Source organism: Rhizobium pantanalense, assembly GCF_030182525.1.
GTDB lineage: Bacteria > Pseudomonadota > Alphaproteobacteria > Rhizobiales > Rhizobiaceae > Rhizobium.
Map to the genome: position 1 here is coordinate 1 of NZ_JAQJCH010000001.1, position 450835 is coordinate 450835.

Annotated in this window: 423 protein-coding genes, 5 tRNA genes, 1 other RNA gene and 4 pseudogenes (1 of these 433 cut by a window edge); 220 read left to right on the forward strand and 213 right to left on the reverse strand. The window is 60.3% G+C overall.

Annotated features, from left to right (window positions below):
* The first annotated feature begins 19 nt into the window (after positions 1–19).
* Positions 20–96, forward strand: a tRNA-Met gene (locus PH558_RS00005).
* Between the two features lie 429 nt (positions 97–525).
* Here the strand turns inward: PH558_RS00005 and PH558_RS00010 are convergent.
* On the reverse strand, positions 526–750 hold the full coding sequence (locus PH558_RS00010) for a conjugal transfer protein TraD (protein ID WP_285201444.1): 225 nt from the start codon (positions 748–750) through the stop codon (positions 526–528).
* 1 nt (position 751) lies between these two features.
* On the reverse strand, positions 752–1078 hold the full coding sequence (locus PH558_RS00015) for a conjugal transfer protein TraD (protein WP_285201445.1): 327 nt from the start codon (positions 1076–1078) through the stop codon (positions 752–754).
* 183 nt (positions 1079–1261) lie between these two features.
* Between PH558_RS00015 and PH558_RS00020 the strand changes: the two are divergent.
* Positions 1262–1513: pseudogene (locus PH558_RS00020) on the forward strand (MobA/MobL family protein); the annotation flags it as partial.
* Between the two features lie 48 nt (positions 1514–1561).
* On the opposite strand, the gene PH558_RS00025 reads toward PH558_RS00020, so the two are convergent.
* Positions 1562–1828 carry a helix-turn-helix domain-containing protein gene (locus PH558_RS00025; RefSeq protein WP_285201446.1) on the reverse strand — a complete coding sequence of 89 codons (267 nt, stop codon included), beginning with the start codon at positions 1826–1828 and terminating at the stop codon, positions 1562–1564.
* 302 nt (positions 1829–2130) lie between these two features.
* On the opposite strand from PH558_RS00025, the gene PH558_RS00030 reads away from it, so the two are divergent.
* Entirely contained in the window at positions 2131–2343 is a 213-nt protein-coding gene (locus PH558_RS00030; protein WP_483314111.1) for a hypothetical protein, read from the forward strand.
* Positions 2344–3313: 970 nt separating this feature from the next.
* Here the strand turns inward: PH558_RS00030 and PH558_RS00035 are convergent.
* Complete coding sequence (locus PH558_RS00035) at positions 3314–4090, reverse strand: class I SAM-dependent methyltransferase (protein ID WP_285201447.1); 777 nt, start codon at positions 4088–4090, stop codon at positions 3314–3316.
* A 237-nt stretch (positions 4091–4327) separates the two neighbouring features.
* On the opposite strand from PH558_RS00035, the gene PH558_RS00040 reads away from it, so the two are divergent.
* The gene (locus PH558_RS00040) at positions 4328–5191 is read left to right on the forward strand and encodes an alpha/beta fold hydrolase (RefSeq protein ID WP_285201448.1); all 864 of its coding nucleotides are present in this window, start codon (positions 4328–4330) and stop codon (positions 5189–5191) included.
* A 50-nt stretch (positions 5192–5241) separates the two neighbouring features.
* Here PH558_RS00040 and PH558_RS00045 read toward each other — a convergent pair whose 3' ends face one another.
* The 3 genes from PH558_RS00045 to PH558_RS00055 form a co-directional block, all read right to left on the reverse strand.
* Positions 5242–7803, reverse strand: a complete 2562-nt coding sequence (locus PH558_RS00045) for a GcvT family protein (protein ID WP_285201452.1) — start codon at positions 7801–7803, stop codon at positions 5242–5244.
* Positions 7804–8003: 200 nt separating this feature from the next.
* The gene (locus PH558_RS00050) at positions 8004–8894 is read right to left on the reverse strand and encodes an amino acid ABC transporter substrate-binding protein (protein WP_285201455.1); all 891 of its coding nucleotides are present in this window, start codon (positions 8892–8894) and stop codon (positions 8004–8006) included.
* Between the two features lie 145 nt (positions 8895–9039).
* Positions 9040–10041, reverse strand: coding sequence for a haloalkane dehalogenase (locus tag PH558_RS00055; RefSeq protein WP_350223794.1), 1002 nt, complete (start codon positions 10039–10041; stop codon positions 9040–9042).
* Between PH558_RS00055 and PH558_RS00060 the strand changes: the two genes are divergently transcribed.
* Positions 9979–10458: a MarR family winged helix-turn-helix transcriptional regulator gene (locus PH558_RS00060; protein ID WP_285201464.1), complete on the forward strand. Its 480-nt coding sequence runs from the start codon at positions 9979–9981 to the stop codon at positions 10456–10458. The two genes, PH558_RS00055 and PH558_RS00060, sit on opposite strands and share 63 nt — an antisense overlap.
* A gap of 182 nt (positions 10459–10640) precedes the next feature.
* Positions 10641–12170 carry a S10 family peptidase gene (locus tag PH558_RS00065; RefSeq protein WP_285201466.1) on the forward strand — a complete coding sequence of 510 codons (1530 nt, stop codon included), beginning with the start codon at positions 10641–10643 and terminating at the stop codon, positions 12168–12170.
* A 52-nt stretch (positions 12171–12222) separates the two neighbouring features.
* On the opposite strand, the gene PH558_RS00070 is transcribed toward PH558_RS00065, so the two are convergent.
* Positions 12223–12828, reverse strand: a complete 606-nt coding sequence (locus PH558_RS00070) for a TetR/AcrR family transcriptional regulator (protein WP_285201468.1) — start codon at positions 12826–12828, stop codon at positions 12223–12225.
* A gap of 79 nt (positions 12829–12907) precedes the next feature.
* On the opposite strand from PH558_RS00070, the gene PH558_RS00075 reads away from it, so the two are divergent.
* Positions 12908–13519, forward strand: coding sequence for an NAD(P)H-dependent oxidoreductase (locus PH558_RS00075; RefSeq protein ID WP_113409046.1), 612 nt, complete (start codon positions 12908–12910; stop codon positions 13517–13519).
* Here the strand turns inward: PH558_RS00075 and PH558_RS00080 are convergent.
* Positions 13516–15030 carry a mechanosensitive ion channel family protein gene (locus tag PH558_RS00080; protein ID WP_285201470.1) on the reverse strand — a complete coding sequence of 505 codons (1515 nt, stop codon included), beginning with the start codon at positions 15028–15030 and terminating at the stop codon, positions 13516–13518. The two genes, PH558_RS00075 and PH558_RS00080, sit on opposite strands and share 4 nt — an antisense overlap.
* Before the next feature lie 224 nt (positions 15031–15254).
* On the opposite strand from PH558_RS00080, the gene PH558_RS00085 reads away from it, so the two are divergent.
* On the forward strand, positions 15255–16841 hold the full coding sequence (locus tag PH558_RS00085; RefSeq protein WP_285201472.1) for an aldehyde dehydrogenase (NADP(+)): 1587 nt from the start codon (positions 15255–15257) through the stop codon (positions 16839–16841).
* A gap of 245 nt (positions 16842–17086) precedes the next feature.
* Here the strand turns inward: PH558_RS00085 and PH558_RS00090 are convergent, their stop codons facing one another.
* Entirely contained in the window at positions 17087–18001 is a 915-nt protein-coding gene (locus PH558_RS00090; protein WP_285201473.1) for a YncE family protein, read from the reverse strand.
* A gap of 253 nt (positions 18002–18254) precedes the next feature.
* On the opposite strand from PH558_RS00090, the gene PH558_RS00095 reads away from it, so the two are divergent.
* Positions 18255–19238, forward strand: a complete 984-nt coding sequence (locus tag PH558_RS00095; protein ID WP_285201474.1) for a substrate-binding domain-containing protein — start codon at positions 18255–18257, stop codon at positions 19236–19238.
* A 70-nt stretch (positions 19239–19308) separates the two neighbouring features.
* Here PH558_RS00095 and PH558_RS00100 read toward each other — a convergent pair whose 3' ends face one another.
* Genes PH558_RS00100 through PH558_RS00120 form a run of 5 tightly spaced genes read right to left on the reverse strand, consistent with a single transcriptional unit; the run spans position 19309 to position 24349 of the window.
* The gene (locus PH558_RS00100) at positions 19309–20574 is read right to left on the reverse strand and encodes an ABC transporter substrate-binding protein (protein ID WP_095435943.1); all 1266 of its coding nucleotides are present in this window, start codon (positions 20572–20574) and stop codon (positions 19309–19311) included.
* A gap of 32 nt (positions 20575–20606) precedes the next feature.
* Positions 20607–21443: a carbohydrate ABC transporter permease gene (locus tag PH558_RS00105; RefSeq protein WP_095435942.1), complete on the reverse strand. Its 837-nt coding sequence runs from the start codon at positions 21441–21443 to the stop codon at positions 20607–20609.
* Complete coding sequence (locus tag PH558_RS00110) at positions 21440–22363, reverse strand: carbohydrate ABC transporter permease (protein WP_095435941.1); 924 nt, start codon at positions 22361–22363, stop codon at positions 21440–21442. The genes PH558_RS00105 and PH558_RS00110 overlap by 4 nt, the downstream gene beginning before the upstream one ends.
* Positions 22356–23519, reverse strand: coding sequence for an ABC transporter ATP-binding protein (locus PH558_RS00115; protein WP_285201481.1), 1164 nt, complete (start codon positions 23517–23519; stop codon positions 22356–22358). The genes PH558_RS00110 and PH558_RS00115 overlap by 8 nt, the downstream gene beginning before the upstream one ends.
* A complete protein-coding gene (locus PH558_RS00120) occupies positions 23516–24349 on the reverse strand; it encodes a metallophosphoesterase family protein (RefSeq protein ID WP_285201482.1) in 834 nt (277 codons plus the stop codon). The genes PH558_RS00115 and PH558_RS00120 overlap by 4 nt, the downstream gene beginning before the upstream one ends.
* A gap of 233 nt (positions 24350–24582) precedes the next feature.
* Between PH558_RS00120 and PH558_RS00125 the strand changes: the two genes are divergently transcribed.
* From PH558_RS00125 to PH558_RS00150, 6 genes are all read left to right on the forward strand, one after another.
* Entirely contained in the window at positions 24583–24792 is a 210-nt protein-coding gene (locus PH558_RS00125; RefSeq protein ID WP_285201483.1) for a SlyX family protein, read from the forward strand.
* A gap of 112 nt (positions 24793–24904) precedes the next feature.
* Entirely contained in the window at positions 24905–25657 is a 753-nt protein-coding gene (gene msrA, locus PH558_RS00130; RefSeq protein WP_285201484.1) for a peptide-methionine (S)-S-oxide reductase MsrA, read from the forward strand.
* A gap of 123 nt (positions 25658–25780) precedes the next feature.
* Complete coding sequence (locus PH558_RS00135; RefSeq protein ID WP_285202709.1) at positions 25781–26704, forward strand: bestrophin family protein; 924 nt, start codon at positions 25781–25783, stop codon at positions 26702–26704.
* Positions 26705–26768: 64 nt separating this feature from the next.
* A complete protein-coding gene (locus PH558_RS00140) occupies positions 26769–27308 on the forward strand; it encodes a sigma-70 family RNA polymerase sigma factor (RefSeq protein ID WP_285201485.1) in 540 nt (179 codons plus the stop codon).
* On the forward strand, positions 27295–28065 hold the full coding sequence (locus PH558_RS00145) for an anti-sigma factor family protein (protein ID WP_285201486.1): 771 nt from the start codon (positions 27295–27297) through the stop codon (positions 28063–28065). The genes PH558_RS00140 and PH558_RS00145 overlap by 14 nt, the downstream gene beginning before the upstream one ends.
* A 21-nt stretch (positions 28066–28086) precedes the next feature.
* Complete coding sequence (locus tag PH558_RS00150) at positions 28087–28803, forward strand: Bax inhibitor-1/YccA family protein (protein WP_069615925.1); 717 nt, start codon at positions 28087–28089, stop codon at positions 28801–28803.
* Between the two features lie 323 nt (positions 28804–29126).
* Here PH558_RS00150 and dgoD read toward each other — a convergent pair whose 3' ends face one another.
* Entirely contained in the window at positions 29127–30275 is a 1149-nt protein-coding gene (gene dgoD, locus PH558_RS00155) for a galactonate dehydratase (protein WP_092712672.1), read from the reverse strand.
* A 30-nt stretch (positions 30276–30305) separates the two neighbouring features.
* The gene (locus PH558_RS00160) at positions 30306–31100 is read right to left on the reverse strand and encodes a FadR/GntR family transcriptional regulator (protein WP_285201487.1); all 795 of its coding nucleotides are present in this window, start codon (positions 31098–31100) and stop codon (positions 30306–30308) included.
* A 358-nt stretch (positions 31101–31458) separates the two neighbouring features.
* Between PH558_RS00160 and PH558_RS00165 the strand changes: the two genes are divergently transcribed.
* The 5 genes from PH558_RS00165 to PH558_RS00185 all read left to right on the forward strand — a co-directional run bounded on the left by PH558_RS00165 (position 31459) and on the right by PH558_RS00185 (position 37712).
* Entirely contained in the window at positions 31459–31890 is a 432-nt protein-coding gene (locus tag PH558_RS00165) for an OsmC family protein (RefSeq protein WP_004117925.1), read from the forward strand.
* Positions 31891–32008: 118 nt separating this feature from the next.
* Positions 32009–32488, forward strand: a complete 480-nt coding sequence (locus tag PH558_RS00170; RefSeq protein WP_095435933.1) for a hypothetical protein — start codon at positions 32009–32011, stop codon at positions 32486–32488.
* Between the two features lie 228 nt (positions 32489–32716).
* Entirely contained in the window at positions 32717–33325 is a 609-nt protein-coding gene (locus PH558_RS00175) for a TetR/AcrR family transcriptional regulator (protein ID WP_095435932.1), read from the forward strand.
* Positions 33326–33385: 60 nt separating this feature from the next.
* Positions 33386–34534, forward strand: a complete 1149-nt coding sequence (locus PH558_RS00180) for an efflux RND transporter periplasmic adaptor subunit (protein ID WP_095435931.1) — start codon at positions 33386–33388, stop codon at positions 34532–34534.
* 22 nt (positions 34535–34556) lie between these two features.
* Positions 34557–37712: an efflux RND transporter permease subunit gene (locus PH558_RS00185; protein WP_285201495.1), complete on the forward strand. Its 3156-nt coding sequence runs from the start codon at positions 34557–34559 to the stop codon at positions 37710–37712.
* 56 nt (positions 37713–37768) lie between these two features.
* On the opposite strand, the gene PH558_RS00190 is transcribed toward PH558_RS00185, so the two are convergent.
* The 3 genes from PH558_RS00190 to PH558_RS00200 all read right to left on the reverse strand — a co-directional run bounded on the left by PH558_RS00190 (position 37769) and on the right by PH558_RS00200 (position 40062).
* Positions 37769–38512, reverse strand: a complete 744-nt coding sequence (locus PH558_RS00190) for a metallophosphoesterase family protein (protein WP_483314112.1) — start codon at positions 38510–38512, stop codon at positions 37769–37771.
* Positions 38513–38740: 228 nt separating this feature from the next.
* A complete protein-coding gene (locus PH558_RS00195; protein WP_285201497.1) occupies positions 38741–39214 on the reverse strand; it encodes a VOC family protein in 474 nt (157 codons plus the stop codon).
* A gap of 101 nt (positions 39215–39315) precedes the next feature.
* Complete coding sequence (locus PH558_RS00200) at positions 39316–40062, reverse strand: SDR family oxidoreductase (RefSeq protein ID WP_095435928.1); 747 nt, start codon at positions 40060–40062, stop codon at positions 39316–39318.
* 112 nt (positions 40063–40174) lie between these two features.
* On the opposite strand from PH558_RS00200, the gene PH558_RS00205 reads away from it, so the two are divergent.
* The gene (locus tag PH558_RS00205; protein ID WP_095435927.1) at positions 40175–41089 is read left to right on the forward strand and encodes a LysR family transcriptional regulator; all 915 of its coding nucleotides are present in this window, start codon (positions 40175–40177) and stop codon (positions 41087–41089) included.
* On the opposite strand, the gene pdxA is transcribed toward PH558_RS00205, so the two are convergent.
* From pdxA to PH558_RS00220, 3 genes are all read right to left on the reverse strand, one after another.
* The gene (gene pdxA, locus PH558_RS00210; RefSeq protein WP_285201502.1) at positions 41086–42102 is read right to left on the reverse strand and encodes a 4-hydroxythreonine-4-phosphate dehydrogenase PdxA; all 1017 of its coding nucleotides are present in this window, start codon (positions 42100–42102) and stop codon (positions 41086–41088) included. The genes PH558_RS00205 and pdxA overlap by 4 nt on opposite strands.
* Positions 42099–43283 carry a four-carbon acid sugar kinase family protein gene (locus PH558_RS00215; protein WP_285201504.1) on the reverse strand — a complete coding sequence of 395 codons (1185 nt, stop codon included), beginning with the start codon at positions 43281–43283 and terminating at the stop codon, positions 42099–42101. Before PH558_RS00215 ends, pdxA begins: the two co-directional genes overlap by 4 nt.
* A 451-nt stretch (positions 43284–43734) precedes the next feature.
* On the reverse strand, positions 43735–44586 hold the full coding sequence (locus PH558_RS00220) for an oxidoreductase (RefSeq protein ID WP_285201505.1): 852 nt from the start codon (positions 44584–44586) through the stop codon (positions 43735–43737).
* Between the two features lie 182 nt (positions 44587–44768).
* Between PH558_RS00220 and PH558_RS00225 the strand changes: the two genes are divergently transcribed.
* Both PH558_RS00225 and PH558_RS00230 read left to right on the forward strand, forming a co-directional pair.
* Positions 44769–45647, forward strand: coding sequence for an AraC family transcriptional regulator (locus PH558_RS00225; RefSeq protein WP_285201510.1), 879 nt, complete (start codon positions 44769–44771; stop codon positions 45645–45647).
* A gap of 119 nt (positions 45648–45766) precedes the next feature.
* Positions 45767–46114, forward strand: coding sequence for a CAP-Gly domain-containing protein (locus tag PH558_RS00230; RefSeq protein WP_004117911.1), 348 nt, complete (start codon positions 45767–45769; stop codon positions 46112–46114).
* Positions 46115–46148: 34 nt separating this feature from the next.
* Here the strand turns inward: PH558_RS00230 and PH558_RS00235 are convergent, their stop codons facing one another.
* The 3 genes from PH558_RS00235 to PH558_RS00245 all read right to left on the reverse strand — a co-directional run bounded on the left by PH558_RS00235 (position 46149) and on the right by PH558_RS00245 (position 48435).
* Entirely contained in the window at positions 46149–47213 is a 1065-nt protein-coding gene (locus PH558_RS00235; protein WP_285201511.1) for a D-alanine--D-alanine ligase family protein, read from the reverse strand.
* Between the two features lie 127 nt (positions 47214–47340).
* Positions 47341–48171, reverse strand: a complete 831-nt coding sequence (locus PH558_RS00240; RefSeq protein WP_285201512.1) for a hypothetical protein — start codon at positions 48169–48171, stop codon at positions 47341–47343.
* 42 nt (positions 48172–48213) lie between these two features.
* On the reverse strand, positions 48214–48435 hold the full coding sequence (locus PH558_RS00245) for a hypothetical protein (RefSeq protein ID WP_285201513.1): 222 nt from the start codon (positions 48433–48435) through the stop codon (positions 48214–48216).
* Between the two features lie 291 nt (positions 48436–48726).
* On the opposite strand from PH558_RS00245, the gene PH558_RS00250 reads away from it, so the two are divergent.
* Positions 48727–49734, forward strand: coding sequence for a hypothetical protein (locus PH558_RS00250; protein WP_285201514.1), 1008 nt, complete (start codon positions 48727–48729; stop codon positions 49732–49734).
* 43 nt (positions 49735–49777) lie between these two features.
* Here PH558_RS00250 and PH558_RS00255 read toward each other — a convergent pair whose 3' ends face one another.
* The 3 genes from PH558_RS00255 to PH558_RS00265 form a co-directional block, all read right to left on the reverse strand.
* The gene (locus PH558_RS00255) at positions 49778–50017 is read right to left on the reverse strand and encodes a hypothetical protein (protein ID WP_285201515.1); all 240 of its coding nucleotides are present in this window, start codon (positions 50015–50017) and stop codon (positions 49778–49780) included.
* A gap of 58 nt (positions 50018–50075) precedes the next feature.
* Positions 50076–50564 (reverse strand): hypothetical protein, encoded by a 489-nt coding sequence (locus PH558_RS00260; RefSeq protein WP_285201516.1) that lies wholly within the window; start codon positions 50562–50564, stop codon positions 50076–50078.
* A gap of 409 nt (positions 50565–50973) precedes the next feature.
* Positions 50974–51048: transfer RNA gene (locus PH558_RS00265), tRNA-Thr, on the reverse strand.
* A 156-nt stretch (positions 51049–51204) separates the two neighbouring features.
* Here PH558_RS00265 and PH558_RS00270 point away from each other — a divergent pair.
* The 13 genes from PH558_RS00270 (at position 51205) to PH558_RS00330 (ending at position 62828) form a co-directional block, all read left to right on the forward strand.
* Positions 51205–51477 (forward strand): hypothetical protein, encoded by a 273-nt coding sequence (locus PH558_RS00270; protein WP_285201517.1) that lies wholly within the window; start codon positions 51205–51207, stop codon positions 51475–51477.
* Between the two features lie 145 nt (positions 51478–51622).
* Positions 51623–52915 (forward strand): UDP-N-acetylglucosamine 1-carboxyvinyltransferase, encoded by a 1293-nt coding sequence (gene murA / locus PH558_RS00275; protein WP_285201522.1) that lies wholly within the window; start codon positions 51623–51625, stop codon positions 52913–52915.
* Positions 52916–53377: 462 nt separating this feature from the next.
* Complete coding sequence (locus PH558_RS00280; RefSeq protein WP_285201525.1) at positions 53378–53821, forward strand: DUF2948 family protein; 444 nt, start codon at positions 53378–53380, stop codon at positions 53819–53821.
* A gap of 58 nt (positions 53822–53879) precedes the next feature.
* Positions 53880–55178: a histidinol dehydrogenase gene (hisD, locus tag PH558_RS00285; protein WP_285201527.1), complete on the forward strand. Its 1299-nt coding sequence runs from the start codon at positions 53880–53882 to the stop codon at positions 55176–55178.
* A gap of 3 nt (positions 55179–55181) precedes the next feature.
* Entirely contained in the window at positions 55182–55655 is a 474-nt protein-coding gene (locus tag PH558_RS00290) for a UPF0262 family protein (RefSeq protein WP_112722616.1), read from the forward strand.
* A gap of 5 nt (positions 55656–55660) precedes the next feature.
* Complete coding sequence (locus PH558_RS00295; protein ID WP_285201528.1) at positions 55661–56143, forward strand: arsenate-mycothiol transferase ArsC; 483 nt, start codon at positions 55661–55663, stop codon at positions 56141–56143.
* 142 nt (positions 56144–56285) lie between these two features.
* Entirely contained in the window at positions 56286–56504 is a 219-nt protein-coding gene (infA, locus tag PH558_RS00300) for a translation initiation factor IF-1 (RefSeq protein WP_004117876.1), read from the forward strand.
* 90 nt (positions 56505–56594) lie between these two features.
* Positions 56595–57215, forward strand: coding sequence for a Maf-like protein (locus PH558_RS00305; protein WP_095435914.1), 621 nt, complete (start codon positions 56595–56597; stop codon positions 57213–57215).
* A 5-nt stretch (positions 57216–57220) separates the two neighbouring features.
* The gene (gene yacG / locus PH558_RS00310) at positions 57221–57436 is read left to right on the forward strand and encodes a DNA gyrase inhibitor YacG (protein ID WP_095435913.1); all 216 of its coding nucleotides are present in this window, start codon (positions 57221–57223) and stop codon (positions 57434–57436) included.
* Positions 57437–57629: 193 nt separating this feature from the next.
* Positions 57630–57705: transfer RNA gene (locus PH558_RS00315), tRNA-Phe, on the forward strand.
* Between the two features lie 336 nt (positions 57706–58041).
* Positions 58042–59988, forward strand: a complete 1947-nt coding sequence (locus tag PH558_RS00320) for a PrkA family serine protein kinase (RefSeq protein WP_069615949.1) — start codon at positions 58042–58044, stop codon at positions 59986–59988.
* A gap of 18 nt (positions 59989–60006) precedes the next feature.
* Positions 60007–61278, forward strand: a complete 1272-nt coding sequence (locus PH558_RS00325) for a YeaH/YhbH family protein (protein WP_113230880.1) — start codon at positions 60007–60009, stop codon at positions 61276–61278.
* The gene (locus PH558_RS00330; RefSeq protein WP_285201529.1) at positions 61278–62828 is read left to right on the forward strand and encodes a SpoVR family protein; all 1551 of its coding nucleotides are present in this window, start codon (positions 61278–61280) and stop codon (positions 62826–62828) included. Before PH558_RS00325 ends, PH558_RS00330 begins: the two co-directional genes overlap by 1 nt.
* A gap of 9 nt (positions 62829–62837) precedes the next feature.
* Here PH558_RS00330 and PH558_RS00335 read toward each other — a convergent pair whose 3' ends face one another.
* The 7 genes from PH558_RS00335 to PH558_RS00365 all read right to left on the reverse strand — a co-directional run bounded on the left by PH558_RS00335 (position 62838) and on the right by PH558_RS00365 (position 70043).
* On the reverse strand, positions 62838–64283 hold the full coding sequence (locus PH558_RS00335; RefSeq protein ID WP_285202710.1) for a DHA2 family efflux MFS transporter permease subunit: 1446 nt from the start codon (positions 64281–64283) through the stop codon (positions 62838–62840).
* A gap of 322 nt (positions 64284–64605) precedes the next feature.
* Positions 64606–65070: a hypothetical protein gene (locus tag PH558_RS00340; protein ID WP_285201530.1), complete on the reverse strand. Its 465-nt coding sequence runs from the start codon at positions 65068–65070 to the stop codon at positions 64606–64608.
* A 112-nt stretch (positions 65071–65182) separates the two neighbouring features.
* Entirely contained in the window at positions 65183–66028 is an 846-nt protein-coding gene (locus PH558_RS00345; protein ID WP_285201531.1) for a DUF6030 family protein, read from the reverse strand.
* Between the two features lie 277 nt (positions 66029–66305).
* The gene (locus tag PH558_RS00350) at positions 66306–67016 is read right to left on the reverse strand and encodes a copper homeostasis protein CutC (protein WP_285201532.1); all 711 of its coding nucleotides are present in this window, start codon (positions 67014–67016) and stop codon (positions 66306–66308) included.
* Positions 67006–67932 (reverse strand): ROK family protein, encoded by a 927-nt coding sequence (locus tag PH558_RS00355; protein WP_285201533.1) that lies wholly within the window; start codon positions 67930–67932, stop codon positions 67006–67008. The genes PH558_RS00350 and PH558_RS00355 overlap by 11 nt, the downstream gene beginning before the upstream one ends.
* 102 nt (positions 67933–68034) lie before the next feature.
* Positions 68035–69387, reverse strand: coding sequence for an ATP-binding protein (locus tag PH558_RS00360; RefSeq protein WP_285201537.1), 1353 nt, complete (start codon positions 69385–69387; stop codon positions 68035–68037).
* Entirely contained in the window at positions 69384–70043 is a 660-nt protein-coding gene (locus PH558_RS00365; protein ID WP_285201539.1) for a response regulator, read from the reverse strand. Before PH558_RS00365 ends, PH558_RS00360 begins: the two co-directional genes overlap by 4 nt.
* Positions 70044–70264: 221 nt before the next feature.
* On the opposite strand from PH558_RS00365, the gene PH558_RS00370 reads away from it, so the two are divergent.
* The 9 genes from PH558_RS00370 (at position 70265) to PH558_RS00410 (ending at position 80080) form a co-directional block, all read left to right on the forward strand.
* Positions 70265–70720, forward strand: coding sequence for an RbsD/FucU family protein (locus tag PH558_RS00370; RefSeq protein WP_095435904.1), 456 nt, complete (start codon positions 70265–70267; stop codon positions 70718–70720).
* Positions 70721–70779: 59 nt separating this feature from the next.
* Positions 70780–71733 carry a sugar-binding transcriptional regulator gene (locus tag PH558_RS00375; protein ID WP_113332443.1) on the forward strand — a complete coding sequence of 318 codons (954 nt, stop codon included), beginning with the start codon at positions 70780–70782 and terminating at the stop codon, positions 71731–71733.
* A gap of 146 nt (positions 71734–71879) precedes the next feature.
* Entirely contained in the window at positions 71880–73196 is a 1317-nt protein-coding gene (locus tag PH558_RS00380; RefSeq protein WP_069615959.1) for an ABC transporter substrate-binding protein, read from the forward strand.
* Positions 73197–73340: 144 nt separating this feature from the next.
* Positions 73341–74213 (forward strand): carbohydrate ABC transporter permease, encoded by an 873-nt coding sequence (locus PH558_RS00385; RefSeq protein ID WP_095435901.1) that lies wholly within the window; start codon positions 73341–73343, stop codon positions 74211–74213.
* A 1-nt stretch (position 74214) separates the two neighbouring features.
* Positions 74215–75057, forward strand: a complete 843-nt coding sequence (locus PH558_RS00390) for a carbohydrate ABC transporter permease (protein WP_112722610.1) — start codon at positions 74215–74217, stop codon at positions 75055–75057.
* An 11-nt stretch (positions 75058–75068) separates the two neighbouring features.
* Complete coding sequence (locus PH558_RS00395; RefSeq protein ID WP_095435900.1) at positions 75069–76073, forward strand: ABC transporter ATP-binding protein; 1005 nt, start codon at positions 75069–75071, stop codon at positions 76071–76073.
* Positions 76074–76221: 148 nt separating this feature from the next.
* On the forward strand, positions 76222–77703 hold the full coding sequence (locus PH558_RS00400; protein WP_285201545.1) for a mannitol dehydrogenase family protein: 1482 nt from the start codon (positions 76222–76224) through the stop codon (positions 77701–77703).
* A gap of 98 nt (positions 77704–77801) precedes the next feature.
* Positions 77802–78476, forward strand: a complete 675-nt coding sequence (locus PH558_RS00405; RefSeq protein WP_095435899.1) for an HAD family hydrolase — start codon at positions 77802–77804, stop codon at positions 78474–78476.
* A 20-nt stretch (positions 78477–78496) separates the two neighbouring features.
* A complete protein-coding gene (locus PH558_RS00410) occupies positions 78497–80080 on the forward strand; it encodes an FGGY-family carbohydrate kinase (RefSeq protein ID WP_113409094.1) in 1584 nt (527 codons plus the stop codon).
* Positions 80081–80085: 5 nt separating this feature from the next.
* On the opposite strand, the gene PH558_RS00415 is transcribed toward PH558_RS00410, so the two are convergent.
* Positions 80086–80937 (reverse strand): MurR/RpiR family transcriptional regulator, encoded by an 852-nt coding sequence (locus tag PH558_RS00415; protein ID WP_285201546.1) that lies wholly within the window; start codon positions 80935–80937, stop codon positions 80086–80088.
* A gap of 253 nt (positions 80938–81190) precedes the next feature.
* Here PH558_RS00415 and PH558_RS00420 point away from each other — a divergent pair, with 253 nt between their 5' ends.
* The gene (locus PH558_RS00420) at positions 81191–81907 is read left to right on the forward strand and encodes a sulfate transporter family protein (RefSeq protein WP_285201547.1); all 717 of its coding nucleotides are present in this window, start codon (positions 81191–81193) and stop codon (positions 81905–81907) included.
* A gap of 2 nt (positions 81908–81909) precedes the next feature.
* Here the strand turns inward: PH558_RS00420 and nth are convergent, their stop codons facing one another.
* Entirely contained in the window at positions 81910–82689 is a 780-nt protein-coding gene (nth, locus tag PH558_RS00425) for an endonuclease III (RefSeq protein ID WP_285201548.1), read from the reverse strand.
* 22 nt (positions 82690–82711) lie between these two features.
* Here nth and PH558_RS00430 point away from each other — a divergent pair, with 22 nt between their 5' ends.
* Both PH558_RS00430 and PH558_RS00435 read left to right on the forward strand, forming a co-directional pair.
* A complete protein-coding gene (locus PH558_RS00430; protein ID WP_095435896.1) occupies positions 82712–83215 on the forward strand; it encodes a DUF2244 domain-containing protein in 504 nt (167 codons plus the stop codon).
* Between the two features lie 111 nt (positions 83216–83326).
* Positions 83327–84199 carry a methylated-DNA--[protein]-cysteine S-methyltransferase gene (locus PH558_RS00435; protein ID WP_113409096.1) on the forward strand — a complete coding sequence of 291 codons (873 nt, stop codon included), beginning with the start codon at positions 83327–83329 and terminating at the stop codon, positions 84197–84199.
* Positions 84200–84461: 262 nt separating this feature from the next.
* On the opposite strand, the gene PH558_RS00440 is transcribed toward PH558_RS00435, so the two are convergent.
* A complete protein-coding gene (locus PH558_RS00440; protein WP_095435894.1) occupies positions 84462–85451 on the reverse strand; it encodes a sugar-binding transcriptional regulator in 990 nt (329 codons plus the stop codon).
* Positions 85452–85951: 500 nt separating this feature from the next.
* Here PH558_RS00440 and tal point away from each other — a divergent pair, with 500 nt between their 5' ends.
* Complete coding sequence (tal, locus tag PH558_RS00445; protein ID WP_095435893.1) at positions 85952–86917, forward strand: transaldolase; 966 nt, start codon at positions 85952–85954, stop codon at positions 86915–86917.
* A gap of 118 nt (positions 86918–87035) precedes the next feature.
* On the opposite strand, the gene PH558_RS00450 is transcribed toward tal, so the two are convergent.
* The 4 genes from PH558_RS00450 to PH558_RS00465 all read right to left on the reverse strand — a co-directional run bounded on the left by PH558_RS00450 (position 87036) and on the right by PH558_RS00465 (position 90464).
* Positions 87036–88193 carry a CaiB/BaiF CoA transferase family protein gene (locus tag PH558_RS00450; protein WP_095435892.1) on the reverse strand — a complete coding sequence of 386 codons (1158 nt, stop codon included), beginning with the start codon at positions 88191–88193 and terminating at the stop codon, positions 87036–87038.
* 1 nt (position 88194) lies between these two features.
* Positions 88195–88740, reverse strand: a complete 546-nt coding sequence (locus PH558_RS00455; RefSeq protein WP_095435891.1) for a MaoC family dehydratase — start codon at positions 88738–88740, stop codon at positions 88195–88197.
* A gap of 30 nt (positions 88741–88770) precedes the next feature.
* A complete protein-coding gene (locus PH558_RS00460; protein WP_285201562.1) occupies positions 88771–89607 on the reverse strand; it encodes an amidohydrolase family protein in 837 nt (278 codons plus the stop codon).
* A 65-nt stretch (positions 89608–89672) separates the two neighbouring features.
* The gene (locus PH558_RS00465; protein WP_095436363.1) at positions 89673–90464 is read right to left on the reverse strand and encodes an IclR family transcriptional regulator; all 792 of its coding nucleotides are present in this window, start codon (positions 90462–90464) and stop codon (positions 89673–89675) included.
* Positions 90465–90643: 179 nt separating this feature from the next.
* Between PH558_RS00465 and PH558_RS00470 the strand changes: the two genes are divergently transcribed.
* The 11 genes from PH558_RS00470 (at position 90644) to PH558_RS00520 (ending at position 100948) form a co-directional block, all read left to right on the forward strand.
* On the forward strand, positions 90644–91960 hold the full coding sequence (locus PH558_RS00470; protein WP_285201563.1) for a type 2 periplasmic-binding domain-containing protein: 1317 nt from the start codon (positions 90644–90646) through the stop codon (positions 91958–91960).
* A 189-nt stretch (positions 91961–92149) separates the two neighbouring features.
* Positions 92150–93043, forward strand: a complete 894-nt coding sequence (locus PH558_RS00475) for a carbohydrate ABC transporter permease (protein WP_285201566.1) — start codon at positions 92150–92152, stop codon at positions 93041–93043.
* Positions 93044–93045: 2 nt separating this feature from the next.
* On the forward strand, positions 93046–93912 hold the full coding sequence (locus tag PH558_RS00480) for a carbohydrate ABC transporter permease (RefSeq protein WP_095435887.1): 867 nt from the start codon (positions 93046–93048) through the stop codon (positions 93910–93912).
* Positions 93913–93917: 5 nt separating this feature from the next.
* Complete coding sequence (locus PH558_RS00485) at positions 93918–95015, forward strand: ABC transporter ATP-binding protein (protein WP_113409099.1); 1098 nt, start codon at positions 93918–93920, stop codon at positions 95013–95015.
* A 12-nt stretch (positions 95016–95027) separates the two neighbouring features.
* Positions 95028–96140, forward strand: a complete 1113-nt coding sequence (locus PH558_RS00490) for a mandelate racemase/muconate lactonizing enzyme family protein (protein ID WP_285201567.1) — start codon at positions 95028–95030, stop codon at positions 96138–96140.
* 13 nt (positions 96141–96153) lie between these two features.
* Positions 96154–96483 (forward strand): L-rhamnose mutarotase, encoded by a 330-nt coding sequence (locus PH558_RS00495; RefSeq protein ID WP_285201568.1) that lies wholly within the window; start codon positions 96154–96156, stop codon positions 96481–96483.
* A 174-nt stretch (positions 96484–96657) separates the two neighbouring features.
* Complete coding sequence (locus PH558_RS00500) at positions 96658–97731, forward strand: Gfo/Idh/MocA family protein (RefSeq protein ID WP_285201569.1); 1074 nt, start codon at positions 96658–96660, stop codon at positions 97729–97731.
* Between the two features lie 3 nt (positions 97732–97734).
* Positions 97735–98196 (forward strand): MaoC/PaaZ C-terminal domain-containing protein, encoded by a 462-nt coding sequence (locus PH558_RS00505; RefSeq protein WP_285201571.1) that lies wholly within the window; start codon positions 97735–97737, stop codon positions 98194–98196.
* Positions 98193–99326, forward strand: a complete 1134-nt coding sequence (locus PH558_RS00510; protein ID WP_285201572.1) for an extracellular solute-binding protein — start codon at positions 98193–98195, stop codon at positions 99324–99326. Before PH558_RS00505 ends, PH558_RS00510 begins: the two co-directional genes overlap by 4 nt.
* 107 nt (positions 99327–99433) lie before the next feature.
* Positions 99434–100165 carry an SDR family oxidoreductase gene (locus PH558_RS00515; protein WP_285202711.1) on the forward strand — a complete coding sequence of 244 codons (732 nt, stop codon included), beginning with the start codon at positions 99434–99436 and terminating at the stop codon, positions 100163–100165.
* Between the two features lie 108 nt (positions 100166–100273).
* A complete protein-coding gene (locus tag PH558_RS00520) occupies positions 100274–100948 on the forward strand; it encodes a DUF1345 domain-containing protein (protein ID WP_095435879.1) in 675 nt (224 codons plus the stop codon).
* A gap of 31 nt (positions 100949–100979) precedes the next feature.
* On the opposite strand, the gene PH558_RS00525 is transcribed toward PH558_RS00520, so the two are convergent.
* From PH558_RS00525 to PH558_RS00560, 8 genes are all read right to left on the reverse strand, one after another.
* Entirely contained in the window at positions 100980–101153 is a 174-nt protein-coding gene (locus tag PH558_RS00525) for a DUF1328 domain-containing protein (protein WP_015341190.1), read from the reverse strand.
* Between the two features lie 188 nt (positions 101154–101341).
* On the reverse strand, positions 101342–102769 hold the full coding sequence (locus tag PH558_RS00530; RefSeq protein WP_285201574.1) for a gamma-aminobutyraldehyde dehydrogenase: 1428 nt from the start codon (positions 102767–102769) through the stop codon (positions 101342–101344).
* Positions 102770–102782: 13 nt separating this feature from the next.
* The gene (locus tag PH558_RS00535) at positions 102783–103598 is read right to left on the reverse strand and encodes an ABC transporter permease (RefSeq protein ID WP_285201576.1); all 816 of its coding nucleotides are present in this window, start codon (positions 103596–103598) and stop codon (positions 102783–102785) included.
* Positions 103588–104562: an ABC transporter permease gene (locus PH558_RS00540; protein ID WP_285201577.1), complete on the reverse strand. Its 975-nt coding sequence runs from the start codon at positions 104560–104562 to the stop codon at positions 103588–103590. Before PH558_RS00540 ends, PH558_RS00535 begins: the two co-directional genes overlap by 11 nt.
* Positions 104559–105545: an ABC transporter ATP-binding protein gene (locus PH558_RS00545; RefSeq protein WP_285201578.1), complete on the reverse strand. Its 987-nt coding sequence runs from the start codon at positions 105543–105545 to the stop codon at positions 104559–104561. The genes PH558_RS00540 and PH558_RS00545 overlap by 4 nt, the downstream gene beginning before the upstream one ends.
* A gap of 189 nt (positions 105546–105734) precedes the next feature.
* On the reverse strand, positions 105735–106895 hold the full coding sequence (locus tag PH558_RS00550) for an ABC transporter substrate-binding protein (protein WP_285201580.1): 1161 nt from the start codon (positions 106893–106895) through the stop codon (positions 105735–105737).
* Positions 106896–107030: 135 nt separating this feature from the next.
* Positions 107031–107657, reverse strand: a complete 627-nt coding sequence (locus tag PH558_RS00555) for a 3'-5' exonuclease family protein (protein WP_285201583.1) — start codon at positions 107655–107657, stop codon at positions 107031–107033.
* A gap of 68 nt (positions 107658–107725) precedes the next feature.
* Positions 107726–108634, reverse strand: a complete 909-nt coding sequence (locus PH558_RS00560) for a LysR family transcriptional regulator (protein WP_113230838.1) — start codon at positions 108632–108634, stop codon at positions 107726–107728.
* A gap of 195 nt (positions 108635–108829) precedes the next feature.
* Here PH558_RS00560 and PH558_RS00565 point away from each other — a divergent pair, with 195 nt between their 5' ends.
* On the forward strand, positions 108830–109666 hold the full coding sequence (locus PH558_RS00565; RefSeq protein ID WP_285201585.1) for a hypothetical protein: 837 nt from the start codon (positions 108830–108832) through the stop codon (positions 109664–109666).
* A 41-nt stretch (positions 109667–109707) separates the two neighbouring features.
* Here PH558_RS00565 and PH558_RS00570 read toward each other — a convergent pair whose 3' ends face one another.
* The 3 genes from PH558_RS00570 to gltX are packed head-to-tail and all read right to left on the reverse strand — an operon-like array spanning position 109708 to position 112999.
* Positions 109708–109992 (reverse strand): hypothetical protein, encoded by a 285-nt coding sequence (locus tag PH558_RS00570; RefSeq protein WP_113408331.1) that lies wholly within the window; start codon positions 109990–109992, stop codon positions 109708–109710.
* A 36-nt stretch (positions 109993–110028) separates the two neighbouring features.
* Positions 110029–111525: a lysine--tRNA ligase gene (gene lysS / locus PH558_RS00575; protein WP_285201586.1), complete on the reverse strand. Its 1497-nt coding sequence runs from the start codon at positions 111523–111525 to the stop codon at positions 110029–110031.
* Between the two features lie 16 nt (positions 111526–111541).
* Positions 111542–112999 (reverse strand): glutamate--tRNA ligase, encoded by a 1458-nt coding sequence (gene gltX / locus PH558_RS00580; protein WP_285201587.1) that lies wholly within the window; start codon positions 112997–112999, stop codon positions 111542–111544.
* A gap of 360 nt (positions 113000–113359) precedes the next feature.
* Between gltX and PH558_RS00585 the strand changes: the two genes are divergently transcribed.
* Positions 113360–113770, forward strand: coding sequence for a hypothetical protein (locus PH558_RS00585; RefSeq protein WP_095435867.1), 411 nt, complete (start codon positions 113360–113362; stop codon positions 113768–113770).
* Positions 113771–113815: 45 nt separating this feature from the next.
* Here the strand turns inward: PH558_RS00585 and PH558_RS00590 are convergent, their stop codons facing one another.
* From PH558_RS00590 to PH558_RS00600, 3 genes are all read right to left on the reverse strand, one after another.
* On the reverse strand, positions 113816–114559 hold the full coding sequence (locus PH558_RS00590) for a TerC family protein (protein ID WP_113408328.1): 744 nt from the start codon (positions 114557–114559) through the stop codon (positions 113816–113818).
* Between the two features lie 158 nt (positions 114560–114717).
* The gene (locus PH558_RS00595; protein ID WP_285201591.1) at positions 114718–115557 is read right to left on the reverse strand and encodes a GyrI-like domain-containing protein; all 840 of its coding nucleotides are present in this window, start codon (positions 115555–115557) and stop codon (positions 114718–114720) included.
* Between the two features lie 216 nt (positions 115558–115773).
* Positions 115774–116454 (reverse strand): TetR/AcrR family transcriptional regulator, encoded by a 681-nt coding sequence (locus PH558_RS00600; protein ID WP_069616002.1) that lies wholly within the window; start codon positions 116452–116454, stop codon positions 115774–115776.
* Positions 116455–116635: 181 nt separating this feature from the next.
* Here PH558_RS00600 and PH558_RS00605 point away from each other — a divergent pair, with 181 nt between their 5' ends.
* From PH558_RS00605 to xylA, 5 genes are all read left to right on the forward strand, one after another.
* The gene (locus PH558_RS00605) at positions 116636–117856 is read left to right on the forward strand and encodes an HlyD family secretion protein (protein ID WP_285201595.1); all 1221 of its coding nucleotides are present in this window, start codon (positions 116636–116638) and stop codon (positions 117854–117856) included.
* Positions 117857–117880: 24 nt separating this feature from the next.
* A complete protein-coding gene (locus PH558_RS00610) occupies positions 117881–119482 on the forward strand; it encodes a DHA2 family efflux MFS transporter permease subunit (protein WP_285201602.1) in 1602 nt (533 codons plus the stop codon).
* Positions 119483–119629: 147 nt separating this feature from the next.
* On the forward strand, positions 119630–120655 hold the full coding sequence (locus PH558_RS00615; protein ID WP_285201604.1) for a LacI family DNA-binding transcriptional regulator: 1026 nt from the start codon (positions 119630–119632) through the stop codon (positions 120653–120655).
* Between the two features lie 37 nt (positions 120656–120692).
* On the forward strand, positions 120693–122150 hold the full coding sequence (xylB, locus tag PH558_RS00620) for a xylulokinase (RefSeq protein WP_113408325.1): 1458 nt from the start codon (positions 120693–120695) through the stop codon (positions 122148–122150).
* 167 nt (positions 122151–122317) lie between these two features.
* Complete coding sequence (xylA, locus tag PH558_RS00625) at positions 122318–123628, forward strand: xylose isomerase (protein ID WP_285201607.1); 1311 nt, start codon at positions 122318–122320, stop codon at positions 123626–123628.
* 39 nt (positions 123629–123667) lie between these two features.
* Here xylA and PH558_RS00630 read toward each other — a convergent pair whose 3' ends face one another.
* A complete protein-coding gene (locus PH558_RS00630) occupies positions 123668–124693 on the reverse strand; it encodes a LacI family DNA-binding transcriptional regulator (protein WP_285201609.1) in 1026 nt (341 codons plus the stop codon).
* A 166-nt stretch (positions 124694–124859) separates the two neighbouring features.
* Between PH558_RS00630 and PH558_RS00635 the strand changes: the two genes are divergently transcribed.
* The 5 genes from PH558_RS00635 (at position 124860) to PH558_RS00655 (ending at position 131273) form a co-directional block, all read left to right on the forward strand.
* Positions 124860–126383 (forward strand): sugar ABC transporter ATP-binding protein, encoded by a 1524-nt coding sequence (locus PH558_RS00635; RefSeq protein ID WP_285201614.1) that lies wholly within the window; start codon positions 124860–124862, stop codon positions 126381–126383.
* 61 nt (positions 126384–126444) lie between these two features.
* Entirely contained in the window at positions 126445–127455 is a 1011-nt protein-coding gene (locus PH558_RS00640; protein WP_113408322.1) for an ABC transporter permease, read from the forward strand.
* A 66-nt stretch (positions 127456–127521) separates the two neighbouring features.
* Positions 127522–128469, forward strand: coding sequence for a substrate-binding domain-containing protein (locus tag PH558_RS00645; RefSeq protein ID WP_095435857.1), 948 nt, complete (start codon positions 127522–127524; stop codon positions 128467–128469).
* A 267-nt stretch (positions 128470–128736) separates the two neighbouring features.
* On the forward strand, positions 128737–129792 hold the full coding sequence (locus PH558_RS00650) for a sugar phosphate isomerase/epimerase family protein (protein ID WP_069616013.1): 1056 nt from the start codon (positions 128737–128739) through the stop codon (positions 129790–129792).
* A gap of 293 nt (positions 129793–130085) precedes the next feature.
* Positions 130086–131273, forward strand: a complete 1188-nt coding sequence (locus PH558_RS00655; protein WP_285201627.1) for a Gfo/Idh/MocA family protein — start codon at positions 130086–130088, stop codon at positions 131271–131273.
* Positions 131274–131318: 45 nt separating this feature from the next.
* Here the strand turns inward: PH558_RS00655 and PH558_RS00660 are convergent, their stop codons facing one another.
* On the reverse strand, positions 131319–131723 hold the full coding sequence (locus tag PH558_RS00660; RefSeq protein ID WP_285201630.1) for a DoxX family protein: 405 nt from the start codon (positions 131721–131723) through the stop codon (positions 131319–131321).
* A gap of 258 nt (positions 131724–131981) precedes the next feature.
* Here PH558_RS00660 and PH558_RS00665 point away from each other — a divergent pair, with 258 nt between their 5' ends.
* The 3 genes from PH558_RS00665 (at position 131982) to PH558_RS00675 (ending at position 136275) form a co-directional block, all read left to right on the forward strand.
* On the forward strand, positions 131982–133355 hold the full coding sequence (locus tag PH558_RS00665; protein WP_285201639.1) for a GH1 family beta-glucosidase: 1374 nt from the start codon (positions 131982–131984) through the stop codon (positions 133353–133355).
* Between the two features lie 50 nt (positions 133356–133405).
* Positions 133406–133954, forward strand: coding sequence for an NADPH-dependent FMN reductase (locus PH558_RS00670; RefSeq protein WP_285202713.1), 549 nt, complete (start codon positions 133406–133408; stop codon positions 133952–133954).
* A gap of 110 nt (positions 133955–134064) precedes the next feature.
* A complete protein-coding gene (locus tag PH558_RS00675; protein WP_285202714.1) occupies positions 134065–136275 on the forward strand; it encodes a putative bifunctional diguanylate cyclase/phosphodiesterase in 2211 nt (736 codons plus the stop codon).
* A 60-nt stretch (positions 136276–136335) separates the two neighbouring features.
* Here the strand turns inward: PH558_RS00675 and trhO are convergent, their stop codons facing one another.
* Together trhO and PH558_RS00685 are read right to left on the reverse strand one after the other, a co-directional pair.
* The gene (trhO, locus tag PH558_RS00680) at positions 136336–137277 is read right to left on the reverse strand and encodes an oxygen-dependent tRNA uridine(34) hydroxylase TrhO (RefSeq protein ID WP_095436361.1); all 942 of its coding nucleotides are present in this window, start codon (positions 137275–137277) and stop codon (positions 136336–136338) included.
* 122 nt (positions 137278–137399) lie between these two features.
* Positions 137400–137876, reverse strand: a complete 477-nt coding sequence (locus PH558_RS00685) for a MarR family winged helix-turn-helix transcriptional regulator (RefSeq protein ID WP_244575341.1) — start codon at positions 137874–137876, stop codon at positions 137400–137402.
* A 59-nt stretch (positions 137877–137935) separates the two neighbouring features.
* Here PH558_RS00685 and PH558_RS00690 point away from each other — a divergent pair, with 59 nt between their 5' ends.
* Positions 137936–139450, forward strand: coding sequence for an FAD-dependent oxidoreductase (locus PH558_RS00690; protein ID WP_285201641.1), 1515 nt, complete (start codon positions 137936–137938; stop codon positions 139448–139450).
* Positions 139451–139610: 160 nt separating this feature from the next.
* On the opposite strand, the gene PH558_RS00695 is transcribed toward PH558_RS00690, so the two are convergent.
* Entirely contained in the window at positions 139611–140522 is a 912-nt protein-coding gene (locus PH558_RS00695; RefSeq protein ID WP_095435850.1) for a CHAD domain-containing protein, read from the reverse strand.
* Positions 140500–140985, reverse strand: coding sequence for a CYTH domain-containing protein (locus tag PH558_RS00700; RefSeq protein WP_015341155.1), 486 nt, complete (start codon positions 140983–140985; stop codon positions 140500–140502). Before PH558_RS00700 ends, PH558_RS00695 begins: the two co-directional genes overlap by 23 nt.
* Positions 140986–141145: 160 nt before the next feature.
* Between PH558_RS00700 and PH558_RS00705 the strand changes: the two genes are divergently transcribed.
* The 3 genes from PH558_RS00705 (at position 141146) to PH558_RS00715 (ending at position 142917) form a co-directional block, all read left to right on the forward strand.
* Positions 141146–141784, forward strand: coding sequence for a 2-dehydro-3-deoxy-phosphogluconate aldolase (locus PH558_RS00705; protein ID WP_285201652.1), 639 nt, complete (start codon positions 141146–141148; stop codon positions 141782–141784).
* 131 nt (positions 141785–141915) lie between these two features.
* Positions 141916–142611, forward strand: coding sequence for a tellurite resistance TerB family protein (locus PH558_RS00710; RefSeq protein WP_285201656.1), 696 nt, complete (start codon positions 141916–141918; stop codon positions 142609–142611).
* 90 nt (positions 142612–142701) lie between these two features.
* Positions 142702–142917, forward strand: coding sequence for a hypothetical protein (locus PH558_RS00715; RefSeq protein ID WP_285201660.1), 216 nt, complete (start codon positions 142702–142704; stop codon positions 142915–142917).
* Positions 142918–142954: 37 nt separating this feature from the next.
* Here the strand turns inward: PH558_RS00715 and PH558_RS00720 are convergent, their stop codons facing one another.
* The 3 genes from PH558_RS00720 to PH558_RS00730 all read right to left on the reverse strand — a co-directional run bounded on the left by PH558_RS00720 (position 142955) and on the right by PH558_RS00730 (position 145704).
* Positions 142955–144067 (reverse strand): nickel/cobalt transporter, encoded by a 1113-nt coding sequence (locus tag PH558_RS00720; RefSeq protein ID WP_285201661.1) that lies wholly within the window; start codon positions 144065–144067, stop codon positions 142955–142957.
* A complete protein-coding gene (locus tag PH558_RS00725) occupies positions 144061–144720 on the reverse strand; it encodes a DUF1007 family protein (RefSeq protein WP_244575227.1) in 660 nt (219 codons plus the stop codon). Before PH558_RS00725 ends, PH558_RS00720 begins: the two co-directional genes overlap by 7 nt.
* Before the next feature lie 90 nt (positions 144721–144810).
* The gene (locus PH558_RS00730; protein WP_095435845.1) at positions 144811–145704 is read right to left on the reverse strand and encodes a LysR family transcriptional regulator; all 894 of its coding nucleotides are present in this window, start codon (positions 145702–145704) and stop codon (positions 144811–144813) included.
* A 528-nt stretch (positions 145705–146232) separates the two neighbouring features.
* Here PH558_RS00730 and odc2 point away from each other — a divergent pair.
* Entirely contained in the window at positions 146233–147366 is a 1134-nt protein-coding gene (gene odc2, locus PH558_RS00735) for an ornithine/lysine decarboxylase (protein WP_095435844.1), read from the forward strand.
* Positions 147367–147479: 113 nt separating this feature from the next.
* Positions 147480–148070: a GNAT family N-acetyltransferase gene (locus tag PH558_RS00740; protein WP_285201671.1), complete on the forward strand. Its 591-nt coding sequence runs from the start codon at positions 147480–147482 to the stop codon at positions 148068–148070.
* 169 nt (positions 148071–148239) lie between these two features.
* On the opposite strand, the gene PH558_RS00745 is transcribed toward PH558_RS00740, so the two are convergent.
* The 7 genes from PH558_RS00745 to PH558_RS00775 all read right to left on the reverse strand — a co-directional run bounded on the left by PH558_RS00745 (position 148240) and on the right by PH558_RS00775 (position 157099).
* Positions 148240–149595, reverse strand: coding sequence for a serine hydrolase domain-containing protein (locus PH558_RS00745; protein WP_285201675.1), 1356 nt, complete (start codon positions 149593–149595; stop codon positions 148240–148242).
* Positions 149596–149823: 228 nt separating this feature from the next.
* The gene (locus tag PH558_RS00750) at positions 149824–151206 is read right to left on the reverse strand and encodes a cytochrome-c peroxidase (RefSeq protein ID WP_285201687.1); all 1383 of its coding nucleotides are present in this window, start codon (positions 151204–151206) and stop codon (positions 149824–149826) included.
* Positions 151207–151225: 19 nt separating this feature from the next.
* Positions 151226–152854, reverse strand: coding sequence for a phospholipase C (locus PH558_RS00755; RefSeq protein WP_285201692.1), 1629 nt, complete (start codon positions 152852–152854; stop codon positions 151226–151228).
* 324 nt (positions 152855–153178) lie between these two features.
* Positions 153179–153994 carry a serine O-acetyltransferase gene (cysE, locus tag PH558_RS00760; protein WP_285201696.1) on the reverse strand — a complete coding sequence of 272 codons (816 nt, stop codon included), beginning with the start codon at positions 153992–153994 and terminating at the stop codon, positions 153179–153181.
* Between the two features lie 77 nt (positions 153995–154071).
* Positions 154072–155061, reverse strand: coding sequence for a WD40 repeat domain-containing protein (locus tag PH558_RS00765; protein WP_285201702.1), 990 nt, complete (start codon positions 155059–155061; stop codon positions 154072–154074).
* Positions 155061–156167, reverse strand: a complete 1107-nt coding sequence (locus tag PH558_RS00770; protein ID WP_285201704.1) for a CobW family GTP-binding protein — start codon at positions 156165–156167, stop codon at positions 155061–155063. Before PH558_RS00770 ends, PH558_RS00765 begins: the two co-directional genes overlap by 1 nt.
* A 140-nt stretch (positions 156168–156307) precedes the next feature.
* Positions 156308–157099: a creatininase family protein gene (locus tag PH558_RS00775; protein WP_285201707.1), complete on the reverse strand. Its 792-nt coding sequence runs from the start codon at positions 157097–157099 to the stop codon at positions 156308–156310.
* 86 nt (positions 157100–157185) lie between these two features.
* Here PH558_RS00775 and PH558_RS00780 point away from each other — a divergent pair, with 86 nt between their 5' ends.
* The 3 genes from PH558_RS00780 (at position 157186) to PH558_RS00790 (ending at position 159846) form a co-directional block, all read left to right on the forward strand.
* Positions 157186–157698 carry a MarR family winged helix-turn-helix transcriptional regulator gene (locus PH558_RS00780; RefSeq protein ID WP_113408311.1) on the forward strand — a complete coding sequence of 171 codons (513 nt, stop codon included), beginning with the start codon at positions 157186–157188 and terminating at the stop codon, positions 157696–157698.
* A 118-nt stretch (positions 157699–157816) separates the two neighbouring features.
* Positions 157817–158836 carry a LacI family DNA-binding transcriptional regulator gene (locus PH558_RS00785; RefSeq protein ID WP_069613309.1) on the forward strand — a complete coding sequence of 340 codons (1020 nt, stop codon included), beginning with the start codon at positions 157817–157819 and terminating at the stop codon, positions 158834–158836.
* Between the two features lie 41 nt (positions 158837–158877).
* Positions 158878–159846 (forward strand): 2-hydroxyacid dehydrogenase, encoded by a 969-nt coding sequence (locus PH558_RS00790; protein ID WP_285201719.1) that lies wholly within the window; start codon positions 158878–158880, stop codon positions 159844–159846.
* On the opposite strand, the gene PH558_RS00795 is transcribed toward PH558_RS00790, so the two are convergent.
* Positions 159847–160635, reverse strand: coding sequence for a gamma-glutamyl-gamma-aminobutyrate hydrolase family protein (locus tag PH558_RS00795; protein WP_285201724.1), 789 nt, complete (start codon positions 160633–160635; stop codon positions 159847–159849).
* A gap of 289 nt (positions 160636–160924) precedes the next feature.
* On the opposite strand from PH558_RS00795, the gene PH558_RS00800 reads away from it, so the two are divergent.
* From PH558_RS00800 to PH558_RS00825, 6 genes are all read left to right on the forward strand, one after another.
* Positions 160925–162031 carry a TRAP transporter substrate-binding protein gene (locus tag PH558_RS00800; RefSeq protein WP_095435833.1) on the forward strand — a complete coding sequence of 369 codons (1107 nt, stop codon included), beginning with the start codon at positions 160925–160927 and terminating at the stop codon, positions 162029–162031.
* 229 nt (positions 162032–162260) lie between these two features.
* Positions 162261–164576 carry a putative bifunctional diguanylate cyclase/phosphodiesterase gene (locus PH558_RS00805; protein ID WP_285201732.1) on the forward strand — a complete coding sequence of 772 codons (2316 nt, stop codon included), beginning with the start codon at positions 162261–162263 and terminating at the stop codon, positions 164574–164576.
* Between the two features lie 230 nt (positions 164577–164806).
* Positions 164807–165031 (forward strand): aa3-type cytochrome c oxidase subunit IV, encoded by a 225-nt coding sequence (locus PH558_RS00810; RefSeq protein ID WP_041677669.1) that lies wholly within the window; start codon positions 164807–164809, stop codon positions 165029–165031.
* A gap of 110 nt (positions 165032–165141) precedes the next feature.
* Complete coding sequence (locus tag PH558_RS00815) at positions 165142–166305, forward strand: Re/Si-specific NAD(P)(+) transhydrogenase subunit alpha (RefSeq protein ID WP_113408307.1); 1164 nt, start codon at positions 165142–165144, stop codon at positions 166303–166305.
* Position 166306: 1 nt separating this feature from the next.
* Positions 166307–166705, forward strand: coding sequence for an NAD(P) transhydrogenase subunit alpha part 2 (locus PH558_RS00820; RefSeq protein ID WP_095435830.1), 399 nt, complete (start codon positions 166307–166309; stop codon positions 166703–166705).
* A gap of 10 nt (positions 166706–166715) precedes the next feature.
* Positions 166716–168110: an NAD(P)(+) transhydrogenase (Re/Si-specific) subunit beta gene (locus tag PH558_RS00825; RefSeq protein ID WP_285202715.1), complete on the forward strand. Its 1395-nt coding sequence runs from the start codon at positions 166716–166718 to the stop codon at positions 168108–168110.
* A gap of 36 nt (positions 168111–168146) precedes the next feature.
* On the opposite strand, the gene PH558_RS00830 is transcribed toward PH558_RS00825, so the two are convergent.
* From PH558_RS00830 to rpsU, 4 genes are all read right to left on the reverse strand, one after another.
* Positions 168147–169802 (reverse strand): sensor histidine kinase, encoded by a 1656-nt coding sequence (locus PH558_RS00830; protein WP_095435829.1) that lies wholly within the window; start codon positions 169800–169802, stop codon positions 168147–168149.
* Between the two features lie 254 nt (positions 169803–170056).
* A complete protein-coding gene (locus tag PH558_RS00835) occupies positions 170057–171127 on the reverse strand; it encodes an NAD(P)/FAD-dependent oxidoreductase (protein WP_285201764.1) in 1071 nt (356 codons plus the stop codon).
* 210 nt (positions 171128–171337) lie between these two features.
* Entirely contained in the window at positions 171338–172213 is an 876-nt protein-coding gene (locus PH558_RS00840; RefSeq protein WP_095435827.1) for a tetratricopeptide repeat protein, read from the reverse strand.
* Between the two features lie 138 nt (positions 172214–172351).
* Entirely contained in the window at positions 172352–172564 is a 213-nt protein-coding gene (gene rpsU, locus PH558_RS00845; protein WP_004117638.1) for a 30S ribosomal protein S21, read from the reverse strand.
* Between the two features lie 350 nt (positions 172565–172914).
* Between rpsU and PH558_RS00850 the strand changes: the two genes are divergently transcribed.
* The 6 genes from PH558_RS00850 (at position 172915) to PH558_RS00875 (ending at position 178944) form a co-directional block, all read left to right on the forward strand.
* On the forward strand, positions 172915–173193 hold the full coding sequence (locus PH558_RS00850; protein WP_285201775.1) for a hypothetical protein: 279 nt from the start codon (positions 172915–172917) through the stop codon (positions 173191–173193).
* Between the two features lie 163 nt (positions 173194–173356).
* On the forward strand, positions 173357–174610 hold the full coding sequence (locus tag PH558_RS00855; protein ID WP_285201781.1) for a sarcosine oxidase subunit beta family protein: 1254 nt from the start codon (positions 173357–173359) through the stop codon (positions 174608–174610).
* The gene (locus tag PH558_RS00860) at positions 174610–175029 is read left to right on the forward strand and encodes a hypothetical protein (protein WP_285201788.1); all 420 of its coding nucleotides are present in this window, start codon (positions 174610–174612) and stop codon (positions 175027–175029) included. The genes PH558_RS00855 and PH558_RS00860 overlap by 1 nt, the downstream gene beginning before the upstream one ends.
* Positions 175030–175044: 15 nt before the next feature.
* On the forward strand, positions 175045–175410 hold the full coding sequence (locus PH558_RS00865) for a sarcosine oxidase subunit delta (RefSeq protein WP_069613296.1): 366 nt from the start codon (positions 175045–175047) through the stop codon (positions 175408–175410).
* A complete protein-coding gene (locus tag PH558_RS00870; RefSeq protein ID WP_285201800.1) occupies positions 175407–178403 on the forward strand; it encodes a sarcosine oxidase subunit alpha in 2997 nt (998 codons plus the stop codon). Before PH558_RS00865 ends, PH558_RS00870 begins: the two co-directional genes overlap by 4 nt.
* Entirely contained in the window at positions 178396–178944 is a 549-nt protein-coding gene (locus tag PH558_RS00875; RefSeq protein WP_285201802.1) for a sarcosine oxidase subunit gamma, read from the forward strand. The genes PH558_RS00870 and PH558_RS00875 overlap by 8 nt, the downstream gene beginning before the upstream one ends.
* On the opposite strand, the gene PH558_RS00880 is transcribed toward PH558_RS00875, so the two are convergent.
* From PH558_RS00880 to PH558_RS00940, 13 genes are all read right to left on the reverse strand, one after another.
* Positions 178941–179429 (reverse strand): MaoC family dehydratase, encoded by a 489-nt coding sequence (locus PH558_RS00880; RefSeq protein ID WP_095435821.1) that lies wholly within the window; start codon positions 179427–179429, stop codon positions 178941–178943. The two genes, PH558_RS00875 and PH558_RS00880, sit on opposite strands and share 4 nt — an antisense overlap.
* Before the next feature lie 66 nt (positions 179430–179495).
* On the reverse strand, positions 179496–181466 hold the full coding sequence (gene glgX / locus PH558_RS00885) for a glycogen debranching protein GlgX (protein ID WP_285201815.1): 1971 nt from the start codon (positions 181464–181466) through the stop codon (positions 179496–179498).
* Between the two features lie 209 nt (positions 181467–181675).
* The gene (locus PH558_RS00890; RefSeq protein WP_069613291.1) at positions 181676–183304 is read right to left on the reverse strand and encodes an alpha-D-glucose phosphate-specific phosphoglucomutase; all 1629 of its coding nucleotides are present in this window, start codon (positions 183302–183304) and stop codon (positions 181676–181678) included.
* Positions 183305–183308: 4 nt separating this feature from the next.
* Positions 183309–184751 carry a glycogen synthase GlgA gene (glgA, locus tag PH558_RS00895; protein WP_285201819.1) on the reverse strand — a complete coding sequence of 481 codons (1443 nt, stop codon included), beginning with the start codon at positions 184749–184751 and terminating at the stop codon, positions 183309–183311.
* Positions 184752–184754: 3 nt separating this feature from the next.
* Positions 184755–186017, reverse strand: a complete 1263-nt coding sequence (glgC, locus tag PH558_RS00900; RefSeq protein ID WP_095435817.1) for a glucose-1-phosphate adenylyltransferase — start codon at positions 186015–186017, stop codon at positions 184755–184757.
* A 26-nt stretch (positions 186018–186043) separates the two neighbouring features.
* Positions 186044–188251: a 1,4-alpha-glucan branching protein GlgB gene (gene glgB / locus PH558_RS00905; RefSeq protein ID WP_113408302.1), complete on the reverse strand. Its 2208-nt coding sequence runs from the start codon at positions 188249–188251 to the stop codon at positions 186044–186046.
* Positions 188248–190710: a glycogen/starch/alpha-glucan phosphorylase gene (locus tag PH558_RS00910; protein WP_095435815.1), complete on the reverse strand. Its 2463-nt coding sequence runs from the start codon at positions 190708–190710 to the stop codon at positions 188248–188250. Before PH558_RS00910 ends, glgB begins: the two co-directional genes overlap by 4 nt.
* A gap of 296 nt (positions 190711–191006) precedes the next feature.
* Positions 191007–192254: a vWA domain-containing protein gene (locus tag PH558_RS00915; RefSeq protein ID WP_285201820.1), complete on the reverse strand. Its 1248-nt coding sequence runs from the start codon at positions 192252–192254 to the stop codon at positions 191007–191009.
* Between the two features lie 148 nt (positions 192255–192402).
* On the reverse strand, positions 192403–193281 hold the full coding sequence (locus tag PH558_RS00920) for a transglutaminase family protein (RefSeq protein WP_285201821.1): 879 nt from the start codon (positions 193279–193281) through the stop codon (positions 192403–192405).
* Between the two features lie 4 nt (positions 193282–193285).
* The gene (locus PH558_RS00925) at positions 193286–195703 is read right to left on the reverse strand and encodes a circularly permuted type 2 ATP-grasp protein (protein WP_113408301.1); all 2418 of its coding nucleotides are present in this window, start codon (positions 195701–195703) and stop codon (positions 193286–193288) included.
* Between the two features lie 13 nt (positions 195704–195716).
* Entirely contained in the window at positions 195717–199037 is a 3321-nt protein-coding gene (locus tag PH558_RS00930) for a transglutaminase family protein (RefSeq protein WP_285201822.1), read from the reverse strand.
* A gap of 183 nt (positions 199038–199220) precedes the next feature.
* Positions 199221–200648: a mannose-1-phosphate guanylyltransferase/mannose-6-phosphate isomerase gene (locus PH558_RS00935; protein WP_285201823.1), complete on the reverse strand. Its 1428-nt coding sequence runs from the start codon at positions 200646–200648 to the stop codon at positions 199221–199223.
* A 300-nt stretch (positions 200649–200948) separates the two neighbouring features.
* Positions 200949–202049, reverse strand: coding sequence for a DUF475 domain-containing protein (locus PH558_RS00940; RefSeq protein ID WP_285201824.1), 1101 nt, complete (start codon positions 202047–202049; stop codon positions 200949–200951).
* A gap of 419 nt (positions 202050–202468) precedes the next feature.
* On the opposite strand from PH558_RS00940, the gene PH558_RS00945 reads away from it, so the two are divergent.
* Positions 202469–202720: a hypothetical protein gene (locus tag PH558_RS00945; protein WP_113408297.1), complete on the forward strand. Its 252-nt coding sequence runs from the start codon at positions 202469–202471 to the stop codon at positions 202718–202720.
* A 26-nt stretch (positions 202721–202746) separates the two neighbouring features.
* On the opposite strand, the gene PH558_RS00950 is transcribed toward PH558_RS00945, so the two are convergent.
* Positions 202747–203217: a hypothetical protein gene (locus tag PH558_RS00950; RefSeq protein ID WP_095435808.1), complete on the reverse strand. Its 471-nt coding sequence runs from the start codon at positions 203215–203217 to the stop codon at positions 202747–202749.
* Between the two features lie 177 nt (positions 203218–203394).
* A complete protein-coding gene (locus PH558_RS00955; RefSeq protein WP_069613279.1) occupies positions 203395–203640 on the reverse strand; it encodes a hypothetical protein in 246 nt (81 codons plus the stop codon).
* A 313-nt stretch (positions 203641–203953) separates the two neighbouring features.
* Between PH558_RS00955 and PH558_RS00960 the strand changes: the two genes are divergently transcribed.
* Positions 203954–204265: a hypothetical protein gene (locus tag PH558_RS00960; RefSeq protein ID WP_069613278.1), complete on the forward strand. Its 312-nt coding sequence runs from the start codon at positions 203954–203956 to the stop codon at positions 204263–204265.
* 139 nt (positions 204266–204404) lie between these two features.
* On the opposite strand, the gene PH558_RS00965 is transcribed toward PH558_RS00960, so the two are convergent.
* Together PH558_RS00965 and cpdR1 are read right to left on the reverse strand one after the other, a co-directional pair.
* Positions 204405–204479: transfer RNA gene (locus PH558_RS00965), tRNA-Val, on the reverse strand.
* Between the two features lie 84 nt (positions 204480–204563).
* Positions 204564–204926, reverse strand: coding sequence for a response regulator CpdR1 (gene cpdR1 / locus PH558_RS00970; RefSeq protein ID WP_004117561.1), 363 nt, complete (start codon positions 204924–204926; stop codon positions 204564–204566).
* 272 nt (positions 204927–205198) lie between these two features.
* Here cpdR1 and PH558_RS00975 point away from each other — a divergent pair, with 272 nt between their 5' ends.
* The 3 genes from PH558_RS00975 to hisN all read left to right on the forward strand — a co-directional run bounded on the left by PH558_RS00975 (position 205199) and on the right by hisN (position 207768).
* The gene (locus tag PH558_RS00975; RefSeq protein ID WP_285201825.1) at positions 205199–206098 is read left to right on the forward strand and encodes an N-formylglutamate amidohydrolase; all 900 of its coding nucleotides are present in this window, start codon (positions 205199–205201) and stop codon (positions 206096–206098) included.
* 147 nt (positions 206099–206245) lie between these two features.
* Positions 206246–206701 carry a YcxB family protein gene (locus PH558_RS00980; protein ID WP_285201826.1) on the forward strand — a complete coding sequence of 152 codons (456 nt, stop codon included), beginning with the start codon at positions 206246–206248 and terminating at the stop codon, positions 206699–206701.
* A gap of 293 nt (positions 206702–206994) precedes the next feature.
* Entirely contained in the window at positions 206995–207768 is a 774-nt protein-coding gene (hisN, locus tag PH558_RS00985) for a histidinol-phosphatase (protein WP_285201827.1), read from the forward strand.
* Between the two features lie 3 nt (positions 207769–207771).
* Here the strand turns inward: hisN and PH558_RS00990 are convergent, their stop codons facing one another.
* From PH558_RS00990 to PH558_RS01000, 3 genes are all read right to left on the reverse strand, one after another.
* Entirely contained in the window at positions 207772–208746 is a 975-nt protein-coding gene (locus PH558_RS00990; protein ID WP_285201828.1) for an alpha/beta fold hydrolase, read from the reverse strand.
* A 131-nt stretch (positions 208747–208877) separates the two neighbouring features.
* The gene (locus PH558_RS00995; protein WP_113408293.1) at positions 208878–209945 is read right to left on the reverse strand and encodes a cyclic nucleotide-gated ion channel; all 1068 of its coding nucleotides are present in this window, start codon (positions 209943–209945) and stop codon (positions 208878–208880) included.
* Between the two features lie 129 nt (positions 209946–210074).
* Positions 210075–210554 (reverse strand): Lrp/AsnC family transcriptional regulator, encoded by a 480-nt coding sequence (locus tag PH558_RS01000; RefSeq protein ID WP_285201829.1) that lies wholly within the window; start codon positions 210552–210554, stop codon positions 210075–210077.
* Positions 210555–210684: 130 nt separating this feature from the next.
* On the opposite strand from PH558_RS01000, the gene PH558_RS01005 reads away from it, so the two are divergent.
* The gene (locus PH558_RS01005) at positions 210685–211101 is read left to right on the forward strand and encodes a DUF2000 domain-containing protein (protein WP_095435801.1); all 417 of its coding nucleotides are present in this window, start codon (positions 210685–210687) and stop codon (positions 211099–211101) included.
* Between the two features lie 351 nt (positions 211102–211452).
* Positions 211453–211917 carry an Hsp20 family protein gene (locus PH558_RS01010; protein ID WP_015341097.1) on the forward strand — a complete coding sequence of 155 codons (465 nt, stop codon included), beginning with the start codon at positions 211453–211455 and terminating at the stop codon, positions 211915–211917.
* Between the two features lie 129 nt (positions 211918–212046).
* Here PH558_RS01010 and PH558_RS01015 read toward each other — a convergent pair whose 3' ends face one another.
* On the reverse strand, positions 212047–213072 hold the full coding sequence (locus PH558_RS01015) for a bile acid:sodium symporter family protein (RefSeq protein WP_285201830.1): 1026 nt from the start codon (positions 213070–213072) through the stop codon (positions 212047–212049).
* A gap of 106 nt (positions 213073–213178) precedes the next feature.
* On the opposite strand from PH558_RS01015, the gene PH558_RS01020 reads away from it, so the two are divergent.
* Entirely contained in the window at positions 213179–214036 is an 858-nt protein-coding gene (locus tag PH558_RS01020) for a LysR family transcriptional regulator (protein WP_285201831.1), read from the forward strand.
* Between the two features lie 164 nt (positions 214037–214200).
* Positions 214201–214338 carry a hypothetical protein gene (locus PH558_RS01025; RefSeq protein ID WP_285201832.1) on the forward strand — a complete coding sequence of 46 codons (138 nt, stop codon included), beginning with the start codon at positions 214201–214203 and terminating at the stop codon, positions 214336–214338.
* 66 nt (positions 214339–214404) lie between these two features.
* Here PH558_RS01025 and PH558_RS01030 read toward each other — a convergent pair whose 3' ends face one another.
* Positions 214405–215451, reverse strand: coding sequence for a threonine aldolase family protein (locus tag PH558_RS01030; protein WP_113408287.1), 1047 nt, complete (start codon positions 215449–215451; stop codon positions 214405–214407).
* Between the two features lie 565 nt (positions 215452–216016).
* Here PH558_RS01030 and gltB point away from each other — a divergent pair.
* Positions 216017–220741: a glutamate synthase large subunit gene (gene gltB / locus PH558_RS01035; RefSeq protein WP_095435797.1), complete on the forward strand. Its 4725-nt coding sequence runs from the start codon at positions 216017–216019 to the stop codon at positions 220739–220741.
* A gap of 177 nt (positions 220742–220918) precedes the next feature.
* Entirely contained in the window at positions 220919–222373 is a 1455-nt protein-coding gene (locus tag PH558_RS01040; RefSeq protein WP_285201833.1) for a glutamate synthase subunit beta, read from the forward strand.
* Positions 222374–222436: 63 nt separating this feature from the next.
* Here PH558_RS01040 and PH558_RS01045 read toward each other — a convergent pair whose 3' ends face one another.
* From PH558_RS01045 to PH558_RS01055, 3 genes are all read right to left on the reverse strand, one after another.
* Positions 222437–223186: an aminoacyl--tRNA ligase-related protein gene (locus tag PH558_RS01045; protein WP_285201834.1), complete on the reverse strand. Its 750-nt coding sequence runs from the start codon at positions 223184–223186 to the stop codon at positions 222437–222439.
* A 239-nt stretch (positions 223187–223425) separates the two neighbouring features.
* On the reverse strand, positions 223426–224616 hold the full coding sequence (locus PH558_RS01050; RefSeq protein WP_483314125.1) for an SGNH/GDSL hydrolase family protein: 1191 nt from the start codon (positions 224614–224616) through the stop codon (positions 223426–223428).
* Positions 224617–224698: 82 nt separating this feature from the next.
* On the reverse strand, positions 224699–225922 hold the full coding sequence (locus tag PH558_RS01055) for a lytic murein transglycosylase (protein WP_285201835.1): 1224 nt from the start codon (positions 225920–225922) through the stop codon (positions 224699–224701).
* 202 nt (positions 225923–226124) lie between these two features.
* Between PH558_RS01055 and galU the strand changes: the two genes are divergently transcribed.
* Positions 226125–227012 carry a UTP--glucose-1-phosphate uridylyltransferase GalU gene (gene galU, locus PH558_RS01060; protein WP_095435793.1) on the forward strand — a complete coding sequence of 296 codons (888 nt, stop codon included), beginning with the start codon at positions 226125–226127 and terminating at the stop codon, positions 227010–227012.
* 92 nt (positions 227013–227104) lie between these two features.
* Here galU and PH558_RS01065 read toward each other — a convergent pair whose 3' ends face one another.
* Positions 227105–228622, reverse strand: coding sequence for an outer membrane beta-barrel protein (locus PH558_RS01065; RefSeq protein WP_285201836.1), 1518 nt, complete (start codon positions 228620–228622; stop codon positions 227105–227107).
* A gap of 197 nt (positions 228623–228819) precedes the next feature.
* Between PH558_RS01065 and PH558_RS01070 the strand changes: the two genes are divergently transcribed.
* The gene (locus tag PH558_RS01070; protein WP_095435791.1) at positions 228820–229815 is read left to right on the forward strand and encodes a KpsF/GutQ family sugar-phosphate isomerase; all 996 of its coding nucleotides are present in this window, start codon (positions 228820–228822) and stop codon (positions 229813–229815) included.
* On the opposite strand, the gene PH558_RS01075 is transcribed toward PH558_RS01070, so the two are convergent.
* Positions 229816–230274: an NfeD family protein gene (locus tag PH558_RS01075; RefSeq protein ID WP_285201837.1), complete on the reverse strand. Its 459-nt coding sequence runs from the start codon at positions 230272–230274 to the stop codon at positions 229816–229818.
* 1 nt (position 230275) lies between these two features.
* Positions 230276–231292: an SPFH domain-containing protein gene (locus PH558_RS01080; RefSeq protein WP_285172964.1), complete on the reverse strand. Its 1017-nt coding sequence runs from the start codon at positions 231290–231292 to the stop codon at positions 230276–230278.
* A 300-nt stretch (positions 231293–231592) separates the two neighbouring features.
* Between PH558_RS01080 and PH558_RS01085 the strand changes: the two genes are divergently transcribed.
* On the forward strand, positions 231593–232501 hold the full coding sequence (locus PH558_RS01085; RefSeq protein ID WP_285172963.1) for a S1C family serine protease: 909 nt from the start codon (positions 231593–231595) through the stop codon (positions 232499–232501).
* A 33-nt stretch (positions 232502–232534) separates the two neighbouring features.
* Here PH558_RS01085 and hemH read toward each other — a convergent pair whose 3' ends face one another.
* The 9 genes from hemH to PH558_RS01130 all read right to left on the reverse strand — a co-directional run bounded on the left by hemH (position 232535) and on the right by PH558_RS01130 (position 242508).
* Positions 232535–233569 (reverse strand): ferrochelatase, encoded by a 1035-nt coding sequence (gene hemH, locus PH558_RS01090; RefSeq protein WP_285172962.1) that lies wholly within the window; start codon positions 233567–233569, stop codon positions 232535–232537.
* 96 nt (positions 233570–233665) lie between these two features.
* Positions 233666–235756 (reverse strand): 5'-nucleotidase C-terminal domain-containing protein, encoded by a 2091-nt coding sequence (locus PH558_RS01095; RefSeq protein ID WP_285172961.1) that lies wholly within the window; start codon positions 235754–235756, stop codon positions 233666–233668.
* Positions 235757–235903: 147 nt separating this feature from the next.
* Positions 235904–236227: a hypothetical protein gene (locus PH558_RS01100; protein WP_285172960.1), complete on the reverse strand. Its 324-nt coding sequence runs from the start codon at positions 236225–236227 to the stop codon at positions 235904–235906.
* A 28-nt stretch (positions 236228–236255) separates the two neighbouring features.
* Positions 236256–236645, reverse strand: coding sequence for an outer membrane lipoprotein Omp10 (gene omp10, locus PH558_RS01105; RefSeq protein ID WP_015341076.1), 390 nt, complete (start codon positions 236643–236645; stop codon positions 236256–236258).
* A 180-nt stretch (positions 236646–236825) separates the two neighbouring features.
* Positions 236826–238277 (reverse strand): homospermidine synthase, encoded by a 1452-nt coding sequence (locus PH558_RS01110; protein WP_113230747.1) that lies wholly within the window; start codon positions 238275–238277, stop codon positions 236826–236828.
* A gap of 266 nt (positions 238278–238543) precedes the next feature.
* Positions 238544–238828 carry a YciI family protein gene (locus PH558_RS01115; protein WP_095435782.1) on the reverse strand — a complete coding sequence of 95 codons (285 nt, stop codon included), beginning with the start codon at positions 238826–238828 and terminating at the stop codon, positions 238544–238546.
* Between the two features lie 5 nt (positions 238829–238833).
* Positions 238834–239475 (reverse strand): aminotransferase class IV family protein, encoded by a 642-nt coding sequence (locus tag PH558_RS01120; RefSeq protein ID WP_285201838.1) that lies wholly within the window; start codon positions 239473–239475, stop codon positions 238834–238836.
* Complete coding sequence (locus PH558_RS01125) at positions 239460–240620, reverse strand: aminodeoxychorismate synthase component I (RefSeq protein ID WP_285201839.1); 1161 nt, start codon at positions 240618–240620, stop codon at positions 239460–239462. Before PH558_RS01125 ends, PH558_RS01120 begins: the two co-directional genes overlap by 16 nt.
* A 25-nt stretch (positions 240621–240645) precedes the next feature.
* Positions 240646–242508, reverse strand: coding sequence for a M3 family oligoendopeptidase (locus tag PH558_RS01130; RefSeq protein WP_285201840.1), 1863 nt, complete (start codon positions 242506–242508; stop codon positions 240646–240648).
* 220 nt (positions 242509–242728) lie between these two features.
* Here PH558_RS01130 and PH558_RS01135 point away from each other — a divergent pair.
* From PH558_RS01135 to PH558_RS01155, 6 genes and pseudogenes are all read left to right on the forward strand, one after another.
* Positions 242729–243980, forward strand: a pseudogene (locus PH558_RS01135) (sigma-54-dependent transcriptional regulator); the annotation flags it as partial.
* 104 nt (positions 243981–244084) lie between these two features.
* Positions 244085–244297 (forward strand): annotated as a pseudogene (locus PH558_RS34350) (helix-turn-helix domain-containing protein); the annotation flags it as partial.
* A 174-nt stretch (positions 244298–244471) separates the two neighbouring features.
* The gene (locus tag PH558_RS01140; protein ID WP_285201841.1) at positions 244472–246424 is read left to right on the forward strand and encodes a peptidoglycan L,D-endopeptidase MepK; all 1953 of its coding nucleotides are present in this window, start codon (positions 244472–244474) and stop codon (positions 246422–246424) included.
* Between the two features lie 285 nt (positions 246425–246709).
* Positions 246710–247327: a hypothetical protein gene (locus PH558_RS01145; RefSeq protein ID WP_095435776.1), complete on the forward strand. Its 618-nt coding sequence runs from the start codon at positions 246710–246712 to the stop codon at positions 247325–247327.
* Between the two features lie 123 nt (positions 247328–247450).
* On the forward strand, positions 247451–248293 hold the full coding sequence (locus tag PH558_RS01150) for a glycosyltransferase family 25 protein (protein WP_285201842.1): 843 nt from the start codon (positions 247451–247453) through the stop codon (positions 248291–248293).
* Positions 248294–248304: 11 nt separating this feature from the next.
* Positions 248305–249006 (forward strand): polysaccharide deacetylase family protein, encoded by a 702-nt coding sequence (locus tag PH558_RS01155; RefSeq protein ID WP_285201843.1) that lies wholly within the window; start codon positions 248305–248307, stop codon positions 249004–249006.
* Between the two features lie 165 nt (positions 249007–249171).
* Here the strand turns inward: PH558_RS01155 and PH558_RS01160 are convergent, their stop codons facing one another.
* Entirely contained in the window at positions 249172–249366 is a 195-nt protein-coding gene (locus PH558_RS01160; RefSeq protein WP_113408270.1) for a hypothetical protein, read from the reverse strand.
* 346 nt (positions 249367–249712) lie between these two features.
* Between PH558_RS01160 and PH558_RS01165 the strand changes: the two genes are divergently transcribed.
* From PH558_RS01165 to PH558_RS01180, 4 genes are all read left to right on the forward strand, one after another.
* Positions 249713–250975: a flavin monoamine oxidase family protein gene (locus PH558_RS01165; RefSeq protein WP_285201844.1), complete on the forward strand. Its 1263-nt coding sequence runs from the start codon at positions 249713–249715 to the stop codon at positions 250973–250975.
* Positions 250976–251166: 191 nt separating this feature from the next.
* On the forward strand, positions 251167–252264 hold the full coding sequence (locus tag PH558_RS01170) for a branched-chain amino acid aminotransferase (RefSeq protein WP_285201845.1): 1098 nt from the start codon (positions 251167–251169) through the stop codon (positions 252262–252264).
* A gap of 203 nt (positions 252265–252467) precedes the next feature.
* Positions 252468–253391, forward strand: a complete 924-nt coding sequence (locus PH558_RS01175; RefSeq protein WP_285201846.1) for an NAD(P)-dependent oxidoreductase — start codon at positions 252468–252470, stop codon at positions 253389–253391.
* 65 nt (positions 253392–253456) lie between these two features.
* The gene (locus tag PH558_RS01180) at positions 253457–254497 is read left to right on the forward strand and encodes an NAD(P)H-dependent flavin oxidoreductase (RefSeq protein ID WP_285201847.1); all 1041 of its coding nucleotides are present in this window, start codon (positions 253457–253459) and stop codon (positions 254495–254497) included.
* Between the two features lie 67 nt (positions 254498–254564).
* Here the strand turns inward: PH558_RS01180 and PH558_RS01185 are convergent, their stop codons facing one another.
* The 3 genes from PH558_RS01185 to PH558_RS01195 all read right to left on the reverse strand — a co-directional run bounded on the left by PH558_RS01185 (position 254565) and on the right by PH558_RS01195 (position 256116).
* Positions 254565–254816, reverse strand: coding sequence for a DUF2312 domain-containing protein (locus PH558_RS01185; RefSeq protein WP_069613239.1), 252 nt, complete (start codon positions 254814–254816; stop codon positions 254565–254567).
* A gap of 172 nt (positions 254817–254988) precedes the next feature.
* Positions 254989–255294 (reverse strand): DUF1244 domain-containing protein, encoded by a 306-nt coding sequence (locus PH558_RS01190; RefSeq protein ID WP_095435768.1) that lies wholly within the window; start codon positions 255292–255294, stop codon positions 254989–254991.
* A 27-nt stretch (positions 255295–255321) separates the two neighbouring features.
* Complete coding sequence (locus tag PH558_RS01195; protein WP_095435767.1) at positions 255322–256116, reverse strand: N-formylglutamate amidohydrolase; 795 nt, start codon at positions 256114–256116, stop codon at positions 255322–255324.
* Positions 256117–256320: 204 nt separating this feature from the next.
* Between PH558_RS01195 and PH558_RS01200 the strand changes: the two genes are divergently transcribed.
* The 4 genes from PH558_RS01200 (at position 256321) to PH558_RS01215 (ending at position 260449) form a co-directional block, all read left to right on the forward strand.
* Positions 256321–256809, forward strand: a complete 489-nt coding sequence (locus PH558_RS01200) for a DUF1036 domain-containing protein (protein ID WP_069613236.1) — start codon at positions 256321–256323, stop codon at positions 256807–256809.
* A complete protein-coding gene (gene pyk / locus PH558_RS01205; RefSeq protein WP_015341054.1) occupies positions 256809–258248 on the forward strand; it encodes a pyruvate kinase in 1440 nt (479 codons plus the stop codon). Before PH558_RS01200 ends, pyk begins: the two co-directional genes overlap by 1 nt.
* Before the next feature lie 126 nt (positions 258249–258374).
* The gene (locus tag PH558_RS01210) at positions 258375–259256 is read left to right on the forward strand and encodes an NAD(P)-dependent oxidoreductase (RefSeq protein ID WP_285201848.1); all 882 of its coding nucleotides are present in this window, start codon (positions 258375–258377) and stop codon (positions 259254–259256) included.
* A 557-nt stretch (positions 259257–259813) separates the two neighbouring features.
* The gene (locus tag PH558_RS01215) at positions 259814–260449 is read left to right on the forward strand and encodes a LysE family translocator (protein WP_285201849.1); all 636 of its coding nucleotides are present in this window, start codon (positions 259814–259816) and stop codon (positions 260447–260449) included.
* 4 nt (positions 260450–260453) lie between these two features.
* Here the strand turns inward: PH558_RS01215 and PH558_RS01220 are convergent, their stop codons facing one another.
* The 4 genes from PH558_RS01220 to PH558_RS01235 form a co-directional block, all read right to left on the reverse strand.
* Positions 260454–261425, reverse strand: coding sequence for a threonine ammonia-lyase (locus PH558_RS01220; protein WP_285201850.1), 972 nt, complete (start codon positions 261423–261425; stop codon positions 260454–260456).
* Positions 261426–261513: 88 nt separating this feature from the next.
* Positions 261514–262086 carry a DUF4865 family protein gene (locus tag PH558_RS01225; protein ID WP_285201851.1) on the reverse strand — a complete coding sequence of 191 codons (573 nt, stop codon included), beginning with the start codon at positions 262084–262086 and terminating at the stop codon, positions 261514–261516.
* A gap of 3 nt (positions 262087–262089) precedes the next feature.
* A complete protein-coding gene (locus PH558_RS01230) occupies positions 262090–262485 on the reverse strand; it encodes a cupin domain-containing protein (RefSeq protein WP_095435762.1) in 396 nt (131 codons plus the stop codon).
* A gap of 5 nt (positions 262486–262490) precedes the next feature.
* A complete protein-coding gene (locus tag PH558_RS01235) occupies positions 262491–262883 on the reverse strand; it encodes a tautomerase family protein (RefSeq protein WP_113408258.1) in 393 nt (130 codons plus the stop codon).
* Between the two features lie 112 nt (positions 262884–262995).
* Here PH558_RS01235 and PH558_RS01240 point away from each other — a divergent pair, with 112 nt between their 5' ends.
* Positions 262996–263937: a LysR substrate-binding domain-containing protein gene (locus tag PH558_RS01240; RefSeq protein ID WP_285201852.1), complete on the forward strand. Its 942-nt coding sequence runs from the start codon at positions 262996–262998 to the stop codon at positions 263935–263937.
* On the opposite strand, the gene PH558_RS01245 is transcribed toward PH558_RS01240, so the two are convergent.
* The 6 genes from PH558_RS01245 to PH558_RS01270 form a co-directional block, all read right to left on the reverse strand.
* Positions 263916–264965 carry an alpha/beta fold hydrolase gene (locus PH558_RS01245; RefSeq protein WP_285201853.1) on the reverse strand — a complete coding sequence of 350 codons (1050 nt, stop codon included), beginning with the start codon at positions 264963–264965 and terminating at the stop codon, positions 263916–263918. The two genes, PH558_RS01240 and PH558_RS01245, sit on opposite strands and share 22 nt — an antisense overlap.
* A 99-nt stretch (positions 264966–265064) precedes the next feature.
* Positions 265065–265694, reverse strand: a complete 630-nt coding sequence (locus PH558_RS01250) for a tetratricopeptide repeat protein (RefSeq protein ID WP_285201854.1) — start codon at positions 265692–265694, stop codon at positions 265065–265067.
* 90 nt (positions 265695–265784) lie between these two features.
* Positions 265785–265910 carry a type B 50S ribosomal protein L36 gene (gene ykgO, locus PH558_RS01255; RefSeq protein ID WP_003582204.1) on the reverse strand — a complete coding sequence of 42 codons (126 nt, stop codon included), beginning with the start codon at positions 265908–265910 and terminating at the stop codon, positions 265785–265787.
* A 153-nt stretch (positions 265911–266063) separates the two neighbouring features.
* On the reverse strand, positions 266064–267122 hold the full coding sequence (locus PH558_RS01260; RefSeq protein WP_113408255.1) for a 5-(carboxyamino)imidazole ribonucleotide synthase: 1059 nt from the start codon (positions 267120–267122) through the stop codon (positions 266064–266066).
* Positions 267119–267613 (reverse strand): 5-(carboxyamino)imidazole ribonucleotide mutase, encoded by a 495-nt coding sequence (gene purE, locus PH558_RS01265; RefSeq protein ID WP_069613329.1) that lies wholly within the window; start codon positions 267611–267613, stop codon positions 267119–267121. Before purE ends, PH558_RS01260 begins: the two co-directional genes overlap by 4 nt.
* 19 nt (positions 267614–267632) lie before the next feature.
* Positions 267633–267836, reverse strand: a complete 204-nt coding sequence (locus PH558_RS01270; RefSeq protein WP_015341042.1) for a YdcH family protein — start codon at positions 267834–267836, stop codon at positions 267633–267635.
* A 230-nt stretch (positions 267837–268066) separates the two neighbouring features.
* On the opposite strand from PH558_RS01270, the gene PH558_RS01275 reads away from it, so the two are divergent.
* Entirely contained in the window at positions 268067–268240 is a 174-nt protein-coding gene (locus tag PH558_RS01275) for a YdcH family protein (protein WP_069613224.1), read from the forward strand.
* Positions 268241–268639: 399 nt separating this feature from the next.
* Here the strand turns inward: PH558_RS01275 and PH558_RS01280 are convergent, their stop codons facing one another.
* The gene (locus tag PH558_RS01280) at positions 268640–268900 is read right to left on the reverse strand and encodes an ArsR/SmtB family transcription factor (protein ID WP_015341040.1); all 261 of its coding nucleotides are present in this window, start codon (positions 268898–268900) and stop codon (positions 268640–268642) included.
* 223 nt (positions 268901–269123) lie between these two features.
* Between PH558_RS01280 and PH558_RS01285 the strand changes: the two genes are divergently transcribed.
* From PH558_RS01285 to PH558_RS01305, 5 genes are all read left to right on the forward strand, one after another.
* Positions 269124–269777 carry a thiamine phosphate synthase gene (locus PH558_RS01285; protein ID WP_095436354.1) on the forward strand — a complete coding sequence of 218 codons (654 nt, stop codon included), beginning with the start codon at positions 269124–269126 and terminating at the stop codon, positions 269775–269777.
* A gap of 9 nt (positions 269778–269786) precedes the next feature.
* Entirely contained in the window at positions 269787–271007 is a 1221-nt protein-coding gene (locus PH558_RS01290; RefSeq protein WP_095435756.1) for a tetratricopeptide repeat protein, read from the forward strand.
* A 192-nt stretch (positions 271008–271199) separates the two neighbouring features.
* A complete protein-coding gene (locus PH558_RS01295; RefSeq protein ID WP_113408253.1) occupies positions 271200–272000 on the forward strand; it encodes an inositol monophosphatase family protein in 801 nt (266 codons plus the stop codon).
* A 135-nt stretch (positions 272001–272135) separates the two neighbouring features.
* A complete protein-coding gene (locus PH558_RS01300) occupies positions 272136–273179 on the forward strand; it encodes a flagellar motor protein MotA (RefSeq protein WP_095435754.1) in 1044 nt (347 codons plus the stop codon).
* Positions 273180–273182: 3 nt separating this feature from the next.
* Entirely contained in the window at positions 273183–274214 is a 1032-nt protein-coding gene (locus PH558_RS01305) for a peptidoglycan -binding protein (protein WP_285201856.1), read from the forward strand.
* A 4-nt stretch (positions 274215–274218) separates the two neighbouring features.
* Here PH558_RS01305 and PH558_RS01310 read toward each other — a convergent pair whose 3' ends face one another.
* From PH558_RS01310 to PH558_RS01325, 4 genes are all read right to left on the reverse strand, one after another.
* Entirely contained in the window at positions 274219–275466 is a 1248-nt protein-coding gene (locus tag PH558_RS01310; protein WP_285201857.1) for an RNA polymerase sigma factor, read from the reverse strand.
* Positions 275467–275471: 5 nt separating this feature from the next.
* A complete protein-coding gene (locus tag PH558_RS01315; RefSeq protein ID WP_095435751.1) occupies positions 275472–275810 on the reverse strand; it encodes a YciI family protein in 339 nt (112 codons plus the stop codon).
* Between the two features lie 249 nt (positions 275811–276059).
* A complete protein-coding gene (locus PH558_RS01320; RefSeq protein ID WP_285201858.1) occupies positions 276060–276248 on the reverse strand; it encodes a YegP family protein in 189 nt (62 codons plus the stop codon).
* A 108-nt stretch (positions 276249–276356) separates the two neighbouring features.
* On the reverse strand, positions 276357–278177 hold the full coding sequence (locus PH558_RS01325) for an ABC transporter transmembrane domain-containing protein (protein WP_483314126.1): 1821 nt from the start codon (positions 278175–278177) through the stop codon (positions 276357–276359).
* Positions 278178–278351: 174 nt separating this feature from the next.
* Here PH558_RS01325 and rpmE point away from each other — a divergent pair, with 174 nt between their 5' ends.
* Positions 278352–278573: a 50S ribosomal protein L31 gene (gene rpmE, locus PH558_RS01330; protein ID WP_034503571.1), complete on the forward strand. Its 222-nt coding sequence runs from the start codon at positions 278352–278354 to the stop codon at positions 278571–278573.
* Between the two features lie 73 nt (positions 278574–278646).
* Here the strand turns inward: rpmE and PH558_RS01335 are convergent, their stop codons facing one another.
* The 4 genes from PH558_RS01335 to PH558_RS01350 form a co-directional block, all read right to left on the reverse strand.
* The gene (locus PH558_RS01335; RefSeq protein WP_285201860.1) at positions 278647–280584 is read right to left on the reverse strand and encodes an elongation factor G; all 1938 of its coding nucleotides are present in this window, start codon (positions 280582–280584) and stop codon (positions 278647–278649) included.
* Between the two features lie 275 nt (positions 280585–280859).
* A complete protein-coding gene (gene rcdA, locus PH558_RS01340) occupies positions 280860–281375 on the reverse strand; it encodes a protease adaptor protein RcdA (RefSeq protein WP_095435747.1) in 516 nt (171 codons plus the stop codon).
* Positions 281376–281759: 384 nt separating this feature from the next.
* Positions 281760–281951, reverse strand: coding sequence for a DUF1192 domain-containing protein (locus tag PH558_RS01345; protein WP_069611864.1), 192 nt, complete (start codon positions 281949–281951; stop codon positions 281760–281762).
* A gap of 29 nt (positions 281952–281980) precedes the next feature.
* Positions 281981–283255, reverse strand: coding sequence for an MFS transporter (locus PH558_RS01350; protein WP_095436353.1), 1275 nt, complete (start codon positions 283253–283255; stop codon positions 281981–281983).
* A gap of 225 nt (positions 283256–283480) precedes the next feature.
* Here PH558_RS01350 and PH558_RS01355 point away from each other — a divergent pair, with 225 nt between their 5' ends.
* Positions 283481–283642, forward strand: coding sequence for a hypothetical protein (locus tag PH558_RS01355; RefSeq protein WP_095435746.1), 162 nt, complete (start codon positions 283481–283483; stop codon positions 283640–283642).
* A gap of 48 nt (positions 283643–283690) precedes the next feature.
* Here the strand turns inward: PH558_RS01355 and PH558_RS01360 are convergent, their stop codons facing one another.
* The 8 genes from PH558_RS01360 to tkt form a co-directional block, all read right to left on the reverse strand.
* Positions 283691–284608 (reverse strand): PhzF family phenazine biosynthesis protein, encoded by a 918-nt coding sequence (locus PH558_RS01360; RefSeq protein WP_095435745.1) that lies wholly within the window; start codon positions 284606–284608, stop codon positions 283691–283693.
* A 158-nt stretch (positions 284609–284766) separates the two neighbouring features.
* On the reverse strand, positions 284767–285951 hold the full coding sequence (locus PH558_RS01365; RefSeq protein ID WP_285201861.1) for a serine hydrolase domain-containing protein: 1185 nt from the start codon (positions 285949–285951) through the stop codon (positions 284767–284769).
* A gap of 409 nt (positions 285952–286360) precedes the next feature.
* Complete coding sequence (locus PH558_RS01370; protein WP_113408244.1) at positions 286361–287386, reverse strand: class I fructose-bisphosphate aldolase; 1026 nt, start codon at positions 287384–287386, stop codon at positions 286361–286363.
* Between the two features lie 212 nt (positions 287387–287598).
* A complete protein-coding gene (locus PH558_RS01375) occupies positions 287599–288801 on the reverse strand; it encodes a phosphoglycerate kinase (RefSeq protein WP_285201862.1) in 1203 nt (400 codons plus the stop codon).
* Positions 288802–288872: 71 nt separating this feature from the next.
* Entirely contained in the window at positions 288873–290723 is a 1851-nt protein-coding gene (locus PH558_RS01380) for a potassium/proton antiporter (protein WP_095435741.1), read from the reverse strand.
* Between the two features lie 515 nt (positions 290724–291238).
* A complete protein-coding gene (locus PH558_RS01385; protein ID WP_285201863.1) occupies positions 291239–291823 on the reverse strand; it encodes a putative glycolipid-binding domain-containing protein in 585 nt (194 codons plus the stop codon).
* A 2-nt stretch (positions 291824–291825) separates the two neighbouring features.
* Positions 291826–292836: a type I glyceraldehyde-3-phosphate dehydrogenase gene (gene gap / locus PH558_RS01390; RefSeq protein ID WP_113355183.1), complete on the reverse strand. Its 1011-nt coding sequence runs from the start codon at positions 292834–292836 to the stop codon at positions 291826–291828.
* Between the two features lie 64 nt (positions 292837–292900).
* Positions 292901–294883: a transketolase gene (gene tkt / locus PH558_RS01395; protein WP_095435738.1), complete on the reverse strand. Its 1983-nt coding sequence runs from the start codon at positions 294881–294883 to the stop codon at positions 292901–292903.
* Between the two features lie 404 nt (positions 294884–295287).
* On the opposite strand from tkt, the gene PH558_RS01400 reads away from it, so the two are divergent.
* The 3 genes from PH558_RS01400 to ssrS all read left to right on the forward strand — a co-directional run bounded on the left by PH558_RS01400 (position 295288) and on the right by ssrS (position 296212).
* Positions 295288–295563, forward strand: coding sequence for a DUF4164 domain-containing protein (locus PH558_RS01400; RefSeq protein ID WP_015341018.1), 276 nt, complete (start codon positions 295288–295290; stop codon positions 295561–295563).
* Positions 295564–295610: 47 nt separating this feature from the next.
* On the forward strand, positions 295611–295988 hold the full coding sequence (locus PH558_RS01405; RefSeq protein WP_095435737.1) for a cell division protein ZapA: 378 nt from the start codon (positions 295611–295613) through the stop codon (positions 295986–295988).
* Between the two features lie 65 nt (positions 295989–296053).
* Positions 296054–296212, forward strand: a non-coding RNA gene (ssrS, locus tag PH558_RS01410) — 6S RNA.
* 94 nt (positions 296213–296306) lie between these two features.
* On the opposite strand, the gene PH558_RS01415 is transcribed toward ssrS, so the two are convergent.
* Positions 296307–298106, reverse strand: coding sequence for a chloride channel protein (locus tag PH558_RS01415; RefSeq protein ID WP_113408240.1), 1800 nt, complete (start codon positions 298104–298106; stop codon positions 296307–296309).
* 228 nt (positions 298107–298334) lie between these two features.
* On the opposite strand from PH558_RS01415, the gene PH558_RS01420 reads away from it, so the two are divergent.
* Positions 298335–298772, forward strand: a complete 438-nt coding sequence (locus PH558_RS01420) for a MarR family winged helix-turn-helix transcriptional regulator (protein ID WP_095436352.1) — start codon at positions 298335–298337, stop codon at positions 298770–298772.
* 39 nt (positions 298773–298811) lie between these two features.
* On the opposite strand, the gene PH558_RS01425 is transcribed toward PH558_RS01420, so the two are convergent.
* Entirely contained in the window at positions 298812–299525 is a 714-nt protein-coding gene (locus tag PH558_RS01425; protein WP_285201864.1) for an SDR family oxidoreductase, read from the reverse strand.
* A 43-nt stretch (positions 299526–299568) separates the two neighbouring features.
* Positions 299569–300387: an SDR family NAD(P)-dependent oxidoreductase gene (locus tag PH558_RS01430; protein WP_095435734.1), complete on the reverse strand. Its 819-nt coding sequence runs from the start codon at positions 300385–300387 to the stop codon at positions 299569–299571.
* A 102-nt stretch (positions 300388–300489) separates the two neighbouring features.
* Here PH558_RS01430 and PH558_RS01435 point away from each other — a divergent pair, with 102 nt between their 5' ends.
* Complete coding sequence (locus PH558_RS01435; protein ID WP_095435733.1) at positions 300490–301353, forward strand: helix-turn-helix transcriptional regulator; 864 nt, start codon at positions 300490–300492, stop codon at positions 301351–301353.
* 32 nt (positions 301354–301385) lie between these two features.
* Here the strand turns inward: PH558_RS01435 and PH558_RS01440 are convergent, their stop codons facing one another.
* Positions 301386–301709, reverse strand: coding sequence for an ArsR/SmtB family transcription factor (locus tag PH558_RS01440; RefSeq protein ID WP_285201865.1), 324 nt, complete (start codon positions 301707–301709; stop codon positions 301386–301388).
* 72 nt (positions 301710–301781) lie between these two features.
* Between PH558_RS01440 and PH558_RS01445 the strand changes: the two genes are divergently transcribed.
* From PH558_RS01445 to PH558_RS01480, 8 genes are all read left to right on the forward strand, one after another.
* A complete protein-coding gene (locus tag PH558_RS01445; RefSeq protein ID WP_095435731.1) occupies positions 301782–302264 on the forward strand; it encodes an SRPBCC domain-containing protein in 483 nt (160 codons plus the stop codon).
* A 470-nt stretch (positions 302265–302734) separates the two neighbouring features.
* A complete protein-coding gene (mprF, locus tag PH558_RS01450) occupies positions 302735–305344 on the forward strand; it encodes a bifunctional lysylphosphatidylglycerol flippase/synthetase MprF (RefSeq protein WP_285201866.1) in 2610 nt (869 codons plus the stop codon).
* Complete coding sequence (locus tag PH558_RS01455) at positions 305341–306738, forward strand: virulence factor (protein WP_095435729.1); 1398 nt, start codon at positions 305341–305343, stop codon at positions 306736–306738. Before mprF ends, PH558_RS01455 begins: the two co-directional genes overlap by 4 nt.
* Before the next feature lie 190 nt (positions 306739–306928).
* Positions 306929–307603: an HAD family hydrolase gene (locus tag PH558_RS01460; RefSeq protein WP_285201867.1), complete on the forward strand. Its 675-nt coding sequence runs from the start codon at positions 306929–306931 to the stop codon at positions 307601–307603.
* A gap of 104 nt (positions 307604–307707) precedes the next feature.
* A complete protein-coding gene (locus PH558_RS01465; RefSeq protein ID WP_285201868.1) occupies positions 307708–308295 on the forward strand; it encodes a 5-formyltetrahydrofolate cyclo-ligase in 588 nt (195 codons plus the stop codon).
* Positions 308296–308298: 3 nt separating this feature from the next.
* Positions 308299–309123 (forward strand): TIGR00282 family metallophosphoesterase, encoded by an 825-nt coding sequence (locus tag PH558_RS01470; protein WP_069611843.1) that lies wholly within the window; start codon positions 308299–308301, stop codon positions 309121–309123.
* A 238-nt stretch (positions 309124–309361) separates the two neighbouring features.
* Positions 309362–310204, forward strand: coding sequence for an MBL fold metallo-hydrolase (locus PH558_RS01475; RefSeq protein ID WP_285201869.1), 843 nt, complete (start codon positions 309362–309364; stop codon positions 310202–310204).
* Positions 310205–310338: 134 nt separating this feature from the next.
* Complete coding sequence (locus PH558_RS01480) at positions 310339–311085, forward strand: YebC/PmpR family DNA-binding transcriptional regulator (RefSeq protein WP_095435726.1); 747 nt, start codon at positions 310339–310341, stop codon at positions 311083–311085.
* 55 nt (positions 311086–311140) lie between these two features.
* Here PH558_RS01480 and PH558_RS01485 read toward each other — a convergent pair whose 3' ends face one another.
* Both PH558_RS01485 and PH558_RS01490 read right to left on the reverse strand, forming a co-directional pair.
* On the reverse strand, positions 311141–311938 hold the full coding sequence (locus PH558_RS01485; protein WP_285201870.1) for an anti-sigma factor family protein: 798 nt from the start codon (positions 311936–311938) through the stop codon (positions 311141–311143).
* Positions 311935–312708: a sigma-70 family RNA polymerase sigma factor gene (locus PH558_RS01490; RefSeq protein WP_285201871.1), complete on the reverse strand. Its 774-nt coding sequence runs from the start codon at positions 312706–312708 to the stop codon at positions 311935–311937. The genes PH558_RS01485 and PH558_RS01490 overlap by 4 nt, the downstream gene beginning before the upstream one ends.
* A 326-nt stretch (positions 312709–313034) precedes the next feature.
* Here PH558_RS01490 and PH558_RS01495 point away from each other — a divergent pair, with 326 nt between their 5' ends.
* The 3 genes from PH558_RS01495 (at position 313035) to PH558_RS01505 (ending at position 315035) form a co-directional block, all read left to right on the forward strand.
* Positions 313035–314009 carry an MBL fold metallo-hydrolase gene (locus PH558_RS01495; protein ID WP_285201872.1) on the forward strand — a complete coding sequence of 325 codons (975 nt, stop codon included), beginning with the start codon at positions 313035–313037 and terminating at the stop codon, positions 314007–314009.
* 25 nt (positions 314010–314034) lie between these two features.
* On the forward strand, positions 314035–314496 hold the full coding sequence (locus PH558_RS01500; RefSeq protein WP_113408231.1) for a tetratricopeptide repeat protein: 462 nt from the start codon (positions 314035–314037) through the stop codon (positions 314494–314496).
* Between the two features lie 101 nt (positions 314497–314597).
* The gene (locus PH558_RS01505) at positions 314598–315035 is read left to right on the forward strand and encodes a DoxX family protein (RefSeq protein ID WP_285201873.1); all 438 of its coding nucleotides are present in this window, start codon (positions 314598–314600) and stop codon (positions 315033–315035) included.
* A 66-nt stretch (positions 315036–315101) separates the two neighbouring features.
* Here the strand turns inward: PH558_RS01505 and PH558_RS01510 are convergent, their stop codons facing one another.
* Positions 315102–316100 (reverse strand): LLM class flavin-dependent oxidoreductase, encoded by a 999-nt coding sequence (locus tag PH558_RS01510; RefSeq protein WP_095435720.1) that lies wholly within the window; start codon positions 316098–316100, stop codon positions 315102–315104.
* Positions 316101–316289: 189 nt separating this feature from the next.
* On the opposite strand from PH558_RS01510, the gene ruvC reads away from it, so the two are divergent.
* The 8 genes from ruvC to PH558_RS01550 all read left to right on the forward strand — a co-directional run bounded on the left by ruvC (position 316290) and on the right by PH558_RS01550 (position 321292).
* Complete coding sequence (gene ruvC / locus PH558_RS01515) at positions 316290–316802, forward strand: crossover junction endodeoxyribonuclease RuvC (protein WP_095435719.1); 513 nt, start codon at positions 316290–316292, stop codon at positions 316800–316802.
* Positions 316803–316862: 60 nt separating this feature from the next.
* On the forward strand, positions 316863–317114 hold the full coding sequence (locus PH558_RS01520; RefSeq protein ID WP_069611835.1) for an AbrB/MazE/SpoVT family DNA-binding domain-containing protein: 252 nt from the start codon (positions 316863–316865) through the stop codon (positions 317112–317114).
* 2 nt (positions 317115–317116) lie between these two features.
* Complete coding sequence (locus PH558_RS01525) at positions 317117–317530, forward strand: type II toxin-antitoxin system VapC family toxin (RefSeq protein WP_095435718.1); 414 nt, start codon at positions 317117–317119, stop codon at positions 317528–317530.
* Between the two features lie 12 nt (positions 317531–317542).
* Positions 317543–318157 (forward strand): Holliday junction branch migration protein RuvA, encoded by a 615-nt coding sequence (gene ruvA, locus PH558_RS01530; protein ID WP_095435717.1) that lies wholly within the window; start codon positions 317543–317545, stop codon positions 318155–318157.
* 100 nt (positions 318158–318257) lie between these two features.
* Positions 318258–319298, forward strand: a complete 1041-nt coding sequence (gene ruvB / locus PH558_RS01535) for a Holliday junction branch migration DNA helicase RuvB (protein ID WP_112335057.1) — start codon at positions 318258–318260, stop codon at positions 319296–319298.
* Positions 319299–320201 (forward strand): metallophosphoesterase, encoded by a 903-nt coding sequence (locus PH558_RS01540; RefSeq protein ID WP_285201874.1) that lies wholly within the window; start codon positions 319299–319301, stop codon positions 320199–320201. It abuts the gene before it with no gap.
* A 6-nt stretch (positions 320202–320207) separates the two neighbouring features.
* Complete coding sequence (locus PH558_RS01545; protein ID WP_285201875.1) at positions 320208–320717, forward strand: NUDIX hydrolase; 510 nt, start codon at positions 320208–320210, stop codon at positions 320715–320717.
* 11 nt (positions 320718–320728) lie between these two features.
* Positions 320729–321292 (forward strand): DinB family protein, encoded by a 564-nt coding sequence (locus PH558_RS01550; protein ID WP_285201876.1) that lies wholly within the window; start codon positions 320729–320731, stop codon positions 321290–321292.
* Here PH558_RS01550 and PH558_RS01555 read toward each other — a convergent pair.
* The 3 genes from PH558_RS01555 to PH558_RS01565 are packed head-to-tail and all read right to left on the reverse strand — an operon-like array spanning position 321237 to position 324270.
* Positions 321237–322190 (reverse strand): NAD-dependent epimerase/dehydratase family protein, encoded by a 954-nt coding sequence (locus tag PH558_RS01555; RefSeq protein ID WP_285201877.1) that lies wholly within the window; start codon positions 322188–322190, stop codon positions 321237–321239. The genes PH558_RS01550 and PH558_RS01555 overlap by 56 nt on opposite strands.
* Positions 322187–323050: a glycosyltransferase gene (locus PH558_RS01560; RefSeq protein ID WP_244575338.1), complete on the reverse strand. Its 864-nt coding sequence runs from the start codon at positions 323048–323050 to the stop codon at positions 322187–322189. Before PH558_RS01560 ends, PH558_RS01555 begins: the two co-directional genes overlap by 4 nt.
* The gene (locus PH558_RS01565; RefSeq protein ID WP_095435713.1) at positions 323050–324270 is read right to left on the reverse strand and encodes an NAD-dependent epimerase/dehydratase family protein; all 1221 of its coding nucleotides are present in this window, start codon (positions 324268–324270) and stop codon (positions 323050–323052) included. The genes PH558_RS01560 and PH558_RS01565 overlap by 1 nt, the downstream gene beginning before the upstream one ends.
* Positions 324271–324406: 136 nt before the next feature.
* On the opposite strand from PH558_RS01565, the gene ybgC reads away from it, so the two are divergent.
* The 11 genes from ybgC (at position 324407) to glmM (ending at position 336454) form a co-directional block, all read left to right on the forward strand.
* Complete coding sequence (gene ybgC, locus PH558_RS01570) at positions 324407–324862, forward strand: tol-pal system-associated acyl-CoA thioesterase (RefSeq protein WP_069611881.1); 456 nt, start codon at positions 324407–324409, stop codon at positions 324860–324862.
* Between the two features lie 418 nt (positions 324863–325280).
* Complete coding sequence (tolQ, locus tag PH558_RS01575) at positions 325281–326003, forward strand: protein TolQ (protein WP_047629119.1); 723 nt, start codon at positions 325281–325283, stop codon at positions 326001–326003.
* Positions 326004–326030: 27 nt separating this feature from the next.
* Positions 326031–326489 (forward strand): protein TolR, encoded by a 459-nt coding sequence (gene tolR, locus PH558_RS01580; protein ID WP_069611827.1) that lies wholly within the window; start codon positions 326031–326033, stop codon positions 326487–326489.
* A 9-nt stretch (positions 326490–326498) separates the two neighbouring features.
* Positions 326499–327722, forward strand: coding sequence for a hypothetical protein (locus tag PH558_RS01585; protein WP_113408223.1), 1224 nt, complete (start codon positions 326499–326501; stop codon positions 327720–327722).
* An 86-nt stretch (positions 327723–327808) separates the two neighbouring features.
* Positions 327809–328147, forward strand: a complete 339-nt coding sequence (locus PH558_RS01590; protein WP_146214396.1) for a hypothetical protein — start codon at positions 327809–327811, stop codon at positions 328145–328147.
* Positions 328148–328167: 20 nt separating this feature from the next.
* Complete coding sequence (tolB, locus tag PH558_RS01595; RefSeq protein ID WP_095436348.1) at positions 328168–329472, forward strand: Tol-Pal system beta propeller repeat protein TolB; 1305 nt, start codon at positions 328168–328170, stop codon at positions 329470–329472.
* Between the two features lie 153 nt (positions 329473–329625).
* On the forward strand, positions 329626–330159 hold the full coding sequence (pal, locus tag PH558_RS01600) for a peptidoglycan-associated lipoprotein Pal (protein ID WP_069611823.1): 534 nt from the start codon (positions 329626–329628) through the stop codon (positions 330157–330159).
* 161 nt (positions 330160–330320) lie between these two features.
* Positions 330321–331334 carry a tol-pal system protein YbgF gene (gene ybgF / locus PH558_RS01605; RefSeq protein ID WP_095435709.1) on the forward strand — a complete coding sequence of 338 codons (1014 nt, stop codon included), beginning with the start codon at positions 330321–330323 and terminating at the stop codon, positions 331332–331334.
* 5 nt (positions 331335–331339) lie between these two features.
* Positions 331340–332668, forward strand: coding sequence for a tRNA lysidine(34) synthetase TilS (gene tilS, locus PH558_RS01610; RefSeq protein ID WP_285201878.1), 1329 nt, complete (start codon positions 331340–331342; stop codon positions 332666–332668).
* Positions 332669–332784: 116 nt separating this feature from the next.
* Positions 332785–334728: an ATP-dependent zinc metalloprotease FtsH gene (gene ftsH / locus PH558_RS01615; RefSeq protein WP_069611821.1), complete on the forward strand. Its 1944-nt coding sequence runs from the start codon at positions 332785–332787 to the stop codon at positions 334726–334728.
* Between the two features lie 373 nt (positions 334729–335101).
* Positions 335102–336454, forward strand: a complete 1353-nt coding sequence (gene glmM / locus PH558_RS01620; protein WP_095435707.1) for a phosphoglucosamine mutase — start codon at positions 335102–335104, stop codon at positions 336452–336454.
* A gap of 87 nt (positions 336455–336541) precedes the next feature.
* On the opposite strand, the gene PH558_RS01625 is transcribed toward glmM, so the two are convergent.
* Positions 336542–337024: an SH3 domain-containing protein gene (locus PH558_RS01625; protein WP_244575223.1), complete on the reverse strand. Its 483-nt coding sequence runs from the start codon at positions 337022–337024 to the stop codon at positions 336542–336544.
* A 398-nt stretch (positions 337025–337422) separates the two neighbouring features.
* Here PH558_RS01625 and PH558_RS01630 point away from each other — a divergent pair, with 398 nt between their 5' ends.
* Both PH558_RS01630 and PH558_RS01635 read left to right on the forward strand, forming a co-directional pair.
* Entirely contained in the window at positions 337423–338274 is an 852-nt protein-coding gene (locus tag PH558_RS01630; RefSeq protein ID WP_095435705.1) for an outer membrane protein, read from the forward strand.
* A gap of 243 nt (positions 338275–338517) precedes the next feature.
* Positions 338518–339333 carry an outer membrane protein gene (locus PH558_RS01635; protein WP_285201879.1) on the forward strand — a complete coding sequence of 272 codons (816 nt, stop codon included), beginning with the start codon at positions 338518–338520 and terminating at the stop codon, positions 339331–339333.
* 10 nt (positions 339334–339343) lie between these two features.
* Here the strand turns inward: PH558_RS01635 and PH558_RS01640 are convergent, their stop codons facing one another.
* Positions 339344–340129, reverse strand: coding sequence for a glycosyltransferase family 25 protein (locus tag PH558_RS01640; RefSeq protein ID WP_244575222.1), 786 nt, complete (start codon positions 340127–340129; stop codon positions 339344–339346).
* A 267-nt stretch (positions 340130–340396) separates the two neighbouring features.
* Here PH558_RS01640 and PH558_RS01645 point away from each other — a divergent pair, with 267 nt between their 5' ends.
* From PH558_RS01645 to PH558_RS01680, 8 genes are all read left to right on the forward strand, one after another.
* A complete protein-coding gene (locus tag PH558_RS01645) occupies positions 340397–341575 on the forward strand; it encodes a phosphoserine transaminase (RefSeq protein WP_285201880.1) in 1179 nt (392 codons plus the stop codon).
* A gap of 139 nt (positions 341576–341714) precedes the next feature.
* On the forward strand, positions 341715–343310 hold the full coding sequence (gene serA, locus PH558_RS01650) for a phosphoglycerate dehydrogenase (RefSeq protein WP_095435701.1): 1596 nt from the start codon (positions 341715–341717) through the stop codon (positions 343308–343310).
* A gap of 208 nt (positions 343311–343518) precedes the next feature.
* Complete coding sequence (locus tag PH558_RS01655; RefSeq protein WP_095436347.1) at positions 343519–344166, forward strand: lysophospholipid acyltransferase family protein; 648 nt, start codon at positions 343519–343521, stop codon at positions 344164–344166.
* Positions 344167–344168: 2 nt separating this feature from the next.
* Positions 344169–345119, forward strand: coding sequence for a phosphatidate cytidylyltransferase (locus PH558_RS01660; RefSeq protein ID WP_285201881.1), 951 nt, complete (start codon positions 344169–344171; stop codon positions 345117–345119).
* Positions 345116–345508 carry a hypothetical protein gene (locus PH558_RS01665; RefSeq protein WP_285201882.1) on the forward strand — a complete coding sequence of 131 codons (393 nt, stop codon included), beginning with the start codon at positions 345116–345118 and terminating at the stop codon, positions 345506–345508. The genes PH558_RS01660 and PH558_RS01665 overlap by 4 nt, the downstream gene beginning before the upstream one ends.
* 13 nt (positions 345509–345521) lie before the next feature.
* Complete coding sequence (locus tag PH558_RS01670; protein ID WP_285201883.1) at positions 345522–346190, forward strand: CDP-alcohol phosphatidyltransferase family protein; 669 nt, start codon at positions 345522–345524, stop codon at positions 346188–346190.
* Positions 346191–346463: 273 nt separating this feature from the next.
* Positions 346464–347663, forward strand: coding sequence for a tRNA 2-thiouridine(34) synthase MnmA (mnmA, locus tag PH558_RS01675; RefSeq protein WP_285201884.1), 1200 nt, complete (start codon positions 346464–346466; stop codon positions 347661–347663).
* Positions 347664–347827: 164 nt separating this feature from the next.
* Positions 347828–347904 (forward strand) — tRNA-Met (locus PH558_RS01680).
* A gap of 96 nt (positions 347905–348000) precedes the next feature.
* Here PH558_RS01680 and PH558_RS01685 read toward each other — a convergent pair.
* Together PH558_RS01685 and PH558_RS01690 are read right to left on the reverse strand one after the other, a co-directional pair.
* The gene (locus tag PH558_RS01685) at positions 348001–348210 is read right to left on the reverse strand and encodes a hypothetical protein (protein ID WP_069611809.1); all 210 of its coding nucleotides are present in this window, start codon (positions 348208–348210) and stop codon (positions 348001–348003) included.
* A gap of 211 nt (positions 348211–348421) precedes the next feature.
* Positions 348422–348676: a PilZ domain-containing protein gene (locus PH558_RS01690; RefSeq protein WP_285172884.1), complete on the reverse strand. Its 255-nt coding sequence runs from the start codon at positions 348674–348676 to the stop codon at positions 348422–348424.
* Positions 348677–348913: 237 nt separating this feature from the next.
* Between PH558_RS01690 and PH558_RS01695 the strand changes: the two genes are divergently transcribed.
* On the forward strand, positions 348914–349375 hold the full coding sequence (locus tag PH558_RS01695; protein WP_285172883.1) for a hypothetical protein: 462 nt from the start codon (positions 348914–348916) through the stop codon (positions 349373–349375).
* 103 nt (positions 349376–349478) lie between these two features.
* On the opposite strand, the gene PH558_RS01700 is transcribed toward PH558_RS01695, so the two are convergent.
* The 4 genes from PH558_RS01700 to PH558_RS01715 all read right to left on the reverse strand — a co-directional run bounded on the left by PH558_RS01700 (position 349479) and on the right by PH558_RS01715 (position 351124).
* Positions 349479–349730 carry a DUF6074 family protein gene (locus PH558_RS01700; RefSeq protein ID WP_069611806.1) on the reverse strand — a complete coding sequence of 84 codons (252 nt, stop codon included), beginning with the start codon at positions 349728–349730 and terminating at the stop codon, positions 349479–349481.
* 121 nt (positions 349731–349851) lie between these two features.
* The gene (locus PH558_RS01705) at positions 349852–350061 is read right to left on the reverse strand and encodes a DUF982 domain-containing protein (protein WP_174718628.1); all 210 of its coding nucleotides are present in this window, start codon (positions 350059–350061) and stop codon (positions 349852–349854) included.
* 357 nt (positions 350062–350418) lie between these two features.
* Positions 350419–350757, reverse strand: a complete 339-nt coding sequence (locus PH558_RS34200; RefSeq protein ID WP_350223795.1) for a DUF982 domain-containing protein — start codon at positions 350755–350757, stop codon at positions 350419–350421.
* 106 nt (positions 350758–350863) lie between these two features.
* The gene (locus PH558_RS01715) at positions 350864–351124 is read right to left on the reverse strand and encodes a DUF982 domain-containing protein (RefSeq protein ID WP_092712227.1); all 261 of its coding nucleotides are present in this window, start codon (positions 351122–351124) and stop codon (positions 350864–350866) included.
* A 260-nt stretch (positions 351125–351384) separates the two neighbouring features.
* Here PH558_RS01715 and PH558_RS01720 point away from each other — a divergent pair, with 260 nt between their 5' ends.
* On the forward strand, positions 351385–352080 hold the full coding sequence (locus PH558_RS01720) for a DNA-3-methyladenine glycosylase I (protein WP_285201885.1): 696 nt from the start codon (positions 351385–351387) through the stop codon (positions 352078–352080).
* Between the two features lie 55 nt (positions 352081–352135).
* A pseudogene (locus PH558_RS01725) lies at positions 352136–353166 on the forward strand (hydroxyacid dehydrogenase).
* Positions 353167–353229: 63 nt separating this feature from the next.
* On the opposite strand, the gene PH558_RS01730 reads toward PH558_RS01725, so the two are convergent.
* The 4 genes from PH558_RS01730 to PH558_RS01745 all read right to left on the reverse strand — a co-directional run bounded on the left by PH558_RS01730 (position 353230) and on the right by PH558_RS01745 (position 356889).
* Positions 353230–353886 carry a methionine ABC transporter permease gene (locus PH558_RS01730; protein WP_285172879.1) on the reverse strand — a complete coding sequence of 219 codons (657 nt, stop codon included), beginning with the start codon at positions 353884–353886 and terminating at the stop codon, positions 353230–353232.
* Entirely contained in the window at positions 353876–354958 is a 1083-nt protein-coding gene (locus tag PH558_RS01735; protein ID WP_285201886.1) for a methionine ABC transporter ATP-binding protein, read from the reverse strand. Before PH558_RS01735 ends, PH558_RS01730 begins: the two co-directional genes overlap by 11 nt.
* Before the next feature lie 365 nt (positions 354959–355323).
* Positions 355324–356172 (reverse strand): MetQ/NlpA family lipoprotein, encoded by an 849-nt coding sequence (locus tag PH558_RS01740; protein WP_285201887.1) that lies wholly within the window; start codon positions 356170–356172, stop codon positions 355324–355326.
* Positions 356173–356385: 213 nt separating this feature from the next.
* Entirely contained in the window at positions 356386–356889 is a 504-nt protein-coding gene (locus PH558_RS01745; protein ID WP_095436346.1) for a cupin domain-containing protein, read from the reverse strand.
* Positions 356890–357220: 331 nt separating this feature from the next.
* Between PH558_RS01745 and PH558_RS01750 the strand changes: the two genes are divergently transcribed.
* Entirely contained in the window at positions 357221–357610 is a 390-nt protein-coding gene (locus PH558_RS01750; protein ID WP_113408205.1) for a BRA0787 family protein, read from the forward strand.
* 56 nt (positions 357611–357666) lie between these two features.
* Here PH558_RS01750 and PH558_RS01755 read toward each other — a convergent pair whose 3' ends face one another.
* Positions 357667–358080, reverse strand: a complete 414-nt coding sequence (locus tag PH558_RS01755) for a carboxymuconolactone decarboxylase family protein (RefSeq protein WP_113408204.1) — start codon at positions 358078–358080, stop codon at positions 357667–357669.
* Between the two features lie 237 nt (positions 358081–358317).
* On the opposite strand from PH558_RS01755, the gene PH558_RS01760 reads away from it, so the two are divergent.
* Both PH558_RS01760 and PH558_RS01765 read left to right on the forward strand, forming a co-directional pair.
* Positions 358318–359478 carry a CaiB/BaiF CoA transferase family protein gene (locus PH558_RS01760; protein ID WP_285201888.1) on the forward strand — a complete coding sequence of 387 codons (1161 nt, stop codon included), beginning with the start codon at positions 358318–358320 and terminating at the stop codon, positions 359476–359478.
* 41 nt (positions 359479–359519) lie between these two features.
* Positions 359520–360797, forward strand: a complete 1278-nt coding sequence (locus PH558_RS01765) for an L-fuconate dehydratase (RefSeq protein ID WP_113408202.1) — start codon at positions 359520–359522, stop codon at positions 360795–360797.
* Between the two features lie 73 nt (positions 360798–360870).
* On the opposite strand, the gene PH558_RS01770 is transcribed toward PH558_RS01765, so the two are convergent.
* From PH558_RS01770 to ggt, 3 genes are all read right to left on the reverse strand, one after another.
* A complete protein-coding gene (locus PH558_RS01770) occupies positions 360871–362424 on the reverse strand; it encodes an alpha/beta fold hydrolase (RefSeq protein WP_285201889.1) in 1554 nt (517 codons plus the stop codon).
* Positions 362425–362551: 127 nt separating this feature from the next.
* Complete coding sequence (locus PH558_RS01775; RefSeq protein ID WP_095435681.1) at positions 362552–364006, reverse strand: MFS transporter; 1455 nt, start codon at positions 364004–364006, stop codon at positions 362552–362554.
* A 354-nt stretch (positions 364007–364360) separates the two neighbouring features.
* Positions 364361–366103 carry a gamma-glutamyltransferase gene (ggt, locus tag PH558_RS01780; protein ID WP_285201890.1) on the reverse strand — a complete coding sequence of 581 codons (1743 nt, stop codon included), beginning with the start codon at positions 366101–366103 and terminating at the stop codon, positions 364361–364363.
* Positions 366104–366492: 389 nt separating this feature from the next.
* Here ggt and PH558_RS01785 point away from each other — a divergent pair, with 389 nt between their 5' ends.
* Positions 366493–366675: a hypothetical protein gene (locus PH558_RS01785; protein ID WP_285201891.1), complete on the forward strand. Its 183-nt coding sequence runs from the start codon at positions 366493–366495 to the stop codon at positions 366673–366675.
* Between the two features lie 17 nt (positions 366676–366692).
* Here the strand turns inward: PH558_RS01785 and PH558_RS01790 are convergent, their stop codons facing one another.
* Positions 366693–367958: a glycerate kinase type-2 family protein gene (locus PH558_RS01790; protein ID WP_285201892.1), complete on the reverse strand. Its 1266-nt coding sequence runs from the start codon at positions 367956–367958 to the stop codon at positions 366693–366695.
* 211 nt (positions 367959–368169) lie between these two features.
* Here PH558_RS01790 and PH558_RS01795 point away from each other — a divergent pair, with 211 nt between their 5' ends.
* Positions 368170–368598 (forward strand): OsmC family protein, encoded by a 429-nt coding sequence (locus PH558_RS01795; RefSeq protein ID WP_095435678.1) that lies wholly within the window; start codon positions 368170–368172, stop codon positions 368596–368598.
* Positions 368599–368808: 210 nt separating this feature from the next.
* Here PH558_RS01795 and PH558_RS01800 read toward each other — a convergent pair whose 3' ends face one another.
* From PH558_RS01800 to PH558_RS01810, 3 genes are all read right to left on the reverse strand, one after another.
* Positions 368809–369351: a carboxymuconolactone decarboxylase family protein gene (locus tag PH558_RS01800; RefSeq protein WP_113408196.1), complete on the reverse strand. Its 543-nt coding sequence runs from the start codon at positions 369349–369351 to the stop codon at positions 368809–368811.
* A gap of 24 nt (positions 369352–369375) precedes the next feature.
* On the reverse strand, positions 369376–370722 hold the full coding sequence (locus tag PH558_RS01805) for an LLM class flavin-dependent oxidoreductase (protein ID WP_285201893.1): 1347 nt from the start codon (positions 370720–370722) through the stop codon (positions 369376–369378).
* Positions 370723–370859: 137 nt separating this feature from the next.
* Positions 370860–371771 (reverse strand): LysR family transcriptional regulator, encoded by a 912-nt coding sequence (locus tag PH558_RS01810; RefSeq protein WP_285201894.1) that lies wholly within the window; start codon positions 371769–371771, stop codon positions 370860–370862.
* Positions 371772–371893: 122 nt separating this feature from the next.
* On the opposite strand from PH558_RS01810, the gene PH558_RS01815 reads away from it, so the two are divergent.
* From PH558_RS01815 to PH558_RS01825, 3 genes are all read left to right on the forward strand, one after another.
* The gene (locus PH558_RS01815; protein ID WP_285201895.1) at positions 371894–372634 is read left to right on the forward strand and encodes an SDR family oxidoreductase; all 741 of its coding nucleotides are present in this window, start codon (positions 371894–371896) and stop codon (positions 372632–372634) included.
* Between the two features lie 78 nt (positions 372635–372712).
* A complete protein-coding gene (locus PH558_RS01820; protein WP_285201896.1) occupies positions 372713–373615 on the forward strand; it encodes an SDR family oxidoreductase in 903 nt (300 codons plus the stop codon).
* Between the two features lie 154 nt (positions 373616–373769).
* Entirely contained in the window at positions 373770–374981 is a 1212-nt protein-coding gene (locus PH558_RS01825) for an adenylate/guanylate cyclase domain-containing protein (protein ID WP_095435672.1), read from the forward strand.
* Between the two features lie 20 nt (positions 374982–375001).
* Here PH558_RS01825 and PH558_RS01830 read toward each other — a convergent pair whose 3' ends face one another.
* The 8 genes from PH558_RS01830 to PH558_RS01865 are packed head-to-tail and all read right to left on the reverse strand — an operon-like array spanning position 375002 to position 384145.
* A complete protein-coding gene (locus PH558_RS01830; RefSeq protein ID WP_285201897.1) occupies positions 375002–376969 on the reverse strand; it encodes a 3-hydroxyacyl-CoA dehydrogenase NAD-binding domain-containing protein in 1968 nt (655 codons plus the stop codon).
* Positions 376970–376990: 21 nt separating this feature from the next.
* Positions 376991–377386, reverse strand: coding sequence for a RidA family protein (locus PH558_RS01835; RefSeq protein ID WP_069611780.1), 396 nt, complete (start codon positions 377384–377386; stop codon positions 376991–376993).
* Entirely contained in the window at positions 377364–377795 is a 432-nt protein-coding gene (locus tag PH558_RS01840; protein WP_113408192.1) for an acyl-CoA thioesterase, read from the reverse strand. Before PH558_RS01840 ends, PH558_RS01835 begins: the two co-directional genes overlap by 23 nt.
* A 7-nt stretch (positions 377796–377802) precedes the next feature.
* Entirely contained in the window at positions 377803–378984 is a 1182-nt protein-coding gene (locus tag PH558_RS01845; protein WP_113408191.1) for an acyl-CoA dehydrogenase, read from the reverse strand.
* A 14-nt stretch (positions 378985–378998) separates the two neighbouring features.
* On the reverse strand, positions 378999–380180 hold the full coding sequence (locus tag PH558_RS01850) for an acyl-CoA dehydrogenase family protein (RefSeq protein ID WP_285201898.1): 1182 nt from the start codon (positions 380178–380180) through the stop codon (positions 378999–379001).
* Positions 380181–380184: 4 nt separating this feature from the next.
* Complete coding sequence (locus PH558_RS01855; RefSeq protein WP_285201899.1) at positions 380185–381036, reverse strand: enoyl-CoA hydratase family protein; 852 nt, start codon at positions 381034–381036, stop codon at positions 380185–380187.
* Positions 381037–381039: 3 nt separating this feature from the next.
* Positions 381040–381819: an SDR family NAD(P)-dependent oxidoreductase gene (locus PH558_RS01860; RefSeq protein WP_285201900.1), complete on the reverse strand. Its 780-nt coding sequence runs from the start codon at positions 381817–381819 to the stop codon at positions 381040–381042.
* Positions 381820–381826: 7 nt separating this feature from the next.
* Positions 381827–384145, reverse strand: coding sequence for a bifunctional salicylyl-CoA 5-hydroxylase/oxidoreductase (locus tag PH558_RS01865; RefSeq protein ID WP_285201901.1), 2319 nt, complete (start codon positions 384143–384145; stop codon positions 381827–381829).
* A 297-nt stretch (positions 384146–384442) separates the two neighbouring features.
* On the opposite strand from PH558_RS01865, the gene PH558_RS01870 reads away from it, so the two are divergent.
* The gene (locus PH558_RS01870) at positions 384443–386056 is read left to right on the forward strand and encodes an AMP-binding protein (RefSeq protein WP_285201902.1); all 1614 of its coding nucleotides are present in this window, start codon (positions 384443–384445) and stop codon (positions 386054–386056) included.
* Positions 386057–386071: 15 nt separating this feature from the next.
* Here the strand turns inward: PH558_RS01870 and PH558_RS01875 are convergent, their stop codons facing one another.
* The 5 genes from PH558_RS01875 to PH558_RS01895 all read right to left on the reverse strand — a co-directional run bounded on the left by PH558_RS01875 (position 386072) and on the right by PH558_RS01895 (position 391406).
* On the reverse strand, positions 386072–386920 hold the full coding sequence (locus PH558_RS01875) for an ATP-binding cassette domain-containing protein (protein ID WP_285201903.1): 849 nt from the start codon (positions 386918–386920) through the stop codon (positions 386072–386074).
* Positions 386917–387789, reverse strand: coding sequence for an ABC transporter ATP-binding protein (locus PH558_RS01880; RefSeq protein WP_285201904.1), 873 nt, complete (start codon positions 387787–387789; stop codon positions 386917–386919). The genes PH558_RS01875 and PH558_RS01880 overlap by 4 nt, the downstream gene beginning before the upstream one ends.
* Complete coding sequence (locus PH558_RS01885) at positions 387786–388679, reverse strand: ABC transporter permease (protein ID WP_113408183.1); 894 nt, start codon at positions 388677–388679, stop codon at positions 387786–387788. The genes PH558_RS01880 and PH558_RS01885 overlap by 4 nt, the downstream gene beginning before the upstream one ends.
* Complete coding sequence (locus PH558_RS01890; RefSeq protein WP_285201907.1) at positions 388672–389679, reverse strand: ABC transporter permease; 1008 nt, start codon at positions 389677–389679, stop codon at positions 388672–388674. The genes PH558_RS01885 and PH558_RS01890 overlap by 8 nt, the downstream gene beginning before the upstream one ends.
* A gap of 191 nt (positions 389680–389870) precedes the next feature.
* Positions 389871–391406, reverse strand: coding sequence for an ABC transporter substrate-binding protein (locus PH558_RS01895; RefSeq protein WP_285201908.1), 1536 nt, complete (start codon positions 391404–391406; stop codon positions 389871–389873).
* Positions 391407–391784: 378 nt separating this feature from the next.
* Here PH558_RS01895 and PH558_RS01900 point away from each other — a divergent pair, with 378 nt between their 5' ends.
* Positions 391785–393938 (forward strand): indolepyruvate ferredoxin oxidoreductase subunit alpha, encoded by a 2154-nt coding sequence (locus PH558_RS01900; protein WP_285201909.1) that lies wholly within the window; start codon positions 391785–391787, stop codon positions 393936–393938.
* 9 nt (positions 393939–393947) lie between these two features.
* On the forward strand, positions 393948–395507 hold the full coding sequence (locus tag PH558_RS01905; protein ID WP_285201910.1) for an indolepyruvate oxidoreductase subunit beta family protein: 1560 nt from the start codon (positions 393948–393950) through the stop codon (positions 395505–395507).
* A gap of 192 nt (positions 395508–395699) precedes the next feature.
* On the opposite strand, the gene PH558_RS01910 is transcribed toward PH558_RS01905, so the two are convergent.
* From PH558_RS01910 to PH558_RS01920, 3 genes are all read right to left on the reverse strand, one after another.
* A complete protein-coding gene (locus tag PH558_RS01910; protein ID WP_113231756.1) occupies positions 395700–396206 on the reverse strand; it encodes a MarR family winged helix-turn-helix transcriptional regulator in 507 nt (168 codons plus the stop codon).
* A gap of 27 nt (positions 396207–396233) precedes the next feature.
* Positions 396234–397823: a phytoene desaturase family protein gene (locus tag PH558_RS01915; RefSeq protein ID WP_285201911.1), complete on the reverse strand. Its 1590-nt coding sequence runs from the start codon at positions 397821–397823 to the stop codon at positions 396234–396236.
* A 71-nt stretch (positions 397824–397894) separates the two neighbouring features.
* The gene (locus PH558_RS01920) at positions 397895–398677 is read right to left on the reverse strand and encodes a cyclase family protein (protein ID WP_285201912.1); all 783 of its coding nucleotides are present in this window, start codon (positions 398675–398677) and stop codon (positions 397895–397897) included.
* A gap of 396 nt (positions 398678–399073) precedes the next feature.
* On the opposite strand from PH558_RS01920, the gene PH558_RS01925 reads away from it, so the two are divergent.
* Positions 399074–400642 carry a phytoene desaturase family protein gene (locus tag PH558_RS01925; RefSeq protein WP_285201913.1) on the forward strand — a complete coding sequence of 523 codons (1569 nt, stop codon included), beginning with the start codon at positions 399074–399076 and terminating at the stop codon, positions 400640–400642.
* Between the two features lie 97 nt (positions 400643–400739).
* Entirely contained in the window at positions 400740–401255 is a 516-nt protein-coding gene (locus PH558_RS01930) for a MarR family winged helix-turn-helix transcriptional regulator (protein WP_285201914.1), read from the forward strand.
* 9 nt (positions 401256–401264) lie between these two features.
* Here the strand turns inward: PH558_RS01930 and PH558_RS01935 are convergent, their stop codons facing one another.
* The 7 genes from PH558_RS01935 to PH558_RS01965 all read right to left on the reverse strand — a co-directional run bounded on the left by PH558_RS01935 (position 401265) and on the right by PH558_RS01965 (position 408386).
* Positions 401265–401939, reverse strand: a complete 675-nt coding sequence (locus PH558_RS01935) for an amino acid ABC transporter permease (protein ID WP_095435652.1) — start codon at positions 401937–401939, stop codon at positions 401265–401267.
* Positions 401940–402031: 92 nt separating this feature from the next.
* Positions 402032–402829 carry an ABC transporter substrate-binding protein gene (locus PH558_RS01940; RefSeq protein WP_113408175.1) on the reverse strand — a complete coding sequence of 266 codons (798 nt, stop codon included), beginning with the start codon at positions 402827–402829 and terminating at the stop codon, positions 402032–402034.
* Positions 402830–402908: 79 nt separating this feature from the next.
* Positions 402909–404114 (reverse strand): pyridoxal phosphate-dependent aminotransferase, encoded by a 1206-nt coding sequence (locus PH558_RS01945; protein ID WP_244575221.1) that lies wholly within the window; start codon positions 404112–404114, stop codon positions 402909–402911.
* 188 nt (positions 404115–404302) lie between these two features.
* Positions 404303–405085 carry an HpcH/HpaI aldolase family protein gene (locus tag PH558_RS01950; RefSeq protein WP_285201917.1) on the reverse strand — a complete coding sequence of 261 codons (783 nt, stop codon included), beginning with the start codon at positions 405083–405085 and terminating at the stop codon, positions 404303–404305.
* A 164-nt stretch (positions 405086–405249) separates the two neighbouring features.
* On the reverse strand, positions 405250–406530 hold the full coding sequence (locus PH558_RS01955; RefSeq protein ID WP_285201918.1) for a cysteine desulfurase-like protein: 1281 nt from the start codon (positions 406528–406530) through the stop codon (positions 405250–405252).
* 102 nt (positions 406531–406632) lie between these two features.
* On the reverse strand, positions 406633–407355 hold the full coding sequence (locus PH558_RS01960) for a GntR family transcriptional regulator (protein WP_095435649.1): 723 nt from the start codon (positions 407353–407355) through the stop codon (positions 406633–406635).
* An 83-nt stretch (positions 407356–407438) separates the two neighbouring features.
* Positions 407439–408386, reverse strand: coding sequence for a DMT family transporter (locus tag PH558_RS01965; RefSeq protein WP_095435648.1), 948 nt, complete (start codon positions 408384–408386; stop codon positions 407439–407441).
* Positions 408387–408523: 137 nt separating this feature from the next.
* Here PH558_RS01965 and PH558_RS01970 point away from each other — a divergent pair, with 137 nt between their 5' ends.
* Positions 408524–409285, forward strand: a complete 762-nt coding sequence (locus PH558_RS01970) for an AraC family transcriptional regulator (protein ID WP_095435647.1) — start codon at positions 408524–408526, stop codon at positions 409283–409285.
* Positions 409286–409287: 2 nt separating this feature from the next.
* On the opposite strand, the gene PH558_RS01975 is transcribed toward PH558_RS01970, so the two are convergent.
* Complete coding sequence (locus PH558_RS01975; RefSeq protein WP_285201919.1) at positions 409288–410172, reverse strand: sigma-70 family RNA polymerase sigma factor; 885 nt, start codon at positions 410170–410172, stop codon at positions 409288–409290.
* 134 nt (positions 410173–410306) lie between these two features.
* Between PH558_RS01975 and PH558_RS01980 the strand changes: the two genes are divergently transcribed.
* Entirely contained in the window at positions 410307–410765 is a 459-nt protein-coding gene (locus PH558_RS01980; RefSeq protein ID WP_285201920.1) for a carboxymuconolactone decarboxylase family protein, read from the forward strand.
* Positions 410766–410820: 55 nt separating this feature from the next.
* Here the strand turns inward: PH558_RS01980 and PH558_RS01985 are convergent, their stop codons facing one another.
* Positions 410821–411732: a LysR family transcriptional regulator gene (locus tag PH558_RS01985; protein ID WP_095435644.1), complete on the reverse strand. Its 912-nt coding sequence runs from the start codon at positions 411730–411732 to the stop codon at positions 410821–410823.
* Positions 411733–411966: 234 nt separating this feature from the next.
* Between PH558_RS01985 and PH558_RS01990 the strand changes: the two genes are divergently transcribed.
* The 6 genes from PH558_RS01990 to PH558_RS02015 all read left to right on the forward strand — a co-directional run bounded on the left by PH558_RS01990 (position 411967) and on the right by PH558_RS02015 (position 422328).
* Positions 411967–412779, forward strand: coding sequence for an alpha/beta hydrolase fold domain-containing protein (locus PH558_RS01990; protein WP_069611753.1), 813 nt, complete (start codon positions 411967–411969; stop codon positions 412777–412779).
* A gap of 170 nt (positions 412780–412949) precedes the next feature.
* Complete coding sequence (locus tag PH558_RS01995) at positions 412950–414140, forward strand: efflux RND transporter periplasmic adaptor subunit (RefSeq protein WP_095435643.1); 1191 nt, start codon at positions 412950–412952, stop codon at positions 414138–414140.
* Between the two features lie 120 nt (positions 414141–414260).
* Positions 414261–417458 carry an efflux RND transporter permease subunit gene (locus tag PH558_RS02000; RefSeq protein WP_113408171.1) on the forward strand — a complete coding sequence of 1066 codons (3198 nt, stop codon included), beginning with the start codon at positions 414261–414263 and terminating at the stop codon, positions 417456–417458.
* 278 nt (positions 417459–417736) lie between these two features.
* The gene (locus PH558_RS02005; RefSeq protein WP_285201921.1) at positions 417737–418621 is read left to right on the forward strand and encodes an NAD(P)-dependent oxidoreductase; all 885 of its coding nucleotides are present in this window, start codon (positions 417737–417739) and stop codon (positions 418619–418621) included.
* 7 nt (positions 418622–418628) lie between these two features.
* Positions 418629–420413, forward strand: coding sequence for an IlvD/Edd family dehydratase (locus tag PH558_RS02010; protein WP_285202717.1), 1785 nt, complete (start codon positions 418629–418631; stop codon positions 420411–420413).
* A gap of 145 nt (positions 420414–420558) precedes the next feature.
* Complete coding sequence (locus PH558_RS02015) at positions 420559–422328, forward strand: bifunctional diguanylate cyclase/phosphodiesterase (protein WP_285201922.1); 1770 nt, start codon at positions 420559–420561, stop codon at positions 422326–422328.
* A 26-nt stretch (positions 422329–422354) separates the two neighbouring features.
* Here PH558_RS02015 and PH558_RS02020 read toward each other — a convergent pair whose 3' ends face one another.
* Positions 422355–423377 (reverse strand): YeiH family protein, encoded by a 1023-nt coding sequence (locus PH558_RS02020; protein WP_285201923.1) that lies wholly within the window; start codon positions 423375–423377, stop codon positions 422355–422357.
* 116 nt (positions 423378–423493) lie between these two features.
* On the opposite strand from PH558_RS02020, the gene PH558_RS02025 reads away from it, so the two are divergent.
* Positions 423494–424375: a LysR substrate-binding domain-containing protein gene (locus tag PH558_RS02025; protein WP_285201924.1), complete on the forward strand. Its 882-nt coding sequence runs from the start codon at positions 423494–423496 to the stop codon at positions 424373–424375.
* A gap of 16 nt (positions 424376–424391) precedes the next feature.
* Here the strand turns inward: PH558_RS02025 and PH558_RS02030 are convergent, their stop codons facing one another.
* The gene (locus PH558_RS02030; RefSeq protein WP_285201925.1) at positions 424392–425201 is read right to left on the reverse strand and encodes a DeoR/GlpR family DNA-binding transcription regulator; all 810 of its coding nucleotides are present in this window, start codon (positions 425199–425201) and stop codon (positions 424392–424394) included.
* Between the two features lie 312 nt (positions 425202–425513).
* Here PH558_RS02030 and PH558_RS02035 point away from each other — a divergent pair, with 312 nt between their 5' ends.
* Positions 425514–426392, forward strand: a complete 879-nt coding sequence (locus PH558_RS02035; RefSeq protein ID WP_285201926.1) for a choline/ethanolamine kinase family protein — start codon at positions 425514–425516, stop codon at positions 426390–426392.
* A 9-nt stretch (positions 426393–426401) separates the two neighbouring features.
* Positions 426402–428849, forward strand: coding sequence for a GcvT family protein (locus PH558_RS02040; RefSeq protein WP_285201927.1), 2448 nt, complete (start codon positions 426402–426404; stop codon positions 428847–428849).
* Positions 428850–428890: 41 nt separating this feature from the next.
* Here the strand turns inward: PH558_RS02040 and PH558_RS02045 are convergent, their stop codons facing one another.
* Positions 428891–429595: a P-loop NTPase family protein gene (locus PH558_RS02045; protein ID WP_285201928.1), complete on the reverse strand. Its 705-nt coding sequence runs from the start codon at positions 429593–429595 to the stop codon at positions 428891–428893.
* Positions 429596–429660: 65 nt separating this feature from the next.
* Here PH558_RS02045 and ung point away from each other — a divergent pair, with 65 nt between their 5' ends.
* The gene (ung, locus tag PH558_RS02050; RefSeq protein WP_285201929.1) at positions 429661–430362 is read left to right on the forward strand and encodes a uracil-DNA glycosylase; all 702 of its coding nucleotides are present in this window, start codon (positions 429661–429663) and stop codon (positions 430360–430362) included.
* Here ung and PH558_RS02055 read toward each other — a convergent pair.
* Positions 430356–430766: a type II toxin-antitoxin system VapC family toxin gene (locus PH558_RS02055; protein ID WP_095435634.1), complete on the reverse strand. Its 411-nt coding sequence runs from the start codon at positions 430764–430766 to the stop codon at positions 430356–430358. The genes ung and PH558_RS02055 overlap by 7 nt on opposite strands.
* Positions 430766–431020 carry a type II toxin-antitoxin system Phd/YefM family antitoxin gene (locus PH558_RS02060; protein WP_095435633.1) on the reverse strand — a complete coding sequence of 85 codons (255 nt, stop codon included), beginning with the start codon at positions 431018–431020 and terminating at the stop codon, positions 430766–430768. The genes PH558_RS02055 and PH558_RS02060 overlap by 1 nt, the downstream gene beginning before the upstream one ends.
* A 223-nt stretch (positions 431021–431243) precedes the next feature.
* Between PH558_RS02060 and PH558_RS02065 the strand changes: the two genes are divergently transcribed.
* Together PH558_RS02065 and PH558_RS02070 are read left to right on the forward strand one after the other, a co-directional pair.
* The gene (locus PH558_RS02065; protein ID WP_285201930.1) at positions 431244–432176 is read left to right on the forward strand and encodes a VOC family protein; all 933 of its coding nucleotides are present in this window, start codon (positions 431244–431246) and stop codon (positions 432174–432176) included.
* Positions 432177–432190: 14 nt separating this feature from the next.
* Positions 432191–432802 carry an alpha/beta hydrolase gene (locus PH558_RS02070; RefSeq protein ID WP_285201931.1) on the forward strand — a complete coding sequence of 204 codons (612 nt, stop codon included), beginning with the start codon at positions 432191–432193 and terminating at the stop codon, positions 432800–432802.
* Between the two features lie 50 nt (positions 432803–432852).
* Here PH558_RS02070 and PH558_RS02075 read toward each other — a convergent pair whose 3' ends face one another.
* Positions 432853–433278 (reverse strand): hypothetical protein, encoded by a 426-nt coding sequence (locus tag PH558_RS02075; RefSeq protein WP_285201932.1) that lies wholly within the window; start codon positions 433276–433278, stop codon positions 432853–432855.
* A gap of 244 nt (positions 433279–433522) precedes the next feature.
* Here PH558_RS02075 and PH558_RS02080 point away from each other — a divergent pair, with 244 nt between their 5' ends.
* From PH558_RS02080 to PH558_RS02100, 5 genes are all read left to right on the forward strand, one after another.
* Complete coding sequence (locus PH558_RS02080) at positions 433523–434419, forward strand: DMT family transporter (protein WP_095436341.1); 897 nt, start codon at positions 433523–433525, stop codon at positions 434417–434419.
* A 61-nt stretch (positions 434420–434480) separates the two neighbouring features.
* The gene (locus PH558_RS02085; protein WP_095435629.1) at positions 434481–434870 is read left to right on the forward strand and encodes a RidA family protein; all 390 of its coding nucleotides are present in this window, start codon (positions 434481–434483) and stop codon (positions 434868–434870) included.
* Positions 434870–435376: a VOC family protein gene (locus PH558_RS02090; RefSeq protein ID WP_285201933.1), complete on the forward strand. Its 507-nt coding sequence runs from the start codon at positions 434870–434872 to the stop codon at positions 435374–435376. The genes PH558_RS02085 and PH558_RS02090 overlap by 1 nt, the downstream gene beginning before the upstream one ends.
* A 127-nt stretch (positions 435377–435503) precedes the next feature.
* Positions 435504–436232, forward strand: a complete 729-nt coding sequence (locus tag PH558_RS02095) for a class I SAM-dependent methyltransferase (RefSeq protein WP_285201934.1) — start codon at positions 435504–435506, stop codon at positions 436230–436232.
* Positions 436233–436413: 181 nt separating this feature from the next.
* Positions 436414–436953, forward strand: coding sequence for a flavin reductase (locus PH558_RS02100; RefSeq protein ID WP_483314113.1), 540 nt, complete (start codon positions 436414–436416; stop codon positions 436951–436953).
* Between the two features lie 18 nt (positions 436954–436971).
* Here PH558_RS02100 and PH558_RS02105 read toward each other — a convergent pair whose 3' ends face one another.
* The 3 genes from PH558_RS02105 to PH558_RS02115 are packed head-to-tail and all read right to left on the reverse strand — an operon-like array spanning position 436972 to position 440091.
* Positions 436972–437745, reverse strand: coding sequence for an alpha/beta fold hydrolase (locus tag PH558_RS02105; protein WP_285201935.1), 774 nt, complete (start codon positions 437743–437745; stop codon positions 436972–436974).
* Positions 437746–437749: 4 nt separating this feature from the next.
* Entirely contained in the window at positions 437750–438754 is a 1005-nt protein-coding gene (locus PH558_RS02110) for an NAD-dependent epimerase (protein ID WP_285201936.1), read from the reverse strand.
* 14 nt (positions 438755–438768) lie between these two features.
* A complete protein-coding gene (locus PH558_RS02115; protein WP_113395477.1) occupies positions 438769–440091 on the reverse strand; it encodes a UDP-glucose dehydrogenase family protein in 1323 nt (440 codons plus the stop codon).
* Positions 440092–440419: 328 nt separating this feature from the next.
* Here PH558_RS02115 and PH558_RS02120 point away from each other — a divergent pair, with 328 nt between their 5' ends.
* The 4 genes from PH558_RS02120 (at position 440420) to PH558_RS02135 (ending at position 446202) form a co-directional block, all read left to right on the forward strand.
* Positions 440420–441277 carry a GNAT family N-acetyltransferase gene (locus PH558_RS02120; protein WP_285201937.1) on the forward strand — a complete coding sequence of 286 codons (858 nt, stop codon included), beginning with the start codon at positions 440420–440422 and terminating at the stop codon, positions 441275–441277.
* 190 nt (positions 441278–441467) lie between these two features.
* Positions 441468–442265 (forward strand): class I SAM-dependent DNA methyltransferase, encoded by a 798-nt coding sequence (locus PH558_RS02125; protein WP_285201938.1) that lies wholly within the window; start codon positions 441468–441470, stop codon positions 442263–442265.
* A gap of 204 nt (positions 442266–442469) precedes the next feature.
* The gene (locus tag PH558_RS02130) at positions 442470–443765 is read left to right on the forward strand and encodes an adenylosuccinate synthase (RefSeq protein ID WP_095435621.1); all 1296 of its coding nucleotides are present in this window, start codon (positions 442470–442472) and stop codon (positions 443763–443765) included.
* A 61-nt stretch (positions 443766–443826) separates the two neighbouring features.
* Positions 443827–446202 (forward strand): hypothetical protein, encoded by a 2376-nt coding sequence (locus PH558_RS02135; protein WP_285201939.1) that lies wholly within the window; start codon positions 443827–443829, stop codon positions 446200–446202.
* Between the two features lie 85 nt (positions 446203–446287).
* On the opposite strand, the gene rpoH is transcribed toward PH558_RS02135, so the two are convergent.
* Both rpoH and PH558_RS02145 read right to left on the reverse strand, forming a co-directional pair.
* Positions 446288–447196: an RNA polymerase sigma factor RpoH gene (rpoH, locus tag PH558_RS02140; protein WP_069611726.1), complete on the reverse strand. Its 909-nt coding sequence runs from the start codon at positions 447194–447196 to the stop codon at positions 446288–446290.
* A 365-nt stretch (positions 447197–447561) separates the two neighbouring features.
* Positions 447562–448587, reverse strand: coding sequence for an RluA family pseudouridine synthase (locus PH558_RS02145; protein ID WP_095435619.1), 1026 nt, complete (start codon positions 448585–448587; stop codon positions 447562–447564).
* A 49-nt stretch (positions 448588–448636) separates the two neighbouring features.
* Here PH558_RS02145 and PH558_RS02150 point away from each other — a divergent pair, with 49 nt between their 5' ends.
* Both PH558_RS02150 and PH558_RS02155 read left to right on the forward strand, forming a co-directional pair.
* Entirely contained in the window at positions 448637–449014 is a 378-nt protein-coding gene (locus PH558_RS02150) for a hypothetical protein (RefSeq protein WP_095435618.1), read from the forward strand.
* Positions 449015–449024: 10 nt separating this feature from the next.
* Complete coding sequence (locus PH558_RS02155; RefSeq protein ID WP_285201940.1) at positions 449025–449855, forward strand: TrmH family RNA methyltransferase; 831 nt, start codon at positions 449025–449027, stop codon at positions 449853–449855.
* A 19-nt stretch (positions 449856–449874) separates the two neighbouring features.
* On the opposite strand, the gene PH558_RS02160 is transcribed toward PH558_RS02155, so the two are convergent.
* On the reverse strand, positions 449875–450835 hold the 3' portion of the coding sequence (locus PH558_RS02160; RefSeq protein ID WP_285201941.1) for a coiled-coil domain-containing protein. 251 nt of this gene lie beyond the right edge of the window; only the last 961 of its 1212 coding nucleotides appear in the window; its start codon lies off the right edge, out of view — the gene reads right to left on this strand; its stop codon occupies positions 449875–449877.

A 450835-nucleotide genomic window follows, 5' to 3' on the forward strand; every position in this document is an offset into this window, starting at 1 on the left:
GCTCCGCGATTTGCGCTGGCGCGGGGTGGAGCAGCCCGGTAGCTCGTCAGGCTCATAACCTGAAGGCCGCAGGTTCAAATCCTGCCCCCGCAACCAATTCTTACATAAATCGCTGAATACCACGATATAACTGACAATCGCCGTCACCGCCTCTGTTTCGCAGGGGCGGTTTTTTGCGTTTAGAGGCTTGGGTAGATGTCGGCGTTGCGTCTCAGCATGCGAGATCTCGGTTTGTGTGTTGGCATGCAGACCAGACCGGAGCCGGTCCGCGTGTTGCAACATCAGATTTGACGGCTTTCTCTATAATCGTTCACCCCGCTCGGACGCTGGGCAAGGCGCAGGTTGGGTATGGAACCTTCCTCCGCCTCAGTTTGAAATAAAGTCATATGTGCTACGTTGCTGGTAAAATACACGTTTATGCGAATGAATTTTCTTATCGATGTGAATTGCGATAGGGCTTCTCCATTCTCCTTGCGCTCTCGAAACGGCAAGACGCGCCTGGTCAAGGTGCGAGGCAGACAGCGCTTACGAACGATCCGCCTCGAACGCCATTTTTCCCAGCTTTGTCCAGACACCGCGCGCATGTTCGGCGTCGTCGCTGTTGAGTTTGTCGGCCATCCAGAGCAGTGCGCCGTAGATCATGGTGCGATCATCGTTGGTCAGGTCGACGACACCGGCTTTGACGACGAGACCGCCGAGTTCGATGAAGTGTCTTGTTCGCGCGCGCCGCTGCACTTGCCAGTCACGCATGTCAGTTCGGGCCTTGGCCGCCTGATGGCGATTGCGTGCTGAGCGGTTGCGCTTGAGCGCTGCCAGCGTTGTCGTCATTTGCCGGTGCAGCTCGTCGTGCCTTGCCGCGAAACCACGCCGCGCCGCGCTTGGCCCATGCCTCCCGTCTGGCCACGTCTTTCGTCTCGGCGATGGCGATCAGCGCACCGGCCAATTCATCGGCAGTGAGCATATCGGCCCCGGTGGCAATGACCAGTTCGCCAAGCTGCTGCACCTTGCGGAATTTCAGTTCCTTGGCCTTGTCCTCCAGCGCCTTCAGTTCCGCGTCGAAGTCTCTCGGTTTGCGCATGTGCCGTCTCCGTCGGTCATCCTTCGTTGTCGATGGAAGCATCATAGTTGAGCCCCTTGCGGAAGGCTTCTATGTTGCCGGGACGGTCTGGCACGGCCTGGTCCATCCCGAGATTTTTTCGAGGGAGGGCGCGCTTATACGTCGTTCCGACGTGCGCTTTTCCATGCTGGTGTTTGGATCGCGATGGCGATCTATCATCTTCACGTCAAGGTCATTGGCCGCAGGGCAGGCAGCAGCGCGGTGGCGTCGGCTGCCTACCGCTCGGCCTCGCGGCTGCGCGACGATCGGCTTGACCGCGTTCAGGACTTTTCCGCCAAACGCGGCGTGTTCCATTCCGAGGTCATGCTGCCGGAGAACGCGCCCGAACAATGGAGCGATCGTGAACGGCTCTGGAACGATGTCGAAGCTTTCGAGGTGCGTAAGGACGCCCAGCTTACGCCTGCAGGCCAGAACCGTTCCGAAAGCCGCATGCTGACTGCGAAACTAGGATGCCTTTTGCTTGCGGCCCGAGCGAAGACCCGGAGGTTTCGTATTCTCGGGGTTAATTTCCGCGAACAGTTCAGAAACATTCACAGACAAGACACTCGCGAAGGCCTCAAGGGTCGCCACGGTGACGTTTTCCGTGCCTCTTTCAACGCGTCCAACGTAAGAGCGGTCAATTTCAGCCTCGAACGCTAGCCGCTCCTGCGACAGGCCTTTGGCAACCCGAAGCCGCCTTAGATTCCAACCGATGGTCTGTCGCACGTCCATTTTGCAAACCATGCATATTAACGGCTTGACAATCGACGGACTGATGGTCCCTAATTAATTGTGGGTGCCGCTAGTGCGGGACCGTTCGCTGGATATGGTATCGGTCTATGCCCTCCGATCCACTTTTTTGCCCTAGCTGCGGCGTTGCCCTGTAGGAAGGGCGGCGAGTAGCCGATGGTTAACAATGACGCGCCAATGCCAGATCGCAGGAACTCTTGAATGCTGGGACGCCATTGATGGCTGATTGAGCAGCGAGAACTTGTAGGCACGGAAACGGCTGATTAACAGTGAGGAAGCAAATCATGAGCGCGGACTACATCGTGATTGAGGATTGGTACATCCTGACCGAAGCCGAAGCGATCGAGGTTGCAGTCGACCGGCACGGCGAGGATGAAACTACGTCGGTTGCCTATTGTGCGCTTGAAACATGGGGGGATCGCAGCGACCCCGAGTACCGGTTTTGGTTCGGCCTGTTTCTCAAACTGATGCAGCGGGAGCATGTAGGCTGGGCCTAGAGATCGGCACATCTGCTGCTGTTCTCGTTGCCAGGCAAGTCACGGACATTGCGCCTCAATACGGCTTCCGTATTCTGCTGAGCTCTGTAACGGTTGCTTAAGGATCGCCGCTGTTGAGTGCGCGCGCTTCGACGAGGACCGAAGAATCGAGCGTTCCAGCTGATCTCGGATGTCAATGAAGCCCAATTCAAAATGTGATTTCATATCAGCTCGACGCACGTGGTACGGCTATGAAAGCACTGGGCGAGAGCGTCCCAAATGCCTCCCCATCGTTATTCTGTAGAGCGACAATCTGGCTGAGATCACGTCTCATCTTGGTTGTCGCGCTGCATTATTCAGCGAAGCAGCCATTTTGCTATTCGTCGGCGTTCTGTCTGCACCGGTGCCAACAGTCGAACGGTTAAGCGACGGACATTCTTTAGCAGTCGCCTTAGTCTTCGACGTCCTCCAGCCGCTCGTCTCAAATAAACAAGCTCATCGGCGACAAGTCTATCACCAAACCATCGGCGTCGACCGACGCTGCTCCGGTTCATCAGCTAGAACCGCAGGGATCCGCAACCAATTCCTTCCCAGTATGTTATCGCCGGCGCCAAGACCTCAGCTTCAATCGCAAGCCTAGCTCGTCCTTCGCCAAAGCTCACCATAACCAAAAGGGTGAGGCGCGCTCGCGCTCAACTCGAGCGGACAGTACCAGCGCCATCAGGATAAACAGAAGAGCGTGCCCTGGCTGGATGCGGCCACCGCACGTTTGCGCAACGATGTTTTCGAAGCAGCGATGGCATTGCATAACCGAAGCCTCTGGAAAACAGCGGGCGTTTTCCAGTCACTCGACAATCTCCTCGGATGACCAAGATCGCATTGGAAAAACAATCTTTGATTGCAATACTCTTGCAATACCTATCGAGAGGGATTTATGGCTTATGGAAGAGGGTATGGCTCGCGGTGTCCTACTCCGTCCAACCAAGTCCTTTCAGGGATTAGCCAGATCTGCGGTAATGATCCATGCGCGGGAGTCGAAGAGCACGCCCTCGGAGGTCATGTGTGCCTCCAGCAGATCATGCAGACGCTGCAGTGATTGGTTGGCTGTCCCGTCCGTGTGCGAGAGCGCGTCCTTTACCATATACAGGTTGCCTAAGGCATCGACGGCGGAATCGACGTCAGGTCCATAGAAGACCGGTTCGTGCACATCGATGAAGTCGATCGAGGTGAAGCCGGCGGTGCTCAATAGCTTCGTGGCTATGGCGGGATCGCCGAGCGAAAACGCCTTGCCGGCTTTTTCAGAGATTGTGCTTCCTGGCGCCAGCGCCTGCCTGATGGCGCTGGACCATTTGTTGTGCTCTTCGCTTTGCCATACCATCCAGGCGATGCGTCCACCCGGACGTATCGCGCGGGCAATATTGGCAAATGCTACCGGCGGATCGGCAAAGAACATGACGCCGAACCGGCTGATGCATAGATCGAAGCCGGCGGCTGGAAAGACATGACTTTGCGCGTCGCCCAGCTCGAAGCTGACGTTGCGTAATCCCGCTTCAGCGCTACGTTGGCGCGCAATCTCAAGCATCTCGGCAGAAGTATCCACACCGACTGCGCTGCCTTGTGTTGCGGCAAGAGCTGCTTCCCGGGTGGTTTGCCCAGCGCCACAGCCGATATCGAGTATCCGGTCATGTGTCCGGACGCTGGCGACGGCTCGCAAATGCCGGTTATGCCGTGATAGTTCAGCGTCGTAAAAATCAGCACATTGCAGCACTACAAGCCTCCCTCACGTCCTCTCAATCGCCACCGGGGTCGGTTTTCGCAATGCCTCCGAATAGCTCGAACGCATTGTTCTTACACAATTTCGGATGGAAAACCGCTGGCGTTTTTCTGAAACTACTATGACAGACGTCGATCCTCCGTGCTCTACCCTCCTCATAAACTGATTGCATAGTAAGATCAGTTATGCAATATGAATCCAGTTGCAAATTGCAATTAGATGGATTTTGTCATGAATGAAACGAGATCATTCGCCTCCACGGAGACGTCAATCGAGGTCAAGGGCGCGAAACTTCAGACCCAGGCTTTCGGTGATCCCTCCAGCCCGCCCATCATATTGATCATGGGAGTGATGGCTTCGATGCTCTGGTGGCCGGACAGGTTCTGCGAGGCGCTTGCCGCCCGTCAGCGCTATGTTATCCGATACGACCAGCGCGACACCGGCCTCTCGACACACTATCCGCAAGGCGAGCCGGCTTATTCGTTCAGCGACCTTGCCGACGATGTCATCGCCGTTCTCGATGGCTACGGATTGGAAACGGTGCATGTGGTGGGCATGTCGATGGGCGGCGCCATTGCACAGGAAGTCGCGTTGCGCCATCCCCGGCGTGTCCGCACGCTTACGCTGATCAGCACATCACCGCTCGGCGTCGAGGGCTTGCCTTCCTCGACCAAGGCTTATCAGGAGCATTCCAGTTCCGCCGAAGCAGTCGATTGGTCCAACCTCGAGGCTATCGCCGATTTCCTGCGTCGCGAGACGGCAATGCTTGCCGGCACCAGGCATCCGCATGATCCTGACGCTGCAAAGGCCTTGATCGCTCGCGACATAGCCCGGGCGCCGTCATTTGCCAGTGCTACGAACCATTTCTCGCTTGTGAGCGAGGAAAGGCCCGCAACCCTTCAGGCCTCCGATATCAAGCTACCGGTCCTTGCGATCCACGGCACAGCCGATCCGCTGTTTCCCATAGGGCACGGAGAGGCCTTCACCAAGGTGGTGCGGGATGCGCGGCTGCACCGGGTCGAGGGTGGCGGGCATGAAATCCACGAGCGCGACATTGACGAGATCGCGCAGGCCATCATCGATCATACAGCCTGACAAACGACCGGAAAGCCAAGCGTAATCTGGCTTTCCGGTTTCGTCAGAAATTAGCTCCTCGGCTTCAGGTTCTCCGCATCGTAAAGCGGCTTGTAGCCGACGCCTGCGACTTCCACCGGGTAGGTCTCGCCGAAATATTCGACCTTCAGCTTGCGGCCTTCCTGAGCATAGGACCAAGGGAGGTAGGCGAGCGCAATGTTCTTGCCGATAGTCGGGCCGTAGGCGATCGAGGTGGTGAAGGAGCGGCGGCCGAGCTCGTCGACAAGGGTTTCGCCGGTTTCGGGGTCCATGACTGGCAGAATGCCGACGGGGTAGCGTGCCACGCCGTTGGAGTCGATATTATCGGTCATGACGAGCGTGCAGAGCATGGCCGGCTGGTGTTCGCGGGCGCGATATTCGAGGTGCTTCGCTTTGCCGCGGAAATCGGCTTCCTTGACCTTCGGGCGGGCAAGATCGGCTTCGAGCAGATTGTATTCCGTCAAAAGGTCGGCATTCTGCAGGCGCAGGCTCTTTTCCATGCGGCGGCTGTTGGCATAGGTTTCGACACCGACGGCGATGGCGCCGGTCGAACGCAGCGCATCCCAGACGGCCAGCGCGTCGCCATAGGCCATGTGCAGTTCCCAGCCCTGTTCGCCGACATAGGAAATGCGGAATGCCGTGACGTTCTTGCCGGTGATGCGGATCTGCTTGATCGCGGCGAAGGGGAAGTTCTCGTGCGTGAGGTTTTCCGGGTTCTCGACAACCTTCTGCAGGTTGGTGCGGGCATTCGGTCCCCAGATGCCGATCGTCACATAGCGTTCGGTAACGTCGGTGATGGTGACGTCGAAACCCTTATCCTGGGCAACACGGCGCATATAGTGGAAATCGCGCGGGCCGGCATCGGCGCCGTCGATCAGGCGGCAGCGATCGGCCATGCGGATGACAGTGAAATCAGCGCGCACCATGCCTTCGTCGTCGAGGAAGTGGGTGTAGATGCCCTTGCCGATATTGGCATCGCCACCGATCTTCGCGGCGCAGAGCCACTCCAGCAGCTCGACATGATCGGGGCCTTCGATGTCGTACATGGCAAAATGCGAGAGGTTGATGATGCCGCAATCTTCGCTGAGGGCCAGATGTTCGGCATTGGAGACGCGCCAGAAATGGCGGTTGTCCCATTCGTTTTCGCGTACCGGTATGCGATCGCCGTATTTTTCCAGCAGGTGCTCGTTGGCGGCATAGCCATGGGCACGCTCCCAGCCGCCGAGTTCCATGAAGTAGCCGCCGAGCTCTTTTTCCCTCTCATAGAAAGGCGAGCGGCGGACATTGCGGCCGGTCGCATAGGGTTCGCGCGGGTGGACTGCGGGGTTATAGATCTTCTGCGCAGCCTCGGTGCATCGACCTTCGATGAATTTTTCCTCCAGCATATGCGGGTAGAAGCGGGAATAATCGATCCTGTTGTGGTCGATCGGCGTGCGGCCGTCCGTCATCCAGTCGGCAACGAGCTTGCCGAAGCCAGGGCCGTCCTTCACCCAGATGGCGACGCAATACCAGAGGCCGCGGACCTTCTGGCTTTCGCCGACGGACGGACCGCCATCGGTCGTGACCTGCAGGAGGCCATTGAAGGAATGACCTTCGTTGTAGCCGAGTTCGCCGAGGATCGGCGTCAGTTCCATGGCGCGCTCGAGCGGCTCGATGATCTGTTCCATGTCGAGATCGCGCTGCGAGGGCGAAAGGCGAGCCTCGTGCTTTTCAAGGAGATCGCGGGGATGGCAGAGGCGGGGGTTCTTCTCTTCGTAATAACCCCACTCGATCTGGCCGCCTTCGGCGGTCTTCGGGTCGCCGGTGTCGCGCATATAGGCGGAGTTGCCCTGGTCGCGCATCAGCGGGAAGCCGATTTCCTTGCCGGTATTGGCAAACTCGTTGTAGGGGCCGAAGAAGGTCAGCGGATGGTCGACCGGCATGACCGGCAGGTCCTCGCCGACCATTTCGGCGATCAGGCGACCCCATAGGCCGGCGCAGACGATAACATATTCTGCTTCGATCGTGCCGCGATGGGTGACGACGCCGCTGATGCGGCCGTCTTTGACGATCAGCGACTGGGCCGGCGTATTGGCGAAGGATTGCAGCTTGCCGCTCTTTTCGCCCTGGTCGATCAACTTGCCGGCAACGGTCTGCGAACGGGGAATGACGAGGCCGGCATCCGGGTCCCACATGCCGCCCTGGACCATGCTTTCCTCGATCAGCGGGAATTTTTCCTTGATCTCGGCGGGCTCAATCAGGCGGGCGCGCGTACCGAAGGCCTTGCCCGAGGTGACCTTGCGCTTGATTTCCGCCATGCGGTCGTCATCGCCGACGCGTGCGACTTCCAGGCCACCGACGCGGGCATAGTGACCGAGTTTATCGTAGAAATCGATGGAGTAGAGCGTCGTCCAGCAGGAGAGGAAATCGTGGCTGGTCGTATAGCAGAAGTCGGAGGCATGGGCCGTCGAGCCGATATCCGTCGGGATGCCTGATTTGTCGATGCCGACAATATCGTCCCAGCCGCGCTCGATCAAATGGTGGGCGATCGATGCACCGACGATACCGCCAAGCCCGATGATGACGACCTTCGCCTTTTGAGGAAATACTGCCATTGCGTGCGACCCTGATTGATATTGGAAACGGATTTTATGATGTGTGCGGCGGCGACCAGAGCCTGTCTACGACATATTGAAGATGCTTGCACGACGACCGTCACGCTGTCCCATCAGGAAATGGCTGGGTTTGGCGGCGACATATGCTGATCGGAGATGTCGCAAGGACGACTTTATGATCGTCTGTACGCTATCCCTCATTATTGAGGGATCGACTGCATCATGATCTCGCGGCGCAGGATCGGGCCTTCCTGGCCGAAATAGGTGGTCAGCAGCTTGGCGAAATCATCTGATTGGTAGGTCTCAGTCAATGTCTGATCGACAAGCAGGCGGAAGGCAGAATCGTCTTGCCGGATGGCGATGCCATAGGGCTCATGCGTGAAGAGGCGGTTGCCGATGGCGAGCGTGGACGGATTATGGGCATGGGAAGCGAGATCGAAGAGCAGGGCGCGATCGGCGAAATAAGCATCGATCTTGTGGTTTTCGAGCGCGACCAGACCGTCTTGGTGCGTGGCGAACTCGGCGATCCGCGTCTTCGGCACGTCGGAGCCCAGCGCCTCGCGCAGGGTCGCGCCCGTCGTCGTGTCGGCGCGAACGCCGATCGCACTCGTTGCGGGGGCGGGCTTGGCGGAGACTTGCGCCAGCCGCTTGTCGAGGAACAAAGACATCAGATAATCGGGCGAATCCTTGCGCAGCAGGGCGCTGGCGCCAGTGATGAAGATCGGCTGCGAGAAATCGACGCTTTGGCGTCGCCCGAGATTGATGGTGATGGCGCCGCAGAGAAGGTCGACCTGGCCGCTTTTGACGGCATCGAAGCCATCGGCAAGCGTCGTCTCGACATAGTCGCGCTTGAGATCGGTGACCTTGCGCCCGACGGCATCGGCGATCTTGTTACAAAGGTCGATGGCATATCCCGCCGGGTTGCCATCCTTCCTCTTGAAGGAGAAGGGTTCTTCATCGCTGATGTAGCCGATGCGGATCGTACCTTTCTGGGCGATGAGATCCAGCGTCTGCGCGGCGGCTGCCACATAAGCGGACATGCCGAGGATGATGCCTGCCAGAACCAGTCGTCTCATGCAATGTGCCGGCATGATCCTGATCTCCAAAAGAAAATTGGGCAATCGCAAAGGCTTAGGCGCAGATTATGGCCTGACGGGTTTTTGTCAACGATGGATTGTTCTTGATCGCTCGCCGTCGAGCAGGGGTGGCGGCCTTTCCTGTCGCGAAGATCGGCTTTCAGTGAGACAGACTGTGACGCGCGGCCCAGCTGGAGATGGCGGCTGCAATCGCTTCCGGTTGATCTTCCGGCGCGATGTGCCTTGCCGGTCCGCAATTTTCGATCTCCAGTCCCGCAATATTCTCGCGGCACCAATCTATCATCCTTTCGCCGACCAGTAGCGTCTCCGCCGGACCATCGAAGGTCAGCAGTAGTTTCGGGATATCTTCGCTGCGGGCAAGCCAGGCATCATAGGCTTCGATGCGCGCCACGACATCGGCGGGCTCGCCTTCGATCGGCATTGCGCGCGGCCAGGCAAGCAGCGGCCGGCGGCTTTCGCGCGTGGGGTAGGGCGCGCGATAGACGGCATGATCCTCGGCGCTCAATCCATTCAGCACGGTGGCTTTCAATGCCTGTTCGATGAAGAAATTCTCGTCCAGAACCTTCGCTTCGCCCATGCCCGGCGAGCGCAGCAGCTCATAGCGAGGGCGTGCATTCGGCAGGTCGTTCCAGCTCAAAGGTCTGATGATCGTTTCCATGAAGGCGATGCCGCGCACGCGATCCGGATGGCGTGCAGCCCAGTCGAAGGCGAGCGCGCCGCCCCAATCATGGCCGATCAAAACGACATCATCGAGCGTGAGTTTATCGAACCAAGCTTCGAGATAGCGTGCGTGGTCCTCAAATGAATAAGCGATTTCAGGTTTGCCGGACCGGCCCATGCCGATGAGATCGGGAGCGAGGCGGCGGACAGGCGCGGCAATGGCCGGGCCGATATGTCGCCACAGGTAGGATGACGTCGGATTGCCATGCAGGAAGACGAAGGGTGTTCCCGTTCCGGCATCCTCGTAGAAGATCGTCGAGTCCAGTACATTGAGCGAGGGCATGTGGGTATCCTCTCGTGAAATAAAATGGTAAGGTACCTGTCTATTACCATAGTAGTCAGGTGCCTGTCTATATCCATGAAAGATTGTGTTCCCACCCGTCCGTCCCTGGGTCTGCTGTTGCGGCTCGTGCATCAACATTGGACACAGGATGTCGAAGCCGCCCTCGAAGAGGCCGGTTACGGCGATATCCGGCCACCGCATGCCAATGTCTTCACCTTCATGCGTCCGGAAGGAATTCAGGTGAGCGAGCTCACTCGGCTCGCCCATGTCCGCAAGCAGACGATGACGCAGGCGGTAGAGGAGTTGGAGCGCCTCGGCTATGTCGAGCGCAGACCCGACCCGAATGATCGGCGCGCAAGGCTCGTGTTTCTGACTGAGCGCGGCAAGGGCGTCAGGCCGATAGCCGCGGCAACAGGCCGCCTTGTGGATCAACGCTGGTCCGAAATCGCGGGTTCTGAGGAGATCGACGCGCTGAAGCAGGCTTTGCAGGAGGTGCTTGGCAAGCTCCGCAGCGACGGGGATTCCGCAGGGCCGATAGACGAGGCGGCGACATAGGAGGTCGGGTTGCGGTTTGGCCTTTAGCCCGGCCAGCACGCCCTCAGGCGCCCCATTCTCCAAACGTGTCGTGCCTGATGATCCATCGATCAACATCTCTTGAGTTTCGGCGCTTGTCATCCGTGACATAGTATCGCCGGCAATGACAGTTATCCGATGATCCCTTTGGAGGATGCGATTTCATGTCTTTTCGCCAGATGGTTCCCGGCCTGGCGCTGGCCCTTTCGCTGATATCGGCAACGGCATCAGCCGCGCCGCCCGAGCAAGGTCATGGCGCGCCTGCCAGTGCGAGCGGCGTGCTCTCGCTCCTGCCGCCAGATGCCGCGAGCGATCATGTGCTGAATGCCGATGGCAAGACCATTCCCTACACGGCGACAGCCGGAACGCTCGATCTCTTCGGCCAGGATGGGCAGCGCAGCGCGGCGATCTTCTACACCGCCTATGTCGCCAAGAACCGGGATGCGAACCGCCCCGTCACTTTCGTGTTTAATGGCGGGCCGGGTGCTGCTTCGGCCTTCCTCAATCTCGGGCTTGTCGGGCCGCGCATCGTCGATTTCGGCGCAGACGGGCGCGATGGCGCCCATGCCAAGTTGGTCGACAATCCACAAAGCTGGCTCGAATTTACCGATCTCGTGCTGATCGATCCGATCGGCACCGGCTGGAGCCGCGCCGCCAAGCCCGATGACCAGAATGATTTCTATAGTGTCGACAGCGATGCCGAAAGCCTTGCCAAGGCGATCGCCCTTTACGTTGCCCATAACAGCCGGGCGTCGTCGCCGAAGTACATTCTTGGAGAAAGCTATGGCGGATTTCGTTCGATCAAGGTTGCCAACAGCCTGCGCGAGGATCAGGGCATTCTGATTTCCGGTATCGTCATGCTCTCGCCCCTGCTGGAGGGCCGGTTCGTCTTCGGGGGCGGTGAGGATGCGCTTGGCGCAGCCCTGCAGTTGCCGTCGCTGGCGGCGGCCGAACTGGAGCGTCAAAACGCCTTCAGCGAGCAAGCGGTGCAGGATGCCGAGGCATTCGCCTTCAACGAATATCTGCCGACCCTTGCCGGACGGCCGCCATCGGCAGATGCCGGCCAAGCCTTCTATGGGCGCGTGGCGAAGCTAACCGGCATACCGCAGGATGTGGTCGCCAAGAACCAGGGCTTTCTCGGAGGGGTCTATCGCAAACATTCCGATGGCGATGGCGCGGATGTGGCGAGCGCCTATGATGCGTCCTTCCTGGCGCCGGATCCCTATCCGCAGTCGGAGGCCGAGCATGGCGGCGATCCGGTTCTGGATGGCTTCGTCCGCGCCTATGGCGGTGCCTTTTCAGGCTATGCCCGTGATGAACTGGGCTTCCATACCGACATGACCTACACGCTTCTGTCGTCATCCGTGAATAGGGAATGGAAGTGGGGTGGGCGCAATGGCGGCTCGCGTGGAACCGCCGGTGTTGGCGACGATCTCAAGGAGCTGCTGTCGCTCTCGCCGTCCTTCCGCGTGATGATCGGGCAGGGCTATAGCGATCTCGTCATTCCGTTCGGGGTGAACAAATATGTGCTCGACCATATGCCGTCTGCCTTTGCGGATCGCGTGGCGATGAAGCTCTATCGCGGCGGCCATATGTTCTACACGCGGCCGGCATCGCGCGAGCAGTTCACGAGCGATGCCAAGGCGTTTTATACCGGGCAGGTCAAGGCAGCGCCGTCAACGCAATCGAACTGAGCGCCGTCTCGGGTGCTCTACCTGGAATACGGCGGCGTTGCGAGGCTGGCCTTCATCTGTTTCTCGCAACCATTGCCTTGATGGTTTCAAAGAGTTCGTCCTTTGCCTGCTGCGGACTGATATCCCCCGTCGTCGCGGCATAGGACAGGGCTTCGGCCGCACCCAGCATCGCCCAGAGGCCCGCCGATGCAATGGAACCGGTAGTGGCGAAGGGAGCAAGCAGCGCACGGCACTTCTCGAGGAAGGCCGTTTCATATTCGCGCTTGATTTTTTCAAGCTCCGGCGAGCCCGCGAGCGCGGCGATGATGCCGGGTATTTCGCGCCCCTGCAGTAGCACGCAATCGACATAGGAGGCCGCTATCACCTCGGCCCGGCCTGCCAGCGTCGGGGTACTTGCATCAAGCGCCTTGTCCATCACCTCCGTCTGCCTGATGTCGAATTCGCGATAGAGTGCGGCCAGCAGGCCGGAACGGGTGATAAAATGGTCGTAGACCACGGGTTTCGTCACACCGGCGCGCTCGGAGAGCCGCCCCAGCGTCAGGGCTTCCGTTCCCTCCTCTCCGGCGATTTGCCAGGCGACCTCGATGAGCTGCCTATGGCGCTCCTCCCGCGTCAGCCGACTGCGGGACTCCGGTTTCTTCGTCTGCATGCTTGACATCGCTATATACCAAAAGTAACTTACTAAAAGTATATAAGATCGAGCCGCCGCTCACAATGTGTCAGCAGGAGTTTTTCATATGCATGCGCTTATCGTCATTGCCAATCCGAATCCCGCTTCGTTCAGCCACAGCGTCGCGGCCAAAGTCGCCGAAGGTGTAACGGCTTCGGGCGCTACATTCGAAATCGCGGATCTTACGGCGGAAGGTTTTGATCCGAGATTCAGCGCTGCCGATATTGCCGCCCATCTCAGAGAAGGTCCATCGCCCGAAGATGTCGTTGCCGAGCAGGCGCGGATCGATCGTGCGGATGCACTGGTGCTCGTCTATCCCGTCTATTGGTGGTCCATGCCCGGGCTTCTCAAGGGATGGATCGACCGGGTGTTCAGCAATGGCTGGGCCTATGACGAAATATCTGCGGAAAAGACGATCAAAAAGCTGAGCCGCCTTCCGATCCACCTGATCGCTATCGGCGGCGCAACCATGCGCACCTATGCGCGCCACGGCTATTTCGGCGCCATGAGGACGCAGATCGATCATGGCATTTTCGGATACTGCGGGGCTCCCGTCGCGACCTCCGAATTGCTGCTGACGGAGACGCAGGATATGAGTTCCCATCTCGATACCGCCCGCGCCATCGGGCAAAATCTCTTTGCTGTTTCGCGATCGACGAAGGCGGCGGATGCGGCCTAATCGTGCTGCTGCAGTTGAAAGAGATGCTTGATGCGCGAGCTTAGCGAGGTCACGTGAGCGCCATGGCCGAGCATATCGACATTGGCGAAGAGATGCTGCTCCGCCTCGATGCGTTTTGCCAGAATGGCGCCGAGTTCTTCGGCAAGGGTCGGCCGGTCGTGCAGCAGCGGCGCGAGACATTCCTCGCCGATTTCATAGGTGACGACGAAGGTCAGGGCGCGAACCGTCCCGACTTCGCCCGACCCCATCAGCAGCCCGTTCTCACCGAAATAATCCCCTGGCGCAAGGCGCGTCAGCTCGATCTGACGATGCCCTTCGCGGCGGGTGATGCTGACGACGCCCGAGCGGACGATCGTGAGCGCCCGCATGCGGGTATCCTGTTCGGCGATGACGGCATCCTTGCGATAGGTCCGGCGCTGCATATGTGATGCCAGATGTTCCTTTTCATCCTCGGTCAGCGAAGAGAACAGGGGGATATTGCTGATAAGCCGCCAGGGCGTTCCGGGCGCATGTTGCTTCTCGTCGGCCGCCTCGGGCTTTTGCTCCATCGAAAGCATGATCGTGCCGGGGGGATCGGCGAATTTCAAGTTTGCCGCCTTGGCGTGGCGAAATAGCAGATCATAGATCTCGTTCTTCGCGGCTTGTGTCAGCGACATGTCGCGCACGCGAAAAGACAACTGCAGTTCGATCGCCTGTCCATCGATGGAATTGATGGCGACATTGGGTTCCGGGTTCTTCTGGATCGAATTGCAGCTGATCAAGACGTTTTGCATCACATCCGCGATGATGCGCGGTAGAGTGGTCGGTTGAATCCGAACTGTGACGGTGGCGCCATGGCTCTCGTCGGGCGCGGAGAGATTGGTCAGTCGCGTCTTGGCAAGGATGCTGTTCGGAATGACGACCAGATCGTTGGTGCCGCTCAGCAATTGCGTGGCGCGCCAATTGGTTTCGACGACGCGGCCCTGGACATCATTTTCGAGGACGATCCAGTCGCCGACGGAGTAGGGGCGGCCGAGATTGAGGGCGATGCCGGAGAAGACGTCGCTGAGGGTGCTCTGCAAGGCGAGACCGAGAATGATGGCGAAGACGCCCGATGTTGCGATCAGTGTACCGATCGGGACGCTGAAGACATTACCGACGATGGAGAGAATGGCGCCGAGATAGATGACGCCGACGATCAAATCCTGCAGCAGCCGGCCTTCGCGGGGCTTGCGCTCGAAAATCAGGAACAGCCGCACGCAGGCGATCAGCACCCAGGCGCCGTTGACCCACCAGACGATCTTGGCAAAGCCCGTGAAGGTGCGCAGCGTCACCGAGTCCTGCGGCGGGCTCGGCTCATAGGGGACGATGCCGTGATAGAACAAAAGTGCCGTCAGGCAGACGAAGAAAGCGATCTGGCCGATCAGACGGCCGGCCCGCTGATGACGCAGCATGACGCGGCTCACGAAGGTGCCGACGACAACCAGAATGAAGAACTGGACGATCGGATCGCCAAGAAGTGCAATGGACATGGGGACTTGGTCGCACTCGGTCTTTCGGATGGGCGCTAAATTGGCACGAAAGAAGCGGCAGCGCCATATGCAGAAAAAGTATGATTAATTGACGCCGACGCCTTGATCTCAGGACTTGCACCTTGATAATTAGATGACGATTATCATCTTATATCTGTCATCCCATCCTGCTATCTGCTCTCGCAGCGCAATCCTTAGCGCTCCGACATCATTAAGGAATATCCATGACACAGTCTTTCGAGATTCGCGGCGATCTGCTGATCGGCTCAGATTCTACCGGTGGCAACAGAACCGTGCGTGCCGTCAACCCGGCGACCGGCGCAAACCTGGAGCCGGCCTTTGCGATCGCCAGCGAGAGCGATGTCGCCAAGGCTTGCGAGCTGGCGGCCCAGGCGTTCGATGTCTACCGCGCCACCAGCCCGGAGCAGCGCGCGGCATTTCTCGAAAAGATTGCCGACAATATCATTGGCATCGGTGATGCGCTGATCGAGCGCGCGACGGAGGAGACTGGCCTGCCGGTGGCGCGTCTGCAGGGCGAGCGTGCACGCACCGTCGGCCAGCTGCGGCTCTTCGCGCAGGTGGTCCGCGCCGGCGAGTGGCTCGATCTGCGCGTCGATCCGGCACTGCCGGAGCGCAAGCCGCTGCCGCGCCCCGATCTGCGCCTGCGCCAGATCCCGCTCGGTCCGGTCGCCGTCTTCGGCGCTAGCAACTTCCCGCTCGCCTTCTCGGTTGCCGGTGGTGATACGGCGTCGGCGCTTGCCGCCGGTTGCCCGGTCGTCGTCAAGGGCCACCTTGCCCATCCGGGCACGGGCGAGCTTGTCGGCCGCGCCATCCGCGCCGCCGTTGCCGAATGTGGCCTGCCGGAGGGTACATTCTCGTTGCTGACCGGCGCCAACGAAACCGGCGCAGCACTGGTGCGCGATCCCCGCATCAAGGCTGTCGGCTTCACCGGATCGCGTGGCGGTGGCCTCGCGCTTGGCGCCATTGCCGCGGCTCGGCCCGAGCCGATCCCAGTCTATGCCGAGATGAGCAGCGTTAACCCCGTCTTCCTCTTCCCGGCCGCTCTCGCAGCACGTGCTGAGGCGATTGGCACAGGTTTCATCGATTCCCTGACGCTCGGTGCCGGCCAATTCTGCACCAATCCTGGCCTGCTTTTTGCGATCGAAAGCCCCGATCTCGATCGCTTCGTCCAGGCTGCCAGTGACGCGCTGACCGGCCGTGCGCCCGCGCCAATGCTGACGCCAGGCATTCACGCCGCCTTCGACAAGGGCGTTGCCGCGCTCGCCGAGCATGAGGCTGTCAAGACCGTCGCTCACGGCGCCCCGGCTGAAGGCGTCAATCGCAGCCCCGGTATCTTCTTCGAGACCGACGTCGAGGAGTTCCTGGCGGATGAACGCCTCGGCCATGAGGTCTTCGGTGCGGCGAGCCTTCTTGTGCGCTGCAAGGATATCGACCAGATGATCGCCGTTGCTGAGAAGCTCGAAGGTCAGCTGACCGCGACGCTGCAGATCGAAGCGGAAGATTATGCGACGGCCGCCAAGCTGGTGCCGGTGCTGGAGCGCAAAGTCGGGCGTATTCTCGCCAATGGCTGGCCGACTGGCGTCGAAGTCTCCCACGCCATGGTGCATGGCGGGCCGTTCCCGGCGACCTCGGACAGCCGCACGACCTCGGTCGGCACGCTGGCCATCCGTCGCTTCCTGCGCCCGGTATCCTATCAGGATCTCCCGGAAGGACTGCTGCCGGCGGAATTGCGCGATGACGGCGTCAAGTCGCTGCCGCATCTGCTGGATGGCGTGCGCAAGGGTAATTGAGCGGCAAAGTGCCCCTCATCCGGCCTGCCGGCCACCTTCTCCCCGTTTTGACGGGGAGAAGGAGATAGACGCACCCACAGCCTTCCTTCCGACTGCCTTCTCAGGGGAGGATGCAGAGGTCGTTCCCTCTCATCCGTCAAAACCAGGGCAATCCTATATGAGGCACATCGGCGCCGCACACACCTTCTCCCCGCGGGGAGAAGGGAGGAATGCGGCAATTCCACGACTTAAAGTAATTGGAAACCTCAAACCTCCGCGTAAACAATTCCTGTAAACGAGCCGGCATGGTGCAGCAATTCGCGCTCGCTCGAACCATCAAGGCTCGCGGAATAGAGATTGCCGCCGATGTCGGTGAAGAACATGCGGTTGTTGGGTAGATCGAGCGAGAGGCCGATGCCTTCGTCGAGGCCCTCGAGGACGACTTGGGAGGTTGCGGCGATATCGCCCATCGCTGCGCGGTTGACGGTATTGCCGCGGGGGAGATTGCCACGGTCGGTCCAGTAGATCGTGCGGGTGGCGAGATCCAGTTCGAGGTCGATTGGTTCCGGCAGCTTGTCGAGCAGGATTTCGATATCGCTGCGGTTTGTCGCGGTTTCGCCGGCAGGAATATTGATACCGGCACGGAAGATGCGGCCGAGACCGGCATCCGGCGGCCCTTTCTGGGTCCAGTAGATCTGCCCGAGCGGCAGATCGAGAGCGATGCCGACGCACCAGCGTTCGATATCGGCGCTATCTCCCGGGCTGTCGCCGTTCTGCACCAGAGTTTCGATGTCGCTGCCGTCGATATTGGCGCGCATGACGCGCATGCCCTCGCGGTCGCACCAATAGAGCTTGCCGTTGTCGCGGTCGAGCTGGATCTGCTTCGGCGTGACGAGCGTGCCGCCCGGCGGAATCAGCGTGATGTGGTTGCCGCCGTCGAGGTCCATGCGCTCGATGGAACCGTCATGGGCGTTGTAGTCGTTGCCCATCTCCGTCCAGTAGATCCAGCCGTTCTCGCTGTCGACGAGAATGCCGTCCGGGCTGCGGCCTTGCCGCTGGACGATGAGCTTCAAATCGGTGCCGTTGATGGCGGAGGAGAGGATTCGTCCGTCGTTGATATCGAGGAAAAACAGTCTTTCGATCTTGTCGGTGGTGGTGGCAGGCGTCCGTGCTTCTGACATGAGAGCATCCTTTCGAGGGGCGGATCTGCGGATCACAGCGCGGCAATCATGGCATCGTTTGATGACAGCATCATTCGCCGCTGCGATCAGGACGAGCATCTGCTGCGCTGCAGCAAAGATCAAGGGCCGGATTGTCGCGGTCTACGCGGAGGGCTGTCAAATAAGTGTCATCGGCCTGATATAAATCCCCGGCATTCCCATAGAGCTGCACCACAGTCGAGGGCGGAAACCGAAGCCGGAGGTGATTGATATCATGTCGACGCTCCAGCAGATCGCTTTTCGCGCCGGCTGTTCGGTTGCGACCGCCAGCCGGGTGATGAATCGCAGCGGTCCGGTCAGCGATGAGATGGTGCGGCGCGTGCGCCGGGCGGCGGCAGAGCTTGGCTATCGGGCGGGTGGGCGTATCGGCACCGGCCGGCCGGCGATAGGCGTCCTCATTCCGAGCATCACCAATCCGGTTTTCGCGGCTTCGCTTTCCAGCATCCAGAATCGAGCTCTTCACGCGGGGCATAGCGTGCTGATCGCCCAATCGAATTACGATCCGGCACAGGAGGCCGATGCCGTTGCCTCGCTTCTCCAGCAGCAGCCGACCGGCCTCATCCTGACACTCTGCGATCCCGAACGTAGCCTGGTCCTGTCATCCGCCCTGCCGCCAACCGTGTTGCTCGGCAACCTGCCGACCGCCCGCTTTACTGCCGCCGTCGCCACCGACAATTTCGGTGCCGGCCGGGACCTAACCGAACATCTCCTGCAAATGGGGCACCGCCGCATCCTGTTCATATCAGGCCACTTCGCGGCATCGGATCGGGCGAAACTGCGCTATCACGGCTATGTCAGGGCGATGGCGGCGGCAGGCCAGCAGCCTCTTGATGCCCTGGAGATTTCCTTCGTGAATAGCCTGGAACAGCTCGATCTTTCGGATGCTGTTTCGCGGTTCGCTCCGACGGCGATCATTGCTTCCAACGATCTTCTGGCGCTCGGCGTCATGGGCGCGCTTCGGCGCCAGGGTATTTCGATCCCGCGCGATATTTCCGTCGCCGGCTTCGACGGAATTTCCCTTGGCTTTCTGGGCGAGGTGTCTCTGACGACGGTCGAAATTCCGGATGGAACCATGGGTGCCGCTGCCGCCTCGCTGCTGCTCGATATGGCGGAAAATGCCGCGCCGCCGCGTCATCTGAGCGTGCCCTATCGGCTGCGTTCCGGCGGAACGGTGCGCAACCTCACTCTCCAATCCTGACATACCTTTGCATATGAAAACGCCGCCTCTTGTTGGGAGGCGGCGCGGATTACTGGATCTGTTCGAAAGATCAGCTGCGCGGCAGCAGGCCTTCGATGTCGGAAGCGGCGTCGTCGAGCGCTTCCTTCGGAGCGGCCGAGCCGTCGACGATGCGCGAGAGGTTATCGACGATGGTCTGCGTGACCTTGACGCCGTTGGAGCCCGGGAAGGCATACCAGGGGACCATGATCGACATCTGGCTGAGACCAGCCTGGAACAGCGGGTTCTTCTTGTAGAAGTCACCGAGATATTCCGCCGACTTGGCGGCAAGCTCATTGTTCGGAACATAGCCGGTGCCGGGAACGACGACAGAGGCGCCATAGGGGCCGGCGGCGAACTTGGCGAATTTCCAGGCGGCTTCTTCCTTGACCGGATCATGGGTCAGGATGACGACGGCATTGCCACCTGTCGGCAGACGCCCATTGACCGGGTCGATCAGCGGCAACTTGGCGGTGCGTAGGTCGAACTTGGCACCGACATTCTTGATGGTGTTGACGAGAGCGCCAGTCGTCTGGAATTCAAAGCCGACCTTGCCGGCTGCGAAAGCCTGTTCGCCGGCAGCCTTGGTGAAGACCGGCATGCCGCCTTCCTTGACGAAGCGCTGGATCAGTTCGACGGCCTTCTGGCCCTCGGGGCCGTTGAAGGCAACCTTCGTCTCATCGTCGCTCAGCATCTTGCCGCCAGCGCCGAAAAGGAGGGCCGAGAACATCCAGTCGTCGCCCTGCCAGCGGAAGTCCATGCCGTCGACGCCGTTGCCGAGCGCCTTGATCTTGCCGGCAAGCGCGATGACCTCATCCCAGGTCTTCGGCGGGTTGTCCGGGTTGCCGCCGGCAGCCTTCACCAGGTCGGCGTTGTAATACATGATCGGGTTGGACGTCGCGAAGGCGAGGCCAACCTGCTTGCCCTTGACCTGGGCGAGCTTCAGGATCGTGTCCGAGAAGCCCTGCTCGGCCATGTTGCCCTCTTTCTTGACCAGGGGGCCGAGGTCGACGGCGACATTGCGCTCGTCGATCATGCGTAGGCGGTTGAGGCCGATGAAGGTGACGTCAGGCATTTCGCTGGTGCCGGCCTGGCGCAGGATGGTCTGGATGCCTTCCTCATAGGTGGCCGAAGGAGCGGCGAACTGGATCTTGATGTCAGGATTTTCTTCCATGAACTTCTTCGAGATCGTGTCCATCACGTTCTTGAAGAAGCCGGGCATGGGATAGTGAACCGTCAGGGTGGTTTCGGCGTAAGCCGGGACCGTCACGACCATCGAAATGGCCGCAGCGGCGAGAATCTGGGTGATATGCTTCATCGCTCGTTCTCCGTTTTCGAATTTCGAACCGGTCAGCCCTTGAGACCGGTCATGGTGATGCCCTCGACGAAACGCTTCTGTGCCAGAAGGAACGCCACGACGAGGGGAAGGGTGATGATGAGGGTTGCCGCCATGAGCGCGCCGTAGTCGTCGCCGGCTTCGGCGGCGCGGAAATACATGAGGCCCAATGGCGGCGTGAAATATTCCTGCTTGGTGATGACGATCAGTGGCCAGTAGAGATCGTTCCAGTGCGCGACGACCGAGAAGATCGCGAAGGCTGTCACCGCCGGCCAGGCATTCGGCACGATGACGCGGGCGACAATGCCGATTTCCGACATGCCGTCGAGGCGGGCGGCATGGATCAGATCATCGGGCATGGAGCGGAAGAACTGCAGGAACATGAAGATCGCGAAGACCGAGATCGAGAAGGGCGCGACCAGGGCGGCGTAGCTGTTCAGGAGCGACAGGCTGTTGAAGCCGACATAGAGCGGCAGTGCCGTCGCATGGATCGGGACCAGCAGGCCGAGCATGACCAGCACCATCATCGTGCGCGCCGCCGGGAACTTCAGCTTCGCCATGGCATAGGCGCAGGGGATTGCGATCAGCACCTGGAAGAAGAAGATCAGGCCGCAGACGAGGACGCCGTTGAACAGCAGCGTGCCCATCGAAACCTTGCTCAGCGCCTTGGCGATGTTCTCGACGTAAAAGAAGTGCGTCGGGATCAGCGTCAGGGCGGAGGTGAAGATATCGTCCTGCGCCTTGCCGGCGGTGGAGATCATGAAGATGTAGGGCGCGAGGAAGATGAGCGAGCCGATGATCAGCAGCAAGAGGCGCAGGATGCGGCCGGGAGTGAAGCCTGTCGAGGTCATGTGTAATGCACCTGCCGGTCTTGGACGCGATATTGCAGGAAGGTCAGCACCACGAGGATGGCGAGAAACACTGTGGTCATCGCCGAGGCATAGCCGACGCGGAGATAGACGAAGCCCTCCTGGTAGATGGTGAAGAGCAGGACTTCCGAGGCATGGTTCGGGCCGCCGTCGGTCAGGGCCTTCACGGTATCGAACACCTTCACGGCATTGATGATGCTGATGGTGGTCACGAAGAGCGTCGTCGGCCCCAGCATCGGCCAGGTGACGAGCCAGAAACGGTCGAATGACGACTTTGCACCATCCACTTCAGCTGCGGCATAGAGTTCTCGCGGAATGGCGGTAAGGCCGGCAAGGAACAGCACCATGTTGAAGCCGACCGACTGCCATACGCCGATGATCGACAGGCTGTAGAGGGCGGTTGCAGACGCGCCGAGCCAATTCGGGCCGCGCACGCCGATCTCGCCAAGCAATGCGTTAATTGGGCCGATCGTCGGGTGGAAGAGATATTGCCAGACGGTCGCCATCGCCACGATCAGCGATGCAACAGGCAGGAAATAGGCCGTACGGAAAAAGCTGCGGCCGATGCCTTCGCTCTCGATCAGCAGCGCGACGCCGAGGCCGAGTACGATCGAGACGGGTGCGACGATCGCCGTATAGACCGTCGTGTTCCAAAGAGATTTCTGAAAGGCGCGGTCGCGCAGCAGATGCGCGTAGTTCTCGAAGGCGACGAAACGCAGGCTCTTGTCGCCGAGCTGGAAATCCGTGAAGCCGAGCACGACGACGGCGACGATCGGCACAATGATGAAAAGCACGATCAGGACGATGGCGGGCAGGGCGAAGAGCAGGGCCGTGCAGGCCTCGCTGCGTTCGCGCGCCGCAGCCGTCCGCATCGGCAGAGAGGTGGCGGCAATGCTAGCCATGCGCTTTCTCCCGGGTGGCGTCGACGGTGGTCGGGCTCGCGCGCAGGCGGCGACCATCCTCGGCAAAGACCATCGCCTGTTCGGCTGCAAGCGTCAGCGCAACCGGCATGCCGGCGGATAGGCCGGCGACTTCTGCCGGTGCGAGCTTGATGACCATGGTTTCGCCGATGGCATCGAGCTTGGCATACAGGATGACTTCCGAGCCGAGGAATTCCATGCGCTCGATATGGGCGGCGAGCGCATCCTGACGGCCCTGGGAGAGCTGCACGAATTCCGGGCGAATGCCGAGGGTCACGTTCCTGCCGGCAAAGGTACTGGCTTCGAGCGCCAGCCGGATGCCGCCGAAGGCGACGGTGCCGTTTTCGGCGAGCGCCGGCAAAAGGTTGATGCGCGGCTGGCCGACGAAGCGGGCGACTTCGACATGGGCCGGATCGTCATAGATCGTCTGCGGCGATGCGAGCTGCAGCAGCTGGCCGCCGATCATGACGGCGACGCGATCGGCCATCGACAGCGCCTCGGCCTGATCGTGAGTGACATAGACCGTCGGCACGCCGGCGCGGCGGTGCAGGTCGACGATCTCACCGCGTGCATGGACGCGCAGATTGGCATCGAGATTGGAGAGCGGCTCGTCCATGAGGAAGACCGCGGGACGGCGCACCATGGCGCGGGCGAGCGCCACGCGCTGACGCTGGCCGCCCGACATCTGGCCGGGCTTGCGGTCGAGCAGGTGATTGATCTTCAGGGAAACGGCCATTTCGCGGACGTCGCGGATGATGCCGGCGCGCGCGGCGCGCTGGCCGGGGATCAGCGAGCCGATGAAAGGCAGACGCTGGACGCGCGACAGACGGCGCATGGCGAGCGGCACGGCGATGTTTTCCGAGGCCGTCAGGTGCGGATAGAGTGCGTAGGACTGGAAGACCATGGCGATGTTGCGATCCGCTGCCGCCACACCGGAAACGTCGCTGCCGCCGAGGACGATTTCGCCGCTGTCGGCATGGTCAAGGCCGGCGAGGATGCGCAGCAGCGTGCTCTTGCCGCAGCCGGACGGGCCGACGAGAGCGATGAATTCGCCTGGCTGGACGTCGAGATCAACGCCCTTGAGGATGGCGTTGCCGCCAAAGGATTTGGCGATGCCGCGAAGCGAAAGTGCGCTCATTCGGTCGGCTCCTTTGCCTTGGGGGCGGCTTGCGGATAGACTTCCATGACGACGTCATCGAGGAAGTAAGCGGTCATGCCGGGAATGGCGACGAGCTCGGTCGAGACCGTCTCGCCAAGCTGGTGGATCGCCGCGCCGATCAGGCGTTCGCCGGGCATTTCGCGTTCCATCTCCCCGAGAATGAAGGCTGCGGGCGGTGCCCAGACGAGGTTGGTACCGTTGAAGCGGCCTTCCCAGGTCCAGTGCAGATGGCCGCTGCCGAAGAGAGCTACGTCATGGGCTGCGATCAGATCATAGAGCCGGCGGCGCTGCGCCGGACGAACGCTCCAGTAGCCGGTATCGCCCTCATCGGGCGCATCGACGAAGAGCGGCTTGTGGGCAAAGAGGGCAATGCGGCGCTTGCCACGGCTTTCGAGCTTTTCCTGCAGCCAGTCGAACTGCTTCTGCTCCTCGGCATCCTCGAAGCCCATCAGCAGGCTGTTGAGGCCGATCAGGCGCCAGTTGTCGATATCCTTCGCCCAATAGTCCGGGCCGACGAGGCGGCGCCAGCGGTCCAGCCGCTCCGGATTGACAGGCTGGTAGGAGCCGAGCAGGTGGCCCACATCGTGGTTGCCGGGTACGATCAGCATCGGCACGGAGACCTGCCGCATCAGATCCATGGAAAAAAGGAGATCTTCGTCCTTGTCGGCGCCATCGACGCTGAGGTCGCCGGTATGAACGACGAGATCGGCGCCGCTTGCCTCGATCCATTTCACCAGCGGCTCCCAATTGCCGTTGAAATGCGGCTTGTTGGGGCTCAAATGCGTGTCGGTGATCTGGATGATCTTCAAGGCGCTTCTCCGAAGTCTTCAGAATGGTGCGCCTGCGGAAGGGATTGCCTTCAAATGGGCGCGTCTATGCGCTCTCTTTAGAAGGCCCGCATGTCAGTCAGGTAACAGGTCTTTTCAGCTGTTTTTCAGTTTTGTCATATCGCCGTCAAATGCGCCGTTGTTCGCTTCGTGCCAAATGGAAGCACTGTACGCGGCGGTATCGGTGCTATAGATCGTTGCGAAAGGGACCAGACATGTCAGACGAACAGAGCCGCATCACCAAACTTGAGGAAACGGTCGCCTATCAGGCCAAGACGATCGAGGAGCTTTCCGATCAGCTCGCCGAACAATGGAAGGTGGTCGAGCAGACCAGGCAGAAGCTGGACAGGCTGACCGAGCGTTTTCTGACGCTGGAGGAGCAATCGCTCGAAGCGCCCGCCATTACCAAGCCGCCCCACTACTGAGGACATTGTTCACGTTTCGGTGTTGCACGCGGGCGTGCGTAACAAAAATGCCTGTCTTCCCGTATTTCCTTGTGACTGGAGTATTTACAGTCGCGGTCGAGAGGAAATCGTTATGAAGATTTTATCGAAGGACACGATCCGCACTTATTCAGCGCGCGCCAGCCGCTTGGTCGGCTATACGGCGATGGCGGTATTACTTGGCGGCGTGGCGCTGCAATTCATCGGCCGCGCCTCGGCCGAGGACGCGCGCGTCATTCCTGCGCCGAGCATGGATGAAAAGGCATCTTCTGCCAATACGGAGACAGCGGTGCTCGCCGGCGGCTGCTTCTGGGGCGTGCAGGGCGTGTTCCAGCACGTCAACGGCGTCATCAGCGCCACATCCGGCTATACCGGCGGCAGCAAGAATGCCGCTCACTATGAAATGGTGAGCACCGGCGACACCGGCCATGCCGAATCCGTGCGCATCGTCTTCGATCCCCATAAGATCAGCTACGGCCATCTGCTGCAGATCTATTTCTCGGTGGCGCATGATCCAACGGAGCTGAACCGTCAGGGGCCGGATACCGGGACGCAATATCGCTCGGCCATCTTCCCGACCAGCCAGTCGCAAGCTGATATTGCCAAGGCCTATATCGAGCAGCTCAACCAAGCCAAGGTCTTCGATACAGCCATCGTCACCAAGATCGAGCCCGCGCGGCAATTCTATGCGGCCGAGGCCTATCATCAGGATTTCCTGACGACGCATCCTACCTATCCCTATATCGTCAGCAACGACCTGCCGAAGATCAAAAATCTGCAGCATCTCTTTCCCGAGGATTATCGCGCCGACCCGGTTCTGGTGACGGCAAGCGCCAGCGCGAAATGATGGTCCACCTGACCGGCGAGCGATGTGCGCCGGTCACGGCCGCCTTGCAAGAAATGCTCGTTACTCCCGGCTTGTCTGGTGTATTGCTCCCCCACCAGATAGTCATTGAGAGCGCATTTCATCATGATCGTCCGCGACCGGCCGAATCTCTTCCAGCTTTTCTTCATTGTCCGCGGGTCGATCATCCGGCGCATCCTGCCCCAGATCATTGCCATCTTTCTGCTGTCGGCGCTGATCGTCTGGGGGCATGAGACGCGGCCGAACCTCATCGTTTCCTTCAATGGCTCGGCGCTATCGCTGCTCGGCATCGCGCTTTCGATCTTCCTCGGCTTCCGCAACAATGCCTGCTACGACCGCTGGTGGGAGGGGAGGCGCAACTGGGGGCAGCTCGTCCATCTCGCGCGCAGCTTCGCCCGGCAGACGCTGGTGCTGGAGAGTGCGGCGGAGGTCGGTATTGAGGCGCGCAAAAACCTGCTGCGCCTAACCATGGCCTTTGCGCAGGCGCTGGTCTGTCTTCTGCGTGAAGGCAGCGATGAGGGCAAGGCGCTCCGTCTTCTGACGCCAAGCGAGGCGGAATTCTACCATGCGGCCCGTAACGGACCCGATCTCATTCTGCGCCTGATGTCCGCCGATCTCGCGCGATTGAAGGCATCCGGCATGATTTCGGATATCCAATATCAAATGCTGGATATCACGATCGGGCAGATGGGGGCGGCACAGGCGGCCTGCGAGCGCCTCCGCAACACGCCGTTGCCCTTCGGCTATACGCTGCTTTTGCATCGCACCGCCTATCTTTTCTGCTTCCTGCTGCCATTCGGCTATGTCGATACGCTCGGCTGGGGTTCGCCTTTCGTGACTGCCCTCATCGCCTACACCTTCTTCGGTCTGGATGCGCTGGGCGACGAGCTGGAAGACCCTTTCGGACAGCGGCCCAATGCGCTCGCCATCGGCGCGCTTGCGGATACGATCGAGATCAATCTGCGCGAAGCGCTGGGGGAAACCGACCTGCCGCCGCTGCCCCAACCCAAGGATTTCCTGCTGATGTAAAAAATCGGCAAAAATATTCGTCGATCGATGGAATAGAATCCGGAGTGCTTCCGTATATAGGGGTATGGAACGCAAAGGACGCACATTCGATGTTTTGGGGCAGCTCGGTTCGCTGAGACGTTACGCCCGCTCGCTCGTGCGTAATGCGGACGAGGCCGAGGATCTGGTGCATGATGCACTGGTCAAGGCTTATGAGCGCAAGGCATCCTTCCGGAGCGACGGCAATCTGCGTACCTGGCTGCTATCGATCCTGCACAATGTGCATATCGATCGCCTGCGCCAGAAGAAGTCGCTGAACCGTCGTCACGAGGAGGCTGCGGCTGATCTCGAAACGGCGCTGCCGGCATCGCAGGACCATACGGTTCGCCTGAGCCAGGTCCGCGAAGCCTTCTTCAGTCTGCCCGAGGAACAGCGTGAGGCGCTGCATCTCGTGGCGATCGAGGATCTCTCCTATCAGGAGGCGGCATCAACGCTCGGCATCCCTGTTGGTACGCTGATGTCCCGCATTGCCCGGGCTCGCGCGACGCTGCGTAGTTTCGAGGAGGCTACTTCCAAGGTTTCACATCTCAGGCTTATCGAGGGAGGCGGCAATGAAAATCGTTGATCCGATCATCGATACCGATCTCGACGCCTATGTCGACGGTGAGCTCACGCTTGCACGCCGTATCGAGGTGGAATCCTATCTTTCGGAGCATCCTGAGATCGCAGCCAAGGTGATGGCTGACATGAGCATCCGCGGTGAGCTGCGCATGGCGCTGGCCGGAGAAGGTCATGTGGTTCGGGCAGAAACGCGGGAGGCCGCACGGCGGCTGGAGCGCGGGCTGGCCTATGGCCGCGTGCTGGGATCCTTCCAGCGGGTTGCCGCCATTGCGGTGCTGGTGACGACCGGCTGGGTCGCTCATACGTCCTTCGGCGCCTTTACGGCGAGCGAGGTTAGTGCGTCGACGCGGCCGCCAGCCTTCGTCGACGATGCGGTGCGCGCCTACAAGACGACGGCCGTACGTGAGGAGCTCAAGCCGCAATCGGCGGTCGCCAATTATAACGCGGATGAAATCCGCGCGTCGACGGCAATCGTCTTGCCGCAGCTGCCGGGCGGTTGGCGCGTCACCGATGCGCAGATCTATCCGTCCGAATTCGGCCCAAGCGTCGAAATGATGGTCGATGCCGGTGAAGACGGACATTTGTCGCTGTTTGCCGTTCGTCCGGGCAATTTCGCCGTTCAGGACGTCAGTCACATCAAGCGTGACGATGTCCAGGCTGCCTATTGGCAGATCGGCGAAGTCGCCTATGCGCTGATCGGCAATGGCAAGGCAGGTCAGCTTGACGGCGATGCCGAAAAGCTTGCCCGCAGCCTCTACTAGTTTGATTAAAGGAGAACGACCATGAATCCGACCAATCCGCGATACGGCTACGGAGCCGCCGCCGGCTCTCAGGCGCTCTTCGATGAGGGCCTGCGCCGGCACATGCTGCGCGTCTACAACTACATGGGCATCGGTCTTGTCGTGACGGGAATCGTCGCACTGATCGTCGGCACGACGCCGGCGCTCTATGTGCCGATCTTCCAGAGCCCGCTGAAGTGGGTCGTCATGCTGGCGCCGCTTGCCTTTGTCTTCTTCTTCTCGTTCCGCATCCAGTCGATGTCGGCCAGCACGGCGCAGATGATGTTCTGGGCCTTCTGCGCGGTCATGGGCCTGTCGCTGGCCTCGGTCTTCCTGGTCTTCACCGGCACGAGCATTGCGCGCACCTTCTTTATTGCCGCGACCATGTTCGGCGCGACCAGCCTTTACGGCTATACGACGAAACGTGACCTTTCCAACATCGGCTCGTTCCTGATGATGGGTCTGTTCGGTGTGATCATCGCCAGCATCGTCAATATCTTCCTGGGTTCGAGCGCGCTGCAGTTCGCGATCTCGGTCATCGGTATCGTGGTCTTCGTCGGCCTGACCGCCTGGGATACGCAGAACATCAAGGAACAGTATGCCGAAAACTACGATCAGGAATCGCAGCAGAAGCTTGCCGTCTTCGGTGCCCTGTCGCTCTACCTGAACTTCGTCAACATCTTCCAGCTGCTGCTGAACTTCACCGGCGAGCGGGAGTAGTTTGAAATTGCCTGCTTGAGCATGGTCTGAGCTAAAGGGCACTCCACGCCTTTGGTGATCATGCTCCGGTAATGCGTCTCCCTGGGGGCTTGTTGAGACGCATGACGCGCCTGCAGTATCTGCGCCGATACTGCAGGCGCAACTTTTTTGGGAGAGTGCACACAGGATGTGCCACGTTATTCGCCGCCTGGCGGCAAAGGGGAAGGCGCCGGATCAAGAGAGCGCCTTTTAAAGAAAAGGCCCGATAGCGCAGATCTGCTGCCATCGGGCCTTTCATCATTGGAGATATGCGGTTTCTCGTCCGTCAGGGGACGAGCATAATCTTACCATTCAGCGACGCTGCCGTCCTCATGGCGCCAGACGGGGTTGCGCCAGCGATGGCCTTCCTTGGCGCGCTCGATGACATAGGCTTCGTCGACTTCGATGCCGAGGCCGGGGCCCTGCGGGATCGAAACGAAGCCGTCGGCATACTGGAACACCTCCTTGTTGGAGATGTAGTCGAGGATGTCGTTGCCCTTGTTGTAGTGGATGCCGAGGCTCTGCTCCTGGATGAAGGCATTGTAGCTGACGGCATCGACCTGCAGGCAGGCGGCAAGCGCGATCGGGCCGAGCGGGCAATGCGGCGCCAGCGCCACGTCATAGGCTTCGGCCATGGCCGCAATCTTGCGGCACTCGGTGATACCGCCGGCGTGCGACAGGTCGGGTTGCAGAATGTCGACATAGCCATCCGATAGAACCGACTTGAAGTCCCAGCGGGAATAGAGGCGTTCGCCGAGCGCGATCGGCGTCGAGCAATGATTGGCGATTTCTTTCAGCGCCTCGCGGTTTTCCGATAGAACCGGCTCTTCGATGAAGAGCAGCTTGTAGGGCTCGAGCTCCTTGGCGAGCACCTTGGCCATCGGCCGATGGACGCGGCCGTGGAAATCGACGCCGATGCCGATATAGGGGCCGATCGCCTCGCGGATGGTGGCGATGGTCTCAACGGCCTTCTCCACCTTGTCATAGGTGTCGACGATCTGCATTTCCTCGCAGCCGTTGAGCTTGATCGCCTTGAAGCCGCGGGCCACCACGTCCTTGGCATTGTTGGCGACGTCCGAGGGACGGTCGCCGCCGATCCAGGAATAGACTTTGATCTTGTCGCGTACCTGGCCGCCGAGCAGCGAATGGATCGGCTGCCCCAGCGCCTTGCCCTTGATGTCCCACAGCGCCTGGTCGATGCCGGCCAGCGCCGACATGTGAACGGCGCCGCCGCGATAGAAGCCGGCGCGGTACATGACGTTCCAGTGATCCTCGATCAGAAACGGATCCTTGCCGATCAGATAATCTTCCAACTCGTGCACGGCGGCCTGTACGGTCAGCGCCCGGCCCTCGACCACGGGCTCGCCCCAGCCGACGATCCCTTCATCGGTCTCGATCTTCAGGAACAGCCAGCGCGGGGGAACGATATAGGTCGTCAGCTTGGTGATTTTCATGGGAATGATTCCGTTTGGCTTTGGGTTGTGTCAGCGGCGCGTGGCCGCAGATCTCCGGGTTTCGGGATTGGTTTTCCGGCCTTCGTCCAGCCGTCGTTCGACAGCGAGATCGCGGGCGGCAAGATCGAGCATGCGATGGGCGCAGACGCGGGCTGCATCGCGGTCGCGCAGGCGCAGCGCTTCCACGAGTTCGCCATGAACGGCAATCGCCTCGTCACGGCTCTCTGCGGCGACGTTGGAGGCGTGAAGCGCATATTTGAGGCCGGCATGCATGGCACTGGAGAGACGCAGGAACACCTGGTTGTGGCTGGCGCTGAGCAGCAGCTTGTGAAAGGTCACGTCGGCTTCGGTAAAGCCTTCCGGATCATCGCCGCTATCGCGCATCTGTTGCCATGCGCTCTCCAGGTCGGCAATTTCGCGGGCCGTGGCGCGCTCGGCCGCATATTCCGCTGCGGCGGGTTCAATGGTGCGGCGCGCTTCGAGGATGGAGCCGAGAATATCGAAATCGGCGATATAGGGACCCATCCATGCCAGCACATCCTGGTCGAGAATGTTCCAGTCGTCCTTGTCGCAGACCATGGTGCCGATGCGCGGCTTGCCGCGCACGAGGCCCTTGGACTCCAGCACCTTGAGGGATTCGCGAATGACCGTGCGGCTGACGCCGTACATTTCGCAGAGATCGTTTTCGCGCGGCAGGGTCGAGCCGGAGGGATAGCGTTCGGCGCAGATGTCTTCGGCGATCGCCGCCGTCACGTTTCTGCGCACGCGCGGACGGCGACCGGGCTGAGCCGATGAGTCGTGCCCCTGTCTTCCGAGCGATTCCACCCTATCTCCTCCACACCGTTTCGCATGCTTTTCCGAATACCTTCTCTTTCGACGAGAGGGGCTTCCATGCGGGCGATGCCTTGTCGCGCTTCGCGACCATGTGAACGTATATGATATGGCAATCATCATACATTGGCAATACGCTTGTATGATGATTTAAAAAGGCTTCGGTGAGGCTATCCGGGAACAATCCCTCGTCCGATGCTTTTCGAAATCGGCCTCGCTGCTGTTACGGCGGCGTCGTCTTCGACGGATAGAAGGACTATGGTGACGATGCAGGCGGCCAAGCCGCTTGCCGTCGATCATCAACGGGAGGCGGTTCAGCTCCCGAAATTCATTCAACGACAAGGAGGACGACATGCAGATCAATCGCACAGGTTCGGCTCAATGGTCCGGTGGCTTGAAGGACGGCAAGGGTCAGATTTCGACGCAGAGCGGCGCGCTCAATCACTATCCTTACGGTTTTGCCAGCCGCTTCGAAGGCGTTGCCGGCACCAATCCGGAAGAGCTGATCGGCGCGGCGCATGCCGGCTGCTTCACGATGGCCCTGTCGCTGATCCTCAATGAAGCCGGTTTCACCGCTGAAAGCATGGAGACGACGGCCAAGGTGACGCTTGAAAGCGTCGAAGGCGGCTTCGCCATCACCGCGATCCATCTGACGCTGACGGGCAAGGTTCCAGGCGCGGACGAGGCGACCTTCACCGAGCTTGCCAACAAGGCGAAAGCCGGCTGCCCGGTTTCCAAGGCGCTTGCCTCCGTTCCGATCTCTCTGGAAGTTCACGCCGCCTAGGCCGCAATTTAAGGTTTATGCGTCGCGCTGGCTGGCGCGGCGCGTTTCGTATATATTCCGCGTTCGGGGCATTGGGCTGTCATTTCCATCGAAATGCAATGCTCACTTGGAGGGGCGAATGTCTGGAATTCTCTTGATTCACGTCGTCATCAGCTTGGTCGCTATCATCAGCGGTATCGTGGTAGCCTACGGCTTTCTCACCGCCGACCGTCATAATCGCTCGACGCTCGTCTATATGCTGACGACGGCTCTCACCAGCTTGACGGGTTTTCTGTTCACCTTTCATGGCGTGACGCCAGCAATCATCGTCGGCATCATCTGTCTGCTGATCTTCATTCCGACCGCGCTGGCGCGTTACACATTCCACCTTGCCGGCATATGGCGCGCCGTTTTCGTGATCGGCGCGCTCGTGCTGCTGTTCTTCAATTGTCTGGTGCTCATCATTCAATCGTTCCAGAAGATACCGGCGCTCAATGCGCTGGCACCCACCGGAAACGAACCGCCGATTCTCGCGGCGCAGGTGGCGCTTTTGGTGGTCATTGTCTTCGTCGGCTTTTTCAGCCTTCGACGTTTTCATCCGACACTCTTGAGCGCCTGACAACGCAGCGGCGGCGCCGCGATAAAATTTCGGACACTTTCGGCCTCGTTCCGCGAGGCCGTTGTCGATCGTTTAACTCTTGCTTCAAGTAGTTCGGCGCATTCTCGGTTTATTGAATAGCATCTAAAAGCCGCCCAAGTTGTGGTCGGTTTCTTTGACATCGGCGCTCTGATGGTTTACGAGTGACGAAAATTGAAAATAGTCACTCGTAAACCATCAGGCCTGCTCATGCTCGATCTTTCCGACGTTAGCGCCGATCCTGCCCGCCAGGAAAACATCACGCGCATCCTCGACGCCGCCGAAAAGCTGTTTCGCCACTATGGCTACAGCAAGACGAACGTCGCCGATATCGCCCGGGATCTCGGCATGTCGACGGCAAATATCTACCGGTTCTTCGGCTCCAAGACGGAAATCCACCAGGCTCTTTGTGGGCGCATGCTCGGTCAGAGCTATCAGATGGCCCTCGCCAACCGTAATCTGCCGCTTAGCGCAACCGAGCGGCTGCGGGCCTATGCGCTTTCCCAGTACAAAATGATATTGGAGACCATGCTTGACGAGCAGAAGGTTCACGAGATGGTCGTTGTCGCCATCGAGCGCGATTGGCACGTCATCGAAAAGCATATCGAGCGCATGCAGGCACTGGTCGCCGAAATCATCGCCGAGGGGATTGCTGCCGGCGAATTCGCCGAACAGGACCCGCATCTTGCAGCCAAATGCTTCGCTGCTGCGACTGTCGACCTCTGTCATCCGCAGATGGTGGCACAGTGCCTTGCCAAGTCCTACCAGGCAGATCCCGAAGACATCATCGCGTTCGTCATCAGGGCTTTGAAGAAATAGCAATGCGCGCACCGGATGGCCGGCGTGTTTCCACTTTTTGTTCGATTTTAGGAGAGCGACATGGTTTCGCTGACGACCAACACTCTACGGGCCGCTGCCGGTGCGGTTCTACTTGCAGCCTTGGGGCTTGGGCTTACGGGCTGCAATGAGAAGAAAGAGGAGACGGCGGAGGTGATCCGGCCGGTCAAGGTCGTTGAAATCGCCCAGGCTGATACAACACGCAAGCTCGACTATTCCGGCGCCGTTCGTGCGCGGACGGAAATGAATCTTGGCTTTCGCGTCAACGGCAAGATCGTCGAGCGCAAGGTGGATATCGGCCAGAGGGTAAAGCCCGGCGATGTGATCGCCCGTATGGACGCGACCGATTATGTTCTTGCCGTGCGCCGTTCGCAGGCCGATCTGGATGCGGCCGAAAAGCAGGTGCAGACGACCGAGCTTGCCCGCACGCGTGCTCAGACGCTCTTCGACAAAAACGTCACTTCCAAGTCGCAGCTCGAGCAGGCGGAGCTTTCCTATGAGCAGGCCGTCTCGACCCGGGATTCTGCTGTCTCGGCTCTGACCGAAGCCAAGAACCAGGTCGCCTATGCCGACCTGACCTCCGACATGAACGGTATCGTGACCGCAATCAATGCCGATGTCGGCCAGGTGGTCAGTTCCGGCACACCTGTCATCACCGTTGCCGTCGATGGCGAGAAGGAAGTGCAGGTCGCTGTCCCGGAAATGGACATCGCCCAGTTCAAAGTCGGCAAGGATGTCAAGGCGCGCTTCTGGTCCGACGCGGCCCTCGTGCTCAATGGAAAGGTGCGGGAAGTCTCCGGAAGCGCCGATCAGTCGCGCACCTTCGCGGTGCGTGTAAGCGTGCCGAACGATCCGCGCGTTCTCCTTGGCATGACTGCAACGATCGAGGCGCTTGCCGACAATACGCAGCCTTTTGTTTCCATTCCGCTGAGCGCGCTCGCGCAGAGGGATGGGCAGCAGATCGTCTGGCTGGTCGATCGCAGTGCCGGCACCGTGCATTCCCGCGCCATCAAGGTCGCGGACTTTTCCGATGACGGCGTGCGTGTGGCCGATGGCCTCAAGACCGGCGATGTCGTCGTTGCAGCCGGCACTCAGTTCATGAGCGAAAACATGAAGGTCAAGCTTTCTGGTGCCACAACCCAGCAAGCCTCCGCTGAAACCAAAGCCGCCTCGGCGGATATCGTACGCTGATCCGGATCGAAGGGACGACACCATGTCCATCAACAGCACCTCCGGCGAGAGGAAGCGCTTCAACCTGTCGCGCTGGGCGATCGCTCATCCCAGTATCGCTCGTTTTCTGTTCGGGCTAATCATCATCGCCGGCGCGCTCGGCCTGACCCATATGGGTCAGAAGGAAGATCCGGATTTCACCTTCCGCGTCATGGTCGTGCAGACCGTCTGGCCCGGCGCCTCGCTGCAGGACATGGAAGACCAGGTGGTCAACAAGATCGAGCGCAAGCTGCAGGAAACGCCGCATCTCGATTGGGTCAAATCCTATACCCGCGCCGGCTTTGCAATCACCACCATCCAGATCAAGGGCGATACCAATACCGCCGAGGTGAAGGACGCCTTCTACCAGATCCGCAAGAAAGTGGGCGATATCGGCAACGAACTGCCGTCCGGCCTGCTCGGCCCCTATTTCAACGATGAATTCGGCGATACCTTCATCACGCTGCATTCGATCAGCGGCGACGGCTATACCTATCCGGAGCTGAAGAAATTCGCCATCCAGGCCCGCGACATGCTGCTTTCGACGCCCGGTGTCGAGAAGGCGACCATCATCGGCGATCAGGCGGAGCAGATCTATATCGATGTCTCCTCCAAGGTTCTGGCCGAGCGTGGGCTGACGCTCACCGACTTGAAGAACGCCATTATCGGCCAGAACAACGTCGATCCGGCCGGTAATGTCGATACCAGCACCCGCTCTGTGCGCATCTCGGTCGAGGGTGACGTCAACAAGATCGAGGATATCAAGAACCTGCGGCTCACCGCCGGTGGCCAGGTGACGCGCCTTGGCGATATCGCCACTGTCACCGCCGGGCTGCAGGACCCCTACACCGCCAAGTTCCTCTTCAACGGCCATCCGAGCGTGCAGCTCGGCGTCGTCATGGCTCCGGGCTTCAAGGTGACCGATGTCGGCAAATCGGTTGAGGAAACCTACAAGCGATTCGAGGCCTCGCTGCCGATCGGCCTTCAGGTCGATCAGATCGCCAACCAGCCTGATGTCGTCACCGACGCAATCAGCGAATTCATGCATGCGCTGGGCGAAGCTCTCGTCATCGTGCTGATCGTCTCGTTCCTGTCGATCGGCTGGCGTTCCGGCCTCGTGATCGCCATCGCCATTCCGCTGGTGCTGGCCGCGACCTTCGCCATCATGTACGAGTTCGGCATCGACCTGCAGCGCATTTCGCTCGGCGCCCTCATCATCGCGCTCGGCCTGCTGGTCGACGACGCCATGATCGTGGTCGAGCTCATGGAGCGTAAGCTGGAGGAGGGGCTGGTGAAGCTCGATGCCGCCAGCTTCGCCTATTCCTCGACTGCCTTCCCGATGCTGACGGGCACGCTGATCACCACCGCCGGCTTCATCCCGGTGGGCTTTGCGGCATCGACAGCAGGCGAATATGTCCGCACGCTGTTTTACGTCGTCGGCATCGCGCTTGTGGTCTCCTGGTTCGTGGCAGTCTATTTCACGCCATGGCTCGGCTACATGATCCTCAAACAGCGCCATCATGCCGGTGAGCATCATGATGTGTTCGACACGCGATTCTATCGCCGTCTGCACTCTTCCGTCGCCTGGGCCGTACGCCACCGCGTCATCGTTCTGCTGCTGACTCTTGCCGCCTTCGTCGGCAGCCTCTGGTCCTTCCAGTTCATTCCGCAGAACTTCTTCCCGCAGTCGTCGCGCCCGGAAATCCTTGTGGACTTGTGGCTGCCTGAAGGCACCAGCATCAAGGAAGTCGAGCGGCAGGCACAGGCCCTCGAGGCACGCATGGCGGATGACCCCGACAAGCGTTTCATCGCCACCTATGTCGGCCAGGGCGCGCCACGCTTCTTCCTGCCGCTCGATCAGCAGCTGACGAACCCGAACTATGCTCAGATGCTGGTCATGGCCAAGGACGAGCCGGCCCGCGAGCGGCTGATCACCAAGATGCGCGGCATCCTGGCGGCAGATTTCCCGTCCGTCCGAGGCAAGGTCGACCGCCTGTTCCTCGGTCCGCCCACCGGCTGGCCCGTGCAGCTGCGCGTCATGGGGCCCGACCGGCAGGAGGTTCGCCGCATTGCCGACGAGGTGAAGCAGCGCTTTACCCAGAACTCGCTGCTCGGCGCCATCCATGACGACTGGCTCGAGCCGGTGCCGGCCATGAAGCTGGTGATCGATCAGGACCGTGCCCGGGCTCTCGGCGTCACCTCGCAGCGCATCCGCCAGATGCTGCAGGCATCGATGTCCGGCGTCACCCTCGACAATTATCGCGAAGGCGAGGAAACCGTCGGGATCGTTGCTCGCGAGCCGGAGGAAAGCCGTCATCTGCTGACCTCGGTAAACTCGGTCTATATTCCGACAGACTCCGGTGGGTTTGTGCCGCTATCGCAGGTTGCCAAGATCGTGCCTGTCATGGAACAGAGCATCGAATGGCGCCGTGACCGTCTGCCGACCATCAGCGTGCGGGCAACCTTGCCCGACAATGTGCAGTCGAACGATGTGACGGCCAAGCTCTACAACGACATGGCTGATCTGAGGAACAGCCTGCCGGCTGGCTACAAGATCGAGATCCAGGGCGGCGCCGAGGACAGTGCCGAAAGCCAGGCCTCGATCGCCGCCAAGGCGCCGATCATGCTCGTCATCATCGTCGTGCTCCTGATGGCGCAGCTGCAGCACTTCGGCAAGGCGATGCTGGTGCTGGCGACCGGCCCGCTCGGCATCATCGGCGCGGCAGCGGCTCTGCTCATCAGCGGTGCGCCCTTCGGCTTCGTCGCGATCCTCGGCGTCATCGCTCTGCTCGGCATCATCATCCGCAACTCGATCATCCTCGTCGACCAGATCGACCAGGATATCGCGGCGGGCATGGACCGGAAGGAAGCGATCATCGGTTCTGCCGTGCGTCGTTTCCGGCCGATCATGCTAACCGCGCTGACGGCCGTGCTGGCGCTGATCCCGATCTCGCGCGGTGTCTTCTGGGGGCCGCTCGCCTACGCCATGATGGGCGGCATCCTGGTCGCGACCGTGCTGACGATCTTCGTTCTGCCTGCCGGCTATGCCCTGTTCTTCGGCCGCGAGCCCAAGAACAAATCGGCGGAGCCGGTCGCCAAGGATCAGGCCGACGACGACCAGAACACGATCCAGCTGCCGTCGGCCGTGGCGGCGGAGTAGGACGGCTGAAAGAAACAAATATCCCGGCTTCGAGCCGGGATATTTGTTTGAACCGTTCAGATCGATGGCAGGATTGTCGATCTGCCATCGGCGATCTTGAGGATAGTCAGGCTTCCGCCCATGGAAACGGCCGTATCGATACCGATGCGGCTCAGGCCAAAAACGGGATGCGAGCTCGGCGTGTGGCCGTGGACCACCAGCAGCGGCAATTGCGGACCGCCCGACAGGAACGGCTCGCGAATCCACATCAGATCCTCGTCCGTCTGCTCGCTTAATGGGAGGCCCGGTGTGATGCCGGCATGGACGAAGAGTATCGAACCGAAAGTGACGGCTACAGCCAATGAACGCAGCAGGTCTATATGGGCTGCCGGCATCGCCTTGAGCGTGATGTCGCGCAACTCTTCGATGCTATAGCCCAGGTCGAAAAGTATATGCCGGGCATCGATGCCGTAGGATGCGAGCGTCGGCAAGGCACCGAACTCCAGCCAATGGATATTGGCATCGGGGTCGTCGAGAAAACGCAGGAAGACGTCGTCGTGATTGCCGCAAAGCGCATAGCGGTCGAAGCCTTCGGGCGGCGGTGCGCTGAGATGCGCCAGCACATCGCCGGAGCGCGGGCCGCGATCGACATAATCGCCGAGATACATCAGCAGTTTTCGACCAGGAAGGCTGCGGGCATCCGCGGTGATGCGCCTTTCGGCCTCCACCATCTCATCATAGCAGCCATGGATGTCGCTTAGGGCGTAGATCGCTGTATAATCACGTCCCGTGAGATCGATACGGTCTCGTTGATGCTGCATGAAATCGACCGTTTCCTGCCGGGTCGTGCCTGAACGGCCGCAACAGTCCAATTGCTTGAGATAGTGTCGAAAAGCCTGCCTGTGGCGAGCCTATAGGGGACGGTATTCCAAGGATCGATCCGCCGCAAGTCTTACGGGCGCAGGCATTGGTCTGAACCGTTGAAATTGCAGAGAATTTCAGAACACCTTTGGCGGACCTCGCCCATGACGCGATCCCAGGACGGTCGCTCAGCCGCAATAGGCGGCTTCGAGCGCGGCAATGTCGAGCTTGACCATGCCCATCCAAGCCCGCATGACGCGAGCGGCCTTTGCGGGATCCGGATCGGCGATATACTTGCGGAGCACCGCTGGCACGATCTGCCAGTAGACGCCGTAGCGATCCGTCACCCAACCGCAATGCACCGGCGCGCCACCCTCGGCAAGGCCGTCCCAAAGGCGGTCGACCTCAGTCTGATCGGCGCATTCCACTTCCAGCGAGATCGCATGATTGTATTCGATGCGGTCGCCGCCGTTCAGTGCCATGAAGCGCTGGCCGGCAAGTGTGAAAGTAACGACCAGAACCTCATCGGACTTGCCGGAGGGCATGTCGACAATGTTCTTCTGCACGTGATCGATCCGGGAATCCGGGAAGAGCGAGACATAGAAATTCGCAGCTTCCTCGGCTTCCCGCGCAAACCACAGGCATGGGGCAATCTTGGACATTGGATGCTCCTCTCTCGTTGGATGCCCCAAGGACGAAAGAGGAGCGGCAAGGCCGACAGGGTGGCAGAAATTCTTTCGAATTCTTGCCGGCTACCGAGCAGCTAGACCAAGCGGCCGCCTCCATCGATATGCAGGACTTCTCCTGTTACGAAGCGGTTCGCCATCAGGAAGAGGATTGCCTGGGCGATATCCTCGGGCCTGCCGATATTGCGGCTGGGCAAGGTCGAGGCGGTTTGTTCGAGGACCTGCCGCTTCGCCTCACCCATCAATCCGTCGAGCAGGGGCGTATCCACCCACCCCGGCGAAACCGCGTTGATGCGCATCGGCGATAATTCGAGCGCGAGGGCGCGTACCGTGCTCTCGACGGCAGCGACCGCAGCTGCCACGACGGCACCGATGGCGGCGGGGCGCGAGGCGAATTGCCCGGAGGTCATGGTAATCGAGCTTTTGGCATGAAGAAGGGGAAGAGCGGCTTTGATGGCGAGCAAGGGGCCGATCAGGCGCTCGCTGACGACCTTCAGGAGATCCGCTTCCGACTGATCCTTAAGCGATTGCAGGTGCACAGTCCCCGCCGTGATCAGCAGATGATCGATCCTGTCGATCTCGGCGAATAACGACGGCTGCGGGGCTGCGATATCCGCAACGATCTGGGTTGCGCCGCCGATCGCTTCGGCGGCATCGCGGAGACGCTCAGGGTTGCGGGATAACAGAAAGAGGTTTGCGCCGGCGTGCTTGGCCTGCCTGGCGGTTGCCAGGCCGATCCCCGAAGAGCCGCCGATGATGACGATGTTCTGACCGTGAAACGATGGGGGCTCTGTATTGCCCGTTTGAATGTTGCTGGTCTGCAAGACTGGTTCTCCGATTGAATTGTTGACCGACCTGAAGATCGTTGATCGGCATATGCTTTGGAAGGAAGCGAATAGCGATGTCATTTATCGTAAAAGACGATAGAATACTGACATGGATATGCTTTCCGCCATGCGCATCTTCACTCGTGTCATCGAACGTGGCAGCCTTTCGGCCGCTGCGCGCGATCTTGGCCTCGGTCAACCCACCGTCAGCGAGCGCGTCGAGAAACTGGAGAAGCATCTGGGCGCGCGACTCCTCTACCGGACGACCCGCTCGGTGCAGGCAACCGATGCCGGCGCGCGCTTCTACGACTACGCCAAGCGCGCCATCGAAGCTGCCGAGGAAGCCGAGGCTTCGGTCGCATCGGCCGAAACGTCACTGACCGGAACCTTTCGGATCGCGGCACCGCATGGGCTTGGCGAGATGACTTTGCCCCGGCTGCTGGTCGAATTCCAGAGATTGCACCCGGCCCTGGCGATAGACATGACCTTGAATGATCGCTTCGTCGATCCGATGACCGAAGGCGTGGATCTCTCCATCCGTATCGGTGAGATCGGCAGCGGCAATTTCATTGCCCGCCGGCTTGGGACGATGCGACGGCTTCTGCTGGCTGCTCCTGGCTATATCGAACGAAATGGGCTGCCGCGTGAACCGGCGGAGCTTGCGGCACATCCGTTCATTAGGGTTGCCGGTTTCGCGGCAGACGAGCGGTTGCATCTGATCGGTCCCAACGGCAAGCCAGTGGAACCACTCATCCATACCAAATGGCGCGTCAATCATTGGAGGCCGCTGATGGAGGCGGTGCTGGCGGAGCGGGGGATAGGCGCATTGTTTGCGGCCGTCTGTGGCAAGGAAATCGCCGAAGGAAGGCTCGTTCCCGTACTTCCTTCCTATGAGTTCAGGCGGGTGGACGTCCATGCTATCTATCCGCCGGGGCCGCGTCCTGCGGCGAGGACGAAGGCTTTCCTTGCGCTGCTCGCCGAACGGACCGAACAGCTCTTTGCCGAGGTTTCTGGAGTGCCTTAACGGTCTGCCGCCAACCTCTCGGCGAATTCGATCGCCTCGATCAGGCTGCGTTCATTGGCGATGCCCTTGCCGGCGATGTCGAAGGCGGTGCCGTGGTCGACAGAGGTGCGCACGATCGGCAGGCCGAGGGTGATGTTGACGCCGGAAAGATCCATCCATTTGCCCGTCGCCGGATCGATCTCGAAGCCGAGCAGCTTGACCGGAATATGACCCTGATCGTGATACATGGCGATGACCGCGTCGTACTGGCTAGCGCGCAGCTTGATGAAAACCGTATCGCCGGGAACGGGGCCGACGATATCGAGCCCGTTGGACACCGCCTTGGCAATGGTAGGCGCGGAGATGTCGATATCCTGCCGGCCGAAGAGGCCGCCTTCGCCGGCATGCGGATTGAGTGCGGCCACCGCGATCTTCGGGCTGGCTATGCCGAGGTTTTTGAGAGCCTTGTGCGTGAGGTCGATGACGAGCCGCAGCCGCTCTGGCGTCAGGCGCTTCGGCACATCCTCCAGCGCGACATGGGTGGTGACGTGGCTCACACGCATATTGCCGTGGGCGAGCATCATGACAGAGCCGCGTGCGCCGGTAAGCTCCGCCAGCAGTTCGGTATGGCCGGCATAGTGGAAGCCGGCCTTGTTGAGGGCTTCCTTGTTGAGCGGTGCGGTGACGATGCTGCCGACCTTGCCCGATAGCGCCAGCTGAACGCCCTTTTCGATCGCCTTGAACGCCATGCGTCCACCGTCTGCAGAAAGCCGGCCCGGCAGGATCGGTTCGCCCTCGGCATCCGCCTGAATGAAGCACAGGTTCGGCCAGTCGCCCCCCATCTCAGCTTCCGGGATTGCGATGTCGAGGCTAAGCTGCTGCTCGGCAAGCCGCAGGGCTGGGCCGCTGCCGATAATTGTAAGTTTTAACTTACCTTTATCAAGCCGATCCTTCAGGCGGGCTGCTGCCTTGACGATGATTTCCGGGCCGATGCCGGCGGGATCGCCCATGGTGATTGCGAGGTGCCGCGTCATGGTTCTTCTCCTCCGGCAATCAGCCCATTTTCACTCAGGAGATCGCGCCATAGGGTGGGGCCGCCGAATGCGCCTGACTTTGAGATGACCGTGGTTCCCTCCCAAGGGCCGCCGACGATCGTCGAGCGGGGCAGGCCGGGTGCTGCCTGGCCGGTGATGCTGAGGGCTGACACGTCGAGCGCCGAGCAGAGATTGCGCAGGGTCTCGCCACCGGCGACGATCAATGTCCCTGGGGCGGGCAGTGCCTTGGCCATGCCGCCGAAGCTCGTCGCGATGCGTCTGGCTGCATCGTCGCGCTCAAGGCCCGTCGGCAGGTCGAGGCTGACCATGGCGACGCCGCTTTGCCGGATTTGATGATGGATGGCGTCGGCATCGGCCCCTTCCGCAAGCTTCAGCCAATTGGGGCCACAGGCTTGGAGCTGCGCCAGCGTGATCGGCTGGTCCGAGCCGAACAGCCCAAGCACGGGCCTTTGCAGCTTGCGCGAGATGGGGACGGAGGCCGTCTGGTGGCGCTCGGCTTGGTTGTTTTTGATGCGGGCCTGGCGATGGGTTGCCAGCTCGATGTTGCGTGCCAGAGCGCGGGCGAGGCCGCCGGTGCCGCTCCAGAGGACCGGCCCTTCCAGCTGCGACGATACCCATGCGATGATGGCATCGAGATCGTCATCCGTATGCGCATCGAAAATATGGATGCCATCCGGAATGGGCTTGCCTTCGAGCCCATCGAGTGGCGTGTTGAAGGCCGGCAAACCCTCGGCGCACAAATGCGCTGCGATATCGCCGCTGACATCGCGCCAGGCGTCCTTGCCGGCATAAAGCACCTGCCGTCCGCCGCGTGTGTGCCGCCCGTGATGCGGAAAGGCCGGCGCGAGGATGCAATGGCGCCAGTGGCCGAGCCGGAAGCAGGCCGCAAGCTCCACCGCCCAGGGGCCGCGAAACAGGCTGTCCACCTTCTTGAAGGCGAGATCGGCGCCCTCCAGCAGCGGCGCAATGCCGGCGACGATCGCCTCGGCTTCGGCGGCTGTCTTCTCGCGGGTGCCGCTGTCGATCGCGAGACAATCCGGCAGGTTCTTAGAAAGCGCATCGCTGCGTTCCACTGCGATCGGCCCATAGACGCCAACGAATTCGACGGCGGTATCGAGCGCGCCGGTCAAATCATCGGCAATGAGGCGGAGGGTGGGCATGAACTTCAGGAGCCTTCAGCGGGCCTTGCGGATATGAGATATCGATATGAAAAACCAAGCCTTAACGCTGCTTGAGAGAAGCGCCATCTTCAGCCTTCTATGAAGGATGTCAACGGGTTGCTTTGTCACTGATTCATATAAGGCCGCCGCATATGACATGAGAGTATTGCTGCGCAACCCCTTCTCCCCAGCGGGGAGAAGGTGCCGTTAGGCGGATGAGGGGGGGCTCGCCAAGAGCACGTAAGTCCATGAAGCAAACCGGTCCCCCTCATCCGACCCTTCGGGCCACCTTCTCCCCGAGGGGAGAAGGGACATGCCGTACCGTTGCGCTCCATATGCGGTTGCCCAAACGTTTCATTGGATGGGTACTGTGACTTTCGTCGTGGCCTCGCAGGCGCGTAATCGGGTGCCGCCAACGATGGCGGGCGCGATGCTCGCGCCTGCGAGGAAATCAGTTCTTCTGGAAATCAGGAAAGTCGGCGCTCAGCGTAACATCTTTCCAGGCATCGAAGTTCGCTTTCAGCGCCTCGAGGCGCTTGTAGGCGATATCGAGGGCCGGAGCGCCCAGCAGCAATCGAAGCGGCGGCACTTCGGCTTCGACCGCCTTTATGATGGCGGCTGCGGCACGTGCGGGATCGCCGGGCTGATTGTCGGAGGAAGCTTTCGTGGATTGGCGGCGTTTTCCAGCGGTGTCGTCATAGTCCTCGATCCGGATCGGGGACTCGACCATCGAGGGTCCGGCCCAATTGGTGCGAAAGGCTCCGGGTTCGACGATCGTCACCTTCAAGCCGAGCGGCGCAACTTCGTAGGACAGGGATTCCGAGATCGCCTCTACGGCAAACTTCGTCGCGTGGTAATAGCCTGTCGCGGCGAATGCGACGAGGCCGCCCAAGGACGAGATATTGACGATATGGCCCTTTCTGCGGGCGCGCATGCCGGGCAATATTTCCTTGGTGACATTGATGAGGCCAAACAGATTCGTTTCGAACTGTTTGCGTATGCCCTCATCATCGCCTTCCTCGATGGCGGCGAGATAACCATAGCCGGCATTGTTGACGAGCACGTCGATCCGGCCGAAGGCGGCGATGGCATTGGCCACTGCCGTGCGGATCGTAGAGATGTCGGTAACGTCGAGGCGGAGTGCCAGAGCGCGTCCTTCGTGCTCGGCGACCAGGGCCTCCAGCCGCTCGGGCCGCCTTGCCGTCACGACCGCCCGCCAACCGCGCTCGAGTACGGATTTTGCGAGCTCAAATCCGAGGCCCGCAGATGATCCGGTGATAAACCATACAGGTGTGTCGCTCATGCTCTGCTCTCTTGTTTGCATGTTCTGGCTGCCTTCTGTCGAAGGATCGCCTTGAGCAAACTTAGGAGCGACTGATATCCAAGCGTTAGGGCAGAAGGACCAGAGTTTCATACGATCCTTCCAATTTTGCCTGTTGGCGATATGATGGGCGAGAAATGCCGCGATCATCGAAAGCCGGATTTATGGAGCCGTCGACGCAGCTGCGAGAGCTGATCAGCCGCCACGCTATCGTGCAAAAGCAGACGACAGAGGTGCAGGGGCTGACGCTTTATAGGGTTGACCAGCCGACCCTGCCGACGGACACCGTCTACAGCCCGAGAATCTGCATGGTGTTGCAGGGGAAGAAGACGATCCGGCTCGGAGAGCGGGTTTTCAGTGTCGATTCCTCGCAATATTTCATCGCGACGGTCAATCTGCCGGTGTCTGCGCGGATTGAACAGGCCGATCCGGCGAGCCCGCACCTGGCGCTCTCCTTCGAACTGGAGAGGGAGGAGATCGCAAAGTTCCTGGCGGAAACTCCATCGACCCCTGCGGCGGAGCCTCACGATCACGCCGGAATTGCGGTGTCGCAGCAGACGCCGGAGATTGTGAGCGCCGCATTGCGCCTTGTCTCCTGCCTGGATGCGCCTGACGATATCGAGATGATGGCAAAGCTTGCCAAGCTTGAACTTTACTACCGGCTGCTGCGCGGCGAGCTCGGGCCGATGCTGCGGCAGCTTGCCACGCACGGAACGAATCTAGCGCAGATCGGCCGCGTCACCGACTGGATCAAGGGCCATTTCGCCGAAGCCATGAGCATCGGCAAACTGGCTGACATGGCGGGAATGAGCCCCACATCCCTGCATCGGCATTTCAAGGCCGTGACATTGATGACGCCGTTGCAATATCGGGCACTCATCCGGCTGCAGGAGGCGCGTCGAAGGCTGCTTCTTCGCGAGGGCAATGCGCGAGAGATCGGATTCGAGGTCGGCTATGACAGCCAGACGCAGTTCACGCGCGAATACCGCAAATTGTTCGGCCGGCCACCGGCGATGGACGCAGCCTTTCTCAGCGGCAGATGAACTTGACTTGCCGGATGATTTGCTCTGGAGAGTGAAGCGCACCGGGTTTGCCGATATCTGGCCATGTTCCTGCCCTAGCGGCAGAGGCCATTATATTTCGTCGTTTCAAGGAGGGCAGGGTGAGCTACGATTTCCATGTGGGCCAGAAGGTCGTCTGCATCGATGACAAATTCAAGCATGTCAGCATCGATCAGCTGATCCGCAAGGGGACGATCTACACCATCCGCTGGGTCGGCGAATACACGCATTATGTCGACGGCACCTTCATCGGCGTGAAGCTGGAGGAGATCCATCGCGGCAATGACGACGGCCCGGAAGGCTATGGCGCCGCCGATATGCCCTATCGCGCCAGCCGCTTCCGCCCGCTGGTGAAGGACAAGATCGCCTCGCTGAGAAAGCTTTTGGCACCGACGCCGGATGCGCCTGTCGAGCCAAAGGTCAAGACCAAAAAGACAGAGAAGGTCTGACGGCGGCGGCACCGAAGCCCGCCGCCCCTTTGGATTACCCCTGCCGCGCCCGCGCCAGCCCGTGCTCGATCAGCCGGCTGATGAGTTCGGGATAGGAAATGCCCGAGGCGCCCATGGCCTTGGGATACATGCTGATATTGGTGAAGCCGGGCATGGTGTTGATCTCGTTGATGACGGCGCTGCCATCCGGCCGCAGAAAGAAATCGACGCGCGCCAGCCCTTCGCATCCGAGCGCGCGAAAACCGTCCGCTGCCATGCGCTTCAGCATGTCTGCCGTGTCAGCCGGAATATCCGCCGGCACGGTGACGACGGCGCCGTTCTGGTCGAGATATTTCGCCTCGTAGGAGTAGAGCTCGTACGTTGCCGATGTCGCGATCTCGCCCGGCACGGAGACGAAGAGCGTACCATCCGGTTGCTCCAGCACGGCGTATTCGATCTCGCGGGCGCGCACGAATTCTTCCACCAGCACCTTACGGTCATGCCGGAAAGCCTCGGCAAGCGCTGTCCCGAAGGCTGCAGCATGCTGCGCCTTGCTGACCCCGACCGATGAGCCCTGGCGCGTGGGTTTGACGAAGACGGGCGAGCCGAGGGTGGCGGCGATCTCATCGAAATCGGGCTTCTCGCCGCGCGTCAGCGTTAGGGAGCGCGCCACCGGCAGGCCGGCCTCGCGCAGGAGGCGCTTTGCCATATCCTTGTCGATCGCGTTGGCCGAGCCCAGAATGCCGCAGCCGACGAGGGGCAGGCCGACGATCTGGGCAAGGCCCTGAATGGAGCCATCCTCGCCGTTCAGCCCATGCAGCACCGGAAACAGCACGTCGACCGCAGGCAGCTCGCGCGCACTAGTTCCTTCCAGCGCCAGCAACCGGCCCTTGCCGCCCGGAATCAGGCAGACTTGCCGGCCCTCATAGGCAATCGGCTCCGGCAGCGCGCCGCCCTTTTCCTCCACCAGCAGCCAGCGCCCGCCGCGATCGATCAGGATCGGCACGATCTCATATCTGCCGCCATCGATCGCCTTGACGACATTGCGGGCCGACATGACGGAAACCTCATGCTCGCTGGACTGACCGCCAAACAGAACGGCGACGCGTAGTTTCGACATTGAGGCTTTTCTCCCGGGCCAAGAAGGATGTGATGGGAGAAGGGTTTAAACGGGAGATTGCAGCGGAATTGGGGAGGGGCTGAGGTGTGCTGTCACAAGAACAGATTTGTACGTGCCGAAGGTCGCATCATGTCAGGGCACGCAGCTCCCCATCTGCATTGTCCAATTTGGGGAAAGGCAGAGCTTGATCGAAGATCGGCCACAATTCGTTGAGGAGGATTTTCGTTGCTCCATCGAAGTGGTTTAGACCAAGCGGCACCGGGACGTGCAGAATGAAATCAATATCTGCAAGGTCGCCACAGAAGGTAGTCTCGATCGGATTGAGGTTATCGTACATTAGCACGATGCCGACGTTTCGCGGTGGGTAGTTTCGCACCAGCTCGATGAGATCGATCTGCATGTGTGCGTAGGTGTCGATATAGTCCTTTGCGAGCACTATGGGATCCTGTCCAAGTCGCGCACCCTGCCAGCGGCTTTCCAGTGTCGTCCTTTCGATGCGGGCGAACAATTCCGGCCGAAAGCCGGTTTGGGGATTGATCGCGAAAGAGAGGATCGTGGCGTTGCTGCCGCTTTGCTCAAGCCGTTGATCCAGCAGCAACCCCATTCTGATCGCCGCGTATCCGCCGGCGCTGGAGCCGATCATTTTGATCGCCGTGATATCATGCTCGACGATGTAACGCGTGAGGATGTCGAGGATGCGGTCCTGATGCTCAAGATACCAGGAGCCCTTCTCTTCCACGAACCAGATGGCATGCGCATCGTAGCGGATGACTTTTCGATAATTCTGAAACCTTGTTCCGAACGGCCTGCCGGGCTGTTTGCCGGGACGATTCTCCGCGCCATAGGAATTGAAGTAGACGATCAGGTTATTGGAGCGATTTTGCCGGACAACCGAAAGCAGTTCTCCCTTTTGCGGCGCGGTCGTCTCAAAAATCGCTCGAAGTCCTCCGCCAATCATAATCGACTTCTATCCTCGACCACAACGAATCTGATTGGTGTATTATGGCGCAAACGCCAAGTTCAGGTAACGAGCAATTTTACGCTGGAGCTTAGCAATCGGCTCCGGCAGCGCGGCGCTCTTTCCTCCACCAGCAGCCAGCGTCCGGCACGATCTCATATCTGCCGCCATCGATCGCTTTGACGACATTGCGGCCGACATGACGGAAACCTCATGCTCGGTGGATTGACCGCCAAACAGGATGGCGACGCGTAGTTTCGACATTGAGGCTTTTCTCCCGGGCCAGCATGGATGTGATGGGAGAAGGGTTTAAACGGGGGATTGCAGCGGAATTGGGGAGGAGTGGCGGTGAAGAGGCTATGTTGACTAATCTAAATGACGGATTTGCAGGTTAGGCTTGCCAAGCCTTGTCCATCTTGCCGCTCTTTGTTACTCAACTTCCCATTGCGTAGCTTCTTTCCTGAGGATGATCGGCGCTCTAGCGAATAATGGGGGTGACGACTCACACTGGTTTCGCGATGTTCTAAGTATGATGTTTTGTGCGAGGGGAAATACATGCAAGACGCGCCCAATTTTTGGGGAGGTCGATTAGCACAGAAAATAGAGTATGTGCCTGGTGGTGATGTGCGGCTGAATGTTCCCAGGGCGGGAGGACATTATGAAATCACCAGCCGCGCCCGAGTGACCGTCTCTGAACTATCTGACCAGCAGAAGGCGTGCCTGACTACATGGCTGGTGGAGCAGCGTAGATTAGGTGTGGCGTTGCCCACAATTACTCCAGAAGTAGTGGAATTGACAAAGACTGCACGGCCTAAAACGTTGGCAGAGCGGCGAGATGGTCTGCTGGAGGCCATTTTAGAGCATGCTCCCAGATTGGGAGAGGCAATGAACCATGACGAAGCATTTAGATTCTCACTTGGAGAAGCTGATAGACCAAACCCCTATTGGGCGGAAGAGGACTATCTAATAGCTGCTACGGAGTCAGTCACCTTCAAAGAGGTTGAGACTCTTATCGGTTTCGCTAGGGACAAAGGCCTAATTGAAGCGGATGGCTATCAGCTTAGCTTGACGTTTGACGGCTATTCACATCTTGAGCAGCTTAAGGCTAATCCGCCCATTTCACTTCAGGCTTTCGTTGCAATGTGGTTCAATGATGACGTTTCAGACGCCTACACCAGGGGTATAGAACCTGCCATCATTGAGACTGGCTATAACGCGATGAGGATCGATCGGAAGGAACACAACAACAAAATTGACGACGAAATTATTGCCGAAATCCGCCGCTCTCGGTTCGTCGTAGCAGACTTTACTTGTGGTCTAATATCCAACGAGGGAACTCAGACGGCAATTCCTCGTGGCGGAGTTTATTATGAGGCAGGCTTTGCGCAAGGTCTCGGCATCCCGGTCATATGGACGTGTCGAGAAGATCACATAGGACACGTTCATTTTGACACCCGACAGTTCAATCACATTACGTGGAAAACGCCTCAGGAGCTGCGAGAGAGGCTGCGGAATCGAATAGGAGCTGTCTTAGGGGATGGTCCTTTGGCAGTAAAGCCTTGAGGATGGTAAGGGTAGGTTTCTTGCAAATCCACTTAGATGACGACTACTCGAAGTCGTTTCCGGTGAAGGGCTCTAGGTTGAATTCCATATGCAGCATGGCCGGTCCGCGCGTCTTGAAGCGCTGGAACATTAGGTGTCCTTCAGGTAGGCCGCCAAAAACCACCTCAGCATCATCCGGGAACTCTGCGAGGGCGTCTCTAAGTTCCCCCACGGTGATGCTTTTCGCGTTGGTGCCGGAGATAACTCCGCCGCTATGTCGATGACTGTGGTTATAGTTCTTCATAGTTCTGGCCTCTTGCGCTCTTGCAGTGTGAAACAATTAAACATTTTGCCAAAAGGGATCACCTACGATGAGGCCTCCATCCAGCCTGATCCTTGACGCCGAAGAGGTACTCATGGCCACAAGGTAGGCATCTGAATAAATCTTGTCGGGAGGCTGTTATACCTTGATGTTGCAGGTACGAGCGGCTGCGTTTCCCAAAGCAGACCGGGCAAAGTCTGTGAATTGGCTCCCCATTTGCCGCTTCTGCCTTGAGTTCGTACGCAAAGGTGTCTCCGCCAAAGTCTACGAGCTTATATCTGTCCGCAGTTGCTTTCCATTCTTCGACTTCCGACACCTTTTTCTTCAGTTCGGAGTTTTCGTGAAATACTTCAAAGAGCTGCGTCTGGGCAGTCATCGCGGATGACTGGGCATTGAGGATCAGCCCTTGCATCTCGATCACCTTGTCTCTAACCTGCGATAGGTCATTTATTTCCTTTACGGTCATGCCAATATCCATGGCCGTCTTCAAAGTTCCCATCAGCCCACTAATCATAGCCATATCGACCATGGCATTCCTCTCCTTTTAGAAAGTAACTCCTGAAACGTCTACAGTTGTGTAATTTTTGTCAAACAAAACATGAACATTTTCCCCGGGCACGGGACTTCGATATCGTTGGTGCAACGACTCAGAGGCTTAGGTCATGATCTTTTCGAGGTTCGCGTAGCAGAGGTGTTTGTGGAAAGAATTATGAGGTTTACACGGGGGGACTATGCCTGCATCTCCACCATACGCTCGACCGAAAGGTCAAGAGTCACCGTCTGATAATATATAATACTGGTTTTTTGGATGCAGTCAGAGGCCAGTCATTACCACTTAGGTCGGTCAATATTCATGACATGTTTTGTAGCTCTCCGACTGGCGGAAGCCATAGAGAACACTAACATACCGATGCTAAGGCACTTCCCGTAGAAAAAACTGGTGCTGCTAGAGAGATTTGAACTCTCGGCCTCTCCCTTACCAAGGGAGTGCTCTACCCCTGAGCTATAGCAGCATTCCGTGGCGCCACTTGAGTGCGCCGTATTGGGCGAGGCGGCTATTGCCATAGGTCGGGGCGGAGTGCAAGCCGCAAATTGCAAGTTCTTTAAAAGATAGCTGGAAAAAATGTGTCGGTCTTTTGGCGCCTAAGGTTTTCCGCTATGAGGAAGCCATGGGTGCGGACAAGACGAAAATCGATGAAGGGCAGGCTTTGCAGGGCGGTTCGGCCTCCGGCGAGGCGGGCGAGGCCGTGGGCGGCAAGCAGGTCACAGAGGCGGATCGGCGGCGCCAGCGTGCCGCGCAGAAGCTGCGCGAGAACCTGGCGCGGCGCAAGCAGCAGGTGCGGGCGCGGCGCGCCGGTCAGGCCGACGAGACGGACGGGCTGCCGGCTGCAAAGGCTGGGGATAATGCCGATTCCGCCGCAAAAAGGGACGAATCGCAATGATTGATGTCGCCCATCATCAAACGAATTGATGCGTTAATCTATTTCGTCTAAAGAGCGCCTTTTACCAGGTGCACGAAACCTGGCGCCCGCGACTTCAAGGCGCCCGGAACTATCAGGAAAGGCGGGCCTCGCCCGTATTGCTTATATGGATCGTATCAGGATTGTCGGCGGCAATGAGCTCAACGGTATCATTCCGATCTCCGGCGCCAAGAATGCCGCCCTGCCACTGATGATCGCCTCGCTTCTGACAAGCGATACACTGACGCTCGAAAACGTGCCGCATCTCGCCGATGTCGAGCTCCTGATGCGCATTCTCGGCAATCATGGCGTCGATGTTGCCGTCAACGGCCGGCGCGAGCGCCAGGAAGACGGCTATTCCCGCACGATCCATTTCACCTGCCGTACCATCGTCGATACGACCGCGCCCTATGAGCTGGTCGCCAAGATGCGCGCGAGCTTCTGGGTCATCGGGCCGCTGCTCGCCCGCGAGGGTCAGGCGCGCGTCTCGCTGCCGGGCGGCTGCGCCATCGGCACACGTCCGGTCGATCTCTTTATCGAAGGCTTGCAGGCGCTCGGCGCCACCATGGAAATCGATGGCGGCTATATCAATGCCACCGCGCCGAAGGGCGGCCTCATCGGCGCCCGTTATGACTTCCCGAAGGTTTCCGTCGGCGCGACGCATGTGATGATGATGGCCGCCACGCTTGCCCGCGGCACCACCGTCATCGGCAATGCGGCCCGCGAGCCCGAGATCGTCGACCTCGCCAATTGCCTGATCGCCATGGGCGCCAAGATCTCCGGCGCCGGCACCAGCACGATCACCATCGAGGGCGTCACATCGCTTTCCGGCGCCCGCCACCGCGTGCTGCCCGACCGTATCGAGACCGGCACCTATGCCATGGCGGTTGCCATGGCCGGCGGCGATGTCACGCTTGAGAATACCGATGTCGCCCTGCTCGACACCGCGCTCGAAAGCCTGCGCCGCGCCGGCGCCACGGTTTCGCCGACCAATAACGGCATCCGCGTCATGCGCAATGGCGGCGGCATCCAGCCGGTCGACGTCGTGACCGATCCGTTCCCCGGCTTCCCGACAGACCTGCAGGCGCAGTTCATGGCGCTGATGACCCGCTCCTCCGGCGTCTCGAACATCACCGAGACCATCTTCGAAAACCGCTTCATGCATGTGCAGGAGCTCGCCCGCCTCGGCGCCAAGATCTCGCTTTCCGGTCAGACGGCCCGCGTCGAAGGCGTACAGAAGCTGAAGGGCGCGCCTGTCATGGCGACCGACCTTCGTGCTTCCGTCTCGCTCGTCATTGCCGGCCTTGCCGCCGAAGGCGAGACGCTGGTGTCGCGCATCTATCATCTGGATCGCGGCTTCGAGCGGCTGGAAGACAAGCTGACGCGCTGCGGCGCCGTGGTCGAGCGCATCAGCGACTAAGCTCGCTGCGCTCTCCCCGAGCAATCGCATATGGGCAAATCGGCGCGGCAAATTCCTTCTCCCCTTGGGGAGAAGGTGGCCCGCCCCCTCGACAGGCTCAGGAGGTCGGATGAGGGGGGATATCGATTTGAATTCACGAGTTTTCGTATTCCTGGCAGGCACCCCCTCATCCGCCTGACGGCACCTTCTCCCCGCCGGGGAGAAGGGGGTGCGGCGACTTCCGTTCATATGCGATTGTCATGCCCCCGAGCAGCTTTCCGGTTTTCTGTATTCCGCTGTCGCAAAAGCGCGACAGCATTTTGGATGATCGGGCTTATTTCCATCCGTCGGCGCGAAGAGAGCCGGCAAGCCCGCTTTCTTCGGTTGCGTCTTTTGCGCTCCCATCCTATGTCCAGAATGGAGAAGCATCGGCAATCGCGCTTGCCGGGCGTTCTAACGGTGTGATCGGGGATAAAAGGACGAATGAGCGATCTCAAGCTAATGGCACTCGACACCGAGGACCTGGATGTCATCTCTGCCTATATGCAGGATAGCGTCTTCAAGGTCGGCGACATGTCCTATGCGCCGAAGCAGGAGCAGTTTTCGCTCGCGGCCAACCGTTTCGTCTGGGAGCAATCGGACCAGCGCAGCAAGCCTTACGAACGCCATCGTTCCGCGCTGGTGTTCAAGCGCGTACAGGCCGTGCGTTCCAACGGCTTCGATCGGCGAAACCGCGACGAAGTGCTATCGCTGCTTGCCATCCGCTTCGAGCAGAAGGGCGAGGGGCCTGACGGCACGATAGAGCTTGCCCTTGCCGCCAACGCCACGATCGCGCTCGATGTCGAATGCATCGAGGCCCAGCTTGCGGATATCGGCGGCGCATGGGAAACGGCCCATAAGCCTCGGCATCCCGACGCGGGCGAATAGATAGCGACGGTTGGATTTTTGCCGCCGCAGGCGGCCGCAGTGAAAGAGGAATATCAGTTTGGCTATCTGGCTGGATCAGGCGTCGGAAGGGTTCGAGCAGCAGTTCGCCGCATTCCTGACGACCAAGCGGGAAGTGTCGGAGGATGTGAATACCGTGGTGCGCGGCATCATTGACGATGTGCGGGCGCGCGGCGATGCCGCCCTTGCGGATTATTCCAAAAAGTTCGACGGCGTCGATTTCGCGGTAACGCCGATGCGCGTCAGCGAAGCGGAGATCGATGCGGCGATCGAGGCTGTTCCGGCCGAGGTCCTCGGTGCGCTGAAGGTCGCCGCCATCCGCATCGAATCGCATCACCGCCGGCAACTGCCGAAGGACGATATCTATGAGGACGACCTCGGCGTCGGTCTCGGCTCGCGCTGGACGGCGATCGAGGCCGTCGGCCTCTATGTGCCCGGCGGCACGGCGAGCTATCCGAGCTCGGTGCTGATGAATGCCGTGCCGGCCAAGGTCGCCGGCGTCGACCGCATCGTCATCGCCGTGCCGGCTACGGGCGGCGCCGTCAATCCTGCCGTGCTTGCCGCCGCGCGCATGGCCGGCGTCGAGGAGATCTACCGCATTGGCGGCGCGCAGGCGATCGCGGCCCTTGCCTATGGCACGGAGACGATCAAGCCGGTTTACAAGATCACCGGCCCTGGCAATGCCTATGTAGCTGCCGCCAAGCGCCAGGTGTTCGGTACTGTCGGCATCGACATGATCGCCGGCCCCTCGGAAGTGCTTGTTATCGCCGACAAGAATAACGATCCGGACTGGATCGCCGCCGATCTGCTGGCGCAGGCTGAGCACGATGAAAGCGCGCAATCGATCCTGATCACCGACGATGCCGAATTCGGCAGAGCCGTGGAAGCGGCGGTCGAGCGGCAGCTGAAGCGGCTCAGCCGCTCGCAGACGGCGGCGGCGAGCTGGTGGGATTTCGGCGCGGTCATCCTGGTCTCCGATCTGAAGCAGGCGATACCGCTCGCCAACCGCATCGCGGCCGAACATCTGGAGCTGGCGGTCGACGATCCCGAGCCGCTTTTGGCCGGTGTTCGCAATGCCGGCGCGATCTTCGTCGGCCGTCATACGCCCGAAGTGATCGGCGATTATGTCGGTGGTTCGAACCATGTGCTGCCGACGGCCCGCTCGGCGCGTTTCTCCTCCGGGCTCTCGGTGCTCGATTTCGTCAAGCGGACGTCGATCCTCAGGCTTGGAGCGGAGCAGCTTCGCGCGCTCGGGCCGGCGGCGATCGCGCTTGCCAATTCCGAGGGGCTGGATGCCCATGCGCGGTCGGTCGCGATCCGCCTCAATCTCGAGGGGTAAGGCATGGCCAAGGGCGTCTTCCGGCTGAGCGACGTGGTCCTGGACGACACGATCGGCCGCTCGACGCCCGATGTCGAGCACGAGCGCGCCGTCGCCATTTTCGACCTGATCGAGGAAAACAGCTTCGCGCCCGTCGGGCATGAGGGCGGGCCTTATCTGCTCAATCTTTCGCTGGTCGACCAGAAGCTGGTCTTCGACATCCGCATGGAGGATGGCGGCGTCGTCGCCACCCATATTCTGTCGCTGACGCCGTTTCGCCGGATCGTGAAGGATTATTTCATGATCTGCGAGAGCTATTACGAGGCGATCCGCTCCGCCACGCCAAGCCGCATCGAAGCGATCGATATGGGCCGGCGCGGCATTCATAATGAAGGCTCGCAGACGCTGATGGACCGGCTGAACGGCAAGATCAGCGTGGATTTCGACACGGCGCGGCGGCTGTTCACGCTCGTCTGCGTGCTCTACTGGCGCGGGTGACTGCCATGGACGAGCCGCAGGCGATTGAGCAGAATGCCAGGTCGCCCCGGGGCAAATCCCCCGGCGCCATCCTCTTCATGTGCGGCCTGAATACCATTCGTTCGCCCATGGCAGAAGCGATCGCTCGGCAGATGCTGCCGCAGGGCACGTATATCGCCTCGGCCGGCGTGCGTGCCGGCGAGCGCAATCCCTTCGTCGATGTCGTGCTTTCGGAGATGGGGCTTTCGCTCGGCCGGCGGCAACCGCAGACCATGGAAGAGCTGGAGGATGATTTCTTCGATGTCATCATCACGCTCTCTCCCGAAGCGCATCACGCCGCGCTGGAATTGACGCGGGCCAATGCGATTGATGTCATCTATTGGCCGACGATGGACCCTTCCGCGACGGATGGAACACGCGATCAGGTTCTGGACGCCTATCGCGGGGTGAGGGACTATCTTCTCGGCCTGATCGAGAGCAGGCTTGTGGAACATCGCGGCTCGCTTTAGAGCTGCAAATGAAACAAATGCAGAAACCCTTATCAACGTGGTTCACAAAACCGCGGCGATTGTGTAGTTTCCGCGCAAATTTCCGGCGACCCAGCCTTTTTAACGGGAACGCCGGCCCCAACCGACAGGAAAAGAAGCTTTAATGCCGAAAGAAGAAGTCCTCGAATTTCCCGGTGTCGTCACCGAACTCCTGCCGAACGCGACCTTTCGCGTGAAGCTGGAAAACGAGCACGAGATCATCGCCCACACCGCGGGCCGCATGCGCAAGAACCGCATCCGCGTTCTGGCGGGCGACAAGGTGCTGGTGGAAATGACCCCTTACGACCTGACCAAGGGCCGCATCACCTATCGTTTCAAGTAATTCGCCGCTCGCTGGAGCCGGATGCCGCCGACATTTTCGGCATCATGCTCCGGAGCCGGCTCTCATTCCCGCATGACAGGTCGAGATCTGATGGCGTTGAAACACAAGCTGATACTGGCCTCCGGATCGCCGCGTCGCGTCGAGCTCCTGCATCAGTCAGGCATCGAGCCCGCGCGTCTCATGCCCATGGACATCGACGAGACGCCAAAGAAATCGGAGCATCCGCGCTCGCTGGCGCGCCGGCTTTCGGCGGAGAAGGGCGATGCCGCCTTTGCCGCCATCAAGAGCGATGCCGCCTGGCAGGGGAGCTATATCCTTTCGGCCGATACGGTCGTCGCCGTCGGGCGGCGCATCCTGCCGAAGGCGGAATTCGTCGATGAGGCAGCTGCCGCCCTGCATCTGCTCTCCGGCCGCGGCCATGTCGTCTATACCGGCATCTGCCTGATCACGCCGGACCGCAAGGCGCGCCAGAAGGTGGTGGAAACCAAGGTACGTTTCAAGCGGCTTTCGAGTCGCGATATCGACATGTATCTTGCCTCCGGCCAGTGGCGCGGCAAGGCGGGGGCCTATGGCATTCAGGGGCTTGCCGGCTCCTTCGTGCAGAAGCTCGTCGGTTCCTACACCAATGTCGTCGGATTGCCGCTTTATGAAACCATGCTGCTGCTGGCGGGCGAGGGCTTCGATGTCCATGCCGGATGGCAGGAAGGATAGTTGTCATGACGAAAGCTGAAGAGATCAAGGTCGGTTCGAAGGTCGAGCCGCTGCGCAAGACGCGTCCCTGCCCGGAATGCGGCCGCCCTTCGGTGCGTGAACATTATCCCTTTTGCTCGGATCGCTGCCGTTCCGTCGATCTCTCGCGGTGGCTCAACGGCTCCTACGCCATCCCCGTGACCGAGGACGAGACGAAGGCCGACGGCTCCGATCAGGACTGAATGCGTTTTCCAAGGGCTCGACCTTACGAACCCCTTAATTTTGTTCGCGAATTGGCAAAATTCGATTTCCTGTCAAAAAAGAGTCATTTGCGGCTGGACATGGCCGAACAAGATGCTATAACCCCGCTCGCTTCCGGGGTGAACCAACCGCCCAATGCCTTTCAAGGCTCTTCTCTCGACGCGAAGCACGGATGCCCAGATAGCTCAGTTGGTAGAGCAGCGGATTGAAAATCCGCGTGTCGCTGGTTCGATTCCGGCTCTGGGCACCATCTTTTCTCCCCAATCATGCGGACAATGAAGCTTGACGCTGGCTTCGACCAATTCTTCGCCGAGATCGTGTATTTGCAAGAATACGCGGCGGATGCGTTGACCGAGGTTGCATAGCTCATTACGTGTGGTGCATGACCGCAACAATCCTGTGGTTGCGTTTCATTAATTCGGTGCATGACCCCATCAAGATATTGATGACATTTGGAATCAAGCGTACGAATTATTGACAGATCACCTATTGATTCGTAGCGAGTCATACCGCACTTTAGATACAGCGGGATAAAGTGATCTCGTAAAAGCCGGCGTTAATTGCAATAGCAAGCTACCGAGGCGCCATGTTAAACAACGATGTTCTGTTCAACACGTTCGCCCGTACTTTTGAAGCACGGCGCGAAGTCGAGATGTCATTCTCAGAATACCTGGAAGCGTGCCGGGATGATCCGCTCATGTACGCAAATGCGGCAGAGCGGCTGCTGGCAGCCATGGGCGAACCACTGCTGATCGATACGGCCAAGGATACAAGGCTTGGGCGTATTTTCATGAACCGGACCATCCGGACTTATCCGGCTTTTTCGGGCTTTTTTGGCATGGAAGAGACGATCGAACGCATCGTCGCCTTCTTCCGCCATGCGGCCCAGGGGCTGGAGGAGCGCAAGCAGATCCTCTATCTGCTCGGGCCCGTCGGCGGCGGCAAGTCATCGCTCGCCGAGCGGCTGAAATCACTGATGGAAGTTCATCCCATCTATGTGCTCAAGGCCGGAAACGAGCTGAGCCCGGTCTTCGAAAGCCCGCTCAGCCTGTTCGATCCCGTCACCATGGGGCCGATGATCGAGGAGCGCTATGGCATTCCGCGCCGGCGCCTGACCGGACTCATGAGCCCTTGGTGCCTCAAGCGGCTGGAAGAGTTCGAAGGCGATATTTCCCGTTTCCGCGTCGTCAGGATGCAGCCCTCAAGGCTGCGGCAAATTGCCGTCGCCAAGACGGAACCGGGCGACGAGAACAACCAGGACATCTCCTCGCTGGTCGGCAAGGTGGATATCCGCAAGCTCGAAAGCCTCGCGCAGAACGATCCGGATGCCTACAGCTACTCCGGTGCATTGAACCGTGCCAACCAGGGCATTCTCGAATTCGTCGAAATGTTCAAGGCACCGATCAAGATGCTGCACCCGCTGCTGACGGCGACGCAGGAAGGTAATTACATCGGTACGGAAAATATCGGTGCGATACCCTTCTCCGGCATCATCCTGGCGCACTCAAACGAGTCGGAATGGCAGACATTCAAGGCCAACAAGAACAATGAGGCATTCATCGACCGTATCTGCGTGGTGAAAGTGCCTTATTGCCTGCGGGTCACCGAAGAGCAGAAGATCTATGAGAAGCTGATCGAGGAATCCGAACTTAGCGATGCGCCCTGCGCGCCGTCGACGTTGGAGACGCTCGCCCGCTTTACGGTTCTGACGCGGCTTTCCAAGCACGAGAATTCGACCGCCTTCTCCAAGCTTCGGGTCTATGACGGCGAAAGCCTGAAGGAGACCGATCCGAGAGCGCGCAGCGTGCAGGAATATCGTGACTCGGCCGGTGTCGACGAAGGCATGGATGGAGCCTCCACCCGTTTTGCCTTCAAAGTGCTGGCGGCGACCTTCAACTACGATACGACAGAAGTCGGCGCCGATCCGGTGCATCTGATGTACATGCTGGAGCAGGCAATCCGCCGCGAACAGCTGCCGCTTGAAACCGAGAAGCTCTATATCGAGTTTATCAAGAGCGAACTGGCGCCGCGCTATGCGGAGTTCATCGGCAACGAGATCCAGAAGGCCTATCTGGAATCCTATGCGGATTACGGTCAGAACCTCTTCGATCGCTATGTCGACTACGCCGACGCCTGGATCGAGGATGTCGATTTCAAGGATCCGGATACCGGCCAGCTTCTAGACCGCGAACTCCTAAACCAGGAGCTCACCAAGATCGAAAAGCCGGCAGGCATCGCCAATCCGAAGGACTTCCGCAACGAGGTGGTCAAGTTCTGCCTGCGGGCACGAGCGAGCCACGGCGGCAAGAACCCGTCCTGGACCAGCTACGAGAAGATCCGTGAAGTCATCGAAAAGCGGATGTTCTCTCAAGTCGAGGACCTTCTGCCCGTCATCTCGTTCGGCTCCAAGAAGGATGGCGAGACGGAGAAGAAACATGGCGAATTCGTCGAGCGGATGGTCGCGCGGGGTTACACCGAACGGCAGGTCCGGCGGCTTGTGGAATGGTACATGCGTGTGAAACAGGCGGGATGAGCCACCAAGGAAGAAGGAATGCACATTGTTGACAGACGCCTGAACCCAGGCGGAAAAAGTCTGGAAAATCGTCAACGATTTTTGCGAAGAGCAAAAGCGCTGGTGCAGAGAGCGGTCTATGAATCCTCTCAAAATCGCGACATTCAGGATATTCTGAAGGGTGGCGAAATCAGCATTCCCCTGGATGGAACCGAGGAACCTCGGTTCCATCGCGGCCCGGAGGGCCTGAAGGAACATATTCTTCCCGGTAACAAGGACTTCATCGAAGGCGATGTGCTTCCCCGCCCTGAGGGCGGTAGCGGCAAGTCACGGGCCGGCGGCGATGGAACCGGCGAGGATGCCTTCCGCTTCATCCTGACACGGGACGAATTCCTTGATCTCTTCCTCGACGATCTCGAATTGCCCGATCTAGCCAAGCGCCGCCTGATGTCGGCGGACCAGATCAATCCGGTACGCTCGGGCTATTCGGTTACGGGATCGCCCGCCAATCTTGCCATCAACCGCACGATGCGGCTTGCCATGATGCGCCGTGTCGCGCTGCATCGCCCGAAGCCGGAAACGGTGGAAAAGCTTATCGAGGAGGCCGAGGAGTGCACGGACGAGAAGCGCCGCGCACAGCTCGAAGACGAGATCAAAAGACTGGAATCGAAGGTCCGGCGCATTCCCTATATCGACCCGATCGATATCCGGTATCGCCGTTTCGAGAACGAGCCGAAGCCGGTGGCGCAAGCCGTCATGTTCTGCCTGATGGACGTTTCCGGCTCGATGACGGAGCACATGAAGGATCTCGCCAAGCGCTTCTACATGCTGCTCTACATTTTCCTGACCCGGCAGTACCGCCGCGTCGAGATCGTCTTCATCCGCCATACCGACGTAGCGGAAGAGGTGGACGAGGAGACTTTCTTCCGCAGCCCGGCGACGGGCGGCACGCAGGTTTCGAGCGCTCTCGAAGCCATGCGGCGGATCGTGCGGGACCGTTTCCCGGCTTCCGACTGGAACATCTACGCCGCCCAGGCGTCGGACGGCGACAATGCCTATTCCGACAATGCGACGACGGCAGCGCTGATGACGAGCGAGATTCTGCCCGTCTGCCAATATTTCGCCTATCTCGAAGTGGGGGAATCACGCAGCGTCGCGATCTCGTCCGGTTCGGCGATCTGGTCGCTCTACGAGCGGATGCAGGCGGGATGGCCGGTGCTTTCCATGCGGCGTGTCAGCGATCGCAGCCAGATCTATCCCGTCTTCCACGATCTCTTCCAGCGCCGAACGGCGGAAACAAGGAGCGGATAATGGCAAAAAAGGCATCGATAGAGCGGCTTTTCGAAGGCGCGGACTGGGATTTCGCCACCATCCAGCGAATTCACGATGCCTGCGAGAAGATTGCCGTCGAGGAGCTCGGGCTCGATGTCTACCCCAATCAGATCGAGATCATCACCGCCGAGCAGATGCTCGACGTCTATTCCTCGATCGGCATGCCGCTCTTTTACAAGCACTGGTCCTTCGGCAAGCATTTCGCCCATCACGAGGCCTTTTACCGCAAGGGCTTGCGAGGCCTTGCCTATGAGATCGTCATCAACAGCTCGCCCTGCATCTCCTATTTGATGGAGGAGAATAGTGCGACGATGCAGGCTCTTGTCATCGCGCATGCCGCCTTCGGCCATAATCACTTCTTCAAGAACAATTATCTCTTCAAGCTCTGGACCGATGCCGAGGGTATTCTCGACTATCTCAACTTCGCCAAGAGCTATGTGGCACGCTGTGAGGAGCGCTATGGCCATGCCGCCGTCGAGCGCACGCTGGATGCTGCCCATGCGCTGATGTCGCATGGCGTGCATCGCTATGCCGGCAAGAAGACGCCGGACCTGCGCGATGAGGAGAAGCGCGAGCGTGAGCGGCGCGAATATGACGAGAAGATCTTCAATGATCTCTGGCGCACGGTTCCGGCCGGGTCGGGCAAGAAGACACAGGATCTCGATCTGGAGCGGCGACGCTCGCTGGCGGGCCTGCCGCAGGAGAATATTCTCTATTTCCTGGAAAAGATGGCGCCGCGCCTAAAACCCTGGCAACGCGAGATCATCCGCATCGTGCGGCATGTCGCCCAATATTTCTACCCGCAGAGCCAGACCAAGGTGATGAACGAGGGCACGGCGACCTATGTGCACTATCGCATCATGACCCGGCTGCATGAGCTCGGCGGCATCGGCGACGGCGATTTTCTGGAATTCCTGAAATCGCATACCAATGTGGTTTTCCAGCCGACCTTCAACGACCCCCGCTATTCCGGCCTCAACCCCTACGCGATCGGTTTTGCGATGATGCAGGATATCGAGCGCATCGTGACGAAGCCGGAAGAGGAGGATCGCCAATGGTTCCCGGAAATCGCCGGCACCGGCGATGCAATGGCGGTGCTGCGCGATCTCTGGGCCAATTATCGCGACGAGAGTTTTGTCGCGCAGTTCTTGAGCCCGCACCTGATGCGCAAGATGCGCATGTTCCAGCTGACGGATGATCCGGAAGAGGAAGAGGGGCTGAGGGTTGCCGCCATTCATGATGAGCGTGGCTACCGGCGCATCCGCCGTGAATTGTCACGGCAATATGATGTCGGCTGGATCGATCCGCATATCGAGATCGTCGATGTCGATCTTGCCGGCGACAGGCGGCTGCTGGTCAAGCATACGGTGCTGAACGGCGCAATGCTCGACGATATGGATGCCAAGCGTGTATTGCAGCATCTGGCCGATCTGTGGAGCTACGACGTGCTGATGCAGGAAGTCGACCGCTCCGGCGCGGTACTTCGCGATCATCTCGTCCATCCGCGCGCCTCCGCGCTTGCGGCTTAGCCCTTACGGCTACTTTTTCGATTGCCGCTTATGGCCGCTCACTTGCGCGCCGTCTTCCGGCCGCAGCTTGAGAAAGCCGGGTATGCCGAGCAGCGGGATCACGGCCATCAGCAAAAATGCAATGTGGAATTTCTCCGGCGTCAGCGGCGATCCATCCAAAGTCACCAGCCCCAGCAGCATGGCGGCGACGGAGACGCCGAAGCTGACGCTCAATTGCTGCAGCACACCGCCGAGACTGGTCGCGCGGCTGAGTTGAGCAGCCGGAGTATCGGAATAGGATAGCGTATTGGACGTCATGAACTGTCCGGCCCGCGCCAGCCCGAAGATGAAGACATAGATGATGATGAACCAGTGCGGCGTATCGGGTGTGATCAGCGCGAAGCCGGCGACGACGGCCGCACCGAACACGGCGCTCCAGGTCAACATGCGATCGAAGCCATAGAGCTTCAGCAGTTTTGCCGAGACCGGCCGCACGGCAAGGGCGCTCAGGGCGCTGACGAAGGTCAGCGTGCCCGAGACGATCGGACTCAAGCCGAAGCCGACCTGCAGCATCAACGGCAGCAGGAAGGGCACACCATTCAGCCCGACACGACAGATGCCGCCGGCAAGGGTACCGATGCGGAAGGTGCGCAGCTTGAAGAGAGTGAGATCCACGGCTGGAGATTCCGCTGTTCTGGCATAGCGAATGAAGCCGACCAGCAGCAGGCCGGCGGCGGCAAGCGTCAGGACAATAGCCCATACGGGGATTGTCGGGCGGCCGATATTCTCGATGCCGTATTGCAGAAGCACGCAGCCGAGGCCGACCATGACGAAGCCGGGAAAGTCGAATTTGATGGTCTCGTCGCGTTCGGTATCCTCGACATAGCGCAGCGCCATGGCCATGCCGATCAGGCCGAAGGGCAGGTTCACCCAGAAGATCCAGCGCCAGGATAGATAGGTTGTCAGGAAGCCGCCAAGCACCGGCCCGATCACTGGTCCGATGACGGCGGGCAGGGTCATGTAGGTCATGGCAGTCACGAGCTGGCTGCGTGGGAAGCTGCGAATGAGGATGAGGCGCCCGACCGGCGTCATCATCGCGCCGCCAAAGCCCTGCAGCGTGCGCGTGGCGATAAGCATCGGCAGACTGGTTGCCAGTCCGCAGAGGATCGAACCGATCGTGAAGATGAAGAGGGAAAGCGTGAAGATGCGCCGGGCGCCGAAGCGATCGGCAAACCATCCGCTCACCGGAATGAACATGGCAAGCGTCAAAAGATAGGTCGTGACCGCCAGATTCATGCGCAGCGGCGTTGTCTCAAGGCTCTTGGCGATATCGGGAACAGCAGTGACGAGGATGGTTGAATCCAGCTGTTCCATCAGGAAGGCGACGGCGACCACGGCGGGGATGATGTAGCGCAGGCGGGGATTGCGTTCGACCGCAAAAGTCTGGCCCTGCGGATTGGGATCTATCGAATCCATGAAGTGAAATGGCTTTCCAACGTCCGGCTGGGGACCGGCGCGTTTGACGATTTGCATGAATCCCTTCGGAAACCGCCTCGTGTGCTCTCGGGAAACATGGTGCTGGCGGCCGGTGATCCGCCGACCTTCGGAATCGTTGCCTATATGAGCACTACCGATGGCGCAGTGCAACAAAAACCGACGCACATGAATATTTGACACCGTTTGTAAAATCGGGCGTCCATCCTGGATACGCCCTGCTGCACTGTGCCAACGGCAGTTGTGATCGGACGCTTCGCGGTATGGACCGCGGATTCATTTCTTGCCGTCCCACCTTCGCGCCTCAAACATTGTCATCGACCCTCGGTGAAGGCGACGCTTGCAAATCAAAATCCAACCTTCGGACAGCCACGTAGCAGAAAGCATAGCCCGCGATACCGCCGCTTATGGTGAGCATAAGGATGTCAAACCTATTGGAGCCGCTTTGAAAGCCCCATGAATGAGCTGTCCAGTATCCAGCAATAGCTCCAGCTGTCGGATAATAATAGGAGGGTCGCCCGAGCAATTCGCCGATGCCGATCGCCACTAGAGCGGCCTTCCACGTGATTAGGAGAGCCATCGGTACCATAGCGAAGCTAATGATGACCAATGCCAGCGGCACAGATATTCCCTCAGCGATTGAGTTAAAATTTGAGGCGAATGAAATCAAAGAATACGAAACGATAGCGAAATATTCAGCAACCAGCAGAGCGAAGATATTCATGAAAACCATCTTCTTGATGTTTGATTTGGCTGCTTTTGGCTCCATCTCTATCTCCGTTTCATCCCATGATGGCGAGTAGCCCACTGAGCGCTTGCTTATTGGTTGTATTCGCAGCATACACCATGCAAGAGCGGCAAATACGTGCATGCCCCGAGATCTAATTGGTCGAGGAGGGCGAGGGGAGGGTCCAGCGCGCCTTGTCGAAGACGATCGCGGTTCGGAGCTGCTCCGGCGAGGTTCTGCGCAATTCCAGTTGCAGGTTGAAATTGTTGTCGCTCTGGAATTCCTTGAAAAAGGCAAGCTTGGCGCCGAAGGCTTGCAGCGTCACGTCCTGTAACTTGCCGATCGCCTCAAGCGCGGCCTGAAAGTCCAACCAATGGGTTTCGTTCAGCAATAGGACGACGGTGTCGACAAAGGTGCCGGCAACGGCCTTTCCATCGTCGTTATCAGGCATGATGACCTTGATGCGGATGGTATCGATTTCGCCTGATGGTTTGCCCCTGGCGATGATGAAGAAGGAAGCCGCCTTGGGATCGCCATAGGCGCCCTTCTGGACGGCATAGCTGCACTCCGAAGTGCCGGCGCCCAGCTCGCTTTGCCGCCATTCGCCTACGGACAGGCCGAACTTCTGCAGATCGGCGCAAAGCGCCTGGCCCGATATCCGCCAGCTGCGCACGAAGGCACTCAGCAGCGCGTCGATGGGTTCGTCCAGCAGATGGGATCGCTTCTTGGGGGGCGGCTTGGCGGCGACAGTCGCTGGCTTGACGCGGACGCTGCTGGCTGCCGGGGCTGATGTCTTCGCCGCCGCTGCCGGAGGCATGGCTGCATGAGATGGCTGCTGTTCCTGGGCGGGGGCTGTGGGCGATGCTGCGCGTTGTTCCGGCTTGGGAAACAGATTGAGATGATAGCGATCATCCAGCGCCCGCAGATTGCGCATATCGTTGGCAAGGAGCGCGGTTGCGAGGATGATCGAACCGATGACAACGGCGGCAATCCAAAACACAGCTCTGCTTTTCTTGCGAGGTGGCGCCACCGACATGGTTCAGATCACAGCTACTCCCGAGGAAACACGCTTGCTGCAATAACTGTATGTTGCGCAGCCATGTTCATGGCTACAGCATATGCGTTTATGAACGATTGATCATTCTAATGTTTCTTTGTCAATTCATGATGTTGCTCAAAGCAGACCGCGATCTTGCGCAGCCGGTTCCCATGTTCCGGACTTCCGGCTTTTGGATGCACTTGTCGTAAAGCTGCTGCTCGTTCCTGTGCAATTTGTTCTAGGCGAAATATGCCTTGAGTGCCTTGACGGTGGTGGCATCCGTGCGGCGGGCCGATGGCGCCGAGAAGCCGAGAGCGATGAGACGCTCATCTGTCTCCGAGGCGGTTGCGGAGCAGGAGGCGTGGATCTCGCTGATCTGCAGGCGCGGCCATAGCTGGCTGACCGTCGCCAGCGTCACGCCGGAGCCGGGCATGATGGAGATGCGGCCGGCGGCGGCTGTAATCGCCTGTTCGAGCATGGCAACGCCTTCGGCCGCAGTCCTTGCGCCGCCGGAGGTCAGGATGCGCTCGAAGCCGAGGGAGATCGCGGCATCGACGGCTTCCTCGGTGTCAGGCACCAGATCGAAGGCGCGATGCAGCGTCTTGCCGAGACCTTCCGCGTGGGCGGTGAGGGTGGTGAGTGCGTCAAGATCCAGTCGGCCATCCGGCAGGGAAGCGCCGAGCACGACGCCCGGCAAGCCGGCAGCTCGTGCTGCATCGATGTCGCGCTTCATGACGTCAAGTTCATCCGCCGAATAGACGAAGCTGCCGGCGCGCGGACGGATAATGGCGTATGCGGGGACAGGCATCTTCGCCGCTGCGGCCATCAGCCCGGCACTCGGCGTTAGCCCGCCGAGGGGGAGAGCGCTGCAAAGCTCGATGCGATCGCCGCCGCCTGCGACGGCGGCCTTGAGGCCGGCAATGTCCTCGACGCAGACCTCAAGCAGCATGGATGCGCTCTCCGGCATATTGCAGGCCCAGCAGAGCGGCGCCGATGAGGCCCGGTTCCAGCTTGCACTCGCTCGGCACGACCAGCGGCCGGCCGAACTTACGCAGGATGCGAGCGCGTACCGCCTCGTCCAAACGTGCCAGGAGCGGTTCGACGTTGGAAAGGCCACCGCCGACCGGCACGATGGTCGCGCCGGTTATGTTGACGGTCAGCGCCAGCGGCGAAGCGACCAGATCCACCATGACGTCAATCGTGCGTTCGGCACGGTCTTCACCCCTGAGCCACTGGCCGATGATCTCCTCGCTGGAAAGTTCCAGCCCGTGAAGCGTCTTGTGCAGGCGTTCGATGCCGCGTGCGCCGCCGACGGTGTCGACGCAACCCCTCTGGCCGCAGCCACAGGCATAGGCGGGAATGGCGACCGGTGGATTGCCGGCGGAGGACGCGATGATGGGGCCGTGGCCCCATTCCCCGGCAAAGCCGCCGGCAGCATTGACCAGCCGGCCATCCGCGACAAGGCCGCCGCCGACGCCGGTGCCGAGAATGGCGCCGAAGACGATGCGATGGCCACGGCCCGCTCCGGACATGGCCTCCGCCATGGCGAAGCAATCGGCATCATTGGCGATCAGCACGGGATAGCCGAGTTCCACTTCCAGATCGGCGGCAAGATGCCGGCCGTGAATGCAGGGAATATTGGCGCAGGTGAGTGTCTGTGTATCGGGATCGACGACGCCGGCGATGGAGAAGGAGAGGCAATCCGGCCTCTCGCCGGCTTCGGCAATCACCTCGCGCAGGGCAGCGACGAATTCGGCGAAATCGTGCCTGGGCGTCGGGCGCCGCGCCAGCGGCACGATGTCCGTCATGGAGCGGGCAATGCCGCCTTTGATGGCGCTGCCGCCAATGTCGAAGGAAACGATCATGGATACCGACCCGCTGGAAACATGGCGCACTTGCTCGCACCCTTTGCCGGTCTTTGCAAGATCAATCCTTGCGGGGCCCAATCCCCGACGGCCAGCGCGTCATCAGCCGGACGGCAAGGTGATCCGGGCTTCAAAGCCATCGGTCCTGCCGGTCGCCGGCGACAGTAGATCGAGATGGCCGCCGATCTGGCCGACGATGCGCTCGACGATCGAAAGTCCGAGGCCGGAGCCTGCCGCTTTCGTCTTGCCACGCCAGAAGCGCTTCTTCAGGCCGGCAAGCTCCTGTGCGGAAAGCACGGCGCCGCCGTTGATGACGCGGACGGTGCGGTCGTCGATCCGGACGGTCACTTCGTCATCCACCGGCCCATGGATCAAGGCGTTTTCGATGAGGTTGCGCATAACGATCGCAAATGCGTCAATATCGACGTTACGGATCAGTTTCTCCGCCGTTTCGTTCTCCAGAAGGACACGGCCTGCCGTTCCCGTGTCGCGGTCGTAGTCGCCTATGACGGTTTCGATGATGGCCACGAGATCGGCGGGTTTGTCACCCGTGCCGATCCCGGCCTGGGCGCGGGAAAGCTGCAGCAGCTTTTCCGCGAGCCGACCGAGATTGGAAAGCGACGTCTCGATGCGGCCGGCGCGTTCCGTCAATTGCCCCTGTGGCAGTTCGGCGATCAGCCTCTGGGTCTGCGCGAGAGCGCCTGCAATCGGGGTACGCAGTTCATGGGCGCTATTGGCCGTGAATTCGCGCTCGGCTTCCAGCGCCAGGCGCAGGCGGTCCAGCAGCAGATTGACGGAGCGGGCGATGGGCTGCAGCTCGAGCGGCAGCGTCTCGCTCACGAGCGGCGCCATGTTGCCGCCGTCTTTGGTGGCGATCTCCGAGCGCAGGCGGTCGATCGGCCGCAGCGATCGGCCGACGACGACACCGATGGCGATGATGCTGGCGGGGATGAGCGCCAGCAGTGGCCAGAGCAGCGAGACCCCGGTCTCGCGCGATGCCTCGCGGCGATTCTTGAAGGCATCGGCGACGTGCAGGAAAATCGTGCCGTCGGCCGAGGATTCGGTATAGATCCGGTATCGCGGCGTATTGTGGAAGCCGATCTTCAGCGGCACGTCATAGGCTGTTGGAGGGGCATCGTGGGAGTGCAGGATGACCTTGCCGTTCCCATCGAGTACCTGATAGGTCAGATATTCTCGGTTCAGCCCCTTGTTGAGCTCTTCCAGGCTCTGAGGATCGCCGGAATGATCGCGATTGGCCAGATCGTCGAGCACCAGCGGCAGAAGACGCTCGGCGGTTTCCTGCAACGTGCCGTCGAAGGTTTCCGAGAGCTCCTTGTTTACGACGTAGACACCGATGCCGACCGCAATCAGCCAGAAGACGACGACAGTGCCGGTCAGCGCAGTGATCAGGCGCCGAGTGATGCTGGCGCGGCTGGGCTCCTTGTGTTCGGTCATCGCTCACCCAGGCAATAGCCGACGCCGCGGGCCGTCCTTATGCGGTCCTTGCCGATCTTCTTGCGCAGGCGGCTGACATAGACCTCCACCGTGTTGCTCTCGATTTCGGAGCCGAAGGCATAGAGCGCCTCTTCTATCTTGTCCTTGGAGACGATGGCGCCCGGCCGCGTGATCAGCAGGTCGAGCACGGCCCATTCTCGTCCCGTCAGGATCACGTCCTTGCCCGCCAGCTTGACGCGGCGCTGCGGCTGGTCGATTTCGAGGTCATCAAACCGGAGGGTCGGCTGCGGACTGCCGGCATAACGCCGGGCCACCGCCAGGATACGGGCCGTTAATTCGCCAAGGTTGAACGGTTTGACGAGATAATCGTCGGCGCCGCTGTTCAGGCCTTCGATGCGGTCGGAGATCTGATCGCGAGCCGTCAGGATGATCACGGGCGTTTCGTCGGGCTTGCGGCGCAGCCGCTTCAAGAAATCGATGCCGCTGCCGTCCGGAAGCTGTAGATCCAGCAGGATGAGGCCGTATTGCACGGCGCTGGTGACCTCTTCCGCATCGGTCAGGTTCCTGACCCAATCCACGGCATGAGCCCCCGCTGCGATATGGTCGCGAACCGCGCTGCCGATCGTGTCGTCGTCCTCCACCACAAGAATGCGCACATGCACCTCTCAACCGTTGAACGTACCTCAGTTAATGCCGACGAACCTATCGGGTCAATAACGGCTGAAATAAGCCGCGGCGGGATGCACAGTTCATGGGTGGACTACCCGCCGAAAACGTTCCCGGCGCCTATGGACAGACAGGAACGCGATGGTTACTTGTTTGCGCGGAGAACGAAGCGGCCGCGCAGTGGCCGCCACAGGCTATCGGAGGATCGTTCATGCTGAAGGGAATTTCGCCGCTGTTGAATGCGGACGTGCTCTATGCGCTTAAATCCATGGGGCATGGCGATATGCTCGCCATCGTTGATACGAATTTCCCCGCTGAATCGGTGGCAAGCCAGACCGTTCTGGGCGAGCTGCTGCGCATCGACAACGTGTCGTCCGCCGATGCTGTTGCGGCAATCTTGTCCCTGATGCCGCTCGATACCTTCATCGATGACGCGGCGGCGCGCATGGAAGTGGTTGGCGCGCCAGATGAGGTGCCGCAGGTGCAGCGTGAAGTCCAGGCCGTGATCGATAAGGCCGAGGGCAAGCATTGGCCGCTAACGCCGGTCGAGCGTTATGCCTTCTACGAGCGTGCCAAGGATGCCTTTTGCGTCATTCAGACCGGCGAGCGCCGCTTCTACGGCTGTTTCACCTTGACCAAGGGTGTCATCCCGCCGGAGACTGCATGATCCGGCACGAATAGTCTGGATCATCCCGAGCAAGGGCGCTGTTTCGGTAAAGGAAGGCGATGGCGAAGAAGCTGGATTCCCAGGGGCGGCTAGACGATGCGGCGCGGGCCGGATGGCTCTACTACGTCGCCGGCCGCACGCAGGATGAAATCGCCGTCGCAATGGGAATATCCCGGCAGTCGGCGCAGCGTCTGGTGTCGCTGGCCGTTGCCGAACGGCTGATCAAGGTCCGGCTGGATCACCCGATTGCCGCCTGTCTTGAATATGCAGCGGAGCTCAAGAAGAAGTTTGGTCTGCGCCATGTCGATATCGTGCCGAGCGATCCCGACAGCACATCCTCAACCATTGGCATCGCCGAGGCTGGTGCTGCCGAAATCGAGCGCTGGCTGCGGCGAGCCGACCCCATCGTGCTGGCGATCGGCACGGGCCGCACGTTGAAGGCTGCAGTCGACCAGCTGCCGGCGATCGAATGTCTGCAGCATCGGGTGGTGTCGCTGACGGGCAATATCGGTCCCGACGGCTCGGCCGCCTATTACAACGTCATCTTCAGCATGGCCGACGTCGTCAAGGCGCGGCACTTTCCGATGCCGCTGCCGGTGCTGGTGTCGTCGGCCGAGGAGCGGGAGCTCCTGCATGCGCAGGCACTGGTGCGCTCGACGCTCGATATCAGTGCTCAGGCCGACGTGACCTTCGTCGGTATCGGCGAGATGGGCGTGGAAGCGCCGCTCTGCCTCGACGGCTTTCTCGAGAGGGACGAGATGCTGGCGTTGATGGACCGGGGCGCTGCCGGCGAGATCTGTGGCTGGGTTTTCGATGGCAATGGCAACCTCATGCCCGATGATGTCAATGAGCGCGTGGCCAGTGCGCCCTTGCCGTCGCGCGATACCTGCAGCGTCATTGGAATCGCCAAGGGCCGGCGCAAATTCCAGGCGATCAAGGCGGCCGTCGTCGGTCAGCAGATCAACGGTTTGATCACGGACGAGGCAGTTGCCGAATTTTTGCTCAAGGTGTGAGCAAAAAATTTAACCCATAGAAACAAAAGGATAGGTTGCTTGCTCGGCAATGCAGCAACGAATCTGCATTGACATTTTGTCGCAAGAAGTGAGTAATTGCCCATGAGCAAAGCGAATGCTCATTTTTAATCTTCTGGGAGGAAGATATGAAATTGAAAACTTTACTGCTGGGCGCCTGCTCGGCTCTGATGTTCGCCGGCCTGGCTTCCGCCGAAACCCTCACGATTGCGACGGTCAATAACGGCGACATGGTCCGTATGCAGAAGCTTACGGACGATTTCAAAGCCAAGAACCCCGGTATCGACCTGCAATGGGTCACGCTTGAAGAAAACGTATTGCGCCAGAAGGTTACGACCGATATCGCCACCAAGGCCGGCCAGTACGACGTGCTGACCATCGGCACCTATGAAGTGCCGATCTGGAGCAAGCTCGGCTGGCTTGCCTCGCTCGACAAGCTTTCCGCCGACAAGAACTACGATGTGGATGACCTTCTCCCGGCCATTCGCAGCGGTCTGACGACCGACGGCAAGCTCTATGCGGCACCGTTCTACGGCGAAAGCTCGATGGTGATGTATCGCAAGGACCTGTTCGACAAGGCTGGTCTCAAGATGCCGGACGCGCCGACATGGGACTTCATCGCCGATGCCGCCCGCAAGATCACCGACAAGGACCATGAAGTCTACGGTATCTGCCTTCGCGGCAAGGCGGGCTGGGGCGAAAACATGGCGTTCCTGACGGCGATGTCGAATTCGTTCGGCGCTCGCTGGTTCGATGAAAAGTGGAAGGCACAGTTCGACCAGCCGGAATGGAAGGACACGCTCGACTTCTACGTCAAGCTGATGAAGGATGCCGGTCCTCCGGGCGCATCGTCCAACGGCTTCAACGAGAATCTGGCCCTGTTCCAGTCCGGCAAGTGCGGCATGTGGATCGACGCCACCGTTGCTGCCTCCTTCGTTTCCGATCCGAAGGAATCGAAGGTCGCCGACAAGGTCGGCTTCGCTCTGGCTCCGGATAAGGGCCTCGGCAAGCGCGGCAACTGGCTCTGGGCATGGAACCTCGCCATCCCGGCTTCCTCGAAGAAGACCGAAGCCGCTGAGAAGTTCATTTCCTGGGCCACCAGCAAGGACTACACCAACCTGGTCGCACAGAAGGAAGGCTGGTTGAACGCACCTCCCGGTACCCGCACCTCGCTCTACGCGAATGCGGACTACCAGAAGGCAGCGCCTTTCGCCAAGATGACGCTCGACTCGATCAACTCGGCTGATCCGACGCATCCGACCGTCAAGCCGGTTCCCTATGTCGGCGTTCAGTTCGTCGCTATCCCTGAATTCCAGGGCATCGGCACGGCTGTAGGCCAGCAGTTCTCGGCTGCTCTCGCCGGCCAGATCTCCGTCGATCAGGCCCTGAAGGCTGCCCAGCAGCTGACGGAACGCGAAATGAAGAAGGCCGGCTATCCGAAGTAAGGGCCTTCGAAGCTAAGGAAAGCAGCGCCCCCTCTCGAGCACTGCTTTCCTCTAGGCCGCCGAGCGCCGAACTGCCCTTGGCGGCCCTTTTGTTTCAGCCGGTCCGCGGCCACCCCCTCCTTTAAAGATAGGTCGGTACTTGCCATGGCAACGTTGCACACCCGTTCCACCGCACGCGTCATGATGGCGCCTTCGGTTCTGCTCCTCTTTGCGTGGATGATCGTCCCGCTCGTGATGACGATCTATTTCTCGACGCTGAACTACAATCTTCTGAACCCCGGCACGCATGATTTCCTCGGGTTTCTCAACTACGAATATTTCATCACCGATCCTGCCTTTCTGAGCTCGCTGATCGTGACGCTGCTGCTCGTCGGCGGTGCGTTGCTGATCACCGTCATCGGCGGCATTGCGCTCGCTCTCCTTCTTGATCAGCCGATCTTCGGCCAGGGCATCGTGCGCATGCTGGTGCTTGCGCCCTTCTTCGTGATGCCGACGGTCGCAGCCCTCATCTGGAAGCATATGTTCATGAACCCGGTAAACGGGCTCCTGGCACATCTCTTCCGGTTCTTCGGGCTTGATCCGCTGACCTGGCTGGAGACGGTTCCGCTGTTGTCGATCATCATCATCATCGCCTGGCAGTGGCTGCCTTTCGCAACACTCATCCTGCTGACGGCCCTGCAGTCGCTGGACGAGGAGCAGAAGGAAGCTGCCGAGATGGATGGCGCGGGACCGGTTTCGAAGTTCATCTACATCATCCTGCCGCATCTGGCACGGGCCATCACCGTCGTCATCCTGATCGAGACGATCTTCATGCTGTCGGCCTTCGCCGAGATCCTCGTCACCACCAATGGCGGTCCCGGAACGGCGACGACCAACCTCACTTATCTCGTCTATTCGCAGATCGTTCTGTCGCAGGATGTCGGCGGCGCATCGGCGGGCGGCATCATCGCCGTCATCCTCGCCAATATCGTCGCGATCTTCCTGATGCGCGCAGTCGGCAAGAATCTGGAGGCTTGAGATGGCACGCAAAATCACCACGCAACGCAAGATCGTCGTATCGGTCGCCGCCTGGATCGTGGCAATCCTCATCTTCTTCCCGATCCTGTGGACGATCCTGACGAGCTTCAAGACAGAAGGCGATGCGATTGCCTCGCCGCCGCAGTTCCTCTTCTTCCACTGGACGCTGGAGAACTATTTCGAGGTGCAGTCGCGCTCGGATTACTTCCTCCACTTCGGCAACTCGGTCATCATCGCCTTCGGTTCGACCATTCTCGGTCTGCTCGTTGCGGTGCCTGCCGCCTGGGCCATGGCGTTCTCGCCGACCAAGCGAACCAAGGACGTCCTGATGTGGATGCTGTCGACGAAAATGATGCCGCCGGTCGGAGCTTTCATTCCGATCTACCTGTTGTTCCAGAGCTTCGGCCTCCTGAACAACCAGTTCGCCAGCCGGGTGGGCATGGTCGTCGTGCTGATGCTCATCAACCTGCCGATTATCGTCTGGATGCTCTACACCTACTTCAAGGAAATTCCCGGCGAAATCCTCGAGGCCGCCCGCATGGACGGTGCGACGCTTGCCAAGGAGATCATCTACGTGCTGACGCCGATGGCGATCCCGGGCCTTGCCTCGACGATGCTGCTCAACATCATCCTTGCTTGGAACGAGGCCTTCTGGACGCTCAATCTCTCCGCGGTAGACGCGGCGCCGCTGAGCACCTTCATCGCCTCCTATTCCAGCCCGGAGGGCCTGTTCTATGCCAAGCTTTCGGCGGCATCGACCATGGCGATCGCTCCGATCCTGATCCTCGGCTGGTTCAGCCAGAAGCAACTCGTTCGCGGCCTGACCTTCGGCGCGGTTAAGTAAGGAAGAGAAACATGGGTAGCATTGTTCTCAAACAAGTCTCCAAGGTCTTCGGCGAAGCCAAGGTCATTCCTTCCATTGATCTTGAGATCGATAACGGCGAGTTCGTCGTCTTCGTCGGCCCGTCGGGCTGTGGCAAATCCACGCTGCTGCGCCTGATCGCCGGCCTGGAAGATGTCTCCGGCGGCCAGATCATGATCGACGGCAAGGATGGCACCAATCTCAAGCCGTCCGAGCGCGGCCTTGCCATGGTGTTTCAGTCCTATGCGCTCTATCCGCATATGAGCGTGCGCAAGAACATCGCCTTTCCGCTGAAGATGGCGAACATGCCGCAGGCGGAAATCGACAAGAAGGTTGCGGATGCCGCACGCGTCCTGAACCTGACGGATTATCTGGAGCGCAAACCGCGCCAGCTTTCCGGCGGTCAGCGCCAGCGCGTCGCGATCGGCCGCGCCATCGTGCGCCAGCCGGCCGCCTTCCTCTTCGACGAGCCCTTGTCGAACCTCGATGCGGCGCTGCGCGTCAACATGCGCCTCGAGATCAGCGAACTGCATCAGCAGCTGAAGACGACGATGGTCTATGTCACGCACGATCAGGTGGAAGCCATGACCATGGCCGACAAGATCGTCGTGCTCAACCGCGGCAATATCGAGCAGGTGGGCTCGCCGCTGGAGCTCTACCGCAGCCCCCGCAATCTCTTCGTCGCCGGCTTCATCGGCTCGCCGAAGATGAACTTCGTCAAGGGCGCCTATGCCCAGAGCTTCGGCGGCGACACGATCGGCGTCAGGCCGGAACACGTGCTGCTGTCGACCACGTCGGGCGACTGGCAGGGCAAGGTTCTCGTTGCCGAACATCTCGGTTCCGACACCTTCCTGCATATCGATGTTGACGGGATCGGCACGGTGACCGCGCGCGGCTCGGGCGATTTCCCGGCCCGGGCCGGCGATACGGTCTACCTGACACCGGACAAGGCGCATATTCACCGGTTCAACGCCGAAGGGCTGGCGATTTCAGCCTGAAAGCCAAGGCCGTGTGCGCTTGAGCGCGCACGGCCGATGCATCTGTTCCGGTTCGCGTCCATCGATCTACGTGGACCGGTCAAGCATACCAGCCGGTGCGGCGTTCCCGAGCTGCCCGGAGCCAGAGACCTTCAAAAGGACCAGAGACATGACGTGCAAATTATCGCTCGCAACTCTCCAGCAGGCGGCTGCAAAGGCGGTTATTCCTGCTTATGACCGGAAGTCGCTTTCGGCGGGCATCGTGCATTTCGGTGTCGGCAATTTCCATCGTGCCCATCAGGCAATCTATCTCGACGACCTTTTCAATACCGGCGAGGCCCATGACTGGGCGATCATCGGCGCCGGCGTGCTGCCGTCGGATGCGGCCATGCGCGAGAAGCTGGCTGCCCAGGATTTTCTGACGACAGTGGTCGAGCAGGACAATAATCGCACGGCCGCGCGCGTGACTGCGCCGATGGTCGACATCCTGCCGGTCGGCGATGCCAAGGCAATCATCGCCAAGCTTGCCGATCCCGCGATCCGCATCGTTTCGATGACGATTACCGAGGGGGGGTATTTCATCGATGCCTCCGGCAAGTTCAATCCCGCCCATCCGGCAATCGTGGCCGATGGGCAGAACCCGGATGCGCCGAAGACTGTGTTCGGCCTGATCGTCGCCGGCCTTAAGGCGCGCCGCGCCGCCGGCCTGCAGCCTTTTACCGTCATGTCCTGCGACAACATCCCCCACAATGGTGGCGTCACCAAAGCCGCTGTCGTCGGCACGGCAAAGCTGTCCGATCCGGCCTTTGCCGACTGGATCGCTGCGAACGTCGCCTTCCCGAACGGCATGGTCGACCGCATCACGCCGGCAACTGGCGCACGCGAGATCGACCTGCTGAAAGAAGTCTTCGATATCGAGGACAATTGGCCCGTCTATTGCGAAGAGTTCAAGCAATGGGTGCTGGAAGACAACTTCCCCGCAGGCCGCCCGCCGCTGGAAAAGGTCGGCGTGACTTTCGTGCCCGACGTGACGCCCTATGAGCACATGAAGATTCGCATCCTCAACGGCGGCCATGCGGCGATCGCCTATCCGGCGGCTCTGATGGACATTCACTTCGTGCATGAGGCCATGGAAGAGCCGTTGATCCGAGCCTTCCTCGCCAAGCTCGAGAATGACGAGATCATCCCCGTCATCCCGCCGGTGCCGAACACGGTGCTTGCGGATTACTTCAAGCTGATCGAGCACCGCTTCTCCAATCCGAAGATCGCCGATACTATCCCGCGCCTGGCGCAGGACGGCTCCAACCGCCAGCCGAAGTTCATCCTGCCATCGACAGCCGATCGTCTCCGCCGCGGCGAGGATATTGTCGGCCTTGCCCTCGTTTCGGCGCTGTGGTGCCGTTACTTCGCCGGCAAAAGCGACAGCGGCAAGGATATCGTCTTCAACGATGCCAGCGCCGATCGGCTGCATGAAGCCGCGCTCAAGGCGAAGGACGATCCGAATGCCTTCCTGGTCTTCGACGACATCTTCGGCGATGTGGCCAAATCCGATCTCTTCCGCAAGCGCTTCGCGCATGCACTGAAAACGCTGTGGGAAAAGGGTACCCGCGTCACCCTGCAGCTATACTTGGACAACAAACTCGCGGAATAATTTTCAAGCGGCCGGACCTCTCCTGTTCCGGCCGTTTTCCATTGCCGTGCCGGGTTTCCGGCTGGCGGGACAGCAACAAAATTCAGGTTGGATCTGTGATGGCGGATGCGGGAACAGGGCTCGTAATCTTCGATTGCGACGGCGTGCTTGTCGACAGCGAGCCGCTGTCGGTCAGCGTGCTCATCCGGGCGATGCATGATGTCGGCGTCGAGATGAGCGAGGAGGATGTCTACAGCCGCTTCCTCGGCAAGAGCCTGGCGACGCTCGTCGACACGATGCAGACGGAGTTCGATGTCTTCATCGACCAGGCATTTCTCGACCGTATCCGCAACGATCTCTATGAACGCTTCAAGCATGAATTGAAGCCGATCGACGGTATCGGGGCAACGCTGAATGCACTTTCGCTGCCGCGCTGCGTCGCCTCGTCGAGCCAGCTTGAGCGCATCCGTCTCTCGCTCGGCGTCACCGGCCTTTTGGAGAAACTGGAGCCGAATATTTTCAGCGCCACCATGGTCAAGCGCGGCAAGCCGGCGCCGGATCTCTTTCTTTATGCGGCCGAAAAAATGGGCGTTCCGCCGAAGGATTGCATTGTCGTCGAAGATAGTCCGGCAGGGATCACGGCAGCGCGCGCGGCCGGCATGACGGTCTTCGCTTTCACCGGCGGTTCGCATGCCCATTCGCCCAGCTACCGGGCGGAGCTGGAGCAGCTTTCGCCGGAAGTCGTGTTTGACGCGATGCCGGAATTGATACAACTTGTCCGCAACAAGAGATAAGTGGGCGGGACCTCTTTTGCATGCGTGATCACGTGGTTGCGGTCGATATCGGCACAAGTAGCGCACGCGCCGGTGTCTTCACGGCGAGCGGCTCACTGCTGGGAAAAAGCGAACATCCGATCCTGATGAATCGCCCGCGCGAGAACCACGCCGAGCATGATTCCGAAGATATATGGGCCGCCGTCTGCACCGCCGTTCGCGCAGCTTTGAAGGCATCCGGTGTCGATGCGTCCGTCATCGGTGCGATCGGCTTCGATGCGACCTGTTCGCTGGTCGTGCGTGATCGCGATGGCGGGCAACTCACCGTTTCCACCGGTGGCGAGAAGAGATTCGATACCATCGTCTGGCTCGATCATCGGGCACTGGCCGAGGCAGATTACTGCACGGCGACGCGTCATGCGGTTCTCGAATATTCCGGCGAGTTCATGTCGCCGGAAATGGAAATGCCGAAGCTGATGTGGCTGAAGGAGAACCTGCCGGAAAGCTGGGCGCAGGCCGGCTATTTTTTCGATCTTGCCGATTTCATGACCTGGAAGGCGACCGGTTCGCTTGCGCGGTCGCGCTCGACGCTGGTGGCGAAATGGAATTACCTCGCGCATCGTGAGCCGGGCTGGCAGGCCGATTTTCTCAACGTGATCGGTCTTGGCGATCTGCGCGAACGCGGCAGCCTGCCCGACGAGAGCGTTGCCGTCGGCCGGTCCATCGGCACACTGACGGCCGAAGCGGCGCAAGCGCTGGGTCTCGACCGTGAATGCCATGTCGGTGCGGGCATGATCGACGCCTATGCGGGCGCGCTCGGCGCGCTTGCGGCCCATGCAGGCGATGCCGCCACATTGGAGCATCAGCTGGCGCTGATTGCCGGAACCTCGAGCTGCGTGGTTTCCTTTGCGCGCGAACGCAAACGCAGCACGGGCATGTGGGGGCCATATTACGAGGCCGTTTTCCCCGGGATGTGGCTTGCCGAGGCCGGGCAGTCGGCCACGGGCGCATTGCTCGACCATATCGTCAGCATGCATGCAGCCGGCGGACCTCCGACGGCGGTGCTGCACGATCGTATCGTCCGGCGGATTGCCGAGCTCAGGCCTGCGGAAGGTGATTCCCTCGGCGGGCGTATCCATGTGCTGCCCGATTTTCACGGCAATCGCTCGCCGCTTGCCGATCCGCATGCATTGGGCGTCATCAGCGGTATGACGCTGGACGCCTCCTTCGATGGCCTCTGCCGGCTATACTGGCGCACCAGCGTCGGCATTGCGCTCGGCATTCGCCATATCCTGGAGCGAATGCGGGATTACGGCTACGTGCCCGACACGCTGCATGTCGCCGGCGGCCATGTGAAGAATTCGGTGCTGATGGAACTCTACTCCGACGTGACCGGCTGCAAAGTGGTCATCCCGAAGATGAACGAGACGGTCCTGCTCGGCACGGCAATCGCCGCCTCCGTCTCCTGCGGGATTCACGAAAGCCTCGGAGTTGCCGGCGCCGCCATGTATCCGGGCGGTCACGAGCGGCTGCCGAATGCGGAAAAGAAAGAACTCTACGATCGCGATTACCGGCGTTTTCTCGCCATGTACCGCCACCGCGCAGAACTGGACGCCATGGAATAGGTGGCTTACCGGAGCGGCGCCTGGGCGAATATACCTTGAAGCTCTTCTATGCGGCGCGTTCTCATTTCCGCCGTTTCACCTGCGGCGTGAGCGACTGAAATCGCGAGATATTCCATTAGCGCCATTATGGCTGCAAGGTTTTCGTGGCTATTGGCTCGTTGGGGCGGCAGGGACAGCGTTATGTTTGCGAATTCATGCGCCCATTCCGTGAATTGACCGGTTGCCAGCAATACCTTGCAGCCCGCGCGACGAGCCGAACGCGCCAGAAGACGCGATGTGACGAAACCCGCGGAATCGATGACAACGAGGAGCGCATCCTCGGATGGCTCGCCGAACAGCTCGATATAGCTGCCATTGGCGCCATCGAGGAAAAGGACTTGATCACGGGCAAAGGTCAGGCGGTCGCGGAAATAGCGGCCAATCCCCGCGAGACTGGGATGGGAGGTGATGAAGACATTGCCGGAGGACAGAATTGTCGCAACCGCGTCGCGCCATTGCGGCTGGCCGGCGAGGTTGTAGATATGCTGCAGCATCTCGACCTGTTCGGCAATTTGCGTTGCAAGGGGGCGACCTTCGCTTGCGTCCTTCTGAAGCTGTTCGAGGATATTGGGCAATTGCGACGTGAGGCTGGGCGCATTTTCCTTGAGATGTACCTTTATCCCATCCAGACCGTGATAGCCGAGCGACCGCAAAAACCGTCCTACCGTCATCGGGCTCAGTTCCAGCCTGTCGGCAACGGAGGAAGCCGTCTCGAACGGTAGTTCATTCAGATGCTCGGAGAAATACTTAGCAATTCTTCGTTCGGCGGGAGTGCCGATCTTTATATATTGTCTAAGTTTCTGACTCAGGTCTTCCAAGTTTTGCGCCCCTTTGGTGGTCTTTTCGATGTTCTGTTGCGTCAATTTCTATGTCAATTTGCCATTCAATTTTGAACGGGCCGCCGATCTTGTTGCGGTTGTTGTTCTTAATGTGGCGTACAGGATATATTAGTGCAAACTGTATTACAATAATTCAAATTTTTAATTGGCACATTCATATATCTGCACGGGATATTGATATCGATGCAACCGCTTCTTAAGTGTCCCACTGCCACCAAAAGAGGTAGACCGAATGATTGGCCTTGCTGCCCGCCTCTCCCTAGAAAATCTCTTTGCGCCGGAGACGCGCAAGGTTTTCTGGAAGGTTCTGGGTCTCACATTGCTGGCGCTTCTCGTGCTCTGGTTCGTCCTGCGAGGCGCCTTCAATTCCTTCGTATTGCCTTGGCTGCAGGGCTTTATGCCGTCCACCTCGGATTGGACGGGTTGGCTTACGCTCTTCCTTGCCATCTTCGCCGGCATTGCATTGGCATTGGCCATGGCGCTGCTGATTTCGCCGGTCACGGCCCTGATTGCGGGACTCTTTCTCGATGATGTCGCCGAAGTTGTGGAAAAGCACGATTATCCAGGCGATGCGCCCGGAACGGCGATGCCGATTGTGGCGGCGATGAAAAGCTCCGTGCGGTTTCTCGGCGTCGTCATCGTCGGCAATATTGTGGCGCTGTTCCTGCTGTTCATTCCGGGCGTCAACCTGATCGCGTTCTTTCTGGTGAACGGCTATCTGCTCGGACGCGAATTCTTCGAATTCGCCGCCATGCGCTTCCGCTCACCCGACGAGGCGCGGCAATTCCGCGTCAAGCACGCCGTCACGGTCTTTCTGGCCGGTCTGGTCATCGCGGCCTTTCTGGCAATCCCGCTTCTCAATCTGCTGACGCCGCTCTTTGCTGCCGGCATGATGGTGCATCTGCACAAGCTGATCTCGCACAAGGAAGCAAACCCGCGCCTTCGATAGATTCAGCCTGCCGCTTCAGCCCCGATGATCTGCGCCGGAAGTTCGACCAGGGGAGCGGGGATGTCCCAGGTCTTTTCCGGCGAGCGACAGAGGTCCGCGATCACGCAGCGCTCGCATTCGGGCTTACGCGCTTTACACACATAGCGGCCGTGCAGGATCAGCCAATGGTGGGCATGGTAGAGATACTGATCGGGGATGATCTTCATCAGCCGCTGCTCGACTTCGTCGGGCGTCTTGCCCGGAGCCAATAGCAGCCGGTTGGCGATGCGGAAGATATGCGTATCGACGGCCATCGTCGCCTGGCCGAAGGCCATGGAGAGCACGACATTGGCGGTCTTTCGGCCGACGCCGGGCAGGGTTATCAACTCTTCGCGCGTCCGCGGCACCTCGCCGCCGAAGTCGGTAATCAGCTTTTCCGATAGTGCCACGACGTTCTTCGCCTTGTTGCGGTAAAGGCCGATCGTCTTGATATATTCGCGGATGCGTTCCTCGCCGAGATCGAGCATCTTCTGCGGGGTATCGGCAACGGCAAAGAGGGCACGCGTCGCCTTGTTGACGCCGGCGTCGGTCGCCTGCGCTGAAAGCGCCACGGCAACGACCAGCGTAAAAGGATTGACGTGCTCGAGCTCGCCCTTCGGTTCCGGCCGCTGGATGGAGAAGCGCCGGAAGATCTCTTCCAGGTCCGCTTTGGAATAAAGGCTCTTTCCCGCCGGCTTGCGGCCTGCGGTCACATTTGACTTTTTCGCGGTTTGGGCGCTGGATTTGATCTTTGGATTTGCCATAAGCGACCTATACTCAAGTCCTATGACGAAACGCAACGCCGATACGGCTGGAGACGGCAACAGGCCGGTTTTCGCCGCCGAATTGTTTCCCCATCGCTCGCTGCCGCGAAAGGGGTTCAGGGTCATGCTGGCCTTGGCGGGCATCTTCTGTCTCTTCTACAGCATTCTCTTCGTCACGCGCGGCGCCTGGCCGATCGGCATTTTCTTCGGCGCCGATTTCTTCCTGCTCTATGGTGCCTTCTGGCTGAACTACCGCTCGGGCCGTGTGCGCGAAGAGGTGACGGTATCGCGCACCAACGTTTCCATCCGGAAATTCTCGCCGACGGGCCGCATGGTGGAACATGATTTCAATCCGTTCTGGACGCGCTTCCTGGTTCGCCGTCACAGCGAGATCGGCGTTGTTTCCATGCATGTCCGGGACAGAAACCACGACACCGATGTCGGCTCTTTCCTCAATCCGGAGGATCGTGAGAGTTTTGCCAAGGCCTTCAAACGTGCCTTGGCGACCGTAACACAGCGGATATGAGCAGCCTGCCCAAATCGGCGACATCACATTTTCGCAGAGAGACCACATGCGCAAGAAACGGGTGGTTTTAGCCCTCTTGCCGTGGTTTTCTCCTTTCCAAGGAGAAAGATCATGAATGCGATTGCACAGCTGAAGAAAGACATCACCCCGGAAGGTCAGGATTACGACACCGTGCGGGAGGTCATCGAGCTCATCACCGAGGAATATCGCGATCAACCGTCGCTGGAGATGCTTGCTGACCGGCTCGGCCAGTCGCCGACCCAGCTGCAAAAGACGTTCACGCGCTGGGCCGGTCTGTCGCCCAAGGCGTTCCTGCAGGCCGTCACGCTCGATCATGCCAAGCGGCTCCTGCGCAAGGAGGATCTGCCGCTCCTGGAGACGTCTTTCGAGGTCGGTCTTTCCGGTCCGAGCCGGCTGCATGATCTTTTCGTCACGCATGAGGCGATGTCCCCGGGCGAATGGAAGGCGAGGGGCAGCGGTCTGGTGATGCGCTATGCGTTTCATATCTCGCCCTTCGGCCTCGCCTTGATCATGGTCACGGATCGCGGCCTTGCCGGTCTCGCCTTCAGCGATTCCGGCAATGAGAAGGCTTGCCTCGCAGACATGACCTGCCGCTGGCCTAATGCCGAGTTCATCGAGGATCCAAATGCGACGGCACCTTATGCGGCCCGCATCTTCGAGCGCTCGAACTGGTCGAGCGACCAGCCGCTGCGCGTCGTGCTGATCGGCTCGGATTTCCAGCTTCGCGTCTGGGAAAGCCTGTTGAAGATCCCAATGGGCCGCGCGGTGACCTATTCCGACATAGCCAAGGATATTGGCCAGCCGACGGCGATGCGGGCCGTGGGCGCAGCTGTCGGCCGCAACCCGATCTCCTTCGTCGTGCCCTGCCATCGCGCGCTCGGGAAGAACGGTCAGCTCACGGGCTATCACTGGGGGCTGACGCGCAAGCGGGCGATGCTGGGGTGGGAAGCGGGGGATGCTTGAGGGGGCGAGCTCTTGTAGCTCCGAGGTTGCGGTGCCCGTGATATCCCCCTCTGTCCCTTTCGGGACATCTCCCCCACAAAGGGGGAGATTGGTAATCCGCAGCGGCTTCTTAGTTCAAAGCAGATATCGAATTCGCTGAAATTACCATTGTGGAGCATTCGCTGGAGGGAGCCGCAAACTCCCTACAATCTCTCCCTTGTGGGGGAGATGTCACGAAGTGACAGAGGGGGTATGCACCCTCCGCATACTCAAATGCAATTGCTCAAGCCGCCTTCGCCAAAGCCATCTGCAGCAGCGCCTTGGCAGCGCTCTCATCCGTAATCAGCGTATTGCAGCCGATGCGCTTGATGGTGGCGCTGATCGCCTGGGCGCGGTGGGCGCCGCCGGAGGAGATCACGATGTGCTTTGCCTTTTTCAGCGTATCGAGATCGACGGACATGACACGCTTGTTGATCGGATGATCCACCGAATTGCCGTCGGCATCGAGGAAGTTGAACATGGTGTCGCAGACGCAACCCATGTCGATCAGCTCCTCCAGTTCCCGCTTCGAAATGAAGCCCTCCGATAAGGAGGTCGATTGCGGGCCGATATCGCCGCAACTGACAATGGCGAGATCGAGGTTCTCGGCCAGCCGGTAGATGGCCTCGAGGCCGCATTTTTCGATGAGATTGCGCTTGGTCTCGACAGAATCGACGAGAAGCGGCGCCAGGAACATGTAGCATTCCGCGCCAAGCTGGCTTGCCAGGCGCCACGTATAGTCAATCGGGTTTGTCTGGTGGACCGCGACGATACCGCCGAGCAGGGAGACCACCTTGCAATTGTCGCGGCGGGTCGGGCGGAAGCTTGCAAGCGACGCGGTCATCGTGCGGCCCCAGCCGACGCCGATCGTATAATTGTCGGGGATGGCTTCCGTCAGGAACTGGCCGAGTGCCAGGCCGACGCTCTTTGCCTGAGCGTTGACATTGCCGCCGGCGGGCTCGGGAACGACGATCGCCTCGTCGAGCCCATAGGTGCGTTCGAGCTTGATCGCCAGCTCAACGCAATCATCGATGCCTTCGGTGATCCAGATCTGCACTTCGGCGCGGCGCATGGCCTCGTCCAGCAAGCGGATGACCGTGGTGCGGCTGATGCCGAGCTGCTCGGCAACATCCTTCTGCGTCAGACCCTGATTGTAATAGAGCCAGGCGGCGCGAAGCCTCAGGGAGGAGGTCTCCGAATAAGCGGTATGGGTTCCGCGTCTCAGTTTGGCCACAGGTCCTCCGGCAAGATTGTCGCACACGTCATTTAACGTCATGATCCGCCTGAGAGCGAAATGTGGCTATGGCGGATGACAGGAGCAGGCGAGATCGGCTCTTCTGCTGCAGATATTCTATGACATGAAACTTATGTCAATCGAATTGCACAAATGTCCTTGACTTTTCCGTGTGAGATTGCTGATAGTCGGTGGTGAGGAATTCGGTCTTGTCCAATCGAGGAGGACAATGTGCGAGTGCTGCTCCGAGCAAGTGCCAGGCCGGACAGGGAGCCATATAGGGCGCCCGGTGCCGGCGAAAAGCCTGTTTTCGGAAGGTTGTCTCCTCATCGCTCGGCCGTTCACCGGAAATGGAACTTTCGCGCTTTTTATCCCGTTACCGAAACATAGGAGAAGGAAGGCTGCATCCCTGACGCCTTCAAGTCCGCCCGACGAAAAGATCGGATCTGCTGCCCGATATCTCCCATCCAAATGGGCCTCATTCAACAAGGATACCTGTTATGACTTCCAAGCTTGATCAACTCCGCGCCATGACGACGGTCGTGGCCGATACCGGCGATATAGAGGCAGTCGCTCGCCTGAAGCCGGTGGATTGCACCACCAACCCGACCATCGTGCTGAAGGCGCTTGGCACGCCGATGTTCGCCGACGCGATCAAGGAAGCCGTTTCCTGGGGCAAGAAGCAGGGCGGCGCCTCCGAAGCCGTCGTTGCCGCAGTTGCCGACCGTCTGGCGATCTCCGTCGGCGCAGCGCTCTCCGGCCTCGTTCCCGGTCGCGTCTCCACCGAAGTCGATGCCGACCTCTCCTTCAACACCGAAGCATCGCTTGCCAAGGCCCGCGCCATCATCGCCGCCTACAAGGAGCGCGGCATCGAGCGTGACCGCATCCTGATCAAGCTCGCCTCCACCTGGGAAGGCATTCGCGCCGCCGAAGTGCTGCAGAAGGAAGGCATCGACTGCAATCTGACGCTGCTCTTCAGCAAGGCCCAGGCGATTGCCTGCGCCGACGCCAAGGCATTCCTGATCTCGCCCTTCGTCGGCCGCATCCTCGACTGGTACAAGAAGTCGACCGGCAAGGACTACACGGCAGAGGAAGATCCGGGCGTCATCTCGGTGCGCGACATCTATCACTACTACAAGGCCAACGACATCAAGACGATCGTCATGGGGGCCTCCTTCCGCAACACCGGCGAAATCGAAGCGCTGGCCGGCTGCGATCGCCTGACGATCAGCCCGAACCTGCTCGACGAGCTTTCCAAGGACGAAGGCAAGCTGGAGCGCAAGCTCTCGCCGGAGCCCAAGGGCTCGGTCGAGAAGATCGCCGTCGACGAAAAGACCTTCCGCTGGATGATGAACGAAGACGCAATGGCAACCGAGAAGCTTTCCGAAGGCATCCGTGCTTTCGCCAAGGATCTCGGCACGCTGCGCGCCATGGTCAGCAAGGAGCTGCAGCTCGCTGCGGCTTGAAAGTGAGATTGGCTCTCTCTTTGGGGAGTTATGATTTGAGAGGGGTGTCGCAGGGATGCGGCGCCCTTTTTCGTTTTGGAAGATATGTCAGGCCAGCGCATACAAAATGTGCGATGAGTTACCGAAGAAACTCCGCCCTGACCTTGTCTGACTGCTCGCCGATCGTCGGCGCCGCCATATCGTTCTTGGCTCGAACACCATTCACCCGGATCGGGCTTGCCGTCGTGCACACGGATGTTCCGTCATTGCGTGTCACCGTCTGCAGCATTTCGAGCTTACGGAAGGCGGCACTTTGCAAGAGTTTCGGCCAATCCAGCACTTCCGCCGCCCAGATATCGGCGGGCTCCAGAATGGCGAGCCATTGCTGAACCGTCTTTTCCCGCAGGCGGTTGGCGATCATGCTCTTGATCTCGTCGCGGCGCTGGAAGGCATCATCCGGCGTATAACCGGCAAGCGCGGGCAGATCGAGCAGTGGCGTGAGTTTTTCCAGCGGCATCATCGCCAATGCCAGCCAGCCATCGGCACAGCGATAGACGCCATACGGCGCCGCGAGATAGGCGTGGGCATTGCGCACGGCGGATTTCTTCGGCAGTCGGCCGCCGTCGTTCAGATGTGTGGTCAGCACTTCGAACTGGAAATCGACCAGCGCCTCCAGCAAGCTCGTCTCCACATGCACGCCGTGGCCGGTGACGCCGCGGCGCACCAGTCCGGCAAGGATGGCCTGAACCAGGAGATTGCCGGCCAGCATGTCGGCGACGGCGAGGCCGAAGGGCACAGGCCCGTCATCCGCCTCGCCATTCAGCCACATGACGCCGGAGCGGGCCTGGGCCAGGAGATCCTGTCCGGGGAAGTGGCGCCATTCATTGTCAGGGCCGTATCCGGTGATGCTGCCATAAACAATGCGCGGATTGATCGCGGCAACGGCAGCGTAGTCGAGGCCAAGCCTTTCGATGACGCCGGGGCGAAAATTCTGGATGATGACGTCGGCCTTGGCGATGAGCTGGCGCAGTTCCTGCAGGTCGCCCTCATCCTTCATATTGACGGCAAAGCTCTCCTTGCCGCGGTTGATGGCGTGAAAGAGCGTGGAATCGCCGCCGATCTCGGTGTCGCTGAGATAAAGCCGGCGGCAGAGATCGCCGCCATCGGGCCGCTCGACCTTGATGATCCTCGCGCCGAGATCGCCGAGCCGTAGCGCCGCCATCGGGCCGGCAAGAAACTGGCTCATATCCAGCACGATGATGCCGGAGAGCAGGCCGTCTTCGTTATCCTTGGTCATGTCAGACTTTCAGCGGCGGTGCGTCCGCCGGCCGACCGTTCCTGTAGCGTACGGTCTGGATATGCTCGCAATAGAGCACCAGCTCGCCTTCGCCCTTAAAGACTTCGTAAGAAGAGCGGATCAGGCCGAGCTCGGCATATTTCGGCTGCTTATCCAGATTGGTGCGGATGGTGTAGATCGTCTCACCGATGAAGGTGGGCTTGATGAAGCGCAGCTTGTCGTAGCCATAGGAAAAGGCGTTGACGCAATTGGTGGCGACGAGCCCGAGGCCGGCAGAAAAGACGAAGGCACCGGCAACGAGCCGCTTGCCGAACAGGCCCTCGGTTTCGGCGAAGATCTGATCGCTGACGTAAGGATGCATGTCAAGCACCAGCGCGTTGAACTGCTGGGACTCGCCTTCGGAGATCGTGCGGCGCAGCGAGCGGATCTTCTGGCCGATTTCGAAATCTTCGTAGAACCAGTTTTCCGCATTCCAGACAGGAATCTCGGCGTGATCGGCCGGCATGGTCTTCGGATGGGTGCTGGATATGCCGACGGTGGCGGTCATGACGTGTCTTTCGATGGAACACCTCCGATCTCAAAGAGACCAGAGGCGCTTGGCATTGAGGCGATAGAGCCGGTTTCGTTCGTCGCTGCTTACGCCTTGCATCAGCGTGTGGGTGGCTGCGACCCAGGTGGAGAGATTGCCGCCGAGCGTGCAGACCGGCCAATCGCTGCCCCATATGACACGATCCCAGCCGAAGCTTGCGATGCAATGTTCGACGAAGGGACGCAGCGTTTCTGGCGTCCAGTTGTCTGGATCTGCATAGGCGATCACACCGGAAATCTTGACGATGACATTCGGGCGTTTCGCCGCTTCCGTGATCCCTGCCGCCCAGCTTTCGCTGAAGCCATCCTTCACCGCCGGTACGCCGCAATGGTCGAGGACGAAGCGGATATTGGGATTGAGGTCGATGAGCGCGAGCGCCTTGGACATCTGATGCGGCAGGACACAGAGATCGAAGGTGAGCCTGGTATTGCCGAGCCGCTTCAGGTTTTCGCGGAAGAGGGAGCCCTCGGAGACGTCATCTGGCACGACATGCAGTACACGGCGGAAACCTTTGACGAAAGGATCGGCAAGTACGCGTTCGAGATAGGCGGGGAAGTTCGTGCTCTCAGGGCGGCAGGCGGCGATGGCACCCCTGAGGAGGCTGCCGGGCTCACGGCTCAGGCCTTTGACGTAATCGCTTTCCCGTTCGATATCATCCTCGGCGACGTCGACCTCCATGTGAAGCGTATCGGTGATCCCAAGCCGCTTGGCCTCGCGCGCATAGTCTTCATAGAGGCTGTCGCGATTGAGCGCGCCGGTGCCGGCCAGCCAAGGATAGGCGAGACGTTTCCGGTCGACGATGTGCAGATGGCTGTCGAAAAGCATGGCGTTCCTCCCATACCTGCTTGCTCAACATATACTCACAGAAGAATAGTTTATTCAAATAAAAATTATAACTCGGCCTTGTCCACTGTGCCGGCCACGGTTTCGGAGATTTGCTTGGCCGCTTCCCGGACATATTCGACCACCTGCTCGCGCGTAGGCGCCTTCGGGTTCACTGGCTCGATATAGGGGCAGGTGAGGGCGGCAAGCGCGTTGCCGTCCATTGCCAGCACGGGCGCGGAAATATTGTGTACGCCGCTCGTCTGCAGGCTGCTCATGGTTTCGAAGCCCTTTTCACGAATTGCTGCGAGCTTTTCCTCGAGATCGGCAGGCGGCTCCTCCGGATCCTGTTCCTGGCGTCTCTGCTCGTTGATCATCATCTGGCGCTGCTTTGCATCCCGGAATGCCAGAAGAATATGGCCGGAGCCGGTATTATAGAGATTGATCTGCGCGCCGACGCGGATGGAGATGCCCCAATAGGTCGGCGAATCCTGCTGTGCGATGACGACGACCGAGCCGCGATCATAAATCGCCAGATGACAGGCCTGTTCGGCACGGTTGGAGAATTCGCGCATCAGCGGTGTGGCGAAGGAGACGAGGCGACGCACCGGCGCATGATAATGCGCAAGGCCGAAGAGCTTCAGCGTCAGATAGAAACGATCGCCATCCTGCCGCTGCACATAGCCGCGCCGTACGAGACGATCGAGCATGCGGTAGAATTCGTTGGGGCTCTTATTGAGCGCCTTGGCGATTTCGGCCTGCGTCAGGCCACCATCGATCGTTGCCAGCAGCTCCAAAATGTCGAGCCCCTTGTCCAGCGCCGGTGCGCGGTAGCGATCACTGTCGTCTTCTATGCTCATCAACAAGTCCCCATGCGAAGAAACGTGAACTATCATTCATATATGAATGAAGGCATTTTACAAGCGCACGATCGCGGCTTGACGGCCAATGAATAAGATGTTTACTTATAAATCATTGATCCATATTTGGGTCGCGAGGACGATCGGACAAGGGGTCCGAGCTTAAGGGAGGAAGTTCGATGAGGAATTGGAGGGCCGGTTTAGCTGCCGGCACGATGGCATTGCTTGCCGGCACAGCGGTCTTCGCTGCCGATCTGCCGGGTAAATTTCCGGGTGTGACGATCGACGCCAAGCTCATCGGCGGTCAGCAATATGAGCCGCTCTACGCGCGCATTTCCGAGTGGGAGAAGGAAACCGGCGCCAAGGTCAACATCCTGTCGAAGAAGAACCACTTCGAGCTCGATAAGGAAATCAAGTCGGACATGGCCTCGGGCAGCATCTCCTGGTGCGTCGGCTCGAACCATTCGTCCTTCGCGCCGCAATATCCTGATCTCTACACCGATCTTTCGAAGCTGCTGCCAAAGGAAGAAATCGCCCAGTTCGTCGATTCCACAATTCAGGCCTCGACCATCGACGGCCGTCTGATCATGTTGCCGCGTGCCCAGTTCGACGTCTCGGCGCTCTACTATCAGAAGAGCCTCTATAACGACGAGGCCAAGAAGACGGCGTTCAAGGCGAAGTACGGCTACGATCTGGCGCCACCGAAGACCTGGAAGGAAGTCTCCGATCAGGCGATCTTCTTCTCCAACCCGCCGAACTTCTTCGGCACGCAATTCCCCGGCAAGGAAGAGGCCATCAACGGCCGCTTCTATGAAATGCTCGTCGCCGAAGGCGGCGAATATCTCGACAAGGACGGCAAGCCTGCCTTCAATTCCGAAGCCGGCGTGCGCGCGCTCGACTGGTTCGTCAACATGTACAAGGCCAAGGCTGTTCCGGCCGGCACGACCAACTATCTCTGGGACGATCTCGGTGCCGGCTTTGCCTCTGGTTCGATCGCCCTCGATCTCGACTGGCCGGGCTGGGCGACCTATTTCAATGATCCGAAGTCTTCGAAGATCGCCGGCAATGTCGGTGTCGTCGTGCAGCCCGCCGGTTCCTCGGGCAAGCACACCGGCTGGTCCGGACATCATGGCTTCTCGGTCACCGAAGCCTGTGCCCACAAGGATGCAGCCGCTTCGCTCGTCTGGTTCCTGACGAACGACGACTCGCAGAAGCTCGAAGCCGCCAATGGCACGCTGCCGACCCGCAAGGCCGTATGGGATTGGGATATCCAGCAGGCTGCATCCGACCCTTACAAAAAGGAAGTTCTGAGCACCTTCCAGGAAGCCATGAAATATGCCTTCCCGGTTCCGCGCACGCCGCAATGGATCGAGATTTCCAACGTCGTCTATCCCGAGCTTCAGGCCGCGATCCTCGGCGACAAGAGCTCGAAGGAGGCGCTCGACGCTGCGGCGCAGAAGGCAACCGATGTTCTGAAGGACGCTGGCGCTCTCTAAGAGGTGCTATCGAAATCCCGCGCGTCTCGGGCGTGCGGGATTTCCGCAAACTGAGTTCGAGAATGGTTTTCGATCGGCACCGTAAGGGGCCGGTCTGCCCTGCCGGTTTGCTGCCGGCTTCTCGGTCCCAAGCAATCCATTCCACGCAGTCCGGGCCACGCTGCCGAGGAATGCCGACAGGTGCAAACCATGCTCAAAAGAATATCTCCACCGGTCCTGCTTCTTCTTCCGGCGATCATCGTCCTAGCGGCGGTGGTTCTGTTTCCGCTGCTGCTCTCCTTCTATTCCAGCTTCACGCCGTTTCGCCTGACGCGGCCGGCCACACTCTTCACCTTCATCGGTCTGCGCAACTACATGCGCATCCTTTCGGATCCGGTGTTCCTCGCCGCCTTCGTGCGCACCGTGGTGCTTTTGACGATCGCGCTCAATCTGGAAATGCTGCTTGGCCTCGGATTGGCTTTGCTGGTCAACAAGGCGACCTACGGCAAGCGCGTGCTGCGCACGCTGATGATGTTCCCGATGATGTTTTCGCCCGTTCTCGTCGGCTTCCAGTTCAAATTCATGTTCAACGACAATGTCGGCATCATCAACAATGCCCTGCAATCCCTGGGCATTACCGAGACGGCCATTCCCTGGCTGATCGATGGCAATCTGGCACTGTTTTCCATCGTCATTGCCGAAGTCTGGTCGTCGACGTCGGTCTTCGCGATCCTGATCCTAGCCGGTCTGCTCGCCATGCCGCAGGAGCCGGTCGAGGCCGCCAAGGTCGATGGCTGCACCAGCTTGCAGACCTTCCGCTACGTCACCTGGCCGTTCCTGATGCCGTTCGCCTTCATCGCCATGACGATCCGTTCGCTCGACGTTGCCCGCGCCTACGACATCGTCAAGATCATGACGGATGGCGGGCCGGCGCGGCGCACGGAGTTGATCTGGACGCTGGTCGGGCGCACTGCCTATGCCGACGCGCAGATGGGGCTCGCCAATGCCATGGCCTATGTCTCGATCATCCTTTCGATCGTCTTCACCGTCTATTTCTTCCGTAAGCTGGCGCTTGCCCGCACCCAGATCGGAGCGGAGTGGTAATCATGGATCGCAACGCTCAACAACGCCTGCAGCGCCGCCTCTGGAAGGTCGCCTATCTCATCGGCCTCTTCCTCGCGATGCTTATCATCTGCCTGCCCGGTTTCTGGATCGTCATCAGCTCTCTACGGCCGACCGTGGAAATCATGGCGAAGCCGCCGGTCTGGATCCCGCAGGAGCTGTCGCTGGAAGCCTATCGCGCCATGTTCAGCGGCGTCGGGCAGGGCGGCATCCCCGTCTGGGATTATTTCCGCAATTCGCTCATCATCTCCGTCACCTCGACCGCCATTGCCCTCGTCATCGGAATGTCGGGCGGCTATGCCTTCGCTCGCTTTCGTTTCGCAGGCAAATCGGCCGTGTTCCTCGGGCTGATGCTGACGCGCTCCGTACCCGGCGTGGCGCTATCGCTGCCGCTCTTCATGGTCTATGCGCGGCTCGGCATCATCGATACGCATTTCGGCCTGATCCTCACCTATGTCGCGCTGAACGTGCCGTTCACGATCTGGCTGATCGATGGCTTCTTCCGACAGGTACCGAAGGATCTCGCCGAGGCCGCGCAGATCGACGGCTGCACGCGCTGGCAGGCGTTCTGGCAGGTGGAATTTCCGCTAGCAGGCCCCGGCATCGCATCGGCCGGCATCTTCGCCTTCCTTACCTGCTGGAATGAATATGCTCTCGCCTCGCAGCTGACGCGTTCCGTCGATTCCAAGACGCTGCCTGTGGGCCTGCTCGACTACACGGCCGAGTTCACCATCGACTGGCGCGGCATGTGCGCGCTGGCGGTCGTGATGATCATTCCGGCGCTCGCTCTCACTTTCATCATTCAGAAGCATCTGGTGTCGGGTCTGACATTCGGTGCGGTCAAAGGTTGATCTCCATGGCTCAGGTTTCCCTCAAAAAACTCGTCAAGCGTTACGGCGCACTGGAAATCGTCCACGGGATCGATCTCGACATCGCGGACAAGGAGTTCATCGCGCTCGTCGGTCCGTCCGGCTGCGGCAAGTCGACGACGCTGCGCATGATCGCAGGTCTGGAGGATGTGTCCGACGGCACGATCGAGATCGGCGATACGATCGTCAACGACCTGCCGCCGCGCGACCGCAACATCTCCATGGTGTTCCAGTCCTATGCGCTCTATCCGCATATGACCGTGCGCGAGAACATGGGTTTCTCGCTGAAGATCGCCAAGCAGCCGCAGGCCGAGATCGACCGGCGCGTCAACGAGGCCGCTGCTATTTTGAGCCTCGAAGCGCTGATGGATCGCCGCCCGGCGCAGCTTTCCGGTGGCCAGCGTCAGCGCGTTGCCATGGGCCGCGCTATCGTGCGCCAGCCGGAGGTCTTCCTCTTCGACGAGCCGCTGTCGAACCTCGATGCCAAGCTGCGCACGCAGATGCGCACCGAGATCAAGAAACTGCATGCCAAAGTGCAGTCGACGGTGGTCTACGTGACGCACGACCAGGTAGAAGCCATGACGCTGGCCGACCGCATCGTCATCATGCGCGACGGCCACATCGAACAGGTCGGCACGCCGGACGAAGTGTTCAAGCGGCCCGCCACCCGCTTCGTTGCCGGCTTCATCGGTTCGCCGCCGATGAACATCGAAGAGGCGACGCTGAAGGGCGGAGAACTCATCTTTAAGAATGGCGACCGTCTGCCGCTGCCGAACCAGTTTGCCGGCAAGGTCAGGGAAGGAGAAAAGGTCGTCTTCGGTCTCAGGCCCGACGATATCTTCCCGACCGGCCACGGCCTGCATTCCGGCGTGGAATCGGCGGTCTACGAGCTGACCTTGCCGGTTGCCATCACCGAACCGCTCGGCAATGAAACACTCGTCTTTGTCGAATTCGCCGGGCGCGAATGGGTGACGCGCATGCTCAATCCGCGCGCGCTGAAGAGCGGCGAACGGCTGAAGATGAGCTTCGATCTCAGCCAGGCACATCTGTTCTCTGCCGAAACCGGCAAGAGCCTGGCAAACTGAGGAATAGCTCCCATGGCACGTATCGAGAAAATTGAACTGCGCATGGTCGACCTGCCGCCGAAAGTGAAGCGGACGGATGCCATCCAGAGCTTCGTCAGTCAGGAGACGCCGATCGTCACCATCACCGACAGCGACGGCGCAGTCGGCACCGGCTACAGCTATACGATCGGCACCGGTGGCTCGTCCGTCATGCGGCTGCTGTCCGACCATCTGGTGCCGCTGCTGATCGGCGCGGATGCCGATTGCATCGAGGCGATCTGGCACAGACTGGAATTCGCCACACATGCTACGACGATCGGGCCGATCACAGCGCTGGCGCTTGCGGCTGTCGATACCGCGCTTTGGGATCTGCGGGCCAAGAAGCAAGGCCTGCCGCTCTGGAAGCTTGCCGGTGGCGCCAAGGATCGTTGCCCGCTCTACACGACGGAAGGCGGCTGGCTGCACATCGAGAAGGAAGCCCTGGTCGAAGACGCTCTGCAGGCAAAGGCCAAGGGCTTTTCCGGCTCGAAGGTGAAGATCGGCAAGCCGCATGGCTCCGAGGATTACGACCGGCTGGCCGCGATGCGCCTGGCACTCGGCTCAGGCTTCGAGATCATGACCGACTGCAATCAGGGCTTCACCGTCGATGAGGCGATCCGCCGGGCAGCACGCCTCAAGGAACTGGACCTTGCCTGGATCGAGGAGCCGTTACCGGCCGACGATCTCGATGGCCATATCCGGCTGACCCGATCGACGCCGACGCCGATCGCGGTCGGCGAATCCATATATTCGATCCGGCATTTCCGCGAATACATGCAGAAGGGCGCCTGCTCGATCGTGCAGGTGGATGTCGCCCGCATCGGCGGCATCACGCCCTGGCTGAAGGTGGCGCATGCGGCCGAGGCTTTCGATATCCCCGTCTGCCCGCACTTCCTGATGGAGCTGCATGTCAGCCTCACCTGCGCCGTGCCGAACGGCAAATATGTCGAATACATCCCGCAGCTCGACGATCTCACCACCAAGGGCATGGACATCGTCGATGGCAAGGCGGTGGCGCCATCAGAGCCTGGCATCGGCATCGCCTGGGACTGGGAAGCGGTGAAGGCGCGTTCGATCGGCGAGTTCACCCGGGAAATCCACGGCTGAGGAGGAACGGACCATGCAGCGGATGGGAATGGTGATCGGCCTGGAGCCGGCCAAGATCGCGGAATACAAGGCGCTTCACGCGGCCGTCTGGCCCGAGATCCTCGCACTGATCTCCGAATGCAACGTCACCAACTATTCGATCTTCCTGAAGGAGCCGGAAAACCTGCTCTTCGGCTATTGGGAATATGTCGGCACGGACTTCGAGGCCGATATGGCCAAGATGGCTGCCAGCCCGAAGAATCAGGAGTGGTGGTCCTTCTGCATACCCTGCCAGAAGCCGTTCGAGACCCGCAGGCAAGGCGAATGGTGGGCCATGATGGAGGAGGTGTTTCATCATGATTAGAGACTGGAGTGGAACAGACCGCGAAGTGGTCACCTCCCCCTTGAGGGGGGAGGTCGCGCGGAACGCGCGGGTGGGGGTGATGCTCCGGGCGCATAGCGTTGCCGTTTTCGCACGAGGAGGGATCACCCCGCCCCGGACCGTTGGTCCGACCCTCCCCCTCAAGGGGAGGGTGTCATGACCTTCGATCCCAAATCCCTCCGCCAATGGTGGCGGAAGCCTTCGAAGCCACGTCCGATCGTGATCTTTGGTGCCGGCAGTATCGTCGGCGACGCGCATCTTCCGGCTTATAAGCAAGCCGACTTTCCCGTTGCGGGCCTCTACGATCCGAATGCTGAAAAGGCGATGGCGCTAGCTGCTCGATGGGGCATTAAAGCTTTCGCCTCAGAGGCAGAAGCCCTTGCCGTCGAGGATGCGATCTTCGATCTGGCGACGCCGCCGGCAGCACACGCCACCATCCTTGCGAAATTGCCGCGCGGCTCCTTCGCGCTGATCCAGAAGCCGATGGGCAGCGATCTTGCCGGCGCCTCCGAAATCCTGCGGGTCTGCCGCGAACGGGATATCAAGGCGGCCGTCAATTTCCAGCTTCGCTTCGCGCCGATGATGTTGGCGCTTTATGATGCGGTGAACAAAGGGTATCTCGGCGAGGTCGTCGATTTCGACGCCTGGCTGGCGCTTGCGACACCGTGGGGGCTCTGGCCTTTTCTGAAAGGCCTGCCGCGGATCGAGATCGCCATGCACTCGATCCACTATCTCGATTTCATTCGTGGGCTGCTTGGCAATCCGCGAGGCGTTCATGCCAAGACCATCGGCCATCCCAATCACGATGTCGCGCAGACGCGGACGGCGGCAATCCTCGATTATGGCGACAAGGTTCGCTGCGTGCTCTCGGTCAATCACGACCATGATTTCGGCCGCAAGTTCCAGGCCTGTGAGTTTCGCATCGCCGGCACCAAGGGTGCTGCCTATGTCAAGCTTGGCGTCAATCTCGACTATCCGCGCGGCGAGCCGGACGAGCTGTGGATCCGCCCTGAGGGCGGCAGCGATTGGGTCGAGGTCAAGCTGGAGGGCGCCTGGTTCCCGGATGCTTTCGTCAACCGCATGGCCAACCTGCAGCGCTTCGCATCCGGCGAGGATCAGGAACTGATCGGCTCCGTCGAGGATGCCTGGCAGACCATGGCGCTCGTCGAGGCCGCCTATCAATCGAGCGCCGCGCCGGCGACGCCGATTGCCGAACTTCCAAAGGCTTGAGCAATGGCAGAACAAACCCTCTATTTCGAAGATTACGAACTCGGCCACGTCAGGGTGACCACGGGACGGACGATCACCGAGACGGATTTCGTCGTTCATGCCGGCCATACCGGCGATTTCTTCCCGCATCATATGGATGCGGAATTCGCCAGGACCTTGCCCGGCGGCCAGCGCATCGCGCATGGCACGATGATCTTTGCGATCGGCGTCGGACTGACGGCCTCGCTCATCAATCCCGTCGCCTTTTCCTATGGCTATGATCGGCTCCGCTTCGTCCGCCCGGTGCATATCGGCGATACGATCCGCACCCGCGTCACCATTTCGGCGAAGGAGGATGATCCGAAACGCCCGGCTTCCGGTCGTGTGGTCGAGCGTTGTGAAGTGCTGAACCAGCGCGACGAAGTCGTACTCGCCGCCGATCACATCCTGATTGTCGAGCGCAAGCCGAGCGCGGGGAAGGCATGATGGTAAAACTTAAGGGAATGACCTGGTCGCATCCGCGCGGCTACGATCCAATGATCGCCTGCTCGAAGGTGTGGCGGGAAAAGACCGATGTCGAGATCAGCTGGGAAAAGCGCTCGCTGCAGGATTTCGAGACCTTTCCGGTGGAGGAGCTTGCCGCCCAATACGATCTCATCGTCATCGATCATCCGCATGTCGGCCAGATCACGCGCGAGAACTGCTTGCTGCCGCTCGATGACGCAGGCTATGCGGAGGAAATTGCCGCGATCGCCGCCGGCACTGTTGGGCGCTCTTATCCGAGCTACAACTGGCAAGGCCGGCAATGGGCCTTTCCGCTCGATGCGGCAACACAGGTGCAGGCCTATCGGCCTGGCCGACTGAGCGCGCCGGTCAAGGATCTCGCCGAATTCGTGACGCTCGCCAAGGAAGGCAAAGCGATCCTGCCGATGCGGCCGCCGCATTCGCTGATGACCTTTATCTCGCTGGCTGCTCATCTCGGCACCCCCTGCAGCGTTGAGGGTCCGGATTTCATCAGCAAGGCCGATGGTGAAGCGGTGCTCGACTGGATGGCACGGATCGTTGCCGGGATGGATGCCCGTTGTTACGAGATGGACCCGATCGCCGTGCTCGACCTGATGGGCCAGCCCGACAGCCCCCATGTGGCGTCGCCCTTCATCTACGGTTACGTCAATTATTCCTTTGCGGGTTTCAGGCCGGCACGGATCGCCTTTGCGGATATGCCAGTTATCGACAGGCGGCCGCCGAATGGTTCGGCGCTGGGTGGCACCGGCATTGCCGTGTCGGCACGCACAAAGGCGCCGGAGGAGGCGAAGGCCTTTGCGCGCTGGATCGCCGGTGGGCCGGTGCAGGCCGGCATTTATGCAAGCGGAAACGGCCAGCCCGGCCATGCCGACGCCTGGGTCAGCGATGCGGTCAACGCGCCGGCGCTCGATTTTTACCGCAATACGCGTGCGACGCTGGAGGGCGCCTATGTGCGGCCGCGGCATGACGGCTACATGGCATTTCAAAGCGACGCATCCGCGGTGATTAGCGATGGACTGCGAACCGGCGAACGACATACAGTCCTTATCGACAAGCTGAATCGACGCTTTGCGCAGTCCTTCGAGGGTTAAGGAAGAACTGCGTCAACTGATTGTTATTGCATGATCTTGTCTGAGGTTTCGGCTACGCAGCCGGCGGAATGGATAGGATCATGGTCCCGGAGGAAAGGATCAGGATCATGGGTCACGGGTTGGAAGGCAAGAAGGTCGTCATTACGGCGGCGGGGCAAGGCATCGGCCGGGCGTCGGCGGAGCGCTTCATCGCGCTCGGCGCGCATGTCTATGCCACCGACATCAACGAGCAGACGCTCTCGACGCTCGACGGCGCTACCAAGCATGTCCTGAACGTGCTCGATGGCGCCGCCGTCAAGGCCTACGCAGAAGAGCTTGGCCCGATCGATGTGCTCTTCAATTGCGCCGGCTTCGTGCATGCCGGCACGATCCTGGATTGCGAGGAGAAGGATTGGGATTTCTCCTTCAACCTCAATGCCAAGGCGATGTACACGACCTGCCGGGCCTTCCTGCCGGGCATGCTGGAGAAGGGCAAGGGTTCGATCGTCAACATGGCCTCCGTTGCTTCCAGCGTGAAGGGCGTGCCGAACCGTTTTGCCTATTGCGCCTCCAAGGCTGCCGTGATCGGCCTGACCAAATCGATCGCCGCCGATTTCGTCGCCAAGGGCATTCGCGCCAATGCGATTTGCCCTGGCACGGTCGATAGCCCCTCGCTGCATGAGCGGCTGAAGGCAACCGGTGACTACGAGAAGGCGATGAAGGACTTTATCGCCCGCCAGCCGATGGGCCGGATCGCGACTGCCGAAGAGATCGCCGCGCTGGTGACCTATCTCGCCGGCGACGAGGCGGGCTTTACGACAGGCCAGATCCACGTCATAGACGGCGGCTGGACGGGCTGAGGCTGCATTTTGAGGGTCGAGGCCCCTGTATTGCGGGGCTTCCTTTTATTTGCCACTCTCGTCGGCGAATCGTTGTTTTGAAAGACGATTTGCGATCGGGAGAGCGGCATGGATGCGCAGGGACATTTGCATCATTCCAGATGGCGTGTGCTGTGGCGCAAACACCATGTCATCCTTATTGCCGTGCTTGCCGGTATTGCCGTCTTTCTGCTTCTGACATCAAGAGCTCTCAATACAGGCAATTTGCTGATCGCCTGGGACACCACTGCCGTCGTCTATATCGTCTACAGTCTCTATCGAATGCTGACGGCCGACCCGCAGCGCATTCGCAAGCGCTCGGCCGATCTCGATTTCTCGGATGGGTTTCTGCTGTTCCTGTCGATTGCAGCGGCAATCGCGAGCATCGGCGGTATTGCGCTCGATCTGCTCGGCGTCAAGGACGCTTCGCCCGAAATCGCCTTCTACCGCGTGATGATGGCGATCGTGACGATCCTGATATCCTGGACCTTCCTGCATACGCTGTTTACCATCCACTATGCGCACCGGTTCTATAGTGTTCCCGGCAAGGGGCAGGGGCTGAAATTTGCCGAGCCTTTGGAGGAGCCGATCTATTGGGACTTCCTCTATTTCTCTTTCACGATCGGGGTTGCGGCGCAGACCGCCGATATCGGCATTTCCACCGTTTCGATGCGTAAGCTCGCGCTTCTGCACGCCATCCTGTCGTTCCTGTTCAATACGACGATCCTGGCGCTCGCCATAAATGTCGGGGCGAGCCTGATCTAGGCTCGCCCCGATGCGCCGATGATCCCTGCCGTCAAACGACGGCATTGCCGGCCATGACGGCGAGGATCAGGAATACCAGGAAGATGATCAGGAAGATGGCGAAGAGAACGCGCGCAATGGTTGCGGTTGCCGCGGACACGCCGGAAAAGCCGAAAAAGCCGCTGATCAAAGAAATAACAAAGAAAATGAGAGCCCATTTCAGCATTTAGCAGTCTCCTCTGCGTTGTACTTCTTAAAGACGCGGGAGGAGGGTGATTTGTTCCGAGGACGGTTTGGTTTTGGCGGTGGTTGGGGAATTGTGGAGAGTGCGATACCCCCCTCTGTCCCGATAGGGACAGAGGGGGGTGCGGCGTCACACAGGCACGGGAACGTTTGTTTTACAGAAACCCCACATCACCCGTGATTGATCATCACATGCCGCACGGCCGTGTAGTCTTCGATCGCGTAGACCGACATATCCTTGCCGTAGCCGGATTGCTTGAGGCCGCCATGGGGCATTTCGTTGACCAGCATGAAGTGGGTGTTGATCCAGGTGCAGCCATATTGCAGGCGGGCAGCGGTCTGCATGCCGCGGCTGATGTCCTTTGTCCACACCGAGGAGGCGAGGCCGTAGTCGCTGTCATTGGCCCAGGTGACGGCGTCGTCGGCATTGGTGAAACGCGTTACGGAGACCACAGGCCCGAAGACTTCGCGGCGGACGATCTCGTCATCCTGCGTAGCGCCGGCAACGACGGTCGGTGCGTAGAAGAAGCCGCGTTCGCCGGAAATCTTGCCGCCTGTCGTGATCTCCATGTGCTTGTGCTCGGCGGCGCGGGTGACGAAGCTTTCGACGCGATCGCGCTGGCGCTTGGATATCAGCGGGCCGATCTCGTTCTCGGTATCGTCGGCGAGGTTGAACTTGATGCTTGACACGGCTGACGTCAGATCAGCGACGAAATTGTCGTAGACCTTGGCGTCGGCATAGATGCGGCAGGCGGCGGTGCAGTCCTGGCCGGCATTGTAGTAACCGAAGGTGCGGATGCCGGCGACTACGGCGTCGATATCGGCATCGTCGAAGATGATGACGGGCGCCTTGCCGCCGAGCTCGAGATGCGTGCGCTTGACCGTCTTGGCCGCGGCCTGCAAGACCTTCTTGCCGGTGGCGACATCGCCGGTGATGGAAACCATGCTGATCTTCGGATGGTTGATCAGCGCATTGCCGACGCTCTCGCCGCGGCCGAGAATGACGTTGACGACGCCCTCGGGAAGGATATCCGCCAAAAGCTTCGCCATCTTCAAGGCGGTCAGCGGCGTCTGCTCGGAGGGTTTGAAGACAACGGTGTTGCCTCCAGCAATGGCGGGAGCCAGCTTCCAGGCCATCATCATCAGCGGATAGTTCCACGGCGCGATGGAGCCGACGATGCCGATCGGATCGCGGCGGATCATCGAGGTGTGACCGGGCAGATATTCGCCGGCGACCGGGCCGTGGAGGTTGCGCACCGCGCCGGCAAAGAAGCGATAGCAGTCGACGATCGCCGGGATTTCGTCATTGAGCACGGCGTTGATCGGCTTGCCGCAGTTCAGCGCTTCGAGTGCAGCGAAACCTTCGGCATCGCGCTCGATGGCATCGGCGATCTTGAGGAGATAGGCCGAGCGCTGGCTTGGCGTCGTCTGCGACCAGCTCATAAAGGCTTTTTCTGCGGCGTCGACAGCGGCGTCGATCTGCCCGAGCGAGGCCTCGGGCAAGTTGAGCACCGTCTCGGCTGTCTTCGGGTTAAGGACGCGTTCTTCTGTTTCCGTGCCGGCTTCGAAGCGGGAGCCGATCAGCATCTGGGTATCCATTATTCTCTCCCTTTCATTTGCCGCCGCCGGCGATCTGGTCGCCGTCGCGGGTAAGATAATAGGCTGCCAGGATCGGCAGGAAGGTGACAAGCACGACGACCATAGCGACGACGTTGGTCACGGGTCGCTGGCGCGGGCGAATGAGTTCCTCCAGCATCCAGATCGGCAGCGTCATCTGCTGGCCGCCGGTAAAGGTGGTGACGATGACTTCATCGAAGGACAGCGCGAAGGCGAGCATGCCGCCGGCGAGCAGCGCCGTGCCGATGTTCGGCAGGACGATATGGCGGAAGGTCTGGAAGCCATCGGCGCCAAGATCCATCGACGCTTCGATGAGCGAACCGGAGGTGCGGCGGAAACGGGCGACGGCATTGTTATAAACAACGACGACGCAGAAGGTCGCATGGCCGAGAACGATCGTCCAGACCGAGAAGGGGATATCGAACAGGCTGAAGGCGGAGCGCAGCGCAATGCCGGTGATGATGCCGGGCAGCGCGATTGGCAGGATGACCAAGAGCGAGATTGCCTCGCGGCCGAAGAATTTCGTCTGGCTGACGGCCGCGGCGCAGAGCGTGCCGAGGATCAATGCGATCGCGGTTGCGATGGTCGCGACCTGCACCGAGAGTGCCAGCGCCGACCAGACATCCGGCCTGTTCCAGGCGATGCCGAACCATTGCAGGGTGAGGGCCGGTGGCGGCCACTGATAACTCTTCTCCTCAGTCGTGAAGGCATAGACGAAGATCAGCAGGATCGGCAGATGCAGGAAGAGCAGGCCGCCTGCTGCTGCGATCTTTAGAGGCAAGGAGGCGCGTTGGCCACGATCAGAGCGCATCGAAAGCTCCCTGCTTTTTGGCGATCCAGAGATAGATGGCCATGATGACGATCGGCACGACCGAGAAGGCGGCGGCCAGCGGCACGTTGCCGGCAGTTCCCTGTTGCGTGTAGACGGCCTGGCCGATGAAGAGGCGCGAGGAGCCGATGATCTGCGGGATGATATAGTCGCCCAATGTCAGCGAAAAGGTGAAGATGGAGCCGGCGACGACGCCAGGCAAAGCGAGCGGCAGAAGCACGGTCCGGAAGGTCTGCTTCGGCGTTGCACCGAGATCGGACGAGGCTTCCAGCAGGTTCGCCGGCACACGCTCGAGAGCGGCCTGCGTCGGCAGGATCATATAGGGCAGCCAGATATAGACGAAGACGAGGAAGGTGCCGATATAGCTGACCGAGAGCGAGTTGCCGCCGATGACGGGTAAGGCGAGCACGCCGTCGAGCAGCCAGCCGAGATGCAGCTTGGCGAAGATCCAGGTGAGGATGCCTTCCTTGGCGAGGATCAGCTTCCAGGCATAGACCTTGACCAGATAGCTCGACCAGAGCGGCAGCATAACGCCGAGATAGAACAGCGCCTTCCATTTTCCCTGCGCATAGCGCGCTGCATAATAGGCGATGGGGAAGGCGACGAAGGCGGAGGCGATGGTGACGAGCGCGGCCATGACGACGGTGCGCAGGATGATATCGAAATTCGCCGAGTTCAGCAGCTGTGCATAAGTCGAGAGGGTGAATTCGTAGTTCACCATTCCCGAGAAATCGTCGACCGAGAAGAAGCTCTGCAACAGCAGCGCGATCAGCGAGCCGATATAGATGATGCCGAGCCAGAGCAGCGGCGGCGTCAGCATCAGGAAGAGGAAGAGTTTCGGACGGCGCCAGAAGAGATCTGAGAGGCGGCCGAAGAACCCGCTGCGGCGCGGCAGGATCGAGGCCGGTGCCTGGCTCGACGAGGCGGGGAAGGCGGCGGTGTTCATGCGGCGTCATCCATGTAGTGGACATCCGCCGGCAGCCAGGCGAGGCGGATGGCGGCGCCGGTATCCGGAGCCGGCTGGCCAGCGGGTACGGTCACATGCAGGCGGGCGCCATTCGTCTCGACCGAGAGGCGGGTAGCGGCACCGAGAAAGCTCGTCGCTTTCACGGTGGCCGCCACGCCGCTCCCCTCAGTCAACCGGATGGCCTCGGGGCGCAGGCTTGCCCAACGCCCTTCGCCGCCGAGCGATGACATGGTTTCGGGGGCGATGACATTGGAGGAGCCGACGAAATCGGCGACGAAGCGGGTCTTTGGTCGCTGATAGATGTCGTGCGGCGTGCCCTGCTGCACGATGCGGCCGTCGTTGAAGACGGCGACGCGGTCGGCCATGGACAAGGCCTCGCCCTGATCGTGGGTGACGAAGACGAAGGTGATGCCGAGCGCCCGCTGTAGACTCTTCAGTTCCTCCTGCATCTGCTCGCGCAGTTTCAGGTCGAGCGCGCCAAGCGGCTCATCGAGCAGCAATACCTTCGGCTTGTTGACGAGCGCGCGGGCAAGGGCCACGCGCTGGCGCTGGCCGCCGGAGAGCTGGCCGGGACGGCGGGCGCCATAGCCGGGCAGCTTTACCAGTTCCAGCGCCTGCTCGGCGGCCTTCAGCCGTTCGGCCTTGCCGACACCCTTGACCATCAGCCCATAGGCGACGTTGTCGAGGATATTGAGATGCGGAAAGAGCGCATAATCCTGGAAGACCGTATTGACGTTGCGCCGGTATGGCGGCACGCCTTCGGCGGTTTCGCCAAAAATCTCGATATGGCCGCCCGTCGGTTGTTCGAAGCCGGCAATCAGTCTGAGGCAGGTGGTCTTGCCGGAGCCGGAAGGACCGAGCATGGCGAAGAATTCGCCGGGCGCGATCTCCAGATCGACGCGATCTACGGCGCGGATCTGGCCGAAATGGCGCGACACCTGCTGGAAACGAACGGCGTTCATTGGTTTCTCCAGGAAAAGGTTGTTTTTTCCTTCTCCCCTCGGGGAGAAGGTGGCCCGAAGGGTCGGATGAGGGGGTGCTGCGGCATAGACTGTCCTTCGCTAGCTGCTCGGGACATTAGTCGCTTCGTTCCTCATCCCCCTCATCTGCCCTGACGGGTATCTTCTCCCCGCTGGGGAGAAGAGAGGATTTCACCGTCCGCCGATCACGCCGATATAGTCGGAGACCCAGCGGTGATAGGGCACGCATTCGCTCTGCGTGCTGCATTTCGCGACGGGCGTCTTCCAGAACTTGATCTTGTCGAAGTGATCATAGCCGTTGGTGGCGCAGCCGCTGTCGGTCAGGAGTTCGTTGCCCTTGCAAGCTGCCGGAACCGAGGGCACGGCGCCGAACCAGGCGGCGGCATCGCCCTGAACCTTGGCCTGCAGTGAGTGTTCCAACCACATATAGGCGCAGTTCGGATGCTCGCTGTCGGCATGCAGCATGGTGGTGTCGGCCCAGCCCGTCGTCCCCTCATCCGGGAAGGTGGAGGCGATCTTCTGCTTGCCGGCCTGCAGCAGGTTCACCTGAAACGGCCAGGAGCCGGAGGCGACGACGCCTTCGTTCTTGAAGTCGTCGGTCTGGATCATCGCATCATGCCAATAGCGGCTGACGATCTTGCGCTGGCCACGCAGCAGCTCGAGGGCGGCCTTGTACTGATCTTCGTTGAGCTCGTAGGGGTCCTTGATGCCCAACTCCGGCTTGTGGGCCATGAGATAGAGGGCGGCATCGGCAATATAGATCGGGCCGTCATAGGCCTGCACACGGCCCTTGTTGGACTTACCGTCGGGCAGCGTCGTTTCTTCGAAGACGATGTTCCAGCTCTTCGGCGCCTGACCTTTGAAGGCATCGGTGTTGTACATCAGCACGTTCGGCCCCCAGAGATAGGGCACGCCATAGTGAACGCCGTTGACGGTATGCCAGGGGGCATTCTTCAGGCGCTCGTCGAGGTTCTTCCAGCTCGGGATCAGATCGGTGTTGATCGGCTGCACGCGCTTGCCGGCAACGAGACGCAGCGATGCGTCACCGGAGGCGGTCACGAGGTCGAAGCCGCCTTCGTTCATCAACGCAACCATTTCGTCCGAGGTCGCCGCGGTCTTGACGCTGACCTTGCAGCCGGTCTCCTTTTCGAAGCCCGTGACCCAATCGTAATTCTTGTCGCTTTCGCCGCGCTCGATATAGCCGGCCCATGCGACGATGCTGACGGCGCCTTCGCCCTTGCCGAGCGTCTTCAACGGCTCGGCGGCAATGACCTGCGTTGCGAAACTAAGGCATGCGAGTGCGGCCGTGCATGATTTCAGCAGATGCTTCATGGGACTCTCCCGGTTTTTGAGCCTTGATGGCGTGGAGCCAGTGGCTGGCTTCCTGTTCCCGGAAGAAAAGGTGACGCGATTTTGCCGCATTCGCAAATTCATTTATCAGAAAGGTGATATCGGAAATTCCGATTCCTAACTGTGCGTGGCTGAGAGATCGAAAACCTCCGGCCGCAGCTTTCCAGCCCGCATGAGGTGCTGCAGCGTGTAGGAAATGGAAAAGGCATCATCGAGCGCGTCATGGCCCTTAAGCGGCGGATGCTGCACGCCATAGTAGTGGGAAAGCTCGTTGCTTGGCGTCTTCGCCAGATCTTCGACCGGCATTCCCGCCGCAAGCAGCAGCTTGACGGCATTGTCGAAACGATGCGCGGGGATCAGGGGCTGGATACCGGCGACGTAACAGCTGATCGCCATCATATTCAGCTCGTCCTTGCCCCAGGACCAGAGACGGGCACCATCCGAGAAACGATCCAGGCCGGCAATGACGTCCTGCAGAGCCATTCCTTCCGCCTCGATGTTCTCTTCGGTCACACCCGTCAATGCGGTGAAGAACGGATCGAGCGCATATTGTTTGCCAAACCGATCGACCGGACGAACATAGGCCTTGTAGCTGTCCAGGATCGCGAAATCGCCTTCGAGACTGAGCTTGACGGCTCCGACTTGCGCGACGACCGGATCGGGATCATGGGCGGCACACCAGGACCGGCGTTGCGACCCTTCGAGGCAAAGGAACTCACAGTCGAATATGATTGCGTTCTTCATACCTGACCCTCCATTTGCAGCAATCTTCGATTGTACTCCCCTCAGTCGGGTCGGAGGAATACTGCGTGCTACCGCTGCCGGCCCGAGCGCATGCTTTCTGCGACGCCGACGAAATCGCGGGCGGCTTGCGGCAGGCTGGAGCCCTTGCGCCAGACCATGCCGACCTGAACCACCGGCAGCGAACCGGAGACGTCGCGGCTTTCGATGCGATCGCCTTCCAGCGACCAGGGGCGGTAGACGAGATCCGGCAGCAGTGCGACGCCGGCGCCGGTGGCAACCAGGCTGCGCACGGCCTCGACAGAGCGGGTGCGGAAGGCGACATGCGGGCGGGCACCGAGTGCTGTCAAAAGCTTGCCCGTGTTTTCCTCGATCTCATCGATGGTCAGCATGATCAGCGGCTCGCGGGTGATGTCCGCGACACTGATGATATCGGCCGAGACGAGGGGGTGGCCCATCGGCAGCCAGAGGCGGTAGGGCGAGGTCTCCAGAATCTCGGCCTGCAGAGCCATGCGGTCGCGCAGGTTGGAAATGACCATGACGGCGACGTCGAGCTCGCCACCAACCAGAAGATGTTCCAAATAGCCGCCATTATCCTCGATGGCACTGACTTCGACCCCGGGGCAGGCGCGGCGATAGCGCGCCAGAAGATCTGACAGAACATAGCCGGCGACAAGCGATGTCACGCCGATATTCAGCGTGCCTCCGGCCTCGTTCTGCTTGCCGGAAAAGCTGGTGCGCGCGTCGGAGACCGTCGCCAGGATCTTAGTTGCGTGGCGCAGGAACTGGTGGCCGTTGTGAGTGATCGACAGGCCGCGCGGATGGCGCTCGAACAGCTCCACGCCGAGATCGCTTTCCAGTTCCTTGAGGGCTTCGGTGACTGAGGATTGGGAGATGGACAGGTTCTGCGCGGCCCGCGTCACGGAGCCTTGTTCCGCCACGGCGACGAAGTATTGCAGCTGTCTCAGGGTGAAGGCCATGCTCCGGTTAGAGCATGTTCGCGCCAGGAAAGGCAAGTGCTCGTCATAGCTGTGAAAGTTTGGACCTTTTTTGGTAACGATATCGAAGACGATGCAAGTTTCGCCTCGGTTTTAAGTATTCCGAAACGCCAATTCCCTAACGTGAGGGTTGATCATTTTTGTCGGCTTGGAGTGGTCTATGCTGGAGCAGTTGGCGTGAGCGCCTTACTGCACATTTTCCGGATACCCCGGAAGTTTGTCGTCATGATCGGCGGAGTGGCCTTTCTCATAGGCTGCTCCGGCGTATTGGCGCTTTATGTCGGCAAGGACAGGCTGCTCGGTCTTGCATCCGCATCTCCCAACGGGCTTCAGTGCACCGATGTCAATCTCGTCACGATCCGTAAAGATAACCGTTTCTGGGTTCGCAAATATATCCGCACCGAGCCGACCGATGGGCTGACGCGTGTCAGGACTGCGCTCCGGGTTGCCAAGGCTGTCTATCAGGAGCAGAAACCGGATCTCGTTCAGGTTGTGGTTCTCGACAGAAATGGGCCGACATTGCGGTCTGACTTGCGTGGCCGGGCGCTGGGGGCCGATGTCGTTTACGTGCCGCATCCAGATAGGCTTATCGATGGCAGCTCCGAGGCACCGCTGACGGCACGCTATTATGATGGCGGTGCGAGCAATGCCGGCCTGTTTTATGGTGAGCAGATTACTATGCTGCCGCAGGATATCGATGCGGCGATCGCCGGGTTGAAGAATCTGACCGACTGCGACAACGCACTGGCGGCAGACAATGGCGGCGACGCCAAGAAGGACAAGATGAAGACGGCGATCGCCGCGGAAGAGAAAGCAGCCGCAAATCAGGCGGAGAGCCACGATGCCAAGCCGCCGCTGCCGGAACCGAAATCGACGGGCAATGTGCAGCCGGGCTATGATGCGAACGGCGAGTTCATCGGCGCCGATGCCGGGGCCAAGGAAAAAAGCCCGTCACCGGGATTGGACCCGACCATGACGGGGGCCGCCGACCGTCGCTCGCCCGTGACCAACTGATCAAAACCGGATTTGCGCTATCGGGCGGAAAGGCTACTGCCTCATTCCGACAGATGTTTCTCGCCGATAGCTTGGTAGAGCGCGAAAAGCGCCTCGTGGACTTCGCCGGCAAGACGGTAGAAGTCCGGATTCGCCAGAATGGCGGGGTGCTGCAGCAGCTGGTCGTCGGTCATGTCGAGCATGATCGACGCCGTGTGCATCGCTTCGTGGCAACCGAACGTTCCCGGTGCGTATTGTGAGAGATCGATGTCGCCGATCTCGGCAAGATCGGCTAGCCGCTGATGCTCGCTGTCGGCATCTGCGGCTGATGTCTCTTTATCCGTCATGGTTCGCACCTTTGCTTTTCGGGCGACGAGGCTGTCTCAATCGGCCTTGTTGCGGCGGGCCGGGAAAAGGATGATGTCGCGGATCGACGGCGAGTTGGTCAGAAGCATGATGAGGCGGTCCACACCGATGCCGAGACCGCCCGCCGGCGGCATGCCCTGATCGATTGCGTCGAGGAATTCCTCGTCGAGTTCCTTCTGCTTTTCGCCACGCGCATGCGCCTGCTCGAGCTGCTCGACCATGCGTGCGCGCTGTTCTTCCGGATCGTTGAGTTCCGAGAAAGCGTTGCCGAGTTCCCAGGCGTTGCAATAGGTCTCGAAACGTTCGACGAGGCGCGGCTCGCCCGGCACTTCCTTGGCGAAGGGCGAGATGTCCTTCGGGAAATGCGTGACGTGCGCCGGCTGGATCAGCGTGCCTTCGACCTTCTCCTCGAAGATGAAGGCAAGGCATTCGCCCCAGGTCGCGTCCTTCTCGACGGCAAAGCCGGCAGCCTTGGACGCGGCGCGGGCTTCTTCGTCGGTCTTGATCGCCAGGAAGTCGATACCGGTCGCTTCCTTGACGGCATCGGGCATCGGCACGCGGCGGAACGGACCCTTGAAGGAGATCTGCTTGTCGCCGAAGGCGAATTCGGTGCTGCCGTGGATCGACATGGCGAGCGTCGAGAACAGCCGCTCGACGAGATCCATGATGTCCTCGTAGTCGGCATAGGCCCAATAGCACTCCATCATGGTGAATTCGGGATTGTGCCGGGTGGAGACGCCTTCGTTGCGGAAGTTGCGGTTGATCTCGAAGACCTTGTCGGTGAGACCGGAAACCAGCGTGCGCTTCAGGAACAGTTCCGGCGCGATGCGCAGGTACATATCGAGCTTCAGCGTGTTGTGATGCGTCTTGAACGGCTCGGCAGTGGCGCCGCCATAGACCGAATGCAGCATCGGCGTTTCGACTTCCATGAAGCCGTCATTTTCCATGAAGCGGCGGATGCCGGAGACGATGCGGCTGCGCTGCTGGAAGCGGAGCTTCGATTCCTCGTTGGTCATAATGTCGAGATGACGCTTGCGATAGCGCAGCTCGATATCGGACAGGCCGTGCCATTTTTCCGGCATCGGCAACAATGACTTTGTCAGCATGGTGATCTGCTGGGCATTGATGGTCAGCTCGCCGCGCTTGGTGCGGCGCACGACGCCGGTGACGCCGATGATGTCGCCGATATCGATCATCGGCAACAATGCGCGAGCCTCTTCCGAGGTCACATCCTTGTGGCTGAAGATCTGGATCTTGGCCGAGGCATCATGGATGTCCATGAACATGCCGGAGTTGCGCGAGGAATAGACGCGGCCGGCGACGGTGACGACATCGCCGGTCTCGGTATCCGGCTCCAGGCCTTCGTATTTCGCGACGAGTTCGGCATTGGTCATGGTCCGGTGGAAATGCGCCGGATAGACGTCGCCGATCTGCTCGCGCAGCAGCTTCAGCTTCTGCGCGCGAACTTCCGTTGCGTCGGAGGAGAGGGTAGCGGTTTCGGTCTTGTCGTTCATGGTTTTAAAGTCCGGTTCAGTTCTTCGGGCCGACGAGTGCCGCAACGGTCTGCGCGGCCAGTTTTAGCCGCTGACGGACGACGGAGCGGCCGAGGATCGCCATGCTATCGAAAAGCGGGAGGGAGCGCGAGGAGCCCGATACGGCGACGAAAAGCGGCGCGACGATGACCTTCAGCTTCTTGCCCATGCGGTCGGCGATGGCGCGCAGCTCGGCTTCGATCGTCTCGACATTCCATTCGAGGATCTTTTCGAGATCAGGCTGCACGGTGTTCAAGATTTCCAGCAGCTCTTCCGGCGTCGACTTGATCTTCGCGAAAGCAGAGGGATCAAGGTTGAGGTCGGACTTGAACAGGAAGCCGGCGAGGTCAGGCAGTTCACCAAGCTTGGTGATGCGCGACTGCGAAAGCTTCAGGCCTTCCTTCAGACGATCATTTTCCATCGCCCAGGTCAGTACCCGATGCTGGAACTCTTCTTCCGACAGCTTTTCGCGGATCCAGCGGCCATTCAGCCAATCGAGCTTCTGGATGTCGAAGATCGCGCCGGCTTTGGAGAGGTTTTCCGGATCGAACTTCGCGGTAAGCTCGTCCATGCTCAAGAGCTCTTCACCTTCGGCGATCTGGATGAAGAACAGGCCGAGGAAGTTCATCAGCGCCTCGGGGATATAGCCGAGCGCCGTATAATAGGAGATCGAGGTCGGGTTCCTGCGCTTCGACAGTTTCGACTTGTCGGCATTGCGCATCAGCGACAGGTGCATGAACACCGGCGGCTCCCAGCCGAGATACTGATAGATCAGGATATGCTTCGGCACCGAAGCGAGCCATTCCTCACCGCGCGCGACATGAGTGATCTTCATCAGATGGTCGTCGACGACGTTGGCCATGTGATAGGTGGGCATGCCGTCGGCCTTGAGCAGGACCTGCATGTCGACGGCATCCCACGGGATTTCCACGTCGCCATAGACGCCGTCATGGAACTTGCAGGAGCCTTCGGTCGGGATCTTCATGCGCACGACATGCGGCTCGCCGGCGGCAACGCGCGAGGTCACTTCCTCGGCCGAGAGATTCAGACAGTGGCCGTCATACTTCGGCGGCAGACCGGCGGCGCGCTGCGCCTCGCGCATCTTTTCCAGACGCTCAGGCGTGCAGAAGCAGCGGAAGCCATGGCCGTTTGTGACGATCTGCTCGACATAGGGCTTGTAGAGGTCCTTGCGGTCGCTCTGGCGATAAGGGCCGTAAGGGCCGCCGATATCCGGGCCTTCCGACCATTTCAGGCCGCACCATTTCAGAGCATCGAGAACCTTGGTCTCGAATTCCGGGGTGGAGCGGGTCGCGTCGGTATCCTCGATGCGCAGGATGAACTCGCCGCCGTGTTTCTTGGCGAAGAGATAGTTGAACAGCGCGATGTAAGCGGTGCCGACATGCGGCTCGCCGGTAGGGGAGGGTGCGATGCGGACGCGAACGCCTGAAGTGGTCATCTTGTTTGCCCGTCATAAAAGGCCGGGCCGCGCTTGGGACAAGCGCCGTCCAGCCGAAAATGTCTATCTGGATCAGGAAACCGGCCGGAAAAGGGCGTCTTGCCGCTTCTATCAGCGTTTTCCGTATGGCTGGCCTTAGGCCATATTCAAGGGATGACGTCAAGGGAAACTGCGCCGCAAGAGCAGGCAGAGGCACTGAGGACGCTGCGCTGCATCGAAAAGAGCCGGCCTTTCAAATTCACGAAGCGTTTTTACACTTCATAAGTGTTCCAGGAGAAAAGCCTTACGCTTGCCTAATTTGATTTGCAATTTTCGCGGCAGTGGCGAAATAGGTTTTCAATCGTTCATTCCGGGGATCCCATGAAGAAACTAATTTTGAGCTTGCTATTGTCGGCCTCGATGGTCGATGCCGCCGCTGCCCAATCGACCATTACGCGCGATAATTCGGCGAAACTGATCGAATCCTATCGTGCCTATATCGGCAACGACGATCTCTATAATTCCAAGGGCGAGCGCCTGACGGCGCCCTGGCAGATCATCCGCCAGGACCGCGCCAACTATCACGCCTATCGCCGCCGCGACCGCGGCGACCAGGGCGACAGCTTCTTCTCATTGCCCTCCAATCGCCAGAAGCTGGAAGCCATGCTGGCAAACGGCAATATCGCCGACGATGCCGGGAATTATATCGTTCGCGGCAACGTCTGGATCAAGGTCGACATTTATGGCCGCGGCGATATCGGCGAATGGGTCGACGTGCACGTCCAGGATTGATCGATGTGATAAAGCCGCATCGCATCATCGGTGCAGCTTTCGCCATCAATGGCCGCCGGATGCTTTTTTCCGACGGTTCCGCGCCATCATGTTCAGCACTTCGACCAGAGCGGAGAAGGCCATGGCGGCGTAGATGTAGCCCTTGGGAACATGCACGCCCATGCCTTCGGCGATCAGCGTCGTGCCGATCATCAGCAGGAAGGCGAGCGCCAGCATGACGATGCTCGGGTTCTTCTCGATGAAGTTGGCGAGCGGGTTGGCGGCGACCAGCATGACCGTGACGGCGGCGATGACGGCGACGAACATGATCGCCAGGTGCGGCGTCATGCCGACGGCGGTGATGATGCTGTCGATCGAGAAGACCAGATCGAGCAGCAGGATCTGGCCGATCGCCGAGGCGAAGGTCGTGGTCGTTGATTTGGCGATGAAATCCTCACCCTGTTCCTGCGGATCGACATTATGATGGATCTCCTTCGTCGCTTTCCAGACGAGGAAGAGGCCGCCGCCAATGAGGATCATGTCCTTCCAGGAGAAGCCCTGGCCGAAGATTTCGAAGACCGGCTGGGTGAGCTGGACAATCCAGGCGACGGTTCCGAGCAGCGCAAGGCGCATGATAAGGGCAAGGCCGATACCGATCTTGCGGGCTCTGTCACGATGCTCCGGCGGCAGCTTGTTGGTCAGGATCGAGATGAAGATGAGGTTGTCGATGCCGAGGACCACTTCCATGACGACGAGCGTGATGAGCGCCACCCACGCCCCCGGGTCCTGTATCAGCCCCATAATATCCATTGACGATGCCCCCTTTGAATCAGCATTCGCCGATGCTGACCCCCAGCACGGCCTCTTCAGAATGGCCGTAATGTAAGGAGCGCCATGGTTCGTGCAAGCGGCGCCGCCATTTTCATGGCGGCGGTCTTGTTTTTGCGCCTTGTTCCCGGGCTTGGTTTCTAGCCTTTGAGGGGGATCCAGATTTCCGTCGCGCCCATACCTGTGCGTGGGTCGAAGCGGTCGTCATAGCGTTCCATCATGTCGGGGGTGCCGGCATGCTGTTGACCCGATTGCGGCAGCCAGTCTCCGAAGATCTGATGCACGGTGGCGGAAATGCCGGAGATATGACCGCGATGCGTGAAGATCGCGTAGCGCTGCTGAGGCAGTTTGGTCGTCACGAAACCTTCGGGCAGGCCGTCCGCGTCGGAAACTTCGGCTGCCGACATATAGCGGAAGCTCTCGCTGCCTTCTTCCGCCTGGGTGCAGACGCCGTAAGCGACATTACCGATCTGGCCGGAAATATGGCCGAAATGCTGGTTGAATTTCTGCCAGAGCGAGGGGATGGCCTCTGTCGCCTCATAGGCATAGGTTTCCGCAAGACCGGCAAGCAGCATTGCGGGATGGGTCTCGAAGCGCGGTGCCTCGAGCTTGGGAAGGCGGGTGTCGTCCATTCTGATCGGCTCCTGTAGAGCGAGGTTGCGAACGTGTCCTTGCTTGCGCAGGCTTTCCGGCGTGATGCCGAATTGCTCGCGGAAGGCACGGGTGAAAGCCTCGTGCGAGCCGTAGCCGGCATCGAGGGCAACCTGGAGAATGGAGGAGGAGCCGTCGGTTAGCGTGAGAGCCGCTTCGCTGAGGCGGCGGCTCCGGATATAGCTGCTGATCGAGTGGCCCGTCGTCATGCCGAAGACGCGCGAGAGATGAAAGCGCGATAGCCCGGCCGTCTCGGCGATCTCGTCGAGCGAGATGTCGGATTTAAAATGGCTTTCGATAAACCATATCGCTCTGCCGATCGCGTTCATTTTCAACTCTCCTGGTTGCCGGGCCAGTCATAGGCTCCGGACGATGGCGATGCTTGATCGCCATTGCGGAGTTGAATTACTACACCATCGCGGCCAGCAGGAGAGGCCTGTTCATCTTAGAGAGGTTCAGTTTTCACGGAATGTCCGAACCGCTCTATCTCTTTGATTTCACGCAATTCTGGACGAAAAACCGCTGCGCACTTTCCTGGAATTGCTCTAATCCTTGCGATCCGGACCGTAGCCTGCCAGGAAGACGCGGACGGCGCCGCGCACGACATAGTCGATCTCTTCCTTCGATGGCGGCTGCTCCATGTCGCCAAAGAGCCGCAGCTTGAAATAGCCGCCGCTGGCCATTTCCAGGAAGTGCCGTGCCGCCATGTCAAAGTCGTCGATCTTGAGATGGCCGGCGGCAACCTGCCGCTCGAGGAAGCCGCGCAGCACCGTGCGCAGATTTTCCGGACCGGTGAAGAAGCGTTGACAGAGCGAGGGCATGCGTTCGCGCACGCCGATGACCGTGCGCATGGCGCTGATGGTCTTATCCGAGGTGACGTGGGTGACGAAGACGATACCGAAATCATAAAGCGAGGTGGTGACATCCGCTTCGTCTGAAAGAGCATTGCGCACAAGGTTGACGAAATGGGTGCGCTCGCTCTCCATCATGGCGGCGAACAGATCTTCCTTGTTGGCGAAATAGACGTAGAGAGTGCCCTTAGAAACGCCCGCTTCGCGGGTGACATCGTTCATGCTCGCCGCATCGAAGCCCATTTTCATAAAGACACGCTTGGCGCCTTCGAGAATCTGATGACGCTTGGCAGGGTCCTCGCCGGCTGCCCAGCGTCCACCGGAGCCCGGCGCAGGCGCGTTCAATACGGCGGCATTTTGGGATTCGTGTTTCATCGGCTCTTTCACTGTCTCCTTTGCGCGATACTCGATCACTTTTTCTGAATCTTAAACAGATTCGCGAAATAAATCGAACCGCTCAGTTCGATATCTCTTGATATGGCGTGAGAAAGGCTTTATGTCAATTGAACCGAACCGTTCGGTTCGATTATTTTGCCAGATTTTCGGTGGTAGGGAAATGTCGTCAAGTCATGGAAACAATGTAGCGCGTATCGTGAACGAGCCCGCTGATGCAGAAGTAGAGGCCCGGGAAACCGGTGCGCCTGCCGAGGCTCCAGCGGCCGAAACGCGCGGCAACCCTGCCCCCGCCCAGGCTGCGCCCACTGCTCCGGCCCCTGCGGCCCCACCGCCGCCAGAGAAGAAGCGGCGCAGCCTGGCCCTCCCGATCATTGTCGTCATCGCTCTCGCAGCCGGCGGCTGGTACGGCTATGACTGGTGGACGAACGGCCGCTTCATGGTCTCCACCGATGATGCCTATATCGGCGGCGATATCGCCACGATCTCGCCGAAGGTAACGGGCTATGTGGCCAAGGTAAACGTCGTGGCCAACCAGCAGGTCAAGGCCGGCGACGTGCTCGCAACGCTCGACGACGGCGACTACAAGCTTGCGCTCGGCCAGGCTCAGGCCTCGCTCGATACCGAACAGCTTTCGCTCCATACCATCGATGCACAAATCGCTGCCGGCCAGGCAGCCCTTGCCCAGTCGCAGGCGCAGAAGGTTGCCCTGGAAGCCACGGTCCGCGGCGCCCAGATTACTCAGACGCGCGCTGCGGAACTGCAATCGAAGTCGGTCGGCACCACGGCTGCTTTGGATAGCGCCAATATCGCGCTTGATCAGGCCAAGGCCAATCTGGTCGGCGGCGACGCCGCCATCGCATCCGCACAGGCTAACATCAACCTGCTGCAGGCCCAGCGCCGTCAGGCCGAAAGCACGATCAAGGGTCTCGAAGCCGCGCGCGACAAGGCTGCCCGCGACCTTTCCTTCACCGTGCTGAAGGCACCTTATGACGGTATCGTCGGCAATCGCTCGGTCCAGGAAGGCGATCTCGTCTCTCCCGGCCAGAAGCTGATGGCGATCGTGCCGATCCGCCAGCTCTATATCGACGCGAACTTCAAGGAAACGCAGATCCAGCACCTGGTTCCTGGTTCCAAGGTCAACGTTCACGTCGATGCCTATAGCGACCATCCGATCGTCGGCACAGTAGAATCGATCTCGCCGGCCTCCGGCTCGGTCTTCTCGCTGCTGCCTCCGGAAAATGCGACGGGTAACTTCACCAAGATCATCCAGCGCGTGCCTGTCCGCATCGCATTGCCGCAGGATGCGCTCAATACCGGCCGTCTGCGCGCAGGCCTCAGCGTCGTTGTCGACGTCGATACCCGCACGGCGCCGGACAAGTAAGCGATCAAGCTCGGGAGAGACGAAATGTCGTCCGCCAGCACTACAGCCGGATCGCCCCCACGTGCGGCCGGCCCAGCCGCGCCTGCGGCTGACCATATCGAGCCGAGAAAGCTCATCGCCTTCCTGGCGATGGTGCTCGGCATGTTCATGTCGATCCTCGACATTCAGATCGTCTCGGCTTCGCTCAGCGAAATCCAGGCCGGTCTCAGCGCCGGCTCGGATGAAATCGGCTGGGTGCAGACCGCCTATCTGATCGCCGAAGTCATCATGATTCCGCTGTCGGGAACGCTGGCGCGCATCATTTCGACGCGCTATCTCTTCGCGATCTCCGCCGCCGGCTTCACCATATCGAGCGCGCTTGCCGCGACCGCCACCAACATCGACCAGATGATCATCTACCGCGCCCTGCAGGGCTTCATCGGCGGCGGTATGATCCCCTCGGTATTCGCGGCGGCCTTCACCATCTTCCCGCCGTCCAAGCGCAACGTCGTCTCGCCGATCATCGGCCTCATCGCCACGCTTGCGCCGACGATCGGCCCGACCGTCGGCGGTTATCTGTCCAACGCCTTCTCCTGGCACTGGCTGTTCCTGGTCAACATTCCGCCCGGCATCGTCGTTGCCATCGTCACCTGGAATTTCATCGACTTCGACAAGCCCGAATTGTCGCTGATGAAGAAGTTCGACTGGTGGGGTCTGATTTCGATGGGTGTTTTCCTCGGTGCGCTGGAATATGTGCTTGAGGAAGGCAACACGAACGACTGGTTCAACGACAATTATATCGTTGCAGGTGCCATTGCGTCCGCCATCGGTGCCGTGATTTTCTTCTACCGCGCCTTCACGGTCGAATTCCCCGTGGTCGATCTCAGGGCCTTCACGAACAAGAATTTCTCCTTCGGGTCGATGTTCTCCTTCGTCATGGGCATCGGCCTCTATGGCCTGACCTATATTTACCCGCTCTATCTCGCGCGCATTCGTGGCTACGATTCGCTGCAGATCGGCGAGACGATGTTTGTTTCCGGCCTCACCATGTTCTTCACGGCGCCGCTGGCCGGCTTCCTGTCGAGCAAGGTCGACCTGCGCATCCTGATGATCATCGGCTTCACCAGCTTCTCGGCCGGCACCTACATCATGATGCATCTGACGGTGGACTGGGATTTCTGGGAGCTGCTCATCCCGCAGATTCTGCGCGGTTTCGGTCTGATGCTCTGCATGGTGCCGATCAACAATATCGCGCTCGGAACCATGCCGCCCGCCCGCATGCGCGGTGCGTCCGGCCTGTTCAATCTGACGCGTAACCTTGGCGGTGCCGTCGGCCTCGCAATCATCAACACGCTTTTGACGAACAGGCAGGACCAGCATTATTTCAACCTGCGCGACCATATCCATTGGGGCAATCAGGTGGCTGTCGATCAGCTGAACAACATGGCTGCCAGCTTCAATGCCGCCGGACTGAACGGCGATCAGGCTGCGCTCCGGCAGATGGTCAACATGGCGACGCAGCAGGCTGTCGTCATGTCCTTCGGGGATATTTTCCTGATGCTGACCGTGCTGTTCCTGGCGATGATCCTCGGCGTTCTGATGCTCAGCAAGCCGAATGCCGCAGGCGGTGGCGGCGGAGGCCACTGATCCGACTCTCAAAGAATGCTCCCAAGACATGGCCCCTCCTTGCGAGGGGCCTTTTTTATTTGGGTCTTGATCGGAAAATCCCGGGCTTCGAAATTTTTGATTTACGTACATCAAAAATCGCAGTAAGGATTTCGGCAGGAGGAGCCCATGAGACCGACTGTGCATGACATTGCCGCCGCCGCGGGCGTCAGCCTTGCCACCGTGGACCGCGTCTTGAACCAGCGGCCGGGTGTGCGGCTGGTGACGCGGGAAAAGGTGGAGGCCGCGATCCGGCAGATCGGCTATATCCGCGATGTCGCCGCCGCCAATCTCGCCAAGGGCCGCGTCTATCCTCTCGTTTTCATCGTGCCGACGGGGGACAATTCCTTCATGCACGGGCTGCGATTCGAGGTGCATCAGGCAACCTTGCGGGCCAGCATAGAGCGCACGGACATCCGCATCGTCGAGGTGCCGCCGTTCGATGTGCCGGCGCTGGTCGCGGCGCTGGACGCCTTGCAGGGGCAGGATATCGCGGGCATCGCCCTAGTGGCGACCGATGCGCCGGGGGTCAGGGCCGCCGTCGACCGTCTCGTGACGGAACGTATTCCCGTCGTTACACTGGTCTCGGATCTCACTGATTCCCGCAGACATCACTATGCCGGCATCGACAATATTGCCGCTGGACGCACGGCCGCCCGGCTACTCGGGCGGTTCCTTGGTGGTCGCGAAGGTGATTTGACGGTGCTCGCCGGCTCGATGCTGGTGCGCGATCATCGCGAGCGCCTGCAGGGCTTTTCCGCCGTGATGGCCGAGGAGTTTCCCAAACTGCGGCTGCTGCCCGTGCTGGAAGGACGCGACGATCCTGAGCGGACGAAAACGCTCGTTTCCAAGACGCTCTCCGACAACAAGAATATTATCGGCATCTACAGCCTCGGTGCTGGCAACCGTGGTCTGATTGCGGCCCTGAAAGCCGTGCGGCCCGAGCGTGAGCTGACAGTGGTCGTGCATGAGCTGACGCAGCATACCCGCGCGGCGCTGTTGGACGGCACGGTCGATGCTGTCCTCAATCAGGATGCCGGCCATGAAGTCCGCAGCGCCATCCGCGTGATGAAGGCGACCGCCGACGGTCAGGCCGTCATCGCCGACCAGGAGCGCATACGCCTCGACATTTTCTTGAAGGATAATCTGCCCTGAGTATTCGAACGCGGCAGAGCATAGGGAGTAACATCTGATGTATTTGGGTCTCGATCTCGGAACCTCCGGCGTCAAAGCGATGCTGATCGACGGCAATCAGAAGATCATCGGCTCCGCCAATGGCGGGCTTGACGTCTCGCGCCCGCATCCCGGTTGGTCCGAGCAGGATCCGGCCCACTGGATCCGCGCGACCGAAGAGGCTGTTGCCGGGCTGAAGGCTGCGCATCCGAAGGAGCTGGGGGCCGTGCGCGGCATCGGCCTTTCCGGCCAGATGCATGGTGCGACGCTGCTCGATGCCGACGACAAGGTGCTGCGTCCCTGCATTCTCTGGAACGATACCCGCAGCTATCAGGAGGCTGCCGCGCTCGATGCTAACACACGTTTCCGGGCGCTGACCGGCAACATCGTCTTCCCCGGCTTCACCGCACCGAAGCTTGCATGGGTTGCCACGCACGAACCGGAGATCTTCGCCAAAATACGCTGGGTGCTGCTGCCGAAGGACTATCTGCGGCTTTGGCTGACGGGCGAGCACATGTCGGAAATGTCCGACTCGGCCGGCACGTCCTGGCTCGATACCGGCAAACGCAAATGGTCTTCCGAACTGCTGGCGGCCACCAATCTCGATGAGAAGCAGATGCCGACGCTGGTCGAGGGCACCGAAGTTGCCGGCAAGCTGCGCGGCGAACTGGCTTCGAAATGGGGTATTGGCGGCGATGTCGTCGTTGCAGGCGGGGCAGGGGACAATGCGGCCTCGGCCTGCGGCATGGGTACTGTCAGCCATGGTGCGGCCTTCGTTTCGCTGGGGACGTCTGGCGTTCTCTTTGCGGCCAATGGTTCCTATCTGCCGAAGCCGGAAAGTGCCGTTCACGCCTTCTGCCACGCGCTACCAAACACCTGGCATCAGATGGGCGTCATCCTCTCGGCAACCGATGCGCTGAACTGGCATTCGCATGTGACGGGCAAATCTGCCGCTGAACTCACCACCGAGCTTGGCGAGACGCTGAAGGCGCCGACCAACGTCACCTTCCTGCCCTATCTCTCGGGCGAGCGCACGCCCCACAACGACGCGACGATCCGCGGTGCCTTTATCGGTCTTGGTCATGAAAGCGGCCGCGCCGTGCTGACGCAAGCCGTGCTCGAAGGCGTGTCCTTCGCCATCCGCGACAATCTGGAAGCGCTGCGTTCCGCCGGCACGGATATTGCGCGCGTAACGGCCATCGGTGGCGGCTCGCGTTCGCGCTACTGGCTGGCCTCCATCGCCACGGCACTCGGCGTACCGGTCGACCTGCCGGCGGACGGAGATTTCGGTGCCGCTTTCGGTGCCGCACGCCTCGGCCTGATTGCCGCCACCGGCGCCGATCCGGTCGCCGTCTGCACCCCGCCGCAGACCGCCGGCACGATCGATCCCGTGGCGTCGCTGACGGATGCTTATGCGGATGCCTACAAGCGTTATCGGGCGGTTTATCCGGCGATCAAGCCGTTGAGTATAGTTTGAGATCAACCCCTCACCCTAGCCCTCTCCCCGAGGGGAGAGGGGACGGCGGAGCTTACAGCGGTCACCCATACCTTCTCCCTTCGGAGAGAAGGTGGCCCGAAGGGTCGGATGAGGGGGGCATCAAAGTGGCAAAACAATACCGAGCTACCAACCCAAGGAGATAAGACATGAGCACCGGATTTTTTGATGACATCAGCAAAGTAAAATACGAAGGTCCGGACAGCACCAATCCGCTGGCCTTCCGCTATTACAACAAGGACGAAGTCGTCGCCGGCAAGCGCATGGAAGACCATCTGCGTTTCGCCGTCGCCTACTGGCACACCTTCACCTGGCCGGGCGGCGATCCCTTCGGCGGCCAGACCTTCCTTCGCCCCTGGTTCAACGAGACGATGCAAGCCGCCAAGCTGAAGGCCGACGTCGCCTTCGAATTCTTCACGCTGCTCGGCGCTCCATATTACTGCTTCCACGATGCCGACGTGCGTCCGGAAGGCAAGAATTTCGCCGAGAACACCAAGAACCTCAATGAGATCGTCGATTACTTCGCCAAGAAGCAGGCCGATACCGGCGTAAAGCTGCTCTGGGGCACGGCGAACCTCTTCTCCAACCGTCGCTTCATGTCGGGTGCTGCGACCAATCCGGATCCGGATGTCTTCGCTTTCTCGGCTGCGACCGTGAAGACCTGCCTCGACGCCACCCATAAGCTCGGCGGCGAAAACTACGTTCTCTGGGGTGGCCGCGAAGGCTATGAGACGCTGCTCAACACCGACCTGAAGCGTGAGCTGGATCAGTTGGGCCGCTTCCTCAATCTCGTTGTCGAGTACAAGCACAAGATCGGCTTCAAGGGCACGATCCTGATCGAGCCGAAGCCGCAGGAGCCGACCAAGCATCAGTATGACTACGACGTCGCCACTGTCTACGGCTTCCTCAAGAAATATGGCCTGGAAAACGAGGTGAAGGTCAATATCGAGCAAGGTCATGCGATCCTTGCCGGTCATTCCTTCGAGCACGAACTGGCGCTTGCAAATGCGCTCGGCATCTTCGGTTCGATCGACATGAACCGCAACGATTATCAGTCCGGCTGGGATACCGACCAGTTCCCGAACAACGTTCCGGAAATGACGCTGGCCTATTACCAGGTGCTGGCAGGCGGCGGCTTCAAGACCGGCGGCACGAACTTCGACGCGAAGCTGCGTCGTCAGTCGCTCGACCCGGAAGATCTGCTCATCGGTCACATCGGCGGCATGGATTGCTGCGCTCGCGGCTTGAAGGCGGCAGCCAAGATGATCGAGGACAAGGCACTCTCCAAGCCACTCGCCGACCGTTACGCCGGCTGGGATTCGGCCGAGGGCCAGAAGCTGCTGCGCGGCGAATATTCGCTCGACCAGATCGCTCAGTGGGTCGAGACCAAGGACGTCAATCCGCAGCCGAAGTCCGGCAAGCAGGAACTGCTGGAAAACATCGTCAATCGTTACGTTTGATCGACAGCTTCGGGAGGCGGTGGTTCACCGCCTCTCGGACTATCGTCGGAGGCGTGCGGGAGCCCCGACCGAGTTCCGCACGATCAAATCCGGCCGCAGCAGGATCTCCGTCTCGGCTGCCTCACCATCCGAAAGCAGTTCCAGCAGAAGCGCCATCGCATGCTTGCCGATGGCGGTGCGCGGCTGCCTGATCGTGGTCAGCGACGGCGTCATGAAGACGGCTTGCGGCACGTCGTCGAAGCCGGTTACCGAAAAATCCTCGGGGATATCATAGCCGCGTGCCTTCAGGCCGATCATCACGCCGATCGCGGTCTGGTCGTTGACGCACATGAAGGCTGTCGGCAGGGTATCGCGCATGAAGAGCTGCTCGACGGCGAGCCGCCCGCTTTCGATGGTGCCGTCGCCTTCCAGCACGATGCGCAGGTCCTGCCCGACGCCGGCCGCATCCAACCCGGCTTCATAACCCATGCGCCGTCGGCTGTAGGCGAGGCGTGTGCGGGAATCGCCGACGAATGCAATCTTGCGATGACCCTCGGTAATCAGGAGGTCGATGGCCTTGCGCGCGCCTGCGATATCGTCGACGCCGACATAGGGAATGCCGCCGTTGAAGACCGGCTCGAAAACGCCGACGCTCGGCGGCAACCGCGCCGTCATCGTCTGATGTCCGAAGGGCAGGATGCCGGTGAACAGGATCAATCCGGCCGCCTGGTTGGAGTTCAGAAACTTCAGATATTCGAGCCCGCGCTGGGCATCGTTCTGCGTGTGGCCGATGAGGATACCGTAGCCATGCGAACGCGCCTCATTCTCCAGGCCGATGAGAATATTGGAGAAATTGGGATCGCCGATATCGGGGGCGACGACGAGAATCATATTCGAGCGGCCGAGCCTGAGGCTGCGCGCCATGGCGTTGGTGGTATAGCCGGTGATAGCGATCGCCTGATTAACTTTCAGCCGCGTCGAATTGGCGACTTTCTCCGGCATATGGATTGCCCGCGAAACCGTTGCTATCGAAACATTGGCAATTCGGGCGACGTCTTCGATAGTTGCGGGCGTGGAATTCGACACTGCGCTCTGCCTTGGGTCTCGTCTGGGGCTGGAGACTACACAGACTTCGATGGAGGTCAAAGGTGACCGCGAAAATTTATGCGATATCCAATGATGTAAACCTTTACACAGTTTATGTAAAGGTTTACACAGCATGGAAAGCGGGTGAGACCGCAGGGAGGATGCAATGAGTTCGGAAGCCGTCGACGGTACGGTCGTGCTGTCTGCGAGAGGGATATCGAAATCCTTCAACGGCGTGCAGGTGCTGTTCAGCGTCAACTTCGATCTTCGGGCCGGCGAGATCCATGCGCTCATGGGCGAAAACGGCGCCGGCAAGTCGACGTTGGTCAAGGTTCTTTCCGGTTTCGAACAGCCGACCTCCGGCGAAATCCTCTTGGATGGCAAGCCGGTAAAGCTGCCGCCGAACGGTGCGGCCGAGGCGCTCGGCATTGTCATCATCCACCAGGAATTTAATCTTGCGGAGCATCTGACCGTCACCGAGAGCCTGTTTCTCGGTCGCGAAGTCACCCGCCTAGGCGTGCTCGATCGCAAGTATATGCGTGCCGAAACGCGGCGCGTGCTCGACCTTCTCGGCTCGCATGTCGACGAGAACGCCATCATCAGTACGCTCTCCATCGCCGATAAGCAGATGGTGGAAATCGCCAAGGCGATCAGTCGCGATGCGCGCATCGTCTTCATGGACGAGCCGACCGCCGTTTTGTCGCGCGAGGAGACCAATTTCCTGTTCAAGCAGGTGCGTAAGCTGCGCGATCAGGGAACGAGCTTCGTCTTCGTATCCCACAAGCTCGATGAGGTCATGGAACTGACGGACCGGGTCACGGTGCTGCGCGACGGCCAATGGGTGAAGACATCGCCGACCTCGCTGCTAGACGGCGAATCGATCGCTCAGCTGATGGTCGGGCGCGAGCTATCGAGCCTTTATCCGGCCAAGAACGAACCCGATGTTGACGAGAAGGTGGTGCTCAGCGTTGCCTCGGTTTCGACCGGCTATGTCCAGGATGCAAGCTTCGAGCTGCGCAAGGGCGAGATATTTGGCTTCTCCGGCATGATCGGCTCGGGCCGCACCGAATTGATGGAGGCGATCGTCGGTCTGCGGGCGCGTACATCCGGCGAGGTCGTTGCCAACGGCCATACCGTGCCCCCGCATGACGTGCATGCGGCCATCGACGCCGGGCTTGCCTATATGACCAAGGACCGCAAATCGAAGGGCTTGCTTCTGAATTCGGGCATGGTCGTCAATCTGACTCTGCAGTCGCTCGACCGGCACGGCAAGTTCGGCTATCTGAGCGCCTCCAGCGAGGCCGATGCGCTGGCGAGGGCGCGCCGTCGTTTCGACATCAGGGTGAGGGATGGAAATATCGTTGCCGGCCGCATGTCCGGCGGCAACCAGCAGAAGCTGCTGCTGGCGAAGGTCATGGAAACCGAGCCGCAGATCATCATCATCGACGAGCCGACGCGGGGTATCGACGTCGGCACCAAGCAGCAGATCTATCATTTCATTTCGGCGCTGGCGCGCGACGGTCATTCGATCATCGTCATCTCCTCGGAAATGCCCGAGGTTATCGGGCTTTGCACGCGGATCGCGGTCATGCGCGAAGGCCGGATCGTCGGCGTGCTCGAAGGCGAAGAGATCACCGAGCAGGAAATCATGCGTTATGCGGCGGGCCTGAAGAAAAAGACGGCTGCCTGAAAGGGCGGCGGAGAGCAGGGCGAATTCCCAGCAGTCATGGGACGGGAGGTTGGTTTTGGTTATGAGCGTGGGTGAAGACAGCAGCGGTAAGGCCGGCCGGCGAGGGCGTTCCTGGCGGGATGTCGATCTTAGGGCGGTTGCGCCATTTGCGGCGCTGGTGCTGCTTCTGATCGTGGGCGCATTGGTCAACCCGAACTTCATCGGCATTACCAATCTCACCAATGTCGCGACGAGATGCGCCTTCATTGCCATTATCGCCGTTGGGGCGACCTTCGTCATTTCGGCCGGTGATCTCGATCTTTCCGTGGGCGCGATGGTCGCCTTTGTTGCGAGCCTGATGATCCTTTTCATGAATTCGGGCGTCATTGCCGATCCCTCTATAATGCTGGCGGCCGCCGTCTTGTTTTCGATCGTTGCCGGCCTGCTGTGCGGCCTTGCCAATGGTCTGATTACGACCATGGGCAAGATCGAGCCGTTCATCGCGACGCTCGGCACCATGGGCGTCTATCGCGGCTTGACGACCTGGCTCTCGCAGGGCGGTGCCATCACCTTGCGACCGGCGGATATTCAGGCGCTCTACAAGCCTGCTTATTATGGCACCGTGCTTGGTGTGCCGGTGCCGATCGTGGTCATCCTCGTCGTCACCGGCGTTGCGGCCTTCATACTCTACCGCACCCGCTATGGGCGGCATGTGATTGCGGTCGGCTCGAACCGTGATGTTGCCCGCTATTCCGGCGTGGCGGTCAATCGCGTGCGAACCATCGCCTTCATCATCCAGGGCTTTTGCGTTGCCATCGCCGTGCTTCTCTATGTGCCGCGACTCGGTTCCACATCGGCGACGACGGGCAGCCTGTGGGAATTGCAGGCGATCACCGCCGTCGTCGTCGGCGGCACGGCGCTGAAGGGCGGCGCGGGCAGGGTATGGGGCACGATCTGCGGCGCCTTCATCCTCGAGCTCGTCGGCAATATCATGCTGCTTTCCAATTTCATCAGCGAGTATCTGCTGAGCGCCATCCAGGGCGCGATCATCATCATCGCCATGCTGGTTCAGCGCTCGCTTGCTCGCAAATAGCGAATAACCGGGTCAGGGGGCGCCCGGTCATCAGGAGAAGGCCCTGTTTCTTTGTGGGAGGATAAAATGCGAAAAAGACTCATAGGCCTGGCCGTCGTGATGGCGGCTCTCGCCGGCACGGTGCATGCCGCGGACAAGAAGGTGACGATCGGCGTTTCCATTCCGGCCGCCGACCATGGCTGGACCTCGGGCGTGGTGTTCCATGCCGAGCGCGTCGCCAAGCTCTTGATGGCGGAGCATCCGGGACTTAACGTCATCGTCAAGACATCGCCTGACGCGGCGAGCCAGGCAAACGCCGTGCAGGACCTCGAGACTCAGGGTATCGATGCGCTTGTGATCCTGCCGTCGGATCCGGATCCGCTCGTCAACGCCATCAAGGAAGTCAAGGACAAGGGCAAGTTCGTGGCGCTGGTCGACCGTGCTCCGAGCAACAACGACAATTCCGTCCGTGACCTCTATGTCGCCGGCAACAATCCGGCGCTCGGCCAGGTCGCGGGTGAATATATCAAGGCCAATACGCCGGATGCCCAGGTTGTCATCATCCGCGGCCTGCCGATCCCGATCGATCAGCAGCGCCAGGACGGTTTCGACAAGGGCATCGCCGGCTCGAACGTCAAGGTTCTCGACCGCCAGTACGGCAACTGGAACCGTGACGATGCCTTCAAGGTCATGCAGGATTATCTGACCAAGTTCCCGAAGATCGATGTGGTTTGGTGTCAGGATGACGACATGGCTGTCGGCGTACTGCAGGCAATCGAGCAGGCCAAGCGCACCGATATCAAGTATATCGTCGCCGGCGCCGGCTCGAAGGACATGATCAAGAAGGTCATGGATGGCGACAAGCTGATCCCGGTCGACGTGCTATATCCGCCGGCAATGGTCGGCACCGCCATGGAGCTGACGGCTGCCAACTTCTACGATCAGGTTCCGGTGCGCGGCAACTACATCCTGGATGCGACGCTCGTCACCAAGGACAATGCCAAGGACTTCTACTTCCCCGATTCGCCGTTCTGATCGGCTTTTCGGTTGATCTTTCAGGGCGCCCGTCGGTTTCGGCGGGCGTTTTTTAAGTGTTCCATCAGCCCTCGTTCTGTGGCGGATGGAAATTTTGCGGCACGTACCTCTTGCCGTCTGCGGCGTGCCGTGATTAGGTCGCAAGGCATTCGACTTTCAGCCCGACGACCCTATAGTTTTTGGAGGCTGCGGCACCTCAGCCGCCTCGGATATGGGTCCGAAAGGCATCGGAAACGTTTACAGAACGCGATTAGGGAGGAAATACAGATGAAGACGATCAAGGGACCGGGCCTGTTTCTCGGCCAGTTCGCCGGCGATGCGGCACCGTTCAATTCGTGGGATTCGATCACGAAATGGGCTGCCGATGCCGGCTATATCGGCGTGCAGGTTCCGACCTGGGCAAGCCAGCTCATCGACCTGAAGAAGGCGGCTTCCTCCAAGGATTATTGCGACGAATTCGCCGGTGTCGCCCGCGCCAACGGCGTCGAGGTCACAGAGCTTTCCACTCACCTCCAGGGCCAGCTCGTCGCCGTGCACCCGGCCTATGACGAAGCCTTTGACGGTTTTGCCGCTCCGGAAGTAAGGGGCAATCCGAAGGCTCGGCAGGAATGGGCGGTCGAGCAGGTGAAGATGGCGCTAACGGCGTCGAAGCATCTCGGCATCAAGGCGCATGCGACCTTCTCCGGTGCGCTTGCCTGGCCCTTCATCTATCCCTGGCCGCAGCGCCCGGCCGGCCTTGTCGAGACCGCTTTCGAAGAGCTTGCCCGCCGCTGGACTCCGATCCTCAACCATGCCGACGAAAACGGCGTCGACGTTTGCTACGAGATCCATCCGGGCGAAGACCTGCATGACGGCATCACCTTCGAGATGTTCCTGGAGCGCGTGAAGAACCATCCGCGCGCCAACATGCTCTACGATCCCTCGCACTACGTCCTGCAATGCCTCGATTATCTCGAGAACATCGACATCTACAAGGACCGCATCAAGATGTTCCACGTCAAGGATGCCGAGTTCAACCCGACCGGGCGCCAGGGTGTTTATGGCGGCTACCAGGGCTGGGTCGAGCGCGCCGGCCGCTTCCGTTCGCTCGGCGACGGTCAGGTCGATTTCGGTGCCGTCTTCTCGAAGATGACCGCCAATAATTTCGACGGCTGGGCCGTGGTCGAATGGGAATGCGCGCTGAAGCATCCCGAAGACGGCGCTCGCGAAGGCTCCGAATTCGTCAAGGCGCACATCATCCGCGTCACGGAAAAGGCCTTCGACGACTTCGCCGGCAGCGGCACGGACCAGGCGGCGAACCGGCGCATGCTGGGGCTATCATAATTTCCTTCTCCCAAGCGGAGAGAGAATGCTGCCCAGGCCGCCCTCGTCCTTCGAGGCTTCACTCCTTCGCAGAGCTCAGGAGGCTCCGCACCTCAGGATGAGGGCGGAGCGGACTCTCGCGAAACTCCACAAGAGCTATCTTTGGCATCGCTAGGTGGAAGGGTGTGGTGTGGCGCTGGCGTTAGTGGATCAGCCTCACCCTGAGGTGGCCTGCAAGGCCCGCGAAGGGCGAGGCGGGTGGCTTGGAACGACAGGCACCCAAAATGCGAATTCCATTCATTCAGGAGGACAAAATGGCAATCGAAGGATCATCGGAACAGACGCGGGAGCCGCGCATCCGGCTTGGCATGGTGGGCGGTGGCGCCGGCGCATTCATCGGCGCAGTGCATCGCATTGCGGCACGTATTGACGACCAGTTCGATCTCGTCGCCGGCGCGCTCTCGTCTTCGCCGGACAAGGCTCAAGCGTCCGGCCGCGATCTCGGCCTCGATCCCTCGCGCACCTATTCCAGCTATCGTGACATGGCGATCCGCGAAGCCAAGCTGAAGAACGGCATCGAAGCGGTTTCGATCGTCACGCCGAATCATGTGCATTATGACGCTGCCAAGGAATTCCTGCGCCGCGGCATCCATGTCATCTGCGACAAGCCGCTGACCTCCAATCTTGCCGATGCCAAGAAGCTGAAGAAGGTGGCAGATGAAAGCGGCGCGCTCTTCATTCTCACGCATAATTACACCGGCTATCCGATGATCCGCCAGGCGCGCGAGATGATCGCCAATGGCGAGCTTGGTGATATCCGCGTTGTGCAGGCGGAATATCCGCAGGATTGGCTGACGGAAAATATCGAGCAGTCTGGCCAGAAGCAGGCGGCCTGGCGTACTGACCCGGCCCAGTCGGGCGTCGGCGGCTCCACCGGCGATATCGGCACGCATGCCTATAATCTCGCTTCCTTCGTGACCGGCCTCGAGCTGGACAGCCTGGCCGCCGATCTCGACAGCTTTGTCGAAGGGCGTCGCCTCGATGATAATGGCCATGTGCTGCTACGCTTCAAGGCGAAGGGCAAGGAAAAGCCGGCAAAGGGCATGCTCTGGTGCAGCCAGGTGGCGCCGGGTCATGAGAATGGCCTGAAGCTCCGCGTCTATGGCACCAAGGGCGGCATCGAGTGGACGCAGGCCGATCCGAATTATCTGTGGTACACGCCGTTTGGCGAGCCGAAGCGGCTGATCACCCGCAACGGTGCCGGCTCCGGTGCCGCAGCGGCGCGCGTCTCGCGCATCCCATCGGGTCATCCGGAAGGCTATCTGGAAGCTTTCGCGACGATCTACACCGAGGCTGCGCGTGCCATCAACGCCCGCAAGAAGGGTGTGGCCGTCGATCCTGCCGTGATCTACCCGACTGTCGATGACGGCGTGAAGGGCGTGGCTTTCGTCGAGGCTTGCGTCGCGTCCTCGAAGCGCAACGGAGCCTGGGTCAAGCTCTAGTCTTTGCTGAGGCTCGAGGCGGCGAACCGCCTCGAGCCTGCTTGATCAGGCAGTAGCTTGCTGCTCGCGCTTGGTCAGCGCATCGACGCTCAGCGGGCCACCGCCGGTACTGGCGAGAAACAGGAAGATGAAGCAGAAGAGGATGGCAGATGTGCCGCCGTTCTGGGCGGGATAGAAGCTCTGCGGCGCATGACGCAGGAAATAGGCGAAGGCCATCAAACCTGAGAGAATGAACGAAGCAATCCGCGTCTTGAAGCCGATCAGGGCGAGGAAGCCGAGAGTGAGTTCGAGCAGGCCGGCGATCCAGGACAGCGATCCGACAGCGGGCACATTTTCGGCCGCCGGGAAATGCAGCACCTTCTGCGTTCCATAGCTGAAGAGCACGAGCGAGGCGACGATGCGCAGCAGGCTCAGAAGATGAGGGTGGAGGGCGTGGATCGCAGGAAGCATTCGTATCCTTTCACTGTCAAGTTTGGATGCTACCCTCAATTGATCCCAAACCGAAAGACAAGTCACGACTGTTGACATTGCTGTTATCAAGCCGTGCGAAGAGTGTTGCTGCTGCCGGTGAAATTTTTTCAGGCGCCTTTCGCCGGTCGGATTTATCGGCGCCTGCAACGTTGCAGTTTTCCGGTGCCGGCACTGTACTTTGTCATGCCGCTTGGTTAAACCGCAGCCAACGAAGCCATAACAGACGGGATTTTCACCATGATCGATCCGAAGCTTCTTGCCGATCGCTTCCCCGGCGATTTCACGTTCGGTGTTGCCACCGCCGCCTTCCAGATCGAGGGTGCCACCAAGGCCGACGGCCGCAAGCCATCCATCTGGGATGCTTTCGCCAACATGCCGGGCCGGGTCTATCAGCGCAATAATGGCGACGTTGCCTGCGACCACTATAACCGTCTGGAGCAGGATCTCGATCTCATCAAGGACATGGGCGTCGAGGCCTATCGCTTCTCGATCGCCTGGCCGCGCATCATTCCCGAGGGCACCGGCCCGGTGAACGAAGCCGGTCTCGATTTCTACGATCGCCTAGTCGATGGCTGCAAGGCGCGCGGCATCAAGACTTTCGCGACCCTCTACCATTGGGACCTGCCGTTGGCGCTTGCCGGCGATGGCGGCTGGACGGCCCGCTCGACGGCTCATGCCTTCCAGCGCTACGCCAAGACCGTCATGGCCCGTCTCGGCGACCGGCTGGATTCTGTCGCCACCTTCAACGAGCCCTGGTGCATCGTCTGGCTGAGCCACCTCTATGGCATTCATGCGCCGGGCGAACGCAACATGCAGGCGGCGCTCTATGCCATGCATTATATGAACCTTGCCCACGGTCTCGGCGTCGAGGCAATCCGCTCCGTCGCGCCGAAAGTGCCGGTCGGCATCGTGTTGAACGCCGCTTCGATCCTGCCGGGCTCGGGTCGCCCGGAAGATGCCGCCGCTGTCGAACGCGCGCATCAGTTCCACAATGGCGCTTTCTTCGATCCGATCTTTAAGGGCGAATATCCAAAGGAATTCATCGAGGCGTTCGGCGAGCGCATGCCTGTCATCGAGGATGGTGATCTCAAGACCATCAACCAGAAGCTCGATTGGTGGGGGCTGAACTATTATATGCCGATGCGCGTCTCCGACGACGCCTCTAAGAGCGGCGATTTCCCCTGGACAAAGGAAGCGCCGCCGGTCGGCGACGTAAAGACCGATATCGGTTGGGAGGTCTATTCGCCGGGCCTGAAGCATGTCGTCGAAGATCTCAACAGGCGCTACGACCTGCCGGAGTGCTACATCACCGAAAACGGTGCCTGCTACAATATGGGCGTCGTCAACGGCGAGGTCGATGACCAGCCGCGCCTCGATTATTATATCGAGCATCTCGGTGTCGTCGCCGATCTCATCAAGGATGGCTATCCGATGCGCGGCTACTTCGCCTGGAGCCTGATGGACAATTTCGAATGGGCGGAGGGCTATCGCATGCGCTTCGGCCTCGTGCATGTCGATTATGAGACTCAGGTGCGCACGATCAAGAAGAGCGGCAAGTGGTACAGGGAGCTTGCCTCGCAGTTTCCTAAGGGCAACCACAAGGCTGATTGATGCGAGGGGTGGCTATCGCTCGAATCGGCGGGGCTTGATAGACCTTGAGCATGATCCAGCGGCCGATTTCCCTTTATGCACTTTGTGGCAGCCAGCGACAGGCCTCGAGCAGCCGCCGGCTGCTGGAGGCGCTGCAGCTCGCCTGCCCGGAAGGCATCACCATTGCGATTTGCGATGTGATCGGCGATCTGCCGATCTTCAATCCGGATAATGAGGGTGAGCGAACACCAGCCGTCGTCGAGAGATTTGCGGCCGAGATACGCAAGGCGGACGGTTTGATCGTGTCGTGCCCGGAATATGCCCATGGCATACCCGGCGGTTTCAAGAACGCGCTGGACTGGCTGGTGTCGCGCGACGAGGTGCCGTTCAAGCCGCTGATGTTTGCTCATGCCTCACATCGCGGCGATCTCGTACTGGCACAGCTCACGGATGTCTTGCAGACCATGTCGCTGCATATTGTGGAGGACGCTTTCTTGCGTCTGCCGGTTGCGGGCAAGAGTGATGAGGCACAGGCGGTGATGCTGCTGGAAGCGCGCGAAAGCGGCCTTTTATCCGCGAATCTCAGTCGTTTCGCCCAAGCGATCGCGAGCAGGCCGTGAATTCTTTCGTCTTCGGCAAACTTGCAACCCCTTCCTGTAGGAATCTCCAATTCGCCTTAACCGTTTATTGAAGACCTGACGTCAGACTTCTCCGTCAAGGAGAAAAGGTGTTGGGAGCAATTTTCAAGTCACCGCGGAAAAATGCGCAGATCGGTCGTCATTCCATCGTGACGGCCGTTTTGATTTGCTTCGCATTGATCGTTGCCGTCGTGACCTTGATGGTTCTTACCGCGATCGGCCGCGTCGCCGATTATTCCAACAAGCTGGATGACGAGCGCTCCTGGGAAACGACCGTCGGTGCATTGAAGACGTTTCAGGGACAACTGGAAGCGACGCTGCATGACCATTCCGCCCGCAACGATGCGGCACGAAACGTCTATGGGACTGATAATCAAGGCTGGATCGTCGGCAATTACGGCGACATTTCCTCCAACGGTGCGCTGTTCGATACTGCCGTCATCGTTGATGACAACAACAAGCCGATCGTCGCTTACCACGATGGCCAGCCATTGACCGAGAATATTGAGGATGTCCTCGGTGCGGCCGTCTGGGCGCTCGTCGATCAGGCGCGAACAACGCGTGTGACGGGGGTGCCGGAAGCTTCGGGCTACATCATGACCAGAGATGGTATCGCCGCCGCCGGGGCCGCGACGATCCGCGAAAGATCCGGTCGCATTCCGGTGCCGGAAGGTCATCGGCGCTATCTGATCCTCGTCCGCTACCTTGACGCCGATCGGATCAAGATGCTCGCCAACACCTACGTCATCAGCGGCTTGACGCTGGTGCCGCCGGATACAGTTGCCCGATATGCCGTCTCCATCGTCGATCCACTCGGCAAGTCGCTGGGACGGCTGGTGTGGAGCTCGCGCCAGCCGGGGGACATGAGCTATCAGCAAGTCCGCCCATTGGTGCTCGGCGCACTTGGTCTGGTGGGTCTGTTCTTCGTCGTGCTGCTGATCTTGGGCTCGCTGGCGGGGCGCCGGCTGCGGGCGGAGGAAGTTCAGGCACGTCAAGTCTCGCTGCGCGACCGGCTGAGCGGGCTTCTCAATCGTGAGGGATTGCGGCTCGATGTGGATCGTCTGGTCGATCGGGCGCGCTCCGACGGCACCAATGTCCTGCTTCTCTACCTCGATCTCGATGGCTTCAAGGAAATCAACGACGCCTACGGGCATGGTACCGGCGATCAGCTCATCCGCGCGGTAGCCGCTGGGCTCAAGGTTCTCGTGCCACCGCAGGCGGCCTTGGCGCGCCTTGGAGGTGATGAATTCGCCATCGCCTTCCCGACGAAGGAGCTTAATGACGCCCCAGCTTTGCGGTTGGCTGAGCAGATCCTAGATTTCCTTGCCGAGCCTCTGGAGATCGGTCGCCGGGTGGTCGTGGTCGGCGCCAGCATCGGCATCGCGAGCTCGCCTGAGGGCCGTATCGATCGTGAGGAATTGGTGCGACGCGCCGATCTTGCCATGTACAAGGCCAAGGAAGCCGGCCGCGCCCGCATGACCTGCTACGAGACAGCCATGGATGCGCATCGCGAGGAGCGCAATGCGCTGGAGCTCGATCTGCGTCGCGCGATCGAGATGGAGGAACTGACGCTCGCCTACCAGCCGCTGGTCGATGCATCGAGCTGCGAGATGATCGGCGTCGAAGCGCTGGTGCGGTGGAACCGTCCCGGCCACGGGCCAATTTCGCCGGAGGCCTTCATTCCCATTGCCGAAACCAGCGGCCTGATCGAGGCATTGGGCCTGCTTGTCCTGCGTAAGGCCTGCGAGGCGGCAAGGCACTGGCCGGATCTGCGTGTTGCCGTCAACGTTTCGCCGGGCCAGTTCCGCAATCCCGCCTTTGCCGATTATGTCCGCAGCGTGCTCAACAGTACCGAAATCGAAGCTGAGCGGGTGACGCTGGAAATCACCGAAGGCTATATCATTCAAAATCCCGAGCGCACCCGCCAGTCGATCGAGCGGTTGAAGAGGCTCGGCGTCAAGGTGGCGCTCGACGATTTCGGCTCCGGTTTCTCCTCCATCGGCTATCTGCGTCAGTTCGGTTTTGACCGCATCAAGATCGATCGCTCGCTGACGATGAATGTGCTGGAAGACAACCGCGCCCGCGAAATGGTGAAGGCGACCGTGGCGCTGGCGCGTTCGCTCGATATTCCCGTTACAGCCGAAGGCATCGAATCCGAGGCGCAGGGAAGGGCACTGGAAGACTTCGGCTGCGACGAGCTACAGGGCTACTTCTACGGCAAGCCAATGCCGGACGCCGAGATCAGCAAGCGGCTTGTGGTGCAGATGGCAACCGCGCTGGACGAAGAGCACGCCGCCGCCTGATACGTCCGGAGCATTCGTGCATTCCCGGGGGAAGTCGCACCACAGTTTTCCGAAAATGCTTTAGCCGATATGCTCGTGGCCACGCTTGCGGGCAAGCGCGATCTGCCGCTGCCTTTCGCGATAGCGCTCGCGGTCTTCTTCAGTGCGTTCGTGGTAGCAGTGGCTGCAGGAAACACCGGCCTCGTAAAAGGGTGAAGTCACTTCCTCTGATGTAATGGGGTTGCGGCAGGCGTGGCAGAGCTTGTGATCGCCCTCCTTCAGGCCATGTTCGACCGAGACGCGCTCGTCAAAGACGAAGCAGGCGCCTTCCCAAAGGCTTTCTTCCGCCGGCACTTCCTCCAGATATTTCAGGATGCCGCCTTTAAGGTGATAGACCTCGTCGAAGCCCTGCTGCTTCATGAAAGCGGTCGCCTTCTCACAGCGGATGCCGCCGGTGCAGTACATGGCGATCTTCGGCTTGTTGTGCAGGCCGGTATTGTCGCGCACCCAGTCGGGAAACTCGCGGAAGGTCTTGGTCTTCGGGTCGACCGCGCCCTTGAAAAGGCCGATGGCGGTCTCATAGTCGTTGCGGGTGTCGATGACGATGGTGTCCGGATCTGAGATCAGCGCATTCCAGTCCTTCGGCGCGACATAAGTGCCGACGACCTTGGTCGGGTCGATATCTTCGACACCCATGGTGACGATCTCTTTCTTGAGCTTCACCTTCATGCGCACGAACGGCATTTTCGACGCGCGGCTTTCCTTGTGCTCGAGGCCGGCAAATTCCGGCTGGGCGCGCAGGAAGGCGAGCACGGCGCCGATAGCGGCATCCGTGCCGGCGATCGTGCCGTTGATTCCTTCATGGGCCAGCAGCAGCGTGCCCTTGACGCCCTTTTCCTCGCAGAGCGCAAGCAGAGGCTCGCGCAGGCTTTCGAAGCGCGGAAAGGAAACAAAATGATAGAGCGCGGCAACGAGGAATGCGCCAGTCGCGTCGCGCCGTGGATCTGAAAGCATGTCGGTCATGCCGGTGAAATACAATTTTGCGGGCTTTCAGGCAATCGGGATTTACGCCGCAGCCTGTGCCTTCGCCATTCTGCCCGATCGGTGTCAGATACGATGTCAAAGAAAGGCATTTCAAGATGAGCTTATCGTGCAGGCGGCGCATCATCCTTGATGTCGTCGGCAAACCTGCGCATGAGCCGCACAAGGTCCTCGATATCCCGGTCGTCCCATTTGGCGAAAATGGACCGTACGATCCTCTCGCGCGCCTCATCGATGCGATCGGTCATCGCTTTTCCCTGTTCGGTGATGACAGCCTCGCGAAGGCGGCGGTCTATCGCGTTCTCCTGCCGGCTGATCAGTCCAAGCCCCTCCATCTTCGCAACCTGACGGCTGACGGTGGTGTAGTCGCGCCCGACGCGATCGGCCAGTTCGACGACGCCGATGGGGCCGAGCCGTTCCACCAGAACCAACAGGGAAAACAATGCGCGATCGAGAGAGATGCCCGCCTCCTTGATCATCGCTTCATCGCGCTGGGGCCGGTTCATGACGCCGACGATTTCGACCAGCGCGCTATGGAGTTCGCGTAGTTGAGCGCTGATATGTGTATTTTGCAAGCTTATTATTGACACCGGGCCACCCTTCTTTTAAGTGTGTGCATATTACACATATGGGGGTGGAAATGACAGAGCAATTTGCAGCCGATGTGCTGATTTGTGGTGCGGGTGCGGCCGGCCTCGCGCTGGCCATCGATTTGGCAAGGAGAGGAATTTCCTTCCGTCTGATCGAAAAGATGGACGGACCTTTCCGTGGTTCGCGCGGCAAGGGTATTCAGCCGCGAACCCAGGAAATCTTCGAGGATCTCGGCATTCTCGATCGGATCGTCGCGGCCGGCGGCATGTATCCGCCCGAGCGGCGATATCGCGAGGACGGCAGTTTTATTGAATCCGACATTGCCGAGCATCAGGACCCGACCCCGGCCGAACCGTATCATCTGCCGCTGATGATACCGCAATTCCTGACCGAAAAGGTAATGCGCGAGAGGTTGCTCGAGCTTGGCCACAAGCCGCAATTCGGCTGCGAACTGGTTGGTTTCGAGCAGGACCCGGGTGGCGTGACGGCGCGTCTCGAAAGCAAGACTGGAGAGGAAATTCTTCGGGTGCGCTGGCTCGTAGGCGCCGATGGCGGCCGCAGTTTCGTTCGCCACGCCCTTGATATCGACTTTCCCGGCAAGACCCTTGGCGTTCGCGCCATCGTGGCCGATGTTATCTTGACCGGTCTCACGCGCGATGCCTGGCATCGCTTCAACGAAGGCGACATGACCCGGCAGATCATGTTCTGCCCGCTTGCCGGGACCGAGATGTTCCAGATACAGGGGCCGATCCCTCTCGACGATGATATCGACCTCTCTGCCGAAGGGCTGAAAGCCATGGTGGCGGAGCGGACCAGGCGCGACGATATCCATATCCAATCCGTGTCGTGGTCGTCGGCCTACACCATGAATGCGCGACTGGCCGATCGATACCGTGTCGGCCGCGTGTTTCTCATCGGTGATGCCGCCCACATTCATCCGCCGACCGGTGGTCAAGGCCTCAATACCAGCGTGCAGGATGCCTATAATCTCGGATGGAAGCTGGCAGCGGCCGCCAATGGAGCCGACGACAAGCTGCTCGACAGCTATGAAGAGGAGCGTCAGCCCATCGCGGCTGCGATGCTCGGTCTGGCAACAAGGCTTCTTGATGCCCAGAAACAGGGCGACATGCGGCGCGGTCGCGAGGTGCGCCAACTCGATATAGGTTATCCTTCGTCTTCGCTTGCGCTCGAAACGCTTGGGCGCAGCGGTCATCTGTCTGCCGGCGACCGAGCTCCGGATGCGCCGATCCGTGGCGCCGCCGGCCAGCCGAAAAGGCTGTTCGATCTGTTCCGAGGCCCGCATTGGACATTGCTCGGCTATGAGGTGCAGCCGGGATCGGTGCCGCCGCGCACAGGGCTGCATATTCATACTTTCGGCCGGTCAGGCGACATGGTCGATGCCGGGGGCCATCTGCGCGACATCTACGCTCTCTCCCCCGGAGAATGGGTGCTCGTGCGGCCGGACGGATATATTGGCGCGATCGCTGCGGCCGACGACATTGCGATGCTGGAAGGCTATTTCGTGCAAGTGGGGCTTGGTTCGGCGGATATGTGGCGCGCCTAAAGCGCGTCGCGATCTTTCGGATTCGCTTCTTGCACGTTGGACTAAGTCTTTGATTTGGGCATGTCGTTGTCGCAAACCGCTGCACACTTTTGCCCGACATGCTTTAAAGCAACGGCCACGTCATACCGATTGAACTGCCTGAGCCGGGCGCGTGCCCCCGTCAATCGGCCGCCTCTAGCCAAAGGTTCTTGATAGTCCGTGCTTCGCTCTTCGGTTTGTCGGCGAAGACCCAGCGGGCTCGCTCCAGCGCTTCCTCGCGCGCGGTCTGCTGCCGGGCAATGATCGCTTCCAGCAGGCGGGCGTGATCGTCGCTCCTGTCGAAGAGATGCGGCTCGCGGTCTGCGACATCGATCAATATCGACATGTCGAGATAGCGGCCGAGCACGTCTACCAAGGCCTTGGCCTCCAGCTGCTTGGCATGCATGGCGGCCGGCCAGACATCGCGCAACAGCATGTGATGCATCCAGTAATCCTGGCTGCGTTTGCGCAGATCATGAAAGCTCTCGACGTGGGCCGCTTCCACATGGCATTCGGACAACGCCTGCATCGCCTTGTGGACATTCTTGCGCCAGCTTTTCTGAAAAAGACGGGCCGTGTCGCGCCGGCCGCAGTCGAAGGATATCTCCTTTAACGCCTCGCGCGCGCCGGCACATGTCGCGATTGCTGCCTGTGCCTTGTCTTCGAGATCGGTTTGCGCCGCCGCCAGGCGGTCGCGCCTGATGGTCAGCAGATCGCTGACGCGGGTCAGCGCGTGCAGTTCTTCCGCGGATCTGGCGGTTGCCTGCAGATAATGACCGATCTCGATCAGTGCGGTCGCATCGCGCACACCGGAAAGCGTGCGTGCCATATTCCGAAGCCGGTCATTTTCCCGCTGCTGAAATTCGCGCGCGACTGGAGCTATCAACCGGTAGAGCGCGCGCACGCGCTTGATATTCTTGCGGGCGGCGTGAACCGCTTCGTGCAGGCCCTGCGGTCTGTCCGTCAGTACGGCCATTGCCTTGCCGAGTTGATGCGCGGCTGCTGTGTGCACCTCGTCATCAAGGGCTCGGTCAGGCCGTATGCGATAGCTCATCGTACTCCTGCTCGAACTGCGTCGCCAGGGCCTGATTGGAATAGCGGTATTCGCCGGTTACCTCGCGTCCGATCCAGTCCGGCAGTTCCGGATTGTCGCTTTCGTCGTCCATTTCCACTTCAGCGATCACGAGGCCGCGATGGGCGCCGCGGAAGACATCTACTTCCCAGGTAAAGCCCTTGAACTGCACTTTGTGGCGGGTCTTCTCGATGACGAGCCCGATCGCCGTTTCCAGCAATTCCTCCGCCTCGTCGACGGGGATCTCATATTCGAATTCGTCTCTCGTCATTGCCTTGCCGATCTTGATCGTCAAGGTTGCCTTGGTGTCGTTCGTCAGCCGTATGCGCACGGAACGGTCTGCCATGGAGGCAATATATCCCTGTCGCAGGATCAGCCGCTCAGAAACGGAATCACGCCAGTGATCGCCGCGCACTAGAAACTTTCGCTCGATCTCTTTTGCCATGCGTTTGACATGCTCCACCGGCACAGATTGGAATAACCTATAGCAAGTTGCCGCGATTTCCTACCCGTCGTATTTAAAGTGAGCTTTTGTCTCGACAAGCATCTTCGGGAAGGCTATTCGAAAGCCGGATTTCAATCGTTTTAAAGGGAGTGAACCGACCATGGGCGAGAAAACCGAGAAGCTTCTTTCCATCCTGAAACTGCAGCCCGTTGTCCCCGTGCTGATCGTCGAAGATGCGAAATCGGCCGTGCCGCTTGCCCGCGCGCTGGTTGCGGGCGGTCTCAAGGCCATCGAGATCACGCTGCGCACCGCCGGCGCGCTCGATGCGATCCGCGCTGTCGCCGAAGAAGTCGAGGGTGCCGAAGTCGGCGCCGGCACGATCCTCAACGTGAGCCAGTGGGATGCAGCCGTCGAAGCCGGTTCGAAGTTCATCGTCAGCCCCGGCACGACGCAAGAACTGCTCGATGCTGCGCGCGGCTCGCACGTGCCGCTGCTGCCGGGTGCTGCTACGGCAAGCGAAGTCATGGCGCTGCGCGAGGAAGGCTATACGGTGCTGAAGTTCTTCCCGGCAGAGCAGGCCGGTGGCGCTTCCTATCTCAAGGCCCTGTCGTCACCGCTCGCCGGCACGGTCTTCTGCCCGACCGGCGGCATTTCGCTGAAGAATGCGCATGATTATCTATCGCTGCCGAATGTCATCTGCGTCGGCGGCTCCTGGGTTGCTCCGAAGGAGTTGGTGGCATCAGGCGATTGGGCCGGGATCACCAAGCTTGCTGCTGAGGCCGCTGCGCTCAAGGGCTGAGACTGGGCCTACCCAATTCGATTCCAGAGGCGCGTGGAGCTTTCCGCGCGCCTTTTTGCATTCCGCGGATTGGTATTTGCGGTTGCGCTTCCTATCTCCCTCTCACCATCAAAGGACGGAGGACCATCCATATGATCGACGCCCGCAAGCTTCTTGACCAGTTCCTGGGATCGCAGGTTCCAGGCGTGCAGGGGACCGTGAGAGACAGGGCAACCCAGGCCATCAATCTTGCCAGGGACAATCCGATGGCAACGAGCGCGATTGCCGGCGTGCTGCTGGGGACGAAGACCGGCCGCCAGGTCGCCGGAAATGCGCTGGCGCTCGGCGGTCTCGCAGCCATCGCAGGCCTCGGCTATCAGGCCTACAAGAATTACCGCGACGGCAACCAGCCGCAGCCGGCACCGCAGGCCGAGCCGCAGTTCCTGCCGCCGCCGTCGGATTCCGGCTTCAGCACGGCACCGGCCGTCGCCAGCAACGATTTTGCGCTTTCTCTGGTGCGGGCCATGATCGCGGCCGCCCGTGCTGATGGCCATATCGACGATGCGGAGCGCCAGCACATCCTCGGCAAGGTGCATGAGGCTGGTGTCGGATCCGAGGCGGAGGCCTTCTTCCAGCGCGAGCTTGCCAATCCAGTCGATCTCGATGCCATCGTCGCTTCTGCAAAGACCGAAGAGCAGCGCGTGCAGGTCTATACCGCATCGCGGCTGGCGATCGAGCCGGATTCGCGGGCCGAACGCGGCTATCTCGATCTGCTTGCCGGTCGCCTCGGTCTCGCCGATGCGCTGGTCGACCATATCGAGGCGACCGTTGCAGGCGCTAAAGTCTGACGCGTGTGACGATAGGGCCGGTTGCCTTTCCTCGGCAGCTGGCCTAAGCCTTCGCCGAAACTCATGTCGGGGCGTCAGGGGATGGCTATATTGACGGATAAGAAAAGCGAAACCCGCTCGGCGGCAATCGCGGCCGGCGTTATCCTGCTGGTTGCGACAGCCGTGCTTTACCTGATGCCGAGCGTTATCGTCTGGCTCGGCTCGATCTCGCCATGGCTCGGCACCGGTTTCGGCGTGCTCGTCATCCTGGCCTTCTTCTTCGTGTTCTGGATGCGGGCACGCTATCAGCGGCGCAATGGGCCGTAAGCTCCAACTAAGGTTCTCCCGAACCCTCGGAAATCGCTCAGTTCTGCAGCGAGGCGCCGAGCAGGATAATGCCCGTGCAGATGACGAGCAGCGCGCCGAGGATCTCGATGCCGTTGCTCACCCAAGCCGAAAGTCTCGAGCCCTTGCCGGTGAAGCGGACGGCGGTGCCTTTCGCGAAGACCGCGATGATGGCAAGCAGCGAGACGGTGAGCGCCGTGCCGATCGACATGGCAAGGACCGATAGCAGGCCGCCAAGATAGAGGCCGTTCAGCATCGAAAAGGTCATGACAAGGAGCGCGCCCGAGCAGGGACGCAGACCGACGGCGGCAATGGCGGACCAGGCCTCGCGAGCACTGAATTTTTCGTTCGACAGCATCTTCGGATCGGGAAGATGGGCATGGCCGCACGTCTCGCAGTAAGCGCCATCGCCGGTCGCATGGGCGGGATCGTAGCATTGGTAGCCGCCGGCAGCGGGTATCGCGGCGCTGCTGCGGGCAAAAGCTCTTGCCGAATCCGTACCCGTCGCGGCTCCTTCGAACAGCGAGAGGCTGATCGGCCCCGCCGAAGTCGCAAGCTGCATTTCCTGATGCTGGGCCCGGCTCTGCATCATCGCCCGCAGCTTGCGGAACAAGAGCCAGCTGCCGAACAGAATGACCATGACGAAGCTCGTGATCTCCATAGCATTGGTCGCCATCGTCATGGTGATGCCTGAGCCGCGCAGGACGAAATAGGCGGCGCCGACGACGAGGACGGCAACGAGGCCCTGAATAAGCGCGGAGATGAAGGAGATGCCGATGCCGCGTTTCAGCTCGATCTCATTGGCGACCATGTAGGAGGATATGACAGCCTTGCCGTGGCCGGGGCCGGCGGCATGGAAGATGCCGTAGGCAAAGGAGAGACCGATCAGCGTCCAGAGCTGCCACGGGTCCTGGCGCATGGCTTCGATGGACTTGGTGAGCGCGCGATAGAAGGCCTGCTGCTCGTAATTTACATAGAGGAAGATCGGCGCAAGCGGCCCGCCCATCGGCTGGAAGCTCGGCTCGGCCGTACCAATGCCCAGCGGTGAGCCGGCAGCATGGGCGAGACCGGCTGCCGCCAGAAGGGCGATAGCTGCGGCCGGCGCGAGCGTCCTCATTCTCGAAATCAGCATTGCACATCTATCCGCGTTGCAAAGAGCTTCGACATGGTCGTTCCCGTCGGATCGTTGAAGAAGGCATCCGTCAATGTCGACCTGTTCTCGGCGATCACCTCATCTGGATTGGGCCGGACGACCTTATGCGTGCAGCTTTTGAAGGCGTCGCCCTCCGTCACCAGTTCATTGTCGCTCGGAAAGTCGATCGAGGTATAGAGCGTCGGGTCGTAGATGCCGAAGCTCAGCTTGTTGCCCTTGGCGAGCGGCATTGGTTCGGCCGGTTTGACGGCGAAAAACATCAGAAGCTGGCCGTCGCGGAAATCGACATTGATGACATCGGGCTTATCGACCTTGACCACTTTGCCGTTGAGCGTCAGGTTCGCATAATAATCGTAATCGGCCAGTGACTCGCGCACGGTCTTGCCGACTTCTTTCAGCTCGTCGGGATCGAGCTTCAGGTTGGTGTTCTTGTCGAAATCCATGAGGACGGAGGAAGAGAACACCTCGTCGAAGCGCCAGACATTGCGCAGTTCCTGCACATTGCCATCGGCGCCGGCGAGCACTTCCAGACGGGCTTCCACGAAAATATGCGGATGTGCCGCTGCTACGGTCGGCACGAGCAACAGGCCGCCGGTCAGGGCAACAGCGTAGGCGGTCGTGGATTTTCTCATGCGTCCGATATGTTTCGCGAGCATTGATTCACTTCGTTTTCTGGTCAGGAAATGAGACGGAATTGGGACCGGCCGGCCAATCTTGGCCGTTCAGCCATTCTTGCGGAACCAGTTGTGCAGGTAGTCCACAAAGATGCGCACCTTGGCCGGGAGGTAGCGGCGGTGCGGGTAGACGGCATAGATGCCGCGGTCCGTCGGCAGATAGTCATTGAAGAGCGTCAGCAACTGTCCGCTTTCGATCGCCTTGCGGCCGATGAAATCCGGGACGATGGCAACGCCGAGATCCGCGAGCGCCGCACGCAACGTCGCATGCGGGCTGTTGACCTCGAGCGTGCCGTTGATGGCGACGTTGAAGGTCGTGCTGTCGGCGTCGACGAAGCGAATGGTGCCTTGCGAGCGGGTGTTGGTGTCGATGATGAAGGGTATGCGCGCAAGGTCAGTCGGGTGTTCCAGCGTCGGATAGCGATCGAGGAACGACTGCGTCGCGCAGAGATGGACGCGGAAATCGGAAATCTTGCGGGCAATCATGCCGGAGTCTTCGAGCTTGGTGATACGGACGGCGACATCGAAGCCTTCCTCAATCAGGTCCACGAAGCGGTCGTCGGCGGCGATTTCCAGCGCCAGATCGGGATTCTCCTTGGCAAAATCGATCAGCGACTGCCCGACATCGGCATCGACGAAGGTGCGCGGCACGGAAACGCGCAGCCGGCCTTTAAGCTGCTGATTGTTCTCGCGCACGAGGTCGGCAAGATTGTCGATCTCCTTCAGGATATCGGAGGCGGTGCGATAATAGGTATGGCCGGCCTCGGTCATCGAAAACTGACGCGTCGTGCGGTTCAAGAGCAGCGCCCCCAGCTCGTCTTCCAGTTCGCGGACATATTTCGACAAGAGCGCCTTAGAACGGCCGGTCTTGCGGGCGGCAGCCGAAAATCCCTCGGCCTCGACCACGTCGATAAAGGCGCGAATCCGGGTCAAAGTATCCATGGTGAAGCCTCCCGCTAACTGTTTCCGGATGTTGAACAAAATGCGCCGGTTTGTTCAATTATTTTTTTCGGGCATGGGAGAAAAATTTTCTTGATTATGTCGGCGAATATTCCTATTTCGGGGTCAGCCCAAAGTCGCACGTGCCCGTGGGTGTCCGCCGATCCTCGATGTGGTGAGAAAATCGGTAAGGTACCTGGAATTAACCCCTCCAGTCGCTATTCCGGCCAACCGGAAAATGCGAGGACATCTGAAGCAACGACGGTGCGGGCCTTTTTGTTCTCTCCCGGCTTTCCATCAGCCGGGGTTACTGAAGAGGCACACCTTCATTGCCGGAAGTGCGGTTGGGATATTCCCTCCAATCCATGGCAGACAAAGCGAATTAGCGCCGCTTGCGGCACTGGTTCATCATCCGCGCTTCGCGCATTTGCACGGTACCGGGGTCTCCACCGGCTGGTTCCTAAGCGAATGAGCGTCGCCCTTTGTCCTCTGGGTTTTCCCCGGAGCCTTTGGAATTGAAAGGGAATTGACATGACCACGCAACGTATTCGCGATTTCCTCGCTAGCCGACGTCCGGACGGTCCTTGCCTGGTGGTCGATCTCGACGTCGTCCGCGACAATTTTCACGCCTTCCGTCATGCCATGCCGGACAGCGCCATCTATTATGCCGTCAAGGCCAATCCGGCTCCGGAAGTGCTGCGCCTGCTCGCAAGCCTCGGTTCCAATTTCGATTGCGCGTCCGTCGCCGAAATCGAAATGGCGCTCGATGCCGGCGCGACCGCACAACGTATCTCCTACGGCAACACCATCAAGAAGGAGCGCGATATCGCCCGTGCGCATGCACTCGGTATCAACCTCTTCGCCGTCGACAGCCACGAGGAAGTCGAGAAGATTTCGCGTGCCGCTCCCGGCGCCCGCGTGTTCTGCCGTGTCCTGACGGATGGCGAAGGCGCGGAATGGCCGCTGTCGCGCAAGTTCGGCTGCGTCCCGCAGATGGCCGTCGACGTTCTCGTCTACGCACATCAGCTGGGCCTGGAATCCTACGGCGTGTCTTTCCACGTCGGCTCGCAGATGACCAAGGTCGATGCCTGGGACGATGCTCTTGCAGATGCCAAGCGCGTCTTCGTCTCGCTCGCCAAGCAGGGCATCCACCTGCAGATGGTCAACATGGGCGGCGGTTTCCCGACCAAGTATCTGCGCGACGTTCCCTCGGCCGAAGCCTATGGCAAGGCGATCTTTGCGTCTCTGCGCGCCCATTTCGGCAACCAGATCCCGCACACGATCATCGAGCCGGGCCGCGGCATGGTCGGCAATGCCGGCGTGATCAAGGCTGAAGTCGTCCTGATTTCGAAGAAGTCGGACAATGACGCCGCTCGCTGGGTCTTCCTCGATATCGGCAAGTTCGGCGGTCTGGCCGAAACCATGGACGAGGCGATCCGTTACCCGATCCGCACGACGCGCGATGGCGACGAGATGGAACCATGCGTCATCGCCGGCCCGACCTGCGATTCGGCAGACGTGCTCTATGAGAAGAACCTCTATCCGCTGCCGGTGTCGCTCACCATCGGCGACGAGGTCCTGATTGAAGGCACCGGCGCCTACACCACGACCTACTCGGCTGTGGCGTTCAACGGCTTCGATCCGTTGAAGGCCTACATTATCTGAGGTCCGGCAGGGATCTGAAGTTCGACAAAGCTGCCCCCGTAGCCAGCCGGGGCGGCACCCTCACAATAGTTCGTCACCACCGCTGATAACGGTATTGGGCACGGGAGGCCGAGATGGCCGCTGTTCTTGATTCTGTCCGCGCATTCTTTGCGCCGTCCACATTCACCCTCGACCTGGAAAATGCAGGCGATGTCGTTGCGCGTGAAAACCTGCTGGATCGCGCCATGGGGCCAGACCGCCGCAAGAAGTCGTCGGAAAAGCTGCGCCAGGGCCGGGTGCCGGCTGAGGGCCTGGCGCTGGTCGCGCGCGATCGCGCCGGCCATGTCATCGGCACGGTCCGTCTGTGGAACGTCGAAGCCGGCGTCGATCGCGAGACCCGTCCGGTCGATGCGCTGCTGCTCGGCCCGCTGGCGATCGATCCCGCCTATGAAGGCAAGGGCATCGGCTCCGCGCTGATGCGCGCCGCCATCCTGGAAGCCAAGAAACGCGGCCATGGCGCGATCCTGCTCGTTGGCGATGCGCCTTACTACGAGCGTTTCGGTTTCTTCGCCGCAAAGACACGCCATCTTGTCATGCCAGGCCCGTTCCAGCGCGAGCGCTTCCTGGCTCTCGAACTCAAGGAAGGCTGGCTCGACAGCGCCGCCGGCATGATCGTCGCCAGCGGCCGCAAACTGGCCCAGCCGCCGATAGCAAAGGCTGCATAAAGAGAACAAGCAGTTCTGAAGAAGGCCTTCGCCCAGTCAGGTGCCAGCCTTTAACCGAAATGTGGAATGCGTCTGTCGTAAATATTTATCGCGAAACTCTGGGTTTTGTCAGGGAGGTTTACGACAGGAGTTTACAGGAAGGTTTAGTCCTGAGGGTTTGTCGGGAAAGTCAGGACTTTTTCAACGCTGTGACAATCGCATACAGCAGCTTCGCGTTGCTGTAACCGATATCTTCGCGGGTCAATCCCATCCGCAGAGCCACGAGTTTAAGCGAAGGAATGATCGCAATCACCTGACGGAGATGCCCTTGCATCATGAATGTGTCGACCGGTAGGGTAAATCCTTGACCCGGGCCTAACCAAAGCTGTCCGCGGCCATAAGCGGGACCATGTCCCTCGTCGGAGGCTGGCACAGGCGAGCGCATATAGTCCACAAAGCCGCTCGGCAAAAGCTGTTTACCGTTCCACTCCCCGTTCAGGCGCAGGAATTCGCCGAAGCGGGCCCAATCCCGGGCATTAGCGAAGAGATAGGCCTCGCCGAGAAATGTGCCGGAAGGATCCGCTTCAAGAACGGCGCTAGTCATGCCCAGGCGCTTGAACAACCGTTCCTGCGGAAACGCCTGTGCATCTGCCCCAACCGCATTCTGCCAAAGCCGCGCCAGCAGAACCGATGAGCCACCTGAATAATTGAATTTTGTGCCGGGCGGAGCGACAAGAGGCCGGTCTCTCGCGAAAGCCGCTGCATCTTTTGCAAGATCCTCCAATATATAGGTATCAGGGAAATTGCCTTCTTCACTCCATTTTAAGCCGCTTGTCATGGACATCAAATTGGCCACGGAAATGTCCTTGCGTGCATCATCGGCCCATTGCGGGAATAGATTTTTCTGATCGAGCGACAGCTTTCCGTCCTTGATCACCAAGCCGACCAGTGCCGCGTTCACGGTCTTCGTCATCGACCAACCTAGCAATGGCGTCGAAGGCCCGAAGCCTTCACCATAGGCTTCACCGACAATGTGTCCATCACGAACAACGACGATCGCGCGCATTCCAGGTCCCTGAAACGCCGGATCATTCAACACAGCCCGTAAACGCTTGTCGTCCGACAACTGCACCCTGTCGCCTGCCGGCCAGAGCGCATCAGATGTCTTTGGAGGCAAAGAAGTTGCGGCAGCGCGAGAATGGACCTCTTCCATTGAATCCAGAGCGCAACCTCGTCCCTCCTCGTATTGGGCGTAACGTCTGGCGAACAGGCCCAGATATGCCACTTCGACACGTTGTTTGCTGGTATCGACCTTGATCCTCATTCGTTTAACGGTGTGCGAGAGCGCAAACTCCACGTCGGTTGCAATGACCGCATCCGCGTCGCGTTTTGCAATGAACACGTTTGAGCAAACCATATTAGCTGCATAGCCCGTGGCGACCAGCAGTAAATCGGGAGGGCTGATGGTCAGCCACCCGCTCACTGCAGAAACCCCAAAAACTACGATCACGATAACAACAACGGAGAATTTTCGAAATCGGCGCATGTTTCGCGACCTATTAACGAGACAATCGAAAAGCCACGAAAGATATCGCGAAATTCCCAATTAAAGCGACAGTCTTGCGACTTGATTTTACGGCGTCGCAAAATGCCTGCCGAAGATATTTCCAACAAAATAATCCGTCCGAAAGGCCCATGCCACAAGGGATTCGGTACCAGTGTCAAACTGGGTTCGACATTTAACTTAGGGGCTGGTAGTCGGGCGGAGGCGTTTCTATTTCGCAGCCTTGATGCCGTCCTTCGCCGGATCGTATCCATCCGTCAGCGTTTTCAGGAAAGCGACGACATCGGCGATCTCGGCGTCATTGAGCGCGGGTGCATCGCCGGGCTTGCGGTTCATCGGTGCGTCGATGACGTCGATGTTGGCCTGATACTGCGCCGGCAGGTCATCATATTTCAGCACCTTGCCGCTTGCATCCTTCGGATAGATTTCCTCCGGATTGGTATCGCGCTTGACGTAGAAGCGGGTGACATCCTCCAGTGTGCGGTAGACGCCATTGTGGAAGAAAACGTGACGGGTAGCGACATTGCGCAACGTCGGCGTTTTGAACAGCCCGCAATTCTGCTGCTGGGCGGAATAGGTGTCGTTGCGCAGCGGGCCGCAAATGCCGGTGTCGTAGTAATGCGCATCGGCATTGGCTGAAATGGCGGGATTGCGCGGTGCGCCGAGCGCCTCGAACTCGAAATCGGTGAAGTTCGGCATTTGCCCATCGCCGGTCATCTTGTCGAGGTGGCAGGAGGCGCAATTGCCCTTGTTCGCATCGTCGAACAGTTTCAGACCCCGCGCTTCCGCATCCGTCAGCACTGCCTTGCCGCGCAGATAGTAATCGTACTTGCTGGTATAGGGATGGAAGGAGTTTTCCTCGATCTGATAGCGGGCGAGCGCGAAGCCGATCTCGGAGATCGTCATGTCCTGATCGTTGAGGATATTGTCGCCGAAGAGCGCCGAAATCTCCTTGCCGTAACTCTCTTTTAGCTTGGCATAGACGGTGGCCGCATCGGCATTCGCCATTTCGAAAGGCGAGATCATTGGCTGCAGGGCTTGCTCCTCCAGCGAATCGACCCGCCCATCCCAGAACATGCCGCCCTGCGGCACGAGGTTTACTGCGGCTGCCGCTTCGGCCTTGACGACCGCTTGGGCGGTCAGCGGGCCGGTGACGGCGGCGGGGGCATTGGCGAGAGCCACGCCCGATGCTTCGGTCATCGGCGAGGCTTCCGCCGCTTCGTCGGCAGCGCTCTCTTCTCCGATCGAGAAGGAAGGCGTCGACATTTTGTAGGCGAGGCTCGGCACCGCGCGAATGCCCGGCCGATCGAGATGCGGGCCACCGAGCTGGACGGCGAGGCCATTGGCCGGCGCATAGTGGTTGGCCGGATCATGGCAGGTGGCGCAGGATATCTGGCCGCCGCCTGAAAGCGATGGATCGAAGAACAGCTTCTTGCCAAGCTGGGCCATCGCGCTCAGCAGTACCCGGTCATCATAGCCATCAGTTGTCGAAGCACTGGCGGCCGGTTCGCTTGCCATGCCGACAGCCGCACCCGCAAGCGACAGGCCCGCGAGTGCGATGAGCGGCAGGAGACGGCGGTTGATCAAGGGCATTTCCGTCTCCCTTATAGTCTTATGATGCCTGATTGCCTGTCTTCGGATCGAGGATCAGCTTAGGCGTATCACCCTTGGACCAGTCGAACATGGTGTTCAGCGAGCCCGAGAGCACATCGAAGGAGCCGCCGCCGAGGCGGGCGCCGGCCATCCAGTTGTCTTCGATGAAACGCATGACGGAGGTCTGGTCGGTCAGCGTATGGTCGACGAAGTTGACCTTGGCATAGGGCGAGATGACGAGCAGCGGCTGGCGCGTGCCGTAGCCGCAGCGTCCCTGCGCCGGCTGGCCGTTGACGCCGGGCAGCGCGGTGCCGGTGGAGCAGCTGTCGCCGCTCAGCACGTCATAGCCCTTGACGGGGATTTTCGATGGATTGACGACCGCATGGGCATGATCATACCAGCCGTCGGAATCGTCGTAGAGGATAATGATGGCAGTATCCTTCCAATCCGGCGAATTCTGCACGGTGTTGACCACCTCAGTTACGAATTCCTGCTCGTCGAGCGGATCGGAATAGCCGGCATGGCCGTCCTGATAGGCCGGCGCCTTCAGGAAGCTGACTGTGGGCATGTTGCCGTTCTTCACCGCCGCATAGAAGTCGGTCATGTCATATTGGTGGTTTGCTGCATCCGTCGTGCCGATCGCCGCCACGGAAGAGGGGCGCGCATGCGTCGGGTTGGCGGTCGAGGCGTAATACTGGAACGGCTGGTGATGCGGAATGTAGTCGGTGTAGTTGACCTTGGTGATGGTCGACGTGGTCGCGCGCTTGCAGCCTGTCGTGCCATCCGGGTTGGTCGCCGTCAGATCGAAACCGCCCTCGAAGAAGCCCCAGGTGATCTTGTGCTCATTCAGCATGTCGCCGATATTTTTGCCATACATCAGCGCGGTCTGGCCGACCGAACAGACGTCGCCGGTCGGATCGAAGTCGCTGATCGCAGTCCAGCCGCCATTACCGTCGGGCACGATGCGGCCCTTGGAATAGGTGCCGTCGCTTTCCAGCGTATAGCCAGGCGGCAGGATGGCGCCATTTGTCTGGCCGGAGATGAGGTTCAGCGCGCCCGGTGTCGAGGGGCCGAAATTGGTGGAGAAGGAATTGTCGCTCATCGCATAGTGCTGAGCATAGTTCCAGTAGGCCGTAACGGTGTTGCCGTCGTAATAGCCCATGACCTGTCCCTTCGTGCCGAAGGCGCCGGCAGCACCCTTGGTGCCCTTGCCGGTATTGGCTGGGAAAAGATCCATGGCGAAATTGTTGTAGGCGGCCTGTTCGGCGGTGTAACCGTGGTTCTGCGACTGGGTTGCCGCCTGCGTGCGGTCGAGCCGGAAGGGGGCAACCGCATCGGCGCCGTTTGCCGTGTTGGTCTTGTTCGGATTGTTGTCGAGAAGGCCAGCATTGGCGAGCGTGTTGATATCGGTCGGCGTACTGTCGGCCGCCTTGAATGCCGGTTCGCCATCGACATTTGCAGCCTTGGGGTAGGTTGCGAAATAATGGTCGAAGGACACATTTTCCTGGAAGATCACGACAAGATGCTTGATGGGGGTTGCGGTATTCGGTATCGGGCTTACGTCAGCGGCGTCGGCGGTGGAACAGAGCAAAACAAGGCCAAGCGCGCTGCCGGCTGCAAGGGCGGCGCGACGTGAAAAACTGGTCATCGTCATATCCTCTTCGAGTGGGGGGCATTGCTCCGACGCATTTGCGCCACGCCGGGCATAGAGAACCCTTTCGAGCTATCAATGGAGTATGACAGTTCCATGAAGGGCGCGGACAGGCGATTGCGTCATTGATATGGCATCTCCGGCAAGCACTTGATTCTGCTGTGCTGGATGCAGAACGGTACGAGACGCCTGTCCGGAGCGTTTACAGTGCTACCTTATGTCACGGACTGCCAGCGGGGTGTTTCCTCACCCTCCTCGTGCTTCGACACGGCCCTTGGGCCTCCTCAGCATGAGGTAGCCACAGTCCTTCATTCGGTGAAATCAGATATTCTGATCCATCGTCTCAGCCGGAATCTCGTCGGCGCGATGGATGCGCACGACCACAGCCGGGACGCCTGCAACGGTGCAATGCGGCGGCACGGGTTTGACCACGACGCTGCCCGCGGCAACCTTGCTGAAGGCGCCGACTTCGATATTCCCGAGGATCTTGGCGCCGGCGCCGATCATCACACCGTGGCGGATTTTCGGGTGACGGTCGCCGCTCTCCTTGCCCGTACCGCCGAGCGTGACGTTCTGCAGGATGGAGACCTCATCCTCGATGACGGCGGTCTCACCGATGACGATGCCAGAGCCGTGGTCGAGCATGATCGAGGTGCCGATCTTCGCGGCCGGATGGATATCCGGGCCGAAGACGAGCGAGACGAGATTGGAGAGCCAGCTCGCAATTTCCTTGCGGCCCTCCGCCCAGAGCGCATGGGCGATGCGGTGCGTCTGCAGGGCGTGGAAGCCCTTCAGATTGAGAAGCGCGTGCAGGTAGGTAGTGCAGGCGGGGTCGCGGGTTCGCACGGCAACGAGATCTGCTTCGGTTGCCTGCAGGAGGACTGGATATCGCGCCAACACGTCCGACAGCAGCGACAGCATGTTACCATGCTCGATCCTGACGACGCAGAGCCGGGCGGCCAGTACGTTGGCAAGGCTTTCGGCATCGGAGTTTCCGGCAAGCAATTGCACCTGCAGCAGCGGCGCAAGCGTCGGCTCGCGCGCCGCCAGTTCGGCGGCTTCGCAACGGATCACGTCCCAGACGTTTTCGGCTGGGGCAGGTGGATTTCCGGCGATTGCCGTTCCTGACTGAGGCATAATCCTGTCTCTCTGCATCTCATTGTTTTCACGCAATTCCGGACGGAAAACAGCTGTGCACTTTTCTTGGAATTGCTTTAACCGGAGATGTCCACGACACCGCAGTCGCCGGCTTCGGAGGCGAAGGCGAGCAGCTTGCCGGACTTGCTCCAGCTCATCGATGTGATCGCACCCTTGCCGGGCCGGCGCAAGAGCGCTTCCTTGGCGTCGCCGATGCGAACCGCTAGGATCATACCATCGATGAAGCCGATGGCGAGGATATCCTCGGCGGGATGGAATTTTACGGAGGTTGCCATGATGTTGGCGCGCGTGCCGAGCTCCAGCGGTGCCTTGCCCATCGGGCCATCCTTGCCCTGGAAGGGCCAGACGATCGCCGCCGGTGCGCCCGACGAGGCAAGCCACTTGCCCTTGTTGGACCAGGAGAGCGACTTCACTTTGGCGGGATAGCCGGTCATGCGCATATGGCGCGCTTCGGCGCCGGGCTTTGTATCCAGCTTCCAGCCGTGCAGCGCATTTTCCTGCATGGTCGTGACGATGAACTGGCCATCCGGCGAGAAGGTGACGCGCGTATGGGCGCCTTTCCATTCGAGATTGATCGGCTGACCGCTCATGCCGACCCAGTGCAGGGATACGCCGTTATAGCGGGCAACCGCGATGCGCAGGCCCTTGGGAGCGAAGGCGATGCCTTCGACGGTACGTTCTTCCGGAAACTCTTTCGTCGTCCCGTCGGAGAGCCGTACGAAGGTGCTCTTGCCGTAGGAATAGGCGACGGCGCCCTGCGGGCCGGCTGCAAGCTGGCCGATCCATTTGCGCGGCGCTTCGGCCAGTACCGTTGTGCTGCCATCGGCTGCGATCCGCAAGACCTTGCCGTCCTCACCGCCCGAAATCAGGCTCTCGCTATAGGGATCGCGGATGCAGGTCAGCATTCCGTGATGGGCTTCGGTAACCTTCTCGCCGCCTTCGAGGCGGTGGACTGCGCCGGCGGCGCTGGCGAAGAAAGGGGTATCACCTAAAAATTCGACGGCCAGAACGTGGCCGTCGATATCAAGCGGAGCAACAGTCGGCATCAGGCAGACGCCTCGCACGCCTTGAAGCTGGCTTCCAGCTTTTCGCGGTCGAGTTCGCGGCCGATGAAGACGAGGCGGCTTTCATGCTTCTCGCCGTCTTTCCAGGGGCGCTGGTGATCGCCTTCGATGATCATGTGGACGCCCTGAACGACATAACGCTCCGGGTCGTCCTTGAAGGCGATGATGCCCTTGAGGCGCAGAATGTTCGGGCCTTGCGTCTGCGTAACCTTCTGGATCCAGGGGAAGAAGCGCTCCGGGTTCATCTCGCCGCCACGCAGCGAAACCGACTGCACGGTGACGTCGTGGATTGGCGACAGGCCGTGGTGATGATGGTCGTGATCGTGGTGGTGATGATCATGATCATGATCATGATGATGGTGGTGATCGTGATCATGGTCGTGATGGTGATGATCGCAATCCGGACCGCAGACGTGATCCTCGTGGCCGTGCTCGAGGAAATGCGGATCATTTTCCAGCGCGCGTTCCAGATTGAAGGCGCCCTGGTTCAGCACGCGTGCAAGCTCGACGCCGGAACGGGTCGTCTTGTAGACGCGGGCAGCCGGGTTGATGGCGCGAACGATATCTTCGATCTGGGCCAGTTCTTCCGGAGAGACGAGATCGGACTTGTTGATGACGACGACGTCGGCAAAGGCGATCTGGTCTTCGGCTTCGCGGCTGTCCTTCAGGCGTAGCGGCAGGTGCTTGGCGTCGACGAGTGCGACGACGGCATCGAGCTCGGTCTTGGCGCGGACATCGTCGTCCATGAAGAAGGTCTGGGCGACGGGAACCGGATCGGCAAGGCCGGTCGTTTCGACGATGATGCCGTCAAAGCGGCCGGGGCGGCGCATCAGGCCTTCGACGACGCGGATCAGGTCGCCGCGAACGGTGCAGCAAACGCAGCCGTTGTTCATTTCGTAGATTTCTTCGTCCGACTCGACGATCAGGTCGTTGTCGATGCCGATCTCGCCGAACTCGTTGACGATGACGGCGTATTTCTTGCCGTGATTTTCGGACAGGATGCGGTTGAGCAGCGTCGTCTTGCCGGCGCCGAGATAGCCGGTGAGAACGGTGACGGGAACGGGCTTTTGCGTGGCTGTTTCGGTCATGGGAGCCTCGAAATATGGAAGGTTGCCCCGGGGAGCAGACATTGGTCGGCTTCCATATAAGGAGTTGGAGACGCCAGTTCAAAGGCTTTTATATGTTATAAGATCACATTGGATTGCGGAGAGGCGGTTTGGCGGCGTGCTCATGACAGCATCGACATGTCGAAGCTGTCTATATCTTCCAGCAGCTCGATGAGGCCCTTGACGGCATGTGCGATCAGCCGCTCGCCTTTTTGCGCCGTGGCCACGGCCGCGTTGCCGGCCACACCCTGGCTGCTCAGATCGGCCATTTTCCAGCCGAAGGCGTGAGGTCCATAGGCGCGCAGATGCTTGAAGCCCTTGATGAACTCCGATTGCCGTGACGGGAAGTTTGCCGCCTTCGGCATGTCAACCTTTTCCGGATGCAGGGCAAGCATGACCGATGTCTCGATATCGCCGCCGTGAATGTCGATGGCTTTGTCCTCGGGCGCGATCAGCCCGTCCGGCACGCCGAAACGCGTCCAGCTGGTGGCAACCGCCAGCATGTTGAAGCGCACACGCGCTTCCGTTGCGACGATGGTCATCAGCGGCGAGTTGCCGCCATGGGCATTCAGCATGACGAATTTGCGGATGCCGAGATTGTTCATCTGCTCGGCAATGCCGAGCCACCGCAGAACAGCTTCGTCAAAAGCCAGCGTCCGGGTACCGGCGACATCCATATGCTCGATCGAATAGCCCACCGGCTCGACGGCGAGAAACGTGACCGGGAGGTTTGCCGGCAAGGCAACCTTGAGACGCGAGACGATTCCTTCCGCGATGAGTGCGTCGGTTTCGAACGGCAAATGCGGGCCGTGTTGCTCATAGGCGCCAAGTGGCAGTACGGCGATCCATTTTCTTCGCTCTTCGAGCGTCAATGTTTCATCATTGTCATCGAAACATGGCAAAGGATGCGCCATCTGAGGATGTACCTCTTGTTTATGTCAGTAACCTGCGCAATGTCATAGCGTGATGACTTAGCGGCGAAAAGGTCAACGGAATCACGATGGGCAAAAAGAACAAGGTCGGGAAGAAAAGTAAGTCAGGTAAGAAGAAGGATCACCGGGACTACACGCTTGCCGATCTGTCGCCGGCCTTGACGCAGGCGGCGCGGTCCATGCGCACGGTGATGACGCGCAGCCTGACGGCGAGCGGCCTTTACGCCGGGCAGGACGGTGTCATTCTTGCGCTCGCGGCAAGTGATGGTCTTCCGGCCGGTACGCTGGCGCAAAAGCTCGGCGTCAAGGCGCCGACGATGACGCGTACGATCGGGCGCATGGAGGCGCAAGGCTTCGTCGAACGGCGGCCGGATGCGGACGATGCCCGCCTGACCAAGGTCTATCTGACCGAAGCAGGTCGAAACAGCGTCAGCGAGATTGAAAGTTCGGCCGCGAGCTGCGATGAGCTAGCGACCCGCGGCTTCTCGGAAAAAGATATCCGCTCGCTTGTCCGGCTGCTCAAGACAATCGAGCATAATCTCCAGGCCGGCGATGATGATGAGGATGATGACGAATTCTGAGAATCCTCAAGAATTCGTGTTGCGCGGCGTGATTAAAGCTTTTAATTAAAGATTTTAAATTCCGGAATCGTAAAACGATCGGAATATGTTACGGCTGCGTTTCACGGGGAGGGCGCGCGTGGCGCAAAAGATAAAGCTTTCTACTATTGCTGAAACGCTCGGCATTTCAACGGCAACGGTATCTCTGGCCTTACGCGACAGCCCATTGGTTGCGGTCAACACGCGCGAGAAGATAAAGGATCAGGCCCGCGCGTTGGGCTATATCTACAATCGCCGCGCGGCGAGCCTCAGGACATCGCGGTCGGGCATCATCGGTGTCGTCGTTCATGACATCATGAACCCCTTCTATGGAGAAATCCTGAAGGCAATCGAAAGCGAGCTCGATCGCAGCCGCCACACCTTCATCCTCTCAAATCACTATGATTCGGTCGAAAAGCAGCGAACCTTCATCGAGACGCTGCTGCAGCTCGGCGGCGATGGCGTCATCATGTCGCCGGCGATCGGAACGCCGCCTGAAGATTTCGAGCTGGCGGAAGAAAACGGCATGCCGGCCATCCTCGTCGCGCGACAGATCGAAGCGCTGGATCTGCCGACCTTTCGAGGCGACGACAGCTACGGCATCTCGCTTGCGACCAACCATCTGATCAGCCTTGGCCACCGCTCCATTGCCATGATCGGCGGCACCGATCAGACCTCGACTGGCCGCGACCGCTACCAGGGCTACGTGAATGCGCTGCGCAAGGCGGGCATCGAAGTCGATCCCAATCTGCGCATTCCCGGCGCCCGCTCCAAGCAGGGCGGCTTTGAGGCGGCTGTGCATTTCCTGTCGCTGCCGCAGAAGCCAACGGCCGCCGTCTGCTGGAACGATCTGGTCGCCATCGGTCTCATGAACGGCATTTCACGCGCCGGTCTCGTTCCCGGGCGAGACATCTCGGTCACCGGCTATGACGATCTGGAGGAGGCGGCGATCGCAACGCCGGCGCTGACCACCGTCTGGAACGGTCAGGCCGAGGTCGGAAGGCTTGCAGCACGCGCGCTTTTGGATAGGCTGGCGGGAAGCCATGAGCCGGATGGTATCCATCTAATCAAGCCGGAAATGCGCATCCGCCAATCGACGGCGCCTTATAAAGCCCGCTAATAGCGGTTCGGCGCCGAACTGTCTCTCAAGAGGAAAGATCCATGTCCGATAATCGCATCGCCGTCCTCGTTCCGGGGAAGATACACCCGCGTGTCCTCGAAAGGCTCGGGAAGCAGTTCGATATCGTTTCGGTCGAACGCGATGGCGGCCCGAAGGTCGATGCGGAAACCGCGGCTCGCATCCGCGGCGTTGCCGTTGCGGGTGGCTTCGATGCCGGCTGGATCGATGCCTTTCCCAAGCTCGAAGTTATTGCCAATTTCGGCGTCGGCTATGACGGCATCGACGTCAAGCACGCTGCCTCCAAGGGCATTGTCGTCGCCAATACGCCTGATGTCCTGAATGACGAGGTTGCTGATACCGCGATCGCCCTGCTGTTGAACACGCTGCGACAGTTTCCCAAGGCGGAAAGCTGGCTGCGCGAGGGGCGCTGGGCAAAGGAGGGAGCCTTCCCGCTCTCGCCCTTTTCCATGAAGGGACGCCGCATCGGCATCAATGGCCTTGGCCGTATCGGCCTGGAAATCGCGAGAAGGCTGGAGCCGTTCAAGGTGAAGATCGGCTATCACACCCGTACGCCGCGCGACTCCCTGCCTTACGATTACTACCCGACGCTGAAGGAGATGGCGCAGTCGGTGGATACGCTGATTTCGATCGTGCCGAAGACGCCGGAGACGCATAAGGTCATTAACGCAGACATCCTCTCGGCGCTCGGGCCGCAGGGCGTGTTCATCAATGTCGGCCGCGGCTGGTCCGTCGATGACGACGCGCTGATAACAGCCCTCGGCAACGGCACGCTGGGTGCTGCCGGCCTCGACGTCTTCTACGACGAACCGAATGTCCCGGCCGGATATCTCTCGCTGCCGAATGTTTCGCTGCTGCCGCATGTGGCCTCGGCCTCGGTGCCGACGCGCGATGCCATGGCCGATCTCGTTGCCGACAACATCATCGCATGGTTCGCTAAGGGTGAGCCTGTGACGCCGGTGCCGGAAACGCCGGTTAAGCCGCGCGGCTGATCATATGGCTTTTTGCGGATACGGAGCGAGTGCGGGCCGCTCCTTGCTCGCAGCATAATCGCGCACGGCATCGCCGAAGGCGGTGAAGAGCTTCAGCGACGGCGAATCTGTCTCCGCCCAATATTCCGGATGCCATTGCACGCCGACGGCAAAGGCCTTGGCTCCGATAACGGAAACGGCTTCGATCGTGCCGTCCTCGGCCAGCGCTTCCACCTGCAGTCTCGGCGCGGTATCGGCGATCGCCTGGCGATGCAGCGAATTGACACGCACTTCACCTGACCCGACGACACGGGCGATGCAGGAGCCTTCCTTGACAAAGACGCTCTGGCGGATCGAATACATCGTATCACGATCGACATTCGGCGGCTTGCGGTGATCCCAGATGCCCGGCTGGTCCTGGATTTCGCTGGCAAGCGTGCCGCCAAGGGCAACATTCAGTTCCTGAATGCCGCGGCAGATAGCGAGCATCGGAATGGCCCGGTCGATGGCGCGGCGGATGAGCGGCAGCGAAGTCGCGTCGCGCGCCGGATCGAAGGGGCCATCGCTATACCTTGCTTCTTTTCCATAGAGAGACGGATGCACATTGGTCGCCGAACCGGAAACGAGCAGCCCGTCGACCCTGTCCAGAATGGCGTCGGCATCATTATCATACTCAAGTGCGGGAACGATCAGCGCCATCAATCCCGCAGCCTTCACGGCAGCGCGTACATATTGCAGCTGCACCGCATGCCAGCTGGTGCCATCGAACTCGCGGATATCGGCGGGAATGGCGATGATCGGTCTGGGCATGCAAGGCTCCGAAGGCTGCAGACATTTGTTCATTGGACCTCTGGACGATCATGATGTCGATCCGAGGGCGACTTGCGCCTTGCGAACTTACGCGAATACGGCCCGGCCGGCAACGCGCAGAGGTTTTCACAAGGCTTTGTGTCGGCTCGCTACGCCGATGTACAGGAATCGCCATAATGCGGTGCAAGAGCAAACTTGAAAGACCGGGTGCGGCATGGTTAGCTCCATCGCTTGCGCCGTGACGGGGACGCGCCGTTCCCCAGTAATGCCGTCCGTATGGGAGAATTCGATGGATCGCCGTTCCTTCATCAGGCGGGCAGGAGCTGTTGGCGCAGGTGCTGCCGCTTCCGCGCTTGCGAGCCCGGCCCTTGCCCAGGAATATCCGAAGATCACCTGGAAGATGACCTCCTCCTTCCCCAAGAGCCTGGATACGATCTATGGCGGCGCGGAAGATATTGCCGCGCATGTTTCCGATGCGACCAACGGCAATTTCGTCATCCAGACCTATGAGGCCGGTGAGATCGTTCCTGGTGCACAGGCTGCCGATGCGGTCAGTGCCGGCGCCGTCGATGCCGCGCACACCTGCTCCTATTATTTCTGGCAAAAAGATCCGACCTATGCCATCGGCACGGCGCTGCCATTCGGCCTCAATGCCCGGCTGACCAATGCCTGGTTCTACCAGGGCAACGGCAATAAGCTGATGAACGAGTTCTATGCGACCCAGGGCATCTTAGGGCTTCCAGCAGGCAACACCGGCGCGCAGATGGGTGGTTGGTTTCGCAAGGAAATCAATACGCTCGACGATCTCAAGGGTCTGAAGATGCGTATCGCCGGCCTGGCCGGCAAGGTGATCGAGAAGATCGGGGTTGTCCCGCAGCAGGATATTGCGGTCAACGGTGTCTATGATGCGCTGAGCAAGGGCACGGTCGATGCGGCCGAATGGGTTGGCCCCTACGACGACCTGAAACTCGGTCTGCAGAAGATCGCCAAATACTATTATTATCCCGGCTGGTGGGAAGGCGGCGCCGTGGTGCATGCCTTCTTCAATCTGGAAAAATGGAATGCCCTGCCGAAAAGCTATCAGGCAATTCTCGGCGACGCCTGCGCCTTCGCCAACACCAACATGCTGGCGAAATACGACGTCAAAAATCCCCAGGCGCTGAAGGATATCGTCCAGCAGGGTGTGACGCTCAGACCTTTCAGCCAGGAGATCATGGAGGCCTGCTTCCAGGCAGCCAGCGCGCTTTATGCCGATCTCTCCAAATCAAACGATTATTTCAAGCGCATCTATGAGGATCAGGTCGCCTACAAGAAAGATGCCTATCTTTGGATGCAGCTTTCCGAGTATACTTTTGATACCTTCATGATGATCCAGCAGCGGGCGGGGAAGCTGTAATCGTATTTCATAAGTCTTTTGAGATATATCGTTTTCTTTATTAGTGATTTAAATATTATATTCGCCTTACGGGGAACTGAGAATCATTACGCCAGTGCAGTGCTGATCATAATCCTGCTTCAACTTAAGCTGCCGCTTGATTGGAAAAGCTGTCCGAATGGGCTCTGTTCGGGCAAGTAAATTTTAAAGGGTTTCCACTAGGGTGTCCGCCGCATCAGGGGAAGTCTGAATGAAGCCTCCAAGCCCGGACACCGTGCCGACGGATGTTTATCTGTCGTTCGTCAGTTCGCTTTTCGGAAATCGCAAAACGCTCATTACGGGCGTGTTCGTTCACATCCTGACATATACCCTCGTTTTCCTGAGCACGCATGCCGGCATCTATCTAGTCTTTTGCGTGGCTTTTGCGGTTGTCTTTGGCTTACGCATCCATTTGTTCCAACTGTTCGACGCCGCGGACAAGAATGATCTTACGCGCGCCGATATTGCCGGCTGGGAAACGCGCTATGCGATCGGCGCGGCGGCGACGGCAGCGATCCTCGGCATCGGCAGCGGCTATGCCATCCTCATCCTGCAGAATCCGCTGGCGGAATTCATCTGCGTCGCCGTCACGATGGCGTCGATGGTGTCGATTGTCGGCCGCAACTATGGTTCGCCCCGGGCGGTCGATCTTCAGATTCTGGGCTGCTGCGTGCCGATCATCATTGCCTGTCTGCTGTTGCAGCAGCCTTACAAGGCAATCGCCTCCCTCATGCTCATTCCGTTCGGGCTGACGACACGCGCAATGGCGAATGGCATGCGCGAATTTCTCTACCGGAACATCATCGCTTCGCGCGAGATATCGCTGATGGCCGACAGGTTCGACACTGCGCTAAACAGCATGACGCACGGGCTGTTCATGCTGGATGCCCAGAACCGCATTCTGGTCGTCAATCGCAAGGCATGCGAGCTCCTGAATTTTGCCGATCCGCAGCGGCTCAAGGACTGCGAATTCGATGTCGTTCTACGCTACGGCGCGCGCCACGCCTTCATCGACGGATCGCTGCCCGGACTCATCCAGCGGCAGCTGGCACAGCTCGTCAGCGGCACGCTGTCGCGAACGCTCATTCAATTCAACGAGGATCAGTTCCTGGAATTTTCGGCCAGCCGCCGCGCGGACGGGATCGTGATTCTGATTTTCGAAGACGTGACGGTGCGTATTCGAGCGGAGCGCAAGATCCTGCATATGGTGCGCTACGACCCTTTGACGGGGCTGCCGAATCGCGAATATTTCATGGATCTGGTCAAGGAGAGGCTGGCTGCGCGCAAGCGGGAAAGCCGCATCGGGATTCTGGTCCTCGATATCGATGACTTCAAGCACGTCAACGATACCAAAGGGCATGTCGCCGGGGATCGCCTGCTGGTCGCCATAGCCGAGCGCGTGAAGCAGCTTGCCGGCACCGCAGCGATTGCCGCTCGTCTTGTCGGCGATCAATTCGTGCTGTTTTTTCCGAATGAAGACGATTTCCCGGATGTCGATGCCCGCATCCGCACCCTGCATGCGGCAATGGCCGGCACCTACAGCGTGGAAGACAGCAGTTTCCGGATTTCTGTCAGCGGCGGATACATGACCATGTCCAGCCGTGAGTTTCGCCCGGAGGAGTGGCAGATCAAGGTCGATCTCGCGCTTTTCGATGCCAAATCGCGGCTGAAGGGCGGCTGCAGTGCCTTCGAGCAGGAGATGGACGCACGCTATGTCGAGCGACAGAAGCTGAAGGATGATTTGCGCGAGGCGGTGGAAACCGGCAGGCTTCAGGCCGTCTATCAGCCGATGTTCACGCCGGATGGCTCCCGCATCGAATGCTGCGAGGCGCTTGCACGCTGGATTCATCCGGAAAAGGGCTCGATCCCGCCCGATCTTTTTGTGCAGGTTGCCGAGGAGATGGGCATCGTTGCCGGCATCACTCGCTTCATGGTCAACCAGGCCTGCAAGGATTGCGCTTCATGGCCTGCGCCGCTCGCAGTCTCCGTCAATCTCTCGGCACAGGATCTGCGCAATGGTGAGATTGTCAAAATCGTCATGGCGGCGCTTGATACGTCAGGATTGGAGCCATCCCGCCTGCATCTCGAGGTTACTGAAAGTTGCCTGATGGATGAGGTGGCGACTGTTCGCTCCATCCTCGCTGATCTGCGTGCCAAAGGCATCACGATTGCAATCGACGATTTCGGAACGGGGTTTTCCAGCCTCAGCTATCTCGATACGCTGCCTGTGGATGTCGTGAAGATCGATCGGTCGTTCGTTCGTGACATCACGACGGATAGCCGCCGTTTCAAGCTGCTATGCGGTATCGTCGATCTTTCCCGCGCACTCAGCCTTCATATCGTGATCGAAGGTGTCGAGACGCTGGAGCAGCTGGCATTGGTCGTCGAGCGGAACCTGGCGGATATCATCCAAGGCTATGTATTTTCGCCGCCGGTGCCGCAGGAACAGGTCGTCGAGAAAGTGGCCAGTCTCAACCGGCGGCAGCCGGGCGCGGGCAGAATCTTGCCGTCCGATGTCACGACCTAGCCGGGGTCTTCGTTTCGATCCGGCCGTATTCGAAATCCGCCGGCGATTCCGTCAGCCTATGCACGCCTGCGACCTTCTCGTGCATTGCATTTTTCCCCGCTTTGTGTAACCCCTCGGTAGAGGAAATTGGTTGCGGTGGTCCCGTTGCGGATTGTTACAACTTTTGAGGACGAGCTCCAGCTGGCAGTTATATCGTCTGTCGGCGGAGAGGATTGAGGGGAGAATTCTGAATGGCCGAACATCATACTGGACCCGCCGAAGTGGGTGCTCCCATGGACTATAAGGAGCATGAGAAGACCTATAATCTTTTCATCTCGGGCGCCAAGGTCGGGTCTGCGATCGTTGCCGCATTGTTGATCGCCATGGCGGCGGGTTTCTTTGGTCATGCCGGTTTCCTCGGCGGCGTCCTGATATTCATCGTTCTGACCATCGCCAGCGTCGTCCTGTTGCGCTGATATTGCAGCGCTGATCGATGCCGGGCCGATCGCCCGCGCTTTCCCATGATTCTGCAGGCTACAGCGCCGCCGCATTCAGGAGCGGCGCCGTCTGATGCGAGGTGTCGTCGTTGAGCAATCTGGTTTTCGTGGCCAAGGAAAGCGTGGCGGAGGAGACGCGTGTTGCGGCTTCCGTCGAGACGGTAAAGAAGATGAAGAACCTGGGTTTCGACGTGGTGATCGAAGCCGGTGCGGGGACTTTATCGCGCATTCCGGATACCGAATACGAAGCCATCGGCGCCCGGATCGGCTCTATCAAGGATGCGAAGGCGGCGGATGTCATCCTCAAGGTGAGACGCCCGACGAGCAGGGAGATCTCCGGCTACAAGAGCGGCGCGATCGTCATCGCCATCATGGACCCCTATGGCAATGAGGCTGCTCTTGCCGAGATGGCGCGCGCAGGGCTGACAAGCTTCGCCATGGAACTGATGCCGCGCATCACCCGCGCGCAGTCGATGGACGTCTTGTCGTCGCAGGCCAATCTCGCAGGGTATCAGGCCGTGATCGAGGCTGCTGCCGTCTATGACCGGGCACTGCCGATGATGATGACGGCAGCGGGCACGGTTCCGGCGGCAAAGGTCTTTGTCATGGGTGCTGGCGTTGCCGGGTTGCAGGCGATCGCCACCGCACGGCGCTTGGGCGCGCTCGTTTCGGCGACGGACGTGCGGCCGGCTGCGAAGGAGCAGGTCGCTTCGCTCGGCGCGAAATTCATCGCGGTCGAAGATGAAGAGTTCAAGGCGGCGGAGACTGCCGGCGGCTATGCCAAGGAAATGTCGAAAGAGTATCAGGCGAAGCAGGCGGCGCTCGTTGCCGATCACATCGCCAAGCAGGATATCGTCATCACCACGGCGCTCATTCCGGGGCGGCCGGCGCCGCGCCTTGTCGGGCGCGACATGCTGAAGGCGATGCGCCCCGGCGCCGTGGCCGTCGATCTCGCGGTCGAACGCGGCGGCAATATCGAGGGGGCCGAATACGGCAAGATCGCCGATGTCGAGGGTGTCAAGGTGGTCGGATATCCCAACATGGCCGGGCGGATCGCGGCCAGCGCCTCGGCCCTCTATGCCAAGAACCTCGTTACCTTCCTGGAGACGATGGTCGACAAGGATACGAAGAGCCTTGCCCTCAACCGCACCGATGAGCTGATCAAGGCGACGATGCTGACCGACGGCGGCGAGGTCGTGAACCCGAATTTCGTCGATCCCGACCAGCCGACGATCAAGAAGGGAGATCTCTGAGATGGCCAGCCAAGCAATGGACCAGGCACTCCAGCAACTGAATGATGCCGTTGCCGCCGTTACGGCCGCTGCAGCACAGGCGCCGGAGGTTGCCAGTGCCGCAACCGGTGGAGCAATCGATCCTTTCGTCTTCCAACTGGCTATCTTCGTGCTGGCGATCTTCGTCGGCTATTATGTCGTCTGGTCGGTGACGCCGGCCCTGCATACGCCGCTGATGGCGGTCACGAACGCCATCTCCTCGGTCATCGTCGTCGGTGCGCTGCTGGCCGTGGGCATTTCGGCGAGCGGCCTTGCCACGGGCTTCGGCTTCGTGGCGCTGGTTCTCGTCTCGGTTAATATCGTCGGTGGCTTCCTTGTCACCCAGCGCATGCTGGCGATGTACAAGAAGAAGGACAAGTGAGGGCGGCATGCTGAGCAATATCGCGGCTTTCCTCTATCTCGTCTCTGGCGTTCTGTTCATCCTGGCGCTGCGCGGCCTGTCGCATCCGGCCACCAGCCGGCGCGGCAATCTCTACGGCATGGTCGGCATGGGCATTGCCATTGCCACAACGCTGGTGCTGGCGACGCCATCCTTCGGCGGTTTCGTGCTGATCGTTCTGGGCCTTGCTATCGGCGGCGGGGCAGGCGCCTATATTGCGCGCGTCATTCCGATGACCTCGATGCCGCAGCTTGTCGCAGGCTTCCACTCGCTGGTGGGGCTGGCGGCCGTCCTCGTAGCGGCTTCGGCGCTCTATACACCGTCGTCCTTCGGCATTGGTGAGATCGGCCATATCCATACGGAAGCCCGTATCGAGATGGCGATCGGTGTCGCGATCGGCGCGCTCACCTTCACCGGTTCGATCATCGCCTTCCTGAAGCTCGACGGACGCATGTCCGGCAAGCCGATCCTGCTACCGAACCGCCATATCATCAATGCCGCTTTGCTCGTGCTGATCGTAGTCTCCATCATCAGCCTGGCGGTGAACGAGAGCCATCTCGCCTTCTGGGCGATCGTTGCGCTGTCGTTGCTTCTCGGTGTGCTGCTGATCGTGCCGATCGGCGGTGCCGACATGCCCGTCGTCGTCTCGATGCTGAATTCCTATTCTGGCTGGGCTGCCGCCGGCATCGGATTCACGCTCGGCAATCTCGCGCTCATCATCACCGGCGCGCTCGTCGGGTCCTCGGGTGCGATCCTGTCCTATATCATGTGCAAGGGCATGAATCGCTCCTTCATTTCGGTCATTCTCGGCGGTTTCGGCGGCGAGACGGCCTCGGGCGGGGCCGACAATTCCGACAAGACGGTGAAGCTCGGTTCGGCCGAGGATGCCGCCTATCTGATGGCCAATGCATCCAAGGTCATCATCGTGCCGGGCTATGGCATGGCGGTGGCACAGGCCCAGCATGCGCTGCGCGAAATGGCTGACAGACTGAAGGCGCATGGCGTCGAGGTGAAATATGCCATCCACCCCGTTGCCGGCCGCATGCCCGGCCATATGAACGTGCTGCTCGCCGAGGCCAATGTACCCTATGACGAGGTGTTCGAGCTCGAGGACATCAATTCGGAATTCGCTCAGGCCGACGTCGCCTATGTCATCGGCGCCAACGACGTCACCAATCCAGCGGCGCGCGACGACAAGACGTCGCCAATCTACGGCATGCCGATCCTCGACGTCGACAAGGCGAAAACCTGCCTCTTCGTCAAGCGTTCGCTCGGCTCCGGCTATGCCGGCATCGACAACACGCTTTTCTACAAGGACGGCACGATGATGCTGCTCGGCGATGCGAAGAAAGTGACCGAGGAAATCGTCAAGGCGATGAACGAGTAGGCTGCCGCTGCGCCCGCAAGAGCGGTGTTTCTGTTCTCAGTTCCTTTGACGTTCCATCATGCTGCGTGGTGCGGTCAGTATCCAGACGAGGCCAGCCGGGCGGAAATCGACCTCGACATGGCCGCTGAAGGATGCCGCGGCATGGGTTTTCGTGACGGTGGTGCCGAAGCCGGTATCGCTCGGCGGCTTGACCGGCGGACCGCCACTTTCGGTCCAGACGAAGCGAATCTTGGTGCCGGTTTCAGCAGCTTCGTTCGTCCATTCGATGGTGATCTTGCCCTCCGGCGCGGACAGCGCGCCATATTTGACCGAATTGGTGGCGAGCTCATGCAGGACCAGGCCGAGATTCTGCACCGCTTCCGGCTTCAGCAGGAAGTCATTGCCGAGAACGTCGAGTTGCTGAGGTGCCTGCAGGAAAGTCGCGAGATGGATGTCGATCACGCGGCGAAGCGACACGCCGGACCATTGTTCGCTGGTCAGCACCTCGATCGAGCGCGCCAGGCCTTCCAGCCTGTCGGCGACCGCTCGCTGGAACGTATCGACGCTGTCGGTCTGCCGTGCGAGCTGGCGCGTCATTGCCTGTGCGAGCGCCAGCAGATTCTTGGTGCGGTGGACGAGCTCGTGCATGACGAAATGCAGCCGGTCCTCGGTGACGCTGCGGTCGAAGGATGCGTTGGAAAGTGCAACAGCCACCTGGTTTGCCTCGATGACGCTGGTGTCGACCGGCGCCACGATCTCGCCGCGACCCATGCGATCCGCCATGTCGGCAATATCCTGTATGGTGGTGCGCACCTGACGCGCCAGGGCATAGACCGCAATCAGCGCAACCAGCAGCAGCGTCACGCCGCCATAAATCAGAAAGCGCCAGGTGCTCATCAGCGAGGCCTGCGCAGAGGCGATCGGACCCCAGACGACGGCCTTCCAGGACCAGCCTGAGATTTGCGCATAACCGAGCACCGCGTTCGGCAGGACCTTGTCATCCTGATAGACGCCGCTGGATGCGATCAGTTTCGGCAGGATGTTCTTATTGAATGCGTCGCCCGGGGCGAGGGTCGTTGGGCCACCGGCGGCAACGACATGTCCGGATTTGTCCAGAACGGCGGCAGACCAGCCGGGGGGCAAAGCTTCCGTCGTCACGAGCTTGGCCAGCTCGTCGGCATCCTGTGTTACCGCCAAAGCGGCGCCGGCTGGCGAATGTTCGAGGGGTAGGGTGACGTTGTAGACCCAGCGGCGGGCGGTCGAGCCTATGAAGACATCGGATGCCTCGATGCGGCCGGAGTTCAGTGCCGATTGAAGCGCGGCGATGTTGCCGGTCTTGCCGAGTGGCTTGCCGAGCGGCCAGCGGGTATTCAGCCGGAGCTGGCCATCCTTTTCCATAAGCAGCACGAAAAGCGAATCGGTGCGCAATACCGTTTCCGTGCGGGCGAAGAAGGTGGCGATGTCATTGCGCTCAAGTTCCGGCGAGGAAGACAGGAGGCGCAACGTCGTCGCCATGTCCTGCAATTGGCGATCGATGACGCGCGAAAGCGCCTGCGCATCCTGAACCGTGTCGCCCTTCAGAGCATCGCGTTCATTATTCTCGAGTTGGACCAGAAGCAGCGCGACGAAGGCGAGAATAGGCAAGGCAATCGCCAGGGCTATGGCGATCAGATAGGCACCAATCGACGCTTTCGGGAAATGCGGCTTCCTCATGGGGCGATCAACCGATCGTGCCTCCATAAGGGTCCGACGCGCTGGCAAACGCGAAGAGAATGGTATTGGTCATCATGCCAAGCGCCCCCGTGCCCAGATCATCGAGCTACATGCTCGCGAAGCGCCATGTTAGGGCTGGGTAATTTTCCTTGCAACATCTGAAAAGTCATTATTGCGAAATCGTAAGCGATCTCGGGTATTTACGACTGTGGCAATGCATCCCTGAAGTTGCGGTGACAGGCCTTGTGTCCGAGCTAGGCAAAGCGTGAGAGGCGGAAGGGTGCTAGCTCGGGAGCTTCGCCACCATCGACGATTTCCTGCGCGGCGAGCAGGCCGACGAGCGGCGCCAGCGTGACGCCGGAGTGGAGAACTGCGAGGTAGAGGCCAGGTGCCGCGCCGACACCACCCAGAACCGGAAGACCGTCTTTCGGCGTCGGGCGATAGCCGATGGTGTAGAAATCAAGCTCCAGTGCTTCGCCGCCTTTCAATGTCGTTTTGACCCTGGCGAAAAGATCGTCGGCTGCCGCTTGTGGATCGCTGCCGGGATCGGTGCCGCCGAAGTCGCCGCCGGCGATGATTTGCCCTTCTGCCGTCTGGCGCAAATGCAGTTCCGGTGCCATCACCAGACCATTCAGCATTTTCTGCACAGGGCGGGAATGGACGATAAGCCCTGGAGGCGTTTCCAGCGGCACGAGAACATCCGCCGAGGCCGCAAGTGCCGGCGTGCCCGCACCGGCGGCCAGAACGACATGATCGCCCAGTATCGGTCCTTCGCTCGTTTCGATCCCGATAATACGCTCGCCCTCTCTGAGCAAGCCCCTGACCTCGACGCCGGATAATAGCCTTGCGCCCCGACTGCGGGCGTCCTCCAGCAGCAGCTTGGTGGCGGCAACAGGTTCGACGGCGCCTTCCTCGGCAACATGCAGGGCATAATCTGGCGGATTGGCGAGGTTCGGTTCGATCATCGCGCTCGTCGCTCGGTTGACCGGCTGTATGCCATAGCCCCAGCCATGGTGCTGAGCTGCATAGGCGTCGAGCTCCGCCTCGGGCAGATCCCAGGACAGGCCACCGCACCAGGACAAGGGAAGACCCGGCAGGTCGTCTTGTAGCCGCGACCATTCGGCCATCGATCGGCGACGAAGCTGGAAATAGAATTCCGGATTACCCCAGCTCGCATTGATCCAGGCAAAGGAGTTCGGAGTTGCGACGCCGCCGGTCTTCTGAGCGACCACCGTCACGGATGCGCCCTTGCGACTCAGATGCCAGGCAATGGAGGCACCGATGATTCCGGCGCCGACGACGATGACTTTTTGTGGGGAGGGCATGTCTTTGTCTCGCTTGAATGGGTAAGCCAAGACTACAGCATGTCGCGCAAAAGTGCGCAGCGGTTTTGCGCGACATGCACAAAGTCGAAGATCTAAAGCGCCAGAAGCGAATTGAAGGATCGCGATGCGCTTGGCCTTTGCCGAGGCAAAGGAAAGCCGCCGGGCAGGAATTGCCGGCGGCTGAATGTTCCGTTTCGCTATGCTTCTATATCAGGAGCCGGCGCCGACGCGTGCCAGGCCATCTCTGGCGGGCTGGTAGTTCGGATCGAGGTTGACCGCGTGCTGATAGGAGCGGCGGGCTTTCGCCTTGTCGCCCTTGCGCTCATAGACGAAGGCCTGGTTTGCCCAGGATTCGGCGAGCTTGTTGTTCAGCTCGATCGCATGGTTGAAATCGGCAAAAGCATTGTCGTCGTCGTTCTGCGCGAGATAGGAGATACCGCGGCTGTTGTAAGGCTCCGGCGAGTTCGGCGACAGCGAGATCGCCTTGGAGAAATCGTCGATCGCCTTATCCTGCTGATTGCGCTTCTGGTAGATCACGCCACGGCCGTTATAGGCGCGGCCGTCCGTGGTGCCGAGGCTGATGGCCTTCGAATAGTCATTGAAGGCATCGTTGTCGCGGCCGGCTTGGCGGTAGAGATTGCCGCGGCCGATATAGGCGACATCGTAATTGCCGTTGATCTGCAGCGCCGCGTTATAGTCCGCAACCGCTTCCGGCAGCTTGCCCATGTTGCGATAGATGAGCGCGCGGTTGGCATAGGCCTGATAGAACTTCGGATTGAGCTGGATCGCCTGATTGAAGTCGGCAAGGGCGCGGTTGAAATCACCGCCGCGGCCATAGGCCGTGCCACGTACATTGTAGCCTTCCGGATCCTGCGGATTGGCATTGATGACCGACGTCAGCGAGGCGATATTTTCGGACGAGCCTTGCGCCTTGTCGATCTGGATCACGTTATCTGTCGTGGCAGTCTGGCAGCCCGAAAGGCTGATTGCGGCAAGTATCGCCAAGGCAGGCAGAGCCGCGGCGCGCTTCGAAACGAATAAGGAGAGATTCGAAGTGCGGAACTTTACGGAAGTCGTCATTGCCATTATCGGGTTCGCTTTCCCCATGCGTCATATCAGGCTGTTCTGATTTAATCCGATTTGCGTAGAGAATAAATCAAAAAGGCGGCGGCGAACGACTCGCCCCCGCCACACATGCATCTGAAAACGTCGAAAAAACGGCGATTACTTGGCAACAAGGCCTTCGCGCTGAGCGCGCTTGCGAGCAAGCTTGCGAACGCGACGAACAGCTTCAGCCTTTTCGCGAGCACGCTTCTGCGACGGCTTTTCATAGTAGTCGCGCATCTTCATTTCGCGGAAAATACCTTCGCGCTGCATCTTCTTCTTGAGAGCGCGGAGAGCCTGGTCGACATTGTTATCGCGGACAAGTACCTGCACGAGAATCACGTTCCTTTGGTTTGGTTGATGCCAGCGGCGACGGCAGCGCCAGGAGGCAAAAATATAACGTTCGCGCAGCCGCAGCCTTGCGATTGGTTAGGCGAGATAGCAGATCGGTTTGTCAAAGTCTAGCCAGATCGTGAGTTTGCAGAGGAAAAAGCTAGTTGTCGAGTACCGAATTCAGCCGGCCGCGTCTGTGACGCTTCATCGAAGCTGTTGATTAAGCCATAGGCCGACCCCGATCTTTGCGACATTGACATGCTTATGTGAGTATGTCGGATCACATTCATTCGTGTGCTGCGGCGATTGCATCATCTGAAGCAACGGTTCGGAGCAAGGGGAATCACCTTATGAAATCGCTCGGCTTTGCTGTCGTCGGAAGGCCGTTTGTGCCAACCATACTGGCCCTCATTGTTCTTGCTGGGGCGCTCGCGCCTGTCGCTGCCGGCGAAGTCCGCTTTGGCAAGAATGTGCGGGTCGGCGGCCACGATTTTTCCAATCAGACCTTTGACAACAAACACCGGGCGAGAATTTACCTTTACAAGGGAAAGCCGCGGAATGAGGGATGTATCTGGCGCAAGGATAGCGACGGGGCGCGGGTGAAGATCTGCCATCTGCAACGCAAATAGATCTGCCAAGCAGTCATGGGTAGGCCACTCGGCTGATTGGCAATTTTAACCGTGTCGAAAGACGGTCCCTAATGCGTCGCAAAAGAGCCGTTGTGTCGGTTTTGGATTTGCGATTTGTATGCCCCATAAAGATGGGCGTCTTGCCTGAAGGAGTTGAGGGCGAATGCGTAAATACTCGGTTTTTGCCGTGGCACGGGAAGCGATGCGGGCTCACAAGGGCTGGGAGGCTCAATGGACCTCGCCGGAGCCGCGCAAGGAGTATGACGTCATCATCGTCGGCGCCGGCGGCCATGGCCTGGGTGCGGCCTACTATCTCGCCAAGGAGCACGGCATCACCAATGTCGCCGTCATCGAAAAGGGTTGGCTCGGCGGCGGCAATACCGGCCGCAATACGACCATCATCCGCTCGAACTATCTCTATGAAGAGAGTATGCACATCTACGAGCATTCGATGAAGCTCTGGGAGGGGCTGTCTCAGGATCTCAATTATAACGTCATGTATTCCCCGCGCGGCGTGATGATGCTGTCGCACAATGTGCATGACCAGCAGTCCTTCAAGCGGCATATCCATGCCAACCGTCTCTATGGCATCGACAATGAATGGCTGACGCCCGAGCAGGCCAAGGCTTACTGTCCGCCACTCGATATTTCGAAGATGGCGCGCTATCCGATCAACGGTGCCGCCCTGCAGCGCCGCGGCGGCACGGCGCGCCACGATGCGGTTGCCTGGGGCTTTGCCCGCGCTGCTTCCGATCGCGGTGTGCACATCATCCAGAATTGCGAAGTGACCGGCATTCGCCGCGGGCCTGATGGCCGCGTTACCGGCGTCGAGACGAGTAAGGGTTTCATCGGCGCCAAGAAGGTCGGCGTTTCTGCAGCCGGTCATACCACCGTCGTCATGCAGATGGCCGGCGTGCGCGTGCCGCTGCAATCGAGCCCGCTGCAGGCGCTCGTTTCCGAACCGCTGAAGCCGATCTTTCCCTGCGTCGTCATGTCGAACACCGTGCATGCCTATATCTCGCAGTCCGATAAGGGCGAGCTCGTCATCGGCGCCGGCACGGATCAGTATAATTCCTACAGCCAGACCGGTGGCCTGCAGATCATCACCCATACGCTCGACGCGATCTGCGAACTCTTCCCGATGTTCCGCCGCGTGAAGATGATGCGCTCCTGGGGCGGTATCGTCGACAATACGCCGGACCGTTCGGCAATCCAGTCGAAGACGCCGGTGCCTGGGCTCTACGTCAATTGCGGCTGGGGCACGGGCGGCTTCAAGGCGACGCCGGGTTCGGCCAATCTCTTTGCCCATCTGATTGCCCGCGACGAGCCGCATAAATTCAACGCCGGCCTGACGCTGGATCGCTTCCGCACCGGCCGCCTGATCGATGAGGCGGCGGCCGCCGCCGTGGCACACTGATGCCGGCCGCGGTTGGGATCGTTCTTGCCGCAGGGCTTTCCCTGCCGGCCGGAGAGATCGCGACCGAAGTCAGCGATCTTATTCCGGGGGTCAAGGATTTTCGCATGCAGGTGATCCACAAGGCAAAGGATGAGGCCGACTGGCCCTTCGTGGCCGAAAGCGGCGTGATTGCCTGCGCCAAGGTGCTGAATAAGCCAACGGTCTATTTCGTGCCGGACCAGACACCCGAGGCGACCAGGGCGTTTGCGATCGACACTGATCTGCTGGGCATGAGCCTGGTCAATCTGGGGATGACCAACGTGCTGAAGCGCTATGGATCGCTGGAGGCGCTGCTGAAGCGCATAACACCTTTCGTCATCATGGGACGGCAGCTTTGCGCGCAGCCTCCCGGCACAAGCCTTACAGGCTCCGAGCTTTAACACAGGTAGAAAACGATGCTGCTGATTTACTGCCCCTATTGCGAGGAAGAGCGCTCGGAACTCGAATTCCGCAACGCAGGCGACGCACATATCGTGCGGCCGGCCAATATTGCCGGGATTTCGGATGAGGAGTTCGAGGAGTATTTCTTCCTGCGCGACAACCCGAAGGGGCTGATCTTCGAGCGCTGGCGGCACATCCATGGCTGCGGCCGTTTCTTCAATGCGGCGCGCGATACCGTGAGCGATCACTTCTACCGAACATACAAGGCGGGCGAGCCGAAGCCCGACCCGGCGACGCTCAAGCCTGGCGCTTCCGAGCCGGCGGCGCAGCAACAGAACGAACAAGAACAGACTGCACAAACAGAGGGATTCGTTGAATGAGCGGCGCCAATCGTATCGCGGGCAAGGGACGTCTGACGCCGGCCAGAACCGCTCGCTTCACTTTTGACGGCAAGACCTATACCGCGCTCGAAGGCGATACCGTCGCATCGGCGCTGCTTGCAAATGGCGTTCATCTGGTCGGTCGGTCCTTCAAGTATCACCGTCCGCGCGGCATCCTTTCGGCCGGAGCCGAAGAGCCGAACGCGCTGCTCGATATCTCGCGCGATGCGGCGCGGCGTCAGCCGAACGTACGCGCCAGCGTGCAGGAAGTCTTCGACGGCATGAAGGCGCAGTCGCAGAACCGCTGGCCGTCGCTCGCTTTCGATATCGGCGGCGTCAACAATCTGATGTCGCCCTTCTTTGCCGCCGGCTTCTACTACAAGACCTTCATGTGGCCGAAGTCGGCCTGGAAGCATATTTATGAGCCCTTCATCCGCCGTGCCGCCGGCCTTGGCGTCGCGCCGACGGAAGAAGATCCGGATCACTATGCCAGCCGCTATGCCCATTGCGACGTGCTCGTCGTCGGTGCCGGCGTTGCCGGTCTTTCAGCGGCACTTGCCGCTGCCGAAACCGGCGCCAAGGTCATCCTCTGCGATGAGCAGCCGGAGGTCGGCGGCGCGCTTCGCTTCGATACCGGCATCAAGATCGACGGTGTGGAAGGCTATGAGTGGGCGCAGGTGACCCTCGCCAAGCTCAAGGCGATGCCGAATGTGCAGGTGCTGACCCGCACGACGGCCTTTGGCTACTACAATCACAATTTCTTCGGTCTGGCCGAACGTGTGACCGATCATCTGGCGAAGCCGGGGCGTGATCTGCCGCGTGAGCGCCTGTGGCAGGTCCGCGCCAAGCGCGCCATTCTTGCGACCGGCGCCATCGAACGCCACATGGTGTTTCCGAATAACGACCGTCCGGGCATCATGCTCGCCTCGGCCGCGCGTGCCTATCTCAACCACTATGGCGTCGCCGTCGGCGCGAAGATCGGTGTCTACACGGCGCATGATTCAGCCTATGAGGCCGCCTTCGATCTCAAGCGTGCCGGTATCTCCATCGCCGCCATCGTCGACAGCCGTGCGCGTCCGGGTGAGGCGGTTCTCGCCGAAGCAAAGCGGCTCGGTATCGAGGTGATGACCGACTATGCCGTCGTCGATACCTCAGGCAAGCTGCGCGTTTCCTCCATGACTGTCTCGCGCAACGGCAGCTCCGCCACCCGCAAGATCCCGGTGGATGCCCTGCTGGTTTCGGCGGGTTGGACGCCTTCCGTTCATCTCTTTTCGCAGTCGCGCGGCAAGCTGAAATTCGATGCTGAGAAGCAGCGTTTCCTGCCGGGCACCTATGTTCAGGATTGCCTTTCGGTCGGTGCCTGCAACGGCACGGATGGGCTGCAGGCGGCGATCGAGGAATCGCTGGCCGCCGGCGAGCTGATGGCACGCGCCACGGGCAGCACCAATGGCGGAGAGAAGATCCAGCTCCATGCAGAACAGGCTTTCGAGTGGACCGGCGGCATGATCGGGGCTGCTGAAGGCGCCGGGCCGGACACGAATGCGAAGGCTTTCGTCGATTTCCAGCACGACGTCTGCGCCAAGGATATTCGTCTTGCCGTGCGCGAAGGCATGCATTCCATCGAGCACATCAAGCGCTTCACCACCAACGGCATGGCGTCCGATCAGGGCAAGCTTTCCAACATGCACGGGCTGGCGATCGCCGCCGAAATGCTTGGCAAGGATATTCCGCAGGTCGGTCTTACCACGTTCCGTGCGCCCTATACGCCCGTGACCTACGGCACGCTCATCAGCCATTCGCGCGGTTCTCTCTTCGATCCCGCTCGCAAGACGCCGATGCATGCCTGGGAAGAGGCGCATAGTGCGATCTTCGAAGATGTCGGCAACTGGAAGCGCGCGTGGTTCTATCCGCGCGCCGGCGAGACCATGCACCAGGCCGTCAATCGCGAGTGCCGCACGGCGCGCGAAGTGGCCGGCGTGTTCGATGCCTCGACGCTCGGCAAGATCGAAGTGGTCGGGCCGGATGCGGCTGAATTTCTGAACCTGATCTACACCAATGCCTGGGATACGCTGAAGCCCGGCCGCTGCCGCTACGGCATCATGACCCGCGAGGACGGTTTCGTTTATGACGACGGCGTCGTCGGACGTCTGGCCGAGGATCGCTTCCATGTGACCACCACGACCGGCGGTGCGCCGCGCGTGCTGCATCACATGGAAGACTATCTGCAGACCGAGTTCCCGCATCTGAAGGTGTGGCTGACATCAACCACGGAGCAATGGGCCGTCATCGCGGTCCAAGGACCGAAGGCGCGCGAGGTCATCGAGCCGCTCGTCGAGGGCCAGGATCTGTCCAACGAAGCCTTCCCGCATATGAGTGTCGCCGAGTGCAGGGTTTGCGGCGTGCCGGCGCGGCTGTTCCGCGTCTCCTTCACCGGTGAAGTCGGCTACGAAATCAACGTGCCGGCCGATTACGGCCAGTCGGTATGGGAAGCCGTCTGGGCTCGCGCCGAACCGCTCGGTGCCTGCGCCTACGGCACCGAGACCATGCACGTGCTGCGCGCCGAGAAGGGCTACATCATCGTCGGCCAGGATACCGATGGCACAGTGACACCCGACGATGCGGGCCTTGCCTGGGCTGTCTCCAAGAAGAAGACCAATTTCGTCGGCATTCGCGGCCTGAAGCGGCCGGATCTCGTCAAGGAAGGCCGCAAGCAGCTCGTTGGCCTCGTCACCCGCGATCCGAAGGTGGTGCTGGAGGAGGGCGCACAGATCGTCGCCGATCCAAATGAGCCGAAACCGATGACCATGCTTGGCCATGTCACTTCCGCCTATTGGTCCGAGAATCTCGGCCGCTCCATCGCTTTCGCGCTCGTTGCCGGCGGACGCGAGCGCATGGGCAAGACGCTCTATGTGCCCATGCCAGACAAGACGATATCAGTCGAGGTGACGGATCTGGTGTTCTTTGACAAGGAAGGAGGCCGGATCAATGGCTGATCTCGCTACCCGCAAACTGCCGCTCGCCGGTCGCCACGGCGGCTCCTCGACCGTTCGGTTGACGCCCGCAGCCCCCGCAAGCCGCATTTCGCTGCGCGCGCCTGCCGATTCCGTCGGCGCTCTTTCGCAGGCGCTTGGCCTGGAACTGCCGACCCGGCCGAAGACTTCGGCCAGCGGCAATGGGCGTCATATCCTGTGGCTCGGCCCGGACGAATGGCTTGTCATCGACGAAAGCGGTGCCGAGCTGGTCGGAGTGGCTGGATCGTCTGGCGTGTTGCACTCGGCGACCGATGTCTCGCATCGCAATACAGCCATCATCGTGTCCGGCCCAGGCGCGGAAGCGACGCTTGCCGCCGGCTGCCCGCAGGATGTGTCGCTGAGCGCATTCCCCGCCAGCGCCTGCTCGCGCACACTGCTCGGCAAGGCGGAAGTGGTGATCCTGCGGCTCGACGAGGAGACATTCCGCGTCGAGGTTTGGCGCTCCTTCTCCGATTATGCTTTTGGCCTTCTGGCCGAAGGTGCGGAGGATGCCGGCCTTTAACCCTCTTCCGGCCGATCCTTCGGGTCGAACTGCGATATGGTCGTCCATGTCGCAGTCAGTGCCGGCTTGCGTTCGTTTTCGATCTCGACCGTCACGTCATAAGTCAGCATCAGCATATTGGCGCCACGCAGCCGCGTTTCGGCGAGTGTGAAACGTCCTCGCACCCGTGCGCCGCATTTGACCGGGGACATGAAGCGGATCTTCTCGAAGCCGTAATTGATGCCCAGGGTCTGTTCGTGGATTTTCGGCAACGCGCTGTAGTTCATCGCTGAAAGCAGCGAGAGCGTCAGGAAGCCGTGGGCGATGGTGCCGCCATAGGGCGTTTCCGCCTTGGCGCGTTCGGGATCGACGTGGATGAACTGGTGATCGAGCGTCGCATCGGCAAAAGTGTCGATCATCGTCTGGTCGACTGTGATCCAGTCGGAAACGCCGATTTCCGTTCCCGCAAGCTTCATGATCTCAACAAGCGAAATTTCGCCGGGCATGCCGTCCTCGTCAGTCTGTGTCGTCAGAGCCCTTTCTGGCGAATCGGGATTGAAAGTGCAACCGCCTCAGTTTTCCAGAAGGAAGGCGACAGAGCGGGCGGGAATGGCGATCTGCTCTCCGGCTGGCGTTTCGCCTGCTGTCGTCAATACAGACCAGCCGCCGCTCTCGGAAGCCGGCAATATGACGGCGCGTTCGTCTGCTGCGCGATTGAAGACTATGGCGAGCCGCGTCGATCGGTGCGTTGCACGATCCTCTGTTTGTAGCGTCATGCCAAGCACGGCCGCTCCGGGCGCTTCCCAATCCGGCACCGTCATCGGCGTCCCTGCGCCGGAGAACCAAAGCACGTCACCATCGCCGCGGAAGAAATTCATGTCGCCAAAGGCGGTAAAACGGTGGCGCAGACCAGCGAGCCAGGCAGTATGGCCGATCAGTTCCTCGTCCAGCGTCTTCCAGTCCATCCAGGTGATGGCATTGTCTTGGCAGTAGGCGTTGTTGTTGCCTTGCTGGCTGCGCCCGCCTTCGTCGCCTGCCGTCAGCATGATAGCGCCGCGCGTGGCAAAGAGCGTCGACAGCATGGCTTCGATATCGGCGCGGCGCTTGCGCTGGATCGACGGATCGTCCGTTTTGCCTTCGACGCCGTTGTTCCAGGAGAAGTTCTCGTTGTGGCCATCGCGATTGTTCTCGCCATTGGCCTCATTGTGTTTGTTCTCGTAGGAAACGATGTCCATCAGTGTGAAGCCGTCATGGGCGGCGAGAAAGTTGACGCTGCGCGTCTGCGTGCGCCCGTCACGGCCGAAGATGGACGAAGAGCCGGCAAGGATCGTTGCCAGATCGCCGATGCCGGCATCGCCGCGCCAGAAGCGGCGCAGATCGTCGCGGGCGCGGTCGTTCCATTCGAGAAAGGGTGCCGGGAAATTCCCGAGCTGATAGCCGCCGGGACCGATGTCCCAGGGTTCGGCGATCATGATTCGATCCCGCAGCACCTCGTCCGCCAGCATGGTGCGCAGCGTCATGCTTTCCGAATCGAAGCTCTTGCCGTTGCGTCCCAGCACGGTGGCGAGATCGAAGCGGAAGCCGTCGATGCCAGCATTCTGCACGAAATGGCGCAGGGTATCGATGATGAGCTTTCGCGTTGCCGATTGATCGCAGGCGACGGTGTTTCCCGTGCCGGTATCGTTGACCAGCGTTCCGGGCTGGTCCGGCAGGTGGCGGAAATAAGTCGGGTTGTCGAGGCCGCGCAGGGATAACGTCGGGCCCTGGCGGTCGCTTTCGCCGGTATGATTGAAGACGAGATCTAGGATGACCGCGATGCCTTCGGCGTGAAGGGCAGCGACTGTCTCGCGCAGCTCCTTCATGCCGGCGGGTACGAGGCGCGGGTCGAGCGCCATGAAGGCGACGGGATTGTAACCCCAGCCATTGGTGAGGCCGAGCGGCGGCAGGTGCCGTTCATCGATCCATGCGGTGATCGGCATCAGCTCGACGGCGCCGACCTGCAGGCGCTTGAGATGGGCGATGATGGCGGGATGGGCGAGGGCGCCGAACGTGCCCCGCTTCTCAGCCGGCACATCCGGATGCAGCATGGTGAAGGGTTTGACGGCAATTTCGTAGATCAGGCCGCCTGGCTGAAACAGAGGTTTGGTCGGCTTGACGGCGACATCGCGCGAGACGATCGCCTTGGGCATCAGATCCTGCGTATCGGCACCGAAGACACCCAGTCGTGGATCGTAACGAAACGCCCGATCGAGCTCCCTGGCGTAGGGATCGACCAACAGCTTGGATGGGTCGAACCACAGGCCGTGATCAGGATCATAGGCGCCATGGGCGCGCAGGCCATAGCGCGCGCCTTCCCTTGCTTCCTTGACGAAAAGGCGATGCTCATCGCCGTCGCGTGTGAGCGGAAGCCGCGCGATTTCCTTGTGGCCCTCGGCGTCGAACAGACAGAGGTCTATCTGCTCGGCGTGTCTGGAATAGACAGCAAATTCGACACCCGAGTCGGTGGGGGTGGCGCCAAGGCAGCGGGTTGTCGGTTCGGACATGTCTCGCGGGCTTTCCATTTTCGGACGTTGGAACGAAGGTGATGCAATTTGCCGTCGTTCCCGGATAACCCCCTCATCCGTCTTTCGGCGATTTCGCTCTGCTCAATCACCGAAATCCACCTTCTCCCCGAGGGGAGAAGGTCCTTATGGCACAATCTCCTCTCCCCTCGGGGAGAGGGCAGGGTGAGGGGGCTCTGCAAAAATTGCCGTCAGGTGATCACCGTCGGTGCATCACGGCCGGTGCGGCCCTTGATGTCGGCGATATCCTGAGCGGCCGTGATGAGATCGGCCAGCGCTTCCTGGGTTTCGATATTGTGGCGGGTCGAATCGGGCTCGTAACGCTCGATGTAGACGCGGAGCGTCGCGCCCGTCGTGCCGGTGCCGGAGAGGCGGAAGACGACGCGCGAGCCGCCCTCGAACATGATGCGGATGCCCTGATGCTGGCTAACCGACTTGTCGACCGGATCGTGATAGGCAAAATCGTCGGCAGCGGAAACAGTGAGGTCGCCGAACTTCGTGCCCGGCAGGGTCGGCAGCTTTTCGCGCAGCGCTGCAATGAGACCGTTGGCGGCATCGGTATCGACGCCTTCATAATCGTGGCGGGAATAATAGTTGCGGCCATAGGCGGCCCAATGCTGCGTCACGATATCGATGACGCTCTCGCCGCGCACAGCCAGGATGTTCAGCCAGAGCAGCACGGCCCAAAGACCGTCCTTTTCGCGAACATGGTTTGAGCCGGTGCCGGAGCTTTCCTCGCCGCAGATCGTCGCCATGCCCGCGTCGAGCAGATTGCCGAAGAATTTCCAGCCGGTCGGCGTTTCGTAGATGCCGACGCCGCGCTTTTCGGCAACACGATCGGCGGCGCCGCTTGTCGGCATCGAACGGGCGATGCCGGCGATGCCATGCGAGTAGCCGGGAGCGAGGTTGGCGTTGGCTGCGAGGATCGCCAGGCTGTCGGACGGGGTGACGTAGATGCCCTTGCCGATGATGAGATTGCGGTCGCCGTCGCCGTCGGATGCTGCGCCGAAATCGGGCGCATCGTCGCTCATCATGTCGTCGTAGAGCTCCTTGCAGTAGACGAGGTTCGGATCCGGATGATGACCGCCGAAATCCGGCAGCGGCAGGAAGTTGCGCACCGATCCATCCGGGGCGCCAAGACGGATTTCAAAGATTTCCTTGGCATAAGGGCCGGTGACGGCGCTCATCGCATCGAAGCAGATGCGGAAGCCGAGGCTGATCAGGTTGCGGATCGCGCCGAAATCGAACAGCTCTTCCATCAGGGCTGCATAGTCTTCGACCGGATCGATGACCGAAACGATCATGCCGTCGATATCTTCGCGGCCGATGCGATCGAGGTTGATATCCGGGAAATCGGCAATCTTGTAGCTTTCGATCACCTTGGAGCGCTCGTAGATGGCGTCGGTGATCTTTTCAGGCGCGGGGCCGCCATTGCCGATATTGTACTTGATGCCGAAGTCTTCCGTCGGGCCACCGGGATTGTGGCTGGCCGACAGGATAATGCCGCCGAAGGCCTTGTATTTGCGGATGATGTTGGAGGCTGCAGGCGTCGAGAGGATGCCGCCCTTGCCGACCATCACCTTGCCGAAACCGTTCGCAGCGGCCATTTTGATGGCCTTCTGGATGACTTCGCGATTGTAGTAGCGGCCATCGCCGCCGATGACCAGGCACTTGCCCTGATAGCCTTCGAGCGAATCGAAAATCGACTGGATGAAGTTTTCCGCGTAATTCGGTTGCTGGAATACCGGAACCTTCTTTCGCAGGCCCGAAGTACCTGGTTTCTGGTCCGCGAAGGGGGTGGTGGGTACTGTTTTAATCATCGGGTTAAGCGCCTCTCGAGACTAGACTGGAGTAAAGAGCGGCGTAGCGTTCTGCGCTCCTGCCCCAGGATACGTCGGATTTCATGCCCTGCTTTTGCATCTGCGTCCAGACCTTTCGATCCGGGAAAAGATGCATGGCACGGCGCACGGCCTGCAAAAGCCCTTCCGCGGTGATGGGCGAGAATTGAATGCCGGTCGCGACTTTTGCCTGCAGCGCGGCATGGTTGGCGTCGATAATCGTATCGTTCAGCCCGCCCGTTCGCGCAACGATGGGTAGGCAGCCATAGCGTAAGCCATAAAGCTGCGTGAGGCCACAGGGTTCGAAGCGCGAGGGAATGATAATCGCATCACAGCCGGCCTGCATCAGATGCGACATGGGTTCGTTGTAGCCGGCCGAAACACCGACGCGACCGCGATGACGGCCGGCTGCGGCAAAAAGCGCGCCCTCCAGCGCCGCGTCACCTGCACCGAGAATTGCGAGCTTGCCGCCCATGTGAACGATCTCGCTGGCAACTTCAGCCAGAATATCCATGCCCTTCTGCCAGGTGAGGCGGCTGACGACGCAGAAGATCGGACCGTCATCTTCGTCGAGGCCGAAATGCTCGACGACCCGATGGCGGTTGATGGCGCGATCCTTCAGCGTCGCCGCGCTATAGGTCTGCGCGATCATCGGATCGGTCGCAGGGTTCCAGATATCGTCGTCGATGCCGTTGACGATGCCGTAGAGATTGTAGGCCTTGCTGGCGATGACGCCTTCGAGGCCCATGCCGAATTCGGGCGTCAGGATTTCCTCGGCATAGGATGGGCTGACGGTGGTCAGGGCATGTGCCGTCTGCAGCCCGCCTTTCAGGAAGCCGACATCGCCGTAATATTCGATGCCTTCCATGGAGAAAGCGTGGGCCGGCAGGCGCAGGCCGGGAAAGATGTCGGAGCCGAACTGGCCCTGGAATGCGATGTTGTGGATGGTCAGCACGCTCGGCCGCTCCGGCGTCGGATAGTAGCGCATGTAGACCGGCACCAAGGCCGACTGCCAGTCATGCGCATGCACGAGATCCGGCCGCCAGCCGGGCAGGAGGCCGGCGGCAATTTCCGCACCGGCGAGCGACAGCGCGGCGAAACGACGCCAGTTGTCGGGATAGTCCTTGCCCGTTGCATCGACATAAGGGCCGCCGGTACGGCTGTAATAGGCCGGTGCATCGAGCACGAGGAAGGAAATGCCCGCGTGCTCGACCTCGAGAATGGTGGCTGCCTCGCCAAGGAGATCCGGAAGCTCCAAACGGGCAACCGGATCGCGGATGGCTTTCATGACTGCAGGATAGCCCGGGATGAGGGTCTTGGTTTCAACGCCATAGGGCTTCAGTGCAATAGGCAGGGCGCCGACCACATCGGCCAGGCCCCCTGTCTTGATCAGGGGGAAGACTTCGGACGAAACCGAGAGAACCTTCATAGGTTACAAATCCAGCTTGTCGATCATCGATTGGGTGATCAGGCAGATGCCGCTCTCCGTGCGGCGCCAGCGTTTGGCATCCAGTTCCGGATCTTCACCGACCACCAGACCCTCGGGAATGGTGACGCCGTGGTCGATGACGACATTCTTGAGCTGAGCCCGGCGGCCGATCTTGACGCTCGGCAGCACGACTGCGCCCTCCAGCTTGGAGTAGGAATTGGCGCGGACACCGGTAAAGAGCAGGCTATTGTAGAGGCTGGCACCGGAAATGATGCAATCGCCGGCAACGACGGAGGAGACTGCCGAACCGCGGCGGTCCTCGTCGTCGTGAACGAACTTGGCCGGCGGGCTGATTTCCGCATAGGTCCAGATCGGCCAGGACTTGTCGTAGATGTCGAGTTCCGGCACCACGGCGGTCAGGTCGATGTTGGCCTGCCAATAGGCATCGATTGTGCCGACGTCGCGCCAATAGGCTTCGCGCTCGAAATCGGAGCGGACGCAGGACTGTGTGAAGCGATGGGCGACGGCTTTGCCGTTCTTGACGATGTAGGGAATGATGTCCTTGCCGAAATCGCGGCTGGAATTCGGATCGGCCGCATCGCGCTTCAGGCATTCGATCAGGAATTTCGTATGGAAGACGTAGATCCCCATCGAAGCGAGCGCGAAGTCCGGATTGCCAGGGATGCCGGGCGGATCGGCTGGCTTTTCGACGAAGTCGATAATCTGGTCTTTTTCGTCGACATGCATGACGCCGAAGCCGACAGCTTCCATGCGTGGCACTTCCAGGCAGCCGATGGTGACGTCAGCGCCGGAATCGACGTGCTGCTGCAGCATCCATTCGTAGTCCATTTTGTAGATGTGGTCGCCGGCGAGGATGACCATGTATTCCGGACCATAGGGCTCGATGATGTCGATGTTCTGATAGACGGCGTCTGCGGTGCCCTCATACCACTGCGTTTCAGAAACGCGCTGCGAGGCCGGCAGGATATCGAAGCTTTCGTTTCGTTCGGGACGAAAGAAGTTCCAGCCGCGCTGCATGTGGCGGATCAGCGAATGGGCCTTGTATTGCGTCGCGACGCCGATGCGGCGGATGCCGGAATTGAGCGCGTTTGACAGCGCGAAATCGATGATCCGGGTCTTGCCGCCGAAATAGACGGCTGGCTTGGCACGGCGGTCGGTCAGTTCTTTCAGGCGGCTGCCGCGCCCCCCGGCAAGAACGTAGGCCATGGCATCGCGTGCCAGCGGCTGGAAACGTTTTTCTACCATTTTATTCCTCCCTGTCCGTAGTGATCTCAGAATTCCGGTTCGAGCATGATGGTCGCCAGGGGAGGCAGCGTTATCACCGCCTGCACGCCTCCGCCTGCATTGACGGCCTGGACACGCCCGCCATTCCCCTTGCCGCTGCCGCCGTAGATGTCGGCATCGGTGTTCAATATCTCGCGCCACCGCCCCTCAGCTGGCAGACGCAAGGTGTAATTCTCTCGATAGACTGGCGTGAAATTGGTGATGACGGCAACCGGCTTTTCGCCCGGCGCCTTGCGCAGCCAGGCGAAGACCGAGTTTTCGAAATCGTCGACGACAAGCCATTCGAAACCCTCGCCCTCGCAGTCGCGGGCATGGAGCGCCGGCTTGCTGCGATAGGTGAAATTGAGATCGCGAACGAGACGACGCATGCCTTCGTGCATGCGGTACTGCAGCAGGTTCCAGTCAAGCGCGCGCTCCTCGCTCCACTCGCTCCACTGTGCGAATTCCTGGCCCATGAAGAGCAGCTTTTTGCCGGGATAGCCCCACATGAAGGCATAGTAGGCGCGCAGATTGGCGAATTTCTGCCAGTCGTCCCCCGCCATCTTGGCGATCAGCGATCCCTTGCCGTGAACCACCTCATCATGGGAGAGCGGCAGGACGAAGTTTTCCGAGAAGGCATAGATCAGGCCGAAGGTCAGCTCGTTGTGGTGATATTTGCGATGCACGGGCTCGCGGGCGAGATAGCTCAGCGTATCGTGCATGAAGCCCATGTTCCACTTGAAGCCGAAGCCGAGGCCGCCTTCATGAACCGGCTGGGATACTTTCGGCCAGGAGGTCGATTCCTCGGCGATGGTCATGACGCCGGGATGCGCACCATAGATCCGGGTATTCACCGACTGCAGGAAGCGGACGGCTTCGAGATTTTCGTTGCCGCCATATTCGTTCGGGATCCATTCGCCATGCTTGCGCGAATAGTCAAGGTAGAGCATGGAGGCCACGGCATCGACGCGCAAACCGTCCAAGTGGTATTTTTCCGCCCAGTAGAGTGCGTTGTTCAGCAGATAGGCGAGCACTTCGGTGCGACCGAAATTGTAGATCGCCGTGTTCCAGTCGGGATGAAAGCCCTTGCGCGGGTCTTCATGTTCGTAAAGGGCGGTGCCATCGAACCAGCGCAGGCCATGTTCGTCCGTCGGGAAATGCGCTGGCACCCAGTCGAGGATAACGCCGATGCCGACCTTGTGGCAGCCGTTGACGAAACGGGCAAAGCCTTCCGGTTCGCCGAAGCGGGCAGTCGGGGCGTAAAGGCCCGTGGTCTGATAACCCCAGGACGGATCGTAGGGATGTTCGGTGATCGGCAGGAATTCGATATGGGTGAAGCCCATGTCGACGCAATAGGGGATGAGGCGCGAGGCAAGCTCGTCCCATGACAGCATCGAACCGTCGTCGCGGCGCTGCCAGGAACCGGCATGCACCTCATAGATGGAGATCGGCTGGCGGCGCTGGTCGACGCTTGCCCAATGTTCGCGATGCGCCGAATCGTCCCAGACCTGAAGCAGTTCGTTGGCGGTGACCGAAGCCGTCTTCGGGCGCAGCTCGCTGCGTCGGGCAAAGGGATCGGCCTTCAGCGGCAGCAATACGCCATCATGGCCACGGATTTCGAACTTGTAGGCGACCCCGGCTGGCACATCCGGGGCGAAGATTTCCCAGATGCCGCTGTCGGCGCGGAAACGCATGACGTGCCGGCGGCCATCCCAATTGTTGAAATCGCCGACGACGGAAACACGCTGCGCATTCGGCGCCCAGACGGCGAAATGAAAGCCCTGGACGCCTTCATGCTTCAGCGGATGAGCGCCCATCTTGTCGAACAGGCGCAGATGCGTGCCCTGGCGGGCAAAGTAATCGTCCATCGGCCCGAGAACCGGACCGAAGCTGTAGGGATCGGTTACTGCCCATTCTGCATCGCCGCGCCGGGCGCGATAGCGGACCGGCTGCTGCTTGGCGAGTTTGACGTCGCCGGAAAAGAAGCCTGCCGGATCGAGGCATGCGAGCTCGCCGATGACGGAACCGTCGAGCGCCGTGGCGGTGACGGCTTCCGCGCCAAGGATGAAACAGCGGGCCACATAGCCGTCATCCGTCTTGTGAATGCCGAGAACGGCAAACGGATCGGAATGGGTGCCTGCGAGAATTGCAGCAATATCCTCTGCCGAAATATCGCTCGAGCTCGTGGCGTCAGCGGTTTTTTTCGGCTTTTTCATCCGGCTCTCCAGATTTCCTTGGCGTATTGACGGATCGTCCGGTCGGAGGAGAACCAGCCCATGCGAGCGGTATTGTTGATCGTCTTTGCGTACCACTCCGACGGGTTGGCCCAGAGAATGTCGACTTCGCGCTGTGCCGAGGCATAGGCGTCGAAATCGGCGGCGACCATGAACCAGTCGTGGCTATAGATGCCGTCGATCAGGCTGGCGTAGCGGTTGCGATCGTCGGGAGAGAAGACGCCGGAGGCAATGGCCGAAAGTGCCTGAGCCAATTCGCGCGAGCGCTCGATAATGGCGCGCGGATTGTGACCGTCGCTGCGCAGGTTTGCGACCTCGTCGGCCCGCAGTCCGAAGATGACGATATTGTCCTCGCCGACATTGTCGCGCATTTCGACATTGGCACCGTCCAGCGTGCCGATGGTCAGCGCGCCGTTGAGGCCGAATTTCATGTTGCCCGTGCCGGAGGCTTCCATGCCGGCGGTCGAAATCTGCTCGGAAAGATCGGCGGCCGGAACCATGACTTCCGCCAGCGAGACGTTGTAGTTCGGCACGAAGACGACCTTCAAGAGGCCGCGCACCGAGGGATCGTTATTGATGACGCGGGCGACGTCGTTGATCAGTTTGATGATGAGCTTCGCGTTGTGATAGCTCGGTGCCGCCTTGCCGGCGAAGAGCTTGACGCGCGGCTGCCAGTCGAGTTCCGGATGCGAGCGGATCTGGTCGTAAAGCGCCACCGCTTCGATGACATTCAGAAGCTGACGCTTGTATTCATGGATGCGCTTGATCTGGATATCGAACATCGCATTCGGGTCGAGCTTGATGCCCATGCGGCTGGCGACGAGGTTGGAGAGCTGCACCTTGTTGGCACGCTTGATGGCGGCGAACTTCTCCTGGAAGGCGCTGTCGCGGGCAAACTGATCCAGCGGCTTCAGCTGTTCCGCATCGTCGAGGAAGGCGTCGCCGATGGTTTCGCGTACGAGATTGGTCAGTCCGGGATTGCACTGCATCAGCCAGCGCCGCGGCGTGATGCCGTTCGTCTTGTTGTTGATGCGATCGGGATAGAGCTTGTGCAGGTCGGCGAAGACCGTGACCTTCATCAAATCGGTATGAAGCGCGGAAACGCCGTTGATCGAATGCGAGCCGACGAAGGCGAGATTGCCCATGCGCACGCGGCGATCGCCATTCTCGTCGATGAGTGAGATCGAGCGGATTTCGGTGTCGCTGAAATTGCGCAGCTTGCGCGCTTCCAAAAGTACCTTGGCGTTGATCGCGTAGACGATCTGCATGTGGCGTGGCAAAAGCCGCTCGAACAGCGGTACGGGCCAGCTTTCGAGCGCTTCCGGCAGCAGGGTGTGGTTGGTGTAGCCGAAGGTGTTCCTGGTGATATCCCAGGCCTTGTCGAAATCGAAGCCGTGGACATCGATCAGCAGGCGCATCATTTCCGTGACGGACACGGCCGGATGCGTGTCGTTCAGCTGGATCGCAACCTTGTCGGCGAGATTGGTTAGGTCGTCATATTGCTGCAGGTGGCGGCGCAGGATGTCCTGCAGCGAGGCCGACGAGAAGAAGAATTCCTGGCGCAGGCGCAGTTCCTGACCGGCGGGCGTCGCATCGGCGGGATAGAGAACGCGGGTCAGGCTTTCGGCCTTGTTGCTTTCGCGCAGCGCGCCGATATGGTCACCGGCGTTGAAGGCATCGAGCAGGATCGGGTCGATCGGCTGCGCCGACCAGAGGCGCAGCGTGTTGACGCGCTTGCCGCGCCAGCCGACGACGGGCGTGTCGAATGCAGTGGCGATGACGCGCTCGGCCGGCTTCCAGACGTAACGCGGCTGGTCGTCGTGACCGCCGATGGTCTCGACGCCGCCGCCGAAGCCAATTTCATAGGAGCTTTCCTGGCGTTCGAATTCCCACGGATTGCCATGTGCCAGCCAGGTTTCCGGCAGCTCCACTTGCCAGCCATCGGCCATCTGCTGGCGGAAGAGACCATGCACGTAACGAATACCGTAACCATAGGCCGGCACATCGACGGTAGCCATGGATTCCATGAAACAGGCGGCAAGACGGCCAAGACCGCCATTGCCGAGCGCTGCGTCGGGCTCAAGGCCGGCGATGACACGAATATCGACGCCCAGCGAAGCGAGAGCGTTGGTGATTTCCTCCATTAGGCCCAGATTGGAGATGGCGTCGCGCATCAGGCGGCCGATGAGGAATTCGAGTGACAGATAGTAAACGCGCTTGGCACCCGTCTGATAGGCTTTTCGGGTGGATTCGATCCATTTGTCGATGACGCGGTCGCGGATGACAAGGATCGTTGCCGTCAGCCAGTCGTGCGGCTTGGCGACCTTCGCATCCTTGCCGATGCGGTACGTCAAGCGCTCGATGATTTCTTCGGCAAGGATTTCGGGGCGGGAACTGCGCGGGGCTGGAACGGGGAGATCGGCCTTCGTCAAGTTATTCATACTATCAACTCTCGCCATTTATGATTTATATTCAGCGTGTTACGCTCAATTAAATCGATTTGCCTTTCCGTTTCACTATCAGTTTACGCACCGATGTAAAGCAGTTGCAACAAGCGAGTTGGGCGGATGCGAAAAATGCCGCCAAAGGTTTGCCATGGGCCGGAAAAGACTTGATTCCGATGATGTTTCGGGCTTTTATTCGCGCATCGATCAAACGAAAAGCCGCTCGATACTCGCATCGCGCGGCTTTTTCTTTGTTATCTATCTATGGTTGCTTGGTGCTATCGCCAGCAAGATCACTTGGTCAGCAGCGTCATCTGCTTCGACGTTTCCGTGGCGATTGTCGTAAATGCCTTGAAGAGATCCGCAGCGCTTTGGGGCGTAAAGTAGTCGGAGGCTGAAGTAGCGCAATACTTCAGCAAAGCCTGGCCATTTTCCGGTGCCATGAAGGCAATCGTGTACACGTGGATGCCCTTGCTGCGTGCCTTGTCGCATTGTTCCTTGGTCTTTGTATCGGCATTTGACACGTTGTTGTCACCATCGGTCATGAACACGATGTACATGGTCGGGTTCAGGACGCCGCTTTTGTCCTTATGTTGGAGCTGCTCATATGTCAGTCCTGACGTCGTCGACGATTTCGTCAATGCGTCGACAGCGGCCGTAAACGCGGGGGCCGAATTCGTGGAGCCGCTCGAAGTTAGGTTGTTGACATACGTCGTGATGCCGCTCGTGCCCCAAGCCAGGGCTGTAGGCGTTTGAGCGACATTGTTATAGGAGTCCGCGCCTGTTCGAACATACATCATGTTCGGGTCGGCACTGTTTAGCTGTGCAGCCAGATTGGAAGTGGCAATCTTCAGCGATTCCATTTTGGTGTAGTAATTCGTCTTGGTGGCGGTGCAAGTACTCCACACCTGCCAGCCGTTCGCATTCGTCTTCAAGCAGCTATAGGTATATGTCGTGGTCGGCTGCTGGGTATTGACCGTGTCCGTGGCTTCATCCATGGATCCGGAACGGTCCAGAACGAAATACATCGACAGCGCATTCTTCTGGGTTTCGGAAGTCTTGCCGCTGATTGACGTGCTGGATGCAGAAATGTTCAGGGAACTTTGCCCTGTCAGGCGTGTCATGCTGTTCACGGACATCGAATAGGATGCATTTACGACGACCGTGTAACCAGAATTCCCGGAGGAATCGGTCGTTTTTGTTACCGTCGTGCTGGTGCCCGCTTTCAGTGAATTCGCAGCATCGGTATCGCCAGCGAGATAGTTCGACATTTGGCCGAGGACGAAATTGTTGCCGAGATTCTTGGCGGTCGTGGTGGTCGCACTGCCGTCCGCAAGTGCGGTTGCAGTCGCGAGCGCGGCGGCGTCCGTTGATTCCTGAAGTTGGCTGCGTGTCAGCGACATGTTCGTGACATCGACCGCTACACCTCCCGCCACCGCCAGCACGGGTACGGCAATCGCCGTCAGGATGCCAAAATTTCCAACTCTATCGCGCAGAAGTTGTTTAAATGCCCAAAGTATATCGGAGCCGGCAATCATCATGTCCGCCTATTGGAAAGAGTTAAATTCTCAAGAACGGCAGGACTATCAATTACAAATATTAGTTGAAGGTTTAAGCGGTCGGTTGATTTTTAACAAACTACATAATCTGGCGCGATTTGCTTCAGATTTTTACTACTTTAAGTATATTCTATTTTAGTGGAACGACATCTACTGCCTGAACGGCTTTCTGATTGCCGTAGCTCTTCAGTACGCCGATAACGGGGGCAACGTCCGAATAATCGCGGCCATAGGCAACGACGATGTGATCGGTGCCGGCGGGAATATTGTTGGTCGGATCGAGTTCGATCCAGCCTGCCGTCTCACCGCACCAGGCGCGCACCCAGGCATGCATGGCGTCGGCGCCTTCCAGCCTTTCCTTGCCGGGCGGCGGAATGGTGCGCAAGAAGCCGCTGACATAGCCGGCGGGGATACCGAGGCTGCGGAGCGCGATGATCATCACATGGGAAAAATCCTGGCAGACCCCGCGCTTGAGGCGAAATGCCTCCTTGGGGGTGGTATCGACCGTCGTCGCCTTGGGATCGTAGGTGAAGTCCTTGTGGATCTGCGCACAGACCGCATGCGCAATCTGCAGTGTCGTCAGTTTGGTCGATTTCCATTGCCTGGCATAATCGGTGATTTCGCCCGTCTCCGGCAGGCGCGGGCTGCTGCCGAGGAAATGGTGGGGCGAAGACGGATCGATCGACCAGCAGTCTTCGATCTCTTCCGGCAACTTGGCGAGCAGGGGGGAGAAGTCGGCGGCGACAGGCTGGCTCTCCACCTGAACGCGCGCCTGCATGCGGATATCGAGCCTTTCATGCGGGTCGCGAACCAGGATCGAGGTTGCCGGATGCTGGAAGAAATCCGTGAAGTTGGATTGTTCGTCCGGCCCCGGGGTTATCTTTACCGAGCCGGCGATCAGCCTCTGCCGATTCGGCAGGGAGAGCGGCATGACGCGCAGGATATGCCGCGCGCCGCTTGCCGACACGTCGTAGATGTAGCCCATGTGAAGCGAGAGATCGTAGAGCATTACGTCATCCGAGGTAGGTGCGTGCCAGCAGGTCGGACAGCCGCTCCAGTTCGCGCGCCAGCTGCTGGTAGACTTCGACAGTCATCGCTTCGGGCGTCATTACAGCCAACCCCGAATGCAGGCGCATGGCCTCGCGGAAAAAAGGCGACATCTGGCCGTTGACGTAAGCGTTCGGGAGCTGTTCGACCTCGCGGTGGATCTCGTTCATCTGGAAGAGGATCGATCGCGGGTTGAGCGGATCGAGTGCCAGCAGGTCCGTCACTGTCAGCCGAGCGGTATTGACGTTGTAGCGGCGGCGATGGGTCATGACGCTGTCGCCGATTTCAAGCAGCATGTCGAGCGCGCCGTCGGGCGCATCGGGGCCGGACATATGGCCGAGCAGCCGTGTCATGTGCAGGCCGCGCTCGATATAGCGGCCGAGCGACAGGAAGCGCCAGCCGGTGAAGCGATACATGTTTTCATGCACGAGGCCGGCGAAGCCCGCGAGCTTGCGCAGCAGGATCGTCATGGCATGGCTGGCATCGTCGCCAGGTTTCACCCCTTCCTTGAAGCGGCGTGCCGTCTTGGCGAGATCGTTCAGCGCCAACCAGCCGTCGGGAGAGAAGCGATCGCGAATATTGCTGGCCGAATAGACGGCGCTATCGATGTTGCGCAGCAGGGTTTCTGGCACCGCCTGCTTGGTATCGATGTCGATGGCGGCAAGATAGGCGCTGACATCGGCAAGCAGCGGCTGGTTGGGATCGGCCGCCTCGGCAAAACGGCCATGCCAGGCGCGCAGGATGCGCAGGGCGCCTTCAGCGCGCTCGATATAGCGGCCGAGCCAGAAAAGGTTGTCGGCCGCCCGGCTCGGCAGGCTGCCCGGCATGTTGCGGGTGAAAGTTTCTTCGGCCGGCAGAAGCGTGTGCGCCTCGACGGGCTTGTCGGAGACGATCCAGACATCGGCTGCCGAACCTCCTGCCTGCATGGCAATTGCCGCGACATCGTCGCCGCTGCCGATGCGGGCGAAGCCGCCGGGCATGATCTGCCAGCCGTTTTCCGTGCGGGCGGCGAAGACACGCAGGCTCATCGGCCGCGGCGTCAGCCTGCCATTGACCCAGGCCGGCGTCGTCGAAAGTGTCACGACCTCCTGGCCAACCAATTTTTGACCTTCGGTTGCCAGCCAATCCGCAATCGAATCGCGGGCGGTGCTGCGCAGGGTCGAGCCCAGCACGGACTGGCCGTTGTCATCGAAGAAGGGCATGCAGGAATAGGCCGGGCCAATGACCATCTTCTCGATGTTGGCGGCGACATGTTCGCGCTCTGCCTTTTGGCCGCACCACCAGGTGGCGATCGACGGCAACTTCAATTCCTCACCACGCAGATGCCGACAGATGGTCGGCATGAAGGCGAGAAGGGCGCGCGTCTCGAGAATACCGGAGCCGAGCGCATTGACGATGGTCACCGTCTGCGCCCGCAAGGCCTCGACCATGCCGGGCGTACCGATATGGGAATGCTGGTTGAGCTCCAACGGATCGGCATAGGAGGCATCGAGGCGGCGCCAGAGGACACTGATCGGCCGCAGCCCCGCGACGGTGCGCACCATCAGCTGATCGTTGACGACGGTGATATCCTCGCCCTCCAGCAGCATGAAGCCGAGATAGCGGGCGATATAGGCGTGCTCATAATAAGTCTCGTTGGCAGGCCCCGGTGTCAGGACGGCAACACGTCCTTCGGCTCCGCGCTTGCCGCCAAGAAGCGCATCGCGAAAGGCACCGAAGAAGGAGGCAAGGCGATGAACCTTGGTTTCGGCATAGATATCGGAAAAGGCACGGGTGGTAGCGACACGGGTTTCCAGCGCAAAGCCGGCGCCGGATGGCGCCTGCGCGCGGTCAGCCAGCACCCACCAGTTCCCGTCAGGACCGCGGCCGACTTCGAAAGCCAGGAAATGCAGGTAATGGCCGCTTGCTGGCTTGACGCCGACAAGCGGGCGCAGGAATTCCGGATTGCCGGCAATCAGCGCCGGTGGCAAAAGCCCTTCGTTCACGAGCCGATTGTCGCCATAGATATCGGCGATGATCGATTCCAAAAGGTCGGCGCGCTGCTGCAGGCCTTCGGAGAGAGCCTGCCATTCGCGCTCGTCGATGAGTACGGGAATATGGGAGATCGGCCAGTTCCGCTCGCTGATCCCAGCCGTTCCGTAGGCGCGATAGAAGACGCCCGCATCGCGCAAATAGCGGTCGGCGCGGGCGAAGCGCTCGGTCAGTTCCTCTTCTGATAGGCGCGAGAGTGCTGACAGAAAGTTCTGCCAGACTGGGCGGACGGCACCTTTGTTGTCGACCATTTCGTCGGCGACGCCGGGCAGGGGACGATAGGCAAAGGCCGGCGCCTTGGCAGTGCCGGTCTTCACCTCATCCCGTCGTTCCGTCGCCGGTTTTCTACCCATGCTCAGTCTCGTCTCAAATTCCCGCCGGACGCCTGAGGTCGAGCGTCAGCGGGAATTCCACCGATGCAGTCTCCGGTCTTACGGCATAGCCACCTGCTGTATGCCCCCAAGGCTCGAAACGCGCAAGACGTCGCGCTTCCGCCTCGTTGCCATTGACGGGGAAGGTGTCGTAGTTGCGCCCGCCCGGATGGGCAACATGGTAGATGCAGCCGCCGATCGAGCGGCGCGACCATGTATCGTAGATATCGAAGGTCAGCGGCGTATCGATAGGGAGCACGGGATGCAAGCCTGAGGCTGGGTGCCATGCCTTGTAGCGCACACCGGCGACCGAGACGCCTGCCATTCCAGTCGGCGTCAGCGGTACGGGACGGCCATTGCAGGTCACCGTATAGCGGGAGGGATTAGCGGTTTCGAACCGCACTTGCAGGCGCTCGACCGACGAATCGACATAGCGCACGGTGCCGCCGATCGCGCCTTCTTCGCCCATGACGTGCCATGGTTCCAGCGCCTGGCGCAGCTCCAGCTTGCAGCCCTCGTATTCGACTTCGCCGCAGAAAGGGAAGCGGAATTCGAGCTGCGCTTGGAACCATTCCGGTCTGAGGTTGAAACCGTTTTCGCGAAGATCGCTGAGGACGTCGAGGAAATCCTGCCAGATATAATACGGTAGCATGAAGCGATCATGCAGCGTCGTGCCCCAGCGCACGAACTTGCCATCGATCGGGTTGCGCCAGAAGCGGGCGATCAGTGCGCGCACCAGCAATTGCTGCGCAAGGCTCATGCGGGCATTCGGCGGCATTTCGAAGCCGCGGAATTCGACGAGGCCGAGGCGTCCCGTCGGTCCATCCGGCGAAAACAGCTTGTCGATGCAGATTTCCGAGCGGTGCGTGTTGCCGGTGACATCGGTCAGAAGATTGCGGAAGAGCCGGTCCACCAGCCACGGAAGCGGCTGGATGCCGCGACCGGGCGCCGGGACCTGGGCCAGCGCAATTTCCAGTTCGTAGAGGCTGTCATGGCGGGCTTCGTCGATGCGCGGCGCCTGGCTGGTCGGACCGATGAACATGCCGGAAAAGAGATAGGAGAGCGAGGGATGGCGCTGCCAATGCAGCACCAGGCTCTTCAACAGGTCGGGACGGCGCAGGAACGGGCTGTCCATGGTATTGCGGCCGCCGACGACCACGTGATTGCCGCCGCCGGTGCCGGTGTGGCGGCCGTCAATCATGAACTTGTCGGTGCCGAGCCGGCTGGCGCGTGCCTCTTCGTAAACCGCGGTGGTGATATCGACGGCTTCCTTCCAGCTCGATGCCGGATGGATGTTGACTTCGATCACGCCGGGATCGGGGGCAACACGGATGACATTGATGCGTTCGTCCTGCGGCGGCGGATAGCCCTCGATATGGACCGGAAGGTTGAGGGCCGCGGCCGCACGTTCGGCCGAGGCGACGAGATCGAGGTAGTCCTCGACGCTGACCGTCGGTGGCATGAAGATGCAGAGGCGCCCGTCGCGCGGCTCGACGCTGATGGCGGTGCGCACATAGCCGCCGATCTCGTCGAGGGATTGCGGCATGATCGGCTGCTGGCCGGTGAAGGGCTGGAAATGGGCAGCCTGCAGCGGCCGGCCCTTGTCTTCATTGTAATCCGGCAGCGCTTCGCGCGGGATCGTCGGGTCCATCGGGTTGATGTAGGGATATTGCGACGCCGGTATCCAGCCGAGTGAATTCAGTGGCAGGCGGTAGCCGACCGGACTGTCACCGGGCGTCAGGAAGATGCGCCCGCGGCGCGTACGCCACTTCTCGCTCGTCCAGCGGCGGCCGCTGGCGCGCGCATTCCATGCCTGAATCGGGAGGATATAGCCTGTTGGCCGAGTCAAGCCGCGTTCGAAGACGCGGGCCATGCGCGAACGCTCTTCCGGATCCTTCAGCTTCGAATTGGAGGGGTCGACATTCTCGGGCAGGTTCGCTTCCTTGACCAGCCATTCGGCGGGGTCCTCGAAGGCGGGCTCCACATAATCCGGTTCTATGTCGAGTTCGCCGGCGATCGCCGTCAGCAGTCGGCCGGCATCGTCTTCGATGACGCTGTAGTTGCGGCCCTCATTGGCGATCAGATCGGGATTCGACCAGATCGGCCGGCCATCGCGCCGCCAATAGAGGGAGAAGGTCCAGCGCGGCAGGCTTTCGCCAGGATACCACTTGCCCTGGCCGTAATGCAGGAAGCCGTTCGGTGCGAAGCGTTCCCGCAGGCGGCGGATCAGCGTGTCGGCTTTTTCACGCTTGGTCGGGCCTACAGCCGCCGTATTCCATTCCTCTGACTGGAAATCGTCGATCGACACGAAAGTCGGCTCGCCGCCCATTGTCAGGCGCACGTCATCTTCCTTGAGGATCGCGTCAACCTTTTCGCCGAGTTCGTTCAAGGCATCCCAGCTTTCGTCCGAGAAGGGTTTGGTGATGCGCGGATGCTCGGCGACGCGGGCGACCTTCATGTCGAATTCGAATTCGGTCTTGGCCTCGCCGAAATAGCCGCCCGAGATCGGTGCGGCATTGCGGTAATGCGGCGTGGCGGCCAGCGGAATATGGCTCTCGCCCGTCAGAAGGCCCGAGGTCGGATCGAGGCCCACCCAGCCGGCGCCGGGAAGATAGACTTCCGCCCAGGCATGCAGGTCGGTGAAGTCGACCTCTGTGCCGGAGGGGCCGTCGAGCGCCTTCAGGTCCGGCGTGAGCTGGATGAGGTAGCCGGAGACGAAGCGGGCGGCGAGGCCGAGATGACGCAGCACCTGAACGAGCAGCCAGCTCGTATCGCGACAGGAGCCTTTCGCCTTTTCCAATGTTTCCTCAGGCGTCTGGACGCCGGCTTCCATGCGGATGACATAGCCGATTTCCTGCTGCAGGCGCGTGTTGAGGCCGACGACCATGTCGACGGTCTTTTGCTCCGAGCGGTCGAGCGTGGCGAGGAAGGCTTTCAGCCGGAGACCAGGCTCCTCCGGTTTCATATAGATCGACAGATCCTCGCGGATGGTCTCGGGATAGTCGAAGGGCCATTTCGTCGCTTCCTCTTCGACGAAAAAGTCAAAGGGATTGTAGACCGTCATGTCGGCGACCAGATCGACTTCGATCTTCAGCTCGGTGACCGGATCGGGAAAGACGAAGCGGGCGAGATAGTTGCCGTAGGGGTCCTGCTGCAGGTTCACGAAATGATTTGACGGCGTGACCTTCAGCGAATGGCTCAGCACGCGCGTCTTGGAATGGGAGGCGGGTTTCAGGCGGATGATCTGGGGGCCGAGGCGGACCGGATTGTCGTATTTGTAGTGGGTGAGATGATAGATGCTCGCCTTGATCGCCATATGTCTCTTCGCCTAGCCCGCATCGTTGTGCGGTGATTGCTGTTCCCGCGGGGCAGTGTGTGCAATGCAGCGAAAGAAAGCAAGGTGTCTCCCGGCGCTTCGGAAAGTCCTGCCATGTAACTCCAAAACAAAAACGGCGAGCTTTTGCCCGCCGTTCTGAAATCTTGATCTGTTTGCCTGCGCTCAGCTTCTGCCGAACTCGTCGACCAGGCGGATGATATCGTCCTCGCCGAGATAGGAGCCGGTCTGCACTTCGATGAGCTCCAGCAGGATCTTGCCCGGGTTGGACAGACGATGCACTTCGCCGAGCGGAATATAGATCGATTCGTTTTCGCGCAGCATCTGCACGTTTTCGCCGACCGTCACTTCGGCCGTGCCCTTGACGACGATCCAGTGCTCGGAGCGGTGGTGATGCTTCTGCAGCGACAGCTTCTTGCCCGGCAGCACGAAAATGCGCTTCACCTGGAAGCGCTCGCCGTTCAGCACGGAGGTATAGCCGCCCCATGGGCGGTAAGAGGTCGGGTGCGTTTCGGTGAGCTTCGCGGTCTTCTTCTCGCTCGCCAGCAGCTTGACGAGCTTGCCGACTTCCTGGCTATCCTTGAGGTGGCCGACATAGACGGCGTCTTCGCTGGCGATGACGGCGACGTCCTCAAGGCCCTGCACGGCAACATGCAGACTATGCGACATGACGAGCGAATTCTTGGTGTTGACCAGCGTCGTGGCGCCCGCCGACACGTTGCCGCTTTCGTCACGGCTTCCAACTTTCCAGACCGCATCCCAGCTGCCGAGATCGGACCAGGTGAAGGGCGAGGGAACGACGGCGGCGTTGGCCGTCTTTTCCATAAGCGCGTAGTCGATGGAGATGTCCGGGCTCTTGGAGAAATTGTCGGCGTCGAGGCGGGTAAAATCGAGGTCGCGCGTCGATTTGGAGACGGCCTTGCTGGCAGCCTTTTCGACGTCAGGCGCAAATTCCTTCATCTCAGCGAGAAGCTGGGCGGCCGAGAACATGAACATGCCGGAGTTCCAGTAGAATTGGCCACTGGCAACCATCTCCTGGGCCTTGTCCAAGGCAGGCTTCTCGACAAAACGCTTGACGGCATGGGCGCCGGTCGAGAGCGCCTTGCCGCTTTCGATATAGCCATAGCCGGTCGCCGGTTCCGTCGGCTTGATGCCGAAGGTGACGAGCTTGCCCTGCAGCGCCGTGTCGCGAGCCAGGCGCACGCAATTGTAATAGGTGGTATTGGCATCGATCTCATAATCGGAGCCGAGGACATGCATGATCGAGTCCTTGCCGAAAAGCTCGGTGACGAGCGCAGCGGCGGCGGCAACTGCAGCGGCAGTATTGCGGGCGATCGGCTCCAGCAGCACGGCGGCGAGCTTAAGGTCGAGTTCGCGGGCCTGCTCTGCGACGAGGAAGCGGAATTCCTCATTGGTGAGAACGATCGGCGATTCATAGAGCTCGGGATCGGCCACCCGCTCCAAAGTGTTCTGGAACAGCGTCTTGTCGCCGATGAACTGGATGAATTGCTTCGGGGCGGAAGCGCGCGACAGCGGCCACAGCCGCGTACCCTTGCCCCCTGCCATGATCACCGGAACGATCTTTGCTGCCATACTCTGCCTCTCCTGGACACTCCAACCGAGAGCCGACGTCAAGAGCGCAACCGTTGCGCTTCCCGCCATGCTCCTTCGACAACGTTAATCGCCATTGCGATATTTTTTGGCAAAACGCTAGCGCTAATATGCCAGTAGCGTAAACATTCGGCGATCTCGGCGCGGAAATCCCGATGAAAGTCCGCTGCACGCGCCTTTCCGAAGGCGGGGGAGACAGGCAGAATCGATAGGTGCGATTCTGCCCTCAGGATCCGCCTTAGGCCAGCGAGGCTACGGCGATGATCGTCGTCATGTCGAAGGTCAAGCTTCCGCCCTGTCGTGCTCTTCATCGTGCACCGGCGCATGGTCGAGACCATTGCGCCTGTTGTACCGGATCGAGGACCAGAGCGAGATGCCGATCAGGGCCGCGCCGCCAAGGCCGGTGATGACTTCCGGAATATGCGTCAGCGTCTGCACGTACATGATCACCGAAAGGATCAGGATGGCGTAGAAGGCGCCATGTTCGAGGTAGCGATAGTGGGCCAGCGTGCCTTTCTCCACCAGCATGATCGTCATCGAGCGGACGTACATGGCGCCGATGCCGAGGCCGATCGCGATGATGAAGAGGTTCTGGGTGAGGGCGAAGGCGCCGATGACGCCGTCGAAGGAGAAGCTGGCATCGAGGATTTCGAGATAGAGGAAAGCGCCGAAGCCACCCTTTGCCGCCGCGCTCATCGTTCTTTGCGAGGCATCGAGGAAACCGGCCAGAACCTCCACGAGCAGGAAGGTCAGGAGGCCGTAGATCGAGGCGTGCAGGAAGATCGTGGCGTCGTCACCGTCGAGCACGGAAGTGAAGATGAGGACCATGATCAGCACGAAGGCGATCTCGACGCCCTTGACCGTGGCGAAATGCGCCATCCGCTTCTCGATGAAGCTGATCCAGTGCACGTCCTTTTCGTGATTGAAGAAATAGGTCAGACCCACCATCATCAGGAAGGTGCCGCCGAAGGCGGCGATCGGCAGATGTGCCGCCTGCATGATCTCTGCATATTGCTCGGGCCTGGCGGCGGCGAGCTGCAGCGCTTCCCATGGATTGATCCAGGCGGCGATGGCGACGATCGCCAGCGGAAAGATGATCCGCATGCCGAAGACGGCGATGATGATGCCCCAGGTCAGGAAGCGATGCTGCCAGACCGGCGTCATCTCCTTCAGCTTGTTGGCATTGACGATAGCATTGTCGAAGGAAAGCGAGATTTCGAGCACGGCCAACACGGCACAGATGAAGAAGGCCGTGGCAAGACCGCTGAAGGTGCCGGTGGTGTTCCAGCCGAGCAGAGCACCGAGTGCAAGGCCGCCGACGGTAACGGCAAAAGCCCAGCCGAAATAGCCGAGTACGGATTTTGAAGCGGTGCGCGAGCTCATAGGCGCGCCTCGCCGCAAAGGGAGTGAATCCATCCGGATTGCGCGCATAGCCGCATACCGAAGACGGCATGCGGGTGAGGCATGGTCAAGCTGATCATGGAACGAAGTCCGCCGGCTCATCTGCAGGCGGTACCGACATCGCGAGAGCGCCGTGAAAACTCTCGCCAGAGGGGCCCGGCACCAAAGTTCAATCCGTCGCCGATGTCAGGGAGGCGCGGAGATGCTCCATAGTTAGTGAAGTTGCGATGCAGGTCAAGAGTTGAAATCGTGGCGACAGCAACTGCCCTTGACAATGAAAAATTTGGGGAACCAAACAGAGAGGACCCGCGTTTGCCCATCAAGTGGTCTTGTGCCGCGCGCCTCTTCAAATCGCAGGCGAATCGTTATCCCGACAACAGCGACAGACAGGAGAAGCTCCGATGAGCCCGACACCCATTCACCATAAGTCGCAAATGCAAAAACCGGAACTGACGGAACGGCAGAAAAAGGCACGGCCGAATACACTGCGCCAAGCTCAGGTCCTGCCGCCGCATCAGGTGGATCTTACTCTGCATCCCGTCACCCACGAGGATGTGCACGTTCCTGCACACGTCAACGGCGCAGACCTGTCGCGCGAGGCGCCGGCCGATGCCAATCATGGCAGAAAACAGAAAAATGCGCTGCCGCACTAACGACGACGGCGGCGCGACGATGACGACTACTTGTGTCGAGGCGTCTTGCCGTCGGAAGTAAAGCTGCCGTTGAAGCTCATCTCGGTCGATTTCGCCGAGCATTCGATGGCGATCGGCTTGCCGCTATAGGGATTGGCGAAGGTGCAGGCGCCCTTGGCTTCGACCTGACCCGATATCTTGCCACCGGCACCGGTCGAGATGACGTCGATCGGCAACTGTGCCGTCCCCTTCTGGCTGCCTGCCTTGATGCCCTTGCCGTTGCCTTGGAAGCCAAGCATCTTGCCGCCGGACGTGAAGATGAAGGTCACGGATCCATCGGGTCCGGTAACGCTCGCGATTTCGGCCTTGCATCCCTTGGAGGCATCGAGCTTGCCGACCACGAGCTTGGAGCATTTTCCGCTAACGACGGTGACGCCTTTCGATGGGAAATCATCCACTGCGCCGGCCGAGGTTGTGGCCAAGACGGTCAATCCAAAAGCAATGCCTGCGAATCGCATAAGAGGGGCTCCTTTCAAGCCCTTGCAAATTTGCCGATCCAAATGTGGCAGTCAACCCGAAGCAGGGCGCAAACCCGAAGACCGCTGAAATCGACCGGATTCACGCTGGGCGATTTCGCGTCTGACCTCACACCTCTCGCTATCGCAAGGCGGTCCGCTGTCCCTGCGCGAAGTGCGTTAATGTTGCTGCGCCGATTCCGGAACGAGCGAGCCGATCAACTGCAGCAGGGCATTCTGGCGATTGCCGCCCCCGGCCAGGAATTCATAAAGGGTCATGCTCTTCTCGCTGCCGCCGTCGACGACATAATCCGCCTGGCGGATGACGTAGACCTCGCCGCTTTCGGTGTCGCGGGCGAGGTGAAACATATATTCATCGCCGTTGGGCTTGTGGTTCTTGTAGAACTGCCGCTTCACCACCGTCATCTCGTCCTCCCGTATGATCGATGCGCTGATATGACAGTAGGATGACGGCGTGGCCGGAAGTCAAGCGGCTTGTGGCGGGAACTTGTGCCGCAGGCTCCGTTCAACTCGTAATCGCAGCGAACAGCAGCATGTGATTGGCTATCTTTCAAAAGACTACTATTCTCGACCTGCGCTCGAATTTTTCGAGACGCGGCTCAGGCGGTTCAGCTTTTCATGGGATCTCTGACCCGCCCTATCTTTTGTTTTTCGCAATTCCGGACGGAAAACCGCTTCGCACTTTTCCTGGAATTGCTCTAGTTGGAGATCGAAGCACATGAGAATGATGTTAGCGCTGGGAGCGATTTTGAGCTTGGCATGCGTCTCTGCCGGTGAGGCGCCTTCGAATTACCAGACCTACCATGGCGGCATTCGCGCCGACAGCGATCCGGTGGTGCTGGCAAGATACGACAGGGCTCTCAATCATTGCGAGCCCGAAGCCTATTCCTGGCGGCGTGGATCGCCGGATGCGAACAGCACGCTCTACTGGCTGGCTCTCAGGGATTGCCTCTACCGCCAGGGCTTCGTCGATCGTGGCGTCTATGCCTACCCGACGACGGCGGTGCTGCGGCATATTCTGGATCGCTGACCGTCGACAAACGGTCGTGGCCTGGCGAAACATTTTGCCAATGCAAAACTTCCGCGACATACGCAGGCATAGCCAAACGACAGGAAATGAAAAAGGCCTTTCGATTTCTCGAAAGGCCTTGCTTTTCAGCGAATTAGGATGGTGGGCGTGACAGGGATTGAACCTGTGACCCCTACGATGTCAACGTAGTGCTCTCCCGCTGAGCTACACGCCCATCCGATGGCGGCGCATAGATCACAAAACCTTAGTTGCCGTCAATAGGCTTTTTTTCGGTTTTGTGACGTGGCCGCCAAAAGCCTTACGCGGCAAGGAGTTTGTTGACCTCGTCGACCAGCTCGCGGAGGTGGAAAGGCTTGGAAAGGACTTTTGCATCCTTCGGCGCCTTCGAATCGGGGTTCAAGGCGACGGCGGCAAAGCCGGTGATGAACATCACCTTCAGATCGGGATCGAGTTCGGTGGCGCGCCGCGCCAGCTCGATGCCGTCCATCTCGGGCATGACGATGTCAGTCAAAAGCAGCGAGAACGGCTCTTCGCGCAGCCGATCGTAAGCGCTGGCTCCATTGTCAAAGGACAAGACCTTGTAGCCGGCTTTTTCGAGTGCCTTCACGAGAAAGCGACGCATGTCGTTGTCGTCTTCGGCAAGAAGTATCTTCTGGGTCATCATCTCTATCGCTAATCAATTTTGTCTTGTTGGACTCGTCCAGCGTTTAGGGTACCGCGACGCCGTAAACAAGCCGTGAATGGTCAGCCAAAACGCGCCATTCCAGCATTTGTTCGAAGCATAGGTGCATTCCACGAAAACGTCCCGCGTTTTCGCTGACCGGGCATCCGAGATTCCGAATAGGGTGTTTTGGATTAAGGCCATTTCGCTCAAGTTACTATGGACTTGCGGTCATGCAACTGGCAACATGATTACTGCGACAAGTTGTTGACATGGTAAAGACGTTGATGTCCGCGGAAATGCGCAGTTTCGAGATTTTCGAGGTATTGGAGCCAGCCTCCCAGACGATACCGTTTGTCTACAGCTCGCCTCATAGTGGTCGCGTCTATCCCCCCGATTTCGTCGCCCAATCCCGTCTGCAGGGCATCGCCATCCGCCGCTCCGAGGATCATTATGTTGACGAGCTTTTTTCGGCGGCAAGCTCTCTCGGTGCGCCGCTGCTGTTTGCCAATTTTCCGCGCGCCTATATCGACGTGAATCGCGAGCCGTATGAGCTCGATCCGCGCATGTTCGATGGTGCGCTGCCATCCTATGCGAACATCAATTCGCTGCGGGTCGCCGGCGGTCTCGGCACAATCCCGCGAATCGTCGCCGAGAACATGGAGATCTATGCGCGCCGCGTCCCGGTCGAGGATGCGCTGAAGCGAATCGACACCATCTACAAGCCTTACCACGCCACGCTGCGGCGACTGATCGCGCGCACCCATGTCAAATTCGGCTTCGGCGTGCTGGTCGATTGTCATTCCATGCCCGGCAATATCCGCATCGCCGGCAGCAACATGCGGCCGGATTTCATCCTTGGCGATCGCTACGGCACCAGCGCCTCGGCCGAACTTTCGCGCGCGGCCATGCAGATTCTCGAGGAGCTCGGCTTTAACGCCGTACGCAACAAGCCCTATGCAGGCGGCTTCATCACCGAACATTACGGCCGCCCATCCCGCGGGCTGCATGCCCTGCAGATCGAGGTCAATCGCTCTCTCTATGTCGATGAGACAACGCTCGAGAAGCGTCCGGATTTCGACAAGGTCGCCGCTGCCATCACGCTTTTCATGAAGCGCATGGCCGAGCACGTGGAATCCTATACGGGCGATCCGGCACTGGCGGCGGAGTGACCGTTTCGTTGTCGTTGAGCTTGCCGAAGGGATGCGCGGCCAGGCAAAATCTGCTTATGGGCGACGCCGGAATTCGAAGCTTGGCGATAGCCTGAACGCAGCGGGTGGGCGATGTGTCGGACTATCACTGTCACCTACACGGAAGAAATGGTGCGCGATGCCGTGAGGGCTTTTGTCTGGCGGCGGCTGATCATCAATCAGCGCCTCTGGGTCGCAGAAATTGCAACAATCTTGCTGTTTCTTTGGCAGCTTTGGAGTGATGGCACCGAATGGCTGACCGGCGTCTTCGGCAGCCTCGTTCTTCTCTACCCGGCTATGATTATCGTCGTATGGGTCGCGCATTACCGCAATATGGTTGGAAAGTTCCTCAAAATGTCGATACGGCAGGCGACGTTTGCTTTTCATGATGAAGGGTTTGACGTGGCATCCGAGTTGGGGTCGGTCAAAGTTCCTTGGTCCACCGTTACCGAAATCTGGCAGCGGCCAACCTATTGGATGATATTTACAGCCATCAACCAGTTCATGACGCTGCCCACTCAGGCGGCGGACATCAATGATCTCGATTTTGTGAAATCGAAGGTGCCTTTCACAATACCGCAATGAACGCGGCTCCCCTTGCAAAGTAGCTAGGTCAGGCAAAAAAGAACCGCGCTCGTGGCGCGGCTAAGTCTAGGGAGGAAACACCCAAGGAGGGTATTTACAGTCGAAAGACTGCATGGGGATATTGCTGCTGCGCTGCACAAATGTCAAGCACTTTATTGCAGTGCAAAATATTTAGGCAGATTTAAAAATCCTGCCTGATCCGCAGGCATTGCGCCCAATGGGTCATCATCCCGTTTGCTTCACGGTTTATATGCGTTATGACATCGCCATCCCGTCACTTACCCGGATTCACCATGCTTCCCGATCGCTCGTTCTTCTATCGTCTGGCCGAAGCGGCCAAGGCCGAAACCCTGCCGCGCTTTCGTGCCGGCATCGATGTGGTCAACAAGGAAGCCAAGGGCTTTGATCCCGTGACGGAAGGCGACCGAGCCGCCGAACAGGCGATTCGCGCGCTGATCGAGGCCGAATTCCCCGAACATGGCATTCTGGGAGAGGAGCATGGCAATGTCGGGCTCGACCGCGAGCATGTCTGGGTCATCGATCCGATCGACGGCACGCGCGCCTTCATCTCAGGTGTCCCGGTCTGGGGAACGCTAATCGGCCTGCAGAAGAACGGCCGCGCCGTCATGGGCCTGATCGACCAGCCCTTCACTGGCGAGCGCTATTTTGCCGATGGCAATGGCGCCACCTATTCCGGTCCGGACGGCGAGAGACGGCTGCAGGTTCGCGATTGCGGCAGCCTCTCCAATGCCATCCTTTTCACCACCTCGCCGCATCTTTTCGTCGGCGACGAGCTTGCCAAGTATCGCGAGATCGAAAGCCAGGTTCGGCTCTTCCGCTATGGCTGCGATTGCTATGCCTATGCGCTGCTTGCGGCCGGCCATATCGATCTCGTCATCGAAAATTCGCTGAAGCCCTATGATGTCGGCGGCATCATTCCGGTCATCGAGCAGGCTGGCGGCATTATGACCACCTGGGATGGCGGCCGGCCGGAAATGGGCGGAACGATCATCGCAGCCGGCAGCCGCGCGGTTTACGAGCAGGCGCTCGCCATCCTGTCGCGCTGAGGATCAAGCTTCCGCCTCAATCTCATAGGCATTGGTTTCGGCATCGCTGCCGGGGATGAAGGCGTGGATCGCGGCAAGTGCTTGATTGCGATAGATATCCCGTTCCTGCAGGATTTCATGCTTGGCGCCGTGAATTGGAACGAGCTGAGCGGCACGGAAATAGCGCGACAGCCGCTCCTGATCGACATAGGGCACCACGCCGTCGCGCGTCGGCGCGATCAAGACGGTGGGGACCTGAATTGAAAACAGGTGTTCGGGCCTGTTGACCCGTTCGATCGCCCGCAGAGCCTGCGATAGCCAGCGTGCCGTCGGCGGTCCCAGGCAAAGCTGCGGATAGGTGGTGCCGATGACGACGTTGCGGCGGTAGCGCTGCTCGTCCGTCGTTAACGGGTTTTCGGCAAACGGTCTTTCCTTGAACTTCTTGCTGAACTGCATACGGCCCAGGCCAACGCCGCTGACCGCGCCAGAGAGGAAGCGGATAAAGCCGGGGGAGGCGCCGTGGCCGGTCAAGCCGATGAAGGGGGCAGACAGCACCATGCGCTCGATGCGGCTCGCAAGCCTCGGCGCGGCAGACAGGGCAATCAGCCCGCCCGTCGAATGAGCGAGCAGAAAGAAGGGCAGGCGTGTATCCGGCAGGACGATCTTATCGAGGAAGGCGGTCAAATCCCGCTCGTAATCGGAAAAATGGCGGATATGGCCGCGCAACGGGTCCTTCAGCAGCCTCTCCGACCCGCCCTGGCCGCGCAGGTCGAAGGTCGCGACCCAAAGGCCCTTGGCTGTGAGGTCGCGGATCGTCTCGAAATATTTCTCTATGAACTCGTTGCGGCCCTGCAGTAGAACAACAGTTCCCTTGGCCACCGGCTGCTCGCAGCGGAAGACGGCATAGCGCAGCTTGCGCCCGTCGAAACTTTCGAAGAAGCCTTCGGTGCGGTTTTCCGGCACCGGATTATCTGCTGTGGAATAGAGGACCGAATCCATGACGGTGTCGCGCCTCGCTGACCAATGGCTCATCCCAAGGGGATAGCGCAGGCTGGGGGAATTGCAACAGGTTTGTTGGCGGTTCCGGCATGAGAAACGGCCGGGAAGGATTAAGCGAGAGATCGTCCGAATCAGCTCTTCGGTGCCGCACCGCGCCGTTCCAGTGCGGTCTTACGGATGATCTCGGCGATCTCGGGGCTGCTGCTCGAGAGCATCTGGAAATCCGATGAATAGAGCGACAGCAGCGAGACCTCGGTCGCGGCGCTGACGGTTGCCGAGCGGGGCTCGCCGGTGATCAGCGCCATCTCGCCGAAGAAGCTGCCGGAGCCGAGTTCGACCGGCGTTGGTGTAGCGACGCTGACGCGGCCTTCGACAATGAAATACATCTGGTCGCCGGCCTCGCCCTTGCGGCAGATGATGCCACCGGCCGGCACGACGCGGGGGCGCAGCGCCCGTACGATCTCGATGAGGGCGCCGGAACCGAGCTTCTGAAACAGCGGCACTCCCGCCACCAGCTGCCAATTGCGCACGAAATCCTGACGACGAACCTCTTCGTAGAAGCCGGTGGCGAGAATGCCGGCCCATAAGGCAAAGATGCCGATTCCGCACATCATGACCAATCCGGCAAGGGCGCGGCCGGCGAAACTTTGCGGGATCTCATCGCCATATCCCGTGGTCGACAGCGTCGTCACGGCCCACCACATTGCGAGGGGGATGCTGCCGAACTTGTCGGGTTGGACATCACGCTCGATGATGTAAGCCGCAAGCGCTGCGGCGAACAGAACGATACCGAAGATCGAGGTGACGCCGATCAGGTTGCGCGCTTCCTTGGTGATGACCCTGCCAAGCAACCGGAAGAAGGTCGAGCCGCGTAGCGGCTTCAAAAGCCAGATGGCGCAATAGAGGCTTTGGTCGCGCCCGCGGATGAGAAGGAAGGCGGCCAAAGGGACCAGAACGGCCAGAATGTCGACGGCGATTTCCGGGATCCTACCGCGCACCTCCCTTGCGCGATGTATGACCAGCGTCTCGATCAATTGCAGAACATAGATGGCCCAGACGCCGGCAAGCACGACTTCCAGGATGAGCCTCGTCTGTCCGACGATATCGGGCGTCGTAAGCACCGCCACCGTCAGCAGACCGATAGCAGCCAGAAGCGTACTCAGCGATGAGGAAATCTTCGAGAAAGAAAGCGCCGACATTATATCCCCCGGGCAATACCCTGGGGGCAGCCACTCGCCCGAGAATAGGATGGCTTAGATCCAAACGTAAAGAGCATAGGGACGTGCCGTCTCCCCCATGCCTCACCTGACACTCCGTGCCTTGCGCTGCTATCGCTGCCCAACCTGAAGCGGAAAGCCCTTGAAGGGCTTGATTTCCTTCAGCACGAAGGTGGTCTGCATCTCCTTGATGCGCGGCAGGCGGCGCACCACCGCCATGGCGAAATCGGCATAGCTGTCGAGATCGGCGGCCACCACCTGCAGCAGGAAATCCGCGTCCCCGGCGATGCTGTAGCAGGCAACGACCTCGCTGAGTTTCAGGACGTCGCGGGAGAATTCCTCGGCTTCCGCCTCGCTGTGGCTGTCGATCTTCACCCTAATGAAGGCAAGGACGCCGAGGCCGATCTGGCGCCTGTCGAGGGTGGCCGTATAACCCTGGATCACGCCCGTTTCTTCCAGTTGGCGCACGCGCCGCCAGCATGGCGACGTCGAGAGCCCGACTTCGGATGAAAGCGCTTGGTTCGTAAGGCGCCCATCCTTCTGAAGGGCTCCGAGAATCTTCAAATCGATGGGCTCAAGGGTGCCGGGCATATTTAACCTCTAATGTGTGGATATAAGGTAGATCCTACCATACTTTCCGAATGTGTGGCAATGAAAGGCAAGATTGCCCTCGGCGGGAGAGATATTCTGCGATCCCACATGTCAACAGCAGCAGGTCTCCATGCTTCCCGATATCCGTCTTGCCATCGTCATCAATCCGGCATTGCCGCTCGGTCTGATCGCCAATACCGCCGGCGCCATCTCGATCGGGTTGGGCGCAAAGTTTCCTGCGCTCGCGGCCAGGCAATTAACCGATAGGGAGGAGCGCACCATCGACATCAGTTCGAACATGCCCGTTCCGATACTGCAGGCGGATGCTGAAACCATACGATCGCTGTTGCTGAAGACCTTGCCGGTAGGAAACGACCGCGCGATCGTTCCATTTCCTGCCTTTGCCCGCTCGCTGCACGATTACAGGGAGTATGAGGCGACGTTTCCCAATTGCGATCTTGCCGACGAGGCGATCGATGGCCTCGGATTGGTGGGACCTTCGAAATGGGTGAAGTCGCTCACCGGTTCTCTGAAGTTGCTGCGATAGTGCTCGCTCAGAAAAAAGGCCGGCTTGCGGAGATAGAGAGATCCGCTTCGCCGGCCGAGCAAGGACTGAAGAAGAAGGGACGATACACTTCAGTCATCGGACGATGGTGTTCCGATGATTTGACGATAGGCGCGTCAGCCTGAACGGGTTCCGAACCATCTGTTCATCTGCGGTTCACGCAGCGATTTTCTGAAAAATGGAGCCGAGCACAGGGGTCTTGAACTCCGGAAAGGCGATCCCCATCTCTTTTTCGCGGGTGCCGAACGGGCCTGCGAAACCGTCCCGAGGCCGCCCGGAGTGGGGTCATGGGGCAAGACTCAAATCGCAATTGTCGCTCACAGGAGGACTTCCGTGCGTCACGTAGACTTCTCTCCCCTTTATCGTTCCACCGTCGGTTTCGACCGTCTGTTCACCATGCTCGACAGCCTTGGCCAGCCGGATCAGGCCCAGACCTATCCGCCCTACAATATCGAGCGCACGGGTGAAAACACCTATCGCATCACCATGGCCGTTGCCGGTTTCGATGAAAAGGAACTGAGCATTGAGGCCCACGCCCATGTCCTTCAGGTCAAGGGCGAAAAGAGCGAAGAGCCGGCTGAAACCAGCGAATATCTCTATCGCGGTATCGCCAAGCGTGCCTTCGAGCGTCGTTTCCAGCTTGCCGACCATGTCGAGGTTCAGGCTGCTTCACTGAAGAACGGTCTGCTGCACATCGACCTGTTGCGCAACATTCCCGAAGCCATGAAGCCCCGCCGTATCTCCATCGCGGCAGAGCCCGTGGAAACCCCGAAGGCCATCGAGGCTCACATCAACTAAGTATGGCAGACGGTCTTGGACTGTCATGCCGGGCTGACGGTTTCTCCGTCATGCTCCTGATCCTCCCAAGATCAAAAGAAGCGGCGCTCCATCGGGGCGCCGCTTTCGTTTTGTATGTTATCGGAGGACTCAGGCTGCGTTTGTCGCTTCGCCCGATTTCGCTCCTGCCTGCGCTTTCGCAGCCTCGCGCCGCTTGGCCGCATCGGCGTATTTCTGGGCAAGCACTGCGCAGGTCATCAGCTGAATCTGGTGGAACAACATGAGCGGCAGCACGATGGCGCCGATGCTCTGGCCGGCAAAGATGACGTTGGCCATCGGCACGCCGCTTGCCAGCGACTTCTTCGAGCCGCAGAAGGTGATGGTGATCTCGTCGGCTTTTTCAAACCCGAGGGCACGGCTGCCGAACATGGTGATGCAGATTACCATCGCCAGAAGCACCATATTCGCGATGATGACAGTGACAATGTCGAGGACGGAAAAGGTATGCCACAATCCTTCCACCACGGCCTCGCTGAAGGCTGAATAGACGACCATGAGGATCGAGCCGCGATCGACCGGCATCAGGATCTTCTTCTTCGAGCGGATCCAGTTGCCGATCCATGGCTGCAGCAGCTGACCGGCGATGAAAGGGGCGAGCAGCTGCAGCATGATCTGCCACAGAACATCCCAGGAAAAGCCGCCGCCCTGGCCGCCGACCGAAAACAGGATGCCGACGAGCAATGGCGTCAGGAACATGCCGAAGATATTGGAGGCCGACGCCGAGCAGATCGCGGCCGGCACATTGCCTCCAGCGATAGAGGTGAAGGCGATCGAGGACTGCACGGTCGAGGGCAGCACGCTCAAAAACAGCATGCCGGTATAGAGCGATACGGGCAGGATGCTGTTCGGAACGACTTGACCCATGGCCAGCACCAGCAGCGGGAAGATGCCGAAGGTCGTCAGCAGGATGACGAGATGCAGCCGCCAGTGCAGCATGCCGGCGATGACGACATCGCGCGACAGGCGCGCGCCGTGCAGGAAGAACAAGAGGCCGATGGCGAAGTTGGTGGCAATGCTGAAATAGTGAGCGCTAGCCCCCTGCACCGGAAAGAAGGATGCCGTCAGGACGGTGAGCACCAGCAGCATGGTAAAGGTGTCTGGAAGAAAGCGGCGCATCGTGCCTACCCAATCGTATTGCGAGTCTTGATGATTATTCCTTGCAGATAGGCCTATTGTGATCCACGATGCAAGGAATAACAGTTATCGCGATACAGGATAATCCATGCTTGATCTCACGCAGTTGCGCAGCTTCGTCGCCGTCGAGCAGATGGGCAGCTTCACGCTGGCGGCCGAGCGGCTCGGTCTTGGGCAATCAACCGTCAGCCAACATATACAGCGGCTGGAAACGGAACTCGGTCGCAAGCTTTTGGCGCGCGACACGCATCGCGTCATCCTGACCGGCGACGGCGAGGCGCTGCTCGGCCATGCGCGCCAGATGCTGTCGATCGAAGGCGAGGTGCGTCAGCTTTTTGCCGGCAACAGCCTGCGCGGCAATCTCCGGCTTGGGGTTTCCGAGGATTTCGTCACCAGCCAGCTTCCGGACGTGCTCGAGGATTTCGTGCGCTCGCATCCTTCCGTCGATCTCGAGCTGACGGTCGCGCTCAGCGGCGTACTTTATGAGATGCAGGATAATGGCGATCTCGATCTGGTGCTTGCCAAGCGCCGGCTCGGCGATGCGAGAGGCAAGCTCGTCTATCGCGAGCCGCTGGTTTGGCTGGCGCGCGACGCGGATCGCATCCGCAAACTTGCGGGACCATTGCCGCTGATTGCCTTTCCTACCCCAAGCGTCACGCGGGCGGTGGCGCTGGAGGCACTGCGCCGGCAGCAGATGCCTTGGCGCATCGTTTGCACCTGTGGCAGCCTGAGCGGCCTGACTGCGGCGGCGCGCGCCGGCATGGGCGTTCTCGTGCAGCCGAAAAGCATGGCGCCGGCGGGATTGCTGGAGATCGCACCGGGCTGGCTGCCGATCCTCGAAGATGTCGAATTCGTCCTTGTGCCGCGCAAGGGTGCCGACCAACTTCTGGTTAATGCACTCTCGGACGACATACTTTCCAAGGTCCATGGTCCCCGATCAAATTAACGAGCAATCGTCTATCAGCTATCGTTAAAAGCATTTCCCATCATGCAGATGAGATCCAGGTTTATTTCGCCGGCTGATTTATTGTGCGCCCGTTTTCAGGCGGAAGTCAGCTTGTTCTGCTATCTCCGGTGGCGATGGGTGAATTGCGGGGGATAGCCGTTCCGATGACATATGGTGCCATCTTCATTTCCGGACTTGTTGCCTGCGTCGTGGCAATGACGATGATCGTACATCATGCACCGGCGTCCGACCGCGACGATCTATCGAACTTCGCGATGATCGCCCATCGGAATCAAAACTGACTTTTTGCCGCTATTGCGAGCGCCGTCCGGTCCGCAAGCCGGCTCCGGCGCTCTTTTTCATGCGGATCAGGCAAGGCAAGCAAGGAAATTCCCCACATCGGCTTCGGTGGTGGCGAAGCTGGTCACGAGGCGGATCAGCGTTTCATCGCTGCCGACGAGATCCGGCTGCGATTCCGGGATCGGCCATTCGTAGAACTTCGCGCCCTTGTCTTCGGCCGCCTTGGCGGAGGATTTTGGGATGATCGCAAAAACCTCGTTCGAGGCAGTCGGCCACGCGAGACGGGCGCCAGGGGTCTTTTCGAGGCCAGCGCGCAGCCGATCGGCCATCCCATTGGAATGGCGGGCGAGGTCGAGCCAGAGGCCGTCCTGGAAATAACCGTCGAACTGGGCGGCGATGAAGCGCGACTTGGAGAAGAGTTGGGCGGCGCGCTTGCGGATGAAGTGCATTTCCTTCGCCTTTTCCGGATCGAAGATGACGATCGCCTCGGCGCACCAGCAGCCGTTTTTGGTGCCGCCGAAGGAGAGGATGTCGACGCCGCGCTTCCATGTCATCTCGGCCGGCGTCGCGCCGAGCGCAACCAGGGCGTTGGCGAAACGCGCGCCATCCATATGCAGCGGCAGGCCGTTCGCCTTGGCGATAGCGGCGATACCATCGATCTCATCCAGCGAATAGACCGTACCGATTTCCGTCGCTTGAGTAATCGTGACGGCTGCGGCGCGGCCATGATGCACGGCATCCTGCGGGAAACGGGCGATCTTGGTGGCAAGCGCCTTGGGGTCGATCTTGCCGAGAGCGCCCTCGACCGTCGCAAGACGCGCGCCGCTGAAGAAGTCAGGAGCGCCGCATTCGTCTTCGGCGACATGCGCTTCGGTATGGCAGAAGCTGATGCCGCCCGGTTTCTGGACGCTGGCAAGCGATAGCGAATTGGCGGCCGTACCGGTTGCGACAAAGAAGACCGCGACCTCGCGCTCGAATATCTCGGAGAATCTGGCTTCGACACGCTGGTCGAGCTCGCTTGTGCCGTAGGCGGAGGCAAAACCACTCGATGCGGCGAGCAGACGTTCGGCGACTTTGGAATGGGCGCCGGCCCAGTTATCGGAAGCAAAGAACATGAAAATGCACCAGATGAAGATTGAATGGCGGCTAGATTAGATAGGGTCGGCAGGACATTACGCCAATGCAAAAACCTATCAAGAGCATGAGTTTGAAGAATGCATCACAGAAATTGATTGACGCAATCAACAAATAAAATGATGCGGCGCAGCGAAACTTTATTGCTCTATTCCTGCAACAAAGGCAATCTTCCGTCTTTCCTTGACGAAATTTTGCCGTTTTGCTCTTGCGAAGGCTTAAGCTTTCTGGCATAGAACTGATGAATTAGGACAGGGTTGCTGTCCTATTTTGGCCGCCGAGGCCGAAGATGTGCCCCAGGGTCCTGACGATGTCGGGATTTCGAGCTATAGTTATCGAGAGCATGCCCTTTCAAGCCTTTTGAGGCGTGGGCAATGCGGCGGTGGAATAGCAAGGCGCGGAACGCTGACGACGGGCTCCACTTCAAGGAGCTGCGGTTCGCGGCCGATCTTCACAATGCAACAGCGCTGTCGCGCGTCGGCTCCGGAAACGGACCGCGCGGGACGAAGGAGCGCCCGCGACGCGGGCCTTACCGGAGGGAAGACCATGACGAACAGGACGACGTTGACGAGTTTTGACCAGACCGCTGCAGTGAATGCTGCCGCGACGGCCAAGACGTCGAAACGCGCTGTTGGCATCCCGCCGAAACAGGGCCTTTACGATCCGCGCAACGAGCATGATGCCTGCGGCGTCGGCTTCGTCGCGCATATGAAGGGCCAGAAGTCGCACCAGATCGTGCGCGACGGCCTGTTCATTCTTGAAAACCTGACGCATCGCGGTGCCGTCGGCGCAGATCCGCTGATGGGCGATGGTGCCGGCATCCTCGTGCAGATTCCCGACCGCTTCTTCCGCGAGGAGATGGCGAAGCAGGGTGTCATCCTGCCGAAGGCGGGCGAATACGGCGTCGGCCATTTCTTCCTGCCGCGCGACGAGGCGCTGATCGAGCATTTCAAGACCGCGATCACGCAGGTCGTGGCCGAAGAAGGCCAGGTTCTGCTCGGCTTCCGCGACGTGCCTGTCGACAACTCTTCGCTGTCGAAGGCGCCTGATATTGCCGCCACCGAGCCGCACCATGTGCAGGTCTTCATTGGCGCCGGCCGCGATGCCGGCACGAACGAGGAGTTCGAGCGCCGCCTCTTCACCCTGCGCAAGGTGATCTCCAACCGCATCTATGCGGAATATGAGGGCGAGGAGAGCAGCTTCTACCCCGTGTCGCTGTCGAGCTCGACCATCGTCTACAAGGGCATGTTCCTCGCCTATCAGGTAGGCGCCTATTATAAGGACCTCTCCGATCCGCGTTTCGAGACGGCGGTTGCCCTCGTGCACCAGCGTTTCTCGACGAACACCTTCCCGTCGTGGAAGCTTGCACATCCATATCGCATGGTCGCGCATAACGGCGAAATCAACACGCTGCGCGGCAACGTCAACTGGATGGCCGCCCGTCAGGCATCCGTATCCTCGCCACTGTTCGGCGACGACATCTCCAAGCTTTGGCCGATCTCTTATGAAGGTCAGTCGGACACGGCCTGCTTCGACAACGCGCTCGAATTCCTCGTGCGCGGTGGATACTCCCTGGCGCATGCTATGATGATGCTCATCCCCGAGGCATGGGCCGGCAACCAGCTGATGGCGCCGGAACGCAAGGCATTCTACGAGTATCATGCCGCCCTCATGGAGCCATGGGATGGCCCTGCCGCCGTTGCCTTTACCGATGGCAAGCAGATCGGTGCGACGCTCGACCGTAACGGCCTGCGTCCGGCTCGCTATCTCGTCACCAGCGACGACCGCATCATCATGGCGTCCGAAGCCGGCGTTCTGCCTGTCGAGGAAGAGAAGATCATCCAGAAGTGGCGGCTGCAGCCGGGCAAGATGCTGCTGATCGACATGGAAAAGGGCCGTATCATCTCCGACGACGAGGTGAAGTCGGAACTTGCCGGCAAGCACCCCTATCGCAGCTGGCTGAACCGCACGCAGCTGATCCTGGAAGACCTGAAGCCGGTGGAGCCGCGGGCGCTGCGCCGCGACGTATCGCTGCTCGACCGCCAGCAGGCGTTCGGCTACACGGCTGAAGACACCAAGCTCCTGATGTCGCCGATGGCGACGACGGGGCAGGAAGCCGTTGGCTCCATGGGTACGGATACGCCGATCTCGGCCATGTCCGACAAGCCGAAGCTGCTCTACACCTACTTCAAGCAGAACTTCGCGCAGGTGACGAACCCGCCGATCGACCCGATCCGCGAGGAGCTCGTCATGAGCCTTGTCTCCTTCATCGGTCCGCGTCCGAACCTGCTCGATCATACCGGCATGGCCAATGCAAAGCGCCTGGAAGTGCGCCAGCCGATCCTGACCAATGGTGATCTCGAAAAGATCCGTTCGATCGGTCACACCGAGGATCGCTTCGATACGAAGACGCTCGACTTCACCTATGATGTCGAACGTGGCGCCGAAGGCATGCCCGAGATGCTTGACCGCCTCTGCGAGCGGGCGGAAGCGGCCGTTCGCGGCGGCTACAACATCATCGTGCTTTCCGACCGCCAGATCGGACCGGACCGCATCGCAATCCCGGCGCTGCTGGCGACGGCGGCCGTGCACCATCACCTGATCCGCAAGGGCCTGCGCACCTCGGTCGGTATCGTCGTCGAAACCGGCGAGCCGCGTGAAGTGCATCACTTCTGCCTGTTGGCCGGTTACGGCGCGGAAGCGATCAACCCCTATCTGGCCTTCGACACGCTGCTCGATATGCATCAGCGCGGCGAATTCCCGAAGGAAGTGGACGCGACGGAAGTCGTCTACCGCTACATCAAGGCGGTCGGCAAAGGCATCCTCAAGGTCATGTCGAAGATGGGTATCTCGACCTATCAATCCTATTGCGGCGCGCAGATCTTCGATGCTGTGGGCTTGCAGCAGGAGCTGGTCGACAAGTATTTCTTCGGCACCGCGACGATGATCGAAGGCATCGGCCTCGAGACGATCGCCGAGGAAACCGTCTCGCGTCACAAGGCTGCTTTCGGCCGCGATCCGCTGCTCGCAAGCACGCTCGACATCGGCGGCGAATATGCCTACCGCATGCGCGGCGAAAGCCACGCCTGGACGCCCGATGCGGTGGCTGCCCTGCAGCATGCCGTGCGTGGGAATGCCGAGGATCGCTATCGCGAATTCTCGGAAATGGTCAATGAATCGGCGCTCCGGATGAACACCATCCGCGGTCTCTTCAAGATCAAAGGTGCGGAAGCGCTCGGCCGCAAGCCGATCTCGATCGACGAAGTCGAGCCCGCTGCAGATATCGTCAAGCGCTTCTCGACGGGCGCCATGTCCTTCGGCTCCATCAGCCGTGAGGCGCATACGACGCTGGCAATCGCCATGAACCGCATCGGCGGTAAGTCGAACACCGGCGAAGGCGGCGAGGAATCCGATCGCTACATGCCGCTCTTCGACGGTTCGCCGAACCCGGAACGTTCCGCCATCAAGCAGATCGCCTCCGGCCGCTTCGGCGTGACGACCGAATATCTCGTCAACGCCGACGTGCTGCAGATCAAGGTCGCGCAGGGCGCCAAGCCCGGCGAAGGCGGCCAGCTGCCCGGCCACAAGGTCGATGCGACCGTTGCCAAGACCAGGCATTCCACACCGGGCGTCGGCCTCATCTCGCCGCCGCCACATCATGACATCTATTCGATCGAGGATCTGGCGCAGCTGATCTACGACCTGAAGAACGTCAACCCGACCTCGGATGTCTCGGTCAAGCTCGTCTCGGAAGTCGGCGTCGGCACGGTTGCTGCCGGCGTTGCCAAGGCGCGTGCCGACCACATCACCGTCTCCGGCTATGATGGCGGCACCGGCGCTTCGCCGCTGACTTCGCTGAAGCATGCCGGCTCGCCCTGGGAAATCGGCCTTGCTGAGACCCAGCAGACGCTGGTGCTGAACGGGCTGCGCTCACGCATCGCCCTGCAGGTGGATGGCGGTCTGAAGACCGGCCGTGATGTCATCATCGGCGCGCTGCTGGGTGCCGACGAATTCGGCTTTGCGACCGCGCCGCTGATTGCGGCCGGCTGCATCATGATGCGCAAGTGCCATCTCAACACCTGTCCGGTTGGTGTCGCCACCCAGGACCCGGTTCTGCGCAAGCGCTTCAAGGGCGCGCCGGAGCATGTCATCAACTACTTCTTCTTCGTGGCCGAAGAAGTGCGCGAGATCCTCGCCTCGCTCGGCGTTGCCAAGCTGGACGATATCATCGGCGCTTCCGAGCTTCTCGAAAAGGATGAGATGCTCGCCCACTGGAAGGCCAAAGGCCTCGATTTCAGCCGCATCTTCCACAAGGTCGATGCACCGAAGGAAGAGACCTACTGGACGACGGTGCAGAAGCACCCAATCGACGACATTCTCGACCGCAAGCTGATCGAGAAGGCGGAGCCGGCGCTCGCTTCCAAGACGCCGGTCGCCTTCGAAGTCGACATCAAGAACGTCGACCGTTCGGCCGGCGCCATGCTGTCGGGTGCTGTTGCCAAGCGCTATGGCCATCGCGGCCTGAAGGACGACACGATCAACGTCACCCTGAGGGGCACCGCCGGTCAGTCCTTCGGTGCGTTCCTGGCGCGCGGCGTCACCTTCAACCTCGTCGGCGACGGCAACGACTATGTCGGCAAGGGCCTTTCCGGCGGCCGTATCATCATCCGTCCGCCGGAGAATTCGAAGATCATCGCCGAAAACTCGATCATCGTCGGCAACACCGTGCTCTATGGCGCAACCGAGGGCGAGTGCTACTTCCGCGGTGTCGCGGGTGAGCGCTTCGCGGTCAGAAACTCCGGCGCGATCGCCGTCGTCGAAGGCGTGGGCGACCATGGCTGCGAATATATGACCGGCGGCGTCGTCGTCGTGCTCGGCGAAACCGGGCGCAACTTCGCGGCCGGCATGTCGGGCGGCGTGGCCTATGTGCTCGACGAAAAGGGCGATTTCGCCCGTCGCTGCAACATGGCGATGGTCGAGCTGGAGCCGGTTCCGGAGGAAGACGAGCTGCTGGAGAAGCTGCATCATCACGGTGGCGACATCATGCACAAGGGACGCGTCGACGTCTCCGACGACATGACGCGCCACGACGAAGAGCGTCTCTTCCAGCTGATTTCGAACCACGTCCACTATACGGGCTCGACGCGAGCCAAGGAGATCCTCGATCACTGGGCCGACTACCGCCCGAAATTCCGCAAGGTCATGCCGGTCGAATACCGTCGCGCCCTTGAGGAAATGGAGCGCAGCCGGATGAGCGTGGCGGCGGAGTAATCCGCTCCGGTTCTGAAACCAGCCGAGGGTTTCGCCTCGCATTGCGATCGCCGTCATGGCGATCGCGACTGTCGAACAGCGGAATCGGATTTGAATTAAAGTGCCGGACAGGGAAACCGAGATGACCCTCAGGCACGGGAGCCATGAGCTCCTCTTTTAGAGTGAGGAAACGAAAGCATGGGCAAGGTAACAGGCTTCTTGGAAATCGACCGGCAGGTGGCGAAGTATCAGCCGGCGTCGGATCGCATCCGGCATTTCCGTGAATTCACGATCCCCATGTCGGACCAGGAAGTGCAGAAACAGGCAGCCCGCTGCATGGACTGTGGCATTCCCTATTGCCACGGCCCGACCGGCTGCCCGGTGCACAACCAGATCCCCGATTGGAACGACCTCGTCTACAACAACAATTGGGAACAGGCGATCCATAACCTGCATTCGACCAACAACTTCCCGGAATTCACCGGCCGCGTCTGCCCCGCGCCTTGCGAGGAAGCCTGCACGCTGAACCTGGAAGATGCGCCGGTCGCGATCAAGACCGTCGAGCAGGCGATTGCCGACAAGGCCTATGAGCTTGGCTTCATCCGGCCGCAGCCGGCAACCGTGCACACCGGCAAGAAGGTCGCAATCATCGGCTCCGGCCCTGCCGGCATGGCTGCCGCTCAGCAGCTCGGCCGCGCAGGTCACGACGTCCACGTCTACGAGCGCGAAAGCAAGCCGGGCGGCCTGCTGCGTTACGGTATCCCCGACTTCAAGATGGAGAAGAACTTCATCGATCGCCGCGTCGAGCAGATGAAGGGCGAAGGCGTCACCTTCCATTGCGGCGTCAATGTCGGCGTCGATGTCAAGGTCGAGCAGCTTCTGGCCGACCATGACGCCGTGCTCTATTGCGGCGGCTCGGAAACCCCGCGCGAAGCAGGCATTCCCGGCACGACGCTTGCCGGCGTCCATGACGCCATGCCCTATCTCGTACAGCAGAACCGCCGCGTTGGCCGCGAAAATATCGACAGCGTCGGCTGGCCTGCCGATCCGATCCTGGCGGGCGGCAAGCACATCGTCGTCGTCGGCGGCGGCGATACGGCATCCGACTGCGTCGGCACGGCATTCCGCCAGGGTGCGGTGAAGGTGACCCAGCTCGACATTCGCCCGCAGCCGCCGGAGAAAGAAGACAAGCTCGCTGTTTGGCCGTTCTGGGCAACGAAGATGCGCACCTCTTCCTCGCAGGCCGAAGGTGCGGTTCGCGAATTCCAGGTGGCAACGCTCGAGTTCATCGGCGAAGACGGCGTGCTGACGGGTGTGAAGTGCTGCGAAGTGGACGATCGCCGCAAGCCGATCGCCGGCACGGAATTCGTCATCCGCGCCGACCTCGCCTTCATCGCCATCGGCTTCCGCGGCCCATTCACCGACAGCGTGCTCAAGGAACTCGACGGCAAGCTGACGCTGAATACTGACCGCCGCGGCTCGACCAATGTCGTTGCCAATGACAAGGACTATAAGACCTCGGTCGACAAGCTCTGGACAGCCGGCGACGTTCGTCGCGGCCAGTCGCTGGTGGTCTGGGCGATCCGCGAGGGCCGTCAGGCAGCGCGCGCAATCGATGAGGCTCTGATGGGTTCGACGGTTCTGCCGAACTAAGTTTCGCTGCCTTTCGCGCAAAGTGATTGAAGGCCGGATTCCCGATGAGCCCGGCCTTTGCCGTTACCGGCTTGCGGCGATATTCCAGTTGTAGACACAGCGATCGAGGCCGATGGCGATTTCGAGCACCGTGACGTCATGGTCTATCGCAGGCCCTTTCTTCGGCTGGCTGCGATAGCGCTGCGGGAAATCCGTGCGTTTCGAGATCGAGCAGACCTCCATCCATTTGTCGCCATTGTCGACCTCGATATCCATCGTCACCTCGGAATAGGCCGGGAGCCGATCGGAAGGCACGGTCCGCGCCGGCAGATGGATGACCGAGGCGATCATCCTGCGGACGGGTTCCAATGCGGCGGCGTGATAATCATTGCCGCTATCTGCCGTAAAGGCGCATTGGAATTCGAGCTGCCAGAATTCCTTGAGCCGCACATGCTTGCTCGGCTGGTCCTGTTCCCGGCGGAAAGATCTCCCCGCCTGCCAGACGCATAGCGGCAACCTTGTTCTGGAATGGTTTCCGAGAAGATGCTGCATGTAGGCATAGGTTGAAGGTGTCGTTTCCGGCCGCAGCACAAGTTCAGTCTCGGTGTTCGACATTCGCTCCTGCACCCATATGTCCGAATTGGAATAGGCATCTGAGACAAGGCTTCGAGGCATCAGAGTCGGTGCTTCGACCCGTCGCACATCCCAGGCGGCGTTTGCGGATCGCAGGAAATTCGCGACTTCATCGGAAAAGAAGCGGACGAAATCGTCGCGCAGTTTAATGTCCCGCTCTTCCCAGTGAACGAGCGAATTGACGTTATAGATATTGAGCACGTGCCATTCTCCATGGGCAACGTTGATGTCTTGAGGTTGAGGGCTTTACGTCCAGCCGCCGCCGGACGCATAAACGCCTCCGGCTATCACGACTGGACGCGGAGACCTCGGCCGGAGAAAGCGCGTAAAACCGCAACCTGCGGGCAGGTGCGGTAACGATCGATCTGATCTGCGCTGTTGGTGCTCATGCCGTTCTTTTATTGGCGGGGCGCCGCGTTGTCAAACCGCCTTCGTGCGGCCTACCGTGCGACCGATCCCGGCAATCGGTAGTCGTCTACGCGCCCAACTGGCGCCGGGTCCATCAGGCCTTTTTCCACCAGAAGATCGCGTGGCGATGAAGTCGTTGCGGCAGGTGCAGGGCTGCTGCCGAGAAGCTGCGAGCCGCCGTCGAGATCGGGATCGGAGAGGCTCATCGGCTGGGTGCGAGTGATCTTTTCTGGCTCCGCGCCAGGAAGATTGGCTTGTTGCGCCGGCAGCGAATTGCCCGTGTCTAGGCGCGTGATATCGGGGCTTGCCTGATCGCCCAGGATGCGGCGGGCAGACTTCTCCAGATAGAAGGCGACCTTGCGCTTACCGGCTGCCGTCAGATTGACGCCGTCGGCCGTTCTCAGTCGAACCTGCTGGCCGTTGATATCGGAACCGGTGACGATGAACTCACCGTTCTGATCGGTAAATCCGTCCCAGATGTCGATGAACTCGCCACCGACGCTGGTGGTCTGGCTCTGGTAGATCTGATTGAGCTTGACGGCGCTGGCGGTCAGCTGATCCGAGCCGAAGGAGGGCAGCCCGACCCAGAGCAGTGGAATATGGCGGCTCGTTACCAGCTTGGCGAATTGCTGCACGCGCTCTTCATAGGCGAGGAACCATGGATCGGTGCCGTATTTCTCGTTCAGCCCGTCACCGATCATCTGCTGACGGTCGTTGGCGCCGATCATGACGACGACCATGGCCGGTTTCAGCTGGTCGATCATCCCGGGCAATTGCTGCGACCAATTATAATAATCCTGCCGCACGAGACCGGAGGCAACGTTGCCGCGGGACTGGATGACGACGCCGGGGGAGGTGGAGAAGGCGTCCTCCAGCCCGGTTGCCAGGCCGCTCGCCAGAAAATCGCCGACGACGAGGATGGTTTTGGCGTCGGGAAGCTTTTCCGCAGGCGGCGGCGTTTCCGGCTGTGCGACCGGCTGGCGCGGCGGCGGGGTCGGACGCTTTTTCGGCTGCAGCTTGCGCCGTGGCGGCGGCTGCTCGACCGGTTGGTCCGGGTAATCGGGCTCGCGGGTGCCAAACAGCATGTCGAGCAGATTTCGCCGTGGCCGCTCTTGCGCTTGCGCCATATTCGGCAGGCAGCCAAGCGCGATGACGACGGTAAGAAATGCCGTCAGAACAATCCTTAGAGTTGCCTTGGTCGCGCGGCGGGCAGGGTGTTTCATCATCGCTTCTTTTCCGCTGACGAGTCCGGGCCGCATAAGGACGATTTCATCGTCCGGCGATCCCGGCTTCGCTCGAGGCGGCCTACTTGCGCAATGCTTTCAGCAGGTTCATCGACGGCTCACCATCAGCATCCATGCCCATGCGCTGCTGAACGGCTGATATCGCGGCCTTCGAGCCCGAGCCGAAATTACCGTCGACGACGCCGTCATAATAGCCGAGCTCCTTCAGACGCGTCTGCAGCTCGAATTTCTGCTTGACGTCGAGCGCGCCGCTCGGACGCGGCCAGGATTGCTGCATGCCGCCATAGCCGGCGATCTGGTCCGCGAGAAGGCCGACGGCCAATGCGTAGCTGTCGGAGGCGTTATAGCGCTTGATGGTGAAGAAGTTGCCGGTCATCAGAAAGCCGGGACCGTTCGGTCCGCCGAGCATCTTCAGCTGCGCGCGGTCGGAGGTGGTGCGGAAACCCTTGCCGTTGGGGCGCACGAAGCCGAGAGCCGCCCATTGCGCAATCGTATGCGTCTTGCCCGCCTGGGCGCTGCCGCCGGGCGGCACGACGACTTCATAACCCCAGGTCCGGCCGGTATCCCAACCGTTCTTGGCGAGAAGATTGGCCGTCGTCGCCAGGGCGTCCGGAACGGAATTCCAGATATCGGCATGGCCGCTGCCGTCCGCATCGACTGCATAGAGCAGATAGCTCGTCGGGATGAACTGGGTATGGCCCATGGCGCCGGCCCAGGAGCCGTTCAGGTCCTTGCGCGAGATATCGCCCTTCTGCAGGATCTTCAGGGCGGCGATGAGCTGCTTCTTGGCGTAGTTCGCCCGCTTCGGATCGGCATAGGCAAGGGTCGCCAGCGCGCGGGGCACATAATGCAGCCGATCGTTCTTGGCGAGAACCTCGCCGTAATTCGACTCCATCGACCAGATGGCCAGCATGATATTGCGATCGACGCCGAAGTGCTGTTCGAGCGTGCGCAGTGTGGATCCGTACTTAACCGCCATCTTGCGGCCAATATCGACCGTATAGGGATTGACACGGGAGTCGAGGTAATCCCAGATCTGGGACTTGAATTCCGGTTGGTATTGCGCCTTTTCGAGGACCGTGGGGTCTGGGTCCGTCACGCCGGCAAATGCATTGCGATAGGTCGATTGCGTAATGCCGCTCTTTGCGGCGGTAGCGTAGAAGCCCGCGATCCATTTTTGGAACCCAGGGTCAGCATTGGCGTTAACGGGAAGGAATCCCGCCAAGGCGCCGAGCGCGAGCGCCAGAGCGAGACCACGAAGGGAGTGTTTGCGGTTTACGGTCATCTACAGCCTTGTCCATCAATCGTTGGATTTCGGTGCGGCGATGCGGTGGCATCGGCCCATGCGTGACGCTAAACGAACGAAGTCAACAAATTCTTTACCATGGAAGCTTGCGTCAGTCATTATTTGCAAAACAGTAGCAAATCTAATCTACTGACCTTTAGAATGGCTTTGTGCCAACTGATTTAATGCCCAGGAGGTATGCGTGGGACAGCATAAGAAGGTTCGTAAGGCAGTATTTCCGGTCGCCGGACTAGGGACGCGGTTCTTGCCGGCGACCAAGGCGGTGCCAAAGGAAATGCTGACCGTCGTGGATAAGCCGGTGATCCAGTATGTCGTCGACGAGGCGATGGAAGCGGGCATCGAGCATTTCGTATTCGTCACGGGCCGCAGCAAGCACGTCATCGAGGATTATTTCGATATTCAGTTCGAGCTTGAGCAGACCCTGCGCCAGCGTAACAAGAATGCCGAACTGTCGTTGCTGAGCGGTCTGTTGCCGAAGGCCGGCACGGCAAGCTTCACGCGCCAGCAGGAGCCGCTCGGTCTCGGCCACGCCGTCTGGTGCGCCCGCGAGATTGTCGGCGACGAGCCGTTTGCGCTGCTGCTGCCCGACATGGTCATGCGCGCCGAAAAGGGCTGCATGAAAGGCATGATCGAGCTTTACGAGCACAGCGGCGGCAATGTCATCGCCGTCGAGGAATGCGCGCCCGACCAGACCCATAAATACGGTATCGTTGGTGTCGGCGAGACGATCGGTAGCGGCTTCCGTATCACGGAAATGGTCGAAAAGCCGGCCAAGGGCACGGCTCCGTCCAACTTCTTCATCAACGGTCGCTACATTCTTCAGCCGGAAATCTTCCGTATCCTGGAAAGCCAGGAGCGCGGTGCCGGCAACGAGATCCAGCTGACGGACGGCATGCTGAAGCTTGCCAAGACGCAGGATTTCGCCGGCTATCACTTCCAGGGCCAGACGTTCGACTGCGGCGCAAAGGATGGCTTCATCCTTGCCAACGTCGCCTTCGCCTTGGCGCGTGACGACATCCGCCCGACCATTGAGGACGAGTTCAAGGCGCTGATCGCTGCCCTGAAATAAGGATTCGACCTTTTGAGAAAATCTTGAGGCCTGGCCTATGCTGGGCCTCGATTCATTTGAGCGGGTGGCTTGGATCTAAGCGAAGGCGATGCTTAGCGTTTTACCGTCAAACCGAGGCCAGCCTGGAACTGCCGGGTGCTGTCGCCCACATCCCGCGTTGTCAGCTGATAACCGACATTGCTGGTGAGATCGAGGTAACGGTTGATCCCCCAGGTTAGCCCGAAAGCGGCGTCGTATTCGATTTCGTCGGCGGCGCTACCATTGGAGGGATAATTGCGCCAGGTCGGGCCTCCCGTCAGCTTGGCGGTGAGGTCATCGCGCAGCTGATGGCTTATGGTGCTCGTGAGCTGATAAGCGGTGTAGCCGCTGAGGCCGGCCGTGGTCGAGGGTTGTACGGTGGTCGAAAGGCCGACGCTGATATCGGTGCCGCGCTGTGGCGACCAGGCGAGGCTGCCATCGATCGTCGGCGAATCGACCGAACCCAGGCGCGAATCGTCGAATTCCGTGTGCTGGTAGCCGAAGCCCAGCTCGCCCTTGAATTTTTCACCGAGATCGACTTCGACGCCACCCTTGCCGCCATAACTCTGATTCGAGCGGGCATAGCCGTTGCTGTCGCGCGTTTCATCGTAGACGGCGCGACCGAGAGTGACTTCGACAAAAGGAATGATGGCGGGCGACAGCTCGTAGCCAATGCGGCCGCGCCAGGTTCCGGCCGTCTGATTGCGATCGCTGAGGGTGACCGTCGTCCCATCCGAAAGCACTGCGTCGGAATAGACGCTGCGTGTCAGCGCCACGGCCGTCGTGCCGCGCAGCAGGCCGAAATCGCGTTCCAGCGAGAGCCCAGCCGTGTACTGGTTGACGGCGGATTGCTTCGAGGCGCCAGCAATCGCATTGGGATCACTCGTGTCCTCACGGTAGAATCGATAGCCGGCGGTGACATGCGCGGTCGTGTCGGCAGGAAGATCCAGACGCAGGTCGGCGTTCAGATTGACCGTCGGTTTTTCTTCGCCAGTGCCGCTGATGTTCTTCTGCCAGACGCCCTCACCGGTGACGGTCAGGGCATGCCTGGCCCAGTCCGAAGTCAGGGTGCTGCGCAAGTCGGTCTGCAAAAAGCCGCGATTATCCTTGGTGTCGCCGGTGCGATCCCGTTCGATGTTGATCGACTGGTTGATCGAAGGGCGTAGGGTGAAGGTGCCGAGCGGGATGCCCTGTGCATCTGCCCGATCCGGATACCGGCGGGCTCTCAGGTCATCAACGCTTGGTTCGCGCAGGTTCACGCGGCGCAGATCGTTATCCAGCGTCGAGCCGGTGGTTGTGGGGTCGATGCCGGTGAGGCGCAGCGGTGCATTCAACGGCGCGTCGCTGGTGGTCGACGTCTGGTTTGTTGGCGTGGTCGCCTGGCTGTCGATCGTGGGTGCGGCATTCGGATCGGTCGGAGATCCCGATGTCGATGCTGGCAAGGTATCGTCGGCGTTCTGGTCGGATGGCAAGGATTGCGCGTTGACTGGCAGCGGTACGGCAAATGCGATACCCCAGCCGAGGACGGCGGATGTCGCCCATGCCGCCAGCCGGAAGGCACCATGACCCGCCTTGTCCTTGCCGATGCCCATGTTGTTTATATCTGACCCTGCTGGAAATGACCTAAATTCTTACCCAAGTGTAAAGCCGCGTGGTTAACGCTTGGTTGCCAAGTGATGGCGACAAGAAAGGGTTCGATAATATTTATCGGGAAGGCGCTGCAGGCTGTCGTATCGCCATAAGTCGATCTTTGGTGGACAGATTTGCAGAAAAGCGTTAGGCCTCGCTCATGAATAAGAGAGCTGTAAGACTCATCGAGAACGGTGCGATCGAATCCGCGATGCGAACGATCGAGACCGAGAGACGGGGCATGGAAGCGCTGGAACGCGCACTGATCAATGGTCTGGCCGAGCCCTTCAGCCGCGCTGTCGAGCTCATTGGCGGTATCAGAGGTCGTGTCGTCATCACCGGTGTCGGCAAGAGCGGCCATATCGGCAACAAGCTTGCCGCAAGTCTGGCTTCCACGGGTACGCCGGCTTTCTTCGTGCATCCGGTCGAAGCCAATCACGGTGATCTCGGCATGATCACGCAAGATGATGTCATCATCGCCATTTCCTGGGGCGGCGAAAGCGCCGAGCTACGCGGCATCATCAGCTATTCCCGCCGTTTCTCGATCCCGATGATTGCCATCACCGCCGGCGAGACCTCTACGCTTGCGCGCGAATCGGATGTGGTGTTGTTGCTGCCCAAGGAGCAAGAGGCCTGCCCGCATGGTCTGGCGCCGACGACATCGACGCTGCTGCAGCTTGCGATCGGCGATGCGCTGACCGTTGCTTTGCTTGAGGCGCGCGGTTTTACGGCCGAGGATTTTCGCACCTTCCATCCGGGCGGCAAACTCGGCGCCAGCCTCTCGCATGTGGCCGATATCATGCACAAGGGCGACCGTGTACCGCTTGTCAAGCTCGGCACCGGCATGCCGGAGGCGGCGATGACGCTTTCGCAAATGCGTTTCGGCTGTGTCGGCGTGATCGATGATGACGGCTGCCTGTGCGGCATCGTGACGGATGGCGATATCGCCCGTAACCTCGGCACCAGCCTCGCGGAGAAGCTGGTGGATGAGGTGATGACCCCCAATCCGAAGACGGTGAAGGAAACGACGCTGGCGACGAGCGCCATGGCCGTGCTCAATCGCCACAATATTTCCGCGCTGATCGTTGTCGACAACGAACGGCGTCCGATCGGTCTGGTGCACTTCCACGACCTGTTGCGGATCGGCGTCGCCTGATCAGACTGGTTCGACCGTGAGCTCGCGGCCGTTGCTGGCGACCACTTTGACGCGGGTGCCGACCGGCAAGTCCGGTCCGTTGACCGTCCAATAAGTGTCATTGAGGCGAATGCGCCCGCGGCCTTCGGCTATCGGCTGGTCGAGCGTTGCGGTGCGCCCGACCAGACTGGCGCCGCGCTGGTTCAGGAACGGCTCGTCGGTCACCTGGCTGTTGTTATAGAGATAGCGGCGGCCGAGCAGGGTGACGATCACCGCCGTGGCGGCGAAGACTAGCCCTTGAACCTGCCAGACCCAGAAGCTGCTTTCCCAAAACAGAAGCGACAAGGCGCCGACGATGATCGCGGCGAGCCCGATCCATACCAAGAAGAAGCCGGGCAGGACGAGTTCGGCGGCAAGCAGCGCCAGACCGGCGAGCCACCAGCTCCAGGGGCCGAGTTCGACGATAAGATTGTCGAACATCTCAGCTCTCCTTCGGCGGCAGCGGATTGATCGACGGCGTGGTGCGGGCGGGGCCGGAGCGCGGGCGGGCCGGCTGCGGCGTGCCGTTGCCATCGCCATTGTCGCCGAAGACTTCGCGGGCGATGGCGCCGATACCGCCGAGCGAGCCGATAATGGAGCTCGCCTCCACCGGCATGAGGACAATCTTCGAATTGCTGGCGGAGCCGATCGCGGTCAGGGCTTCGGTGTATTTCTGGGCAACGAAGTAGTTGATCGCCTGCACGTTACCCTCGGCAATCGCTTCGGATACCACGCGGGTCGCCTTGGCTTCGGCCTCGGCCAGGCGCTCGCGCGCCTCGGCATTGCGGAAGGCGGCTTCGCGCTGGCCTTCGGCTTGTAGGACGGCCGCCTGCTTCGCGCCCTCGGCGCGGAGGATCTGCGCATTGCGCAGGCCTTCCGCCTCCAGGACCTGGGCGCGCTTTTCGCGTTCGGCCTTCATCTGCCGGCCCATGGCGTCAACCAGGTCTTTCGGCGGCTGGATGTCCTTGATTTCGACGCGTGTTACCTTGATGCCCCAGGGCTCTACCGCCTCATCGACCACGCGCAGCAGTCGTTCGTTGATGGCATCGCGGTTGGACAAAAGCTCGTCCAGATCCATAGAGCCCATGACGGAGCGGATATTGGTCTTCGTGAGATTAAGGATCGCGGTTTCCAGATTGGTGATCTGATAGGCGGCCTGCGCCGCATTCAGCACCTGGAAGAAAGCGACTGCATCGGCGGATACACTCGCATTGTCCTTGGTGATGACCTCCTGCGTCGGCACGGCCAGCACCTGCTCCATCACGTTCATCCGCACTCCGATTGTTTCGATGAAGGGCACGATCAGATTGAGTCCCGGTTCCAGCGTCCGGATATAGCGGCCGAAGCGCTGAACTGTGTACCGATAGCCCTGAGGTACGGTCTTGATGCCCGCAAACAGCACCAGAATGACGAAGACCACCAAGGCAATCACAACGATGCTGAAACCACCCACTACCATCGAACTCCTCCATGGACGCGGCTGCCTGAGCAGGCTCGCGTCGCGTAAACCGCTACCATTCGGCCTCCCTACGCTCGGTCGAGCTCACGAGGCGGTAGCTCAATCTGATGTGGTGGGTTAGCATGTTCTCAGCAAGTGAGGAATGGGGATGCGGCAGGCGTTTTGCTATGAGGCAGGTCTACCAATCGCCGTCTGGGTCTTGCGCCCGGCGATTGATATTCATACTTTATATGGAGATTTCCGGTCCCGCTGCCATGCAGCTTCTCGGGCCAAGCCTTAGCGCATTATCAGGGTGAAGCTATGAACTTAGATAGGACCTTGCGGTCGGTTGTGGCCGTGCACGCCTCAATTCCGGAAGACGCCTTTACGGCGGCAACGCTCGGCACCCGCAGAGAAGGGAGTGGCGTCGTCATCCGCGGAAACGGTCTGGTATTGACGATCGGTTATCTCATCACCGAAGCCGACGAGGTCTGGCTCACGACCAATAGCGGTCGCGTCGTGCCCGGTCATGCGCTTGCCTACGATCAGGAAACGGGTTTCGGCATCGTGCAGGCGCTCGGGCCTCTCGATGTGCCCGCCCTCGAATTCGGCGATACCGACAAGGCTGAGATCGGTGATGAAGTCGTCATCGCCGACGGGATCGGCCAGTTTGTCGAGGCGAAGATCGTCGCCAAGCAGGAATTCGCCGGCTATTGGGAATATCTGCTCGACGAGGCGATCTTCACGGCGCCAGCCCATCCCTCCTGGGGCGGGGCGGCCGTTGTCGACGAGGATGGCAAGCTTCTCGGCATCGGCTCGCTGCACTTGCAGATGGCGACGCAGAACGGCGATAGCGCCGATATCAACATGATCGTGCCGATCAATCTCCTGATGCCGATCCTGGACGATCTGATCAAGCGCGGTCGGGTCAACAAACCGCCGCGGCCCTGGCTCGGTGCCTTCTCGGCCGAAAGCAATGGCGAAGTCGTCGTCATGAGCGTCACCGAGGGTGGGCCGGCCGCCAAGGCTGGCTTGCGCCGTGGCGACGTCATTTCCGAAATCCGCGATGGTGAGGTCGACGGGCTTGCCGATTTCTATCGCAAGGTCTGGGAGAGCGGCCCGGCTGGGTCCGAGATCCCCATGCGCGTATTGCGCGACGGCCGCGAGGCCTGGCTGCGCGTCAAATCCGCCGACCGCGGCAGCTTCCTCAGAAAGCCGCAGCTTCAGTAGGAACGCGTCGCCGGGGTCAACCCGGCGATCCGCTCAGGCCCAGCCGAGCAGCTCCCGCCGCGCGACTTTTTCCAGCACGTTCATGCCGTCTTCGCTGTCGTTGAGACAGGGAATGTGGGTGAATTTCTCGCCGCCATTGTGGTGGAAGGATTCGGCCGCCTGCTCGGCGATCTCTTCCAGCGTCTCCAGGCAGTCGGAGACGAAACCCGGATTGAGGACGGCGATCCGCTTCGTGCCCGTCCTGGCAAGCTCTTCCACCGTTTTGTCCGTATAGGGCTGCAGCCATTCCTCCGGGCCGAAGCGGGACTGGAACGTAACCATGAACTGATCTTCGGATAGGCCGAGCTTCTCGCGCAGCAGCCTGCCGGTCTTCTGACAGAAACAGTAATAGGGATCGCCGAGCTTGAAGTAGGACATGGGAATGCCGTGGAAGGATGCGATGATCTTTTCGGGCTGCCAGTCCAGCGTCGATAGATGCCGGGTGACCGAATTGGCGAGCGCCTCGATATAGGTCTCGTCGTCATGATATTGCGGCACGGTACGGATTGCCGGCTGCCAGCGCATCTTTTGAAGCTTCTCGAAGGCCTTGTCGTTGACCGTCGCCGTCGTTGCCGCCGCATATTGCGGATAGAGCGGGAAGAGCACGATGCGTTCGCAGCCATCATCCTTCAATGCCTGGATGCGATCGGCGATCGAGGGTTGGCCGTAGCGCATGGCCCAGTCGACCTTGACGTTGGGCAGGTCGCGCAGCCGCTCGGCCATCAGATCAGCCTGGTTGCGCGTGTAGGTGCGCAGATAGCTCTCGTTCTTCTCCTTGTTCCAGATCGTCTCATAGGCCTTGCCGACCTTTCTCGGCCGGGTGTTGAGCACGATGCCGAACAGGATCGGGTACCATTTCCAGCGCGACCACTCGATGACGCGGCGGTCGGTCAGGAATTCGCGCAGGTAGCGGCGCATTGAGGAATAGTCTGTGCCGTCGGGGGTGCCAAGATTGATGAGCAGCACGCCGACCTTGCCGTATTTCACGCTGGGGTGATCGGGCGGAAGCGTGGTCAGGTCTGCTGTCATCGATTGAATTCCTCTCAAGATACGAAGCATTTCACATAAGAACAAAAGCCGGTCCGGGAAAGCCCGGACCGGCTGTGACATGCGAGACAAATCGTCTTACTTGGCCGGAATTTTCAACTTTTCACCGACCGACAGATGGTGCGCCTTGATGTTGCGGTTGGCGGCCACAAGTTTGTGCCACTGCTTTGCATTGCCATAGTAGGTCTTGGCGAGATCCCAGAGCGTGTCGCCGGCGACGACGACGTGGGTTGTCGGCGTCTTTGGCGGTTCGCTGGTCTTGGCTTCCGGCGTTGCCGTTGCCGGAGCTGTGGTCGCGGGTGCGGCAGCAGCCGGCGTTTCAGCCGCTGGAGCTGAGGTAGCGGGGGTCGAGGGCGCCGGATCCGATTTTGCCGGAGCGGACGGCGTTGCGGTCGGGTTTGCCGGTATGGTGGTGCTTGGCGTTGTCACCGTGGGAGGGGAGGAGGCCGGAGGGGTGGTCGTGGCGCCGCCACCTGTAGCGGCTGCTGCCGGCTTCTGCTCCGGTGCTGTCTGCGTGGTATCGGTGGGCTTTGCGGGTTCCGGCTGCGCAGCCGGCGCTGCCGCGGCTATCTGGGTTATGCGGCCGTCCGTGTACGGCTTGTAGGGATTGTGCGCGCCAAGATAATCGGCGACCACCGATTCCAGGTTGGGGCCGAAGTCATAGGCGTTCTTGCCATTCTTGGCGAAGACCGTATAGCCGTCGCCGCCAGCGCGCATGTAGTTGTTGCTGACGACGCCATAGGTCTTTTCGGGGTCGATCGGCTTGAATTCCGTGCCTTCCTGAACGTCGACGGACACCAGGCGGCTGCCTGCCGGCTTCGACTTGTCGAAGCTGTATTTGAGGCCGGCGACCTGCGGGAAGCGACCGGCCCCGTCATCGATCTGGCTGAGGCCGTTTTCGAGTGCCGCTTTCACGTCGGCTCCCGTGAGTTGGAAGGTCGCAACCGTGTTCTGGAAAGGCAGTACGGTCAACACGTCGCCCATGCTGACGTCGCCGGCGCCGATGGAGGCGCGCAAGCCGCCGCCGTTCTGGATGGCAATGGAGATCCCTTGCGCCTTGGTGCGGTCGAGCATCGCGTCGGCAACGAGATTGCCCATCGAGCATTCCCGAACGCGGCAGACTTCGCGCGCGCCTTCGATCGGCCCTTGCGAATTGCCGATGACCTTCTTGCGCAGCTCCTCGATCGGCTTTGCCATCTCCTGCACGCGTGCAAGGATCGTCGGATCGGGCTTGATGGAGGAATCGAGCAAGATCGGATCGCCTTTGGCGTCCTTGACGGCGCCGTTGTCGTCGAAGGTGACGACGATGTCGCCGAGATATTTGCTGTAGGATGCGGCCTGAACGACAGGCACCTTATAGCCGGCCGGATTGTCGACCATGGTCGGGTAGGGGCCGGCTGCCTTCGGGTCGGTATTCGACAAGAGCGTATGCGAGTGGCCGCCGACAACGACACTGACGCCGGCGATCTTGGCGATCTTCTCGACATCGCGCGGATAGCCGACATGGGTGAGCGCGATGATCTTGTTGACGCCTTGCGATTTCAGCGCATCGACTTCGGCGCTGATGGCGGCGGCATCGTCGGTGATCTTCACATGCGGGCCGGGAGAGGCAAGTTCCGGTGTTTCGGTCGTCACCGCACCGACGATACCAATCTTCTGGCCGCCGATATCAAGCACGATCGACTTCTTGATGCGTTCGCCGAGCTTCGACTGGTCGTCGACCACCAGATTGGCCGTCACAACGGGGAACTGCGCCTTGTCGAGGAAAGCGGCAAGCGGGCCTTCGCCATCGTCGAACTCATGATTGCCGACCGTCATGGCATCGATCTTCATGTCATTGAGGAATTCGACTTCGGCAGCGCCCTTGTAGGTCGTGTAGAACAGGGAGCCCTGGAAGTTGTCGCCGGCATCGAGGACGAGGACATTCTGGCCGGCAAGGGCGGCGCGGCGCTGGTCGATGGCTGCTTTCAGCCGTGCCGTCCCGCCGAAGCATTCGTTCTTGGCTTCCTCGGCTGCCGAGCAGGTGGCGTCGAATTTGTTGATCGATTCGACACGCGAATGGAAATCGTTGAAGTGCAGGATGTTGAGCTGATAGTCCGCGAAGGCGGCGCTGGTGCTCAGTGCCAGCAGCGTCGCGGCCAAAAGACCCACTCCGAAGGGCTGCTTCATCTGTCTCTCCTGTTGGTCATTGCAATCCGGCCCGCCAATGCCCGAGGCGGTCCCCCGATGCCGATGTTTCCATCCCGGCGGAGCGAGCGCAAGTAAAAGCTGTTGCCTTCATTCGGATTTTACAAAGAAGCGAAATGGCCCGCCGGATCAGGCGCAGGCTTCGGCGGAGGCTGCACCATAGGAGTCGCGCAATGCCGCAGCGGCATTCCAGCCGGCAGCGCAGAAGACGAGCGCACAACAGAGGGAGGCGACAAGATGAAGGCGCCGATTCCGCCTTCGGTAGAGCAGGATAGCGCCGGCGGCGTAGACGAGCAAAGTGGGTACAGCGAAAAGAAGGACGCTCGCCGGGCCGTCACAATCAAGGGCGTCGATGCCCTGGGCCTGATAGCTGTTTACAGGGAGGACCGTCGCCATAATGGCGACGGGCAATGCTGCTATAAGGGCCAGATAGAGGATCAGCATGCCGCGCATGATGCTTTATCCGTCCATCGAGCTTCTATCAACCCTGGCGATTGAGCGAGAAGTGTCCACCGGTTTCGGAGGTGCAATTGAGTTGGCTGGGATTGGCCAGGAAGCAATTCACCTTCGACGATGTGCGCTTGATGTTCGAATAGAGATTGATCTGAATCACGCCGGATGGATCGGTGGTGTAGGTTCCAGAAGCCATCTGCTGGTTCGTGCCATCTGTCGTGTGCGTTTCGAAACGGCCGCCGTTGAAGGTCGAATTCAGGCCGTTCGAATCGGCCCAGCTTCCTTCCACCGAATTCATGCGCGGCTGGGAGCCACCCGGGTTCATCCCCATCGGCGGCGGTCTGGAACCGCCGAAATCGACGCAGGCAGAGAGGGCTGCCGCGGCAGCAACGAGGGCAAGAACGGTTCTCATCTTCATAAATATCTCCCGCGAATAGAGGCGGTCTAAAGGCGTATCGGTTGCAAGGAAGATGGCGCGACCATCGGGTTAAAGCAAGACGTCCCAGGCGATCTGCTTGATTTATCTGGCTTGCGTAACAAAAATGCCCGCACGACCTGTGCGGGCATTCGTGACTTGCATCAAGCCAACACTATACTCTTAGCGAACCAGAATGTTCCGGAACTGCCATGGGTCCTTCGTGTCGATGTCTTCCGGGAACAGGCCTGGACGGCCATCGAGCGGGGTCCAGTCGGTGTAATGACCTTCGACCGGGCCGAGGTAGGGCAGCTGCACTTCAAGGCAGCGCTTGTAATCGACTTCATCTGCTTCGACGATGCCGGCCTTCGGGTTTTCCAGTGCCCAGACCATGCCGGCGAGCACGGCAGACGTCACCTGCAGGCCGGTAGCATTCTGGTAGGGGGCAATGCGGCGGGTCTCTTCGAGAGACAGGCGCGAGCCGTACCAGTAGGCATTCTTGGCATGGCCGTAGAGCAGCACGCCGAGTTCGTCGATGCCGTCTTCCAGCTCGTCCTCATCAAGAACGTGGTGAACCGGCTGCGGCGTGCCGCCGTTGCCGAACATCTCGTGCAGCGAGAGCACGGCATCGTTGGCCGGATGATAGGCATAGTGGCAGGTCGGGCGGAAGGTGACGTCGCCGTCCTTGTCGCGGACCGTGAAATAATCGGCGATCGAGATCGACTCGTTGTGAGTGACCAGGAAGCCGTATTGCGGGCCGGGGGTCGGGCACCAGGTGCGCACACGGGTATTGGCGCCCGGCTGTTCCAGATAGATGGCAGCCTTGCAGCCCTTCTTGTGCTTCTTGGCGTTCTTCGGCATCCATTCTTCATGGGTGCCCCAGCCGAGTTCGGCCGGCTGCAGACCTTCGGAGATGAAGCCTTCGACGGACCAGGTATTCCAGAAGACGTTGAGCGGCTTCGGATGCTTGGTGCGCTGCGTGTCGCGCTCGGCGATGTGAACGCCCTTGACGCCGACCTTCTTCATCAGCTTGGCCCAGCCTTCACGGTCGTGCTGATCCGGCTCTTCGAACTTCAGGCCGATATCATTGGCGAGGTTGACGAGCGCCTGCTTGACGAACCAGGAGACCATGCCCGGATTCGCGCCGCAGGTGGAAACGGCCGTCGTGCCGCCCGGGTTCTTTTCTTTCTCCTTGCGCATAGTTTCGCGCAGAGCGTAGTTGGTGCGGTCGGCGTTCTTCAGGTTCTTGTCGAAGTAAAAGCCGAGCCAAGGCTCGACGACGGTATCGATATAGAGCACGTCGAGCTTGCGGCACAGCTTGACCAGATCGAGCGAGCCGGTGTCGACCGATAGGTTGACGCAGAAGCCCTGGCCGCCGCCTTCCGTGAGCAGCGGCTTCAGCAGATCCTTGTAATTGTCCTTGGTGACATGGGCCTGCATATGGCGGACGCCATGCTTTTCCAGGATCGCCAGGTGCTCGGCATCCATCTGCGGGTCGATGACGACCATCCGGCTCTTGTCGAATTTGAAATGGCGCTCGATCAGGGGCAGGGTGCCACGGCCAATGGAGCCAAAGCCGATCATTACGATCGGACCGGTAATTTCGGCATATACCGGATAGTTTTGTTTCGTCATTCTTTTCTCCTTCGAAAGGCAGGACGCCGTTCGGTTCACGAAATTCAATTAGAGTTTGCGCGAAAACGCTGGCAGAGTTTGCGCGAAAACGCGAAGTGAGCGGCTCTAATCATAATTTGATGTCACAATAAAGAGCTGTTGAGGGTTAGCCGGGCAAAGTCAAGTGGAGGCCAACATACACGCCATATGCGACGAGTTTGTTGCTCTCAGGGTTGGTTTTCGCTGACATAAAGGGAATGGAGCGGAAGGCAAGCGCCTTCCGCCGCTTAGGCCTTCAGGCTTTCCAATCCGTCAGTAACCGTGGTCAGAGCGATTTCCTGGACTTCGTAAATGGCGACGCCGTGGATGGTGAAGGGGTCGGCAGCGACATAGGCCTCCAGTTCCGCTCGCTCGCCACGGGCGAAGATGACGCCGCCTGTGCGCGGCACCTTACGGCCGGAAGCGAGGAACCAGCCCCTGGCATAGCCTTCCTTCACCCAGGCCATATGCGGCTCCATGTGCTTGTCGGCTTCGTCATTACCCTTGAGGTAGGTGAGCGAGAGGATGAACATTTCAATCAATTCCACAGAAGTTGTGCGCGGATCAGGCCGCGCAGGGAGTTGCCGACATAAAGGGGGCAGTCTTTCAGCTCGTCGAGCCGGATGCGGCCGACCCGGGCCTTGCGCTGGCAGATGAGCTCGGTGCGCAGGACGCCTGCAAGCAGACCGGATGATATGGGCGGGGTGAGGAGCAGGTCCGCGCTATCCTCGAGGAAGACCGAGGTGATCGTTCCCTCGCAAACCTCGTCCTTTTCATTGAGAAGCAGGACTTCGTCTGCCTCGTCTGGCCGATATTCCGCGCGGGCTGCTTCATAGATGCCTCGTCGCGTGGTTTTGAAATGCAGCAACTTGTCGGAGGAACCGAGCCGGGTCGCAGCGATACGCAAGCGCCAGACGGTATCAGGCAAAAGCGGGGCAAACGGCGCCGTCGTCACTTCCGTTTGACCTTTGCGATCCAGAGTGAGGCGAACTCTCAAGGGTGCGGCGGCATCGGCGACCGCGTGCTCCAGCTTGCCAAGCACGTTCTGCGGCGCGGAAAAGCCGAGGCGGCGGGCGGAGCGTTGCAGCCGCGCAAGATGCAGACGCAGACGAACGAAGCCGGCTTCCGGCTCGTAGCGCAGCGTCTCGATCAGGGAAAAATCCTCTACCGGTCGATCCATCGGTCCCCCACGGCGAAGCGTGCCTTGAGGAGGCATTCCTCATATTCAGCTTCCGCCGTCGAATCCAAGACGATGCCTCCGCCGACATTGAACACCGCGCGGCCGTCTTCGAAAAGCGTGATCGTGCGTATCGACACCGAAAAGCGCATGGCGCCGCCAGGCGAGATCATGCCGATCGCGCCGCAATAGGCGTCGCGCGGGCCGTCTTCGAGGTCATGCAGGATTTCCATCGCCCGCATTTTGGGTGCGCCGGTGATCGAGCCGCAAGGAAAGAGCGCGGCAAGGATCTCGCGGATCGATATGCCCGGCAGAAGCTTCGCCTGCACGTGGCTCACCATCTGATGAAGCGTGGGATAGGTCTCGATTTCGAAGAGTTTTGGCACGTCCAGCGTGCCCACCTCAGTGATGCGGGAGATATCGTTGCGAAGCAAGTCGACGATCATGCGGTTTTCGGCCTGCGTTTTCTCGTCGGCGAGCATGGCGGCGATGATGCGCTCGTCCTCGGCAGCATTCGCGCCGCGCCTGGCTGTGCCCTTCATCGGATGCGTCTCGATCCAGCCGTCCTCGTCCGTGCGGAAGAAAAGCTCCGGCGAGCGCGAGAGGATGATCGGCCCGCCGAGATCGACCAATGCGCCGTATTTCACCGGCTGCCGTTCGATCAGAGACCAGAAGGCAGCGCGGGGATCGCCGTTCCAGCGGGCATGGATCGGCATGGTGAGGTTTGCCTGATAGCAGTCGCCCAGGCGCAAATGCTGGTGCAGCCTGTCGAAGCTCTCCCTATAGGTCTCGAAATTCCAGGCCGCTTTTGGCTCTGTGATAAACTCCTGGTTTTCCGAGCGCTGTACCGGTCGGCCCAGCGGATGACCATCGGCGGCAGGGCCGTCGAAAACGCCAAAGCAGAGGAGCGGCGTTTCCCTGCTTTCCTCGGCGAAGGATGCGAGCTTTTCCTCGAAGAGATGGCCGGCTTCATAAGCCATATAGCCGGCAAGCCATTGTCCCAGTCGTTTGGCCTTTTCCATGCGGTCGAGCGCATCGAAGAAGTCAGCCCGCGTATGAGCCGTGATGATCTCGACCGGTTCGGCAAAGATCATCACCTGTCCTGTGCTGTCGTCCCTGAAGAGGACGTAGGGTATGGCGTCGGCCATTGAGCACTTCTTCAGCGGTTGGGTGTCAGGCACCCTTATCTAACGCTTCCAGCTCGTCGATCAGCCCTTCGATCATCGACAGGCCCTTGCTCCAGAACGACGGATCGGTTGCGTCGAGGCCGAAAGGCTTCAAAAGTTCGGCGTGGTGCTTGGTACCGCCGGCCTTAAGGAGCTCGAAATACTTTTCCTGGAAGCCCTTTTCGGCGTTTTGGTAGACGGCATAGAGCGAGTTCACCAAGCAGTCGCCAAAGGCATAGGCATAGACGTAGAATGGCGAGTGGATGAAATGGGGGATATAGGCCCAATAGGTCTCATAACCCTCGGAGATCTTGATCGCAGGCCCGAGGCTTTCCGCCTGCACCGAGAGCCACAGCTCGCCGATATTGTCCGACGTCAGCTCGCCATTCTTGCGGGCGGTATGAACCTTGCGCTCGAATTCATAGAAGGCGATCTGGCGGACGACCGTGTTGATCATGTCCTCGACCTTCTGGGCGAGCATCGCCTTGCGCTCGCGCTTGTCGGTGGTCTTGTCGAGCAGCGCGCGGAAGGTCAGCATCTCGCCGAAAACGGAGGCTGTCTCAGCTAGAGTCAAAGGCGTCTGGCACATCAGTGCGCCCTGGCCTCCGGCCAGCACCTGATGCACGCCATGGCCGAGCTCATGCGCCAGCGTCATGACATCGCGCGGCTTGCCCATGTAATTGACCAGCACGTAGGGGTGAGCCGACGGCACGGTCGGATGCGCGAAGGCGCCCGGCGCCTTGCCCGGACGCACCGGCGCGTCGATCCATTCCTCGTCGAAGAAGCGCTTGGCGATCGCGGCCATTTCCGGCGCGAAATTGCCGTAGGCAGAAAGCACCGTTTCCTTCGCGTCTTTCCAGGGGATCAGCGCGTTGGGCGTTTCCGGCAGCGGCGCGTTGCGGTCCCAGAAGTTCATCTGGTCCATGCCGAGCCACTTGGCCTTCATCTTATAATAGCGATGCGAAAGCCGCGGATAGGCCTCGCGTACGGCGGCCGCCAGCGCATCCACCACCTCGCGCTCGACGCGGTTGGCGAGATGCCTGCTGTCGGCAATATCCTCGAAGCCCCGCCAGCGGTCGGCGATTTCCTTGTCCTTGGCGAGTGTATTGGTAATCAGCGTGAAGGTGCGCAGGTTCGCCTTGAAGGTTTCGGCAAGCGCCATGGCGGCCTTGCGGCGCACTTCCGAGTCCTGCTCCTGCAGCATGTTCAAGGCGACTTCCAGCGGTTGCTTCTCGCCGTCGATCTCGAAGCGCAGCTCAGCCATCGTTTCGTCGAACAACCGGTTGAATGCGGCGGCGCTCGTCATGGATTTTTCCAGGAACAGCTGTTCCAGCCTGTCGTCGAGCTGATGCGGCTTGTCTTTGCGCAGGTCGACGATCCAGGGACGATAATGGCCGGCGGCGGGGTCATTCGCCATGCAGGCGTCCATCACCGTATCGTCGATGCGGTTCAGCTCCAGCGGGAAGAATAAAAGGTGAGAGGAATAGTCCGTGAGCTTTGCCTGGACGTCGCCATAGAGCTTGCCGTTGTTCGGATCGATGGTATTGGAGAAGTAGGTGAGCCCGGCGAACGAGCCGAGACGGCCCATGATATCGTCAAGCGCTTCATACTCCTTTATGGCCGTGCCGATGCCGGCGTCGCCTGTCTTGGCGGCGGCATCGGTAAGCTTCCCCTTCCATTTTTCCTCGAAGGCAATGGCCATCTTGCCGGCCCTTTCCAGATCTCCGACGAACTCGGGGGACGTGGAGGAAGAATAGAGATCGCTTAGCTTCCAGGCCGGCAGGCCTCCAAGCGCCTGGCCAGCTGCCGGGCTTGCCGAGAATTCAATGGCCGAGAAATTAATGAGGGGGTGGAGCGAGGTTGGGCTCATGGGCGAAATTTCCTCTGCTTTTATTTTTCGGATCGTCCGATCCGTATCGTGTCTATTCGGCTGGAAAGCCCACTGCAAGGCCTGATTTTTCTGCACCGAAGGTTGAATCATAAGCGCTTTTACATTCGTCATAATGATTAAAATGCGATGCTTTGGCAAAACTTCATGTTCAAGCCTTTCTGCGATCTTCGCCTCAGGTTTCGCATGAAGTGAGGCACCAATGACCGTTTACAATAGCGCCAAGGGGGGCGCGCAGATTCTCGTTGTTGAGGATGATCCGATTCAACGCCGTCTGCTGAAGAATGCCATCGAGCGGCACGGACACGTTGCTCATTTGGCAGAAAATGGCCGTCTCGGCCTTGAGTTCCTGAAGCGCGGCAACGATCAGATCAACGTGATCGTGCTCGATCTCATGATGCCGGAAATGAACGGCATCGAGTTCCTGGGCGCCCTGAACGATATGGGCATCGATCTGCCCGTGATCGTGCAGACGGGGCAGGGCGGTATCGATACCGTGGTGCAGGCGATGCGCGCCGGCGCCTTCGATTTCGTCGTCAAGCCGGTATCGCCGGAGCGTATCGCGGCATCGATCGCCAACGCGTTGAAGCTCGACCAGCGCGAGGCTAAGGCCCGTGCCGGGCGCAAGTCGCGCTCGAGCAGCATCACCTTCGACGACATCGTCTCGGCAAGCCCGGCGATGATGCGGGTGATCGATCTGGCCCATCGCGCGGCGCAATCGAATATTCCAGTCGTGCTGGAAGGCGAATCGGGTGTCGGCAAGGAACTGGTGGCCCGTGCCATCCAGGCCGCCAGCGACCGCGCCGGCAAGCCGTTCGTGACCGTCAACTGTGGTGCGATCCCGCACAATCTCGTCGAAAGCATCCTGTTCGGACATGAGAAGGGTGCGTTCACGGGTGCAACCGAGCGCCATGTCGGCAAATTCATGGAGGCGGACGGCGGCACGCTGTTCCTCGATGAGATCGGCGACCTGCCGCTTGAAGTCCAGGTCAAGCTTTTGCGCGCCGTGCAGCAGGGCGAAATCGAGACCGTCGGCGCGCGCGTCGCGCAAAAGGTCAACGTCCGGCTAATTTCGGCGACCAACAAGGATCTGATCGAAGAGGTCAAGGCCGGGCGCTTCCGTGAGGATCTCTATTATCGCTTGAACGTCTTTCCGATCACCATGCCGGCGCTGCGTCGCCGCAAGGAAGACATCCCGCATCTGGCACGCGCTTTTGCCGACCGGTTTGCGCTGGAGCAGAAGCTCGATCATCCGCTCGGCATCAGCAACGACGCACTTGCGTTGCTAACCGCCTATGACTGGCCGGGCAATATCCGCCAGCTCGAAAACGCTGTTTTCCGCGCGGTCGTTCTCTCCGAAGGCCCCGAACTGCTCGATACGGATTTCCCGCAGATCGCCGCGCAGTTGCCCGGCTATTTCGCCGCCGAGCATCCGACCTTGGTTGTGGATAATTCGCATGCCTCTTCGGCTGAACTTCTGGCGGCTGAAAGAAGCGAACGAGTCCCATACGGGGTTTCGCACGGATCGGCTGCAACCACTCCGCTTGCTTCAGCCGATGCTTCCGACAATGTCATCGTCAGCACGAATACATCAGGCGATGTCAGAAAACTGGCGGATGTCGAGGAAGAATTGATCCGATTTGCCCTCAAATTCTATCGTGGGCAGATGAGTCAAGTCGCGAGAAAGCTGGGTATCGGCCGCTCAACTCTCTACCGTAAGTTGAAAGATTACGGCATAGACCCGGATGACCCGCAAAAAAACGCGGCGTGAAGAAAGCTTAACGTTTAGGCAAGCATATTTTGTTACCCGTCGTAAAGCACTTGTTAGTGCATCGTTCACCATGTATGAAGGGGTCGACCATGTGTGGCATTTTTGCCATCGTGTCACCGCAATTGACAGCCATTTGGAACACGATGCGACATTGTCTGTCGGACGGGGATCGAATTGCCGAATTTGAGTGCAAATACCAAGCCTAATAGCTTGAGCTGGCATTCTGCGTGCTCTAACCTATTTAGCAAGGTGGCCAAGGTCGTAGCCGTTGGCCTCCTTGCTTTGGCCGTTTCTACCCCTGTTTTCGTTGGCACTCCCTCTCAGGCAGGCGGTGAAACCCGCAGCCTGAAGATCTATTACGTCCATACCGGCGAGAAGGCCGTCATCACCTACAAGCGCAACGGCAAGTTCGATCCGGACGGCCTGGAGAAGCTCAATCGCATCCTGCGCGACTGGCGCAAGAATCAGCCGACCAAGATGAACCCGCGCCTGTTCGACCTGATCTGGGAAGTTTACCGCGAAAGCGGTTCGCACGAATTCATCTACGTGATCTGCGGTTTCCGTTCGCCGGGCACCAACGAGATGCTGCGCACGCGCTCCGCCCATACCGGCGTTGCCAAGAAGAGCCAGCACATGCTCGGCAACGCGATGGACTTCTATATTCCGGACGTCAAGCTCACCAAGCTGCGCGAAATCGGCATGAAGCTGCAGGTGGGCGGCGTCGGCTATTATCCGACCTCCGGTTCGCCCTTCGTGCATATGGACGTCGGCGGCGTGCGCGCATGGCCGCGCATGGATCGCCAGGATCTCGTCCGCCTCTTCCCTGATGGCAAGACGATGCATATTCCGGCCGACGGCCGGCCGCTGCCGGGCTATCAGCAGGCAGTCGCCGATTACAAGCGCCGCATGTCGTCCGACGATATCCAGATTGCCAGCTCCTCTTCGCCGCGCCGCGGCTTCTTTGCCCGCCTGTTCGGTGGTGGCGGTGCGGATGAGGAAGAGGATAATGCAGATAGTGGAACGACGGCGGCACCGGTGGCTGTCGCCTCGGCTGCCCGGAAGGGCCAGCCGGCTTCGGCTGCCAGTGATGATGGTGACGATGGCGCCGCTCCGGCTCCGGCCCAGGTCCAAGTTGCCAGCGTAAACGCGCCCGTTCCGCAGGTTCGCCCGGCATTCGGCAATCAGCCTGCCGGCAGCGATGTGGCTTCGGCCCTCGTCTCGCCGTCGCGTAACGCGGCGCAGGATGCGCTTGCCGCCGCCATGCCGGATACGGGCGACCAGCCGCAATATGCCGATCTTCGCTCCTATCACGTGCCCGTGCCGTCCCTGCTTGACCGCCGTTCACCCGGCGATGCCGAAGTGGCATCGGCCGAGGCTGACATGAAAGGCCAGCTGGCTGCCGTTCCGGTGCCGGCGCAGCGTCCGGAATTGGCCGAAAGCCTGCTGGCATCAGCCGATGCCGATCAGGAGGCCGCCGACGACCAGGCTGACGCAGGTGCACTTTCGCCTTCGGTCATTGCGGCTCTCGAGCAAAGCCGTCCTGATCGATCGGATGCCAATAATGCGATTCCGGTGATGCAGCCGTCGAACAACGTCGCGTCCAAGGATCAACTGGCGCCCGCCGGTAACGGCACGGCTGCCGGTAACGATGCGGCGCAGGCAATTGCCGCCGTCCTGCCACAGCAGAGACCGGCACAGCAAATGCCGATGCAGATGGCCGCGCTTGCACCAGTCCGCAATGAGGTAAAGGCCAGCAGCCGTCGCTTCAACGACGGGTTCGAGCCGACGACGCCGCAGGAACGTCCGATTGCCGCCGGTATCGCGACTAAGGGCGGCCGGCCGAACAAGCAGGACGCCGTCGTGGCCGATTCGGGCCGCGCAACGGTGACGACCGCGCCGACGCTGACGGAGAAGATGATCTCGCAATGGGCGATCGCAAAGGCCCGGGTCGAGATCGTGAACCGCCCGGTCAAGGCGCCGCGCTTCGTGAGCCCGACGCTCCGTGCCCAGCCGACTGCCGTTTACACGGATGGTTTCAAGGTGCAGACGGCGTCGATCGATCCTGAACGCTTCAGCGGAAGTGCAGTGAATTTCCTTCAGGTGAAGAAGTTCAATTCGGTCGAATAGGACAGGCATCCACTTCAGCGTGATTTTCGGGAGCCCGTTTGGGCTCCTTTTTGATTCGGCAGCATGCTGTCCATTTGCGATTTCACTCGGGTTTGCGCGGCCCACGGACTGCATGCAGATCTGAGCTGAAGCGCGGTTTTCAGGCACTGCTGTTGCTTGTAGGTGACATTGCGACGGCTTTCAGGTTCGCGTCAGGATTTATGCATCCTTCCCTGATCCGGCATTCAGTTTGGCTTCATTTGGCTCCGTTAGGTCGGCGATTTCAGACCTGATGGATATTCATATTTGACCCGCAAGACGGCAATCATCATTGGCAATGGCAAGCTGCAGCGTGACCTTTCGGAGGTCGTGGACAATGCAGAATTTGCAATGCGTTTCAACGAGCCGAAGGCCTCGATCGGCCTGAGCGGGTCACGCACCGATATTCTCATGCTTGCAGCTTCCAGCAAGCCCATGCAGCGCCGATTGACGGATCCGGCCTTTCTGACCAGTCCGACTTTCACGGCTGCAAAGGAAGTCGTGCTGGCCTATCATCCCGATATCATCCGCAAATATCACCCCAAGCCCAATCTGCTCTCACGCCTGAAAGGCCGAAGAAGCGATTGGACAATGCGGACGATCGAGTTGGTCGGCGCGGCCGGCAAGGAAATCCGCATCATGCCGCCACAGTTCTACATCGAGGGCTGCGAGGAACTCGGTGTGAGCCAATGCCGCATGCACCAGCTCTTTCCGAGCACCGGCTTCTTCGGCATCCGATATGTGCTCTCACGATTGCCTGCCGACGAATGGGACGTGAAGCTGTGCGGTTTCAGCTGGGAAGGGTGGAAACGCCATGCCTGGCTGGATGAACGCCGCTGGGTCGAAGACAAGGTCGCGAGCGGCCGCATCAGCATGCTCGTCTAGCTTCCTTCAGTTGTTCAGACCCGTTGAAAACAACCGTTTTCAGTTTCGCCTCAGGTTTGCCTAAGCTCGCTTTCATTCAGGATTGCTAGAGCCTCGCGAAATATGACCTCGAGGTATCCATTCATGCAAGCCCACGAATTCAACCCGTCTTCGGCGATGCCGCTCGAAAGATCTCATACGGGATTCGAGTTCGCTCCTGCGTCCAATCCGATCGGTGCTGTTCTGGACGCGCCCGGCCAACCCGTCATTCGTGGCTTCATCATCCATCTGGATCGCGCCCGTGACCGCATGCCGCAGGTCGAAAGGCTCGCTGCAAAGCTTCCGGTGCAAAGCGAGATCATCGAGGCAGTCGATGGCCGCACTCTGAGTGCCGTCGAGATCGACAGTGTCTATCGTCCTCGGCTGCAGAAGCCATATTATCCGTTTGCCATGAGCACGGGCGAAATCGCCTGCTTTCTGTCGCATCGCAAGGCTTGGGCTGCCATTGTCGAGCAGAATATCGACGCAGGTCTCATCTTCGAGGACGATGTCGAGATCGACGACGCGTTCCATGCGGCCTTTGCTGCCGCCAAGGCCTGCCTGAAGCCAGGTTCTTTCATTCGCTTCCCATTTCGCATGGGCAAGGAGCACGGCAGATGTGTTCTTTCCCAGGGGGAGACCGATGTCATTCAACCGACGAGGATCGGTCTCGGCATGGTAGCCCAGCTCGTCAGCCGAGATGCCGCCATCCGCCTGCTGGAGGCGACCTCCGTCTTCGACCGGCCCGTCGATACCACCGTGCAGATGAGCTGGTTTACGCGCGTATCGCCGCTCTCGGTCCTGCCTGGCGGCGTGCGTGAAATTTCCCCTCAGCTCGGCGGCAGTACGATCAAGGGTCGCAAGACACTGGCAGAGCGGCTCTCCAGAGAGGTGTTGCGGCCGCTCTATCGCGCCAAGATCGCGCTTCGCTCGCGCCGCATCATCTGAGACGATCCATCGTGGCTGTTCCAATCCTCGCATATCATCAGATTGCGGTGCCGCCGTCGCGCAAGGCGCCGTTCAGAAGCATGGTCGTCCATCCCGAAGCCTTCCGCCGTCAGATGGAATGGCTGAAAAAGCTTGGAATTCAGGGTGTGTCGCTGCGTGAGGCAATGCCTTACATCCGTGGCGAGAAGGCCGGCAAAGTCGCTGCCATCACCTTCGATGACAGTTACGCAAATGTCTATGAGAATGCCTTGCCCGTGTTGCAGGAGTTTGGTTTCACCGCCACGAATTTCGTTGTGGCGAACCAGATCGGCGGCAGCAATGTCTGGGATGTCCCTCTTGGCGTGGCTCAGGCGCCCTGCATGTCGGTCGAACAGCTGAGGCATTGGCACAGCCTCGGACATGAGGTGGGATCGCATACGCTCGATCACGTTCGCCTGCCGCAATTGCCGATGGAAGAGGCGCGCCGTCAGATCACGCATTCGCGCGAGCTGCTTGAGGATTTGCTCGATGAAGGCGTTTCGTCCTTCTGTTTTCCCTATGGCGACGAAACGCCGCTTGATCGCGTGCTTGCCTATGAAGCCGGTTACAGCGCCGCGACGACGACGCGCCGCGGTCGGGCGCGGCCGGGCGACGATCCGTTCGGCCTGCCGCGCGCGACCATCCGGCGCAACGACAGCTGGCTGCATTTCGTCAAGAAGTGCGTCGTCGGATAGTCAGCTCTATAACCAGGGTGCTGCCGTAAAGCCGTAGCTGCCGTTGGTCTTGTGGCCGCCGGTGGAAGGGCCTGCCATTTGATGGCGTATTTGCCGGGTGCGAGCTTATCGCTCACGGGCATGGCCAGCGTTTTCCGCTATCGGTCGGTGTAGCTGCGGCTACAGCTATGGCTGCTTTTTCGGCGCGGGATCGGCAATCGCATGACCATTGCCGTCGTTGACTGTGACAGCTCCGCCGACATGATTCTGTGCTGTCGCCGCCGGCGGCATGAGGGTCCAGGTGAAATAGGCGATCAGTCCGCAGACGCCGAGCAGGAGGACGCCGAGGATTACGGGTATGGACCACTCCTTCGTGAACATCGGTGTTTCCGAATGCGATTTGAAAGAGGCGCGACGTGTGGCTGCCGTCTTATTGAGCTGTGTTGGCACAAGCGCCTCCAATACTACGCGTCGCGGTCGAGAGTGTTGTTCCGAAGGTCCGTTTCCGCACGATCTTCCTCACTATCTGTCTGGATGAAGCACGTACGACATTCGCGGTTTCAGCTCAATGCGGCAATTTGGTATCCCGCCGTTGCGCCCGTTTACAGGCCGCGCTGAGGTCGGCTACACATGAGCGACATGGTTCGCGCCGGCGGATTGGCGAGCCTCATAGCACCAAGTCGCGCGGCTGGATTATTCTCCAGCGCTTGCGCGAAGAGGAATTGGAATGCCCATCGAATCCTGGAGAGGCGGCGAGATTGACGTTGCCGTGATTGGTGCCGGAGCGGCAGGAGTGAGTGCTGCCCGGCAGCTGCAATTGCTTCGGCCGGATCTCTCGGTCCTCCTGCTCGAAGCCTCCGATCGCGTCGGTGGCCGCGCCCGCTCGATCCATCCGTTCGGAGCCGATGCCGCCGCGCTCGACTTGGGCTGCGGGTGGCTGCATGGCGCGCGAACCAACGCCTGGACTGATATTGCCGAAGAGGTAGGTCTGACCGTCGATCGCACGCCCGCGCCCTGGAGCGACGGCGGCCACCGGTTGGAACAGAACGATCCCGATGCGAAGGCTGCAGCCGCCGCCGTCAATGCCTTCTTCGAGCGGGTTTATGAGTATGGGGGCGATGCAGACGCCGATCTCTCGGCCATGTTGTCTCCTGATGATCCGTGGAATGAGAGGATTTACGCCGTCGGCGCCTTCATGACCGGGGGAGAGCTCGACAAGTCCTCGGTGATCGATCTTGGCCGCTACGATCCCGGCCCTGGTCCTGACTGGCGCGTGCGGCAGGGCTACGGCACGGTGGTCGCCACTTACGGCCTGCGGGTACCGACCGTTGTCGGCGCCGAGGTCAGCCGCATCGATCACAGCGGCGCTGAGCATATCGTGCTTTCAACCGCCAAGGGTGAGCTGCGGGCAAAGGCCGTCATCGTCACCGTTTCCACCAATGTGCTTGCGGCCGAACGCATCGCCTTCTGGCCACCTCTTCCGGAGAAGATCGAAGCGGCATCCCGCCTGCCGCTCGGCTTGGCAAACAAGCTCTTTCTTCGCACAGCCGAACCTTGGATGTTTCCGGACGATACGCATGTGATGGGATCGCAGCACAGCCGCCGGACGGGAGCCTATCAACTGAAGCCATTCGGTGCGCCGGTCATCGAAGCCTATTTCGCCGCCGATCTTGCGCTCGATCTGGAGCGGCAGGGCATCGATGCCATGTTTGATTTTTCGGTGGAGCAGTTGAAGCGCACCTTCGGCGCCGATATCGGCAGGAAATTGTCGCCGTTGGCGGCGTCAGCCTGGGCGGGGGAGCCGTTCTTCGGGGGCTCCTATTCCTATGCGATGCCCGGCGCGTCCGATCTCCGCGGCGTCCTCGCCGCTCCCCGCGACGGGCGCTTGTTCTTCGCCGGAGAAGCCTGTTCGAAGGCGCGCTATTCTACCGCGCATGGCGCCTATGAAACGGGCGCTGCCGCCGCCGCAACCATTGCGAAAACGCTCTGATGGAAGCCCCATGAGACCGATAGCCAGCGTCCAAGCGAGAAATAGCGATTCGCCTCATAATTTTATGCAAATCGCTCTTAAACTTGCGTGAGAACAGGCGTAAACGCAATCAAATACCACCCGATTTGATTTACACCATCCTTCGGGAGATGGGCGGGGAAAGCCGCGACACAAGAAGCATTGGAGGAGCCATGAGCAACGGCGAAACATTAACCTTCGACATCCAGAAAAACCCCAATCCCGCGACGGCCAGCGAGCGGGAAGCGCTGCTGCAGAACCCGGGCTTCGGCCGCATCTTCACCGATCACATGGTAACGATCCGTTACTCGCAGGATCGCGGCTGGCACAGCGCCAAGATCGAGCCGCGCAAGGCGCTTGCTCTCGATCCGGCAACCGTGGTGCTTCATTATGCCCAGGAAATCTTCGAGGGAATGAAGGCCTATCATCTGCCGGACGGCGGGGCAGCTCTCTTCCGCCCGGACGCCAATGCACGCCGTTTCCACAATTCGGCCGAGCGGCTGGCGATGCCGACCCTGCCCGAGGATCTTTTCGTCGAATCCGTTCGCGAGCTCGTCAAGATCGATCGCGCGTGGATTCCGACGGCCGAGGGGTCATCGCTCTATCTGCGGCCGTTCATGATCGGCACGGAAGTCGCGCTCGGCACAAAGCCATCGGCGGAATACATCTATTGTGTCATTGCATCCCCTGTAGCCTCCTTTTTCAAGGGCGGTGGATCGGCCGTTACGCTTTGGCTTTCCGAGAATTACACGCGTGCCGCTCCAGGCGGCACCGGTGCAGCCAAGTGCGGCGGCAATTATGCCGCAAGCCTTTCCGCGCTTGCCGAAGGTCAGCGTGAAGGATGCGATCAGGTTGTCTTCCTCGATGCGGTTGAAAAGCGCTGGATCGAGGAGCTTGGCGGCATGAACATCTTCTTCGTGTTCAAGGATGGTTCGCTGCAGACGCCGCCGCTGACCGGTACGATCCTGCCGGGCATCACCCGCGACTCCCTCATCAAGCTGGCACGCGACATGGGCCTGACCGTGCGCGAGGAGCCCTATTCGATCGAGCAGTGGCAAGCCGATGCCGAGAGCGGTCGCCTGAGCGAAGCGTTTGCTTGCGGCACGGCAGCCGTCGTGACGCCGATCGGCAAGCTGAAGGGCCGTAAGCATACGTTCACCATCGGTGACGGCAATGCCGGCGCTACGACGCAGCGCCTGAAGGCCGCGCTGACCGACATCCAGTTCGGCCGCGCGACGGACAAGAATGAGTGGCTGGACCGCCTGTTCTAAGCGGACCATGAACCGATACCCGGCGGGAAAGGCATCTGAGCGCCCCCGCCGGCTTCTGACACAAGAGCGGTTCAGCTTTTCGCGAAATATCTGAGCCGCTCTATCTCTTTGTTTCACGCAATTCCGGACGGAAAACCGCTACGCACTTTTCCTGGAGTTGCTCTAGAGATCGCATAGTCACCCGAACCATCGGAGTTGTTATGATGACCAGCGTCAGCGAACGTCCCGGCGCCGCGCCGGGCGAGGAGATCGGCTTTGTCGGTCTCGGCGTCATGGGCCAGCCGATGGCCCTCAATCTTGCAAGGGCCGGCACGAAGCTCGTGGTCTGGAATCGTTCGCTCGCCGCCGTAGAACCGTTGCGCGAGGCTGGCGCAACTGTTGCTGCAAGTGTCGAGGACGTATTCGAGCGCGCCCGCATCGTCATCCTGATGCTGGTCAATGAAACGGTGCTGGACGAGGTGCTGCGGCGCGGGACAACGGATTTCGCCAAGCTGGTATCCGGACACATCGTGGTTTCGATGGGCTCCAATCCGCCTGACTATTCGCGTGGGCTAGCCGCCGATATTCTCGCAGCCGGCGGGCGCTATGTCGAAGCCCCGGTTTCGGGCTCGCGGAAGCCTGCCGAGACAGCGCAGCTGGTCGCGCTGCTCGGCGGCGATGCGGAGACGGTAGCCGAGGTGCGGCCGCTGCTTGCGCCCATGTGCCGCGAAACGATCCTGTGCGGTCCGGTCGGCAATGCACTGCTGATGAAGCTGACCGTCAATCTCTATCTCTGCACGATGCTGGCGGGGCTCGCCGAGGCCGCGCATTTTGCCGAGAGCAACGGGCTCGATCTCAAGACCTTCCAGGCTGCTATCGATTCCGGCCCGATGGCCAGCGATCTGACACGGGTGAAAATTCCGAAGCTTATCGCACAGGATTTTTCAGTGCAGGCGGCGACGGCCGATGCGTTCAACAGCACGAAACTGATTGCGGAGGCGGCCCGCGCCGCCAATATGGCATCGCCTGTCCTTGATCTCTGCCGTACTCTTTATGGCGAGAGCGTCGAGCTCGGCAATGGCCGGCTCGACATGGTGTCGGTGATCAAGGCGATCGAGGCCCGCACCGCGGCGCTTGGTCGCTCCTAGCGACTCATCGCGCAACACCTATGTTGGGTTGAGATTCGGGCAGGCATTTCCGGAAGGACGGTCCTATGGACAGCAATCTTTTTCAACAGCTTGGCTTGAAGCATCCATTGATCGTCGCCCCGATGGCCGGCGGTCCTTCGTCGGTAGAACTCGTGGCTGCGGCTTCCGCCGCCGGTGCCCTCGGCGCCATGGGCGGCGCCTATTTAAATGCCGCGGCCATCGAAGTCTTTGCAGCTGAGGTGCGCCAGCGAACAGACAAGCCTTTTTCGATCAATCTCTTCATCCCGCATTCTATTCCGGAGGTAGGCATCGATTGGGTTGAGCGCGCCTTGGCTGCGACCGCAGGATATCGCCAGGAGTTGGAACTGCCGTCGCCGCAGCTTTCTCCTCCCTATGAAGAGGATTTCGATGCGCAGTTCGAAGCTGTCTTGCGCATCAAGCCGGCCTGCTTCAGCTTCGTCTTCGGCCTGTTGCCGGCCGACCATGTACGAGAGGCGAAAAAGGCGGGCATCCCACTGATCGGCACGGCAACGACACTCGACGAGGCGAAGGCGCTGGAAGAGAGCAGCGTGGATGCGATCGTGCTGCAAGGCTTCGAAGCGGGCGGTCATCGCGGCATTTTCGATACGCGGGCAGCGGATCCGGAAATTGGCATGCGCGATCTCCTGGCGCAATGCGTGGGCACCATTCGTTTGCCGCTGATCGCAGCTGGCGGCATCATGACCCCAAGCGATATCCGGGCGGCGCTGCAGGCGGGAGCGCAAGCCGTGCAGATGGGCACGGCCTTCCTTGCCTGTACGGAAGCCGGAACATCGGCACCCTATCGCAGGAAGCTTCTGGAAACGCCGGAGCGCAGGACGCGGACGACGCGCGCCTTTTCGGGCCGCTTTGCGCGCGGGATCGAGAACCGCTTCATGAACGAGATAGATGGGAAGCCTGATGCCATTCTTCCCTTTCCGGCGCAGAACAAATTCACGCGGGACATGCGTAGTGCATCGACGGCGAAGGGATTGCCGGATTTCCTGTCTCTCTGGTCAGGAACCGGCAGGGGCGAGCTGTGGCAGGGGAGTGCCGCCGAATTGATCGGTCGTCTTTTCACAGAGTGATGCGCTCAAAAAGAAAGGAGCCGGCAAACCGGCTCCCGATCGTCTCGCAAGGCTTGTGAAGCCTCGATTATTCCATGCCGAGCGCGGCCATGTAGGTCTGCAGGATGGATTCTTCTTCCAGGCGTTCGTTTGCGTCCTTCTTGCGAAGGCGGATGATGGTGCGGATCGCCTTGGTGTCGTAGCCGCGGCCCTTGGCTTCGCCCATGACATCCTTGATGTCGGACTGGATGGCGGCCTTTTCTTCCTCGAGGCGCTCGATGCGCTCGATGAATTGACGCAGTTCCGCCGCGGCCACGTTCTCGACGCTGTTCTCTTCCATGCAATTCTCCTAAAGGGTCTTAAAGGGGTCGCTTGCAGCCCGTCGCAGATGAGATCGGTCGGTCACCGATACGACACATCGCTTCATGGCTTGCGCGGGATTTCGAATTCGATCGGGCAGTTGACGTGCCGCGAATGGCGCGCAAGGTCAAGCCGAATTGGTGAAGGGAGCGTTAATCTTTCGGCTTGTTCTGCTCGAAAGCGGCTTTTTGCACAGGAGAGGCTTCTTTCTGGTGCAGGTTCTTCCAATCCTCGTAGGGCATGCCGTAGATCACCTCGCGCGACTCATCCTTGCTGACCGGCAGCCCGGCATCTTCAGCTGCTTCGCGATACCAGTTGGAAAGGCAGTTGCGGCAGAAACCGGCCAAGTTCATCAGGTCGATATTCTGAACGTCGCTGCGTTCGCGCAAATGCGCAACGAGACGGCGGAAGGCGGCAGCCTCGAGCTCGATCTCTTGTTTCTTGGTGAGTGTGGTCATCTCTTTCTCCTCAATTCGCGTGCCGCCTCATGCCTCATAAGAGCCAGTGCGCGAAGGATAGCGCTTATATTCATGGAGCGCCGGATCGGTATTGATCTCTGCGAAGATTGGTGCCAGGCGATCGGCCCATTCGACAATGCCGGCCTCTTCGCCGATCAGATCTTGCCGAACCTCCAGCAGCGCATGCGCAATGCCCTTCATCATGCAATGACGGAACATGGTGTCATTGCGCAAGGCACCGTCATAAGGCTCGTTGTCTCCGATAACGAGATCGGTATCAGCGCCGAGCTTTGCAAGGAGCGGCACAACGGCACGGTCGTCGCTGTCCCAGAGCACGCTTGCATGCCAGGGGCGCGGCACGCCTTTCCAAGCCGGTGTGAAGGAGTGCATCGAGAAAACCAGGGGCGCCTTGCCGGTCGCCTCGGCAACGGCGGAAACCGTCTCGTCCACCGCCTTGTGATAGGGCCGGTGGAAGGCTTCTATGCGGTAATTCCATTCCTCATCCGTAATCGGATGATTGCCCGGGATGATCGCTCCGTCCGAGATCTTCATGATGAGCGTAGGATCATCCTCGCCGCGGTTCGGATCGATCAGAAGACGGGAAAAGCCACCCAGCACGCCCGGCACATCAAGCCGCGCGCAGAGATGACGGCACAGGCCTTCGATGCCGATGTCGTAGGCGATGTGGCGGGAAAAGGCGGTCTCCGCCAGGCCCAGGCTGCCATAATGCTCAGGCAGGCGCCGCATGGCGTGATCGCCGAGAATGACCATGCCTTTGTCACGATTGCCGGGTATGAATTCAAACGGTCTGAAATCGGTCATGGGGATTGTCGATTATTGAAATTTTCAACTCTTTGTTTGATTGCATGTGCGGATGGAAGGTGCAAGGTTTGCAGCTTCGATCGGATGGAGAGCGGCGCATGGTGCCGTCACCATCCCGTGAAGAAAATATAATCGATTAGAGTTGCGTTGACATTCATGGGATGGCGGCGCAAGAAGACGCAACAACGAATAACCGGGAGCCAATTGGAAGCCGTGTCCAGCCAAGTCGCGCCACGTTTCGTTAAGCGGTCAGGCCCGCTCGCCCGAATCGCCTTCCTTATTCTCGCTGCGGCAGCGCCGTTCTTCTTCATGCCGAATGCGGCTCATGCCGATTTCCGAACGTGCAACGGTACGCAGAACCTCGTCGGCGTGGCGATCGGTTATCGCGCGAAGGATGGCTGGGTGACGGAGGGCTGGTGGCAGATTCCGGCCAACACCTGCGCGACTCTGATCGAGGGGCCGCTTCAATCCCGCTATTATTACCTCTACGCAGAAGACGCGGCCCGCGGCGGCCGCTGGACGGGCGACGTCGAAATGTGTGTGGCGGAAAACGAATTCAAAATCCCAGGCGTCAAGGATTGCTACGCTCGTGGCTATCAGAAGATGGGATTCAAGGAATACGACACCGGGCGCCAGGCGAGCTGGATGGTTCAGCTTTCCGAGCCCTCGGGCAGCCAAGAAAGCCAGAATTGATGAGACGAAACCGAAAAGTCAAAATCCTCGCAACGCTCGGTCCGGCCTCCTCTTCGGAGGAAATGATCCAGAAGCTTCATGAGGCCGGCGCGGACCTGTTCCGCATCAACATGAGCCATGCCAGCCATGATGTGATGCGTACGCTGATCCAGCGCATTCGCGCCGTCGAAGCTCGCTGTGGTCGGCCGATCGGCATTCTCGCTGACTTGCAGGGTCCCAAGCTGCGCGTCGGCAAGTTTGCTGACACCAAGGTCGATCTCAAGCCCGGTCAGACTTTCACGCTCGACAATCAGGATATCCCCGGCGACAACACGCGTGTCTACTTGCCGCATCCGGAAATCTTGGAATCGGTTCAGCCCGGCCACCGCCTGCTGATCGATGACGGTAAGCTGGCGCTGCGTGCCGAAAAGTGCGACGGCAAGAGCATCGTGACGACTGTCATTTCGGGCACGAAGATTTCCGACCGCAAGGGCGTCAGCCTGCCCGATACGCTGCTCGGCGTCGGCGCGTTGACCGACAAGGACCGCGCCGACCTCGATGCCGTTCTCGCGACCAATGAAGTCGACTGGGTTGCGCTCTCCTTCATCCAGCGCCCGGAAGACTTGACGGAAGTCCGCAAGATCTCGCATGGCCGCGTCGGCCTGATGTCGAAGATCGAAAAGCCGCAGGCTGTCGAGCGCATCGAGGAAATCATCGAGCTTTCCGACGCACTGATGGTGGCCCGCGGCGACCTTGGCGTGGAAATGCCGCTGGAAGCCGTTCCCGGCATTCAGAAGCAGCTGATCCGCGCCTGCCGCCGCTCCGGCAAGCCGGTGGTCGTCGCCACGCAGATGCTGGAATCGATGATCTCCGCGCCGGTTCCGACCCGCGCCGAAGTTTCCGACGTCGCGACCGCCGTCTTCGAAGGCGCCGATGCCGTCATGCTCTCGGCAGAATCTGCATCCGGCGACTATCCGGTCGAAGCCGTTTCCATGATGGCTTCCATTGCCGGCACCATCGAGCGCGAGCCGCATTATCCCGGCATCATCTATGCCCAGCGCGCTCTTCCGGAAGCGACCGGCGCCGATGCGATCTCGCTCGCCGCCCGCCAGATCGCCGAGACGCTGAAGCTTGCCGCCATCGTCTGCTACACGTCCTCCGGCACCACCGGTCTGCGCGCCTCGCGCGAGCGTCCGCAGGTTCCGATCCTGGCGCTATCGCCGATCATCCAGACGGCACGTCGCCTGTCCGTCGTTTGGGGCATGCACTGTGTGGTCACTCACGATGCGACCGACCTCGACGACATGGTCAACAATGCCTGCCGCATCGTTGCCGAGGAAGGTTTCGGCAAGCCGGGCGACCGCATCATCATTTCGGCCGGTGTGCCGCTCGGCACGCCGGGCGCCACCAACATGCTGCGCATTGCCTATATCGGTTCGGACGGCCAGTCCGGCGTGTGATTGCCGACATCTGATTGCGGCAGCACCTCAAACATCCGAAACCCGCTGTCGAAAGACGGCGGGTTTTTTCTTGAAGCCGAAGGGCCTGCAATCCCCAAGTAGGCGAATTGAGAAGGAGATATGCCAATGAAAGTCGGATTTATCGGATTGGGCCAGATGGGCAGCGCCATGGCCACCAATCTCATCAAGGCCGGGCATGAGGTGACCGTCTACAATCGTTCGCGCGACAAGGCCGAGGTTCTGGCCCGCGAGGGCGCCAAGGTTGCGACGACCGTTGCGGAAGCCTGCGGCGGCGAGGCTGTCTTCACCATGCTCGCGCATGACGATGCGCTATCGGCCATCGTCCATGGCGATGGCGGCGTTTTGGCAAGCTTTGGCAAGGGTGCAGTCCATATCTCTGCAAGCACAATCAGCGTCGCCATGTCCGAGCGGCTTACTAAAGAGCATGCCGCGGCGGGCCAGCGCTTCGTTGCCGCTCCCGTCTTCGGTCGCCCGGAAGCGGCGGCTGCGGCAAAGCTCTTCGTTGCCGCTGCGGGTGCGCCAGACGCCATCCAGTCGGTCACGCCGCTCTTCGACGCCATCGGTCAGCGCACCTTCGTTCTCGGCGAGGAGCCGAAGGCGGCCAATCTCGTCAAGCTCAGCGGCAATTTCCTCATCGCTTCGGTTATCGAGTCTCTTGGCGAGGCCATGGCGCTGGTCGAGAAGGGCGGCGTCGACCGACATGCCTATCTCGATCTCTTGACCTCGACGCTTTTCAACGCGCCTGTCTACAAGACCTATGGCGGGCTGATCGCGGATCGCAAGTTCAAGCCGGCGGGTTTCACCGCGCCGCTCGGCCAGAAGGATATTCGGCTGGCATTGGCTGCCGGCGAAGCGCTGAACGTGCCGCTGCCATTGGCAAGCCTGCTGCGTGATCGGTTCCTCAACCTGCTGGCGCATGGCGGCGAGGAACTGGACTGGTCGGCGATTGGCGCGCTGGCGGCGAAGGATGCGGGGTTGGTGGGGTAGTTCGGGGGATGGGAGATTTACCCATAGCTGATCGAGTTTGTGGAGGGTGCATACCCCCTCTGTCAGCTTTGCTGACATCTCCCCCACAAGGGCAGGGGTATCGCATATGGGGTGGCTCGGCACCGGAAATTCCTTCTCCCCCGCGGGGAGAAGGTGGCCCGAAGGGTCGGATGAGGGGGCTATCGATTTGAATTCATGGATTTTCGTAGTCTTGGCGGGCACCCCCTCATCCGCCTGGCGGCACCTTCTCCCCGCTGGGGAGAAGGGGTCAGCTGCGATTTCAGTTCATATGCGATACCCCTGCCCGCAAGGGGGAGATCGTTGGGAGTTTGTCGCCCGTTCCTTTCACAGGTGAACTGTGGTTTCTGCGCATCCAATATTCGCTTGAGGCGTGCCGGTGCCACGAGTTACCAATCTCCCTCCCTCCTTTGTGGGGGAGATGTCACGAAGTGACAGAGGGGGTTATCATAGGTGCGGCAGACTGAATGCCTCCACCAAGCCCCTTGCTAACCACCTTCCCACATGCAACCTTCCTCCCTTCCAGAGGAGGGACCCTCATGCATCTGACCACGCTGCTCGCCTTCGCGGCTGTTTCCTTCATCGGTATCGCGACGCCGGGGCCGACTGTGCTGCTGGCGCTGACCAATGGTTCGCGCTTCGGCGTCAGGCGCGCCTTGCCGGGCATGATCGGGGCCGTTCTTTCCGATGCAGTGCTGATCAGCGCGGTTGCCATCGGGCTTGGCGCCCTGCTGGCGGCTTCCGAGTTCTGGTTTTCGGCCCTGAAATGGGTCGGCGCGGCCTATCTCGCCTTTCTCGGCATTATGATGCTGCGCTCGAAGGGGAGCATCGACGGCGCATTGCAGGCGAGCGCGAGTCAATCGAAGGGAACCGCTTTCTCTATCGGCCTCAAGAGTTTCATGGTCGCCGTGACCAACCCTAAGGGCTATCTCTTCTTCTCGGCCTTTCTGCCGCAGTTCATCGATCCCTCAGCGCCGCAGATTCAGCAATATATCGTCCTCGGCGCAATCTTCGCCGCGCTCGATTTTATGATCATGTTCGGCTATGCGGTCTTCGGTTCGCAGGCGGTCCGCGTCCTGAAGTCGGAAGGGGCGAAATGGCTCGAGCGTGCCTGTGGCGGCGCGCTGCTGGCTCTCGCCGGGTCGCTGGCGCTCTATCGTCGCGCCGTGAATTAAAGACCTAGTGGCGGCTTAACGCCGCCTCGAAGACTTCCCTGTCGACATTGCCACCTGAGGTGACGGCGATCACAGTATCGCCGTCGATGTGCCTGCCGTGGAAGAGTGCCGCAGCAAGCGCGACGGCGCCGCCTGGTTCCACGACGATCTTCAAACGGGTGAAGGCAAGAGCCATGGCCTTCTGTGCTTCCTCATCGGTCACGACAAGGCCGGGGCCGCAAAGACGCTTCATGATTGGAAAAGTGATATCGCCCGGCCGGGGGCTGATAATGGCGTCGCAGATCGAGCCCTGTAGGGCGGCATTACGCTCGATCTTACCCGAAACCAGCGAACGGGCGGTGTCGTCGAAATTTTCCGGTTCGCACGGGCGTACTTTGAAACCCGGCGCGCGGGATTCGAGCGCGAGTGCGATACCCGAGGTTAACCCGCCACCGCCACAAGGAACCAGTACGTTTGCATCTTCGATGCCTTCCTCGGCAGCCTGTTCGGCGATTTCTAGCCCGGTCGTTCCCTGGCCGGCGATCACCTGCGGTTCGTCGAAGGGCTTGATGAGTGTCAGGCCGCGCTCCTTGGAAATGCGGGCGCCGATCTCGTCGCGATCTTCCTTCACGCGATCATAGAGCACGACCTCGGCGCCAAAGGCACGGGTATTGGCGATCTTCAGCTTCGGCGCATCGGTCGGCATGATGATGACAGAGGGAACGCCGTGCAGCTTTGCCGCCAATGCCACGCCTTGCGCGTGATTGCCGGAGGAGAAGGCGATGACGCCTCTGGCGCGTACGGACGGCTCCAGCGCTGAAACCGCCGACCAGCCGCCGCGGAACTTGAAGGAGCCGGAGTGCTGCAGGCACTCGGCTTTCACGAACAGGCGTCGCCCTGCGATTTCATCGAGAAAGGGCGAGGAGAGCAGCGGCGTGCGGCGCGCTCGGCCGCCGAGGCGAGTGCGGGCGGCTTCGATCATTGCGATATCGACCATGGAAGGATCACTCTTCTGATTAGAAAGGCTTTCCCTCCATAAAGCGCCCGTCCTTCCTTTAAAACAACGAGATTGTCTCCGTGACACTTCAGGCGATGCCAGGCAGCGAAAGATGCCCGACATCGTAGGTCTGAACCCCTGGCCGGGCCGGATCTTTTGGCGGCTCGGCCAAGAGGCGGAAGCGCACCAGCGTCCAGTGGGTGGGCTCGAAGGCGGCGACCGAGGCCAGTGCTTCGCTGTGCGAGAGAGCTTGCGTCGCCGCTTCAGTTTCGCTCGCGCGGAGCTCGGCGAGCGAGGTTCCGGCATCGATTGCGACCACCTCGCGTGTCGCGAATTTGGCGCGGCGGATGCCCGCAGATGTTTCGGCGTGCCAGGCGATCCAGGTGTTGACCTGAGGGTGGCCGAAATTCTCCGCCAAGGCTTGGAAGCCTGGGCCACATACGAAGTCGCTAAGGCCCTCCTCCTGCTGCCAGACGTAGAAGGGCGAGTAGAAATTCTGCCGGCTCCCCGTGACGGCATCGCCCTTTCTCGCCGTCAAGTAGGCTTTCAACTTGAGGCCCGGGAGATTGTCGAGCAGGGGACCTTTTTCACGGATACGGCGATCGATGATCGCCATGTCGTAATCCGCGGGGAGGGGGAAGTTATATTGCATAGCGATCATGGATCATTCCTCCAGCCAGGTCACGGCGCTTCCATTCTCCGCCGCCTGGATGCTGATATAGGAGAAGGCGTTCTCCAGGCCCGCGCCATGCCGGTGGCGCTCGTTCGGGGCGAAGCTGATGCAATCGCCGGCGCGGAGTTCCTCGGCCGGGCCGCCGAAACGTTCGGCAAGTCCGACGCCGGACAGAACGTAAAGGACCTGCCCGTGCGGATGCGTATGCCAGCGCGTCATGACGCCTGGTTCGAGTTCGCAGCGCATGGCTGTGAGGCCGCCGTTTTCAACGTTCTCGACCAGCGACTCCACCAGGAAGGAGGCCGTGGCGATGCCCTCGGGTGACGGCCGCATATTCGTGCCGGCGCGATGGATGGCGGGCGATGGGGTAGATGTGGTCTGAGGCATGGCTCTCAAGCCTGTTCGATCATTTGCGCGATGCCGTCCGAAAAGGACCAATCCTCGCGTGTCGCCGTCGTGATGGTGATCATGATGTCCTCGGGACGGATACCGGCCGAATCGGCAAGAAGTTCGGCGACCCGGCGATAGAAAGCCTTCTTGACTTCGGTACTGCGCGGCTTGCCGATCGTGACGTCGAAGAAAACGTAATCGTCCGAACGTGGCTTGCTGGCGAAATAGGTGCGATCGAAGATGAGCTCATGCGGCTCCAGCTGATGAATGGACTGGAAGCGATCGGTCGGCGGCACCTCGAAGGCTTCGACCAGAGCGCGGTGGAAATTATCCGAAAGTGCCTTGAGATATTCCGGCGACTTGCCGCGTTGAAGGGTGATGCGGGTGAATGGCATGGGGATCGCTCCTGTTTCGGTGTCACTTGACGATCATAGAATGCCAGCGGATAATCATCCTGAAAATCAGATAATTCTGGATATACAGTCCCAAAAATATGGATGGTTATCCATGCGAAAAGTCATCTTCGATCTCGATGTGCTGCGCAGCTTCGTTACCGGCATGGATCTTGGCAGCTATGCCAAGGCGGCCGACAGGCTCGGGCGATCGACCTCCGCCATCAGCGCCCAGCTGAAGAAGCTAGAGGAGCAGGCGGGCACGCCGATCTTCCGTAAGGCGGGGCGGGGGCTGGCACTGACGGAGGCCGGCGAGAGGATGCTTGGCTATGCCCGGCGGCTGCTGGATCTCAACGACGAGGCGGCCACGGCGCTGCATGGGACGGAGCTTGAGGGCTGGGTGCGGCTCGGCTTGCAGGAGGATTTCGGCGAGACACTGCTGCCGGATGTATTGGGTCGTTTCGCCCGCGCGCATCCCAAGGTGCGTATTGAGGCGCGTGTCGTGCGCAATGCGGAACTTGTTGAGCGGGTGACGTCAGGCAAGCTCGATCTGGCGCTTGCCTGGAGCGATGGCTTTCGCACGGCCTATACCGATCGTATTGCGGAAGTGCCGCTCTGCTGGGTCGGTCCGGCCAATGGCGTCCTGCACTGGCATGCCGATAGCGGCGAGGTCATGCCTCTGGCTTCGCTTGAGGCGCCATGCCTGCTACGCAACATCGCCACGAAGACACTCGATCGCGCCGGTATCGGCTGGCGGATATCCTTCGTCAGCCCGAGTCTTGGGGGGCTTTGGGCGGCGACGGCGGCGGGTCTTGGCCTGACACTGCGCACACCGCTCGGCCTGCCGCCAAAGGTACGACAATTGACGCCGGATGAGGCGGGCTTACCGTCTTTGCCGACGCTCGATCTCGTGCTGCATCGTGCTGAGACAGAGGGGAGCCCGGCAACGGAGCGGCTGGCCTCCATCATGCTGCAGGCAGTGCGGCAGACCATCGGGACAGTGCCGCATAGCCGCATATTCGAGGATGCGCCTGGTCATGATGTCGTCATGGCCTGAGAGGAGGGCTGTCGCTCGGAAACTTCGCTGCCGAGGCTGCTGATGCGGATTTCCGCCTGTGCGGCAAGCACTTGCAGATCGCGCGGCTGGCCTGCCAGCCGTTCCATGGCGGCGATCGCGACATCCGTCGTTACATAATCCGGCTTGTGGCCGAGATTGCGAATGGTGACGAGTTCGGCGCCCACGATATCCCGGGCAAGTCCACGTGAGTGCAACTCCTCCAGCACGACATCGTCGCTGTCGCCGGTGATGATGATCGTGGGTGCCTTGATCTCGCTGTAGCGCGGCGCATGGGCCGAGACATAGGCAAAGAGATTGACCACGTCGATCGCGTTGTTGCGGAAGGTTTGCGGCCGCAGCACCAGCTCCGGTGCCGTCTTCATTATATAATCGGCCGGCCGCGCATTCGGGCGGAAGATGCTGAGCGTGCCAGTTTCGACCCGGCGCAAGCCGAGCGGGATAACGAAGATCTGCGTAAAGAGCCAGCCGAAGACGGGCGTGGCGGCAAGCGTATAGTACCAGTCGACGCCGCCGGACCAGGGGTGTGTTGCCGGCGCGAGAAAGAGCAGGCCCTCGGTTCTTTCGGGATGGCGCATGCCAAAGGCGGCCGCAATCGCGCCGCCGAACGAGTGGCCGACGATGATGGCGCTCTTGATGCCGCGCTTGTCCATTAGCTGGGCGATGGCGTCGGCCTGACCGGAGGGAAGGGCGTTTTCGGCGGTCCCGCGTTCGGAATAGCCGTGGCCGGGACGATCGACGAACAGCATTTCGGCGCGGCCGCTTAAGGGCGCTGCGAAGGCTGCGAACTGATCGCGCAGATTGCCGCTGGCACCGTGGATGAAGACCAGCGCAGGTAGGTCCGCGGTTGTGGGACGCGGCAGATGGACGGCATTGAGGCGATAGCCGCCGATATCGGTAAGCTCGCCGATATTGGGATAGGCCTGCTCGATGGCACGGGTCTTGTACGCGGAAAAGCCTGCGGCGAAAACGATAAGGAGAACGATGACGGCGAACAGAGAATCGATCATTGCGGCACGGATCAAATATCTTAAGACGCTAATCTAGCGCGATATTGCGGCTTTTCATCCCTCCAAATGCGATTTCGGCCGTGAGACCGCCGCATATAATCAGGTGCGGCTGCCGGCAAGTTTTTCCGAGAGCTTGCCCGCTTCCTCCTGGGCCGATCGATTCGCCGGGTAGACTTCCAGAAAGCGGTCCCAGACCTTCAGAGCCTGTGCGTCGTTGCCGCGCTCGGTCAGCATCGCCGCCATGCCGGCCAGCGCGCCGAAATGGCGCGGCTCGATGCGCAAGACCTGATTGATGTCTTCCATCGACTTGCGATAGTCGCCGATCGCAAAATTGAGCGTGGCGCGGCGATTCCAGCCTTCGACATAGTCGGGCTTCAGCGAGATCACCTGATCGAGATAATCCATCGCGGCGGCATTGCGCTTTTCCTGAATGGCCTTGTCGGCCCATTGCATCAGGAGATTGATGGTGGCGCTGCCGGAATCGCTGAGCTCGGCACTGATCTGATCCGCAATCAAGCTTGCCTGGTCAGGATCACGCTGCCGCCTGAGCGCTATGAACAGATTGTCGAGCTGCTGCTTGGGCGACAGGGTGCCGGAGAATTCGCCCGGATTCTGCTTTTCCACAGGGTTCGGCTCATCAGCCAGCGCCGCATGGGGTGCAGAGGCAGTCAGAGCAAACAGAATCGGCAGGGCTAGATATGACAAAGCAAAAACGCGCATGGCGGGCATAGTAGCCCGCCAATGTCGAAGATCAAAACAAATTTGATGCGATCAACTAAAACTGAGGCCCGATCCATGGGACCGGAGCCGGGCGCTGTATCAGCCCTGACGAGCCTTGTAGCGCGGGTTCAGCTTGTTGATGATGTAAATGCGGCCCTTGCGGCGGACGAGACGGTTGTCACGATGGCGCGCCTTGAGCGACTTGAGCGAATTCTTGATCTTCATTTTTCTGATCCGCGATCTCTGAGGGGGAATGTCACATTCGCCCGGGTCTTTTAACAATCAAAAGCGCGCTCAGGGCGCGCTCTTTAGGGTGGGGAGCAAATACCCTGTCATACTGGGCCTGTCAACCATGTCAGGGGCTTTTTCCCGCTGATCTCAGCGCAGAAGCTGTGTGACATGGCCCATCTTGCGGCCCGGCCGGGCTTCGGTCTTGCCGTAGAGATGCACGAGCGTGTCGTCAAGGCGCAGCCATTCCGGCAATGCCAGAATGTCGTCGCCGATCAGATTCGTCATGACACAATCCGAATGGCGCTGAGGATTTCCGAGCGGCAGGCCGGCGACGGCACGGATATGCTGCTCGAATTGCGAGATGACGCAGGCGGCTTCCGTCCAATGGCCGGAATTGTGGACGCGCGGCGCCATTTCATTGGCGATTAGGCTGCCATCGGCAAGCACGAAGAACTCGATGCCGATGACGCCGACATAACCAAGCGCCGTCAATATCTTCTCCGCAGCGTTGCGCGCGACCGCGGCCGTCTGCGCGGAAATGCTCGCCGGCAGCGTCGAGGTGTGGAGAATGCCGTTGCGATGGACGTTCTCCGCTGGATCGTAGCAGGCGACTTTCCCGTCGCTGCCTCGGGCGGCGATGATCGAGATTTCACGCTCGAAGGATACGAAGCTTTCCAGAATCAGCGGCACGCTGCCCAGGGCTGCATAGCCGCCCTCGGCGCTGTCGGCAGCGGAGCGATAGACGCGCTGCCCTTTGCCGTCATAGCCGAGACGACGGGTCTTCAGCACGCCTTGGCCGCCGAAATCGGCGAGCGCCTTTTCGAGATCGGTCTGGCTGTCGACGGCTTGGAAGCGGGCGGTCGGAATGCCGCAGCCATTGATGAAGCTCTTTTCGGTCAGCCGGTCCTGCGCCATTTCAAGCGCCTTGGGCGGCGGATAGACCGTTACCTGCAGGGCGAGATCCTCGGCGGCGGTCACGGGCACGTTCTCGAACTCATAGGTCACGACATCGCAGCGCTTCGCCAGCTCGGCAAGTGCGGCCGCATCGTCATAGGCAGCGGCAATCTGCGCGTTGGCGACATGGGCGGCCGGGCAATCCGCCTGCGGCTCGAGAATGATGGTGCGGAAATTCAGGCGTGCGGCCGCCATGGCCAGCATGCGGCCGAGCTGGCCGCCGCCGATGATGCCGATCGTCTTCACGTTCATAGGTCGTCCATCGGATATTCGGCAACTGCCGCGCTCTGACGTGCTCGCCATTCGTCGAGCCGGTCGGCGATCTCTTCGTCGCCAAGCGCCAGGACGGCGGCAGCAAGAAGGGCAGCGTTGACCGCGCCGGCCTTGCCGATCGCGAGCGTGCCGACGGGAATGCCGGCCGGCATCTGCACGATCGAGAGAAGACTGTCCTGGCCGGAGAGCGCGCGGGATTGCACCGGCACGCCGAAGACCGGCAGCGGCGTCATGGAAGCCGCCATGCCCGGCAGGTGTGCCGCGCCGCCGGCGCCGGCGATGATGACCTTGAAGCCCTCGTCCTTTGCGCCCTTGGCGAAGTTCACCAGCCTGTCCGGCGTACGATGAGCGGAAATGATGCGCGCATCATAGGTGATTTCGAGCGCTTCCAAGGTGTCCGCGGCATTCTTCATGGTCTCCCAGTCGGACTGGCTTCCCATGATGATGGCGACAGGCGGTCTTTCGGTCATCATCGTTGCTTTGTGCTCCTCAGGCTATGATATCGGGGATGATCTGGTCTTCCAGCTTGGTCAGCTTGTCCTTGATGACGAGCTTCTTCTTCTTCATGCGCTGGATGCGAAGGGCGTCGCAGCCCGTCTCGATCATGGCATTGATTGCGGCATCATAATCCTCGTGTTCCTGGCGCAAACGCGCCACGATCAGCCTGATTTCCGCCTGTTCCTGATCGGCCATGTTCATTTCCCCAGCATATCGCGGAATCGCATTCGTTCCGCCTCCTGAATTCCGCAAGCTCCTATCACCAAATGGCGATAACGGGAAGTTATCCTTCATCACGAATTTGCCGCCTATGGGCCACGTTTTCGCCTTCGACAAAGGCACGATCTTATGGCACAGTGAAAAGGTTGACACCTAGAGCCTTGGCGAATGGATGGTCAGGGCTCTTAAGAGGAAGGAAGGGTCATATGACTGTTCAAGCTCATCTTGAATCGCTCGAAAAGAAACATGTCGCGCTCGAGGAGGCGCTCCATGCGGCAATGTCATCTCCCTCTAGCAATGATACGGAAATAGCCGACATCAAACGCAGGAAACTGCGCGTCAAGGACGAAATCCAGCGTCTGCGTTCCTCCGTTCACTGAGGCAACGTTCCAAAGTTCAAAAAGCCATCGATCTTAGGGGCAAGAGAGGCAGATCGAAAGGTCTTGAGGCAATTTCCAGCCAGGATCGATGAGCATTTCCGTCAAAACGGATGCGCCAGCGTCATAGCGTCGAAAGTAGGGGTTGGCGCAATTTTCCCCATTTTATGCAACAAATGTCGTCGCTGACGACTCTCGGCTCGTTGTAGTCCTCATTCATCGAAGGTGGCCGGGTTTTGATGGCACGTCGCGACGATGCCAGTTTCGTCACGCCGCTGGCCCATCCGGAAGTCATGTCGTTTCTATCGCTGGCTTAGCTCCAGGGCGGCAGGCCAAAACCGCCGTTCGTGCTGTCATGGTTGCCGCCGCCGGCTGCCAAATGCCGCGAAAGCGAAGGGCTTTTCAGGACCAGAACTGATCCAGCCATAGGTTCAGCTTGTCGAAGCCGCGGCTGTTGACCGCGTATATGCGTTTCGTGCCTTCATTGGTGACGGAAACGAGGTTGCTGTCGAGCAGCGCCTTGAGATGCTGCGAGACAGCCGGGCGGCTGATTGGCAGGCCCTGCGCCAGTTCGTTGACCGTCTTGGGTGCGCGGCGCAATTCCTCCAGCAGATGACGCCGGTTCGGATCCGCGATGGCTGCGAAAGGGTCCATGGTCGACATGGGCGAAAGCTACGTCAAACGCCAAAGGGCGGCAAGTTAATTGTGCGCTGCATGATATATTGTGAGAATGGTCGCTTGCGAAGGTTCGCGTCGTGAGTGTCCTCTGCTGCGAATTGCCGGTTTCGGCCGCTGCCCCTTGTCAGAGAGAGCTAACGGATTTACTCACGATTATCGAAACGGTGCGCCATCGCTGACGATGGAAGCCGAAACCATGGAAGCTCGCATGACCGTGCCCGAAGATCGTTGCCGCCTCGTTCTCATCGTTCCCGATATTGCCGATATCGAGCAGCGAGCGAAGGCGGTGGCCGATGCCTTGAGGGGCGGAGACGTCGCCTCTGTGATCATTCCCCAGTATGGTCTCGATGACAGCACCTTCCAGAAACATGCGGAAAAGCTGGTGCCGGTCATTCAGGCCGCAGGAGCGGCAGCGCTCATTGCCGGGGACAGCCGCGTCGCGGGCCGTGCCAAGGCCGATGGGCTGCATATCGCCGGCAATATCACCGAGCTTACCGAAGCCGTCGAAAAATTCGTGCCGAAGCTGATCGTCGGCGGCGGCAGCGCTGCCGACAGGCATAGCGCGCTGGAGGTGGGCGAGCTCAGGCCGGACTATATCTTCTTCGGCAAGCTTGACGGCGACATCAAGCCGGAGGCGCATCCGAAGAACCTGGCGCTTGGCGAATGGTGGGCCTCGATGATCGAAATCCCCTGCATCGTCATGGGCGGCACCGATCCGAAGTCGGCGCTGGAGGTGGCCCTGACGGGTGCCGAGTTCGTCGCGCTGCATCAGGCGGTTTTTGCCGACCCTGCGGCAGCCCCCTCCATCGTCGCCGAAGTGAATGCGCTTCTGGACGAAAAAGCGCCACGGTTTGAGGATTGATAGCGATTCATGTCGTCAGCGCCTCGATTCCGCCATCGATCCTTCCTTGCCGTGCTTGCAGCCGGGCTCGCGGCATTTCCGTTGCTGGCCGCAGCGCAGTCAGGCAACAGTGATACGTCGCTGCCCGGTGTTTCGCAGCCGGCGGAGAAGGGTGCACGTCCCGATGACAATGCACAATCCGACGACGACACAACCGTGCCGGCTGCACCGCAGCACAACGACAATGTCATGACGCGGCCTCTAGGCGCCGATGCCGGCACCTTCAAGACCGAAAAGATCCAGCCGGGCGCGGAGCCGAAAGCTGACAGCGACATCAAGCCATCCCAGGGTGTCGGGGTTTTCGAGCGCATGGGGGCAAACTTGCCCGACCTGCCGCCGGAAAAGCCTTTCACCGGCAAGGTGGACGATGCTTATGGTGCCTTCCAGCGCGGCTATTACCTGACCGCCTTCCAAAAAGCATTGCCGCGGGCGCAGCTTGGTGATCCGGCCGCACAGACCTTGATCGCTGAGCTGATGGCACAGGGCCTGGGCGTTAAACGCGACACAAAGGACGCCGCCTTCTGGTACAGCAAGGCGGCCGAGGGCGGCGATCCCACGGCGATGTTCAAATACGCGCTGATCCTGATGGAAGGGCGCGATGTGCCCCGCGATCAGAAGAAGGCCGACGACTGGATGAAGAAGGCGGCCGATGCAGGTCAACCTTCGGCGGAATTCAACGTAGCTCAGATGCTGACGGCCGAAAATCCAGGCCCCAAGGGCCTGCAGATGGCGCTTCCCTATTATGAGAAATCCGCCGAGCAGGGCATCGCCGACGCGCAATATGCCGTGTCGCAGCTCTATCTCAACCTTCCCGATCTGCCGCCGGAAAAGAAAGCGCGTGCACGGGAGTGGCTGTCGCGTGCCGCCAATGCAGGCTTCGATACCGCCCAGCTCGATATGGGCATCTGGCTGATCAACGGCACCGGCGGCGCACAGGATCTCGAGAACGGCTTCAACTGGATGCGGGTTGCAGCCTATCGCGGCAACGTCGTTGCGCAAAACAAGCTGGCACATCTCTATATCAACGCCATCGGCACGAAGCAGGATCCGGTGGCTGCCGCCACCTGGTATGTCATTTCCCGCCGTGCCGGCCTGAAAGACCCCGAGCTCGAGGATTTCTATCAAGGGATCGAGGACTATCAGCAGAAGGCGGCCATCGATGCAGCCAACAAGTATCGGCGCGCGCGATAATAAAGGTGCCGGATCGAGCCCTGGCGGAGCTGATCTGAGGTCAGTTTGCGTCTGCCGTGGCCTCACCACTTGAAATTCCCGCAATTTTATGGTCTTGAGGCCGCCAATCTTTTATTTCCGCTGACGCTCCCGCTCCGTCGGGGCCTGCTTTCGGGCCCGGTCAGCGCTTTCTGCATTATCCAAGGAAACCCGATGGCCCGTTCTGCTCTTCTCAATGTCATGGTTCAGGCTGCCCTCAAGGCAGGCAAGTCGCTCAGCCGCGATTTCGGCGAAGTGCAGAACCTGCAGGTTTCGGTGAAGGGACCGGGCGATTTCGTCAGCCAGGCGGATCTGAAGGCGCAGAAGATCATCCGCGACGAGCTGATGAAGGCTCGTCCCACGTATGGTTTTCTCGGCGAGGAAAGCGAAGAGGTCAAGGGCACGGATGGCGCCCATCGCTGGATCGTCGATCCGCTCGACGGCACCACCAACTTCCTGCACGGCATTCCGATGTTCGCCGTTTCGATCGCGCTCGAGCGCAACGACGAGATCGTCGCCGGAGTCATCTTCAATCCGGCGACGGACGAACTCTATACGACCGAACGCGGCGGCGGCGCTTTCCTCAACGATCGCCGCCTGCGCGTCGCCTCGCGCCGCGTGCTGTCGGATAGCGTCATCGGCTGCGGCGTTCCGCATCTCGGCCGCGGCAATCACGGCAAGTTCCTCGTCGAGCTGCGTCATGTCATGGGCGAGGTTGCCGGTGTGCGCCGTCTCGGTTCCGCATCGCTCGATCTTGCCTATGTCGCTGCCGGCCGCTTCGACGGCTTCTGGGAAACCGGGCTGTCTCCCTGGGATATCGCAGCCGGCATTCTGCTGATCCGGGAAGCCGGCGGTTTCGTCTCGGATTTCCAGGGCGGCACCGACATGCTCGGCACCAGTTCGATCATCTGCGGCAACGAGCATATCCAGAAAGCACTCGCCGAAGTAGTTAAGCGACCGATCCCGACGAAGTAAGCCATTCCCCCATTCGCTTTTTCGAATGACAAAACAGCCTGTTGCCAACGGACTGTTTTGTGCTTTCCGTCTCTTCAATTCGGCACAATGTTGCTCTAGTCTCCGCCTGCGGAAGATGCGGTGTCGGAGCGTGTGATGGAAAATGTGAATCTGTCGGATCTCGGATCGACCGACAACGTATCGGGAAATTACGCCTATAAGCTTTCAAGCCCGATGGCTTTCTTCTGGACCATGGTTCTTTTCCTGGTCATCGTCGGCTTCATCGTGGCAATCCTTTTCCGCCAGGCGCAGGTCGCCTTTCTGCACAATCCCGGCCTCAATGGCCTGATCGTCGGCGTTTTGGTCGTCGGCATCCTCCTGGTCTTCAATCATGTGCTGATGCTGAGGCCGGAGGTTCGCTGGTTCAATCATTTCCGTGCCGTCGGCAATGCGGACAAGGTTGGCCGCAATCCGCGGCTGCTGGCACCGATGCGGGCGCTGCTCGGCAACCGCCGTGCCATGCAGCTTTCCACGGCGACCCTGCGCTCGATCCTCGATTCGATTGCCACCCGCCTCGACGAATCGCGCGATACCTCGCGCTATCTTATCGGCCTTCTCGTCTTTCTCGGTCTGCTCGGCACTTTCTGGGGTCTGATCGGCACGATCGGCTCTATCAACGACGTCATCCAAGGCCTCGATGCCGGCGCCGGCGACACCGGCGATATTCTGAGCGCCCTGAAATCAGGTCTTTCCGGCCCGCTCGTGGGTATGGGCACGGCCTTCTCCTCCTCGCTGCTCGGCCTTTCCGGCTCGCTGATCCTCGGCTTCCTCGACCTGCAGGCCGGCCGTGCGCAGAACCGCTTCTATACCGAACTTGAAAATTGGCTTTCTTCCGTCACCGACGTCGGCTCCGACATCGCCCCGGTCATCGAAGGCGCGACCGGCGCCTCTTCGGAGGATGTGCGGGCGCTATCGGACTATCTGCGCAAGATCGCCGAGGAGGGCGGCGGCCAGCGTTCTGTGACGGCCATGGCAAACCTTGCCGAAGGCATTCAGGGCTTGGTCAAGAACATGCGCAACGAGCAGCAGATGCTGCGCGATTGGATCGAGGCGCAGCAGGAAGAAGCCAAATCGATGCGTCGCACGCTCGACCGCCTCGCCGACCGGATCAGCCATACAGAGAAGACCGGGAGCAAGTAAGCCATGGCGCTCGCCCGCAACCGACGCCACCAGAGAAGTGTCGACTACTGGCCAGGCTTTGTCGATGCGCTGTCCACGCTGTTAATGGCGATCATGTTCCTGCTGACGGTATTCGTCGTCGGCCAATTCATTCTCAGCCGTGAGATTTCCGGCCGCGACGAGGTGCTCAATCGCCTCAACAGCCGCATCAACGATCTGGTGCAGCAACTGGCGCTGGAGAAGGGCGGCAAGCAGGATCTGGAAGATGCCGTCGCCAATCTGCAGGCGTCGCTGTCGTCGGCGGAGACTGAGCGCTCGCGGCTGCAGGCCTTGCTCGCAGCAGGCTCCGGCAGCAGCCAGGCTGCGGAAAAGCGGGTCGGCTCGCTTTCGCAGGAACTTGACGAGCAGAAGCAGGTGAGCGCGCGCGCAATGAGCCAGGTCGATCTGCTCAATCAGCAGATTGCAGCCTTGCGCAGTCAGATCGCCGCTATCGAAGCTGCCCTTCAGGCATCGGAAGCCAAGGATCAGTCATCACAGGTGAAGATTGCCGATCTCGGCCGACGGCTGAATGTGGCACTAGCGCAGCGCGTGCAGGAGCTGAACCGCTATCGCTCCGACTTCTTCGGCCGCTTGCGCGAAATTCTTTCCGACCGCGATAATATCCGCATCGTCGGTGACCGCTTCGTGTTCCAGTCCGAAGTGCTCTTCCCGTCCGGTGCGGCCGATCTCAATCCGGCGGGTCAGGCGGAGATGACGAAGCTTGCCACAGCTCTCATCGATCTTTCCAAGGAAATTCCGCCAGAAATCAACTGGGTGCTGCGCGTCGACGGGCATACGGACAATGTGCCGCTTTCCGGCAATGGCCGTTACCCGGACAACTGGGCGCTGTCATCGGCACGCGCCATTGCGGTGGTCAAGTTCCTGATCTCGCAGGGCGTCCCCGCTGACAGGCTGGTTGCCGCCGGTTTTGGCGAATTCCAGCCGATCGCACCGGGCGATACGCCGGATGCCCGCGCCACCAACCGCCGCATCGAGCTGAAGCTAACAGAGAAGTAAGCGATCATCGCTCCGGCGATGCGATACTATCGAGGCGTGCTTGCAGGAATTGCCGCACGGCTTCGCTGTCGCTGAGGCCGATCGCGGTCCGATAGGCATTGGAGGCGCCTTCCGCATCTCCCGCTTCGGTCAGCAGGTGAGCCCGCACGGCCCAAGAGGGTTGATAGTTGACGATCTCGCGCTCGGCTATCCGGTCAAGGAGAGCCAATCCGGCAGCCGGACCTTCCACTTTGCCAACTACGGCCGCGTGGCTGACGCGCGCGCCGGCCGTCGGCTTCATGATCACAAGCGCTTCATAGAGTTTGGCCAGAGCTGCCCAGTCGGTCATGCCGGAGCGTCGCCGGTCGGCATGCACGGATTGGATTGCAGCTTGGCACTGGAACGGACCGAACCGCCCGAATGTGCCAGCCTTTCGTAATAGATTATCGGCTTCCAGGATCATTTCGGCATCCCACAGGGCCATGTCCTGCTGGTCGAGAGGAACATATCGTCCATTCGCGTCGCGCCGGGCTCCATGACGGGATTGGCTGTAGAGCATCAGCGACAACAAGCCCGCTGCCTCCGGTTCCTCGGGCAGGGTCGCAAGCAACGTGCGTCCGAGCCAGATGGCCTCATCCGCCAGGGATCGTTGCTTGCCCATCTCTCCGTCGACGCCGTCCCAGCCGAGGCCGTAGGCGGCATATATCGCTGAGAGCACGCTTTCCAATCGATCCGGCAACACGGACCGGTCCGGAACGATAAAGGGAATATGTGCGTCACGGATCTTGATTTTCGCTCGCACTAGCCGCTGGCTCATGGCTTGTGGCGAAACGAGGAAGGCTTTGGCTATGGTTGCGGCATCGACCGCCAGCACGGATTGCAGCATTAGAGGGGCGTGAGCCGAGCAATCCAACGCCGGATGGGCGCAGACGAAGAGGAGCTTCAAGCGCTCATCCGGAAAGGTGGAATTGTCGGCATTCATGCGTTCCTCCGCTTCCTCGAAGGCCATCATGATCCTGTCGCGCGCTCCGGCCCTGACGTTCTCGTGCCTGACCCGGCGAAGGAGGTTACGCTTGGCTGCAACCAGCAGCCAGGCTTCCGGATTGTCGGGGATGCCACGTTTCGGCCAGGTACTCAGCGCTGCCGCGATCGCATCCGACAAAGCATCCTCGGCCGCCGGCACATCGCGGAAGCGTGCGGCGAGAAAGGCGATCAGCTTGCCGTAGGATTGACGCGCCGTTTGCTCGGCGGCGCGTCCGGCATCCAACTCCATGATGGCTACATCTGCAATCGCGGCCGTATCTCGACCGAACCTTGCTGGGAGATCGGTACGCGCAGCGCCCATTCCAGCGCGGCATCGAGATCCGGCACATCGATCAGGTAGAAGCCGCCAAGCTGCTCCTTACCGTCAGGGAAGGGACCGTCCTTTACCTCATGGTCCTCGCCCTGGCGACGGACCACTGTTGCTGTCTCTGGCGCCGTCAATCCCGCGCCTCCGGTCATGATGCCGGCCTGGATCAGTGCCTGCGTGTAGGCGATCCAGCCGTTCTTATAGGTCGGATCGGCACGACGCCCAAAATCCTCGACTGATTCACGGATGATCAAAGCATATTGCATGAGACAGATCTCCCATTTGCAGTTTGACGATGGCCGGACGGCGTCGCCTGCAAAGCTGAATGCCGGAATATACAACACCGTCGGCAAAACGGCTTCCTGCCGCTTCGATATAATGAGCCGTGAGCTCGCGCGAATTCGACACTCGCGGAAAGGTTTTTTTGAAATTCGTGGCCAAAAAATCAAAACGGCCAGCATGCCTGGAAGGCAGCCGGCCGTTAATGGCTTTGCAGCGAGTGCGTGACGCGAGAATTATGCGGTTGCGGTCGTCTGGTCCTCGATGACGGCGCCGCCGACGTGAGCCTTGATCGATTCGATGGCATGCAGGGCCGAGGCCTTCGCCTTATAGCCTTCCGAACCGAACATGGTTTCGCCGTTCGAGGCCTTGAAGCGAAAGCGAAACTCGCCAGCCTTGTCCTTGTAGACTTCAAATTTATACATGGTTCTCGTCTCCTAGAATCGCGTCAGCGCGGGATAACGCCGAAAATCTAGCTCAACTTTGAAACTATTTCCACAAGGTTGTATTTGACGCGACTTGCCCGGTTATCGCTATTTCGCGATGAGCATATGTTCTTCGATGCCGGCATCGAATTGCAGGCGCGCGAGCTTCGCATAAATACCGCCGTGGCGGATCAGGCTCTGATGCGTGCCTTCTTCGACAATGCGGCCCTGATCCAGCACCAGAATGCGGTCGGCCTTGAGCACGGTCGCCAGGCGATGGGCGATGACCAGGGTCGTGCGTGCCTCCATCAAGCCCTCCAGCGCCTTCTGAACGAGCGTCTCGCTCTCGGCATCGAGAGCGGAGGTCGCTTCATCGAGCAGCAGGATTGGCGCATTCTTCAGGATGGCGCGGGCAATGGCGACGCGCTGGCGCTGGCCGCCTGAAAGGGTGACACCGCGCTCGCCGACCTGCGTATCATAGCCCATTTCGAGGCGCGAAATGAATTCGTCCGCCTGCGCGGCGATCGCGGCGGCGCGGACTTCGTCGCGTGAGGCGCCCGGGCGGCCGAAGGCGATATTGTCATGAATGGAGGCGGCAAAGATCGTGGTGTCCTGAGGAACGATGGCTATGCGTTCACGCAGGGCATCCGGCAGCACATCGCGCGCATCGACACCATCCAGGGCAACCCGGCCCTTCTGCGGATCGTAGAAGCGCAGCAGCAGCGAAAAGATGGTGCTCTTGCCGGCACCCGACGCGCCGACGATCGCGACCGTCTCCCCCGGCTTCACGGAGAAGGAGAGCCCATGCAGCGCCGATCTATTCGGTCGTGAAGGGTAGGAGAAGTGGACATCGGAGAATTCCACGCGGCCCTGCGGCGGCTGCGGCAAGGGCAGGGGATTGGCGGGGGCGGCGATAGGGGATACTTCAGCAAGCAGCTCGCCCAGGCGGTCGGCAGCGCCTGCGGCCTGGGAAAGCTCGCCCCAGACTTCCGACAGCGAGCCCAGCGAAGAGCCGGCGATGACCGAATAGAGGAGGAACTGGCCGAGCGTGCCGGCAGACATCGTGCCGGCGAGAACATTTTGCGCACCGACCCAGAGAACCGCGACGATGCTGCCGAAGACCATGGCAATCGCAAAGCCCGTCAGCAGCGAGCGGGATTTGATCGCGGCGCGTGCCGCTTGATAGGCATCCTCGACGGCGCTGCCATAGCGCTGTGTCGCGGCGTCCTCGCCATTATAGGCCTGAATGGTGCGGTTGGCCGCGATGGTCTCGTTGGCATAGGCCGACGCCTGCGCCAGTGTTTCCTGCGCGGCTCGCGAGCGCTTGCGTACGGATCGGCCGAAACTGACCAGTGGCAGGACGATGATCGGGATCGCGATCAGCACGATGCTCGAGAGCTTCGGACTGGTAACGATCATCATGATCACGGCGCCGAGACAGAGGATGAGGTTGCGCAGCGCGACGGATGCGGTGGCGCCGACCGCGGACTTGATCTGAGTCGTGTCAGCCGTCAGCCGCGAGACGATCTCGCCGGATTGATTGACGTCGAAGAAAGAGGGCGACAGCCGCGTGACGTGATCGAAGACTTCGCGGCGCATGTCGGAGACGATACGCTCGCCGATGGAGATGACGAAATAATAACGCAGCGCGCTCGCCGCGGCGAGCACCAGGGCCATGCCCAGGATCGCAATGAAATAGCTGTCGATCAGTCCACGGTCGGCCTGATCGAAGCCGTGATCGATCATGCGGCGGACAGCGACCGGCAAGGCGAGCGAGGTAACGGCAGCGATGACGAGCGATATGACCGCGCCTGCCGCCATGCCCCGATATCGCCTGAGGTATGGCGCCAGTCGTCCGAGAGGACGGATCGAACGGTTTTTCTTTTCCTCAGCCTGGCCAGTCTCTGACAAGTCGTCTCCAATCCCCATATCAGCAAGGGACTCGGCGTTTCGCCCCTTGTTATCGCCGCTGCCTTCATGTATAGGCACGCCATCTTAATTGGAAGCCGTGGCCTTTAACGGACTGCGGCTTCATTTATTCAATCGGTTCGGTTGCCGCAATGCCTTGCGACAAATGGACCCTGGCATGACAGGAAGATTGTTATGAAGGCCAACATCCATCCCGACTACCACACCATCAAGGTGGTCATGACCGACGGCACCGAATATGAAACCCGCTCGACCTGGGGTTCTGAAGGCGCTGTCATGAACCTCGAAATCGACTCCAAGTCCCATCCGGCTTGGACCGGCGGCAACCAGCAGATGATGGACCGTGCCGGCCGCGTTTCGAAATTCAACAAGCGCTTCGGCGGTCTCGGCATCTAATCGCATTGCGATTTGCCGCTTGAAAAGAGCCCGGTTTTGCCGGGCTTTTTTGCGTTGATACAGAGCCGCGCCTTCATCGCACATGCCGCAGGTAATCGGCACGGTCGAACGGATTTGCCGCTGCGCGCTCGCGCACGTAGTGCAGACCCGATAGGGGTGCATAGTGATCGAAGGCGTGCTCCAGAACGCCGGCTCCGCCCGACAACCCTGGCAATTGCCTTTGGATCGTCTGGATCATCGATGATGCCACCGTGCCTTCTAGCCAGGCGACACCACCGTCGATCAACGATCTTCTCATCGATGCGCCGGATTTTGCGAGCAGGCTGTGCAGGCCAGCCAACGCCGTTGCCGGTATCTCGACGTGAAAATGCTCGATGGGTTCGCAGACGATCGTTTGTGCCGATGAAAGCGCGGATGCGAGCACCAGGGGCGTCAGCTTGCGGAAATCCACCGCCGTGCTCGCCGGCGAACTTTGCCGCGCCGCTGTCATGGCGACATGGCAGTCGATGATCTGCCAACCGAAAAGACCTTCCCTCAGCGTTTCGAACGTGGCTTCCTCGACAGCCCGATAGAAGCTTGCGGGCATCTGGCCGACATCCACTTCCAGGGCAAAGCTGTTGCCGGCGCCTTCCGGCCGCGGCTCGACGCGCAAGCCGACTGTTGCGAGAAACGGATTGGGCTCCTTGAATATCAGCTCGATCGCGCTTCCCGTTCCAGCCAGCCTCTCGACATAGATGACGGTGCTTTCCTCAAAAGTTATACCCAGGCCGAACTCGCTCGAGAGGGTTGCCTGGATGACCTCCTTCTGCACTTCGCCATAGAGCGAAATATATATGTCGCCTGTTTCTTCATTGGCACGCAGGTTGATCAGCGGATCCTGTTCAGCGAGTTGCGTCAGAGCCAGCCAGAGTGCCGCGCTTTCCGAAGGGCGCATGGCGCGAATGCGGGTTTCCAAGGTCGGCGGCGTGAAGTGGCGAAGCGTGCCTGGTGGGCGTTCGGTGCCGATCCAATCTCCGATACGGGCATTCGGGAGGCCGCCGACTTTGGCGATCTGGCCGGCGCTGATCTGTGAGACCTTGCCGGCCCTGCCATCCCGGAAGAGCTGGAGGCTACTGATCTTTGCCGGTCCGTTCGCAGTCTCGATATCGTCGCGAAGGCCGACCTTGCCGGAGGCCAGATAGAGATAGGCGAGTTTCTCGCCACCCCATCCGCGTTCGATTTTGAAGATTGTTCCTGAAACCGGACAGTCATGGTTCGGCTGACGGCTGGGCAGCAAAGTCTGGACCGCCGAAATCAGGGCAGGGATGCCGAGGCCGCGCGTTGCCGCGCCGGCGAATGCGGGATGAATGAGAGACTTCGCCACCTGATCGACAAGGGCCTGCTCCAGCCTCTGTCGTGTCAGGCGCTCGGGAGCCAGAACATAATCTTCCAGCAAAGCCTCGTCGTTGATTGAAAGTGCTTCGCACAGGCGCGAGAAATGCGGATCGCCTCCGAGATCGGCGGTTTCCACCGTGGCGAGCCTGCTGCCGGCATCATGGACGATCGACATTGCAATGGGGCGCACCGCCAGCTGGGTCGCCATATCCTCAAGCACCTCATCATAGCGTGCGCCGAGGCGGTCGACCTTGTTGATGAAGAATATGAAGGGTATGCCGAGGCGTCGCAATGCTTTGACGAGTACGCGCGTCTGTGGCTGCACGCCCTCGACTGCCGAGACGACGACCACGGCCGCATCGAGCAACTGCAACACCCGTTCTATCTCGGCGATGAAGTCCGGATGGCCCGGCGTGTCGATGAGGTTCACCATCACATCACCGATGGTAAAGGAAACCACCGCCGCGGCGATGGTGATGCCGCGTTGTCTTTCGAGTTCGAGACTATCAGTCTGCGTGCTGCCGGCGTCGACGCTGCCGAGTTTGTCGATTATGCCGGTGTCAAAAAGGAGCCGTTCCGTGAGGCTGGTCTTGCCCGCGTCTACATGGGCGAGGATGCCCAGATTCAATGTGCGCATGGTTCATCATCTTCTCAGAATTTCGGATTTGATTTTCGTGAGAAGTGAGTCGGCGCATTGGGTCCTCCACGCACATTCGATATCGGCTTGCTGCTCCCTTGAGAGAAGCAGGTACTCTTTTTTACAGACGTTTCACGGAATCCGTCAAGTTTGGCCCGGCTTCAACTTCAGACCTAATTCTGCGCATGACTTTTCGGAGGGCTGGATGATTGCTCAAAACAAAACCGGCCACGTCAGGCGCGGCCGGTTTGAATTCATTGTCGATTGTCTGAAGCTCAGTTGCCGCCAAATGCGGTCTGCAGCAGGGTCAGCTGTGCCTTGACGCTGTTCTGGTTGTCCGGAACGATGGCAGTTTCCGTCGGGCGATAGATCTCGCGATCGAGGATGGCGACGCGGTTTTGCAGGCGCAGCGAACGCTCGACGAGATCGCGGAAGGATTCCGGCAGGTCATTCCACCCCGGAGCGGTGCGATCGACGTTGAAGCCGTCGAGGCGAACCTTGTTCTTTTCGGCCAATACCTGATCGCGCGACATTTCGCCGTTGTTGACGGCGCGCTGCAGCAGCAGCCAGGAGGCCATCTGCATGAGGCGGGTCGTCAGGCGCATGGATTCGGCGGCATAGAGCACCGAAGCCATGCGCGGCAGAACCTTGGAAGCGGCGCGGCCCTGGCCGTCGAGATAACCGGCGGTTTCCTCGACCAGCGACATGCCTTCAGAATAAAGCGCCCTGAACTGCGCCGACGATGCGGCGTGGCCAGCAAAGCTGATCGTGTTCAACCCAAGTTCCGACATCGAATAAATCCCTGCTTCACGCAACACTTTTGTTCAGGAAAAGCCGGTCAAGTCCCTAAGAGCTTTCGGCATCCGCTTTTATGACTTTAAGATGGTTGTTTTAACTGAAATTCGCAAGGCGATTCTTAAGAAAGGGTTAATCTCCACAGTTTCGGCGAGGTCCGCGATACAGGACAAAAAAGAAGAGCCGCAAAAGCGGCTCTCAAGGTAAAACAGGGAGAAAAATCAGACCAATTCGCCAAGTGGAGGAACTGTCTGAGTCCAGAGCGAATCTGGATGGTCGTAGTAATATGTCGTAAAGCTTAATATTGAGTTGACCATGCCTTGATCCTGGACTGCCCCGCGCGGATTTCGTGCCATGGCAAGCCGCCTTGGAACGGTGCGTCAGAAGCGGAAAAGACTATCCGCTGCCTTTCGGCCGGAGGTCTTGGTGGCGATTTCCTCTTCCAGTCGAGCTATCTCGCCCTGGAGCAATGCTACGCGGCTTTTCAGCTCGTCCACCGACAGCAACGACAGGTCGCTGCCGATCTCGTGGGCGGACGGCTGCTTGGGACGATCATCATCGAATAGGCTCATTTCGGCTCCTCCTTTCCCTTGTCGAGGGATCAGGTGCCGTAATTTACAGTTATATCGTCCTTTTTTGAAGTCTCGCTGCGCGCGAGCGCCATGCTCTCCGGTGTGATCATCTGCGCGTTGGCCGACGGCATGGTCGTGTAGGCGTCGCGATCACCCGCCGGTTTTGCGGCGCGCATGCGGCTGCGGAAGATCGAATAGGAGGTAATCAGCACATGGGCGACAGCGGTGACGAAGAATAGCGAGTATGGGCCGATGGAGGACATGACCGGGCCGCTCAGCGTCGGGCCGATGATCGTGCCGATACCGTAGAGCAGCAGCAGGCCGCCCGAAACCTTGACGAAATCCTCCGGCGCGGCGAAGTCGTTGGCGTGGGCGACGGCGATCGGATAGAGCGTATTGGCGACGGCGCCATAAATGACGACCATGCCGATGAGGAAGAAGGGGCTGCCGGGCTTCAGCAGAAACAGCAGCAGACCGTCGAGAGCGGCGATCGCCGCCATGCCCGCAAGTACATAGCGGCGGTCGATGCGATCGGACAGGCGGCCGGCCGGCAGCTGCATGACGGCGCCGGCGAAGATGGTAGAGCTCATCATCAGCGCGATATCGCCTTGGGAAAGGCCGGCCTTCGCACCGAAGACGGCGCCGAGCGTGCCGTATGCGCCATTGGCGATGCCGACGAGCAGGATGCCGATCGAGGCGACCGGTGAATTGCGGTAGAGCGCCTTCAGGTCGAGGCTGACGGCCTTCAGCGGCTGCGGCGAGGCGGCGGTCGACAGCGTCGTCGGCAGCATGGCGATACAATAGCAGATGCCGCACACCATGAAGAGGATAGGCGTATGGACGTCGGCGAAGGGCACCATCATCTGGCCGGCGACGGCGCCGATTAGCGTAATGCCGATATAGAGCGAGAAGATCGCGCCGCGGCTTTCATTGGTAGCGCGTTCGTTGAGCCAGCTTTCGATGATCATTGAGGTGCCGGCCGTGCAGAAGCCGGTCACGGCACGCAACGCCACCCACCAGGTGGGGTCGACGATGATGCCGGTCAGAAGCGCGATGATGGCGATGACGGAGATGAAACCAGAAAAGGCGCGCACATGACCTATGCGCCGAACCAGTTTCGGCGCCGTCAGGCAGCCGAGGACGAAACCCGTCGCCCAGGTGGTGCCAAGCAGGCCGAGCGTCGTCGTCGCATAGCCTTCGGCCGTGCCGCGCACAGGCAGCAACAGGCTGTGCAAGCCATTGCCCGTAAACAGGAACAGCGTGCCGAACAGCAAAGCGAGTACCGGCAATATGTTTCGTTTCATGCTCCCCACCTTCATGCGGCTCGTTTCAGGAGCCGATAAGACAGGATTCTGCCCTGTCTGTATTCGCTATTGATTGTGTCCCGGATTGCCGCTATCGGCCTGTAGAAACAGTCTGTTGGCGCGGAAAAATGTCCGTCCTATGACGATTAGAGCATGATCGCGAAAGGCGTGCAGCGGTTTTTGGTCGCGGCTGCCCTCACTCTTGCATAAACGGGGAAAAATAGCGTGACAAAAGCCATAGCGGTGCTGCTTCTGCTCGCCATGGCGGTGCACATCATCAAACCTTTGGGGCTGCCGGGCCTGAGGCGCAGGGCCGATTTCTGGAAGATCGCTATCTTCGCCTTTGCCGTCTGGACGGTGGCGCTTGTCATCAACGAGGTGTTCTAGCGCATTTCAGCCCGGATTCAGGGTCTCAGCGCCGCTACGTGCGGCTGCCTAAAGTTGGATCTCTCCGCGCATGACGGAGACGCTGCTGCCTGACAGCAAGACTTCGTTTACCGTGCCGGCAGATTTCCTGACATCAACGCCGATAAGGCTGCGTCTTCCCATCTCCACGCCCTGTTCGATGGTAATTTTTACCTCCACATCCTGCGCGGGAAGCAGGGACGTCAGATAGGCGCTGATCGCGGCAGAGGCGCTGCCGGTCGCCGGATCTTCCGTGACGTTGTCGAGCGGGGCAAACATGCGGGCGCGGATGGCCCACGGGTTTTCGGGAGAGCGCACGTAGAGAAAGAGTGAGAAGCCGGTCTTGTCTTCCTTGTGGCGTGCGGCGGCTTCAGCAAAAACGGCGGCATTCGGCCATGCCTTGGCGAGCGTTTCGAGGCTGTCCAATTCGGCGAAGGCGAAAGGCAGACCGACGGATGCGAAGATCGGGGCATGGGTCGTATGGCGGATCGACTGTGGGTTGATCTGCACACAGCGGGCAATCAGTTCGTCGGCAACCGACTCGCCGATCGTAAGTTGGCCAGGCGCGCGAATGCTTGCGCCGACGACCGCGCTATCGTTGCGCAACAAGGCGACCTCCACAAGACCGGCATCCTCTTCGAAAATCAGTCTGTCGCCCGTAGGCCTTCCGAAGATCGCCCGCTGCTGGCCGAGAACGAAGGCGGTGCCGACATTCGGGTGGCCGGCAAAGGGAATTTCAGCTGTCGGCGTGAAGATGCGAACGCGCGCGGTGTGATCGGGATTTTCAGGCGGCAGCACGAAGGTCGTTTCCGAATAACCGAACTCGGCTGCGATCTTCTGCATGGCGTCGCTGCCGAGGCCTCGCGCATCGGGGATGACCGCCAGTGGATTGCCAACGAAGCGTTCGGATGTGAAGACATCGACGGTGACATAAGCGACAGTGTTCATGGCGGCCCCCACAGCTTTTATAGATCTGCGAGGATTTAGCCGGTGGTCGGCTGGTGCTGGAAGCGGGAACTTGTGCCGGTGACAACTTCACCAGCGGTCACCGTTGGAGGTCTGGCTTCCGTATCAGCATTAAGGCCCATCACGCGATGACGATCACGTCAATTGTTCTGAAACTGCTTGAGCACGCTGGACCAGAGCTCGACCAGCTCGGCACTGCCCGTATCGCCGGGCTTCGCACGGACCGCAGTGTGAACGAGAACCAGATGGGTTGTCGGATCGACGAGGATGCGCTGGCCGGCTCGGCCATCCAGAAAGAATGTTCGGCGCGGACCGGGCATCAGCCAGGTTTGATAGCCGTAGCCCCAGGGGTTCGTTTCGTGATTGACCGCCAGGAACGAGCCTTGCTTGACCGGCTCCGTGGCATCCAACAGCCATTGGCGGGGTATGATCTGCCGGCCGTTCAAGGCGCCGTCATGGGCGAGCAGCAGGCCAAAGCGCGCATAATCGCGCAGTGTCGCGCTGAAGCAGCAGTAGCCGACCTCCTGGCCGGTGCTGTCGACCTGCCAGTTCGCGCTGGCTTCCGCACCCATCGGCTGCCAGATGCGGGTCTGGAGATAATCCGCCATGCTCATATGGGTGGCGTGCGTCAGGACCAGGCTCAGCCCTTCCGTATCGAGATTGCTGTAGTGCCACACCGTGTCGGGAGAAGCGACCCGCTTGTTGAACCGCGATATGGCCGTAATGGGGTCGAGTTTTTCCGGGCCGAGCAATGAATTGCTGAGGCGAACATTGTCGTCAGGATTGCCGAAGTTTTCGGTGAAGGCAATGCCGGAGGCCATATGCAGCAAGGCGCGGATCGGCGTGGCGCCCATCTCCGTGCCTTTCAGCTCCGGCACATAGGTCTCGACCGTATCGTCGATCGAATGGATGGCGCCCTCGGAAATCGCGATCCCGATCATCATGGCGGTCAAGGTTTTCGCCATGGATTGCGAGACAAGGCGGTCGCGGTCGGTGCGGCCATATTGGTAATGTTCGAACAGGATCGTGTCGTTGTGGGCAATCAGCAGGCCAGTGGTGGGATTGGTGTCGAGATATTTCGACAAGGAGCTGGTTTCAGTGCCGAACGTGAACTTGACCGAAATCTCGGACGGGGCGCGTAAGAGGGGTAGCGGATGCTCGGCGGCGGCGATCGTATGCGTTGGCGCAAGCTTATCGGCGTGACTGAAATTGCCGATCATGTTCCGTTGTTCGCTCAGCGGCAGGCCGATGGGGTAGCCGAGTTTCTCACCGTAAGCCTCTGCGTCCGGTCCGGTCGCGGAGAAAACGGGAACAGCCGTCTGCAATTGTTGGGCGCGAGCAATATCTATTTGTGCAACTAGGACTACAGAAAGAACAGCAACAAAACTGCGCCAAGCAAGCATATGGCAACCCCTCTATTTGGCCCCTTTTATTATAAGTGGGACAAGCTAGTGCCGCGTTTTCGTAACATCCATTTGACATGGTTTGTTTTCCGATATCACAGCAAACCTATTCTTACCATTGTGTCAGATGTAACTTGCTCTGTTCTGAACGCTCGGTTGGCCATTGTCCGAAAGCAAAAAAGCCCCGATCGCATCGCGACCGAGGCTTTTCGTTCATTCGAATACTCAAGTGGCTCAGCTTTTCACAGCCATCGAACCACTCTATCCCTTTGTTTCCGCGCAATTCCGAGAAAATTGTAGTGCCCTTTTCCCGGAATTGCTCCAGCTGGCATCAGGCAGCCTGTTCGCGATCCTTCGTCCAGCTGCCCTTGGCGGCGAGATAGTTCATCTCGGCGCGATGGGTGAAGGCGCGCTGGCCGGCGGCGACGTTTTCCGGCTTGCCGCCCCATGCCTTCAGCGCGCTGTCCTGCAGGGCGCGACCATAGGAGAAGGTCACCTTCCAGGGCAGTTCATAGCCCGAATTGATGGCGGAGAGGTGGGCGGTCGCCTCTTCGGTGGACTGGCCACCGGAGAGGAAGGCGATACCGGGAACGGCTGACGGAACCGTTTCCTTTAGAACCTTGACGGTGCGTTCGGCGACCTGCTCGACGGAGGCTTTGCGGACCTTCTTGCCGTCGATGACCATGCTCGGCTTCAGGATCATGCCTTCGAGCTTGATGCGAGCTTCTGCGAGCTCCTGGAAGACGATCTGCAGCGTCCAGCGGGTAACTTCCTCACTGCGGTCGAGGCTCTGCGTGCCGGGCTCGCCATCCATCAGCACTTCCGGCTCGACGATCGGAACGATCTTGGCCTGCTGGCAGAGGGCGGCGTAACGGGCAAGCGCATGGGCGTTGGCCTTGATGGCGCCATAGGTCGGCAGCGTATCCGAAATGGCGATCACGCCGCGCCATTTGGCAAAGCGGGCGCCGGCATCATAATATTTCGCCAGGCGATCGGCGAGGCCGTCGAGGCCTTCGGTGACGGTTTCACCAGGGAAGCCGGCGAGTGGCTTGGCGCCGACATCGACCTTGATGCCGGGAATGCTGTCTGCAGCCTTGATGATATCGACGAAGGGGGTGCCGTCGGCGGCCTTCTGGAAGAGGGTTTCCTCATAGAGGATGACGCCGGAGATGTATTTCTTCATTGCGTCGTCGGAGCGGAAGAGCATTTCGCGATAGTCGCGGCGGCTCTCTTCCGTTGATACGAGAGAGATGGCGTCGAAGCGCTTCTTGATCGTGGCGGTGGATTCGTCCGCCGCCAGGAGGCCCTTGCCACCAGCAACCATCTTTACGGCAATGTCTTCAATTCGTTCGCTCATTTTGTTTCTCCAAGGCGATTTCATTCGGCGACAAGAACAATATAGATCGGCGATAACAGAAGTGTAGAAGGAGGGAAATGGGAGGCTAACTAATTGAAACGATTGAAATGATTTCAACCGTTTGAAAGTCTTTCATGTAATCCTAGCACTCATGGAAAAGCCGCGAAAGCTTTAGCTTTCGCGGCCCGCATCGTTCACCGCGATAAGGCTTGTTATTTGCTGGCCCGCAGAACTGCGACACCCGGCAGGACCTTGCCTTCCATCCATTCGAGGAACGCGCCGCCCGCCGTCGAGACATAGGTGAAGTCGTCGGCAACGCCGGCATGGTTGAGCGCCGAAACCGTGTCGCCGCCTCCGGCGACCGAGGTCAGCTTGCCGGTCTTGGTGCATTCGGCGGCATATTTGGCAACTGCGACGGTTGCTGCATCGAAAGGCGTGATTTCGAAGGCGCCGAGCGGGCCGTTCCAGACCAGCGTCGTGGCACGGCCGATCCAGTTCTTGACGGCTTCGACGGACTTCGGACCGACATCGAGGACCATGGCATCGGCGGGGATCGCTTCGATCGCGACGATTTCGTTGTCGGCACCGGCCTTGAATTCGCGAGCGACGACGCCGTCCTCAGGCAGCACGATCGCGCAGCCGGCTGTGGCGGCCTCGATCATGATCTGCTTGGCTGTGTCTGCAAGGTCATGTTCGCAGAGCGATTTGCCGACATTGGTGCCTCGGGCGGCGAGGAAGGTGTTGGCCATGCCGCCGCCGATGACGAGCGCATCGACCTTCTTCACCAGGTTCGTCAGAAGGTCGATCTTGGTGGAAACCTTGGCGCCGCCGACGATGGCGACGACCGGGCGGACCGGATTGCCGAGGCCCTTTTCCAGGGCTTCAAGCTCTGCCTGCATCGTGCGACCTGCATAGGCCGGCAGCAGGTGGGCGAGGCCCTCCGTCGAGGAATGGGCGCGGTGCGCGGCCGAGAAAGCGTCGTTGACGTAGATATCGCCATTGACGGCGAGCGCCTTGGTGAAGGCTGCATCGTTCTTTTCCTCTTCCTTGTGGAAGCGGGTGTTTTCCAGCAGCAGGATGTCGCCGTTGTTCATCTTGGCAACGGCGTCGGCAGCCGGAGCATCGATGCAGTCGGAGGCGAAGAGAACGGCGTGATCCAGAACTTCTTCGACGGCCGGTATGATGAGGCCGAGGGAGAGGTCCGGGGAGGGGCCATCCTTCGGCCGGCCGAAATGGGCAAGCAGGATGACCTTGGCACCCTTTTCGGACAATTCGAGAATCGTCGGGGCGACACGTTCGATGCGGGTCGCATCGGTGACCTTGCCATCCTTGACCGGCACGTTGAGGTCGACGCGTACCAGTACGCGCTTGCCGGAGATGTCGGTGAGATCGTCGAGAGTTTTGAAGGCTGCCATGGGAGGATCCAATATTGTTGGTGGCGAAAAGCGCGCCGACCATACTACGGATGATCGCAGACGCAAGGCGTTCAGACGTCGTTTTTGCCCGTCGACGAATCGCTTGAAACAGCTTCATGCGCACGCTCGCGGCGCTTCTGCAGATAGGCGCGGGCGCTCTTCAAAATATCATGGAGATTGATGAAGATCGGCATGATGACGGGCGGTTCCACCGCCTCGAGCGACATGCCGACGGATTGGATATGATCGTTCTCGTCGAGATCCCTGACGATAAGGATGATCTCGCCGAGACGAACGCGATCCGCATAGTCGGCCTTGCCACCGAGACGATGGCGCATGAGCTCCGCTATGGTGAGCCCTTTCTCCTGTTCGCTCAGCAATCCCGGTCCATAGGCAGCGTCGAGATCGGCGGCGGGGCGCAGCGGCGAGATCGAGAAGGCACCGAAGAATTCGGCATCCTCGGGATCGACCGGCGCGCGGCTGGCGAAGATGCGGTCGAGAAGGCGCGAATAATTGGGGGAGACGAAAAGATAGACGATATCGTTTTCGCGCAGGCGGCCGGCATATTGATAGCGCATGGACTTGCCGTCGCGGACGATGAGCGATGGTGTTGCCCAGCGCGGAATGCGTTCGCCGCGCAGGACCGGGCTGTCCTTCACGACACGATAGGAGAGGAGTTCGTGGTTGACCGTGCCCGGCAGGTCGACCTCGACCTTGTCGATCGCCCCCATGCGCGGGGGAACGATGAGACCGAGGCGGCGCGCCATCGGTTTGATGGTCCAGCCCTGGACGAGCAGCGACACCAGCACGACGATGAAGGCAACGTTGAAATAGGTTTGCCCCGCCTGCAGGCCGCCGAGGATCGGCATGATCGCCAGAAGAATGGAGACGGCGCCGCGCAGACCGACCCAGGCGACGAAACCGGTTTCCCGCTGCGTATAGTCGAAGGGCAGCACGCAGAGCCAGACGGCGATCGGCCGAGCAACGAAGATCAGGAACAGTGCCAGCGCGATGGCGGGGATGGCGATCGCCGGAAATTCCGATGGCGTGGCGAGCAGACCGAGTACGAGAAACATGATGATCTGCGCCAGCCAGGTCATGCCGTCCTGGAAACGCTTGATCGAGGCGGATGCGGGCAGCTTGCGATTGCCGGCATAGATGCCTGCGACATAGACGGCCAGGAAGCCGCTGCCGCCGACGGCGCCGGTAAACGAGAAGACGAGGAGTGCCAGCGCCAGCACGAAGATAGGGGTCAGGCCGCGGTCGGTTTCCAAGCGGCCGACGATGAGGACGATCATCATGCCGCCGAGCAGGCCGAGTATGACGCCTAGCCCCATCTGCTGGACGAAGGTGGCGAGCATGGCGAGGTTGATGCCGGCATAGCCTTCGCCGCTTGCGAGCAGCTCGACCAAGGCGAGTGTTAGAAAGATTGCCATCGGATCGTTGGTGCCGGATTCGACTTCCAGCGTCGAGCGTACCTTGTCACGGATATTGATGCCGCCGATGCGCAGCAGGAAGAAGACGGCGGCTGCGTCCGTTGAGGCGACGATGGAGCCGAGCAGCAGCCCCTGAAGCCAGGTGAAGCCAAGCAGCCAGGTGGCGGCAAGGCCGAACAATGCGGCCGTTACGATAACGCCGACGGAGGCGATGGTCAGCGCGGGCGCCGCAGCGAGCTTGAAGGCCTGGATCGGCGTGCCATAGCCGGAATCGAAGAGAATGATGGCTAGCGCCAGAGAGCCGAGAATATAGGCGAGGTAATTGTTGGAGAATTCGATGCCGAGCCCGTCGGTGCCGGCTGCAAGCCCGATCATCAGGAAAAGCAGCAGCAAGGGTGCGCCGAAGCGGAAGGCGAGGAGGCTGGAAAAGGCCGCAATGAGAACAAGGACCGTGCCGACCAGCACGATGACGTAAAATGCCTCCACCTTGTCTTCCCCTTTCCCTGCGCCGCTGGGCCAAAAGCCCGGATTGCCGGAGGTCCCTTCGTCATCCCATCATGCAGTCTTGCCGGTCATATTGGCAAATATGGCCTTATTCAGAGGAGAGCTTTTCGACTGAAGCCCACTCTGACGGTTGCGACGGCATGGTGTGATGCGCTTTTGCCAGAACGGCGAAGCGGCTTGGAATGCCCTGGGAGATGTCCTGTCCAAAATTTATTGGTAAATCTGGACCATAGCAGGGCAGGGAGAACAAAGATTGAGGCGTTTTGAAGGGCAATTGCGATTGGGCCAAAAGGCTTGTGCGTGGATCCTCGGGTCAAGCCCGAGGATGACGGTGCTTGAGAATAGGCCAAAGACACATAGCGACTTGGGAGATGCATCTCAAAAAACTATCGTTTGTCCGCGGTGCACCCCGAAAACACGTCATCCTCGGGCTTGACCCGAGGATCCAAGCACAAGCTCATTGCTTGCCGAATGAGCAAGGGTAACGATACCGCAGCTCAAACATCTACACGCCTGAAATAGCTGGGATAGTCGATCACGAGCCCATCCTCATCCACCGGAAGTTCGACGGTGAAATCCCGGTCTTCGGCCGCATAGCGGTAGAGCTTCTCCGGCACGATGCAGGTATAATGCTGGCCGTCCCGCACCGGCTGAAAGGTGTCGAACGGGATATAGAGCATGGAGAGCTTGGCCGTTCCGTCTTGCGGTGTCATTTCCAGTCGGCGGATCGGCAGACTGTTGGTGAAGGGCGAGCCATAGAGATCGATATCGATGCAGCCGTCGAATTGCGGCAGCGTCATGCCATGCTCGGTGCGCCAGTGTCCCTTGCCATCCGAGATCAGCGCCAGGCGGCGGCCATCGGTGGTTTCGACCGAGAAGGAAAGAACGGCCCAATCGGCGGCGCAGTCGATGCGGTAAGAGACGCCGTAGGGCGTGCCGCCGCGGGCACCAATGATAATGCCGGCAGCGCGGATGGCCGCGCTGCCGGCATGATCGAGAGGGGTGACCGTCAGGTGCTCCAGCCCATCTCCTTCCAAGGGACGCCAGCGGACTGTCGTCGGAAGGAGCGGGCGGAAGGCCATGATCAGATCGTCTTGGCGAAGGCGACGGCCGTGTCGGACATGCGGCTCGAGAAGCCCCATTCGTTGTCGTACCAGGACAGGACGCGCACGAAGTTGCCTTCCATGACCTTGGTCTGGTCGGTCGCGAAGATCGACGAGTGGCTGTCATGGTTGAAGTCGCGGGAAACCAGCGGCTCGTCGGTGTAGCCGAGGATGCCCTTCAGCTTGCCGTTCGATGCAGCCTTGATGGCTTCGTTGATTTCGCCGACCGACGTTGCCTTCTTGGCCACGAACTTGAAGTCGACGACCGAGACGTTCGGCGTGGGAACGCGGATCGACGTGCCGTCGAGCTTGCCCTTGAGGTGCGGCAGAACGAGACCGACAGCCTTTGCGGCACCCGTCGACGTCGGGATCATGGACAGGGCTGCGGCGCGGGCGCGGTACAGGTCCTTGTGCATGGTGTCCAGCGTCGGCTGGTCGCCGGTGTAGGAGTGGATAGTCGTCATGAAGCCGTGGTCGATGCCGACGGCGTCGTCGAGAACCTTCACGACCGGCACCAGGCAGTTCGTGGTGCAGGATGCGTTGGAGATGACCAGGTGCTCTTTGGTGAGTTGGTCATGGTTGACGCCGAAAACGACGGTCAGGTCAGCACCATCGGCAGGAGCCGAAACGATGACGCGCTTGGCGCCGGCCGTCAGGTGAGCGGCGGCCTTGTCGCGGGCCGTGAAGATGCCCGTGCATTCCATGGCGATATCGACACCGAGATCACGGTGCGGCAGGGTTGCCGGGTCCTTGATCGCCGTGACCTTGATCGGCTTGCCGCCGCCAACGATGATCGTGTCGCCTTCGACCTTCACTTCGGCGGGGAACTTGCCGTGGATGGAATCGTAACGCAGCAGGTGGGCGTTGGTCTCGACCGGCCCAAGGTCGTTGATGGCAACGATCTCGATATCGGTGCGGCCGGATTCGACGATTGCGCGCAGAACGTTACGGCCGATACGGCCAAAGCCGTTGATAGCAACTTTTACAGTCATTGAATGTCACTCCCGTTCACTCAGGGTGTTTATCTATTGGATTTGAGAGCGCTTGTCAGCGCCCTCAGGAAAGCTTTGCCTCAGCGGCGGCGACAACGGCCTCCGTCGTGATGCCGAAGTGCTTGTAGACGTCCTTGTAAGGAGCGGAAGCGCCGAAGCCCTTCATGCCGATAAATGCGCCTTCCGGTCCGATGAAGGCATCCCAGCCTTCGCGAACGCCGGCTTCGACGGCAACCTTGACCGGCGAGTTGCCGATGACTTCCTTGCGGTAAGCATCCGGCTGCTCGAAGAAGAGTTCGGTGCAGGGAACGGAAACGACGCGCGTGGAGACGCCCTTGCCTTCCAGGACCGCGCGGGCAGCAACGGCGAGTTCAACTTCGGAGCCCGAAGCGAAGATCGTGACCTTGGCGTCGGCATTGCCGGCCAGCGTGTAAGCGCCGAGTTCGCAGAGGTTCTTCTCGCTATATTCCGTACGGGCGGCCTGCAGGTTCTGGCGCGTCAGGGCAAGGCCGGACGGGCGGTTCGTCGTCTTGATGGCGATCTGCCAGCATTCGGCCGTTTCCGTTGCGTCGGCCGGGCGGAAGAGCTGGAAGTTCGGGATGGCGCGCAGGCTGGCGACCTGCTCGACCGGCTGGTGGGTCGGGCCGTCTTCGCCGACGCCGATGGAATCATGCGTCAGGACGTGGATGGCGCGGATGCCCATCAGGGCGGCCAGGCGCAGCGGCGGGCGGCAATAATCCGAGAAGATCAGGAAGCCGCCGCTATAGGGGATCAGGCCGCCGTGCAACGCGATGCCGTTCATGGCAGCAGCCATGCCGTGTTCGCGGATACCCCAGTGCATGTAACGGCCGGAGAAATCGGTCGGGGTGATCGACTTCATCTGGCTGGTCTTGGTGTTGTTCGACGGCGTCAGGTCGGCCGAGCCGCCGAGCGTTTCCGGAATGAAGCCGTTGATGACTTCGAGCGCATCTTCCGATGCCTTGCGGGTTGCGACCGTCGGCTTGGTTTCCGCGAGCTTCTTCTTGTAGTCGCTGATGGCGGCGTCGAATCCGGCCGGCAGCTTGTGATCGAAGCGGCGGGTGAACTCGGCCTTCTTGGCCGGGTCGGCGGCAGCAAGGCGGCCTTCCCAGGCCTCGCGAGTGCCGACGGAGCGCTCGCCGGCAGCGCGCCATTCACCGAGGACGTCGTTCGGGATGACGAAGGGCTCGTAGGGCCAGTTGAGCGCGACGCGGGTCGCGGCAATTTCCTCGGCGCCGAGCGGCGAGCCATGGACCTTGTGCGTACCCTGCTTGTTGGGGGCGCCGAAGCCGATGATCGTCTTGCAGGCGATCAACGTCGGGCGGTCGGACTTGTGTGCGGCTTCGATGGCCGCGGCGATGGCGGCCTGGTCGTGACCGTCGATTTCGATCGTGTTCCAGTGAACGGCCTTGAAGCGCATGATCTGGTCGGTCGAATCCGACAACGAGACGGCGCCGTCGATGGTGATGGAGTTGTTGTCCCAGAACAGGATCAGCTTATTGAGCTTGAGGTGGCCGGCCAGCGCGATCGCCTCATGGCTGATGCCTTCCATCAGGCAGCCGTCGCCGCACATGGCGTAGGTGTAGTGATCCTGAAGTTCCGAGCCGAACTCCTCGCGCAGCTTGCGCTCGGCGATCGCCATGCCGACGGCATTGGCAATGCCCTGGCCGAGCGGGCCGGTAGTGGTTTCGATGCCGGTGGCGTGACCGTATTCCGGATGGCCGGCGGTCTTGGAGCCGAGCTGGCGGAAGCGTGTGAGCTCTTCGACCGTCATGTCGGGATAGCCGGTCAGATAGAGGACCGAATAAAGCAGCATCGAGCCGTGGCCAGCCGACAGGACGAAGCGGTCGCGGTCCGGCCAAAGCGGGTTCTTCGGATCAAAGCGCAGATATTTGCTAAAGAGAACGGTGGCAACATCAGCCATCCCCATCGGCAAACCGGGGTGACCGGAATTGGCCTTCTCGACAGCATCCATGGCAAGGAAACGGATCGCATTCGCCATCCGGTCGTGTTGTTCGCGAGAGTTCATGGGGTTTTTCCGCAGTGTTCCGGGTTCGGGGGGATGGCCACACGCTTGGGAGGGAGGGCCATCGGTTGAAAGGCGGGTGAAGGGGAGACGCTCTTCCGAACGCCATTTTCAACGTCGCCTCAGGCGGTCGAGACATAGCAGTTAGGGCGAGCAAGTCAATAAATCGAGGGCCCAATACGGGCCTCTCGGGGCAATTTTTTGACATTTGCCCGTTCACTTTTACAAAAGACGACAATCATGCGACAAGGCCTGTGCAGGCGGCAAAGGCGGCATTCATCCACAGAATAGGGGGGCTGCCACATGACAGCCTTTATTGACGTGCTGTTGCCGAGTTGAATATTGTTGCGAAATCAGACAAGTGGCCGGATGTTTTGATTCGGGCCTTGCGCGGAGATGCGAAGGGTATGACACCTTCAGGCAAAACGGTGGACGCGGCGCTCGCCCAATTGCGCCAGGCGCTTTCGACTTTGGAGAGCGCGGTTGACGGACGGTTCGAGCGGGAACGGGCGCAGAGCGATATAGAAGGCGAGGTCCGTAGGGTTCACGCCGATCGATCCCGCCTTGCCCAGGAACTGGACCAGGCCGAGTTCCGCGCGAACCGGCTGGAAGAGGTCAATCGGGAAGTGTCGCGCCGGCTCGTGACGGCGATGGAAACCATAAGAGCCGTGCTGGACCGCTGATCCCTCGGGAGGCAGCCGTCGCAGTGCGGCAGTGATCGGAAAGTCGAATGGCACAAGTAACGGTAACGATCGACGGCAAAGCCTACCGGATGGCCTGCGAAGAGGGGCAGGAAGACCATCTGACGGATCTTGCCAATCGCTTCGATCGTTATGTCCTGCATTTGAAAAGCCAGTTCGGCGAAATCGGCGATCTCAGGCTGACTGTCATGGCCGGGATCATGATCATGGATGAAGTGAGCGAATTGACCCGGCGCGTGTCTTCGCTGGAGGCCGAGCTGGAAACCCTGACCAGCACCCGTGATACGACAGTGGCAGCCAATGCGAGGGCCGAGGAGACGCTGGCGAGCGTCATCGACGAGGTGACGACGCGCATTCACGGCATCACCGAGAAGCTTTTAGAGCGTCCGGGTGTCGAGCAGGCTTGAGTTATTTCTGGGGCTGCCCGTCGCAGCCCTCTGGTAGAATGCTTCAAAGCTCTTTATATAGTTCAGGCGGTCTGCGCTTCCCGACAGGAACCACAATCCCTGGGGCCATACTCGATCCAAAGGGAGCTGTCCCTGACCAGGCCCGTGGGCCTGGACACACGGTGCCCACCTACGTTTGTAGGCACCCAGGATCGTAAACATCCATCGGTCGTTGTGGATCGCTCTTAAATCTTCCTAGCTGGGTGCCAATTCTCTGGCAGATGGCCAAGGAAGGCGCCACGCAGTTCTTCCGCCGCGTTGACGCCAATCCTCCTCCCCTTAACCTTTGGATCGCAGGTAAGCGCCGCGCTCGAGTTCGGCGCGATTGGTCGCACTGCGCAGCCGCAGCAGGTCTTTGCGGGCGATGAGGCCGACGAGGCGGCCGGTCTGTGGCTCCACGACCGGAACACGTCCCGTATCCGCCTGGATCATGATATCGGCGACGCGTCCCACCGTATCTTCGGCATGGGCAACCGGAAGAGACGTATCCGAGATCACGTCATAGAGCGATTGATCCATGAGTTCCGGTTCGCTCTGCCAGCGCAAGGCATCAGCGCGCGAGATCATGCCGACGAGGCGGTTATTCTCCCCGACGACGGGATAGAAGCGATGCGCATCCGGCCGATCCGTCATCTGCGCCAGCGCTTCCGACAGGCGCATGGAGGCTGGCAGTGTGTCTACCTCGGCGATCATGATGTCGCGGGCACGGGTCAGCTCGAACGGGTCGATGCCGTATTCGCGGGTAATGTGCTGGCCACGCCTTGCGATCTTTTCCGTCAGAATCGATCGCTTCAGCAGAAGGACAGTGACGGCATAGGATGCGACCGTTGCCGCAAGCAGTGGCACCAGCGAATTCGTGTCACCCGTCAGCTCGACGGCGAAGAAGGTGCCCGTCAGCGGAGCACGCATCGTGCCGCCCATCATCGCCGCCATGCCGAGCATCGCCCAGAAGCCGGTATCGCCTGGCAGGGCAAGGCCGACGAGCCAGCCGAGCGCGCCGCCGAGGATGAGCAGCGGCGCCAGGACGCCGCCCGAGGTGCCGGAGGACAGCGCCACGAGCCAGATGCCCGCCTTGACCAGTAGGATTGCCAGAACGGCCCCGACGGCGATGCGGCTATGCAGGAGATCGGCGATGATGTCGTAGCCGACGCCCAGCGCGCGTGGCTCGATCAGCCCACCGAGCCCGACGACGAGGCCGCCGAGTGCGGGCCACCACATCCAGTGGATCGGCAGCTTCTCGAAGGCATCCTCGATCTTATAGAGCAAAGTCGTCAGCAGGCCGGATTGCAGGCCGGAGACGATGCCGAGGCCGGCGGCGAGCAGAATGCCCCACCAGGAGAGCGACATCTCGAAATGCGCGGGGAAGAGTGCGCCGCTGCCGATCAGCAGCGGCCGCCAGACAACCGAAACGCAGGCCGCGACCGCGACCGGAATGAAGCTGCGCGGCTTCCATTCGAAGAGCAGGAGTTCGACGGCAAGCATGACGGCCGCGATCGGTGTGCCGAAGACCGCGGTCATGCCCGCCGCGGCGCCGGCGACAAGCAGGGTCTTTCTCTCGGCGGCGCTCAGATGGAAGAGCTGCGCGAAGAGCGAACCGATGGCGCCGCCGGTCATGATGATCGGACCTTCCGCGCCGAACGGGCCGCCGGAGCCGATCGAGATCGCCGATGACAGGGGCTTCAGCACCGCCACCTTCGGCGACATGCGGCTGCCGCCGATCAGGATCGCCTCGATGGCTTCGGGGATGCCGTGGCCGCGGATCTTCTCCGAGCCGAAGCGGGCCATCAGGCCGATGACGAGGCCGCCCAGGATAGGAGCGGCCACCATCCATGGCGAGCGTGCCACCGTGGCGAAGGAGAGCGGCTCGGTGCTGATCTTGAACAGCCAAACAGCGTTGCTGACGAGCGCGATGAGATTGATGAGCACCCACGCGGCGAAGGCGCCGCCGGTGCCGACGACGAGCGCCATGGCGATCAGCAACAGGACGCGCTTGTCCGTGGTGAAATCGCCATTGTCCTTGCGGGAGGCCCCGCCGGAGAAATCATGGCTGTGACTTTGTGAGGTGCTGGTGTCCTGCATGGGAGGCCTTCTGTGCTAAGCGCGCGCGGCCGTCCTTCAGCCGCTCCCCGCTTCGAGATGGCAAATATATCGTAATGCGATATAAATCAACTCAAGCGCATTGCGATCTGCAGGATTCGTTTTCGGCCCTATAGTTCCTTGATCTGGAGCACGGTGTTGCCGCAAAACCGCTGAGGATTTTGCTCGGCATGCTTGAGGACCGCGAACGGCGGCAATGAGGACGATTTGATGGTGCGACGTTTGGATGAAGCTCTTTCGCAGGCTGACTATGAGGCGCTGGCGACGCTGCGTTACACCCTGCGTAAGTTCATGGATTTCAGCACGTCGGCCGCGCAGGACGCGGGCCTGCCGCCGCAACAGCATCAGGCGCTGCTGGCGATCAAGGGCAATGGAACGGCCGAGGCGATGACGATCGGCATGCTCGCGGAAAAGCTGCTGATCGCACCGCATACGGCGACGGAACTTGTGGGGCGCCTGATCGAGGGCGGCTATGTCACCCGTCATCCCGATCCAACGGACAAGCGTCGGCAGACGCTGCAATTGACGGAAAAGTCCGAAGAGGTTCTCCAAATGCTCAGTTCAATCCATCTGGTCGAAATCCGTGAGATGGCGCCGCGGCTGATCGAGATCCTCACGCAGCTTCAGGCCGGCGTTCGCAACGACTGAGGGCGCCATTGCCTGATGATACCGGCAATGCGCGAGAGATCATTGGCCCAAACGGATACCGCCGTCGCAGATCAGCGTGTGACCGCTGGTGAAGCCGTTACCGATCAGGAAGGCGATGGCTTCGGCAATCTCCTCAGGGCGGCCGACACGGCCAACGGGCGTGCGGGCTGCAAAGCCCGCAAAGATCTGCTCCTTCTGCTCCGCGGTGAAATCCCACCAGGGAGTATCGACGACGCCGGGCGACACGCAATTTACCCGGACCGGCTTGAGTTCGACGGCGAGGATTGGCGCCAGGGCGGCTATGGCGGCATTGATGGCTCCGAGCCCTGCGGTTCCAGGCATCGCCGCCTGTGCCGAGACGGCAGAGACGAAGGTGATGCTGCCTTGCTTCGAAAGATGCGGAAGGCAAGCCTGGGCGCAGGCGAAATGCGCCATCGTTTTCTGCTCGAAGCCTTTCCTGAGATCGGCGAGGTCGATCGTGGCGAAAGGGCCGGCACCATTGCCGCCGCCCAATGCCATGACGAGATGATCGACCGGTCCGATTGCCTGGAAGGCCTCGGCAAGGCCGGCAAAGTCGGCAGCATCCATGGTCACGGCGGCAATATCGCCGTCGAGGCTCTGCTCAGCTGCCTGGAGCTTGGCGGCATCGCGACCCGTGATGGTGACGCGATAGCCTTTTTCGAGAAGATGGCCGGCGGTCGCGAGACCGATGCCGGAGGAGCCGCCGATAATGGCGACGTGTTGAGACGACATAGGTGTCTCCTTTCTGGGGTAGGGGAGTGTTGGGAGATGTGGTTCAGGCGAGGCCGGCAAGGCTCTGGCTGAGTGTTCGAAGGCGCTGTCGCGCCGTTGCGTCATAGGCTTGAGCAGAGGCGCGGGATGGGCGCAGTCCGTCGTAATAGAGGCCGGACTGTCCCTCCAGGGCGGCGCCGGCGGCCAGATTGAGGATGGCATCGGCCCCTTGCTCGACGGAGCTTATGGGTGCAACGCCTGCCTGGCGCACCATGGTCGTGTCCATATAGGTCGCGGGGTGCAGGCAGTTGGCGGTGACGCCGGAGGCGGCAAGCTCCTCGGCGAGATCGAAGGTGAACATGATCTGCGCCAGCTTGCTCTGGCAATAGGCACGCACGCCGCTGTAGCCGCGCGTCAGCATGACGTCGGAGAAGTCGATCGCCTGCTGGCCAACAGAGGATACATTGACGATGCGAGCGGGAGTGCTCGCCTTCAACAAAGGCAGGAGCCGGTGCGTCAGCAGGAATCCGGCGAGATAATTCACCGCGAAGCGCAGCTCGTATCCGTCTCGGCTTACCTGGCGCCCAGCGCCGCCGCCGCTGGTACCGATGCCGGCATTGCTGATCAGAACATCGAGGCGATCGATGTCGCGCTCGATGGCATCGGCCAGAGTGCGGACCTCTTCCAGCGAGGAAAGGTCGGCTAGATAATAGGCCGCTTTGCCGCCTTTGTCCTGGATGCGGGAGATCAGTTCTTCCGCGCGGGTCTTGTCGCGACCATGAACGATCACCGTCGCACCTGCTGCTGCCAGTCGTTCCGCAACTCGGCGCCCGACACCATCCGTCGAGCCTGTAATCAGGACCGTCTTGCCGCTCATATCCATAGCAACCGCCTTCTCGTTATCTGCATGATGGATATTTGGCAGCTTGTGAACGCGGCAAACAGTTCTGACTTTATCCTAGTATTGATCCTGCTATAATAAAGCATGACCATCAACCAGAGCCAGATCATCCTCGAAGCCAGGCGTCGCGAGTTCGGCGCCTTTCTGCGCTCGCGTCGGGAGAAGCTGACGCCCGCTAGCGTCGGGCTTCCGGAAGGGTTCCGGCGGCGCACGCCGGGGCTCAGGCGCGAGGAAGTGGCGCTTCTGGCCGGTGTCGGCACCACCTGGTACACATGGCTGGAACAGGGCCGGGACGTCCGCCCTTCCGCAGAGGTTCTATCGGCGCTGGCTTATGCGCTGCGGCTCGATCCGGTCGAGCGGCGGCATCTCTTCACCCTCAGCGATCGGCCGTCTGTTGATGCCCCCTCGCGCGGGCCTGAGGAGGTGCCGGACGCGCTGGTGCGCATGCTTGCGAGCCTTGCCGGCCAACCGGCCTATATTCTCGGCAGGCGTTGGGACGTGCTCGCCTGGAATGCGGCAGCCGTCGCGCTTTTCGGCGATTATGCCTTGTTGCAGGGGGATGCGCGCAACAGCGTCCATCGGGTGTTCACCGATCCTGCGCATCGGCAGCTTCTTGTCGATTGGGAGATCGTGGCGGCGAATTCGCTGGCGATGTTTCGCGCCGACAGTGCCCGTTATGCCGGCGATCCCGATTTCGAACGGCTGATCGCCACCTTGACGCAGGCGAGCCCCGAGTTTCGCGCATGGTGGCCGAGACAGGATGTGTTGCGGCCGCTGACAGGTCGCAAGCGGCTGCGCCATCCGGAGGTCGGTTTGATGACATTCGAATATACCGCGCTTGCCGTCATGGACCGTGCCGACATGAAGCTGGTCGTTTATACACCGCTCGAAGAGGACGGGACGAGCGACGGGCTGAAACGGCTGTTGGGCCGGACCGGCGCAGCCTAAATCCAGTTTTCTCCGAACCCACCCATCTTTGTTTAGCTCTCCAGATCGTTCTTCAACTGATCGAGAATGGAGAGGGCATGGCCGGCATAAGCGCTGATCCAGCGATCATGGATCTGCTTGATAGGCAAGCTGTTCAGATGGTTCCAGCGCTCGCGTCCTTCTTTCCTGGCGATCACGAGGCCTGCATCCTCGAGCACTTTCAGGTGCTGCATCACCGTGCAGCGGTCCATATCCGTGAAAGCCTCGCAGAGCATGCCTGTCGTGCGTGGCGCGTCCTTGAGCATGTCCAGGATTTCGCGCCGGCGGCGATGCGCAAGGGCCTTGAAAATGAGGTCGCTATCCGATTCGTTTGACATGTTATATTTTTATAACATAATGGGGCCATTCGCAATGGAGCGATAACGACAGACAAAGATGGAGGAGATGCCATGACATTGAATGTTCGGATTTCAGGACGGATCGGCCGCAAGGTGGATGAAGTCTTCGATGCTGTCGTCAACCCGAAGAAGCTTTCGAGCTATTTCACCACTGTCGGCGGGGCGAGCGCGCCCCTGGTGGCGGGAACGACCGTCATCTGGTGGAAGAATGCCCCCGTCGAGGTCAACGAAGTGGAGGCCAACAAGCGCATCGTCTTTCACTGGGAGGGCGGCACCGGCGAGGATGGCATCCGCTACAGGACGAAGGTCGAAATGACGTTTGATGCTCTCGACGATGGCGGCACGCTTGTCATCATCGAAGAAAGCGGCTGGCGCGAAGACGAGGCCGGCCGCCGCGGCACCTATCTGAATTGCGAGGGTTGGACGCAGATGCTCTGCTGCATGAAGGCCTTCGTCGAATACGGCATAAATCTGCGCGAAGGCTTCTTCCTGAGCGAAATGCGCGGCGAGCCGGCGGAGGCGCCGGATCGCTGAGTTCAGGCAAACCCGTATCGACGGTCGCTACCGTTCCGATCGCTTTCTTGGCTATCGGTCATTGGCCCGGTGCCGATTTTGGCGCCGGGCCTATCTCTTTCCGGATTTAGCCACTCGGAAGTACGGTTGATGGCATGCGATGGATATCCATCTCACGTTGTAGTAGGCTTTGGATAATCGGAAGAAGGGCAGCGGCGGTGGCGAGGGCGCCCAGGACGGGATGGAAAGATCACTTTTGTGTGTGGATAAGCTCAAAAGCCGAGTGAATGACAAAATCCTTTAAATAATAACAGATTCATTGCAGGAGGGACGGGGCCTGCGCCAAAATTGCCTAAATTCAGAATGATGGGAGCGCGCGTCACAACGGGCTTGTCGAAAGAAGTATATACGGCAACTTGAAGACGCGTCGTCGATATTACTGAATATCCGAACAGTCGGAACCGGCGAAGATCACTATAAGCAGGTAGAGCATGTCGAGCCCAATCGATCTGGAAAATGCCGATGAGGAATTGGAAGAGCGTGGCGGTATCGTCGGTCTGTTGAACCGCTACCGGGCGCTGATCGTCGCTTTCCTCACCGTCGCCGTCTTCTGCATCGCCGCCTATGCGATCTACGACCTGACGACCGAGGTGCGCTATGACGACGTCGTCCACGCCCTGACGACGACGAAGATCTCTTCGGTGCTGCTGGCGCTGCTGTTTACCGGTCTGAGCTTCGCCTCCCTGATCTTCTACGACCAGAATGCGCTCGAGTATATCGGCAAGCGGCTGCCGTTTCCGCATGTGGCGCTGACCTCCTTCAGCGCCTACGCGGTCGGCAACACGGCTGGTTTCGGTGCGCTCAGTGCTGGTGCGATCCGTTACCGTGCCTATACAAGGCTCGGCCTGTCGCCCGACGACATCACCCGCGTCATTGCTTTCGTCACGCTCGCCTTCGGCCTCGGGCTGGCTGCCGTCGGTGCTATCGCGCTTCTGGTCATTGCCGATGAGATCGGCCCGCTGATCAGCGTCAATGGCTTGTGGCTGCGGCTGATCGCCATCGCCATTCTCGCGGTGCTTGCTTTCGTGGTCTATGCCGGTCGCAACGGCCGCGAGGTGCGCATTGGGCCGGTCGAAGTTCGGCTGCCGGATTCGCGCACCTGGTCGCGGCAGTTCCTGGTCACCGCATTCGATATCGCGGCCTCGGCCTCTGTGCTCTATGTGCTGCTGCCGGAAACCTCGATCGGGTGGCCCGGCTTCTTCGCTATCTATGCCATCGCTGTCGGTCTCGGCGTGCTCAGCCACGTTCCGGCCGGCTTCGGTGTGTTCGAGACGATCATCATCGCCTGGCTCGGCAGTTCCGTGAATGAAGACGCCGTTCTGGGCTCGCTGGTTCTTTATCGCGTCATTTACAACGTCATCCCGCTCGTCATCGCGATCGCCGCGATCTCGGTGGCGGAGCTGCGTCGTTTCGTCGATCATCCGGTGGCTTCCAGCATGCGCCGCATCGGCGCCCGCGTCATGCCGCAGCTCTTGTCGGCCTTCGCGCTGCTGCTTGGCATGATGCTGGTCTTCTCGAGCGTCACGCCGACGCCGGATCAGAACCTGATCGTGCTGTCCGACTATCTGCCGCTCTCGCTGGTCGAAAGTGCGCATTTCCTTTCGAGCCTTCTCGGGCTGACGATCATCGTGGCCGCGCGCGGTCTCAGCCAGCGCCTGGACGGCGCCTGGTGGGTGTCGAGCTTTTCGGCGCTGCTTGCTCTGTTCCTGTCGCTGCTGAAGGCCATCGCCATCGTCGAAGCGGGATTGCTGGCCTTCTTCGTCTTCAGCCTCGTCGTCAGCCGCCGCCTGTTCAAGCGGCCAGCCTCGCTGCTCAACCAGACGCTGACGGCCGGATGGCTGACGGCCATTGCCGTCATCTGCATCGGCGCGATCGTGGTGCTGTTCTTCGTCTATCGCGATGTCGGATATAGCAATCAGCTCTGGTGGCAATTCGAATTCGCCGATGAGGCACCGCGCGGACTTCGCGCTGCCCTCGGTATCTCCATTCTGTCCTCGGCGATCGCGATCTTCAGCCTTCTGCGCCCGGCGACGAAGCGCCTGGAGCCCGTTACCGACGATGCGGTAACGCGTGCCGTCGAAATCGTCCGTAAGCAAGGCGTGGCCGATGCCAATCTGGTGCGCATGGGCGACAAGAACATCATGTTCTCGGAAAAGGGCGATGCCTTCATCATGTACGGCAAGCAGGGTCGTTCGTGGATCGCGTTGTTCGATCCGGTGGGCCCGCGCCAGGCGTTGCCCGATCTGATCTGGCGTTTCGTCGAGGCTGCACGCGCGGCAGGCTGTCGCTCGGTGTTCTACCAGATATCGCCCGCACTTCTATCCTATTGCGCCGATGCGGGCCTGCGTGCTTACAAGCTCGGTGAATTAGCCGTCGTCAATCTTGCCAATTTCGAGCTCAAGGGCGGCAAATGGGCCAATCTCAGACAGACGGCGAGCCGCGCGGTTCGCGACGGACTAGAATTTGCCGTTATCGAACCTCAAGATATACCTGAAGTCATGGATCAGCTTGCCCATGTGTCCGACACATGGCTTGCCGATCACAATGCCAAGGAAAAGAGCTTTTCGCTTGGCGCGTTCGATCCGGACTACGTGTGCTCGCAGCCGATCGGCGTGTTGAAAAAGGATGGTAATATCGTCGCTTTTGCGAATATCCTGATGACGGAGACCAAGGAGGAGGGCTCCGTCGACCTGATGCGTTTTTCGCCCGATGCTCCGAAGGGTTCGATGGATTTTCTGTTCGTGCAGATCCTCGAATACCTCAAGGGCCAGGGCTTTCAGCGTTTCAACCTCGGCATGGCACCGCTATCGGGCATGTCGAGACGGGAATCGGCGCCGGTTTGGGATAGGGTCGGGGGAACTGTCTTCGAACACGGCGAGCGGTTTTATAATTTCAAAGGGCTTCGTGCCTTCAAATCCAAGTTCCATCCCGAATGGCAGCCGCGCTACCTGGCTGTTTCGGGAGGTGTAAGTCCAATAATCGCGTTGATGGATGCCACATTCCTCATCGGGGGCGGGCTTAAGGGGGTCGTGAGGAAATGATCTTGAAATACGCAATGTCATTGGCTTTCGCATGCGTGGTGTCGATGGGCCTGCTGGTGTCGGGTCCGGCACGCGCGGAAGCCGACGATGCCAAATACGATCTGGGCATGATCCCGGCTCCGCACATCATGCGCCCGCAGGGCAAGGTTTCGAACGAAGTCGTGCTGATTTCCGATCTCGCCGGCTGGGGCGACAAGGAAAAAGCGGTTGCCGACAAGCTGGTCGCCAACGGTTCGCTTGTGATCGGTATCGACTATCCATCCTTCCTGGCTTCGCTCAACAAATACGATGTCAGCCAGAATGACGGCTGTATCTATATCGTCTCGGATCTGGAGTCGCTCAGCCAGCAGGTGCAGCGGTCCTTTGCCGACAGCACCTACCAGCTGCCTATCATCGCCGGTGTCGGCGCCGGTGGTGCCATGGCGCTGACGATTGCCGCCCAGACGCCGGATGCGACGGTCGCGGGTACGCTGGCTGTCGATCCGACTGCCGGCATCGGCCTGAAGCAGGAACTCTGCACGCCCGCCGAGAAGAAGACCGATGGCGACATGGTGTCCTTTGGCCTGCAGGAAGGCACCTTGCCGAACCCGATTCTCGTGACGTTCACGGCCAATGCGCCGAAGGACGGACGCGACCACGTCGAGGAGATCCAGAAGGACCATCCCGAAGTCCAAACCACGGATTCGGACAATGCAGACACCTATGCGACGCTCGAGGCATCGCTCGCCGATCTGATGAAGACGATCGACAGCTCGAAGTCGCCGCTTGGGCTGCCCGTCGACGTCATGGAGACGACGCCGACCGAGGATACGCTTGCAATCGTCTATTCGGGCGATGGCGGTTGGCGCGACATCGACAAGGAAGTCGGCAGCTATCTGCAGGACCAGGGTATTCCGGTCGTGGGCGTCGATACCCTGCACTATTTCTGGACCGAGAAGGATCCGCAGCAGACTGCGAACGACCTCGGCCGGATCATCGACTTCTACACCAAGCGCTTCAAGGTCAAGCATGTGGTACTGGTCGGCTATTCCTTTGGCGCCGATGTGCTGCCGGCGAGCTACAATCGCCTGCCACAGTCTGAAAAAGACAAGATCGTGCAGATGTCGCTGCTGTCCCTGTCGCAGAAGGTCGACTACGTGATCTCGGTCATGGGCTGGCTTGGCGCTTCGAGCGAGGGTAAGGGCGGCAATCCCCTCAATGACCTCAAGTCGATCAATCCGAAAATGGTGCAATGCGTCTATGGTAAGGACGACGACGAAGATGTTGCCTGCCCGCTGCTGAAGGGTACCGGCGCGGAAGTCATCGCCATGGATGGCGGTCACCATTTCGACGACGACTATGAGGCGCTGGCGAACCACATCATCAATGGTCTGAAGAGCCGCCTCGGCGAATAATTGCAACTGACGCGCGGCACGTCGCTGCCGCGCGTCAGTTGCCCTTGCCATCGGCGCAATGTCTTTTCCCCCGCAGTCACCCCAGCATTCGTTTGCTTCTTGTCGCGACTGCCGTTAGTCGGGGAAAGGCTTGTATCGTGAGGCCGCGCCTTGCGGCTGATCCCGTCTGTCTATCCAGAAAGGTTCTTCCTTGTCCGCTGCATCGTCCTCCGCCTTCACCAAGACCTATTCCGGCTTCCTGTTCGACATGGACGGCACGATCATCAATTCGATTGCTGCTGCAGAGCGTGTCTGGGGCAATTGGGCACGCGCCCAGGGTCTTGATGTCGAGAAGTTCATGCCGACCATGCATGGCAAGCGCGGGGTCGATACGATCGGCCAGTTGAACCTGCCTGGCGTCGATCCGATCGCGGAGGCGCTGAAGATCACCGAAGCCGAGATCGCCGATGTCGAGGGTGTCGTCGCGCTGCCCGGCGCCGTCGATTTCCTCGCGTCTTTGCCGCCGGAGCGCTGGGCGATCGTCACCTCGTCGCCCTATAGGCTGGCGCTGGCGCGGCTGGATGCCGCCGGGATCCCGGTTCCGCGCTTCATGGTCACCGCCGAAGACGTGAAGGTCGGCAAGCCTGATCCGCAGGGCTATATTCTCGGCGCGCAGCGCCTCGGCCTCAGCCCATCGGAGTGCCTGGTGTTTGAAGACGTCTTGGCCGGCGTCAAGGCGGGTGAAGCGGCCAGTGCCGATGTGGTGGTCATCACCGCGACGCATTCGCATCCGATCGAGACCGATCATACGACGCTGCAGAACTATGAGAATGTTCGTGCGCATGTGGATGGCGACGGAAAATTGTCGATCATCCGCAAGGACTGAAAGAGCTGACTTCTTTCCGCGACGGCTGGATGTCGCTTTCGCGCTTTGCAACGGGCGGCCGGCTCATTATGTTTCGCGATATCATAGATATTTGCGAAGATCCGATGAGCCCCAAAGAGCTGAAAGCCCGATACCGTAACGAATGTCTGGCGGCACGCGATGCCATTCCGGCCGATGAGCGCATCGAAAAAGGCCTTGCCATGCTTGCCCATGGCGGCGATGTCATCGATATCGAACCGGGGACGGTCGTCTCCGGCTTTCTGCCAATCCGCTCCGAAGTGGATATAAGACCGCTGATGGCGCGGCTGCGGGAACGTGGTGCACGGCTTTGCGTGCCCGTCATCCTCGACCGCAACACGATCATCTTCCGGGAGCTTGTTGCGGGTGCGCCGCTGGTTCCCGTCGGATTCGGGACTTTCGGCCCGGGTTCCGATGCGGCGGTGTTCGATCCCGATGTCATGCTCGTGCCGCTTTCGGCCTTTGACAGAAGCGGGCATCGCATTGGTTATGGGGCGGGCCATTACGATCGCGCTATCGAGCGCTTGCATCAAAAAGGCTTGAATCCCCAGCTGATCGGCATTGCATTCGATTGCCAAGAAGTGCCATCAGTACCGGCTGAGCCGCATGATGTCCGTCTTGACGCGATTTTGACCGAGAGCGGACTCAATTTCGTTTCGGAAGTGATTGGATAGCGAATGCGGCTGCTTTTTCTGGGAGATATGGTCGGCAAGACGGGACGAACCGCGGTGTGGGAACGCCTGCCGGGGCTCGTATCCGACCTGAAGCTCGATTTCGTCATCGTCAATGGCGAAAACGCCGCCGGCGGCTTCGGTATCACCGAGGATATCTTCCTGGAAACGATCAATGCCGGCGCTGATGTCGTGACGACGGGCAACCATGTCTGGGACCAGAAGGAAGCCGTCGTTTTCTGCGAGCGCCACGACCAGTTCCTGCGGCCCGCCAACTATCCGGCCGGCACGCCCGGCCGCGGTTCCGGCCTCTATTACGCCCGCAATGGCGCGCGCGTGCTCGTTGCCAACATCATGGGCCGCGTCTTCATGCATCCGGAGCTGGACGATCCCTTCAAGTCGGCTGAGGCCATTCTCGATGCCTGTCCGCTGAAAGAGCAGGCGGATGCGATCGTCTTCGATTTTCATGCGGAAGCGACGAGCGAAAAGCAGTGTTTCGGTCACTTCGTCGATGGCCGCGCGAGCTTCGTTGTGGGCACGCATACGCATGTGCCGACTGCGGACGCACAGATCCTGAATGGGGGCACGGCCTATATGTCGGATGCCGGCATGTGCGGTGATTATGATTCCTCGCTCGGCATGGAAAAGGAAGAGCCGCTGAACCGCTTCATCTCTAAGATGCCGAAGGGGCGTTTCGAAGCGGCTTCGGGGCCGGCCACCATCTGCGGCGTCGGCGTCGAGATCTCCGATGCGACGGGCTTAGCGGAAAAGATCGCGCCGCTGCGGCTTGGTCCGAGGCTTGCCGAGACCATTCCGGACTTCTGGCGCTGATCGCTGCATTAGAGCCGGATGATTTTAGGTCGAATCGGCCTAAAATCTGAGTCCGCTCTAGAATCAAAGAAGTAGAGCGTGATGTCGTCCGAAAACCGCATACACTTTTCGGCATCACGCTCTATAATTCATCATTGTTCGATGATGACGCGATTGTGAGCAATCGTGCCTGAATGTCGCTGGACCCGTTTCAGGTCATGCCGCATCCTTCGGCCACTATCTGGCTTGAGGGGATGGCATGATGCAGCGATTTCCTGTCCTCGCCGTGTTTTTCCTGGCGATCATCCTCAGCTGGAGCGTCGCGGACGCCCAGCAGAATCCGGTTCGTCCGCAACCCAGCCAATGCCAGGCGATCGCGCAGTCCCTGCCCAAGGCGACATTCGCGAGCTTTTCTCCTCCCGGTCCGGCGCTCGCCAATGATCCGGTTAATGGTGATGTGAAGATCACGTTCCTCGGTCACGCGACGCTTTTCATCGAAACGCCAGGCGGTGTATCCATCGCCACGGATTACAGCGGCGCCTTTCCGCCGCCTTACACGCCGGAAGTGGTGACGATGAACAAGGCGCATCCGAGCCACTACACGCTGACGCCGGACCCGGCGATCAAATATGTGCTGCATGGATGGAGCGATGTGCCCGGAGAGCCGGCCAAGATCCGCATGACCGTCGGTGATACGTTGATCCGCAATGTCGTCACCGATATTCGCTCCTGGGGCGGCGGCATCGAAGCCAACGGCAATTCGATCTTCATCTTTGAGGTGGCGGGCCTTTGCATCGGCCATCTCGGGCACCTGCATTTCGAGCTCACCGACCAGCAGTATGCCGAGATCGGTCGGCTCGATGTCGTGATGGTGCCGGTCGACGGCGGCCTGACCATGGGAGCCGACAGCATGAGCCGCGTGGTGAAAAGGCTGCGCTCGTCGCTCATCTTGCCCATGCATCGCTGGGGGCCGCCAGTCGATCAGTTTCTCGCCCTGTTCGGTCCCGATTTCGACATCGCCTATGCGCCGACCCCGAACGTCACGGTGTCGGTGAAGACCTTGCCGCGCAAGCCGCTGATCTATGTGCTAAAGGGGCTGTGACCATCGCGATCACCTTTGAGATATTCTCGATTGCGACCGCTCTCCATCCCCATTATCCGGCTTTTCACTTGAATGAAGGCCGCTTCGCTCTTATAAGGCGGCCATTCCCAACAAAAGACGTGAACAGGGGTGCCATGGCTGGCCATTCACAGTTTAAAAACATCATGCACCGCAAGGGCCGTCAGGACGCGGTGCGGTCGAAAATGTTCTCCAAGCTGGCGCGCGAAATCACGGTTGCTGCCAAGATGGGTCTGCCCGACCCGGCCATGAACGCAAGCCTGCGTCTGGCGATCCAGAACGCCAAGGCGCAGTCGATGCCGAAGGACAATATCGATCGCGCCATCAAGAAGGCTTCCGGTGCCGACACCGAGAATTACGATGCGATCCGTTACGAGGGCTACGGTCCGGGCGGCACGGCGATCATCGTCGAAGCACTGACCGACAACCGCAACCGCACGGCGTCCAACGTCCGCTCGATCTTCACCAAGGCCGGCGGTGCGCTGGGCGAAACCGGTTCGGTTTCCTTCTCCTTCGACCATGTCGGCGAAATCACCTACAAGCCTTCCGCCGGTGATGCCGACAAGGTCATGGAAGCGGCGATCGAGGCCGGTGCCGATGACGTCGAAAGCGACGAAGAAGGCCATGTGATCATCTGCGCCTTCGAATCTCTCGGCGAAGTCGCCAAGGCGCTCGAAGCGACGCTCGGCGAAGCCGAAACCGTCAAGGCGATCTGGCGCGCTCAGAACAACGTGCCGGTCGACGAAGAAAAGGCCCAGTCGCTGATGAAGCTCATCGAAAACCTCGAAGACGATGACGACGTCCAGAACGTCTATTCGAATTTCGAAGTTTCGGACGAAGTTCTGGCCAAGCTCTCGGCCTGATCCTTTGCAGTTATTCAAGAAAAGCCGGCTGTAGAAACACAGCCGGCTTTTTGCGTTATGGGGCTGTCGCACGGATAAAAACGTCGCGGAAGGTGAAGAGATCCGGTGCGGCGACATCGGAGACCGCCCAGAAGACCAGTCCGTCCGCATGCCATTCGACGAAATTATAGCCCTCCTTCTCGGCATTGGTTTTGGCTCCCGCAGCGCCCGGCCAGATGAAGAGATTGATGACATGGCCATGCCGGCGATAGATCAGCGCCGCCACCACCCGCCCGTCGAGATAATCCACCCGACCGCCGACCAAGGGGAAGCCCTGTGTCGCCAGATCGACCACGGGCGGGGAGAAATCGATCTTGCCGTTGAACCATGGTTTGACCGTGTGCTGGTCTGAGGTCAGCACGTCGGTCAGGTGATCGGCGAGCATTGAGCGCACATGGCTGGCAAGAAGCTGATCCTCGATCGTCTGGCTCTGCTGCTGCACATTCAGCACCAGCATGAGGCTGGCGGCGAGAACGGCAAGCGAGGGCACGAAGCTCCATTCGCGCACGAGCCGCCAGACACGCTGCCACGGGCTCTTCGTGTGGCTCGCGGCTGTGCGCCTCATCATGGATTGCTCCAGCGTGAGTGCCGCCTGCACGCGGGCATGGACGGTATCAGGCGCTTGCCATTTCACACCCTCGCGTGCGGAAAGACGCTTGACCATCAGGGCATTCTCCATCTCGCCGGCGCAGTCCCGGCAGGTGGCCAGATGTGCCTCGAAGCGCGCGGCAGTGGCTGCGTCCAGTTCGCCGTCGATGAAGCCGTGCAGCAGGTCGTTCCATTCGCCGTGGTCATGGTGCTCTCCGCCGCTCATCGTGCCGCCTCTTTTCCTTCGAGGCTGCGCCAGACTTCGCCGAAATCGCGGCGGGCACGGGCGAGGCGCGACATGACAGTGCCGATCGGCGCATCGATGATCTCGGCGATTTCCTTGTAGGAGAGATCCTCGAGTTCGCGCAGAACCAGAACCTCGCGCATGGGATCGGGCAACCTGTTGATGACCTCGCGCACGCGCTGCGTTTCCGATTTGCGGATGAAGGCCGCCTCGGGCGTATCCTCTTCGGAGGTAGGGTCGGGGGAGGGCGAGCCTTCATCCGAATCCCATTCGTCCGTCATCGGCTGCTCATAGCGGGTCTTGCGCCGCCCCTCCTGCAGCCAGGCGTGATAGCAGTTGCGGACGATGGTGAAAGTCCAGGCGCGGGCATCGCCGTCGCGAAAGCCGCCAAAACCGCGATAGGCACGCAGATATGCCTCCTGCACGATATCCTGCGCGGCATCGGCATCGCGGCTCAGGAAGCGCGCGAAATTATAGGCGGCGTCCAGATGCGGGATGATCGTTTGCTGGAAGCGGCGCATGCTCTCGTCGGGCGGAGCGATCGCGCGCTTCAGTGGCTCCGCGCCGGCAGCGGATTGAGCGACCGTCATCTGGACGGCGTGATTGCCGGGCTGCGCCTCGGCAATGAAACGACGCAGGCGAGCCAGAAATCGCGCAAACCTGCTGATCGCGGTGTTTTGCGGCGAGTGCCATGTCCATGGGTGGAGCTGGCCGCCAAGCGTCATCGAACTCACAAGTCGGGCGTCTGTCATCATGATCCCCGCAAAACGCCGATGCCGACTGTAAGCTTCGGATAAGGCGCTTGCAATGTTGCCTGAGAGGCTAGATCGCGCTTGCGCGAGTTTTATTCCCGGTCGGATGAAAAAAGTCGGAACCACGGAATGCGGAATGTCCGCCATTCCCTCCGCTCAATCTCCCGCCGCTAAAATAGTCGAATGAATTTCAATGGCTTGCAAGAAATCTTCGGTCGAGGGGGAATAAGCGCTCATCACCGTCGATCTTCTTCCTCAGTGGATGGTCGCAATCGCTTGCGACCTCCGCCTGGCCCGAAAAGCCATAACCCTGAGGAGATATTGCGATGTTTGACATGACCCGCCGCGCCGTGCTCGGCACGGCTGCAGCTGCGGCAGCCTTCGGGCTGTCGTCGAAGCTCGAATTCATACCGCAAGCCTTTGCCGCCACGCCGCTGGAGCCGACGGTCGGCTTCTACAAATACAAGGTCGGTTCGATCGAAGTCACGGCCATCTATGACGGCATCTGGCGCAAGCCGCACGATCCGGCCTTCATCAAGAACGCCTCCGTCGAAGACACCAAGGAAGCGCTTTCCAAGGCCGGTCTGACCACCGACTTCATGCCCATTCCGCTGACGGTCGTCGTTCTCGATATCGGCGGGAGCAAGATCATGATGGATGCCGGCTCGGGTGTCGGGCAATGGCAGACCAATGCCACGCATCTGCCGGCCAACATGGCGGCCGCCGGCATCGACCACAAGAAGATCGATACGATCATGATCTCGCATTTCCATCCGGACCACGTCTGGGGCCTGATGGAAAAGGGAACGAACGCGGCCGTCTTTCCGAATGCCGAGTTGGTCGTCAATACGGCCGAATACAAGTGGTGGACCGATCCCGGCCGTGTCGACAAGCTGGCGGAGGGCCGCAAGGAGGCCGGCCGGCGCATCGCCTCCGTCTTCCCGACGTGGAAGAACTGGAAGCTGGTTGACGACAATGCGGAAGTGGCGCCCGGCGTGCACATGATGGCCGCATATGGTCACACCCCCGGTCATTCCGTCTTCCTCATCGATGGCGGCAGCGAACAGCTGATGGTCTCGGCCGACATCATGTATGTGCCGGCACTGCTCGCACCCCATCCGGAATGGCAAGGCGCCTACGACCAGGATGGCCCGATGGCCGTGGCCACCCGCCGCAGGCTGATCGATCGCGTCATTGCCGACAAGGTCAGGATCTGCGGCTCGCATTTCCCATTCCCGGGCTCCGGTACCTTCGTCAAGGACGGCAATGCCTATGGCTTCACCCCGACCATCCAGGCCTGAGCGGCCAGAAAGAGGAGCAACTACCATGTTCAGACATGCCATTTTCGTGGTCGTCGGCCTGTGCGCCGTCGTCATCCTTCCGGCCGCAACGACGGGCGTTGCCTTTGCCGTTGATAATATGGAATCGACCGATGCGCCGGACCTGACCTCCGTGCGTGCCAAGATCGACGCGAAGGACTATGCCGGCGCACTCGCCGAGCTTCGCGATATCGCGGAAGAGCACCAGCAGGCTGATGTCTACAATCTGATGGGCTTCACCCTGCGCAAGACCGGCGATTTCAAGACATCTCTGACCTACTACACCAAGGCTCTCGAATTGCAGCCGGATCACAAGGGCGCGCATGAATATCTCGGCGAACTCTATGTCGAGACTGGCGACATGCCCAGGGCCCGCGAGCAGCTGGCAACGCTGACCAAGCTTTGCCCTAGTGGATGCGAGGAGCTTGAGGATCTGACCAAGGCGATCTCCGCCAAGGCCAGCAACTGAGGCCCGATCTCCATCGTTCCGGCGGCATTTGACCATGTCTTGGAGGTGCTGCCGGGGATGATCGGAGCTTCGGTGAACTTATCACGGGAAGGAGAAAGGCCATGGAATTCGAAGAGGAGAATGCCATCCTAGTAAACTTCGCCGATATGGCGCTGCTGTTCGGCCGCATCCTCTTGTCGCTGCTCTTTCTGGAAGAGGGTATCGAACTTGCCAGCAATTTTGACATTGCGTTGGAGGCCATGGCCAAGCTTGGCGTCACAACCCCCGTCGCGACCGCGACCATCGTGCTGCAGCTTGGAGCCGGCTTTGCCATTGCGTTGGGGTTGATGACCCGCCTGGCGGCATTCGGTTTGGGCCTGTTTTGCTTGTTGACGGCAATGCTCTTTCACACCAACTTCGCCAGCCACAACGAATTGCTGCATTTCGAAAAGGATCTGGCGATCGCGGGCGGTATGTTTGCCCTGATCGTCGCCGGCGCCGGCAAGCTGTCGTTCGACATGCTCATCCGGCGTTATTGGAAGACGAGGCTCGTGGCTTGAGCCCGTCGATTGTCCGGTGAGCCGCGCAAAGGGTTCGGCTCACCCGTTGAATTGTTTTTCCGAGAATCAGGATACCTTTTGGAAGCTTGGAAGCGTTGCGAACAGCTCCACGGATTTCAAGCGCGCCTCGATGTCATGGATCGGCATCGAAATGATCACTTCATCGGCCTCCGTATCCTGGATGAACTGCGAAATCTTCTTTTCGGCCGTCTCAGGCGAGCCGACGATGGCATAGCGCAGCGTGTTTTCCACGTTCAGCTTTTCCATCGGCGTCCAGAAATCGTCCATGTCGCTGCGTGGGCGCGGGAAGGGGCCGCGCACGTTGCGGCGGAGATTGACGAATTGCTGCTGTGCGGAGGTGAAGTGATACTGTGCTTCTTCATCCGTATCGGCCACGGCGCCCATGGCGCCGACCATGACATAGGGCTTGTCGAGCGTGGCCGAAGGCGTGAAGCGCTCGCGATAGATGGCGATGGCATCCATCAGGGCTTCCGGCGCGAAATGCGAGGCGAAGGCATAGGGCAGGCCGAGCATGCCGGCGAGGTGCGCACTGTAGAGGCTGGAGCCGAGCAGCCAGATCGGCACGTTGGCGCCATGGCCGGGAACGGCGAGGATGATCTGTCCTTCGTCGGCGGGGCTGAAGAGGTGCTGGAGCTCGACGATATCGTTTGGGAAGCTCTGTGCGCCTGCCTCCATGTTGCGCCTTAGAGCCTGCGCCGTGCGCATGTCCGTGCCCGGCGCGCGCCCAAGGCCGAGATCGACGCGGCCGGGAAACAATGCTTCCAGCGTGCCGAACTGTTCGGCAATGACTAGCGGCGAATGGTTCGGCAGCATGACGCCGCCCGAACCGATGCGGATGCGCGAGGTTGCCGCGCCGACATGGCCGATGACGACCGACGTCGCGGCGCTGGCGACACCCGGCATGCCGTGATGCTCGGCAAGCCAGAATCGGTTGTAACCAAGCTCTTCCGCCTTCTGCGCCATGCGCTTCGAACTCTCGAAGGATTGGCTGATAGTGCTGCCTTCGGCAACGGGAGAAAGATCGAGGATGGAAAAGGGGACCATGGCAAGAAACCTGCGTGGTGGAAGGGAGGGTTGCTTCCACATGTAGGAGCGCTGTCCGCTCATTCCAAACCCATCGCCGCAATTTCGTCACGATGTTTTCAGCGTGGCTCCGGCAACCCAATCCAGGCCTTGTTTTTGTTTTGTTCACATTTTGCTGGCACATGTCGGGCCTGAAAGATAGGTTGGCTTATGCAGAATACGATTCGCATCATCGGCATCGATCCGGGCCTGCGCCGCACCGGCTGGGGTATCATCGATACGCTTGGCAATTCGCTACGCTTCGTGGCGTCGGGAACTGTGACGTCGGACGGTGACATGGATCTCGCCTCCCGCCTTTGCCAGCTGCATGACGGGCTTGCCGATATCGTTCACAGCTACAAGCCGGATGAGGCGGCGGTCGAGCAGACCTTCGTCAACAAGGATGCGGTGGCGACGCTGAAGCTCGGGCAGGCGCGCGGCGTCGTCATGCTGGTGCCGGCCCGCGCCGGTCTGCCGGTGTCGGAATATGCGCCGAATGCCGTTAAGAAGGCCGTCATCGGCGTCGGCCACGGCGAGAAGCAGCAGATCCACATGATGTTGAAGATCCTGATGCCCAAGGTCGAGTTCAAGGGCAATGACGCCGCCGACGCGCTGGCTATCGCCATATGCCATGCCCATAACCGCGGCACCAGCAGACTGCGGCAGGCAGCACTAGCCGGATAGTTTGTTCTTGACTTGTTCCTATGGTAATGATAATTCTTACTTTGTAATTGGAGAGTAAGAATGCGTGTGACATCCAAGGGGCAGGTGACTATCCCCCGCGACTTGCGTCAGCTGGCTGGCATTGAGCTCAACAGCGAGGTCATATTCTCCATCGAGGATGGAAAGCTGGTTGTTTCGCCCAAGAACGGCAAGCGGGAGATTGAGGATCGGCAGCGGCTCGATCGGTTCATGGCTACCCTCAAGCGCCTGGAAGGCACCGGTGATCAGGATATCGACGCCGAAGCGCTGATGTCGATGACGCGTGACCGGTAGGCATGGTCACCATCGTCGACACGAATGTGTTGGTTGATCTGGCGATATCTGGTTCAGCCTGGCACGGTTGGTCCAGTGGGCAGGTTCTTTCCGCTTTCAAACGAGGACCGGTGGTTATCAACCCCATCATCTATGCGGAATTCTCTGTGCGTTACAGCAGCATGGATCAAGTAGACGAGTTGCTGCCGCAAAGCGAATTTCGCCGTGAAAGCCTTCCCTGGTCAGCAGCATTTGCCGCAGCGGCGACTTTTAGGGTTTATCGCCAGGCTGGCGGTGGGAGAGAGCACATTCTTCCAGATTTTCTGATCGGAGCGCACGCCGCGGTGCGTGGCTACTCCATATTGACGCGTGATCCCAAGGGCTACCGCTCCTACTTTCCTTCGCTCGACCTCATCACCCCCGAAACCCATCCCTGACGGACCTCATTCATGATCGGCAAGCTGAAAGGCACAATCGAAGAGATCGGCGAAGACTATGTGCTCGTGGACGTGCACGGCGTCTGCTATGTCGCCTATTGTTCAGCCCGCACACTCTCGAAGCTCGGTTCTGTCGGCGAGGCCTGCATTCTTTTCATCGAGACCTATGTCCGTGAAGACCAAATCCGGCTTTTCGGCTTCATGACGGCGCTGGAGCGCGAATGGTTCAATATCGTGCAGACGGTTCAGGGTGTGGGCGCGAAGGTGGCGCTGGCGCTGCTGTCGACCCTGACGCCGGCCGAGCTTGCCAATGCGATCGCCTTGCAGGATCGTGCCGCCGTCTCGCGGGCGCCCGGTGTCGGCCCGAAGGTTGCCATGCGCATCGTGACGGAACTGAAGAACAAGGCTCCGGCTTTTGCCGGTGACGCCGCAAACATTCAGCTCAAGCAGGAGTTGGGGGAAGGAGTCGCATCGGCACCTGTAGCAGATGCGGTTTCGGCGCTGACCAATCTAGGCTACTCCCGTGATCAGGCTGCCAATGCCATCGCCGCGGCGATAAAGGCGGCCGGCGAGGGCGCCGATAGCGCAAAGCTGATCCGGCTCGGGCTGAAGGAACTCTCGCGGTGAGGCTTTGCACCTTCCGTAATCCTCACTATTGTCGCAAAGTCGAGAGAGCGAGCTTCGGCGCAGGAGCCGCAAAACGCATACCGGGAATGGAACTTCTGACATGAGTGAAGCCGCACGTCTTATATCGCCGGAAAAGCGGGGCGAAGACATCGATGCGACGCTCAGGCCGCAATCGCTGGACGAATTTACCGGCCAGGCGGAAGCGCGCGCCAATCTGAAGGTCTTCATCGAGGCGGCCAAGGGTCGCGGCGAGGCGCTGGATCATGTGTTGTTCGTCGGCCCACCCGGCCTTGGCAAGACGACGCTGGCGCAGATCATGGCAAAGGAACTCGGCGTCAATTTCCGCTCGACATCCGGCCCCGTCATCGCCAAGGCAGGCGATCTGGCGGCGCTGCTCACCAATCTTGAGGAGCGCGACGTGCTCTTCATCGACGAGATCCATCGTCTCAACCCGGCCGTCGAGGAAATCCTCTATCCGGCCATGGAGGATTTTCAGCTCGATCTGATCATCGGCGAGGGCCCGGCGGCGCGTTCGGTGAAGATCGATCTCGCCAAGTTCACGCTGGTTGCGGCCACGACCCGTCTCGGCCTGTTGACGACGCCGCTGCGCGATCGTTTCGGCATTCCGGTGCGCCTGAGTTTCTATACGGTCGAGGAACTTGAACTGATCGTCCGGCGTGGTGCGAGGCTGATGGGGCTTGGCATGACCGATGAGGGTGCGCGGGAGATCGCGCGCCGCGCCCGCGGTACGCCACGCATTGCCGGACGACTGCTGCGCCGCGTACGCGATTTCGCCGAGGTCGCCAAAGTCGAAGCGGTGACGCGCGAGATTGCCGACGAGGCTCTGACGCGGCTTCTCGTTGATAACGTCGGCTTCGACCAGCTAGACAAGCGCTACCTCAATATGATCGCGGTTAATTTCGGCGGTGGGCCTGTCGGCATCGAAACCATAGCCGCCGGGCTTTCCGAGCCGCGGGATGCGATCGAGGATATTATCGAGCCCTATATGATCCAGCAGGGCTTCATTCAGCGTACGCCGCGCGGCCGTGTTTTGACCGCGATCGCCTGGAAACATCTTGGCATGCAGCCGCCCAAAGATCTGGAGGCCGCGCAGTTCGGGTTGTTCCGGGAGGACGATTGAATGCTTGGCCGTCGTGCCTTCCTGAAGCTTTTCGGCGGCAGCATATTTGGTTTGATGGCACTCGGGGGATATGCTCTCGGATACGAGCCGGTCGTTCGTCTCAACGTTACGCGCTATGCGCTGACCCCACCCGGATGGGCTCCTGGGCTCAAGCTCAAGATCGTCGCGCTTGCCGATTTTCATGCCTGCGAGCCGTGGATGAATGCCGAGCGCATCGCGTCGATCTGTGCCCGCGCCAATGAGCTCGGCGGTGACATCATCGTGCTGCTCGGCGATTATACATCGGGAACCGATCTCATTACCAACCGCGTCGATCATCGCATCTGGGCGGCGGAACTGGCGAAGCTGAAGGCGCCGCTTGGCGTCCATGCCATTATCGGCAATCACGACTGGTGGCATGATTCCACGGCACAGAGAACCGGCCATGGGCCGACATTCAGCCATCGGGCATTGGAAGCTGTCGGCATCGAAGTCTATTCCAATCGCGCGGCGCGTCTGGAAAAGGACGGGCAAGGCTTCTGGCTTGCCGGCGTCGAGGATCAACTCGCGTTGCGCCGGAGCATGCGCTGGAAGCGTCCCTTCACGAAGGGCCTCGACGATCTCGGTGGCACAATGGCGCAAGTGAGCGACGACGCGCCGGTGATCCTTCTCGCCCATGAGCCCGATATCTTTCCCGCTGTTCCCGAGCGTGTGTCGCTCACCCTGTCGGGACACACCCATGGCGGGCAGGTAAGAATTTTCGGCTGGTCGCCTTATTCGCCCTCGCGTTACGGTGACCGGTATGTTTATGGCCATATCGTCGAGGAGGAGCGCCATATCATCGTATCCGGCGGCCTCGGCTGCTCCATTGCGCCGGTCCGCTTCGGCGTTCCGCCTGAAATCGTCGTGATCGGCGTAGGATAGGGAATCATGTCGAAACGCAAACTCATCAGATTGAATGCCGGTTCCCAGCGCTTCCAGATGCGCGTCGCAGGCCTTGGCTTTCGCGACGGCCATGTCCTGGTGCATCGCGCCGTGCATGAGCCCTTCTGGACTTTTCCCGGTGGCCGCGCCGAGATCGGCGAGACCTCGGAAGAGACATTGCGGCGGGAAATGGTTGAGGAGCTTGGCATCGAGGTTACGGTCGGGCGCCTGCTCTGGTCGGTCGAGAATTTCTTCCATTACGAAGAGATGGACTGGCATGAGCTCGGCCTCTACTACCTGATGGATATTCCAGCCGGCTTTCGTTTCGATCCCCAGAAGATCGTGCATCGCATTCAGGATGGCGATGACGAGTTGGAATTCAAATGGGTGCGGGCGACACGCGATGCGCTGGTGGCGCTCGATATCCCACCTTATTTCATCGTCGAGGAAATCGAGGCCTTGCCGCTGACATCTCGTCATCTCGTCTGGCGGGATGGTGATCTCGACAAGGCTTGAGGAGGAGGCTTATGTCCGCTTTCGATCCGGTTCGCAGCTTTCGCAAGCTTGCCTATAACAACGCATTGGCGAATGTCCGGCTGCATCGTGCTTGTGCGGCCCTGCGGTCCGGCGAATTCGAGGCCAAGCGCGTCAGCTTCTTTCCGTCGATCAAGGCAACCCTCAATCATATCCTGACGGTCGACTGGTTCTATGTCGACGCACTTGAAGGCGGCGCTCTGGGCCTCAAAGCTTTTGACATCGAGGAGCCCTATGATCGGCTGGACGAGCTGAGATTGGAACAGGCCGATGTCGATCGCAGGCTGGTCGCGTTCTGCGAGGCGCTAACGCCGGAGACCGCGATGCGGATCATCGATATCCAACGCGAGGGCCGCATCCAGCGGGAGAGGGCAGACGATGTGCTGAACCATCTGTTCCAGCATCAGACGCATCACCGCGGGCAGGTGCATGCCATGCTGGCCGGAACCAGCGTCGCGCCGCCGCAGCTCGACGAGTTCATCGTTTCCGACGATGCGCGGTTCAGGGGCGAGGAATTGGCGGTGCTTGGTTGGGACGAGACAAAGCTGATGCGTTGATACCGGCCTTTTGGTGCGCCGATTTAGCCAGTGTCTCTATCGTTTGTTTGAGCAGGGCCTTTCCGCCGCCTTGCCAGCCAAGGGCTTGGATCTTTGACGTATTCATGGCGTTAACTGCGCCGCGCTCCACTGGCGCCGGCGGCGCGTGTGGACAGCCGGTTGCTGTCTGGAGATGGCTAAGGATCTCGTGCGTGTCGGTCAGAATATCCGACACATTGAAGGCTTCACCGTCTATGCGGCCGGCTTCCGTTTCCAGCAGAAGACGAGCCGCACGGCCGAGATCGCGGCCGTGAACCTCGGTTCCGGCGCGAGACGGAACAGGTCTGCCGTTCAGATAGTCGTCGAAGAGATCGTCCCACTTGTTGGGTCGCAAGTCGCCATAGACGCCTGTCGCTCTTAGGCTCATGGTCGCAAAGCCGGGCGCGGACAGAGAGAAAAGTGCGTGTTCGGCGTCGCGCTTCACCTCGCCGTAGAGCGTGTTTGGCATAGGTTTGGTCGCCTCCGTCAACGCCTCTCCGGCAACTGCGTCGCCATAGACAGCACGTGAGGAAAGAAAGATGCAGCGGCGAATGCCGGCCCTTCTGGCCGTCTCGAAGAGCTTCATCGTGCCATCGAGATTGAGGCGGCGAAAACCATCCGGATCATCACCCTCACCGCCGCGATATTTGCCCGCGACATGGTTGAAGGCCGCGTGCACGAAGAGATAGGCGTCGTCGAAAGCACGGCTTTGATTTTCCGCCGGATCGAGGCTTAAGGGGACGAAAGAGACGGGCTGCGAAAAGAAGCCAGGTGACGGGGGGTTCCGTCCGCCGATTGCAACCTTGTAGCCGGCCGATAGCAGCTCTTCGGCGATGTATCGGCCGACGAGACCCGCTCCGCCTGAAATCAGGACTTTCATGCCGCCGCTTTCGGATTTGCCAGCGTGGCGATATCGGGCAAGTTCCGGCCGGCATGGAAGCTGTGCCACAGCTCGATCAGCGGTCTCAGCTGCTCGGCCTTGGGATGGTTTTCCTCCCAGGGCTTTTCATATTGATAGTGTAGGATCGAGACGCTGTTCCAGTTCCAGAGCTCGGGCATGCTGAACCAGACATATTGCAGCATGTTCATGAAGATGGGCAGTCCGTGCCAATCCGGGAAAAAGGCCTCGAGGAAGGTCTGATCCGTGCGGCGCCAGAAGACATCGGGGCGATCGAGCCGTTCCAGCATGTGCCGAAAAGTCGCAAGCGACGGTTTGGCGACGAAGACGCCGGAATTCAGCCGATGGAAATCGCCAAGGCTTTCGTAGACGTTCGGGGCGGCCGAAAATTCCGGATAGTCGAAGAGCCTATCGACATTTCGCAGCACCAGCGCGTCAGCATCGATGAAGACGCAGGTGTTGTATTCGATCAGCTGCCAGAGCCGTAGCTTGCAGAAATTGTCGAGCGGTGTGTGGAAGGAGGGCTTGCGGCCTTTGGTGAATGGGGCGGCGGCGTGAAGATTGCCGCCGGCATGCCGCTCGTTGAAAGCATCCGACAAAGGCAGGTGCTCGACTTCGACCAGCCGGCAATCGAGCGCTGACAGCGGGGCAAGGTCGTTCTCATTGACCCCCGCCGTGTGGAGTACGACGATGTCGGCTTTCGTGCCGCTGCGCACGATCGAGCGGGCCAGCGCCAGCGCACCCATGGCATAATCGGCATTCGTGACGAGCGTCACGAATGCCTGCCCGGCACGAGGGCGGCTGTGAGGCCGCAAGCCTTGCAGCATTTCGCTTCCAAGCATCATGATACGGACTTCAGCCTCTTGCCCTCGGGATCATGGTTGACCGTCGCGGCGAGATCCTTGGTCCAGGCGGAGATGGCCGGGACGCGCGAGCGGTCGACGCGATAGGCATATTTCTTGGCGACATCGACGATTTCGCCGAGAAGACCCGCCTCCAGCGTGATCGGCGCAAGCCCAAGATCGAGGAACTTGTCGTTCTTGACGATCAGCTCGTTCTCCGGAGCTTCCTTGCGCGGATTGGGCAGGCGCACCACTTCCGCGCCGCTCATCTTGGCGATCATCTCGGCAAGATCGCGCACGCGATGCGTTTCCGTCATCTGGTTGAAGATTTCGACGCGGGCGCCGCGGGCCGGCGGGTTCTTTAGCGCCAGTTCGATGCAGCGCACCGAGTCCTGGATATGGATGAAGGCGCGGGTCTGGCCGCCGGTGCCATGCACGGTCAGGGGATAGCCGATCGCCGCTTGGATGAGGAAACGATTGAGGACGGTGCCATAGTCGCCGTCATAGTCGAAGCGGTTGATCAATTGTTCGTGGCGGCGCGTCTGTTCCGTGTGCGTGCCCCAGACGATGCCCTGATGCAGATCGGTGATCCTCAGTGCGTCATTCTTGGCATAGAACTGAAACAGCAGCTGGTCGAGGCACTTCGTCATATGGTAGATCGAGCCAGGATTGGCCGGATAGAGGATCTCCTGACTGACGGTGCGGCCATCGGTCGTCTCGATGCCGACGGGCAGGTAGCCTTCAGGGATCGCTGCGCCGATCGTCGAATAGCCGTAGACGCCCATGGTGCCGAGATGCACGAGATGCGCGTCGAGATTGAGGTCTACCAGCGCGTTCAGGAGATTATGTGTGGCGTTGACGTTGTTGTTGACCGTGTAGTTCTTGTGCCGGTCACTCTTCATCGAATAGGGGGCGGCGCGCTGCTCGGCGAAATGCACGATGGCATCGGGGCGATGCTCGGTCAGCCATTTCTTCAGGAGCTCATAGTCCTTGGCCAAATCGATCAGGTGGAAATGGATCCGGCGGCCGGTTTCGGCGTGCCAGATGCGGGTGCGTTCCTGGATCGAATCCATTGGCGTCAGCGACTGGACGCCCAACTCGGTATCGATCCATCGGCGGGAAAGATTGTCGAGGATATGGATCTCATGACCGGCGTCGGAGAGGTGAAGCGAGGTTGGCCAACCGATGAATCCGTCACCGCCCATAACCGCTATTTTCATGAGATTTTTCCTTCTGCGCCGATCCGCGATCCGGCACCATTCCGGATAGTCGGAGTTTATGACAATTGTTCAAAGCTTGCTTGATGGCAGAACTTCGGCCAAAGAGGTGCCGGACATTCACGGAGATGCGGCAACGATGAACAGCCCCTTTCTGATTGCTGGGGAACTGGAAGCCGGAAGCCACCGGCTGGTGCAGCGAGTCTACTATGAGGATACGGATTTTTCCGGCCTCGTCTATCACGCGCGTTACCTGCATTTCCTTGAGCGCGGACGCACGGACTATCTGCGTTGTCTCGGCGTAGAACAGCGCGAACTCCTGAATGCCGATGAAGAGGGGCTGGTTTTCGTCGTCCATCGCATGGAGATCGATTTCAAGGGGCCGGCGCGCATGGATGACGTGCTGACGATCCGGACCGTCACCGAAAAGGCTGGCGGCGCCAAGATGGTACTGTCCCAGGAGATCCGGCGCGACGATATGCTGCTGATAGCAGCCAAGGTCATCATCGCTGTCATCAACGCCAAGGGGCGCCCGCGCCGGCTGCCGGAAAAGCTCGCGGCACAGATGCTGACCGCATCGGAAAGTGCCGGTTGAATTCAAGTTCTCCATGCTCTCGGTGACGACGGTCTCGTCGAGGGCTAACGGTGATTGGCAACTGGCAGCTTGCAATAACTTGAGTTTTATGTGAAGGAATTCGCCGCGCAAGATTTGTCTGCGTTTGCCGCCGGTTTCGTCCGGTCAGTTCTTCCCTGGAGCTAGAATAACCTTCGCCACCGTTAAATCCTTCATGTTTCGACGCTAACATTCTTTTAACCATAATAGTGTCTTACTGGTTATGTCGGAGTTTGTGCGGTGCACGCCTTCCTTTGACCAAATTTGACGGCAAGAAGGCAGTTGTAAGCTTGGAAGGCTTGACCAGGGCGTTCAGCGGCGGCTGCCAAACAATTCTTGTGAGATCACTTTTAGCCGCCCGGTCTAGCGCCGGGCGTTTGGATTCGGGGATTTTGGATCAATGGAACAAGTAGCACTGGCAGCGGCCACCACACCGGACATCACCCTCTGGTCGCTCTTCATGCAGGCGGGCCTGGTGGTCAAGCTCGTTATGATCGGCCTGCTGGCAGCGTCCGTATGGACCTGGGCGATCGTCATCGACAAATATCTGAGCTATGCGCGAGCGCGCCGGCAGTTCGATCATTTCGAGCAGGTCTTCTGGTCGGGCCAGTCGCTCGAAGAACTCTACCGCACGCTTTCGGAGCGCAACAATACGGGCCTCAGCGCCATCTTCGTCGCCGCCATGCGCGAATGGAAGAAATCCTTCGAGCGCGGCGCCCGTTCGCCGATCGGCCTGCAGATGCGTATCGACCGCGCCATGGATGTGACGCTGGCGCGTGAATCGGAACATCTGGTCGCCCGCCTGGGTTCGCTTGCCACCATCGGTTCTGCCGGCCCGTTCATCGGTCTCTTCGGTACCGTCGTAGGTATCATGACTTCTTTCCAGGCGATCGCCGGTTCGAAGTCGACCAACCTTGCGGTCGTTGCGCCGGGTATCGCCGAAGCGCTGTTGGCAACCGCCATCGGTCTGGTCGCCGCTATTCCCGCGGTTATCGCCTACAACAAGTTCTCGGCCGATGCCGGCAAGCTCTCGGGTCGCATGGAAGGTTTCGCGGATGAATTCTCCGCCATCCTTTCGCGCCAGATCGATGAGAAGCTGCAGCCGCGTCAGGCAGCACAGTAAGTAGCGGACAGAACCGGAGTAATTCACATGGCAATGTCTGTTGGAGGCAAGGGTGGCGGCGGTGGCCGCCGGGGCGGTCGTCGCGGCGGCGGCCGGGGCGGCCCGATCGCGGATATCAACGTGACACCGCTGGTCGACGTCATGCTCGTGCTGCTGATCATCTTCATGGTGGCGGCGCCGATGATGACGTCTGGCGTGCCGATCGATCTGCCGCAAACGCAGGCGGGCGCGCTGAACGCCCAGACCCAGCCGATCACCATCTCGATCAAGGCCGATGGCCAGGTGTTCCTGCAGGAAACGCAGATCGACGTTGCCGAAATCGCCGCCAAGCTGCAGGCGATCGCGACCACGGGCTACAACGAACGCATTTTCGTGCGTGGCGACGGCAAGGCGCCTTACGGCGTGATTGCCGACGTCATGTCGCGTATCCAGGAAGCCGGTTACAAGAATATCGGCCTGGTTACGCAGCAGATAACGGACCACTGACGAACCGACATGAAGCGCAGTCTCGCCACTTCTGCTGTCATTCACATCCTGGTGCTGATCGGCGCCATGGTGACGCTGAGTGCGCCGGCGCCGCTTGAGACGCCGGAAAGCACGGCGATGGATGTCGATATCGTGACGGCGGATCAGCTGCAGCAGGGCGAGAAGAAGGCGCCGGTGACGGATCACGCGGCACGCAAGCCGACGACCAAGCAGGATCAGGTTGCCAACGCCCAGAATACCGGCGAGAACAAAGTCGACATCAAGAACCCGGTCGTGCCGACGCAAAGGCCGGAGAGCGAGACTGCGGCCCTGGCGCCGAAGAAGGTGGATGCGCCCGTTCCGCAGGACGATCCGAAGCCGAACGACGTCAAGACGATCGAACAGAAGGAAACGGAGGCTGCGCCCAAGGAAGTGGCCGCCATTCCGCAGCAGAAGCCGGATGTAGTGCCGACGCCGAAGCCCGATCCTACGCCGCCGGCCCCGAAGGCCGATGCAACGCCGACGCCGCCGACGCCGCAGCCGACGGAACAAGCCGAAATTCAGCTGCCGAACAACGTCCCCGTGCCGGATGTGAAGCCGCAGCCGACGCCGCCGAAGGCAGCCGAGCAGAAGCCGGAAGTAAAGCCGACGCCGAAGCCGGACGTAAAGGTCGCAGACGCCAAGCCGACGGACAAGACGACGACGCAGAGCACAAGCAAGACCACCTCGGCCGACGACGGCAAGAAGGACGCCGACAAGAAGCGCCTGACTCCAAAGGGCGCCAGCAAGGGCCTCGACGATGGTCTCGCCGATCAGATCAACGATCTTCTCAACAACACCTCGTCGAAAGGCGGCGCGAAGCGCTCATCGCAGCAGGCTTCCGCAGGCGCCGATACCCAGGTCGCTTCGCTTGGCGGCAAGAAGTCGCTTGGCGCCGGCAAGCTCAGCCAGAGCCAGCAGGACGGCCTGCGCGATCTGATCCAGAAATACTGGAACCTCCCGCCTGGTCTTGAAGGTGCCGGCGACGTGCGTATCAAGGTGCACTTCAAGCTCGACAAATCCGGGCAGATCGTCGGTCAGCCGGAAGCGACGACCAACGGTGGACCGGCTTCGACACAAGGTGCCATGCAATCCGCCGCTGTACGCGCGGTCCTTCGCGCGCAATCGGAGTTTATGACGATTCTGCCGGCGGACAAATATGAGGACTGGCAGGAAGTCGTCGTCAACTTCAGTGCAGCGGATCTGGGGATGTGATGCGGGGAGTGCGGCTTTCGACAAATCACTGTCCCCGTCTCGGCACGAGCTTGCTTCTGGCCTTGGGCGTGATGTTGGCTGGTTCCATGTCGGTGCAGGCCGCGAGCCCTACAAAGCCGCATGGAAATTCGACTGGGGCCAGCATCCGCGATGACGTCGCGAAAAACTGGAATCTTGCTCCCGGCATGGAGGGAGCGAAGCATGTCAACGTTCGGGTGCACTTCAAGCTCAATCGAAGCGGAGAGATCGTGGGCGAGCCAAAGGTTACCGTGACCGGTGGCCCCAAGGCAACACAGCAAGCCATGGCCGCAGCCGCGATGCGAGCCGTGCTCCGGGCTGCCCCGTTCAAGAACTTGCCAAGAGATCAATTTGAGGACTGGAAAGAAGTCGTAGTCAACTTCGATGCCAGCGATCCGGCGAATTAATGCTGAAAGGCTTGATACATATGATCAGAAACTCCCTCTTGCGTCTCCTGCTGGTGCTGGCAGGCCTGACGGCAGCTCTCGCCACTCCGGCCTATGCCGTGGTCGAGCTCAATATCAACAAGGGCAATGTCCAGCCCATGCCGATCGCCATCACCGACCTTCTGTCGAATGATACGCTCGGCCCGCAGATCTCGAGCGTGATCGCAGCCGATCTGCAGCGCTCCGGATTGTTCGCTCCGATCAACAAGCAGGCCTTTATCGAGAAGATCACCAATCCGGATTCGACCCCGCGCTTCCAGGACTGGACCTCGATCAACGCGCAGGCGCTGGTGACTGGCCGCGTGACGCAGGAAGGCGGCCGCCTTCGCGCCGAATTCCGCCTCTGGGATACGTTCGGTAACAGCCAGATGATCGGCCAGCAGTTCTTCGCCCAGCCGGATAACTGGCGCCGCGTCGCGCACATCATCGCCGATGCGATCTATCAGAAGATTACCGGCGAGAAGGGTTACTTCGATACGCGCGTCGTTTTCGTCGCCGAGAGCGGCCCGAAGACGGCCCGCAAGACGCAGCTCGGCATCATGGACCAGGACGGCGCCAACGTGCGCATGCTGACCGACGGCAGCGACCTGGTACTGACGCCGCGCTTCTCGCCCAACCGTCAGGAAGTGACCTACATGTCCTTCGCCAACCAGCAGCCGCGCGTCTATCTGCTGCAGCTGCAGACGGGCCAGCGCGAACTGGTGGGTAACTTCCCCGGCATGACCTTCTCGCCGCGCTTCTCGCCGGACGGGCAGCGTGTCATCATGAGCCTGCAGCAGGAAGGCAATGCCAATATCTACACGATGGACCTGCGCTCGCGCACCACGACGCGCCTGACGTCGACGGCCGCGATCGATACGTCGCCGTCCTATTCGCCCGATGGCACGCAGGTCGCCTTCGAAAGCGACCGCGGCGGACAGCCGCAGATCTATGTCATGAATGCCGACGGTTCAAACCAGCGCCGCATCTCGTTCGGCAACGGCTCTTATTCCACGCCGGTCTGGTCTCCGCGCGGCGATCTCATCGCCTTCACCAAGCGTGCCGGCGGCAATTTTTCCATCGGTGTCATGAAGCCGGACGGTTCCGGTGAGCGAATCCTGACCTCCGGCTCTTACAGCGAGGGGCCGACCTGGGCGCCGAACGGTCGTGTCATCATGTTCTTCCGCGCGCCGTCCGGCGCAAGCGGGCCGCAAATTTATTCGATCGACCTGACCGGTTATAACGAACAGAAGATCCCGACGCCGGGCTTCGCTTCTGACCCCGCATGGTCGCCGCTTCTCGAGTAATGAAGGGCTCGCCACTTTATCGCCGCAAAGTCCTGTGACTGGACCGTTTGGCGACAATTTTAGGACATCATTAACCATACTTGTTGGAATCGGATTAACCGAACCCGGTTACAGTCTGGCAACCCTGATAGAGACTTATAGGAGAGACCGGCCATGAGCCGTACCGCAACCCAGGCCGTTGGCCACATGCAAAACCTCGCACGCAACCCGATCATGATCGCGCTTTTCGTCGGCCTTTCTCTGGCTGGCTGCGCTTCCAAGAAGGGTCTGCCGAACGATGCCAACGGTCTTGGCCTGAACGGTGCCGGCAATGCTACTCCGGGCTCGCCGCAGGACTTCACGGTCAATGTCGGTGACCGCGTTTTCTTCGTTGTTGATAGCTCCTCCATCAGCTCCGAAGCTGCCCAGACGCTCGATCGTCAGGCTCAGTGGCTCGCCCGTTATCCGAACTACTCCATCACGGTCGAAGGTCACGCCGACGAGACCGGCACGCGCGAGTACAACCTTGCTCTTGGCGCACGTCGCGCAGCAGCTGCGAAAAACTACCTCGCTTCGCGCGGTGTTCCCGCGAACCGCATGAAGACGATTTCCTACGGCAAGGAGCGTCCGGTCGCTACCTGCGACAACGAATCCTGCTGGTCGCAGAACCGCCGCGCCGTCACCGTGCTCAACGGCGCCGGCTCCTGATAGACGAAGAAAGACCAGTCGAAATGCAAAAGGCGGCCTCCTGGCCGCCTTTACTTTTTTGACCACACTTTGGCCGAACTCCGTTGCTTTTTGAGAGTAATTGTAAAAATCTCCTGTTCGAGCCCTCCGGCCCGAAGAATCAATAGGACAGGAAGATCCATATGAAAAAACTTGTCGTGGCGAGCATGCTTTGTCTCGCTACCGTCGTGGGTAGCGAACGCGATGCTTCTGCCTTGTCGTTGTTCGGAATCCATCTCGGGGGCCGCGAGGCTTCTGCGCAATCGGCTTCCGGCAATTCCCAAAGACAAGCACAATACGGCCAGGCACCGGTCATCAACGTTCAAAACAGCGATGCCGAAGTTCGTCTGCAACAGCTTGAAGACCAGATGCGCCAGCTGAATGGCCGTGTCGAGGAAATGAGCTATCAGCTGTTGCAGATGCAGGAGACGATCCGTAAGGCGCAGGAAGACAACGAATTCCGCTTCCAACAACTTGAAAAGCGCGGTGGCGGCGGTGCTGCCGCGCCGGCTGCCGGCGGCACGATGAAGAAGAGTGAAGCCGATGTGCCCGCGCAGAGCGGCGGCCAGCAGGACGATATTGCCGGCGTCATTACCGATTCGCAGAACGGCAGCGCCGCGCCGCGCGGAGCCGGCGGTGGCAAGCCGCCGAGCCAGCTTGGCTCTATCCAGTTCGACCAGAGCGGCGACCAGATCGGTTCCTCGATGACGGGGGCCAATAATGGTTCGGGTGCGCCTCCAAGCGCGGGCTCCGGCTCGCAGACGGCTTCGCTCGGCAGCGAGAACGACCAATACAAGGCTGCCTATGGCCATGTCCTGTCCGGCGACTACAGCGTCGCCGAACAGGAGTTCCGTCAGTATCTCGATAGCTACCCCAGCAGCTCCCGGGCCGCGGATGCGAATTTCTGGCTCGGTGAAGCGCTTTATTCGCAAGGTAAGTATAACGAGGCCGCCAAGACCTTTCTGAATGCGCATCAGAAATATAGCACCTCAGAAAAGGCGCCCGAAATGTTGCTGAAGCTCGGCATGTCGCTTGCGGCGCTCGACAACAAGGATACGGCCTGCGCCACGCTTCGCGAGGTGAACAAGCGTTATCCCAAGGCCTCCAAGGCTGTGACCGGCAAGGTTGCCAGCGAAGAGAAGCGGCTTGCCTGCTGATTGCCATGCCCATTGACGCTGTGACCGGCGGTGCCACAGTGCTGATGCCCGAAGCCGCCGCGACGGAATTTCTTCATTCTCTTTCGAAGCCTGCTCATGTTCTGGTCGCCGTTTCCGGCGGCAGTGATTCTACCGGGCTTCTGATTGCCCTTGCCGAGCGGCTGAAATCTCATCCTCACAAAGATATTACTCTGAGCGCTGCGACCATCGATCATGGTCTGCGCGCCGCAGCAGCCGATGAGGCGCGCGAGGTCGCGGCATTCTGTGCTTCGCGCGGTATTTCGCATTTCGTCCGCCGCTGGGAGGGGGAAAAGCCCGAGACCGGCATCATGGCGGCTGCGCGCGAAGCGCGCTACGGATTGCTCGCAGACCTGGCCTCCGATGTTTCGGCCGATGTGACCGTAACAGCCCATACGCTTGATGATCAGCGCGAGACGATGGCCATGCGCAGCGCGCGCCGCGGGCAGGGCGGTCATGGCACAGGCATTGCCGATGCGGTCTTGTTCGATCGGCGCATCTGGATCGTCAGGCCGTTTCTCGCCTGTCGGCGGGCGGATATCAGGAGCTTTCTCAAGACGCATGGCGTATCCTGGTTCGACGACCCGAGCAATGAGGATATAAAATACGAGCGTGTGCGCACGCGCAGAGATCTCCAAGCGGAGCCGATGGCGGGTGTGCCTGCGGATGGCGGCGCCGATCGCGCAGCTCTTTCAGAGAGAGCGGCTGCATGGCTCGATGATTGGGTCACAATTCACGCACAGGCGTTTTGTGTCGTCGATCGAGCCGGACTTTCGGCAGATCGGGCTGCTGTCGCTTATGCGCTTTCCTATCTTGCGGCCGTCTTCGGCGGCAAGGCGTATGGGCCTGGACATGTGCAAATGGAGCGCGTTCTCGAATTTGTGAACGGTGCCAGCCCCGGTCGACGTACGGCCGGCGGCGTGGTCTTCGACCTCAGGCGCGACGGACTCTATCTTATGCGGGAAAGCCGCAATATCGCGCCACTGAAGCTGTTGCCGGGGGCGAAAGGCATTTGGGACGGTCGTTTCGAGATCAGCAATTTGGGCAAGGCCCCGGTTCGCGTCATCGCTGCAGGCACGGAAAATATGACAATTTTTCCGGCGACTATGCCGAAGGGCGTGGTGCTGCGCGCCCGGGCGGCGATGCCGCTTGCGGCGACGGAAGGGGAGGCAAAGGCGGCGGCAGCGGTGACGGTTGCGCCATATCTTGCGCCCTTCGACCGCTTTTTGACACGATTTGACCTCACATTCGCCAATCGCCTTTCTGCAGCTTTTGGCCGCGAAGCCTATATGCGGCTGCCGCTTTCGGTCCTATAGACGGAAAAAGCATGCGGCGATGCGGTTTGCCTTGGCAAGGGCTTGGCGCAACCCTATGTTAGGGATCAAGTAATGCCGTCGCTTAAGCGGCGGAAGTTTCAGTGCTGGGGAGTTCGATGAACCCTAATTTTCGTAATTTCGCTCTGTGGGCAATCATAGCTCTGCTGTTGATTGCCCTGTTCAGCATGTTTCAGAACGCGCCGGCACAAACAGGCTCCAGGGAAATACCGTATTCGCAGTTCCTCCGGGAAGTTGATTCCGGCCGCGTTCGTGACGTGACCGTCACGGGCAACCGCGTCGTCGGCAGCTATGTCGAAAACGGCACGCCCTTCCAGACCTATGCTCCGGTCGTGGATGACAGCCTGCTTGAACGCCTGCAAAGCAAGAACGTCAACATCGTCGGCCGCCCGGAATCGGATGGCTCCTCGAGCTTCCTGAGCTATCTCGGCACGCTGTTGCCGATGCTCCTGATCCTCGGTGTCTGGCTGTTCTTCATGCGGCAGATGCAGGGTGGCTCGCGCGGGGCCATGGGCTTCGGCAAGTCGAAGGCAAAGCTTCTGACGGAGGCGCATGGCCGCGTCACCTTCGATGACGTCGCCGGTGTCGACGAAGCCAAGCAGGACCTGGAAGAAATTGTCGAATTCCTACGCGATCCGCAGAAGTTCCAGCGTCTCGGCGGTCGTATCCCACGCGGCGTTCTGCTCGTCGGACCTCCCGGTACCGGTAAGACGCTGCTCGCCCGCGCCATTGCGGGCGAAGCCAACGTGCCGTTCTTCACCATTTCCGGTTCCGATTTCGTCGAGATGTTCGTCGGCGTCGGTGCAAGTCGTGTCCGTGATATGTTCGAGCAGGCGAAGAAGAATGCGCCTTGCATCATCTTCATCGACGAAATCGATGCCGTCGGCCGTCATCGTGGCGCCGGTCTCGGCGGCGGTAACGACGAGCGCGAACAGACGCTAAACCAGCTGCTAGTCGAGATGGACGGCTTCGAAGCCAATGAAGGCATCATCCTGATCGCCGCGACTAACCGGCCCGACGTTCTCGACCCCGCGCTGCTGCGTCCGGGCCGTTTCGACCGTCAAGTCGTAGTTCCGAACCCGGATATCGTCGGCCGCGAGCGCATCCTCAAGGTTCATGCCCGCAACGTGCCGCTGGCTCCCAATGTCGATCTGAAGACGCTTGCCCGCGGTACGCCCGGTTTCTCCGGTGCCGATCTTATGAACCTTGTCAACGAAGCCGCCCTGATGGCCGCCCGCCGCAATAAGCGACTGGTGACGATGCAGGAATTCGAAGACGCGAAGGACAAGATCATGATGGGCGCCGAGCGCCGCTCTTCGGCTATGACCGAGGCGGAAAAGAAGCTCACCGCCTATCACGAAGCCGGTCACGCGATCACGGCGCTCAATGTCGCTGTCGCAGATCCGCTGCATAAGGCGACGATCATTCCGCGCGGCCGTGCGCTTGGCATGGTCATGCAGCTCCCCGAGGGCGATCGCTACTCGATGAGCTACAAGTGGATGGTATCACGCCTCTGCATCATGATGGGCGGCCGCGTTGCCGAGGAACTGACCTTCGGCAAGGAGAACATCACCTCCGGCGCATCCTCCGATATCGAGCAGGCGACCAAGCTTGCCCGTGCTATGGTCACGCAGTGGGGTTTCTCCGACGAGCTCGGCCAGGTCGCCTATGGCGAGAACCAGCAGGAAGTTTTCCTCGGCCACTCCGTTTCGCAATCCAAGAACGTTTCGGAAGCAACGGCTCAGAAGATCGACAACGAGGTTCGCCGTCTGATCGACCAAGCCTATCAGCAGGCCAAGGATATCCTCACCTCCAAGCACGATGAGTTCGTCGCACTGGCGGAAGGCCTGCTCGAATACGAGACGTTGACGGGCGAGGAAATCAAGGCGCTGATCCGCGGCGAAAAGCCGGCGCGCGACCTCGGTGACGATACGCCGCCGAGCCGTGGTTCGGCCGTACCGAAGACCGGCGCCAAGAAGGACGGTTCACTCGGTGCCAAGGGCGATGAACCCGAAGGCGGTTTCGAACCACAACCGCGCTAAGGGCGCGAGGCGTTCAATCTCGGTTGAGAGGCCAGCCACCTGTTTCAGGTGACTGGCCTTTTGTTTAGGAGAGGGCAGAAGGGCGTAACGCTTCCGAGGTTGATCAGCCTTTGTGGCAACTGGCGGGTGGGGCAAAGTAATGCGGAGGCAGTAGGCTGTGAATTGGACTATTGTCGGTCTCGACCTGGTACAGTTTTTTAGTGCTTATTAATGGTAACGCGTTGTAATAGGCGTTCTCGGTAATTTAAGTGCCGAATTTTACAATCTGTGGCATGAGCCACAAGCATCGATGTTTGCAGTGTCGCTTGCTTTGGGGCGGCGATATCGATGCCGCTGCAGTCCCGGTGAGGACGCGGCAACGACAGGAGTGCATATGAAACGTCGTTATTTCGGAACTGACGGAATTCGCGGTCAATCCAATATCTATCCGATGACGCCGGATCTTGCCATGCGCGTAGGTATCGCTGCCGGCACGATCTTCCATCGAGGCAGCCATCGCCATCGCGTCGTTATCGGCAAGGACACGCGCCTTTCCGGCTATATGCTGGAAAACGCCATGGTGGCGGGATTTACCGCGGCCGGTGTCGATGCCTTCGTTCTCGGCCCTATCCCGACACCCGCGGTCGCCATGCTGACGCGCTCGCTGCGCGCCGATATCGGCGTGATGATCTCTGCCTCGCATAATCCCTACGAGGATAACGGCATCAAGCTTTTCGGGCCGGATGGCTACAAGCTCTCCGATGATCTGGAAATGAGAATCGAGGAGATGCTCGACAAGGACATGTCGGAGCATCTTGCCAAGTCGGAGAATATCGGCCGCGCCAAGCGTATCGATGGTGTGCATGACCGCTATATCGAACATGCCAAGCGCACCCTGCCGCGCGATGTGACGCTGCAGGGGCTGCGGATCGCAATCGACTGCGCCAATGGCGCTGCCTACAAGGTGGCCCCGGCCGCTCTTTGGGAGCTTGGCGCCGACGTCGTCACCATCGGCAATGAGCCGAACGGCACGAATATCAATCTGAATTGCGGCTCCACCAGCCCCGTCGCCTTGCAGAAAAAGGTGGATGAAGTCCGCGCCGATATCGGTATCGCGCTGGATGGGGATGCCGACCGTGTCATCATCGTCGATGAAAACGGCACGATCATCGATGGTGACCAGCTGATGGCCGTCATTGCCGAAAGCTGGGCCGAGAGCCAGACGCTGCGCGGTAATGGTATTGTCGCAACCGTGATGTCCAATCTCGGCCTCGAGCGCTTCCTGGACGATCGTGGCATGTCGCTTGCGCGCACGGCCGTCGGCGACCGCTATGTCGTCGAGCATATGCGCCAGCACAATTACAATGTCGGCGGCGAGCAGTCCGGCCACATCGTATTGTCCGACTATGGCACGACAGGCGACGGCCTCGTGGCTGCGCTGCAGATCCTTGCTGCGGTGAAGCGCACGAGCAAGCCGGTCAGTGAAGTCTGTCGCCGTTTCGAACCGGTACCGCAGCTGCTGCGCAACGTCCGTATTTCCGGCGGCAAGCCACTGGAGGACATTCAGGTGCGCCAGGCAATCGCCGATGCGGAAAGCGAGCTTTCCCGCAACGGCCGTCTGGTGATCCGCCCTTCCGGCACCGAGCCCCTGATCCGTGTCATGGCGGAAGGCGACGATCGCGGCCAGATCGAACGCATCGTCGGCGGACTGATCGACGTGATCTCGAGTGTGCGCTCGGCCGCCTGAGCAAACGAAAGAAGTAATTCCCGAATAATACTATGGCCGCCTCGTCGAGGCGGCCATAGTATTTTCAGTTTCGGCATGATGGTCAGTCTACTGGAACATTTCTCCGGGATAGGCGCCCCAAAGCTTGTCCTGCCTGATATAGCCTCTGGCGGAATGCTCCCGGACCGAAACACGGCACCAGGTTCCGGTGCAGGATTGCAGCGAGACCAGTACGCGCGGCTGCAGCTCCGCGATTGCCTTTGCGGCGGGATTCGGATCAGTGCGCAGCATGGCATTCTTCGTCAGCCATGGAGCGACTACGGCCGTCCGTGCTCCGGAGAGCAGGGCTGTATGCATCCAGCCGGTCACTCCGGTATCATCGCGGACCTGTCGCCAATGGCCGTATTCATCAATGATTTCCAAGGGAAGACCCGGCTTCATATAGATCCATTTCGTGGCATAGATCGTCGAGGGCCCGACGCGCATGCGCGCCTTATGAGCTCGGAGCGAAACGTAGCGCGGGATCGGCAAGCCCGTCTCGCGCCCCTTGTTCCAAGCAGTGGCCGCGGCTGCTGCCGGCTTGACCGGCATCGCATCTGCCGATGAGACGGAGCTCAAGAAGATAAGAGCAAGGCCCAGGCTGGCCCATATTGTTCCACGGTAAGTCAGCGACTTCCTCCTGAGTTATCTCCCGGCCGAAGCACTGTAATGGTTCGATTCTTGCCAATTGGTTTAGCGAGACCGGGCCTCGGTTTGTGCCCAGACACAGCGCTACGTACGGAAATAGAGGAAGTGGGTAGTCGTATCCCATTCTCTTTATTTAAAAATCAACATCCTCTAATATATAAAATAAAGTATAATTCCTGAATAAACAGGGTAAATATTCGTAGTTAATCAGGTTTTAACTCCTTTTCATCATTATCCCTGTCATGTCTTTTCAATTGGCAAGCATTTGCTGTGCCAAGGGCAAGAAATTTGGAGCCAAAGCCATGATGAAAACCCTGATGGGGGCACTTGCCACTTTGCTTGTTGGCACGTCGGCCTTTTCTGCTGATCTCTATACACCCGAACCGGTTCAGCCGGCGCCGGAAGTGACCGTCGCCCAATCCAGCGGCTGGTATCTGCGCGGCGATGTCGGCTATGCCTTCACGAACCTGCGCGGTGCCAACTACTTCCAGGGCTCCAATTCCAGCCTTGTCGATTTCGATCGTGCGAAGCTGGACGGCAATGTCACGCTCGGCGGCGGTGTCGGTTACCAGATCAACAACTACCTGCGCACGGACTTGACGCTCGACTATCTCTTCAAGTCCGATTTTAAGGGCTCCACGAAGGGCGATTGCGGTGCCTGCGGCCCGGGCTTTACTCCGACTGCGGCGACCTCTCGCGATCTCGCTTCGCTCACGGCCTATAGCTTGCTTGCCAACGCTTATGTCGATCTCGGCACATATGGCATCTTCACCCCCTATGTCGGTGGCGGTCTCGGCGGCACCTATGTCAAGTGGAGCAATCTGAAGAACACGTCCTGCTCGGACGCCAACCCGGATTCCTGCGACGGGTCGGTCACGCATAACGGCCGCGGCAGCTGGCGCTTCACCTATGCGCTGATGGCCGGTACATCCATCGACCTGAGCTGCAATCTCAAGGCCGATGTTGGCTATCGCTACCGTCACGTTCAGGGCGGCGACATGTTCGGTTACAACGAGAATGGCGGTCCTGGCTACGACAAGGGTCTGAACCTGCACGAAGCCCGCATCGGTGCGCGCTATACCTTCGGCGGCTGCCAGACCGCAAGCTACATGCCGCCGGCCGATATCCCGGTCCAGCCATCGGTTTACAAGTAAGCAATATCCATTCCACGTTATTGAAAAGCCGCCTGGTTTCATCCGGGCGGCTTTTTCTTTTTCCCATTCCGTTAAGTAATTCCGCGCTGTTTTAAAGCTTCATTAACCATGAATTCCCTATGGTTAATGAAATAAGAATGGCCGCCTTCCTGCATCGGATCCTCTTTTGAGGTTATCGCTAGGAAGCACAGGCCAGCCGATTCGACGCGCGGGCGTCGGCCCGAGGATGGAAGGCGAGGGGTAATGATCCGTTTTGACGCTTTGGCGCTGGCCGCAGCGATGGCAGGCGCATCGGCGGGTATTGCCTTTGCGGCCGATGCAGCACCGCCGGAAATCAAGATGCCGGAGGTCAGCGTCAAGGATGCCAGGGGATGGTATGTGCGCGGCGATGTGGGCTATGCGGTCAACGCCAGCCGCACGGATACGAGACTTCGTGCCTATGATCCTGCGGGTGGCGATTACAGTTCGAGCAGCTTTGATTCGACCCGGTTCGGCGGTGATTTTTCCGGCGGCCTCGGTATCGGTTATCAATTCAACGATCTGTTTCGCGCCGACGTGTCTGGCGATTTCTTCAGCGGCGATTTCAATGGCCGCCTTTCGAGCGATTCGCCTTGTTCCGGCGGGGTCGGCGGCACGGGATGCTCCACGAAGGCCCGTTCCTCCTTCAGGGCTGGCAGCCTCATGGTCAACGGCTATGTCGATCTCGGGACGCTTGCGGGTTTCACGCCCTATGTCGGCGCCGGTCTTGGCGCCACGCGGGTTTCCTGGAACAGCGTCAATGTCACCGGCTCCTGTCTTGACGGCGCATCGGGTTGCGGTGGCGCTGCGTCGGTCAGTGCTCGATATCCTGGCGAAAGTGACTGGCGCATGTCCTATGCCTTGATGGCGGGTGTCGCCTATGAAGTCGCGCCGAACGTCAAGGTCGATCTCGGCTATCGTTTCTCCCATATCGCCGGCGGCGACGTGTTTGGCGATTCTGCGGCCAGCGCCACCACAGGCCGCGACGGGGCATTGTCGCGTCACGAAATTCGTGTCGGCCTGCGGATCACCACTTGGTGAGGCTTGTCGCCTATGGCGTCGTCAGCACATAGGCGATGCGGCGAAAGAAATCCAAGGTTCGAAAAATGTGCGCTGGAAAACGCCGCAGGGCAGAAGATTTGGCTGCTCGATAATCGCGGCGCCAGCCGATCATGGTCGTTCTCTGCAGCCGGCTGAAACCGGCAATATTCGCGCGCGTGCTGACGATGGATATATGCATGTCCCAGCCGCGCTCGACGGCCACATCCCAGGGCAGCGACATAACGGAGAGCGATTTCACGATCTTCTCGGCGCCGCGGCGCGTGACGAGATAGCAGGCGGTGGAACCCTGTGGACCGAACAGGCAACGCCCGACGATATCTCCCTTGAGGCTGCGCGCCATGGCGCGAAAGCCGTTCCAACGGTGATTGACAAGCTTGATGAGATCGGCGGCTGGCGCGGCTTCCCTGGCCGCCGCGGCACGTGCCAGAAACTCGGCATCCAAGGCGACATCATCTTCGATGATGATGGCTATTTCACCGCCGTTTGCCAGAAACTGGCGCAGTGCCGTCAAGTGGCTGCGGTAGCAGCCGTATTCGCCGGGCAGAATGGTCCGGCCATGTCGGCGCTGGAAACGAACATGGTCGACATCGATCCATTGCTCGCGCGGGACGAGCGCGCCATCGACGCCATCGATGCGTTCGAATCGGAAGCCGAATTCATCGCTTTGACGCTGGATCTCCGCCAGCCGCTCTGCCGCGCGATCGATATTGATCAAATAGACCGGCATGGCCTGTACGGGCATCAAAGGGTTTTCGGCGAGTGCAGTTAGAGACATCGGGCACACTTGTTATTTCTGTCTGCGCAAAATCGGCGCGCGCACCGTCTTATATGATTGCGCGTCTGCACGGAATCCAGCTTTTATGGAACCAAATTTGGCTTATTTCCATTGCGCGTAACTTGCATGTCATCACACTTTCTGCACGACTTCGTGAGGGAGTGCCATCCATAATTTTTGCTATTGCGCTTGCGGGCGGCTTCCAATATATCCGGCGGCGGGACACCCTTCCCCAACGAAGGGCTTTCTATCTGAGAGGATAGCATTATGACTAAGCTCGCCAAGCCGGACATCCGTCCGAATAATACCCATTTCTCTTCTGGTCCATGCTCGAAGCGTCCCGGTTGGACGCTTAACGCTCTTTCCGATGCGGCTCTTGGCCGTTCGCACCGTGCGAAAGTCGGCAAGGCAAAGCTGAAGCAGGCCATTGATCTAACTCGCGAAATTCTGGAAGTGCCGGCGGATTACCGCATCGGCATCGTTCCCGCTTCCGATACCGGCGCCGTCGAAATGGCGCTTTGGTCGCTGCTCGGCGAACGCGGTGTCGACATGCTCGCTTGGGAAAGCTTCGGTGCCGGCTGGGTTACCGACGTCGTCAAGCAGCTGAAGCTCAAGGACGTTCGCAAGCTTGAAGCCGGTTACGGCGAGCTGTCAGATCTTTCCGCTGTCGATTTCGACCGCGACGTGGTCTTCACCTGGAACGGCACCACCTCCGGTGTGCGCGTTCCGAACGCTGATTTCATCCCGGCCGACCGCAAGGGCCTGACGATCTGCGACGCCACCTCGGCAGCCTTCGCTCAGAACCTCGATTTTGCCAAGCTCGATGTCGTCACCTTCTCCTGGCAGAAGGTTCTGGGCGGCGAAGGTGCACATGGCGTCATCATCCTGTCGCCGCGCGCCGTCGAGCGCCTCACGACCTATCAGCCGGCCTGGCCGCTGCCGAAGATCTTCCGCATGACCAGCGGCGGCAAGCTGATCGAAGGCATCTTCACCGGCGAGACGATCAATACGCCTTCGATGCTTTGTGTCGAAGACTATATCGATGCTCTCCTCTGGGCCAAGGACCTCGGCGGGCTCAAGGCACTGATCGGCCGCGCCGATACCAATGCCAAGGTCATTCACGATTTCGTTGCCGCCAACGACTGGATCGCCAATCTCGCCGTCAAGGCCGAGACGGCGTCCAACACGTCAGTCTGCCTGAAGATCGTCGATAAGGATGTCGTCGCTCTAGATGCCGATGGCCAGGCGAATTTCGCCAAGGGCCTGGTTGCGCTCCTTGAGAAGGAAGGCGTCGCCTATGACGTCGGCCATTATCGCGACGCGCCGTCGGGCCTGCGCATCTGGGCCGGTGCAACGATCGAAGCTTCCGACATGCAGAAGCTGATGCCCTGGCTCGCCTGGGCTTTCGAAACGCAGAAGGCGACGCTCTCTCAGGCTGCTGCCTGAGGTTTGAAGCGTTTATGGCTCCGCCCCGACAGGCGGAGCCGAGCATTCCGAATTCTCATTGTTTTCATGCAATTCCGACCGGAAAGCCGTTCGCATTTCGTGGGATTGCTCGTCTTAGCTGACTTTTCAGGAGGCCTCCATGGCACCTCGCGTTCTCGTATCCGACGAATTGTCGGAAACCGCCGTTCAGATCTTCCGCGATCGCGGCGTCGAAGTCGATTTCCAGCCGCAGCTTGGTAAGGACAAGGACCGGCTGTTCGAAATCATCGGCAATTACGATGGTCTTGCCATCCGTTCCGCCACCAAGGTGACGGAGAAGATCATCGAAGCGGCGAAGAACCTCAAGGTCGTCGGCCGCGCCGGCATCGGCGTTGACAATGTCGATATTCCGGCCGCCTCGCGCCGCGGTATCATCGTCATGAACACGCCGTTCGGCAATTCGATCACGACCGCCGAACACGCCATTGCGCTGATGTTTGCCGTTGCCCGCCAGCTTCCGGCTGCCGATGCCTCGACCCAGGCCGGCAAGTGGGAAAAGTCGAAGTTCATGGGTGTCGAAATCACCGGCAAGACGCTCGGCATCATCGGCGCCGGCAATATCGGTTCCATCGTGATTGCCCGCGCTCTTGGTCTGAAGATGCATGTCCTGGCCTACGACCCCTTCCTGTCGAAGGAGCGCGCCGAGGAAATGGGCGTTACCAAGGTCGAGCTCGATGAACTCTTCGCCGGCGCCGACTTCATCACGCTGCATGTGCCGCTGACCGACAAGACCCGCAACATCATCGACGCCTCTGCGATCGCCAAGATGAAGCAGGGCGTGCGCATCATCAACTGCGCCCGCGGGGGTCTCGTCGATGAGGCAGCCCTTGCTGCCGCCATCAAAGCAGGCCACGTCGCCGGTGCGGCCTTCGACGTGTTCGAAGTCGAGCCTGCCAAGGAAAGCCCGCTCTTCGGTCTGCCGAACGTCGTCTGCACGCCGCATCTCGGTGCCTCCACGACGGAAGCGCAGGAAAACGTCGCTCTTCAGGTCGCCGAGCAGATGGCGGACTATCTCGTCAAGGGCGCCGTCTCGAACGCCATCAACATGCCCTCGATCACCGCTGAAGAAGCACCGATCCTGAAGCCGTTCATCAAGCTTGCCGATGTTCTCGGCGCCTTTGTCGGTCAGGTCACGGACGATCCGATCAAGGAAATCGAGATCCTCTACGATGGCGTCACGGCCAACATGAACACCAAGGCCCTGACCAGCGCGCTGCTCGCCGGCCTGATCCGCAATCAGGTTGCTGACGTCAACATGGTTTCGGCCCCGATCATGATCAAGGAAAAGGGTATCGTGCTTGCAGAAGTCAAGCGCGACAAGACCGGCGTCTATGACGGCTACATCAAGCTGACGGTTACCACCGACAGCATGACGCGTTCCGTCGCCGGCACCGTCTTCTCGGACGGCAAGCCGCGCTTCATCCAGATCAAGGGCATCAACCTCGATGCCGATGTCGGCAACCACATGGTCTATATCGCCAATACCGACGTTCCCGGCATGATCGGCTTCATCGGCACGACGTTAGGCTCTGCCGGCGTCAATATCGCCAACTTCCAGCTCGGCCGCGACAAGCAGGGCGGTGATGCCATCGCGCTTCTCTATGTCGACGGGCCGATCAGCGATGAGGTGCTCGGCAAGCTGACGGCGCATCAGGCGATCCGTCAGGCAAAGCCGCTGGTGTTCAACGTCGATTGAGCCTGCTCACCCTGAAGAAGGGCGGCAGCCACAGAGTTTGCTCCTCCCAAGAGCCAATCCGAAAGCCCGGCGCGACATGAGTTGCGCTGGGCTTTTTTCATGGTTGTGAGGGTTGTGGATAAGCCCGGCGTGCAGGCTATCGGGGGCGAGGAAACGCGCATATCTCTATGTCATGGAGGCTTTGCGGAAAAACATCCTTGGGGAAGGAATGGGTACGCCGATCGAATGGCTGGCGAAGCCGGTCTCGGTGGCGATCGTTCTGTTTGCGCGGGCCATCACCGCCGTTCGGGCGATCTGGCCCGAGAGTGGCATGCAAACCCGCCGCTGCGTCTATTTTGCCAATCATTCCAGCCATGGTGATTTCATCCTGATCTGGACCGTCCTGCCGCCGCGATTGCGCCGACGCGTGCGCCCGGTGGCAGGCGCGGATTATTGGCTGAAATCCCCGCTGAACAGCTTCATCGGTCGGGATGTCTTCAATGCGGTGCTGATCGAGCGGGATCGCGAGGCACGCAAGGAAGATCCGGTCACCCAGATGACGCAGGCGCTCGATGCAGGCTCTTCACTGATCCTGTTTCCAGAGGGCACGCGCAATCTCACCGATCAGCCGCTGCAGCCCTTCAAGAGCGGGCTTTTCCATCTTGCTCAGGCCCGGCCGGATATCGATCTCATTCCCGTCTGGATCGATAACCTCAATCGCGTCATGCCCAAGGGTGAGTTCGTGCCCATTCCGCTGATCTGCACGGTCACCTTCGGTGAGGCGCTGCATATCGGCGAGACCGAGGAAAAGGCGGAGTTCCTGGCAAGAGCCGAAGCGGCCTTGCTAGCGTTGGCGCCCAAGCGGGCGGGAGACTAAGCATGGGTGCGGCAAGTGCCGATCTGATCCATCTCGTTCTTGGCATTTTCGGCGTCCTGATCGTCGCCTCGGTCATCGGCTACGTGCTGGAACAGCGTCTGTCGCCCGACGGATCGAATGCGGCGATCGAAAACCTGAATGCGCGCATCAAGGCCTGGTGGGTGATGGTGGTGCTGATCGGCATCGCCTTCATTGCCGGGCGTGCCGGCGTCATCCTGCTGTTCGCCTTCTGCTCTTTTGCGGCACTGCGCGAATTCGTGACGCTGATCAACACGAAGCGGGCGGATCATTGGGCGCTTGCCGCTGCCTTCTTCGTCGCCCTGCCGGTGCAATATTACCTGCTCTGGGCCGAGCAATACGGCATCTATTCGATCTTCATTCCCGTCTACGCCTTCCTCTTGATGCCGATCATCGCGGTGCTGCGCGGCGATACCGAGCGGTTTCTGGTGCGCATCGCCGAAGTGCAATGGGCGCTGATGATCTGCGTCTTCTGCGCCTCGCATGTGCCGGCGCTGCTGACGCTGCATATTCCCGGCTACGAGGGCCGCAACGTGCTGCTGATCGCCTTCCTGGTGATCGTCGTGCAGCTCAGCGACGTCCTGCAATATGTCTGGGGCAAGTTGTTCGGGAAAACGAAGATCGCGCCACGGCTGTCTCCATCGAAGACGGTGGAAGGCTTCGTGGGCGGTGTCATCAGCGCCTCCTTGATCGGCGCGGCGCTCTGGTGGGTGACGCCGTTCACGCCGCTGCAGGCCGGGCTGCTCGCCTTCATCATCACCATCATGGGCTTCTTCGGTGGCCTCGTGATGTCGGCGATCAAACGGGATCGCGGCGTCAAGGATTGGGGGCATCTGATCGAAGGGCATGGTGGGCTGATCGACCGGTTGGACTCGGTCGTCTTCTCCGCGCCGATCTTCTTCCATCTCGTGCGCTACTGGTGGTCGCTGTCATGAGCGGGAAGCTGAAAGCGCTTGCCGGCAGCAGCATCGTGCATGTGCTTTTCGCCTTCCTCGCGATGGGCGGCTGGGCTGTCTTCGCCAACCGCATGTACCCGATGCCGAGGCCACTGGCCGCGGGCTTCGTGCAGGGCGTGCTTTCGGGCTGCCTGACATTGTTCCTGAAATCCGTGGTCGAAGCTTTGTCGCGGCGGTTCGGCGGCTCTACGCGCCTTTGGGCGCCGCCGCTGATCGCGTGCCTGGGCTCGGCAACGATCCTGGTCGTCATCCACGCGCTGAGCGGCACACCGGAAATCCTGAAGACCATTGCCGTGCCGTTGCTGGTCTCCTCCAGCTATGCGGCGATCTACAATTATTCGATTTCAGCCAAGGCTGCGAAATCATGAGAGGTGAGGGGCCATGACAGGCGAGGGCCAGGCAGGCAAGGGAACCGGTGATCGACGGCCGCTAGCGAGCCGCAACACGCGATGGGCGCAGGCACTGGCGCGGCGCATGACAGCGCTTTCGGTAACGCCGAACCAGATCTCGCAGGCAAGCATGGTCATGGCAGCACTGGCGGGGGCTTCGTTCTGGCTCTCCGGCGTCGCTGGCGGCGTGGGGGCGCGGGTGATCTTGCTGATCCTTGCCGCCTTGTTCTGCCAGCTGCGCCTGCTCTGCAACCTGCTTGATGGCATGGTGGCAGTCGAAGGCGGCAAGGGGGAGGCCGACGGGCCGTTCTGGAACGAGTTTCCGGACCGCATCGCCGATATCCTCATCTTTGCCGGTATCGGCTATGGCATCGGAGTACCAGGCCTCGGTTGGGCCGCCGCCGGCTTTGCTGTGCTGACGGCCTATGTGCGCGAGCTTGGCCGTGCCACCGGCAATCCCAGCGATTTCGGCGGTCCGATGGCCAAACAGCATCGCATGGCGGTCACTACGGCAGCGGCTTTGCTTTCGATTGTCGAGGCTCTATGGACCGGCGGCAACTGGGTTTTCACCGTTGCGCTCTGGATCATTGCCGTCGGTTCGGCGGTCACGGCGTTGAGGCGCAGCCGCAATCTGATCCGGCATTTGAGAGCAAAGGGCTGATCCGCACTTTTGCCGCCCCCTTGCGCCGGATGGCGATCCTTTCTATATCCCTCCAGAATTAGGCGGGCTGCGAAGAGTGCAGCTCATTTCCGGCATGAAAATTCGCCGCTTTTGCATGGCATCCGGCGGCAGGAAGCATGATCCCGAAAAGTGTGCAGCGGTTTTTGGATCAGATCGTGCAAAATGAAATCGCGAGAGCGTGACGATGTTTCGAAGAAAGGTCATCCCGCTACAGACAGCACCGAAGATCGTTCAAGACTGGCGGCAACGACCGTGAATACACTGGATTTTGACAAGAGGCCGGAAGATACCCGCGTCGTCGTCGCCATGTCGGGCGGTGTCGACAGCTCCGTCGTTGCCGGCATTTTGAAGCGGCAGGGCTATGATGTGCTCGGCATCACGCTGCAGCTCTATGACCATGGCGCGGCCGTGCATCGCGCCGGCTCCTGTTGCGCCGGCCAGGATATCGACGATGCGCGCCGCGTCTGCGAAACGCTCGGCATCCCGCATTATGTGCTCGACTATGAAAAGCGCTTCCGCGAGACGGTGATCAATCCCTTCGCCGAAAGCTATGTGGCCGGCGAAACACCGATCCCCTGCGTTGCCTGCAACCAGACCGTCAAGTTCGCCGATCTGCTTGCGACGGCCAAGGAACTCGGCGCCGATGCGCTGGCAACCGGCCATTACATCCGCTCGCGCCCCAATCCATCGCCGGAGCATCCGCATCGCCGCGCTCTCTATCGCCCGGCCGATGCCGATCGCGACCAGAGCTATTTCCTCTTTGCCACGACGCAGGAGCAGATCGATTATCTGCGCTTTCCGCTCGGCGGCATGCCAAAGGCCGAAACCCGCGCGCTTGCCGAGGAAATGGGCCTTGTCGTCGCCAAGAAGGCCGATAGCCAGGACATCTGTTTCGTGCCGCAGGGCAAATATTCCGATGTCATCGCCAAGCTGAAGCCGAATGCGGCACTTGCCGGCGAGATCGTCCACCTCGACGGCCGCGTGCTCGGGCAGCACGAGGGCATCCTGCATTATACGATCGGCCAGCGCCGCGGCATCGGTGTGGCCACAGGCGAGCCGCTCTACGTCGTCTATCTCGACGCCCGCTCGCGCCGCGTCATCGTCGGCCCGAAGGAAGCGCTGGAAACGCATCGCGTCTATCTGCGGGATGTCAACTGGCTGGGCGACGAACCGCTGGAGCAGGCCGCTTCCAGCGAGGGCTTTGCCTGTTTCGCCAAGGTCCGCTCCACCCGCGCACCGTCCCCGGCTGTGCTGCATGCCGATGCCAGTGGCATCTATGTCGATCTTACCGTCGGCGAAGCCGGCGTGGCTCCCGGCCAGGCTTGCGCGCTCTATTCAGCACCCGGCGACGACGCGCGCGTCTACGGCGGCGGCTTCATCGAACGCTCGGAGCGTGAGCCGATGGCGGAAGCTTCCTTGAAGGCGCTGCTGGCAAGCCCGGTCGCTGCTTGAACGATAGATAAGATCGGTTTGGAGAAACCACTGATTTTTCCAAATCATCCGCTTGACACCAAGCCGAACCGCACCTTATAAGCCGCTCAACCGACGAGCCAGCGCTTTTCGAGCAGGCGGTTCGTTTGACCTTTGTGTTTGCTGCTAAACAGCAAACACGGCGTGGCGGAGTAGCTCAGTAGGTCAGAGCAGAGGAATCATAATCCTTGTGTCGGGGGTTCAAATCCCTCCTCCGCTACCATACGTCCCTCCAACAATTCTGCACGGTTGCCTAAAAGAGTGCTCGTTTGCTAGGGGCACGGAAGCTAAACCCCTTCTACATTTGCAAGGGCCGAATTCAAGAACCGGCCGCGCCGATTCCTTTGGGGCCATCGAGACGAGCGACGTCATCATCTAAGGTTCGTACTGCCGCTGCCAAGGTTGCTAGTGCCGACATCATGAGAGCATGGTCCTGGCCTTCCTGGGATTGCGACTGGGCCAGAGCAAGAGCTCGATCATGAAGCTGCTGGCTGATGGTATCGAGCCGATCGATAGTGTCTTGATTCATAGCCGTCTCCTTCACAAACCCATTCGGCAGAGCGCCATATGTTTGGGAATGCATGGTGCGGCTTATTTGTTCCGGGCGAACCTGATCGGCAGGGCGGCAACTGCGATCCGGGATATTGTTGGCAACTCCATATCGATCAGATTTGGCTGATAGCTCTTCCGGTACCATGTGTTGCAAGGCGGCCCTAGGCATTAGCCGGCGAGGGACGGCCTCATATAAATTCGACGCCCATGCTGTTGATTTTTCGCCAGCGCACCGCGCAGGCCAACAGTCTCTCATCCGAAAGTTGCAGTTTGAAGGCGTTGGGTGCGGCGAGTGGGTTTTCGATTTGAATCATGGCGCCGGTATCGGACAGATTTCGGATGAGGCAATCGAAGACCGAGTGGCCGTCATTAAATATGATTTTCGCGCCGAGAAGCGTTCGCTTTCGGGTGGTTACCCGGCCTTCAGGTGAGAATGCCGTCATCGCGCTGACTCCTGCGTTCCTATTTTTACTAATATGGCATGTTCTAATATCGAAGATATTAACGGGAAGTGGCGAATTGAACGCTTTCCGTCTGTCAGAGGCAGCGAAGGGGAGTGGCGGGTATCGCAAGATGTCGGCTGGACGGAGGCAGGCCCAGGCCGGAGCATCGGCACTGCCATATCTTCGAAAAACTATCTCTCCGGCTTGATCGCAAGCGGAATATCTCAGCAGAGTCGGATGAAGGTGGCCACCGGCGAACAAGTCGCCGACAATTGCGTTGTATTTTCAAATGGCCATGAAAATCCACGCGACATATCTTGCAAGACGAAATCTGCTCTGGCACCGTGCTGCCATAGGGGATCGGGGTTCTCAATGAGATTGTTTTTGGCAGCGGCCACCATGCTGGTGATCGCCAATTCCGCGATGGCTGCAGACGATGCCGTGGGCAATGCGTTCCGGGTCTGCAAGATGATCGACAATACCGGCTTGTTTACCGCGCCGTGCCAGGTTTCCAGCCGAAGGTACGCCGTCATGGCGACCATAGATCTGCCGAGTGCCGATGCCAGAAAGGCCTGCGCGCAGATCACGGGCGTGGCTTCGTCGAAGGGGCTCCATTTTCCCGGAGGAGAATGGACCGTGCAGATCAAGTCACCGACCAGCGGCGATAAATCCATCGCATTTTGTAGATTGCCGAAATAAACAATCCTAAGAAAACTGCGTAGCGGCTTTCCGTCCGGAACTGCAAAAAAAAAGGGATGGAGCGTTCTCGCGATTCAAGGAGAACCGGAGGGTTCTAACGCCGTTAGGCCGAGGCGTTCAGTTCCTCTTCGGCATAGGCAAGCTGCAGTTCCATCTGGACCGCATGCATGAAGAGGCCGGCTTGCCGCGAGATTTCGCCGTCTTCCACTCCCTGTTCGCGCAAGGCGTTGGCAAAGAGTGCCATTTCCGAGCGCCAGAAGCGGTTTGCTGCCTCGCCATGTAGCTGCTGAAGGGCTGTGGCACACCGCCTGACATCACTGGTACGCCTGTCGGCAGGGAATGGTAGAAGCGACATATTCTCTCCGTCATCGGCAGGAGCGAATCGCCTGCCTCTGTTGGCAAGATCGCCGGCACTCGTTCATAAAAAGTGAATAATGTCAGAGAGATCCCGCCTGTGGCGGGAAGGGAGGGGAATTTCATTGCATTACGGATATGCCTGCTTCTCGGGCAGCCTTGATCAAGGCCTCTCTCACGGCTTCGGCAGGGACGGCGCCAAGCATCGCTTCGAGGCAGATCCGTACCGCTGCGACATAGTCTTCCCCATTTGCCACCGGCCAATGTTCCAGCAGCAGCTCTGCAACCTGATGTACCGAATTGACGCGGCGGGTTCCGCCGTTCTCTCCCATGACAAGCGTGACAGCTGGAAATGGTCGTAAAGTGTTTCGTTTCAAAACGCATTACCTCCGAAACGTTCATGCTTCGGTAACACAGCAAGAAGCGTTCCGATTCGAACGCTTTCCGGCTGATGTCAGTGAAACAGGTTCCGCTCCCTGCTGCTTACGAGCAAATTCACCTCGTGAATACCCGCGATAGTTGTAAAATGCGAGGGCGTCGTACATTTCCCGCAGAATTGAATGGGTCTTGAGGGAGCTTGTGATCATGCAAGCGCGGTGGCTTTGACGGTACTGTGCCGAGACGCCGCATGCACAGCACGAAAGCTTGCGTATTCAAACAAGAATCGGCCACAGGTTCAATATCGCTATCTAGTCGAGCACACCGGCTTCGATGCAGGCCTTGATGAACACCTTCCTGGCGTACTCACAAAGAAAGGGGTCGGTCTCGGCTTCAAGGCAGAGGCTTCTGGCCGAATCGTATTTTTCGCCTCTGACGGTTGGCCAGCGGAGAAGAAGGTGATTGTGGGCTTCCTTCGGGCTCCGGATTGCTTCCGGCATGCCGTGGCCGATGCGCAGATATACGGGCTCAGGCCAGCGGCTTGCGCCGGCCTTAAAGGTCATTTTCATTTCGATGATGCTCCGACATTGCGAGTGAAACTCCCGCCACGGCAAAAAGTTTCGCAATTTCCGGAAATCGGTCCGCACCATTTTTGTAAGAGCGGTGCGGTGCCAAACAGTGTGGCAGCCTACCGGACTATGCGCAATCAAGCCTTGTGAAAACAGTGCGCAGCAGGTCTCGAAACAGGCAGCAATCTTACTGAATCACCGGCATCTCAAGGGGGACGCCAGCCTCCGATGCTGCAGCGACAAAGCTGTTGCGAGCTTCCAGCGGTTGTCCCTGGCCTCGTTCGACATCGGCACAGACCTGTAGAGCCATCATGAAAGCTTTACCCTCTGCGACAGGCCATGCGTTCAGCAGCATGTCCAGAGCCTCCTTCGTGTTCGCGACCGTATAGACTTTTCCGGTGCGCTTGCAGATGACCATGATGGGATAATTCCAGTCTTTATTGTTCATGGCAGGAGGCTCCGATCCGACGCCGCCGAAATTAACGCTACGGTGTGCGAAATCTCAAGTTAATTTCAAGACGATATCTGGAGCAGTTCGGAACTGTTTCAATCGTCGGGAAATCAATTCGAATGCCGGCGTGATCAACTTTCGAGTCATAACTTTCTACGTCGTGTTTTTCACAGCAAATCATTGCATGGAGATTGCTTGCACTGGGCGATAAGATCGTAAAAGACTTGTCGTTACAGCGTGGCCGATGGGAGCGGGTGATGGGAAGCTTTGCCGAGATCAGAAAGCGGGCCGAGAAGCGCAAGGGAGGCGCCGACGGGTTAAAGGCGCTGATGCCCAAGGCGCCGAACCATGAGGTGCTGCGTGCTCTGCCCGATGATCGGATCTTGTCGGAGATGACGCGCTACATCTTTTATGCTGGTTTCGTGCGTAACGTCATCGATTCGAAATGGGCTGGTTTCGAAACGGCATTCTCCGGCTTTGACCCCGCCTTTCTCAATCTGGCGCCGGATGATTACTGGCATGATCTGACTTCGGACGCACGGGTCATCCGCAACGGCGCCAAGATCATGTCGGTGCGGGACAATGCGCAGTTCATCCGCCAGCTTGCCGACACGTATGGCAGCGCCGGCCGCTTCTTCGCCGACTGGCCGCTGGAGGATCAGATCGGCCTGCTTGCGGTTCTGGACAAGCAGGCAAACCGGCTCGGCGGCATGACCGGCCAATATCTCCTGCGGGCGATCGGCCGCGACAGCTTCGTCATGAGCCATGACGTTCTCGTCTGTCTGCGGCTTTCCGGCGTGCCGATTTCTGAAAGCAAACCGACGAAGAAAGACCTGCGTCTGATCCAGGATCAGTTCAATGCCTGGCATGCCGAGACGAGTCTGCCGCTCACCCATCTCTCGCGCATCTGCGCTTTCTCCGTCGGAATGCCAGGGGAAGAGGACGAGGCCTGATTGATCTGGTCCCTGGAATGCTATTGGATCGCCTCGCCAGACAGGGAGGAATAGAATGACCGCCGATAGCAGACCCTTGGCCATCAGCGCGCCAGAGCCGCGCTCGCTCGAGCTTATCTTCACCAGGGACGCTCTGTCGCTCCTTCATTCGAAATATCGCATTGTCGAGGCGGATCCGGACAATATCGCCGGACTGGGCGACGAGGTGCTCGTCGAGGCGCGCTACATCATCGGCCAGCCGCCGCTATCGAGGGAAACGCTGGATCGCATGCCGCAACTGCGTTGTATCCTGAATGTCGAGAGCAATCTCATCAACAACATGCCCTATGAAGTGCTTTTCGAGCGCGGCATCCACGTCGTGACCACTGGCCTCGTTTTGCCGAACCGGTCGCCGAGATCGGCCTTGGGTTTGCTCTGAGCCTGGCGCGCGGGATCGTCGATGCCGATGTCGATTTCCGCGAGGGCAGGGAACTCTGGGGTGGCGATGGCAATGCGAAGGCACGGCTCGTTGGCGGCAGCGATATTGGCATTGTCGGCTTCGGTGATCTCGGCAAGGCGCTGAACAGCGTGCTGTCCGGCTTCCGCGCCAATATCAGGGTCTTCGATCCCTGGATGCCGCCGTCGATCCTCCGGGAACACGGCGTTCAGCCCGCTGGGCTCGATGAGGTGTTATCCAACAGCGATTTCGTGTTCGTGGTCGCATCGGTCACTAGCGAGAACAGGGGTTTTCTCGGGGCAGAGGCTTTTGCGAAAATGCGCGAGGGAGCGGCCTTCATTCTGCTCAGCCGCGCCGATGTCGTCGATTTCGATGCACTGATGGCGGCTGTCGCTTCGGGCCGTATCGTGGCGGCAAGCGATGTCTACCCCGAGGAGCCGCTCAGCCTTGATCATCCAGTACGCAAGCTCAAGGGTTTTCTCCGCTCGGCCCACCGCGCCGGTGCGCTCGACAGCGCCTTCAAGAAGATGGGCGACATGGTGCTGGAGGATATGGATCTAATGGATCGCGGCCTGCCGCCGATGCGCTGCAAGCGTGCCGAGCGGGAGACCGTATCGCGCATGCGCTCGAAGCCGGTGACGCGCAACTGATCTTTCGTCTTCACTCCCGGAGCAATGTCTTTCTGCACTGGGAATGGATTTGTATCGATGGAGCTAGCGGCGATCGAGCCGATTGGCGAGGCGATCGCCCAGCCATTGCATGCCCCAGACCAGAATGATCAGGATGATGACGACGGCGATCATGACGCTCGTCTCATAGCGTTGATAGCCATAGCGGATGGCAAGGTCGCCGAGGCCGCCGCCGCCGATCGTGCCGGCCATGGCCGAAGCGCCGATCAGTGTGACCATGGTCACGGTGAAGCCGGCGACAATGCCGGGCATCGCTTCCGGTATCAGCACTTCGCGGACGATAGTCCAGCGATTGCCGCCCATGGCGCGCACGGCGTCGATCAGGCCGCGATCGACATCGCGCAGCGAGACCTCGGCAACGCGAGCATAATAGGGGATCGCTGCGATGGTCAGCGGCACGATCGCGGCCGTCGTGCCGAGCGCCGTGCCGACGATCAGACGCGTCAGCGGGATGAGGGCGATGAGCAGGATGATGAATGGCACGGCGCGGAAGCCGTCGACCAAGATGCCCAGAACGCGGTTGATCGCACTCTGTTCGGCGATGCCGCCGCGGCTGGTGACGACGAGGGCAAGGCCGAGCGGCAGGCCGATGATGAGGGAGAGAAAGCCGGAGGCGCCCGTCATCCAGATGGTTTGCCAGAAGGAGCGCCAAAGCAGGCCGAGGATTACATCAGTTGTCATAGCCTAGAACCTCCACCCGGGCGGAGCGGGCTTTCAGAAAATCGCTGACTTTAGTCGGCAAGGTTGCATCGCGCGTCGGCACCGCGACGAAGAAGCGGGCGACGGGCTGGTTCTGGATATGGTCGATGCCGCCATGGACCAGCCGGAAGGAGCGGGGAAGGGCGGCCGAAAGCTCGGCAAAGAGTGCGCCCTGCGCGGCAGGGCCGGCAAGATCGACGCTCAGGATAGCCTCGGTGCCCGATGTCGGGGAAAGGCGAGCGGCAATATGGTCGGGAAGCTGCGGGCGGGCGCCGCTGAGCAGGCTGGCGGTGATGTCCTGCTGAGGATTGGCGAAAACGGTCCACACGGAACCTTCTTCGACGATCCGGCCGGCATCGATGACCGCGACACGATCGGCGATCGAGCGGATCACTTCCATCTCGTGGGTGATGAGCAGGATCGTCAGGCCGAGCTTGCGGTTGATGTCCTTCAACAGTGCTAGGATAGATCGGGTAGTTTCGGGGTCGAGCGCCGATGTCGCTTCGTCCGACAGGAGAATTGCGGGCCGCGCTGCGAGGGCGCGGGCAATGCCGACGCGCTGTTTCTGGCCGCCGGAAAGGGCCGCTGGATAGGCCTTCGCCTTGTCGGCAAGGCCGACGAGTTCCAACAGCTCGCGGGCACGCTGCAATCGTTCTGCCTTGGCGACGCCTTCGATCTTCAGCGGTAATGCGATGTTTTCCTCGACCGTTCTTGAGGACAGCAGATTGAAGTGCTGGAAGACCATGCCGATGCGGCGGCGCAGCGGCTGCAATTCCTTCTCCGAAAGGCGGGCGATGTCGCGGCCCTCGATGTGGATCTCGCCGCTATCGGCGCGCTCCAGCCCATTTAGGCAGCGGATCAGTGTCGATTTGCCGGCGCCGCTGCGGCCGATGATGCCGACGATTTCGCCGCGGCGTGCGGTCAGCGATATGCCATCCAGCGCCGGCGTCGCGCCGAACCGGCGGCGGACATCAACCAGGCGAACGATCTCGTCGCCTGTCGCTTCAGGCGGCGCCTGTCCGTCGATCGATGTGGCTGGGGTGAAAGAATTCATAGTGCTTCTCTTTGTATAAAAGCGGCCTCCGAGTTCGTAGAGGCCATTGTACCCCCCTCTGTCACTTCGTGACATCTCCCCCACAAGGGGGGAGATCGTTGGGAGTTTGTTGCGCGCTTAGCAGAACAATCGGCAATGTGTCAGCAGATGCGATGCGTGTTTTCTGGCAATGGCTTGCCAAATATTGCCAATCTCCCCCTTGTGGGTGAGATGTCACGAAAGTGACAGAGGGGGTATGTACCCTCAGCGAACTCCATAACCAACTATAAACTTCATCGCATCCTGCCGGGGAAAACATCAAAGGCGGCCGGGCAAGATGCCCCGGCCGCCCGCCGTTCAGCGCTGTCCCCCGCGCCGTTCTGAGATCAATAGGCGCTCTGGCCGGTGCCTTTGTAGACTTTGTCGAACTCGGCTTTGACGGTGTCGTTCTGATAGGAGGCGACCAGCGTCTTGACCCAGGCTTCATTCTCGCTGCCCTGCTTGACGGCGATGAAGTTGCGGTACGGATTGTTTTCGGTCTGCTCCTGCGCGATGCGGTCTTTCGCCGAGAGCCCTGCTTTCAGTGCCCAGTCGGTGTTGACAACGGCTGCATCGAGATCATCGATCGAACGGCCGACGATGCCGGCATCCAGCTCCTTGATGTCGACGTTTTTCGGATTTTCTGCGATGTCGGCGGTGGTGGCGAGGATGCCGGTGCCGTCCTTGAGCTTGATGATGCCTTCATGCTGCAGAACGAGCAGTGCGCGGCCTTCGTTGGACGGATCGTTCGGCACCCCGATGGCAGCGCCCTTCGGAAGGTCGGCTACGGTCTTGTACTTCTTCGTGTAGAGGCCGATCGGCCAGATGCCCGTGTAGCCGGCAATCGCGATGTGATAGCCGTGCTGCTTGATCTGGTTGTCGAGGTAGGGCTTGTGCTGGAAGGCATTGGCGTCGATTTCGCCGCGCTCGAGTGCTTCGTTCGGCTGGGTATAATCGTTGAAGACGACCGGCTCGACCTTCAGGCCCTTCTTGGCGGCCTCGGCGACCACGACGCGCCAGACATCCTCGTCCTCGCCGCTCATGATGCCGACCTTGATCGTCTTGTCTGCAGCCAAAGACGGCATGGCGGTTGGCGTCAGGCCGAGGACGGCGACAGCGGAAGCGAGGATGGCGGCAAGGCCGGCGCGGCGGGAAAGGCGCAGCGCGTCGAAACCTCTAGAAAGCTTTTCAGTCATGGGAAATCCCTGTTCCAGATGATCGAGATCGTTCTCTCGTTGACAGCAGGATCATTTCAGACGCGCGGTCTATCCGCGAAGCAGGATCATGCGTTGTGCACTGCGGTTCTGAAAAACTCTTTTCAGTGCAACGCAAAAGAGCAAACTTATTTTCTATAATTACTATAGATTACTTATGCGGCAAAATAGGCATTTGCTCAAAAATTAATCGCCTCAGCGATGGATGGGGTCCTTCCAGAGGACCTCTTCCGGCTTTTCGACCGGTTCGATATCCAGATTGACGACGACTGGCTCCTGCCCGGAGCGGACAAGGACGCATTCCAGCGTTTCGTCGCGGCTGGCATTGATCTCCTGATGCGGCACATAGGGCGGCACGAAGATGAAATCGCCAGGCCCGGCTTCGGCGACGAATTCCAGGTTCTCGCCCCAGCGCATCCGCGCCCGGCCTTTGACGACGTAAATGATGCTTTCGAGATCACCGTGATGGTGAGCGCCGGTCTTGGCATTGGCGTGGATCGTCACGGTTCCTGCCCAGATCTTTTCGGCGCCTGCGCGGGCTTGATTGATTGCAGTTGCCCGGTTCATGCCCGGTGTCTGTGCCGTATTCGGGTCGAGGGCATTGCCCGGAATGATCTTGACGCCATGTTCACGCCAATCGACCTGTTGCTGGCTATGATCTTGCCCGTGTTGATGCTCGTGTTCATGATCGCCGCACATGGTCGCGTCCTTTCGGCCCTGAATAGAGATTCGCATGCCTTCCACAGATGCGCTGTCATTTCACTCTACGTGAAGTCATTCAAAAATAAAGAGAATTGCAGAAAGTTATCATTGAGGCTTTTCAAGTCGAGATTAATCTATAGACTTGATCAAGTTACATGACCGGTGGGAACATTTCGTGTGCGTCCCGCGTTGCGCCGGTCACAAGATGGTTTGCCGCGCCGCTCCCCCATTTAAGGCGCGCCAAACTGAAGAAGCAGCGCTTGGGTCTCGGAGGAGAGACCATCAACTTTCATATATGCGCCGGACTTCCAATTGAAAGGAGACAGACATGTCGAATGCCTTGCCGCCCCTTCATGAGGGTCATGCCCCCATTACCCTGCAGCAGCTCTTCCGCGAAGCGCTCTATGCCTTCGAGGAATGGGACAGCGAAGTAACCGAACCGATCGTGACGTTCGAGGGACGTATCCATCCCATCAGCGTCGTTTTCGAGGCCATGCGCGAATGCACTGATATCGTGCCCAACAATATCGTCTCGGCCGTGACCGAGCGGCTGACCAAGCCTTGGGAGGGCGAGGGTCCGCTCGACACGATGACTTTTTCGACCGCCGCCCGCGTGATGGGCGTTCTGGTTCGTAAAAGATTGCTGATCGTGAACAACGGCGTCAATGTTGCTGCCATTGCGGCAGATACCCAGGCGGCGGAAACGTCGGATCGCTAACAGCGAAGATTGTTTATGGAAGGCCCGCCGGCATATGCCCGCGGGCCTTTTGCGTGTCATCGGCCGCCGACCTCGAATTCCGGATCGACGGGGATTTGCATCGCCGTCACGAGGTGATTGGTCTGTCCGGCAAGTCCCATAACCGCCAGCAGTTCCCCGTGCTGGGCGTCAGTCATGCCTTTTGCTCTGGCGGCTGCGGTATGCGAATGGACGCAATAGGTGCAGCCGTTGGCCGTGGAGACGGCTATGTAGATCATCTCGCGCACGAGCGGGTCGAGTGCGCCGTCCGCCACCATGACCGCTTTCAGGCCCTCCCAGGTGCGTTTAAGCAATGCAGGATCATTGGCAAGGCCGCGCCAGAAATTATTGACGAAATCGGATTTTCTCACCGCGCGAATGTCGTCGAACACAGCCTTGACCGCCGGGATTGCCTCGGCTTCCGCATCATCGAGTAACTTGACCGTCGCCATTCCTTATCTCCCTTTCATTTCGTCAGCTCTCATTGTGTGGAACCATAATCTATTTCCTGACGACATGGGCGCGGAGAGCTCCCATTATCCTCCCTCTTTTCGTTTGCAAAAATCATCCATATGTGAAAATACTATTCACATAAGAAGATTGAGGCTGACGCAGAACCGGTGACGAGGATAGTCCTCAAGGCGGAGAGGCGCCGTGGGCCGGGGTGATGTCGGGGAGCGGGAATATCAATGACACTGAAGAGGGACTTGCCGCTGGCCGGACTTGTCGTCGTCGACATGAGCCAGTTTCTGTCGGGTCCCTATTGCTCGCTGCGACTGATGGATCTCGGTGCCAGGGTGATCAAGATCGAGCGTCCCGGTGGCGGCGATCTTTCGCGTGGGCTTTATCTCAGCGACGATGAAAGCGGTGATTCGACGATCTTCCATGCGATCAACCGCTCAAAGGAAAGTCTGGCGGTCGATCTGAAGAACCAGCGCGATATGAGCGCGCTGCGCAAGCTGATCTCCAAGGCCGACGTGCTTATTCAGAACTTTCGCCCCGGCGTGATCGAGCGGCTGGGGCTGGATTACGAGGCCGCAAGCAAGCTCAATCCGCGTCTCGTCTATTGCTCGATCAGCGGCTACGGCGAAGAGGGACCATGGGTCGCACGGCCGGGGCAGGATCTTCTGGCGCAGTCGCGCTCCGGCGTCATGTGGCTGAACGGTGACGAGGGACAGGGGCCGGTGCCTTTTGGTCTCGCGATCGGCGATATGCTCGCAGGTGCGGCAGCGGCGCAGGGCATTCTTGCGGCGCTGGTGCGGCGTGGCGTGACGCGCGAGGGCGGGCTGGTGGAGACCAGCCTGCTGGAAGCTCTGGTCGATCTGCAGGTCGAGGTGCTGAGCGTGCATATGAACAACGGCGGCAAGCTGCCTGAGCGCTCCCATGTTCGCAGCGCCCATGCCTATCTTTCAGCGCCTTATGGCGTCTACCCCGCCGCCGACGGCTATCTCGCGATCGCCATGACGCCGATTTCCAAACTTGCCGATCTGCTCGGGATGGACGAGCTTGAGCCCTATCGCGATGACGAGAAAAGCTGGTTCACGGCACGCGATGAAATCAAGGCGCTGATCGCGGCGCGCATCGCCAGCCGCAACGTTGACGACTGGCTGGCGATCCTGGAACCTGCCGACATCTGGTGCGCAAAAGTGCTGAACTGGCCGGAGCTGCTAGGTAGCGAAGGTTTTCGTTTTCTCGACATGCTGCAGACGGTCGGGCGCGAAGATGGCGTCAGCCTGCGTACCACCCGCTCGCCTATCCGCATCGATGGGCAGCGACCGAAATTCGAGCGTGCGGCCCCGCACGTTGGCGAGCATAATGCGGCACTCTGGGAGGAGTTCGACCTTGGCTGAAGGGGTCGAGAGGTCGCGATGGATTTAGAAGGAGTTTTCCAATGACGCGCATCACCAATCTTCGCGTTTTCGATTTGCGCTTCCCGACATCGCAGAGCCTCGATGGTTCGGACGCGATGAATCCGGATCCGGACTATTCGGCAGCCTATGTCATCCTCGACACCGACAAGCCGGGCCTTGCCGGCCACGGCCTGACCTTCACCATCGGCCGCGGCAATGACATCTGCTGCATGGCGATCGAGGCAATGCGGCATCTGGTCGTCGGCACCGAACTTGCGACGGTTCTGGAAAACCCGGGCAAATACTGGCGGCATCTGACCAGCGACAGCCAGCTGCGCTGGATCGGCCCGGAGAAGGGCGCGATGCATCTGGCAACCGGCGCCGTCGTCAATGCCGTCTGGGATCTGCTCGCCAAGGAAGCCGGCAAGCCGATCTGGCGGCTGGTAGCCGAAATGGACGCGGAGCAGATCGCCGATATCGTCGATTATCGTTACCTGACCGATGTGCTGACCCGCGACGAGGCCGTTGTCATCCTGAAGAAGGCGGAAGCCGGCAAGGCCGACCGTATCGCCACGCTCGAGCGCGAGGGCTATGCCTGCTATACGACATCTGCCGGCTGGCTCGGCTATGACGATGCCAAGCTGCGCCGCCTATGCCAGGAGGCGATCGATGCCGGCTTCAACCATGTGAAGATGAAGGTCGGCCGCGATCTCGAAGACGATATCCGTCGCCTGACCATCGCCCGCGAAGTGATCGGGCCCGACCGTTATCTCATGATCGACGCCAACCAGGTCTGGGAAGTCAATCAGGCGATCGACTGGGTGAAGAAGCTCGCCTTCGCCAAGCCCTTCTTCATCGAAGAACCCACAAGCCCGGATGATGTTGCGGGACACCGCAAGATCCGCCAGGCCATCGGCCCGGTGAAGGTCGCGACCGGCGAGATGTGCCAGAACCGCATCATGTTCAAGCAGTTCATCGCCGAGGGCGCGATTGATATCGTGCAGATCGATTCCTGCCGTATGGGTGGCTTGAACGAAGTGCTGGCAGTGCTGCTGATCGCCGCCAAGTATGGATTGCCGGTCTGGCCGCATGCTGGCGGTGTCGGGCTTTGCGAATATGTCCAGCACCTGTCGATGATCGACTATATCGCCGTCTCAGGCACCAAGGATGGCCGGGTGATCGAATATGTCGATCACCTGCACGAGCATTTCATCGACCCCTGCATCATCCGCGACGCCGCCTATATGCCGCCGAGCCTGCCGGGCTTCTCGATCGAGATGAAGCCGGAATCCATCTCGGAATATACGTTCAAGGGTTGAAACCTGCCGGATTGCCCGAAGCAAAAGCTCGCCATCCGGCGGGCTTTTGTCGTTTATATTCGGAAGATCCGCCTCAGACGGGCTTGTTCAACCAAGCCTGAATGACGGGCACGTCCGCATCGTCAAACTCGTGACCGCCTGGAACTGTTGCAAGCTCAACCTTGGCGCCGCCATTCCGCAGATGTTCGGTCAGTGGTTGGGCGTAGGGGCCATACAGATCCTTCTCTCCGGCGACCACCAACACCTGGGCATCCGACATGTCCGCCGCTGGCGGATTTCCGAGGGCGGCCACAGAGCGCAGCAGCACCGCGCGGCGGATCAGATGTGGGTGCAGCGACAGCATGGCGTTCAGCAGGTTGGCGCCGTTCGAATAGCCGACATAGACGATGCGGTCCGGATCGAGCCCATAGGCATGGATCGCACCATCGATAAAGGCGGCGAAGGCTTCGGCCTCGTTGGCGATATCGGCCTGATCGAAAGACATCGGCCCGTTGCGGCGGAACCAGCGCGGCGCGCCTTCCTCGAGTGCACGGCCACGTACGCTAAGCAAGGTCGCATCGGCGTCGATCTTATGGCCGAGCGGCAGCATGGTTGTTTCGTTGGCACCCGAGCCGTGCAGCAGAATGAAGACGTTGCCGTTCGGCTCATCGGGCGTGAAGAAACGATGGATGAAGGGCAGGTCGCGATAGATGACGCGCGGCTCGCCGGGCATGGAGAACTGTGGGAGGATCACGTTCAATTCGGCCAGAAGCTTCGGACTGTCGCCGGGGGCGAAGAGGCGCGTGCCGAGCGTTGCCTCGTCCTCGTCAATCAACATGCCCGGCGCGTCCGTCGCGAGTTCGAAGAGGATGCGGCCGGGTTCGCGGACGTAGAGCGAGCGGAAATATTTGCGGTCATGCATTGTCGTCGGCCCGGAATCGATCGCCTGGAGTGTGGTGTGAACCGACTGCAATTCGGCATCGTCCGCGGCACGAAAGGCGACGTGATCCACCGTGCCCGTGCCCGGCGCGCTCGTCCAGAAGCCACAGGCATCGCGGATGTCGAGGATATCGCCGGGCTCCGAGACGAGCCGGCTGATCGCTCCGCTGGTGGCAAGCGGACGGTAGTCGAAGTGGTCGACCAGCATGGCTTGCGTCTCCTCTGGTGTTTCGCTGAACAGCGTTGCGCCGCGGATGCGGGCAATCGCGTGCTCCTGCGGAATGGTATCGCTCGTCCAAGGAGCTGCGGCCTGCAGCGTGTTCGTTCCCACCAGTTTGACGATGACGCCATCCGGGTCCTTCAGCCTCAGGACCGGCTCGCCGAATTCCTCCGATGGGCCTTCCGGTTTGAGGCCGGCACTCAGGGCGCGCGTCAACCAATAACCGATGCTTGCCGGATCGATGGCGAGCGAGATTTCGCCGACCTGGCCGACGCCGGCGCGGCCGGGAGAACCATCCTCCCAAACCAGAAAGGTGATCAGCGAGCCGGGCGAACCCACGGCGTCGCCATAGAGGAGGTGAAGCTGCGCGGCGTCCTCGAAGCCGCCGGTGCGCTTGACGAGGCGCATGCCGAGGAAGCCGACGTAGAAATCGACATTCGCCTGGACCTTGCGGGTGATCAGCGTGATGTGATGGATGCCGGCGACCATGGGATGCTCCAGACTGTTATTTCGTTCTGGTACTATTTAGGTCGCTGCCACTGTTCAATGCAATGCACCGTCCGTGGAGACACTGTTCACCAAAGACACTATTGCCGGAGTTGGCGGGAGGCAAGCATCAATGCTCGCCGAGGCTGTCTTCCGGCGATCTGCGGCGGTGGCCGCTGATTTCCGAGCCGGCGGTCCGCGAGAAGCTGGCGTTCCAGATCACCGCAAGCAGCGCGATGGCTGTCACGACGATGAAGGCGACGGAGAAGTCGATCATCTCGGCCTTCGTCTCCCCACGCAGCTGCATCGAGCCATGCAGCGCAAGAGCGGCGACGCAGATGCCGAGAGACAGCATCAGCTGCTGGAACGTCGAGTAGAAACTCGTCGCAATGCTCATGCGGTCGCGCTCGATCTCGTCATAGGCAATCGTGTTGTAGGCCGTGAACTGGAACGACATGAAGAAGCCGCAGAAGAACAGGATCACGAAGATGACGGGCAGCGGCCAATCCGGCTTGAAGATGGCACACATGCCATAGCCGAGCGTGCCGATCAGGCCGAAGATGATGAGGGCGGTGCGGAAGCCGAGCGTGCGCAGGATGCGGACCTGCAGCGGCTTCATGGCCATGGAGCCGAGCGCGGTCGCAATAGCGATCTGGCCTGCGGCCGCGGCCGAAAGACCGAAGCCGAGCTGCAGCATCAGCGGGATCAGGAAGGGATGGGCGCCCTGGCTGATACGCGTCAGCGAACCGGCGATGACCGAGGTGCGGAAAGTCGGCACCTTCATCAAGGAGAAATCCATGATCGGTGAGGGGTGCTTGCGGGCGTGGTGCAGATAGGCGATGCCGAACAGAAGGCCGATGGAGATCAGGAAGACCGCCATATAGCCTTCGCCCTCGCGGCTCGACATTTCAAAGCCGAAGAGCAGAGAGCCGAGCGAAATGCCCGAGAGGATGAAGCCTGAGAGATCGAAACGACCGGTGCGCGGGCCTTTCACCTCTTCGATGAACATCGTCACCAGGATGAAGCCGATGATGCCGATCGGCACGTTGATGTAGAAGATCCAGCGCCAGTCGAGATAGGTGACGAACATGCCGCCGATCGGCGGGCCAAGAATGGGGCCGACCAGCGCCGGGATCAGCAGCCAGGACATGGCGTTGACCATATCCTTGCGGGCGACGCTGCGCATCAGCACGAGGCGACCGACGGGCAGCATCATAGCGCCGCCGAGGCCTTGAAGGAGGCGCGCGATCACGAGGAAGAACAGGTTCGGCGCCTGCGCGCAGAGAAGCGAGCCGACAACGAAGACCGCGATGGCGGACCGAAAGACGGTGCGCGACCCGAAGCGGTCTGCGATGGCGCCGCTGGCAGGAATGAAGATCGCGAGGCTGAGGAGGTAGGATGTCAGCGAGATACTCATGGCCGGCGCGCTGACGCCGAAGTCTCTTGCCATAGTCGGAAGGGCTGTTGCGAGCACGGTCGCGTCGAGCTGTTCCATGAACATCGCGCTTGCTACGATAAGCGCTACTACACGAAAATTCGGTGCGGCCCGCCGGGTCGGGGCGGCCTGGAATATCTGATCCGACATTGTCGGGGATCGCTCTCGATGGTGCGGTGGGGTCGTAAGACAGAACCGCAAGTCTGGTCATGGCGCGAAGGCCTATTTGAACGGCGGTTTGTATACTCCTGCTTGCACGCGATTGCTATATCAGAAATCGCAAATCCCATTCATGGGATGAAAAAAAATGACGCACATGCAGGAGCAAACGGCATCAAATGAACGTGAGGTGAATGAATAGGCGCGATATCGCGCCGAAATGTTCACGCTTGGTTTTGCGGCGTAAGATAATGTGCTCGTTTCTGTGTGCAGGCGGATGTGAAAAGGCCGGTGTCCAACAGGGCGGCACCGGCCTTATTCGTCAAGTCGGAGAGCGCGCCGCGGTCAGTAACCGGCCGCCAGTCCGGAGCCGGCACGGCTATCCACGGCGCCGTTGTAGCGGGCGCCACCGCCCTTGGCGATGTCGCTGAGGCTCTTGCCGCCGACGAGGATGCCAGCGGCCTGGCCCCAGATCGGCCAGCTATTGTCGACCTGAACCGTGTAGCCCATGCCGGTCAGAAGCTTGATCGTATCGGGCGAAAGCGCACGCGGCTCCATGTAGACCTTGTCCGGCAGCCATTGGTGATGGATGCGCGGAGCATCGATCGCCTCCTGAATGTTCATGCCGAAATCGATGACGTTGATGATTGCTTCCAGCGTGATGGTGATGATGCGCGAGCCGCCGGGGCTGCCGATCACCATGAAGGGCTTGCCGTCCTTGGTAACGATCGTCGGGCTCATGGAGGAGAGCGGCGTCTTCTTCGGCTGGATGGCGTTGGCCTCGCCCTGCACTAGGCCATAAAGGTTGGGCACCCCGGGCTTGGAGGTGAAATCATCCATCTCGTTGTTCAAGAGGATGCCCGTGCCGGGCGCAACGACGCCGGCGCCGAAGGAGCCGTTCAGCGTATAGGTAACGGCGACGGCATTGCCGTCATTGTCGATGATCGAATAATGCGTGGTCTCATGGCTTTCGCCGAGGCCCTTGGGCATCAGATCCTTGGAAACGCCGGCCTTATAGGGAGAGATACTGTCGCGGATCTTCTGGGCATAGGCCTTATCCAGCAGCTTACTGACGGGGTTGTCGACGAAGTCGGGATCGCCGAGTGCCGAGTTGCGGTCGACATAGGCATAGCGCATGGCTTCGACCATGTAGTGGACCGTGTCGGCCGAGGCGTAGCCGGTATAGGAGAGCGGGTAGCCTTCGAGCACATTGAGGATTTCGCAGATGATGACGCCGCCGGAGGAGGGCGGCGGCGAGGAGATGATCTCATATCCGCGATAGTTGCACTTCACGGGCTCGAGCTCGCGGACCTTATATTGTTCGAAATCTTGGTTTGCGAGAATGCCGCCCTTGTCCTGGCTTGCCTTGACGATGGCGTTGGCGACTGGCCCCTTGTAGAAGCCATCCGGCCCCTGATCGGAAATGCCTGATAGGGCATTGGCGAGATCCGGCTGCACCAGCTTGTCGCCCGCTGCGAAGGGCTTGCCATCGGACTTGGTGAAGACCGCGGCAGTGGCCGGGTCGCGCGAGAGCCACTTCTTGCCCTCGTTCAGCTCGGCGGCATCGGCCTGGTTCAGCGTGAAGCCTTCCTTGGCGTAACGTATGGCCGGCGCGATCAGATCCTGGCGGGATTTTGTGCCGTATTTCTCGCGGGCCGTCTCGAAGCCCATGACTGAGCCGGGGACGCCGACGGCGAGATAACCATCCGTGCTGGCGCCTTTGACGATATTGCCCTTGTCGTCGAGATACATGCCTTTGGTCGCCGCCAGGGGTGCGCGCTCGCGGAAATCGAGGAAAGTGGTCTTGCCGTCGCGCATACGGATGGTCATGAAGCCGCCGCCGCCGATATTGCCGGCGGTCGGGTAGACCACGGCCAGTGCATAGCCGACCGCAACGGCGGCATCGACGGCATTGCCACCATTCTTGAGCACCTCGATGCCGACATCGGTGGCGAGATGTTGAGCGGTGACCACCATGCCATGCTCCGCCTCGACCGGTGGCGGCGCGGCAGCTCTGGCAGTGACGGAAAAGAGAGCAAATGTGACCAGGGTTACCGACGAAATCGCCCGCTGGCGGAAGTGGCGCATGATGAGTATGCCTCCCATTATTATCTTGATGGAAAATCGCCAACGAATGACATGGCGTCGCGCACGAAAATGGCGATATCCGCTGTCACAATTTTTTAAAGCGTGATGCCGAAAAGTATAGACGGTTTTTGGACGACATCACGCTCTACTTCTTTGATTCTATGGCGGATTCAGATTTTAGGTCGAACCGATCTAAAGTCATCCGGCTCTAATGGGGAGATCGTGTTATAGGCTCGAATCCAGCCCACTATGTCTTCTGTGCACTACTACGGATAATTTTGGTCCTCCTGCCGCGCAGAAAAAACGCTTCGCACTTGCAATATTCTTTTATTAGTTGAATCTATTTTAGATTGTTGCTTGTCGAGGCGAGTATTGCGTGGAGGGTAATCATGGCCGTGACGAAGCTCGAGCAATGGAAGAGCGAGCGCAGGATTAAGAGCAGGCCATTCATCGTTGGCGAGAGGATGCATGTCGTTGAAATCGAGTGCGACCATTGCAGCCGGCACTTCTTCCGATGGACATCGACCGCAGCCGCCTATTGGCGCTGTGACGATTGCACCGCAATTGTCTAAGCCACTCGTCCCGGCGGTTACACGATCAGGATGGCGCGGAAGTCGTTGACGTTCGTCCCGGTTGGGCCGGGAACGAAGAGATCGCCGATCGCATTGAAGGCCGTCCAGGCATCATTGCTTGCCAGCATCTCGGCCGGCACCATTCTAGCTTTGCGCAACCGCGCCACCGTAGCCGCATCGGCAAAGGCGCCGGCATTGTCCTCGCTGCCGTCAATGCCATCGGTATCAGCGGCCATGGCGTGAATGCCGGTGTGGCCGTCGATATCGATGGCCAGCGACAACAGGAACTCCGAGTTTCGCCCGCCCTTGCCCTTACCCTTCAAGGTCACCGTCATTTCGCCGCCTGACAGTAGTACGATCGGCTTGGTGAAGGGGCGGTTGCGGTGAAGCACTTCGCGCGCGATGGCAGCGTGGACATGGGCGGCTTCCCGGGCCTCGCCCTCAATGGCGTCGGAAAGAATAGCCGCTTCGATGCCAGCGGCACGCGCCACCTCGGCAGCGGCTTCCAGCGAGACGCCGGCAGAGGCGATCAGATGCACTTCATTGCCGGCAAAACGAGGATCGTCCGGGCGCGGCGCGTCGGCCTCGACCTTTCCGATATAGGCGAGAACGGCTGGCGGCAGTTCGATCTCGTAGAGGCGGATGAGGTCGAGCGCGTCCGCGCGCGTGCCGGCGCCTGGCACGGTCGGGCCGGAGGCCACCAGGGCAGGGTCGTCGCCGGGAATGTCCGAGACGACGAGGGAGACGACTTTGGCGGGATGGGCCGCGGCAGCCAGCCGGCCGCCCTTGATGGTCGACAGATGCTTGCGGATGACATTCATCGCCGAGATCGGTGCGCCGGAGGCAAGCAGCGCCTTGTTGACGGCGATTTCGTCGGCAAGGCTCAGCGAACCGCCTGGCGACGGCAGCAGCGCCGAGCCACCGCCTGATATCAGGGCGATCACCAGATCGTTTTTTGTGAGGCCATCGACGAGTTTCAGTAGCCGGCGGGAGGCGACGAGACCAGCCTCATCCGGCACGGGGTGGGCTGCTTCGATGATCTCGATCTGGCGGCAAGGAGCGGAAAAACCGTATCGCGTCACGACAAGACCTTCCAGCGGACCTTCCCAGCATTGCTCCAGCGCGGCGGCCATCTGGGCAGACCCCTTGCCGGCGCCGATGACGATCGTGCGGCCCTTCGGTTTGGCAGGCAGATGCGTACGGATGCCGGTCAGCGGATCGGCGGCGCGTACGGCTGCATCGAACAGCGAGGTCAGGAAGGCGCGGGGATCGGAAACGGTCATGTCGAACTGCCTGTCTGCTAGAGCGCTTATACGCAATTCCGGACGGAAAACCGCTACGCACTTTTCCTCAAATTGCTTCTCAGAGCCTGTAACCATTTGGTGGCTTAACTGACTGGAAGACGCAAGGGCCAGGAACTGCAATTGTGTCCTGCCCGATGAATCCCTATGTAGAAGGAAAGGGTTTCCCGCTTTTATTTCAAGGATTTTCGACATGGCCGAATTGAAAGTGAAGACAAGGCAGACGGGTGCAACCGCTACGGTCGGCCGCACCGGCTTTCCGCATGTGACCTCGGTGACCGGCGGTGAAATCGACATCGTCACCTCGCCGTCGCAGCCTGGCTTCAATCCGCTCGATCTGCTTTACTCGTCGCTCTCGGCCTGCCTGGTCTTGAGCGCCCGCATGGCGGCCAGTAGCCTCGGCGTGCTCGACAAGCTCACCGAAGTCACTGCCGTCGTCACGGGTGAGAAGGCGACCGAAGGCCTTTCCCGCGTGGAGAAGTTCAATATCGCCTTCACCATCAAGGGTGATTTCAGCGATGAAATCCGCAACGCGATCGCGCATGCCGCCGAAGATGAAATCTGTACGGTCAGCAACACGATCCGCGGCAATCCGCAGTTCGAGACGACGATTTCGGGGTGAGATTTTGCCAGGACGGGGGTAGGCAGGGACGCACCGGCTTTCCCAATGCTATCGTGGCAAGTAACGGCCCCCCGCTCTTGCAATTTCAATGGCTTAGAAATTGCACTAGCATTCTGAATATGTGTGACCTTCGGTGTCGCAATTCCTAAACCAATGAAATTGCTTTCTCGCCCGCCAAGGGCGAGATGGCTCGGCATCTGCCGTTGCCCCTCACTTCGCCGGAAACTCAAATCCCTCAAGGTAAGGCCCAAGCTCCGGGTCGATATCCACCTTTACGGCATTGTTGTAGATCGCCGTCGCGATCATGATGCCGGCGAAGGCGACGAGGTTGGCGAGCGTTGGTTCGTCGTAGCGGGCCTTCAATCGATCCCAAATTCCCTCCGGAATGGCATTGGAATCCCTGACGATCGCCTTGCCGAATTCGATCAGCAGCGCCTCGTCTTCACTCGGTACGATCGTTTCCGGCGTCAGGCCGGCATTGATCAGCGCGCGCCGGAAGAAGCCGACGGGAATGATCGAGCGGCATTCCAGAGCGATGGCATGGCAAAGCAACCAGACGGCACGATCGTCCAGCGCCGGGCGCAGTTCCTCGCGCAAAGGAAACCATTCCGCATAGATGCGATGCGCGACCGGCGAGTGCAGCAATGTCCGCTTCATATTCGTCATGCGGCCGCGCAGTTGCATCTCGCGGTCATGCTCGGCGCGCACGGCCTCGGAAGCGGTCTCGTAGTCGATCGGCGTGATATGACTCATGTTATTCTCTTGTGATGGGCTCTCTTACTGCGCGGCTTCGGCAGCAGCTTTGAAGAAGCGGTTTTCCGGGCGCGGCAGGCCGAGGTGTTCGCGCAATGTCGTACCTTCGTAATCGCGGCGGAAGATGCCGCGGCGTTGCAGCTCTGGAACGACGCGGGTGGTCACGTCGAGCAGGCCTTGCGGCAGGAAGGGGAAGACGACGTTGAAACCGTCAGAGCCTTCCTCATGCAGCCATTGCTCCATCTCGTCGGCAACGCTCTCAGGCGTGCCGACGAAGGCGAGGCCGGCATAGCCGCCGAGGCGCTGGGCAAGCTGGCGCACGGTCAGCTTTTCGGCTTCGGCAAGTGCGATGACGCGCTCGCGGCCGCTCTTGCTCGCGTTGGTCTCCGGAATCTCCGGCAGCGGGCCGTCTGGATCGAATTTGGAGGCATCATGCCCAAGTGCGATCGACAGGGATGCGATGGCGCTATCGTAATGGACGAGACTATCGAGCTTTGCCCGCTTGGCCTTTGCCTCCTCGACCGTATCGCCGACGACGATGAAGGCGGCGGGCAGGATCTTCAGATGATCCGGATTGCGGCCGATCGCCTTCATCCGTCCCTTGATATCGGCAAAGATCGATTTGCCGTCGGCGAGGTTGCGGGGAGCTGCAAAGACGGCTTCGGCCGTTTCGGCGGCAAGCTGACGGCCGGCATCCGATTGTCCGGCCTGCACGATGACGGGCCAGCCCTGCGGCGGGCGGGCGATGTTGAGCGGGCCGCGAACGCTCAATTCCTCGCCCTTGTGCCCGAGGACATGCATTCGCTCGGGATCGAAGAAGATGCCGCTTTCCGGATTGCGGATGAAGGCGTCGTCGGCGAAGCTGTCCCAGAGGCCGGTCACGACATCGTAGAATTCGCGAGCGCGATGGTAGCGCTCGCCATGTTCCATGTGTTCTTCGAGGCCGAAATTAAGGGCGGCATCGGGATTGGAGGTGGTGACGATGTTCCAGCCGGCGCGGCCACCGCTGATATGGTCGAGCGAGGCGAAGCGGCGGGCGATATGATAGGGCAGGTCGAAGGTGGTGGAGGCGGTTGCGACGAGGCCAATCCTGTCGGTAACGGCGGCGAGCGCAGAAAGCAGTGTGAAGGGCTCGAAGGAGGTGACGGTCTGGCTGCGCTTCAGGGCCTCGATCGGCATGTTGAGGACCGCGAGGTGATCGGCCATGAAGAAGGCGTCGAATTTCGCCTTTTCCAGCTCCTGCGCAAAGCTTTTGATGTGCTGGAAATTGAAGTTGGCGTCCGGATAGGCGCCGGGATAACGCCAGGCCCCCGTATGCAGGCTGACGGGACGCATGAAGGCGCCCAGCTTCAATTGCTTCTGTTCGGTCATCGGCTCTCTCTCGAAAATCGTTGGACTATCATGACGTCGTAACGGCACCGCCCGAAGAATAATGCATTACGACGTAGGCGCGCTCCGTGCCTATTCAAAGAGCCGATTTCATTTATTTGATCGCTTTCGCGGAATATTCATCCGCCCTCGACTTCGGTGCTGTTCTGTCCGGCAAAAACCTTCACGAGCCAGTCTATGAAGACGCGAACCCGCGGTGAAAGCTGGCGGCTGCGCGGATAGAGCATCGAGACGGGCGTTCGCGTCGGCGGATAATCCTCAAGGACATGCAGCAGCTCGCCCGATCGTAGGGCTTCCTCGGCGTGATAGCGCGGGACCTGGATCAGGCCGAGGCCGAGCTTGGCGGCGGCGAAGTAACTCTCGGCCGCATTGACGGAGATGGTGGCCGGCAGGGTGATTTCGCGCACGGCGCCGTCGATCTGGAATTCCAACGGCAGCAATCCGCCCGTTGCGGAGGAGCGGAAGCCGACCATGCGGTGGCCGTCGAGCTTCTCCGGATGGGCGGGCATGCCAAAGCGCTCGACATAGGCGGGTGCCGCAAGCGTTACTTCTTCCAGCATGGCGACGCGGCGGCCGATCATGTCACTATCCTGCAGCGTACCGACGCGCAGCACACAGTCTATCCCCTCGCGGATGAGATCGACGAACCGGTCGCCCTCGGTGATCTGCAATTCGACGTCGGGATAGGCTTCGAGAAAGGAGGGTAGGTTCGGCAGGACGAAGTGCCGCGCAAGCGTTCCATGCACGTCGACGCGGAGGACCCCCTTCGGCTTCGCCCCGGCAAAGGCGCCTTCTGCATCCTCGATATCTGAGAGGATGCGCAGGCAGCGCTGGTAATAGGCTTCGCCGTCGAGCGTCGGGCTGACATGCCGCGTCGTGCGCTGTAGCAGGCGCACGCCAAGACGCGCCTCGACCTGTTTGATCGCATCCGTCACCGTCGAGCGGGGTAGGCCGGTATCTTCGGCGGCCAGCGTGAAGCTGCGTCGTTCCACGATCCGACAAAATACCCGCATGGCATCGAATCTGTCCATATTATTTGTTCGCTAAATTCGGATAGTGATGCCGATTATTGGCTGATTATCCGCTCCATGAAAAGGGGCATCTTCTCCTCATCGAAATGCGCTATGGCGCAAGGCAATGAAGGATGAAAGAAATGAGCAATATTTCCAATAAGGTAGCAATGATCACCGGCGCATCGCGCGGCATCGGCGCTGCCATTGCAGAGCGTTTGGCAGAGGATGGCTTCACCGTCGTCATCAACTATTCCGGCAGCGAAGCCGCCGCCGAGGGGCTCGCCCGCAAGATCGAGGAAAAGGGCGGCAAGGCGCTGACCGCGAAGGCCGATGTCTCCGATGTCGAAGCCGTGCGCCGCATGTTCGACGCAGCCGAAGCTGCCTTCGGTGGTGTCGATGTCCTCGTCAACAATGCCGGCATCATGCAGCTCGCGAAGATCGTCGATGCAGACGACGCGCATTTCGACCGTCATATCGCCATCAACCTCAAGGGTACGTTCAACACATTGCGCGAAGCCGGCAAACGTCTGCGTGACGGCGGCCGTATCGTCAATTTCTCGACCAGCATCGTCGGCCTCAAGCTCGAAACCTACGGCGTCTATGCTGCAACCAAGGCCGGCGTCGAGCTTCTGACCGGCATCATGGCGAAGGAACTGCGCGGCCGCTCGATAACAGTCAATGCGATTGCGCCCGGCCCGACGGCCACCGATCTCTTCCTCAATGGTAAGAGCGATGAGCTCATCGACCGCATGGCCAAGATGAACCCGCTGGAGCGTTTGGGGACGCCGCGGGATATCGCCTCCGCCGTTTCCTTCCTCGTCGGCCCGGATGGCGGCTGGATCAACGGCCAGACGCTGCGCGCCAATGGCGGCATGATCTGAGCCAACTTGGCGGCAGGCAATGCCTGCCGTCCTCCACTTCATCGTCAACAACAGCCAATCCTCTGAAGGAACAGGATCGTGAGCAAGCAAGTCATCGTAATCACTGGCGCATCGAGCGGCTTCGGCGCTCTGACGGCACGCGCTCTCGCCAAGGCAGGCCATACGGTCTATGCCGGCATCCGCGAAACCCAGGGGCGCAATGCGGCGCAGGTCGCTGCAACGGTGGTATTCGCCACGGAGAACGGCGTCGATCTCAGGGCCGTCGAACTCGATGTTGCCTCGGATGCTTCCGTCGAAGCCGGCATTGCCGCAGTTATCGCCGAGCAGGGCCGCATCGATACCATCATCCACAATGCCGGCCACATGTCCTTCGGTCCCGCCGAAGCCTTTACGCCCGAGCAGTTCGCCGAACTCTACGATATCAACGTGCTCAGCACCCAGCGGGTCAACCGCGCCGTGCTGCCTTACTTGCGCAAGCAGGGCACCGGCCTGGTTGTCTGGGTTTCCTCGTCCAGCACGCGTGGCGGCACGCCACCCTATCTCTCGCCTTACTTCGCAGCCAAGGCGGCGATGGATTCGCTTGCCGTGTCCTATGCTTCGGAGCTGACACGCTGGGGCATCGAGACCGCCATCATCGTGCCAGGTGCCTTCACGAAGGGCACCAACCACTTCGCTCATTCCGGTTCCCCGGCCGACAAGGCTCGCGCTGCCGAATATGATGACGGCCCCTATGCCGGCGTTCCCGATCAGGCGCTGAAGGGACTTGCCTCGCTGGAGCCGGCGAATGCCGATGCCGCTTCGGTGGCGACGGCAATCGTGGATATTGTCGACATGCCGTTTGGAACGCGGCCATTCCGTACCCATATAGATCCTTCAGAGGATGGTGCTGAGATCGTCAACGGTGTTGCCGACCGCGTTCGGGCAGAGCTTTTCCGGCGCATCGGTTTGGAAGACCTGCTGAAGCCGCATGCAAAGGCCTGAGGCCGCAATCATCCTTAGAACGTGTCAAATCGCCGCTTCTGTGCCACAGAAGCGGCGATCTGTTGCGTGCATCAGGGCTATTTTGCGTTGTACAGCATTCCAAGCCTTAGAGTTTCGTACTAAAGCGATTCCTTCAGAGGGTCGGGAGATATCCATGGACGCGAAGGACATTGGCGAAATTGCCAGCTGGCTCATGCAGGCCGGTCTCAAGGGAATGACGGAAGTCGATATCCTCTCGGGTTTCTGCGAGCAGTGCCGTCAGCATGGTCTCAACATCGATCGGGCCATGGCACTGATGGATACGCTGCATCCGGTCTATGAGGGCCGCGCCTTCCGCTGGGACGGCAATCAGATCATCGAACGCGAGTTCGAATATGGCCCGACGCAACAGGGGATCGCCTCGGAAAACTGGCAGCGCTCCGCCTTCTATCACATGCTGACAACAGGTGGAGACGAGGTGCGCCGCCGTATCGGCTTCGGCGAGCCAGCCGATTTCTACGGGCTCGATACGTTGCTCGCCGATGGTCACACCGATTACATCGCCATGATCCACCGTTTCGAAGAAGGCGGCACGATCGGCGAGATGGATTGCTTCTATTCCAACTTTGCCACCGCCGCCGAAATGGGATTCCCGGAAGAGGATTTGCGCGTGCTGCGCAAGCTGACGCCGGCACTTGCTCTCGCCATCAAATGCACCGGCATGAGCCGCATCGCCCGCACCATTGCCGAGGTCTATCTCGGCGAGGATGCTGCCCGGCACGTTCTCGAGGGCAAGATCACCCGAGGCAAGACGGAGCGGATTTCTGCCGCCCTCTGGTTTTCCGATCTCGCCAACTACACGCGCATTTCGGATACGGCCGAGCCGGATGAAATCATCCCAATGCTGAATGCCTATGCCGATGCAGTGATCTCCTCGATCCATGAGGCGGGCGGTAACGTGCTGAAGCTCATCGGCGACGGCACGCTGGCGATCTTCAAGGCTCGCAATTCCGCCGATGCCTGCGCTGCCGCCCTGATGGCGGAATCGCTGCTGCGCCAGCGCCTGCGCGATCTTAATTCGCAGCGGCAGATCGAAGGCCGTCCGGTCACGGACGTCTATCTCGGTCTGCATATCGGCGACGTCTTCTACGGCAATATCGGCAGCATGGACCGGCTGGATTTCACAGTCATCGGGCCAGCTGTCAACGAAGTCAGCCGCATCGCCTCGATGTGCCGGTCGGCCGACCGCAACATCCTGATGTCGTCGAATTTCGTCGAGGCGCTATCGGGCCAGCAAAGCAACGATCTCGTTTCCGTCGGCCGCTATGCGCTACGCGGCGTCAAGCGGCCGCAGGAATTGTTCACGCTGCTTTCTTCGGCGGCCTGATCTCTCTACGGTGATTACTTTCAGCGGCGGCCGGACGCAAACATCGGGCCGCCCTTGCTTGCCGGGAAGCCATAGCCGTTAATCATTACGAGATCGATATCACTGGCGCGGGCGGCGATGCCTTCCGAAAGCAGGGCGTCGCCTTCATCAACCATGGCTTTCAGCAGGCGGCTGACGACCTCTTCCGCGGTGAAGCTCTTCGGGACGATGCCTTTTTCGGCGCGTGCGGCTTCGATCATGGCCGTTACCTCGGGATCAACAGTCCGTTTGCCGTTGGGATAGGCATACCAGCCGCGGCCGGTCTTCTGGCCGAAACGGCCGGCTTCGCAGAGCCGGTCGGCGATGACGACGTAGCGTTCCGCCGGATCGCGTGTCGCGGCTTGCCGCTTGCGGCGCGCCCAGGCGATTTCCAAACCTGCCATATCGAACACAGCAAAAGGCCCCATCGGAAAGCCGTAGGCCTCCAGTGCTGCGTCGATCTCCTGCGGCGAGGCGCCATCTTCGACCATGTATTCCGCTTCGCGGCGATAGGCGGAAAAGATGCGGTTACCGATAAAGCCTTCAGTGACGCCTGATACGATCGGCAGCTTGCCGAGCCTCTTTGCCAGGGCAAGGGCTGTCGCCAGCACATCCGACGCCGTGTTCTTGCACTTCACCACTTCCAGGAGCCGCATGATATTGGCAGGCGAGAAGAAGTGCAGGCCGACGACGCGCTCTGGCAGCTTGGTGGCCGCAGCAATGGCATCGGGGTCGAGATAGCTCGTATTGGTCGCAAGGATCGCATCGGCGCGAACGATCGCATCGAGGCGCTGGAAGAGCTCGGTCTTGACGGTGAGATCATCGAAAACGGCTTCGATGACGAGATCGGCCTGTGTCAGCTGCTGCATATCGGCGGTAATGGTCAGCCGGCTGAGGCGATCTTCGCGGCCAGCTGCATCGAGGCGGCCGGATTGCATCGCCTTGTCGAGGAGGCCAGCGATCCGTTCGCGGCCCTTGTCTGCAGCATCGATGGTCTGCTCGACGCCGATCACGCGGAAGCCGCCGTTGAGGGCGGAAACGGCAATGCCTGATCCCATCAGACCAGTGCCGACAATACCGATGGTTTCGATACTGCGTGGAGCGACGGCCTCCAACCCCTCGACCTTGCCGGCGGCGCGTTCCGCGAAGAAGACATGACGCAACGCTGCGGCTTCTTCGCTGTCGCGAAGGGCAATAAAGATGCGGCGTTCCTCGGCAAGCCCTTCCGATAAAGGGGCGGTCGCCGCCAGGCGCACGAGGCGGATGGCTTCGACCGGTGCGCGCTGGCCGCGCGCCTTGCGCAATGCGTCCGATGCCGCCTTGTCGATCGCATCTGTAGCTTCCGGAGGAACGGTCCGCGATCCCGTGCGGCGCAACGATGTGGCGTTGGCCGTCTGGGCGTCGGCGATAGCTTCAGCGATCAGTTCACCTTTGGCCACGCCGTCCACGATACCGAGCTTGAGCGCTTCCGCGGCAGAGACGATGCGTGCATTGGCGGTCATGTCGATAGCGGCGGCGATGCCTGTGAGCCGCGGCAGGCGCTGCGTGCCGCCGGCGCCGGGTACGATGCCGAGCTTGACTTCGGGAAGGCCGAGTTTGGCGGTCGGCGCGGCGAGGCGACGATGGCAGGCGAGTGTCGCTTCCAGACCGCCGCCGAGGGCCACGCCATTGATCGCGGCGACAACGGGCTTGGCGAAGGCTTCGATGCGGGAGATGACATCAGGTAGATGCGGCTCGACCGGCGGCTTGCCGAATTCCTTGATATCGGCGCCGCCGATGAAGCTGTTGCCGGCGCCGGTCAGTACGACGCCCTTAACCGCGCCGTCTTTTTCAGCGTGATCAAGCGCCGCCATCAGGCCAGCCCGGACATCGGCAGAGAGCGCGTTGACGGGGGCATTATCGATCGTGACGACGAGGATTCCGTCGGTCAACGCCGCCGAGATGGTGTCCGAAAAGCGCAGTGCCGACATGACCTACCACTCCGTGCAATATTATTCCGGGATCACGGCCGTTGCCTGGATCTCGATTTTGGCGCGATCTTCGACGAGGGCGACGACTTGTACGGCGGCCATGGCGGGGAAGTGCCGGCCGATGATCTCGCGGTAGGCCTGGCCGATGCCCTTAAGGTTACCGAGATACTCCTGCTTGTCGGTGAAATACCAGGTCATCGATGTGATGTGCTTCGGCTCGGCGCCGCCTTCGGCAAGAATGGCGACGACATTCTTCAGCGTCTGGCGCACCTGCTCGACGAAATCGTCGCTTTCGAATTCGCAGGCGGCATTCCAGCCGACTTGGCCGCCGACGAACACCATGCGGCCCGTCGCCGCCATGCCATTGGCATAGCCGATCGGCTTGGCCCAGCCTTCAGGTTGCAGGATGGTGTGCATCGGTCGTCTCCAGATGAGAGGTCAGTGCGGCGCGGAGATCATCCGGCCATTCAATGGATTTATGCGTATCGAGCGAGGTGGCGACGACACGGTGCCTGGCCGTCCACAGCACATGGCCATTCGCTGAGACCTGATGTTCGAGATCGAGCGAGGAGCGGCCGACACCATGGACGGCAAGGACGAATTTGAGATCGTCACCCTGCAGGCCCGGCTTGATGAAGGTCAGATCGAGCCGCACGGTGGGGACACCGATGCGGCGGTCGTCGATCAGCTTTCGCCAGGAAAAACCGATCGAGGAAAAATAGTCCTCCAGCACCCCGACGAGGATGTTCAGGTACGAGGGGAAATAGGCGATCCCGGAGGGATCGCAATCTCCGAAGCGCAGGGGTCTGGTGGTTCTAAACGCCACGGCCGCCTCAGTTCGAAAAGGCGGCGATGCCGGTGATGGCGCGGCCGAGGATGAGGGCGTGGATGTCGTGCGTGCCCTCATAGGTGTTGACCACTTCGAGGTTGACGAGATGGCGGGCGATGCCGAACTCATCGGAAATGCCGTTACCACCCAGCATGTCGCGGGCGGCGCGGGCGATATCCAGCGCCTTGCCGCAGCTGTTGCGCTTGAGGATGGAGGTGAGCTCGACCGGCGGATGGCCTTCTTCCTTCATGCGGCCGAGGCGCAGGCAACCCTGCAGGCCAAGCGTGATCTCGGTCACCATGTCGGCGAGCTTCTTCTGGATCAGCTGGTTAGCGGCAAGGGGACGGCCGAACTGCTTGCGGTCGAGCACATACTGGCGTGCCTTGGCGTAGCAATCTTCCGCCGCGCCGAGCGCACCCCAGGCAATGCCGAAGCGTGCGGAGTTGAGGCAGGTGAAGGGGCCCTTCAGGCCGGATACGTTCGGCATCAGATTTTCTTCCGGCACGAAGACATTATCCATCACGACTTCGCCCGTTATGGAGGCGCGCAGGCCCACCTTGCCGTGAATGGCGGGGGCGGACAGGCCCTTCCAGCCCTTTTCAAGGATGAAGCCGCGGATGAGACCATCCTCGGTCTTGGCCCATACGACGAAGACATCGGCGATCGGCGCGTTCGAAATCCAGGTCTTGGCGCCGGTCAGGCTGTAGCCGCCATCAATCTTTTTAGCGCGCGTCACCATCGAGCCGGGATCGGAGCCATGGTTCGGTTCGGTGAGGCCGAAGCAGCCGATCCATTCGCCGGTCGCAAGCTTCGGCAGGTATTTCTGCTTCTGCGCTTCCGAGCCGAAGGTCTCGATCGGCACCATGACCAGCGAGGACTGCACGCTCATCATCGAGCGGTAGCCGCTGTCGACGCGCTCGACTTCACGGGCGATCAGGCCGTAGGCGACGTAGCTGAGGCCAGCGCCGCCATATTCCGGGGATATCGTCGGGCCGAGCAGGCCGAGTTCACCCATTTCACGGAAGATGGCCGGATCGGTCTTTTCGTGGCGGAAGGCTTCGAGGACACGGGGCGCGAGCTTTTCCTGCGCGTAGGAATGCGCGGTATCCAGCACCATTCTTTCGTCGTCGCTCAACTGCTCCGTCAGCCGGAACGGGTCGGCCCAGTCGAAAATCTCGCGGCTCATGCTGGTATCTCCCATTAATTGGTCTTCAAAAGTTCGCGCGCGACGATGAGTTTTTGAACTTCCGTCGCACCTTCATAGATGCGAAGCGCGCGGATCTCCCGATAGAGTTTTTCCGTTATCTCGCCCGATTTAACGCCACGGCCGCCAAAGAGTTGGACGGCGCGGTCGATGACGCTTTGCGCGGTTTCCGTCGCCGTCATCTTGGCCATGGCGGCTTCGCGCGTCGTCGGCAAGCGCTGCACGTCACGACGCCAGGCCGCCCGGTAGGTGAGCAATGCCGCCGCGTCGATGCCGGTCGCCATATCGCCGAGGGCGGCCTGCGTCAACTGAAGGTCGGCCAGCGCCGCGCCAAACATCGGGCGTGACCGCGCATGGGCAAGCGATTCATCGAGCGCACGCCGGGCAAAGCCGAGGCCGGCAGCGGCGACAGAGGCGCGGAAGATATCGAGCGTGCGCATGGCGATCTTGAAGCCTTCGCCTGGTACACCGAGACGGCGCGAAGCGGGAATGCGACAATTGTCGAAGCGGATCGTTGCGAGCGGATGCGGCGCGATCACCTCGATGCGTTCGGCAATCGAGAAGCCGGGATCATCAGCAATGACGACGAAGGCCGAGATGCCGCGGGTACCCGGCGCTTCGCCGGTGCGCGCGAAGACGGTGTAGACATCGGCAATGCCGCCATTGGAAATCCAGGTCTTCTCGCCATCGAGCACATAGTGATCGCCATCGAGACGGGCAGCGCAGCTCATGGCGGCGACATCGGAGCCGGCATCCTTTTCCGATAGCGCGAAGGCGGCGAGCCAGTCACCCGAGCGCACCTTGGGCAGAACGGCTGAACGCAATTCGGGCGAACCGGAGAGGCCGATGGCTCCGGTGCCGAGCCCCTGCATGGCAAAGGCAAAATCGGCAAGGCCGTCATGCCAGGCGAGCGTTTCGCGGGCGAGGCAGACCATGCGGGAATCGATCAGCGGCTCGCTGTCGGACGCGCCTGTCGCAGCAGTCAAAAGCCCGGCTTCGCCCAGTGACTTGACCAGCTTTCGGCAAGCGCTATCGATATCGGCGTGATCGATAGACGTCATCGCGCCGGATTTCGCGAAGGCATCGACCTCGGCGGCAAAACGATGATGGCGCTCCTCGAAGAAGGGCCAATCCAGATGATCGCGCGTCGGGCCGGGGAGGCTGTTTGTCGCGGACATCCCCTCAATCCCCCTGGAATTCCGGCCGGCGCTTGGCGGCGAAAGCCTCGAAGGCGCGGCGGAAATCCTGCGTCGCCATGCAGATCGCCTGCGCCTGCGCTTCAGATTCGATCATTTCATCGATGCCCATCGCCCATTCCTGGTTCAGCATGGTCTTGGTCATGCCGTGCGCGAACCATGGGCCGTCGGCCAGCGAGCGGGCGAGCTTGACTGCTTCGCTTTCGAGGTCGGCGCCGACGTGCAGGCCGTTATAGAAGCCCCAGGCCTGTCCTTCCGCTGCCGTCATCGATCGGCCGGTGAAGAGCAGTTCGGCGGCGCGGCCCTGGCCGATGATGCGGGGAAGGATGCCGCAGGCGCCCATATCGGCACCGGCAAGGCCGACACGGGTGAAGAGGAAGGCAGTCTTTGCCTCGGGCGTCGCGAGCCTTAGATCGGAGGCCATCGCCAGGATGGCGCCGGCGCCGGCGCAGATGCCGTCGACTGCCGAGACGATCGGCTGCGGGCACTTGCGCATCGCTTTGACGAGATCGCCGGTCATGCGCGTGAAGGCGAGAAGCTCGGGCATTGCCATGCGCGTCAGCGGCTCGATGATCTCGAAGACGTCGCCGCCGGAGGAGAAGTTGCCGCCGGCTCCGGTCAGCACGATGGCGCGGATATCTGACGCGTAAACGAGGTCGCGGAAGAGATCGCGCAGTTCGGCATAGCTGTCGAAGGTCAGCGGGTTCTTACGTTCTGGGCGGTTCAGGCGGATAGTGGCGACGCGGCCGTCTTCACTGACATCCCAGAGGAAGTGCTCAGGCTTGTAATCCTTGAAGGGCTTCAGATGCCCCTTCATCGTCATGTCCCGATCGCTCATTCCTCAAATCTCCCCACCGGCAACCGCGATTGCCTGTCCATTGATCGATACTGCGGCCGGCAAGGCCAGCCAGAGCACGGTATCGGCAACCTCTTCCGGCTTGACGAGACGTCCCTGCGGATTGGATTTCGTGAACTCGGCAAGGGCCTGTTCGGCCGTGCGCCCGGTCTTGGCGACGATCGTCTCGATCGAGCGCTGGATGATCGGCGTATCGGTAAAGCCTGGGCAGACGGCATTGACCGTGATGCCCGTTTTCACCAGTTCCAGCGCCAGCGAGCGGGTGAGGCCGACGACGCCGTGCTTGGCGGCGACGTAAGCCGAGACGTAAGCGTAGCCTTTCAGGCCGGCTGTCGAGGCAATATTGATGATGCGCGCGCCCGAGCCGTGAGTTTTGAGGTCAGGCAGAACTGCTTGCGTCACGACGAAAACACCCGTCAGATCGACTGAGAGGACCTGATTCCAAACTTCAAGACTCGTCTTCTCGAAGGGGGCGCTCGGTGCTTCGCCGGCATTGTTGACGAGAATATCGACGGGGCCGAATTTTTCGCGTGCCTTGGCAAGGCCCTGGGCAACGGCGTCGGGGCTGGTGACATCGAAGCCATCGACCACGAATGCATGGGCGCCGATTTCGGCGGCAACCGCTTCCAGCGGCTCGCGGCGGCGACCGGCTAGGCTGACACGCGCGCCCTCGGCGGCGAGCGCCTTGGCGATCGCGGCACCTATGCCGCTCCCGGCCCCGGTGACCAGGGCATGACGGCCAGCGAGTTTACCCGAAGTCGTCATCTCATCCTCATTTCGCCGGTGCTACGGTGGCCACTCGGGCGAGGTTGGTTTCGTACTGAGTCTTGCCGGAAAGATATTGCTTCGGCCAGGGAATGGAAGTCAGACCGATCTTGGCGGCTTCGTGCAGCGACCAGGCCGGATCCGCCAGATGCGGGCGGGCGATGGCGCAGAGATCGGCACGGCCGGCGGCGATGATCGAATTGGCATGATCGGCTTCCGAGATCGCACCAACGGCAATCGTCGGAATGCCGATCTCGTTGCGGATCTTGTCGGAGAAGGGCGTCTGGAACAGGCGGCCGTAGACTGGCTTTTCCTGCTTCGAGACCTGGCCTGAGGAGCAGTCGATCAGGTCGGCGCCTGCTTCCTTGAACATACGCGCGAAGATCGCCGCATCTTCCGGCGTATTGCCGCCGTCGGTCCAGTCATGGCAGGAGAGGCGGATCGAGATCGGCTTGTCCGCCGGCCAGATCGCGCGCATCGCATGGAAGATTTCTAGCGGATAGCGGGCGCGGTCTTCATGGCTGCCGCCATACTCGTCGTCGCGCAGATTAGTGAGCGGTGACAGGAAGCTCGACAGCAGATAGCCGTGGGCGCAATGCAGTTCCAGCCAGTCGGCGCCGGTCTCGATCGCGAGTTCCGTCGAGCGGATGAAGTCGGCTTTGACGCGCTCCATATCGGCGCGATCCATGGCCTTCGGCACCTGGCTGTTTTTGAGGTAGGGAACAGCCGAAGCGGAGATCAGCGGCCAGTCGCCTTCGGACAACGGCTGGTCGATGCCTTCCCAGGCAAGCTTCGTCGCGCCCTTTCGCCCGGCATGGCCGAGCTGGATGCCGACCTTGGCGGCGCTGTTCATGTGAACGAAATCGACGAGGCGCTTCCATTGCGCTACCTGCTCCTCGTTCCAAAGGCCAAGGCAGCCGGGGGTGATGCGGGCATCGGGCGTGACGCAGGTCATTTCCGCGAAGATCAGCCCTGCACCGCCAAGGGCGCGAGAGCCGAGATGGACGATATGGAAGTCGTTCATCACGCCGTTCTCAGCCGAATACATCGCCATCGGCGAGACCACGATACGGTTGACGAGCTGGACATCACGCAGACGATAGGGCGTGAACATCGGCGGCAGGCAGCGGTCGTTGCCGACGGCAAGGCCGGATTTTTCAGCGAACCAGCGCTCATAGCCTTCGAGCCATGTCTTGTCGCGCAGCCGCAGATTTTCGTGACTGATGCGCTGCGAGCGGGTCAGCATCGAATACATGAATTGCGGCGGCTCAAGCGTATCGGCATAGCGGCGGCCGACGACTTCGAACCATTCCATCGCGTTGCGGGCGGCATTCTGGATGCGGGCAACGTCGACGCGGCGAATTTCCTCGTAGGTTTCAAGGACGGCCGGTATCTTGTCCTTCTCGTGCCCGTGGGTCTGGAACTGACGGGTCAGCTCGATGGCATCGTCGATGGCAAGCTTGGTGCCGGAGCCGATGGCGAAATGTGCTGTGTGTGCGGCATCGCCCATCAGCACGACATGGGAATTGCCGTTGAAATGGCTCCACTTGCCGCAGATCAGGCGGTTGAAGTTCAGCCAGGCCGAACCGCGGATGTGGCGGGCATTGGTCATCAGCGAAGCGCCTTCGAGCACTTCGGAGAACAGGTTTTCGCAGAAGGCGATGGAGCCGTCCTGGTCCATCTTGTCCAGGCCATGGGCGAGATAGGCCTCTTCCGTCGTCTCGACGATGAAGGTCGAGGTCTTGTCGTCGAACTTATAGATATGCGCCTGGAACCAGCCGTGATCGGTGCGGCGGAAATCGAAGGTGAAGGCGTCGAAAAGCTTGTTGGTGCCGAGCCAGATATAGCGGTTCGGCCGGGTGATCATGTCAGGCTGAAAGACTTCCGGATAATGATTGCGGATCTTGGAATTGAGGCCATCCGAGCCGATGACCAGATCGGCATCGGGATAGTCGAGATCGGAATTGACTTCCGTTTCGAAGATCAGCTCGACTCCGAGCGCTTCGCAGCGGCGCTGCAGGATGTTCAGAAGCTTCTTTCGCCCGATGCCGACAAAGCCGTGGCCGGAGGTGCGCTGGCGGGTGCCCTTGAACAGGACTTCGATATCGTCCCAATGGTTGAAGGCATCTTCGATTTCGGCGGCACTTTCAGGATCCCATTGGCGCATCGAAACCATAGTCGCGTCAGAGAAGACGACGCCCCAGCCGAAGGTGTCATAGGGACGATTGCGCTCGACGACGCGGATGGCATGCTCGGGATGGAGCTTCTTCATCAGAAGCGCGAAGTAAAGCCCTGCGGGGCCGCCGCCGATACAGACGATGCGCATCGCTTTTCCCTCCTCGTTCGACCAAAGCCGATCTCAAAATAATTTAAGTTTAAAATATATTGTTGAGACCATTCGTCAAGGCTTTTCCTGCTCCGATATGCGGCCTGTAGGCACCCACAATAGCAGGAAAATCGAAAATAGCTCTTTCGAATCAATCGGAAATCAAAAATAGTTTAGGCTTAAAATTTCTTGCTTGAACATTGCTGGCTTCGGTGCGATCTTTTTTAGCAACGCCACATGCGCCGCGGGGAAACGGCTGTCGTGGCGATTGATCGATAAGAATGCGGGAGCAAGGCAATGCTGGGACCGACCGGTCATACCGATACATTCACGCGAGACAATCTGCCGCCTTTCGACGAATGGCCCGAACTGCGGATGGAGGGTTTCGACTATCCGGAATGGCTGAATGCCGGCTTCGAGCTGAGTGACCGTATGGTCGAAAAAGGCTTCGGCGACAACGTGGCGCTCATCGGCAATGGCCGGCGCCGCACCTACAAGGAGCTGGCGGATTGGACGAACCGCATCGCGCATGCGCTCATCGAAAATTTCGGCGTCAAGCCCGGCAATCGCGTTCTCATCCGCTCCGGAAACAATCCGGCCATGATCGCCTGCTGGCTGGCGGTGACGAAGGTCGGCGCCGTTGCCGTCAATACCATGCCGATGCTGCGGGCGGGCGAGCTTTCGAAGATCATCGACAAGGCGGAAATCTCGCTGGCGCTTTGCGATACCCGGCTGCTGGAGGAACTGGTCACTGCAGCCAAGGACAGCCGCTTCCTGAAGCAGGTGGTGGGCTTCGACGGCACCGCCAACCACGACGCCGAACTTGACCGCATCGCGCTCAACAAGCCGGTGCGCTTTGAAGCGGTCAAAACCGGGCGGGATGATGTGGCGCTGCTCGGCTTCACCTCGGGCTCGACGGGGGTGCCGAAGGCGACGATGCATTTCCATCGCGATATCCTGATCATCGCCGACGCCTATGCCAAGGAAGTCCTGCAGGTGACGCCGGATGACGTCTTCATCGGCTCGCCGCCGATCGCCTTCACCTTCGGGCTTGGCGGTCTGGTCGTCTTTCCCCTGCGTTTCGGCGCATCGACGGCGCTGCTCGAAAATGCTTCGCCGAAGAACATGGTCGAGATCATCCAGGAATATGGAGCGACCATCAGCTTCACCGCGCCGACGGCCTATCGCGCCATGCTGGCGGCGATGGAAGAGGGGGCGGATCTGTCTTCACTTCGTATCGCCGTTTCGGCCGGCGAGACGCTGCCGGGACCGATTTTCGAGGAATGGACGCGCAAGATCGGCAAGCCGATCCTCGACGGCATCGGCTCGACCGAGATGCTGCATATCTTCATTTCCAATCGCCTGTCCGACGCCAAGCCGAACTGCACGGGCAAGCCGTTGACGGGCTATGAGGCCCGCGTGGTCGATGACGATATGAACGAGGTTCCGCGTGGGGTCATCGGCAAACTCGTTGTTCGCGGACCGATCGGCTGCCGCTATCTCGCCGACCACAGGCAGGTCGATTATGTGCGGGATGGCTGGAATGTGACCGGTGACAGCTTCGTTCAGGACGAGGAGGGCTATTTCCACTTTGCCGCGCGTTCCGACGACATCATTCTTTCGGCCGGTTACAATATTGCCGGACCGGAAGTGGAAGCGGCCCTTCTTTCGCATACAGATGTGCTGGAATGCGCCGTCGTCGGTAAGCCCGACGAGGAGAGAGGCCATATCGTGCAGGCCCATGTCGTGCTGGCGCCCGGCATTGTCGCCTCGGATCTGCAGGTTCGCAAGCTGCAAGATCATGTGAAGGCGGTCATCGCGCCTTACAAATATCCGCGTTCGATCATCTTCGTCGAAGCTCTGCCGAAGACGGAATCGGGCAAGATACAGCGTTTCCGCCTGCGCAACTGAACGTCCGAGTGCTTGTCAGGCAGCGTTTTCGTGGTCCGTCTCGCGGCCGAGCCAATGCGGATCGATTTCCGGCAAGGGAATAGCATCCAGCAGCATGCGGGTATAGGCGGAGGCGGGTGCGGTGAAGATGCGCTCGCAATCGCCTTCCTCCTCGACGCGGCCGTGGCGCAGGACGTAAACGCGGTCGCAGACGGCGCGGATGACGGAGAGATCGTGGCTGATGAAGGCCATTGAGAGGCCGAGATCGCGCGAAAGCTCCTTCAGTAGATTGAGCACCTGTGCCTGGGTCGACACATCGAGGCCGGAGACGATCTCGTCGGCGAGCACAAAATCCGGCTTTAGCAAGGCGGCTCGCGCGATGCCGATGCGCTGGCGCTGGCCACCGGAAAGCTCATGCGGATTGCGATCGAGACAGGCCTGCGGCAGCGTCACCCGCTCGAGAATTGCGGCAACCTGCCGCTCGGCTTCTTTCCCGTCCGAAGCCAGCCGATGCAGGAGTAATGGCTCAACGAGGATGCGGCGGATCGTGTGGCGCGGATTGAGCGAGGCCATGGGGTCCTGAAAGATCATCTGCATGCGGCGGCGCAGTGGCCGCATGTCGGTATTGGGCAGATGTGTAATGTCTCGGCCATCGAAATGGATGCTGCCCGCCGTCACATCAACTAACCGCAGCAGGGCGCGGCCCAGCGTCGTCTTGCCCGAGCCGCTTTCGCCGACAATGCCGACGGTTTCGCCGCGGCGGATATCGATATTGACGCCGTGCAGCACCTTGATGCCAAGGCCCGGCGGGCCGAACAGATGCCGCTTGGCGCCATAGGTGACCTCGATGCCCCTGGCGGACAGGAGATTGTCGGAAACGCTCATCGGCCGCCCTCCGGAATGCCGATTTCGCGGCGCAATTGTTCGAAAACGGCTTGCGGCACCGGCGTCAGCCCGGCATCCGGTCGGTCGTAGCGCGGCCCGGCCGATATCAAGGATTTCGTGTAGATATGCTTGGGCTGTATCAGCACGTCGCTTGTACGCCCGTCCTCGATAACCTTGCCGGCGTAGAGCAGCGTGACGCTGTCGCAGATCTGGGCGACGACGCCGAGATCGTGCGTGACGAAGATGACGGCGGTGCCGTGCGCTTCCTGCAGACCGCGGATCAGCCGCAGGATCTGCTTCTGCACGGTGACGTCGAGCGCGGTAGTGGGCTCGTCGGCGACGACCAATTTCGGCTCCAGCGCGAAGGCGGCGGCGATCAATATGCGCTGGCGCATGCCGCCAGACAATTCATGCGGATAGGCGCGCAGTACACGCTCGGGATCGCGGATATGCACTTCTTCCAACAGCTTCAGCGCCAGCCGCCGAGCATTGTTTGATGACATGCCCCGTTTCAGCCGCAGGCCGTCTGTTAGTTGCGCCTCGATGCGGCGGCCGGGATTAAGTGCCGTTTGTGGATCCTGCGGGATCAGCGAGATTTCGCTGCCCATGATGTCTCGCAATTCCCTGGCGGAGAGCGTGAGCAGGTCGCGGTTTTCGAACAATATCGAGCCGTTCGTGATGCGGACGCTGCGCGGCAGGATGCCGAGTAAGGCCTTGGCGATGGTGGATTTTCCGGCGCCGCTTTCGCCGACGAGCCCGCGCACTTCGCCGCGCGTGAGCGTCAGGGAAACATCACGCAGGATCGGGGCGCCGCCGTCGCGGTCGGATATGGCGCTGAGGCCGTTAATGGAGAGGAGTGGAGATGTCATCGGCGCATGACCGGATCGAGGGCGCGGCGCAGGCCGTCGCCGAGTTGATTGAAGGCAAGCACCGTCGCAAAGAGTGCAAGCAGCGGCACGACGAGCACCCACCAACCCTGATAGATCATCTGCCGCCCCTCGGCGATCATGCCACCCCAGGTCGGCGTGTCGGAGGAGACCGACAGGCCGACAAAGGACAGGATGGCTTCGACGATGACGGCGATGCCCATTTCCAGGCTGACGAGGGCGATCAACACCGGCGTCACATTCGGCAGGATTTCGCTGAAGAGGATTCTCGCTCGCGAAAAGCCGATCGTGTGTGCCGCCGTCACATAATCCATCCGCGCCTGCGCCTGCGTTTCCGAGCGCACGACGCGGCAGAAACGCGTCCAGTCGATGATGACGATGGCCGCGATGACCGAATGCACGCCAGAGCCGAAGACCGCAACCAGCAGAATCGACAAAAGCACCGGCGGGAAGGCCATCCAGATATCGACGAGGCGGGAGATCATCTTGTCGATCCAGCCACCATACCAACCGGCGAGAAGGCCGAGTAGCGTGCCGATCAAGGCCGCGAGCCCAGCCGCGACGAAGGCGACCGTCAGCGCGATGCGCGTGCCGAAGATCGCGCGCGAGAGCACATCCCGGCCGAGATCATCCGTCCCCAGCAGGAAACCGGGATCAGAGCCTTCGATCCATGCCGGCGGTAGGGTGCCGGACATCAGATCCTGCTCCAGCGGATCCTTCGGCGCGATATAGGGCGCAAAGATCGCGAGGATGAGGAGGATGAGAATGAAGCCGCCGCCGAAGATCACCTTTGGCTCGGAAAGCAGCGCCCGGACGCGTTTCGCTAGCCTTGATGGTGGTTGCTGTATGGCGGGCGAGATGACGTCAGCCATGGGCGAGCCTCGGATTGAAGGCCGCGACCAGGAGGTCGACCGCCAGATTGACGAGAATGAAGATGGCGCCGAAGACCAGAACAAGTCCCTGAATCAGCGGCAGGTCGCGGTTGATGACGGCATCGATTGCCATATTGCCGATACCGGGATAGGCGAAGATGCGTTCGACGATGACGGTGCCGCCGATGAGGAAGGTGAATTGCACGCCGGTCAGCGCGATGGTCGGGCCGACGGCATTGCGTAGCGCCTCCTGCAGCACCAGCCGCAGCTCGGACATGCCTTTCAATTTCGCTAGAAGAATATAGTCCTGCACCATGGCCTCGGAGAGTGCTGCCTTCAGCACGCGGGCGATGATGGCGGCGAGCGGCAGGCCGAGCGCCAGGACCGGCATGACCATATGGGCGCAGATATCCGCGAAGATGCCGAAGCGAAATGTTACGAGGCTTTCGATGAGATAAAAAGGGGTTGCGAATTGTGCGTCGATGCTCGGATCGATACGGCCGGAGAGCGGAAAAAGCGGAAAGAGGACTCCGAGAACCAGGACCAGCGCGAGTGCCCAGACGAAATCCGGAACAGCCAAGAAAAGGCCGTTGAGGCTATCGATCACGGGTTCGAAAATCGTGCGGCGAGCAAGCGTGCCGATGATCGCGACCGAGCCACCGAGAAGAACCGCTAGGACCAGCGCGGCAAAGGCAAGCTCCAACGTCGCGGGTAGGCGCTCGCCCAGCAGCGATAGCACATCGCGCTTCAGGGAGATCGACGTGCCGAAATCGCCTATCAGAACTGATTTCAGCCAAAGCCAGAATTGAGTGGCCAGCCTCGCATCGAGCCCGTAATGGGCGCGCAGCGCAGCAATATCGGCGGGGCTTGCGCCCGGCGAGATCATCATCGCGATCGGATCGCCCGGGACGACGCGTAGCAGGACGAAGACGATCACCGCCACTCCGAAGAGGGTGATTGCGGCCATAATCAGCCGGTTGAGAATGGAGACTGCTATCATGCGTTATGAGTTCCGATCGCATGGCTGATGGCCTTACCTTCTCCCCAGCGGGGAGAAGGACGCGCTCCTGAGCTTGTCGAAGGGGCGCAGGTTTGAGGGGGCGTTGCACCGTAAGGTTCCACGGAATATGCCGCGCCACCCCCTCATCCGACCCTTCGGGCCACCTTCTCCCCAAGGGGAGAAGGCTTTTCTCAAGCCTTCGACACCAGCGTCGGCTGCAGGGCGCCGGAGACGTTCGGCGTGACCTTGAGGCTCGATTTGTAGACGATCGGCTGGGCATATTGCAGCAGCGGGATCACATAGCCCTGTTCGGCGATGTATTTGATCGCCGCCTTCCAGCCGGCAATGCGCTTCGCCTCATCCTTTTCGCCCCAGAGCGGCCCAAGCATGTCGTCGACATCCTTGGTTTTCCAGGCGGAGTGCGGCGAGGGGCCGAACATGGCAAAGCCGGTCGAGGTCGTAGGATCGCCGATGGCGTTGCCCCAGTTATAGAAGGCGGCCGGCCCGAGCTGATGGGCGGCGCGCAGCTCGTAGTGCTTGGCGATTTCGTAGACTTCAATGTCAGCCTCGATCCCGACCTTGCGCCACATGCCGACGATCGCCTGGATCATCTCGTAATCCTTCGGCTTGAAGCCGCGAGTGGTCTTGATGGTGAATTTCACCGGCTTTTCAGGCGAATAGCCGCTGGCGGCCAGAAGCTTCTTTGCCTGTTCCGGATCGTAAGGGGTTTTGACTGACGAGTCGTAGGCTTCATATTCCGGCGCTTCCAACGTCGATAGCGGCTTGCCGTAGCCGCGAAGCAGCCGCTTGATGATCGCTTCCTTGTCGATCGCCATATTGGCGGCGAGGCGGACATTCTTGTCGAGCATCGGATCGACATTGCTGATAAAGATCATGCCGATATCGGAGATGGGGGTGGCGACGCCCGCAAGACCGGATTTCTTCTTCAGCCGGTCGAAATCCTCATAGGGGATTTCCAGCGTCACGTCGGATGAGCCGGATTCAATTTCGGCCACACGGCTCGTTGTGTCCGGCACGAACTTGAAGATAACGGTATCGAAGGCCGGCTTGCCGCCGAAATAGTTCGGATTCGCCTTCAGGCGAAGATAGGAATTGCCCTCGTAGGCATCGACCATGTAGGGGCCGGTGCCGATCGGCTTCTTCTCGAAGCCTTGTGCGCCCACCTTGGTATAATAATCCTTCGGCAGGACGTAGCCGGTGAGGAAGGCCATCCATTTGAAATAGGTTGGTTCGAAGCGAACGACATCGCCGGTGATGCGGTTGCCTTCCACCTTGTAATTGTTGGCGGTCGACCAGATGAACTGGATCGGATTGCCGGTTTCCTGCTTCGCGGCGCGCTCCAGAGACCAGACGACGTCGTCGGGCGTAAACTTGGAGCCATCATGCCAGGTGACACCCTCGCGGACATCCATCCAGACCTTCGTCTTGTCGTCGTTCCAGCCCCAGGCCGTCAAAAGGCCCGGCTGGAACTTCAGGTCCGGTCCCTGGCCGATGAACTGGTCGAAGACCGAGCGATAGATCGCCTGGATCGTCGGGTTGACGGCGGACGGGCCGGTCGTCGGATCGAAAGAGGGCAAATTGACGTTGAAGGCAATGGTCAGTGTGCCGGCTTCCGCTGCTTCCACAGGCGTTCTGCCGGCTAAAATCCCAGTCATGAATGCGGCTGCGCCGAGGCTCAGGGCCTCGCGCCGAGTAAGCGTTGTCATGGTCACTCCGTTCCCCTGTTAAGCGACAGAAAAGCATGACGCCCAACTGCCGCTGGCGATTTATTGTCGGAATGTTTTAATCTTAAAATACATATTTTGGAGCGGCAAGCGCTTTCTCTGGTGCTTCCGTAAAATCCCGGTCCGCAATTCTTACTCGGCTTCAAATGTCCGCATAAATTTTATGCATACGCATATATTTGAGCGCAACGGAGATATCCGAGTCAACAATATCGGCCGGTGACAGTGTATTGCTGCGCGGCCGGTATTGCAAAATGATGCGGCGGTATCGCATAATTGTTCGTTGACAGTTCAAGGAAGTTCAAAATATGATTTTGCAAATGATTTAAAACAAGCCCACAAGGGCAAAGGGGTAACGTCATGGCCGAGCGATCGTTTGCGCGCGAGGTCGAGGATCTGAAGCTCGGGGAAGGCGACATCTTCCGCGGCGAGGGTATTCTCGCGATCACCAAGGCACTTCTGCAGTCCGGTGTTTCCTATGTCGGCGGCTATCAGGGCTCGCCGATCTCGCATCTCATGGACGTGCTGGCAGACGCCAAGGACGTGATGCAGGATCTGGGCGTCCATTTCGAGACGTCGGCCTCGGAGGCTGCTGCTGCTGCCATGCTGTCTGCCTCCGTCATGTATCCGGTGCGCGGCGCCGTCACCTGGAAATCGACGGCGGGCACCAATGTCGCCTCCGATGCGCTTTCCAACCTGTCTTCGGGCGGGGTGACGGGCGGCGCGCTCATCATTATCGGCGAGGATTACGGCGAGGGCTCCTCGATCATGCAGGAGCGCAGCCATGCCTATGCGATGAAATCGCAGATGTGGCTGCTCAACCCGCGCCCGAACCTGCCGTCGATCGTGCAGGCGGTCGAGGAGGGGTTCGAGCTTTCGGAAATATCGAACACGCCGGTCATGCTGCAGGTTGGCATCCGCAGCTGTCATGTGCATGGCCAGTTCGTCGCCAAGGACAATAAGCGGCCGGCCTATACGCTGAAGCAGGCGCTTGAAAATCCGGTCCGCGACGTCAACCGTATCGTGCTGCCGCCGGCATCCTTCCTGCACGAGAAGGAAAAGCTGGAGAAACGCTGGCCCGCTGCCGTCGATTTCATCAGGAAGCGCCAGCTCAACGAGTATTTCGGACCCTCGGAAGGCGATGTCGGTATCATCCTGCTCGGCGGCATGTATAATGGCGTGCTGCGTGCGCTGCAGCAGCTCGGACTTGCCGATGTTTACGGCAATTCAGCCGTGCCGCTTTACGTCCTTAACGTCGCCTATCCGCTTGTGGATGACCAGATCGCCGAATTCTGTGCCGGCAAGAAGGCGGTGCTGATGGTGGAGGAGGGGGCGCCGGAATATATCGAGCAGTCCCTGAATACTATTCTGCGCCGCCGCGATATCCAGACCAAGGTCGCGGGCAAGGATGTCCTGCCGATGGGCGGCGAATACACCGCGCCCGTATTGATGAAGGGCATCAAGAACTTCCTAGAGGTTTACCAGCGTGTATTGCTCGGCAACCAGCCGCCGCTGCCGGATCCGACGCCTGTTCTCAACGATCCGAAGATCAAGGCGCTGGCCGAAGTCGTGCCGCCGCGACCGCCCGGTTTCTGCATCGGCTGTCCGGAGCGGCCGATCTTCGCTGCCATGAAGATGGTGGAGGGCGAGCTCGGCCAGCATCACATATCAGGTGATATCGGCTGCCACCTCTTTTCGATCCTGCCGCCCTTCAATATCGGCAGTACGACGATGGGCTATGGGCTGGGACCTGCTGCGGCCTCAGCCTTCAATGTGGAAGCCGACAAGCGCGTGATCTCCGTCATGGGCGATGGCGGCTTCTGGCACAACGGGCTTGCGACGTCGGTCGGCAATGCCGTCTTCAATAAGCAGGATGGTGTCATCCTCGTCGTCGACAACTATTACTCGGCGGCGACCGGCGGGCAGGACATACCGTCCTCGCGCGCCCTCAATCCGCGCCGCAAGACCAACAATTCCATCGTCAATGCCGTCAAGGGCATCGGCGCGACCTGGGTGCGACAGATCGATCGGACCTATGATGTCGCCAAGATGCGCGACACGCTGCGCGAGGCTTTGACCTCGAAGGAGCCAGGGCCGAAGATCATCGTCGCCTCCTCGGAATGCATGCTCAACAAGCAGCGTCGCGTGAAGCCGCAGTTTGCCAAGGCTGTCAAGGACGGCAAGCGCATGGTCAAGGAGCGCTTCGGCGTGGACGAGGACGTCTGCACCGGTGATCACGCCTGTATCCGTCTTTCCGGCTGTCCTTCGCTGTCGGTCAAGCATACCGACGACCCGCTGAAGGACGATCCGGTGGCGGCGATCGACAATAATTGCGTGGGATGCGGTAATTGCGGCGAGGTCTCGGAGGCGGCGGTGCTCTGTCCCTCCTTCTATCGGGCCGACATCATCCATAACCCGACGGGCTGGGATCGCTTCGTGGCTCGCATGCGCTCCGGCATCATCGGCTGGCTGCAGGCGCGTCGCCGCGCCGGCCGCATCGTCTTTTCAGATTGAGAGGGCGAGATGAACGAGCATGTGAGCATAAGTGATCTCGGTGCTGCCAGGCTTTCGACAGACAAGCCGCTGTCGCTTGCCATTCTCGCCATGGGCGGGCAGGGCGGCGGCGTCTTGGCCGATTGGATCGTCGGACTTGCCGAAGCCGAAGGCTGGATGGCGCAGACCACCTCCGTGCCGGGCGTTGCCCAGCGGACGGGCGCGACGATCTATTATATTGAAATGCTGCCGGCGAAGGATGGTCACGCGCCGATTTTCTCTCTGATGCCGACGCCGGGCGATGTCGATGTCGTCATGGCGGCCGAGTTGATGGAGGCCGGCCGTTCCGTGCTGCGCGGCCTCGTCACGCCGGACAAGACGCTGCTGATCGCGTCGACGCATCGCTCCTTTGCGGTTGCGGAAAAGGAAAAGCCGGGCGATGGCATCGGCAATGCCGAGGTGGTGGTCGATGCCACGGATTTCGCTGCCAAGCGCACCATTGCCTTTGATATGGAAACGATGGCCGTCAGGAACGGCAGCGTGATTTCCGCTTCCATGTTCGGCGCTTTGGCCGGTTCCGGTGCGCTGCCGTTCGGCAAGCAGGCTTTCGAGGCGATGATCCGCGCTGGTGGCAAGGGCATCGAGCCCAGCCTGAAGGCCTTCAATGCCGCATTTGACAGGGTCAAGGAGAAGCCGCGCGATGCGGTTTCCGCAACGCCGCCGAAGCATTTCGATGCGCTTCCCGAAACCGCCGGTCATCCGGCCTTGGACCGGCTGGTCAATCGCATCCGTTCCGAATTTCCCGGAGTTGCCTGGCCACTGCTGTTTGCCGGCGTCAAGAAGCTGACCGATTATCAGGACCCGGCCTATGCCGATGAATATCTAAGCCGCGTCGCGGCATTGCATGCGCTGGATCGCAAGGCCGGCGGCGCGAACAAGGATTTCGCCTTCACTGTGCAGGCGGCGAAATATGTCGCCGTCGCCATGGCTTACGACGATGTCATCCGCGTTGCCGATCTGAAGGTGCGTGATTCCCGCTTCGAGCGCGTTTGTAAGGAGGTCGGCGCCAAGGACGACCAGATCGTCTACATGACCGAATACATGCATCCGCGCATGGAGGAGGTCTGCGGTACCATGCCGAAGGCGATAGGTCTTTGGATCGAAAGCCGGCCTGGCCTATTTGCGCGGCTCGACCGCTTCATCAACAAGGGACGCCGGGTTCAGACCGGTACGCTGTTCTGGTTCCTCGGCCTCTATATGGTCTCGGCGCTTCGCCGTATCCGTCGTGGCACGCTGCGGCACGCACACGAGGTCGAGCATCGCGAGGTCTGGCTCGCGGCGGCCTCCAATCTGCTGGCCGCGAATTACGATCTCGCCGTCGAGGTGCTCGGCAATCGCCGCCTCGTCAAAGGTTATTCCGATACGCATGCGCGCGGTCTTTCCAAGTTCGATCGCATTATGTCGGCGCTGCCGCTCTTGCGTGAGCGCGAGGATGGAGCCGCCTGGATGCGGCGGCTGCGACAGGCCGCGCTTCTGGACGAAAAGGGTACGGCGCTTGATGGGGCGCTGAAGACTGTAGAGACGCTGTGAGACGGGGTCAATCACCCGCCCTCGTGGTTCGAGGCTCCGGTCCGATGGACCTGCGCACCTCGCCATGAGGACTGATCTTTTTCGCTTGGTCGGGCAACTCTCTCCACCTCATGGTGAGGTGCTCTAACGTCGAAGCCGCAGCGTAGACGGCAGGGCCTCGAACCACGAGGTGGCCACGGACCCCGATCTTACTCAGATCTCGTGCTTCCTGATATTGTGCAGCACCTTGTGCAGCGTCGAGATGAAGGTGCGGTATTCGGCTTCGTCGACGCCGTCGAACATCTGCAGGAACAGGTCGTACATGGTCGGCCACACCTTTTCGAAGGCGGCGCGGCCTTCCTCGGTGATGGAGACATCGCGGATGCGCATGTCTTCGGCACGCGGCTGGCGGCGAATATAGCCCTGCTGTTCGAGCGAGTCCAAAGTGCGGCTCATCGTCGATTGTTCGGTCACGGCAAAGACGGAGAGCTCGTTGATGGTGACGCTGGACGAGACGCTGAGGACGGCAAGCGCACGCATCTTGGCGGTCGTCATATCGTATTCGCGCAGCTCTTCCGAAAGATTGGCGTTCCAGCGCGCCATCAGCCGGTTCATGAGATAGGGCGCGAAGTGATTGAGGCCGATTTCGCCCATGGTCGGGCGCTTTGCGTTCTCATCCCGCTTGCGCCTCAAAATGGTGCCTGAAAACCGTTCCTCCATCGACGAAACTCCTCCTCCGGAAACGTGTTACTTCAGCGATGATGCGAGCAGGAAGCCGGAGCCCCCACCAAGGCCCGCACCGGGATGCGCCGAAGCGCCGATGTGGTAGAGGCCCGATATGTGGGTGCGGTGGTTAACAGATGACTTGAAGGGACGCCAGATGAAAAGCTGGTCGACGCCGCAATAGCCGCCGTAAGGATCGCCGCCGACAAGGTTCATATTCATCGCCTCCAGATCACCCGGAGAATAGGCGCGGCGCGCGAGCTTGATGCCGGAGAAGTTCTCGATATGGCTGGATAGAAGCGCCTCAATGCGGTCGGCATAGCGCTCGCGCACCTCTTCCGTCCAGCGTCCATCGTTTGGCGTTTCGATCTCGCCGGCGGCATCGCCCTTGATATGGCGCGGCGCTTCGGGAAGCTGCAGCCAGAGGATCGACTTTCCTTCCGGTGCGCGGCTGGGATCGAGCGCGACAGGCTGCCCGACGCAGACCGTCGGTTCGGCCGGCAGAAGCCCGCGCTCACATTCGTTGGCGGCGCGCGAGACGCCGTCGAGGCCGGAGGTGAGGTGCAGCAGCGCCACCTTGCCGAGCTCGGCATTGGCCTTCCAACGCGGCGGCTCGGAAAGCGCATAGTGGATCTGCATATCGCCCTTGCCGTAGCGGTAGCTGGCAACGCCTGATTTGACCTCCGGCGGCAGCGGATCCGGCCAATCCTTCATCAGCCGCTCATAAAGCTGGTTGGGTGTGACCGAGCAGATCACGCCGGCCTTTGCTCTCAAGGTGTCGCCATTCGTAAGACGTATGCCATCGGCACTGCGATTGGCGTCCGGAATGATAGCCTCGACATCGGCACTCACGCGAATCTCGCCGCCGTTGTCGGTGATCAGCCGTTCGAAGGCCGTCAGCAGTTTTTCGGCGCCACCCTTGACGATCGGCGCGCCGCCCAATTCCAATGCAAAGCCGATCACTTTCAGCATTTCGGCGGAATAGGCGCTTTCGGGCCCGAGGCCGCAATGAAGCACCCACGGCGCCCAGAGCGCATGGATATCCTCGGACCTGTAGCTGGTTTCGAGATAGCCGCGTGCCGGCGTCAAAGCATCGCCAAACCAGGCAGCGAGCTTGCGCAAGCCACGATTCCAGCCCTGCTTGCCGATGGTTTTGAGCATCGATCCCGACCACAATGCACCGCCGAGCAACGAAAACAGGAATGGCGCATCTGCGGTCAGCGCATCCATTTCACGCGAGAAGGTCTGCCCATCACCGAGCGACAGTTCATCGAAGGTGGCGATATTGCGCCGCCGGTCCTTCGAAAAGACCACATGAGAACCGTCAGGCCTGAGCACGCCTGTGGGGAGGTCGGCATGGGCGAATTCCAGGCCTCGTGCCTCGAGATCCTTGCCGATGGCGCCATAGGCCGGCGAGGTGAGGAACAGCACCATGGTCGTTGCCATGACGTCGTGGATGAAGCCGGGCTCGGTGATCTCATCGGTGCGCAGGCAGCCGCCGATGCGGTCGTTGCGCTCAAGGACAAGAACCTTGTGGCCCTTTTTGCCGAGCATGGCGGCTGCGACGAGCGCATTTATGCCACTGCCGACGATGATGTAGTCATGATCGCCCATTGCTGCCGCCCCTCACTGGCAAGATGAACGGAAAGGAAGAGCCTGCCCCAGGCTCCCGCCTTTCCAGCCTATCATGCAATCAATGCCAGTGCGCGAACCGGCGAACCGGTGCCCTTGACGAACTTCAAAGGCGCGGCGATCAGCACGGCGCCCTTGGCCGGAAGCTGGTCGAGGTTCGAGAGGCTCGCCAGACCATAGCGATTGGCCTTGTGCATGAGGTTGTGCGCCGGGAAGGGCGGGTTCATGCCTCCGGCGGAACCGGCATCGGTGCCGATGGTCTCCTGGCCCCAGCCGATAATGCCCTTGGTGAGCAGATATTCGATCGCTTCGGCCGTCGGACCGGGGGAATGCGGGCCGTTTTCATCGGCATTCAGGAAGGTTTCGGTCGAGCCGTTACGCTTGTACCAGTCGGTACGCAGCAGTACCCAGCTGCCGGCTTCGATCGCGCCGTTCTGGGCTTCCCATTCCTTGATGCTCTCGTCCGTCAGCAGATAATCGGGATTGGCGGCGGCTTCCTTGGAGCGGTCGATGACATTGACCGGCGCCACAAAATTCTGCGGCGGAATGGTGTCCGTCGTGTTGTTCGGATGGTCCTTGCCGGTGATCCAGTGGCAGGGCGCATCGAAATGCGTGCCGGTATGCTCGCCGAGCTCCAGCCAGTTCCAGGCCCAGAAGGGACCGTCCTGATTGTATTCCGAGATCGTATGGACCTTGACGTTCGGCGTGTTCTTGCCGAACTGTGGCGGCAGGTAGAGCACCGGAGTATCCGGACCGAGCGGCGCGGTGAGATCGACGACCTTGACGGAGCCCGAAAGCAGGGCCGAGGCTAGGCTGGCGAGTGTGGTGGCTGTCATATTTTTGCGTTCCCCTTGTTGTTGCATGATCCATGCAAAGAGCCTTTTGTGGATCTTTTGTTCAGGATCAGGCATGAAGTCGGTATCGCCAGGCGTGGGGTGCCTTTCCTCCTGGCACCGGCTCCGCGCGGCGGCGAAATAAGGGGGAGCCTATGTCACAATATATGATATTGCAAGCATTCCGCTGGGTTCACGGAGCCAATTTTGGTCTAGGATCGGCGGTCGTCATGAGTTTGTAAACTGCTGAAGTGAAACGGAATTCTTCCAGGTAATTCGGCCAAACGTCATCACTGGTTGCTTTTGTCTCTTGCGACTCGCGTCAACAGATACTTGAAGCTTAAAACTCAAAATGTATGCATGTGATAATAATAATCACAAACCAAAAAGGGGCAAGCGATGAGCTATGATGCGATCATAGTGGGGGCAGGGCATAATGGCCTGGCGGCGGCAGTGCATTTGGCTTCCAGGGGCTGGAAAGTCGCCGTCATCGAGGGCAATGCGGAGCCCGGCGGTGCCGTCAAGACCCGTGAAGTGACGCTGCCCGGCTTCCGGCATGATCTTTGTGCCATGAATCTCTCCATGTTCGCCGGCTCGCCTTTTTTTGCGCAGTATAAAAACGAGCTTTCGGCCGAAGGGCTGGACTTCATACCTGCAGCGGATTGTTTCGCTAGCGTGTTTCGCGACAACACCTATCTCGGCGTCAGCACCGATCTGGAAAAGACCGCGGGAGCCATCGCCGATATCTCGCCGCAGGATGCTGCAGCTTGGCGCAATATGCTCTCTACGTTTGGTGCGGATGCCCCGCATATTTTCGGCCTGCTCGGCTCGCCCATGCCGTCCATGGCCGCAGCCAGGGTCGTCTGGAAGGCTTGGCGCGAAAAAGGGATGAGCTGGATTTATGATACCGCGCGCATGCTCTTTGCCTCGCCGCGCGATTTCCTCGATGCCCGTTTCCAGAATACCAAACTCAAGGCGATGATGGCGGCCTGGGGGTTGCATCTCGACTTTGCGCCCGATGTCGCCGGCGGCGCGCTGTTTCCCTATCTCGAATCCATGGCCAATCAGGCATTCGGGATGGTGATCGGCAAGGGCGGAGCGGATACGATCATCAAGGCGATGGCTGCCGTGCTAAAGAGCAAGGGCGGCGAGCTGATGTTCGGCACGCGCGTCGACAAGATCGTCACGGCAGGCGGTAAAGCGACGGGTGTCGTGCTGGCCGATGGGCGCCGTTACGAGGCGAAGCGGGCCGTCATAGCCAATATCCATCCGCAGATCCTGTTCGGCAAGCTTCTGGAACAGGATCCGGCGCGCGAGGAGTTCGACGGCAAGGTGTTACGCTTCCGAGCGGGGCCTGGCACGATGATGATCCATCTGGCGCTGTCGGGCCTTCCGGATTGGGCTGCGGGCAAGGCGCTGCAGAGTTTTGCCTATGTGCATATCGCGCCGGATCTCGAAATGATGTCGCGTGTCTATGCCGAGGCGATGGGCGGACTTCTGCCGGCCGAGCCCGCCTTGGTGGTCGGGCAGCCTACGGCCATCGATCCGTCGCGCGCGCCGGCCGGGCAGCATGTGCTCTGGATACAGGTGCGCGTGCTGCCTGCAGAATTCCGTGGAGACGCCGCGGGTGAGATTTCCGGCACAGGCTGGGATGAGATCAAGGATGCCTATGCCGAGCGCGTCCTCGATATCGTCGAGCGCTATGCGCCAGGCTTGCGTGGCAAGATACTCGGCCGCTCGGTCTTTTCGCCCGTCGATCTCGAACGCGAGAACCCGAATCTCATCGGCGGCGACAATCTCTCGGGCAGCCATCACCTCGACCAGAATTTCCTGTTCCGACCCGTTGCCGGCTATTCGAAATACAGGACGCCCGTGACATCGCTGTACATGTGCGGCGCCTCGACATGGCCGGGTGCGGGAACGGGTGCAGGTTCCGGTTTCATGCTGGGGAAAATGCTGGCAAAGTGACAGTTATGCGACTTGACGGCCAAACCTTTGACATTTCAAATATCGTCCCCTAGATCGCTTAGATTGATAATGCGGAACGATAGGCCGAGGCGACGTTATGACAGAGTCCGAGAGTGCAAGCGTTGATCTGGAGATCATCGTTCAGGGGACGCAGGAAGGCAAAAAGCTTGAACTGCGGCTCTGGCTGCGCATGCTGTCGACGACCAAGTTGATCTCGCAGGAAATCCGCCGCCGGCTGCGCAACGAGTTTGGGGCGACCTTGCCGCAATTCGACCTGATGGCGCAGCTCTATCGCGAGCGCGAGGGTCTGCGGCTCGGGGAGCTTTCGAAGCGCACCATGGTCACCAACGGCAATGTCACCGGGCTGGTCGAGCGGCTGGAGGCGGATGGCCTCGTGCTGCGCGTGACGCCCGACGGCGACCGGCGCGTGACGGTCGCGAAGCTGACGGAAAAGGGCGAGACCCAGTTCAGCGCCATGGCCGCCGCCCACGAAGGCTGGCTGCGCGACATGATGGCGGATGTCGAGCCCGCGATCATCAGCGAGCTGTGGCGAGATATCGGCGAGGTGAAGTTATCGGTCAGCAACCATCTTTCAGGCACGGATTTTGATTGATCGGCTCGCCTACCGTGCCCGCTCGTTCTTGAACTTCTTCTCGAGCACGCTGACGAGGCGGACCATCGGCCAGAGCAGGATGATGTAGATCAACGCTGCCATGATCAGCGGCGAGGGATTGGCATAGAAGCCTTGAGCGTTCTGTCCCTCCTTGAGCAATTCAGGTAGCGCCACGGTCGAGGCGAGCGACGTATCCTTGAACATCGAGACGCAATTGCTCGTGGTCGGCGGGATGACGATGCGGACCGCCTGCGGCAGCACCACCTTGTAGAGCGTGATCAGGAAGGGGATGCCAAGGGCGGCGGCCGCTTCGAATTGGCCGCGCGGCACGCTTTCGATGCCCGAGCGGAAGACTTCGGCCGAGTAGGCGGCCAGCACGATGGAGAAGCCGAGGATCGCCGACCACCAGGCCGAAAAGCTGATGCCGACGAAGGGGAGCGCGTAATAGATCAGGATCAGCACGACCAGCATGGGCATGGCGCGCATGATGTCGATATAGGCGACTGTCAGGAGTTGCAAAGGTTTCGGGGCATAGAGGCGGATCAGGCTGATGATGAGACCGCCGGTGACGCCGATCAGGATGCTGACCACGCCGAGCGCGATGGTCATCCAAAGCCCGCGCATCAACTGCGGGAACGCCGAGATCATGACGTCGGAATTGAGGAAGGTGTCGACGAAAGACATTGGCACTCCCGCGTGCGAAACGAAGACGAGGTTTCCTGCATCCGCGCCGGTCGTTGCGACCGGCGCAGTTCATTTCAATAATGATCTTTTGATCACGCCTTGGGGATAGGCAGTTCGGTGACGGTGGAGGAGCCTGCCGGTGCCTTGCCGCCGAACCACTTCTCGTGGATCTTTTCCAGCGTGCCATCCTTCTTCATCGCGGTGATCGCATCGTTGATCTTGGCGACGAGTGGCGAATCCTTGGTCATCATTAATCCGTACTGCTCGCCGGTCTTGATGCGATCCTTGATGGCGAAGCCCTTGGTCTTGACGAAGAGATACTGCATGCCGGGAATGTCGCTGACGACGGCATCGATGCGGCCGGCGCCGAGATCGAGGAACATGTCCTGCTGCGAATTGTAGCCCTTGACGTCGGCAAAGCCCTGAGCGGCCTTGTTGTCGTTAGCCCATTTTTCACCTGTCGAACCCGATAGCACGCCGACGACCACGCCCTTGAGATCGGCAAGCGATTTGATTTTGCTGCCTTCCTTCGTGGCGACGCCCATGTCGGAGTCGTAATAGGGCTGTGTGAAGGACTGAGACTTCAGGCGTTCCGGCGTAATCGTGATGGACGAGATCGCCACGTCGATGCGCTTGGAACTGGTTGCGGCAAACAGAGCCTGGAAACCATAATCGGCGATGTTCGTGGTCATGCCGGCGCGCTTGGCGGCTTCGTTGACGATGTCGACCTCGAAGCCTTCGAAGCCGCCGCTGGCAGTCTTGTACTCGAAGGGCGGGTTGTTGGGGTAAGAACCGACGTTCAGCACATCGGCGGCGTAGGCAAAATGGCTTCCGCCGGCGAGGCCGACGGCGGTCGCCAGGATCAGCAGACTGCGACGAGTCATGGACATTTTTAGTCTCCCTCTGGTTATGGCCGCGGGCTTTTCCTCTCACCCGCGGGGTATTCCGTCCGCCCGACCGGCGGCCGTCTCATGTCATCGCATTGACCATGCGATCGAGCGCGATGCGCATCTGTTCGGTCTCGCGGAAGGTGCACATGCGCAGGAAGGCGCGCGACGATTCTCCGAAATGGTATCCGGGCGCCAAGCCGACGCGGGCCGTTTCAAGAATACGCTCGCACAGCGCCGTCGCATCGGGCTCGCCCTGCAGCGCGAAGAAGGCATACATGCCGCCGCGCGGCTTTTCCGGCAAGATGATATCCGGTATCTTCGGCAGCTTCTCATAGGCCAGATCAAGGCCGGCCTTGATGCGCCCGCGGATTTCTGAAACCAGCGGCTCGCCTTCACGCAGCGCAGCTGCCGCACCGGCCTGAGCCATGGCGGAGGTGCCGCTGTTGATATACTGCGTCATGGCGCCGAGCTGGTCGGCAACGGCAGACGGGTGCGTCAGCCAGCCGACGCGCCAGCCGGTCATCGCCCAGGCTTTCGAAAAGCTGTTGATCGCGATGACGCGATCACCGTCCTCGGCCACCTGCAAGATCGAAGGGGCGATGTCGCCATCGAAATAGAGGCGGGCATAGACCTCGTCGGAGATGATCCAGATGCCGGTGCGGCGGCTGAAATCCAGCAGCGCCTGCATCTCCTCGCGCGAAGCTGTCCAGCCCGTCGGATTGGATGGCGTCGACAGGAAGATGGCGCGAGTGCGGGCATCGCAGCGGGCGAAAAGCTTGTCGAGATCGAGGCGCCAATCGGTATCGAAGTCGAGCGACACGGCGCGCGGCTCGCCGCCGATCAGATGGATGGCGTTATGGATGTTTGGCCATTGCGGGGCGACATAGACGACATTGGTGCCGACATCGACGAGCAGCTCGAGCGCCATGTAGAGCGCCTGCATGCCGCCGGGGGCAACCGTCGTGCGCTCGATCGGGATGGGGCGGCCGTGCCAATGCGTCTGATAGTCGGACAGTGCCTCGTTCAGCGTCGCCAGGCCACGCATATTCGGGACATAGAAGGTCGCGCCGTCGTCGAGCGCTTTCTTCGCAGCATCGCGGATGAACCCCGGCGTCACGATATCGCCTTCGCCGAACCAGAGCGGAATGACGCCGCCGAGTTCGCGGGCGCGCTTGGCAAGCACGGCAATGTTGTCGGTGCGCATGTCACGGATCTGGGCGCGAATGCCTTCGAAAGCATCGCGGCCCGTCATCGCGTTCGGCAGGTTATGCTGCGATAGAGACAAGAAATTTCCCCTGGGAATTCTGTATTGGAGGGTTCAGACGGCTGTGGGAGCTTTCGCTTTTGCAACCCCTCGATTTCGAATGGTTATCCAAAAACAACTGCATTTCAAGGACAAATTTTAAGCTTAAAAAGTCTACCTTCCTGCTCAATTTCGCTTTGCCCGTTGAAATGGTAACGCACTGATAGAAATCAGCTTTCCTTGTTATCTGGCGCATACTTGCTTTGTTTTGCGGCGTCGACGCCGGCAGTCAGGCTGGCGCCCAGAAACATCGTATCGCTTGCCAGTATGAAGAAGCTGATGCCGGCTTCCGACCATGCGCCGACATCGTCTGTCGAAGGTCGAAAGATACCGACCGCTCGACCGGCGGACAGAGCCGCCTGCGTGATGGTTCTGATCGCCGCATCGAGCCTGTCCTTGCCGGCCGGTCCCATGGCGTCAATCGAAACGGAGAGATCGCCGGGGCCGATGAAGATCAGATCGACGCCATCGACGGCGGCGATCTCGGCGATATTGGCAAGCCCCTCGGCCGTTTCGACTTGGATGGCAAGCACCAGCTCTTCGTTGGCCTTGGCCAGATAATCCGGGATGCGGTAGCCATAGGCGGCGGCGCGGCCGGGGCCGACGCCACGCGCACCGAGCGGCGGATAGCGGGTAGCCTTAACGGCGGCGCGCGCCTGCTCCGCTGTCGAAACGCGCGGTACGAGAACGCCCGCTGCGCCGGCATCCAGGACGGTTGCGATATCTTCAGCCGCATGGCCGGGCACGCGGACCATGGCGGGAACCCGATAGACATCGGCGGCGCGGATCAGATCCTCGATGCGCTCGCGGCTGATCTGCGAATGCTCCCAGTCGATGCAGAGGAAATCGACGCCCGAGGCTGCCGTGACTTCGATAGCGACCGGATGCGGAATAGCCGCAAACGTACCAATTAGCAGCGTCTGCTCGATACAGTTCCGGCGGAAATCGCTCATCGGCATCCTCATATTTCAGCGGTCGTCTCAACAAGGGATAGACCGAAAGATACAGGGCAATCTGCTCTGCGTTCAAAACAGCTTTCCGTGCCGATCGAAACACCGGCACGGAGGCATTGCGGTGGCGGAGTTGTTCGGGCGCCGCCACCGCTCACAGGCACGGCTTACTTGCGCCGCGCCATGATCTCGGTCAGGACCGCGTCGAACCGGGCGATCTCTTCGACCTTGTTATAATGCACCAACGACACGCGGATGGCACCTGTTTCCATGGAAAGGCCGAGGCGCTTCATCAAGCGCGGCGCAAACATGTGGCCGTCGCGTAGGCCAATGCGTTGCTTGCCCATTTCGTCGGCAAATTCCTGTGGCGTGAAGCCTGGCATGTTGAAGCAGATCGTGGGAACGCGCTGCTCGAGGCGGCTCTCGTCGGAGATGCCGTAGATGGTGGCGCCGTGGCGTTTCAGCACCGCGATCATTTCGCGCGACAGCATCAGTTCGTATTGGCGGATTGCGCCCATGGCGGCGGCGAGCGCCTCACGGCGGCTATGGTCACCGGTCGGCAGGAAGCGGCGGCCAAGGCCTTCGAGATATTTGACCGCGGCATTCATGCCGGCGACGTTCTCATAGGTGAAGGTGCCGACTTCGATCTTGTAGGGAGGTACGTCCGGAATGAAGTCTTCCTTGAATGTCGGCAATCTGACCAGCGCGTCGTAGCGGCCCCAGAGGAAGCCCATATGCGGCGAGAAATTCTTGTAGCCGGAGCAGACGAGATAGTCGCAGCCCCAGGCCTGCACGTCGATCAGGCCATGCGGGCCGTAATGGACGCAATCGAGGAAGGTTTCGGCGCCGGCCGCCTGCGCCAGTTTGCAGACGCTAGCGACATCGACGATCGTGCCAATCGAATGCGCGGTGACGGTGCAGGCGACGAGGCGGGTCTTATCGTTCAGCAGCGGCTTCAGGTCCTCCACATGCAGCGTGCCGTCTTCGCGCATGCGCCACCAGACGATTTTCGCGCCATCGGCTTCCAGCGCCATCCACGTGGCGATGTTCGCATCATGATCCATGTCGGTGACGACGATCTCGTTGCGCTCGCCGAGCAGCTTGGCAATGCCGAGGCTGACAAGGCGGATGAAGGAGGTTGCGTTCTGGCCGAAGGAGATTTCTTCCGGGCGATAGGCGTTGACCAGCATGGCGACGCTTTCGCGGGCTTCTTCCAGATTGCGGTCGACACCTTGGCTGTGCTGGTATTTCGCCATGCGCTGGACGTTGAAATCGATGAGGTGATTGGCAACAGCATCGACGACAGACTGCGGCACCTGCGCGCCGCCCGCATTGTCGAGAAAGACGAAATCGCCCGCCTTCCGGATGGCTGGGAACATGGCACGAACTTCGTCGACCGGGAAACTGTTGTGGCCGGCGAATTGCGATGCGGAAGCGGCGGAGCTCATGGGGATCTCGCTCTCGATGTTGGAATTGGAACCTCAGTTTTGATCATTTGATCACAAAATACTTTAAGGTTCAACCAAATTTCTGGATCTCTTCTGGCAAGCTTAGCGACGGCCGGCGCCGGAGCCTTTGCGCGGCTCGTCCTGCGTGGCCGGGCAATAATCCTGCAGGATTTCGTGGGTGCGCTTGATATCCGCGACGACGCCGTCGCGAGCTGCGGCGAAGTCTCCCGCCTTCAACGCCTTGACGATGGCAACATGCTCGCCGGCAGGGTCAAGCTCGCCGCTGCGCATCAAAGGTTCGACGGAGGCGGAGAGCATGCGCATATAGGGGCCGAAACGCAGCCATAAGGTCTCGATCAGCTGCAGGAGTACCTCGGAGCCAGAGGCGCGGTAGATAGTGAAGTGGAACTGCTGATTCTTGGCCATCAGGTCGTAGACGTTGGCGCCGAGGCCGATCACATGCTGCTCGCCGGCGATGCGCTCCAGTGCGGCGATATCTGTCGGGGTCAGGTTCGGGATGCCAAGCTCGGCGGCGAGCCCTTCCACGGCGATGCGGGCGCGGCAGAGATCGTCCAGGCGGGCAAGCGTGACGATGGGGATGCGGGCCGAGCCGTTGGCGGCAACTTCAAGCGCATTTTCGGCCGCCAGCCGGCGCAGGGCTTCGCGTACCGGCATATTGCTGGTGCCGAAGGTTTCTGCGAGCGAGGCGATGGTCAGCGTCTGGCCGGGATCGAAATTGCCCGCCATGAGCGCGTTTCGCAGCTGCTGATAGACGCTCTCCTGGATCGTAGTTCTGGAGGACACCGGTTCCAGGGCAATGCGCACGCTTGTTTCCTCTCCGCTTCTCGGGACTCGTTCATGGTAGAACGAAGGACAGGCGAAAGGAAAGGGGCCTCTCGGAGCGGCCGTCAGGCTTCCTCGGCCTCCCAGCTTTCGTCATCGGCCGGATCATTCTTCGCCCGAGGCTTGTGTAAGCCGAGCCCAACACCGATGAGGGCGAGTGCCCCGCCGATAGCGTGATAGGAATACAGTTGTTCTCCAAGCAGCGCCCAGGCCAGCGCTGCAACGACGATTGGCAGGAGATTGATCAGCAGCGACGTCCGGCCTGCTCCGAGCCTCTGAATGCCGATCATCCAGCAGAGAGGCGCGATAAGGGAGGTCGGGATCGCGGCATAGAGGATCAATGGCACGTTGGCCGTGGTGATCGGCGAGATATCGCCCATCAGGAAAATCGGGATCAGCAACAGGGTTGAAAAGCCGATCTGCCAGAAAAGCTGCTGCCACATCGGAAACGGCATCGCCCAACGCTTCAACATCACGCCATAAAGCGCATTTGAGAGAACGGCGATAATCATCAGCCCATCGCCGATATGGAAGCCGCCATTAGCAAGGCGCATCGGATCACCCTGCGATGTCAAATAGATGAGTCCGATCAGCGAGATGGCCCCGCCTGCGATGCTCGCCGCAGTCGGTTTCTCAGCGGCCAGCAGGCTTGCGAAAAAGGTCGACAGCAACGGCATCAGAGCAACGATGACGCCCATGTTGACGGCGGAGGTGGTCTTGGCTGCCTCATAGGCGAGGCTCTGGTAGATCACCATGCCGAGCGCACCGAGAACGGCAAGCTTCAGCCAGCACTCGCGCAGTAGCGCGCGGTTGCGCCATGCCGCCCGGCCAACGAAGGGCAGGAGGACGAGGAAAGCGAGCAGCCAGCGATAGAAAGAGATGGAACCTGGAGATATCACGCCGGCGGATACCTTGGTGACAACGGTATTGCCGGACCAGATGAACACCGTCAGCAGCGGCGCGAGCCCGGCGGTGCTGATTATGGATGCGGAAGCATTCTGCTCGGTGCTCATGTGAATGGTCTCTGCGTCTTTTGGTTTCGGGCGAAACAAAGGAGGGCGGATAGGGTTTGCCGTCCCGAAGCTCTTCTACCGCTTGTCAGAATTCCGGTATATAACGAGATTGAGACAAGTAGTAGTGAAATGAGGACATGTCCAGCAGGTCTCCACGCATCGAGGGCGACCCGCCGAATCCGGTTTCCTTCCGAACCGAGAATTATGGGGCGGGTACGGTTTTCCCCAAAAAGAGCCAGCCCTGGGGCGAGCTCAATTATGCGCTTATCGGCGTCTGCGAGTTCGATATCGAGGGCGCGCGTTATCTGTCGCCGCCGCATTATGCCATCTGGCTGCCGCCGGACACGATGCACGGCGCCCATAATCAGCATGATCTGCGCTATGTGACCGTCTATGTCGAACGCGCCCTGTGCGCCGATCTGCCGGACAAACCTTCCACGGTCAGCATCAGCCCGCTGTTGAAGGCGATCCTTGCGGATTTCGCTGCACGGGATATCACCATACCGGAAACGGCCGAAGATCTCAGGCTGGCGCAGGTGCTGATCGACCAGATTCGTCTGGCGCCGCGCTGCGAGAGCTATCTGCCGTTTTCCGACGACCCCTTGCTCGGGCCGGTGTTAAGCGCATTACAGGCCAATCCAGGCGACCGGCACTCCCTAGCGGAATGGGCGCGCAGGATGGGGACGACCGAGCGCACGCTGTCGCGCCGGTGCCAGGAGGATCTAGGCCTCTCTTTCAACGAGTGGCGGCAGCGACTGAAGCTCGTTGCCGCGCTGTCGATGATCGAGGCCGGCGAGCCCGTGCATCGGATTGCAGCGCAGTTGGGCTACAGCAATGCATCGGCCTTCATCGCGATGTTCCGCCGGCTGACGGGCACGAGCCCGACGCAGATGCGCTAATTTCAGGTTTCAATCAAAACGATCTCCAGCTTGCGCAGTTCTTCCGGATCGGCCATCGCGTCGATGACGTTAATCACGCCATCTGCATTGAAGGTGCAACGCAGGGCGATGCGCAGTTGTCCATCGATGACAACGATGGCACCTACCGCGCCGTTGATGACCGCCAGCCGAGCTCCTCGCGCACGGCCCTGGAAGGTCTTGGCTACATCCACGCGCCCGCGGATTTCGCCGGCCGCCCCCATGCGGGCGGCAACGGCATCCGGCCGGAAGACGGCTTGAGGATCGAGGACGGCGAGCAGCGCCTGCAGGTCGCCATCACGCGAGGCTGTGAAAAAGGCGTCGACGACATGGCGCTGGCGGGTGAGATCGGCTTCTATCGTTGACGGTGTATCCTGCACGCGGCGACGGGCTCGGCTCGCAAGCTGGCGCGTGGCGATCGTCGTGCGCCCCAGAATCGGAGCAATGTCATCGAAAGGGACGTCGAACATATCGTGCAGGACGAAGGCAAGCCGTTCGGCCGGGTTCAGCTTTTCCAACACGACCAAAAGGGCGAGGCCGACGGAGTCCGCCAGCAAAGCATCCTGTTCCGGGTCGGTGCCATTACCAGCCTCATGCACCACCATCGGCTCGGGAGTGTGAATGGTTAGCGGCTCCTCGCGACGGGATTTGCGAGCTCGCAGCAGATCGAGGCAGATACGCGCCGTGACCGTCGTCAGCCAGCCGCTCAGATTTTCGACGTCGGACGTACCGCTCCTCATCAGGCGCAGCCACGCTTCCTGCACTGCATCTTCCGCCTCGATGCGTGAGCCGAGCATACGATAGGCGACGGCGCGCAGATGCGGCCGGTTCGCTTCGAATTTTTCGGCCTGCCACTTTTTTTCGTCCATCGGTCACATCTCCTCATTCTGCTCCGTCATACCCATGACGAACGAAATCCGGCCGGTGTGACATCGGATCGGCGGGAAAATGCATCGTCGGGAGATGAGCCGCAACAGGGCTCTCACAACCAGAGGAAAGAATTATGCAAGCTCGTATGAAGAACCCAGCCCTCGTTCTGCCCGAAACGCTGCAGGCGCTCTTGGCCGTCAGCAATTCGATTAAAGATCGCGGCTTGTCGGAAAACATCATGGATCTCGTGCATCTGCGGGTCAGCCAGATCAATGGCTGCAGCGTCTGCACCGACATGGGCTTTCGCAAGCTGCAGAAAGATGGCGAGACCATGGAGCGCATCGTCGGCGTCTCCGCCTGGCGCGAAATGCCTTACTTTTCCGATGCCGAACGCGCAGCTCTGGCGCTCGGAGAAGCGGCCACCCGGCTTGCCGACCGGCCGGATGCCGTCACCGATGAAATCTGGAAAGAGGTCGCAAGACACTACGACGAAAAGGCGCTCTCTGCCCTCATCGTCGCAATTGCGATCGACAATGTCTGGAACCGGTTGAACTCGACGGTTCGTCAGCAGGCAGGTGCTTCCTGGAACTGATTGTTCGCAATCGGCGCCACCTTCTTCCGATAGAGAGAAGAAGGTGGTCTGCCTCTCAAGCTTCGCCGACCCGCGAGGTTGCCAGCAGCTTCGCCAGCCAGTCGACGAAAACGCGCACCTTGTTGCTCAGATGCCGGTTGGGCGGATAAACGATGTGCATGGGCAATGTCGGCCTGGTCCAGCCGGAGAGGACCGGCACGAGGTCGCCCTTGGCAAGGGCGTCTCGCGCCATGAAGCTTGGAACCTGCGCGATGCCGAGACCGGTCATGGCTGCTTGCAAATAGCTGCGGCTGTCATTGACCGAGAGGATGTAGCGCGGAGTGATTTCTAGTGACTCGTTGCCGCGCTCGAAGAGGAAAGGAATCGTGCGGCCGGTTTGCGCACGGAAATAGCTGACCGCGTAGTGACTGGTTTCCAGCTCCTCCGGCCGTTCCGGGATGCCGTGCTTCTCGATGTAAAGCGGAGCGGCGCAGGTGACGAGATGGATCTCGCCGACACGACGGGCGATCAGCGACTGGTCGCTCGGCATGCCGGCACGCAATGCGCAATCGACATTCTCGGCTAGATAGTCGACCAATCGGTCGCCGACGCCGAGGTCTATATGAATATCCGGATAGCGCTGGTGGAAATCGCAAAGCGCCGGCATGACGATCTTTTCGGCGAAGGCGCCGGCCATTTCCACGCGCAGGCGGCCGCTTGGCAGGCTCTGCGAATTGCTGATGCTGCCGTCCAGTTCCTCAATCTCGGAGAGGATCTGAATCGCCCGCTCGTAATAGAGCGCGCCATCCGTCGTCACCATGACGCGGCGGGTCGTACGGTTGAGGAGTTTCGCGTGCAGATGCGCCTCCAGCGACTGGATGAGCGTCGTCACCGTCGCTTTCGGCATGGAGAGGGCGGCTGCGGCGCGGGTAAAATTGCCCGTCTCCACCACACGCGCGAATGCCCGCATTGCTGATAACTGGTCCATTCCATGATGTCCCTCGACCCGATGAAAAAAAGGTCGATTGTTTGTAATGGTGAATAGTCTGATCGAATATAGGCTACTTATTCTCGAAGCGGAATAACAATATGTTGTTTCGTAAGTTGTTGCAATGCGGCATGGGGGCGCCAAAGACCGCATTTCGAGAATATGGTCGCAAAGCGTGGTAAAACGCTTTTGGGATTGGGGCATATTCGCTCGAGCAGACAGGGATTTGGGTCGATGAGTGCGCCGTGGAAAGATGTTGTGCTGGAAAACGTGCCAACGGGGCCGGTGGAAGCGCGGATCTACAACGGTGAAGGTTTGAAGAAGGCGGCACCCCTTGTGCTCTATCTGCACGGCGGCGCCTTTCTCGATACCTGCCACGCGACCAACAGGCCGGTGGCGGCAAGCCTCGCTGAGGCCGGCGCCATCGTGGTTGCGGCGGATTATACCAGCTGCAATCAGAATGCTTTTCCGAAGGTGCTGGAATGCGCCTACGGGCTTCTCGCCTACCTCAGCAACAAGCGGAACATGCTTGCGCTGGGCGGAGCGAAAAAATCGCTGCTGTTTGTCGCCGGAGAGGAATCGGGTGGCAATGTTGCAGCGGGCGTCGCTTTAAAGGCGCGCGATCAGATACCCGGTTCGTTGGACGGACAGGTGCTGATATCGCCTTTGCTTGATCCCTTCATGGGATCGAAATCTTTCCTCCAGGCGGAGGAAAGCGGCATGCGCGAGCGCTGGACGGAGGGTTGGAACCGTTACCTGGGTTTCCTGGGCGGTGTCTGTCACCCCTATGCAGCGCCTCGATACTGTTCGCGGCTTTCGGGCCTCGCGCCGGCATTGGTGCTCACGGCCGAGGACGACCCGCTCCGCGACGAGAGCATGGAATACGGCAGTCGGCTGAAAGCGGCTGGCGTCCGTGTTCGCCAGCAAGTCCTTCCCGCCGGGACAGGCTGGCCCACTCTCTATGGCGGGCAGTCGAAGGACAAGCCTTCATGGCAGCAGGATATCTGCTGTTGTTTCAAGGGTTTTGTCGAAGACGTGCAGGCTTGATCGACTAGGGTATGCGGTCCGCGAGGGATAAGCGCGGATTGGACCGATGTCGAAGGCATGAGACCGGAGCGGTGGTCACGCGGATGCGCGGTGCTTCGGCCCCTGATTTTATTGAGACGATAGGAATTTGTGGTCCCGTGTCCCAAGACGGGGCCAAAGGAGAGACTAACATGAAGTCCAACGGTAAGAGCTGGGCCCTGTGGGGCGCCGGCATGGGTGTCGCTGCGGCTGTTGCAGGCGCAGCCTTCTATCTGGAGCTGCCGCGCGGCGCTCAGGCAACCGAGGCGGCGAGCCAGGCGGCACCGCCGGCTATCCCTGTTACGGTTGCTGTCGTCGAGCCGCGCGACGTCACGTCATGGCAGGAATTCTCCGGCCGGCTCGAAGCCATTGACCGCGTCGAGATCCGGCCGCGTGTGGCTGGGGCGATCCAGTCCGTGCATTTCCGCGAGGGCGCCTTGGTCAAGCAGGGCGACCTGCTTGTCACGATCGATCCCGCACCCTATGAGGCGGCCGTCGCCCAGGCTCAGGCGCAGGTCGGCGCGGCGAAAGCCACTCTCAACCTGACGAAAGTCGAGGTGGATCGCGGCCAGAAGCTCTTCGACAACAAGACGATCTCGCAGAGCGATATGGACACGCGCGCCAGCAACTATGCTGCGGCAGAAGCCAATCTGAAGGCCGCGCAAGCAACCTTGCAGACAGCGCAGCTCAATCTCGACTACACGCAGGTCCGCGCCCCGATCGCTGGCCGCGTCGGCAAGATCGCCGTCACCGTCGGCAACCTCGTTGCAGCCGGCGCGTCCTCTTCTGTACTGACGACGCTCGTTTCGGTCGACCCGATCTATGCGAGCTTCAGTGCCAACGAACAGACCGTGACCCAGGCGCTGTCCGAACTGCCGGCTACCGGCGGCATCGTTCCGCCAGTCGAGCAGATCCCGGTTCAGATCGGTACGGCAAGCGACAACGGCACGCCGATCAAGGGCAAGTTGCAGTTGATCGACAACGAGGTCGATGCGGCGAGCGGCACCGTCAGCGTTCGCGCCGTCTTCGACAATCCGGGCGGCCGTCTCATTCCCGGCCAGTTCGTGCGGGTTCGCATGGGCCAACCGAAGGCCGAGAACAAGATCGTCATCGACGACCGTGCAGTCGGCACCGACCAGGATAAGAAGTTCGTCTTCGTCGTGGATGGTGAGAACAAGGTCAATTACCGGCAGGTCCAGCTCGGATCGGTGGTCGACGGTCAGCGAGTAATCGAGAACGGCCTGAAAGCCGGCGAAAAGATCGTCGTCAACGGACTGCAGCGCATCCGTCCCGGTGCAGTCGTCGCGCCGCAGTTGGCAGAGAAGGTCGCGACCGCTCAGTAAGACTTCGCCTTCTGCCCGTGGGCAGAAGGCCGACATTCCAAAATCACATGATCCGCCGGCGGCTCTCAAATCGTCGGACGGGAATTTTGCATCCGTTCTCACCCCAGAGGGGGCTTTGATATGAACATCTCCAGATTCTTTGTCGACCGTCCGGTCTTTGCCGGTGTTCTTTCGGTCCTCATCGTGGTCGCCGGCCTGATCGGCCTCAGAGCGCTGCCGATCTCCGAATATCCAGAGGTCGTGCCCCCATCGATTGTCGTGCGCGCCACCTATCCCGGCGCCAACCCGACCGTCATCGCCGAAACGGTGGCGACGCCACTTGAAGAGCAGATCAACGGCGTCGAGGGCATGCTCTACATGTCCAGCCAGGCGACATCGGACGGCGTTCTTAACGTGACCGTCACTTTCAAGCTCGGCACCGATCCGGACAAGGCGCAGCAGCTCGTGCAGAATCGCGTTTCGCAGGCCGAGCCGCGTCTACCCACGGAAGTCCGTGCCCTCGGCATCACGACCGTCAAGAGCTCGCCCGACTTCATCATGGTCGTCAACCTCGTCTCGGACGGGGCCGATCACGACATCACCTATCTGCGAAACTATGCGACCCTAAACATCAAGGATCGGCTCGCCCGGATCGAAGGCGTCGGGCAGGTGCAGGTCTTCGGCGCCGGCGATTATTCCATGCGCGTGTGGATCGATCCGCAGAAGGCGGCCGAGCATAATCTTGCCGCCGGCGACATCAGCAATGCGATCAGCTCCCAGAACGTCCAGGCTGCGGCCGGCATCATCGGTGCCTCACCCAGCCGGCCTGGCGTGGATCTGCAGCTCAACGTCAATGCCCAGGGCCGCCTGCGCACGCCCGAGGAGTTCGGCAACATCATCGTCAAGACGGGCGCCAATGGCGAGATCACCCGCCTTCGCGACGTCGCTCGCGTCGAACTGGGTGCGGAAGACTATACGCTGCGTTCGCTGCTCGACGGCAAGCCGGCGGTCGCCGTCGCGGTTCTCCAGGCGCCCGGTTCAAACGCGATCGAGATCGCGAATAACGTGCGTTCGACCATGGACGTGCTGCAGCAGGCCATGCCGGCGGGCGTCAAGTATGAGATCGTCTACGACACGACGAAATTCGTTCGCGCCTCGATCGAGAAGGTTATCGACACGCTGCTCGAAGCCATCGCGCTCGTTGTCCTGGTCGTCATTCTGTTCCTGCAGACATGGCGCGCCTCGATCATCCCGCTGATCGCCGTTCCGGTGTCGATCATCGGCACCTTTGCGGTGATGTATGTCTTCGGCTTCTCGATCAACGCGCTCAGCCTCTTCGGCCTGGTGCTGGCGATCGGTATCGTCGTGGACGACGCGATCGTGGTGGTGGAGAACGTCGAACGCAATATCGAGGCCGGGCTCAGTCCGCGAGACGCCACCTACAAGGCCATGAAGGAAGTCTCCGGGCCGATCATCGCGATCGCGCTGGTCCTCGTCGCGGTTTTCGTGCCGCTCGCCTTCATCTCCGGCCTGTCCGGCCAGTTCTACCGCCAGTTCGCGCTGACGATCGCCATCTCGACCGTCATCTCGGCCTTCAACTCGCTCACCCTGTCTCCTGCGCTGGCATCCCTGCTCCTGAAGGGCCATCATGCGCCGAAGGATCGGTTGACGCGGATCATGGACGCGGTCTTCGGCTGGTTCTTCCGCGGCTTCAACCGGGCGTTCGGAGCCGGTTCGAAATACTACGGCAAGGGCGTCGGCCGCCTGGTATCGCGCAAGAGCATCGTCATGGTGGTCTATCTCGCGCTGGTGGGAGCGACCTATAGCCTGTTCACAACGGTTCCAGGCGGTTTCGTGCCGTCGCAGGACAAGCAGTATCTGATCGGCTTCGCACAGTTGCCGGATGCCGCAAGCCTCGATCGTACGGAAAGCGTGATCAAGCGCATGACGGACATCGCGCTGAAGCAGCCGGGCGTCGCCAATGCGATCGCCTTCCCGGGCCTGTCGATCAACGGTTTCACCAATTCCTCGAACGCGGGCATCGTTTTCGTAACGCTGAAGGACTTCGACGAGCGCAAGACGCCCGACCTTTCGGGCGGGGCGATCGCCATGGCACTGAACCACAAGTTCGGTGCCATCCAGGATGCCTTCATTGCCATGTTCCCGCCACCGCCGGTGAACGGTCTCGGTACGACAGGCGGCTTCAAGCTGCAGATCGAGGATCGAGCCGGCCTCGGTAACCAGGCGCTCGATCAGGCGGCCAAGGCAGTGATCGCCAAAGCTTATCAGACACCGGAACTGACCGGCATCTTCTCAAGCTTCCAGATCAACGTGCCGCAGCTCTTTGCCGATCTCGACCGCGCCAAGGCCGAGCAGCTCGGGGTCTCCGTCACCGACGTCTTCCAGGCGCTTCAGATCTATCTCGGTTCGCTCTATGTGAACGACTTCAACGCCTTCGGCCGCACCTACAGCGTCCGCGTGCAGGCCGATGCCAAGTTCCGCGCACAGCCGGAAGATATCGGCCAGTTGAAGGTTCGTTCGGCATCGGGTCAGATGATCCCGCTTTCAGCCCTGCTGAAGGTGGATGCCACGACTGGTCCGGAACGCACGAACCGCTATAACGGCTTCCTAGCAGCTGACATCAATGGCGGCCCGGCGCCCGGTTTCTCGTCGGGCCAGGCACAGGCGGCGATCGAGAAGATCCTGCATGAGACGCTGCCGCCCGGCATCGACTTCGAATGGACTGATTTGACCTACCAGCAGATCCTGGCCGGCAATTCCAGCGTCGTCGTCTTCCCGCTGGCGCTGCTCCTCGTCTTCCTCGTGCTGGCCGCCCAATACGAGAGCCTGACCTTGCCACTCGCCATCATCATGATCGTGCCGATGGGCGTCTTGGCGGCGCTGACCGGCGTCTGGCTCACGGGGGGAGACAACAACATCTTCACCCAGATCGGCCTGGTGGTGCTCGTCGGCCTATCGGCAAAGAACGCGATCCTGATCGTGGAATTCGCCCGCGAGCTGGAATTCGAGGGCCGCACGCCGGTCCAGGCCGCGATCGAAGCCAGCCGCCTGCGCCTGCGTCCGATCCTGATGACCTCCATGGCCTTCATCATGGGTGTCGTGCCGCTGGTCACCTCGACCGGTGCCGGTGCCGAAATGCGCGCTGCCATGGGTGTCGCGGTGTTTGCCGGTATGATCGGCGTGACCTTCTTCGGCATCTTCATGACGCCGGTGTTCTACGTGCTGACCCGCCGGCTGACTGGCAACCGTCCGCTGAAGCAGCATCCGCACAATGACAACGAACATTCGGCGGAGGTACTCCCGATCGCCGCCGAATAGGGGCCATGCCGAACCGACCTCCAGTCCTCGACAGGCCAGGGGCGGGACCATAAGGTCCCGCCTTTTCTATATCCACCGGCCTATTGCGAATTCAGCGTCGAAGAATTTTCGGTCAGGCCGCCGATTTTCTTTGCATGCTGGCACCATAGGTTTATCAAGCTCTTGGATGATTTGATTGACGTACATCGGGCATGAGGAGCGGCCCGTTGGCGCAAGGACCCAAAGGGCGATAGCATATATAGCCTCGGGGCTGGTGTGCCGCATTCGGAGGATAGTCTATGAGCGGCAGGAAGATCGCCTTTCTCGGCACGGGATTGATGGGTGCGCCGATGGCGCGGCGCCTGCTGGCCGCCGGGTTTGCCGTGACCGTCTGGAATCGCGATCGCAGCAAGGCGGAACCTCTGGCTGCCGATGGCGCAACCGTCGCAGATACGGCGGTGGAGGCGGCGCGGGGAGCCGCGGTGCTTTTCACAATGCTGACGAATGGCGGAGCTGTCGGCGAAGTCCTGTTCGGCAGCGGCGTGGCCGATGTGCTGGAGGCTGGCACGATCGTTATCGACAACAGCTCGATATCGCCGGCTGCTGCCCGCGAACATGCCTTCAAACTCGCCGAGCGTGGTATCCGACACATTGATGCGCCGGTCTCCGGTGGCGTGGTCGGGGCGGCCGCCGGAACGCTCGCGATCATGGCTGGGGGCGATGCCGGCGTCATCGACAGCGTGCGCGATATTATGGCGCCTCTCGGCCGCGTAACCCGTGTGGGTCCGAGCGGGACAGGCCAGCTCGCAAAGCTCGGCAATCAGCAGATCGTTGCCGTGACCATCGGGGCCGTCGCGGAAGCGATGCTGCTGGTCGAGGCCGGCGGCGGTTCGCGCGAGGCGTTTCGTGACGCCATTCGTGGCGGGTTCGCCGAAAGCCGGATTCTGGAGCTGCATGGCCGGCGCATGATCGAGCGCAACTTCGAGCCTGGCGGCACCGCCCGCAACCAGCTGAAGGACCTCGATACGGTGCTGGCGGCGGCGCAGAACCTGTCGCTGCATCTGCCGCTGACCGAAGCCGTTCGAGCAGAGTTTGCCGAATTCGTCGAAAACGGCGGTGGCGAGCAGGATCACAGCGGCCTGCTGCAGCATCTGGAAGACAAGAATGCCCGAGGAAAGGCTTGAGGAAGAGATGAGCGATAAGGGTGCATCCAAGCGTCGTCTGCGTTCGCAGGACTGGTTCGACAATCCGGATCATATCGATATGACGGCGCTCTATCTCGAGCGCTTCATGAATTACGGCATCACGCCGGAGGAATTGCGGTCCGGCAAGCCGATCATCGGTATCGCCCAGAGCGGCAGCGACCTGACACCCTGCAACCGCCATCACCTCGATCTCGCCAAGCGCGTGCGCGATGGCATTCGCGATGCCGGCGGCATCCCGATCGAGTTTCCGACCCACCCGATCTTCGAGAACTGCAAACGGCCGACGGCGGCACTCGACCGCAATCTCGCCTATCTCGGCCTGGTGGAGGTACTCTATGGCTATCCGCTCGATGGTGTCGTGCTGACGACCGGTTGCGATAAGACCACGCCATCGGCATTGATGGCGGCCTCGACAGTAAATATTCCGGCGATCGTTCTCTCCGGCGGACCTATGCTCGACGGTTGGCACGAAGGCGAGCTTGCCGGCTCCGGAACGGTGATCTGGCGCTCGCGCCGCAAGCTGGCGGCAGGCGAGATCGACGAGGAAGAATTCATGGAGGCTTCGCTCGCCTCGGCGCCTTCGATCGGCCATTGCAATACCATGGGAACAGCGTCCACCATGAACGCCATGGCGGAAGCGCTCGGCATGTCGCTGACCGGTTGTGCCGCCATCCCCGGCGCCTATCGCGAGCGCGGCCAGATGGCCTATCGCACAGGCCGGAGGGCAGTCGAGCTGGTTCTCGCCGATATCAAGCCTTCGGACGTGCTGACGCGCGAAGCTTTCCTCAATGCCATAAGGGTCAATTCGGCTATCGGCGGCTCGACCAATGCGCAGCCGCATCTTGCCGCCATGGCCAAGCACGCCGGCGTCGAGCTTTATCCTGACGACTGGCAGGTGCACGGCTTCGACATTCCGCTGCTCGCCAATGTCCAGCCGGCAGGCGCCTATCTCGGCGAGCGTTTCCATCGCGCCGGCGGCGTTCCGGCCATCATGTGGGAGTTGCTGCAGGCCGGCAAGCTGGATGGTAGCTGTCCGACGGTGACAGGCCGGACGATGGCGGAGAATTTGAAGGGCCGGGCGGCTACGGATCGCGAGGTCATCCGTCCCTTCGCCGAGCCGCTGAAGGAGCGCGCCGGCTTCCTGGTGCTCAAAGGCAATCTGTTCGATTTTGCCATCATGAAGATGAGCGTCGTCTCAGAGGAGTTCCGCAGCCGCTATTTGCAGGAGCCGGGCCATGAAGGCGTGTTCGAGGGCAGGGCAGTTGTTTTCGACGGCTCCGAGGATTATCACAAGCGCATCAACGATCCCGCTCTCGGCATCGACGAAAGGACCATTCTCGTCATTCGCGGCGCCGGGCCGATCGGCTGGCCGGGATCGGCCGAAGTTGTCAACATGCAACCGCCGGATCATCTTATTAAAAAGGGCATCAAGAGCTTGCCGACGATCGGCGACGGGCGCCAATCTGGCACGGCCGACAGCCCCTCCATTCTGAACGCATCGCCGGAAAGCGCGGCCGGCGGCGGTCTTGCCTGGCTCAGGACCGGCGACATCATCCGCATCGATTTCAATCAGGGGCGCTGCGACATGCTGGTGGACGAAGCGGAGATCGCGCGTCGCAAGGGCGACGGCATTCCCGCGGTGCCGCCGGATGCAACGCCATGGCAGCGCATCTATCGCCGTTCGGTCACGCAGCTTTCCGACGGAGCCGTGCTGGATGGCGCCGCCGATTTTCGCGACATCGCTGCCAATCCGCCGCGGCACAACCATTGACAGGCGCCGGCCGCTGGCAAGGATTGCAGTGCTGCTGTTAATTTGGGTAGCTTGCGCAGCCATTAAAGTTCGCGAAAGGGAGTAGTGCAACTATAATTGGCTGCGATTAGTTGGTCTCTTCAGTTTCCGAAGGGGGTAGTGCTCTTTGGCAGAGACGACATCAGGACGAAGCGAAGAAGAGTTCCAGGACCTTTTGAGGAGGCTGGAGCTGGCGCTGGAGGCGTCTCAAATCGGTGTCTGGCAGCATAATGTCAACGAGCAGGAATTGCTCTGGGACTCGCAGATGCACAAGCTCTACGGGACCGGACTTCATGAGCACAGGGTTTCCTCCGAGGTCTGGATGAATGCGCTGCATCCCGAGGATCTCGAAGGGGCTATCCACGACTTCGATGTCGCGCTGGCCAGGAAGGGTTTCTATAATTCCCAGTTCCGCATCATCCTGCCCGGAGGCGAGGTGCGTCATCTGCGCTCGCGCGCGCATTATTATGAGGATGCCGAAGGGGCGCCTTCCTTCATCGGCGCGGAATGGGACGTCACCGCCGACGTCCTGCTCAATCGCGAGCTGAGTGGTCAAAAAGCGATCGCCGAAGCGCGCGCCGTTGCGTTGGAGCACAGTCGGGCGCGAATAGAACATGCCGCCGATCACGATTATCTCACGGGCCTTCCGAACCGCCGCTATTTCGACCGGCGACTGGCCGAGTTGCGCAACGATGCGTCTATCGGGACCCTGGCGATCCTCCATATCGATCTCGACGGGTTCAAGGAGATTAACGACAAATGGGGCCATGCGGCCGGTGATGCCACGCTGCAGAGCGCTGCCGCCCGCATTTCCGGAGCGATAACCGCCAACGATATTGTCGCCCGCATCGGCGGCGACGAGTTCGTGGCCGTGCTGGTCAATATCGGCAGTGTCGAAAGACTTCAAGCGATCGCTGGCGATATTCTATCGCGATTGCGTCGCGAAGTGCGTTTCGGCAACGAGATGCTGAAGATCGGCGCGTCCATTGGCGTGGCGATAGGCCAGACGAGCGGCGCAGGTAATCTGCTGGCAGAATCCGATGTCGCCCTTTTTCAGGCCAAGAAACTTGGCCGCAACCGGGTGGAGTTCTTCACGCCGCAGCTCCAGTCCGATCTGCATGCAGAACGCCGCCTAGCCGACGAGTTGCGATTGGCGCCGGTGCTGCGACAGATCGAGCCCTTCTATCAGATTCAGGTGGATGCGCAGAGCCGCCGCATCGTCGGATTGGAGGCGCTGGCACGCTGGCGGCATCCGGGAAGGGGATTGCTGAGCCCCGTGGCCTTCCTCAAGGTCGCCGATGAATATGGATTTACCGCAGAGATCGATGCGGCCGTGCTGAAGCGCGCATTGGCGGATCGGGCAGCCTGGGTTTCGCAGGGCCTTTCACCGCCGCGCATTGCTGTGAATATCTCTGGTCGCCGGCTTGCCGATCCCGACCTGATCGACGGTTTGAAGGCGCTCAGAATACCGCGCCACGCCATCGCCTTCGAGCTGGTGGAGACCATCTTTCTGGATGAGCCCGACGAGGCCGTGCTTGCCAATATCGCAGGCATCAAGGAGATGGGAATCGATATCGAGATCGACGATTTCGGCTCCGGTCACGCTTCGCTGATCGGCCTCGTCAAGCTGAAACCGAAACGGCTGAAGATAGACCGTCAGCTGGTGACTGCCGTAACGGTGTCTGAGGAGCAGCGTCGCCTCGTCGGCTCTATCATCGAAATCGCACGCACATTGAATGTCGAGGTGGTCGCCGAAGGGGTCGAGACAGAGGATCATGCGCGCGTTCTGGCCGAGGTCGGCTGCGACGAGCTTCAAGGCTATGCCATCGGCTATCCTTCTTGCGAAAGCGAGACCGCGGCTTTGCTGAAATCAGCCGAGGCATCGAGCCTGAGTTGATCCTCGGCCAATCTTTGCGGCGGATGCTACTGGATCTGCAGGGCGAGGATCAGACCATAGCTGATAGCGCCCAGCGTCAACAGCGATAGCGTCGCTGCCGCGATCACCCGGCCGCCGGCATGGGCGACGGAGCGGAGGTTGACCGACAGGCCGAGCGCTGCCATGGCGATGACGGTCAGGATACCGGAAACAGTTTCCATCGGTGCCACCAGCGCATCGGGGATCAGCCCGAATGAGCGCAGCGCCATCAACCCCAGGAAGCCGCAGATGAACCAGGGGACCAGAGAATGGTGATGGCCGCCGCGTCCATCCGTTCCTGTCGCCTCCGTCTTGGTGATGATGCCGAGCAGGAAGATGACCGGGCCCAGCATCAGGACTCGGACGAGCTTGACGAGCGTGCCGGTCTGGACAGCGAGCAGGCCGACGGGCGCGGTCGCTGCCAAGACCTGCGGTACAGCGTAGACCGTCAATCCGGCAAGGGTTCCGTATTGCGGTACACTCATGCTGAAGTGGAAATAGAAAAGCGGTAGCAGGAACACGGCGGCAATGCCGAGGACTGCGGTGAAGGCAAGCGCCGCGGCGATCTCCTGTGAGTCGGCCTCGATCACGGGGGCAACGGCCACGATTGCCGAATTGCCGCAGATCGAATTGCCGCAGGCGATCAAGGTCGCGAGCTTCGGCGGCAGGCCGAGCGTCCGGCCGATGAGATAAGTGGCCGCGATCGACAGCACGACGACGACAGCGATGCCGGCAATCAGCCAGACGCCGGCGCCGCGGATCGACGACAGGCTGATGGAGGCGCCGAGAAGGACGATGGCGATTTCCAGAAGAAACTTGGCGCTGAAATCGATGCCCGGCTTCATCGCCGGCTTCAGCGGCGTGATCGTGCAAACCGCAATGCCGAGGGCGATGGCAAGCACCAGACTTTCGATCCACCGGCCACCAAGGAGGCCCACCTCAACATGCTCCGCAGCATAGGCCAGAAGGGCGACGCCCGAGGTGAGTGCGAGGCCGGGAAGGATCTCGTTTGTTCGTTGAGCGATGGACATGGGGCGCCGTCATTCGTTTCTTGTGATTTGGTGACGGCTGGAAAGTCTCACCTGCCGATGTCGACATCCATCGAATATTATCCTATGTTTCATTCGATAAATTAGAATGATTTCCCATGACCTTCGAGCAACTTGCAATCTTCGTCGCTGTCGCCGAGCGAGAACATCTGACCAATGCCGCAGAAGCCATCAACCTGACGCCATCCGCCGTCAGCTCCGCGATCAAGAACCTTGAGGCCTATTACGGCGTGGAGCTGTTTCATCGCGTCGGTCGAAGGATCGAGCTGACGGAGGCGGGCCGATCCTTCCTGGGAGAAGCCAAGGCGACTCTTGCGCGTGTGCGCTCAGCCGAACTCATGCTTTCGGAACTGGGCGGGCTGCAGCGCGGCCGCCTCAGCCTCTATGCCAGCCAGACTATCGCCAGCTACTGGCTGCCGCCCTTGCTGATGCGGTTTCGCCGCGATTATCCCGGTATCGAGCTAGATCTGACGATCGGCAATACCCGTACCGTCACCGAGGCAGTTAGCGACGGTGCGGCCGAGCTGGGTTTCATCGAAGGCGAAGTGGATGCCCCGGCGCTGTCGATGAAGATCGTTGCGCAGGATGCACTCGTCATCGTCGTGCCACCGCATCATCCCTGGGCCGATGGTCGGCAATTGACTGCGGCCGATCTTGCTACCGGCACTTCCTGGGTGATGCGGGAGGAGGGTTCGGGTACGCGTTCCGAATTCGAGAATGCGATTGCCAAGCTCGGGGCTTCGCCGCAGGACCTCAAGGTGGCGCTGGTCCTTCCCTCGAATGAGGCAGTGCTCTCCGCAGTCTGCGCGGGGCAAAGTGCTGCCGCCATTTCCAGTGCTGCGGCCAAAGCCTATCTTGAGCAGGGGTTGCTGGTTCAGGCAAAATTCGATCTGCCCGCTCGCAGCTTCCGCCTGCTGCGCCACAAGGAGCGCCATGCGAGCAAAGCCGCGCAGACGCTTGAGACTATGTGCAAGGGCTGAGTACCCGGCGAACTCGCTATCGCCGTTCATCCCGTTGCCGATTGGCGATAACGAGCTCGATCTCGTTACGCTCCAGCATGGCGCGAATGTCTGCCGGCGGTTGTTCGTCCGTAACCAGAACGTTGAAGTTTTCCAGCTCATTCAGAACGATCGGCGCGCTGCGGCCGAATTTGGCGCTATCGGCGACGACGATGCGGTTTTCGGCGCGGCTAGCCGCCTCCCGCGAATACTCCGCTTCTTCCAGATCATGCAGCATGAAGCCCGAGGCGGCGTTGATGGCGCCGACCGAGAGGATGGCGTGGCGCACATTGAAGCGCCGCAGGAAATTGGCGGCTTCCATGCCGAACGTGCCGCCATCGTGACCGCGCAGTTCGCCGCCGGCAAAGAAGACGCGATTGCCATTGCGGGTCGCGAGCGCATGGGCAACCGCGACGGCGTTGGTGACGACGAAGAGGTTCTGATGCTTCTGCAGCGCGACGGCGATGAAGGCGGTGGTCGAGCCGACATCGAGGAAGAGGGCATCGCCATCCTCAATCATGGCGGCGACCGAGGCGGCGATCATCCGTTTGGCTTCGGCATTCTCGTTCATGCGCAGATGTAGCGGCGGCTCGAGCATCGAGTCCTTGATATGGACCCCGCCATGCACCTTGGTCACGAGGCCGTTGGCCTCTAGGCTGCGGATGTTGCGGCGGATGGTCTCTTCGGAAACGCCGAGCCGTTCGGCCAGGAACTGGATGCGGCTGGCGCCGCCAGCTAACCGCAGTTCCTCGAGAATTTCGCGCTCGCGATGGTTGGAGTGCAGCGGTGGCTGGGATGTGCCCGGCATGGTTCCTGATCCTATTGAGGGTATTGATCCCAAACTTGCATGGCTTTCGACTGGCCGGTTCCGTTGCTGGCGCAAGCCTTAATGCACGCAGCCCTTATCCGGGTGCTTCGCGCCTGAGTTTTTAAGACAAATCTCACCTACGGTGAAGCGCAGTCTTCAGGATATCCATAGCTCATCCGATTGGAGATGGTTGCTCGATTCCAACAAAAAGCCAAATATTCGTTTCATTTTGTGGGCCGGTTCTTGACAGCCTTACGTTTGTGGGGAACCTTCGATATCCGATGGATGCTCAGCAGCAGGACCGGAGGGGGAATGACTGCGACGGCGCAAGACAGGATACATTCTCTCAGCATCTGGCGCGGGCCGATCGACATCGAACCGCTGGTGGGCGGCATTACCAATCGCAACTATCTGGTCGGCAATGATGGCCGCCGCTTCGTCGTGCGGCTCGGATCGGACATTCCCGTTCATCACATCAGCCGCGCAAACGAGGTGGCTGCGAGCAGGGCCGCCCATGCCGCCGGTCTTTCGCCTGCGGTCATCCATCATGAGCCCGGCATATTGGTGCTGGACTATATCGACGCGAGGCCGCTGTCAGCCGATGATATAAGAAATCCAGTCATGATGAGCCGGGTCGTGCCGCTCGTCCGGTCCTGTCATCGGGACGTCGCCCGGCATTTTCGCGGACCGGCGGCCATCTTCTGGGTCTTTCATGTGGTGAGGGATTATGCCGCTCTCCTTGAGGCTGGCGGCAGTCGCCACAACCCGTTGCTGACTTCCTTTCTGGAGATTGCCGAACGGCTCGAACGCGAAGCCGGTCCTTTCGAAATCGCCTTCGGACACAACGATCTGCTGGCGGCGAATTTCCTCGATGACGGCAAGCGGTTCTGGCTGATCGATTGGGATTATGCCGGCTTCAACACGCCGCTTTTCGATCTCGGCGGCCTTGCCTCCAACAATGAATTCTCGGAAGCGCAGGAAGAGGCGATGCTGGAGGTCTATTTCGAGGCTCCCGTCGGTGACGATCTGCGCCGGCGTTATCAGGCGATGAAATGTGCTTCGCTCCTGCGCGAGACGATGTGGAGCATGGTTTCGGAAATCCATTCCGACATCGATTTCGATTATTCTTCCTATACGGCTGAAAATCTCAGGCGGTTCGAAAGCGCCTGGCAGGATTTTCGCAATTCCTGAGGTGACACGATGAAGGAACTGCCTGCTACCGCAAAGACCGTCGTCATCGGCGGCGGCATCATCGGCTGCTCGACCGCTTATCATCTCGGCAAGCTCGGCTTCACCGATACCGTGCTTCTGGAGCGCAAGAAGCTGACCTCGGGCACGACGTTCCATGCCGCCGGCCTCGTCGGCCAATTGCGCACCAGCGCCAACATCACGCAGATGCTCGGCTATTCCGTTGATCTCTACATGAAACTCGAGGCGGAGACGGGGCTTGCCACCGGCTGGAAGATGAATGGCGGGTTGCGCCTTGCCTGCAACGAGGAGCGCTGGACCGAGGTGAAGCGGCAGGCGACGACGGCACAGTCCTTCGGCCTGCAGATGCACCTGCTGACGCCGCAGGAGGCGAGGGACCTCTGGCCGCTGATGGATGTCGATGATCTCGTCGGTGCCGCCTTCCTGCCGACCGATGGCCAGGCCAATCCTTCCGATATCACCCAGGCGCTGGCAAAGGGCGCCCGCATGAGCGGTGTGTCGATCTTTGAGGATACCGAAGTTCTCGATCTGGAGATCGACAAGGGCCGGATTCGTGCCGTCATCACCGAGAAAGGCCGCATCGAATGCGAGCGTGTCGTCGTTTGTGCAGGGCAGTGGACTCGGACCTTTGCCGGCCGCTTCGGCGTCAACGTTCCGCTCGTCTCGGTCGAACATCAATATCTCATCACCGAATCCTTCGGCGTGCCTTCCAACCTGCCGACGCTGCGCGATCCGGATCGGCTGACCTATTACAAGGAGGAGGTCGGCGGGCTGGTCATGGGCGGCTATGAGCCCAATCCCATTCCCTGGGCGCTCGATGGTATTTCGAAGGATTTCCACTACACGCTGCTCGACAGCAATTTCGATCACTTCGAGCAGATCATGGAGCAGGCGCTGGTGCGCGTGCCGGCGCTGCAGACGGCCGGCATCAAGCAACTGCTGTGCGGGCCGGAGAGCTTTACGCCCGATGGCAATTTCATTCTTGGCGAGGCGCCGGAACTGAGGAATTTCTTCGTCGGCGCAGGCTTCAATGCCTTCGGCATCGCATCTGCCGGTGGTGCCGGCATGGCGCTCGCCGAATGGGTTGCCAAGGGCGAGCCGCCTTACGATCTCTGGCCGGTCGATATCAGGCGCTTTGGCCGCCCGCATTTCGACACTGATTGGGTGCGCACGCGCACGCTGGAAGCCTATGGCAAGCATTACACCATGGCCTGGCCCTTCGAGGAGCATTCCAGCGGCCGGCCCTGCCGCAAGTCGCCGCTTTACGATCGGCTGAAGGCGCAGGGCGCCTGCTTCGGCGAAAAGCTCGGATGGGAGCGACCGAACTGGTTTGCCGATCTCTTTGCCGGCGAGGAGCCGAAGGACGAGTACACGTATGGACGGCAGAACTGGTTCGATGCCGTCGGCCGGGAGCATAAGGCTGTGCGCGAAGCGGCCGTCATTTTCGACCAGACCTCCTTCGCCAAATTCGTGCTGAAGGGCAGGGATGCCGAGGCAGCGATCTCCTGGATCGCTTCCAACGACGTCGCCAAGCCTGTCGGCGCCCTGACTTATACTCAGATGCTCAACGACCGCGGCGGCATCGAATGCGATGTCACCGTTGCCCGCATTGCCGAGAATGAATTCTACATCACGACAGGCACCGGCTTTGCCACCCATGATTTTGACTGGATCGCCCGCAACATTCCGGCGGAGATGCATGCCGAACTGGTGGACGTCACCTCCGCTTATTCGGTCTTGTCGCTGATGGGGCCGAAGTCGCGCGAGATATTGCAGGCCGTGAACTCGGCCGACGTTTCGAACGCCGCATTCCCCTTCGGAAAGGTAAAGACCGTCGGTATCGCCGGCTGCCCGGTGCGGGCGCTGCGCATCACCTACGTCGGCGAACTTGGCTATGAGCTGCATGTGCCGGTGGAATATGCCACTAGCGTTTATGATGTGCTGATGGCGGCTGGTCGCGAATACGGTCTTATCAATGCTGGCTATCGCGCCATCGAGAGCTGCCGATTGGAGAAGGGTTATCGCGCCTGGGGTTCGGATATCGGGCCGGATCATACGCCGATCGAAGCCGGCCTCGCCTGGGCGGTGAAGACGAAAAAGGATGTGGCATTTCGCGGCAGGGAGGCGATCGAGCGGCAGCTGGCCTCTGGCGTCAAGAAGATGCTCGCCTGCTTCGTGCCCGACGATCCCGAGGTCGTCCTTCTCGGCCGCGAGACGATCTATCGCGACGGCCAGCGCGTCGGCTGGCTATCGAGCGGCGGCTACGGCTACACGATCGGCAAGGCGATCGGCTACGGCTACGTCCGCGATCCCGGCGGCGTGGCGGAGGATTTTGTGCTTTCCGGACGCTATGAGCTCGATGTCGCGCGGAGCCGCGTGCCGTGCAAGGTGTCGCTGAAGCCGCTTTATGATCCGCAGATGGTTCGGATCAAGGGATGATTGGGGACGTGTGCTAATTCAAAAACCATTTCGGTATAGGCCTATCGCCCGCTCGGCAGGTCCCAGGCCTGATAAAGGTTATTCAGAGCCTCCGCTGTATGGCATTCCACCATCGGCAAATTAGCTTCCTGAAGAATTTTTGCGTATTTGGCGCCACTGTTGCGGGTCTTCACGAGTATCCAGTGGATCATCTCCCATTTGATGCTGTCCTTGGCGCCTTCGAGATGTCCTGCTCGATCTGAGCGGTTGATCAGGGTCCGCTTGAGATAGCGGGAAAAGCGCAGCCAATGATTGGAGGTGATGAGGATGGCGCCGGTAGCGCGGGCCAAACGTTGCGGCATCAGGCGCGTATAATTGCCTTCCATGATCCACTGCTCGCCAAGAATCGCTGCACCGTGAAGTGCTGCGAATTCTGCTTCAGGGCGCTGCTTCCAGTCCGTATGAGGCAGGTGATGAAGCTGATCGAGATGCACGGTCGGAAAGCCGAGCTTCTTGGAGAGTGCAACCGCCAAGGTTGACTTGCCAGCATTGGAGGGGCCGAGCACAACGATGCGCTCGCCAAGGGAATGCAAGGGAAGCATGAGACACCGGTCGGAAAATTGGGATGGCTTCCATTGGCGGAAGCGGACCGCCTTGTCAACGCTTGCGTGTCCTGCTGCTATTATTGCGTGATTTGCGAGGCAAACCTGGAAGCAGGCCAGATCACCTCCCGAAAACTGTGATCTCTCCACCGCGGCGTCCGCCATTTTCTTGACACGCCGGCGCTTTCATCCTCAATCGACATGCTGACAACTGACGGAGGCCGGAAACGATGGCTGAGGCGAACATCAAGCTGGAGGAGAGCTGGAAAGAGGCGCTGTCGCCGGAGTTCGAAAGCCCCTACATGCAGCAGCTCAAGGCTTTTCTCGTCGAGGAAAAGCAGCGCGGCAAGGTGATCTTTCCCCGTGGTAGCGAGTATTTCCGGGCGCTGGATCTGACGCCACTTGACGAGGTGCAGGTGGTCATCCTTGGACAGGATCCCTATCATGGTTTCGGGCAGGCGCATGGGCTCTGCTTCAGCGTGCGTCCCGGCGTGCGCATCCCGCCATCGCTGGTCAATATCTACAAGGAACTGGAAACCGATCTCGGCATCCCGCCGGCGCGCCACGGCTTTCTGGAAAGCTGGGCGAAGCAGGGCGTGCTCCTGCTCAACAGCGTGCTGACCGTCGAGGAATCGCAGGCCGCCTCGCATCAGGGCAAGGGCTGGGAGCGCTTCACCGATGCCGTCATCCGCCAAGTCAACGACGAATGCGATGGCGTCGTCTTCATGCTCTGGGGCTCCTATGCACAGAAGAAGGCCGCCTTCGTCGATACCGACCGCCATCTGGTGCTGAAGGCGGCGCATCCTTCGCCGCTGTCGGCTCACAACGGCTTCCTCGGCTGCCGGCATTTCTCCAAGGCCAACGCTTATCTTGCCGAGCATGGCCGGGATCCGATCGATTGGGCTCTGCCGAGCAATCCTGAGGCTCAGTAAGGCGCCTCATCCCAGGGATTGACGATTAAAGCGCCGGTGTCGTCGAAATCACCAATGTTGCGAGTGACGACGATGAGGTCATGAACGATCGCAGTTGCTGCGATGAGCCCATCGGCGTCACCACGTGGGCGTTGCGCCGCGATACGGCCCCATTCGACGGCAATCTGATCGGTAATGGCAAGGATGCGATTGCGATGGTCGTACCGGAGCTTACGCAACCATTCCTCCAGATGTGCTGCGGTACGCGGGTCCGATTTTCGCTTTAGCGCAATCCCGCGCATGATCTCTCCAAGTGTGATGACGCTCAGATAGATAGTGGAGGGATCGACCGAGCGCAGCCACGTAATCGCTTGAGAATTACCGCGCCGGATTTCCGAGACGACGTTGGTATCGACCAGATACATCAGAAAAGGACATCCCGGCTTGGCGTTTTATCTCGTTTAGATACGGCTTCGGCCAATTCGTCGTCCCAAGCAGGCCCCGACAGCAAATCGTCGGCAAGGCTTGGTTTGCCGGCCAGAAGTACATCATAGTCTTCGGCAGACAGGACGACAGCCGCCCGTTCGCCGCGCAAGGTGACAATTTGGGGCCCTTCGCTGCGTGCTTTCTGCACGACTTTTGAAAACTGGTTCTTTGCATCCTGTAATGGCCAATCCATCGAAAGCCTCGCTGGCTAGACTGTCTAGCTTAGATTAATGCTGCTCCCATTTGAAATCAAGAGACGAGCGGCATTTCCGTAGGTGAACGATCTGAATTTATCGTTCACTCATTGAAGACAATCCGTTTGGCTATTCAGGGCTATCGAAACAGGCCCTAGAAGACCATCTTCTGCCCATGACAAACGCCTGCCGGTGCAGGCGCGACGAGACAAGGGGTTCAAGATGCTTAACCAGATCAAAGGTCTTCACCACGTTACCTCGATGGCGGAAGATGCCCGGACCAACAACAAGTTCTTCACCGATACGCTCGGCCTTCGCCGCGTCAAGAAGACCGTGAACTTCGACGCTCCCGATGTCTATCACCTCTACTATGGTGACGAGCTCGGCACGCCCGGCACGATCATGACCTACTTCCCGTTCCCGAAGATGGCGCGCGGTCGCCCGGGCACCGGCGAAGTTGGCAATACCGTCTATTCCGTTCCTGAAGGTTCCATCGGCTATTGGACCGAACGGCTTGGCCAGCGCGGTGTCGAAGGCCTGAAGGCCGACGAATCCTTCGGTCAGAAGCGCATGCATTTTGCCGGCCCGGATGGTGATGGCTTCGCGCTTGTCGAGGTCAAGGACGACAAGCGTCTGCCGTGGACTCATGGTGGCGTCGATGCCGAGCATGCCATCCGAGGCTTTCATTCCGTCGCCATGCGGCTCAGGGACGAAGGCGCTACCGCCGAGCTCTTGAAGTACATGGGCTACGAGGTGGTCGATACGCATGAAGGCGTCAAGCGGCTTGCCATTCCCGGCGGCAACGGTGCCGACTATGTCGATCTCGAAACCATGCCGAACATCAACCGGGCGCTGCCGGGCGCCGGCTCCGTCCACCATGTCGCCTTTGCCGTCGAGAACCGTGCAAAGCAGCTCGAAGTGCGCAAGGCGCTGATGGATACGGGCTATCAGGTGACCCCGGTCATCGACCGCGATTACTTCTGGGCGATCTACTTCCGTACGCCGGGCGGCGTGCTATTCGAAGTCGCCACCAACGAACCGGGCTTCGACCGCGACGAGGATACGGCCCATCTCGGCGAGGCATTGAAACTGCCTGAACAGCACGCGCATCTGCGCGGCCTGATCGAACAGCATCTCGAACCGCTGGAAGGCTAATCCAGGAGGACATCATGACGGATACGACCTATGTGCACCGGCTGAAGGCCGGTGCACCCGGAAAGCCTATTTTCTTCACCTTCCATGGCACCGGCGGCGACGAGAACCAGTTCTTCGATTTTGCCGCTCGCCTGCTGCCGGATGCAACCATCGTCTCGCCGCGCGGCGATGTCTCGGAATATGGTGCGGCGCGCTTCTTCCGTCGGACGGGCGAGGGCGTCTATGATATGGCCGATCTTGCCAGGGCGACGGAAAAGATGGCGAAGTATGTCTCGGAACTGGCGGCCGAATATAGCGCATCGCAGGTGCTGGGCCTCGGCTTTTCCAACGGCGCCAATATCCTCGCCAACGTCCTGATCGAGCATGGCGATCTCTTCGACGCGGCCGTACTGATGCATCCGCTGATCCCGTTCCAGCCGAAGGATAACGCCAGGCTTGAAGGCAAGCGCGTGCTGATCACGGCGGGCGAGCACGATCCGATCGCGCCCGCGTCGGTGACCAAGGCGCTGGCCGATTATTTTAACCGGCAGAATGCCGAGGTCACGCTCGAACGGCATCCAGGCGGCCACGATATCAGGCCCAACGAAATCGAGGCAATCCGCAGTTTTCTGGCGCCCTACGCTTAGAAATTGTCAAAAACACCGGCTGCGCGGCAGAGACTATGCCGCGCAGCCTGCTATTTGCCGATCAGGCGCATCATCGCCTTCGCTTGAGAGGCAGCCGCGAGTTTTCCCTTCTGGTCGATATAGTCCGTGCCGCAGAAGCGGTTGAGATTGGCAAAATCCATGCTGTCCGGCGCCGCATGCCTTGTTTCGGCAATGACCATGCGCCAGGCGCAGCCGAGCATCTTGTCGGGTTGGATCGCCTCGTCGCAGCCGGTGCTCAGGCACAGGGCGACATGCTTCTGCGCCCGATACCCGCCCGCGATGGCTTCCTCGTAATCGGCCTTCCAGCTATCGCGTGTATGCTCGCAACGAGCCGGATTGCTGCTCTGGCTGCATTGCACGGTCGTGTCGACATAGGTTTGCGCCGGCGGCCAAAGCGGGCCGTCGACCAGGCTGACGCAGCCGCACGCGAACAAGGTGGCTGACAACAGGCGCAACTGATTCTCCTTGGACGCGGACCGCCAGAACCGTAGAGCGATCACAAATATGTTCAAGATCAATATGATCCAGCCAGTACCAATGGGTAGGTAGGCGTCTCCCGGTTGCCAACCGGAAGGGGCGTGGCCTTCCTGCAACCCTTGTCATCTTCCGGTATCCGCGACACGCAACGGCGCAAGCTTTGCTTGTGGGCATCCTTGCCGCCCGCTAATGCTCTGCCGCGAGAGGGCGGAGGATTTCATCGTGACGCTGGCAGAACAGCAGCAATACAGGCTGGGCGTGGCCTATGTGGCGCTTTCGGCGCTTGCCTGGTCGACGTCCGGTCTCTTCGTGCGGGCGATCCACGCCGATCTCATGACCATTCTGTTCTGCCGCGGCATTGTCTCTGGGCTCGGCGTTTTCGCGTTGTTCTTCTATATCGAGCGCCGCAACGCCTTTCGCATCCTGCGCTCCATGGGTGGGCCTTCACTGGCGGCGACGATCTTTTCCACCGCCTCAATGATCAGCGGCATCGGCTCGATCTATTATACCTCGGTTGCCGATGCCATGGTCATCTATGCGACCGTGCCGTTCGTTACGGCCGGTGTCGCCTTTCTCTTCATCGGCGAGCGTCCGAATGTGCGGACGCTTGTTGCCAGCGGCGTTGCCTTCATCGGCGTGCTCATCATGCTTTCCGGGCATGGGAATGACAGCGGCAGCTGGCTCGGCAAGGGGCTGGCCGCCATCATGACGCTGACGGTCGCCGCCCTTGCGGTGGTCATGCGCCAGCATCGCAATGTGCCGATGCTGCCGGCCATGGCGCTTTCCGCCTGGCTGTGTTCCTTCATTACCTTCTGGTTCGCCTCGCCGCTTTCGATCTCCGGCCAGGATCTCGGCCTGATCATCGCCTTCGGCATCATCCAGAACGCCATGGGCCTCAGCCTCTATACATTCGGCTCGCGGCTGGTGCCGGCTTCGGATGCCGCTCTGCTGACGGCGCTCGAAGTGCCGCTGACGCCACTCTGGGTCTGGATGATCTTTGCTGAGCGCCCTTCGACGGCGACGCTCATCGGCGGGCCGATCGTGCTTGCAGCACTTTTCGGACATATCCTGTTGGAAGTGCGCCGAAATCGGGCTGATATTTCAGCGCAAGTGCATTGAACGGCTTGTCGGCATAGCATCAAAATGCTGAAATCGCTCCGATCACGAGGAGTCGGAATCGATGAAAAAGGTCTTCAATCCCGCATCCGTCCGTCGCCCTTTCGGCAACTACAATCACGGTCTGCTGGTGCCGCCGGGCGCCAGCCTGCTGGTCACCTCCGGCCAGCTCGGCATCGGTCTCGATGACCGCATTCCGTCTGACGTCACCGGCCAGGCTGAACTGTGTTTCAAGGCGATCGGCGCTGTCCTTGAGGAGGCCGGCATGGGGTTTGCCGACGTCATACGCATCGGTGGTTTCGTGACCACGCGCGAGGATTTTCCCGCCTACATGGCCGTGCGCGATCGCTATGTCCAGACTCCCGCACCGGTCTCTACGCTGCTGATCGTCGGCGGATTTACGCGGTCCGAGTTTCTGGTCGAGGTCGAGGTTACGGCGGCGAAGGTGATGTGATGACGGCCGGTCATGCCGAGCGTTCGGCCGATCCGTCAATCCCCAGCATTCTGGGACTTTATGAGACGCATCTGACGGTTGCCGATCTCCATCGCTCGATCTCCTTCTATCGCGATGTTCTGAAGCTGGAAATCGGGACCGTCATTGAGAGCAGGAATGTCGCCTTCCTTTGGATCGACGATAAACGCACGGGCATGCTCGGCCTTTGGGAAACGGGCAGCTCCCCTCTCAAGATGCGCCTCCATATTGCCTTCAGAACCTCTCTCGGCGATGTAATCGGCGCCGCCGCCGCATTGAAGGCTCATGGCGTTCAGCCGAAGGGCTTCAATGGCGAGCCGCTCGATGAGCCGGTCGTTGTCGGTTGGATGCCGGCCGTCTCGCAATATTTTTCGGATCCAGACGGGCATTCGATCGAATTCATCCATGTGCTTGAGGAGGCGGCCGATCCGGATTTCGGCGTGAAGCCCTATTCGCTGTGGCTATCGCGGCCAAAGCCGGCGGCTTGACCGGCACCGGACGGCCCTCCTTTTCAATTGGCTTTTCGTCGGTTTGCTTATGGTCTAAGCGAAGAGGATAAGAGCTATACCTCTGATACGACCAGTTCCAAGGCAAGCAGAAGCATGGAAGACCAACATGACGCAGAATATTTACGACGATCCGGCCTTCTTCGAAGGCTATAGCCGCCTGCAGCGATCCGTCGACGGGCTGGCGGGTGCGGCCGAATGGCCGGCCATCCGTGCCTTGATGCCTGACCTGAAGGGGCTCGATGTCGTCGATCTCGGCTGCGGTTTCGGCTGGTTCTGCCGTTGGGCGGCCGAGCAGGAGGCGGCCAGTGTATTGGGGCTCGATGTCTCGGAAAAAATGCTGGAACGTGCGCTCGCGGAGACGGCTGATGCGCGTATCCACTATGACCGCGCCGATCTCGAGAAGCTTCAGCTTCCGAAAGCGAGCTTCGATCTCGTCTACAGTTCGCTTGCCTTCCACTATATCGAGGATTTCGCCGGCCTTTTAGCGACCATCCATCAAGCACTCAAACCTAGTGGGCGACTGATCTTTTCGATCGAGCATCCGATCTATATGGCACCGCGGCGGCCGGAATGGCTCGATGATGCCGATGGTGGCAAGATCTGGCCGCTCAGCGCCTATCAGATCGAAGGAACGCGGGTGACGAACTGGCTCGCCGAGGGCGTCATCAAGCAGCATCGCACGATGGGCACGACGCTCAACCTCTTGATCAAGTCCGGTTTCACCATCGCCCATGTCGAAGAATGGTCGCCGAGTGATGACGACCTCGCAGTGCATCCCGATTGGGTAATCGAGCGCGAGCGGCCGATGTTTCTCCTGATCTCCACCCGGACCTGAGGCAGGCTTCAGCATGCCGTGACGGCCGAGAAGGTTGAGTCGATCTAATTTTCTTTTTGTTGATAGATTTTATAGAAAATTAATTGCTCGCGAAGAGCTACTTCCGCAAAATGTCGTTTCTTGAGGCGCATCCTTCCCATCGATAATGTGAGGCTGTCGGCGCGATTTAGGGAAGAGTGCGATGAACATGAAAACGTCCGTGGCGATCGAGAAGGCGATGCCTGTCGCCGATCCCGATATTGCGCGCACCGAGTTTCGCAATGCCATGGCACGGATGGCGGCGGCCGTGAACATTGTCACGACCAATGGCCCCGCGGGGATCGCCGGCTTTGCTGCGACCGCCGTCTGCAGCGTTACCGACAGCCCGCCAACCCTGCTCGTCTGCCTCAATCGCGGCGCGTCCGTTCATCCTGCCGTCACGCAAAACGGCGTGCTCTGCGTCAATGTGCTGTCGGAAGCGCATCAGGACCTGTCGCGGCTTTTCGGCGGCAAGACCCCGGTTGCCGAGCGCTTCGCTGGTGCCTCCTGGTCGGAACTATCGACAGGGGCGCCGGTGCTGGAAGATGCTCTCGTCTCGTTCGATTGTCGCATCGTTCGTCAGGCCGATGGCGGCACGCATGACATCCTGCTCTGCGAAGTCGATGCTATTCGTCAACGTGACGAGGGGCAGGGGCTTATCTATTTCGACCGGGCGTATCATCCCGCCGGTCGGACCGAGTAAGCCGACTTTCTCGTCGTTTCACATCAGAAAGTTCTCGATCGCCTGCAGAACCTGGGCAGGGCGTTCGCGATGCGGCACATGCCCGGTATCCGGCATGATATATATCGAGCCATGTCCGGCCGCGATGCGGCGTGGATGGGCTTCGGAGCCATATTCGTCGCGGTCTCCGTGGATGGCGAGCACCGGACAATGAAGTTTTTTAAGCGCCGGATCGAGGGCCCAACCCGCGCGTTCGGGAGCGAGCCAGGTGTCGATCCAGGCGTGCAGCACCCACTCGGCCTTGCTGCCGTGATATTTGGCAAGCCGGGCGAAGGTTTCGGCCGATTTGAATTCCTGCTGCGCGATCCGGATGCCCTGAAGGGTCTTTTCCTCCACGAAAGCCTGGGCGGCGATGGTGATCACGGCGTGGCAGCCTTCGCCAAATCTTGCCCCCGCCTCCACCGCCATGCCGCCCCCGACGCTGTGCCCGCAGGCGACGAAGTCTCGAACGGACAATTGTTCGCAAAGAAGCGGTACGAAACGCTCGGCCTCCGATGCGATAAAATCCTGTGTCAGAAGATCGTCGCGGGCATCGGACCGGCCAAAGCCCAGCCGATCATAGGCGATGACCCTGCGACCGAGGGAATGCGCGAGCTGCTCCGGGAAATCCCGCCAGAGCGTGACGCATCCGAGGGAGTCGTGAAACAGGATGATCGGTTGCTGGGATCTCAGGAGGGTTGGCATCCATGATTTGGCATAGAGGCGCCTGCCGGAGCTCTCGATCCAATGGTCCGTTTCAGCGATCTCTGCCATTTTGTCAGTAATTTTCCTGATACCACTCGACGAAGCGCTTTACGCCCTCATCGACTTCGATCTGCGGCTTGAAGCCCGTCAGCGCCACCAAGAGGTCCGGCACGGCATAGGTGTTGTGGACGTCCCCGGGCTGCATCGGCAGCATCTTGCGGATCGCCTTCTTGCCGAGCATCGTCTCGATCGTTTCGACGAATGTCATCAGCCCGACGGGCTGGCCGCCGCCGATGTTGACGACCCGGAAGGGCGCATTCTTCGACAGGGTGTCGATGATCGTCTCCGACACGATCCGGTTTTCCTCCGACGGCACGACGCCGATGAGGCGCACGATGCCTTCGACGAGATCGTCAATATAGGTGAAATCGCGGCTCATCTTGCCTTCACCGTAGATCTCGATCGGCCTGTCGTTCTTGATGGCGTCGACGAATTTGAACAGCGCCATGTCCGGGCGCCCCCAGGGGCCGTAGACAGTAAAGAAGCGGAAAGCGGTCGTGGGCACGTTGAAGAGATGGGCGTAGCTGTGCGCCATCAGCTCCATGCTCTTCTTGGTCGCCGCATAGATCGTCATCTGCTCGTCGGCCTTGTCGCTTTCGGCAAAGGGAATCTTCTCGTTGGCGCCGTAGACGGAGGAGGTCGATGCCAACAGCAGGTGCTTCGGCTGCAGGGTTCTTGCCAATTCCAGAATGTTGAATGAACCGACAAGGTTGGAATCGACGTAGGAGCGCGGATTTTCGAGGCTGTAGCGGACGCCTGCCTGGGCGGCGAAGTGGACGATCACGTCGGGCTCGGCGAGTTCGGCTGCATGATCCAGCGCTGCCTTGTCCTCCAGCATGCCTGTTACGGCCTTGAAACCGTTGGAACGCGCGAGGATGGCGGTGCGCTTCTCCTTGAGCTTGACGTCGTAATAGGGCGTCATGCCGTCGAAGCCGACGACAAAGTGGCCTTCGTCGAGCAGGCGCTTGGCAAGGTGGAATCCGATGAAGCCGGCGGTGCCGGTGATGAGATAGCGCATGGTTCCGCCCTTACTTACAATGTTGCGTCGCTGGAGGGTCTGCCGACGCTGGTATAGGCAAAGCCATGCTTTGTGACCTCGTCATGGCGGTAGATGTTTCTAAGATCGACGAGGACAGGCGCCTTCATAACGGATTTAAGTCGGGCGAAATCCAGCGCGCGGAACTGGTTCCATTCCGTCACGATGACGAGCGCGTCTGCGTCGCGCGCGGCGCTATAGGCATCCTCGGCATAGGCGATGTTGTCGATGACCAGGCGTGCGTTGTCCATGCCTTCGGGATCGTAGCCCGTCACGGTGGCGCCTGCATCCTGCAGCGTCTGGATGATCGAGATCGCCGGGCTGTCGCGCATATCGTCGGTGTTCGGCTTGAAGGTCAGGCCGAGGACCGCGATCGCCTTGCCTCTGATATCGCCGCCCATGGCCGCGATCACCTTGCGGCCCATGGCGCGCTTGCGGTTGTCGTTGATCGACACGGTGGTTTCGATCAGGCGCACGGGGCTGTCGTAATCCTGCGCCGTCTTGGCAAGCGCCAGCGTATCCTTCGGGAAGCACGAGCCGCCATAGCCGGGGCCGGCGTGCAGGAACTTCGAGCCGATGCGGCCGTCGAGACCGATGCCGCGCGAGACTTCCTGCACATTGGCGCCGACCTTTTCGCAGAGATCGGCCATCTCGTTGATGAAGGTGATTTTCATGGCGAGGAAGGCGTTGGCCGCGTATTTGATCAGCTCGGAAGTGCGGCGGGAGGTGAAGAGCAGCGGCGCCTGGTTGAGATAGAGCGGCCGGTAGACTTCGGTCATGACGCCGCGGGCACGCTCGTCATTGAGGCCGATGACGATGCGGTCGGGACGCTTGAAGTCCTCGATTGCGGCACCTTCGCGCAGGAATTCCGGATTGGAGACGATGGCGACATCTGCTTGCGGATTGGTTTCGCGCACGATGCGTTCCACTTCGTCGCCGGTGCCGACCGGTACGGTCGATTTGGTGACGATGACGGTGAAGCCCTTGACGTGCTCGGCGATCTCGCGAGCAGCCGCATAGACGTAAGAGAGGTCGGCATGGCCGTCGCCGCGTCGCGAAGGGGTGCCGACCGCGATGAAGACGACGTCGCTTGCCGCAACGCTCGCCTCCACTTCCGTCGTGAAGGAGAGACGACCGGCGCGGACATTGTCTGCCACGAGCTGCTCGAGGCCCGGCTCGAAGATCGGTATTTCGCCGCGCCGTAGCGCTTCGATCTTGCTCGTGTCCTTGTCGACGCAAATGACATCATGGCCGAAATCGGCAAAGCAAACACCTGACACAAGCCCCACATAACCCGAGCCGATCATCGTGATGCGCATGAAATCTCAATCCTTTTGCTGGCGCCGGGCTTCGCATAAAAACGCAAAGGCGGCATGGGTGATTATCTGCGCTTATACACAGGATCGCAGGTGACGCCTATATGCGATGCTGGGTTTAGGAGGATTGCGACAGAAGTGTCACAAAAGCTTGGTTGATTTCCTGCTGTTCTATTCGCGTGATCACCTTGTTTTTCAAGTGAAACGAAGCCTTTGCACTTTAAGCTTATCATCCCCATCGCTTGTGATTGGCAGCATGTTGCCACATGATGAGTTTGGGCGCAGTCGTTCCGCAGGGGCGGCGGTGTAGTGGGCGGTTCGGGACTATTGCATGAAATCGACTTTTGCCGTGCGGACAATGCGGGCTGGCGAGCTGGAGCTTGCTCTGGAATGGGCACGGCAAGAAGGCTGGAATCCCGGCATTGACGATGCGCTCGCTTTCTGGGAGGCAGACCCTGCCGGTTTTCTGATCGGCGCCATTGGCGAGGTGCCCGTCGGTTGCATATCCGTCGTTCGTTATGGTGAGGCCTTCGCTTTTCTTGGTCTTTACATACTGCATCCGGAGTTGCGTGGGCGGGGATACGGCAAGCAGCTCTGGAACAAGGGCATGATGCTTGCCGGCAATCGCATTGTCGGGCTGGATGGGATCGTCGCGCAGCAGGAAAACTACCGGCGGCACGGTTTCGAGACGGCCTATCGGACGCTGAGGTATGGCGGCATCCCCAAAGTGCCTGAGGTGGACGAACAGCAGGCAAGGCAGGTGATGCCGGTCGTGGGCGGCAAGCTCGAAGCGCTGGTGCATTATGATGCGGAAATCTTCCCCGGCCTGCGTCATTCCTTCATCCGGGCCTGGTGCGGTGCCCCCGAAAGGCGTGCATCCTTCATCGTCGGTGGTGGCAGCAGGGTTCGCGGCTATGGCACGATCCGCCGCTGTTTCGAGGGTTACAAGATCGGTCCGCTTTTCGCCAACAAGCCGGAGGTTGCGCTTGCGTTGATGAGCAAGCTGCTTGCCAAGACCAATGGGCAGCCCGTGTATCTTGATGTGCCGGTCGATAATGTCCAGGCGATCAGGCTTGCGGAGGATTGCGGTCTGTCTCCGGTGTTCGAGACGGCGCGCATGTATCGCGGCAAGGCACCGGAAATCCCGCTCGATCGCGTGTTCGGTGTCACCACGCTCGAGCTCGGCTAGATTTGGCTCGTCCGCCTGCTGGGAGCGACGGCAACATTAACGTTAACAAACGAATAACGGTCCTGCCGGAGGTTTAATCAACCTTAACGGGCTGCGTCTTCGACCCAGGCGCTATATAAGTCCTGCGGGGGCGCCAAGGGGAAGTTGAACAATGATTGTTCATTTTCTGTTGGAGTCGGCTATGCATGTCATGGAAAGTATTAACCGGCAGACCTGGCGTAATCCCTGGGCCTTGCGTGACTATCGCCGCAGCAGCGGCTATCTCAACGAAGGCGAGCGTGCCGCCTTTGCTATCGCTGCCCCGCAGACGGGCAGGGGGCGCATTCTCGATATCGGTGTCGGCGGGGGCCGCACCGCGCAGCTCTTACGGGATTTCGCAAGCGACTACATAGGCATCGATTATACGCCGGAGATGGTCGCGCTCTGCCGAAAGAACCATCCAGACCTTCGGTTCGAGCATAGGGATGCACGCGATCTTTCGGCATTCCATGATGCCAGTTTCGATATGGTCGTCTTCAGCTATAATGGCATCGATTCCGTCGATGCGGCAGGGAGGCTAGCCATCCTGAACGAGGTGGCGCGCGTTCTTGTTTCCGGCGGTGCTTTCGTTTTTTCGACCTTCCACCGCGGCTGGGGTGGCTTCGATCATCGAGTCGACTATCGCCGGCTGGAATGGACATCCAATCCGGTGAGGCTCGGTTTGCGAACCCTGCGCTATGTCGAGGGCCGCATTTCCGGCACGCTGCGCCAGCGTCGGCTCAAGCCGCTCGAAGAGCGAGATGGCGAACATGCGATCCTGCTGCATGGCGCCCATGATTTCGGCGTGATGGTCTATGCGACGACGCCGGCGCAGGTCCAGTCGCAACTGGCCGATGCCGGTTTTGCCATGCCGGCGCTGCTCCTCGATCTCGATAGCAAGCCGATCGGTGCGGTGGCGTCGTCAGGGCACGAATATTTCCATGTCGTCGCTCATAAGCCGGGCCTTTGACAGGCAAGGCCATCGGCCAGATAAGAGTAATCTGGAGGCCCTGTCTGGCCGATAGCCGGGAAAATTCCTGTTGGAGGCGCTGATTCGTCATGCAAAAAGCCGAATCTCCTGAGACAACAGGGTCGCTTTCCCAAAAACAAAGCTTTATAGATGCGCGGGTTTGAGCAAGGCGCGCCGCCGCGCGCAGGAAGCGGGAATGGATAAATGACGAATGTTGTAGTGATCGGCTCGCAATGGGGTGACGAAGGCAAGGGCAAGATTGTCGACTGGCTTTCGGAACGCGCCGATGTGATTGTACGCTTTCAGGGCGGCCATAATGCCGGTCATACGCTTGTCGTCGATGGCGTCAGCTACAAGCTCGCGCTTTTGCCTTCCGGCCTCGTGCGCGGCAAGCTCAGCGTCATCGGCAACGGCGTCGTGGTCGATCCCCATCACTTCGTCGCCGAAGTGGAAAAGCTGCGCGCCCAGGGCGTCGCCGTTACGCCTGACGTGCTGCGCATCGCCGAGAATGCACCTTTGATCCTGTCGCTACATCGTGATCTGGATGCCATGCGCGAAGATGCCGCTTCCAATAGCGGCACGAAGATCGGCACCACGCGCCGCGGTATCGGCCCGGCCTATGAGGACAAGGTCGGCCGTCGCGCCATTCGCGTCATCGACCTTGCCGAGCCGGAAACGCTGCCGGCCAAGATCGACCGGCTGCTGACGCATCACAATGCGCTGCGCCGCGGCATGGGCGTCGACGAAATCTCCTTCGATGCCCTGCATAACGAGCTGAGCTCTGTTGCGGAGCATATTCTTCCCTATATCGACCAGGTCTGGCGTCTGCTCGACGAGCAGCGCAAGGCAGGCGCTCGCATCCTCTTCGAAGGTGCGCAGGGTGCGCTTCTCGACAACGACCACGGCACCTATCCCTTCGTGACGTCCTCCAACACCGTTGCCGGCCAGGCAGCTGCCGGTTCGGGCCTCGGTCCGACGGCGCTCGGCTATGTGCTCGGCATCACCAAGGCCTATACGACCCGCGTCGGCGAGGGACCGTTCCCCTGCGAGCTGCATGACGAGATCGGCAAGCACCTGTCGACCGTCGGCCGCGAAGTGGGCGTCAATACCGGCCGTCCGCGCCGTTGCGGCTGGTTCGATGCCGTACTGGTGCGCCAGACCGTGAAGACTTCTGGTATTACCGGTATCGCGCTTACCAAGCTCGACGTGCTCGACGGCCTGGACGAGCTGAAGATCTGCGTCGGCTACAAGCTCGACGGCAAGGAAATCGATTATCTGCCGGCAAGCCAGGCAGCGCAGGCCCGCGTCGAGCCTGTCTACATCACGCTCGAGGGCTGGAAGGAATCGACCGTCGGCGCCCGTAAATGGGCCGATCTGCCGGCGCAGGCGATCAAATATGTCCGCCAGGTGGAAGAGCTGATCGGTGCGCCGGTGGCGCTGCTTTCGACCAGCCCGGAGCGCGAGGACACCATACTTGTGACTGACCCCTTTGAGGGCTAAAGTTGCGTATCTATGACGAATCCCGGCCCGGCTGCACACCGGGTATCATGAGAAAGTACTGATGGCGGATTTTGTAGCAGTTATTCGACGGGCCGTTGACGGCCTGACGGACAATACTCCCGAGATGCGGGTCAAGGTTTACGATCGAGCTCGTGGTGCCGTGCAACGGCAGCTCGAGAGCATGAAGCCGCGCCCGCCCGAGGAAATGCTGCGCCGCCAGCTCGACAAGCTCGAGGCCGCGATCGTCGAGGTCGAGGCCGAACATGCCGAGGCCCTGCCGGACAGCGAGGAGCCCCCGGTTGCCGAAGCGCCCGTGCCGCATGAAGAGGCTGGTGTCGAGCCCGCTCAGGACTATCATGCGGCCGAGGAAGTACACGCGGAACCGCATGCAGAAGAGCCTGCACAGGCTCCTGCCGAGGTGCATGTCCCTGAAGAACCCAACGTCGCACAAGCCGAGCACGAGCAGCACGCCTATGAGGAGCCGACCGCACCTACCGAGCCGGATCATGCGCATGAGCACCAGCCGGCAGAGGAATGGCGGGAACCGCATCACGAAGAGGAGCCCTATGCTCCGACCGCTGAACATGCCGGCGTCGAACACCATGCCGAAGTTCATGAGGAGCCGGCCCCTGAGCCGGTTTCTCATGAAGAGCTCAAGGGTGATGGCAACGAGCCCCAGCATTATGCGGAAGAGGCACCGGCAGCCGCTGCCGAGCCTGTCCCCGCGCCGCGCGTGCCGTCGCCGGCTGACGATGTCATAAGCCAGGTTGAACAGATCTGGGCGGAGGTGGATGCACCGACTTCCCATGCTGCGTCCCAGCCGTCGGTCTCCCGCCACAGCGAGCCGGTCATGCCGGCCGCGGCTTTTGCGGAAGCACCCTTCGGCCAGCCCGTTGAGGGGCCTGTCAACGCGAAGGCGGCAGCCACCAACACCGGCTTTGCCTGGGACGCGGATGTCTTCGAGGAAATGCAGCCCGCATCGGCAGCTTCCAAGCCCACGGAGCAGCCAGCTCGGCAAATGCCTGAAAATGCCTTTGACGATGTCGATCTCTTTGCGGATGTGCATCCGTCCAATAAGACGGCGCCCGAAGCCGATGCCAACAACGACGGCTGGCGTGAACTCAAGGAGCTTGCCGGTTTCGACAAGCGTGCTGGCGACGAACGTGGCGGCGGCTCTGCCGTTCCGCCCGATCTCGATCAGGCGATGGCGGCGAAGCTACAGGGCCGCAGCTTCCGCATGGAGCCGAAGCGCCGTCGTATCAATGTCACCGGCATCATCGTTACGCTCGTCGGCCTCGCGGTGGTCGGAGGTGGCGGTTACGCAGCCTGGCTGAACCGCGATGCGCTCAACAACATGGTGACGAAGCTCGTCAGCTCCGCTCCGAAGAACGCGACGGCGCCCTCGACGTCGGATACGGCAAGCGGCAAGGCACCGAACAATGGCAATGCTGCAGCTCCTGCCCAGCAGGCGGCTGCGCCGCAACAGACCAACACGGCCGCTCAGCAGCCGGCAGGCGCCGGCAACACGGATGTTGCGGCTTTGGGCAGCGACCCGAATACGGTCAATACGAAGTTCACGCAGCGTCTTCTGGCGAATGGCACCGAAGAGGACGAAGGGCCGGCTCCGAACGGGCAGCCCGGCGTCGCGGAAGGCAAGTCCGTAGCCGAACAGAATGTTGCCTCCGCTGCACCCGCCGCTACGGCAACGCCGCCGGCCGCCAACAATGCCGGTGCGAATCAGAGCCAAGCTCCTGCGACCACCGCACCGAACACGCCCGCCGCTTCGACGGACCAGCAGGCGCCTGCCGCCAATCAGCAGCAACAGGCCGCCAACCAGCCGCCGCCCGTAACACAGCAGACCGCTCCGGCAACCGATGGACAGAAGGTTTTCCTCTATGAGGAGCGCCTCGGTCAGACGTCGCCCACGGCTTTCCAGGGCACGGTCAGCTGGTCGCTGCAGGAAGGTAAGGGGCCTGACGGCCGGCCGGAGCCTTCGGTGCAGGGTCTCATCACCGTCCCGGATCGTGGCCTGACGGCGACGATCACGGTTTCGCGAAACTCGGATTCCTCGTTACCGGCCAGCCATCTCATCGAGCTTGCCTTCCAGGTGCCACCGAATTTCGAAGGGGGGGCGATCGACAACGTCCAGCGCGTTGCGCTGAAGGCGACCGAGCAGGATCGCGGCGATGCGCTGATCGCGGTTCCGGCTAAGGTCACTGACGATGTCTATATGGTGGCGCTCAACGATTTCCCGGATGCGCGCAAGACCAATCTCGATCTTTTGAAGAGCCGGAACTGGATCGATATTCCGGTGGTCTATCGTAACGGCCGTCGCGCCTTGCTGACCATGGAAAAGGGGCCGGTCGGAACGGATGCCTTCAACAAGGCGATTTCGGAGTGGCAGGCACTTGGCGGTGTTGCCTCGAGCGGCCAGTAAGTCGTCTTAAATCTAATGGATATGGAAAAGGCGGGCTTTCGGCCCGCCTTTCTTGTTACGCTTAGTATGTGCTGAGCAGAAAGCGTTACGCCGTTGCTTCGACGACGCGCAATGCCTTGGCGCGTTCCAGTGCATCCTTCTGCACGGCTTCCTGCACCTTTTCGAAGGCGCGAACCTCGATCTGGCGGACACGTTCGCGGCTGATGTCGAACTCAGACGACAGATCCTCCAGCGTCACCGGCTCGTCGGCGAGACGGCGCGCCTCGAAAATGCGGCGTTCGCGGTCGTTCAGGACGCCCATGGCGCGCGCCAGCATGCGGCGGCGGGTGTCGAGCTCGTCCTGTTCGATCAGCACGTCTTCCTGGCTGTCGTGGTCATCGACGAGCCAATCCTGCCACTGGCCGGAATCGCCTTCGGAAGCCTTGATCGGCGCATTCAGCGAAGCGTCGCCGGAGAGGCGGCGGTTCATCGAAACGACCTCTTCTTCCGAGACATTCAGCTTGGTGGCGATCTCGGTGACATGTTCCGGCTTCAGATCGCCATCGTCGATGGCCTGGATGCGACCCTTCAGACGGCGCAGGTTGAAAAACAGGCGCTTCTGGTTGGCGGTCGTGCCCATCTTTACGAGCGACCACGAGCGCAGGATATATTCCTGGATCGAGGCCTTGATCCACCACATGGCGTATGTTGCTAAACGGAAACCGCGTTCCGGGTCGAACTTCTTTACGGCCTGCATCAGGCCGACATTGCCTTCGGACACGACTTCGCCGATCGGCAGGCCATAGCCGCGATAACCCATGGCGATCTTCGCCACGAGGCGCAGATGGCTGGTAACGAGCTTATGGGCAGCCTGACGGTCGGCATGTTCCGCATAGCGCTTGGCGAGCATGTACTCTTCCTGCGGTTCCAGCATGGGGAACTTGCGGATCTCGTCGAGATAACGATTGAGGCCGGCTTCTCCGGCAGCAATGGACGGTAAGGTATTACGGGCCATGATTGTGCACCCTCCTATTCGAGATTTGGTTCCTTCTGGGGGCGTATTTGCGCGCCTTCTGCGAAGCGGACCAAGGCGTACGGGTCCGGGGACCCCGCACTTAACCAATGTAAAGATAAGTACGGCGAAACGGTGATTCAAGGATGCGGTCACGCAAGTGTTATAGCAGCGTGACCGCAGGTCTCGCCGGAGTATCGCCCTTGAGGTTATCCTCCCGAACAATCCAGCGCCATGCGGCATCACCACATCGACCTCCCAAACGCGGTTGCGTTTTCGGTCAGTACAGGCGCTCGGACATCGGTCCTTCATACGCGATATTATAGGGCGGAAGGGGGCGGGCGTCCAGTCATTGTGATGTTCGGCGTCTATTCCCTGAGTGCCGCCGCCAGTTCTTCCATATCCTCAGGCAATGATGCCTCGAAGTGCATGACCTCGCCGGTGCGGGGATGCTCGAATTGCAGCATATAGGCATGCAGTGCCTGGCGCGTGAAGCGATGGACGGCCTGCTTTGCGGCTTCCGGCAGGAGGTTGGCCTTGGTCTTGAAGCCGCCTCCGTAAACGGCGTCGCCGAGCAGCGGGTGGCCAATATGCGCCATGTGCACGCGGATCTGATGCGTTCGGCCGGTTTCCAGATGGCACTCGATCAGTGAGGCAAGCGCGGTCGCGTCCGGTGTCTCGTGAAAGCGCTCCAGCACCTCGTAATGCGTGATCGCCTCGTCGGCATCCTGCGAATCCGGGCGCTTGACGGCGCGGCGCGTGCGGTCGCTGCTCGACCGGCCGAGGGGTGCATCAATGGTGCCGACAAGCTGGCGGGGACGTCCCCAGACGATCGCCTGATAGGCGCGCTCCAAGGAGGTCGTGCGGCCGTGATCGGCAAACTGCAGGGAGAGATGCCGGTGGGCCACATCGTTCTTGGCGACGACCATGACGCCGGTCGTATCCTTGTCCAGCCGGTGCACGATGCCCGGGCGGCGAACGCCGCCGATGCCGGAAAGGCTGTCCCCGCAATGGTGGATTAGGGCGTTGACCAGGGTCCCCGTCCAATTGCCGGCTGCGGGATGGACGACTAGCCCGGCAGGTTTGGAGATGACGATGACATCGTCGTCCTCATAGAGCACATCCAGCGGAATATCCTCGCCCTGCGGCGTCGGGTCTTCCGGTTCGGGCAGGGTGATCTCGTAGACGTCGCCGGGCCGCACCTTGCGCTTGGCGTCTGTCACCACTGCGCCCTTGAGCGTAACGGCGCCGTCCTTGATGAGTCCTTGCACGCGGCTGCGGGAAAATTCCTCGCCGATCTCGGCCGTCAGCCAGGAATCGAGTCGTCCTTCGGCATTTTCATCGGCGGTTAGGACTTTTCTATTGTCTGCGGCTTCTTTAAAGGGGTCGCTCAAACATATTCTCCGGCGCATAAAGCGCTCTACTGGAAGCAAGGACGCATCGATGACGAATCTCGAGCCAGACGATCAAGAGGAAAAGCCCCTCGATCCGGCCCTGGAGAAAGTCCGACGCAAGATGATCCGCCTGCAGATCGTCTCTGCGGCCGTCATGGTGGTGAGCCTTATGGCTGTCTTCGGCGCCGTTGTCTACAAGACGATGAAGCCGGCGGCCAAGCCTGCGGGCCAGGCGGCATCCGCCATCCCGTCCGATGCCCCGGTTGCGGTGACGGCATTGCTGCCGGCGGGCTTTATCGTTCAATCCACGGCGCTCTCGGGCAATCAGGTGCTGTTCTACGGTACGCTTGCCAGCGGCCAGCGCCAGGCTATCGTCTTCGACTACGGTATTGGCCGCATCGTGGCGACCATATCGCTCGCCAACTGACGGCCTGACGATGACGAGCGCGCGGCTCATCAAGATAACGCATCCCGGCGATCCACGTATCGCCGAATTCCGCAATATCCGAGAACGCGATCTGACAGGTCGAGAGAACCGCTTCATAGCGGAAGGAACCGTCGTGCTGCGGCTTCTCGCCGGCACGCATGCGGCAGCCGGGGATTTCCTCGCTGAGAAAGTGCTGCTGCTTAAAAATCGCGTCGCTGGACTTGGCGATATCATCGACACGTTCCCACCGGAAGTCCCGATCTATATCGCCGAAGCCGAGGTGCTCGACGGCATTGTCGGCTTCCATCTGCATCGCGGGGTCCTGGCGCTGGGGCGTAGAACAGCTGAAGACGGGACGAGCGACCTATTCGACCGCCTCCCAAAGCAGTCGCTGGTGCTCGTCGGCTGCGGCATTTCCAATCATGACAATATGGGTTCGATGTTCCGCAATGCCGCGGCCTTCGGCGCGGCTGCGGTGCTACTCGACGAAAGCTGTTGCGATCCGCTTTACCGCAAGGCGCTGCGGGTTTCGGTCGGATCGATCCTGACCGTGCCCTATCGCCGGCAATCAAGCGGCGTTCAGCTGCTTGCGGGGCTTGCCGAGCATGGCTTTGCGATCTGGAGCCTATCGCCGCGAGGCGCGGTCGATATTCGCGACGTCCCGGCTTCGGAGCGCATGGCGCTCGTGGTCGGCACGGAAGGGGAGGGCTTGCCCGCAAGCATTCTCTCCGCCTTCGGCAGCGTGCGGATTCCGCAGGCGCCGGGATTGGACAGCCTCAATGTCGCGACGGCGAGTGGCATTGCCCTTTTCGAGATTGCCGCAAAGAACGGGCGCATCTGAGCGGGTTGCTCATTGGAGCTCAGGGATGCTTCGGCAGTATTGCGGCGACGCGGTCGGCGAGGCTGATGCGCGCGCCGGGTTCGGCGGGGTCCTGATCTTTCGGCAGGAGATCGAAGATCGGCGAGCCGTCGCCTTCCTTGAGTGCCGTCAGCGCCACCATGTTGGCAGCGATCTTGGCAATCTCCTCGCGCATGGCTTCGTCATGCGCTGGCGTGCGAGCCTTCAGCAGGCGGTCCGATAGGGCCGCTGCGCGATTGCGAACCTCTTCCGTCATCTGGGTGATTTCGTCTTCCACTTTTCGTTCCGGTTCCGCCACCTGCGGCGGCTCGCTTATGGTTCCTTGCTCACCGGCACTGCCCGCAATTATCGATGGGGCAGCGAGTTTCGGCGTTCTTGTGGCATTCTTCGGCGGCGTGAGGCCAGCGGCGCGCAACGCCTTGCCGGCTTCCTTCGATTCCTTGATGGCAGCCTCCAGCCGCTCCCTTAGGCGAACGACATCCTGGGCGTGGCGTTCGATCGCGGTTTCCTTGTCGGCGCTGCCAGCAATCTCGCGGTTGAGGCGTTCCTCAAGCCGCTTGTTCTTGTCGCTTTCCTGGCGCAGCGACTGTTCGGCATCTGCGGCGCGCAGGCTTGCCGCATTCAGCTCCTGGCGCAACGTATCGCGTTCGTCGCGTAATGTATTGATGCGCAGCTTCAGACTCTCGATCTCGGTTTCGCGGGCTGCCAGATCGATCCTGAGATTATCGGCATCGGCACCCATTTTCGTCATCCGTTTGCGCAAGCTGTCAATATCGGCTTCCTTCTCGGCGCTGGCCTGCTCGGCGGCGTGGATGCTTGATTTCAGCTGGCTGATATAGCTCTCTTCCTGGCGCAGGCGTGAGCGCAGCTCGCCTGCTTCCACCTCCAGATCGTTGATGCGGGTCTGCAGCTCCGCACTTGCGGCGGAAAGACGGCTTGCTTCCTGCTGAAGTTTGCCGTTC

What these genes read in the sequence shown, in the direction of transcription:
- PH558_RS00010 (WP_285201444.1), bottom strand. Translation starts at nt 750, where the DNA reads ATGCGTGACTGGCAAGTGCAGCGGCGCGCGCGAACAAGACACTTCATC.
- PH558_RS00015 (WP_285201445.1), bottom strand. Translation starts at nt 1,078, where the DNA reads ATGCGCAAACCGAGAGACTTCGACGCGGAACTGAAGGCGCTGGAGGAC.
- PH558_RS00025 (WP_285201446.1), bottom strand. Translation starts at nt 1,828, where the DNA reads ATGGACGTGCGACAGACCATCGGTTGGAATCTAAGGCGGCTTCGGGTT.
- PH558_RS00030 (WP_483314111.1), top strand. Translation starts at nt 2,131, where the DNA reads ATGAGCGCGGACTACATCGTGATTGAGGATTGGTACATCCTGACCGAA.
- PH558_RS00040 (WP_285201448.1), top strand. Translation starts at nt 4,328, where the DNA reads ATGAATGAAACGAGATCATTCGCCTCCACGGAGACGTCAATCGAGGTC.
- PH558_RS00045 (WP_285201452.1), bottom strand. Translation starts at nt 7,803, where the DNA reads ATGGCAGTATTTCCTCAAAAGGCGAAGGTCGTCATCATCGGGCTTGGC.
- PH558_RS00050 (WP_285201455.1), bottom strand. Translation starts at nt 8,894, where the DNA reads ATGCCGGCACATTGCATGAGACGACTGGTTCTGGCAGGCATCATCCTC.
- PH558_RS00060 (WP_285201464.1), top strand. Translation starts at nt 9,979, where the DNA reads ATGAAAGATTGTGTTCCCACCCGTCCGTCCCTGGGTCTGCTGTTGCGG.
- PH558_RS00055 (WP_350223794.1), bottom strand. Translation starts at nt 10,041, where the DNA reads ATGTTGATGCACGAGCCGCAACAGCAGACCCAGGGACGGACGGGTGGG.
- PH558_RS00065 (WP_285201466.1), top strand. Translation starts at nt 10,641, where the DNA reads ATGTCTTTTCGCCAGATGGTTCCCGGCCTGGCGCTGGCCCTTTCGCTG.
- PH558_RS00070 (WP_285201468.1), bottom strand. Translation starts at nt 12,828, where the DNA reads ATGTCAAGCATGCAGACGAAGAAACCGGAGTCCCGCAGTCGGCTGACG.
- PH558_RS00075 (WP_113409046.1), top strand. Translation starts at nt 12,908, where the DNA reads ATGCATGCGCTTATCGTCATTGCCAATCCGAATCCCGCTTCGTTCAGC.
- PH558_RS00080 (WP_285201470.1), bottom strand. Translation starts at nt 15,030, where the DNA reads ATGTCCATTGCACTTCTTGGCGATCCGATCGTCCAGTTCTTCATTCTG.
- PH558_RS00085 (WP_285201472.1), top strand. Translation starts at nt 15,255, where the DNA reads ATGACACAGTCTTTCGAGATTCGCGGCGATCTGCTGATCGGCTCAGAT.
- PH558_RS00090 (WP_285201473.1), bottom strand. Translation starts at nt 18,001, where the DNA reads ATGTCAGAAGCACGGACGCCTGCCACCACCACCGACAAGATCGAAAGA.
- PH558_RS00095 (WP_285201474.1), top strand. Translation starts at nt 18,255, where the DNA reads ATGTCGACGCTCCAGCAGATCGCTTTTCGCGCCGGCTGTTCGGTTGCG.
- PH558_RS00100 (WP_095435943.1), bottom strand. Translation starts at nt 20,574, where the DNA reads ATGAAGCATATCACCCAGATTCTCGCCGCTGCGGCCATTTCGATGGTC.
- PH558_RS00105 (WP_095435942.1), bottom strand. Translation starts at nt 21,443, where the DNA reads ATGACCTCGACAGGCTTCACTCCCGGCCGCATCCTGCGCCTCTTGCTG.
- PH558_RS00110 (WP_095435941.1), bottom strand. Translation starts at nt 22,363, where the DNA reads ATGGCTAGCATTGCCGCCACCTCTCTGCCGATGCGGACGGCTGCGGCG.
- PH558_RS00115 (WP_285201481.1), bottom strand. Translation starts at nt 23,519, where the DNA reads ATGAGCGCACTTTCGCTTCGCGGCATCGCCAAATCCTTTGGCGGCAAC.
- PH558_RS00125 (WP_285201483.1), top strand. Translation starts at nt 24,583, where the DNA reads ATGTCAGACGAACAGAGCCGCATCACCAAACTTGAGGAAACGGTCGCC.
- msrA (WP_285201484.1), top strand. Translation starts at nt 24,905, where the DNA reads ATGAAGATTTTATCGAAGGACACGATCCGCACTTATTCAGCGCGCGCC.
- PH558_RS00135 (WP_285202709.1), top strand. Translation starts at nt 25,781, where the DNA reads ATGATCGTCCGCGACCGGCCGAATCTCTTCCAGCTTTTCTTCATTGTC.
- PH558_RS00140 (WP_285201485.1), top strand. Translation starts at nt 26,769, where the DNA reads ATGGAACGCAAAGGACGCACATTCGATGTTTTGGGGCAGCTCGGTTCG.
- PH558_RS00145 (WP_285201486.1), top strand. Translation starts at nt 27,295, where the DNA reads ATGAAAATCGTTGATCCGATCATCGATACCGATCTCGACGCCTATGTC.
- PH558_RS00150 (WP_069615925.1), top strand. Translation starts at nt 28,087, where the DNA reads ATGAATCCGACCAATCCGCGATACGGCTACGGAGCCGCCGCCGGCTCT.
- dgoD (WP_092712672.1), bottom strand. Translation starts at nt 30,275, where the DNA reads ATGAAAATCACCAAGCTGACGACCTATATCGTTCCCCCGCGCTGGCTG.
- PH558_RS00165 (WP_004117925.1), top strand. Translation starts at nt 31,459, where the DNA reads ATGCAGATCAATCGCACAGGTTCGGCTCAATGGTCCGGTGGCTTGAAG.
- PH558_RS00170 (WP_095435933.1), top strand. Translation starts at nt 32,009, where the DNA reads ATGTCTGGAATTCTCTTGATTCACGTCGTCATCAGCTTGGTCGCTATC.
- PH558_RS00175 (WP_095435932.1), top strand. Translation starts at nt 32,717, where the DNA reads ATGCTCGATCTTTCCGACGTTAGCGCCGATCCTGCCCGCCAGGAAAAC.
- PH558_RS00180 (WP_095435931.1), top strand. Translation starts at nt 33,386, where the DNA reads ATGGTTTCGCTGACGACCAACACTCTACGGGCCGCTGCCGGTGCGGTT.
- PH558_RS00185 (WP_285201495.1), top strand. Translation starts at nt 34,557, where the DNA reads ATGTCCATCAACAGCACCTCCGGCGAGAGGAAGCGCTTCAACCTGTCG.
- PH558_RS00190 (WP_483314112.1), bottom strand. Translation starts at nt 38,512, where the DNA reads ATGCAGCATCAACGAGACCGTATCGATCTCACGGGACGTGATTATACA.
- PH558_RS00195 (WP_285201497.1), bottom strand. Translation starts at nt 39,214, where the DNA reads ATGTCCAAGATTGCCCCATGCCTGTGGTTTGCGCGGGAAGCCGAGGAA.
- PH558_RS00205 (WP_095435927.1), top strand. Translation starts at nt 40,175, where the DNA reads ATGGATATGCTTTCCGCCATGCGCATCTTCACTCGTGTCATCGAACGT.
- pdxA (WP_285201502.1), bottom strand. Translation starts at nt 42,102, where the DNA reads ATGACGCGGCACCTCGCAATCACCATGGGCGATCCCGCCGGCATCGGC.
- PH558_RS00215 (WP_285201504.1), bottom strand. Translation starts at nt 43,283, where the DNA reads ATGCCCACCCTCCGCCTCATTGCCGATGATTTGACCGGCGCGCTCGAT.
- PH558_RS00220 (WP_285201505.1), bottom strand. Translation starts at nt 44,586, where the DNA reads ATGAGCGACACACCTGTATGGTTTATCACCGGATCATCTGCGGGCCTC.
- PH558_RS00225 (WP_285201510.1), top strand. Translation starts at nt 44,769, where the DNA reads ATGGAGCCGTCGACGCAGCTGCGAGAGCTGATCAGCCGCCACGCTATC.
- PH558_RS00235 (WP_285201511.1), bottom strand. Translation starts at nt 47,213, where the DNA reads ATGTCGAAACTACGCGTCGCCGTTCTGTTTGGCGGTCAGTCCAGCGAG.
- PH558_RS00240 (WP_285201512.1), bottom strand. Translation starts at nt 48,171, where the DNA reads ATGATTGGCGGAGGACTTCGAGCGATTTTTGAGACGACCGCGCCGCAA.
- PH558_RS00245 (WP_285201513.1), bottom strand. Translation starts at nt 48,435, where the DNA reads ATGTCGAAACTACGCGTCGCCATCCTGTTTGGCGGTCAATCCACCGAG.
- PH558_RS00250 (WP_285201514.1), top strand. Translation starts at nt 48,727, where the DNA reads ATGCAAGACGCGCCCAATTTTTGGGGAGGTCGATTAGCACAGAAAATA.
- PH558_RS00255 (WP_285201515.1), bottom strand. Translation starts at nt 50,017, where the DNA reads ATGAAGAACTATAACCACAGTCATCGACATAGCGGCGGAGTTATCTCC.
- PH558_RS00260 (WP_285201516.1), bottom strand. Translation starts at nt 50,564, where the DNA reads ATGGTCGATATGGCTATGATTAGTGGGCTGATGGGAACTTTGAAGACG.
- PH558_RS00270 (WP_285201517.1), top strand. Translation starts at nt 51,205, where the DNA reads ATGGGTGCGGACAAGACGAAAATCGATGAAGGGCAGGCTTTGCAGGGC.
- murA (WP_285201522.1), top strand. Translation starts at nt 51,623, where the DNA reads ATGGATCGTATCAGGATTGTCGGCGGCAATGAGCTCAACGGTATCATT.
- PH558_RS00280 (WP_285201525.1), top strand. Translation starts at nt 53,378, where the DNA reads ATGAGCGATCTCAAGCTAATGGCACTCGACACCGAGGACCTGGATGTC.
- PH558_RS00290 (WP_112722616.1), top strand. Translation starts at nt 55,182, where the DNA reads ATGGCCAAGGGCGTCTTCCGGCTGAGCGACGTGGTCCTGGACGACACG.
- PH558_RS00295 (WP_285201528.1), top strand. Translation starts at nt 55,661, where the DNA reads ATGGACGAGCCGCAGGCGATTGAGCAGAATGCCAGGTCGCCCCGGGGC.
- infA (WP_004117876.1), top strand. Translation starts at nt 56,286, where the DNA reads ATGCCGAAAGAAGAAGTCCTCGAATTTCCCGGTGTCGTCACCGAACTC.
- PH558_RS00305 (WP_095435914.1), top strand. Translation starts at nt 56,595, where the DNA reads ATGGCGTTGAAACACAAGCTGATACTGGCCTCCGGATCGCCGCGTCGC.
- yacG (WP_095435913.1), top strand. Translation starts at nt 57,221, where the DNA reads ATGACGAAAGCTGAAGAGATCAAGGTCGGTTCGAAGGTCGAGCCGCTG.
- PH558_RS00320 (WP_069615949.1), top strand. Translation starts at nt 58,042, where the DNA reads ATGTTAAACAACGATGTTCTGTTCAACACGTTCGCCCGTACTTTTGAA.
- PH558_RS00325 (WP_113230880.1), top strand. Translation starts at nt 60,007, where the DNA reads ATGCACATTGTTGACAGACGCCTGAACCCAGGCGGAAAAAGTCTGGAA.
- PH558_RS00330 (WP_285201529.1), top strand. Translation starts at nt 61,278, where the DNA reads ATGGCAAAAAAGGCATCGATAGAGCGGCTTTTCGAAGGCGCGGACTGG.
- PH558_RS00335 (WP_285202710.1), bottom strand. Translation starts at nt 64,283, where the DNA reads ATGGATTCGATAGATCCCAATCCGCAGGGCCAGACTTTTGCGGTCGAA.
- PH558_RS00340 (WP_285201530.1), bottom strand. Translation starts at nt 65,070, where the DNA reads ATGGAGCCAAAAGCAGCCAAATCAAACATCAAGAAGATGGTTTTCATG.
- PH558_RS00350 (WP_285201532.1), bottom strand. Translation starts at nt 67,016, where the DNA reads ATGCTGCTTGAGGTCTGCGTCGAGGACATTGCCGGCCTCAAGGCCGCC.
- PH558_RS00355 (WP_285201533.1), bottom strand. Translation starts at nt 67,932, where the DNA reads ATGATCGTTTCCTTCGACATTGGCGGCAGCGCCATCAAAGGCGGCATT.
- PH558_RS00360 (WP_285201537.1), bottom strand. Translation starts at nt 69,387, where the DNA reads ATGACCGAACACAAGGAGCCCAGCCGCGCCAGCATCACTCGGCGCCTG.
- PH558_RS00370 (WP_095435904.1), top strand. Translation starts at nt 70,265, where the DNA reads ATGCTGAAGGGAATTTCGCCGCTGTTGAATGCGGACGTGCTCTATGCG.
- PH558_RS00375 (WP_113332443.1), top strand. Translation starts at nt 70,780, where the DNA reads ATGGCGAAGAAGCTGGATTCCCAGGGGCGGCTAGACGATGCGGCGCGG.
- PH558_RS00380 (WP_069615959.1), top strand. Translation starts at nt 71,880, where the DNA reads ATGAAATTGAAAACTTTACTGCTGGGCGCCTGCTCGGCTCTGATGTTC.
- PH558_RS00385 (WP_095435901.1), top strand. Translation starts at nt 73,341, where the DNA reads ATGGCAACGTTGCACACCCGTTCCACCGCACGCGTCATGATGGCGCCT.
- PH558_RS00390 (WP_112722610.1), top strand. Translation starts at nt 74,215, where the DNA reads ATGGCACGCAAAATCACCACGCAACGCAAGATCGTCGTATCGGTCGCC.
- PH558_RS00395 (WP_095435900.1), top strand. Translation starts at nt 75,069, where the DNA reads ATGGGTAGCATTGTTCTCAAACAAGTCTCCAAGGTCTTCGGCGAAGCC.
- PH558_RS00400 (WP_285201545.1), top strand. Translation starts at nt 76,222, where the DNA reads ATGACGTGCAAATTATCGCTCGCAACTCTCCAGCAGGCGGCTGCAAAG.
- PH558_RS00405 (WP_095435899.1), top strand. Translation starts at nt 77,802, where the DNA reads ATGGCGGATGCGGGAACAGGGCTCGTAATCTTCGATTGCGACGGCGTG.
- PH558_RS00410 (WP_113409094.1), top strand. Translation starts at nt 78,497, where the DNA reads ATGCGTGATCACGTGGTTGCGGTCGATATCGGCACAAGTAGCGCACGC.
- PH558_RS00420 (WP_285201547.1), top strand. Translation starts at nt 81,191, where the DNA reads ATGATTGGCCTTGCTGCCCGCCTCTCCCTAGAAAATCTCTTTGCGCCG.
- nth (WP_285201548.1), bottom strand. Translation starts at nt 82,689, where the DNA reads ATGGCAAATCCAAAGATCAAATCCAGCGCCCAAACCGCGAAAAAGTCA.
- PH558_RS00430 (WP_095435896.1), top strand. Translation starts at nt 82,712, where the DNA reads ATGACGAAACGCAACGCCGATACGGCTGGAGACGGCAACAGGCCGGTT.
- PH558_RS00435 (WP_113409096.1), top strand. Translation starts at nt 83,327, where the DNA reads ATGAATGCGATTGCACAGCTGAAGAAAGACATCACCCCGGAAGGTCAG.
- tal (WP_095435893.1), top strand. Translation starts at nt 85,952, where the DNA reads ATGACTTCCAAGCTTGATCAACTCCGCGCCATGACGACGGTCGTGGCC.
- PH558_RS00450 (WP_095435892.1), bottom strand. Translation starts at nt 88,193, where the DNA reads ATGACCAAGGATAACGAAGACGGCCTGCTCTCCGGCATCATCGTGCTG.
- PH558_RS00455 (WP_095435891.1), bottom strand. Translation starts at nt 88,740, where the DNA reads ATGACCGCCACCGTCGGCATATCCAGCACCCATCCGAAGACCATGCCG.
- PH558_RS00460 (WP_285201562.1), bottom strand. Translation starts at nt 89,607, where the DNA reads ATGCTTTTCGACAGCCATCTGCACATCGTCGACCGGAAACGTCTCGCC.
- PH558_RS00465 (WP_095436363.1), bottom strand. Translation starts at nt 90,464, where the DNA reads ATGAGCATAGAAGACGACAGTGATCGCTACCGCGCACCGGCGCTGGAC.
- PH558_RS00470 (WP_285201563.1), top strand. Translation starts at nt 90,644, where the DNA reads ATGAGGAATTGGAGGGCCGGTTTAGCTGCCGGCACGATGGCATTGCTT.
- PH558_RS00475 (WP_285201566.1), top strand. Translation starts at nt 92,150, where the DNA reads ATGCTCAAAAGAATATCTCCACCGGTCCTGCTTCTTCTTCCGGCGATC.
- PH558_RS00480 (WP_095435887.1), top strand. Translation starts at nt 93,046, where the DNA reads ATGGATCGCAACGCTCAACAACGCCTGCAGCGCCGCCTCTGGAAGGTC.
- PH558_RS00485 (WP_113409099.1), top strand. Translation starts at nt 93,918, where the DNA reads ATGGCTCAGGTTTCCCTCAAAAAACTCGTCAAGCGTTACGGCGCACTG.
- PH558_RS00490 (WP_285201567.1), top strand. Translation starts at nt 95,028, where the DNA reads ATGGCACGTATCGAGAAAATTGAACTGCGCATGGTCGACCTGCCGCCG.
- PH558_RS00495 (WP_285201568.1), top strand. Translation starts at nt 96,154, where the DNA reads ATGCAGCGGATGGGAATGGTGATCGGCCTGGAGCCGGCCAAGATCGCG.
- PH558_RS00500 (WP_285201569.1), top strand. Translation starts at nt 96,658, where the DNA reads ATGACCTTCGATCCCAAATCCCTCCGCCAATGGTGGCGGAAGCCTTCG.
- PH558_RS00505 (WP_285201571.1), top strand. Translation starts at nt 97,735, where the DNA reads ATGGCAGAACAAACCCTCTATTTCGAAGATTACGAACTCGGCCACGTC.
- PH558_RS00510 (WP_285201572.1), top strand. Translation starts at nt 98,193, where the DNA reads ATGATGGTAAAACTTAAGGGAATGACCTGGTCGCATCCGCGCGGCTAC.
- PH558_RS00515 (WP_285202711.1), top strand. Translation starts at nt 99,434, where the DNA reads ATGGGTCACGGGTTGGAAGGCAAGAAGGTCGTCATTACGGCGGCGGGG.
- PH558_RS00520 (WP_095435879.1), top strand. Translation starts at nt 100,274, where the DNA reads ATGGATGCGCAGGGACATTTGCATCATTCCAGATGGCGTGTGCTGTGG.
- PH558_RS00525 (WP_015341190.1), bottom strand. Translation starts at nt 101,153, where the DNA reads ATGCTGAAATGGGCTCTCATTTTCTTTGTTATTTCTTTGATCAGCGGC.
- PH558_RS00530 (WP_285201574.1), bottom strand. Translation starts at nt 102,769, where the DNA reads ATGGATACCCAGATGCTGATCGGCTCCCGCTTCGAAGCCGGCACGGAA.
- PH558_RS00535 (WP_285201576.1), bottom strand. Translation starts at nt 103,598, where the DNA reads ATGCGCTCTGATCGTGGCCAACGCGCCTCCTTGCCTCTAAAGATCGCA.
- PH558_RS00540 (WP_285201577.1), bottom strand. Translation starts at nt 104,562, where the DNA reads ATGAACACCGCCGCCTTCCCCGCCTCGTCGAGCCAGGCACCGGCCTCG.
- PH558_RS00545 (WP_285201578.1), bottom strand. Translation starts at nt 105,545, where the DNA reads ATGAACGCCGTTCGTTTCCAGCAGGTGTCGCGCCATTTCGGCCAGATC.
- PH558_RS00550 (WP_285201580.1), bottom strand. Translation starts at nt 106,895, where the DNA reads ATGAAGCATCTGCTGAAATCATGCACGGCCGCACTCGCATGCCTTAGT.
- PH558_RS00555 (WP_285201583.1), bottom strand. Translation starts at nt 107,657, where the DNA reads ATGAAGAACGCAATCATATTCGACTGTGAGTTCCTTTGCCTCGAAGGG.
- PH558_RS00560 (WP_113230838.1), bottom strand. Translation starts at nt 108,634, where the DNA reads ATGGCCTTCACCCTGAGACAGCTGCAATACTTCGTCGCCGTGGCGGAA.
- PH558_RS00570 (WP_113408331.1), bottom strand. Translation starts at nt 109,992, where the DNA reads ATGACGGATAAAGAGACATCAGCCGCAGATGCCGACAGCGAGCATCAG.
- lysS (WP_285201586.1), bottom strand. Translation starts at nt 111,525, where the DNA reads ATGAACGACAAGACCGAAACCGCTACCCTCTCCTCCGACGCAACGGAA.
- gltX (WP_285201587.1), bottom strand. Translation starts at nt 112,999, where the DNA reads ATGACCACTTCAGGCGTTCGCGTCCGCATCGCACCCTCCCCTACCGGC.
- PH558_RS00585 (WP_095435867.1), top strand. Translation starts at nt 113,360, where the DNA reads ATGAAGAAACTAATTTTGAGCTTGCTATTGTCGGCCTCGATGGTCGAT.
- PH558_RS00590 (WP_113408328.1), bottom strand. Translation starts at nt 114,559, where the DNA reads ATGGATATTATGGGGCTGATACAGGACCCGGGGGCGTGGGTGGCGCTC.
- PH558_RS00595 (WP_285201591.1), bottom strand. Translation starts at nt 115,557, where the DNA reads ATGAACGCGATCGGCAGAGCGATATGGTTTATCGAAAGCCATTTTAAA.
- PH558_RS00600 (WP_069616002.1), bottom strand. Translation starts at nt 116,454, where the DNA reads ATGAAACACGAATCCCAAAATGCCGCCGTATTGAACGCGCCTGCGCCG.
- PH558_RS00605 (WP_285201595.1), top strand. Translation starts at nt 116,636, where the DNA reads ATGTCGTCAAGTCATGGAAACAATGTAGCGCGTATCGTGAACGAGCCC.
- PH558_RS00610 (WP_285201602.1), top strand. Translation starts at nt 117,881, where the DNA reads ATGTCGTCCGCCAGCACTACAGCCGGATCGCCCCCACGTGCGGCCGGC.
- PH558_RS00615 (WP_285201604.1), top strand. Translation starts at nt 119,630, where the DNA reads ATGAGACCGACTGTGCATGACATTGCCGCCGCCGCGGGCGTCAGCCTT.
- xylB (WP_113408325.1), top strand. Translation starts at nt 120,693, where the DNA reads ATGTATTTGGGTCTCGATCTCGGAACCTCCGGCGTCAAAGCGATGCTG.
- xylA (WP_285201607.1), top strand. Translation starts at nt 122,318, where the DNA reads ATGAGCACCGGATTTTTTGATGACATCAGCAAAGTAAAATACGAAGGT.
- PH558_RS00635 (WP_285201614.1), top strand. Translation starts at nt 124,860, where the DNA reads ATGAGTTCGGAAGCCGTCGACGGTACGGTCGTGCTGTCTGCGAGAGGG.
- PH558_RS00640 (WP_113408322.1), top strand. Translation starts at nt 126,445, where the DNA reads ATGAGCGTGGGTGAAGACAGCAGCGGTAAGGCCGGCCGGCGAGGGCGT.
- PH558_RS00645 (WP_095435857.1), top strand. Translation starts at nt 127,522, where the DNA reads ATGCGAAAAAGACTCATAGGCCTGGCCGTCGTGATGGCGGCTCTCGCC.
- PH558_RS00650 (WP_069616013.1), top strand. Translation starts at nt 128,737, where the DNA reads ATGAAGACGATCAAGGGACCGGGCCTGTTTCTCGGCCAGTTCGCCGGC.
- PH558_RS00655 (WP_285201627.1), top strand. Translation starts at nt 130,086, where the DNA reads ATGGCAATCGAAGGATCATCGGAACAGACGCGGGAGCCGCGCATCCGG.
- PH558_RS00660 (WP_285201630.1), bottom strand. Translation starts at nt 131,723, where the DNA reads ATGCTTCCTGCGATCCACGCCCTCCACCCTCATCTTCTGAGCCTGCTG.
- PH558_RS00665 (WP_285201639.1), top strand. Translation starts at nt 131,982, where the DNA reads ATGATCGATCCGAAGCTTCTTGCCGATCGCTTCCCCGGCGATTTCACG.
- PH558_RS00670 (WP_285202713.1), top strand. Translation starts at nt 133,406, where the DNA reads ATGATCCAGCGGCCGATTTCCCTTTATGCACTTTGTGGCAGCCAGCGA.
- trhO (WP_095436361.1), bottom strand. Translation starts at nt 137,277, where the DNA reads ATGACCGACATGCTTTCAGATCCACGGCGCGACGCGACTGGCGCATTC.
- PH558_RS00690 (WP_285201641.1), top strand. Translation starts at nt 137,936, where the DNA reads ATGACAGAGCAATTTGCAGCCGATGTGCTGATTTGTGGTGCGGGTGCG.
- PH558_RS00695 (WP_095435850.1), bottom strand. Translation starts at nt 140,522, where the DNA reads ATGAGCTATCGCATACGGCCTGACCGAGCCCTTGATGACGAGGTGCAC.
- PH558_RS00700 (WP_015341155.1), bottom strand. Translation starts at nt 140,985, where the DNA reads ATGGCAAAAGAGATCGAGCGAAAGTTTCTAGTGCGCGGCGATCACTGG.
- PH558_RS00705 (WP_285201652.1), top strand. Translation starts at nt 141,146, where the DNA reads ATGGGCGAGAAAACCGAGAAGCTTCTTTCCATCCTGAAACTGCAGCCC.
- PH558_RS00710 (WP_285201656.1), top strand. Translation starts at nt 141,916, where the DNA reads ATGATCGACGCCCGCAAGCTTCTTGACCAGTTCCTGGGATCGCAGGTT.
- PH558_RS00720 (WP_285201661.1), bottom strand. Translation starts at nt 144,067, where the DNA reads ATGCTGATTTCGAGAATGAGGACGCTCGCGCCGGCCGCAGCTATCGCC.
- PH558_RS00725 (WP_244575227.1), bottom strand. Translation starts at nt 144,720, where the DNA reads ATGAGAAAATCCACGACCGCCTACGCTGTTGCCCTGACCGGCGGCCTG.
- PH558_RS00730 (WP_095435845.1), bottom strand. Translation starts at nt 145,704, where the DNA reads ATGGATACTTTGACCCGGATTCGCGCCTTTATCGACGTGGTCGAGGCC.
- odc2 (WP_095435844.1), top strand. Translation starts at nt 146,233, where the DNA reads ATGACCACGCAACGTATTCGCGATTTCCTCGCTAGCCGACGTCCGGAC.
- PH558_RS00740 (WP_285201671.1), top strand. Translation starts at nt 147,480, where the DNA reads ATGGCCGCTGTTCTTGATTCTGTCCGCGCATTCTTTGCGCCGTCCACA.
- PH558_RS00745 (WP_285201675.1), bottom strand. Translation starts at nt 149,595, where the DNA reads ATGCGCCGATTTCGAAAATTCTCCGTTGTTGTTATCGTGATCGTAGTT.
- PH558_RS00750 (WP_285201687.1), bottom strand. Translation starts at nt 151,206, where the DNA reads ATGCCCTTGATCAACCGCCGTCTCCTGCCGCTCATCGCACTCGCGGGC.
- PH558_RS00755 (WP_285201692.1), bottom strand. Translation starts at nt 152,854, where the DNA reads ATGACCAGTTTTTCACGTCGCGCCGCCCTTGCAGCCGGCAGCGCGCTT.
- cysE (WP_285201696.1), bottom strand. Translation starts at nt 153,994, where the DNA reads ATGCCTCAGTCAGGAACGGCAATCGCCGGAAATCCACCTGCCCCAGCC.
- PH558_RS00765 (WP_285201702.1), bottom strand. Translation starts at nt 155,061, where the DNA reads ATGCCGACTGTTGCTCCGCTTGATATCGACGGCCACGTTCTGGCCGTC.
- PH558_RS00770 (WP_285201704.1), bottom strand. Translation starts at nt 156,167, where the DNA reads ATGACCGAAACAGCCACGCAAAAGCCCGTTCCCGTCACCGTTCTCACC.
- PH558_RS00775 (WP_285201707.1), bottom strand. Translation starts at nt 157,099, where the DNA reads ATGGCGCATCCTTTGCCATGTTTCGATGACAATGATGAAACATTGACG.
- PH558_RS00780 (WP_113408311.1), top strand. Translation starts at nt 157,186, where the DNA reads ATGGGCAAAAAGAACAAGGTCGGGAAGAAAAGTAAGTCAGGTAAGAAG.
- PH558_RS00790 (WP_285201719.1), top strand. Translation starts at nt 158,878, where the DNA reads ATGTCCGATAATCGCATCGCCGTCCTCGTTCCGGGGAAGATACACCCG.
- PH558_RS00795 (WP_285201724.1), bottom strand. Translation starts at nt 160,635, where the DNA reads ATGCCCAGACCGATCATCGCCATTCCCGCCGATATCCGCGAGTTCGAT.
- PH558_RS00800 (WP_095435833.1), top strand. Translation starts at nt 160,925, where the DNA reads ATGGATCGCCGTTCCTTCATCAGGCGGGCAGGAGCTGTTGGCGCAGGT.
- PH558_RS00805 (WP_285201732.1), top strand. Translation starts at nt 162,261, where the DNA reads ATGAAGCCTCCAAGCCCGGACACCGTGCCGACGGATGTTTATCTGTCG.
- PH558_RS00810 (WP_041677669.1), top strand. Translation starts at nt 164,807, where the DNA reads ATGGCCGAACATCATACTGGACCCGCCGAAGTGGGTGCTCCCATGGAC.
- PH558_RS00820 (WP_095435830.1), top strand. Translation starts at nt 166,307, where the DNA reads ATGGCCAGCCAAGCAATGGACCAGGCACTCCAGCAACTGAATGATGCC.
- PH558_RS00830 (WP_095435829.1), bottom strand. Translation starts at nt 169,802, where the DNA reads ATGAGGAAGCCGCATTTCCCGAAAGCGTCGATTGGTGCCTATCTGATC.
- PH558_RS00835 (WP_285201764.1), bottom strand. Translation starts at nt 171,127, where the DNA reads ATGCCCTCCCCACAAAAAGTCATCGTCGTCGGCGCCGGAATCATCGGT.
- PH558_RS00840 (WP_095435827.1), bottom strand. Translation starts at nt 172,213, where the DNA reads ATGGCAATGACGACTTCCGTAAAGTTCCGCACTTCGAATCTCTCCTTA.
- PH558_RS00850 (WP_285201775.1), top strand. Translation starts at nt 172,915, where the DNA reads ATGAAATCGCTCGGCTTTGCTGTCGTCGGAAGGCCGTTTGTGCCAACC.
- PH558_RS00855 (WP_285201781.1), top strand. Translation starts at nt 173,357, where the DNA reads ATGCGTAAATACTCGGTTTTTGCCGTGGCACGGGAAGCGATGCGGGCT.
- PH558_RS00860 (WP_285201788.1), top strand. Translation starts at nt 174,610, where the DNA reads ATGCCGGCCGCGGTTGGGATCGTTCTTGCCGCAGGGCTTTCCCTGCCG.
- PH558_RS00865 (WP_069613296.1), top strand. Translation starts at nt 175,045, where the DNA reads ATGCTGCTGATTTACTGCCCCTATTGCGAGGAAGAGCGCTCGGAACTC.
- PH558_RS00870 (WP_285201800.1), top strand. Translation starts at nt 175,407, where the DNA reads ATGAGCGGCGCCAATCGTATCGCGGGCAAGGGACGTCTGACGCCGGCC.
- PH558_RS00875 (WP_285201802.1), top strand. Translation starts at nt 178,396, where the DNA reads ATGGCTGATCTCGCTACCCGCAAACTGCCGCTCGCCGGTCGCCACGGC.
- PH558_RS00880 (WP_095435821.1), bottom strand. Translation starts at nt 179,429, where the DNA reads ATGCCCGGCGAAATTTCGCTTGTTGAGATCATGAAGCTTGCGGGAACG.
- glgX (WP_285201815.1), bottom strand. Translation starts at nt 181,466, where the DNA reads ATGTCCGAACCGACAACCCGCTGCCTTGGCGCCACCCCCACCGACTCG.
- PH558_RS00890 (WP_069613291.1), bottom strand. Translation starts at nt 183,304, where the DNA reads ATGATTAAAACAGTACCCACCACCCCCTTCGCGGACCAGAAACCAGGT.
- glgA (WP_285201819.1), bottom strand. Translation starts at nt 184,751, where the DNA reads ATGAAGGTTCTCTCGGTTTCGTCCGAAGTCTTCCCCCTGATCAAGACA.
- glgC (WP_095435817.1), bottom strand. Translation starts at nt 186,017, where the DNA reads ATGGTAGAAAAACGTTTCCAGCCGCTGGCACGCGATGCCATGGCCTAC.
- glgB (WP_113408302.1), bottom strand. Translation starts at nt 188,251, where the DNA reads ATGAAAAAGCCGAAAAAAACCGCTGACGCCACGAGCTCGAGCGATATT.
- PH558_RS00910 (WP_095435815.1), bottom strand. Translation starts at nt 190,710, where the DNA reads ATGAATAACTTGACGAAGGCCGATCTCCCCGTTCCAGCCCCGCGCAGT.
- PH558_RS00915 (WP_285201820.1), bottom strand. Translation starts at nt 192,254, where the DNA reads ATGATGATTGCCGGCTCCGATATACTTTGGGCATTTAAACAACTTCTG.
- PH558_RS00920 (WP_285201821.1), bottom strand. Translation starts at nt 193,281, where the DNA reads ATGCTCTACGATCTCTCGCTTCACATGGGCTACATCTACGACGTGTCG.
- PH558_RS00925 (WP_113408301.1), bottom strand. Translation starts at nt 195,703, where the DNA reads ATGGGTAGAAAACCGGCGACGGAACGACGGGATGAGGTGAAGACCGGC.
- PH558_RS00930 (WP_285201822.1), bottom strand. Translation starts at nt 199,037, where the DNA reads ATGGCGATCAAGGCGAGCATCTATCATCTCACCCACTACAAATACGAC.
- PH558_RS00935 (WP_285201823.1), bottom strand. Translation starts at nt 200,648, where the DNA reads ATGGCAGCAAAGATCGTTCCGGTGATCATGGCAGGGGGCAAGGGTACG.
- PH558_RS00940 (WP_285201824.1), bottom strand. Translation starts at nt 202,049, where the DNA reads ATGAGCTCGCGCACCGCTTCAAAATCCGTACTCGGCTATTTCGGCTGG.
- PH558_RS00945 (WP_113408297.1), top strand. Translation starts at nt 202,469, where the DNA reads ATGAGCCCGACACCCATTCACCATAAGTCGCAAATGCAAAAACCGGAA.
- PH558_RS00950 (WP_095435808.1), bottom strand. Translation starts at nt 203,217, where the DNA reads ATGCGATTCGCAGGCATTGCTTTTGGATTGACCGTCTTGGCCACAACC.
- PH558_RS00955 (WP_069613279.1), bottom strand. Translation starts at nt 203,640, where the DNA reads ATGACGGTGGTGAAGCGGCAGTTCTACAAGAACCACAAGCCCAACGGC.
- PH558_RS00960 (WP_069613278.1), top strand. Translation starts at nt 203,954, where the DNA reads ATGAGAATGATGTTAGCGCTGGGAGCGATTTTGAGCTTGGCATGCGTC.
- cpdR1 (WP_004117561.1), bottom strand. Translation starts at nt 204,926, where the DNA reads ATGACCCAGAAGATACTTCTTGCCGAAGACGACAACGACATGCGTCGC.
- PH558_RS00975 (WP_285201825.1), top strand. Translation starts at nt 205,199, where the DNA reads ATGGTAAAGACGTTGATGTCCGCGGAAATGCGCAGTTTCGAGATTTTC.
- PH558_RS00980 (WP_285201826.1), top strand. Translation starts at nt 206,246, where the DNA reads ATGGTGCGCGATGCCGTGAGGGCTTTTGTCTGGCGGCGGCTGATCATC.
- hisN (WP_285201827.1), top strand. Translation starts at nt 206,995, where the DNA reads ATGCTTCCCGATCGCTCGTTCTTCTATCGTCTGGCCGAAGCGGCCAAG.
- PH558_RS00990 (WP_285201828.1), bottom strand. Translation starts at nt 208,746, where the DNA reads ATGGATTCGGTCCTCTATTCCACAGCAGATAATCCGGTGCCGGAAAAC.
- PH558_RS00995 (WP_113408293.1), bottom strand. Translation starts at nt 209,945, where the DNA reads ATGTCGGCGCTTTCTTTCTCGAAGATTTCCTCATCGCTGAGTACGCTT.
- PH558_RS01000 (WP_285201829.1), bottom strand. Translation starts at nt 210,554, where the DNA reads ATGCCCGGCACCCTTGAGCCCATCGATTTGAAGATTCTCGGAGCCCTT.
- PH558_RS01005 (WP_095435801.1), top strand. Translation starts at nt 210,685, where the DNA reads ATGCTTCCCGATATCCGTCTTGCCATCGTCATCAATCCGGCATTGCCG.
- PH558_RS01015 (WP_285201830.1), bottom strand. Translation starts at nt 213,072, where the DNA reads ATGCGCCGCTTTCTTCCAGACACCTTTACCATGCTGCTGGTGCTCACC.
- PH558_RS01020 (WP_285201831.1), top strand. Translation starts at nt 213,179, where the DNA reads ATGCTTGATCTCACGCAGTTGCGCAGCTTCGTCGCCGTCGAGCAGATG.
- PH558_RS01025 (WP_285201832.1), top strand. Translation starts at nt 214,201, where the DNA reads ATGACATATGGTGCCATCTTCATTTCCGGACTTGTTGCCTGCGTCGTG.
- PH558_RS01030 (WP_113408287.1), bottom strand. Translation starts at nt 215,451, where the DNA reads ATGTTCTTTGCTTCCGATAACTGGGCCGGCGCCCATTCCAAAGTCGCC.
- gltB (WP_095435797.1), top strand. Translation starts at nt 216,017, where the DNA reads ATGACGAACAGGACGACGTTGACGAGTTTTGACCAGACCGCTGCAGTG.
- PH558_RS01040 (WP_285201833.1), top strand. Translation starts at nt 220,919, where the DNA reads ATGGGCAAGGTAACAGGCTTCTTGGAAATCGACCGGCAGGTGGCGAAG.
- PH558_RS01050 (WP_483314125.1), bottom strand. Translation starts at nt 224,616, where the DNA reads ATGAAACACCCTGCCCGCCGCGCGACCAAGGCAACTCTAAGGATTGTT.
- PH558_RS01055 (WP_285201835.1), bottom strand. Translation starts at nt 225,922, where the DNA reads ATGACCGTAAACCGCAAACACTCCCTTCGTGGTCTCGCTCTGGCGCTC.
- PH558_RS01065 (WP_285201836.1), bottom strand. Translation starts at nt 228,622, where the DNA reads ATGGGCATCGGCAAGGACAAGGCGGGTCATGGTGCCTTCCGGCTGGCG.
- PH558_RS01070 (WP_095435791.1), top strand. Translation starts at nt 228,820, where the DNA reads ATGAATAAGAGAGCTGTAAGACTCATCGAGAACGGTGCGATCGAATCC.
- PH558_RS01075 (WP_285201837.1), bottom strand. Translation starts at nt 230,274, where the DNA reads ATGTTCGACAATCTTATCGTCGAACTCGGCCCCTGGAGCTGGTGGCTC.
- PH558_RS01080 (WP_285172964.1), bottom strand. Translation starts at nt 231,292, where the DNA reads ATGGTAGTGGGTGGTTTCAGCATCGTTGTGATTGCCTTGGTGGTCTTC.
- PH558_RS01085 (WP_285172963.1), top strand. Translation starts at nt 231,593, where the DNA reads ATGAACTTAGATAGGACCTTGCGGTCGGTTGTGGCCGTGCACGCCTCA.
- hemH (WP_285172962.1), bottom strand. Translation starts at nt 233,569, where the DNA reads ATGACAGCAGACCTGACCACGCTTCCGCCCGATCACCCCAGCGTGAAA.
- PH558_RS01095 (WP_285172961.1), bottom strand. Translation starts at nt 235,756, where the DNA reads ATGAAGCAGCCCTTCGGAGTGGGTCTTTTGGCCGCGACGCTGCTGGCA.
- PH558_RS01100 (WP_285172960.1), bottom strand. Translation starts at nt 236,227, where the DNA reads ATGCGCGGCATGCTGATCCTCTATCTGGCCCTTATAGCAGCATTGCCC.
- omp10 (WP_015341076.1), bottom strand. Translation starts at nt 236,645, where the DNA reads ATGAAGATGAGAACCGTTCTTGCCCTCGTTGCTGCCGCGGCAGCCCTC.
- PH558_RS01110 (WP_113230747.1), bottom strand. Translation starts at nt 238,277, where the DNA reads ATGACGAAACAAAACTATCCGGTATATGCCGAAATTACCGGTCCGATC.
- PH558_RS01115 (WP_095435782.1), bottom strand. Translation starts at nt 238,828, where the DNA reads ATGTTCATCCTCTCGCTCACCTACCTCAAGGGTAATGACGAAGCCGAC.
- PH558_RS01120 (WP_285201838.1), bottom strand. Translation starts at nt 239,475, where the DNA reads ATGGATCGACCGGTAGAGGATTTTTCCCTGATCGAGACGCTGCGCTAC.
- PH558_RS01125 (WP_285201839.1), bottom strand. Translation starts at nt 240,620, where the DNA reads ATGGCCGACGCCATACCCTACGTCCTCTTCAGGGACGACAGCACAGGA.
- PH558_RS01130 (WP_285201840.1), bottom strand. Translation starts at nt 242,508, where the DNA reads ATGAGCCCAACCTCGCTCCACCCCCTCATTAATTTCTCGGCCATTGAA.
- PH558_RS01150 (WP_285201842.1), top strand. Translation starts at nt 247,451, where the DNA reads ATGCAAGCCCACGAATTCAACCCGTCTTCGGCGATGCCGCTCGAAAGA.
- PH558_RS01160 (WP_113408270.1), bottom strand. Translation starts at nt 249,366, where the DNA reads ATGTTCACGAAGGAGTGGTCCATACCCGTAATCCTCGGCGTCCTCCTG.
- PH558_RS01165 (WP_285201844.1), top strand. Translation starts at nt 249,713, where the DNA reads ATGCCCATCGAATCCTGGAGAGGCGGCGAGATTGACGTTGCCGTGATT.
- PH558_RS01170 (WP_285201845.1), top strand. Translation starts at nt 251,167, where the DNA reads ATGAGCAACGGCGAAACATTAACCTTCGACATCCAGAAAAACCCCAAT.
- PH558_RS01175 (WP_285201846.1), top strand. Translation starts at nt 252,468, where the DNA reads ATGACCAGCGTCAGCGAACGTCCCGGCGCCGCGCCGGGCGAGGAGATC.
- PH558_RS01180 (WP_285201847.1), top strand. Translation starts at nt 253,457, where the DNA reads ATGGACAGCAATCTTTTTCAACAGCTTGGCTTGAAGCATCCATTGATC.
- PH558_RS01185 (WP_069613239.1), bottom strand. Translation starts at nt 254,816, where the DNA reads ATGGAAGAGAACAGCGTCGAGAACGTGGCCGCGGCGGAACTGCGTCAA.
- PH558_RS01190 (WP_095435768.1), bottom strand. Translation starts at nt 255,294, where the DNA reads ATGACCACACTCACCAAGAAACAAGAGATCGAGCTCGAGGCTGCCGCC.
- PH558_RS01195 (WP_095435767.1), bottom strand. Translation starts at nt 256,116, where the DNA reads ATGACCGATTTCAGACCGTTTGAATTCATACCCGGCAATCGTGACAAA.
- pyk (WP_015341054.1), top strand. Translation starts at nt 256,809, where the DNA reads ATGAGACGAAACCGAAAAGTCAAAATCCTCGCAACGCTCGGTCCGGCC.
- PH558_RS01210 (WP_285201848.1), top strand. Translation starts at nt 258,375, where the DNA reads ATGAAAGTCGGATTTATCGGATTGGGCCAGATGGGCAGCGCCATGGCC.
- PH558_RS01215 (WP_285201849.1), top strand. Translation starts at nt 259,814, where the DNA reads ATGCATCTGACCACGCTGCTCGCCTTCGCGGCTGTTTCCTTCATCGGT.
- PH558_RS01220 (WP_285201850.1), bottom strand. Translation starts at nt 261,425, where the DNA reads ATGGTCGATATCGCAATGATCGAAGCCGCCCGCACTCGCCTCGGCGGC.
- PH558_RS01225 (WP_285201851.1), bottom strand. Translation starts at nt 262,086, where the DNA reads ATGATCGCTATGCAATATAACTTCCCCCTCCCCGCGGATTACGACATG.
- PH558_RS01230 (WP_095435762.1), bottom strand. Translation starts at nt 262,485, where the DNA reads ATGCCTCAGACCACATCTACCCCATCGCCCGCCATCCATCGCGCCGGC.
- PH558_RS01235 (WP_113408258.1), bottom strand. Translation starts at nt 262,883, where the DNA reads ATGCCATTCACCCGCATCACCCTTCAACGCGGCAAGTCGCCGGAATAT.
- PH558_RS01240 (WP_285201852.1), top strand. Translation starts at nt 262,996, where the DNA reads ATGCGAAAAGTCATCTTCGATCTCGATGTGCTGCGCAGCTTCGTTACC.
- PH558_RS01245 (WP_285201853.1), bottom strand. Translation starts at nt 264,965, where the DNA reads ATGATCGATTCTCTGTTCGCCGTCATCGTTCTCCTTATCGTTTTCGCC.
- PH558_RS01250 (WP_285201854.1), bottom strand. Translation starts at nt 265,694, where the DNA reads ATGCCCGCCATGCGCGTTTTTGCTTTGTCATATCTAGCCCTGCCGATT.
- ykgO (WP_003582204.1), bottom strand. Translation starts at nt 265,910, where the DNA reads ATGAAGATCAAGAATTCGCTCAAGTCGCTCAAGGCGCGCCATCGTGAC.
- PH558_RS01260 (WP_113408255.1), bottom strand. Translation starts at nt 267,122, where the DNA reads ATGAACGTGAAGACGATCGGCATCATCGGCGGCGGCCAGCTCGGCCGC.
- purE (WP_069613329.1), bottom strand. Translation starts at nt 267,613, where the DNA reads ATGACCGAAAGACCGCCTGTCGCCATCATCATGGGAAGCCAGTCCGAC.
- PH558_RS01270 (WP_015341042.1), bottom strand. Translation starts at nt 267,836, where the DNA reads ATGGCCGATCAGGAACAGGCGGAAATCAGGCTGATCGTGGCGCGTTTG.
- PH558_RS01275 (WP_069613224.1), top strand. Translation starts at nt 268,067, where the DNA reads ATGACTGTTCAAGCTCATCTTGAATCGCTCGAAAAGAAACATGTCGCG.
- PH558_RS01280 (WP_015341040.1), bottom strand. Translation starts at nt 268,900, where the DNA reads ATGTCGACCATGGACCCTTTCGCAGCCATCGCGGATCCGAACCGGCGT.
- PH558_RS01285 (WP_095436354.1), top strand. Translation starts at nt 269,124, where the DNA reads ATGACCGTGCCCGAAGATCGTTGCCGCCTCGTTCTCATCGTTCCCGAT.
- PH558_RS01290 (WP_095435756.1), top strand. Translation starts at nt 269,787, where the DNA reads ATGTCGTCAGCGCCTCGATTCCGCCATCGATCCTTCCTTGCCGTGCTT.
- PH558_RS01295 (WP_113408253.1), top strand. Translation starts at nt 271,200, where the DNA reads ATGGCCCGTTCTGCTCTTCTCAATGTCATGGTTCAGGCTGCCCTCAAG.
- PH558_RS01300 (WP_095435754.1), top strand. Translation starts at nt 272,136, where the DNA reads ATGGAAAATGTGAATCTGTCGGATCTCGGATCGACCGACAACGTATCG.
- PH558_RS01305 (WP_285201856.1), top strand. Translation starts at nt 273,183, where the DNA reads ATGGCGCTCGCCCGCAACCGACGCCACCAGAGAAGTGTCGACTACTGG.
- PH558_RS01310 (WP_285201857.1), bottom strand. Translation starts at nt 275,466, where the DNA reads ATGGAGTTGGATGCCGGACGCGCCGCCGAGCAAACGGCGCGTCAATCC.
- PH558_RS01315 (WP_095435751.1), bottom strand. Translation starts at nt 275,810, where the DNA reads ATGCAATATGCTTTGATCATCCGTGAATCAGTCGAGGATTTTGGGCGT.
- PH558_RS01320 (WP_285201858.1), bottom strand. Translation starts at nt 276,248, where the DNA reads ATGTATAAATTTGAAGTCTACAAGGACAAGGCTGGCGAGTTTCGCTTT.
- PH558_RS01325 (WP_483314126.1), bottom strand. Translation starts at nt 278,177, where the DNA reads ATGGGGATTGGAGACGACTTGTCAGAGACTGGCCAGGCTGAGGAAAAG.
- rpmE (WP_034503571.1), top strand. Translation starts at nt 278,352, where the DNA reads ATGAAGGCCAACATCCATCCCGACTACCACACCATCAAGGTGGTCATG.
- PH558_RS01335 (WP_285201860.1), bottom strand. Translation starts at nt 280,584, where the DNA reads ATGCGCACATTGAATCTGGGCATCCTCGCCCATGTAGACGCGGGCAAG.
- rcdA (WP_095435747.1), bottom strand. Translation starts at nt 281,375, where the DNA reads ATGTCGGAACTTGGGTTGAACACGATCAGCTTTGCTGGCCACGCCGCA.
- PH558_RS01345 (WP_069611864.1), bottom strand. Translation starts at nt 281,951, where the DNA reads ATGAGCCTATTCGATGATGATCGTCCCAAGCAGCCGTCCGCCCACGAG.
- PH558_RS01350 (WP_095436353.1), bottom strand. Translation starts at nt 283,255, where the DNA reads ATGAAACGAAACATATTGCCGGTACTCGCTTTGCTGTTCGGCACGCTG.
- PH558_RS01360 (WP_095435745.1), bottom strand. Translation starts at nt 284,608, where the DNA reads ATGAACACTGTCGCTTATGTCACCGTCGATGTCTTCACATCCGAACGC.
- PH558_RS01370 (WP_113408244.1), bottom strand. Translation starts at nt 287,386, where the DNA reads ATGAGCGAACGAATTGAAGACATTGCCGTAAAGATGGTTGCTGGTGGC.
- PH558_RS01375 (WP_285201862.1), bottom strand. Translation starts at nt 288,801, where the DNA reads ATGGCAGCCTTCAAAACTCTCGACGATCTCACCGACATCTCCGGCAAG.
- PH558_RS01385 (WP_285201863.1), bottom strand. Translation starts at nt 291,823, where the DNA reads ATGGCCTTCCGCCCGCTCCTTCCGACGACAGTCCGCTGGCGTCCCTTG.
- gap (WP_113355183.1), bottom strand. Translation starts at nt 292,836, where the DNA reads ATGACTGTAAAAGTTGCTATCAACGGCTTTGGCCGTATCGGCCGTAAC.
- tkt (WP_095435738.1), bottom strand. Translation starts at nt 294,883, where the DNA reads ATGAACTCTCGCGAACAACACGACCGGATGGCGAATGCGATCCGTTTC.
- PH558_RS01400 (WP_015341018.1), top strand. Translation starts at nt 295,288, where the DNA reads ATGACACCTTCAGGCAAAACGGTGGACGCGGCGCTCGCCCAATTGCGC.
- PH558_RS01405 (WP_095435737.1), top strand. Translation starts at nt 295,611, where the DNA reads ATGGCACAAGTAACGGTAACGATCGACGGCAAAGCCTACCGGATGGCC.
- PH558_RS01415 (WP_113408240.1), bottom strand. Translation starts at nt 298,106, where the DNA reads ATGCAGGACACCAGCACCTCACAAAGTCACAGCCATGATTTCTCCGGC.
- PH558_RS01420 (WP_095436352.1), top strand. Translation starts at nt 298,335, where the DNA reads ATGGTGCGACGTTTGGATGAAGCTCTTTCGCAGGCTGACTATGAGGCG.
- PH558_RS01425 (WP_285201864.1), bottom strand. Translation starts at nt 299,525, where the DNA reads ATGTCGTCTCAACACGTCGCCATTATCGGCGGCTCCTCCGGCATCGGT.
- PH558_RS01430 (WP_095435734.1), bottom strand. Translation starts at nt 300,387, where the DNA reads ATGGATATGAGCGGCAAGACGGTCCTGATTACAGGCTCGACGGATGGT.
- PH558_RS01435 (WP_095435733.1), top strand. Translation starts at nt 300,490, where the DNA reads ATGACCATCAACCAGAGCCAGATCATCCTCGAAGCCAGGCGTCGCGAG.
- PH558_RS01440 (WP_285201865.1), bottom strand. Translation starts at nt 301,709, where the DNA reads ATGTCAAACGAATCGGATAGCGACCTCATTTTCAAGGCCCTTGCGCAT.
- PH558_RS01445 (WP_095435731.1), top strand. Translation starts at nt 301,782, where the DNA reads ATGACATTGAATGTTCGGATTTCAGGACGGATCGGCCGCAAGGTGGAT.
- mprF (WP_285201866.1), top strand. Translation starts at nt 302,735, where the DNA reads ATGTCGAGCCCAATCGATCTGGAAAATGCCGATGAGGAATTGGAAGAG.
- PH558_RS01455 (WP_095435729.1), top strand. Translation starts at nt 305,341, where the DNA reads ATGATCTTGAAATACGCAATGTCATTGGCTTTCGCATGCGTGGTGTCG.
- PH558_RS01465 (WP_285201868.1), top strand. Translation starts at nt 307,708, where the DNA reads ATGAGCCCCAAAGAGCTGAAAGCCCGATACCGTAACGAATGTCTGGCG.
- PH558_RS01470 (WP_069611843.1), top strand. Translation starts at nt 308,299, where the DNA reads ATGCGGCTGCTTTTTCTGGGAGATATGGTCGGCAAGACGGGACGAACC.
- PH558_RS01475 (WP_285201869.1), top strand. Translation starts at nt 309,362, where the DNA reads ATGATGCAGCGATTTCCTGTCCTCGCCGTGTTTTTCCTGGCGATCATC.
- PH558_RS01480 (WP_095435726.1), top strand. Translation starts at nt 310,339, where the DNA reads ATGGCTGGCCATTCACAGTTTAAAAACATCATGCACCGCAAGGGCCGT.
- PH558_RS01485 (WP_285201870.1), bottom strand. Translation starts at nt 311,938, where the DNA reads ATGAGCGGCGGAGAGCACCATGACCACGGCGAATGGAACGACCTGCTG.
- PH558_RS01490 (WP_285201871.1), bottom strand. Translation starts at nt 312,708, where the DNA reads ATGACAGACGCCCGACTTGTGAGTTCGATGACGCTTGGCGGCCAGCTC.
- PH558_RS01495 (WP_285201872.1), top strand. Translation starts at nt 313,035, where the DNA reads ATGTTTGACATGACCCGCCGCGCCGTGCTCGGCACGGCTGCAGCTGCG.
- PH558_RS01500 (WP_113408231.1), top strand. Translation starts at nt 314,035, where the DNA reads ATGTTCAGACATGCCATTTTCGTGGTCGTCGGCCTGTGCGCCGTCGTC.
- PH558_RS01505 (WP_285201873.1), top strand. Translation starts at nt 314,598, where the DNA reads ATGGAATTCGAAGAGGAGAATGCCATCCTAGTAAACTTCGCCGATATG.
- PH558_RS01510 (WP_095435720.1), bottom strand. Translation starts at nt 316,100, where the DNA reads ATGGTCCCCTTTTCCATCCTCGATCTTTCTCCCGTTGCCGAAGGCAGC.
- ruvC (WP_095435719.1), top strand. Translation starts at nt 316,290, where the DNA reads ATGCAGAATACGATTCGCATCATCGGCATCGATCCGGGCCTGCGCCGC.
- PH558_RS01520 (WP_069611835.1), top strand. Translation starts at nt 316,863, where the DNA reads ATGCGTGTGACATCCAAGGGGCAGGTGACTATCCCCCGCGACTTGCGT.
- PH558_RS01525 (WP_095435718.1), top strand. Translation starts at nt 317,117, where the DNA reads ATGGTCACCATCGTCGACACGAATGTGTTGGTTGATCTGGCGATATCT.
- ruvA (WP_095435717.1), top strand. Translation starts at nt 317,543, where the DNA reads ATGATCGGCAAGCTGAAAGGCACAATCGAAGAGATCGGCGAAGACTAT.
- ruvB (WP_112335057.1), top strand. Translation starts at nt 318,258, where the DNA reads ATGAGTGAAGCCGCACGTCTTATATCGCCGGAAAAGCGGGGCGAAGAC.
- PH558_RS01540 (WP_285201874.1), top strand. Translation starts at nt 319,299, where the DNA reads ATGCTTGGCCGTCGTGCCTTCCTGAAGCTTTTCGGCGGCAGCATATTT.
- PH558_RS01545 (WP_285201875.1), top strand. Translation starts at nt 320,208, where the DNA reads ATGTCGAAACGCAAACTCATCAGATTGAATGCCGGTTCCCAGCGCTTC.
- PH558_RS01550 (WP_285201876.1), top strand. Translation starts at nt 320,729, where the DNA reads ATGTCCGCTTTCGATCCGGTTCGCAGCTTTCGCAAGCTTGCCTATAAC.
- PH558_RS01555 (WP_285201877.1), bottom strand. Translation starts at nt 322,190, where the DNA reads ATGAAAGTCCTGATTTCAGGCGGAGCGGGTCTCGTCGGCCGATACATC.
- PH558_RS01560 (WP_244575338.1), bottom strand. Translation starts at nt 323,050, where the DNA reads ATGCTTGGAAGCGAAATGCTGCAAGGCTTGCGGCCTCACAGCCGCCCT.
- PH558_RS01565 (WP_095435713.1), bottom strand. Translation starts at nt 324,270, where the DNA reads ATGAAAATAGCGGTTATGGGCGGTGACGGATTCATCGGTTGGCCAACC.
- ybgC (WP_069611881.1), top strand. Translation starts at nt 324,407, where the DNA reads ATGAACAGCCCCTTTCTGATTGCTGGGGAACTGGAAGCCGGAAGCCAC.
- tolQ (WP_047629119.1), top strand. Translation starts at nt 325,281, where the DNA reads ATGGAACAAGTAGCACTGGCAGCGGCCACCACACCGGACATCACCCTC.
- tolR (WP_069611827.1), top strand. Translation starts at nt 326,031, where the DNA reads ATGGCAATGTCTGTTGGAGGCAAGGGTGGCGGCGGTGGCCGCCGGGGC.
- PH558_RS01585 (WP_113408223.1), top strand. Translation starts at nt 326,499, where the DNA reads ATGAAGCGCAGTCTCGCCACTTCTGCTGTCATTCACATCCTGGTGCTG.
- PH558_RS01590 (WP_146214396.1), top strand. Translation starts at nt 327,809, where the DNA reads ATGTCGGTGCAGGCCGCGAGCCCTACAAAGCCGCATGGAAATTCGACT.
- tolB (WP_095436348.1), top strand. Translation starts at nt 328,168, where the DNA reads ATGATCAGAAACTCCCTCTTGCGTCTCCTGCTGGTGCTGGCAGGCCTG.
- pal (WP_069611823.1), top strand. Translation starts at nt 329,626, where the DNA reads ATGAGCCGTACCGCAACCCAGGCCGTTGGCCACATGCAAAACCTCGCA.
- ybgF (WP_095435709.1), top strand. Translation starts at nt 330,321, where the DNA reads ATGAAAAAACTTGTCGTGGCGAGCATGCTTTGTCTCGCTACCGTCGTG.
- tilS (WP_285201878.1), top strand. Translation starts at nt 331,340, where the DNA reads ATGCCCATTGACGCTGTGACCGGCGGTGCCACAGTGCTGATGCCCGAA.
- ftsH (WP_069611821.1), top strand. Translation starts at nt 332,785, where the DNA reads ATGAACCCTAATTTTCGTAATTTCGCTCTGTGGGCAATCATAGCTCTG.
- glmM (WP_095435707.1), top strand. Translation starts at nt 335,102, where the DNA reads ATGAAACGTCGTTATTTCGGAACTGACGGAATTCGCGGTCAATCCAAT.
- PH558_RS01625 (WP_244575223.1), bottom strand. Translation starts at nt 337,024, where the DNA reads ATGCCGGTCAAGCCGGCAGCAGCCGCGGCCACTGCTTGGAACAAGGGG.
- PH558_RS01630 (WP_095435705.1), top strand. Translation starts at nt 337,423, where the DNA reads ATGATGAAAACCCTGATGGGGGCACTTGCCACTTTGCTTGTTGGCACG.
- PH558_RS01635 (WP_285201879.1), top strand. Translation starts at nt 338,518, where the DNA reads ATGATCCGTTTTGACGCTTTGGCGCTGGCCGCAGCGATGGCAGGCGCA.
- PH558_RS01640 (WP_244575222.1), bottom strand. Translation starts at nt 340,129, where the DNA reads ATGTCTCTAACTGCACTCGCCGAAAACCCTTTGATGCCCGTACAGGCC.
- PH558_RS01645 (WP_285201880.1), top strand. Translation starts at nt 340,397, where the DNA reads ATGACTAAGCTCGCCAAGCCGGACATCCGTCCGAATAATACCCATTTC.
- serA (WP_095435701.1), top strand. Translation starts at nt 341,715, where the DNA reads ATGGCACCTCGCGTTCTCGTATCCGACGAATTGTCGGAAACCGCCGTT.
- PH558_RS01655 (WP_095436347.1), top strand. Translation starts at nt 343,519, where the DNA reads ATGGGTACGCCGATCGAATGGCTGGCGAAGCCGGTCTCGGTGGCGATC.
- PH558_RS01660 (WP_285201881.1), top strand. Translation starts at nt 344,169, where the DNA reads ATGGGTGCGGCAAGTGCCGATCTGATCCATCTCGTTCTTGGCATTTTC.
- PH558_RS01665 (WP_285201882.1), top strand. Translation starts at nt 345,116, where the DNA reads ATGAGCGGGAAGCTGAAAGCGCTTGCCGGCAGCAGCATCGTGCATGTG.
- PH558_RS01670 (WP_285201883.1), top strand. Translation starts at nt 345,522, where the DNA reads ATGACAGGCGAGGGCCAGGCAGGCAAGGGAACCGGTGATCGACGGCCG.
- PH558_RS01685 (WP_069611809.1), bottom strand. Translation starts at nt 348,210, where the DNA reads ATGAATCAAGACACTATCGATCGGCTCGATACCATCAGCCAGCAGCTT.
- PH558_RS01690 (WP_285172884.1), bottom strand. Translation starts at nt 348,676, where the DNA reads ATGACGGCATTCTCACCTGAAGGCCGGGTAACCACCCGAAAGCGAACG.
- PH558_RS01695 (WP_285172883.1), top strand. Translation starts at nt 348,914, where the DNA reads ATGAAGGTGGCCACCGGCGAACAAGTCGCCGACAATTGCGTTGTATTT.
- PH558_RS01700 (WP_069611806.1), bottom strand. Translation starts at nt 349,730, where the DNA reads ATGTCGCTTCTACCATTCCCTGCCGACAGGCGTACCAGTGATGTCAGG.
- PH558_RS01705 (WP_174718628.1), bottom strand. Translation starts at nt 350,061, where the DNA reads ATGGGAGAGAACGGCGGAACCCGCCGCGTCAATTCGGTACATCAGGTT.
- PH558_RS34200 (WP_350223795.1), bottom strand. Translation starts at nt 350,757, where the DNA reads ATGGTGCGGACCGATTTCCGGAAATTGCGAAACTTTTTGCCGTGGCGG.
- PH558_RS01715 (WP_092712227.1), bottom strand. Translation starts at nt 351,124, where the DNA reads ATGAACAATAAAGACTGGAATTATCCCATCATGGTCATCTGCAAGCGC.
- PH558_RS01720 (WP_285201885.1), top strand. Translation starts at nt 351,385, where the DNA reads ATGGGAAGCTTTGCCGAGATCAGAAAGCGGGCCGAGAAGCGCAAGGGA.
- PH558_RS01730 (WP_285172879.1), bottom strand. Translation starts at nt 353,886, where the DNA reads ATGACAACTGATGTAATCCTCGGCCTGCTTTGGCGCTCCTTCTGGCAA.
- PH558_RS01735 (WP_285201886.1), bottom strand. Translation starts at nt 354,958, where the DNA reads ATGAATTCTTTCACCCCAGCCACATCGATCGACGGACAGGCGCCGCCT.
- PH558_RS01740 (WP_285201887.1), bottom strand. Translation starts at nt 356,172, where the DNA reads ATGACTGAAAAGCTTTCTAGAGGTTTCGACGCGCTGCGCCTTTCCCGC.
- PH558_RS01745 (WP_095436346.1), bottom strand. Translation starts at nt 356,889, where the DNA reads ATGTGCGGCGATCATGAACACGAGCATCAACACGGGCAAGATCATAGC.
- PH558_RS01750 (WP_113408205.1), top strand. Translation starts at nt 357,221, where the DNA reads ATGTCGAATGCCTTGCCGCCCCTTCATGAGGGTCATGCCCCCATTACC.
- PH558_RS01755 (WP_113408204.1), bottom strand. Translation starts at nt 358,080, where the DNA reads ATGGCGACGGTCAAGTTACTCGATGATGCGGAAGCCGAGGCAATCCCG.
- PH558_RS01760 (WP_285201888.1), top strand. Translation starts at nt 358,318, where the DNA reads ATGACACTGAAGAGGGACTTGCCGCTGGCCGGACTTGTCGTCGTCGAC.
- PH558_RS01765 (WP_113408202.1), top strand. Translation starts at nt 359,520, where the DNA reads ATGACGCGCATCACCAATCTTCGCGTTTTCGATTTGCGCTTCCCGACA.
- PH558_RS01770 (WP_285201889.1), bottom strand. Translation starts at nt 362,424, where the DNA reads ATGGTCGCCGGCATCCATCACATCACGCTGATCACCCGCAAGGTCCAG.
- PH558_RS01775 (WP_095435681.1), bottom strand. Translation starts at nt 364,006, where the DNA reads ATGTCGGATCAGATATTCCAGGCCGCCCCGACCCGGCGGGCCGCACCG.
- ggt (WP_285201890.1), bottom strand. Translation starts at nt 366,103, where the DNA reads ATGCGCCACTTCCGCCAGCGGGCGATTTCGTCGGTAACCCTGGTCACA.
- PH558_RS01785 (WP_285201891.1), top strand. Translation starts at nt 366,493, where the DNA reads ATGGCCGTGACGAAGCTCGAGCAATGGAAGAGCGAGCGCAGGATTAAG.
- PH558_RS01790 (WP_285201892.1), bottom strand. Translation starts at nt 367,958, where the DNA reads ATGACCGTTTCCGATCCCCGCGCCTTCCTGACCTCGCTGTTCGATGCA.
- PH558_RS01795 (WP_095435678.1), top strand. Translation starts at nt 368,170, where the DNA reads ATGGCCGAATTGAAAGTGAAGACAAGGCAGACGGGTGCAACCGCTACG.
- PH558_RS01800 (WP_113408196.1), bottom strand. Translation starts at nt 369,351, where the DNA reads ATGAGTCATATCACGCCGATCGACTACGAGACCGCTTCCGAGGCCGTG.
- PH558_RS01805 (WP_285201893.1), bottom strand. Translation starts at nt 370,722, where the DNA reads ATGACCGAACAGAAGCAATTGAAGCTGGGCGCCTTCATGCGTCCCGTC.
- PH558_RS01810 (WP_285201894.1), bottom strand. Translation starts at nt 371,771, where the DNA reads ATGGACAGATTCGATGCCATGCGGGTATTTTGTCGGATCGTGGAACGA.
- PH558_RS01815 (WP_285201895.1), top strand. Translation starts at nt 371,894, where the DNA reads ATGAGCAATATTTCCAATAAGGTAGCAATGATCACCGGCGCATCGCGC.
- PH558_RS01825 (WP_095435672.1), top strand. Translation starts at nt 373,770, where the DNA reads ATGGACGCGAAGGACATTGGCGAAATTGCCAGCTGGCTCATGCAGGCC.
- PH558_RS01830 (WP_285201897.1), bottom strand. Translation starts at nt 376,969, where the DNA reads ATGTCGGCACTGCGCTTTTCGGACACCATCTCGGCGGCGTTGACCGAC.
- PH558_RS01835 (WP_069611780.1), bottom strand. Translation starts at nt 377,386, where the DNA reads ATGCACACCATCCTGCAACCTGAAGGCTGGGCCAAGCCGATCGGCTAT.
- PH558_RS01845 (WP_113408191.1), bottom strand. Translation starts at nt 378,984, where the DNA reads ATGAGCCGCGAGATTTTCGACTGGGCCGACCCGTTCCGGCTGACGGAG.
- PH558_RS01850 (WP_285201898.1), bottom strand. Translation starts at nt 380,180, where the DNA reads ATGTCCGCGACAAACAGCCTCCCCGGCCCGACGCGCGATCATCTGGAT.
- PH558_RS01855 (WP_285201899.1), bottom strand. Translation starts at nt 381,036, where the DNA reads ATGAGCGATCGGGACATGACGATGAAGGGGCATCTGAAGCCCTTCAAG.
- PH558_RS01860 (WP_285201900.1), bottom strand. Translation starts at nt 381,819, where the DNA reads ATGACGACTTCGGGTAAACTCGCTGGCCGTCATGCCCTGGTCACCGGG.
- PH558_RS01865 (WP_285201901.1), bottom strand. Translation starts at nt 384,145, where the DNA reads ATGCGCATCGTCTGTATCGGCGGCGGCCCCGCAGGGCTTTACTTCGCG.
- PH558_RS01870 (WP_285201902.1), top strand. Translation starts at nt 384,443, where the DNA reads ATGCTGGGACCGACCGGTCATACCGATACATTCACGCGAGACAATCTG.
- PH558_RS01875 (WP_285201903.1), bottom strand. Translation starts at nt 386,920, where the DNA reads ATGAGCGTTTCCGACAATCTCCTGTCCGCCAGGGGCATCGAGGTCACC.
- PH558_RS01880 (WP_285201904.1), bottom strand. Translation starts at nt 387,789, where the DNA reads ATGACATCTCCACTCCTCTCCATTAACGGCCTCAGCGCCATATCCGAC.
- PH558_RS01885 (WP_113408183.1), bottom strand. Translation starts at nt 388,679, where the DNA reads ATGGCTGACGTCATCTCGCCCGCCATACAGCAACCACCATCAAGGCTA.
- PH558_RS01890 (WP_285201907.1), bottom strand. Translation starts at nt 389,679, where the DNA reads ATGATAGCAGTCTCCATTCTCAACCGGCTGATTATGGCCGCAATCACC.
- PH558_RS01895 (WP_285201908.1), bottom strand. Translation starts at nt 391,406, where the DNA reads ATGACAACGCTTACTCGGCGCGAGGCCCTGAGCCTCGGCGCAGCCGCA.
- PH558_RS01900 (WP_285201909.1), top strand. Translation starts at nt 391,785, where the DNA reads ATGGCCGAGCGATCGTTTGCGCGCGAGGTCGAGGATCTGAAGCTCGGG.
- PH558_RS01905 (WP_285201910.1), top strand. Translation starts at nt 393,948, where the DNA reads ATGAACGAGCATGTGAGCATAAGTGATCTCGGTGCTGCCAGGCTTTCG.
- PH558_RS01910 (WP_113231756.1), bottom strand. Translation starts at nt 396,206, where the DNA reads ATGGAGGAACGGTTTTCAGGCACCATTTTGAGGCGCAAGCGGGATGAG.
- PH558_RS01915 (WP_285201911.1), bottom strand. Translation starts at nt 397,823, where the DNA reads ATGGGCGATCATGACTACATCATCGTCGGCAGTGGCATAAATGCGCTC.
- PH558_RS01920 (WP_285201912.1), bottom strand. Translation starts at nt 398,677, where the DNA reads ATGACAGCCACCACACTCGCCAGCCTAGCCTCGGCCCTGCTTTCGGGC.
- PH558_RS01925 (WP_285201913.1), top strand. Translation starts at nt 399,074, where the DNA reads ATGAGCTATGATGCGATCATAGTGGGGGCAGGGCATAATGGCCTGGCG.
- PH558_RS01930 (WP_285201914.1), top strand. Translation starts at nt 400,740, where the DNA reads ATGACAGAGTCCGAGAGTGCAAGCGTTGATCTGGAGATCATCGTTCAG.
- PH558_RS01935 (WP_095435652.1), bottom strand. Translation starts at nt 401,939, where the DNA reads ATGTCTTTCGTCGACACCTTCCTCAATTCCGACGTCATGATCTCGGCG.
- PH558_RS01940 (WP_113408175.1), bottom strand. Translation starts at nt 402,829, where the DNA reads ATGTCCATGACTCGTCGCAGTCTGCTGATCCTGGCGACCGCCGTCGGC.
- PH558_RS01950 (WP_285201917.1), bottom strand. Translation starts at nt 405,085, where the DNA reads ATGAGCGATTTCCGCCGGAACTGTATCGAGCAGACGCTGCTAATTGGT.
- PH558_RS01955 (WP_285201918.1), bottom strand. Translation starts at nt 406,530, where the DNA reads ATGAGCTCCGCCGCTTCCGCATCGCAATTCGCCGGCCACAACAGTTTC.
- PH558_RS01965 (WP_095435648.1), bottom strand. Translation starts at nt 408,386, where the DNA reads ATGAGCACCGAGCAGAATGCTTCCGCATCCATAATCAGCACCGCCGGG.
- PH558_RS01970 (WP_095435647.1), top strand. Translation starts at nt 408,524, where the DNA reads ATGTCCAGCAGGTCTCCACGCATCGAGGGCGACCCGCCGAATCCGGTT.
- PH558_RS01975 (WP_285201919.1), bottom strand. Translation starts at nt 410,172, where the DNA reads ATGGACGAAAAAAAGTGGCAGGCCGAAAAATTCGAAGCGAACCGGCCG.
- PH558_RS01980 (WP_285201920.1), top strand. Translation starts at nt 410,307, where the DNA reads ATGCAAGCTCGTATGAAGAACCCAGCCCTCGTTCTGCCCGAAACGCTG.
- PH558_RS01985 (WP_095435644.1), bottom strand. Translation starts at nt 411,732, where the DNA reads ATGGACCAGTTATCAGCAATGCGGGCATTCGCGCGTGTGGTGGAGACG.
- PH558_RS01990 (WP_069611753.1), top strand. Translation starts at nt 411,967, where the DNA reads ATGAGTGCGCCGTGGAAAGATGTTGTGCTGGAAAACGTGCCAACGGGG.
- PH558_RS01995 (WP_095435643.1), top strand. Translation starts at nt 412,950, where the DNA reads ATGAAGTCCAACGGTAAGAGCTGGGCCCTGTGGGGCGCCGGCATGGGT.
- PH558_RS02000 (WP_113408171.1), top strand. Translation starts at nt 414,261, where the DNA reads ATGAACATCTCCAGATTCTTTGTCGACCGTCCGGTCTTTGCCGGTGTT.
- PH558_RS02005 (WP_285201921.1), top strand. Translation starts at nt 417,737, where the DNA reads ATGAGCGGCAGGAAGATCGCCTTTCTCGGCACGGGATTGATGGGTGCG.
- PH558_RS02010 (WP_285202717.1), top strand. Translation starts at nt 418,629, where the DNA reads ATGAGCGATAAGGGTGCATCCAAGCGTCGTCTGCGTTCGCAGGACTGG.
- PH558_RS02020 (WP_285201923.1), bottom strand. Translation starts at nt 423,377, where the DNA reads ATGTCCATCGCTCAACGAACAAACGAGATCCTTCCCGGCCTCGCACTC.
- PH558_RS02025 (WP_285201924.1), top strand. Translation starts at nt 423,494, where the DNA reads ATGACCTTCGAGCAACTTGCAATCTTCGTCGCTGTCGCCGAGCGAGAA.
- PH558_RS02030 (WP_285201925.1), bottom strand. Translation starts at nt 425,201, where the DNA reads ATGCCGGGCACATCCCAGCCACCGCTGCACTCCAACCATCGCGAGCGC.
- PH558_RS02035 (WP_285201926.1), top strand. Translation starts at nt 425,514, where the DNA reads ATGACTGCGACGGCGCAAGACAGGATACATTCTCTCAGCATCTGGCGC.
- PH558_RS02040 (WP_285201927.1), top strand. Translation starts at nt 426,402, where the DNA reads ATGAAGGAACTGCCTGCTACCGCAAAGACCGTCGTCATCGGCGGCGGC.
- PH558_RS02045 (WP_285201928.1), bottom strand. Translation starts at nt 429,595, where the DNA reads ATGGCGGACGCCGCGGTGGAGAGATCACAGTTTTCGGGAGGTGATCTG.
- ung (WP_285201929.1), top strand. Translation starts at nt 429,661, where the DNA reads ATGGCTGAGGCGAACATCAAGCTGGAGGAGAGCTGGAAAGAGGCGCTG.
- PH558_RS02055 (WP_095435634.1), bottom strand. Translation starts at nt 430,766, where the DNA reads ATGTATCTGGTCGATACCAACGTCGTCTCGGAAATCCGGCGCGGTAAT.
- PH558_RS02060 (WP_095435633.1), bottom strand. Translation starts at nt 431,020, where the DNA reads ATGGATTGGCCATTACAGGATGCAAAGAACCAGTTTTCAAAAGTCGTG.
- PH558_RS02065 (WP_285201930.1), top strand. Translation starts at nt 431,244, where the DNA reads ATGCTTAACCAGATCAAAGGTCTTCACCACGTTACCTCGATGGCGGAA.
- PH558_RS02070 (WP_285201931.1), top strand. Translation starts at nt 432,191, where the DNA reads ATGACGGATACGACCTATGTGCACCGGCTGAAGGCCGGTGCACCCGGA.
- PH558_RS02085 (WP_095435629.1), top strand. Translation starts at nt 434,481, where the DNA reads ATGAAAAAGGTCTTCAATCCCGCATCCGTCCGTCGCCCTTTCGGCAAC.
- PH558_RS02090 (WP_285201933.1), top strand. Translation starts at nt 434,870, where the DNA reads ATGACGGCCGGTCATGCCGAGCGTTCGGCCGATCCGTCAATCCCCAGC.
- PH558_RS02095 (WP_285201934.1), top strand. Translation starts at nt 435,504, where the DNA reads ATGACGCAGAATATTTACGACGATCCGGCCTTCTTCGAAGGCTATAGC.
- PH558_RS02100 (WP_483314113.1), top strand. Translation starts at nt 436,414, where the DNA reads ATGAACATGAAAACGTCCGTGGCGATCGAGAAGGCGATGCCTGTCGCC.
- PH558_RS02105 (WP_285201935.1), bottom strand. Translation starts at nt 437,745, where the DNA reads ATGGCAGAGATCGCTGAAACGGACCATTGGATCGAGAGCTCCGGCAGG.
- PH558_RS02110 (WP_285201936.1), bottom strand. Translation starts at nt 438,754, where the DNA reads ATGCGCTATCTCATCACCGGCACCGCCGGCTTCATCGGATTCCACCTT.
- PH558_RS02115 (WP_113395477.1), bottom strand. Translation starts at nt 440,091, where the DNA reads ATGCGCATCACGATGATCGGCTCGGGTTATGTGGGGCTTGTGTCAGGT.
- PH558_RS02120 (WP_285201937.1), top strand. Translation starts at nt 440,420, where the DNA reads ATGAAATCGACTTTTGCCGTGCGGACAATGCGGGCTGGCGAGCTGGAG.
- PH558_RS02125 (WP_285201938.1), top strand. Translation starts at nt 441,468, where the DNA reads ATGGAAAGTATTAACCGGCAGACCTGGCGTAATCCCTGGGCCTTGCGT.
- PH558_RS02130 (WP_095435621.1), top strand. Translation starts at nt 442,470, where the DNA reads ATGACGAATGTTGTAGTGATCGGCTCGCAATGGGGTGACGAAGGCAAG.
- PH558_RS02135 (WP_285201939.1), top strand. Translation starts at nt 443,827, where the DNA reads ATGGCGGATTTTGTAGCAGTTATTCGACGGGCCGTTGACGGCCTGACG.
- rpoH (WP_069611726.1), bottom strand. Translation starts at nt 447,196, where the DNA reads ATGGCCCGTAATACCTTACCGTCCATTGCTGCCGGAGAAGCCGGCCTC.
- PH558_RS02150 (WP_095435618.1), top strand. Translation starts at nt 448,637, where the DNA reads ATGACGAATCTCGAGCCAGACGATCAAGAGGAAAAGCCCCTCGATCCG.
- PH558_RS02155 (WP_285201940.1), top strand. Translation starts at nt 449,025, where the DNA reads ATGACGAGCGCGCGGCTCATCAAGATAACGCATCCCGGCGATCCACGT.